The sequence below is a fragment of the Paenibacillus sp. ACRRX genome (assembly GCF_022346885.1).
Classification (GTDB): domain Bacteria; phylum Bacillota; class Bacilli; order Paenibacillales; family Paenibacillaceae; genus Paenibacillus_B.
Map to the genome: position 1 here is coordinate 1 of NZ_JAKRNK010000001.1, position 461,373 is coordinate 461,373.

General features: G+C 45.0%; 391 protein-coding genes, 4 tRNA genes, 1 other RNA gene, 4 pseudogenes, 2 CRISPR repeat arrays, 2 riboswitches and 2 other annotated features. Of the genes and pseudogenes, 285 read left to right on the forward strand and 115 right to left on the reverse strand.

Annotated features, from left to right (window positions below; genetic code table 11):
* Positions 1–199 precede the first annotated feature (199 nt).
* Positions 200–580: a spore coat protein GerQ gene (gene gerQ / locus MH117_RS00005; RefSeq protein ID WP_239327700.1), complete on the forward strand. Its 381-nt coding sequence runs from the start codon at positions 200–202 to the stop codon at positions 578–580.
* A 141-nt stretch (positions 581–721) separates the two neighbouring features.
* Positions 722–1,858: an MGDG synthase family glycosyltransferase gene (locus MH117_RS00010; RefSeq protein ID WP_239326125.1), complete on the forward strand. Its 1,137-nt coding sequence runs from the start codon at positions 722–724 to the stop codon at positions 1,856–1,858.
* Between the two features lie 151 nt (positions 1,859–2,009).
* On the opposite strand, the gene cysW is transcribed toward MH117_RS00010, so the two are convergent.
* The 4 genes from cysW to MH117_RS00030 all read right to left on the reverse strand — a co-directional run bounded on the left by cysW (position 2,010) and on the right by MH117_RS00030 (position 5,214).
* The gene (gene cysW, locus MH117_RS00015) at positions 2,010–2,921 is read right to left on the reverse strand and encodes a sulfate ABC transporter permease subunit CysW (RefSeq protein WP_239326127.1); all 912 of its coding nucleotides are present in this window, start codon (positions 2,919–2,921) and stop codon (positions 2,010–2,012) included.
* A 41-nt stretch (positions 2,922–2,962) separates the two neighbouring features.
* On the reverse strand, positions 2,963–3,814 hold the full coding sequence (gene cysT / locus MH117_RS00020) for a sulfate ABC transporter permease subunit CysT (protein ID WP_239326167.1): 852 nt from the start codon (positions 3,812–3,814) through the stop codon (positions 2,963–2,965).
* An 88-nt stretch (positions 3,815–3,902) separates the two neighbouring features.
* The gene (locus MH117_RS00025; protein ID WP_275444455.1) at positions 3,903–4,982 is read right to left on the reverse strand and encodes a sulfate ABC transporter substrate-binding protein; all 1,080 of its coding nucleotides are present in this window, start codon (positions 4,980–4,982) and stop codon (positions 3,903–3,905) included.
* Complete coding sequence (locus MH117_RS00030; protein ID WP_239326169.1) at positions 4,963–5,214, reverse strand: YezD family protein; 252 nt, start codon at positions 5,212–5,214, stop codon at positions 4,963–4,965. Before MH117_RS00030 ends, MH117_RS00025 begins: the two co-directional genes overlap by 20 nt.
* Before the next feature lie 367 nt (positions 5,215–5,581).
* Between MH117_RS00030 and MH117_RS00035 the strand changes: the two genes are divergently transcribed.
* A complete protein-coding gene (locus tag MH117_RS00035) occupies positions 5,582–6,406 on the forward strand; it encodes an aldo/keto reductase (RefSeq protein WP_239326171.1) in 825 nt (274 codons plus the stop codon).
* A 100-nt stretch (positions 6,407–6,506) separates the two neighbouring features.
* Positions 6,507–6,766: a binding site (T-box leader), on the forward strand.
* Between the two features lie 131 nt (positions 6,767–6,897).
* Positions 6,898–8,247: a sodium-dependent transporter gene (locus MH117_RS00040; protein WP_239326173.1), complete on the forward strand. Its 1,350-nt coding sequence runs from the start codon at positions 6,898–6,900 to the stop codon at positions 8,245–8,247.
* Positions 8,248–8,325: 78 nt separating this feature from the next.
* Here the strand turns inward: MH117_RS00040 and MH117_RS00045 are convergent, their stop codons facing one another.
* Positions 8,326–8,991, reverse strand: coding sequence for a 3'-5' exonuclease (locus tag MH117_RS00045; protein ID WP_239326175.1), 666 nt, complete (start codon positions 8,989–8,991; stop codon positions 8,326–8,328).
* Between the two features lie 358 nt (positions 8,992–9,349).
* Between MH117_RS00045 and MH117_RS00050 the strand changes: the two genes are divergently transcribed.
* The 7 genes from MH117_RS00050 (at position 9,350) to MH117_RS00080 (ending at position 15,614) form a co-directional block, all read left to right on the forward strand.
* Positions 9,350–9,865 (forward strand): DUF5381 family protein, encoded by a 516-nt coding sequence (locus MH117_RS00050; RefSeq protein ID WP_239326177.1) that lies wholly within the window; start codon positions 9,350–9,352, stop codon positions 9,863–9,865.
* Between the two features lie 208 nt (positions 9,866–10,073).
* Positions 10,074–10,898: a transporter substrate-binding domain-containing protein gene (locus MH117_RS00055; RefSeq protein WP_481857207.1), complete on the forward strand. Its 825-nt coding sequence runs from the start codon at positions 10,074–10,076 to the stop codon at positions 10,896–10,898.
* A 73-nt stretch (positions 10,899–10,971) separates the two neighbouring features.
* Entirely contained in the window at positions 10,972–11,625 is a 654-nt protein-coding gene (locus MH117_RS00060; protein ID WP_239326181.1) for an amino acid ABC transporter permease, read from the forward strand.
* Between the two features lie 52 nt (positions 11,626–11,677).
* Complete coding sequence (locus tag MH117_RS00065) at positions 11,678–12,427, forward strand: amino acid ABC transporter ATP-binding protein (protein WP_239326183.1); 750 nt, start codon at positions 11,678–11,680, stop codon at positions 12,425–12,427.
* 144 nt (positions 12,428–12,571) lie between these two features.
* Positions 12,572–12,910 carry an antibiotic biosynthesis monooxygenase family protein gene (locus MH117_RS00070; RefSeq protein ID WP_239326185.1) on the forward strand — a complete coding sequence of 113 codons (339 nt, stop codon included), beginning with the start codon at positions 12,572–12,574 and terminating at the stop codon, positions 12,908–12,910.
* A gap of 188 nt (positions 12,911–13,098) precedes the next feature.
* A complete protein-coding gene (locus MH117_RS00075) occupies positions 13,099–14,301 on the forward strand; it encodes an amino acid deaminase/aldolase (RefSeq protein WP_239326187.1) in 1,203 nt (400 codons plus the stop codon).
* Positions 14,289–15,614, forward strand: coding sequence for a D-arabinono-1,4-lactone oxidase (locus MH117_RS00080; protein ID WP_481857208.1), 1,326 nt, complete (start codon positions 14,289–14,291; stop codon positions 15,612–15,614). Before MH117_RS00075 ends, MH117_RS00080 begins: the two co-directional genes overlap by 13 nt.
* Positions 15,615–15,708: 94 nt before the next feature.
* Here the strand turns inward: MH117_RS00080 and MH117_RS00085 are convergent, their stop codons facing one another.
* Positions 15,709–16,542, reverse strand: coding sequence for a hypothetical protein (locus MH117_RS00085; RefSeq protein WP_239326191.1), 834 nt, complete (start codon positions 16,540–16,542; stop codon positions 15,709–15,711).
* 192 nt (positions 16,543–16,734) lie between these two features.
* Here MH117_RS00085 and MH117_RS00090 point away from each other — a divergent pair, with 192 nt between their 5' ends.
* Genes MH117_RS00090 through MH117_RS00100 form a run of 3 tightly spaced genes read left to right on the forward strand, consistent with a single transcriptional unit; the run spans position 16,735 to position 19,966 of the window.
* Complete coding sequence (locus MH117_RS00090) at positions 16,735–17,706, forward strand: sugar phosphate nucleotidyltransferase (RefSeq protein ID WP_239326193.1); 972 nt, start codon at positions 16,735–16,737, stop codon at positions 17,704–17,706.
* 2 nt (positions 17,707–17,708) lie between these two features.
* Entirely contained in the window at positions 17,709–19,001 is a 1,293-nt protein-coding gene (locus MH117_RS00095) for a UDP-glucose dehydrogenase family protein (protein WP_239326195.1), read from the forward strand.
* Positions 18,965–19,966, forward strand: a complete 1,002-nt coding sequence (locus MH117_RS00100) for an NAD-dependent epimerase/dehydratase family protein (protein ID WP_239326197.1) — start codon at positions 18,965–18,967, stop codon at positions 19,964–19,966. The genes MH117_RS00095 and MH117_RS00100 overlap by 37 nt, the downstream gene beginning before the upstream one ends.
* Positions 19,967–20,139: 173 nt before the next feature.
* Here the strand turns inward: MH117_RS00100 and MH117_RS00105 are convergent, their stop codons facing one another.
* The 6 genes from MH117_RS00105 to yhbH all read right to left on the reverse strand — a co-directional run bounded on the left by MH117_RS00105 (position 20,140) and on the right by yhbH (position 31,560).
* On the reverse strand, positions 20,140–21,276 hold the full coding sequence (locus MH117_RS00105; RefSeq protein WP_239326200.1) for a glycosyltransferase family 4 protein: 1,137 nt from the start codon (positions 21,274–21,276) through the stop codon (positions 20,140–20,142).
* 21 nt (positions 21,277–21,297) lie between these two features.
* Positions 21,298–23,058, reverse strand: coding sequence for a CotS family spore coat protein (locus MH117_RS00110; protein WP_239326202.1), 1,761 nt, complete (start codon positions 23,056–23,058; stop codon positions 21,298–21,300).
* A gap of 647 nt (positions 23,059–23,705) precedes the next feature.
* Positions 23,706–25,154 (reverse strand): SpoVR family protein, encoded by a 1,449-nt coding sequence (locus MH117_RS00115; protein WP_239326204.1) that lies wholly within the window; start codon positions 25,152–25,154, stop codon positions 23,706–23,708.
* A gap of 1,693 nt (positions 25,155–26,847) precedes the next feature.
* Complete coding sequence (locus MH117_RS00120) at positions 26,848–27,534, reverse strand: DNA-binding response regulator (protein WP_239326206.1); 687 nt, start codon at positions 27,532–27,534, stop codon at positions 26,848–26,850.
* 501 nt (positions 27,535–28,035) lie between these two features.
* Positions 28,036–30,102 (reverse strand): S9 family peptidase, encoded by a 2,067-nt coding sequence (locus tag MH117_RS00125; RefSeq protein ID WP_239326208.1) that lies wholly within the window; start codon positions 30,100–30,102, stop codon positions 28,036–28,038.
* A gap of 309 nt (positions 30,103–30,411) precedes the next feature.
* Positions 30,412–31,560, reverse strand: coding sequence for a sporulation protein YhbH (gene yhbH / locus MH117_RS00130; RefSeq protein ID WP_239326210.1), 1,149 nt, complete (start codon positions 31,558–31,560; stop codon positions 30,412–30,414).
* 193 nt (positions 31,561–31,753) lie between these two features.
* On the opposite strand from yhbH, the gene MH117_RS00135 reads away from it, so the two are divergent.
* The 8 genes from MH117_RS00135 to MH117_RS00170 all read left to right on the forward strand — a co-directional run bounded on the left by MH117_RS00135 (position 31,754) and on the right by MH117_RS00170 (position 42,825).
* Entirely contained in the window at positions 31,754–32,734 is a 981-nt protein-coding gene (locus tag MH117_RS00135; protein WP_239326212.1) for a phosphotransferase family protein, read from the forward strand.
* A 127-nt stretch (positions 32,735–32,861) separates the two neighbouring features.
* Positions 32,862–32,990: riboswitch (cyclic di-AMP (ydaO/yuaA leader) on the forward strand.
* Complete coding sequence (locus MH117_RS00140) at positions 32,986–33,735, forward strand: CAP domain-containing protein (RefSeq protein WP_239326214.1); 750 nt, start codon at positions 32,986–32,988, stop codon at positions 33,733–33,735. It overlaps the preceding riboswitch by 5 nt.
* A gap of 294 nt (positions 33,736–34,029) precedes the next feature.
* Positions 34,030–35,598, forward strand: a complete 1,569-nt coding sequence (locus MH117_RS00145; RefSeq protein ID WP_239326216.1) for a GldG family protein — start codon at positions 34,030–34,032, stop codon at positions 35,596–35,598.
* 148 nt (positions 35,599–35,746) lie between these two features.
* Complete coding sequence (locus tag MH117_RS00150; RefSeq protein ID WP_239326217.1) at positions 35,747–37,351, forward strand: bifunctional metallophosphatase/5'-nucleotidase; 1,605 nt, start codon at positions 35,747–35,749, stop codon at positions 37,349–37,351.
* A 581-nt stretch (positions 37,352–37,932) separates the two neighbouring features.
* A complete protein-coding gene (locus tag MH117_RS00155; protein WP_239326219.1) occupies positions 37,933–39,543 on the forward strand; it encodes an ATP-binding protein in 1,611 nt (536 codons plus the stop codon).
* Positions 39,540–40,226 (forward strand): response regulator, encoded by a 687-nt coding sequence (locus MH117_RS00160; protein ID WP_239326221.1) that lies wholly within the window; start codon positions 39,540–39,542, stop codon positions 40,224–40,226. Before MH117_RS00155 ends, MH117_RS00160 begins: the two co-directional genes overlap by 4 nt.
* Positions 40,227–40,441: 215 nt before the next feature.
* Positions 40,442–40,816 (forward strand): DUF423 domain-containing protein, encoded by a 375-nt coding sequence (locus MH117_RS00165; protein ID WP_239326223.1) that lies wholly within the window; start codon positions 40,442–40,444, stop codon positions 40,814–40,816.
* A gap of 35 nt (positions 40,817–40,851) precedes the next feature.
* Positions 40,852–42,825: a putative bifunctional diguanylate cyclase/phosphodiesterase gene (locus tag MH117_RS00170; RefSeq protein ID WP_239326225.1), complete on the forward strand. Its 1,974-nt coding sequence runs from the start codon at positions 40,852–40,854 to the stop codon at positions 42,823–42,825.
* Between the two features lie 132 nt (positions 42,826–42,957).
* Here MH117_RS00170 and MH117_RS00175 read toward each other — a convergent pair whose 3' ends face one another.
* Positions 42,958–43,554 carry a hypothetical protein gene (locus tag MH117_RS00175; protein ID WP_239326227.1) on the reverse strand — a complete coding sequence of 199 codons (597 nt, stop codon included), beginning with the start codon at positions 43,552–43,554 and terminating at the stop codon, positions 42,958–42,960.
* A 182-nt stretch (positions 43,555–43,736) separates the two neighbouring features.
* Here MH117_RS00175 and MH117_RS00180 point away from each other — a divergent pair, with 182 nt between their 5' ends.
* A complete protein-coding gene (locus tag MH117_RS00180) occupies positions 43,737–44,039 on the forward strand; it encodes a YunC family protein (protein ID WP_239326229.1) in 303 nt (100 codons plus the stop codon).
* Between the two features lie 36 nt (positions 44,040–44,075).
* Here the strand turns inward: MH117_RS00180 and mtnA are convergent, their stop codons facing one another.
* A complete protein-coding gene (gene mtnA, locus MH117_RS00185) occupies positions 44,076–45,197 on the reverse strand; it encodes an S-methyl-5-thioribose-1-phosphate isomerase (RefSeq protein WP_239326231.1) in 1,122 nt (373 codons plus the stop codon).
* Positions 45,194–46,435: an S-methyl-5-thioribose kinase gene (mtnK, locus tag MH117_RS00190; RefSeq protein WP_239326233.1), complete on the reverse strand. Its 1,242-nt coding sequence runs from the start codon at positions 46,433–46,435 to the stop codon at positions 45,194–45,196. The genes mtnA and mtnK overlap by 4 nt, the downstream gene beginning before the upstream one ends.
* Before the next feature lie 347 nt (positions 46,436–46,782).
* Between mtnK and MH117_RS00195 the strand changes: the two genes are divergently transcribed.
* The 7 genes from MH117_RS00195 (at position 46,783) to MH117_RS00225 (ending at position 54,180) form a co-directional block, all read left to right on the forward strand.
* Positions 46,783–47,223 carry a Dps family protein gene (locus tag MH117_RS00195; RefSeq protein ID WP_239326235.1) on the forward strand — a complete coding sequence of 147 codons (441 nt, stop codon included), beginning with the start codon at positions 46,783–46,785 and terminating at the stop codon, positions 47,221–47,223.
* Positions 47,224–47,628: 405 nt separating this feature from the next.
* A complete protein-coding gene (gene sufC / locus MH117_RS00200) occupies positions 47,629–48,411 on the forward strand; it encodes a Fe-S cluster assembly ATPase SufC (protein WP_239326237.1) in 783 nt (260 codons plus the stop codon).
* Between the two features lie 36 nt (positions 48,412–48,447).
* Positions 48,448–49,761, forward strand: a complete 1,314-nt coding sequence (gene sufD, locus MH117_RS00205) for a Fe-S cluster assembly protein SufD (protein WP_239326239.1) — start codon at positions 48,448–48,450, stop codon at positions 49,759–49,761.
* Positions 49,758–50,984, forward strand: coding sequence for a cysteine desulfurase (locus MH117_RS00210; protein ID WP_239326241.1), 1,227 nt, complete (start codon positions 49,758–49,760; stop codon positions 50,982–50,984). Before sufD ends, MH117_RS00210 begins: the two co-directional genes overlap by 4 nt.
* Positions 50,971–51,393, forward strand: coding sequence for a Fe-S cluster assembly sulfur transfer protein SufU (sufU, locus tag MH117_RS00215; RefSeq protein WP_028546142.1), 423 nt, complete (start codon positions 50,971–50,973; stop codon positions 51,391–51,393). Before MH117_RS00210 ends, sufU begins: the two co-directional genes overlap by 14 nt.
* A gap of 45 nt (positions 51,394–51,438) precedes the next feature.
* Positions 51,439–52,836, forward strand: coding sequence for a Fe-S cluster assembly protein SufB (gene sufB / locus MH117_RS00220; protein ID WP_239326243.1), 1,398 nt, complete (start codon positions 51,439–51,441; stop codon positions 52,834–52,836).
* A 933-nt stretch (positions 52,837–53,769) separates the two neighbouring features.
* A complete protein-coding gene (locus tag MH117_RS00225; RefSeq protein ID WP_239326245.1) occupies positions 53,770–54,180 on the forward strand; it encodes a hypothetical protein in 411 nt (136 codons plus the stop codon).
* Positions 54,181–54,673: 493 nt separating this feature from the next.
* On the opposite strand, the gene MH117_RS00230 is transcribed toward MH117_RS00225, so the two are convergent.
* Positions 54,674–55,759, reverse strand: coding sequence for an HD-GYP domain-containing protein (locus MH117_RS00230; RefSeq protein ID WP_239326247.1), 1,086 nt, complete (start codon positions 55,757–55,759; stop codon positions 54,674–54,676).
* A 289-nt stretch (positions 55,760–56,048) separates the two neighbouring features.
* Here MH117_RS00230 and MH117_RS00235 point away from each other — a divergent pair, with 289 nt between their 5' ends.
* From MH117_RS00235 to yfkAB, 4 genes are all read left to right on the forward strand, one after another.
* Entirely contained in the window at positions 56,049–56,873 is an 825-nt protein-coding gene (locus MH117_RS00235) for an undecaprenyl-diphosphate phosphatase (protein WP_239326249.1), read from the forward strand.
* A gap of 132 nt (positions 56,874–57,005) precedes the next feature.
* Complete coding sequence (locus MH117_RS00240; RefSeq protein WP_239326251.1) at positions 57,006–58,103, forward strand: HD-GYP domain-containing protein; 1,098 nt, start codon at positions 57,006–57,008, stop codon at positions 58,101–58,103.
* Between the two features lie 31 nt (positions 58,104–58,134).
* Positions 58,135–60,399 carry an MMPL family transporter gene (locus tag MH117_RS00245; protein ID WP_239326253.1) on the forward strand — a complete coding sequence of 755 codons (2,265 nt, stop codon included), beginning with the start codon at positions 58,135–58,137 and terminating at the stop codon, positions 60,397–60,399.
* 78 nt (positions 60,400–60,477) lie between these two features.
* Entirely contained in the window at positions 60,478–61,635 is a 1,158-nt protein-coding gene (gene yfkAB, locus MH117_RS00250; protein ID WP_481857232.1) for a radical SAM/CxCxxxxC motif protein YfkAB, read from the forward strand.
* Between the two features lie 219 nt (positions 61,636–61,854).
* Here yfkAB and MH117_RS00255 read toward each other — a convergent pair whose 3' ends face one another.
* A complete protein-coding gene (locus MH117_RS00255) occupies positions 61,855–62,847 on the reverse strand; it encodes a YpdA family putative bacillithiol disulfide reductase (RefSeq protein WP_239326255.1) in 993 nt (330 codons plus the stop codon).
* A gap of 208 nt (positions 62,848–63,055) precedes the next feature.
* Here MH117_RS00255 and MH117_RS00260 point away from each other — a divergent pair, with 208 nt between their 5' ends.
* Positions 63,056–63,733 (forward strand): HAD family hydrolase, encoded by a 678-nt coding sequence (locus MH117_RS00260; RefSeq protein WP_239326257.1) that lies wholly within the window; start codon positions 63,056–63,058, stop codon positions 63,731–63,733.
* 107 nt (positions 63,734–63,840) lie between these two features.
* On the opposite strand, the gene MH117_RS00265 is transcribed toward MH117_RS00260, so the two are convergent.
* Genes MH117_RS00265 through MH117_RS00285 form a run of 5 tightly spaced genes read right to left on the reverse strand, consistent with a single transcriptional unit; the run spans position 63,841 to position 70,413 of the window.
* Positions 63,841–65,337, reverse strand: coding sequence for a YheC/YheD family endospore coat-associated protein (locus tag MH117_RS00265; RefSeq protein ID WP_343224421.1), 1,497 nt, complete (start codon positions 65,335–65,337; stop codon positions 63,841–63,843).
* A gap of 25 nt (positions 65,338–65,362) precedes the next feature.
* Positions 65,363–66,463, reverse strand: a complete 1,101-nt coding sequence (locus tag MH117_RS00270) for a YheC/YheD family protein (protein ID WP_275444495.1) — start codon at positions 66,461–66,463, stop codon at positions 65,363–65,365.
* Between the two features lie 5 nt (positions 66,464–66,468).
* Positions 66,469–67,845 carry a YheC/YheD family endospore coat-associated protein gene (locus MH117_RS00275; protein ID WP_239326261.1) on the reverse strand — a complete coding sequence of 459 codons (1,377 nt, stop codon included), beginning with the start codon at positions 67,843–67,845 and terminating at the stop codon, positions 66,469–66,471.
* Positions 67,842–68,999 (reverse strand): YheC/YheD family endospore coat-associated protein, encoded by a 1,158-nt coding sequence (locus MH117_RS00280; RefSeq protein WP_239326263.1) that lies wholly within the window; start codon positions 68,997–68,999, stop codon positions 67,842–67,844. The genes MH117_RS00275 and MH117_RS00280 overlap by 4 nt, the downstream gene beginning before the upstream one ends.
* Before the next feature lie 43 nt (positions 69,000–69,042).
* Positions 69,043–70,413 carry a YheC/YheD family endospore coat-associated protein gene (locus tag MH117_RS00285; RefSeq protein WP_239326265.1) on the reverse strand — a complete coding sequence of 457 codons (1,371 nt, stop codon included), beginning with the start codon at positions 70,411–70,413 and terminating at the stop codon, positions 69,043–69,045.
* Positions 70,414–70,719: 306 nt separating this feature from the next.
* On the opposite strand from MH117_RS00285, the gene MH117_RS00290 reads away from it, so the two are divergent.
* The 4 genes from MH117_RS00290 (at position 70,720) to MH117_RS00305 (ending at position 76,077) form a co-directional block, all read left to right on the forward strand.
* Entirely contained in the window at positions 70,720–71,058 is a 339-nt protein-coding gene (locus MH117_RS00290; protein ID WP_239326267.1) for a YlbF family regulator, read from the forward strand.
* Positions 71,059–71,271: 213 nt separating this feature from the next.
* Positions 71,272–71,571: a hypothetical protein gene (locus MH117_RS00295; protein WP_239326269.1), complete on the forward strand. Its 300-nt coding sequence runs from the start codon at positions 71,272–71,274 to the stop codon at positions 71,569–71,571.
* Positions 71,572–71,836: 265 nt separating this feature from the next.
* Positions 71,837–74,527 carry a YhgE/Pip domain-containing protein gene (locus tag MH117_RS00300; protein WP_239326271.1) on the forward strand — a complete coding sequence of 897 codons (2,691 nt, stop codon included), beginning with the start codon at positions 71,837–71,839 and terminating at the stop codon, positions 74,525–74,527.
* A gap of 215 nt (positions 74,528–74,742) precedes the next feature.
* Positions 74,743–76,077: a DRTGG domain-containing protein gene (locus MH117_RS00305; protein ID WP_239326273.1), complete on the forward strand. Its 1,335-nt coding sequence runs from the start codon at positions 74,743–74,745 to the stop codon at positions 76,075–76,077.
* A gap of 124 nt (positions 76,078–76,201) precedes the next feature.
* Here the strand turns inward: MH117_RS00305 and MH117_RS00310 are convergent, their stop codons facing one another.
* From MH117_RS00310 to MH117_RS00320, 3 genes are all read right to left on the reverse strand, one after another.
* Entirely contained in the window at positions 76,202–76,510 is a 309-nt protein-coding gene (locus MH117_RS00310; protein WP_239326275.1) for a YtpI family protein, read from the reverse strand.
* A gap of 187 nt (positions 76,511–76,697) precedes the next feature.
* Positions 76,698–77,183, reverse strand: coding sequence for a sporulation membrane protein YtrI (locus MH117_RS00315; protein WP_239326277.1), 486 nt, complete (start codon positions 77,181–77,183; stop codon positions 76,698–76,700).
* 5 nt (positions 77,184–77,188) lie between these two features.
* Positions 77,189–77,515: a YtrH family sporulation protein gene (locus MH117_RS00320; RefSeq protein ID WP_239326279.1), complete on the reverse strand. Its 327-nt coding sequence runs from the start codon at positions 77,513–77,515 to the stop codon at positions 77,189–77,191.
* Between the two features lie 166 nt (positions 77,516–77,681).
* On the opposite strand from MH117_RS00320, the gene MH117_RS00325 reads away from it, so the two are divergent.
* The 8 genes from MH117_RS00325 (at position 77,682) to MH117_RS00360 (ending at position 87,242) form a co-directional block, all read left to right on the forward strand.
* A complete protein-coding gene (locus tag MH117_RS00325) occupies positions 77,682–81,260 on the forward strand; it encodes a DNA polymerase III subunit alpha (RefSeq protein ID WP_239326281.1) in 3,579 nt (1,192 codons plus the stop codon).
* 326 nt (positions 81,261–81,586) lie between these two features.
* Complete coding sequence (locus MH117_RS00330) at positions 81,587–82,090, forward strand: phosphatidylglycerophosphatase A family protein (RefSeq protein ID WP_239326283.1); 504 nt, start codon at positions 81,587–81,589, stop codon at positions 82,088–82,090.
* A 343-nt stretch (positions 82,091–82,433) separates the two neighbouring features.
* Positions 82,434–82,622: a hypothetical protein gene (locus MH117_RS00335; protein WP_028546168.1), complete on the forward strand. Its 189-nt coding sequence runs from the start codon at positions 82,434–82,436 to the stop codon at positions 82,620–82,622.
* Positions 82,623–82,756: 134 nt separating this feature from the next.
* Complete coding sequence (gene accD, locus MH117_RS00340; protein WP_239326285.1) at positions 82,757–83,638, forward strand: acetyl-CoA carboxylase, carboxyltransferase subunit beta; 882 nt, start codon at positions 82,757–82,759, stop codon at positions 83,636–83,638.
* Positions 83,628–84,593 (forward strand): acetyl-CoA carboxylase carboxyltransferase subunit alpha, encoded by a 966-nt coding sequence (locus MH117_RS00345; protein WP_239326287.1) that lies wholly within the window; start codon positions 83,628–83,630, stop codon positions 84,591–84,593. Before accD ends, MH117_RS00345 begins: the two co-directional genes overlap by 11 nt.
* A gap of 163 nt (positions 84,594–84,756) precedes the next feature.
* A complete protein-coding gene (gene pyk / locus MH117_RS00350) occupies positions 84,757–86,187 on the forward strand; it encodes a pyruvate kinase (protein WP_239326289.1) in 1,431 nt (476 codons plus the stop codon).
* 94 nt (positions 86,188–86,281) lie between these two features.
* On the forward strand, positions 86,282–86,800 hold the full coding sequence (locus MH117_RS00355) for an acyl-CoA thioesterase (RefSeq protein WP_239326291.1): 519 nt from the start codon (positions 86,282–86,284) through the stop codon (positions 86,798–86,800).
* Positions 86,801–86,849: 49 nt separating this feature from the next.
* On the forward strand, positions 86,850–87,242 hold the full coding sequence (locus tag MH117_RS00360; RefSeq protein WP_481857209.1) for an FxsA family protein: 393 nt from the start codon (positions 86,850–86,852) through the stop codon (positions 87,240–87,242).
* A 260-nt stretch (positions 87,243–87,502) separates the two neighbouring features.
* On the opposite strand, the gene ytvI is transcribed toward MH117_RS00360, so the two are convergent.
* Complete coding sequence (gene ytvI, locus MH117_RS00365; RefSeq protein ID WP_239326295.1) at positions 87,503–88,618, reverse strand: sporulation integral membrane protein YtvI; 1,116 nt, start codon at positions 88,616–88,618, stop codon at positions 87,503–87,505.
* 398 nt (positions 88,619–89,016) lie between these two features.
* Positions 89,017–89,168, forward strand: a riboswitch (adenosylcobalamin (AdoCbl) riboswitch).
* Between the two features lie 385 nt (positions 89,169–89,553).
* On the opposite strand from ytvI, the gene MH117_RS00370 reads away from it, so the two are divergent.
* The 31 genes from MH117_RS00370 to cas2 all read left to right on the forward strand — a co-directional run bounded on the left by MH117_RS00370 (position 89,554) and on the right by cas2 (position 121,549).
* Positions 89,554–90,696 carry a 1-propanol dehydrogenase PduQ gene (locus MH117_RS00370; protein WP_239326297.1) on the forward strand — a complete coding sequence of 381 codons (1,143 nt, stop codon included), beginning with the start codon at positions 89,554–89,556 and terminating at the stop codon, positions 90,694–90,696.
* Positions 90,697–90,889: 193 nt separating this feature from the next.
* Complete coding sequence (locus MH117_RS00375) at positions 90,890–91,243, forward strand: BMC domain-containing protein (RefSeq protein ID WP_239326299.1); 354 nt, start codon at positions 90,890–90,892, stop codon at positions 91,241–91,243.
* Between the two features lie 14 nt (positions 91,244–91,257).
* Positions 91,258–91,689, forward strand: coding sequence for a EutP/PduV family microcompartment system protein (locus MH117_RS00380; protein WP_239326301.1), 432 nt, complete (start codon positions 91,258–91,260; stop codon positions 91,687–91,689).
* 64 nt (positions 91,690–91,753) lie between these two features.
* Positions 91,754–92,326 carry an ANTAR domain-containing response regulator gene (locus MH117_RS00385; protein WP_239326303.1) on the forward strand — a complete coding sequence of 191 codons (573 nt, stop codon included), beginning with the start codon at positions 91,754–91,756 and terminating at the stop codon, positions 92,324–92,326.
* Entirely contained in the window at positions 92,319–93,743 is a 1,425-nt protein-coding gene (locus MH117_RS00390) for a sensor histidine kinase (protein WP_239326305.1), read from the forward strand. Before MH117_RS00385 ends, MH117_RS00390 begins: the two co-directional genes overlap by 8 nt.
* 134 nt (positions 93,744–93,877) lie before the next feature.
* The gene (gene eutA, locus MH117_RS00395) at positions 93,878–95,308 is read left to right on the forward strand and encodes an ethanolamine ammonia-lyase reactivating factor EutA (RefSeq protein WP_239327703.1); all 1,431 of its coding nucleotides are present in this window, start codon (positions 93,878–93,880) and stop codon (positions 95,306–95,308) included.
* Positions 95,309–95,338: 30 nt separating this feature from the next.
* Positions 95,339–96,703 carry an ethanolamine ammonia-lyase subunit EutB gene (locus tag MH117_RS00400; RefSeq protein ID WP_239326307.1) on the forward strand — a complete coding sequence of 455 codons (1,365 nt, stop codon included), beginning with the start codon at positions 95,339–95,341 and terminating at the stop codon, positions 96,701–96,703.
* 18 nt (positions 96,704–96,721) lie between these two features.
* Positions 96,722–97,723 carry an ethanolamine ammonia-lyase subunit EutC gene (gene eutC / locus MH117_RS00405; RefSeq protein WP_239326309.1) on the forward strand — a complete coding sequence of 334 codons (1,002 nt, stop codon included), beginning with the start codon at positions 96,722–96,724 and terminating at the stop codon, positions 97,721–97,723.
* A gap of 21 nt (positions 97,724–97,744) precedes the next feature.
* The gene (eutL, locus tag MH117_RS00410; RefSeq protein WP_239326311.1) at positions 97,745–98,398 is read left to right on the forward strand and encodes an ethanolamine utilization microcompartment protein EutL; all 654 of its coding nucleotides are present in this window, start codon (positions 97,745–97,747) and stop codon (positions 98,396–98,398) included.
* Between the two features lie 11 nt (positions 98,399–98,409).
* Positions 98,410–99,339 (forward strand): BMC domain-containing protein, encoded by a 930-nt coding sequence (locus MH117_RS26760; RefSeq protein ID WP_239326313.1) that lies wholly within the window; start codon positions 98,410–98,412, stop codon positions 99,337–99,339.
* Between the two features lie 25 nt (positions 99,340–99,364).
* Complete coding sequence (locus tag MH117_RS00420; RefSeq protein ID WP_239326315.1) at positions 99,365–100,834, forward strand: acetaldehyde dehydrogenase (acetylating); 1,470 nt, start codon at positions 99,365–99,367, stop codon at positions 100,832–100,834.
* A 103-nt stretch (positions 100,835–100,937) separates the two neighbouring features.
* Entirely contained in the window at positions 100,938–101,228 is a 291-nt protein-coding gene (locus MH117_RS00425; RefSeq protein WP_021252529.1) for a BMC domain-containing protein, read from the forward strand.
* Positions 101,229–101,356: 128 nt separating this feature from the next.
* Positions 101,357–102,163, forward strand: coding sequence for a cobalamin adenosyltransferase (locus MH117_RS00430; RefSeq protein ID WP_239326317.1), 807 nt, complete (start codon positions 101,357–101,359; stop codon positions 102,161–102,163).
* A gap of 10 nt (positions 102,164–102,173) precedes the next feature.
* Positions 102,174–102,809 carry an ethanolamine utilization phosphate acetyltransferase EutD gene (gene eutD, locus MH117_RS00435; RefSeq protein ID WP_239326319.1) on the forward strand — a complete coding sequence of 212 codons (636 nt, stop codon included), beginning with the start codon at positions 102,174–102,176 and terminating at the stop codon, positions 102,807–102,809.
* An 18-nt stretch (positions 102,810–102,827) separates the two neighbouring features.
* Positions 102,828–103,598: an ethanolamine utilization protein gene (locus MH117_RS00440; RefSeq protein WP_239326321.1), complete on the forward strand. Its 771-nt coding sequence runs from the start codon at positions 102,828–102,830 to the stop codon at positions 103,596–103,598.
* Between the two features lie 15 nt (positions 103,599–103,613).
* A complete protein-coding gene (locus MH117_RS00445) occupies positions 103,614–103,889 on the forward strand; it encodes a EutN/CcmL family microcompartment protein (protein WP_239326323.1) in 276 nt (91 codons plus the stop codon).
* Positions 103,882–104,427 carry a BMC domain-containing protein gene (locus MH117_RS00450; RefSeq protein WP_239326325.1) on the forward strand — a complete coding sequence of 182 codons (546 nt, stop codon included), beginning with the start codon at positions 103,882–103,884 and terminating at the stop codon, positions 104,425–104,427. Before MH117_RS00445 ends, MH117_RS00450 begins: the two co-directional genes overlap by 8 nt.
* An 82-nt stretch (positions 104,428–104,509) precedes the next feature.
* Entirely contained in the window at positions 104,510–105,619 is a 1,110-nt protein-coding gene (eutH, locus tag MH117_RS00455; RefSeq protein ID WP_239326327.1) for an ethanolamine utilization protein EutH, read from the forward strand.
* Between the two features lie 165 nt (positions 105,620–105,784).
* Positions 105,785–106,429: an ATP-binding protein gene (locus tag MH117_RS00460; RefSeq protein ID WP_239326329.1), complete on the forward strand. Its 645-nt coding sequence runs from the start codon at positions 105,785–105,787 to the stop codon at positions 106,427–106,429.
* 223 nt (positions 106,430–106,652) lie between these two features.
* Entirely contained in the window at positions 106,653–107,468 is an 816-nt protein-coding gene (locus MH117_RS00465) for an amino acid ABC transporter substrate-binding protein (protein WP_239326331.1), read from the forward strand.
* Positions 107,469–107,524: 56 nt separating this feature from the next.
* On the forward strand, positions 107,525–108,148 hold the full coding sequence (locus MH117_RS00470) for an amino acid ABC transporter permease (protein WP_239327704.1): 624 nt from the start codon (positions 107,525–107,527) through the stop codon (positions 108,146–108,148).
* 239 nt (positions 108,149–108,387) lie between these two features.
* Positions 108,388–110,238: direct repeats of the CRISPR family, unit length 32 nt; unit sequence GTCGCACTCTATACGAGTGCGTGGATAGAAAC.
* 242 nt (positions 110,239–110,480) lie between these two features.
* Complete coding sequence (gene pxpB, locus MH117_RS00475; protein WP_239326333.1) at positions 110,481–111,164, forward strand: 5-oxoprolinase subunit PxpB; 684 nt, start codon at positions 110,481–110,483, stop codon at positions 111,162–111,164.
* On the forward strand, positions 111,161–112,156 hold the full coding sequence (locus MH117_RS00480) for a 5-oxoprolinase subunit C family protein (protein WP_275444458.1): 996 nt from the start codon (positions 111,161–111,163) through the stop codon (positions 112,154–112,156). Before pxpB ends, MH117_RS00480 begins: the two co-directional genes overlap by 4 nt.
* Before the next feature lies 1 nt (position 112,157).
* Positions 112,158–112,928, forward strand: coding sequence for a LamB/YcsF family protein (locus MH117_RS00485; protein ID WP_239326335.1), 771 nt, complete (start codon positions 112,158–112,160; stop codon positions 112,926–112,928).
* Positions 112,929–113,388: 460 nt separating this feature from the next.
* Positions 113,389–115,896 carry a CRISPR-associated helicase Cas3' gene (gene cas3, locus MH117_RS00490; RefSeq protein ID WP_239326337.1) on the forward strand — a complete coding sequence of 836 codons (2,508 nt, stop codon included), beginning with the start codon at positions 113,389–113,391 and terminating at the stop codon, positions 115,894–115,896.
* A 141-nt stretch (positions 115,897–116,037) separates the two neighbouring features.
* Complete coding sequence (gene cas5c, locus MH117_RS00495) at positions 116,038–116,763, forward strand: type I-C CRISPR-associated protein Cas5c (RefSeq protein WP_239326339.1); 726 nt, start codon at positions 116,038–116,040, stop codon at positions 116,761–116,763.
* Positions 116,760–118,658, forward strand: a complete 1,899-nt coding sequence (gene cas8c / locus MH117_RS00500; protein ID WP_239326341.1) for a type I-C CRISPR-associated protein Cas8c/Csd1 — start codon at positions 116,760–116,762, stop codon at positions 118,656–118,658. The genes cas5c and cas8c overlap by 4 nt, the downstream gene beginning before the upstream one ends.
* A 53-nt stretch (positions 118,659–118,711) precedes the next feature.
* Positions 118,712–119,572: a type I-C CRISPR-associated protein Cas7/Csd2 gene (gene cas7c, locus MH117_RS00505; protein ID WP_239326343.1), complete on the forward strand. Its 861-nt coding sequence runs from the start codon at positions 118,712–118,714 to the stop codon at positions 119,570–119,572.
* Positions 119,562–120,221, forward strand: a complete 660-nt coding sequence (cas4, locus tag MH117_RS00510) for a CRISPR-associated protein Cas4 (protein ID WP_239326345.1) — start codon at positions 119,562–119,564, stop codon at positions 120,219–120,221. Before cas7c ends, cas4 begins: the two co-directional genes overlap by 11 nt.
* Positions 120,218–121,249, forward strand: coding sequence for a type I-C CRISPR-associated endonuclease Cas1c (gene cas1c / locus MH117_RS00515; RefSeq protein ID WP_239326347.1), 1,032 nt, complete (start codon positions 120,218–120,220; stop codon positions 121,247–121,249). The genes cas4 and cas1c overlap by 4 nt, the downstream gene beginning before the upstream one ends.
* A gap of 9 nt (positions 121,250–121,258) precedes the next feature.
* The gene (gene cas2 / locus MH117_RS00520) at positions 121,259–121,549 is read left to right on the forward strand and encodes a CRISPR-associated endonuclease Cas2 (RefSeq protein ID WP_239326348.1); all 291 of its coding nucleotides are present in this window, start codon (positions 121,259–121,261) and stop codon (positions 121,547–121,549) included.
* Between the two features lie 177 nt (positions 121,550–121,726).
* A CRISPR array of direct repeats spans positions 121,727–122,033; the repeat unit is 32 nt; unit sequence GTCGCACTCTATACGAGTGCGTGGATAGAAAC.
* Positions 122,034–122,657: 624 nt separating this feature from the next.
* Here cas2 and MH117_RS00525 read toward each other — a convergent pair.
* Positions 122,658–123,014 (reverse strand): hypothetical protein, encoded by a 357-nt coding sequence (locus MH117_RS00525; RefSeq protein WP_239326350.1) that lies wholly within the window; start codon positions 123,012–123,014, stop codon positions 122,658–122,660.
* Positions 123,015–123,213: 199 nt separating this feature from the next.
* Entirely contained in the window at positions 123,214–124,257 is a 1,044-nt protein-coding gene (locus tag MH117_RS00530) for a hypothetical protein (RefSeq protein WP_239326352.1), read from the reverse strand.
* A gap of 610 nt (positions 124,258–124,867) precedes the next feature.
* Between MH117_RS00530 and MH117_RS00535 the strand changes: the two genes are divergently transcribed.
* Positions 124,868–125,026, forward strand: coding sequence for an aspartyl-phosphate phosphatase Spo0E family protein (locus tag MH117_RS00535; RefSeq protein WP_239326354.1), 159 nt, complete (start codon positions 124,868–124,870; stop codon positions 125,024–125,026).
* 376 nt (positions 125,027–125,402) lie between these two features.
* Here MH117_RS00535 and MH117_RS00540 read toward each other — a convergent pair whose 3' ends face one another.
* On the reverse strand, positions 125,403–125,828 hold the full coding sequence (locus MH117_RS00540; RefSeq protein ID WP_239326356.1) for a PH domain-containing protein: 426 nt from the start codon (positions 125,826–125,828) through the stop codon (positions 125,403–125,405).
* A gap of 483 nt (positions 125,829–126,311) precedes the next feature.
* Here MH117_RS00540 and citZ point away from each other — a divergent pair, with 483 nt between their 5' ends.
* From citZ to MH117_RS00560, 4 genes are all read left to right on the forward strand, one after another.
* A complete protein-coding gene (citZ, locus tag MH117_RS00545) occupies positions 126,312–127,424 on the forward strand; it encodes a citrate synthase (protein WP_239326358.1) in 1,113 nt (370 codons plus the stop codon).
* 137 nt (positions 127,425–127,561) lie between these two features.
* Positions 127,562–128,860 (forward strand): NADP-dependent isocitrate dehydrogenase, encoded by a 1,299-nt coding sequence (gene icd / locus MH117_RS00550; RefSeq protein ID WP_239326360.1) that lies wholly within the window; start codon positions 127,562–127,564, stop codon positions 128,858–128,860.
* Between the two features lie 15 nt (positions 128,861–128,875).
* Positions 128,876–129,817, forward strand: a complete 942-nt coding sequence (gene mdh, locus MH117_RS00555) for a malate dehydrogenase (RefSeq protein WP_239326362.1) — start codon at positions 128,876–128,878, stop codon at positions 129,815–129,817.
* A gap of 168 nt (positions 129,818–129,985) precedes the next feature.
* Positions 129,986–130,405 (forward strand): hypothetical protein, encoded by a 420-nt coding sequence (locus MH117_RS00560; protein WP_239326364.1) that lies wholly within the window; start codon positions 129,986–129,988, stop codon positions 130,403–130,405.
* A 71-nt stretch (positions 130,406–130,476) separates the two neighbouring features.
* On the opposite strand, the gene yfbR is transcribed toward MH117_RS00560, so the two are convergent.
* Positions 130,477–131,112 (reverse strand): 5'-deoxynucleotidase, encoded by a 636-nt coding sequence (gene yfbR, locus MH117_RS00565; protein ID WP_239326366.1) that lies wholly within the window; start codon positions 131,110–131,112, stop codon positions 130,477–130,479.
* Positions 131,113–131,395: 283 nt separating this feature from the next.
* On the opposite strand from yfbR, the gene MH117_RS00570 reads away from it, so the two are divergent.
* The 4 genes from MH117_RS00570 to MH117_RS00585 all read left to right on the forward strand — a co-directional run bounded on the left by MH117_RS00570 (position 131,396) and on the right by MH117_RS00585 (position 136,651).
* Positions 131,396–132,949, forward strand: coding sequence for a fumarate hydratase (locus MH117_RS00570; protein ID WP_275444502.1), 1,554 nt, complete (start codon positions 131,396–131,398; stop codon positions 132,947–132,949).
* Positions 132,949–133,935 (forward strand): bile acid:sodium symporter family protein, encoded by a 987-nt coding sequence (locus MH117_RS00575; protein ID WP_239326368.1) that lies wholly within the window; start codon positions 132,949–132,951, stop codon positions 133,933–133,935. Before MH117_RS00570 ends, MH117_RS00575 begins: the two co-directional genes overlap by 1 nt.
* 68 nt (positions 133,936–134,003) lie before the next feature.
* A complete protein-coding gene (gene pnpS / locus MH117_RS00580; protein ID WP_239326370.1) occupies positions 134,004–135,815 on the forward strand; it encodes a two-component system histidine kinase PnpS in 1,812 nt (603 codons plus the stop codon).
* Between the two features lie 110 nt (positions 135,816–135,925).
* On the forward strand, positions 135,926–136,651 hold the full coding sequence (locus MH117_RS00585) for a response regulator transcription factor (protein WP_239326372.1): 726 nt from the start codon (positions 135,926–135,928) through the stop codon (positions 136,649–136,651).
* Positions 136,652–136,985: 334 nt separating this feature from the next.
* Here MH117_RS00585 and cydS read toward each other — a convergent pair whose 3' ends face one another.
* Genes cydS through MH117_RS00595 form a run of 3 tightly spaced genes read right to left on the reverse strand, consistent with a single transcriptional unit; the run spans position 136,986 to position 139,532 of the window.
* Positions 136,986–137,087, reverse strand: coding sequence for a cytochrome bd oxidase small subunit CydS family protein (gene cydS / locus MH117_RS26765; RefSeq protein ID WP_481857212.1), 102 nt, complete (start codon positions 137,085–137,087; stop codon positions 136,986–136,988).
* Positions 137,088–137,112: 25 nt separating this feature from the next.
* Positions 137,113–138,177 (reverse strand): cytochrome d ubiquinol oxidase subunit II, encoded by a 1,065-nt coding sequence (locus MH117_RS00590; protein WP_239326374.1) that lies wholly within the window; start codon positions 138,175–138,177, stop codon positions 137,113–137,115.
* The gene (locus MH117_RS00595) at positions 138,177–139,532 is read right to left on the reverse strand and encodes a cytochrome ubiquinol oxidase subunit I (RefSeq protein ID WP_239326376.1); all 1,356 of its coding nucleotides are present in this window, start codon (positions 139,530–139,532) and stop codon (positions 138,177–138,179) included. Before MH117_RS00595 ends, MH117_RS00590 begins: the two co-directional genes overlap by 1 nt.
* Before the next feature lie 539 nt (positions 139,533–140,071).
* Here MH117_RS00595 and MH117_RS00600 point away from each other — a divergent pair.
* The 7 genes from MH117_RS00600 to MH117_RS26770 all read left to right on the forward strand — a co-directional run bounded on the left by MH117_RS00600 (position 140,072) and on the right by MH117_RS26770 (position 146,345).
* Entirely contained in the window at positions 140,072–141,259 is a 1,188-nt protein-coding gene (locus tag MH117_RS00600; RefSeq protein WP_239326378.1) for a methyl-accepting chemotaxis protein, read from the forward strand.
* Between the two features lie 121 nt (positions 141,260–141,380).
* Positions 141,381–142,358, forward strand: a complete 978-nt coding sequence (locus MH117_RS00605; RefSeq protein ID WP_239326380.1) for a PstS family phosphate ABC transporter substrate-binding protein — start codon at positions 141,381–141,383, stop codon at positions 142,356–142,358.
* 189 nt (positions 142,359–142,547) lie between these two features.
* Positions 142,548–143,441 carry a phosphate ABC transporter permease subunit PstC gene (gene pstC / locus MH117_RS00610; protein ID WP_481857233.1) on the forward strand — a complete coding sequence of 298 codons (894 nt, stop codon included), beginning with the start codon at positions 142,548–142,550 and terminating at the stop codon, positions 143,439–143,441.
* A gap of 3 nt (positions 143,442–143,444) precedes the next feature.
* On the forward strand, positions 143,445–144,320 hold the full coding sequence (gene pstA / locus MH117_RS00615) for a phosphate ABC transporter permease PstA (protein WP_239326384.1): 876 nt from the start codon (positions 143,445–143,447) through the stop codon (positions 144,318–144,320).
* 12 nt (positions 144,321–144,332) lie between these two features.
* Entirely contained in the window at positions 144,333–145,106 is a 774-nt protein-coding gene (gene pstB / locus MH117_RS00620) for a phosphate ABC transporter ATP-binding protein PstB (RefSeq protein WP_028546221.1), read from the forward strand.
* Positions 145,107–145,213: 107 nt separating this feature from the next.
* On the forward strand, positions 145,214–145,873 hold the full coding sequence (gene phoU / locus MH117_RS00625) for a phosphate signaling complex protein PhoU (protein ID WP_239326386.1): 660 nt from the start codon (positions 145,214–145,216) through the stop codon (positions 145,871–145,873).
* Between the two features lie 310 nt (positions 145,874–146,183).
* The gene (locus tag MH117_RS26770) at positions 146,184–146,345 is read left to right on the forward strand and encodes a YhjD family protein (RefSeq protein ID WP_481857234.1); all 162 of its coding nucleotides are present in this window, start codon (positions 146,184–146,186) and stop codon (positions 146,343–146,345) included.
* On the opposite strand, the gene MH117_RS00630 is transcribed toward MH117_RS26770, so the two are convergent.
* Complete coding sequence (locus tag MH117_RS00630; RefSeq protein WP_239326388.1) at positions 146,308–146,724, reverse strand: hypothetical protein; 417 nt, start codon at positions 146,722–146,724, stop codon at positions 146,308–146,310. The genes MH117_RS26770 and MH117_RS00630 overlap by 38 nt on opposite strands.
* A gap of 547 nt (positions 146,725–147,271) precedes the next feature.
* Here MH117_RS00630 and polA point away from each other — a divergent pair.
* From polA to MH117_RS00655, 5 genes are all read left to right on the forward strand, one after another.
* Positions 147,272–149,944, forward strand: coding sequence for a DNA polymerase I (gene polA / locus MH117_RS00635; protein WP_239326390.1), 2,673 nt, complete (start codon positions 147,272–147,274; stop codon positions 149,942–149,944).
* Positions 149,945–150,013: 69 nt separating this feature from the next.
* Positions 150,014–150,844, forward strand: a complete 831-nt coding sequence (mutM, locus tag MH117_RS00640; RefSeq protein WP_239326392.1) for a DNA-formamidopyrimidine glycosylase — start codon at positions 150,014–150,016, stop codon at positions 150,842–150,844.
* A gap of 211 nt (positions 150,845–151,055) precedes the next feature.
* Positions 151,056–151,772 (forward strand): MntP/YtaF family protein, encoded by a 717-nt coding sequence (locus MH117_RS00645; RefSeq protein WP_239326394.1) that lies wholly within the window; start codon positions 151,056–151,058, stop codon positions 151,770–151,772.
* Positions 151,773–151,806: 34 nt separating this feature from the next.
* Positions 151,807–152,403 carry a dephospho-CoA kinase gene (gene coaE, locus MH117_RS00650; protein WP_239326396.1) on the forward strand — a complete coding sequence of 199 codons (597 nt, stop codon included), beginning with the start codon at positions 151,807–151,809 and terminating at the stop codon, positions 152,401–152,403.
* Positions 152,400–152,981 carry a lytic transglycosylase domain-containing protein gene (locus MH117_RS00655; protein ID WP_239326398.1) on the forward strand — a complete coding sequence of 194 codons (582 nt, stop codon included), beginning with the start codon at positions 152,400–152,402 and terminating at the stop codon, positions 152,979–152,981. The genes coaE and MH117_RS00655 overlap by 4 nt, the downstream gene beginning before the upstream one ends.
* Before the next feature lie 79 nt (positions 152,982–153,060).
* On the opposite strand, the gene MH117_RS00660 is transcribed toward MH117_RS00655, so the two are convergent.
* On the reverse strand, positions 153,061–153,282 hold the full coding sequence (locus MH117_RS00660) for an alpha/beta-type small acid-soluble spore protein (protein WP_028546229.1): 222 nt from the start codon (positions 153,280–153,282) through the stop codon (positions 153,061–153,063).
* Positions 153,283–153,394: 112 nt separating this feature from the next.
* Between MH117_RS00660 and nrdR the strand changes: the two genes are divergently transcribed.
* From nrdR to MH117_RS00685, 5 genes are all read left to right on the forward strand, one after another.
* Positions 153,395–153,877: a transcriptional regulator NrdR gene (gene nrdR / locus MH117_RS00665; protein ID WP_239326400.1), complete on the forward strand. Its 483-nt coding sequence runs from the start codon at positions 153,395–153,397 to the stop codon at positions 153,875–153,877.
* A 562-nt stretch (positions 153,878–154,439) separates the two neighbouring features.
* On the forward strand, positions 154,440–155,495 hold the full coding sequence (locus tag MH117_RS00670; protein WP_239326402.1) for a DUF4198 domain-containing protein: 1,056 nt from the start codon (positions 154,440–154,442) through the stop codon (positions 155,493–155,495).
* 9 nt (positions 155,496–155,504) lie between these two features.
* Complete coding sequence (locus tag MH117_RS00675) at positions 155,505–157,496, forward strand: copper resistance protein CopC (RefSeq protein WP_239326404.1); 1,992 nt, start codon at positions 155,505–155,507, stop codon at positions 157,494–157,496.
* A 512-nt stretch (positions 157,497–158,008) separates the two neighbouring features.
* Positions 158,009–158,084 (forward strand) — tRNA-Ala (locus MH117_RS00680).
* Between the two features lie 15 nt (positions 158,085–158,099).
* Positions 158,100–158,175: transfer RNA gene (locus MH117_RS00685), tRNA-Lys, on the forward strand.
* Between the two features lie 419 nt (positions 158,176–158,594).
* On the opposite strand, the gene MH117_RS00690 is transcribed toward MH117_RS00685, so the two are convergent.
* On the reverse strand, positions 158,595–159,428 hold the full coding sequence (locus MH117_RS00690) for a hypothetical protein (RefSeq protein ID WP_239326406.1): 834 nt from the start codon (positions 159,426–159,428) through the stop codon (positions 158,595–158,597).
* A 274-nt stretch (positions 159,429–159,702) separates the two neighbouring features.
* Between MH117_RS00690 and MH117_RS26455 the strand changes: the two genes are divergently transcribed.
* The 4 genes from MH117_RS26455 to MH117_RS00710 all read left to right on the forward strand — a co-directional run bounded on the left by MH117_RS26455 (position 159,703) and on the right by MH117_RS00710 (position 164,473).
* Positions 159,703–160,296, forward strand: a complete 594-nt coding sequence (locus tag MH117_RS26455; protein WP_275444459.1) for a TetR/AcrR family transcriptional regulator — start codon at positions 159,703–159,705, stop codon at positions 160,294–160,296.
* Between the two features lie 367 nt (positions 160,297–160,663).
* Complete coding sequence (locus MH117_RS00700) at positions 160,664–161,380, forward strand: MgtC/SapB family protein (RefSeq protein WP_239326408.1); 717 nt, start codon at positions 160,664–160,666, stop codon at positions 161,378–161,380.
* 310 nt (positions 161,381–161,690) lie between these two features.
* Positions 161,691–162,653 carry an ABC transporter substrate-binding protein gene (locus MH117_RS00705; protein WP_239326410.1) on the forward strand — a complete coding sequence of 321 codons (963 nt, stop codon included), beginning with the start codon at positions 161,691–161,693 and terminating at the stop codon, positions 162,651–162,653.
* Positions 162,654–162,781: 128 nt separating this feature from the next.
* Positions 162,782–164,473: a helix-turn-helix domain-containing protein gene (locus MH117_RS00710; RefSeq protein ID WP_239326412.1), complete on the forward strand. Its 1,692-nt coding sequence runs from the start codon at positions 162,782–162,784 to the stop codon at positions 164,471–164,473.
* A gap of 577 nt (positions 164,474–165,050) precedes the next feature.
* On the opposite strand, the gene MH117_RS00715 is transcribed toward MH117_RS00710, so the two are convergent.
* The gene (locus MH117_RS00715; RefSeq protein ID WP_239326414.1) at positions 165,051–165,698 is read right to left on the reverse strand and encodes a transcriptional regulator; all 648 of its coding nucleotides are present in this window, start codon (positions 165,696–165,698) and stop codon (positions 165,051–165,053) included.
* A gap of 939 nt (positions 165,699–166,637) precedes the next feature.
* On the opposite strand from MH117_RS00715, the gene MH117_RS00720 reads away from it, so the two are divergent.
* The 9 genes and pseudogenes from MH117_RS00720 to MH117_RS00760 all read left to right on the forward strand — a co-directional run bounded on the left by MH117_RS00720 (position 166,638) and on the right by MH117_RS00760 (position 179,716).
* On the forward strand, positions 166,638–168,506 hold the full coding sequence (locus MH117_RS00720; protein ID WP_239327707.1) for an assimilatory sulfite reductase (NADPH) flavoprotein subunit: 1,869 nt from the start codon (positions 166,638–166,640) through the stop codon (positions 168,504–168,506).
* 87 nt (positions 168,507–168,593) lie between these two features.
* Complete coding sequence (gene cysI / locus MH117_RS00725) at positions 168,594–170,327, forward strand: assimilatory sulfite reductase (NADPH) hemoprotein subunit (protein WP_239326416.1); 1,734 nt, start codon at positions 168,594–168,596, stop codon at positions 170,325–170,327.
* A 148-nt stretch (positions 170,328–170,475) separates the two neighbouring features.
* Positions 170,476–171,363, forward strand: coding sequence for a YwqG family protein (locus tag MH117_RS00730; protein ID WP_239326418.1), 888 nt, complete (start codon positions 170,476–170,478; stop codon positions 171,361–171,363).
* 418 nt (positions 171,364–171,781) lie between these two features.
* Entirely contained in the window at positions 171,782–172,720 is a 939-nt protein-coding gene (locus MH117_RS00735; protein ID WP_239326420.1) for an SDR family NAD(P)-dependent oxidoreductase, read from the forward strand.
* A gap of 91 nt (positions 172,721–172,811) precedes the next feature.
* Positions 172,812–173,564 carry a MerR family transcriptional regulator gene (locus MH117_RS00740; protein ID WP_239327708.1) on the forward strand — a complete coding sequence of 251 codons (753 nt, stop codon included), beginning with the start codon at positions 172,812–172,814 and terminating at the stop codon, positions 173,562–173,564.
* A 268-nt stretch (positions 173,565–173,832) separates the two neighbouring features.
* Complete coding sequence (locus tag MH117_RS00745; RefSeq protein WP_239326422.1) at positions 173,833–175,824, forward strand: AraC family transcriptional regulator; 1,992 nt, start codon at positions 173,833–173,835, stop codon at positions 175,822–175,824.
* A gap of 173 nt (positions 175,825–175,997) precedes the next feature.
* Positions 175,998–176,459: pseudogene (locus MH117_RS00750) on the forward strand (Rossmann-fold NAD(P)-binding domain-containing protein); the annotation flags it as partial.
* 148 nt (positions 176,460–176,607) lie between these two features.
* Positions 176,608–177,495 (forward strand): AraC family transcriptional regulator, encoded by an 888-nt coding sequence (locus MH117_RS00755; RefSeq protein ID WP_239326424.1) that lies wholly within the window; start codon positions 176,608–176,610, stop codon positions 177,493–177,495.
* Between the two features lie 253 nt (positions 177,496–177,748).
* Positions 177,749–179,716, forward strand: a complete 1,968-nt coding sequence (locus tag MH117_RS00760) for an AraC family transcriptional regulator (protein WP_239326426.1) — start codon at positions 177,749–177,751, stop codon at positions 179,714–179,716.
* A 226-nt stretch (positions 179,717–179,942) separates the two neighbouring features.
* Here the strand turns inward: MH117_RS00760 and MH117_RS00765 are convergent, their stop codons facing one another.
* Positions 179,943–180,098: a hypothetical protein gene (locus MH117_RS00765; protein WP_239326428.1), complete on the reverse strand. Its 156-nt coding sequence runs from the start codon at positions 180,096–180,098 to the stop codon at positions 179,943–179,945.
* A gap of 41 nt (positions 180,099–180,139) precedes the next feature.
* Here MH117_RS00765 and MH117_RS00770 point away from each other — a divergent pair, with 41 nt between their 5' ends.
* Entirely contained in the window at positions 180,140–180,841 is a 702-nt protein-coding gene (locus MH117_RS00770; RefSeq protein ID WP_239326430.1) for a MerR family transcriptional regulator, read from the forward strand.
* On the forward strand, positions 180,838–181,923 hold the full coding sequence (locus MH117_RS00775; RefSeq protein ID WP_239326432.1) for an ankyrin repeat domain-containing protein: 1,086 nt from the start codon (positions 180,838–180,840) through the stop codon (positions 181,921–181,923). The genes MH117_RS00770 and MH117_RS00775 overlap by 4 nt, the downstream gene beginning before the upstream one ends.
* Positions 181,924–182,124: 201 nt before the next feature.
* On the opposite strand, the gene MH117_RS00780 is transcribed toward MH117_RS00775, so the two are convergent.
* Both MH117_RS00780 and MH117_RS00785 read right to left on the reverse strand, forming a co-directional pair.
* Positions 182,125–182,967, reverse strand: coding sequence for a DNA alkylation repair protein (locus MH117_RS00780; RefSeq protein ID WP_239326434.1), 843 nt, complete (start codon positions 182,965–182,967; stop codon positions 182,125–182,127).
* Positions 182,968–183,135: 168 nt separating this feature from the next.
* Positions 183,136–183,828: a Crp/Fnr family transcriptional regulator gene (locus MH117_RS00785; RefSeq protein ID WP_239326436.1), complete on the reverse strand. Its 693-nt coding sequence runs from the start codon at positions 183,826–183,828 to the stop codon at positions 183,136–183,138.
* A 197-nt stretch (positions 183,829–184,025) separates the two neighbouring features.
* Positions 184,026–184,255: a binding site (T-box leader), on the forward strand.
* A gap of 93 nt (positions 184,256–184,348) precedes the next feature.
* On the opposite strand from MH117_RS00785, the gene MH117_RS00790 reads away from it, so the two are divergent.
* From MH117_RS00790 to MH117_RS00810, 5 genes and pseudogenes are all read left to right on the forward strand, one after another.
* On the forward strand, positions 184,349–185,896 hold the full coding sequence (locus MH117_RS00790) for a 2-isopropylmalate synthase (RefSeq protein ID WP_239326438.1): 1,548 nt from the start codon (positions 184,349–184,351) through the stop codon (positions 185,894–185,896).
* 229 nt (positions 185,897–186,125) lie between these two features.
* Positions 186,126–186,641: pseudogene (locus MH117_RS00795) on the forward strand (TerD family protein); the annotation flags it as partial.
* 69 nt (positions 186,642–186,710) lie between these two features.
* Positions 186,711–187,388, forward strand: coding sequence for a vWA domain-containing protein (locus tag MH117_RS00800; protein ID WP_239327709.1), 678 nt, complete (start codon positions 186,711–186,713; stop codon positions 187,386–187,388).
* A 111-nt stretch (positions 187,389–187,499) separates the two neighbouring features.
* Positions 187,500–188,951: a MocR-like pyridoxine biosynthesis transcription factor PdxR gene (gene pdxR, locus MH117_RS00805; protein ID WP_239326440.1), complete on the forward strand. Its 1,452-nt coding sequence runs from the start codon at positions 187,500–187,502 to the stop codon at positions 188,949–188,951.
* A 12-nt stretch (positions 188,952–188,963) separates the two neighbouring features.
* Complete coding sequence (locus tag MH117_RS00810; RefSeq protein WP_239326442.1) at positions 188,964–189,893, forward strand: D-alanine--D-alanine ligase; 930 nt, start codon at positions 188,964–188,966, stop codon at positions 189,891–189,893.
* 242 nt (positions 189,894–190,135) lie between these two features.
* On the opposite strand, the gene MH117_RS00815 is transcribed toward MH117_RS00810, so the two are convergent.
* From MH117_RS00815 to MH117_RS00830, 4 genes are all read right to left on the reverse strand, one after another.
* Positions 190,136–191,488 carry a lytic polysaccharide monooxygenase gene (locus MH117_RS00815; protein WP_239326444.1) on the reverse strand — a complete coding sequence of 451 codons (1,353 nt, stop codon included), beginning with the start codon at positions 191,486–191,488 and terminating at the stop codon, positions 190,136–190,138.
* A gap of 408 nt (positions 191,489–191,896) precedes the next feature.
* Positions 191,897–193,714, reverse strand: a complete 1,818-nt coding sequence (locus MH117_RS00820; protein ID WP_239326446.1) for an ABC transporter substrate-binding protein — start codon at positions 193,712–193,714, stop codon at positions 191,897–191,899.
* A 75-nt stretch (positions 193,715–193,789) separates the two neighbouring features.
* Positions 193,790–195,298, reverse strand: coding sequence for an ABC transporter permease (locus MH117_RS00825; protein ID WP_239326448.1), 1,509 nt, complete (start codon positions 195,296–195,298; stop codon positions 193,790–193,792).
* A 13-nt stretch (positions 195,299–195,311) separates the two neighbouring features.
* On the reverse strand, positions 195,312–196,754 hold the full coding sequence (locus MH117_RS00830; RefSeq protein ID WP_239326450.1) for an ABC transporter permease: 1,443 nt from the start codon (positions 196,752–196,754) through the stop codon (positions 195,312–195,314).
* Positions 196,755–196,905: 151 nt separating this feature from the next.
* On the opposite strand from MH117_RS00830, the gene MH117_RS00835 reads away from it, so the two are divergent.
* Positions 196,906–198,642, forward strand: a complete 1,737-nt coding sequence (locus MH117_RS00835; protein ID WP_239327710.1) for an ABC transporter ATP-binding protein — start codon at positions 196,906–196,908, stop codon at positions 198,640–198,642.
* Positions 198,643–198,732: 90 nt separating this feature from the next.
* Here the strand turns inward: MH117_RS00835 and MH117_RS00840 are convergent, their stop codons facing one another.
* The 3 genes from MH117_RS00840 to MH117_RS00850 all read right to left on the reverse strand — a co-directional run bounded on the left by MH117_RS00840 (position 198,733) and on the right by MH117_RS00850 (position 202,505).
* Positions 198,733–199,650, reverse strand: coding sequence for a DUF5692 family protein (locus MH117_RS00840; protein WP_239326452.1), 918 nt, complete (start codon positions 199,648–199,650; stop codon positions 198,733–198,735).
* 551 nt (positions 199,651–200,201) lie between these two features.
* Complete coding sequence (locus tag MH117_RS00845) at positions 200,202–201,461, reverse strand: flavin monoamine oxidase family protein (RefSeq protein ID WP_239326454.1); 1,260 nt, start codon at positions 201,459–201,461, stop codon at positions 200,202–200,204.
* A gap of 6 nt (positions 201,462–201,467) precedes the next feature.
* On the reverse strand, positions 201,468–202,505 hold the full coding sequence (locus tag MH117_RS00850) for a helix-turn-helix domain-containing protein (protein ID WP_239326456.1): 1,038 nt from the start codon (positions 202,503–202,505) through the stop codon (positions 201,468–201,470).
* A 267-nt stretch (positions 202,506–202,772) separates the two neighbouring features.
* Between MH117_RS00850 and MH117_RS00855 the strand changes: the two genes are divergently transcribed.
* The 7 genes from MH117_RS00855 to MH117_RS00885 all read left to right on the forward strand — a co-directional run bounded on the left by MH117_RS00855 (position 202,773) and on the right by MH117_RS00885 (position 208,917).
* Entirely contained in the window at positions 202,773–203,642 is an 870-nt protein-coding gene (locus tag MH117_RS00855; protein WP_239326458.1) for an AraC family transcriptional regulator, read from the forward strand.
* A gap of 151 nt (positions 203,643–203,793) precedes the next feature.
* Positions 203,794–204,759: an N-acetylglucosamine kinase gene (locus tag MH117_RS00860; protein WP_239326460.1), complete on the forward strand. Its 966-nt coding sequence runs from the start codon at positions 203,794–203,796 to the stop codon at positions 204,757–204,759.
* A 28-nt stretch (positions 204,760–204,787) separates the two neighbouring features.
* On the forward strand, positions 204,788–206,095 hold the full coding sequence (locus tag MH117_RS00865; RefSeq protein WP_239326461.1) for a 6-phospho-beta-glucosidase: 1,308 nt from the start codon (positions 204,788–204,790) through the stop codon (positions 206,093–206,095).
* 199 nt (positions 206,096–206,294) lie between these two features.
* The gene (locus MH117_RS00870; protein ID WP_239326463.1) at positions 206,295–206,702 is read left to right on the forward strand and encodes a phage holin family protein; all 408 of its coding nucleotides are present in this window, start codon (positions 206,295–206,297) and stop codon (positions 206,700–206,702) included.
* A gap of 543 nt (positions 206,703–207,245) precedes the next feature.
* Positions 207,246–207,632, forward strand: coding sequence for a cupredoxin domain-containing protein (locus MH117_RS00875; protein ID WP_343224422.1), 387 nt, complete (start codon positions 207,246–207,248; stop codon positions 207,630–207,632).
* A 121-nt stretch (positions 207,633–207,753) separates the two neighbouring features.
* Positions 207,754–208,176 carry a DUF86 domain-containing protein gene (locus MH117_RS00880; protein WP_239326465.1) on the forward strand — a complete coding sequence of 141 codons (423 nt, stop codon included), beginning with the start codon at positions 207,754–207,756 and terminating at the stop codon, positions 208,174–208,176.
* Between the two features lie 87 nt (positions 208,177–208,263).
* Positions 208,264–208,917, forward strand: a complete 654-nt coding sequence (locus MH117_RS00885; protein ID WP_239326467.1) for a helix-turn-helix transcriptional regulator — start codon at positions 208,264–208,266, stop codon at positions 208,915–208,917.
* Here the strand turns inward: MH117_RS00885 and MH117_RS00890 are convergent.
* Positions 208,865–209,128, reverse strand: coding sequence for a hypothetical protein (locus tag MH117_RS00890; RefSeq protein ID WP_239326469.1), 264 nt, complete (start codon positions 209,126–209,128; stop codon positions 208,865–208,867). The two genes, MH117_RS00885 and MH117_RS00890, sit on opposite strands and share 53 nt — an antisense overlap.
* 482 nt (positions 209,129–209,610) lie before the next feature.
* Here MH117_RS00890 and MH117_RS00895 point away from each other — a divergent pair, with 482 nt between their 5' ends.
* From MH117_RS00895 to MH117_RS00915, 5 genes are all read left to right on the forward strand, one after another.
* Positions 209,611–210,222 carry a DUF2239 family protein gene (locus MH117_RS00895; protein ID WP_239326471.1) on the forward strand — a complete coding sequence of 204 codons (612 nt, stop codon included), beginning with the start codon at positions 209,611–209,613 and terminating at the stop codon, positions 210,220–210,222.
* A 26-nt stretch (positions 210,223–210,248) separates the two neighbouring features.
* Positions 210,249–210,689: a DUF1330 domain-containing protein gene (locus MH117_RS00900; protein ID WP_239326473.1), complete on the forward strand. Its 441-nt coding sequence runs from the start codon at positions 210,249–210,251 to the stop codon at positions 210,687–210,689.
* Between the two features lie 18 nt (positions 210,690–210,707).
* Positions 210,708–211,598 carry an alpha/beta fold hydrolase gene (locus MH117_RS00905; protein ID WP_239326475.1) on the forward strand — a complete coding sequence of 297 codons (891 nt, stop codon included), beginning with the start codon at positions 210,708–210,710 and terminating at the stop codon, positions 211,596–211,598.
* Between the two features lie 600 nt (positions 211,599–212,198).
* On the forward strand, positions 212,199–213,230 hold the full coding sequence (locus tag MH117_RS00910) for a helix-turn-helix domain-containing protein (RefSeq protein WP_239326477.1): 1,032 nt from the start codon (positions 212,199–212,201) through the stop codon (positions 213,228–213,230).
* Between the two features lie 219 nt (positions 213,231–213,449).
* A complete protein-coding gene (locus MH117_RS00915; RefSeq protein WP_239326479.1) occupies positions 213,450–214,904 on the forward strand; it encodes an MFS transporter in 1,455 nt (484 codons plus the stop codon).
* A gap of 226 nt (positions 214,905–215,130) precedes the next feature.
* Here MH117_RS00915 and MH117_RS00920 read toward each other — a convergent pair whose 3' ends face one another.
* The 3 genes from MH117_RS00920 to MH117_RS00930 form a co-directional block, all read right to left on the reverse strand.
* Positions 215,131–215,820 carry a YqeB family protein gene (locus tag MH117_RS00920; RefSeq protein ID WP_239326481.1) on the reverse strand — a complete coding sequence of 230 codons (690 nt, stop codon included), beginning with the start codon at positions 215,818–215,820 and terminating at the stop codon, positions 215,131–215,133.
* On the reverse strand, positions 215,817–216,413 hold the full coding sequence (locus MH117_RS00925) for a TetR/AcrR family transcriptional regulator (protein WP_239326483.1): 597 nt from the start codon (positions 216,411–216,413) through the stop codon (positions 215,817–215,819). Before MH117_RS00925 ends, MH117_RS00920 begins: the two co-directional genes overlap by 4 nt.
* A 210-nt stretch (positions 216,414–216,623) precedes the next feature.
* Positions 216,624–217,322, reverse strand: a complete 699-nt coding sequence (locus MH117_RS00930) for a FadR/GntR family transcriptional regulator (protein ID WP_239326485.1) — start codon at positions 217,320–217,322, stop codon at positions 216,624–216,626.
* Positions 217,323–217,621: 299 nt separating this feature from the next.
* Here MH117_RS00930 and MH117_RS00935 point away from each other — a divergent pair, with 299 nt between their 5' ends.
* The 13 genes from MH117_RS00935 to MH117_RS00995 all read left to right on the forward strand — a co-directional run bounded on the left by MH117_RS00935 (position 217,622) and on the right by MH117_RS00995 (position 232,800).
* Positions 217,622–219,037, forward strand: coding sequence for an FAD-binding oxidoreductase (locus MH117_RS00935; RefSeq protein ID WP_239326487.1), 1,416 nt, complete (start codon positions 217,622–217,624; stop codon positions 219,035–219,037).
* Positions 219,038–219,060: 23 nt separating this feature from the next.
* Complete coding sequence (locus MH117_RS00940) at positions 219,061–220,476, forward strand: (Fe-S)-binding protein (RefSeq protein WP_481857235.1); 1,416 nt, start codon at positions 219,061–219,063, stop codon at positions 220,474–220,476.
* A gap of 103 nt (positions 220,477–220,579) precedes the next feature.
* Complete coding sequence (locus tag MH117_RS00945; RefSeq protein WP_275444462.1) at positions 220,580–221,545, forward strand: GNAT family N-acetyltransferase; 966 nt, start codon at positions 220,580–220,582, stop codon at positions 221,543–221,545.
* Between the two features lie 182 nt (positions 221,546–221,727).
* Positions 221,728–223,065 (forward strand): ABC transporter substrate-binding protein, encoded by a 1,338-nt coding sequence (locus MH117_RS00950; protein WP_239326493.1) that lies wholly within the window; start codon positions 221,728–221,730, stop codon positions 223,063–223,065.
* 105 nt (positions 223,066–223,170) lie between these two features.
* Entirely contained in the window at positions 223,171–224,133 is a 963-nt protein-coding gene (locus MH117_RS00955) for a carbohydrate ABC transporter permease (RefSeq protein ID WP_343224423.1), read from the forward strand.
* An 11-nt stretch (positions 224,134–224,144) separates the two neighbouring features.
* Entirely contained in the window at positions 224,145–224,999 is an 855-nt protein-coding gene (locus tag MH117_RS00960; protein ID WP_239326495.1) for a carbohydrate ABC transporter permease, read from the forward strand.
* Positions 225,000–225,051: 52 nt separating this feature from the next.
* Positions 225,052–226,194 (forward strand): exo-beta-N-acetylmuramidase NamZ family protein, encoded by a 1,143-nt coding sequence (locus MH117_RS00965; RefSeq protein WP_239326497.1) that lies wholly within the window; start codon positions 225,052–225,054, stop codon positions 226,192–226,194.
* A gap of 57 nt (positions 226,195–226,251) precedes the next feature.
* Positions 226,252–227,286, forward strand: a complete 1,035-nt coding sequence (locus MH117_RS00970) for an N-acetylglucosamine kinase (RefSeq protein ID WP_239326499.1) — start codon at positions 226,252–226,254, stop codon at positions 227,284–227,286.
* Between the two features lie 181 nt (positions 227,287–227,467).
* Positions 227,468–228,370 carry an N-acetylmuramic acid 6-phosphate etherase gene (murQ, locus tag MH117_RS00975; RefSeq protein ID WP_239326501.1) on the forward strand — a complete coding sequence of 301 codons (903 nt, stop codon included), beginning with the start codon at positions 227,468–227,470 and terminating at the stop codon, positions 228,368–228,370.
* A gap of 26 nt (positions 228,371–228,396) precedes the next feature.
* Positions 228,397–230,589 carry a metallophosphoesterase gene (locus MH117_RS00980; RefSeq protein ID WP_239326503.1) on the forward strand — a complete coding sequence of 731 codons (2,193 nt, stop codon included), beginning with the start codon at positions 228,397–228,399 and terminating at the stop codon, positions 230,587–230,589.
* Positions 230,590–230,649: 60 nt separating this feature from the next.
* Positions 230,650–231,519: a MurR/RpiR family transcriptional regulator gene (locus MH117_RS00985; RefSeq protein WP_239326505.1), complete on the forward strand. Its 870-nt coding sequence runs from the start codon at positions 230,650–230,652 to the stop codon at positions 231,517–231,519.
* A gap of 328 nt (positions 231,520–231,847) precedes the next feature.
* On the forward strand, positions 231,848–232,306 hold the full coding sequence (locus tag MH117_RS00990; RefSeq protein WP_239326507.1) for a phage tail length tape measure family protein: 459 nt from the start codon (positions 231,848–231,850) through the stop codon (positions 232,304–232,306).
* A 53-nt stretch (positions 232,307–232,359) separates the two neighbouring features.
* Entirely contained in the window at positions 232,360–232,800 is a 441-nt protein-coding gene (locus MH117_RS00995) for a YtxH domain-containing protein (RefSeq protein WP_239326509.1), read from the forward strand.
* 150 nt (positions 232,801–232,950) lie between these two features.
* On the opposite strand, the gene MH117_RS01000 is transcribed toward MH117_RS00995, so the two are convergent.
* A complete protein-coding gene (locus tag MH117_RS01000) occupies positions 232,951–233,976 on the reverse strand; it encodes a phosphodiester glycosidase family protein (RefSeq protein WP_285107616.1) in 1,026 nt (341 codons plus the stop codon).
* Between the two features lie 835 nt (positions 233,977–234,811).
* Between MH117_RS01000 and racE the strand changes: the two genes are divergently transcribed.
* Positions 234,812–235,621: a glutamate racemase gene (racE, locus tag MH117_RS01005; RefSeq protein WP_285107966.1), complete on the forward strand. Its 810-nt coding sequence runs from the start codon at positions 234,812–234,814 to the stop codon at positions 235,619–235,621.
* A 165-nt stretch (positions 235,622–235,786) separates the two neighbouring features.
* Here racE and MH117_RS01010 read toward each other — a convergent pair whose 3' ends face one another.
* Genes MH117_RS01010 through MH117_RS01025 form a run of 4 tightly spaced genes read right to left on the reverse strand, consistent with a single transcriptional unit; the run spans position 235,787 to position 241,488 of the window.
* Positions 235,787–238,393 (reverse strand): glycosyltransferase, encoded by a 2,607-nt coding sequence (locus MH117_RS01010; RefSeq protein WP_239326513.1) that lies wholly within the window; start codon positions 238,391–238,393, stop codon positions 235,787–235,789.
* The gene (locus tag MH117_RS01015; RefSeq protein WP_239326515.1) at positions 238,390–238,941 is read right to left on the reverse strand and encodes a GNAT family N-acetyltransferase; all 552 of its coding nucleotides are present in this window, start codon (positions 238,939–238,941) and stop codon (positions 238,390–238,392) included. The genes MH117_RS01010 and MH117_RS01015 overlap by 4 nt, the downstream gene beginning before the upstream one ends.
* Before the next feature lie 18 nt (positions 238,942–238,959).
* Positions 238,960–240,096 carry a DegT/DnrJ/EryC1/StrS family aminotransferase gene (locus MH117_RS01020; RefSeq protein WP_239326517.1) on the reverse strand — a complete coding sequence of 379 codons (1,137 nt, stop codon included), beginning with the start codon at positions 240,094–240,096 and terminating at the stop codon, positions 238,960–238,962.
* Between the two features lie 54 nt (positions 240,097–240,150).
* On the reverse strand, positions 240,151–241,488 hold the full coding sequence (locus MH117_RS01025; protein WP_239326519.1) for a YncE family protein: 1,338 nt from the start codon (positions 241,486–241,488) through the stop codon (positions 240,151–240,153).
* 182 nt (positions 241,489–241,670) lie between these two features.
* Here MH117_RS01025 and MH117_RS01030 point away from each other — a divergent pair, with 182 nt between their 5' ends.
* The 5 genes from MH117_RS01030 to MH117_RS01050 all read left to right on the forward strand — a co-directional run bounded on the left by MH117_RS01030 (position 241,671) and on the right by MH117_RS01050 (position 245,290).
* On the forward strand, positions 241,671–242,936 hold the full coding sequence (locus MH117_RS01030) for a M14 family metallopeptidase (RefSeq protein WP_239326521.1): 1,266 nt from the start codon (positions 241,671–241,673) through the stop codon (positions 242,934–242,936).
* A 108-nt stretch (positions 242,937–243,044) separates the two neighbouring features.
* Positions 243,045–243,329: a hypothetical protein gene (locus MH117_RS01035; protein WP_239326523.1), complete on the forward strand. Its 285-nt coding sequence runs from the start codon at positions 243,045–243,047 to the stop codon at positions 243,327–243,329.
* Between the two features lie 95 nt (positions 243,330–243,424).
* The gene (locus MH117_RS01040) at positions 243,425–243,646 is read left to right on the forward strand and encodes a YuzB family protein (RefSeq protein WP_028546298.1); all 222 of its coding nucleotides are present in this window, start codon (positions 243,425–243,427) and stop codon (positions 243,644–243,646) included.
* 101 nt (positions 243,647–243,747) lie between these two features.
* Positions 243,748–244,029, forward strand: a complete 282-nt coding sequence (locus MH117_RS01045; RefSeq protein ID WP_239326525.1) for a hypothetical protein — start codon at positions 243,748–243,750, stop codon at positions 244,027–244,029.
* A gap of 301 nt (positions 244,030–244,330) precedes the next feature.
* Positions 244,331–245,290, forward strand: a complete 960-nt coding sequence (locus MH117_RS01050) for a sugar-binding transcriptional regulator (RefSeq protein ID WP_239326527.1) — start codon at positions 244,331–244,333, stop codon at positions 245,288–245,290.
* A gap of 105 nt (positions 245,291–245,395) precedes the next feature.
* On the opposite strand, the gene MH117_RS01055 is transcribed toward MH117_RS01050, so the two are convergent.
* From MH117_RS01055 to MH117_RS01090, 8 genes are all read right to left on the reverse strand, one after another.
* The gene (locus MH117_RS01055; protein ID WP_239326529.1) at positions 245,396–246,178 is read right to left on the reverse strand and encodes a Cof-type HAD-IIB family hydrolase; all 783 of its coding nucleotides are present in this window, start codon (positions 246,176–246,178) and stop codon (positions 245,396–245,398) included.
* 36 nt (positions 246,179–246,214) lie between these two features.
* On the reverse strand, positions 246,215–247,261 hold the full coding sequence (locus MH117_RS01060) for an ABC transporter ATP-binding protein (protein WP_239326531.1): 1,047 nt from the start codon (positions 247,259–247,261) through the stop codon (positions 246,215–246,217).
* Complete coding sequence (locus MH117_RS01065; protein WP_239326533.1) at positions 247,258–249,009, reverse strand: ABC transporter permease; 1,752 nt, start codon at positions 249,007–249,009, stop codon at positions 247,258–247,260. Before MH117_RS01065 ends, MH117_RS01060 begins: the two co-directional genes overlap by 4 nt.
* A 19-nt stretch (positions 249,010–249,028) precedes the next feature.
* Positions 249,029–250,033 carry an ABC transporter substrate-binding protein gene (locus tag MH117_RS01070; RefSeq protein WP_275444504.1) on the reverse strand — a complete coding sequence of 335 codons (1,005 nt, stop codon included), beginning with the start codon at positions 250,031–250,033 and terminating at the stop codon, positions 249,029–249,031.
* A 227-nt stretch (positions 250,034–250,260) separates the two neighbouring features.
* The gene (locus tag MH117_RS01075; protein ID WP_239326535.1) at positions 250,261–251,148 is read right to left on the reverse strand and encodes a Cof-type HAD-IIB family hydrolase; all 888 of its coding nucleotides are present in this window, start codon (positions 251,146–251,148) and stop codon (positions 250,261–250,263) included.
* An 8-nt stretch (positions 251,149–251,156) separates the two neighbouring features.
* Complete coding sequence (locus MH117_RS01080) at positions 251,157–251,891, reverse strand: MBL fold metallo-hydrolase (RefSeq protein WP_239326537.1); 735 nt, start codon at positions 251,889–251,891, stop codon at positions 251,157–251,159.
* Positions 251,892–252,279: 388 nt separating this feature from the next.
* Positions 252,280–254,262 carry an LTA synthase family protein gene (locus MH117_RS01085; RefSeq protein ID WP_239326539.1) on the reverse strand — a complete coding sequence of 661 codons (1,983 nt, stop codon included), beginning with the start codon at positions 254,260–254,262 and terminating at the stop codon, positions 252,280–252,282.
* Between the two features lie 26 nt (positions 254,263–254,288).
* Positions 254,289–255,443 carry a THUMP domain-containing class I SAM-dependent RNA methyltransferase gene (locus MH117_RS01090; RefSeq protein WP_239326541.1) on the reverse strand — a complete coding sequence of 385 codons (1,155 nt, stop codon included), beginning with the start codon at positions 255,441–255,443 and terminating at the stop codon, positions 254,289–254,291.
* Between the two features lie 113 nt (positions 255,444–255,556).
* On the opposite strand from MH117_RS01090, the gene MH117_RS01095 reads away from it, so the two are divergent.
* The 3 genes from MH117_RS01095 to MH117_RS01105 all read left to right on the forward strand — a co-directional run bounded on the left by MH117_RS01095 (position 255,557) and on the right by MH117_RS01105 (position 259,075).
* Positions 255,557–256,192 carry an O-methyltransferase gene (locus MH117_RS01095; RefSeq protein ID WP_239326543.1) on the forward strand — a complete coding sequence of 212 codons (636 nt, stop codon included), beginning with the start codon at positions 255,557–255,559 and terminating at the stop codon, positions 256,190–256,192.
* Positions 256,193–256,329: 137 nt separating this feature from the next.
* Positions 256,330–257,670, forward strand: a complete 1,341-nt coding sequence (locus tag MH117_RS01100; RefSeq protein WP_239326545.1) for a sodium-dependent transporter — start codon at positions 256,330–256,332, stop codon at positions 257,668–257,670.
* 52 nt (positions 257,671–257,722) lie between these two features.
* A complete protein-coding gene (locus MH117_RS01105) occupies positions 257,723–259,075 on the forward strand; it encodes a sodium-dependent transporter (protein ID WP_239326547.1) in 1,353 nt (450 codons plus the stop codon).
* Positions 259,076–259,170: 95 nt separating this feature from the next.
* Here the strand turns inward: MH117_RS01105 and MH117_RS01110 are convergent, their stop codons facing one another.
* The 4 genes from MH117_RS01110 to MH117_RS01125 all read right to left on the reverse strand — a co-directional run bounded on the left by MH117_RS01110 (position 259,171) and on the right by MH117_RS01125 (position 264,116).
* Positions 259,171–260,382 carry an MFS transporter gene (locus MH117_RS01110; protein WP_239326549.1) on the reverse strand — a complete coding sequence of 404 codons (1,212 nt, stop codon included), beginning with the start codon at positions 260,380–260,382 and terminating at the stop codon, positions 259,171–259,173.
* Between the two features lie 121 nt (positions 260,383–260,503).
* Positions 260,504–261,574 carry a Ger(x)C family spore germination C-terminal domain-containing protein gene (locus tag MH117_RS01115; protein ID WP_239326551.1) on the reverse strand — a complete coding sequence of 357 codons (1,071 nt, stop codon included), beginning with the start codon at positions 261,572–261,574 and terminating at the stop codon, positions 260,504–260,506.
* Positions 261,571–262,701, reverse strand: a complete 1,131-nt coding sequence (locus tag MH117_RS01120; RefSeq protein WP_239326553.1) for a GerAB/ArcD/ProY family transporter — start codon at positions 262,699–262,701, stop codon at positions 261,571–261,573. Before MH117_RS01120 ends, MH117_RS01115 begins: the two co-directional genes overlap by 4 nt.
* Positions 262,698–264,116 (reverse strand): spore germination protein, encoded by a 1,419-nt coding sequence (locus tag MH117_RS01125; RefSeq protein WP_239327715.1) that lies wholly within the window; start codon positions 264,114–264,116, stop codon positions 262,698–262,700. Before MH117_RS01125 ends, MH117_RS01120 begins: the two co-directional genes overlap by 4 nt.
* Before the next feature lie 330 nt (positions 264,117–264,446).
* Between MH117_RS01125 and hemE the strand changes: the two genes are divergently transcribed.
* The 5 genes from hemE to MH117_RS01150 all read left to right on the forward strand — a co-directional run bounded on the left by hemE (position 264,447) and on the right by MH117_RS01150 (position 270,531).
* Positions 264,447–265,496: a uroporphyrinogen decarboxylase gene (gene hemE / locus MH117_RS01130; RefSeq protein ID WP_239326555.1), complete on the forward strand. Its 1,050-nt coding sequence runs from the start codon at positions 264,447–264,449 to the stop codon at positions 265,494–265,496.
* 13 nt (positions 265,497–265,509) lie between these two features.
* Positions 265,510–266,454: a ferrochelatase gene (hemH, locus tag MH117_RS01135; protein WP_239326557.1), complete on the forward strand. Its 945-nt coding sequence runs from the start codon at positions 265,510–265,512 to the stop codon at positions 266,452–266,454.
* Positions 266,455–266,521: 67 nt separating this feature from the next.
* Positions 266,522–267,997, forward strand: a complete 1,476-nt coding sequence (gene hemG, locus MH117_RS01140) for a protoporphyrinogen oxidase (RefSeq protein WP_239326559.1) — start codon at positions 266,522–266,524, stop codon at positions 267,995–267,997.
* Positions 267,998–268,165: 168 nt separating this feature from the next.
* Positions 268,166–269,167 carry a GTP 3',8-cyclase MoaA gene (gene moaA, locus MH117_RS01145; RefSeq protein ID WP_239326561.1) on the forward strand — a complete coding sequence of 334 codons (1,002 nt, stop codon included), beginning with the start codon at positions 268,166–268,168 and terminating at the stop codon, positions 269,165–269,167.
* 71 nt (positions 269,168–269,238) lie between these two features.
* Positions 269,239–270,531 carry a molybdopterin molybdotransferase MoeA gene (locus tag MH117_RS01150; RefSeq protein WP_239326562.1) on the forward strand — a complete coding sequence of 431 codons (1,293 nt, stop codon included), beginning with the start codon at positions 269,239–269,241 and terminating at the stop codon, positions 270,529–270,531.
* 81 nt (positions 270,532–270,612) lie between these two features.
* On the opposite strand, the gene MH117_RS01155 is transcribed toward MH117_RS01150, so the two are convergent.
* On the reverse strand, positions 270,613–271,329 hold the full coding sequence (locus MH117_RS01155; RefSeq protein WP_239326563.1) for a glycosyltransferase family 2 protein: 717 nt from the start codon (positions 271,327–271,329) through the stop codon (positions 270,613–270,615).
* Complete coding sequence (locus MH117_RS01160) at positions 271,326–272,264, reverse strand: glycosyltransferase family 2 protein (RefSeq protein WP_239326565.1); 939 nt, start codon at positions 272,262–272,264, stop codon at positions 271,326–271,328. Before MH117_RS01160 ends, MH117_RS01155 begins: the two co-directional genes overlap by 4 nt.
* Before the next feature lie 181 nt (positions 272,265–272,445).
* On the opposite strand from MH117_RS01160, the gene MH117_RS01165 reads away from it, so the two are divergent.
* The 9 genes from MH117_RS01165 to MH117_RS01205 all read left to right on the forward strand — a co-directional run bounded on the left by MH117_RS01165 (position 272,446) and on the right by MH117_RS01205 (position 283,546).
* Positions 272,446–273,495, forward strand: coding sequence for a ThiF family adenylyltransferase (locus MH117_RS01165; protein WP_239326567.1), 1,050 nt, complete (start codon positions 272,446–272,448; stop codon positions 273,493–273,495).
* Between the two features lie 119 nt (positions 273,496–273,614).
* Complete coding sequence (locus MH117_RS01170; protein ID WP_239326569.1) at positions 273,615–275,033, forward strand: CapA family protein; 1,419 nt, start codon at positions 273,615–273,617, stop codon at positions 275,031–275,033.
* Between the two features lie 30 nt (positions 275,034–275,063).
* On the forward strand, positions 275,064–275,813 hold the full coding sequence (locus tag MH117_RS01175) for a fumarylacetoacetate hydrolase family protein (protein ID WP_239326571.1): 750 nt from the start codon (positions 275,064–275,066) through the stop codon (positions 275,811–275,813).
* Between the two features lie 7 nt (positions 275,814–275,820).
* Complete coding sequence (locus tag MH117_RS01180; protein WP_239326573.1) at positions 275,821–276,648, forward strand: DUF92 domain-containing protein; 828 nt, start codon at positions 275,821–275,823, stop codon at positions 276,646–276,648.
* A gap of 98 nt (positions 276,649–276,746) precedes the next feature.
* The gene (locus MH117_RS01185) at positions 276,747–277,322 is read left to right on the forward strand and encodes a TetR/AcrR family transcriptional regulator (RefSeq protein WP_239326575.1); all 576 of its coding nucleotides are present in this window, start codon (positions 276,747–276,749) and stop codon (positions 277,320–277,322) included.
* 110 nt (positions 277,323–277,432) lie between these two features.
* Positions 277,433–279,391, forward strand: coding sequence for an ABC-F family ATP-binding cassette domain-containing protein (locus tag MH117_RS01190; protein ID WP_239326577.1), 1,959 nt, complete (start codon positions 277,433–277,435; stop codon positions 279,389–279,391).
* Between the two features lie 383 nt (positions 279,392–279,774).
* Positions 279,775–281,007 carry a hypothetical protein gene (locus MH117_RS01195; RefSeq protein WP_239326579.1) on the forward strand — a complete coding sequence of 411 codons (1,233 nt, stop codon included), beginning with the start codon at positions 279,775–279,777 and terminating at the stop codon, positions 281,005–281,007.
* 423 nt (positions 281,008–281,430) lie between these two features.
* Entirely contained in the window at positions 281,431–281,709 is a 279-nt protein-coding gene (locus MH117_RS01200) for a hypothetical protein (protein WP_239326581.1), read from the forward strand.
* A 391-nt stretch (positions 281,710–282,100) separates the two neighbouring features.
* Positions 282,101–283,546, forward strand: coding sequence for a serine hydrolase domain-containing protein (locus MH117_RS01205; protein ID WP_239326583.1), 1,446 nt, complete (start codon positions 282,101–282,103; stop codon positions 283,544–283,546).
* 845 nt (positions 283,547–284,391) lie between these two features.
* On the opposite strand, the gene MH117_RS01210 is transcribed toward MH117_RS01205, so the two are convergent.
* From MH117_RS01210 to MH117_RS01220, 3 genes are all read right to left on the reverse strand, one after another.
* Positions 284,392–284,880, reverse strand: a complete 489-nt coding sequence (locus MH117_RS01210) for a hypothetical protein (protein ID WP_239326585.1) — start codon at positions 284,878–284,880, stop codon at positions 284,392–284,394.
* A 74-nt stretch (positions 284,881–284,954) separates the two neighbouring features.
* A complete protein-coding gene (locus MH117_RS01215) occupies positions 284,955–285,095 on the reverse strand; it encodes a hypothetical protein (RefSeq protein ID WP_239326587.1) in 141 nt (46 codons plus the stop codon).
* A 585-nt stretch (positions 285,096–285,680) separates the two neighbouring features.
* Positions 285,681–286,592, reverse strand: coding sequence for a helix-turn-helix transcriptional regulator (locus tag MH117_RS01220; RefSeq protein WP_239326589.1), 912 nt, complete (start codon positions 286,590–286,592; stop codon positions 285,681–285,683).
* A 98-nt stretch (positions 286,593–286,690) separates the two neighbouring features.
* Between MH117_RS01220 and MH117_RS01225 the strand changes: the two genes are divergently transcribed.
* Complete coding sequence (locus MH117_RS01225; protein ID WP_239326591.1) at positions 286,691–287,635, forward strand: alpha/beta fold hydrolase; 945 nt, start codon at positions 286,691–286,693, stop codon at positions 287,633–287,635.
* A 12-nt stretch (positions 287,636–287,647) separates the two neighbouring features.
* Positions 287,648–287,779 (forward strand): annotated as a pseudogene (locus tag MH117_RS01230) (3-hydroxyisobutyrate dehydrogenase); the annotation flags it as partial.
* 310 nt (positions 287,780–288,089) lie between these two features.
* Here the strand turns inward: MH117_RS01230 and MH117_RS01235 are convergent.
* The 6 genes from MH117_RS01235 to MH117_RS01260 all read right to left on the reverse strand — a co-directional run bounded on the left by MH117_RS01235 (position 288,090) and on the right by MH117_RS01260 (position 293,372).
* Positions 288,090–289,124 carry an oxidoreductase gene (locus MH117_RS01235; protein WP_239326593.1) on the reverse strand — a complete coding sequence of 345 codons (1,035 nt, stop codon included), beginning with the start codon at positions 289,122–289,124 and terminating at the stop codon, positions 288,090–288,092.
* Positions 289,125–289,177: 53 nt separating this feature from the next.
* Positions 289,178–290,221, reverse strand: a complete 1,044-nt coding sequence (locus tag MH117_RS01240; RefSeq protein ID WP_239327716.1) for a M42 family metallopeptidase — start codon at positions 290,219–290,221, stop codon at positions 289,178–289,180.
* A 131-nt stretch (positions 290,222–290,352) separates the two neighbouring features.
* On the reverse strand, positions 290,353–290,724 hold the full coding sequence (locus MH117_RS01245) for a LapA family protein (protein ID WP_275444465.1): 372 nt from the start codon (positions 290,722–290,724) through the stop codon (positions 290,353–290,355).
* A 122-nt stretch (positions 290,725–290,846) separates the two neighbouring features.
* Positions 290,847–292,643 carry an oligoendopeptidase F gene (gene pepF / locus MH117_RS01250; protein WP_239326595.1) on the reverse strand — a complete coding sequence of 599 codons (1,797 nt, stop codon included), beginning with the start codon at positions 292,641–292,643 and terminating at the stop codon, positions 290,847–290,849.
* A 301-nt stretch (positions 292,644–292,944) separates the two neighbouring features.
* Complete coding sequence (locus MH117_RS01255) at positions 292,945–293,124, reverse strand: phosphoethanolamine transferase CptA (RefSeq protein WP_239326597.1); 180 nt, start codon at positions 293,122–293,124, stop codon at positions 292,945–292,947.
* 14 nt (positions 293,125–293,138) lie between these two features.
* Positions 293,139–293,372, reverse strand: a complete 234-nt coding sequence (locus MH117_RS01260) for a hypothetical protein (RefSeq protein ID WP_239326599.1) — start codon at positions 293,370–293,372, stop codon at positions 293,139–293,141.
* 217 nt (positions 293,373–293,589) lie between these two features.
* Between MH117_RS01260 and MH117_RS01265 the strand changes: the two genes are divergently transcribed.
* Positions 293,590–293,787, forward strand: coding sequence for a cold shock domain-containing protein (locus tag MH117_RS01265; RefSeq protein ID WP_028546332.1), 198 nt, complete (start codon positions 293,590–293,592; stop codon positions 293,785–293,787).
* A 104-nt stretch (positions 293,788–293,891) separates the two neighbouring features.
* On the opposite strand, the gene MH117_RS01270 is transcribed toward MH117_RS01265, so the two are convergent.
* The 3 genes from MH117_RS01270 to MH117_RS01280 form a co-directional block, all read right to left on the reverse strand.
* Positions 293,892–295,262: a M20/M25/M40 family metallo-hydrolase gene (locus MH117_RS01270; RefSeq protein WP_239326601.1), complete on the reverse strand. Its 1,371-nt coding sequence runs from the start codon at positions 295,260–295,262 to the stop codon at positions 293,892–293,894.
* A 124-nt stretch (positions 295,263–295,386) separates the two neighbouring features.
* Entirely contained in the window at positions 295,387–296,034 is a 648-nt protein-coding gene (locus MH117_RS01275; protein WP_239326603.1) for a nitroreductase family protein, read from the reverse strand.
* Between the two features lie 159 nt (positions 296,035–296,193).
* Positions 296,194–297,372: an MFS transporter gene (locus MH117_RS01280; protein ID WP_239326605.1), complete on the reverse strand. Its 1,179-nt coding sequence runs from the start codon at positions 297,370–297,372 to the stop codon at positions 296,194–296,196.
* A gap of 243 nt (positions 297,373–297,615) precedes the next feature.
* Here MH117_RS01280 and MH117_RS01285 point away from each other — a divergent pair, with 243 nt between their 5' ends.
* The 3 genes from MH117_RS01285 (at position 297,616) to pfkA (ending at position 300,116) form a co-directional block, all read left to right on the forward strand.
* The gene (locus tag MH117_RS01285) at positions 297,616–297,933 is read left to right on the forward strand and encodes a hypothetical protein (RefSeq protein ID WP_239326607.1); all 318 of its coding nucleotides are present in this window, start codon (positions 297,616–297,618) and stop codon (positions 297,931–297,933) included.
* 101 nt (positions 297,934–298,034) lie between these two features.
* Positions 298,035–299,117, forward strand: coding sequence for a tetraprenyl-beta-curcumene synthase family protein (locus tag MH117_RS01290; protein WP_481857214.1), 1,083 nt, complete (start codon positions 298,035–298,037; stop codon positions 299,115–299,117).
* 27 nt (positions 299,118–299,144) lie between these two features.
* The gene (gene pfkA, locus MH117_RS01295) at positions 299,145–300,116 is read left to right on the forward strand and encodes a 6-phosphofructokinase (protein WP_239326609.1); all 972 of its coding nucleotides are present in this window, start codon (positions 299,145–299,147) and stop codon (positions 300,114–300,116) included.
* A 292-nt stretch (positions 300,117–300,408) separates the two neighbouring features.
* Here pfkA and MH117_RS01300 read toward each other — a convergent pair whose 3' ends face one another.
* Positions 300,409–301,236 carry a YitT family protein gene (locus MH117_RS01300; RefSeq protein ID WP_239326611.1) on the reverse strand — a complete coding sequence of 276 codons (828 nt, stop codon included), beginning with the start codon at positions 301,234–301,236 and terminating at the stop codon, positions 300,409–300,411.
* 270 nt (positions 301,237–301,506) lie between these two features.
* Between MH117_RS01300 and cshA the strand changes: the two genes are divergently transcribed.
* Together cshA and MH117_RS01310 are read left to right on the forward strand one after the other, a co-directional pair.
* Complete coding sequence (cshA, locus tag MH117_RS01305) at positions 301,507–303,162, forward strand: degradosome RNA helicase CshA (RefSeq protein WP_239326613.1); 1,656 nt, start codon at positions 301,507–301,509, stop codon at positions 303,160–303,162.
* Positions 303,163–303,374: 212 nt separating this feature from the next.
* The gene (locus MH117_RS01310; RefSeq protein ID WP_239326615.1) at positions 303,375–303,947 is read left to right on the forward strand and encodes a hypothetical protein; all 573 of its coding nucleotides are present in this window, start codon (positions 303,375–303,377) and stop codon (positions 303,945–303,947) included.
* A gap of 98 nt (positions 303,948–304,045) precedes the next feature.
* Here the strand turns inward: MH117_RS01310 and MH117_RS01315 are convergent, their stop codons facing one another.
* Positions 304,046–304,171 (reverse strand): sporulation protein YjcZ, encoded by a 126-nt coding sequence (locus MH117_RS01315; RefSeq protein ID WP_239326617.1) that lies wholly within the window; start codon positions 304,169–304,171, stop codon positions 304,046–304,048.
* Between the two features lie 165 nt (positions 304,172–304,336).
* Here MH117_RS01315 and MH117_RS01320 point away from each other — a divergent pair, with 165 nt between their 5' ends.
* From MH117_RS01320 to MH117_RS01330, 3 genes are all read left to right on the forward strand, one after another.
* On the forward strand, positions 304,337–305,101 hold the full coding sequence (locus tag MH117_RS01320) for a YesL family protein (RefSeq protein WP_239326619.1): 765 nt from the start codon (positions 304,337–304,339) through the stop codon (positions 305,099–305,101).
* 52 nt (positions 305,102–305,153) lie between these two features.
* Positions 305,154–305,336, forward strand: a non-coding RNA gene (gene ssrS, locus MH117_RS01325) — 6S RNA.
* A gap of 169 nt (positions 305,337–305,505) precedes the next feature.
* Positions 305,506–305,898, forward strand: a complete 393-nt coding sequence (locus MH117_RS01330; protein WP_028546341.1) for a DUF1499 domain-containing protein — start codon at positions 305,506–305,508, stop codon at positions 305,896–305,898.
* Positions 305,899–305,964: 66 nt separating this feature from the next.
* On the opposite strand, the gene tpx is transcribed toward MH117_RS01330, so the two are convergent.
* Positions 305,965–306,483, reverse strand: a complete 519-nt coding sequence (gene tpx, locus MH117_RS01335) for a thiol peroxidase (RefSeq protein ID WP_239326621.1) — start codon at positions 306,481–306,483, stop codon at positions 305,965–305,967.
* Positions 306,484–306,629: 146 nt separating this feature from the next.
* On the opposite strand from tpx, the gene MH117_RS01340 reads away from it, so the two are divergent.
* The gene (locus MH117_RS01340) at positions 306,630–307,232 is read left to right on the forward strand and encodes a rhomboid family intramembrane serine protease (protein WP_239326623.1); all 603 of its coding nucleotides are present in this window, start codon (positions 306,630–306,632) and stop codon (positions 307,230–307,232) included.
* Positions 307,233–307,315: 83 nt separating this feature from the next.
* Entirely contained in the window at positions 307,316–308,227 is a 912-nt protein-coding gene (gltC, locus tag MH117_RS01345; RefSeq protein WP_239326625.1) for a glutamate biosynthesis transcriptional regulator GltC, read from the forward strand.
* A gap of 61 nt (positions 308,228–308,288) precedes the next feature.
* Here gltC and MH117_RS01350 read toward each other — a convergent pair whose 3' ends face one another.
* On the reverse strand, positions 308,289–308,969 hold the full coding sequence (locus MH117_RS01350; RefSeq protein WP_239326627.1) for a zinc metallopeptidase: 681 nt from the start codon (positions 308,967–308,969) through the stop codon (positions 308,289–308,291).
* A gap of 37 nt (positions 308,970–309,006) precedes the next feature.
* Positions 309,007–309,426: a MerR family transcriptional regulator gene (locus tag MH117_RS01355; protein ID WP_239327719.1), complete on the reverse strand. Its 420-nt coding sequence runs from the start codon at positions 309,424–309,426 to the stop codon at positions 309,007–309,009.
* 395 nt (positions 309,427–309,821) lie between these two features.
* Between MH117_RS01355 and MH117_RS01360 the strand changes: the two genes are divergently transcribed.
* Positions 309,822–311,051, forward strand: coding sequence for a DUF294 nucleotidyltransferase-like domain-containing protein (locus MH117_RS01360; RefSeq protein ID WP_239326629.1), 1,230 nt, complete (start codon positions 309,822–309,824; stop codon positions 311,049–311,051).
* Complete coding sequence (locus tag MH117_RS01365) at positions 311,041–311,871, forward strand: exonuclease domain-containing protein (protein WP_239326631.1); 831 nt, start codon at positions 311,041–311,043, stop codon at positions 311,869–311,871. The genes MH117_RS01360 and MH117_RS01365 overlap by 11 nt, the downstream gene beginning before the upstream one ends.
* Before the next feature lie 46 nt (positions 311,872–311,917).
* On the opposite strand, the gene MH117_RS01370 is transcribed toward MH117_RS01365, so the two are convergent.
* Positions 311,918–312,313, reverse strand: a complete 396-nt coding sequence (locus tag MH117_RS01370) for a M67 family metallopeptidase (RefSeq protein ID WP_239326633.1) — start codon at positions 312,311–312,313, stop codon at positions 311,918–311,920.
* Positions 312,314–312,544: 231 nt separating this feature from the next.
* Between MH117_RS01370 and MH117_RS01375 the strand changes: the two genes are divergently transcribed.
* On the forward strand, positions 312,545–313,108 hold the full coding sequence (locus MH117_RS01375; protein WP_239326635.1) for a TlpA family protein disulfide reductase: 564 nt from the start codon (positions 312,545–312,547) through the stop codon (positions 313,106–313,108).
* Positions 313,109–313,174: 66 nt separating this feature from the next.
* Here the strand turns inward: MH117_RS01375 and cimA are convergent, their stop codons facing one another.
* Positions 313,175–314,788: a citramalate synthase gene (cimA, locus tag MH117_RS01380; RefSeq protein ID WP_239326637.1), complete on the reverse strand. Its 1,614-nt coding sequence runs from the start codon at positions 314,786–314,788 to the stop codon at positions 313,175–313,177.
* A 327-nt stretch (positions 314,789–315,115) separates the two neighbouring features.
* Here cimA and MH117_RS01385 point away from each other — a divergent pair, with 327 nt between their 5' ends.
* The 9 genes from MH117_RS01385 to MH117_RS01425 all read left to right on the forward strand — a co-directional run bounded on the left by MH117_RS01385 (position 315,116) and on the right by MH117_RS01425 (position 327,062).
* Positions 315,116–316,357 (forward strand): DNA polymerase IV, encoded by a 1,242-nt coding sequence (locus MH117_RS01385; RefSeq protein WP_239327720.1) that lies wholly within the window; start codon positions 315,116–315,118, stop codon positions 316,355–316,357.
* A 229-nt stretch (positions 316,358–316,586) separates the two neighbouring features.
* A complete protein-coding gene (locus MH117_RS01390; RefSeq protein ID WP_239326639.1) occupies positions 316,587–316,820 on the forward strand; it encodes a ferredoxin in 234 nt (77 codons plus the stop codon).
* A gap of 232 nt (positions 316,821–317,052) precedes the next feature.
* Complete coding sequence (locus MH117_RS01395; protein ID WP_239326641.1) at positions 317,053–318,921, forward strand: CHASE2 domain-containing protein; 1,869 nt, start codon at positions 317,053–317,055, stop codon at positions 318,919–318,921.
* Between the two features lie 66 nt (positions 318,922–318,987).
* On the forward strand, positions 318,988–320,958 hold the full coding sequence (locus MH117_RS01400; protein ID WP_239326643.1) for a FecR family protein: 1,971 nt from the start codon (positions 318,988–318,990) through the stop codon (positions 320,956–320,958).
* A gap of 116 nt (positions 320,959–321,074) precedes the next feature.
* The gene (locus MH117_RS01405; RefSeq protein ID WP_239326645.1) at positions 321,075–322,763 is read left to right on the forward strand and encodes an NHL domain-containing protein; all 1,689 of its coding nucleotides are present in this window, start codon (positions 321,075–321,077) and stop codon (positions 322,761–322,763) included.
* Positions 322,764–322,818: 55 nt separating this feature from the next.
* Entirely contained in the window at positions 322,819–324,237 is a 1,419-nt protein-coding gene (locus tag MH117_RS01410) for a L,D-transpeptidase (protein WP_239327721.1), read from the forward strand.
* A 431-nt stretch (positions 324,238–324,668) separates the two neighbouring features.
* Positions 324,669–325,763 (forward strand): quinone-dependent dihydroorotate dehydrogenase, encoded by a 1,095-nt coding sequence (locus MH117_RS01415; RefSeq protein WP_239326647.1) that lies wholly within the window; start codon positions 324,669–324,671, stop codon positions 325,761–325,763.
* 59 nt (positions 325,764–325,822) lie between these two features.
* A complete protein-coding gene (yjbM, locus tag MH117_RS01420; RefSeq protein ID WP_239326649.1) occupies positions 325,823–326,638 on the forward strand; it encodes a GTP diphosphokinase in 816 nt (271 codons plus the stop codon).
* Positions 326,589–327,062 carry a DUF309 domain-containing protein gene (locus MH117_RS01425; RefSeq protein WP_239326651.1) on the forward strand — a complete coding sequence of 158 codons (474 nt, stop codon included), beginning with the start codon at positions 326,589–326,591 and terminating at the stop codon, positions 327,060–327,062. The genes yjbM and MH117_RS01425 overlap by 50 nt, the downstream gene beginning before the upstream one ends.
* A 95-nt stretch (positions 327,063–327,157) precedes the next feature.
* Here MH117_RS01425 and MH117_RS01430 read toward each other — a convergent pair whose 3' ends face one another.
* The 3 genes from MH117_RS01430 to MH117_RS01440 are packed head-to-tail and all read right to left on the reverse strand — an operon-like array spanning position 327,158 to position 330,342.
* A complete protein-coding gene (locus MH117_RS01430) occupies positions 327,158–328,246 on the reverse strand; it encodes an efflux RND transporter periplasmic adaptor subunit (RefSeq protein WP_239326653.1) in 1,089 nt (362 codons plus the stop codon).
* Positions 328,247–328,288: 42 nt separating this feature from the next.
* Entirely contained in the window at positions 328,289–329,644 is a 1,356-nt protein-coding gene (locus tag MH117_RS01435; RefSeq protein ID WP_239326656.1) for an ABC transporter permease, read from the reverse strand.
* Complete coding sequence (locus tag MH117_RS01440) at positions 329,641–330,342, reverse strand: ABC transporter ATP-binding protein (RefSeq protein ID WP_239326658.1); 702 nt, start codon at positions 330,340–330,342, stop codon at positions 329,641–329,643. The genes MH117_RS01435 and MH117_RS01440 overlap by 4 nt, the downstream gene beginning before the upstream one ends.
* A 186-nt stretch (positions 330,343–330,528) precedes the next feature.
* Between MH117_RS01440 and MH117_RS01445 the strand changes: the two genes are divergently transcribed.
* From MH117_RS01445 to MH117_RS01455, 3 genes are read left to right on the forward strand one after another with little or no spacing between them, the layout of a single operon-like run.
* Entirely contained in the window at positions 330,529–332,205 is a 1,677-nt protein-coding gene (locus tag MH117_RS01445) for an RsmB/NOP family class I SAM-dependent RNA methyltransferase (protein WP_239326660.1), read from the forward strand.
* Complete coding sequence (locus tag MH117_RS01450) at positions 332,205–332,948, forward strand: pseudouridine synthase (protein WP_239326662.1); 744 nt, start codon at positions 332,205–332,207, stop codon at positions 332,946–332,948. The genes MH117_RS01445 and MH117_RS01450 overlap by 1 nt, the downstream gene beginning before the upstream one ends.
* A gap of 40 nt (positions 332,949–332,988) precedes the next feature.
* Positions 332,989–333,792: a Cof-type HAD-IIB family hydrolase gene (locus MH117_RS01455; protein WP_239326664.1), complete on the forward strand. Its 804-nt coding sequence runs from the start codon at positions 332,989–332,991 to the stop codon at positions 333,790–333,792.
* An 83-nt stretch (positions 333,793–333,875) separates the two neighbouring features.
* On the opposite strand, the gene MH117_RS01460 is transcribed toward MH117_RS01455, so the two are convergent.
* Positions 333,876–333,962, reverse strand: coding sequence for a YjcZ family sporulation protein (locus tag MH117_RS01460; RefSeq protein WP_239327722.1), 87 nt, complete (start codon positions 333,960–333,962; stop codon positions 333,876–333,878).
* 245 nt (positions 333,963–334,207) lie between these two features.
* Here MH117_RS01460 and MH117_RS01465 point away from each other — a divergent pair, with 245 nt between their 5' ends.
* The gene (locus tag MH117_RS01465) at positions 334,208–334,942 is read left to right on the forward strand and encodes a hypothetical protein (RefSeq protein ID WP_239326666.1); all 735 of its coding nucleotides are present in this window, start codon (positions 334,208–334,210) and stop codon (positions 334,940–334,942) included.
* 88 nt (positions 334,943–335,030) lie between these two features.
* On the opposite strand, the gene MH117_RS01470 is transcribed toward MH117_RS01465, so the two are convergent.
* Complete coding sequence (locus MH117_RS01470) at positions 335,031–336,476, reverse strand: RsmB/NOP family class I SAM-dependent RNA methyltransferase (RefSeq protein WP_239326668.1); 1,446 nt, start codon at positions 336,474–336,476, stop codon at positions 335,031–335,033.
* Between the two features lie 303 nt (positions 336,477–336,779).
* Between MH117_RS01470 and MH117_RS01475 the strand changes: the two genes are divergently transcribed.
* Both MH117_RS01475 and MH117_RS01480 read left to right on the forward strand, forming a co-directional pair.
* Positions 336,780–337,739 carry an ABC transporter ATP-binding protein gene (locus MH117_RS01475; protein ID WP_239327723.1) on the forward strand — a complete coding sequence of 320 codons (960 nt, stop codon included), beginning with the start codon at positions 336,780–336,782 and terminating at the stop codon, positions 337,737–337,739.
* Positions 337,736–338,500 carry an ABC transporter permease gene (locus MH117_RS01480; protein WP_239326670.1) on the forward strand — a complete coding sequence of 255 codons (765 nt, stop codon included), beginning with the start codon at positions 337,736–337,738 and terminating at the stop codon, positions 338,498–338,500. The genes MH117_RS01475 and MH117_RS01480 overlap by 4 nt, the downstream gene beginning before the upstream one ends.
* Before the next feature lie 95 nt (positions 338,501–338,595).
* On the opposite strand, the gene MH117_RS01485 is transcribed toward MH117_RS01480, so the two are convergent.
* Positions 338,596–339,768 carry a GGDEF domain-containing protein gene (locus MH117_RS01485; RefSeq protein ID WP_239326672.1) on the reverse strand — a complete coding sequence of 391 codons (1,173 nt, stop codon included), beginning with the start codon at positions 339,766–339,768 and terminating at the stop codon, positions 338,596–338,598.
* Between the two features lie 143 nt (positions 339,769–339,911).
* Between MH117_RS01485 and MH117_RS01490 the strand changes: the two genes are divergently transcribed.
* The 3 genes from MH117_RS01490 (at position 339,912) to MH117_RS01500 (ending at position 346,248) form a co-directional block, all read left to right on the forward strand.
* The gene (locus MH117_RS01490) at positions 339,912–341,042 is read left to right on the forward strand and encodes a glycosyltransferase family 4 protein (protein ID WP_239326674.1); all 1,131 of its coding nucleotides are present in this window, start codon (positions 339,912–339,914) and stop codon (positions 341,040–341,042) included.
* Positions 341,043–341,245: 203 nt separating this feature from the next.
* Entirely contained in the window at positions 341,246–342,592 is a 1,347-nt protein-coding gene (locus tag MH117_RS01495) for a metallophosphoesterase family protein (RefSeq protein WP_239326676.1), read from the forward strand.
* Positions 342,589–346,248: an AAA family ATPase gene (locus tag MH117_RS01500; protein WP_239326678.1), complete on the forward strand. Its 3,660-nt coding sequence runs from the start codon at positions 342,589–342,591 to the stop codon at positions 346,246–346,248. Before MH117_RS01495 ends, MH117_RS01500 begins: the two co-directional genes overlap by 4 nt.
* Before the next feature lie 35 nt (positions 346,249–346,283).
* Here the strand turns inward: MH117_RS01500 and MH117_RS01505 are convergent, their stop codons facing one another.
* The gene (locus tag MH117_RS01505) at positions 346,284–347,408 is read right to left on the reverse strand and encodes a YkvI family membrane protein (RefSeq protein ID WP_239326680.1); all 1,125 of its coding nucleotides are present in this window, start codon (positions 347,406–347,408) and stop codon (positions 346,284–346,286) included.
* Between the two features lie 196 nt (positions 347,409–347,604).
* Here MH117_RS01505 and MH117_RS01510 point away from each other — a divergent pair, with 196 nt between their 5' ends.
* The gene (locus tag MH117_RS01510) at positions 347,605–348,243 is read left to right on the forward strand and encodes a DedA family protein (RefSeq protein WP_239326682.1); all 639 of its coding nucleotides are present in this window, start codon (positions 347,605–347,607) and stop codon (positions 348,241–348,243) included.
* Between the two features lie 179 nt (positions 348,244–348,422).
* Here MH117_RS01510 and MH117_RS01515 read toward each other — a convergent pair whose 3' ends face one another.
* A complete protein-coding gene (locus MH117_RS01515) occupies positions 348,423–349,070 on the reverse strand; it encodes a DNA uptake lipoprotein (protein ID WP_239326684.1) in 648 nt (215 codons plus the stop codon).
* 269 nt (positions 349,071–349,339) lie between these two features.
* Between MH117_RS01515 and MH117_RS01520 the strand changes: the two genes are divergently transcribed.
* The 8 genes from MH117_RS01520 to MH117_RS01555 all read left to right on the forward strand — a co-directional run bounded on the left by MH117_RS01520 (position 349,340) and on the right by MH117_RS01555 (position 354,218).
* Complete coding sequence (locus MH117_RS01520; RefSeq protein WP_239326686.1) at positions 349,340–349,666, forward strand: hypothetical protein; 327 nt, start codon at positions 349,340–349,342, stop codon at positions 349,664–349,666.
* A gap of 120 nt (positions 349,667–349,786) precedes the next feature.
* Positions 349,787–350,011 (forward strand): hypothetical protein, encoded by a 225-nt coding sequence (locus MH117_RS01525; RefSeq protein ID WP_239326688.1) that lies wholly within the window; start codon positions 349,787–349,789, stop codon positions 350,009–350,011.
* 137 nt (positions 350,012–350,148) lie between these two features.
* Positions 350,149–350,235 (forward strand) — tRNA-Leu (locus MH117_RS01530).
* A 358-nt stretch (positions 350,236–350,593) separates the two neighbouring features.
* A tRNA-Leu gene (locus tag MH117_RS01535) sits at positions 350,594–350,680 on the forward strand.
* Positions 350,681–351,240: 560 nt separating this feature from the next.
* Complete coding sequence (locus MH117_RS01540; protein WP_239327724.1) at positions 351,241–351,810, forward strand: RNA polymerase sigma factor; 570 nt, start codon at positions 351,241–351,243, stop codon at positions 351,808–351,810.
* Between the two features lie 66 nt (positions 351,811–351,876).
* Entirely contained in the window at positions 351,877–352,425 is a 549-nt protein-coding gene (locus MH117_RS01545) for a hypothetical protein (RefSeq protein ID WP_239326690.1), read from the forward strand.
* A gap of 70 nt (positions 352,426–352,495) precedes the next feature.
* Complete coding sequence (locus MH117_RS01550) at positions 352,496–352,951, forward strand: hypothetical protein (protein ID WP_239326692.1); 456 nt, start codon at positions 352,496–352,498, stop codon at positions 352,949–352,951.
* 244 nt (positions 352,952–353,195) lie between these two features.
* The gene (locus MH117_RS01555; protein ID WP_239326694.1) at positions 353,196–354,218 is read left to right on the forward strand and encodes a S8 family peptidase; all 1,023 of its coding nucleotides are present in this window, start codon (positions 353,196–353,198) and stop codon (positions 354,216–354,218) included.
* An 89-nt stretch (positions 354,219–354,307) separates the two neighbouring features.
* Here the strand turns inward: MH117_RS01555 and MH117_RS01560 are convergent, their stop codons facing one another.
* Together MH117_RS01560 and MH117_RS01565 are read right to left on the reverse strand one after the other, a co-directional pair.
* Positions 354,308–355,027: an AAA family ATPase gene (locus MH117_RS01560; RefSeq protein WP_239326696.1), complete on the reverse strand. Its 720-nt coding sequence runs from the start codon at positions 355,025–355,027 to the stop codon at positions 354,308–354,310.
* A 45-nt stretch (positions 355,028–355,072) separates the two neighbouring features.
* On the reverse strand, positions 355,073–355,234 hold the full coding sequence (locus MH117_RS01565; RefSeq protein WP_239326698.1) for a DUF3006 domain-containing protein: 162 nt from the start codon (positions 355,232–355,234) through the stop codon (positions 355,073–355,075).
* Positions 355,235–355,562: 328 nt separating this feature from the next.
* Here MH117_RS01565 and MH117_RS01570 point away from each other — a divergent pair, with 328 nt between their 5' ends.
* Positions 355,563–359,522: an SdrD B-like domain-containing protein gene (locus MH117_RS01570; RefSeq protein ID WP_275444466.1), complete on the forward strand. Its 3,960-nt coding sequence runs from the start codon at positions 355,563–355,565 to the stop codon at positions 359,520–359,522.
* A 321-nt stretch (positions 359,523–359,843) separates the two neighbouring features.
* On the opposite strand, the gene MH117_RS01575 is transcribed toward MH117_RS01570, so the two are convergent.
* Positions 359,844–360,473, reverse strand: a complete 630-nt coding sequence (locus MH117_RS01575; protein WP_239326700.1) for a class D sortase — start codon at positions 360,471–360,473, stop codon at positions 359,844–359,846.
* 1,008 nt (positions 360,474–361,481) lie between these two features.
* Here MH117_RS01575 and MH117_RS01580 point away from each other — a divergent pair.
* The 13 genes from MH117_RS01580 to MH117_RS01645 all read left to right on the forward strand — a co-directional run bounded on the left by MH117_RS01580 (position 361,482) and on the right by MH117_RS01645 (position 376,800).
* Positions 361,482–362,249 carry a tyrosine-protein phosphatase gene (locus tag MH117_RS01580; RefSeq protein WP_275444467.1) on the forward strand — a complete coding sequence of 256 codons (768 nt, stop codon included), beginning with the start codon at positions 361,482–361,484 and terminating at the stop codon, positions 362,247–362,249.
* A 54-nt stretch (positions 362,250–362,303) separates the two neighbouring features.
* On the forward strand, positions 362,304–364,655 hold the full coding sequence (locus MH117_RS01585) for an S-layer homology domain-containing protein (protein WP_239326704.1): 2,352 nt from the start codon (positions 362,304–362,306) through the stop codon (positions 364,653–364,655).
* Positions 364,656–364,682: 27 nt separating this feature from the next.
* Positions 364,683–365,438 carry a YveK family protein gene (locus tag MH117_RS01590; RefSeq protein ID WP_239326706.1) on the forward strand — a complete coding sequence of 252 codons (756 nt, stop codon included), beginning with the start codon at positions 364,683–364,685 and terminating at the stop codon, positions 365,436–365,438.
* Positions 365,413–366,096: a CpsD/CapB family tyrosine-protein kinase gene (locus tag MH117_RS01595; RefSeq protein ID WP_239326708.1), complete on the forward strand. Its 684-nt coding sequence runs from the start codon at positions 365,413–365,415 to the stop codon at positions 366,094–366,096. Before MH117_RS01590 ends, MH117_RS01595 begins: the two co-directional genes overlap by 26 nt.
* A 69-nt stretch (positions 366,097–366,165) precedes the next feature.
* Positions 366,166–366,801 (forward strand): sugar transferase, encoded by a 636-nt coding sequence (locus MH117_RS01600; protein ID WP_481857236.1) that lies wholly within the window; start codon positions 366,166–366,168, stop codon positions 366,799–366,801.
* A gap of 96 nt (positions 366,802–366,897) precedes the next feature.
* On the forward strand, positions 366,898–369,318 hold the full coding sequence (locus MH117_RS26665) for a nucleotide sugar dehydrogenase (protein ID WP_343224426.1): 2,421 nt from the start codon (positions 366,898–366,900) through the stop codon (positions 369,316–369,318).
* Between the two features lies 1 nt (position 369,319).
* Positions 369,320–370,318: an SDR family oxidoreductase gene (locus MH117_RS01615; protein WP_239326712.1), complete on the forward strand. Its 999-nt coding sequence runs from the start codon at positions 369,320–369,322 to the stop codon at positions 370,316–370,318.
* Positions 370,319–370,337: 19 nt separating this feature from the next.
* Positions 370,338–370,793, forward strand: a complete 456-nt coding sequence (locus tag MH117_RS01620; protein WP_239326714.1) for a serine O-acetyltransferase — start codon at positions 370,338–370,340, stop codon at positions 370,791–370,793.
* Positions 370,790–371,968: a glycosyltransferase family 1 protein gene (locus MH117_RS01625; protein WP_239326716.1), complete on the forward strand. Its 1,179-nt coding sequence runs from the start codon at positions 370,790–370,792 to the stop codon at positions 371,966–371,968. The genes MH117_RS01620 and MH117_RS01625 overlap by 4 nt, the downstream gene beginning before the upstream one ends.
* A complete protein-coding gene (locus MH117_RS01630) occupies positions 371,965–373,074 on the forward strand; it encodes a glycosyltransferase family 1 protein (protein ID WP_239326718.1) in 1,110 nt (369 codons plus the stop codon). The genes MH117_RS01625 and MH117_RS01630 overlap by 4 nt, the downstream gene beginning before the upstream one ends.
* A gap of 56 nt (positions 373,075–373,130) precedes the next feature.
* Positions 373,131–374,531 (forward strand): hypothetical protein, encoded by a 1,401-nt coding sequence (locus MH117_RS01635; protein ID WP_239326720.1) that lies wholly within the window; start codon positions 373,131–373,133, stop codon positions 374,529–374,531.
* The gene (locus tag MH117_RS01640) at positions 374,528–376,081 is read left to right on the forward strand and encodes a polysaccharide biosynthesis C-terminal domain-containing protein (protein WP_239326722.1); all 1,554 of its coding nucleotides are present in this window, start codon (positions 374,528–374,530) and stop codon (positions 376,079–376,081) included. The genes MH117_RS01635 and MH117_RS01640 overlap by 4 nt, the downstream gene beginning before the upstream one ends.
* Positions 376,082–376,107: 26 nt before the next feature.
* Positions 376,108–376,800, forward strand: a complete 693-nt coding sequence (locus MH117_RS01645; RefSeq protein WP_239326724.1) for a hypothetical protein — start codon at positions 376,108–376,110, stop codon at positions 376,798–376,800.
* Positions 376,801–376,932: 132 nt separating this feature from the next.
* On the opposite strand, the gene MH117_RS01650 is transcribed toward MH117_RS01645, so the two are convergent.
* Positions 376,933–377,259: a hypothetical protein gene (locus MH117_RS01650; protein WP_239326726.1), complete on the reverse strand. Its 327-nt coding sequence runs from the start codon at positions 377,257–377,259 to the stop codon at positions 376,933–376,935.
* Between the two features lie 99 nt (positions 377,260–377,358).
* The gene (locus MH117_RS01655) at positions 377,359–377,616 is read right to left on the reverse strand and encodes a hypothetical protein (RefSeq protein ID WP_239326728.1); all 258 of its coding nucleotides are present in this window, start codon (positions 377,614–377,616) and stop codon (positions 377,359–377,361) included.
* Positions 377,617–377,838: 222 nt separating this feature from the next.
* Between MH117_RS01655 and MH117_RS01660 the strand changes: the two genes are divergently transcribed.
* Both MH117_RS01660 and MH117_RS01665 read left to right on the forward strand, forming a co-directional pair.
* Entirely contained in the window at positions 377,839–378,765 is a 927-nt protein-coding gene (locus MH117_RS01660; protein ID WP_239326729.1) for a nucleoside hydrolase, read from the forward strand.
* Positions 378,766–379,143: 378 nt separating this feature from the next.
* Positions 379,144–380,748 carry a glycosyl hydrolase family 18 protein gene (locus MH117_RS01665; protein ID WP_239326731.1) on the forward strand — a complete coding sequence of 535 codons (1,605 nt, stop codon included), beginning with the start codon at positions 379,144–379,146 and terminating at the stop codon, positions 380,746–380,748.
* Positions 380,749–380,878: 130 nt separating this feature from the next.
* On the opposite strand, the gene MH117_RS01670 is transcribed toward MH117_RS01665, so the two are convergent.
* A complete protein-coding gene (locus MH117_RS01670) occupies positions 380,879–381,133 on the reverse strand; it encodes a hypothetical protein (RefSeq protein ID WP_239326733.1) in 255 nt (84 codons plus the stop codon).
* A gap of 184 nt (positions 381,134–381,317) precedes the next feature.
* Here MH117_RS01670 and MH117_RS01675 point away from each other — a divergent pair, with 184 nt between their 5' ends.
* Positions 381,318–382,178, forward strand: a complete 861-nt coding sequence (locus tag MH117_RS01675) for a divergent polysaccharide deacetylase family protein (RefSeq protein WP_239326735.1) — start codon at positions 381,318–381,320, stop codon at positions 382,176–382,178.
* A gap of 68 nt (positions 382,179–382,246) precedes the next feature.
* Here MH117_RS01675 and MH117_RS01680 read toward each other — a convergent pair whose 3' ends face one another.
* Complete coding sequence (locus MH117_RS01680; protein WP_481857216.1) at positions 382,247–383,017, reverse strand: N-acetylmuramoyl-L-alanine amidase family protein; 771 nt, start codon at positions 383,015–383,017, stop codon at positions 382,247–382,249.
* 190 nt (positions 383,018–383,207) lie between these two features.
* Here MH117_RS01680 and MH117_RS01685 point away from each other — a divergent pair, with 190 nt between their 5' ends.
* Positions 383,208–383,483, forward strand: a complete 276-nt coding sequence (locus tag MH117_RS01685; protein ID WP_239326737.1) for a YqzE family protein — start codon at positions 383,208–383,210, stop codon at positions 383,481–383,483.
* Positions 383,484–383,537: 54 nt separating this feature from the next.
* On the opposite strand, the gene MH117_RS01690 is transcribed toward MH117_RS01685, so the two are convergent.
* From MH117_RS01690 to MH117_RS01700, 3 genes are all read right to left on the reverse strand, one after another.
* A complete protein-coding gene (locus MH117_RS01690; RefSeq protein ID WP_239326739.1) occupies positions 383,538–384,698 on the reverse strand; it encodes a hypothetical protein in 1,161 nt (386 codons plus the stop codon).
* Positions 384,699–384,937: 239 nt separating this feature from the next.
* A complete protein-coding gene (locus tag MH117_RS01695; protein ID WP_239326741.1) occupies positions 384,938–386,254 on the reverse strand; it encodes a YqhG family protein in 1,317 nt (438 codons plus the stop codon).
* Positions 386,255–386,261: 7 nt separating this feature from the next.
* On the reverse strand, positions 386,262–388,046 hold the full coding sequence (locus MH117_RS01700) for a DEAD/DEAH box helicase (RefSeq protein WP_239326743.1): 1,785 nt from the start codon (positions 388,044–388,046) through the stop codon (positions 386,262–386,264).
* 357 nt (positions 388,047–388,403) lie between these two features.
* On the opposite strand from MH117_RS01700, the gene MH117_RS01705 reads away from it, so the two are divergent.
* The 6 genes from MH117_RS01705 (at position 388,404) to MH117_RS01730 (ending at position 396,503) form a co-directional block, all read left to right on the forward strand.
* The gene (locus MH117_RS01705; protein WP_239326745.1) at positions 388,404–391,013 is read left to right on the forward strand and encodes an adenosylcobalamin-dependent ribonucleoside-diphosphate reductase; all 2,610 of its coding nucleotides are present in this window, start codon (positions 388,404–388,406) and stop codon (positions 391,011–391,013) included.
* 557 nt (positions 391,014–391,570) lie between these two features.
* Positions 391,571–392,248: a response regulator transcription factor gene (locus tag MH117_RS01710; RefSeq protein WP_239326747.1), complete on the forward strand. Its 678-nt coding sequence runs from the start codon at positions 391,571–391,573 to the stop codon at positions 392,246–392,248.
* 362 nt (positions 392,249–392,610) lie between these two features.
* Positions 392,611–393,648 (forward strand): siderophore ABC transporter substrate-binding protein, encoded by a 1,038-nt coding sequence (locus tag MH117_RS01715; protein WP_239326749.1) that lies wholly within the window; start codon positions 392,611–392,613, stop codon positions 393,646–393,648.
* A gap of 19 nt (positions 393,649–393,667) precedes the next feature.
* Positions 393,668–394,693, forward strand: a complete 1,026-nt coding sequence (locus tag MH117_RS01720; protein ID WP_239326751.1) for an ABC transporter permease — start codon at positions 393,668–393,670, stop codon at positions 394,691–394,693.
* Positions 394,690–395,754, forward strand: coding sequence for an iron chelate uptake ABC transporter family permease subunit (locus MH117_RS01725; protein WP_239326753.1), 1,065 nt, complete (start codon positions 394,690–394,692; stop codon positions 395,752–395,754). The genes MH117_RS01720 and MH117_RS01725 overlap by 4 nt, the downstream gene beginning before the upstream one ends.
* On the forward strand, positions 395,751–396,503 hold the full coding sequence (locus MH117_RS01730) for an iron ABC transporter ATP-binding protein (RefSeq protein WP_239326755.1): 753 nt from the start codon (positions 395,751–395,753) through the stop codon (positions 396,501–396,503). The genes MH117_RS01725 and MH117_RS01730 overlap by 4 nt, the downstream gene beginning before the upstream one ends.
* A 653-nt stretch (positions 396,504–397,156) precedes the next feature.
* Here MH117_RS01730 and MH117_RS01735 read toward each other — a convergent pair.
* Positions 397,157–397,969 (reverse strand): DUF4097 family beta strand repeat-containing protein, encoded by an 813-nt coding sequence (locus MH117_RS01735; RefSeq protein ID WP_239326757.1) that lies wholly within the window; start codon positions 397,967–397,969, stop codon positions 397,157–397,159.
* A gap of 373 nt (positions 397,970–398,342) precedes the next feature.
* Here MH117_RS01735 and MH117_RS01740 point away from each other — a divergent pair, with 373 nt between their 5' ends.
* The 10 genes and pseudogenes from MH117_RS01740 to MH117_RS01785 all read left to right on the forward strand — a co-directional run bounded on the left by MH117_RS01740 (position 398,343) and on the right by MH117_RS01785 (position 407,453).
* Complete coding sequence (locus tag MH117_RS01740) at positions 398,343–398,912, forward strand: RNA polymerase sigma factor (protein WP_239326759.1); 570 nt, start codon at positions 398,343–398,345, stop codon at positions 398,910–398,912.
* A complete protein-coding gene (locus MH117_RS01745; RefSeq protein ID WP_239326761.1) occupies positions 398,905–400,386 on the forward strand; it encodes a DUF4179 domain-containing protein in 1,482 nt (493 codons plus the stop codon). Before MH117_RS01740 ends, MH117_RS01745 begins: the two co-directional genes overlap by 8 nt.
* A gap of 276 nt (positions 400,387–400,662) precedes the next feature.
* Positions 400,663–401,508, forward strand: a complete 846-nt coding sequence (locus MH117_RS01750; RefSeq protein ID WP_239326763.1) for a copper amine oxidase N-terminal domain-containing protein — start codon at positions 400,663–400,665, stop codon at positions 401,506–401,508.
* A 77-nt stretch (positions 401,509–401,585) separates the two neighbouring features.
* Positions 401,586–401,981, forward strand: coding sequence for a GNAT family N-acetyltransferase (locus MH117_RS01755; RefSeq protein ID WP_239326765.1), 396 nt, complete (start codon positions 401,586–401,588; stop codon positions 401,979–401,981).
* Between the two features lie 97 nt (positions 401,982–402,078).
* Complete coding sequence (locus tag MH117_RS01760; RefSeq protein ID WP_239326767.1) at positions 402,079–402,237, forward strand: hypothetical protein; 159 nt, start codon at positions 402,079–402,081, stop codon at positions 402,235–402,237.
* A 162-nt stretch (positions 402,238–402,399) separates the two neighbouring features.
* Positions 402,400–402,921, forward strand: a pseudogene (locus MH117_RS01765) (tyrosine-type recombinase/integrase).
* A gap of 123 nt (positions 402,922–403,044) precedes the next feature.
* Entirely contained in the window at positions 403,045–403,506 is a 462-nt protein-coding gene (locus MH117_RS01770) for a hypothetical protein (protein ID WP_209074155.1), read from the forward strand.
* 64 nt (positions 403,507–403,570) lie between these two features.
* A complete protein-coding gene (locus MH117_RS01775; RefSeq protein WP_239326769.1) occupies positions 403,571–403,732 on the forward strand; it encodes a hypothetical protein in 162 nt (53 codons plus the stop codon).
* An 853-nt stretch (positions 403,733–404,585) separates the two neighbouring features.
* The gene (locus MH117_RS01780; protein WP_239326771.1) at positions 404,586–405,461 is read left to right on the forward strand and encodes an S-layer homology domain-containing protein; all 876 of its coding nucleotides are present in this window, start codon (positions 404,586–404,588) and stop codon (positions 405,459–405,461) included.
* 489 nt (positions 405,462–405,950) lie between these two features.
* Complete coding sequence (locus MH117_RS01785; RefSeq protein WP_239326773.1) at positions 405,951–407,453, forward strand: thiol-activated cytolysin family protein; 1,503 nt, start codon at positions 405,951–405,953, stop codon at positions 407,451–407,453.
* A 131-nt stretch (positions 407,454–407,584) separates the two neighbouring features.
* Here the strand turns inward: MH117_RS01785 and MH117_RS01790 are convergent, their stop codons facing one another.
* Positions 407,585–408,058, reverse strand: a complete 474-nt coding sequence (locus MH117_RS01790; protein WP_239326775.1) for a DinB family protein — start codon at positions 408,056–408,058, stop codon at positions 407,585–407,587.
* Positions 408,059–408,542: 484 nt separating this feature from the next.
* Here MH117_RS01790 and MH117_RS01795 point away from each other — a divergent pair, with 484 nt between their 5' ends.
* From MH117_RS01795 to MH117_RS01840, 10 genes are all read left to right on the forward strand, one after another.
* The gene (locus MH117_RS01795) at positions 408,543–409,271 is read left to right on the forward strand and encodes an amino acid ABC transporter ATP-binding protein (protein WP_239326777.1); all 729 of its coding nucleotides are present in this window, start codon (positions 408,543–408,545) and stop codon (positions 409,269–409,271) included.
* 20 nt (positions 409,272–409,291) lie between these two features.
* Positions 409,292–410,098, forward strand: coding sequence for a transporter substrate-binding domain-containing protein (locus MH117_RS01800; RefSeq protein ID WP_239326779.1), 807 nt, complete (start codon positions 409,292–409,294; stop codon positions 410,096–410,098).
* An 85-nt stretch (positions 410,099–410,183) separates the two neighbouring features.
* On the forward strand, positions 410,184–410,852 hold the full coding sequence (locus MH117_RS01805; protein WP_239326781.1) for an amino acid ABC transporter permease: 669 nt from the start codon (positions 410,184–410,186) through the stop codon (positions 410,850–410,852).
* Positions 410,852–411,502 carry an amino acid ABC transporter permease gene (locus tag MH117_RS01810; protein ID WP_239326783.1) on the forward strand — a complete coding sequence of 217 codons (651 nt, stop codon included), beginning with the start codon at positions 410,852–410,854 and terminating at the stop codon, positions 411,500–411,502. Before MH117_RS01805 ends, MH117_RS01810 begins: the two co-directional genes overlap by 1 nt.
* A gap of 129 nt (positions 411,503–411,631) precedes the next feature.
* Positions 411,632–415,759 carry an S-layer homology domain-containing protein gene (locus MH117_RS01815; protein WP_239326785.1) on the forward strand — a complete coding sequence of 1,376 codons (4,128 nt, stop codon included), beginning with the start codon at positions 411,632–411,634 and terminating at the stop codon, positions 415,757–415,759.
* A 325-nt stretch (positions 415,760–416,084) separates the two neighbouring features.
* The gene (locus tag MH117_RS01820; RefSeq protein ID WP_239326787.1) at positions 416,085–417,377 is read left to right on the forward strand and encodes a sensor histidine kinase; all 1,293 of its coding nucleotides are present in this window, start codon (positions 416,085–416,087) and stop codon (positions 417,375–417,377) included.
* Positions 417,355–418,272, forward strand: coding sequence for a response regulator (locus MH117_RS01825; RefSeq protein WP_239326789.1), 918 nt, complete (start codon positions 417,355–417,357; stop codon positions 418,270–418,272). Before MH117_RS01820 ends, MH117_RS01825 begins: the two co-directional genes overlap by 23 nt.
* Before the next feature lie 468 nt (positions 418,273–418,740).
* On the forward strand, positions 418,741–419,637 hold the full coding sequence (locus tag MH117_RS01830; protein ID WP_239326791.1) for an ETX/MTX2 family pore-forming toxin: 897 nt from the start codon (positions 418,741–418,743) through the stop codon (positions 419,635–419,637).
* A gap of 344 nt (positions 419,638–419,981) precedes the next feature.
* The gene (locus MH117_RS01835; RefSeq protein WP_239326793.1) at positions 419,982–420,584 is read left to right on the forward strand and encodes a DsbA family oxidoreductase; all 603 of its coding nucleotides are present in this window, start codon (positions 419,982–419,984) and stop codon (positions 420,582–420,584) included.
* Positions 420,585–420,627: 43 nt separating this feature from the next.
* A complete protein-coding gene (locus tag MH117_RS01840; protein WP_239326795.1) occupies positions 420,628–421,230 on the forward strand; it encodes a nitroreductase family protein in 603 nt (200 codons plus the stop codon).
* Between the two features lie 159 nt (positions 421,231–421,389).
* Here the strand turns inward: MH117_RS01840 and MH117_RS01845 are convergent, their stop codons facing one another.
* Positions 421,390–422,106, reverse strand: coding sequence for a cupin domain-containing protein (locus MH117_RS01845; protein WP_239326797.1), 717 nt, complete (start codon positions 422,104–422,106; stop codon positions 421,390–421,392).
* Positions 422,107–422,273: 167 nt separating this feature from the next.
* On the opposite strand from MH117_RS01845, the gene MH117_RS01850 reads away from it, so the two are divergent.
* The 10 genes from MH117_RS01850 to MH117_RS01895 all read left to right on the forward strand — a co-directional run bounded on the left by MH117_RS01850 (position 422,274) and on the right by MH117_RS01895 (position 434,474).
* Positions 422,274–422,831, forward strand: coding sequence for a GNAT family N-acetyltransferase (locus tag MH117_RS01850; RefSeq protein ID WP_239326799.1), 558 nt, complete (start codon positions 422,274–422,276; stop codon positions 422,829–422,831).
* Between the two features lie 584 nt (positions 422,832–423,415).
* Positions 423,416–424,765, forward strand: coding sequence for a glycosyltransferase family 2 protein (locus MH117_RS01855; RefSeq protein ID WP_239326801.1), 1,350 nt, complete (start codon positions 423,416–423,418; stop codon positions 424,763–424,765).
* Positions 424,766–424,783: 18 nt separating this feature from the next.
* A complete protein-coding gene (locus MH117_RS01860) occupies positions 424,784–425,884 on the forward strand; it encodes an acyltransferase (protein ID WP_239326803.1) in 1,101 nt (366 codons plus the stop codon).
* A 7-nt stretch (positions 425,885–425,891) separates the two neighbouring features.
* Positions 425,892–427,031 (forward strand): glycoside hydrolase family 18 protein, encoded by a 1,140-nt coding sequence (locus tag MH117_RS01865; protein WP_239326804.1) that lies wholly within the window; start codon positions 425,892–425,894, stop codon positions 427,029–427,031.
* 102 nt (positions 427,032–427,133) lie between these two features.
* Positions 427,134–427,733, forward strand: a complete 600-nt coding sequence (locus MH117_RS01870) for a nitroreductase family protein (RefSeq protein WP_239326806.1) — start codon at positions 427,134–427,136, stop codon at positions 427,731–427,733.
* A 203-nt stretch (positions 427,734–427,936) separates the two neighbouring features.
* Positions 427,937–428,500, forward strand: coding sequence for a GNAT family N-acetyltransferase (locus MH117_RS01875; protein WP_239326808.1), 564 nt, complete (start codon positions 427,937–427,939; stop codon positions 428,498–428,500).
* 160 nt (positions 428,501–428,660) lie between these two features.
* Positions 428,661–430,850: an ABC transporter ATP-binding protein gene (locus MH117_RS01880; RefSeq protein WP_239326810.1), complete on the forward strand. Its 2,190-nt coding sequence runs from the start codon at positions 428,661–428,663 to the stop codon at positions 430,848–430,850.
* Positions 430,847–431,353: a DUF1854 domain-containing protein gene (locus tag MH117_RS01885; RefSeq protein ID WP_239326812.1), complete on the forward strand. Its 507-nt coding sequence runs from the start codon at positions 430,847–430,849 to the stop codon at positions 431,351–431,353. The genes MH117_RS01880 and MH117_RS01885 overlap by 4 nt, the downstream gene beginning before the upstream one ends.
* Positions 431,354–431,784: 431 nt before the next feature.
* Positions 431,785–433,866: an endonuclease MutS2 gene (locus MH117_RS01890; protein WP_239326814.1), complete on the forward strand. Its 2,082-nt coding sequence runs from the start codon at positions 431,785–431,787 to the stop codon at positions 433,864–433,866.
* A 269-nt stretch (positions 433,867–434,135) separates the two neighbouring features.
* Positions 434,136–434,474 (forward strand): CHY zinc finger protein, encoded by a 339-nt coding sequence (locus MH117_RS01895; RefSeq protein WP_239326816.1) that lies wholly within the window; start codon positions 434,136–434,138, stop codon positions 434,472–434,474.
* Between the two features lie 99 nt (positions 434,475–434,573).
* On the opposite strand, the gene MH117_RS01900 is transcribed toward MH117_RS01895, so the two are convergent.
* Positions 434,574–435,116: a superoxide dismutase family protein gene (locus MH117_RS01900; RefSeq protein ID WP_239326818.1), complete on the reverse strand. Its 543-nt coding sequence runs from the start codon at positions 435,114–435,116 to the stop codon at positions 434,574–434,576.
* A 105-nt stretch (positions 435,117–435,221) separates the two neighbouring features.
* Entirely contained in the window at positions 435,222–435,350 is a 129-nt protein-coding gene (locus MH117_RS26460; RefSeq protein WP_275444468.1) for a hypothetical protein, read from the reverse strand.
* Between the two features lie 223 nt (positions 435,351–435,573).
* Here MH117_RS26460 and MH117_RS01905 point away from each other — a divergent pair, with 223 nt between their 5' ends.
* Both MH117_RS01905 and MH117_RS01910 read left to right on the forward strand, forming a co-directional pair.
* Entirely contained in the window at positions 435,574–437,190 is a 1,617-nt protein-coding gene (locus MH117_RS01905) for a helix-turn-helix domain-containing protein (RefSeq protein WP_239326820.1), read from the forward strand.
* A 221-nt stretch (positions 437,191–437,411) separates the two neighbouring features.
* On the forward strand, positions 437,412–438,395 hold the full coding sequence (locus MH117_RS01910) for an ABC transporter substrate-binding protein (protein WP_239326822.1): 984 nt from the start codon (positions 437,412–437,414) through the stop codon (positions 438,393–438,395).
* A gap of 554 nt (positions 438,396–438,949) precedes the next feature.
* Here MH117_RS01910 and coaA read toward each other — a convergent pair.
* Positions 438,950–439,870: a type I pantothenate kinase gene (gene coaA, locus MH117_RS01915; protein WP_239326824.1), complete on the reverse strand. Its 921-nt coding sequence runs from the start codon at positions 439,868–439,870 to the stop codon at positions 438,950–438,952.
* Positions 439,871–440,211: 341 nt separating this feature from the next.
* Between coaA and MH117_RS01920 the strand changes: the two genes are divergently transcribed.
* A complete protein-coding gene (locus MH117_RS01920; RefSeq protein WP_239326826.1) occupies positions 440,212–440,925 on the forward strand; it encodes a metallophosphoesterase family protein in 714 nt (237 codons plus the stop codon).
* Positions 440,926–440,976: 51 nt separating this feature from the next.
* Here the strand turns inward: MH117_RS01920 and MH117_RS01925 are convergent, their stop codons facing one another.
* Complete coding sequence (locus MH117_RS01925; protein WP_239326828.1) at positions 440,977–441,555, reverse strand: GNAT family N-acetyltransferase; 579 nt, start codon at positions 441,553–441,555, stop codon at positions 440,977–440,979.
* A 129-nt stretch (positions 441,556–441,684) separates the two neighbouring features.
* On the opposite strand from MH117_RS01925, the gene pdxR (MH117_RS01930) reads away from it, so the two are divergent.
* The 11 genes from pdxR (MH117_RS01930) (at position 441,685) to MH117_RS01980 (ending at position 457,585) form a co-directional block, all read left to right on the forward strand.
* The gene (gene pdxR / locus MH117_RS01930; RefSeq protein WP_239326830.1) at positions 441,685–443,127 is read left to right on the forward strand and encodes a MocR-like pyridoxine biosynthesis transcription factor PdxR; all 1,443 of its coding nucleotides are present in this window, start codon (positions 441,685–441,687) and stop codon (positions 443,125–443,127) included.
* Positions 443,128–443,373: 246 nt separating this feature from the next.
* On the forward strand, positions 443,374–445,044 hold the full coding sequence (locus MH117_RS01935; RefSeq protein WP_239326832.1) for a hypothetical protein: 1,671 nt from the start codon (positions 443,374–443,376) through the stop codon (positions 445,042–445,044).
* Complete coding sequence (locus tag MH117_RS01940; protein ID WP_239326834.1) at positions 445,016–445,507, forward strand: hypothetical protein; 492 nt, start codon at positions 445,016–445,018, stop codon at positions 445,505–445,507. The genes MH117_RS01935 and MH117_RS01940 overlap by 29 nt, the downstream gene beginning before the upstream one ends.
* Positions 445,504–446,718: a GBS Bsp-like repeat-containing protein gene (locus tag MH117_RS01945; RefSeq protein WP_239326836.1), complete on the forward strand. Its 1,215-nt coding sequence runs from the start codon at positions 445,504–445,506 to the stop codon at positions 446,716–446,718. Before MH117_RS01940 ends, MH117_RS01945 begins: the two co-directional genes overlap by 4 nt.
* Before the next feature lie 140 nt (positions 446,719–446,858).
* Positions 446,859–452,039: an RHS repeat domain-containing protein gene (locus MH117_RS01950; protein ID WP_239326838.1), complete on the forward strand. Its 5,181-nt coding sequence runs from the start codon at positions 446,859–446,861 to the stop codon at positions 452,037–452,039.
* Positions 452,040–452,066: 27 nt separating this feature from the next.
* Complete coding sequence (locus tag MH117_RS01955) at positions 452,067–452,396, forward strand: hypothetical protein (protein ID WP_239326840.1); 330 nt, start codon at positions 452,067–452,069, stop codon at positions 452,394–452,396.
* A gap of 605 nt (positions 452,397–453,001) precedes the next feature.
* Positions 453,002–454,480 (forward strand): hypothetical protein, encoded by a 1,479-nt coding sequence (locus MH117_RS01960; RefSeq protein ID WP_239326842.1) that lies wholly within the window; start codon positions 453,002–453,004, stop codon positions 454,478–454,480.
* Complete coding sequence (locus tag MH117_RS01965) at positions 454,477–455,346, forward strand: RHS repeat-associated core domain-containing protein (RefSeq protein ID WP_239326844.1); 870 nt, start codon at positions 454,477–454,479, stop codon at positions 455,344–455,346. Before MH117_RS01960 ends, MH117_RS01965 begins: the two co-directional genes overlap by 4 nt.
* Before the next feature lie 1,439 nt (positions 455,347–456,785).
* The gene (locus MH117_RS01975) at positions 456,786–457,067 is read left to right on the forward strand and encodes a hypothetical protein (protein ID WP_239326846.1); all 282 of its coding nucleotides are present in this window, start codon (positions 456,786–456,788) and stop codon (positions 457,065–457,067) included.
* Positions 457,068–457,075: 8 nt separating this feature from the next.
* Positions 457,076–457,207 carry a hypothetical protein gene (locus tag MH117_RS26465; RefSeq protein ID WP_275444469.1) on the forward strand — a complete coding sequence of 44 codons (132 nt, stop codon included), beginning with the start codon at positions 457,076–457,078 and terminating at the stop codon, positions 457,205–457,207.
* Positions 457,208–457,249: 42 nt separating this feature from the next.
* Positions 457,250–457,585 (forward strand): hypothetical protein, encoded by a 336-nt coding sequence (locus MH117_RS01980; RefSeq protein WP_239326848.1) that lies wholly within the window; start codon positions 457,250–457,252, stop codon positions 457,583–457,585.
* Between the two features lie 267 nt (positions 457,586–457,852).
* Here MH117_RS01980 and MH117_RS01985 read toward each other — a convergent pair whose 3' ends face one another.
* On the reverse strand, positions 457,853–459,115 hold the full coding sequence (locus MH117_RS01985) for a LamG-like jellyroll fold domain-containing protein (RefSeq protein WP_239326850.1): 1,263 nt from the start codon (positions 459,113–459,115) through the stop codon (positions 457,853–457,855).
* Between the two features lie 85 nt (positions 459,116–459,200).
* Between MH117_RS01985 and MH117_RS01990 the strand changes: the two genes are divergently transcribed.
* A complete protein-coding gene (locus MH117_RS01990; RefSeq protein ID WP_239326852.1) occupies positions 459,201–461,102 on the forward strand; it encodes an NBR1-Ig-like domain-containing protein in 1,902 nt (633 codons plus the stop codon).
* The last annotated feature ends 271 nt before the right edge of the window (positions 461,103–461,373 follow it).

The following is a 461,373-nucleotide window of genomic DNA, read 5'->3' on the forward strand; positions in this document are numbered from 1 at the left end:
ATAAGAGACAGCGAATAGCTGAAAAGGAGAGAGCATCAAAATGGCATATACGCCTTATTATCCTGTACATCCCGTACATCCTATGCAACAACCGGTTCATCCTGGTTTTTCATCGGCTCCAGCCCGAAACGGTTCGTATGGAGGCGGCCTGCTTCCTATGCCTTATGGCCAACCAGTTGGAGGAGTAGGTTCCGTTCCTATGACTCAGCCACAGCCTAGCTTCACACCACAATCTATGGTCCCGCCGCAAGTATCTAGTGGAGGCTTCATGACACCAACAGGTGCGGTATTGCCGAATCCGAACTTTGAACAGTCTTACATTGAAAATATTTTAAGGTTAAACCTGGGCAAAGTAGGCACGTTCTATATGACTTATGAGAACAATTCCGAATGGAATGCCAAAATATTCAGAGGCGTTGTGGAAGCAGCGGGTAGAGACCATATTATTATCAGCGACCCAATGACAGGACAACGTATCATCTTGCTGATGGTTAATCTGGATTACGTGACTTTTGACGAACCGCTTGTGTACCAATATCCTGGCGTCACTGGCAATACAGGCAGGGAAGAAGAAGCATAATGAAGCTAGAGCGAGCCGGAACTTTATAGTTGCGGCTTTTTGCTTTTTTACGAACTTTTAAGATTAAAATGATAAGTGGTTGATAGTTGGTTGCTACGATAAGGAAAAGCTATGTATCTTTATCGAAGCGGGGGATAAGCGATGCAGCAAGACACCATGTTTGTCTTAACAGCAACCTATGGGGATGGCCACTGGCAGGTGGCGCAAGCATTAAAGAACCGCTTACTTGAAGCAGGGGTTCATGTGCGCATTATAAATTTGATGGCAGAGGCACATCCAGTATGGGATGCGGTCATCCGATTTTTATTTTTGCAAAGCTCCAAGCTTTCGCTGCTAGGTGTGAATTACTATGGTTGGAGCTATTACGGAACGAGGACGATGAAGCGCAACCACCCTTTAGTACGGACCGGCTTTACGTTAGGCATGAATACATTAAGAAAGATGCTGCTTCAGGAGCGCCCTGTTGGGGTGATCAGCACATTTCCTTATTTTGATGTCGCCCAATTATGTGCTGGCGTAGGCTTGAATATTCCCACGTTTACCGTTATGACAGATTATGATCTTCATCATCGCTGGATTTTGTCCACGGAAGACCGCTATTATGTCGCTTCGGACGCTTTAAAGCAAGGCATGGTTACCCAAAATATTGGCGAGGAGCAGATTGTGGTGAGTGGAATTCCACTGCGCGAGCCGTTTGCTTCTGCTCAAGAACGCCATATGAATCGACTTGCCCTTGGCTTGGACCCACATAAGCGGGTAACACTGTTAATGTCTGGTGGATACGGGGTTGGGTGGTCTGTAGATAAAGGACTTCGGTTGTTGAGAAGGATTCCGGAGCATCAAGTGCTTGTGGTTTGCGGAAAAAATGAAAAGCTGTTTCAAGAACTGCAGCAGCAATATGACCAGACACCAGATATTCATTTGTTCAGATATGTGGAAGATATCGCCCAATTGATGTCATGTGCGGATGCTGTGGTGACGAAGGCGGGTGGAGTTACCGTTAGTGAGGCCATGTCTTTGCAGGTGCCGTTATTTATTTGTCGTCCGCAGCCAGGTCAGGAATTGGAGAATGCTCGGTTTTTAGCTGCGCAGGGCGTAGCGAAGGTCGCGAAGCACGAAGCAGAACTCGTCCAACAGATGGAGGCGGCGTATAAGCAGCCGACTCAATTGCAGTTCATGCGTGACAGTATGGTCTCCATGTCGCGTCCACATGCAGCCGCTGCTGTTGTACACGATATGCTGGAGACGCTGCAGCGTCATCAATCGTTCCGTTCTTGAACGAAGTCCAGCATGTACGACCTACAAGCTTCTTAATGCCGCTGTACCATTTATAACCCTTACTGCTGTTACTCGTAATTGATGAACCCACACAGCTGTCCTGTTTGGCTGGAAGAAGCTGTGTGAGTGGGCGCTGCAATTTACGGTATTGCTACCCTGTGGTATGCTGCTGTCGTTGACGTTTCAGGTCAAACCAATGCTGCAGCACAAGGGTGCCGCACGCTACAAGGACTAGCAGGGTGGCGACGGCAAATGCGGCAGAAAATTGATATTCATTGTACAAAATCTCAATATGCAAAGGCATCGTATTGGTTTCTCCTCGAATATGGCCAGATACGACAGAGACCGCGCCAAACTCACCCATAGCACGTGCATTGCAGATTACGATGCCATACAACAAGCCCCATTTCATGTTCGGCAAGGCTACTCTCCAGAACAGCTTCCACCCGTTCGCTCCCAAGGTGATAGCAGCTTCCTCCTCCTGAATGCCCTGTGACTGCATAAGAGGGATCAGCTCTCTAGCGACAAAGGGAAAGGTAACAAATAATGTGCCGAGTACGATGCCAGGCCATGAAAAAATGATCGAAATGCCTTGATCGGACAGCCAAGTGCCAAACCAGCCATGTGCACCAAACAATAAAACGAACACAAACCCAGCAATGACAGGGGATACTGAGAAAGGGACATCAATTAAAGAAATAAGCAGTTGCTTGCCGCGAAACGTAAACTTGGTGATACACCAAGCTGCCGCTACGCCAAATAGAGCATTAAGCGGCACAACAACAAGTGCAGTGAGCAGTGTTAGGCGAATGGCGGACCAAGCGTCTGGGTCCGTTAGTGCGGCAAAAAATACATCCGCACCACGCTTAAATGCTTGAACAAAAATAGATACCAACGGCAATAAGAGTACGAGTGTGATAAATACAAGCACCACGCCGATGAGTATCTGCTGAACACGTTTACTTTCCGTTGTAACGGCATGCCCAGAGCGCTTGTTTTGCTTGGCAATATGTGGGGCTGATGCTGCTGTTGGTGTAACAGGGGTGGGCCGCATTGGATGCATAGGCGATACCTCTCTTTTAGTCTCGATCTGGTGTACACGTGTTAGAGTGAACCGAAGCGGCGTGTATATCGCCACTGAATTGCATTCATGATAACAAGCAGGACAAAGGCAATAATGAGCATCATTAATGCAATCGCGGTAGCGCCTGCATAATCAAACTGTTCCAGCTTTGTCATCATTAAAAGCGGGGCAATTTCGGTCTTGTAAGGCATATTGCCCGAGATAAATATAACTGAGCCGTATTCGCCAATGCCGCGTGCAAAAGCAAGCGTAAAACCGGTCATGATCGCTGGCAAAAGCTGCGGCAGCACAACCCGACGGAACGTCTGAAAGCGCCGAGCACCGAGTATTGCGGCCGCTTCCTCGACATCTACATCCCAATGTTCCAGTACAGGCTGAACCGTACGTACGACAAAGGGCAGACCGATAAATATCAGTGCGATCGTGATCCCGAGCACGGAATAGGCGCTGGGAATGCCCAAGGCATAGAACCACTGCCCCATCCAGCCATTTTCCGCATAGATGGCAGTTAACGAAATGCCTGCAACAGCTGTTGGCAGTGCAAACGGCAAATCGATAATTCCGTTAATGAGCTTTTTTCCAGGGAATTGATAGCGTACAAGTACCCATGCTGTCAGGAAACCAAATACAACGTTAACGAGCGCTGCAAACAATGAAGTGAGGAAGCTGATCCGATAGGCTGCCATGACCCGTTTATCTAGTACCAGACTCCAGAACGTATCCCAGCTCATGTTCATCGATTGTAGTACGACCGTGGACAAGGGGATTAATACAATCAACGACAGGTAAATAAGGGTAAACCCGAGTGTCAAACGAAACCCGGGCAGTACTCGAAAAGGTCGAACACGAGGTTTGTCTGGGGCTGGTTTCATAGAAGTTCCTCTTTCCTAGTCATTAGTATGGCTATGCTGCAAGACTGGCGTTCCTTTTGACGCATATGACCTACCGAACACAGTGATCTTACTTTGCATAAACCTTGTCGAACAGGCCGCCATCCGCAAAGTGTTTCTTCTGTGCTTCTCCCCAGCCTCCAAAATCTTTATCAATCGTTAGTAATTCAATAGTTGGAAAAGTAGATTCATATTTTTTCGCTATTGCTTCCAGACGAGGACGGTAGTAATTTTTAGCGATAATTTCCTGTGCTTCCTCCGTATATAAGTATTCCAAGTATGCTTCGGCAACTTCCCGAGTTCCTTGCTTGTCAACGATGGAGTCTACTACTGCTACAGGAGGCTCAGCCAGAATACTTAGCGATGGTACAATGATATCGAATTTATCTTTGCCAAGCTCATTAACAGCGAGGAAAGCTTCATTCTCCCAAGAGATTAAGACGTCGCCGATCCCTCGTTCTACAAATGTAGTTGTAGAGCCGCGAGCGCCGGAATCCAGCACAGGTACACGGGTGAACAATTGCTTGATGAATTCAGTTGCTTTGCTTTCATCCTGATTGTTGTGCTTGAGCGCGTATCCCCATGCTGCGAGATAGTTCCAACGGGCTCCGCCTGATGTCTTAGGGTTAGGTGTAATGACGGATACGTCTTCTCGGATAAGATCATTCCAATCTTTAATCTGCTTCGGGTTACCTTTGCGAACAAGGAAGACAATCGTGGAGTAGTAAGGGGCACTGTTATCTTTCAGGCGTTTCTGCCAGTCAGGCTTAATAAGTCCAGTCTGCTGAATGGCATCGATGTCGTAGCCTAAGGCCAAAGTAACAACATCTGCTTTCTGCCCGTCAATGACGGATCTTGCTTGTTTGCCGCTGCCCCCATGGGACTGCTTGACGACAACGGTATCTCCATTTTTAGATTTCCAATATGCAGCAAATGCTTTATTGTACTCGGCGTACAACTCGCGTGTCGGATCATAGGACACATTTTGAATTTCGATGGTTTTACTTTCTTTGCTTTCTTTACTATCGGCTGCTACATTTGATTCCTTGCTGCTTCCGCAAGCGGCAGTAGTAATTGTAGTGAGGAGCGCGAGGACAATTACGGCTATCGTTTTGGACGTCATTTTGGACTTAGCGTTTGCGTTTAGCATGTGTGGTAGCCCCTTTCTCTTTATAGGCTGGAATCGATTCATGCACATCATAGCGATGTCGCTCGGTTTTCTCGATCTGAACAATTTGCCCATTGTGAACGACGATTTGAATCGTCCCAAATTGTAGGTCTCGTAGGTGAGTGGCGATCCGTTCCAGCCAAATCAGCTCCTCGGTCTGCAAATTTTGAATTGGATTATGATGTCCTCCTTGGAAAGACGGCAAGCTGCTCATAGTTAATTCCTCCCTTTTTAATGTGAAATCAAAAAGCCGAAGATACCCCCAAATAAACGACATCTAGGTTGCATCTCCGGCTGTCCGGTCGACTTGTGCTTGAAACGATATTATCTTATAATTCCGATTGAGTTACTTTGTTATGTTTGTATGTTAACAGTGGCTCTTGGCACTGTCAACAATATCATGACCAGTATGCTACTTATTGTCATTTTCAAAAAAAGGGAGGGTTAAATTTGAGTATTTAAGGAGGAATAATTGGAATTTACGGCTTACATGTTTAAAGTTTGCTTCAAATTGCAATTTAATACTATACTAAATGGGATGTACAATCGATGTTATAACATCGTTACTAAGGAGGTTTACCATGCTTATTACTTTAAACAATGGCATCAAGATGCCGCAGCTTGGACTGGGTGTTTGGCGTGTGGAAGAAGGACAGCAAGTCGTAACAGCAGTAAAGACGGCGCTTGAAGTCGGTTATCGACATATTGATACGGCCGCTATCTATAAGAATGAAGAAGGTGTAGGCGAAGCCATTCGTCAATCTGGTGTTCCGCGTGAAGAGATCTTTTTGACAACGAAGGTATGGAATGCCGATCAAGGCTTCGATGCAACGATCCAAGCCCTAGAAGAAAGCCTCAGAAAGCTAGGCACGGATTACGTTGACTTATATCTTGTACATTGGCCCGTACCTGAACGTGATCTATATGTAGATACATACAAGGCGTTAGAGAAACTGTTGGAAGACGGACGTGTTCGTTCAATTGGCGTGTCCAATTTCAATATCCATCATTTAGAGCGATTGTTAAGCGAGACGACGATCAAGCCTGTAGTCAATCAGGTAGAATGTCATCCACGCCTCGTGCAGCACGAATTACGTGCATTCTGTGAGCAGCATGATATTCGACTGGAAGCGTGGAGTCCGTTGATGCAAGGCGGGGATATTCTTGACAACGAGGTTATACTCAAGCTGGCACAGCAGCATGACAAAACAGCGGCGCAAGTGATTATTCGTTGGCATTTACAGATTGGCAACATTGTTATTCCGAAGTCAATCACACCTTCTCGGATTGCAGAGAACTTTAATGTATTTGACTTTGAGTTGTCGTCAGACGAGATCGCTGCCATTTCAGCGTTGAATCAGGACAAGCGTGTAGGTCCCGATCCAGACACTATGAACGTATTCTAAGTCGAAGTACAGGTTAGGAATTTTTACCATATAAAATCTATTGTTGACAGTTGAAATGGATGTCCCTATAATTCAATATATTCATTTCAAACCTATAAGCGTCAACATGTTGAATGGAAGTAGTAGGATCGCACGGTAATGCGCAGAGAGCTGCTGTTTGGTGAGAGGCAGTCATACAGTGTGTCTGAACTCGTCCTGGAATGGCAAGGTGGAACGGATGATTGCATCCTATTATATCTTGACGGTTTGCCTCCGTTATCGGGTATGCGATTGCTTAAAGCACGCAGCTGAGTTGGATCTGATATAGTTTCAGGTCAATAAGAGTGGTACCGCGAAGGTTACAGGCCTAACGTCTCTTTTTTAGAGATGTTAGGCCTTTTTTGTTTGACCATAGGCCAAGAAATGTCGAAATGTCATTGTGCATCTAGGCATAGTACCGCGAAATAAGAAAAATTAATGCTTGCGATAACAGGGGAGAGGCGTGAGACAGCATGAACAGTCAATCAGAGAAATGGACGTCTAAAGTCGGCTTTATAATGGCCGCAGCAGGTTCAGCAATCGGGATCGGAGCGATCTGGAAGCTTCCATACATAGCTGGAACGAATGGAGGCGGAGCCTTTTTCCTCCTGTTTATTATGTTTACACTGCTTATTGGTTTGCCGCTTTTGCTAGCTGAATTCGTAATTGGTCGCAGCACACAGAAGACCGCGGTCGAAGCGTATGAAGTATTGGCGCCAAAGTCTGGCTGGAAATGGATCGGCAGGCTGGGTGTGTTTACAAGCTTTATGATCCTTTGTTTCTATAGTGTCGTGGGTGGATGGACGTTAGTTTATTTATTCCGTTCGCTTATGGGACAGTTTGTAGGAGCAGGTACGGATTACAGCAAGCTGTTCGATCAGACAATTGCTGATCCGACTGCTTCATTAATTGGGCAATTTGCTTTTATATTGATTACAATTTTGGTTGTAGCTAAAGGTGTGCAAAAAGGGATCGAAACCGTAAGCAAATTTTTACTTCCAGGTTTGTTTTTACTGTTTGTTGTACTCATTATTCGTTCCTTAACGTTACAAGATGCGATGAAGGGCGTCGAATTTTTCTTGCGACCCGATTTCTCTAAATTGACCTCAGAGGGGATATTGTTTGCGCTTGGGCAGTCCTTCTTTGCGATTAGTGTGGGGATCTCCATCATGGTTACTTACAGCTCTTATCTCGATCGGAAGGAAAGTCTGTCTCGTTCTGCCTTTACGGTTGTAGGGTTAAACCTGCTTGTCTCGCTGCTGGCGGGTTTGGCGATATTCCCGGCGATATTCTCGGCAGGCCTTGAGCCAACCGCTGGGCCTGGATTATTGTTTATCGCATTGCCTTCGGTATTTGAGCATATCCCATTTGGCGGCTTGTTCTTAACGGCGTTCCTGGCGTTATTTGCATTTGCAACTTTGACTTCATCTTTTTCCTTGCTTGAAAATATCGTGGCATCTCTTCCAATGCGAGACGGTCATGCCAAACGAAAACGTTGGAGTTGGATGATTGGTGGCGCAAGCTTTGCACTTGGTGTCCCGGCAGCTTTGTCGTTCGGAGTGCTTGATCATATTACCATTGCAGGCAAGAACATCTTTGACTTTATGGACTTTACGGCGTGTAACGTACTCATGCCGATCGGTGCGCTGCTGATTTCTATATTTGTAGCTCATCGATTAGAACGCAGCTTGCTCATCGATCAGTTGAACACAGGCTCTCCGGCTGGAGGCAAATGGTTTACGCTCTGGATATTCCTACTTAAATACGTGGTGCCTGTTGCAATCATTATCGTGTTCTTAAATGCCTTTGGCATTGTTGGCTAGCGTCACCACAACAGAAACAGCCAATCCTAGTATTTAATACTCGGGATTGGCTGTTTGGACGTTAGTCGGTTAGTATGGCTAGGATAAATTAAGCTTCGATAACGCCAAAAACGGATTATCCGCCTGGTCATCATCCGCCGCCTGGTCTTGATAAATTAGCTCGCTCTCATAGCTGGCTTGATCATCTGTCTTATTGAGATGAAATTCAATGCGATCTGCATAATGCATATATATAAGTGCTGTATTATAAGCGTCATCCAGTGCACGATGATGTGAACCAACAAATGCGATATCAAGCGACTCCAAGGCTGGTTTAAGGCCGATCTGCTGATTGTGACCCCTGCCCATTAAAGTAGATACCTGCTTTTGCAAGTTCGTGTGATTTAACAGCCAGTACAGCGATATTTCTTTGTGTCGGCATTCCTTAACAAACTGGACCTTATCATCTTCTCCCCATGAGCACAGGGCATAATTATCAGTATCGATCCAGGCAATAAATTGGTCCAACACGTTTTGCAGCGTCTCAGCCGAATGGACGTCCTGTTGGGTAATCCCTGTAAATGATACCGTATCTTTAGTTAATTGTGGTGACAAGACCGGACGTACAAACGACTGGAACGTATCGACAATGACGGGCTTATCTTCTTCGATAGCGACTTTGACGGCTCCAATTTCAATAATTTCAGAAGGTTGTCCCCTTCTTCTTGTCACGGTCATTTCCAGATCATAGATGATAGCTAGCATGCTGATGTCCCTCGTTTCTCTCTTCACTTTCATTATTAGATTGTATCATATCATGAGTGGTTAGCAATTGGTGATGGTATCCACTAGTAGTTTTGATGAGTGGAAGCCAGCAAGTGGCTTGTTACAAGTGATTGATGTCCTAAACGAGATCCTTCCATTTATGATACGATAACAAAAATTTAACATAGGCCGAAAACGACTTTACTAGCTGCATTCACGGTTTTTCTCGCACTTCATAATCATTCAAACGTAAAATTTTGGCTTGTAAACGATTACGATATCGATTAAAATTCGACTTAAAATGGGTACATAGTATGATCTCGGAAGTTCTAATTGTCGAATGAGGAGGTCCAAAGTTGTGGTTCAAATACGTTATCAGAAATCGAATGTAGGGTGGAAGTGGTTATTTGCTTTTGCTGCCGTATGTGGTTGTGTAGGCTTGGCGTATGCGGCTCTAATGATGGATTTGATGCTGACACGACGGTTTGTGGCGGCAGTCATCGCACTGATGGGATTCAGTTTCTTTGGCAAGTTCCTAATCGTAGGGATACGTGCTTTGATCAGTTCGGAACAAGTATTGTTCTCTTATAAGGAAGAAGGACTCCTAGCAGGTGACAAAGTCGTTTTGTGGGGAGACATTCGACAAGTACGTGTGGAGCATACACGGATTGGTATTTTGTTTCAACCGATTTTCCCTAAGTTTATCTTCCTTTTAAAAAATGGTCAGCAGGTGGTGTGGAATACACAGTATTTGTTAAGCCATCAAGAGATGAGACGTTGGACGGAGGCCTTGCAGCTTGAGGTAAAGCAGAACAGAAGTGTTCATAGCAACGATGAAGTGAGGATGCAGGAGCAAACTTCTGCTACAAGTTAACTGAAGGACTGGACATTATTATTTAATTTATATAAACTATATATTAGTAAGTGTTATAAAGCCATGCTTTGTCATGGCTTTTCTTATTGGGTGCTGGGAGGATTATTTTTCTTTTTTCTGCACAGAGTATTGTAATTAGGACGTGTATGCTCTATAATCCTGACTATGCTAGTCGGAATTAAAAATGAAAGCTAAGAGGGGATTCATCATGAAAATGACAACTTGGAAACGTACTACACTGTTTATCACTATACTATCAGTTATCGCTATCATAGCTGTGGGCTGCAACACGCCAAAGAAGGAAGAGGCAAGCACGAACGCGTTGGAGCGGATCAAAAGCGAAGGTAAGATCGTAATCGGAATGATGGGAACCTATCCTCCATACAACTTTTTAAATGAGAAAAAAGAGGTTGATGGCTTTGATGCCGATATGGCTCGTGAGATTGCCAAGCGTATGGGCATACAGGCTGAGATCGTAACAGGTGAATTCTCAGGATTGATTGAAGGTTTGCAGAAAACCAAATTTGATGCGCTTATTAGTCAGGTAACGATTACAGATGACCGGAAGAAGACCATCGATTTCTCTGCTCCCTACATTAAAAATGCGGTAAACGTAGTGGTGAAGGCAGATAACAATACCATTAAATCTGTTGAAGATTTTAAAGGTAAGAAAATAGGCGTAGGACTTGGCACAAACGATGAAAAATATTTGCGCGAGCAAGTGCTCCCTAAAGTTGGAGATTTCGAGATTGCAACTTATAATGATGTCATTACATCATTAATGGACTTGAACACAGGACGTATAGATGCAACAATTAACAATGTGTTTGCTTTAAAGCCGATTGTGGACAAGAACAATTTGAAAATTAAGGCTGTCGGTGAGCCTATTAAAGAAGATGTAGCCGGTGTTGCGATTAAGAAGGGCCAGCCGGAACTGCTTGAAGCGATTAACAAAGCATTTGATGAGATGAAGAAGGACGGCACTTACGCTGCTATTCACAAGAAATGGTTTGACGTAGAACCAACTTTGTAATTGTAATAACGTATTTAGAAGCGGTATAGGTAAATGGGCATTAAGGGTACCGTAACAACAGGGGGAACAGACGGTGTTTAATTTATTGTTTGAGCAAGGAAACATTCCATATTTGTTAAAAGGAGCTTATTTAACGCTGCAACTTACGCTTATTGCTTTGTTTGTTGGCTTCTTTATCGGACTGGCTGTTGCTGTTGTTCGCCTGAAAGGACCTAAGCCGCTTCAAATACTTGCTCAATTTTATGTTTCTATTATTCGAGGAACGCCGATTTTGGTTCAAATTTTTATTGTGTATTATGGTCTTCCCGATATTGGGGTGTCCTTCAGCCCTTTTATGGCTGCCTGCATTGTACTCAGCATTAATGTCAGCGCGTATTTGTCAGAGACATTTCGTGGTGCGATTTTGGCTGTCCCGCGTGGTCAATGGGAGGCGGCAGCTTCGTTAGGCCTGTCGCCGTGGCAGGTGATGCGGCGTGTAGTGCTGCCGCAGGCTGCCCGTATTGCTATTCCGCCTATGGGGAATACGGCAATCGGTATGCTGAAGGAAACGTCACTTGTATCTGTCGTGACGGCAACGGAGTTGCTGCGTTCAGCGCAGCTGCTCGTGGCCCAGTACTATGTAGCTTTGCCGTTTTACCTTGCTATCGCAATTATGTATTGGATTATGAGCATTAGCTTTACCGCTATATTAAACCGGGTAGAGGCCAAGCTTGCAAAAGCCTACTAATTCGTGCGATGGAGCAGTGTCCAGTTGATAGTATGGAGGAGGGTTACATAATATGATTGAGATCACTGGACTTAAGAAACGTTATGGTGAGCATGAAGTGCTTGCGGATATTAATGCAAAGATCGATGCAGGTGAGATCGTAGTTCTGATTGGACCGAGTGGATCGGGAAAGAGTACGCTGCTGCGCTGCTTGAACGGCTTGGAACAGCCGAATGGCGGGTCCATCCGAGTAGGCACGATTACGTGGGGAGCAGACACGCCCCGGCGTGACATGAAACAAGTGCTGAAGCAGGTGAGAAGCCATACGGGTATGGTGTTCCAGCAGTTTAATCTCTTTCCTCATATGACAGTGTTGGAGAATGTCATCGAAGCGCCCAAGACGGTAAAAGGGATGACACATGATGCGGCAGTAGCGATCGCAGAAAGTTTGCTTGCCAAAGTGGGGCTGCTGGAGAAAAGGAACGAGCATCCTGCTCGTTTGTCTGGCGGACAACAGCAGCGTGTTGCGATTGCCCGTGCCTTGGCGATGCAGCCTGATATTATGCTGTTCGACGAGCCGACATCGGCACTTGACCCTGAGCTGGTGGGCGAGGTGCTGAAAGTAATGAAGTCGCTCGCTGATGAGGGCATGACTATGATCGTGGTCACGCATGAGATGAAGTTTGCCCGTGAAGTTGCAAATCATGTTATCTTCATGAGCGACGGGCACATCGTTGAGGAAGGTAAGCCGGAACAATTTTTTACGGCTCCGAAGACAGAACGCGCCCAGCGATTTTTGCGACAATTGGCTCAAGAAGATTAAAAAGATAGATTGTTAAGTCCTTGTCTGCCTCTTCGTGGTGGACAAGGACTTTTGTATAAGTATGGATAATCAAATGTTGACAATGATAATCCCTATCAATAATATGAAGTTATATGGATATGCAGTGATAAAGGACGTGAAGAGATGTTTATTGAGACGAAGACGATTACAGTCAAAGAAGGAACTTCGGATCTTGTAGTCAAACATTTTACAGGTGAAGGTATCATTGAGAAATCAGAAGGGTTTATCGATCTCAGTGTACTAGTAAAGAAGGTCAGAAGAGGCGACGAGGAAGTTATCGTAATGATACGCTGGGACTCTGAGGAAAGCTGGAAGAAGTGGGAGACAAGTGAGGCGCATATCGAAGGTCACCGTCAGAGCCGAGGCAAGCCGAAGCCAGATCACGTCATCAGTTCAACGCATGGGATATATGAAGTGAAGTCTTCCAAAGGACCTTATGTAGAATCCAAAGCAACCGTATAACATGATAAGCCGACCTATTCAGATCATGGGTCGGCTTTTTTGTGCCTATTTCACTTTTAATGGAAACTTTCATTTAATAGTCATATTCACGATGGACGTACATTACTTATTAGTATAGGAACAGTTCTCATTGTGGTAAGCGCTAACAATTGTGGTGATCGAAAGCTTGGGTAGAGGAGAAATAGGGTATGAGTTACGGTGACAAACGTACATATCGTCAATATGCCAATGCTTTTTCACAGTTGCCAATGCCGTACGCGTATTTGGATTTGGAATATTTAAGGTATAACATCACGGATATACTCAACAGAAGTGGACAGAAACAGGTAAGGATCGCAAGTAAATCTATACGTTCAGTATCCGTATTACGTTATATTCTAGAAAGAGATTGTCGCTTTAGTGGAGTGATGTGTTACTCTGCACAGGAAGCTGTATGTTTGGCAGAGCGTGGACTCGATGATCTTCTTATCGGTTACCCCGTATGGAATGAGGAGTCGATTCGAGCAATATGCTGTCTAGTTAAACAGGGGAAGACAATTGTTTTTATGGTTGATGACGTTAAGCATGTTGATCGGATAGCTTATTTTGCTAGGGAAGAGCAAGTTGTGCTGCCGGTATGTCTAGACATCGATATGTCCACTCAGCTATGTGGTCTGTACTTTGGTGTCAGACGTTCTCCAGTTCGAAGTGTTGGAGAAGCTGTCACAATGGCGGAGTACATCTTGAGCCAACCTTTCATCCGACTCGAAGGTCTGATGGGTTACGAGGCGCAAATAGCTGGGGTCGGTGATCATACTCCTAAACAAGCTTTGAAAAATATGATCATAACTTATTTGAAGCGAAGATCAATTGAAGAAATTGCAAACAAACGATTAGAGCTCGCTTATGAATTAAAGAAACGAGATATTCATTTTAGATTTTTTAATGGAGGAGGAACAGGCAGTCTCCATTCCACCTGTAAAGAGGATGTTATTAATGAGGTGACAGTTGGTTCAGGCTTTTACGGGCCTGCCTTGTTTGATAGTTATAGGGATTTCCAATGTGCTCCGGCAGCAGGATACGCAATTGAAATCGTAAGATTACCGAAGGAAGGTGTATTTACTTGTCATGGTGGGGGTTACACAGGATCAGGGGCTACCGGGACGGATAAGTTGCCGCAGCCTTATCTTCCGCTTGGCAGTCGGTTGCTAGCTCAGGAGGGAGCGGGAGAGGTTCAGACCCCGATTATGTACAAAGGAGAAGAACGTCTGCAGCTCGGCGATCCTGTATTTATGCGGCACAGCAAAGCAGGAGAACTGTGTGAGCGCTTCAAAACCCTTCATTGTTATGAATATGGGCAAATAACAGGCCAGATAAAGACGTATCGGGGAGAAGGGTGGTGTTTCGTGTGAAGCGAGCAGGCCCACGGGAGTGGCGGAATTGGTCTGGCCTTGTGCGAAGCAGCTTGAAAGAAGTGTGGTATCCGGAAACAAGAGAAGAGATTGCGCATGCGTTAAAAGAGGCAGGACGTTCAGGTTCGACCATTCGAATGGTCGGTTCTAGTCACTCCTTCACCCCGCTAGTAGCGACAGATTATGTCCATCTCTCACTAGATCAGATGCAGGGCATTACGAGTGTAAATTCAGATCGGCTGCTCGTTGATGTTCAGGCAGGGACAAAGCTGAAGAGACTTGGTGATGAGCTGGAACAGCTTGGATATGCGCAGCAGAATCTAGGTGATATTAATGTACAGTCATTGGCTGGTGCATTCAGCTCAGGTACCCATGGCACAGGAATCGATTTTGGTATTATTTCAACACAGATTGAAAGCCTTACTGTAGTTACGGGAAGAGGCGATCTCATTGAATGCAGTGAACGGGACAATGCTGCATGGTTCAAGGCGCTGCAGGTGTCATTAGGTGCTTTAGGCGTTATCACCGATGTGCGTCTGCAGGTGATTCCAGCAAAACGTATGCATTATCAAAGCTCACGAATGTCGTTAGAGCAATGTCTGTATTCCTTGCATTCGCTGCGTACGACTAACCGCCATTTCGAATTTTACTGGTTCCCTTATACGGATCAAGTGCAAGTCAAAGTAATGAACACTACAGAAAGAGAAGTGACGAAGAATGGTGGTTGGAACCAGTTTAATAAGCTGGTAATCGAGAATGGAATCTTTTGGGCGATGTCAGAGATGTGCCGTGTAGTTCCTCGATTAAGCGCGCCTGTAAGCCGATTATCAGCAGCTTGCGTTCCAGTGGGGGAAGAAGTTGGTGCTGCGCATAAACTGTTCGCCACTCCGAGGCTTGTCCGTTTTAACGAGATGGAGTACAGCATTCCTGCTGACGCACTGCAACCAGCCTTGGAAGAGATCAGAGACTGCATCTTGCGCAAGAAATATACGGTACATTTTCCGATAGAATGCAGATACGTTCGTGGAGATGATATCTGGCTGAGCCCTGCTTTTGGCAGGGACTCCGCCTATATTGCTATACACATGTACAAGGGTATGCCATTCGGCCCGTATTTTGACGACGTCGAGCGTATACTGTTGCGTTATGAAGGTAGGCCACATTGGGGAAAGCTACATCATTTAAGAGCAAAACAGCTGAAAAACTTATATCCACGCTGGGATGACTTTTTGCAAGTACGTAGAGAACTAGACCCGCAGGGAATACTGTTGAATCCTTACTTAAAATCTGTATTTGGAGTAGATAGCCTCTAAATAGCGAAAAGGGTAAGCGTAAAGTTCACCAAGAGGGCCGCTCATGCCCCAATAGGATTAGAGCGGCCTTGTTTTTGGCTTCAATTGAACAATTTTAATTGTCATCCTCATCATCGTTGTCCTCATCATCGTCTTCGTCTTCGTCATCCTCATCATCGGAGTAGGAGCCGTCTTCGTCATCCTCGTCATCGGAATAGGAACCGTCTTCGTCATCCTCATCATCGGAATAGGAGCCGTCTTCGTCATCCTCGTCATCGGAATAGGAGCCGTCTTCGTCATCCTCGTCATCAGAATAGGAGCCGTCTTCGTCATCCTCATCATCAGAGTAGGAGCCGTCTTCGTCATCCTCATCATCGGAATAGGAGCTGTCTTCGTCGCCATCCCCGTCATCGGAATAGGAGCTGTCTTCGTCGCCATCCTCGTCATCAGAGTCAGACTCGTCTTCGTCATCTTCATCCTCGTCATCAGAGTCGGATTCGTCTTCGTCATCTTCATCCTCGTCATCAGAGTCGGACTCGTCTTCGTCATCTTCATCCTCGTCATCAGAGTCGGACTCGTCTTCGTCATCTTCATCTTCATCATCAGAGTCGGAATCCGCGTCTTCGTCTTCTTCTTGATCATCCTCATCTTGTTCTTCCAAATCAATTTCATACTTTTGGCCATTCTGGAGTTCAAGTTCTACTTCCTCGACATCGTCCCAATCGACACCATCGATCCATTCCTGAAGTGATGATCTCTTGTCGGCATTTACGCCGCTGTCAAGCAAGTCATCATAGCTGTATTTGGAAGTGCTGCCATCCGTATATTCGACTTCAATCTCATCAATATCATCTAATTCATACTTGGACAGCTCAGCTTCGAATTTATCTAAGTTCGCCAATTCCATCAGTTCCCCTCTGCTAGAAGATCGAAACTTTGTAAGTTTCATTCTTATAGTATGTTTTTCATAATAATATGATTGGGTTAATGCATGAAGATAAGCGTGGATGTTGCAGCTTTTTTGTAAAATTACGTGAAGTACAGAAGTATATTTTCCCTATTGATTCACAATCGCCCTTCCTAATAGTTATCCGAAATCATATTTTAATGCATATCGACGAAAGACAAGGAGCGAACTTCTATGAAGGGATTGATTCTTTGTGCAGGTAAAGGCACTAGGCTCCAACCTTTTTCGAATGTTACTTCCAAAGTGTTGATTCCGATCGCTAACAAACCGCTACTATTCTATAGTATAGAAAAGCTGCTGGAGCTAGGCATTCAAGAGATCGGTATCGTTATCCAACAGGCACATGAACCGTTGTTCAAGAGCATAATAGGAGATGGCGAACGATGGGGAGTATCGATTACTTATCTCTATCAAGCCAAAGCACTAGGAATAGCAGATGCAGTCAAGCAGGCGGAAGGGTTTATTGGTTCTGATCCTTTTATTCTTCTTCTAGGTGATAATTTAATTGACCAGACGCTTACTGGCTTGCGCGATTCGATTCTATTGGAGCAGCATGACGGAGCATTATTGTTAGGAGAGGTTGAGAAGCCTCAGGATTATGGCATCGCCGAGATTAAGGAGCAGCATATTATCCGTTTGGAGGAGAAACCCCTTCAACCTAAATCAAACCTTGCGATTATGGGGGCCTACGCATTTACTTCAAAAATATTTGAAGCTGTGCATGCGATTGTTCCCTCCAAGAGAGGGGAATATGAGATTACGGATGCCATTCAATGGTTAATCGAAGCCAATTATGCAATTTCCTATGATATCACTTACGAATCACATACTGATGTAGGTACGATAGATAGATGGCTTGAAGCAAATCGATGGGTTCTCCAGCAAATGGCTGGTGAAGGTGCACTTCTGGCAGGGCAGATTGTTGATAGTGCAAATCCACAGAGCCCGCTAGTTCTGATTGATCCTTCAAGCAAATTGATAGAATGTGAGATTGGCCCCTTTACTACGATAGGTCCCCACGTTTATTTGGAAAATTGCCGTATTGAAGATTGTATTATACTCGAAGGCGTATCCTTAAAAAATGCGAGCTTGAAAGGCACAATCGTCAGTCGAGATTACTGGGCACAGTCCACTCGGGAGGCGTAACCATGAACATATTAGTGGCAGGTGTTGGTTATGTCGGTACAACAACCGCATTGCTATTGGCTGAGCTGGGATGGAATGTGATAGGCTTTGATACGGATAAGTCCAAGGTGTCCACTCTTTCAAGTGGAACGCTTCCCTTTTATGAGCCGGGTTTGGACAAATTACTCCATACGCAGCTTAATAAAGGCAATATCCGATTTATATCAGACCCTGTGCAAGCGATCCAGGAATCTCAAGTGATTTTTATATGCGTAGGTACTCCTTCACAGGAAGATGGGAGCGCAGATTTACAGTATATCCGCAGCGCTGTCACTATGATCGGTACCTATATGCAGGAGTATAAGCTGCTTATTATGAAGAGCACGGTGCCTGTAGGTACTCAGAATCTGGTGACACAATGGATTTCAGAGGCTCAAAAGAGCCCGCTTCCATTTGATGTCGTTTCTAATCCTGAATTTCTGAGGGAGGGTAACGCTGTATATGATGCGTTTCATCCTGATCGAATCGTCATCGGCACTGATTCTAGCGCAGCTGCCCAGCAAGTAAGAATGCTGTATCGGGATATTGATAGCCCCTATCTTGTGACCACGCCAGCAACCGCAGAAATGATCAAATATGCGGCTAATGCTTTTCTGGCAACTAAAATTTCATATATGAATGAATTAGCCCGGCTCTGTGACCAGCTCAACGTATCTATTACGGATATTGCAGCAGGGATCGGATACGATGCTCGGATAGGAAAGTCATTTTTACAGGCGGGTATCGGTTACGGTGGTTCTTGTTTTCCTAAAGATGTAAAGTCGCTCTTGCACATCGCTAACAATCATGGCAGCAGTCTAGGGCTGCTGCAGCAAGTTGTTCAAGTAAATGAGACGCAGCATCAGTATTTTATGGAGCAAATAAAGTCACACCTCGGCATCATCGACAAAAAGGTAATCGCGGTGCTTGGGTTGGCGTTTAAACCTGGTACAGATGATCTGAGAGAAGCTCCATCGCTGAAACTTATCACACATTTATTGAAAGATGGGGCCTTCATCCAGGTACATGATCCAGTAGCCCGACTGCCAGAAGCTGCTCGCCAAGCTCATGTACGGCAAGTAAAGTCGGTGCAGGACGCGATTCACGGAGCTGATGCGGTTGTCATTTGTACAGAGTGGCCTGAGTACGCTGCAGAACCATGGCGGGATTTGGCATGTGAGATGAGGCATACAGCTGTATTTGATGGCAGAAACATGTTGGATGGAACACAGATGAAAGCATGGGGTTATCATTATTACGGCATCGGGAACGGGTGATTGGCATGGCGAAGATCATAGTAACTGGAGCTGCTGGTTTCATCGGTTCTCATTTATGTGAGGAACTGCTTCGTAATCATCAGCATGATGTTGTGGGGATAGATGCTTTTATTGATTTGTCAACACCAAAGTGGATACGCAAGCGCAACCTTCAGCATTTACTTGAGAACCCACGATTTTCCTTCTTTGAAGGTAATCTGCTCACTGTACCATGGGAGCAAATTTTGCATGAAGCTGATATCGTGTATCATCTGGCAGGAATGCCAGGCGTTAGATCCAGTTGGGGACCTGATTTTGTCCACTATACCGATCATAATATTACGGCTACGCAGCGGCTGCTCGAAGGATGCAAACAATATGGCATTAAGCGATTTCTGTTCGCTTCAACCTCATCGATTTACGGTGAGAAGAGTGGGAAAGTTGACGAAAGCGCAACAACACTGCCATTGTCGCCTTATGGCATTACCAAATTAACGTCTGAGCATCTTTGCCGGGTCTATTATGAAAATGATGGGCTGCCTGTCGTTATTCTGCGTTTCTTTACCGTATATGGACCAAGGCAGCGTCCAGATATGGCTTTCCATCGGTTCATCAAGCAAATGTTTGATCGGGAAGAGATTACGTTGTATGGAGACGGCACACAAAGCAGAGACTTCACTTATATATCTGATTGTGTAAGAGCGGTTGTTGCTGCAGGCTTTGCGGATGATATTATCGGGGAAACGATTAATATCGGGGGAAAAGAGCGAGCTACTATTAATGAATGTATTGCGTTGTTAGAACATCTTTTTCAATATAAAGCATCGGTTAAAGTGGTTGGGGGTATTTACGGGGAACCGACAAGCACTTGGGCCGATATTACAAAGGCAGAGCGCATGCTTGGATATTCCCCTGCCATAGATCTGAAGACAGGGCTTTTACTTGAAATAGAGCATCTAAAGAAATTGTATCAATATGTAAAGTAGCCTGGCATTGCAGCACGATTAGCGGGTTATCCTACTTCTTGACAGACAGTGCATGCAATCGTCCGAATTTGTTGGAGAGGAAGCCCTCGCAGCTCCGTTGGAGCTGCGAGGGCTTCCATGCTGTTGGGTTCTATCTCTGGCTGATATGCTAAGAACTCATAGTTGCTAGTATGCTATCCCCATACAGATAATATTTCTTGAGCTACCCGATCCCAATGGAACCGTTGTTCTGTGAGCCTTCTGCCACGAAGGCCCATCTGCCGTGCATGGTCCATATTGGATAGCAGCTGATTTAACTTCTCCGCATACTCCAGTGGACTGTCAGGGTTCGTAATTAACAGGCCATTATCATTAATGATAACTTCCGGATTACCGCCGCGAGCAGTTGTTAGAAACGGAAGGCCTGCTGCCATTGCTTCATAGTGCACGCGTGCCAGAGGTTCATCCCAGATTGAGGTGCATACGAACACATCTGCGGCGCAGAACCAGCGGTGCACATCGTGTGCTTCCACATATCCAGTTGTCACAACAGGCAGCGATGCTCGTTCAGCTAATGAGCGAATATAGGCGATGTAGTCGCTGACACGATTATCGCTGTACCAAGCTCCGCCAACGACGACGAGCACAGCGTCAGAGTGCTTCAACTGGGACATCGCACGTACAAGCACATGCGGCCCTTTATTTCTTGACAATCTGCCTACGAACAGAATTACTTTCTTGGATTCAAGTTGATGCTGAGCGCGTAATACTTGGCGTTCATGGAGGGCTGTTTGTGATTCCATCCATGGGGCAAAACGATCCAAGTCTACCCCTGAGTATATCGTTCTGAGCTTGGGTTGTGCTTGCGGATAGTAGCGTAGAATTTCATTGCCAATAAAATTACTGATTGTAACAATGCGCTCTAAGGTAGTAATCACCGCCTGGGCTTCGTCTGGGTGGATTTTGGCTGGATTAAACATGTCATTGTGCATGCTGAGTACGATACGGGATTGGGGTGATGTGTTACGAACCGGGAGTACCAATCTTGGCCGATTAAAAATGTGAATGAGGTCGTAATGCTCGGTGCGTTGATTCAAAAATTGAACAACACCTTCTGCATACTTGTCAAATATTCCATCTGACGGTACTCGTACGTAGCGAATGCCATTGACAACCTCATCAGGGAGCAGTTCAGGATCTGATCTACCAAGGATCGTCAACCGGTGATGAGCACTTATTTTCTGAGCGACACCGCCTATATAAGTCTGAATAGCACCGCCCCTAATATTCGGGACAGGGAGCTTCTCAGTGCATATGATCAGCACGTTCATGCGGGCTGTTTCCTCCTTTCGTTAAGCGGTCTTTCGAGTGTTTCGTTTGGTTTTCTGAAGCGTGGTTCTATAGGGAGATGCAGGGCGTTTGGAGGGGAGTGATTTTTTTCTTTGTTTTTGCAAGCGACCGATACTTTTTTTGGATGGGGACGTTTTTGTTGCTTTTCGTCGCTTGATGGTTAGGCTCAGTGCCGATTTTTTTCGGGAAGCACTCTTTTTCTTTGATCCTGAACGCCGAAATATCGTATTTGTATTTCGCGAGGCTTTGCGCCGTCTTTTCTTAGAACGGACTAATAATTTAATAGGGGCAGCAATGATTGGCCTTATCGGGGCTAGGGTAATTAGACCTTGGGCAACAGGCACCTCTGAAAGACCGACAGGGGGCACTTCTGACAACTCGCTGCCCGCAATAAGTGCACTGGCCAGTGAAGGTTCATTGGCTGCTTCATTGGCTGCTTCATTGACAGGCAATTGTAGCGGAATTGGATGTTGTTCATGTGGTGGAAGAGCGGCTGCTGGTGCCTCTGCTGCAACAAATGGAGGCGATACAGGATTATCGCTAACGTTAGTAAAATCAAAGAATGGAGATTGGTCTGTGGCGACAAAGCTTCCATCTTCACTAGGAAGTGCGAGGCTCCATTGTTCTGGAACGTATTGCGGCTCGTAAGTTCCTAACGGATACTTTTCCTTGTCTGCATACAGCTCCTGCAGCACTTGCCACTTGGTGGATTCAGTTGCCAATACTCGTTGTAAGATTGGCATCAATTCTAAATTGAGGAAGTTGACAGGATCAAATACCATTTCCTTGACGTGTTTATAAAATTCATTCGGAAATGCCATATCGATCCACAGAATTTCAAACATTTGCTGATCAAACGGATTGCCGAGATGATAGGCCTCGATCATTCCGCGAATCCAGGTAATATCCCAGACTCCCATATCATCCATTGTGCTCGTAATAATTTTACGAAGGTCACGGAATGGGAGATCATAAGAAACGCCGTCGAGGTCGATAACCCAGATGCCACCAGGGCCCATTTGGCCATTTGACCAGCCGTAATCCTGATGGGCAAGGCCCCAGTGTGGTTCGCCCATGGCGACCATATTGGCATATTCTGAGTTATTCAGACGTTCTAACGCTTCTACAGCTTGTCGTTCAAAATCATCAACGACTTGCAGCAGCGGCCCACTTCCCGCTGTTTCGTTATATGCCTCGGCAATATGACGAAACCAGCCGATCTTTGCTATTATTTTTTGATAATATTTGATCCATCCGTGTAATCTTGAGGATTTAGAGGCGCCTGCAGGCGGTTTATATCCTTTTGTCCATGTATGGAATTCGCCAAGTCCCTGGCAAAGCTGAGCAGCACCTTCCAGATCAATTTTGGATGCTGGCACCAACGTTTCGATCCAGTCGGTTACAATCCAACTTTTTCCACCAGCCTCAACATACAGCCGCCCATCTATTGTCGGAATGAGTGCAGGCACTCTTGCTCCTACCTGAACCAGATATTCCTGGGCACCTACGCTGAACAGGCTTCTTTGCGGATGACGATGGAGAACTTTGATGCTGCGAGGACCTTTATCTGTTTCAATTTTCCAGATTGCGCCACCCTTGTCTGGCTTAGAAGTGATCAGCACCATACTGGATACTTTCATATCGTATTGTTCCATTACCTGTCTGCCTAGTGCTTCAAGTTCAGGGGGCACATACTGTTCCAACACTGTGCCAGGCGAGACGGTAGTAATATGATCCCAAGGTTCAATTTGATACTGTTCCAACACTTTACCTCCTATCCCGACATCGTTAATCGGAAAGAGCTTTTTGGAGTTGCATAAATAAATTTAATAATTCTACTAATGGATGAAAGAGTTTAGGTTCCGGATAAATAGGACATGGATTCTTGAACCGATCAATGTTCGCATAGTCGTTCCGCTTCTTACCGTTTCCCCGACAAGCTAAGAAACGTAACGGTATGCTTAAAAATTAGTGTTTTCACCCCATTCAACCTAAGTTTGAGCTTGATGCCAGATGAGAAGATGTTTATATCCTCTTCACAGGCGTAAATCTTTATTTATATACATATGACCATTTGATTAGGGTTGAAATGTACATTCGTGGAATTTATAAAGGTAGCTGACACATTTTCTTGGCGACACATGATGAGTGCTTGTCAACTTTATTTCAGAGGATGCTCTTATGTACCTACATTCAGTGCTGGAATTGGAGCTTGGACGGTCTGGGTAAATGGAATGCTACCCGAGATTGGCGAGGAACACGAAAAATGAAGGCTCAACAATCGTGGTACAGAATTATAATATCCATAATAATAATATATTAACAATATTAACAATATCTACAATATCCACAAAAGAAAACCCCTCATCTGCAAGGCAGATGGGGGATATAAAAATCGGCGGATCTTATATTAGGGGATAAACTTGCGCGATACTTTTTTGCCGTCGTAAGTAAACAACACCGTCTTCTCCTCGACTTTGGTCTCAATATGGACGGATTTGCCCCATAACGTATAAACGTAGGGAAGCGTTCGTTCTAAGTATTTGAGATCAAGCTCCACAGTTTCGTATTGGTGCTTGATATATAATTCTCCTGTTCGCTGGTAATCTCCGTCTTGTACGACTAAGTAAGGAAAACCACCGTTGACACGTGAATAAACCAGTTGATCACGAATGTTTTCCCATGATTTATCTGTTATTTTCCAATCAGGGCCTTTCTTTTCAAACACATATAAATCCAGATCGTCTGTCAATTTCTTGGTTAAATAGTTACGGATAAACGACTGATCGGAATCGACCTCGCGTACTTCGAATATTTTGGCACGTCCTTGACCGGGTTCTCGACCGAGCTTTTCTTGTTCGATGGAGGTTGGATTATCCCATCGATATTCGATATCTTCGAAAATTTTAAGACCTAAATAATAGGGATTCAAGCTGTGTTTGGAGGGCTGTACAACTGATGAGTTAAGCTTGGCATATTCGAAAGATTCTTCCGTTGTCAGATCCAGCTCACGCAAAATACGTTGATGCCAGTAAGACGCCCAGCCTTCATTCATGATCTTAGTCTCCATCTGTGGCCAGAAATAAAGCATCTCGTCGCGCAACATGGACATAATGTCACGCTGCCAATCTTCCAATACGGGCGAGAACTCCTGAATAAACCAGACGATGTCCTTCTCAGGCTCAGGCGGGAATATTTGCTCTGGGCTGTCTGTACGCCCGTTGGTTTTTGTTCCATTAGCTTTGTCTTCGAGCGACCAAAGATCGTCATATTGTCCGGGCTGCTTCGGTGGTTCTTTGTCTTTTTGCTCTTTCATCTTGAGCTCCATGTAGCGCTGCTTGTCAAGCTTCTGCGGGCGAATAATTTGTGGATCAACATGTTCTTGAATAGCCAACACGGCATCAATAAAGCTCTCTACAGCTTGTGTGCCGAATTCTAGTTCGTAATTTGAGACACGTTCAGCGGTAGCGGACATGCTTTCCACCATATTACGATTAGAGGTAGAGAAGCGCGCATTGTTTTTAAAAAAGTCGCAATGGGCGAGTACGTGGGCGACGATGAGTTTGTTCTGGATGAGGGAGTTGCCGTCCAACAGGAACGCATAACAGGGATTGGAGTTGATAACGAGTTCATAAATTTTGCTTAAACCGAAGTCATATTGCATCTTCATTTTGTTAAATGTCTTGCCGAAGCTCCAGTGATGAAAGCGGGTAGGCATCCCGTAAGCACCGAATGTGTAAATAATATCAGCCGGGCATATCTCGTACCGCATCGGATAGAAGTCCAGTCCAAAGCCGGTAGCAATTTCTGTTATTTCAGCAATCGCCCGCTCCAGCTGGCGAGTATCGTCTTGTTTCATGTCGCGATCCCTCCGAGCTCTAAATTACGTTTCATACCATATGTATGGCAGAAGTAGGGGGGATATGTGCAGGTTGAGATGATATCTTTTAGTGATTCGGCAGTCAAATTTTCCGCCCGCAATAACCTGATTGGTCATTTTTTTGGATTACGCAGTTACTACGGCCCGAGAGGGACGGGACAGAGCTTTTGATAATAGATATGTTGATCATAGTTGTGTATACGCCATATTAGAAATGTAGGATGTTGGATGAGTGTAGGGTTCGCAGATGCAAACGGAAAATAGGGTTAAGGTGCTCTAAAGTCTCACTGCGATCCAACTCGCAATTCGGTCCCAAGTCAGACAGCGAACTAAGATCACACACGGCAATCTAATGCTGGAAAATAAACTAAAGTTACACAAGGAGCTAAGGTTAGGCAATGATCGAAGGTGGCACAACGAGCTAAAGTTAGACAATGATCGGAGGCGACCCAATGAGCTAGAGTCAGGCAATGATGGAGGCGACCCATTGAGCCAAAGTCAGGTAAAGATCGAAGGCGACTCAATGAGCTAGAGTCAAGCAATGAACGAAGGTGGCACAACGAGCTAAAGTTAGACAATGAACGAAGGTGGCATAACGAGCTAAAGTTAGACAATGATCGAAGGTGGCACAATGAGCGAAGGTCAGGCAATGAACGAAGGTGACACAACGAGCTAAAGTTAGACAATGATCGAAGGTGATCCAATGAGCTAGAGTCAGGTAAAGATCGAAGGCGATTCAATGAGCTAGAGTCAAGCAATGAACGAAGGTGGCACAACGAGCTAAAGTTAGACAATGATCGAAGGTGGCACAATGAGCTAGAGTCAGGTAAAGATCGAAGGCGACTCAATGAGCTAGAGTCAAGCAATGAACGAAGGTGGCACAACGAGCTAAAGTTAGACAATGATCGAAGGTGACATAACGCCCCAAAGTGAGGCAATGATCCAACGGCACAAAGGTATCTGAAGTTATTAAATCTGGGATCTTCGGAGATCTAAAGTCCCAGACAGAGCCGTAATTACAGAAAAAAGAAAAGGATCTCCAGGCTACAATATTTGATAAGGCGTAAAACCAGCCTTAAGTGACCCTCAAAGCGACGAAATAAGCAAGATAAGCCGGGATATCATCCTTATGCCGGTGCTCATCGTAAGATGATAGCTAAGGGAAAAGGAAGTAGCAATGAGTCTTCCAAGCCACTTCCGAGCGGGCAATAAAGCCGAAGCGGGCAAAATAAGGCGTAAAACCAGCCTTAAGTGACCCTCAAAGCGACGAAATAAGCAGGATAAGCCGGAATATCATCCTTATGCCGTTGCTCATCGTAAGATGACAGCTAAGGAAATAGGAAGCAGCAATGGAGCATACGAGCCACTTTCGAGCGGGCAATAAAGCCGAAGAGGGTAAAACAAGGCGTAAAACCAGCCTTAAGTGACCCTCAAAGCGGCAAAATAAGCAAGATAAGCCGGAAAATCATCCTTATGCCGATGCTCATCGTACGATGATAGCTAAGGGAACAGGAAGCAGCAATGAGTCTTCCAAGCCACTTCCGAGCGGGCAATAAAGCCGATGAGGGTCATTTAAGGCGTAAAACCCGCCTTAAATGACCCTCAAAGCGGTGAAATAAGCAAGATAAGCCGGCATATCATCCTTATGCCGATGCTCATCGTACGATGGTAGCTAAAGGAATAGGTCGCGTCTCTTCTCCATATAATTTCGATTCACGGTATAGGAGCGAATTCGCATCTTTCCACCTTTATGCGGCAGGAGCATTTGCTTTACCACCATCCTTTTTAGGAGGGAGCGAGCTTTTTCTTTTCCGACATTTAGAAAATGACATACATCCTGCGGGAGTAAATCTCGATCCAAATGGGCCGCATAATGCAAAATTTCATTTTCCAAAACTTCATGGGAGCTAGAATGACCAGTATCATATCCTTGGTACCAGGTTCCCATGAATTGTTGAAGGAGTTGCTCACACATGCGAGGTTTATCGTGAATATCGTCATAGGAGAACCGTAAAATACGCCATCCGTCAATGATCAGATGGTTTTGTCTGATAAGTGAATCGGAAAACTGCCACCGTGTTACTTTAGCATGATGAGGACCATAACCATCAATTTCAATCGCTAATCGCAGTGGGAAACGTATGTAAGCAAAGTCAAGAAACCTGCTCCCATCCCGATAATCTTCAACCTCATATTCAGGATATAAATGTTCTAAGCTTTTAAAGGCAGGATACCACGCTTTTTCAAGAAATAATTGTTCTGCGTATCCGTTCCCTTGCATTAGCCTCATTTTCCGATTACCGCTGCTTTTTTCGAGTGCATCAGCGAACCATTTTTCATACATCGATTCATATGTCATAGATTTCACGTCCCCTTAATAGAAATAAAAAACACCGTCACCCAGATCAATGGAAACATATCCATCGACAGGGAAACGGTGTGTACTTCACAACCAAGAATACTTTTATGTTAGGTTCATTATGCTCAGGTTAGGTTATCAAAACGATATATCATGAAATTCACCAGCTAAGCCAAGCAGAACTTGGAAACCAAGTATTGCTTGTAGAACTGAGCTATAGAACTGAGCTATAGAACTAAGCTGTAGAACTGAACTGCAAAACTGAACTGCAAAACTGAACTATAGAACTTTGCTATAGAACTATACTGTAGAACTGAACTGAGCTACAGAACTGATCTGCAGAACTGATCTGTAGAACTGCACTATAGAACTGAACTAAAGATCTGAACTAAAGATTTGAAACAATAGAACCATTTTGCGAGTTCAATAGCACCTAAACAGGTCCATAGACCACCGCATCTTTTCGGGTAAATTGAACCATCCATGTATGAGCAAAGTTACTTACTTTTCAATATGCTCATCGAACCAACGCACAATATGGTTAAGGCGCTGCACCCTCAAGCCAGGGTTGCCACCACGTGACAGCTCGTGATTGGAGGATGGGAAGCGAATAAATTGAGTCTTCTTGCCAAGGCGCTTAAGTGCAATAAACAACTGTTCTGCTTGTTCGATCGGGCAGCGCAGGTCATTCTCGCCATGTAAGATTAGCAGTGGAGTCTGAACTTGTTCCACATAAGCAAGCGGGGAATGCTTCCACAGCTTCTCCAAATCGTTCCACGGATTACCACCAATCTGGTCTTCTGTGAAGAAATGACCGATGTCGCTTACACCGTAGAACGAGATCCAGTTGGAGATAGAACGCTGCGTGACGGCTGCTTTAAAACGATCCGTATGGCCCACGATCCAGTTGGTCATAAACCCGCCATAACTGCCTCCTGTGACTCCCAATCTTGACGAGTCAATAAAGTCATAAGTGGATACCGCATAATCTACCGTTTCCATCAAGTCTGAATAATCCTTGCCGCCATAGTCGCCGCGGCATGCATTGACAAATGTCTGGCCGTAACCATGCCCACCTCGCGGATTCGTGTATACCACAGCATACCCATTTGCGGCGAGTAGTTGGAACTCATGCATAAAGGTGTTGGCATACATGGCGTGCGGACCACCGTGAATCTCGAGCACCGTTGGCACCTTAGTACCTGCTGTATATCCAATTGGCGTTAAAATCCATCCTTGAATGTCCCATCCGTCACCAGCTTTAAACCAGAATGTTTCAGGCAAACTGATCTCGACTTCGCTAAAAAGAGCTTCATTGCAGTTGGTTAACCGAGTTTCCATCTTTGCTTCTATATCCCATGCAAATAAATCGCCAGGGTGAGTGAGATCAGCAGACGCAACGATTAGCTTACCGTTGCGAGCATCGGCAAATTGGTAAATTTCGCGATCACCGGTTGTAATGACTTCATAGCTGGAAGCATCAGCAGCGAAGCGGGCAATATGCACATTGCCTTCGGATGTAAATAACGAATAAATGCTGGAACCATCAGCAGCAAAAATTGGACCCGTAGATGCGATGTTGGATCTCATGTCGCTGATCGCACCATGTCCAAGTGGACGATCCAAGTCTGCGCTGAGGCAAGTAATTGAGCCGCCTGCGGCAGGAATTGAGTATAAGCGAGCAATCGTAGCATTATAGTAGGAGCGATCGCTCGCAAAGAAGGCGATGCAGCCTCCATCTGGGGAATAAGCAAGATCATAGATCCCCCATTCACAAGTCGTAAGTTTGCGCCGATTTTGTCCTGCTGCATCTATGACGTACAGATTGTTAGATAGGATGAGATCCGGATCTACATCGTTATCATCCATTATTTTAGCTGTAAAAGCGATCTCATTCCCATCGGGAGACCAGGCAAATTCTCCGATATCGTAATGACCGGAAGTAAGTTGAAGTAGATCGGTGCCGTTATGTCCTATATTGTACACAAACAGATGAGATCTCTTGTTGTTCCATAAACCGCCGGCATCGGATTTGTAATTTAGCCGGTTAAATATTGCTGCCTGTAAGCCAGCTTTGCCGCCGTTAGCTGGCTGTTCGTCCTTTCCGCTTGTCGACGCGTTGTCTGCGCGGACAGTGTTTGAAAGGGCATTATCCTCAGTATGTTCTACATCTGTATGTTCTACAGATGAACGGATTAGTATACGTTGTCCATCAGGAGACCAGACAAAGGAGTTCACACCGTGGGCAAGATCAGTCAAACGTTGCGCTTCGCCACCTAAGGCGGCAATCATCCATATCTGCGGCTTGTCCTCATATTGACGCAAAAAAGCCAACTGTGTACCATCAGGAGACCACGCTGGCGAATGATCCTTATCTCCAGAAGTAAAGGGAATATCCCCGCTGCCATCCTGTTCCATGAGACGTATATGCGAGCGATAACCGCTATTCTCTTCATTTACAGACTTCGACACGTAGGCAATACGTCCATTAAAAGAGCTAATAACAGGATCGCTTAACCATGTTAATCGATATAAATCTTCTGAAAGCATACCTCGCTTGTTCTGCATTGACACATCTCCTTTGATCTAATCTTGTAAAATGAAGTAAATGGAAGTTACCTAAGGTAGAATACTGTTCTCTAACCATAGTATCCCAAGAAACAGCGAGCAGCAAGGTACTGTGGCGGTTGATATCTTTTTCAATTTCATAAAACCATGGCATCAGCAGCATAGTGATTGAACGATAAGCTTGAGAATCAGTAACCGTTCTATATCATAAGACAACAATGAAAGGCGCAAGACATGAATGGAGCAATCCATCGGTCGTCAGATCGCAGATGCCCCGTTCATATCTAGTTAGCCGCGTAAAGTTGGACGTTATCGGACAGCCGCGGGCTGTTTTTTGAAAAAGTGCTTCAATGCTTTGTATACCTCTGTTTTTTCTTTAATGACATAGTACATAAAGTTCGGAATGTTGATATTCCGATACGCAGACATAAGTGTACTGCTGCGGTTATATTGGTTCACTTCGCCGTAACCGAACATATTCGTGCGCTTTAACAGTTCACCGATCAGCTTTACACAGCGTTCATTGTCGCTTGTCAAGTTGTCGCCGTCTGAGAAATGAAAAGGATAAATGTTGTAGCTGGCAGGTGGATAGCGGCGATCGATTATATCAAGCGCCTTAATGTATGCGGAGGAACAGATTGTGCCACCACTTTCACCGCGAGTAAAGAATTCTTCCTCGGTGACTTCCTTTGCCTCTGTATGATGGGCTATAAATACGATGTCTACCTTTTCATACTGTTTGCGCAAGAAGCGGGTCATCCAAAAGAAGAAGCTGCGCGCACAGTATTTTTCGAAGGAGCCCATACTTCCTGATGTATCCATCATCGCAATGATGACTGCATTTGATTGTGGCTTAATAATTTCTTCCCACGTCTTAAATCGCAGGTCATCTGGATTAATACCATGTATACCAGGCTGACCGGATAAAGCATTGCGCCGCATATTTTCAAGAATCGTACGCTTCTTGTCAATGTTGGACATAATCCCTTTTTTGCGAATATCGTTAAAGCGAATCTCTTTCACTTCAACCTGTTCTTTGTCCTTAGGACGCAAATGGGGAAGCTCCAGTTCATCAAATAACATGCCTTCTAGCTCTGCAATGCTGATCTCCGCTTCAACTACATCTGCTCCAGGCTGATCACCCGCTTGCTGCCCTTTGCCGGGCCCCTGTTCTTTATCAGTTCCAAGCACGTCGCCTACTTTACTGTCGCCGTCTCCTTGGCCTACATGTTTCTTCTTGTTAAAATTGTACATAAAACGAAATTCATCCAGGCTGCGGATTGGGACTTTAATAATTTGTTTGCCATCCGACAAAATAATATTTTCCTCGGTGACCAGGTCTGGAAAATTCTGCTTTATCGCTTCACGCACCTTCTGCTGATGGCGCGCTTGATCTTGATATCCTTTACGATGGAGCGACCAGTCTTCACGGGATACGATAAATAACGGTTCAGTCATGATGCTCCCCCTTCCTGATTAGCAACAGGATGAATCCCTGCTGTAAGTTCTTGTTACACAATATATTCACGAACGGGGGAGTTATGAAGGGCAGCAGGAGAAAGTGTGATGTATATAGGAGTCACACCAATTAATAAGTGCTAGGATCAAGGTTAGGTACAGCATAATTACATAGTTCAAAGGAGCACAACAGATGAATCCAACTTCGCGGATATATGAAGAGCTTACAGTAGAGCAGATTACAAAAATAGTGACGGAAACTTTTGACCTCCACACGAAGGTGTCCTCTTGTTCATTGCTAAGTGGAGGTTTGTTTAATACGACTTATTTAATTCATACGATACGGCCAGAAGCTGCAGTTGTGCTGCGTGTAGCCCCGATTCGCCATGAGCTGCTTCTAGACTTTGAGAAGACGATGATGGGCGCAGAGACACATATTTATAACCTTCTGGCGACGAAGGGGATTCCCGTTCCTAAAGTAATAATCTGTGATGAGTCTTGTGAAGTGATACCACGAGTGTACATGGTCATGGAATATATGCCGAGTGTGCCCATGAATGACCCCACTGTTCCTGAGCATGTAAAAGCAGCGTTACGTCGCAGCTTGGGTCAGTACACGTCACGAATTCATGAAATCACAGGGGAAAAATTCGGTTGGCCAACTTCAAGACAAGGTATTAGAGGTAGTGAGAGCTGGTCACAAGTCATCTTGCAGTTTGTAAATGAGTTAGCAGGAAAGTCAATTGTTCATGGGGTGTTTAAACAACAGGAAATGGACGTATTATTAAACCTTTTCCGATCTAATGAGCGCATTTTTGATGAGATTACAACTCCTGTGCTTGTTCACAATGACCTATGGGATCCCAATGTTCTGGTGACTGAACAACATAATGTGTGGAAGATTGCTGCGATTATTGATGCGGATCGATCGATGTATGCCGATCCTGAATATGAATTTGTATTATGGGACAATAATGCTGACTTTATGGCGGGATACGGTAAACCGTTGGATATGTCTATCGCTGCACAAACACGAAGAGAAAGCTACAAGCTGCTGCTTGCTGTTATGAATGCTTATGTATTTAAGGTTGAATACAACAATAGTCCAGCTTATCTAGACGCAAGAGAGGATGTGCTTGGCCGTCTTGAAGCATGGTCTTCATCTCGAAAGTAAACAAGAACGTACCCGTTACTGAGCGGGTACGTTTTTTTAATTATGACGAATTTGTAATAATATTCATCTGTTTACATTAAGTTTTAAATGAATTCAGGTGTGGAACATGTTACGATTTGTAAGAATTAAAAAACGAAAGCCGAAGCTCATGAATGAGCACGGGGGAACCAACATTGGGGTGAAATCGCACATGCGATAGGGGAATCTCTTAACCCGAACCCGTCAGCTAACCTCGTAGGCTGCAAAGGGAGATGACATCTTTGAAGAAACAGATGCAGAAAGTCGTAATCGTGGGTGCACTTGCACTTGCTCCAGTATTATCCGCAGGCTCGGTAATGGCTGCACCAGCTAGTAATGCAGATTGCAACGTTAATAACAATATTAAGGTTAATAGCAATTCGCAGCAGGGTACGCAGAACACGATGAAGTGGAACATCAACGGACAAGATTGGTCTGCACTACTGTCCAAGTGGTTCCCACAGTTCAAGCAAGACGGTCAACAGCAAGGGAACAATAACAATTCCGGCCAAGTGAAGGTTGAACAACCTAAGCAAGGGGGAACTGAAAATAAGGGCCAGCAGCAGTCGCCTAACGGCAGCACAGAACAGAACAAGCAGGAGCAAGCTGCAAATGTATCCGAGTTTGCAAAGCAGGTAGCTGAGCTCGTGAACAAGGAACGTGCTGCAGCAGGACTAGCTCCACTTAAGCTGGACAATAAGTTGTCTGAAGTTGCGATGAAGAAAGCAAAGGATATGTATGATAACAATTACTTTGATCATCAATCGCCAACTTATGGTTCGCCATTTGACATGATGAAAGCTAATGGAATCCAGTATAGTACTGCCGGCGAGAATATCGCTAAAGGCCAACGTACGCCAGAAGAGGTCATGAACGCTTGGATGAACAGCGACGGACATCGCAAAAACATTATGAACTCAAGTTTCACTACAATTGGTGTGGCCTATTATAATGGTGAATGGGTACAGCAATTTACGGGCTAAGCTTACTTTTAAATACCTTTTACACTCCTCCTGTATGATATAAGAAAGGCTGCATCTACTGCGATTTTGTCGCGGATAGGGCAGCCTTTTTCTTCGATTTACACAATTTCCATGAGGTCTTCACATAACCTTTTCATAATAATGCGGTTCTATTAACAAATGTTTTTCATAATAAAATAGTCAGAGAACACACGAGAGGCTGCTGCATGCAGGAGCTGGCCCAGGATATCTTCTATCATGAATGAACTGTTCTGCATATGGAATGATTGATAATTGATGAGGAGGCGATGAATAATGAATGTACGGACAAAATGGAAACGTCATTGGTTCAAGTTAGTATTGGCAGTCGCGATTACATTACCTGTATTCTCCTTTGGAACAAATCCGCCCGTGTATGCAGAGGGGCCATCCGATCCAGCACCTTACATTAATGCAAAAGGCACGCCTAATGGCAAAAAAGTGTTGTTTGACAATACACATGCGCAAACTGCTGGAGCTGCAGACTGGGTTATTGATGGTGGGTTTTCCGATTTTGCAAACGGCATTGCGAATAAAGGTTATGATGTAAAGGAACTGCGCAAGTCAACCGCGATTACATACAATGATCTCAAAGATTATGATGTATTTGTAATTCCTGAAGCAAACCTTCCATTTAAAACAACAGAGCAAGCCGCGCTGCTGCAATATGTGCAAGGTGGAGGCAGCATCTTCTTTGTATCGGATCACTATAATGCAGATCGTAACAAAAACAGATGGGATGCTTCCGAAGTGTTTAACGGCTATCGCCGTGGTGCTTGGAGCAATCCAGCCCAAGGAATGAGTGCAGAAGAAGCAGGCTCTGCTGCTATGCAGGGCGTTGCCAGCTCTGACTGGCTTTCCGACAACTTTGGTGTTCGCCTTCGTTACAATGCGCTTGGTGATGTTAATGCTACTCAGATCGTACCTTTAAGCCAATCGTTTGGCATCACAAATCAAGTAGCCAGTGTGGCGATGCATGCGGGATCTACGATTGCCATCACCAATCCGAACATTGCAAAAGGAATTGTATATGTCCCAACCCTCTCAAGCAGCCAAAAATGGCCGAATGCGGTTGATCAAGGCGTATACAACGGCGGCGGGATTGCGGAGGGTGCATATGTAACGATTTCCAAGGTTGGACAAGGAAAAGCGGTTGTCATCGGAGATTCTTCTCCAGTGGAAGACGTATCACCTAAATACAAAAGGGAAGAGAACGGACAGACTAAAAAAACGTATGACGGATATAAAGAGCAGGACGATGCTGTATTGTTGATGAACGTTATCGATTGGTTAGCTAATAAGGAGACGTATACAAGCTTTACGCAAGTTCCAGGCTTCCAACTGGATACAGCAACAAGCTTGCATCCATTTGAGACACCTGCTAACAGTACGGAACCGCAAGCTGAACCATGGGCTGCACCAGCAGCAGGTTACAAGTGGTGGGATGCTACCACATTCAAAACTGGCTCATATGGTGCACAAGGTAATAACGGAGGCGAAATACCAACAGGCACACCTTCGATGACACATCCTACAACGGTGCAAGCAGGTGTGCCGTTTGATGTGACGATTACGGTGACAGGTCTTGCACCTAATAGTTCGGTAACACTTCAGACTGGCGTATATTTGGTTGGTGGTGTTCAAGTTGGTCAGGTGCAAAATGCGGATGGCTCATGGCCAAGCGGCTACGGCTATACGGCAAGAACTTTCACGGCTGATAGCAGCGGAAACGTAGCACAAATTATTAAAGTACGGACGCAAAGCGGAAAAACGGGAGCTGCGAGCATACGTTTACGCAAAGACAGCAGTAAAGTATATCAAACAGATTCCATAACGATTAACTGATTAAACAGAAGCTCATGAAAAGCCCTTATTGCTGCGGCCATAAGGGCTTTCAGCTGTTTCGCTTTAGATTCAACCATACATCGATGCTTCTTCGTAAAGAGGATTCTTAGTGAGGAGAAGTTATTTTAATATAGTAAGGAGTTATTACATGTCTAACATTCCACATCATGAGTCTGGTAAGCTTGCAATTCTTCACACCAGTGATATCCATGGGACGGTGCTGCCGTACCGATATGCGGATCAAATGCCGATAGAAGCAGGTATTGCCAAAATATCTACTGCGATTAAGCAATTAAGACGTCAATATGAAGAAACGATATATGTTGATAATGGAGATCTGCTGCAAGGTACTCCGTTAACCTATTATCACGCACGTATGAAATCCAGTCTGCCTAATCCATTAATAGCGTGTATGAACTTGCTGCAGCCTGATGCTGCTGTGGTAGGCAATCACGAATTTAACTATGGAATTACCTATTTGAGGCAAGCAATGAAAGAATCCAAATTTCCGTGGTTAAGCGCTAATTTGCTTGATGAGACGAATGGTGAACCGATATTTGGTGTTCCTTATATGATTAAAGAACTCTCCGCGGGATTAAAGGTTGGAGTGCTGGGATTGACGACATCCTATATCCCGAATTGGGAACTGCCGCAGCATATTGTGGGCATTGATTTTGAGTGTGTTGTACGAGCTGCACAGCGGTGGGTTAAGGTATTGCGTGAAGAAGAACATGTAGATTTGGTTGTCGTGTCGTATCATGGGGGTCTGGAGCGTGATATGAACAGCGGAGAGTTAACAGAACCAGATACGGGTGAAAACGAAGGTTATAAGCTGGCTGCAGAAGTGCAGGGCATTGATATATTGCTGACTGGACATCAGCACCGGATTATTGTAAACGAACGCATTCAGGGCGTAGTAATTGCACAGCCGGGTTCACACGGACAAGGTGTTGGCTGTATCGAAGTGCAGATGGAACGTGTTGACGAGAAGTGGATAGTGGGGGCTGTTTGTTCAAAATGGATTGAGGTTGCCGGTATGACCCCAGACAAGCATATCATCGATCAGGCAGCGCCGATCGAAGCCGAAGTGCAGGTGTGGCTTGATCAGTCGATCGGTCAAGTGGAAGGGGATATGAAAGTTACAGATGCCGGCCAAGTTCGATTATCAGATCATCCGCTAATTGAATTTATTAATCGGGTACAGATGGAATACGGCCAGACAACGATTTCCAACACGGCGCTGTTTGATGATACGGCACCGGGCTTTGTTGGGCGTATTACGATGCGTCAAGTACTAGCGAACTATATTTATGCGAATACATTAAAGGTGATTCGAGTGACAGGACAAGACATTTGGGATGCGCTTGAACAGACAGCGTCTTACTTTGATCGTACTGAACAAGGCAGTGAACATATTCGCATTAATGAAGCGTATTTGTATCCTAAGCCTCAGCACTATAATTATGACATGTGGGAGGGCATTGAGTATGAAATCGACATCTCACGTGCAGTGGGAGAGCGGATTACGAAGCTTCTAGTAAGCAGTAGTGGACAACAGATCGATGTGCACGGTACTTATGACGTCGCTATGAACCATTATCGCGCTGCTGGCGGAGGCAATTACGCCATGTTTACAAATAAGCTCACAGTGTTGGATGTGCCCACAGATATTGCAGAGCTGATAGCGGATTATATTATGCAGCGAGGAACTATATACGCGACGCTAAATCATAACTGGCGGGTAGTGACCTGATATTAGAATTGCTCATTTGGAATAAGCCAGTAACGTCCCGTATCACTAAAGGATGAAGCCGTCACAACCCCAGATAACAGCAGCTTGGGAGGGTGAGCGGCTTTTCCTCATCAACAATAACCTTCATCTTGAACAATGATCTTCCTGCCTCTCCATCTTAAGAAAAGGAGATATTAGGAGACATAGTGCGGCCTAGGCTAGAAATAGTGCAGCCACAATACTGTAAAATCCCCATTCGATGCCGTAAACGCACGCCTTAGATTAATTTTGACCATCGATCCGAGCACAAGTCAAAGCATAAGCGAGGCGAGTAGAAAGTCATCTACGGGGTGAATTACCAAGACTTTCTCATATCACAACCTCTCCCGTCAAACTATGACAACGCTTTCAATTGGAATTCTAGCGTGTAATTCTGGCAGATAAATCGCTTAGGGACATATTACGCTTGCTGGACTTTGTACTTAGATTAATCATAAAGTTCACACAATTAACTGATTCACAAAAACGACACAAATGATATAGTTATATTAGAGTGTACTGCAGTAATTGTTGTTTGCTTGGTTTATGGAAGGAAGAGTGGAATGCGCTTACAAACGAAGTTGATGCTGCTTATTTGCACCCTGCTTATTATCGTTATCATTGCTCTTACCGGAACCTTTCATCATTTATGGACCTCCTCGCTTAAAAATAAGATCGGAACAGAAGCCATTCATTTAGCGAAGACGATAGCTAGTCTCGATGACATTCGCCAAGCTTTTGATTCCGACAATCCTACCTCGATTGTACTTCCGATTGTTGAACGCATACGTATGGAGACAGGGGCAGAATTTATCGTCGTTGGAGATCGACAGGGTATCCGCATTGCCCATCCACTTGCGGACAGGATTGGCAAACCTATGGTTGGCGGCGACAATGAAGAGGTGTTCCAAGGCAAGTCCATCATATCGGATGCTTGGGGCAGTATGGGTCGTTCATTGCGCGGCAAAGTTCCAATTTACAATATGGACCATAAGCTTGTTGGCGTTGTGTCAGTCGGCTTCCTCATGGCGGAGATATCACAAGATGCGGTTGCCTATCAGACCTATATGGTTATTCTGGCGCTGCTTGCTATTCTTCTTGGCAGTCTAGGCTCTATCTACATAACAAGAAATGTGAAGAGGTCTATTCATGGCTTGGAGCCTGCTGCGATTGGACGACTCTATCGCGAGAAAGAAACTTTAATCGAGTCTATTAAGGAAGGTATTATTGCAGTAAATGAGGAAGGGAAAATTACAACCATTAATCAAGCAGCTTTCGAGCTGATGGGGCTGCGTGAACGGCGGTTGATTGGTTCACATATATACGAGCTGTTTCCACAGACCTGCTTAATGAATGTCATTCAATCTGGACAATCGCAATATAACGTGGATATGAAGATTGCCGACAGGGTATTGGTTGCTAACCGTGTGCCGATTATCGATACGAATAATCAAGTGATTGGGGCCGTATCCAGTTTCAGAAGCAAGTCAGATCTATATGATCTTACAGAGCAATTATCCCAACTGCGCAATTACGCAGACGGTTTAAGAGCGCAGACGCATGAGTATTCAAACAAGCTGCATCTTATTGCCGGTCTTATACAGTTAGAATCCTATCAAGAGGCGCTGGATGTCATCTCGAAGGAATCGGATATTCATGAAAGTTTTACACAATTTATAATGAGTGAACTGCCAGATCCGATACTTGGCGGATTGTTGATTGGCAAGTTTAATCGCGCGCATGAAGTGGGTGTAAATCTGGTTATGGACCCTGCTAGCTGTTTTAAGGATGTTCCGGCGCAGATTGATCGCTTCAAGCTGGTAACTATTATTGGGAACCTGATTGATAACGCGCTTGAAGCGGTGCTTCAGGACGAGCGTGAAGATAAAGTTGTACACGTCATGATTACCGACTGGGGCCAAGAAGTTATCATTGAGGTGGAAGATTCGGGGGTAGGGATTCCGAACGGCGTAGGAGAACAGATTTACCACTTGGGATTTACGACAAAGGCAGGGGAACACCGAGGATTCGGCCTGATATTGGTAAAGCAGGCGGTAGAAGAGTTAAGGGGGATGCTTATGCATCACGCTCGAGAAGATGCACCAGGTACTGTTTTTACCGTTGTTATCCCGAAAATGGACTATAAAGCTGATGATGCGGGGGGATCTGCTTGATTCGAGTCTTGATTATTGAGGACGATGTTCGAATTGCTGAAATTAATCGGCGTTTGGTGGAAAAAGTAGCTGGCTACTCAGTGGTAGGGATTGCTACGGATGAGCAGCAGGCGAAGGAACAGCTTCAAATTTTAATGCCTGACCTTGTGCTGCTTGATATTTATTTTCCTGATATGTCGGGAATGGATTTTCTCCGTTATCTGAAGCAGCGCCAAAGTTATATTGATGTCATAATGATTACAGCAGCCAAAGATATGAAATCTGTGCGTGAAGCCATTCAAAGCGGTGTATTCGACTTTATTATGAAACCGGTCATTTATGAGCGGATGTTCGAAACGCTCCAAAAGTATAAGCAATACCAGCATGACATTAAGATGTTGAGTCAGCACAACAGCAACGTTAGTCAACAGCAAATTGATGCCTTGATGCGAGGCAGAATAGAGCTGGCGATGAAAGACCCTTATTATCCGAAAGGAATCGATAAGCTGACGTTGGATAAGGTATTAACGTATGTGCGTTATTTGGACGAAGGCTTGTCTGCCGAACGATTGGGGCAGAGTATTGGTATTAGTCGATCTACAGCCCGGAGGTATTTGGAATACTTGGTATCTGAAGGGGCGTTAAGAGCCGATGTGCAGTACGGATCGGTGGGGCGTCCGGAGCGGGTGTATCGCATAATTTGAGCAGGAAACAGTGGAAAATAGAACCTAAAAATATTCGATTATTTACTGATTTGACGTATTATAGAAGAAGTTGTGAAAGGAATGTTGAGTTATTATGAATTAAGGACCGAAATCAGGAATAACATATGGTAAATCGAAGCCAGTTCATAGTAAGATAGAATCGTAAAATCAGTATAGAAAATATTGTCGAAATAGATGCTGGAGGAGCTGACATCATGTTACGACGTTATGTTATGTTGGGCAGTATTAATGCTGGATTGTCAGTAGCGTTGGGGGCTTTTGGTGCACATTTGCTGAAATCCTTATTGACCCCCGAAAGAATGGCAACATGGGAGACCGCCGTTCAGTATCACATGTTTCATGCGCTTGCCCTGCTATTGATTGCCATAATGGCTGATCGTTTGAACAGCCCGGCGAAGCTATTATGGGCTGCAAGGCTTATCTGGATTGGCATAATTATTTTCTCGGGTAGTTTGTACATTCTTTGCTTATCAGGCAAAGGGGTTCTAGGTGCGATCACACCGATTGGTGGAGTAGCATTTATTGCCGGCTGGGTGATGCTCGCATTAGCTGCGCGACGTTCTTCCTAATGGATTAGAAGAGCGATTACGATGCCGGAAGGAAGATGAGTTTGAAAGCCAAGGATGGACAGAGTACTCATAAGCCGCAACGGAGTGCGGTTATTCATAAATCCAATGCGTGGTCGATAGCGTTCATAGGTACCGTTGCAATACTATGCCTCGTATTATGGCAGTTGACAGGGGCTTTTAAGGAAATAATTGTTGTAATATTGACCTTATTAATACTCATTTACGTGGCTCAGATGATGCGTGGAAGAACCTGGAGTACGACTAATGAGACTAAGACAGAACTGGATATTGTGCAGTCCGAAAGAAGCTCTCCGTTTGCTCAGGCAGCTTCCTATGATTATTCATCGTGGAACCTTTTATACGAACAATTGCCGATGTCGGCTGTTCTGACACGTGCTGATGGCGTTATTGTCACCGTAAACAAGGCGTTTCGAGACCATATAGGATTATCGTTTAATTATAACGGTTTAACTTGGGCCGAGTTGCTGGAGGATCGATATCTCTCTCCTTTGGTGGGAGCGATTTACAACGTCTCTTCCAAGAGGATAGATATGCAATTGGAGTTAACGGCCTATCATAAGGAGGGATTTCGTCAAGATTGGCTGGCGAGACTCGTACCTTGTCCTGTTGGATTTAGCACCCAGAATGATTATGTAATTGTTTATTTACAGGACACCAATTCGAATCGGCATATGGCAGAAAAGATTCACTATATGTCCTATTACGACGATATGACAGGTCTGCCGAACCGACGTATGTTTATGCAGCGTCTGGAAGAATCAGCTCGTATGAACATGACAGTACCTACGTCACTGGCTGTTGTTTATATGGATCTGGATCGCTTTAAGCGGATTAATGATACTTTTGGATCTGATTTTGGCGATATGCTGCTCATGCTGATTGCAGAACGATTGCTGCGCGTGATGACTGAGAACGATATGCTTGCCCGAATGGAAGGTGATGAATTCGCCTGTTTTATGACGCATGTCGCTTCGCCTGTAGAAGCATCTGAACGTGTAGAGGCACTTATGAGCGCGATGGAGGAGCCGTTTGTGCTGAACGAGGTTCCTGTACATGTGACAATGAGTGTCGGCGTGTTCCTGAGCGGCGTAAACGAAGCGACGCTGGATAGCGCCATCATGATGGTAAAACAAGCCGATACAGCCTTGTCCCGAGTGAAAGAAAAGGGAAAAAACGGTTATTTATTCTATGCACCCGAGATGAACAATCGCCCGCTTGAACGGCTGACGCTAGAGCACGAAATGAGAAAAGCGTTGTCTGAAGGCCAGTTTCAGTTGTATTATCAGCCTCAAGTGGATATGCGAACGAAGCGGATCGTAGGGGTAGAGGCTCTTGTGCGTTGGATGCATCCTGAACGTGGGGTAATATTACCTGGAGAATTCATTCCGTTGGCTGAGGAAAATGGATTTATTGTTGCGCTCGGTGAATGGGTGTTGGAGGAGGCTTGTCATCAAAATAAACGATGGCAGGATGAAGGATTGCCGCAAATCCCAGTATCGGTGAATTTGTCAGTGCGTCAGTTCGAACAGCACAATCTGACCAAAACAGTAGAGCAAGTATTAGCTTTTACCGGTTTAATGCCGCAATATCTAGATCTGGAAATTACCGAAAGTATGACGCTTGATGTATCCCGAGCTACACATGTACTTAACGAATTAAAAGAAATGGGAGTCGGTATTAGCATTGATGACTTTGGTACCGGCTATAGTTCGCTCCATTACTTGAAGAACTTCCCAATTCATCGACTAAAGATTGATCGCTCATTCGTGCGAGATTTACAGCAGGATCCAAACGATGCTGCGATTGTTTCCGCAATTATTGCGTTGGGACATACGATGAACATGCAGGTAATCGCTGAAGGTGTTGAGAATTCAGATCAACTGCAATTTTTACAAGATCATGCTTGTGATGAAATTCAAGGTTATTTCTTTAGTCCGCCATTGCCAGTGGAATCTTTTGAGGTTATGCTGCGTAAGCAAAGTGCTTGATAGTATTTGATACTATAAAATGACCTCTACATACGTCCATTTATCCATGTACATACACAAATAGGCCGTAGACCAGCTAAATGCGCTGAGCTACGGCTTTTTGCTATCCAATATGTGTATTGGTTTGGTCAGTTATGTCGTCATTTCTTCAATTTCATACAGATGAAAAGCATAAACCTGCTTCTCATCAACGTGATATACATTGAGCAGCTGAGAAGTAGAATCATAATTTAGAATACGACATGGCAAGCTCATTTTGATTCCTTTGCCTTTGTTAATCGATAAGCGGGTTAACGTCTGATGCTGAATATATTGTTCGATCTGCTTCTCGATGACCAATGTCGGACCGGTTGACGATGGAGCAGACGTATTTGATTTATTCGTGGCAGCGTGTCCTTGTTGCGATTGTATGCTAGGTGCTGCAGCACCTGGCTGAACAGGAGGCTGCTGCTTGTTGCCGTTAACGTTAGCTTGGGCGGATTGGCGAGACACCAATACGGAACCAAAGGGGGTTGTCGTATGTGCTTGCTTCTGCATAGATTCCAAAAGCTGCAGCATGGAGCCTAGCTGGGAGCCGGATTGTACGCGCAGATCCAGCACATCAGGATCATTTTGCAACAACCGAAGAATCTTCTCTAACGCTGCAGCGTTGGAACTGCTTTCAATTAGGATATCGAGACTGAATTTGTATGCAGACCGATTCATGTTGTTATTGTTAAGCATAGTCATTTAATCCCCCACCTAGTCATTATACCTATTTAAGTATCATTATATTATGACTCATCGCGCAATAAAAGTAGTTCTAAAGAACTATTTATTAAAAATAGAAAAAAATGCATAAAAGCGGTATGCACTCCGTCAACAGAGCGGCATAAAATGATACGGCAATCTTATGTGAGGGGGGATGAGATTTGATTCAAATCGTTCCTATTCAGATCGAAGGTTATACGGTTGTTGGGGTAGAGGTTCAGCTGCCAAAGACGACGCTGCTCTCCATCTCAACTGACCGCGGCTACATTATGTGTGGTGCCTTGGACGTGACACTGTTGAATGAACGCTTGAAAGACCGTCAAATTATAGCGGGGCGGGCTGTTGGCGTTCGTACACTTGAACAATTGCTGGAAGCACCTCTCGAATCCGTCACGCTAGAAGCTGAGCAACTTGGAATTCATGCTGGCATGCCAGGTAAGGAAGCACTGCTTCGCATGATATAACAACAGGCTGCCAGTGAGGCAGCCTGAAAGTTTACATTAATCTGCAATCGGCAATGCTGCTCGCTTCATGATGTCTTGCAGGGAGGTTACATAATCAGGCTCTACGATGCCGTGCTCCGTAATAATAGCTGTCACATACTCATTTGGTGTCACATCAAATGCTGGATTGTATACCTTAATGTTCTCAGGCGCTGTGCGTGAGCCAAATGCTTCAGTAATCTCGCGTTCATGCCGTTCTTCAATCGGAATCAGTTCGCCAGAAGAGGTGTTCAGATCGATCGTAGACGTTGGACAAGCAACGTAGAATGGAATTCCGTGAGCCTTGGCGAGCACAGCGAGTCCGTAAGTACCGATCTTGTTAGCTACATCGCCGTTTGCTGCAACCCGATCTGTACCAACTATTACGGCTTGAACCCAACCTTTCTGCATTACCATGGCGGCCATGTTGTCACAGATCAAAGTTACATCGATGCCGGCCTGCTGGAGTTCAAATGCGGTCAGGCGTGCGCCTTGCAGGACAGGTCTGGTCTCATCTGCAAATACTTTTAATTGTATGCCCCGCTCTTGAGCCAAATACATGGGTGCAAGTGCTGTGCCATACTTGGCTGTCGCAAGTCCCCCTGCATTGCAGTGGGTAAGAACGCCCATTCCATCATGGAATAAAGAGAGGGCATGCTCGCCGATTTGACGGCATACTTCCTCATCCTCCTGATGAATCAATACCGCTTCTTCAAGCAGCAGCTCATTCAGTGAGGCCACAGCAATATTGCTCACTGTCATTAATTGCGAGGCTCGATTGCGCATGCGATCCAATGCCCAGAACAAATTTACAGCTGTAGGCCGGGATGTCGCCAAGTAGTCTGCATGTGTGTTCACAGATTTAAGCCACTCAAGTGGGCTTGCTGCTTTGTCATTAAGAGCGCCAAGCACAACGCCGTATGCTGCAGCGATGCCAATCGCAGGTGCGCCGCGTACGACCATATCATGAATAGCATGCCAAACCTGACTGACTTCAGTCAGTCGCTCCATCACGATCTGAGTAGGCAGGAGCCGCTGGTCTAGCAGCTCTAACTCGTAATGTTCTGTCCAGCGGACGGATACAAGTGGTTCATAACGCTGTATGGATAGGTCAAGTGTATGATCCTGTTGGTTGCTCATGATACATGTACTCCTTTAAATGCTTGATTCGCAGCATCAATCAACTCATCGATGGAATGGATGCTGCGATTAGATGTTACCAATGCCTTACCGATAGAGAGTGCTGTACGCTGAGCTTGTTCTTTCGAGGACGTATCCGGAATCGTGTCAATGTCAGCTACATGCGCCAATCCTACGATTCTGCGAATCATCTTGCAACCAGCATAACCTGCTGTGTCCCTTAATACTTCCAGCAAATAATGGTCCTGATAGCCATGGGCCGTTGACAGGCGATCGACGCCGTGTTGATTCCAAAGCGTGCGGAACTTCATTTCGAACAGATTCCAAATGTCTCGAATCGTTGTCAGCAAATAATCTCGATATTGCTCGCGCTTGGTTACATCTTGAATCCAGAATTGTTGACCTGCCGCATTCAAGAGCAGATTGCCGATGACTGCGCCGATATCAAAGCCCATCGGACCGTAGTACGCAAATTCAGGATCAATTACTTTAGTTGATGCAGGCGTAATAAAGATGCTGCCGGTATGTAAATCACCGTGCAGCAGCGCCTGTGACTGCGACAAGAACTTTTGTCTTAACAGCATGACCTCGAACTGAAGCGATTGATCGCTGCATAATGCGGTATGCTCGTCCAATATGGCGGAATCTATATTATTATTACTTGAGTTCGTATAGGGATCATCAAAAATGAGATCTTCGGTAATCTTACATAACTCCGGGTTAATAAACTTTTCAACTTGCCGCTTCTTGTCCTGCTGATTCATGCCGAGATCGGACGTACTGAACAGCGTCTGGGCGAGAAACTCCGAAATATGCTCTGCAAACAGCGGATATTTGGTACCTGCTATAAGTCCTTGGCGCATAATGACATGATCACTTAGGTCTTCCATAACAGTCATCGCCATATCTGCATCAAACAGATAGACTTGCGGCACAAGCTCTGGGACTGACTTTCCTTGCAAGAGGAGCGCTTCGCTTTCAATCCGTGCACGATCTATCGTCAGCGGCCAAGATTCTCCTACAACTTTTGCATAAGGAAGAGCTTGCTTGATAATAATACTTTTGTTAAGGTCTCCGTTTGCGTGTAAGGCTTGAATTCGGAACACTAGATTCAGATTTCCGTCGCCGATTTCTTCACATCGCAGTTCTGAACCAGGGGTGAAGAACCCTTTTAGGTTGCGCGCTACTTCGATTGCGTCTTCAACGGACAAGGGATGGTAAGTTGTAGCTTTTATCATAGGCGAAAAGACACCTCCCGAGTTACAATATTCCTTCAATAGAAGGTTTTACATGTTATATGCTTGCGGAATAGTATAAAGTATTTTTTTGCCTATTTAAATACTAATTTTGAAAGTGATGTTTCATGAGACGCGGACAGGGTAAATAATGATATAAGCCAGCTGGCAAAATATGCAGTAACAGTGGCAGTGGCGATCCATTAAGCGATTATGGAAGTGTAAAATATTACTACATAACGAGTTTCGGGAATCGCTTGATAAAAAGTAATTATTAGATTAGAATAATTATCAACAAGTAGTTATTAAATTTAATTTTCACACACTTTAATTTATAGGAGGCTTTTCCCATGGCTAAAGAAAATCTTCAGAAATTATTAAATCAAGAGGTAGCGAATTTGAACGTACTGTATGTGAAGCTGCATAATTACCATTGGTTTGTTAAAGGACATTTGTTCTTTACCCTGCATGAGAAATTTGAAGAGCTCTACAACGATGTTACGTTGAAAATGGATGAAGTAGCAGAACGTCTTTTAACCATTGGTGGTAAGCCTTACGCAACAATGAAAGAATATTTGGCACATACAACACTGGGTGAAGGTGACAGTGCTATTCCAGCAGACAAGATGGTTAAGCAGTTGATTGCAGATTTTAACCAATTAAATAAAGAGTTTGAAGAAGCTATGGCTGCTGCAGAAGAAGCAGGAGACGAGGCGACAAGTGATATGTTCTTGGGCATTAAGTCCGACTTCGAAAAACATGTGTGGATGCTTGATGCATACATGGGTTAATTTTAATTCACAGCATACGGATACAACTCGGTAGTATATAATTCCAATCAAAATACTAAGAATTTAGTCAACATCAGCAAGCGCATCCGTATAAGGATGCGCTTTTATTTCGAGAATTTAAATTTTTAGCCTTTATAAAATAAATACTATTTATTTTGGAAAGAGATTGTAAATGCCGAAAACGTGATAATACTGGTGTTATAAGGGTCATGATAGGGGAGTGAGGTTGAAATGGTAAGTTGAAACAATTAAAATCATATTGAGAATCATTGAGAATCACTTTATAATAACTATAATGTGATAAATTTTATAGAATTCACGCTTGGCTGTTTTAAGAACCGCATATTCACTTCAAGTTATTTATAAGCAACTATCAAACCATGAACATTTGGAGGTACAGGACACATGGCAACTCAATTCGTCATTGATGGTCTGAAAGCGACCATTGAAGGAAAAGAAATTTTAAAAGGTATCAATTTGGAAATGAAGGGTGGCGAGGTTCACGCTATCATGGGACCAAACGGTACTGGTAAAAGTACTCTTGCGTCTGCTCTGATGGGTCATCCTAAGTATGAAGTGACAGATGGTGCTGTTTCTCTCGATGGGGAAGATGTACTCGAAATGGAAGTAGACGAGCGCGCACGTGCAGGTCTGTTCCTTGCTATGCAATATCCAAGTGAGATTGCTGGCGTTACGAACTCTGATTTCTTGCGCAGTGCGATTAACGCACGTCGTGGTGAAGGAAACGAGATTTCCCTTATCAAGTTCATTCGCCAAATGGAAAGTAAGATGAAGGAATTGGACATGAACGATGAGTTCGCACATCGTTACCTGAATGAAGGTTTCTCCGGTGGTGAGAAGAAGCGTAACGAGATTCTGCAAATGATGATGATCGAGCCTAAGATTGTTATTCTCGATGAGATCGACTCTGGTCTGGATATCGATGCGTTGAAGATCGTAGCAAACGGTGTAAATGCGATGCGCAACGAAGATCGCGGCTTCTTGATTATTACGCACTACCAACGTCTGTTGAACTACATCAATCCAGATTTCGTCCATGTGATGATGCAAGGCCGTATCGTAAAATCCGGCGGACCAGAGCTTGCACAGCGTCTGGAAGCAGAAGGTTACGATTGGGTAAAAGAAGAGCTAGGCATTACAGACGAAACTGTTGGTCATGACGAGTAGTCGTAACGATCGATAGACAGGAGGAGCGATAGACCGATGAGTACCGAAACTGTAGTACCCGTAGACCGCGAAGCGGTCGCTGCTCTTTCCCGCAGCAAACAAGAGCCTGCTTGGTTAGCGGAGCAACGTTTGCGAGCACTGGATAAAGCAGCAACACTTGAGAATCCAAAGCTCGAGAAAACAAAAATAGATCGCTGGAACATTTCTGAGTATGGTAAGGCTGCTGATGTGCAAGCAGTAGCCAACCTTTCCGAAGTGCCTGCTGCTGCACGTAATATTTTGCGGGGTGAGAATAATGTTGACCCAAGCAGTGTGCTGGTACAGGTAAATTCCGGTGTTATATATGCAACGCTTCAAGATGAGTTGAAGCAACAAGGTGTTATTTTTACAGATTTGGAGACAGCTGCTCGTGAGCATGAAGAGCTGGTCAAACCTTATCTGATGCAAGCTGTTCAAGCAGATGAGCACCGTGTTGCTGCCCTGCATGCAGCGGTATGGAATGGTGGAGCCTTCTTGTATGTGCCAAAGAACGTCGAAGTTGATATTCCACTTCAAGCCTTGTTCTATCATCAGGATGCGAACGCGACATTTGCACCGCATGTACTGATTGTTGCAGATACAAACAGCCGTGTGAACTACGTGGATAACTATATTTCCGATGAGCATGATACACCGTCCGTTCATAACGGCGTTGTTGAAATATTTGTCAAGGCTGGAGCGAAGGTGACTTATGCTTCTATCCACCATTTATCTGAAGCAACAGCTGATATCTCTTTCCGCCGTGCGATTGTGGAAAATGACGGCGAGATCGAGTGGATTGTCGGTGAAATGCATAACGGCAATGCAGTATCCGAAACAACTTCGATTCTGAAGGGTAATGGTGCAAACTCGGATGCGAAACTGATTTGCATTGGTAATGGAGAGCAGAAGCTGAACATTACGACAAAAGCCGTTCATTTCGGCAAGAGTACAAACAGTCAGATGATTACTCGCGCAGTTATGCGTGAAGCGGCTACGGCGATCATCAACGGAATTACGAAGATCGAGAAGGGCGCCACAAAAGCAGACGGCCAGCAGACAGAACGTGTATTGATGCTTAGCCCTAAAGCACGCGGCGATGCGAACCCGATTCTCCTGATCGACGAAGATGACGTAACGGCAGGACACGCAGCATCTGCGGGTCAAGTCAACCAAGAACAGGTCTACTATATGATGTCACGCGGAATCTCTCGCTCTGATGCTGAGAACTTAATCATTCGCGGCTTCTTGGCACCAGTAGTATCGGATATTCCTAACGAGCAGCTGCAGCAGCTTCTCAAGCGTTACATTGAAAGGAAGTTAGGACAATGATTGGACGCGAACTTCGTGAGCAGTTTCCGATTCTAAATCAGAACGTCAACGGATACCCGTTAGTATATCTGGATAGCGCAGCTACATCACAGAAGCCACACCGTGTGATTGAGGCGGTTAAGAAATATTACGAATGGGACAATTCTAACGTACATCGCGGCGTGCATACCCTTGGTTCACGTGCGACGGACGCTTACGAAGGTGCGCGTGAGAAAGTGGCGCGCTTCCTCCATGCGAAGAGCCCAGAGGAGATCGTCTTTACACGTGGTACAACAACTGCGCTGAATCTGGTAGCGAGCTCTTATGCACGCTCGGTGTGCAAAGAGGGAGACGAGATCGTGATTACGCCAATGGAGCATCACAGCAATCTGATCCCTTGGCAGCAAGCAGCTAAAGCAACAGGAGCTACACTTAAATATATACCGCTGCAGGATGATGGAACGATCTCACTTGCAGATGTAGAAGCAACGATCACGGATCATACGAAGGTTGTATCTGTGATGTACGTCTCCAACGTGCTTGGCCTTGTAAATCCGATTAAGGAGATTGGTGAGATTGCACACCGTCACGGTGCCGTAATGGTTGTGGACGGGGCACAGAGCTCACCGCATATGAAAGTGGACGTACAGGATTTGAACTGTGACTTCTATACTTTGTCCGGTCATAAGATGTGCGGCCCTACTGGAATCGGCGCTTTATATGGCAAGAAAGCCCTGTTGAATCAGATGGAACCAATCGAATACGGCGGCGAGATGATCGACTTTGTTGATTTGTATGAATCAACATGGAAAGATACTCCATGGCGGTTTGAGGGCGGAACGCCTATTATTGCAGGTGCAGTTGGCCTGGGGGCAGCAATTGATTTCCTACTGGAAATCGGAATGGATACAATTCATGAACATGAGCGTAAGTTGGCGGCATATGCATATGATAAGTTATCTATGATTGACGGCATCACTATCTTTGGTCCTGAGCAAGATCGTGTAGGTCTGGTGACGTTTAATCTGGATGACATTCATCCGCATGATGTAGCTACGGTTCTGGATGCTAAAGGTATCGCTATTCGAGCAGGACATCACTGCTGTCAGCCGTTGATGAGATGGCTGGAAGTGAGCGCCACGGCAAGAGCGAGCTTTTATTTATACAACACAGAGCATGACATTGACCAGCTTGTAAAGGCGTTGCTGGAGACAAAGGAGTATTTTAGCGATGCAATTGGATGATTTGTACCGCCGCGTCATCATGGACCACTATAAGAAACCGCGGAATCGGGGTACATTTGAGGCCGATGCGGTGACGATAGACCTGAACAATCCAACCTGTGGAGATCGTATCTCGCTGCAGTTAAAGGTTGAAGACGGCATTGTACAGGATGCTCGCTATACTGGGGAAGGCTGTTCGATCAGCATGTCCAGTGCTTCGATGATGACGGACGCAGTGAAGGGCATGAAGCTGGAGCAGGCGCTGGAGTTTGCAGACCGCTTCTCTGCTATGGTTAAGGGTGAAGATGTAACATTTGACGAATATGAAGATATTGAGGCGTTGTCGGGCGTATGCAAGTTCCCGGCACGTATAAAGTGTGCGACGTTGGCTTGGAATGCGTTGCGAAAAGGAATTGAAGAGCCTAAATAGGCTCTTGAGTGAGTACGTAACCCGTACAAAAGGAGGTACACGGCTATGGCTAAGCAAATGCCTGAAATGGAAGAGTATAAATATGGCTTCCGCGACAATCACCAAGCGGTGTTCCAATCCGGTAAAGGCTTGACACCGGAAATCGTCAAGGAAATTTCTAAGATTAAAGGCGAGTCCGAATGGATGTTGAACTTCCGTTTGAAATCGCTGGATCAATTTAACAAGATGGAAACACCAAATTGGGGCGGAGATCTCGATGGACTCGATTTTAACGATATCCAGTACTATGTTCGCCCTTCCGAGAAGCAAGGAAAGACGTGGGAAGAGGTTCCTGCGGAAATTAAAGAAACGTTTGATAAGCTTGGTATTCCTGAAGCGGAGCAAAAGTTCTTGGCAGGGGTATCCGCTCAGTACGAATCTGAGGTTGTATACCACAGCATGCAGAAAGATCTTGAAGACCAGGGCGTTATCTTTACAGATACGGACACAGCGCTTCGTGAACATCCAGAGCTGTTCAAAGAGTACTTTGGAACAGTTGTTCCAATTGCAGACAACAAGTTTGCGGCACTGAACAGTGCGGTATGGTCTGGAGGAAGTTTCATTTATGTTCCGAAGGGCGTAAAATGTGAAATTCCGTTACAAGCATATTTCCGTATTAACTCGGAAAATATGGGCCAATTCGAGCGTACGCTCATCATCGCGGACGAAGATAGCTTTGTTCACTATGTCGAAGGCTGTACAGCTCCTATTTACAGCACCAATTCATTGCACAGTGCGGTTGTTGAGATTATCGTCAAGAAGAACGCTCGCGTTCGTTACACGACGATTCAGAACTGGGCGCCTAACATTTACAACCTAGTGACGAAGCGTGCTGTATGTGAAGAAAATGCGAACATGGAGTGGGTTGACGGCAACATCGGCTCCAAGTTGACGATGAAGTATCCAGCGGTAATATTAAAAGGCCGTGGCGCTAAAGGCTCAGTGTTGTCCATTGCAGTTGCGGGCAAAGGTCAGCATCAAGACGCTGGAGCAAAAATGATTCATCTTGCACCTGACACGACTTCGACGATTATTTCCAAGTCGATCTCGAAGCACGGCGGCAAGGTGACGTATCGTGGTCTGGCATCGTTTGGTCGTAATTCGGAAGGTTCCAAGTCTAACGTTAAGTGTGATACATTGATTTTGGATAACGAGTCGACTTCTGATACTATTCCATACAATGAGATTATGAATGACAACATTCAGCTAGAACATGAAGCTACCGTGTCCAAAGTATCCGAAGACCAACTCTTCTATTTGATGAGCCGCGGTTTGACTGAGAACGAGGCTACACAAATGATCGTAATGGGCTTTATTGAACCATTCACCAAAGAACTGCCGATGGAATACGCGGTAGAGATGAATAGATTGATCAAATTCGAGATGGAAGGCTCCATCGGATAAGACGGCAACCCTCTTGCTATAGCAAGAGGGTTGATTTTTTATGCAGCTTGTCTTTATGAGTGCTCGTTGCAGCCCAACATAAATAATGAGTGTCTATTAAGGGATGCTGTCCTTGCGAAGGAGGGTAACTAACGTTAGGATGTGGATAAATAATCATAAATGTGAGGCTGATGGACAAAAGCAGGCCAGTCTGGTCATTGTACATTAGGTTGCAGACAAATATTTTTTGAAAATAGATTGATGGAATTATAGATCCGGAGTGAAATTATATTCTGAAATTCAGGGTGATTTAGTTGCAATTAAGTTCCAAATCATGGTATTGTAGATGTTGTTAAGATAGTGGATGGATAAGCAGCAGAGTATCACTTTTCCTATTTGACCTTCTCCAAGGCCTTGTCTTCCTGTTCTATACTACCGAATTCCCCCTTTTTGCTTTAAACCCTCTCCATATTTAAGATATGTTGTCTTTATGCCTACACGGTATCATTTAAAACCTCATCAGTACGAGCTTCTTTCTTTATATGTATAGCCTCCAGTATAAAGTTTATCTGATTGTTTTGCTGCTACACTTTCTAGTTCTGACCGCTTTATGTTGCTGTGCTAGTCTGTTCTTATTTTTATTGCACAGTGTTTTATACTGTTTTGCTTTGCACGTTCATTATTTTTGCAATTATTTGTAATGGATAAAATAGCTGTATTTCTTCATTTTGCAATTTGATTAGTTGGTACTTCACAGCTTATTTCATGTAGCTATCTTTATATGCGAGTTAAGTAAGCTACATGATCAAGTGGGAACTTGGGGAAAGATGTGATTGATAACATAATTATGGTAATAAATAAATTTATTGTTAAATATAAAAATATATGGACAATAAAATAGGACTGTGTATAATAGAGCTGTAACATATTTTAATTTTTAGGAGGTTTTGGTTTATGGTTAAACGTTTTTCTCTGGCTCTGTTGTCGGTTGGACTGCTGCTGTCTATTGGTTCAGGGGCTGTTTTGGCTCAAGGAACCCCAGTACCACAAGCGAATGTGGAGAAGGTAGAGCAGAACGCCTTGTTAGCAAACGGAACTTTATATGTAACATGGAATAAAATTAGCAATGCAGACTACTACGAAGTCTCTTATCGTAATTTGGCAACAAACATTGCAACTACTCATACGATAACTGGTGCAAACAACACTTCATTTAATTGGAGCTTGCAACCAGCCCATTATAGAGTTTGGGTAGGTGCTTATAAATCTAATGGCCAGTTAATCCTTCAATCCGATGCAGTAGAGGGAGTATTTATTACATCAGGCCAGTTAAAGTTTGTTCCTCTTACAATCTACAAACCATAAATGCATCCCTTTACACCTCTAGGATTTTACACGGTAGTTCCCACTTTATTTCCTCTCACAAGCTGACAGAAGGCAAGATCCGGCACCTAATTCAATACGTGATTAACTTTGGGATAGGTCCTGCTTAGGGCCTGTCCCATTTGCATTTAGAGGACTATGAAGAACTGTGAATAGAAAAAAAGTGTTTAAAAAGCAGTTTAAATTGGTAATCAGTTAAAGCGCCTATGAGGAAAAGGGGTTGCTGTATAGTTAAAGGGGAGGGTTCTCTACAGGTAATACTAAGAGGGAGATGTCCTTTAACCTTAGTTGGTGTGCTTTGTTTCATATTAGCATTCAAACAACATATTTATAATAAAATGATGCAATGCTTGGGGGATTATCCTACTATTAGTCGGATTGTCATACCGGGCTCTTTTTCGAGGAAGTAGTATTTGTATTAGACCATCATTCAACAAAATAGGCCTGTCCATAGTGGACAAGCCTATTGATTGTTCTATTCGTGAAGTACACGTTCGATCTCCAGCTTGCGATTCTGGGACAGATCAATAAATTGCTGGTCCACACGGACAAGCGGTCTGAAAAATTCAGTGTTATGATTCATAACGATAATTCCAGTACGGCCATCTGTTAGGACGACTTGCTTATGTAAGAAATTAGGAAGCATATAGCGAATAAAAGTATGTGTAATCACAGGATCGAGCTGGTCGAAGCTCATCTGATACAGTTCCTTTAATACGCTGAATAAATCTTGCTTCTCGCGGTATGCTCGCTTGGAGATCATGGCGCTGTATACATCGGCTACAGCAACGATCTTGGCAACTTTATGAATCTGATCGCCTGTTAACGACAACGGGTATCCGCTTCCATTCATTCGCTCATGATGCTGCAAAGCGGCAAATGAAAGCCAGTCGTCATTGTAGCTGGCATTAATAATCTCATGTCCAGCGATTGTGTGTTTCTTCATTTGCTCGAATTCATCTGGCGTAAGCGGAGACGGCTTGTTCAGAATGGCTTGATCAATACGGCATTTGCCGATATCATGCAAGTAACCTGCTTTGCCGATTCGCAGTGATTCGCTTGGACTATAACCAAGCCACGTAGCCAAGAAATACGATAACATGCTGACTTTAATCGATTGCTGGCACGTATAGTCGTCCTCTGAATTCAATTGCAATAATAAGGATACGACATCACGTTCTTTCTTGAATTCCTCCAGCAGCGGGGTAATCGTATTCTCCACAACTTCATGGACGATTACACCATTGGCCTGTGCATGATTAAACAACAAATTAGTGTCTTTAAGCGCTTCCTCATACCTCGGGAAAAAGCGATCATGAACGGAGGCTGGAGCAGCTTCCTTCAATTCTGCCGCGGCAGCCGTCAGTGTCATGGTATCGATATTGGATTGCGGGCTTACTCTTTCCATAATATCCAGCATATCGATATTATGACGTTTAAGAATGGCTATATCTCGGTCTCTAATAATGGTGCCAGCTGATATAATGTTAACTCCATTCTCATTAAAAATATCCTTGATGATAATATCTCCATCATGTACTTCAGTAACATGAACGCGCATGGTGCGATTCACCGATCCCTAACTGTATTTGACTTCATGTAAGGTTATCATAACAACATTATTCCAGCCATACAATAACATTAGGCAAAAAAACAGCTATATTGACGAATAATCATGAATTATATTCTAATTTGTAGATTTCTATTAAGTTGAAATGGAAACTTTTGTGCGCAAGGGGGTGGATTTGCCCACCATAGTCATTCTTTATGGTTTCTGATATGCTTATAGTTGGCTTCTGGGACATACATATAAGGTAGCGTTCTTACGAATGAGAGGAGTGTGCTTTTATATGCTAACCGTTTTAGTTGCCATCTTTCTAGGTGTGGTAGAAGGTCTAACAGAATTTATTCCTGTATCCTCAACTGGACATATGATTTTGACGGCCAAGCTGATGGGGATTAATGATCAGAGTGAGCTGTTGAAATCATTTGAGATCGCGATCCAGCTAGGAGCTATATTAGCAATCACGATTGTATACTGGAATCGCATATTATCGATGTTTGGATTAAAGCAGCAAACCGTCTCTAAAGGATATGTACCGCAGAAACAGCTTAATTTGCTGCATGTAGCATTAGGCATCACACCTGCATTGTTGACAGCATATCTGGCCAAAGACTTTATTAAAAACTTGTTCAGCGCCAGCACGGTACTGTGGGCATTAGTCGCAGGAGCTATATTTATGTTAGCTGCTGAGTGGGTCGGTTCACGACGTCGTCCCTCGGCGGAAACATTGGATGAAATTAGCTACGGCCAGGCGTTAATGATCGGCATTTATCAGATCATCTCCGTGCTATGGCCTGGATTCTCCCGTTCCGGTTCGACGATGTCAGGAGGCATGTTGAGCGGAGTGAGTTATCGGGCAGCGGCGGATTTTTCTTTCTTGATGGCCATACCCATTATGATAGTTGTTTGCGGGTATGAATTAATGAACAGCTATAAGTTGTTTACACCTGGAGTGCTTGGCTTTTTTGCACTTGGATTTATCGTGTCGTTTGCTGTTGCATACATAGTTGTGGTGGCCTTTTTGAGTCATATTCAAAATATTAAGCTGTGGCATTTTGCAATATATCGGCTTGTGCTGGCGGGAACTTTCTGGTTTTTTGTTATGCGTTAGGCCTGATCGACGGACAACTGTGATTTCTGATCGCTTTATAATCGTCATGGACGCGAAGAAATGTTATGATATGGACAAGTGCTCCATGCAATATGTGTAGCAAAGATAGTCTACAGCAGGGGTTGACAATGTTTGCGTTATGTTCCGATATCTGCATGCCAAAGCGGCATGCGTCTCGCCAAAAAAGTTTATAATGAAGAAGGAATGGTTCTGTTAAGTGAGAACGTCGAGCTCAACGACAGCTTCATCAAACGTCTCAGAGATATGGGGGTGTCGTATGTATATGTAGAAGATATGCATACGGAAGGTATTAACGCACCGAATATACTGAGTGAGGAGACGAGAAGAGAAGCCAATCGTATGATTCGACGCGAGTTCAAGCGCCTGATGACGGGATCCGTACTGCGAAAGCATAGCGGTCCAAGTGACATGAGCGGAGCTTTTTCCCGATTGCTAGACAGTATCATTGATGACATATCCAGCCATGAAGATGCGATGGTTATGCTCGGAGACATACAGACGGCGGATTTATACGTGTTTAAGCATTCGTTAAATGTATGCGTGTATACGACGATGTTTGGAATATATCATGGATACGCCAAGGAAGAACTTAAGATGTTATCGATGGGCGCTTTGCTCCATGACATTGGGAAGACGCAGCTAGACCTTCAAATTTTGAATAAACCCGGAAGACTGTCTGACTATGAATTTTCCCATATTAAGAGCCATACGGAGCTTGGATTTCGTATTCTTAAAAATGAACCCAATATTCCATTAATTGTGGCTCATTGTGCCTATCAACATCATGAGAGGTTAAATGGGAGTGGGTATCCAAGGGGAATCCTGTCAGATCATATTCATGAATATGCGAAATGGATCGCGATTGCGGATTCTTTTGATGCGATGACATCACACCGCGTTTATCGGTCAGCCATGCAGCCACATGAAGCGTTGGAGATCCTTTACACAGGCTCAGGCACGTTATATGATCAGTCCATGCTCGCTTTGTTCCGTGATCGGATCGCTGTGTATCCGCTTGGAATGACGGTTGAGTTAAGCACGGGCGAGGTCGGTGTCATATCGAAGATTAATTCGAAGATTCCTCAGCGTCCCATTGTGCGTTTATTGCTTGATCCAGAGGGTAAACCATACTCGGATATGAAAGACATAGATTTGTCACTTAAGCTAAATGTTGTGATTACGGGATATCGGACGGATATTATGGCTTAGAGCAAAGTGTTCATTAACGGAGGGACTTTCAGTGCGGGAAACGGATAAGCAGGGCGTGTTCTGGAGATGGGGAACGCTCATATACCGCCATCGTAAGCTGGTGATAAGTCTATGGCTTGTTTTATTTGCAGCAATGGCTATATTTGCGGTTCAGGTCCCCTCGTTATTAAAAGATAACGGCTTTACTCCTAATGGCAGCGAATCAGACCAGGGATTAAAGCTTCTTCGTGAACAGATGCATATTTCATCCAATGCGCTGGATATCGTGTATAAGAGTAAAGATAGTTCCTCTCTGCTATCAGAGCGTGCTAAGGCACGTATAATGGATTCGTTATCTGAACTTCGGCAGCAATCATATGTAACCGACATTTTGTTTGCGGAATATACACGTGTTTCAGAACGCAATGACATTATAGCCGTGAGTGTGTTGCTGGATCTGGATACCAACGATGCTTTGGAATTATATCCTTCCATACGCAACCTGATTCCATCGATGGTGGATATGGATACCTATGTTAGCGGCGCGACACCTGTGTACTATGATATGCAGGTGGCAAGCAAGAACGATATTGTAAAGTCGGAGCTGATCGGATTACCGATTGCACTGCTTGTTCTGCTGCTCGTATTTGGAACATGGCTGGCCGGTGTACTACCGCTTGTTGTCGGATTATTAAGTGTGACGACTACGCTTGGACTTATTTATTTTATTTCCTTTGTATCGAGCCCGCTCAGTAATTTCTTGCCTAATTTGGTGTCGATGCTTGGACTTGCTGTTGGTATTGATTACGCATTATTTATGGTCAGCCGCTTTAGGGAAGAGCTCCGCAATCAGGGTACTCTCGAAGGTGCTGTAGCCATGACTGCTCAGAAAGCAGGCCAATCTATCTTTTTCTCAGGTGTTGCGGTGCTTATTGGATTAGTCGCGATGGCTTTTATCGATTTGTCTTTATTCCGTTCGTTGGCGCTTGGCGGTGTAATTGTGGTGACGATATCGGTCGTTGTCGGCAATACATTGCTGTTGGCGCTATTTGGCATGATCGGGGAGCGAATCAACAGGTATCCAGTTATTCCGCTGCGTTGGCGTCGTCGAAAGCGTAAGTTGGCTGATAACTGCCAAGGCGAAGGGAAGCTGAAGGAAGGGTTCTGGGGCAAGGTTGCTTATGGAGTGATGTCACGCCCAATCACAATTGTTGTGCTGCTTACGCTTGGCTTAATCGTGTGTGCTTGGCCAGTGGGCAGTATGAAGATTGGTATCCCCAATGCAGAAGTGCTGCCGCCTACATATGAATCAAGACATGGCGCCGACTTGATGGAGCTTGTATATGATAAGCGTGAGATCAATTCATTGCATGTGCTGCTAAGGTTGGAACAGGCTTACACGGAAGCGCGCTCGATTGAGCAAGCAGAGCAGTTGGAACGTGAGATCGCGTCACTGCCTAGTGTATTGCGTGTGCAGAGCTACGTATCGTTAGTCAGCAATTTGCCATCCACAGAAGCGAAGTTGGCCGCAATTCGCCAGCCTGCTATTCAAAGCCAATTGGAGCATCGGCATCTGGCAAATGGCCATTATGTTATGCTCCATGTTGTGCCAAGAGTCAATACAGATGGGGATCAGGCCTTTAACCTCGTTCGAGACTTGAGAGGCTTGGAGCTGCAGGGGACAGATATTTATGTGACCGGGGGGCCCGCATATCGCCTTGATATTGTAGAACGAATTACAACTGCCCTGCCATTTGTAGTGATCTTTATACTGACAGTGACGTATGTTGTGCTATTTTTGGCCTTCCGATCTGTACTGCTTCCGCTAAAGGCTGTGTTGATGAATGTACTGAGTCTGGGCGCAAGTCTCGGCATAGTGGTGCTCGTGTTCCAGTATGGCTACATGGCAGACTTATTTAAGGTTACCTCAACTGGAATTGTAGTTGCGATGCTGCCGGTCATCATTTTTTGTGTTGTATTTGGCATATCTATGGACTATGAAGTGTTTCTTCTGTCTCGTATTGCTGAGGAGTATGAGGCCAGTGGGGATAATGAGCGCAGCACTGCCGAGGGGCTGAAAAAGACAGGCGGGATTATTACGAGTGCGGCTTTTATCTTAATAGCAGTGGTCGGCGCTTTTATATTTACAGATAATGAAATGATGAAGGCGATCGGATTAGGCTTAGCAACATCGGTCCTGTTGGATGCAACCTTAATTCGGATATTCCTTGTACCGGCATTAATGAAGCTGATGGGTCGCGCCAACTGGTGGTCGCCCTGGCATAAGCGCCCCAATTCTTCACGTGACGCTGCTTAATGAAGTGATCCGTCATTTAACTATATAATAGATAGCTAGTTTATAGGCAATAAGAAAGTATGGTGAGCTACAATGAAAATGATGCAAGAACAACAACCGCAAACTGATGTGAGAACGGAACAAGTGCTGACGCCGTTGTCACCCGCATATGATCCTTGGGACCCTATTCGATCATTACATCAGTATAATCAACATAAACTGACAAGTGTAGAGATGACAGTTGCCCAAGTATGCAACATGAGATGTGAGCATTGTGCTGTCGGACACACGTTAATTATGCGCGAACCAAACATGCTGCCGGTGGATTTGATGCTAAAACGGCTGGATGAAGTCGAGCATTTGGAGACAATTAGTATTACCGGAGGCGAGCCAACGTTCCATTTGTCTACAGTCACCGATTATATCGTACCAATTCTAAAGTATGCGCGTGATCGAGGAATCCGTTCACAGCTTAATTCGAACGTAACCTTGGATTATCGACGTTATGAGCTTATTGCTCCTTATCTGGATGTCATGCATATTTCTTTTAACTATACGAATGCGGAAGACTTCCATGAAGTTGGATTTGTTCATACCAATCATCATATCTCTCCCAAAGTATCGGCTAAGTGGTACGAACAAATGATGGAAAATACCCGTAAATTAACAGCTGGCGGCTTGCTTGTATCTGCGGAAACGATGATTAATTATCGGACACACGATAAGTTGGGGGAAATGCATCGCCTTATTCAAGAAATGGGATGCCAGCGTCACGAGGTGCATCCGATGTACCCGAGTTCGTTTGCACAGCATTTGCCAATGCTGCCGATCGATACGCTCAGACAGTCTATTCACAAGCTGCTTGACGTTCGTAATCCGGACATGTGGATGTTGTTTGGCACACTGCCTTTTTATGCCTGCAACAGCAATGAAGAAGATCAGAAGCTCATTCGCCGTCTGCATACAGAGCCTAACGTTACCGTTAGGAATGACCCAGACGGGCGCAACCGTTTAAATGTAAACATGTTTAATGGTGAAGTGTACGTAACTGATTTTGCGGATATCCCATCCTTCGGCAGTATTCATGCCTCGAAGCTGGATGATATCTTTAATGAATGGCTAACCGCACATCCGCTCTCAGCATCCGTGAATTGCCATTGTCCGGCGGCACGCTGCTGCGGGCCTAACTTGCTCGTGGCAGAAATGTACTATCAAGGTATTGACTTTAGAAAGCGGACTTCGACACTATCAATTTAGTGAAGCGATGGTATCTTGTTTATTCTTGGTGCAGAACAGGGGACATTTACCCGTATCATCCTATTGGATTGTAAATATTCGATTACAAAGAAACAGGCCCCACCTACAGATCAGCATACCTGTAGGTGGGGCCTGTTGTGTGTTCTGATAACGGGAATATGTGCATGAAGCATTAATGGTATGGGAATAGCCCACTCAAGCAGCTTAAGTTCAGTCAGTTTATAAAGTCCGTTGTGCTTGGATATGTTGGGCAATCAGCTTCCCATGGCCACGTCCAGTTTCAATAAAAATTTCATTGGCGTTTCTGCCAGAGGCAATGACACCTGCTATGTAAAGACCTTTAATATTGGTCTGCATAGTAGCTGGATCGAATACAGGCTTTTCTCTATCTTCTTGCAGTTGGACACCTGTCTGCTCCAACATACGACGATCCGGCCTGAAGCCAGTTAGCGCCAGCACGAAACGGCAAGGCAGCCGCTCTATGTACTGACCTTCTGCAGCGGCAATTGTAACATGATCTGGTTCAATAGTGGTTACTTGAGAACTTAAATTCATCGTGATAAGCCCCTTTGCAACCATGCTGTCAAAGATAGGGCGCACCCACGGCTTAATATGTTCTGATATGACAGGTCCTCGGTGTACGATCGTCACCCTTGCACCAACTCGTAGCAATTCCAAAGAGGCGTCAACAGCGGAATTGTTGCAACCAATGATGACAACGTCCATTCCTGCGTACGGATGTGCTTCCTGGAAATAATGGGATACATGCGGTAGATCTTCCCCAGGAATGCCCAGCATATTAGGGTGGTCGAAATAACCTGTAGCATCAATGACATAGGGAGAGGAATAGATAACAGTCTCACCAGAAGTCTTTCTTGTTGTTACAAGAAATGTGCAGTCTGATTGTTTGGTAATAGCGATCGCTTCCTCGTAAGCGTTAATTTTTAGTTGGTAACGCTCCGCCACCTTCAGATAATAGACAAGTGCTTCGTGTCGATATGGCTTTTCATTTGGTGTAGTAAATGGAACGTTACCTATCTCCAACAGCTCCGGCGTGCTGAAAAATTGAAGATTAGTTGGGTAACGATAAATGGAATTCACCAAGTTATGCTTTTCAATTATTAACGGCTCGATGCCGATGTTCTTCAGTTCAATCGCGGCTGACAATCCGCATGGACCGGCGCCAACGATGATGGCTTCTGCATAATTCATGAATACGCCTCCAAGGTCTAGCATAATAAAAGATTCACCTTTTATGGTAGCAGGTTGATTGCAGGAAATCCAATGGCTTGCTTACAAAAAGTTTATGAAAATTCGGACAATCAGGTGGGTGTTAGCAACATTTGTATGATATATTGGACACATTCCTTTTAAGGAAGACATAGGTTCTGATTACTTATACAAAGGATGGGATTGTGGAATGAATAAGCCGCAAGCGATTATTTTTGATATGGATGGTACGTTGTTCCAGACAGAGACTCTGCTGCTGCCAGCCTATCATCGGTTGTTTGATCGCCTTCGCGAGGAAGGGCTGTTCGAAGGTCCGACACCGCCTGAGGAGTATATATTGAGTTCGTTAGGCATGCTGCTTGAGGCGATTTGGCAGCGTGTCATGCCGGATGCCAGCGAAGAAGCTCGTCTGCGTGCCGATGCGTTGTTATTAGAAGAAGAACTGGCAGGCTTGAAGCAGGGAGGTTCCTCTTTATACCCTGAGGTGGAAGGGGTGCTTCATCAGCTGCATCAGCAGGGAGTAAAGCTGTTTGTAGCAAGTAATGGCCTGGAGCCTTATGTAAAAGGTGTTGCAGAAGCACATCGTATTCATGAGCTGTTTGATGGCTTGTATAGTGCGGGAGGGCATCGTACGTCCTCCAAAGTGGATCTGGTTCGTATTCTGCTTAAGGAACATGGGATCACATCGGCATGGATGGTCGGGGACCGTTCATCGGACGTGGAGGCAGGCAAGGAGAATGATCTGACGGTGATCGGCTGTACGTATGCAGGCTTTGGGGGAGAAGAAGAACTGAAAGGTTCTGACTTCTATATTAACCATTTCCGAGAGTTGCTGTCGCTGTATGAGCGGAGTGCTGAGCTGTCATAATTAGTGGAAACGTGCTGTGCAGCAAACTCGATCCGACATAAAGAAGAGCAGCCTAGGCAAGCGACCGGCTGCTCCTCTTGTATTTGATCATATGTCTGAAGCTGTAACTATTGAGAGTCTTTATGTTTGGACTGTTGGATAATATCCAGAATGGCCTGGGTCTCATCGGAATCAATGTGATTACAAGCGTGACTTTCTGGCTGTGTCGCTGACGTATCTTCATCTGAAACCCCCTGCCAGTGTCTCCGAGTAGGTCTTTTGCGGGCTGATGGTTTTAAGGGATAGAATGGATAATAGGGGCGGAAGCGACGATAGGCCGGAGTAGAACTGCGTGTCTTCTTTACACGGTTAGATCTGGACGGCATTCGTATGCCTACGAACGGCTCTGTTGATGGAGGCATGCCGGACAGCTTTAAGGTTGAGGCGGCCTCTTCATTAGCTGGTGGCTCTTTGGAGACAATTTCCTTATTCGAGTGCTTAGGTTCGCGGGTACGTGCATCAGGACTTACTTTATTCTCATACAGCCAGATCGCATATTCCAAAGGTCTTGATAGAGCCAAACGATACGTGTCGCGATCTCCAATCCGGGCAAACACTTCACGTGCCGGCTTTGGATTAACTTCTAGTAGCCATATTTTACCGTTTCTTTCGATGGCGAGATCTAAGGCCAGTTCACATAATGCGCCGTACTTTTTTTCCAGAAAACGAGCAACGGCGACTCCTAATTGTTCAGCGTTAGCTTTCACTTCGTTGATTCTCTTCTCATCTCCGATCCACTGCCTGAGCAGCGTATCCATTCTTACCGCTTCTCCGCCGCCATGTAGATTAGAGGTAATGCTTTTGGCGGCGCCGATGCGGGCGGCGCATCCTGTCACTGTCCACTGCCCACTGCCATCCTTCTGCACGAGCATGCGATAATCGTGAACACGTCCATTCGGTAAATTAAGCGATATGCCCTGCTGCACCAAGTAACGTTCTTTGGCATGCCAAGAGGCAAGCTTTAATGTGAGTTGAGACCACGTCATTTTTTGCGGTTTGATGATACGCCGCTGATGGTCTCTTCCTTGCACGAATACGGTCTGACTGGATGACTTTAGACGCTCAATTCTTAAGATACCACGGCCGCCTGTGCCATTTATCGGCTTCAAGTATACAACGGGATCTCGCTTGATCATTTGTTGTACGTCAGCAACTGACGAATACAGCTTTGTTTTAGGCAAGGATAGATGAATCTCAGCGTCCTCTCCAAGCACCTGATAGATGGTCCATTTGTTGCGGAGTGGTCGATTCATAAAATGAAGATGATGGTATTTTGTACGAAATTTTCGTAATTGCTCGAACCGATAGCTGCTCTGCAAGCGGCAGCGATCAAATATAAGGTGGGGAAACTTCATCCATTTGCGTGACCAACGGTTGTTGTCTGGATTGTATACCAAAGCATGAATTTTTCGCATTTGCTCATTGACATCTTGCGGCGTAAATACAAAGACTTCGATGCCGAGCTTCTTGCCTGCTGCTATCATCTTCTGATATACAGGACGCTCTTCTAATTGCTTCTGTTCATTCATATATAACGTGAGTATGCCAAGTATAGGCTGAGTCAAAATGCATTCACCTTCTTTTTGTCCGTTATCCGCTGTTCTTGGCAAGATACGTGCTGTATTGGAAAATTCGTTCTAAAGAACATCTGCGAATGTGCGGCTCGTCAAACTTCATGGGCTTTGCATTCGCCTCAAAGAACCAGATTCCTCCGCTTGCATCCACGCCTAGATCCATAGACATCTCGCCAAGCGTGTGTCCTGACCCACGCTCCACTTGTCGAGCAATGACTAACGAAGCATTTCGCGCACGGGTCATGATTTGCGAGGCTTGCACCTCGCCAAAAATTGAAGTCAGCAATTTCTCCGGGTCATCTATGCTTCCGCCACGCGGCACATGCGTGGTGATACTTAATACACCAGCTATCCGAGCGCCAACACCCGTTATGTCCCATTCGCCCATTTGATTTTTTTGAACGAGTACACGCAAGTCAAACGGCCGACGATTAATAGCTGCAAGGGAGATTCCTTGTTGAATGATGTAATGGCTTTGACCTGCTTGTTTGCGAATACGTGACCATAACTTACTGATATGCGCGCTTTTATACGAGGTGCTTCCTTTTCTGTCCTGTATTTTTAAGCGGAACTTTAACGTTTTCGCTTGGTTGACTCGCAGTGTCATAATTCCCATTCCCGCTTTGCCTGTCTCTGGTTTTAAATACACATAGGCATGACGATTCAGCATTTTGCCAAGGCTGGCAGAAGTCGTGAGCTTTCGTGTACTGGGAATGTAGGGCTTAGTCGTTTTTGATTTTTTAAGCCATTCAAACAAGTTCCATTTATTAAAAAAGTACGGATTAAACATACGAATCGTAGGATGGGCTAGAATCGACTTGATTTTGCTGTTCACACTTGGCTGCATTTCATCTTCCCGGAGTGGAATGCGATTATAGATAACGTGAGGCAGAGGAAACCAGCCCTGCTGCCACACGTTGCTTTCTGGAACATAGTTATAACCGATTACCCGTTTTGCATTTAACTTAAGATCTTTAACGGTCACGATATAGACGTTAAAGCCGAGCTCTTTACCGGTCATGAGCAGGTCGGTAAAATTTTCGCGATTTCCTCTGAAATATTCATTGTCGTCATCAATGGTGAGAATGGCCACAATCGGCAATTGCTCTTGTTCCATTCCATTCACTGCTCATCCCTCCTGCGAAATTTACTTAGGAATAGGCAGTGTTCCAATATATGCTCGATGGAAGACTTACCTTCGATCTTCAAAGAAGGGTGCTTGAAGATCGATCGTCCAGGCTTGGCGTTAGCTTCGAACATCCATACATGCTCATCACGGTCGATACCCAGATCAAAGCCTATTTCTCCGATAAGGTGCGGGTGATTTCGTTCTATCGCTTCAGCCAGTTCAATGGCAACTTCTTTGGCTCGATCCAGCACTTCATCCGCGCGTTCGCCAAACGTGCGTTCAAGTGCCTGCCTCGGAGCCATCAACTGCCCTCCGTTTTTAACATGGGTAGTTACACTGCCTTTACCCGCCTTCTTCGCACCAATGCCGACGACGACCCATTGATCGTCCCCGTTTTTGTGCATATGGAAGCGGAAATCGATGGGACAACCATCGATCTCGGCAAGACGTACGCCTTGCTGCACGACATAACCCCGCAGCTGCCGTCCGTGCCGACCTTGGAGCATCCGCATCAAACTGCTGAAATGTTTAAATCGCAGCAGTACGTTTTTACCATTATTTGTGTAACGGGCAAAGTAACCTTTCTTCGTGAGATAGGTTAAGCGGTAAATACCGATGCCGAGGCTGCCAGCGGTAGGCTTATAATAGACGAACTGATGCCGCTCCAGCATCTCCCTGATGGTGTCCGAATTTGGATTCATAACGGATTCAGGCACGTACCTGTTTGCATCCAGTTCACCTTCCAGCAGTGCATACACATCAGATTTGTTAAAGAAACTCCAATTGAAGAAAGGGATCTTTTTCCGAATAAACCGTTCTCGTAAATTGTTGATGCCAGTAGAAGTCTCAGCTCTTCTGCTTGGAAGGCGATTATATATAACATCAGGCAGTGGCACGGTCTTTCTTACCCACCCCCCGTACTCATTTAAAAAGTAAGCCAATACCGTTTCGTTAGACCAATTAATATCGCGTGGGGCAAAGGCGAAAACATAAGCTTTGTTGTGGCCGGCGCGAAGTATTTGTTTAATAAATCCGGTACGGCTGCCAAAGGGGCTGGTCGTTGAACGAATGGAGGCATCGGACAATATGCCGATTAACGGACCGAGCTGAATATGACCATCACTTTCATTTAACAGAAATACGCTGCCTGATTTGGGAACTTTTACAGTAGTGCGTATCCCTGAAGAAATATACAGATGTTTGCCGGCTTTTTTGATCGGTTTTAATGTAACTGGAATACTGGTTCTGCCAAGACGCAAGCGAATTGATCTTTTGTTGGACAGCTTCAGTTGTTTTAATAGTGTGTGGGATACATAGATCATTTTTTCGGAATTTGGCGTCAGATGGACGTTGCAAACCGTCAAACTCATGGACAGACCCTCCTAAGATGTCGAACCAAGACATGGCGAGCGTATAAAATGGGACGTTCTACCGCATGCATCTCGGCTTCGCGTTCACCGGTGTGTTCAAATACGGCCCGACCCGGCTTCGAATTAACCTCAAGCAGCCAAATTCGCGAACTTCTATCAATTCCAAAGTCAATGCCTAACTCTGCCAGACGCCCATGGCGTGCTTCCAAAGCCTCGGGGATACATTCACTATATTGAATAATGTCGTGAATGAGCTGCTGTGACACGCTGGCGCCATATTGAGCTTTCAAGTATTGTGCCGCATCCGCAGCATGGCCTCCACCATGAAGATTGGATGTAATGCCATTTTCAAGACCGATGCGTACGGCCATGCCGGTGAGCGCCCAACGGCCAGTTTCGTCTTTTTGCATAAGTGTCCGCAGATCAAAAGGCTCTTCCTCTGGACTATTTAAGGTCAAGTAGGGCTGCAGCACATATTTTCGACCGTTGATGAAGCTATGAATCCAATGTAGTCCAGCTTGAAGGCGATCGAAGTTGTGCTCAAATGGCTGATTGCTGTCATCGCGTCCTTTAACGACGATGGTATATCCTCTGATGGAGGAGGAATCGGCATGAGCCGATGAACCAAGGCGTTGGATGAACAACGCGGATCTGCCCTTGCTCCCACTGTGAGGCTTAAGAAATGCTTTGCCTTGATGCTCATGGAGGAAGTCATTCAGTGCTTTAACGCCACTGTATAATGATGTTTCTGGAAGCAGATGTTTAATGCTGTCAATGCGTGACAGGGAACGATACATATCCCATTTTCCGCCTAGTCCGACACTGAGCCATGCTGTACCTGACAGCCTCATTCGGGCGACAGCAGCTCGATTTTTCCGATATTGTACCTCGTTGGTAAAAGTTAGACGGTCGTAGACAAGTTTGGGTATCGGAGCGGTTACACTTTTCCACTCTTGATCTTCGTACGTGTATCCCCTCACCAGTCGCTTGCCCCAATCGATCCAGTGAGGAGAGAAGATAAGGACGGGGACACCCCGTTTTTGCCCGGATAGACACAATTTTCGGCAGAATGCAGTTTCTGCGAACGGAGGAGAGCCGACTCTTTCATTTTGTAGTATGCCTAACGTGTCTAGTGGACCTTTCATAAGGCTCATGGAACTCCACCTCCTTCTAGAGGATGTCTCAAGATAAGACAGATTAGAACCCAGCCAAGTATTTTGCATATTCGACCACTTTACGGACAGAAGGGCGAATCTTATTGTCGTTAAGCGGCGTGTTGTCATTTTTGGACGGCTTAGAGTTTACTTCCAGCAGCCATACTTTCCCGCTGCTGTCAACCGCGAGGTCAATGCCAAGCTCACCGAAATGCGCAGGAATTTGCGTATCGATGCCACGCGCAATCTCAAGTGAAGCATGCTGGAGGCGGTTGTAGACATCTGATCTTGCACCTGCTGGTAAGTTGGACTTGACAACTGCTTCTTTAACGGTGCTTAATGTACCACCTCGAGCCAAATTGGACACAAAATGCTGTGTGCTTGCCGTTCTGGCGACGATAGAAGTAAGCGTCCATTTACCGGTTGCATTTTTCTGAACAAGAGCACGGAAATCGACCGGACGACCCCCGTTTTCCATCAAATGAAGTCCCTGCTGAATCTGATATCGATTGGCCTTCAGCTTGGAGGAAAGACTAGAGAACAACTTGACCAAGCTGTTGAAGCTTTGTCTTCGCGTGCCGTTAACTGTGCTGTACATCGCTTGATAGGATTGATCGTTCAATCTGGTTACGCGGATAATACCTTTGCCAAGACTGCCCCTGGCGGGCTTTAGGAAGACGGTATGATATCGGGAGCACATCGTCTTTAAAGTCTGGAAATTACGAAGCAGATACGACTCCGGCAAATAGCGGGATGGATTGGAATCTCGCTTCAATGCGTCAAATACTTCGGTTTTATCCAAAAACTTTTCATTAAAGACATGTGACTTATACCGTGCCTTCGCCTCCCTCATAAAGTGCTGTACCGTTTCTCTGTTTTCAGTCTTGCGGGAGGTTAAGCGATTGTTAATGACGTCAGGAACAGGCACCTCTGTCTGCTGCCACGATTTATTCTGATAGACCCAGGCCCTGATGCTGTTGACATGCTGTTCAATGTGCTCTGGCGTAAAAAAGCAGACACAGGCACCTTGTGACTGGCAAGCATCCACAAGCTCTTTGCAGAACGCCGTAATCGGACCAAACGGTTTATCCGGTGAATCAGGTCGGTCTCGGCTGATCAGAATGCCAATGAATGGACCGATAGCGAGCGTCTGTGATGAGGCATGGTACACAACTCGCAGCGATTGGCCGGATACGACGCCTAGAGAGCCCGCAAGCGTTTGATTCATACGCAGTCCGTCGAAGCGAGGCACCGGTATTACAATGATCTGCTGCTTAAACGATCCAAATCGTAAAGTCAGTGATTGATTTACTGGAATCTTCCACTGCTTCACTTTCGCTTCGCCAATCATCAGCACCTCATTGCGCAATAGACTGGGGCTTATCACCTGGAGCGCCACTTTCCATTTAGACATGTTGGTTCTCCTTCCAACGACCACTTGCATGGATGATCTCGGTAATCGCCGTTCGAGGCGTTTACAGGTGAACTATGACCAATGATTTATCATATGAGGACATATTTTCCTTGGTGATTGACCTAGTTCGAAAATAGCCAATGAGTTGCGACTGGACGTATGTTATACCTTGAGATTCGACAAGTGGATGGATATCCGTTAAGATATTAGACGTATGAACAAAGCAGGATGTGCATGAGAATGGGCTGTTGTCACGATCGGAATTCGTGGACTGTACAATGGCGTACATAAGGAGGATGCGTACATATGACTAACGTATACGATAGAGCGCATGAATTAGCGCGCGCATTGCAAGATTCGGCTGAAGCGAAAGCCGTAGAACAGGCGATGAAAGTCATTGAAACTGATCCGGAAAGTAAACGTATGCTGGATGATTTCCGCCAGCGTCAGAGCGAATTGCAGCAAATGATGATGACAGGCGCTATGCCAGATCAGGCGGAGATGGAAAAGTTGGAGCAAATTTACCAGGTTATCAGCATGAACACGAGCATTGCACAATTATTTGAGGCAGAACGTCTTCTTGCACAAGTCATTCAAGATGTAAACAAGATCGTAACTGATTCACTCAGTCATCTGTATCAGTAAAATAGGCGGATCAAAAAGGCTGGCGTCACACTTCCTTGCGAGGTGCGGACGGCAGCCTTTTTGCGGTCATAATTGCCCGCCCGTCCACATATGCTGTTATTAGACAGAATGCTGGAATGTAGCAAATGAATTGCATCATGTGCATCATCACTTATTCTCATCGTGCAAGCGGACAAGATGAAGTGATCATGATCGGAGAAAGGATGTAAAAACATGAACTCGACAAAACGCACGAAGAAATACAGCCGCACACAAAGCCGCGCGATATCCGTCATCTCCATTACTGCTGTTCTGGTGATGTTGTTTATCGCACTGCCGACAATACCTTTGAACGAAGGCTGGTCGTTGGCTGCTGTATTTGGCGCGGTATGGGCTTTGTTCGCTGTGCTTATTATAGGCGCGCATCTCTATCGTCTATTAAGAGTTGATGAGGAAGTAGAACGGAAGCTGCGCCAAGTACGGACTCAACGTTACAAGCAGATAGAACGGCGGATTATGGGTAATGAGCAATAAGTTATTAGAGCTTTCTTTTAACAGAGCTTCCTCAAAGTAAGTTCGAGGAGGCTTTTTGCTGTGAGGAAGAGTTGTAACAAGCTGAGGACAAGTACAAAAAAAAGGTTGAATCGTTAAAAGGGATTTTGTATGATTACAACCTGTGGAGATGTTTAGTTGTAAAACAAAAGCCAGGCGAATGTCATGTAGTTCATGTTATTTAAGAACTCAATATGTAAAAATGGTCACTTGGTCATTTTGCCGGCTAAGAAGGGGGTAGCACTATTTGAAGTTGTTTCAAAATCTTCGATATTTCGGCAAAGAGTTTGTTGCCACGATGAAGTCAAAGCATGTGCTTATACCCGTTCTGGGCTTGCTCGTCGTGCCGCTGCTGTATAGCGGTGTATACCTGGTAGCGAACTGGGATCCCTACAGCAATGTAAAACATATGCCAGTGGCTGTTGTCAATGAAGACAAGCCGGTGCAATATGAGGGGAAGGAAATTGCGATCGGTCGTGAATTGATGCAGAAGCTCCATGACAATGATAGCGTAGAGTTCCACTTTGTCGGCAGAGCTGAAGCGGAGCGAGGATTGGCTGAGCATACGTATTATTTGCTGATCGATATCCCTCAAGAAATGTCGCAGCATGCGACAACCATTTTGGACCCTAATCCGAAGCCGCTGGAATTGAAGTACAAGGAGAACAGCAGCTTTAACTTTTTGTCAGGTCAAATATCTGACAAAGTGGTAGAGAAGATTAAAGCCGAGACGTCACAGAAAGTAACTGAAACATATGTGGAGCAGATGTTTGGCGCTATTGCCCAATTAGCGGATGGCCTGGGAGCAGCAAGTGATGGAGCGGGGCAACTGGAGAATGGGCTCAAGCAGTTAGGGACTGGTATCGAGACGTTCCGTAATGAGCTGAACGGCCAGATTAATTCGAAGACATCGCAAGCAGGTTCCATGGTGGACAAGCTGCTGGATGAAAATAAAGTGAAGCTTGAAAACACGATCAATAAAGAGATTGAGCAAGCAATCGCATCCAATAAAGGGCCTTTAGTGAACAAGCTGCATCAGGAGATTGACAAGCAATCAGGAACATATGGTACTGAGCTGCGAGACAAGGTGCATGCCCGAATTGACGAAGTGATTGGTGAGAACAGTGGAATTGCGCAAGAGAAGTTAAATCAAGAGATTGATCGTGCTTTTGGACAGTACGGCGAACAAGTTCGCAATCAGATCCATGATGAGATCAATGCGGCCTATGCATCACACAAAGACGATGTGTACAAGGAAATTGTAACGGAAGTGGATAACACGGTCGTTAAAATGGAGCCTGTAGCCCATGCTATGATGCATAATGTTATCGATAACGAGGCAGGCGAGATTGATGCGTCTATTCGCAATAGCGTACATAAGTGGATTGATGAGAAGATAGATGCCTTATTTGACAAGACGATTGAGCGCATGACGGACAATCAGGATCAGATCAAGCGGCAATTTGACAAGCTGCAAGCAGATCTTGCTGCCATGAAAGCCGATGCGAAACCGGAAGAAGCAGATAAATGGCAAGCGATTCAAGATCAGCTGGACGGCCTGCGGGGTAACGTACATGCAGCCCTTAAGCCGGAGCAGATCGAAAAGCTCAAAGTTAAAATAAAGCTGGATCTGAATCAACTTGTGGATAAGGAACTAAATGCAGTAAACAAGAAGTTGTTAACTAAGGTTCACAGTGAAGCAGATAAGAAATTTAGCGCTTATTATCCGACTGCGCGGGCCATGGCACGCGGAATAGCACTGAGCAAGGCGGAAGAGCTCGCTCCCGTTCTGCTCGGGAAGGCCCATAATTATGCGGATCAGATCTACTCCGAAAAGTCAGAGCAAGTACAGGCGAAAGCTCATGAAGTATTAAATGAGAAGTGGTCACAACTTGAACCACAAGTGATAAATGAAGTTCATCAGCATGCAGATGATGAGATCAATCGTGTTGAACCTGTCGTGGTCAGCAAAATTCATGAAACAGCGGAGGAGAAAGTAAACACGCTGGAGCCGATTGTGAGAGACAGTATGCACAAACTGGCAAATATGAAGCTGGATGAGGCTGCTAAAAAAGTACATCAGATGGCATTTGAAAAAATGAGTGCACTGCTGCATGACGTAGATACAGCCAATAAAGCGATTAACACCGGATTTAATCAACTGATGGATGGACAACAGCAATTAATAAGTGGCGGTGCAGAGCTGCGCTCGAAGCTGCGGGATGGTGCGGAGAAGGCAACACAAGATTCGACTGACAGCACGTATCATATGATATCGGCACCGGTTACAAGTGACAAGGAAGAGAATCATGATGTGAATACTTATGGTATTGGTATGGCACCTTACTTCCTGTCATTAGGTTTCTTCGTAGGGGCGTTGATGTTCTCCATTGTATTCCCGATGAAAGAGACGATCCTTCGTCCACCTAACGGTTTTGCGTGGTTGTTAAGTAAGTTTGGTACGATGACGATTGAGAGTATATTCCAGGTCCTTATCGCAGGCAGTGTTGTGTTATATGGAATTGGTTTGACCGTGACCAACGTACCGATGTTTTTCTTAGTGTCACTGGTCACAAGCCTGATGTTTTTTGCATTTATTCAGTTTTTTGTTACGGCATTTGGCAATGTGGGGCGGTTTATCATTATTATCTTGCTAGTTCTGCAACTGTCGGCAACCGCGGGGACATTCCCGATCGAGCTGACACCGGAATTTTTCCAAATGCTTCATCCATGGCTGCCAATGACGTATACAATTCGTGCATACCGAGGTGTAGTTTCACTTGGTGACATGAATTATGTGTGGCAGAACATTGGCGTATTGTGTATTTACTTGTTCTCAAGTCTGTTCTGCAGCTGGATGTATTTTGCTCTTTGTTCGAAGAAGTCAAAGCGTCAGGAGAAAGACAGCACAAGCGGAAGTGTGATATCTGCTAAGTAGTAGACTTGAATACAAGCCTATCTCAGAAAATATGTAAATGTAGATGAAAGAGAGTCTTCAAACCCACTAGATCTAGTGGGTTTAGGACTCTTTTTATGTACTAAAAGAGGAGGCGAGTACTTGAATTTTAACCGTATTCCTGTTTTGCACAAATGGGAATGATTGTGATACAATGACTACAGATTAGGACAGTTCGGAGAATTGGGGTGTAACAGATGGATATGCATGACGCAACGGTCACGAAGCATGAACAGCTACTCCATCATATTGAGAGCTTGAAGCCAGGCACAAAGATATCGGTGCGTAAGCTGGCCAAGCAGCTGCAGGTAAGTGAAGGAACGGCATACCGTGCTGTAAAGGAAGCGGAGAGCGTCGGCCTTGTTATCACGAAGGAGCGGATAGGTACAGTAAGGGTCGAGAAGAAGCCTCGCAACTTGTCAGAGCAGCTTACTTTTACTGAGGTTGTGGACATCGTAGAGGGACACGTTCTTGGTGGACTGAGGGGACTATCTAAGACGTTAAATAAATATGTCATCGGTGCAATGAAAATGGACGCGATGGAACGTTACATTGATGCTGGAAGTCTGCTTATTGTCGGAAACCGAGAGGATGCGCATCGTCTAGCTCTCCAGCATGGCGCTGGCGTATTGATTACAGGCGGGTTTGGCACAAGCAGGGAAGTAAAGATGCTGGCAGATACGCTTGATCTGCCGATTATCAGCTCGAAGCATGACACGTTTACGGTGGCTTCTATGATTAACCGTGCGCTGTTTGACCGACTTATTAAAAAGAAGATTATGCTTGTTGAAGATATTGTAGGCTCAAAGGCACCAGTTGCGATTATGCGTTCTTATAGTACAGTTGAGCAGTTCAGAAAGCTGCAGCAAGAAACGGGGCATAATCGATTCCCTATCGTAGATGAATGGAATCGAGTCTTGGGCATGATCGCGTACAAGGATATTGCAGGTGCACAGCAAGACCAGACGATAGATAAGCTGTACACACGCCATCCTATTACGGCTTCCTTGACAACTACGCTTGCTTCAGCGGCTCACACGATGGTATGGGAAGGCATTGAACTGCTGCCGGTGATTGACCGGAATCGGAAGCTGATTGCCGTCATAACTCGCAAAGAGGTTCTGCAGGCTATGCGTGATGCACGAAAAGAACCTCAATTAGGTGAGACATTCGAGGACCTGATTTGGAATGGGTTTGAAGAATTGCGGAACGACGATGGTATGCTGTACTTTCAGGGTGTTATAACACCACAGATGGTTAATGGTCTTGGTGCGGTATCGGAAGGTATAATATTGTCCATTATGGCTAATGCCGCCTTGCGTGCAGTGAAAGATATGCGCGTTCATGATCATATTATGGAAAATATGACTAGCTACTTCGTCCGTCCGATTCAGATTGAAGATATCGTCATTCTCCGCCCGAGATTTATTGAGATGAGCCGTAAATTTTGCAAGCTTGAGATCGAGATGAAACTTCAAGATCAGCTTGTTGCCAAGGCGATGATGACGGCGCAGTCTATTGATCATGATTAATACAGGCTGCTGAAATGTTGGTTCGTAAAATGAAAGCGGCAGTGTTGGGATAGGATTGCTGACTCGTACATAAAAAAGCGTACAGTGCTGACACAGGAGACGGTGCAGACTGTACGCTTATTTGTTATTTGGTCCCCTCATGGGCCAAGAGACGATTAAAATGTCCATGATTGCGCAGCCCGGCAAACAAATTGAAGACGCCGAGTGCGAGCAATATGGCCCCGATGATGACTCTTAGGGTTGAACCTGTAAACATCGTCATCTGAAACACCGCGATGAGAATAAGCAGTAATCCCATACAAATGTTAGTTCTTGCTGCGAATAACCCGCGCTGCAGCACGTTCTTTGATCGTCTTGAGCGGAAGCTGAAGAAGACGGAGCTTATAGAGGCAAGGCAGATCAGTAAAGTAAGAATGAGTTGAATCACGTACATGACGGGCACGTCGCTCCTTCCTGCTGACTAGGATAATGGTCCATAATGTTAATCCTATATTACCATAATGTGAGAGAAGAGCCTATCCGAATTCATGTGTTGAGCCGTGAAGCATAAAAGGTTTCCATTCTAGAAGGATTACACGCTTTCCTTACGCTGCTGCAAATATCGTCACCTGAACCTATTATTAGGGTGCAGATGGCACGTGAGATTTTACATCTACCCACACATGAAGTACGCCTTCTGTTACGAGCATCGTGCGCAGAGAGACAACATAGTCACGAGCTTGAATATCGGTATAAAGTTTGCGTGTCAGAAGGCCTTCTACCAGTTTTGCATACTCGTCAATCTGAAAGACATTGCGTCCTTTAAGTCCGGCGAGATCACGGGATAGTCGTTTACGGAGCTCAGTCTCATCTGATTGTGGAATGTCATCTTTACTGCCTGGTCCATAAATATGAATGGAAATACTTTTAATAACAGTAGCGCGATTTTTGTAGCGGATTAGGTCCTCGTTTTCCGAGCGAAAATGAGAAAGCTGGTCCTGTAGGTCAAGGTTCCGCATGACAAGTTCGTCTATCTGGTGCATAAAGACTGCATGATAGACACATGTCCCAATAATCATCCCTACGAATACAACAGCTCCATCACGAATCCAATTGCGAGGGTGCATGCTGCTTACCCCCTTGCCCTGCACATCCATTGGACAAGTTCTGTCCCGAGATGCGCGCCGAGAAATGAGACAAGGATAAACATCAGCTGTTTAAATACAGGCGACAAGTTTCCGACCCAAAAATTAGACTCAATGACGCGCAGCGGATCGATGGTTCCGCCGACAGCAACGACGATGGCCCATATTTTGATATGCTCCGCAATATGTTTCATCGTCTCGGCAGGGGATTGCAGGGCGATAACACTTGCGATACCTCCAAGCAACGAGCCGCCGAGCACAACACCAAATGCGATGCCGAAGTCGATGATAGCTTTAGACAAAAAAGTTCCCATCGTGATGCTCCTTTCTTACGTGTGGAGTAAAGGCAATGGACAAACTAGCCCCTTGTACATGTATAGGTTTTCTAGCTCAAAATATGATACAATGAAAGACGAAAGTATGTTCGGTTAGGCAAAGAATAGTATGGAAAGTTACACGGAATGGAATGGAGTGAAGCGCATGAATGAATTTGTACATCTGCACGTGCACAGCGAATACAGCTTGCTGGATGGAGCTGCACGTATTGAATCGTTGGTGGAGCGGGCAGCTGCGAATGGCATGAAGGCGCTTGCCCTTACCGACCATGGCGTCATGTACGGCACAATTGCCTTTTATCGGGCGTGTCAGAAGCACGGAATCAAGCCGATTATCGGGATGGAGGCTTATGTAACGACTGGTGCCTTGACGGAGCGGGTGTCGCGTAAGGACCAGCCGATCTATCATCTTATTTTGTTGGCAAAGACGATGCAGGGTTACCGGAATCTAATGAAGATATCAAGCATCGCCCATCTGGAAGGTTTTCATTATAAGCCGCGTGCAGATATGGACACGCTTCGAACATATGGTGAAGGTATAATCTGTACCAGTGCCTGCCTAGGCAGCGAAATTTCACAGCACGTGCTGCACGACCGCATGGATGAAGCACGAGAAGCTGCATTGAGATATAAAGATATATTTAAGGATGGCTTTTATCTGGAGCTTCAGGACCATGGCTTAGTGGAGCAGAAGAAAGTCAACATCGGCTTAATTGATCTGGCCCGCGAGCTTAATATTCCGTTGGTATGCACTAACGATGTCCATTATATAGAGGAAGCAGACGCTGCGATGCAGGATGTGCTCATTTGTATCGGCACGGGCAAGACGGTAGAAGATGAGACGCGATTGCGTATTGCATCTAATCAGCTTTATTTTAAGAATGGCGAGCAAATGAACGCCTTGTTTGCGCATGTACCAGAGGCGATACACAATACAAGCCGGATTGCGGATGCATGTAACGTGGAGTTAGAGTTCGGGCATTCGGTGCTGCCGGAGTTCCAGCCGTTGCCGGAAGGCCTTGCTGCAGGTCAATATTTGCGTGAACTGTGTGAACAAGGATTGTTAGAACGCTATCAGCACTTATCCGAATGGGAAGAAGAGGCCTTTGTTCAGTCGGCACATGAACGGCTTGCCTTTGAGCTGGGTACGATTGAGCAGATGGGCTTCTCGGACTATTTTCTGATTGTGTGGGATTTTATTCGTTATGCACACGAATCAGGGATAATGACTGGGCCTGGAAGGGGCTCTTCCGCCGGTAGTCTGGTAGCGTACACGCTCAAGATTACAAATGTTGATCCGTTGAAGCATAAGCTGCTGTTTGAACGGTTTCTCAATCCGGAACGGATCACGATGCCGGATATCGACATTGACTTCAACGATGAGCGCAGAGACGAGGTTATTCAATACGTGTCCGACAAGTACGGACACGACCGCGTTGCGCAGATTATAACGTTCGGGACAATGGCCGCAAGAGCAGCGGTAAGAGACGTGGGACGCGCGTTGAATGTATCATACGGCGATACGGACCGTGCTGCCAAGCTCATTCCAAATCAGCTGGGCATGACGCTTACGGAAGCGATGAGAGTCAGCAGTGAATTACGTGAATGGTGCGAGAAGGAACCTCGTATTCGTGAGCTTATAGAGATGGCAATTAAAGTCGAGGGTATGCCCCGACATGCCTCAACGCATGCCGCAGGGGTAGTCATCGCCCCCGAACCACTGCCACACTTCGTGCCGTTGCAAGCAGGTACGGAGCACACAGCATTAACGCAGTATTCGATGGAGCATCTGGAAGCCATCGGTATGTTGAAGATGGACTTTCTTGGATTGCGTACATTGTCCATTATCGAGCGTACGCTCGAATGGATCAAGGCGAAGTCGGGAGAGGCGCTTGACTTGAACCGTGTTGACGATCAAGACGAGCGGACCTATGAACTGCTCGGACGGGGAGATACAACCGGTTTGTTTCAATTGGAGTCGACAGGAGTTCGCAAAGTACTACGCGAACTGAAGCCTTCCGGTTTCGAAGATATCGTGTCCGTATTGGCTCTCTATCGTCCGGGACCGATGGAGTTTATTCCGAATTTTATTCAGAGCAAGCACGGTCGCAAGCCAGTGGAATATCCTCATCCGGATCTGGAACCTATTTTAAAGGACACGTACGGGATTATTGTGTATCAAGAACAGATCATGCATATTGCTTCCCGGATGGCGGGCTTCTCGCTTGGCGAGGCCGATTTGCTTCGGCGAGCTGTCTCCAAGAAAAAGCGTGAAGTGCTTGATCAGGAACGGGCTCATTTTGTAGAAGGCAGTCTTGGACAAGGTTACACGAAAGAAGAAGCGAACCGTGTATATGATATGATCGTACGATTTGCTGATTACGGTTTCCCACGTGCGCACGCGGCAGCTTATGGCGTGTTGGCATTTCAAACGGCATACTTGAAGACACATTACCCGACTGAATTTATGGCGTCCATGCTGACAGCGAATATGGGCAACCATCGTAAGACTGCTGAATACATTGAGGATTGCAGACGGACAAGCATCGATGTTTTACCACCAGATATTAATGAGAGTAACGTTACGTTTACGCCTGTTCATGATGCTATCCGGTTCGGCCTCGCAGCAATCAAGAACGTCGGAACTACGGCGATCGAGTGCATGATTCGCGAGCGAGCGGAGCAGCCGTATCAAGATCTGCATGACTTCTGCAAGCGGGTTGATTTGCGGGTGTGCAACCGCCGCGTCATTGAATCTCTTATTCAGGCAGGGGCGATGGACAGCTTGCCGGGTCACCGGGCACAGCTGCTGGCGATGCTTGACGAGACGCTTGAAGCAGCAGTGAAATGGCGCAAGGAACGTGAAGATTTACAGATCCAATTGTTTAATTTCGTAGAGGTAAACAATCGATCGATTGAGTATCCGAGTGTACAGCCCTTTACGATGACACAGCAGCTTGAACTGGAGAGGGAATTGCTGGGGATGTATTTATCCGGGCATCCGCTTGATGATTACGTAGAACTGCTAGAGCATGCTGACGCGGATCGTATCGTGGACCTGCATGACGCGGTGGATGAGAGTGAGTGCGTGGTGGCAGGTATGGTTGTATCCGAACGAGTCATTATGACAAAGAAAGGCAAGCCTATGGCGTTTATCGGTCTGGAAGATCGGATTGAGCGAACTGAGGTTGTGCTGTTTCCTGAAGTATGGCGGCGGGCCAAGCCGCTTATCTCGAAAGGAGCGCTTGTAGCTGTGCTGGCGAAAGTGCAGCAGCAGGATGACGACTTTAAGCTCTTGGCGCATGAAGTTGCGCCACTGGAGCCGCAGGCGGTCGCGCAGCTTGCGAGCCGCGCGCGCACACGCCGTGACGCTGGCGCAGCCCCGCGCAGGGCGGGCGGGACCGGGAGCAGCGCTGCTGCGATACAGGCGGCTCCAGCGCCGCAGGCGGCGTCACGCGCAGCTCTGCCTGAGCGCGACGATGCACGCGCGAGGCAGAGCCAGCGCGTGTACATCAAGATCACGGCCGATCATGAACGGCCTGAGCTGTTGAATGAGCTGAAGCAGCTCATTCAAGCGCATCCGGGACCGCTCTCAACCGTGCTCTTCTACGAGCGCGAGCAGCAGCTGCGGGCTTTGAGCAGCGCTTATGCTGTCAAGCCTTCGCCTGAGTTGTTCAGGCGCGTCGAAACGATGCTGGGTGAAGGGTCTGTGCGTGTACGTTAGTCTAGCCGAGTCCAGCGGCTAACACATTTGTCAGGTGTTAGTCGTTGGGCATAGTATACGCGCATGCTGATCTGCATCTCTACAGCTTATCTTATGGTGCTGCAATATGTATCCGGGGTACTGCGCTTACAACGTGATAAGCGGCATTTCAGCATGCTAACCTTTACAAAGCTGTGCGTACGACGGATACAATCTTCTTGTTTTCATGGATGTTACATTATTTTTTCGTAAAGCTATTCACCCTTCCTGCACCTTGAGCATATCATGTAGATACACCCTATATGAGAAGACAAGACTGTCGTATCGGGAGAATGGAGGGAGCGCCTGTGACATATGATGCAGCAGCGCAGTGGCTGGAACAACGTGGGGTATCACTGCTTTCGATAGCTGAGATTGCATTTGAGCTGCAGAAGCCTTACAATGCGACATTAAAGGTGGAAGAGTGCTTGGAAAGTGTTAAGGCGGTGCTTCATAAACGTGAAGTGCAGTATACGCTGATGACGGGTATTGCATTAGATGTAATGGCCGAAAGGAAACAATTGCCTGAACCCCTGCAGTCCATGCTGGAGGCGGATGAATCGTTATATGGTGTGGATGAGACGCTGGCGTTAGGCATAACGGGGGTATATGGGACGATTGGCTTGACAAGCTTTGGTTATTTGGATAAAACCAAAATAGGTATTCTTCGGCACCTGAACAATCATAAACAGCAAATACATGTCTTTCTGGATGATCTAGTGGCGGGTATTGCAGCAGCAGCTTCGTCGCGAATCGCGCATCAGGATACGAAAGCTACGATATACGATACGATTGATCGTGTGGATAGCTAAGTTGAGTAATTTTGATAATTATCGCCTGACAGCAGGTCCTCAGTGAAGACATTCCCAGTGAACTGATCTCGCTATTTCTTCCGCTGTGATGTGTCTTCACTCGCCCTCATTGATTCATAAAAATCTTCATATTTTATTCGTGAAAAATAATTTATACCTGACATGTCGAGCTGAATAAGGCAAGAAAAAAGGCGTTGAACGCCGTTTAGCGTCGAAATCAAGAGCTTAGATTCTCTAAGAAGCATTGCTGCTTCCATGGATTTGGTTGCTATGAAAATGGCAATTATGTTATCATAATGGCATTATACACAGCTCTATTGGAACGTTAGGGGGGTCTCCGCGAATGTGGACGGTTATCTACATCGCTCCGACTGCCAAAATCGCAGACATGATACTTGCAAGACTGACGGAAGAGGGATTCCTTATTCGAGTACGTCCCATTCATCTTTCCAAGCAGCAATTTGAAGTGCTGGTGCCTTCCGGTGAGGTAGAAGAAGTACAAGAAGTTCTTAATTCGATTCTGCATGCGTAATACGGCTGCTTGATGAACGCAACAAGGTTCAGACAGCCGCTTTTTGTTGTCTGGATATCATACGAACAGCTTGTGGACAAGCGTTGGTTCGTTGGCGTCTAAAGCAGACTATCACGCTCAAAGAGGTGTAACGGGTGTTCAAAGACTTGTTTCAGAAAAAGAAAAAGTATGCAACGGTTCCATCCGTGCGTGATGATAATCGACCTAAGCGTGAAATACCTGAAGGTATAATGAACAAATGCCCCAAGTGCGGCAATATTCAGTATTATAAAGAGCTTGAAAAGAACCTGAAAGTATGTTCCGAGTGCGGGCATCATATGCGTCTAAGTGCTTACGAGCGCATTCAAATGACATTGGACGAGGGTCGTTTCTTTGAATTCGACATCGACATTGCCCCCGAGGACCCGCTGCAATTTCCTGGCTATACGAAGAAACTAGAACAACAGCAAAGCAAGTCCGATCTCTCGGAAGCTGTAGTTACGGGAGAAGGAACAATTGGCGGTTTTCCGGTTGTGGTAGCTGTCATGAGCTTTGACTTTTTCAGCGGCAGCATGGGTTCTGTTGTAGGTGAAAAAGTAACACGAGCAGTCGAGATGGCGATGCTGAAACAGTATCCGCTTCTTATATTCTCCACATCTGGCGGAGCGCGTATGCAAGAAGGAATTCTCAGCTTAATGCAGATGGCAAAGACAAGCGCGGCAATAGCTAAGTTCCAGAATCAAGGCGGTTTATTTATTTCTGTTATTACGGACCCTACGTATGGCGGTGTGTCCGCTAGTTTTGCCATGCTGGGTGATATTATTGTGGCCGAGCCAGGGGCAGCATTTGGCTTTGCAGGCCGCATCGTTATTGAACAGACCATTCGTCAGAAGCTTTCTGATGAATTCCAGACAGCCGAGTTTAATTTGAAGCACGGCCAACTGGATATGGTTATAGCACGCAAAGATTTGCGTCAATCGCTTACGAAACTTATCGAATTGCATACGGTGAAAGGAGAGATGTCCCATGAAGGGTGAACTTTCATTCGAGCAGCCGTTAGTCGAGCTCAAGCAGAAGATTGAAGAGTTGAAGCGATTCGGGGAAGAGAAGCATATTGATTTCTCTGAGGAGATCGCACGTCTCGAAGAACGTTATCAGAAGATAGCGGAGGAGATATATACAAGTATTTCTCCATCACAGAAGATGCATCTCGCACGCCATCACCAGCGTCCAACGACGCTTGATTTTATATCTCATATCTTTACTGATTTTGTTGAATTGCACGGTGACCGCTTGTATGGCGATGATCTTGCCATTGTTGGTGGACTTGCCCGTCTTAATGGCTTGGCGGTAACTGTTATTGGGCATCAACGCGGGAAAGATACAAAGGAGAACATTGCACGCTTCTTTGGCAGTCCTCATCCAGAGGGCTTCCGCAAGGCGCTTCGCCTTATGCAGCAAGCAGACAAGTTTAAGCGTCCGATTATCACATTTATTGATACAAAGGGCGCATACCCAGGCAATACAGCCGAAGAACGAGGCCAATCAGAGGCTATCGCCCGCAACTTGCGGGATATGGCTATGCTTGGCGTGCCTGTCGTGTGTGTTGTCATTGGTGAGGGGGGCAGCGGTGGTGCACTTGCGCTTGGCGTAGGCAACCGCGTTCTTATGCTGGAGAATGCCATTTATTCGGTTATTTCGCCGAATGGCGCGGCTTCTATTTTATGGAAGGATGCGTCTAAGGCCGATCAAGCTGCCGAAGCGATGAAGATTACAGGTGACGACCTGCTGGAGATGGAAATCATTGAGGGAATTATCCCTGAGCCGCCAGGCGGTGCACATAAGAATATTGCGGATACCGCCGAAAGTGTAAAGGCTGCGCTCTGCAAGCATTTGTCCGAATTGATGGAGATGTCTGCGGACGAACTGCGTGAAGATCGTTATAACAAGTTCCGCAAAATTGGCAAGTTTGCAACAGTGGATCTCAGCTAACAATAATCATATATAATCGTGCATGAAATTGGTAAAACTTTATAATATGATGATCCTCATATACAAATGCCGCACGTTATAGTAAATTAATTAGTTGAGAACCATTAAGAATTGTAGATGTTTTAGAGATACTAGAGAGCCTAATAATTGGAGGAAACCCAGAATGCGCAAAACTAGAATTGTATGTACCATCGGTCCTTCCAGCGAGTCCTTGGACAAGTTAAAGCAATTGATTATGGCCGGCATGAACGTTGCACGTTTGAACTTCTCACACGGCGACTTTGAAGAGCACGGCAACCGTATTACGAATATCCGTCAAGCTTCCAAAGAATTGAACAAAACAGTAGCGATTCTCTTGGATACTAAAGGTCCTGAGATTCGTACAGGTAAATTGGCTGTAGAGCCGATTGAACTCGTTCAAGACGAATTCGTAACATTAACGACTGAAGAGATTCTTGGGGACAAAGACCGTATTTCGGTTACATATAACGAGCTGCCGCAAGATGTTGAAGTCGGTTCTACAATCTTGATCGACGATGGTTTGATCGGATTGACTGTTGTAGACGTACAAGGTACTGAAATCAAGTGCAAAATCGTCAACGGTGGTACAATTAAGAGCAAAAAAGGCGTTAACGTTCCTGGCGTAAGCATTTCCTTGCCAGGTATTACGGAGAAAGATGCTAGCGATATCCGTTTTGGTATTGAGCAAGGCGTTGATTTTATCGCGGCTTCATTCGTTCGTAAAGCAAGTGATGTGATGGAAATCCGTAAACTGCTTAAAGAGCACAACGGAGACAGCATCCAAATCATTTCGAAAATTGAAAACCAAGAAGGCGTTGACAACTTGGATGAAATTTTGGAAGTGTCTGACGGCCTGATGGTTGCCCGCGGTGACCTTGGTGTTGAGATTCCAGCTGAAGATGTACCATTGGCTCAAAAGCTGATGATTCAGAAGTGTAATCTTGCAGGCAAGCCGGTTGTCACAGCAACACAAATGTTGGATTCCATGCAGCGCAATCCACGTCCAACACGCGCAGAAGCAAGTGACGTGGCAAATGCAATTTTTGATGGCACAGACGCAATCATGTTGTCCGGCGAAACAGCTGCTGGTAAATATCCAGTAGAATCTGTATTGACGATGTCCCGTATCGCTGAGAAAGCAGAATCCGCATTGGAATACCGTGAGATTTTGACAAAACAAAGCATGAAACAACAGGTAACGGTAACGGACGCGATCAGCCAAGCTGTAGCCAACTCTGCACTCGACCTGGACGCAAAAGCAATCATTACATCTACACAAACGGGTTATACAGCTCGTATGGTGTCCAAGTATCGCCCTAAAGCACCAATTATTGCAGTAACAGCATCTGAGCAAGTGATGCGCGCTATGGCATTGACTTGGGGCGTAGTGCCTGTTAAAGGCGAGCCAGCTACTAACACAGACGAAATGTTTGATGTAGCACTTAAAGGCGGCCTGCATACAGGTCTTGTAGCTGAAGGTGATCTTGTTGTAATTACGGCAGGTGTTCCAGTTGGATGCGCAGGCTCCACTAACCTGGTTAAAGTAACGCAGATCGGCACAAGCTGCAAATAGTCATTTTCCGCAAGGAAGCCAATAGGCTAATATATAGACACAAAGCAATGGTTCATACCATTGCTTTTGTTGTATTCGGAAAGGGGAAATTAGGGTGTCAGAGCCTAAATTTGCTGCTTGTCCGTCAGCATTAACACCGTGGTATGGGCATATACTTCGAGTGCGTTATCAAGAAACGGATAGTATGCGTGTTGTTTTTCATGGCAATTATGTAACCTGGTTCGAAGTCGGACGTACAGAATGGATAAGATCATTAGGTATTAATTATAAGGCTTTGGAGACAGAAGGGCTGCTATTGCCAGTTACAGATCTGCAAGTGTCGTACAAGCAGCCTGCTGTGTATGATGATCAGGTTGCTGTATATACACGGCTGCAGGATTGCAGTCCGATTCGGATGTCATTCCAATCCGTAGTCTGCCGTGTGCAGCGGCCTCTCGCAGATGAACTCAGTGGTAACGGCTGGATCAGTGAACCAACGGGGGAACTGCTGGTTCAAGGGGGCACGACACATGCATGGGTGAACGAGGACTGGCATCTGACGAGATTTGACCGCGCTCAGCCCGACATATGGAAGCTGCTGCAGGAGTTGAGAGCTTTGCCGACAAGCAGCTAGTCTGTCTGATTAATTGTGCCGAAGGCGGGTTTGGAAAGGTGGAATGGACATGTTATGGTTGCTTGTTGTATTAACCGTTATACCGGCGCTTGAAATTTACGGATTTATCCTGATGAGCGGTTGGGTTGGAGGCTGGAACACACTACTCTTAATACTGCTGACTGGGGTTATTGGTGCTGTAGTCGCCCGTTACGAAGGCAGACAGGTGCTGAAGGATGCGCAGCAGCAGATGCAGGCAGGACAAGTGCCAGGCCGCGTCATGATCGACGGATTGTGTATACTGGCAGGAGGCGTATTGCTTATAACGCCAGGCTTCTTTTCGGATATTATCGGCTTTACGCTTGTATTTCCGTTAACACGTCCCATCTATCGGCATTACTTGTTAAAATGGATTGAGAAGAAGATGAAAAACGGTGATATCATTACATTTCGCCGTTTCTAAGTGTAAATGGCTATTACAGCTCGAAGTGAAAAGAGGATTAGATTGTACTGCGTACAATCTAATCCTCTTTTTGGTCCCCATTTAGGCATGAAACAGGTAAAAAGCGTTGGGAGGTTGTCGTAATCGCCTTAGAAAACAGCTCATGTAGGCAACGCTGAAATTCGTAGCGCCATTTGCAGCAGCTGCACATACGCAGGATCAATTGCTAAGAATAGCTCATTGTAGGTCATAAAAACTTACACATACAACAGGTACGATGACTATCGCCTGCCAGTTATCACATAATTTCTTAAATCGCGGAACACATTCGCACGGTAAATGGCGGAAATGAATACCAGAGAAACGGGGCCGATAATGATCCCGAGCACACCAAATAATTTTAACCCCATAAACATAGCGATGAGAGTGGCTAGGGGATCAAGGCCCACGCTAGAAGCAAGTACCTTGGGTTCCATAATCTGTCGTGCAACTAGGACGATGCCGTACAGGATAGAGAGACCAATCCCTGTTGACGAACTCCCCGTCAAGAAGCAATATGCAATCCAAGGCACCATGACAGCACCGACGCCAAGGTACGGCAGCAGATCAACGAAGCCGATCAAAAGACCGATCGTAACCGCATACTCAACTTGGATGATCAACAATCCGGTAATGACAACAACAGCGGTAATCGTGATAAGAATAAATTGCGCACGCAAGTAACCAAACAATGCTTTTTTTAAATCGGACCAAATAGTACGAATCGGCTTGCGGACACGTTCGGGTATGAGATCAGCAGCGATTACGATCCACCTCTTCCAATCCTTGCTAATAAAGAAGGCTGCTAATATGACCACAACAGAAATAGTCGCGATATTAGGCAGGCTGGATAAGAAGAGGACGATACCGTTTAGGAAACTACTGACCAAATAGGTAATTGTATCTGTAACGGTTTCCGTCGTTTTTTTGATGTTGCTGTTAATCGTATCTTGGATGTTTGGATTGTCCACATATAAGGAATTAATCGTTCGTATAAAGGATTGTACCTCTTCATTGTCCACCAGATTTATAAAAATAGACCGCCATACATCCAAATATTGTTGAATCGTCTGGGACAGCGTAATGATCTCTTTGACGATACGCGTCACGACAGCCGCTGCTACAGTAAGCATACCAGTAATAAATACCGTCAATGCAATTGTTACACTAAGCCAACGCGGAATGCGCAGCTTATCCGTCATGCCGTTGACGAGTGGGTTCAGCATCAGTGCAATAAGCCAAGCGAATAGAAACGGGTAGATAAGCGGAAGGATAAAATAACTGCCAACTAAAGCAGAGACAAGTAAAAATGTTACCCAGCCCCCACGCCAAATACGCATCAACACAGCGGCATCCACATCAAATCTCCTTTCCCATCGGGCATAGAATGAAGAAGGTTGTCTAGTTATTCATATGACAATCACACAGGGTGACAGAACTGGAGAAGCAAAGTTGGTACTGATTTGAGCTTAGGAAGGCTGTTATGTTTATGTAAATAGAAGTAATTGGGGTAATCAAGGAACAGAACTCATCTCTCTGTTGAGTATACCAATTTTTTCCTTTAAGTTATCATTAATGGTCAAGTTGGTGTATTCATGTTTACAGAGAAGTGCAATCAGTTTGGATGGCTGATGCTTACATGTTAATCGCCTCCGTTTGTATTCAGCAATTTTAATAACCTCTTTTATGCCGTTACATATTGCCAAACTGTTGGATTGTGCTATAATAATGTCGAATGGACGCCCATTCACGTCGTGTACAATAGAAAAAGTTATAGGTAATGGAAGTTTGGTGCAAATCCAACACGGTCCCGCCACTGTAATAGATCGAATATTCGGTCTTAAGTCAGGTCGTTTGCCTAGTAACTTTGTCTGGCTAGTCATTTCGAGGCGAAAGTGACTAGTTTACAAGTCTAGTGACGATTGATGCCTCGCTAGGCTTTTTTACGTTGTAAGCAGGCTGCTGACACTGATGTTAGCAAGGCCAGGTGCTCGCCGCCGAACTTGTACAATGGAGTATAGCTTGTCAAGCGGGAGGTTCTTCAAGGCAGAAGAACAAGGTGCACAATGGTGTGCATGCCCTTTTTTATACAACATCACCTATATGCTATTGCGTAGCAGTTGAGATTCGGTTGACGAATATCGGTGTTACAGTGTACAGTTGAGATAGACAATTTAATGATTGCTGCACAATGGCGTGCACATGATAATACAAGCAAAGAGGCTTTTGAAGGGAACGTATCCCTTTGAAAGTCTCTTTTTTTGTTTCCAATAATTTCATGGAGGTGCCTTACATGGACAAAATTTCAATGAAAACGGACATCTATCTGGGGCAAGGTGCACTGGATCGCCTGTCAGAGTGGAGAAATAGACGGATCTTCGTAGTCACAGATCCATTTATGGTGAAGTCGGGGATGATTAACCTGCTGTTCGAACGACTGCATGACAGCAACGAACAATACATTTTCAGCAACATTGTTCCAGATCCTCCCGTTGAGATTGTGACAGAAGGTGTGGAAGCGCTCGGCGCGTTTCAAGCGGACCTGATGATTGCAATTGGTGGTGGATCTGCTATAGATGCAGCTAAGGCAATGAAGCTGTTCGCCCACAAATTGCTGGATCAGCATGACATGCCATTTGTAGCCATTCCGACAACTAGCGGGACAGGCTCAGAGGTGACATCCTTCTCCGTCATCAGCGACAAAGAGAAAAATATTAAATATCCTTTGGTTTCCGATGACATGCTGCCGCAAGAAGCAATATTGGACCCAGAGCTGGTCAAAAGTGTGCCAGACTTCATCACTGCTGATACGGGCATGGATGTACTGACACATGCTATTGAAGCATATGTGTCTACCAAAGCAAACGATATTTCCGATGCATTGGCGGAAAAGGCGATCAAACTCGTATTGGCTTATTTGCCACGTGCTTATCAGGATGGCAACGATCTAGAGGCACGCGAGAAAATGCACAATGCCTCTTGCCTGGCAGGGATGGCGTTTAATATTACGTCGCTCGGGCTTAACCATGGAATTGCACATGTGGCCGGAGCGAAATTCAAGATTGCGCACGGACGCATGAATGCGCTGCTGCTGCCGCATGTCATTGCCTATAATGCAGACTACAAGCCGGGTTACGGTAAAGAAGAGAGCAACGCTGCAGCGGTTAGATACGCGGAAATCGCCAGCATATTGGGATTGAATGCACCACATGCCAAGAGCGGCGTGCGCAGTCTGATTCAAGCGATCAAGCAGTTGCAGAAGCAATTAAAAATGCCGCAGACACTACAAGAGTGCGGCGTGGAACGAGCAGCGCTGGAAGAGATGCGCGGGGCCATTGCAGAAGGCGCATTGCAAGACGGATGCACGGCCACTAACCCACGTGTAGCTACTGCTGCAGACGTCGTTGAAATTTTGAACAAAATGTATCAATCATAAATTGGAATGAAGTTTCAGATGTAATGATATTGACAACGCTTGCAGGTTAAAATATAGTAAAAGTAACACAACGGCGTGTTGCATACAAATAAAAGCGAAGAGGCTTCTTAAAATTTCCGTGTGAACTTTTAAGGGGTCTTTATGTTTTTTTACAGCTATTTCAAGTGTCACTGACATGAGATGGGATGAGAGTATGGACCAACACAATGAGAAACAACGAGTTATTCAAGAATATGTGCCTGGTAAACAGGTTACGCTGGCTCATATTATCGCGAATCCGAATCCGGACATTTACAAGAAGCTCGGATTGGGAAGCGAGGCAAAGGATGCCATCGGCATTATGACCATTACGCCAAGTGAGGCTTCTATTATTGCGGCTGATATTGCAACGAAGGCGGCTGGCGTTCAGATTGGCTTTGTTGACCGATTCAGCGGATCTCTGGTTGTCACGGGGGATGTATCATCCGTCGAATCCGCAGTAAGTGAAGTCCTGCTGGGACTACAACATATTATTGGCTTCTCGGCTGCGAAGATTACGAGAACGTAGGAGAAGAAGCTGCGATGAAGAAAATTATTTTTGCCGGAAGCACAGGCTCAGGTAAGACAACACTGTGCCAGAAGCTGCACGGTCAGGCAATTGCTTATAAGAAGACACAGGCTGTCGAGAGCTTCGAGCAAGCGATCGATACGCCGGGGGAGTGCATCGAGAATCGTTATTTGTACAAGATGCTGCTTGTCTCTAGTGTCGATGCAGACGTGATTGGGCTTGTGCAAGATTGCACGAAGGAAGAAAGTTATTTCCCGCCTGCTTTTGCTACCGTTTTTGCCAAGCCGGTGATTGGAATTGTGACAAAAGTAGAACTGGCACAATCCCGTGATGAGGTGGCACAAGCGAGAGCACATTTACAGGCGGCGGGTGTAGAAGCGATTTTTGAGGTCTCAACGATAGAGGACATAGGCGTAGAGGCGCTTCAACATTATTTGGAAGCGTAATGACATCCTCCTAAGGGGCGTTCAAGGGACAAGCAAATACGGCAGACAACGAGGTGCGTGACACATGAATGGAAAAATTGTAATAGTCGACGATGAACCTATTACAAGGATGGATATTCGTGAGATGCTGGAAGAGGCGGGCTACAATGTTGTAGGCGAAGCTTCCGATGGCTTTGAGGCTATCGAATTATGTAAAAAGCATCTGCCCGACTTGGTGATCATGGATGTGCAAATGCCCATTCTAGATGGTCTAAAGGCGGGTAAACGAATCATTTCAGAACAGCTGGCGGGCGGGATTGTACTGCTGACCGCATTCAGCGACAAACAAACAATCGAAAAGGCATCCGCTGTCGGAGCGCTTGGTTATCTGGTGAAGCCGCTTGATGAGAAGTCGTTTATTCCTATGGTTGAAGTGACGATTGCCAAAGGCAGGGAAATACGCAAGCTTGAACAGAATTTGTCCAAGCTGACGCAGAAAATGGAAGAGCGCAAAGCAGTCGAAAAGGCTAAAGGAATCTTGATGAAGGAAAATGGCTGTACGGAAGAAGAAGCCTATCAGACCCTGCGAAAACTAAGTATGGACCGACGGTGTCCTATGATCGAAATCGCAACGACAATCGTCATTTCGTATGACTAATGTCAAAGCACAGATTGAACAGTTGTGTAATCGTCATACGGGCTTAACAGAGTCGGATATCGAACGAATCGTAAATATTGCGCAATCCTTTGAAATGTCAGAGGTGCAGGACGATGTATTTATCGATGTGTTGTCTAGTGTGGCTAGCGAGGCTATCGTAGTCTATCACCGCCGTCCAACAGAGGGGCAATCGTTGTACTTGCATCCAGTTACGGGGGAAAAAGCACTGCGTGAAAACGAACCGGGTGTCCTAAGGACGCTGGAGACAGGCATTATGTCTCAGGGGCTCGTTGCCAACACGCAGGAGAATCATCTGGTCAGACAAACCGTATATCCGATTAAGAACCAAGAGGGTGTCATTGCGGTCGTGATTTACGAGAAGGATGTTAGCGACAACATTCAAGCCCATTTCAAGGTGACGGGGACACCGTACGAAGATAGCGAGATGTCCTCGATGCTGACCGCGATGCTACGCTTTAAGGACTCGATCATCAATCAGTTGGAGGATGCTGTTCTCGTATTCGACAGGCATGGATTTTTGAAGCTGAAAAATATAAAAGCAGATGTGTACTATCGGCAGCTTGGTTATTTGGAGGACATTCAAGGATTACATTATGACAATCTGTCGCTCGATCAGACCATGTTTGCTGAGGTAATGAGGCAGCATTCGGTTGCTCCAAGTTGTCCGTTGACGACAGATGTAAAGGCCGCAGACCGCTACTATCAGGTAAAACGGTTATTTATAGAAGAGCAAGATCTTTGTGTAGGTGTGATTCTGCATGATGTGACCGAGATCAAAGACAAGGAAGCAGAAATTGTATCCAAGTCGGTGGCCATTCGGGAAATTCATCATCGGGTAAAAAATAATTTGCAGACGGTAGCTTCTCTGCTCCGAATACAGGGGCGTCAATGCGAGAGTCCTGAAGCTAAAAAATGCTTAAATGACAGCGTCAGCCGAGTCCTTGCGATCGCGGCGACTCATGAACTGTTATCCACCGAAATCGATGCACAGGTGGACCTGCTTGATGTAATACGACTTATAGCTGCGAACATTCAACGCTGCTTTGTTGACTGCCAAGCGGTAGATATCCAAATATCGGCCGCACAAAGTATCTGCTTGGACAGTGATCGTACGGTGGCAATTGCCCTTATTGTGAGCGAACTGCTTCATAATAGCTATGAACATGCGTTTGATGACTGTTCAGATGGAACGATAAAGGTAAGTGCGCATTTAGAAGGCGGCTTAGTCACAGTGGAGGTTGCTGATGACGGCATTGGATTTGCTGCTGATGAGGGTTCGCATAAAAGCTTAGGTTTATCGATTGTACGCAGTTACGTGAAGGAAAAGCTGAAAGGCAAGCTTGGGATTGTGTCCAACAGCAGCGGTACGGCAGTTACGTTTACATTTAAAAAATAAATCATCAGGCTACAAGGGTGTAGTCCTGTAAGCAACGAGGCTTAGAGTAAACCATGTCCCACATTTGGGGTGGTTATAACTTTAAGCCTTTTTGTGTTCATTTTGGTGTAAACAAACGATGGGGGATGAGAGTAGTGAACGAGCAGCTGCTAAGTGTAGGCATCGATATGGGAACGTCCACGACGCAACTCGTGCTGTCAAAGCTGCATATTCAGAATCTGGCTTCTGCTTTTTCGGTGCCGCGCTTAGTGATTGCGGAGAAAGAAGTAGTATATCGCAGTGATATTTGCTTCACACCCGTGCTGGCAGACAATCGGATCGATATGCAGCAAATCAAGACGTTTGTGGTAGAGCAGTATCAAAAAGCTGGTATTCAAAAGGAAGAGATTCAAACAGGAGCTGTCATCATTACTGGTGAGACGGCACGTAAGGATAACGCCAATGAAGTGCTGTTGTCGTTAAGCGGTTTTGCGGGAGATTTTGTGGTTGCTACCGCAGGTCCAGATCTGGAAAGCATTATTGCTGCCAAAGGAGCAGGCGCACATACCTACTCCAAAGATCATAACACCTCCATTGTCAACATCGACATTGGTGGAGGCACCAGCAATCTGGCGCTGTTTACGGATGGAGAGCTGCTGGATACGGGCTGCCTGGATATTGGAGGCCGCTTGATTAAGGTGGATCAGAGGACGCATGCCATTACGTATATTGCACCGAAGATTAAGCAGTTGGCAGAACGCCGGGGGATCAATCTAGCATTGGGCATGGTTGTTACTCCTCTGGAGTTGGAGCCGATTATCGGAGAAATGGTCAAGCTGCTGGAAGAAAGCGTAGGGCTTCGTCAGCCAAGTGACTTCTATGACACGATTGTGACGAACAAAGGATTGAAGCTAGAGCGGACAATACCGTGTATTTCCTTCTCTGGTGGGGTTGCCGATTACATTTACCAAGAAGCCTCTGGCGATGTGTTCCAGTATGGAGACATTGGGATTTTGCTTGGCAGGGCGATTGCCGCCTCTCCATTAACACAGCGGATGACAGTAGCGCGTTCAGCCGAAACGATCAGGGCAACCGTCGTGGGAGCCGGATCACATACAACGGAGATTAGCGGAAGCACGATTACCTACACGGAAGAGAGCTTTCCGATCAAAAGCATTCCCATTCTGAAGCTGACAGGGGCAGATGAATCTGGCAGCGATGAGGTGCTGGCACAGGCCATTGCCGATAAGTTGAATTGGTTCAAGTTAAACAACGATCTGCAGCGGGTTGCTATTGCGATCGAAGGGAAGAGTAGCCCGAGCTTCGAAGAGGTGCAGAAGTATGCCCGTGGACTGTATAAGGGCATGGCGGAGCTGTTGGAGCGGGAATATCCGCTCATCGTGATCGTTCACCACGATATGGCGAAGGTATTGGGGCAGTCGCTGTATGCTTTGCTTGACTATAAAAAAGATGTCGTTTGTATCGATAGCGTTCAGGTGGACAATGGTGACTACATTGACATTGGCAAGCCGATTGCGGGGGGCAAAGTGTTGCCCGTTGTAATTAAGACGCTAGTGTTTCATTAAATTGAGCTGGATTTGGAAGGAGGAGCTTTTATGATTTTGAAAACGAAATTGTTTGGCCGTGTGTATCAATTTAACACACTGATGGAAGTAATGGCGAAAGCCAATGAAGAAAAATCGGGGGATATGCTAGCTGGTCTTGGGGCGACTTCCTCAGAAGAACGAGTAGCCGCCAAGGTGGTGCTGTCCCAGATAAAAATGTCGGATTTGCGCAACAATCCTGCGGTTCCTTATGAACTGGATGAGGTTACTCGTATTATTCAGGATCAGGTAAATGAACGTATATATAGTGAAATTCAGAACTGGACGGTAGAAGAGCTGCGGGAATGGATTCTGAATGAAAATACAACAGAGTCGGACATCAAGCGTGTATCTCGTGGGTTGACAGCAGAGATGGTAGCTGCGGTTTGCAAGATCATGTCCAATCTCGATTTGATGTATGGGGCAAAGAAAATCCGGATTACAGCCAGCGCAAATACGACGATTGGTCGTGCAGGTACGTTGTCTGCACGCTTGCAGCCGAATCATCCAACCGATGATCCTGATGGGATTATGGCTTCGTTGATGGAAGGACTGACCTTTGGCATCGGGGACGCGGTGCTGGGGCTTAATCCGGTGGACGACTCTGTAGAAAGCGTAACTCGTGTGCTGAAGCGCTTTGAGGAATTCCGTCAGAAGTGGGAGATTCCGACGCAAACGTGCGTGTTGGCCCATGTAACGACACAGATGGAAGCCGTCAAGCGCGGCGCGCCGACAGGTCTGATCTTCCAATCCATTGCCGGCTCGCAAAAAGGCAACGCGGCGTTTGGCTTTGATGCGGCAACCATTGAAGAAGCGCAGGATCTGGTACTTCGTCAAGGACAGGTTGCGGGACCTAACGTAATGTACTTCGAGACGGGACAAGGTTCGGAGCTGTCATCGGAAGCGCACCATGGCATCGACCAAGTGACGATGGAAGCTCGCTGCTATGGTTTTGCAAAGAAATATAATCCGTTTCTCGTAAACACGGTAGTTGGCTTTATCGGTCCTGAGTATTTGTACGATGCAAAGCAGGTTATTCGCGCGGGACTGGAAGATCACTTTATGGGTAAGCTGACAGGCATTTCGATGGGCTGTGACGCTTGTTATACAAACCACATGAAGGCTGACCAGAACGATCTTGAGAATTTGGCGGTCCTGTTGTCTACGGCAGGCTGCAACTTCTTTATGGGTATTCCGCATGGCGATGATGTCATGCTCAATTATCAGACGACTGGGTATCATGAGACCGCTACTCTGCGTGAACTCCTTGGTTTGCGCCCGATCCGTGAGTTTGAACAATGGATGGAGAAAATGGGCTTCATCGAGAATGGAAAGATGACTAAAAAAGCCGGCGACGCGTCTGTATTTCTGAAATAAGGAAGGGAGGTAGCTAACATGAACGAAAAAGACCTGAAATCCATGATTGAATCGATTTTGAATGAAATGGTAGGAGGCGCGCCAGGGGAGAAGCAAGCAGCGACTGCTACGACAGCTGCTCCACAAGCGTTGAAGCCAGAAGCAGAATTGGCAGGACTTATGCAGGCGAGCATGCCGGTGGAAGCGCAAGAACAAGGAAAAGCGAACCATGAAGTAGGTCAGACGCAAGGACACGAATCGTTGTCTGAAGACAACGATGAATGTTTGGATGATATTACGGAAATAGACCTTCGCAAGCTGCTGCTCGTTCCCGAACCTGCAGATCGTGAAGGCTACATGAAAATGAAAGAAAAAACACCAGCTCGACTTGGCGTGTGGCGTGCAGGCCCACGTTACAAGACGATTACGTCGTTGAGATTCCGTGCTGACCATGCTGCTGCACAGGATGCCGTTTTCTCCTACGTGTCTGAAGCGTTCGTGAAGGAAATGAACATGGTTGCGGTGGAGACGATGTGCCGGGACAAGGATGAATATATTACACGGCCAGACTTAGGTCGCCAATTCTCCCCTGAGACGGTTGAACAGATCAAGAAGCATACGACCAAGCAAGCTAAAGTACAGCTGATGGTTGGAGACGGTTTGAGCTCGGCAGCAATTGAGGCTAATTTGCGCGACATCGTGCCAGCTATTACGCAAGGTCTCAAAATGTACGGCTTTGATGTTGGCAACATTTTGTTTGTGAAGCATTGTCGTGTTCCTTCCATGGATGTGATCGGGGATGTTACCGAGGCGGATGTGATTTGCTTGCTGGTTGGTGAGCGTCCGGGACTGGTTACGGCAGAATCAATGAGTGCATACATCGCCTATAAGCCAACTGTTGGGATGCCAGAGGCAAGACGTACCGTGATCTCAAACATTCACTCAGGTGGAACGCCTGCTGTGGAAGCGGGAGCCCATATTGCTGAATTAATTAAGACGATGATCGATCGCAAAGCATCGGGTATTGACTTGAAATTATAGAAAATGGCAAGGAGGCTCCATATGAGAAACGAACAGATTCGTGCAACAGTATTGGGCATGAAAATGATATCGAACGTCAGTCAGGACCTGGCAAGCCGACTGGAGTTGAAGCCGCATCATAAGAGCTTGGGAATCATCACCGCTGACATTGATGATGTCACTTATGCGGCACTTGATGAAGCAACCAAAGCAGCAGCAGTAGATGTGGTATACGCTAAAAGCATGTATGCCGGTTCTGCTAATGCTTCGACCAAGCTTGCGGGTGAAGTGATCGGCATTATGGCTGGGCCAAGTCCCGAGGAAGTGCGCAGCGGCTTAAATGCGGTTGTGAATTTTATCGAGAGCGGCGCCCACTTTGTCAGTGCCAATGAGGATAACAGCATTACGTATTTCGCACACTGCGTTTCCCGTACAGGAACGTATTTGTCCCAGACAGCCAACATTCAAGAGGGGGAATCGCTCGCTTATTTGATCGCTCCGCCTCTAGAAGCAATGTATGCGCTGGATGCGGCGTTAAAAGCCGCCGATGTGACCATCGCAGCCTTTTTCGGTCCGCCATCTGAAACAAACTTTGGCGGTGCGCTGCTGACGGGCAGTCAGTCCGCCTGCAAAGCTGCATGTGATGCATTTGCAGATGCAGTCCAAATCGTCGCTGACAATCCGACAGGTTACTAAGGCAGCCGGTGATGAGAAATAGCGCACTAGGGCTGGTAGAGGTAAAAGGCTATCTGGGAGCCGTTGCCGCTGCTGACGCTGCCTTAAAGGCTGCAAGTGTTACTTGTATCGGTGTAGAGGTCATTAAGGGCGGATTGGCAACTGTCAAGCTCAGCGGTGATGTGGGAGCTGTGCAGGCTGCCGTGGAAGCGGGAGCGGAGACGGCGGCACAATTAAATGTGCTGCTCACCCGTCATGTGATTGCAAGATTACATGAAGAGACCGCTGCTAAAATGGTGAGTCCAACCGATGCTGATGAAGGTTCAGCGGAGGTGGACGCCGCCGAGGGAGTCATCCTCGGGGGAAAGGCTGAATCCGAGCGTTCTGCAGCATCTGTTGCAGCAGAACGTGCCATTGCAGCCGCAGTAACGGATGGGGCGCATGCAGCCGCACCGCTAGGCGAGGAGGCACCTTCTGCCTCGATCAGCATAGAAGCCGCAACAGGGAGTGAAGCTGCGGGTGCGGCAAAGCCGGATACGTGTGTAGTCAACCAGCCCGATAGGCTGACTGACAGCAAGTCCGTTCAGCAGGCTCCAGCAGTAAATGCTGCTGTACAGGCCGCTACTCTACAGTCTGTGAAGCAGACAAAGAATGGTAAGAGCAATAAAGCCGCGAGCAGCAGCATGAACAATAAAAGTACAGGCATCAGCAATAGCAACAGCGGAACGAACAGTATCAATAGCGCTAGTAGTCAAAGTATTACCAACAGTACTAGCAGCCAGAGCATGACAAAGAGTACCGCCAGCGCGAGCAGTCACAGTATGACAAGCAGTACCGTCAGCTCGAACAGTATCGCCAGCACGGCTAACATGAGCAGTGCGAAAAACTCGAACAGCACAAAAAGTTCAAGCAGCACGAACAGTGCTAAACGAACAAAAGGTAACAACAAAGTCAGTTCTTAAAAATGGATAGAGAGAAGGAGTATTGATGGAGACATTGGATAAAGACCTGAGATCCATTCAAGAAGTCCGCAATCTGGTCAAGCAAGCCAAAGAGGCGCAAGCTAAGCTGGCCGTCATGACACAAGAAGAGATAGACGCAATCGTCAAAGCAATCGCAGATGCGGGTTATACGCATCGCGAGAAGCTGGCGAAGATGGCCAATGAGGAAACGGGCTTTGGCCGCTGGCAGGACAAGATTGTCAAAAATGCATTTGCTTCCAAGCATGTGTATGAGTCAATCAAGGATATGAAGACAGTTGGTATTCTAAAGGATGACAAAGCTCATAAGGTCATGGAGGTAGCAGTGCCTGTCGGTGTTGTAGCTGGCTTGATCCCGTCAACCAACCCGACTTCTACTGTGATCTATAAAACGCTGATCGCGCTCAAGGCTGGAAACAGTATTGTATTCTCCCCGCATCCGAATGCGCTTAAGAGCATTCTGGAAACTGTGAGAATTATAAATGAAGCGGCCCTGCAGGCAGGTTGTCCGGAAGGTGCCATTGCGGTTATGACGGTTCCGACGATTCAAGGAACCGACCAGCTGATGAAGCATAATGATGTGGCTTTAATACTGGCTACAGGCGGAACGGCGATGGTTAAGGCCGCTTATTCATCCGGTACACCAGCGATCGGTGTCGGCCCAGGCAATGGCCCGGCATTCATCGAGCAAAGCGCCAATATTCCGCTTGCGGTCAAACGTATTCTCGATTCGAAGACGTTTGACAATGGCACGATCTGCGCGTCAGAGCAATCCGTTGTTGTTGAGGCGTGCAGCAAAGAAGCGGTTGTAGCAGAGTTCAAGAAGCAGGGAGCTTATTTCCTTTCTGCCGAAGAAGCTGCACAGCTCGGTCGCTTCATTATGCGGGCCAACGGCACGATGAATCCGCAAATCGTCGGTCGCAGCGTAGATCACATCGCCAAGCTGGCGAACCTGCAAGTTCCAGCTGGAACGCGTGTGCTGATTGCTGAAGAAACGCGTGTTGGGCACAATGTGCCGTATTCACGCGAGAAGTTGGCACCGATTCTGGCCTTCTATACAGAAGAGAACTGGGAAGCGGCGTGTGCACGCTGCATCGAGATCTTGAACGGCGAAGGTGCTGGTCATACGATGATCATTCATTCAGAGAATGAAAATATCGTGCGCCAGTTCGCCTTGAAGAAGCCGGTATCCCGATTGCTAGTCAACACGGCTGGAGCACTTGGCGGCATCGGTGCAACGACAGCACTTGCTCCGGCACTAACGCTGGGCTGCGGTGCCGTTGGCGGCAGCTCAACTTCCGACAACATCAGCCCGCTGAATTTGCTTAACATTCGCAGAATGGCATACGGTTTGAGAGAATTGGAAGATTTGACAGAAAAACAGCCGACCGCGCAACCTGAACTGGCAAACTTGAACATCAACGATAAAGAACAGTTGATCAGCATGATTGTGACACGTATTTTAGCGGAGATGTAAGTTGAATGATTGGAAATTGCTCGCGATAGCAGCACAATTCAAACGGGCTTCATACTTTATGGTTATTCACTAAATTTAACATATACCTAGGAGGAATTTTAAAATGGCAAACGCAAACGCATTGGGAATGGTTGAAACAAAAGGTCTGGTTGGTGCAATTGAAGCAGCAGATGCAATGGTAAAAGCAGCAAACGTAACTTTGATTGGCAAAGAACAAATCGGTGCAGGTCTTGTAACGGTAATGGTTCGCGGGGATGTAGGCGCGGTTAAAGCAGCTACAGATGCAGGAGCAGCAGCGGCAGAGCGTGTCGGCGAATTGCTGTCCGTACATGTGATTCCAAGACCACATTCGGAAGTAGACGCTATTTTGCCAAAGACTAAAATCGTTGAATAAGACGAATTCCGGACAAGCCAAATAGATCAGGAGTGTGGAAGGGTGTGGAGCAGTCTGCATCCTTCCCCTACCTGTCGCGGCCCTAACGCCAGCGGCTCAAAAGACCGCGAGTAAAAGGATGTGAGAACATGGCTGTGATTACGGAAAGCGAGCTGCGCAAGCACTTTCGAAATCAAAATATGAAAGAGATTGCGGTATACGAGGCAGCGGCAGGAACCATTCTGACCCCTTCGGCAAAGAGCTTTTTAACCGATCATCAGATTGAGCTTCGTTATGTGCGGGTTCCCGAGAACACAACTGAAGCTGCTGTCACGGAACCAGCAAAAGAAGTAAAGCTTCAAATCACCAAAAATTTAGACGTTGAGCCGGCAACAGAAGGAAAAAAGCGTTTTCGTACGTTGTATGGCGGGTTTTTGGAAACAAAGCCAGAGCACATGACTCATTTATACGGCAACATGCTTGTATTTAAAGACCATCCTCGGATCTTATTCCGCGGCAAGCTTGATTCATTGGAAACAAAACTATTAGAGGCACAAATCAGCTGTCATAAGTTAAATATGACCAAATTGGTTGAAGACTTGGAAGAAATATTGCAATTTGTAAGGAAAATCGTACGTTGTGAAGTGTTAAGCGAAAGTATAGAAGAGTTTCACTTGCTTGGGATGACCCCTAAGGAGCTGCGCGAGCAGTCCCATTTTCCCAAGAAGTATTTTGGATTGGAACATTTTCAACCCAGCTATGATATGGGCGAAGCGGTTGTTGTCATAAATGCGTTGCGCACCATGACGCGGGAGACGGAGCTACTGGCTTATCAGGCCTTTAAGCAGGAACACGGAAGCGCGGAGCGAGAGGATATTATCCGCACGTTGAATCGGCTGTCTTCGTTGTTCTGGATTATTATGTTTCGTATTCGCGTAGGACAGTACAATTCATGAGGTGAGAATGATGGATAATGAACTGGTAGCAAGTATCATTAATGAAGTAGTCAAACGTGTACAGGAAGAAAGCTGCATTGAGATTGAAGCCTCAGGCAAGCATGTTCATTTGGACAGAGCGACGATTGATGGTTTGTTTGGAGAAGGTTATCAACTAACTAAGGCACGCGATCTGTCTCAGCCAGGGCAGTATGCTTGCAAGGAGCGTGTGACGCTGATCGGTCCAAAAGGTACGCTGCATAACGTTGTCGTGCTTGGACCCGAACGTAAGGAATCGCAGGTAGAAGTCTCACAGACAGACGCCGTTGTGCTGGGCGTGCAAGTGCCAGTAAGTGAAAGCGGCAAGCTGGAAGGGACGCCAGGAATCATAATAGCATCGGGCAGCAGCATGATTAGACTGAAGCGAGGCTTAATTGCTGCTCAGCGTCATATTCATGTGAAGGCAGCAGATGCTGAAAAATATAATGTGACTAATGGTGAGATTGTCCAAGTCAAAGTGTATGGCAAACGACCGCTCATTTTTGATGATGTGCTGGTACGCGTAAGCGCCAATTATGAGACGTACATGCATATTGATTATGACGAAGCGAATGCTTGTGGTTTTGTGAAAGGTACGAAGGGCAAGATCGTCAAGAAGAGCATCTAGGTTTAGGAGTGTGAAAAGATGAACATAGAAGCTCAAGAACGTGCGGCACTTATCCAGGCAGTGACGGCGGAGGTTCTAAAGCGATTGGCACATGTGCCAGCGGATGAACCTTCAGTGCAGAAGCGACGCATCGTCGTTATGTCCGAAGAGACGATGCCTGCGCTGGAACTTGGCTTGAACTTGAATGCAATGGACGAGTTGTGTTACTACGAGGAGTCGATGAGAGACTGTGATCTGCTTGTCATTCCGCAGCTGTGTCTCCAACTACTATCCAATCTTGCTCAAGGCATTAGCGCAGGTTCGCGTGAACGCTTCGTGCTGACGATGCTGCTAAAGGGCAAACAAGTAGTGGCTTTGGAAGAAGGACTGATGTACCGCAAATACAAGTCAACCGCACCGGTTCTCTTATATAAGCTGTACGACGGATGGGTGGACAAGCTCTCCAGCTATGGTGTTCGCTTCGTCCGTGAGGCAGACTTGGAACAGATTGTTCTTGCACATGGACAGGCAATAGAAGTGCAGGATGTTCAAAAAGTCGAAGGAATGCAAGCTGCCAAGCAAGCAGTACATCCCCTGCAAGCTGGAGCAAGCCCAACTGAAGCTGCTAGGATGCATGCTGAACAGCCTCTTCTTCCGGAAGTAATATCTTGTAAAGTGATTACGGAAGCGGAAGTGAAAAAATGCCGTCTTCAAAATCGGAATGAAATTGTTATCGGTCAGAACAGTATCATTACACCGCTAGCACAGGATTATTTACGCATGCAGCAGATGCAGGTACACAGAAGATAACGGTGAGGTGAGCTTATGATCGTAGGAAAAGTGGTGGGCAGCATGTGGGCTACCCGCAAAGACAATAAGCTGAATGGACTGACCTTCCTGATGGTGCAGCCGCTTGCGTATGATGAACTGCCGGATCAGCGCGACATATTTGTGGCTGCCGACAATGCAGGGGCAGGCATTGGCGACACCGTGCTGGTGACGACAGGAAGTTCAGCCCGAGCTTCGCTCACTAATGGGGATGTGCCTGTTGATGCGGTTATCGTAGGTATCGTTGATTCTATTGAGGTCGCTCATGAGTAGTGCGATCGGTGTGATCGAGCTGCGCAGTATAAGTAAAGGTTACGAGACAGCTGATCATATGCTGAAGACTTCACCGGTAACGATTCATCATCTTAAGCCTATCTGTCCGGGAAAGTTTCTTATTATTATGAGTGGCGACACTGCGGATGTACAGGTTGCAATGGACGCTGCAATAGCGGAAGCAGGGGAATACCGCATCAGTGACTTTACGCTGCATGGTGTTCATCCAGATGTTGTAGAGGGATTGAAACGGCGCTACTCTTCACATCCCGTAGATGCTGTTGGAATTGTGGAAACGTCTACAGTATCTTCTGGCATGTACGCGCTTAATGAAGCATTAAAGCAGTGTCATATCCATGTGAAAAAAATGAACCTTGGCATGGCGATTGGTGGTAAGTTCCTCGCTGTGTTTACGGGAAGTGTCAGCGACGTGGAGCAGGGCATGAAGGTGTTTGTGTCCTCCATGGAGCAGAAGCGAATCGTTCACCATGCCGTGCTGCGTTCCCCGACGGAGGAAATCAAACAACATTTCCGCTGAGAGGTAGTTCAAAACGGATAGGATTTGAACAGTAACGCAAAGAGCTGTTGAACACGCATCAAAAGAATGGAGGAGCACTTTCGTGGAAATTAATGAAATTATCATTTATGGCATGGTTATTTTCATGGTTCTTGGTGCCATCGACAAGTGTATTGGGTACAAGTTCGGATTGGGACATCAATTCGATGAAGGGCTTATGGCGATGGGATCGCTTACCCTTGCGATGGTAGGGATTATCTCTCTTTCTCCCGTATTGGCCAAGCTGCTGAGCCCTATCGTAGTTCCGCTGTACAGTGCGCTGGGCGCAGATCCAGCTATGTTTGCAACTACGCTGCTAGCTAATGACATGGGCGGTTATTCGCTGGCCATGGAGTTGGCGAAGACACCGGAGGCAGGTTTGTTTGCTGGAACCATCTTGGGCGCGATGCTCGGACCAACCATTGTATTTATTATTCCGGTTGCGCTTGGCATTATTAAGAAAGAAGATCAGAAATACTTGGCTACCGGTGTATTGGCCGGTATCGTCACGATTCCGCTTGGATGTCTGATCGGAGGATTGGTTGCTGGGTATTCTATCGGGATGATCTTGGCCAACCTGGTGCCAATCATTTTGTTTGCCGCACTAATCGTCCTTGGCTTATGGCGATTCCCGAATGGGATGATTAAGGGCTTTACGATCTTTGGCCAATTTATCGTCGTTGTTGCCACATTAGGACTGGCCGTTGGCATTACGCAGCAGCTTACGGATATTACGATAATTCCGGGGTTGGCTCCAATTGAGGAAGGCATCAAGATCGTCGGCGATATTTCGATTGTGTTGGCTGGTGCATTTGCGATGGTTTTTGTCATTACGAAAGTATTTAACAAGCCGCTTATGAAGCTTGGTAAATTACTCGGGATGAATGAAGTTGCCGCTGCTGGTATGGTAGCTACGCTTGCCAACGTAATCCCGATGTTTGGCATGATGAAGGATATGGATGCACGTGGAAAAGTGATTAACGTAGCTTTTGCCGTGTCTGCCGCTTTTGTGTTTGGCGATCACCTCGGCTTTACGGCAGGGGTTGCCAAGGAGATGATCTTCCCGATGATTGTGGGCAAGCTTGTTGGCGGGATTACCGCTATCATTGTAGCTATTTATTTGGCGAAGAAGATGGCTCCAGAACCTAAAGAATCTCAGCCGGAGTCGGCGTAGGCTCACCCCTACACATAAATGAATAATGCAGAACTAGCAAGAACTGATCTAAGCTGTACAGCTTTAGAACGGTTCTTGTTTTTTTATTTAAGCAGCAGTTGCTTCTGGACTATTTAATTGATGTGATGGTGTATAATTATGGAACGTAGGGAAGGGGAATCAGCGATGAGTATCATCTGTTTAGAAGGAGCAAGCGCGGTAGGCAAGAGCACGACTTGCAAAGCGTTCGCCCGCCGCTATCATACTTATGTAGTACCAGAGACAAGCGAGCTCTTTAAGGCTCCAGGACTTCAGGATAAACCATTGTCTAAATGGTTGTTGGATCGGCAAATAGATAGATGGAGCATCGCTAGGGAACAAAGTTTAAAGTACGATTACGTCATTCTAGATGGAGATATTTTTAAACTATGGTATGACTGGGTATTTGGCGACAGTGGTCTTACGGTGCAAGAACAGGGTGAATTATTTAGAGATAAGATTATACAGCAGGAGATAGCATTTCCAGACGCATACGTAGCTTTATGGATAGATGAAGAGCAGCTGCGTGCACGCAGGGAAGCGGACTCTTCCAGAACGAGAAAGAATTTTACCAAGCATTTGCACATGGTCAAGCCGCAATTAAAGTACTTCACATTTTTGCAAGGCCTTATCCCTGGATACGTCGGTATCCATAATGCCACCTCGGTGGAAAGTAACGTAGATTTTATGTTCCAGCATTTGCAGCAGACACCAGACATAATAGGGAAACAAGTAGAGATTTTTGATCAAATTTTACACTTTTACGACACCCATCAAGCAGATCAATACTAACTACATAGAAATATCGGTTTGTGGAAAAAATAACAAGGGATAATAGGGGGTTATCATGCTAATTTGATATACTATAGTTACCAGATCGGATTTATATGAAAAAGTATTGTGCAGTTCTGGAAAGCGTGATATTATCGGAACAATCATCATCTGAATCAGGTGACATTTGTAAAGTTATCAAGATTAAGCATGATCCTATAACTTGTTATTTGGGGGCTACGGTATGAAAAAGAGAACATTAACTTTAATGCTTATCGCATTTGCAATGGTGATGGCGGCATGCGGTGGCCAGAACGGGAATACGAAGTCAGAATCGGGTGCTGGGGCTGCGGAGTCGGGATTGCTTGGTGAAATTAAGGCCAATGGCAAGATTCATATTGGTACAGAAGGAACCTATCCCCCGTTTACGTATCATGACGATAGCGGCAAGCTGACAGGCTTTGACGTTGAGATTGCGGAGGAAATTGCGAAGCGGTTGGGTGTAACAGCTGAGTTTTCTGAAGCGAAGTGGGATGGTATGTTTGCTGGATTAGATGCCAAACGATTTGATATTGTCGTCAACCAAGTATCCATAAATGATGAACGTAAGAAGAAGTATGACTTTTCCGATCCGTACAGTGTATCCAAAGCCGTGCTGATCGTACATGAAGATAATCAGGATGTGAAGGCATTTGCAGACCTGAAAGGGAAAAAGGCAGGCCAATCCTTGACTTCCAATTTGACGGAGCTGGCTAAAGCGAATGGCGCTGAAATCGTGCAGACGGATGGTTTTAATCAAGCGATCGAATTACTCGTATCCAAGCGCATCGACGCTACTGTAAACGATGGACTTTCTTTCCTTGACTTCAAGAAGCATCGTCCAGAGGCAAAAGTTAAAGTGGTAGCGGAGCATGAAAGTGCTTCAAGCAGCGGTATTTTGCTGCGTAAAGGGGAGCAAACACTGGTAGATGCAATTAACAAGGCACTTGCGGATATGAAGTCAGACGGTACTTACTTGACCATTTCCAAAAAATATTTTAACGCAGATATTTCAAAGTAGCTGGGTGATCACTCGTGAATCAATATTGGGATATATTTATTGACTCGTTATGGCCGATGTTAAAAGCGGGATTATTGTTTGCCGTTCCACTTACGCTGATTTCATTTGTACTCGGGCTTGTGCTGGCTTTATTGACAGCACTTGCTCGACTTTCTTCTATTAAGCCGCTGGTATGGCTTGCTCAATTTTATGTGTGGATTATACGAGGGACGCCGCTGCTGGTGCAGTTGTTTATTATTTTTTATGGGCTTCCCAGCATTGGAATTACGATTGGTGCGTTTCCAGCCGCAATTATTGGTTTTACACTGAGTGTTGGAGCCTACAATTCAGAAGTGCTGCGGGCTGCAATCAACTCGATCTCGCAAGGGCAATGGGAAGCAGCGGACTCGCTTGGCATGACGCGCAGTCAGATTTTGCGCCGTATAATATTGCCGCAAGCGGCGCGTGTCTCTGTGCCGCCGTTGTCGAACTCCTTTATTAGCTTGGTCAAGGATACGTCGCTTGCTGCGACCATTACGGTAACAGAAATGTTTCAGCGAGCACAGCAGATTGCGGCGACAACCTACGAGCCCATGCTCGTATACTGTGAAGTGGCACTTGTCTATTTATTTTTCAGTACAATTCTGTCTGCTTTACAAGCGAGAGTGGAGAAATATTTTGAACGTTACATTGTGCGCTAGGTGCAGCAACAGCAGCAGAAAATGGAGCCGATTGTAACATAAAAGTAGTTTCAACGTCTGGTGCGAATGTGAGGTGCACATGATTTTCCCGGGACATCCGCACCAATATTTTTCTATTATATGTAAAATAATGTTGAGTTTGTAAGTGAAATATTGCATAAAGCATTGTGGAAATATGATTTTCGTGTTATTTTGATCGAAATGAAGTCAATTTGTTGTGTTTTTGGCTTATTTTCGCTGTCGCACTCTATACGAGTGCGTGGATAGAAACGGCTTGGGAAAACCCAAGTTGAATTCAAAAGTGGTCGCACTCTATACGAGTGCGTGGATAGAAACCGAAACATTGCTAAATCGAACTCGGCGTGGTGGAAGTCGCACTCTATACGAGTGCGTGGATAGAAACACGAGCGTCAGCTCCTTCGGAACCTTCGACAAACTGTCGCACTCTATACGAGTGCGTGGATAGAAACTGGAGTATCCTTTTAGTTCACTGTATTCTCCGTCCCGTCGCACTCTATACGAGTGCGTGGATAGAAACTTCAACGACAACTTGCGGCCGTCCGCGAAGAACTGTCGCACTCTATACGAGTGCGTGGATAGAAACTTCAACGACAACTTGCGGCCGTCCGCGAAGAACTCGGTCGCACTCTATACGAGTGCGTGGATAGAAACTGTAGCAGTGTCTATTATTACAGACACTGGAATGTCGCACTCTATACGAGTGCGTGGATAGAAACACTCCCAATGGGGCATTTGATAAAAGTAATCAAGACGTCGCACTCTATACGAGTGCGTGGATAGAAACCGTTGATCTGTGTATTTACGCTGCTGATGATGTTAAACGGTCGCACTCTATACGAGTGCGTGGATAGAAACTGCCATTTGGCAAGATAACCAATCGATCAGGCACGTCGCACTCTATACGAGTGCGTGGATAGAAACTTTGGAATACTTTTTCATACAATTGGTACCTCACGTCGCACTCTATACGAGTGCGTGGATAGAAACAGTAATAAAACTTGATTTACCTACGCCAGAAGATAGTCGCACTCTATACGAGTGCGTGGATAGAAACACGAAGCTGGCATCTCTCGACAGTCTACTCGGCGTCGCACTCTATACGAGTGCGTGGATAGAAACTGGTTTTTCTAATAACTTCATTGCTGCGGAAATATTGTCGCACTCTATACGAGTGCGTGGATAGAAACATATCCGTCCCAACAAATTCTATTTCCGTGTATTCCGGTCGCACTCTATACGAGTGCGTGGATAGAAACCTTACAAGTTCGAGCTGACATCTATGAACTACAGGTCGCACTCTATACGAGTGCGTGGATAGAAACCAATGTTGACTCACAGTACAGGAATTAACCCGTTACAAGTCGCACTCTATACGAGTGCGTGGATAGAAACATGTTTGCAGGGATAACGTCTAATCCCGCATAAGGTGGTCGCACTCTATACGAGTGCGTGGATAGAAACTAATAATATTAATTTTCAATTAGAGGACAGGCCATTGGTCGCACTCTATACGAGTGCGTGGATAGAAACATCAATACTATATGGTTCCACGAGGTCAGTATAGTCGCACTCTATACGAGTGCGTGGATAGAAACTCTTCTTCGCACTCATCACATCCATCTTCACAACACGTCGCACTCTATACGAGTGCGTGGATAGAAACTTATACTTTTTACCGTTTGCTCCTTTGTAGTTGTCTAAAGTCGCACTCTATACGAGTGCGTGGATAGAAACTTGTCGCATCAATAAATCCTGCTTTGTAAAAGTAGTCGCACTCTATACGAGTGCGTGGATAGAAACAGCTTAGGGTTCGTGTTGAGTAGCTTTCCTACCAGTCGCACTCTATACGAGTGCGTGGATAGAAACAACACTGAGCGATACTTGCCATCGCTACGCAAGGCAGTCGCACTCTATACGAGTGCGTGGATAGAAACCTTTGCCGCAACAACGGAGGGTGAGATTGACGCCAGTCGCACTCTATACGAGTGCGTGGATAGAAACTTAATCAAATATTCATCCGGATCCGTATGACTACCAGTCGCACTCTATACGAGTGCGTGAATAGAAACGTGATCGTGCCAACGATCTTAGCGATGTCAGCTTCAGGTCGCACTCTACATAAGTGCGTGCCAACGGGTGTCCAGCAAGAATGCAAGGTCGGCGCCTCCTGCGTAGATGCTTTGACCAAACCATGTTATCGTTTAACTCCACCAATCAAACAACAAGCAGACGCCCAAGAGGCTTCTGCTTGTTGTTTTTGGCATTCCATGCTAATGTGGGGTCGTAAATAGTGCTAAAGGGGAGAAATGCTGTGCGATACTTTCCACTGGGAGATGCTGCAATAGTTGTGGAGTTCGATTCTGTTATTGGACCAGCATCTCATGAGAAGGTTCGATTGTTGTCTACCTATCTGGATTTTCACTCATTTAAGGGGATGGTCGAATATGTCCCTGCTTTTACAACGGTGACGGTATTTTATAATCCGCTAGTTTTGCGATATGCAGAAGCGCAAGCGAAGCTGGAAGAGGCGGTATGGCAGGCTAAGGGGATGCAACTCGAGCAGACAGCTCGTAATGTCGAAATACCGGTATGTTACGGAGGCGAGTATGGTCCTGATCTGGAAGATGTTGCTAGACATAACCAACTGACAGCAGATGAGGTTGTTCACATTCACAGCAACGCTGAGTATCTGGTCTACATGATCGGATTTGCGCCGGGATTTCCGTATCTTGGCGGCATGTCGGAGCGTATTGCTGCACCGAGGCGGCCGTCCCCGCGCCTTGTGATTCCTGTAGGGACGGTTGGTATTGCGGGTATGCAGACGGGAGTGTATCCCATAGGCACACCAGGCGGTTGGCAGTTAATTGGCCGCACACCAGAGCCGTTATTTCGTCCGGACATGAAACCTCCAACCTTACTGCGAGCAGGAGATAAGGTTCGCTTCCTGCCGATAACGGAGAAGGAATTTGAGAGTTGGGAGGGACGTGAAGGATGACGATCAGGGTAATAACGCCGGGTCTGCTAACAACGGTTCAGGACTTGGGACGCTTTGGATTCCAGAAGTTCGGTGTACTGGCAAGCGGGGCGATGGATACAATGGCACTCAGAATGGCTAACCTGCTAGTGGGAAATGAGGAGCATGCGGCAGCGCTCGAAATGACCCTGTTAGGACCTCAGCTTGTATTTGAACAGGGAACAGTTGTGGTTCTTGCGGGCGGCAGCTTGTCACCCGCAGTTGATGGTGCTGCTATTCCGCTAGGAAGGCCTGTCTATCTACCAGCGGGCAGCAAACTGACTTTTGGCAAGGCTATATCTGGCTGTCGTTCTTATCTTGCAGTGGCTGGGGGGATTCAAGTGCCAGATGTAATGGGCAGCCGCAGTACCTATTTACGTGCTGGCATAGGCGGATTGCATGGTCGAGCTCTGCAGGCTGGAGATGTACTGGAGACAGGAGTGGCTGCGAGCGGATGGAATGAGCATTTTAAGGATAGGGCTAAAGTTGAGGTGCTGCCGTGGGGGGCAAGTCATGAGCTGCAGCCTATGTATCGGGACAATCCTGTGCTTCGTGCGGTGAGCGGGCCGGAATATAACTGTTTTACGGAAGAAAGCAGGCAGATGTTCTGGGAGAAGCCATTCCGTGTCACACCTCAGTCTGACCGCATGGGATATCGATTGGCAGATGTACCCTTGTCCTTGGCAGATCCATTTGAGATGGTATCCTCGGCTGTAGGTATCGGCACCATTCAGGTTCCGTCGGAAGGCAACCCGATCGTGCTGTTGGCAGACAGGCAGACAGCAGGTGGTTATCCGCGTATTGCCCATATCATCAGTGTAGATTTTCCATTAATTGCACAGGTAAAGCCAGGTGGATATGTACGATTTACAGAGGTTTCTCTTGAGGAAGCACAGGAGTTATACATACAGCAGGAATACAGCATTCAACAATTCAAACAGGGAATCAAAGGTAAGCTTGTAAGGAGGAATTAGGATGTACAAAGTGGATATCAACTGTGACATGGGAGAAAGTTTTGGCACTTACCGGTTAGGTGCGGATGTAGAGATTTTGCCGTATGTCACATCCGTTAATATTGCTTGCGGGTTTCATGCTGGTGATCCGTCTGTCATGAAGCGTACTGTATCCGCAGCGCTTGCGCACGGGGCGGCTATCGGCGCACATCCTGGGTTGCCAGACCTCGCTGGATTCGGCCGACGAAATCTGGATATTACACCAGGGGAAGCCTACGATATGGTCGTTTATCAAGTTGGTGCCTTATTTGGATTCGTGAAGGCAGCTGGTGGGAACATGCAGCACGTGAAGCCCCACGGCGCACTGTACAACATGGCTGCTGCCAATCGTACACTGTCAGATGCGATCGCCCATGCCGTCTATGACGTGAATCCGGAGCTGATCCTGTATGGATTATCGGGCAGTGAGTTGGTCCGCGCGGGACAGGAAGTGGGGCTTCGCATCGCCCATGAGGTATTTGCAGATCGGACGTATCAAGCCGATGGTTCACTGACATCACGCCGGGAAGCCAATGCGCTGATAACGGATACGGAACAGGCGGTGCAGCAGGTTATCCGTATGGTAGAAGCAGGAGTGGTTCGTTCCGTTCAGGGATATGACATTGCTATTCAGGCGGACACAGTGTGTATTCATGGTGATGGTGCGCATGCGCTTGTATTTGCCCAAAGTCTTTGGCAGCAACTAGGAGAGACAGACATTGTCGTTCAATCCGTTACACAGCGGCAGGCATGATGACGAGGCTGCCGGACATCAGAATAATCATGGTGTAGGGGCTTTCGATATTTAATGAAAAGCTCGGTTAATATGAGGCGCATTTTCATCAACATACCTAGGAGTTAAGGCAGTCGCATTTTATGCGGCTCTTTTTTTTGTGGACATACATGCACGGATATGATGTGGACCATGCTGTGCGTTAGAATATGCTGCACACAATGCCCTTATTACGGATACAAAGTATGATATTGAATCGGAGTCAAGAGGGATTTTGCACCAATTTTCACTTATATGGGCAGGAATGCTTATCTTAGTTGTCGAATATCTAATATTTATGGGAGATTTCGTAAACTTCTGGAGGAAGATAATGAATTCGGATAAGAACTGAGTTGAAGGAATGGCGGAGACGTTCACTGGAAGCAGATAAAGAATAGTACAACAGCTATTAATGTTTTCCAGGGAAGGAAGGGGATATAACGTGAGATCAATTGCTCATATACGTGCTAGTGATAAGCAGGTGCAGACGGTTGAAGCACACTTGTTAGGTGTATGCAAACTGGCGGAGAAATACGGAGAAAAGCTAGGCGTTAAACATGTGACAGGGTTGGCCGGTTTGCTGCACGATATGGGGAAATATACAAATGCGTTTGCAGACTACATCTTGGCAGCCGAAGCAGCAGCAAATAACCCCAGTGTCTCCAAGCCGAAGCGGGGCAGTGTAGATCATTCGACAGCAGGAGGCAAGCTGTTATATGACCTGTTTCACGGGGATAAGTCGCCCTATCGTGTCGTGCTTGCGGAAATTGTGGGCAATGCAATTATTTCGCACCATTCCTACTTAAAAGATTTTTTCGGCCCTGAGCTGGAATCCGACTATTTAAAGCGAGTAATAGAAAAGGAACTGGAGGAGTATGAACAAAGTAAGCAGACTTTCTTTGAACATGTGATTGGTGAAAAGGATCTTAATGCTTATGTAGATCAAGCTGCTGTTGAATTGGAGCAGTATCTGAACAAGGGAGCTGATAACGAGCCTCTTGAGCTTCAATTGATGTTTCTGACGAAGTTGACGTTTAGTGCACTTATAGATGCGGATCGAACGAATACACGGGCATTTGAAATGAACCTGCCTGATGAGCCCGAACTTGATGTGAACCCACTTTTCCACACTTATTATGATCGATTGCTAAAGAAGGTACATACGTTTCAATCCGCAAAAGATGCATCTAAGCGGATTAATCGGCTGCGACACGAGATGTCAGAGCAGTGTGATCAATTTGCGGAGCAGCCGCCAGGCATACGCACCTTATCCATCCCAACAGGGGGAGGCAAAACATTTGCCAGCCTAAGATATGCATTGAAACACGCCTTCACATTCCACTTAAAACGAATTATATATATCGTACCCTACACAACTATTATCGAGCAAAATGCAGCAGAGATTCGCAAAATATTAGAGGATGACACCCATATTCTCGAGCACCACTCTAACGTCGTTCATGAGAGACGTGATCGTAAAGAGGCACCAACTACTCACAATGAGGATCAAGAGCTCGATGGTCTTGCCGTAACACAAGAGCAAAAATTAGAGCTGGTGAAGGACAACTGGGATGCACCGATCATTTTTACGACGATGGTACAATTTCTGAATGTGTTCTTTACCAAAAGCAGTCGCAACATTAGGCGGCTTCATAACGTATGTGAGGCCGTTCTTATTTTTGACGAGGTGCAAAAGGTACCTACCTCCTGTATATCGTTATTTAATCTGACGTTGAATTTTTTGCGGAATTATGGTGGCTCCAGCATTGTGTTGTGTACGGCAACGCAGCCAGCTCTGGATTACGTAGAGCACAAGCTGGACATGAGTCAGAATGAAGAAATAATAGGGAATATCGATGATGTCATTAAAGAGTTTACACGTGTAAAGCTGATCGATAAGGCGACGGGGGAAACGTTTACGACAGACAAGCTCGCTCAATTCGTAGATGATGCCCTAAATGAAGTGCAAAGCGTGCTCGTGATCTTGAATACGAAATCCGTGGTCAAAGCGCTGTGTGAGCAGTTAGGTGATCAGGTTGTTGACGAGCAGGGCACGGTGATCCCTGTATATCATCTAAGCACATACATGTGTGCAGCGCATCGCAATGCTATTTTAGAAAAGGTCAAACAGCATTTGAAGCACAAGGAAAAGGTGATCTGTGTAAGTACGCCGTTAATTGAGGCGGGTGTTGATATAAGCTTTGAGTGTGTCATTCGTTCCTTGGCCGGATTGGACTCGATTGCCCAAGCGGCTGGCCGTTGCAACCGTCATCGAGAGCACAACATGCAAAATGTATACATCATTGACCACGCAGAAGAAAACCTGAAGCAACTGGAGGAGATTCGCAAAGGGAAAGCAATTGTCAGCATTATGCTCAAAGACATGGTGTGCGACCCGACAGCGCATGGAGGTGACTTATTGTCACGTGCAGCAATAAGCAGATACTTTCAGGAGTATTACATGGAGCGCGCCTCTGATCTGGATTATACAGTGCCCAAGCTTAGTAAAAGCTTAACTTCACTCCTGTTTGCATATGGAAATGATACGGATGGGTACTATCAGGCTTATCTTCAGCAACGGAAGAAACAGCCGCAAATGGAGGATGCCATCCGGTCGTTGTGTATTAAGAACAGCTACGGCACAGCCGCAGAGCATTTTAAAGTGATTGAGGACCTGACGACTCCTGTGATCGTTCCTTATGGTAAGGGAAAAGAGATCATTGCCCAATTGAATGGGGGCGGAACGATTGATGATCTGACAGACTTGTTGCGCAGCGCGCAGCCATTTACCGTGAATTTATATGAATATGATATACGAAGAATGGATCAAAGCGGAGGATTAGGCAGTTGTCTGGATGGGAAAGTGCTCGTGCTAAAAGAAGGAGCGTACAATGATACATTTGGTGTGGACATCGAAAATGATAGCAAAATGGGTTTTTTGAATTCGTAAAGTTCGGAAATGTAGCACTTTGGAATAGCGGTAATAGAGGACACGAAACGTTCATAGGTTATGAGTTTGCCTCTATTGAACATATTTAAAGATGTTCATATAATGGAAATATAAGAAAAATAAGGAATGGAAGTGAGCGTGATGAGGAACAGCATCGAGTTTGAGATCGTTGGTAATTACGCGCTGTTTACAGACCCGTTAACGAAGCTGGGTGGAGAAAAATTGTCCTATCAGATCCCAACCTATCAGGCGTTGAAGGGGATTGTGGAGAGTATTTATTGGAAGCCGACGCTGTTGTATATCATCGATGAAGTGCGGGTCATGAAGCCAATTCGTATGGAATCTAAAGGCATTAAGCCAATAGATTATGGCGGGGGCAACACGCTCGCTCATTATACTTATTTGCGAGATGTTCACTACAAGTGCCGCGCTCATTTTGTGTTTAACCCGCATCGTCCTGACTTGGTCTACGATCATAACGAGCACAAGCATCACAACATCCTAAAGCGCTCCTTAAAAGCAGGGGGCCGGAGGGACATTTTTCTGGGCACCAGGGAATGCCAAGGCTATGTTGAACCATCTGTGTTTGATGAGGGAGAAGGCTTTTATGATAACTACGCTGGAGAGATTCATTTTGGGACGATGATTCATGGGATTAACTACCCTGATGAAACGGGGAGACATCAGATGGAGACTCGGTTGTGGAATCCGGTCATGAAAAATGGGGTTGTCACGTTTATTCCGCCTGAACAATGCGTACAAGTACGTCAACTGGCGGGCGAACTAACACCAAAGCTGTTTAATGAGACCAACGTTCAATCCGTAGATGAATTGTATGAACAATTGGCAGAGGGGGGGAATCAATGAGCTGGCTGCTGCATTTATATGAGACGTACGAATCCAATCTGGGTCGAGTCGGTGTCATCGAGAAGAAGAAGTATAGCGAGCAGGAATATACGCTGCTGCCAATCTCGCATACGACGCAGACGGCTCACATTGAAGTGCTCGTGACGGAGGAGGGCGAGTTTCATTTTGCCACAGTTGTTGTGGAAAAAAGTGATGCAAGCACTTTAATCCCTTGTACAGAGGATTCAGCTAGCCGGGCTGGATCTAAAGTTGCACCTTATCCCTTACACGACAAGTTAAGTTATGTAGCAGGAGATTATACGGCTTATGGGGGAGAAGCGAAAAAAGAAGACCCATTTGTAGCCTACATCCAGCAGTTGGGGGAATGGGCTTCATCCCCATATGCTGACCCCAAAGTTCAAAGTATTTACACTTATTTGCGTAAGGGCTGCTTGATTCAGGATTTAGTTAAATGGCATATACTTGCAGTAGATGGAAATGGAAAGTTGATCGGGAAATGGGATAAAAAGTATGCAAATCTGTACAGTGAGAAACCAGCGATTTTCTCGGTAGTGGCTGGAGAGCAGGAAAGTGCTTTTGTTCGGTTTACAGTCCACTCGCCGAAGAAGCAGCTAGCTAAAGTATGGAAAGATCAAGCGATGTATGACTCTTTTATTCGTTATTACAATGACAGGTTGGGAGATGAAAGGTTATGTTATGTAACCGGCAGCAAGCTTCCAGCAACTTCAAAGCATGCGAATAAAATAAGAAATGCCGCGGACAAAGCAAAGCTTATCTCGGCAAATGATACGAGCGGATTTACGTATCGTGGCCGCTTTAACGAGAGTGCTGAAGTCGCAAGTATTAGCTATGACGTATCCCAGAAAGCGCATAATGCATTAAAGTGGCTGATTCAGCGCCAAGGCAAGATCATTGACCAGCGTGTATTTCTCGTATGGACAAATAATGCACAGGAAATTCCTGCTCCCGAAGAGGACACGCTGTCTGTTCTTCGACGGCGACCTATTGTACAACAGCGTAAGTCTGTCACCAGTGACATACTGGCCAGCGAGCTGGCCAAGGCGCTGGATGGGTACAAGAATGAACTGGCATCGAACAGCTCAGATGTTAACCTGCTTATTCTGGATTCGGCGACGACAGGCCGTATGGCGGTGCTCTACTATCGTCACATGGAACAGCAGCAATACTTCGACAAGTTATTGAAATGGCATTCCACATGTGCTTGGCTTCATCGTTATCGCAAGGATGAGGAAGGTGACTCCGTTGCCTTTTACGGTGCGCCTGCAACCAAAGATATCGCTTATGCAGCGTATGGCCCTAGGGCTAATGATAAAGTTGTCAAAGGATTAATGGAGCGGATACTGCCCTGTATCGTGGATGGGAGAGCCATTCCGTCAGACGTTGTAAATAGTGCATTTCGACGAGCTTCCAACCCTGTATCTATGGAGAAATGGGAATGGGAAAAGACGCTCAGCATCACCTGTGCCTTAATTAACAAAAAGGAGGAGTATCCGTTGGCATTAGACAAGGAACAAGATGACCGTAGTTATTTGTTTGGACGCTTATTAGCGGTTGCTGATGTATTAGAACGCCGTGCGTTAGGTTCGGATGAAACGCGTTCCAGCAACGCGATTCGTTACATGAATTCATTCGCTCAGCATCCTGAACGAACCTGGAAGACGATACAAGCAAGCTTGCAGCCCTATCAAGCGCGGTTAGGTTCAAAGGGTTACTATTTATCCGGATTAATAGATGACATTGCCACTAGATTCAAGTTCGACGATTTTAATAACAAGCCGTTGACTGGCAAGTATTTACTAGGCTTCTATAGTCAAAGACATGATTTGTTCCAGAAGAAAGAAAAGCAGGAGCAAGTGGAAGACGCCTTAGAGTAACCGACACAACTTGGACTTTGTTTGAAACAAACATAACCAAAGGAGATATAGACATGACCATCTTAAATCATAAAATTGATTTTGCTGTTATTTTTACCGTAACCAAAGCAAACCCCAATGGTGATCCCCTCAATGGCAACAGACCGCGTCAAAACTATGATGGATATGGTGAAATTTCAGATGTAGCGCTTAAACGCAAGATTCGAAATCGGCTGCAGGATGCAGGTGAATCCATCTTTGTTCAATCCAATGATCGTAACACCGACGCATTCAAGAGTTTAAGAGAGCGCGCTGAAGCAAATGCTGCCTTAGCTAAGATCATGAAAGCCAAAGATGGTTCAAGCGAGGACTTTGCACAGTTGGCTTGTGAGGAATGGATAGATGTGCGCAGTTTTGGACAAGTGTTTGCCTTTAAAGGCGGCTCAGATAAAGGGGTTTCCGTTGGGGTGCGGGGGCCTGTGTCTGTTCATACAGCGACGAGTATTGCACCGATTGACATTACAAGTATGCAGATAACCAAAAGTGTGAACTCTGAGCCAGGGAAAGAGAAAGGTTCAGATACAATGGGGATGAAGCATCGGGTAGATTTTGGTGTATATGTATTTCAGGGCAGCATCAATACTCAACTTGCAGAGAAGACGGGCTTCACACATGAGGATGCAGAGAAGATCAAGCAAGCACTCGTTACATTATTTGAAAATGATGCTTCCTCAGCCAGACCAGATGGAAGTATGGAAGTGGTCAAAGTGTACTGGTGGGAGCACAACTCCAAGCTGGGTCAATACTCGTCCGCGAAAGTACATCGCTCCATGCGTGTCGAAGCGATAACTGATGAGCCAAAACAATTTACAGATTATCAAATTATATATACAGAGTTGGAAGGCTTAAAGGTAGAGATTTTTGATGGTCAGTAACGATGAAGATCAATACTTGATGCTGTCGGGGATACAACATTTTCGGTTCTGCAAGCGGCAGTGGGCATTAATCCATATTGAGCAGCAGTGGCAGGAAAATGTAAAAACGATCGAAGGACAGCATCTCCATCGGAATGCAGATAAGCCGTTCACAAGGGAAAAACGCGGGGAGAAGCTTATTGTCCGCGCGATGTCAGTGAAGTCGCATGTCCTTCAGATTACCGGCACTTGTGATGTGGTGGAATTTATTCGAGATCAACGCGGTGTGGAGATTCATGGGGCAGAGGGCAAATATTTGGCCTATCCGGTCGAGTACAAGCGCGGCAAGCCTAAGAAGGATGAGTCGGATGTGCTGCAATTAGCAGCTCAAGCCGTGTGCTTGGAAGAAATGCTGTTGTGCGACATTTCGACAGGGTATCTGTATTACAACGAGATTCGGCAGCGGGTTGAAATTCCGCTCACGGCAGAGTTGAAGGAATCGGTAAGACAGATCGTACGCGAGATGCAGGATTACTACAAGCGCAGATACACGCCTAAAGTAAAGACAGGGACTTTCTGTAAAAGCTGCTCGCTTCATGCCATATGTCTGCCTGCCTTGATGAATAAACGGTCGGTAAAGAGCTACATCGAAGGGAAGATCAAGGAATGAAACGGCTTCTAAATACGTTGTATATTACACAGCCGGACGTGTATTTAGCGTTGGATGGCGACAATATCGTTGTCATGAAGGAAAAAGAGAAGCTTGGCAGATATCCGCTTCATAATCTGGAAGCCGTCGTATCGTTTGGATATACAGGAGCAAGTCCAGCTCTAATGGGGTATTGTGCGGAGCGGGATATTTTTATTACCTTTTTAACGACAAGCGGGAGGTTCCTGGCACGAGTTATTGGACAAAGCAAAGGGAATGTTGTGCTGCGGAAAAAGCAGTATCTCCTATCTGAGGATGAAGTTCAATCAGCCAAGATTGCACGTAACTTCATATTAGGCAAGATTTATAATCACAAATGGATGATTGAGCGAATGACACGGGAATACCCGCTGCGCATTGATGTGGATCAGTTCAAAGAGGTGTCTCAACATTTATCCACGATTATAGCGGAAGTTAGGGTCTGCGAGGATTTGGAACAGCTTAGAGGCTGGGAAGGGCAAGCGGCGGTTCGTTATTATAAAATATTTGGTCAGATGATCCTACAGCAGACAGACGATTTTTATTTTCATTCCCGCTCACGCAGGCCGCCACTTGATCATGTTAATGCGATGTTGTCTTTTGCCTATACGTTGTTAGCCAGAGATACGGCAGCCGCTTTGGAGGCGGTTGGATTGGATGCTTACGTAGGGTTTCTGCATCGGGATCGACCTGGAAGAGCGTCTCTGGCCTTGGATATGATGGAAGAACTTCGTGGAATTTATGCAGACAAGTTTATTCTCAGCTTGATTAATAAGAGACTTGTCAACAAGGACGACTTCTTTAAGAAAGAAAATGGAGCCGTCCTGATGACAGATGAGGCCAGGAAAACATTTTTGGCGGCATGGCAGCAGAGAAAGCAAGAGAAGATGGAGCACCCCTATTTAGGTGAAAAAATAGTCTGGGGCTTGGTTCCTCATGTGCAAGCGCTGTTATTAGCACGTTATTTGCGTAATGATTTGGATGAATACCCTCCTTTTTTATGGAAGTAGGTGGTATGATTGTTAGTGCTCATTACTTATGATGTTAGGACCACGAGTAGTGCTGGACAGAGACGATTACGAATGGTCTCCAAAATGTGTCAAAACTACGGCCAACGTGTCCAAAATTCGGTCTTCGAATGTAATGTAGACGCCGCCCAATTTGCCAGCCTGAAGTTACAATTGGTAGAAATGATTGATCCGAGGGAGGATAGTCTCCGTTTCTATCAATTAGGCAACAACTATAAAAATAAGGTCGAGCATGTTGGTGTGAAGGCATCAATAGATATGGATGCTCCCTTAATTTTGTAGTGCGGATGTGAGGTTCACATGAAAACCCCGGGGGTTCCGCACCAAATATCTTCTTGATAATTCCATTTATTCTAATTATTTATTTTATATTTTGGTGCATTTGATTGTAAAATTCATTTTATTGGGTTATTTGATCAACAAAAGCATGGTTTTAGCCACTTTTGGTCAAATTTCGCAGTCGCACTCTATACGAGTGCGTGGATAGAAACTTTTCTCTTACATATTTCTTTATATTGCTTGATTACGGGTCGCACTCTATACGAGTGCGTGGATAGAAACAACAAATATTGCTACATCAATACCCAAACCATATGATCGTCGCACTCTATACGAGTGCGTGGATAGAAACTTCAAAACTCCCATGCCCCATTGTCGCTAGTTGCGTCGCACTCTATACGAGTGCGTGGATAGAAACCACCGCCCCCAAACGCAACCTTTACAAGATGCTGGCTGTCGCACTCTATACGAGTGCGTGGATAGAAACATGTCACGGAAATATTCAATGTTAACGGGTTTTGTCGCACTCTATACGAGTGCATGGAGCATGAGAAATAAGAGGACTATTAAATAGCTGACGACTATATGTAGTATGTAAGCGGAGGCAAAAATGAAAACGATCTTGAAAAACTAATTACAAGTAGTATCTCAAAGAAGTCGAGCGAGGAACCTTGCAAATATTATTGTTAATCTTCTACTTGTTATATTTTTTCTCACAATCGGAATTACAAATGGCTATTTGAACCATGTACTAGTCTTATTGTTTGTTATATTAAGCTGTGTTGTTATGTGTACGAAAGTGTTGATTGCTCTTTATTATGTGATCAGGAAAGAAAGTTAAACTCCACTCTTACTGAAATGAGGTCCTCTTCCTCAGAAAAACGGTATCATTTTGTGAAGAATTGGGTGCGATTAGCTGTTAATTGATGAAACATGGGGACACTTCCCCCCTGAGTACTGCACCCTTTTAGGTAATGCTTCAAACTTAGATATTCCAATTGAAGAGATCACAGAACGCTACATCTGCTTTAAGCAATTCACTCCGAATCAAAAGTTAACGAGAACTGGTTTCCAATTTTTCATGCTGATTTTACGATGAAATGTTCCATATTTACTTCGATCCATACAAATCGCTCAAGTTATCTTGAGTGAGATCTAACTTCTTACCGTTTTGATTAACAATATAAATTTTATCAGGTGGACTCTCTAGGCTTTTACCCGTGATTAACAGTTGGTGCCCTCCTTCGATTTTGTACTTTCTTATATATAATCCTGAACCGATATCCTCGAAAGAATACTTGGTGAAATCGCCCCAATTCAGTGATACGCCCTTTTCAGATAAGCTTTTTAATTCATCTAACGAAATATATCCACTTGGCCCTACTTCCCTATTACTTTGGCATGCTGAACAAATAATTAAAACGAATAACAATGTCATTGAAAACTTAAAGCACTTTGCGAGTGTCATTAAATCCCCTCCCAATTTCCATATTTATTACTGGTAATCTATAAGAGGTGATCATACATTATAATTGTAAATATAAGGAGTGTTGCTACAAATGGAGCCAGCAACGCGTGCAGCATAGTTTTTATTGTCTGCTTTGAAGCAGAATCCTTAACTCTTGATCAAATGGTCGCTTAGATTGAGCATACAATCATGTCAATCTTTAAATTCGTAGTAAAGGTAGGTTTAATTTTGTGGCTAGTTCCTCTGCCTGATCTACCGTTGATTCGTTTGTATCTTCTGTTTCTAGTAGAAAGACTGCAATTGGATTTGTAGAAGGGTCATTAATTAGCACAATTTCATTATATGCCTGACTTCCATCAACGTCCTCAATACCGCATTTCTGTACTTTTTTTGAAGTGTTTTCAATTTCTTCAATGTGCATAGTTTTGCAAGCATAGGTATCTATATATTGTAAATACATATTTGCACCTAGCGGTATAGAAGTAAGCGAGAAAAATTCAGCATTTATAGATGTATGGAAAGGAAGCGCATCCGCATAGCAATCGGAGCTGCTAATGAGCAATACATTCTTTAAATATGGCTGATAAACAAACCCAAATTTCGATTTTTTATAAGTCCCTTGAAATTCGTCAGTAATTAGACTTGTAGAAATGATGGGGTTACTCTTGGCATTTTGAAGAGCAGTTTCAGTATTCGTGTTTATGGCATGTACAAGAAATTTAAACTTACATCCTCGTCGATACTCATTGGGTTTTGTAAGTTGGCTCTCCCACTTCTTTAATGTAATTTCTGCTAGAGGGTTTTCAATATCATATTGAAAATTTACATATGCATTATATCGCGCTATAAAATCCTCGTCATCCATATTTAAATGGTGTATTATTGTTCTTCCAAGATCATGACTGTAAGAAAGTTCATCTTTTAGAGATGACTCTCTTCTAATTCTATCTTTTTTGAAATCAGAAAATTGCTCTTTCCTCCATTGAAAACGTTCACTAATTTTTTTAACAGATTCTACATCTTCAATGGTGAAGTTCCTGACTGTTCCGTCTAAAATCAAATTAATATTGAGCTCTGTTTGCTCTAACTTTCTTTCCAGACTCAAATCATCTAATGGAACGGAGTAAATAATTTCAGTTAAATAACTGAAATCATTAAGTTGAATATTTTTTGAGCATGCTACCTTGTCTATTTTTTTGCGTCTCTCGTATAATAAGCTATGAATTATTGTCCGTTGAAACATAGTATCCATACACATCATATTTTCACCCTTAACAAAAAATATGGGGACAGTTTAGTCATAGATGATAAAATTGATATTACATTCAATTAATCAAAGAACCGTCCCTTAATTTCCACTAATTCCTCAACCAAACTCATTACTGCATCAGCTTTATACACTTTTTTTCTGAGTTACTTACAAACTCATTGCCTTCTAGCGAGAAATTAGGAATGTTACCCATTGAAATTAGGATAAATGGATAACCACCAAATGCCATATTTGTCACCTCAATAGTGAATGAGTACTTAATTACTATTCAAGGTGTTTCTATGTTATCCTGCCCGATAGTGTAGCAAAAAAGCATCCTTTAAACTGAGGCAGTTTAGTTTGCCTTGCAGCTGTAGAAGCCGAAGTATGCAGCAATATCCCTCTTCAGATCCTCGAAGGTTTCGTAGCTCTACAAATAATATTGTATTATTTCACCTGTCTGCCGTAAGGGGAGCATATCACTTATTGGATCGCCCCTTTTGATTTTGGTTTCACAAAAATTAATTTCCCGAGATTCAATGAAACCCGTGATATATTTACCAAGTGGAGAAAGATAAAGGACTAGAGGAAGGTGGTCTGCAAAGTGAAAGAGAAGCTCGAGGACCTGCGATCCCTAATGAACGGATTGTATAGAGAAGGTACTAGCTTGACCGATGATAAGATGCTAAAGCTAAGTCAACGTTTTGATAAGATTGTGACCAACTATCATCGATCCACACAGAAACGGATTCCTACCGGATAGGTGATCCCATATTTGCGTCTAATTCTTCTTTTGTTGATAGATGGCTACTTTTATAGAGTTCTCTTCTCATATTTAAAAAACTAGGAACCATGATATAAATCCAAAGTATCTACTAGAAGCAATATAAAGAAAGTCTGTGGTTTCGGACTTGTGTAAAGCACTTTAAAAGATGCTTAATCGCAAATGTAGGCGTTATTTGGGTCCGCACAACTCCAACGTCAGCAGAACGGTCGTATTTATCAACGAAAAGACATTATCACTTAAAAATGAGATCGTGTTGCCCAGATTGTAGAGATACTCAAGCTTTTAACCACGTCGGGGTTATCTGCAATCTGAAAGCCACCCGTTAAGGTGGCTTCATTTGTTTTAGGCTGCTTTAACTGTTAATTCGTTTATTATTTTGATGAGCTAAAGTAATTAATGCAACATAGAAAGGCTGCACATTAAACTTTTTGCCAAATTCAAATCTGTAAGTTGCCGTCTGAATGCTGTTGGCCTTGTAGTAAGGCGACGTAATATAATGAATCGTAATCTCGCTATCATCCAAGCCGGTACCTGCCGACTCCATCGTCACTTCATATATTGAATTTAAGTGAATGGAAGCAACTCTCGTTTTTTTACCCGTCACGCCTTGGTGGTCAATCAACAATAATCTGTCATCTGTAATGATAAACGTGTCACGTACTAACCGAAAGCCCATTTCGATCTTTTCTTGTGGCATCAAATAAGGTCCATACTGATTGGTCAGATCCTGAATCGACACCTCTGAATAGTTGCCAAGTATACCGCCTAGAATTCCCACTGTAATTCCTCCTTGATGTGTGTAAAATGTGATGTCTTGCGATTGTGATATTCATACAAATTCCCTAGATAAACCCAATATCCTGCTTTGCTTCAAAAAAATGTACTGGGTGTACTTCTTGTTAAGCTGGTCAAATCATGCCACTATACCTCATTATGCATAGTCACAGAAGTATATGAAAAGGGTTTGTTCACGCAATGTTCACAAAATTCACACTGAGGTATGTTAAGGGATCTCATTTAAGAACAGTTGAAAACGCACACATTTCCATCCCTTTTACTCATGCAAACAAAATATTATATATACGCGATAAAGCATTTCTATCCCAGAGAATAGGCAGAATGCGTTCACATAACTGACAAAATCAATTATGATTTAGAATATAAAATTTAGTTCCGATCACTGAAATGAGACATCATGTGGGCGCATACACTTATTAACTCGTACGTATTCCGAATGTAATGTGTAAAGGAGAGAGGACAGATGACAGCAACAAAAGGTTTGGAAGGTATTGTTGCGGCGGCTTCATCGATCAGCTCGATCATCGATGGCGTGTTAACATATCGCGGTTATAATATTGACGACTTGGCTGAACACGCTACATTTGAAGAAGTCGTATATTTGTTATGGTATGGCAAGTTGCCGAACCAGGCAGAGCTTGCTGAGCTGCAATCTCAATTGAACGAGCATGCAGCGATTCCATCTGCTGTTATTGATCAACTTAAGCTGTTTCCGTCCGATGCGAACACGATGGCGGTTCTTCGTTCTGCCGTGTCCGCACTTGCCTTATACGACGAATCGGCCAATGATATGAGTCATGAAGCGAATCTGCTGAAAGCCATTAAGCTGCAGGCTCAAGTGCCAACCGTTATCGCTGCACATGCGCGCATTCGCTCTGGTCATGAGCCGATCACGCCTTTATTAGGCCGCACGATCGCGTATAACTTCTTGTATATGATGAGCGGTCATGAACCTGATCAGGCTGCTGTAGCAGCTATGGACAAAGCGCTAGTCCTGCATGCGGATCACGAGTTGAACGCTTCTACATTTGCGGCTCGCGTGACGGTTGCGACGTTGTCTGACATTTATTCAGGCGTCACTTCTGCTATTGGTGCCCTTAAAGGGCCGCTGCATGGCGGTGCAAACGAGGCAGTTATGATCATGTTGGATGAGATTGGGTCGTTTGACCGTGTAGATGACTACATTCAAGCGAAGCTGGACAACAAAGACAAGATTATGGGCTTTGGACATCGTGTATACAAGAATGGTGATCCACGGGCGAAGCATCTGCAGAAGATGTCTGAGGAACTCGGCAAAGCACATGGCAATTTGGAATTGTACAATATGAGTGTTCGCATTGAGGAACTGATTACGGGACAGAAGGGCTTGAAGCCAAATGTTGATTTCTATTCCGCTTCGACCTACACGATGCTTGGCATTCCACGTGATCTGTTTACGCCAATATTTGCGATTAGCCGGATGTCCGGTTGGACTGCTCATATATTGGAGCAATATGAGAATAATCGGATCATTCGCCCGCGTGCAGAATACACGGGACCTTCCGGTCAATCCTTTGTTCCAATTGAAGAACGTTAATTAAATTGTAACATTTTTTTTGAGAATGGTTGTCACTGTAAATGGCGGGTTGCTACAATGGAAGAGTAGCTCCCGTCACCTGTTTGTATGAATGCTGTCATAAGGGGCGGCAATAACCACTAGGAGGAACGTCTATTATGTTGCAATTAGACCAATTTGCACCACCTACAGAAGGCGAGAAAATTACGATTCAAGACGGTAAGCTGCAAGTGCCTAACCATCCGATCATTCCTTTTATTGAAGGTGATGGCACTGGCCGTGACATCTGGCGTGCATCAAAGCGCGCATTGGATGCAGCTGTTGAGAAAGCGTACAATGGCGAGCGCAAGCTTGGTTGGTACGAAGTATTTGCAGGGCAGAAGGCGTTTGACAATTATAGCGAATGGCTGCCTAATGATACATTGGAAGCGATTCGTGAATATATCGTAGCGATTAAAGGACCTTTGACAACGCCAATCGGCGGCGGTATTCGCTCATTGAATGTTGCCCTTCGTCAAGAGTTGGATCTGTACACATGCTTGCGTCCGGTTCGTTATTTTGCAGGCGTGCCATCCCCGGTTAAACGTCCTGAGCTTGTAGACATGGTCATTTTCCGTGAGAACACAGAAGATATTTATGCTGGTATTGAATATGCTTCCGGTTCTGATGAAGTGAAGAAGCTGCTTCAGTTCCTTCAACAGGAGATGGGCGTGAAGAAGATCCGTTTCCCAGAAACTTCTGGTATCGGCATTAAGCCTGTATCTTCAGAAGGATCGAAGCGCCTTGTGCGCGCTGCAATTGACTATGCAATTGCCCATGGCCGTAAGAGTGTAACGCTCGTACACAAAGGCAATATTATGAAATATACAGAAGGCGCGTTTAAGAACTGGGGTTACGAAGTAGCCGAGCAAGAATATGCCGAGCAAACCTTCACATGGGATCAATATGATCGCATTAAAGAAGAGCAAGGCGTCGACGCTGCAAACAAAGCACAGGCTGACGCACTTGCTGCTGGCAAGATCTTGATCAAAGATGCCATTGCAGACATCGCACTTCAACAAGTACTTACACGTCCGACTGACTTTGACGTCATTGCAACACTTAACCTGAACGGTGACTATTTGTCCGACGCACTGGCTGCACAAGTAGGCGGCATCGGCATCGCGCCAGGAGCTAACATTAACTACCTGACTGGACATGCAATCTTTGAAGCAACACATGGAACAGCGCCTAAATACGCTGATCTGGATGTAGTCAATCCTGGTTCGGTTATTTTGTCCGGCGTAATGCTGCTTGAACACTTGGGATGGCAGGAAGCGGCTGATCTCATTTATAAAGGTATGGAAGCTGCGATTAACAATAAGACAGTTACTTATGACTTCGCACGTTTGATGGAAGGCGCGACAGAAGTGAAATGCTCGGCATTTGCAGATCAGATTATCAAACATATGAGCTAAGGAGCGATTACAGAGATGGCAATTCGTCGCGGCAAAATTACCGTTGTTGGCGCAGGCTTTACAGGAGCGACAACAGCATTGATGATAGCGCAAAAGGAACTTGGAGATGTCGTATTGCTGGACATCCCTCAATTGGAGAACCCTACAAAAGGCAAAGCGCTTGACATGCTTGAGGCTAGTCCTGTGCAAGGCTTTGACAGCAATATCCTCGGCACTTCCAATTATGCGGATGCGAAGGATTCCGACATCGTTATCATTACGGCAGGGATTGCACGCAAGCCTGGCATGAGCCGTGATGATCTCGTCAGCACTAATGCTGGCATCGTCCGTTCTGTATGCGAGAACATTAAGACTTATTGCCCGAATGCTTATGTAATCATTCTGAGCAATCCGGTTGATGCGATGACATATGCGGCATTTGAAGCGCTTGGCTTCCCTAAGAACCGTGTTATCGGACAATCGGGTGTGCTTGATACAGCACGCTACTGTACCTTTATCGCACAAGAGCTGAACGTGTCTGTGGAAGATGTACGCGGCGTAGTATTAGGCGGACATGGCGACGATATGGTTCCGCTCGTTCGATATACGAATGTAGGCGGCGTGCCAATCGAGAAATTGATTCCGCAGGATCGCATAGAAGCTATCGTTCAACGCACACGCGTCGGCGGAGGCGAGATTGTGAATCTGTTGGGCAACGGCAGCGCTTATTACGCTCCTGCAGCTTCACTTGTTCAGATGACAGAAGCGATTCTGAAGGATAAGAAACGTATCCTTCCGGTAATTGCTTTGCTTGAGGGCGAGTATGGCTACGAGAATCTGTTTATGGGCATCTTGGCTGTAGTCGGTGGCGACGGTATTGAGAAAATTATCGATATCGAGTTAACAGCGGAAGAGAAAGCGGCATTGGACAAGTCCGCACAATCTGTTCGTAACGTCATTCAAGTGGTTAATGGGTGAGTGATTTGTTAATATGTTGCTGAAATGAAACGAAAATGTTGCGTAAGTGTGACATTTGTTATAGTGAGTCGACTATTTTATAGTCGACTCTCTTTGTTTAAAGCGGTATATTTTAGTATAATAATGAAGATAGAGAACATATATAACCTGAACATGGAGGGAATAAAGATGTGGCAACCGTTTATGCTTGTACATATTCTTGGTGCTGTCCTGATGGGCTTCTATGCACTGGCACCATTCGTAGCGGGCAAGCTGAAGACCGTATCGGCAGCAGGACAAGAAGGCGTATTAACAAGCATGATTACAGCTAACCGAATCGCGCAATTTATGCTTATCGTGAATTTTATTACCGGCGGTTACTTGATGAGTCAAGGTAAGTACAGCTATGTATGGATGGGAATCGTTACTTTGCTGTTCTTGGCGATAGCTGCTTTTAGCGGAATTATGGGTAAAAAGATGAAGCTTGCGCTGCAATCTGTAAAGAACAATCAATCCAACAAGGCTGCTTTGGACAAAATTACGACGTTCAGTACGTTGATTTTTGTAATGTTTATCGTAATGGTTGTGTTGATGGTGTACAATTTCTAGCCGATATTCTTCATCATGGCAAGTAAAGAGGGATGGCTACAATTTTGTAGACATCCCTTTTTCATTGATTCCTACTCGGACATTTCATCTAATGACATCGTAAAGCTTGGAGCAAGCGTGGTCATGAAATAATCGACCTCGTCCATCTCCAACAGCTTTATTTTCCCCTCGATTTGCTGCTTGGCTACGACAAACTCCCGATTTCCAGAGGCAATTTCAAATGTACATTTTAAATAAGCATCCAGTAAATCCGCAGCTTTGACGTACTTCCGCAGCTTGTGTTCTTCCGTTGGATGAATAAGTGGCGTGTAGATGGACTTGAGCGCGGGCGGGATCATATCGACCAAGCGTTCCGCTGCCAAATGCTCGATCTCTCGAAAATTTGCCAAAATGCGTGGATTGTGATGCTTCACAGGTGTCGGGATATCTCCTGTAAATACTTCCGTGGCATCATGAAACAAGGCCATTGATACGGCGAGATTCGTGTCTACCTCTCGATGAAATATTTCATTGGCAATCGTGCACAGCACATGTGTGGTGAGTGCGACATGAAAAGAATGCTCTGCTACGTTCTCTTTTGTCGTATTTCGCATCAGACTCCAACGTTCAATGTGCTTTAATCGATACATATATGCATAAAAGTGATTATGTTGAGAGGGCTCCTGATCGAATCGATCGTGTAAATGAGCAGGTTTGCCTGTATCCATGCGATATTCCTCCCTTTCATAGTTAGATATTTAATATCCACCTATTGCTTACGGTAATATTGGGTATTAATTTTTTTTGGTACCGAGATAACGAGTTTTGTTCAACAGGTGTGACGAACTTAGCTGCATACCGATATGAGAAATGGCGTTCTCATGCTATTATATTACTATTGGAACTTTTTTGAATACTATGAGCCAGATTACGATTCCCGATACATCCGGTACAGACAGCTTGGAGCTAATCGACGGGAACATTGACGAGGATGAGAGGAGCATGTTCACAATGTTGCAGCACTTTGGAAAGAGCGTATACGAGCTAATTGTGGAAGCGTCTACAAATTTGCCTGGGGATGTGCGCCGTGCCATTCGTAAAGCGCAAGAGCGCGAAGATGCAGCGACACGTTCAGGTCTGTCACTGAGTACGATTGCACGTAATATCCAGATGGCGGAGCGTAACGTATCGCCAATATGCCAGGATACGGGCATGCCGACATTTATTGTGCACACGCCTGTAGGGGCCAACCAAATTGTGATGAAGCGCGAAATTCAAGCAGCGGTCAAGCAGGCAACGCTGGATGGCAAGCTGCGTACCAATTCTGTTGATTCGTTAACAGGTTCTAATAGCGGTGATAACTTAGGTCCCGGAACGCCAGTCATTCATTTTGAACAGTGGGAACGAGACGATATTGAAGTAAAGCTGATTCTAAAGGGCGGCGGCTGCGAAAATAAGAACATCCAATACAGCCTTCCGGCAGAGATAGAAGGACTGGGTAAGGCGGGACGCAATCTGGACGGCATCCGCAAATGTATTATGCATGCAGTCTATCAAGCGCAGGGGCAAGGCTGCAGTGCAGGCTTTATCGGCGTAGGGATTGGCGGCGATCGTACAACAGGCTACGAGCTTGCCAAGCACCAGTTATTCCGCAAGACGGAAGACTGTAATCCTATTCCTGAGCTGGATCAATTAGAGCAATATGTCATGGAAAAGGCAAATGAGCTCGGCATCGGCACGATGGGCTTTGGTGGTGAAGTGACCCTTTTGGGCTGCAAGATTGGTGTCATGAACCGACTGCCGGCAAGTTTCTTTGTATCGGTTGCTTATAATTGCTGGGCTTATCGTCGTCAAGGGATTCTGATGGATGGTACAACTGGCGAGTTAAAGGAATGGATGTACGAACGCGGCTCTGATATTAAAATGGATCAGCATGCAGAGACTGCGGCAGCGGCTGATGATGCGGCCGCATCCGATACAGGCAGTCGGCAGGTTGTGCTGACAACACCTATCTCAGAGGAGACGATTCGTTCTTTACGTGTGGGCGATGTGGTCATCATTAACGGAGAGATGCATACGGGACGTGATGCACTACATGGCTACTTGATCGATCATGATTGTCCGGTAGACATGAATGGGGCTGTCATCTATCACTGCGGACCGGTGATGTTGAAGGATGAAGCGGGCTGGCATGTTAAGGCTGCTGGTCCTACAACAAGTATTCGTGAGGAGCCATATCAAGGTGATATCATGAAGAAATTTGGCATTCGTGCTGTAATCGGCAAAGGCGGAATGGGTGCCAAGACGTTAGCTGCTCTACAGGAGCATGGAGGCGTGTACCTGAATGCAATCGGCGGTGCGGCTCAGTATTACGCGGAATGTATTAAGAACGTGAATGGCGTGGACTTCATGGAATTTGGCATCCCGGAAGCGATGTGGCATTTGGATGTGGAAGGTTTTGCGGCGATTGTTACGATGGATTCACACGGTAACAGCCTTCATGCAGAAGTAGATAAGAGCTCATTGGAGAAGCTGAGCCAATTTAAGGATACGGTCTTTAAGTGATGAATCGTGGAATGGGCTTGCAGATCAATTCATGGTTTGAACGCTATATGTTTATGTTGATCCCCCTCAGTCTCGTACTGGGGGTTCTTTGCGATCAAATACTGCTACCTTATGTCATATTTGTTCCGTGGCTGTTTGGTTTTGTTACATTTGTAATGGGACTAGGATGCGGGGTAAAGGATATCACACAGGCTTTCCAGCGTCCCGCAGTCTTATTGACGGTGCTGGTATCGTCCCATTTGATTGCGCCCGCCATCGCTTACAGCATCGGCGCCATTTTATTTGGACCGACTTCTCCAATCAGTATCGGGATGGTGCTGTTTACCATTATCCCGCTTGGCGTATCCTCCGTCCTGTGGGTGGATATTTCCCGTGGCGCCGTGGGATTGATGTTAGCACTTGTTGTGATCGACTCACTGCTTAGTCCTGTTCTGGTTCCGAGTATGCTGCTGCTATTGTACGGGGAGAGTGTGCCTATTCATACGTGGGGGATGTTAAAAGACCTGCTGCTTATCCTTGTGCTTCCAATTGTAGTTGGTGTAATCATTCACAACAGGACCAAAGGTCAGGCAAAGCCAGTTCTTGCGCCAGTACTGCTGCCGTTGTCCAAAGTGGCTTTTGTCGGCGTGGTTATCTTAAATGCAGCGGCAATTGGTCCCTATGTCCGTCAATTGAATGTTGGCTCATTAGTAGTTATATTGGTAATTGTCATACTGGTTGCAGGTTGTTATGTTATTGGCTATATGTCGGGGAAGCTGTTCAGGAAAGAACGTATCGTGATGTGTACAACGTTGGGCTTTGCAACCGGCATGCGAAACGTCTCGCTAGGACTTGTATTGGCGATGCAGTACTTTGGACCTGATACAGCAGTGGTGGTCGTGCTGTCGATTCTGATTCAACAGCCTGCTGCGACTTTGTTTTATACCATTTTACAAAAGCTTAATATGATTCGTACTAGTCAAACAGAACCGACATCGGTACCATAAACAAGAGTAGACGTAATGGATTGCAGCAGCACTAGACAACGCTGTGACAAGAAGTGGAGAGATGGAGCATGGCACGTTTTCGATCTAGGTTAACGCTTATATTTGTATTACTAATCGGGGTATCTGTATTAGCGGCGGGTATTTATATGGCTTCCTCATTTAAGAGCAATCATATCTCGCAGTTGGAGCAAAATATGTCCCGGGAAATTATGCTCATTGAGCAGACACTGCAGTGGCAGGCTGAGCCGACATCAGCATCAGCAATGGCATACTATACGGACTGGTCCAAGAAACTCGAGCAAACAACAGGCGCACGGGTGACGTTTGTTACGTTAGACGGTACAGTGGTTGGGGATTCTATCTCGGCAGTAAGCCAGATGGATAACCATCTGAATCGAGAAGAGATCAAAAATGCGCGTGATGAGGGCTTAGGTTCTGTCATCAGGTATAGCGATACGATAAAGCAAAACATGTTGTATGTAGCTGCACCCATTCATGATGACAACTTTGAAGGTTATGTTCGCCTGGCCATGAGCTTGCAGGAAGTAGAGCAAAGTGTCAGAGAACTGTGGGCTTATTTGGGTATTGGGTTATTGGTGCTGTTCCTGGTTGCTACACTGGTCAGCTATCGAATTGCCTTTAATCTGACACGTCCGATTGAGAACATGACGCGAGTGGCGCATCAGATTGCGCACATGGACTATAAAGCGAGAGCACAGACAACCAGCACGGACGAAATCGGTCAGCTGGGGAATGCCATTAATGCGATGGCTGACAGCTTGCAGCTGCAGATGGCACAAATCCGTGAGAATGAAGGCAGGCTTCGCACGGTGATGGAGCACATGATTAATGCGATTGTTATGATCGATGATCAAGGGGAGATTGTGCTTATTAACCGGAAAGCTGAGCAAATGCTTGGTATTAAAAACAAGGCAAGCTTGGGGAAGAAGTTTGAAGAGGTGCGGGTACCTTATGAGCTTGCCGAGATGACACAAGAGGTCATCGAACGTAAGCTATTGGTGCACGAGGAACTGACGATCTATTACCCCGAGGAGCGTTTGCTGGATGCTAATGTTGTGCCTGTCTATTATTCAGAACAGGAGTGGGCGGGTGTTTTGATTATGCTGCAGGATGTATCTGACATCCGCAGGCTGGAGCGTATGCGCAGTGAATTCGTGGCCAATGTGTCCCATGAACTGAAGACACCGATTGCGGCAGTAAAAGGATTTGCTGAGACGTTGATGAATGGAGCGTTGAATGACCCGGAGATTGCCCAGTCGTTTTTGCAGATCATCCATGATGAGAGTGAGCGGTTGAATAGGCTTATAGGTGATATTTTGGAATTGTCAAAGATCGAGTCTAAGCGGGTTCCGCTTCAATTCTCACCGGTACATATGCCAAGCTTTATGCAGCAGGCCGTGGAAATGCTCTCAAAAGAGGCGGACAAAAAGCGTATCCAAGTCTCCTTGGTAGTCGAAGATGACATGTATATGGAGGCTGACGAGGATCGGCTCCGCCAGATCGTCCTTAATCTGCTGTCCAATGCGATTAATTATACTTCAGATGGAGGTCAGGCCAAGGTAGTTGCCGCTCCACTTGACGTGAACGAAGATGGCGATTATGAGCGGATTCAATTAACGATATCGGATACAGGAATTGGCATACCTAAGAAGGACCTGCCGCGAATATTTGAACGGTTCTACCGCGTGGACAAAGCAAGATCCAGAGGGTCCGGAGGAACAGGCCTTGGCTTGTCTATTGTCAAGCATTTGGTGGATTCTCACCATGGTACGATTAAGGTGGACAGTGAGATTGGAGTAGGCACCACATTTACGATTGAGCTGCCGGTTCTGCAAGATCATCATCCTGACATTCGTTAACATTTCTTTAAAAAATCATGGTTGAACTCATCCTGTTATGTTACGATATGGATGCAGTTAGATACTGGTTGGATTTCAGATGCTGTAAATCGGACATTCTGGAGGAGAGTATGTCAGAACTTAAAGTGTTAGTTGTTGAGGACGAGCCTACGTTAGCACGTTTGTTATCTTATAATTTAACGTTGGAAGGCTACGAGACGACCGTTGTCGATCATGGTTCGCAAGGGCTGCAGACAGCGCTCCATCGCAAGTTTGACCTCATCATTTTAGATATTATGCTGCCGGGGATGAATGGATTTGAAGTTCTGTCCAAGCTCCGCCAAGCAGGGATTAGAACGCCGGTCATTATTTTGACTGCACGCAACGCGGAAGAAGAAGTAGTGCAGGGATTAAAGTGCGGCGCTGATGATTATATTACGAAGCCATTTGGTGTAGCAGAACTGCTGGCACGAGTAGGAGCAGTTCTACGGCGAACTTCTGCTGATGGAGGAGACCTTTCAATTGAGGGAGACTCTGATGAGAAGGTAATTGCGGTAGGGGATCTTCGCATTTACCCGGAGAAGTATGAAGTCACACTGCTTCATGAGCAGATTCCGCTACGTCCGAAGGAATTCGAGGTGCTGCTGTATTTGGTCCAGCGGCCAGGTACCGTTATTACGCGAGATGACTTGATGAATGCGGTATGGGGATTCGACTACATCGGGGGGCAGCGCACTGTAGATGTTCACGTCAGCTCCTTGCGGAAGAAATTGGAGATGAACCAGCAGTCGGTACAGATCGATTCCATTCGGGGAGTCGGCTATAAGCTGGTCGTACAGAAGAAGCAGCTCAAATAGACTCAGGCAAGCTGCGTATGTATAAACTTTGCGAGCAGTGAGAGATGTTTAGTGGGGGAGGATTTGACCTGCTGACAAGCGGTCGTTTGTACAAGAATTAAAGCGCCGCGCTCCGCAAATGACGATAGAAGGTCAGTTAATAGACTTACTCCACTAGGAGTAAGTCTTTTTAATTATGGCAGCGAACTCCAGCCACAGGATACAGCAAGACCTCGCGGTTTAATCGCGAGGTCTTGTGTTGTTCTTAAACCTATTGGGTGTACGCCGGGAATAAGAAGTCCTTATCCTTTTGTATCCTTCTCATTAAGTTACACGGTAGTGATGGAAGTCGGGGTTAAGAATCCGACACATCAGCTTTGGCGCCCCAGATGAACACAGCAGCTATAGACAAAGCTACAATGAGTAATGGAGCGTAGAAAATTAAAAATTCATGCATAGTCATTAATCCTCCTTTGGCTTGCTTAAGCTTTTGTGGCACCCGCGTTATCCTGTCCGCCTTTTCCGCCCTTGCCATCTTTAATGCCCTTAACGTAATTGGCATCAAACAAGAACAGCCTCATAAGCAGGAAAAGGGACGGAATCAGAATGAGCAGACCTAACACAAATACCGTGATAAGAGCAGTAGCCATCGCTGGATTCGTAAAGTTGTCATGAATCGTTAAGTACGGGTAGAGCAGGTAAGGCAGATGGGCCTTTCCATATCCAAACCAGGCAAATCCAAACTGCAGCATAACCGCCACAAAAGCGATCCCATAATTGCGACGTCGCCACACCAACAATACGGCAGTTAGGAAGAATAGAAATGACATCACAAACATCCAACCGTTATCTACCATATTGTTAAAATGCTGCTCGTTATGTCCTTTTATAGAGTAGAAGACAAACAAGCTGGCCAGTATCGTGGGAAGCGACCAGAAGAGCGCGTATTTACGTACGACTTGAAGCGCGGGCTCATCTTGCGCCTTCGCGGCATAATACGTCAAGAACATAGCTGAGATATAGAGCACGCTAACTATGGCAAGCAGAATAACAGAATACGGATACACATTGGTAAACAATTTGCTGAATTCAAAGCTAACTTTCCCGCCTTGCTCCGTAATATAGCCACCTTCCGAGATGGCCAGTACGGTGGATAATGCCGCAGGAATTAGCAGCCCGCTTGCGCCATACAAAAATTGATAAATACGGTTATCGCGCGAACCATATGTGCTGAACGCATAATAGGAGCCGCGAATTGCTAGCAATATAGTAGCCAGGCTTCCCGGAATAAGCAGTGCTGTTCCATAATAATACGCTGCATCAGGGAAGAAGCCGACAAGCCCAACGATAAAAAAGACAAGAAATACGTTGGTTACTTCCCATACAGGAGATAAGTATCTTTCAATGATACGGTGTATAATGTGACGCTTGCCGCTAATGGTACTGTAGTAGCTAAAGAAGCCGGCTCCAAAGTCGATCGACGCTACGAGCAAATAGCCAAACAAAAATATCCATAAAATCGTAATGCCTAGTAATTCATAGCTCATCACTTATGTTCCCCCTCAATGCCGCGAGCGATAATTTCGTCCTCAGCCGGGTTATGTTTGAACATCTTAATGAGTACTTTTACGCAAGTAAAGGTAAGCAGTGCGTACAATAGGGCAAATATCCATAACATTGTGTCGACATGAGCAGATGTCGTGGCTCCTTCGGCTACCGTCATGTATCCTCTAATAATCCAAGGTTGGCGTCCCACCTCAGCGAACATCCAACCTGATTCGATTGCCATGATAGCTAATGGGGCTCCTAATACGACCCCCCAGAGCAGTAATCGGCTGACTGGCTTGCCTGTCTTACGGCTGCGGCGTTGAGCGATTACGTATGCTAGCGAGATGACGGTCAAATAAATCCCGATGAACACCATCATATCAAAGAAATAATGGCTTGCTTTTAGTGGTGGTCGCAGGTGCTCGGGTATTTCATTTAACCCTTTGACAACCGTATCAGGGGTGCCCCCGGCTAATATACTTAATGCAAACGGAATTTTAATCGCAAACTTCACTTCATTCTCGTCAGTTAATATTCCACCCAATATAAGCTCTGCTTTATCAGAGGTATCAAAATGCCATTCTGCGGCAGCGAGTTTTTCGGGTTGGTACTCATGCAGAAATTTACCAGACAGGTCGCCAATCGCGGCGGATGCAAGGGCAAAGACTAGTGCCGCTGTCATCGTCAGCTTGAGCGCTTTCTTATAATAGACATGCTTGCGGCCGCGAATCATAGCAAAGGCAGCAATAGCACCGAGGCAGAAGGCAGACGTTACATATGCAGTCACAAGAACGTGGCTGACCTTTGTTGGCATTGCTGGATTAAACATTGCGAGCAGCGGTTGGATATTCTCCATTTTGCCATCTACCCAATCAAAGCCTTGCGGTGTGTTCATAAAGGCATTAACAGTCGTAATAAAAAAAGCAGATGCAGATGAGCCGATCGCAACCGGAATCAAGAGGGCGAAATGCACCATCCGGTTTTTGAATCGATCCCATGTGTATAAATAAATGCCGAGGAAAATGGCTTCCACAAAGAAAGCAAATGTTTCTAGAAACAGGGGCAGGGCAATGGCTTGTCCGCCCACACGCATAAAGTTAGGCCATAAGAGGCTTAATTGTAAACCGATAGCTGTGCCCGTCACTACGCCAACGGCTACAGTGACCGTGAAGCCGCGTGCCCAGCGCCGTGCCATTAATAAGTAATACGTATCATTGCGCTTAATGCCAATCCATTCTGCCAAGGCGATCATAAGGGGAACGCCAACGCCAATCGTAGCGTAAATGATGTGTACAAAAAGGGTAAGTCCGGTAAGTATTCGGCTAAAAATAACCGGATCGTAAGCAGCCGTCATCCTGTATCTACTCCTCCATCTTTTTCTCTGTGTCTAAATTGTGAATAACTTCACTTAATCACGCAAACAAATGTCCGTCGTTAGAAGAAACGACGTATGAATGCCAAGAGCATAATGATTCCGACGATAAAGCTCACCGTGATCAATATTTTCTCTTGCTTCTGGATACGCTTTGCATGTTGAGCCGGATCCATAATGCACACCTTCCTCCACTATATTTCTACGCTGTGATCTAATGTGTATGTCTATGATTAATATCACAGCTTTGTATTAGTGTACGTGAAAAGTGTGATGATTTTCACAACAATTGTGAAAAGGGATTGAACAAGCTGTGTCTAAAGTTTGTCATTGGGTGATTATTATAATATTTGTCAGAAATAAGTCATTCTACTATTTTAAATAAAACGCAAGATAGACAAAGTTTTTGTCTTGATATTTTACAAACATTTTACAAAAGTAAGCTAACGCTTTTACATTAAGGTGCTACATTAGGACTTAAGACACTTGAATATGCAATCGTAGAGATGGAGTGGTGGGTCTTGACAGTATTGTTAAACCGTTCACAACAGGAAGCAATAAAAGCGGTGGATGCGCATTCGACAGGTTCCACCATACAGACGAAGTCCTCAACGTTACCGAATGGGACGACAGTGGAACGCAATCGAATGGAATATGAAGGTCTATTACAATGGGCACCTTCTATATTAAGCAACGCAAACGTAATGGAGGCGGAACAATTATTTAATGCGGATACAGCATTACGTTGTCTAGTTGTTATCGATGGGGAAAATAGGCCAGTTGGTCTTGTGATGCGCGACCGTTTCTATGAAGTGATGGGCAGAAGATTCTCTCCTGCCCTGCTCTATGATAAGCCCATCTCCAGATTGATGGATAAGGACGGATTGTTTGTAGAATATGGTACCGCTACCTCCGAGCTCTTGGATTTAGTGGCTGCGCGCCCTGAAGAACGAATGTACGACAGCATTGTATTTACGAAGCAGGGGAGATTGGCGGGCGTAATCGGTCCCAAGTCAATAACCGCACTCTCGAAAATCATGCGCGAAAAGCATGCGCAGCAAGAACAATCGACCGTAAAGTCGACCATGGGCTCATTAACTGTCATTCGACAAGAAGCGGAGCATGTACGTGCTTCAGCATCGGAGGGTTTAGAGCATGCGGCTGAAATGATCGAGGAGACACTGAAAGGGAAATCGGTGCTGGATAAAGTGGCAAGTTCCTTTCAGCTTGTTGCCCAGCAGGCAGAGGAACAGAAGAGACAGACGGAAGAGCTAACGGAGCATGCCGCGGCAGTAGCCGATTCTGTCGGTATCATTAGAGGGTGGTCGGATACGTGCCATATGCTGGCGCTTAATGCTTCTATTGAAGCGGCACGCGCAGGAGAACATGGCCGCGGCTTTGAGGTCGTAGCTACGGAAGTCCGCAAGTTGGCTGTACTTACGAAATCGGCGACAGATCAGATTGAAGAGACTCTGCTTCAGATGGGACGCTCACTCTCGGCCACCGTACAAGCAAGCGAAGCTTCTGCAGCTGAGACTCATCATACGGTTGCGGGACTGAAGACGGCGTTGTCACAGTTCGAACGATTGTTCCGTATGATCGCTGATAATAGGGAAAGTCTCGTGCAGGTAGATGATTATGCCAATCGGATGTCGATGAAAGCGAAGGAAGCACAGCATCATTTATCAGCGATGTCCGAAAATGCTTGAATTTTTACATTGCGTTAACATATATGCCAAACAGTCTTAACACTTGGACGATAAACTATGAATTGTAAGCAAACAACAATTACTAGCTATGGTAGTAACAATTCAGAAGGGGTGGATTTACTTGAAGAAGTGGGGAAAACAAATCATGCTCTTGACATTAATTACAGTAATAGCTGTAGTAATGTCCGCATGCGGCAGCAGTGCTAAGAAGGAAGAAGCAGGATCTGGAAACAATGCAGGAGCAGAAAGCGCAGCTCAATTGTCCGGAACGATTGACATAGACGGATCGAGCACAGTGTACCCGATGACGGAGGCTGTAGCGGAGGAGTTCGGCAAGGAGCATAAAGACGTTCGAGTGTCCGTAGGCACAGCAGGTACAGGTGGCGGATTTAAGCGCTTCGCCAAGGGAGAGACGGCAATCAGCAATGCGTCGCGTCCAATTAAAGACAAAGAAGCGGAAGAAGCCAAGAAGAATGGCATCGAGTATTTGGAACTGACAGTGGCTTATGATGGTTTGACCGTTGTTGTGAACAAGGAGAACACATTTGTTGACAAGTTGTCCACGGATGAATTGAAGAAAATTTACGAGCCTAATTCCAAAGTGAAAACATGGGCTGATGTTCGTGCAGGCTGGCCTGCAGAAGAGATCAAAGTGTATTCTCCTGGTGCTGACCATGGTACTTTCGACTATTTCACAGAAGAAATTAACGGTGAGTCCAAAGCGATGCGCAACGATGGTCAAATTACGTTTGCCGCTGATACAAATGCGATTGTACAGGGTGTAACGGGTGACAAAAACTCACTTGGATACTTCGGATTCTCATTCTATGAAGAGAATAAAGCGAACTTGAAGCTGGTTCCGGTTGACAACGGCAAAGCAACGGTAGAACCTAACTTGGAAACGATCAAAGATGGCAGCTATGCTCCATTATCCCGTCCTTTGCTGATCTATGTGAGCAAGAAGCATATGGAGAAGCCAGAAGTCAAAGCTTTTGTTGAATACTACTTAAAGACAGCAGGCAGTGTAGCGGCAGAAGCGGGTTACGTAGCACTTCCGCAGGAAAAATATGATGAGCAGTTGAAGCAACTGGGCCAATAACAAGCGAATCAATCGCTTAGATAGGTCCAATCCCATCAGCATCATACAACAGGTATGGAAATGTGATGTCTCCACGATGCAACCAAATAGGGACATCACATTTTCATTGAGATATTGTTAACGAATTGTAAAAGATGCAAAGTGAGGTTAACCATTATGCAAGTAAACGTTTCGAAGCCGGAAACGAATATGTCCTTTACAAATAAGCAAATGAATGTAGCAGACAAAGTGATGCCCATTCTTTTGTTCCTATGTGCGGGTGTATCTATTTTAACCACGATTGGAATTGTGTACACGCTGTTCTCGGAGACGATCTCATTCTTCAAGAGTGTTCCGATCTTTGATTTTATATTTGGCGGAAAGTGGAGTCCTCTGATCGAACCGAAGGCATTTGGCATTTGGCCGTTGTTAAGCGGTACTTTCTTAATTACGCTGATTGCCATATTGGTAGCTGTACCTATCGGTCTCGCCAGTGCCATTTACCTAAGCGAGTACGCGCCTGAGCGTGTTCGCAAAATCGTCAAGCCTGTACTTGAAGTGCTTGCCGGCGTTCCGACCATCGTATACGGCTACTTTGCGCTTACGTTTGTTACGCCGCTGTTGAAGTCAATTTTCCCGGATATGAGTGTGTTTAATGGACTCAGTGCAGGATTGGTCGTCGGGATTATGATTATTCCGATGGTATCATCCCTTAGTGAGGATGCGATGTCTGCAGTGCCCAAAAGCTTACGCCACGGTGCATATGCCCTCGGAGCAACACGCTTTGAAGTGGCATTAAAGATCGTCGTGCCAGCTGCTTTCTCGGGCATCGTATCGTCTGCTGTATTGGCGTTCTCACGTGCAATCGGCGAAACGATGATTGTCTCAGTTGCAGCGGGATCTACCCCGAACTTAACACTTAATCCGCTGGAAAGCATACAGACCATGACGGCTTACATCGTTCAAGTAAGCTTGGGTGATACGCCGCACGGCTCAGTGGAGTATGGAACGATCTTTGCCGTCGGGTTGACGTTGTTCATCATTACATTCTTGTTGAACATCCTGGCTCTGTATGTGGCAAGACGTTTCAGGGAGGAGTATTAATTCATGACGATGTTTCAGGATGCGAACCGCAAGCAAATCAGCAACCGTCGCAAGACCGACCTTGTCCTTCATCTGCTGTTTATTGTTGCGACATCGATCGGTATCGTAGCCTTGATGGCCCTATTAATTAGTATTATGATGGACGGTCTGTCCCGATTGAATTGGGACCTGTTCACGAATTATCCGTCACGTCTCGCTTCAAAAGCGGGGATGAAGTCAGCAGTGGTGGGGTCCATTTATATGGTTCTTATTATGGCACCGATCTCGTTCATACTCGGCGTAGGAGCGGCGATCTATCTGGAAGAGTACGCCAAGAAGAATGCCATCACACGCTTTATCCAATTGAATATAAGCACGTTGGCAGGCGTGCCATCTATCGTATACGGCATTTTGGGCTTGACGATCTTTGTGCGCGGTATGGCGCTCGAAAGAAGTCTATTGTCCGGTTCTCTCACGATGACGCTGCTCGTGCTGCCGATTATTATCGTGTCTGCCCAAGAAGCGATACGAGCAGTACCAAGAGCTCGCCGCGATGCGTCGTTCGCACTTGGTGCAACTAAATGGCAAACGGTCGCACGTTCGGTGCTTCCGTCCTCGATTTCAGGCATTTTAACAGGAGTCATTCTTGCCTTGTCCCGTGCGATCGGGGAGACAGCTCCGCTTGTAATGATTGGTGCCTTGACGTTTGTAGCTTTCTTGCCAGAAAGCATCATGGATCAGTTTACGGTAATGCCGATCCAGATCTTTAACTGGGTATCCAGACCGCAAGTCGCATTCCACGAGTTGGCAGCGGCAGGAATCATCGTCTTGCTGGCGATGCTTGTCCTGATGAATATATCAGCTATTATTCTTCGCAATAAATATCAGAAAAATGTGTAAGGAGACGAGCGCATGAGCACAGCGACGGCATTAAAGACTCTCATTAATATTAAAGATTTGGATCTCTATTATGGAACCTATCACGCGCTGAAGAAAGTATCGATGACGATTCCGGAAAAGGCAGTTACTGCTTTTATCGGCCCGTCGGGCTGCGGTAAATCAACGCTTCTCCGTACACTTAACCGGATGAATGACATGATTATTGGGACGCGTATCGAAGGAAAAGTAGAGATTGGTGGTACGAATATTTACAGCAATGAGGTCGATGTGGAGACCCTGCGGAAGAAGGTCGGCATGGTATTCCAGCAGCCAAACCCGTTTCCGAAGTCGATCTATGACAATATTGCTTATGGACCGAGGCTGCATGGCATTCGCAGCAAAGCAAAGCTTGACGAGATTGTGGAGCAAAGCTTGAAGCAAGCTGTATTGTGGGAAGAAGTGAAAGATTATTTGAAGCGTTCGGCTTTCAGCCTTTCAGGTGGCCAACAGCAGCGTCTCTGTATTGCGCGAGCATTAGCGGTCAATCCTGACATTTTGCTGATGGACGAAGCAACGTCTGCACTTGACCCGATCTCTACCCTGAAAATTGAGGAACTGGTACAAGAACTGAAGCACCGCTATACGATCGTTATGGTTACACACAACATGCATCAAGCAGCACGTGTGTCCGATCAGACGGTATTTTTCTTAAATGGTGAAGTGGTAGAGTTTGATCAGACCGAAACGTTGTTCTCAAACCCAAGCGATAAGCGGACGGAAGATTATATTACAGGTCGATTCGGTTAAGGGATGATTAAGTTACTCAGATAGGGAATGTGCATAGGTAAGTAGAGTGGTCAATAAAGATGGAAAATAGACTAAATTTCGGCTAGCGAGGAGAGTAGGAAGAACCGATGATTAAGCGCAAAGAATTTGACTTAGGACTGGAAGAACTTAGTCAGCTATTAGTGGATATGGGGCGCCATGTTGAGCGAGCGCTATCTGAATCCATAGGGGCGTTAAAGACTCAAGATGTGGAACGTGCCAAAAAGATTATTGCGGAAGATGTTGATCTGAATGGCATGGAAACCAAGATTCTGGATCTTGGCTCCAGACTTATCTTGACCCAGCAGCCGGTAGCCAAGGACCTGCGCCGTATTTTGGTGGCCTTCCGGATCTCCAACGATTTGGAGCGGATGGGAGACTTATCGATCGATGTAGCTAAGGTTGTCGTTCGTATGAATGGCCAGCCGCTAATTAAGCCGCTTATCGATATTCCACGTATGGCGGAGATCGTACAGCTCATGATTAACGAATCCACACAAGCTTATGTGGAAGAGAACGTAGACTTGGCTTATAAAATGGCGAAGGAAGATGACAACGTAGATCAGCTGTACAGTCAGATTTTCCGCGAGCTGCTGACATATGTGGCGGAGAATCCGCAAAATGCTTCCCAAGCGATGTCGTTGCTGTTTGTTGGTCGTTATATTGAACGAATTGCGGACCATGCTACCAACATCGGTGAAAGTATCGTGTATTTAGTAACCAACGAAAGACCCGATCTGAACAACTAAGCCTACCCTTTAACGAGCCGAATGGATTTGATCCATTCGGCCGTTTTTAGGTGTTGTAGCTTTTGTCGAGCCTGTGTTATCTCTTATGAAGCTTCTGTTGAAGCTTCTGTGAAAGTTGCATAATTTGTATGCCATTTCAAAGCGCATCAAGTCAGCAATATGGATACCCATGTACGAACAGCATTTGAGCGTGATAAAGCAAAGATAGCAGCAACAGTAAAGAAGCCATGCATGTACTGAGCGGTTAGACAAACGATGAATAAAGCGATTAAAGTACACACTGAGGTTAAATGGGCAATGTAAGAGCGGGATAAAAGTATGTGGGCAGTACAAGGATGAGCATGGGATTGAAGCTAAGTATTTATTTCGTGAGTATCATGGGGAAATGGTACTGCTTAATGACTTTATACGAAGTGAATGCAGGAAAGAGAATGTTACTTCATTTGTTTTTTGGATCGGAGTGACACTATAACATTTATAAATATAATATAAACAGGGTATGCCATAATATACAGCAACACCAGTAATCCAATCCCTGGGAGTGGCGTGTCATTTTGGTCTGTAATCGGATATGCATTAGCAAAAATTTTAATAAATGAAACAAAAATTGGGATCCATAAAATTGACAGTACATATTTAACCTTTTTTTCAAAAAACAAACGGTGAGTGAAATAATAGCATATTATTGTAGTCATTATAAAAATTAAAAAGTTTACCCAACTAATAGTTCCCCCTAAATCACCAAGATCAAAGTATTTTTCTATTCGATATTGATTCACAAATAGTTCAACCTGTAAAAAAAGTGATATAGCATAAATGAAACTTACCCCGCTTAATTTCAAAAATAACAACTTGATCCCTCCTATTCCACTTGAAATCCTTTATACAGGTGGAGCACCTGATGATTTTCAAGATCAAGCCGCAATTAAACAAGGTTACAATAAGAACTCAAATTAATTGTTACATAAATAGAGATAATACAGCAGATAGTTAAAATTATAGGACAAGCTGCCCTTTCTTATAAAATGGCAGCTTGTTTATTTTTACGAGAAAATTCCAACATATTTGATATTAGCCAGTGTATCAAGGTTTTAAGCTAATTTCTAGGTGCGAAAGTTGAGTAGTAACTTTATTCTATAGTGTTCAATGAAGCTGTCCCCATAAGTCACTTTTCGAATTTCAAGTCCCACATAGAGCTGAGTTTTTATACAGAAAGGAACTTATCCTGCACTTTGCAGTGGACATTGAAGTTCTTTCGTTTATAAATTGGGATATAACCATTCGATACCATCACTTTTGGGAGAGCCTCTTTGAAGTACATTCCTCAACCAAGCAATTTCCATAACAGGGCCGCGCTATGATATCATGAAGTACAAGAGATTGGATTGAGGTGCGATTATGGATAAATGGATTATTATCGACGGAAACAGTATTGCGAACCGAGCGTTCTATGCGATGCCGCCGCTTACAAATTCGCAGGGATTACATACAAATGCCGTATACGGCTTTACGACGATGCTTCTGAAGCTGCTTGAAGAAGAGCAGCCAACGCATATCGTAGTTGCTTTTGACGCAGGCAAGATCACGTTCCGTCATGGCGATTACAAAGATTATAAAGGCGGCCGCTCTAAGACTCCGTCAGAGCTGTCTGAGCAGTTCCCATTAATGAAGGAATTGATGGAAGCGATGGGCATTGCTCAATTCGAGCTGAGCGGGTATGAAGCGGACGATATTATCGGTACGCTCACACGTATGGCAGACGAAGAGCAGAAGCCAATGATGGTTGTAAGCGGAGACAAGGACATGCTGCAGTTGGCTTCAGAATATGTTACGGTCGTGCTTACCCGCAAAGGGGTCACGGAGATCGAGAAGTATGATCCTGCTGCGATCGAAGAGAAATATCAATTAAAGCCCTTGCAGATCATTGATTTGAAAGGCTTGATGGGGGATAGCTCCGACAATATTCCAGGTGTTCCTGGTGTTGGCGAGAAAACCGCATTAAAGCTGCTGCATCAATATGGCAGCGTAGAAAGCGTGCTGGAGCATGTTGGGGAATTAAAAGGCAAGATGAAAGAGAATATCGAGAATCATGCGGATGATGCTCGGATGAGCAAACAGCTGGCCACGATCTACCGTGAGGTTCCAATTGAACTGGAACGTGAGAAGATGGCGTTTGAAGGTATCCCTTCCGCAACGGCTTTGCCGATGCTGCGCAAACTGGAATTCAAGTCCATCCTTGAACGGGTGGAAAAGCTGGCGGCGAAGCAGAGTGGTGAAGAAGTGAGTGCGGAGCCGGTAGTTGAGTTGGCGCTTGAGACGATCCTTGTGACGCTGGAAAATGTGCAGGAACTAACGTCCGCCTTAAAGCAAGGTGATGTGGATACGCTCGTGCTAGAAGCCCATGGCGACAATCCTCATTATGCTAACTTCTTCGGTCTGACTCTTGGCTCGAAGGAATGTTATTGGCATGTGACAAAGGACATACTTCTGTCAGAAGAAGCGGCACCGATTCGAGCTTGGTTGGCTGACGCTGAACAGCCCAAATATGGATATGATCTGCACCGTACCGAGCTGGTGCTGCATTGGCTTGGTATTGTCCTGGAGGGAGCAGCATTTGACGTGCAATTGGCCGCTTATGTACTGGACCCAAGCGATGCAGCTGCAACCGTGCAGTCTACGGCAGCCAAGTATGAGCTGACAATGCTGCAAGCGGATGAAGAGGTGTACGGCAAAGGCGCCAAGTTCAAAGTGCCTGCGGACGAGTTGGTAGCGCAGCATACGGCGCGCAAAGCTTATTTGATTGGTGAATTGGTGCCTTTGATGCAGCAGGACTTGCAGAAGTATGAGATGAGCAAGCTGTATTATGAGCTTGAGCTTCCGCTGTCATCCATTCTTGCACAGATGGAGAAGACCGGCATTAAAGTTAACAAATCGAGTCTGGAGAAACTTGGCGAGCAATTCACAGAGGCGATTGAGAAGACGATGACACGGATTTATGAGCTGGCAGGGGTCGAATTTAACATCGGTTCACCAAAGCAGCTTGGCGAGATTCTATTTGACAAGTTGGGACTGCCTGTTATCAAGAAGACCAAGACGGGCTATTCCACAGATGCGGAAGTATTGGAGAAGCTGGAACCTTATCATGCTGTCATTCCGTTAATTTTGCATTATCGGCAGATGACAAAGCTTCAATCCACTTATATTGAAGGTTTGCTGAAGGAAGTACGCCCAGATACAGGTCGTGTCCATACGTATTACCGCCAGACGATTGCAGCCACAGGACGCTTAAGCTCTCAGTTCCCGAATTTGCAGAACATTCCGATTCGTCTGGAAGAAGGGCGTCAGATCCGTCAGGCTTTTGTGCCTACAGAAGCAGACTGGAGCATCGTAGCGGCAGACTATTCGCAGATTGAATTGCGTGTACTCGCCCATATTTCGGGTGACGAGAAGCTCAAGGAAGCGTTTATTCAGGATATGGACATCCATACGAAGACCGCCATGGATGTGTTTGGCGTGAAGGCAGATGACGTGGATGCCAATATGCGTCGATCTGCAAAAGCGGTCAACTTTGGAATTGTGTATGGTATTAGCGACTATGGATTGTCACAAAATTTGAACATTACACGTAAGGATGCGGCGAAATTTATTGAACAGTATTTTGCTGTGTTCCAAGGTGTTCGTCAATACATGGAAGATATTGTCAAGATGGCCCGTCAAGATGGATATGTGAAGACAATGCTGGAACGCCGCCGTTATTTGCCGGAGATCAATGCCTCCAACTTTAACCTGCGATCCTTTGCGGAGCGGACGGCGATGAATACACCAATACAGGGCACAGCTGCTGATATTATTAAGTTGGCTATGGTGAAGATGGATGAACGCATGCGCAAGCTCCAGTTAAAGAGCCGTATGCTGCTGCAAGTACACGATGAGTTGGTGTTTGAAGTACCTGTCGATGAGGTAGATATAATGAAGAAACTGGTACCTGAAGTGATGGAGCAAGCGATTGAATTGGTAGTGCCGCTTAAGGCGGATGTCAGCGTAGGAACCAACTGGTACGAGTCCAAATAACACTAAATTCAACCAGCGCGCCCTCTATTGTACGCTTTACGGTATAATAGACAACATGAGGTGATAGATATGCCAGAATTACCGGAAGTAGAGACGGTTAAACGTACATTAAATTCACTAGTGACAAACAAAACAATAAAACAGGTGACGGTAACGCTGCCTCGAATTATACAACGTCCTTTAGAAATAGAAGCGTTCTGTGCTGCGTTATCGGGTCATACGATACAAGAAGTAGGTAGACGCGGCAAGTTTTTGCTCATCCAATTGGATGGGCTGGTGCTGGTGTCTCATCTGCGTATGGAAGGACGATATGGCGTATTCGCATCGAATGAGCCTGTTGAGAAGCATACACATGTCATTTTTCACTTTGAAGATGGAACCGAGCTTCGTTATAAGGACGTCAGACAGTTCGGCACGATGCATCTATTCAAGCCGGGAGATGAGATGAAGCTGCCGCCGCTGCACAAGCTGGGAATCGAGCCGCTTGGTTCTGAGTTCAATGCGAAAGTGCTTGGTGAAGTACTCCGTAGGCGTCGGAGCTTTATTAAGCCGGTGCTGCTGAACCAGCATGTTGTTGTTGGATTGGGAAACATTTATGTAGATGAGGCACTGTTCCGCGCCAACATTCACCCGCTTACAGCTGCAGATTCGTTGACGGATGAGCAAGTGCAGCGTCTGCACGACGCCATTCTGGTCACTTTGCAGGATGCTGTAGAAGCTGGAGGCTCCTCTATAAAGTCTTATGTGAATGGACAAGGGGAGATGGGGATGTTTCAACATCAGCTTCAAGTATACGGGCGTGAGGGAGAGCCTTGTGTCACTTGTGGCCACATCATTGAAAAGTCGGTGGTTGGCGGTCGAGGCACACATACGTGTTCCCGATGCCAGCCGCGTCCATAAAGTGCAGATAGTTAAGGAGGCCGCATAGCGTATGCGGCAAATGGCTCAATCGTAATCGTTACGGTTATTTTTTTGAACATAACAAATCATACGAATACATCATTCTAGACAGCACAGTATGCACCTATATCCGCTCCAGCCCATATGATAGGGTACAACAGTTTACAGCCTGCATGTACTCAAATCAGGCAAGGAGCAGGAGGGAATAAGGTTGCTCGTTCATGCTGCATCTTTAATTGTGTTGGCGTTTGCCCTAAGTTTAGATAGCTTTGGGGTAGGGATGACTTACGGAATCAGAAAGCTGCGTATTCCGTGGTTGTCCATTGTCATTATTTCCGTATGCTCGGGACTTATTATACTGCTGTCGATGCAGGTCGGTTCCGTTATTATTCATTGGTTCTCTGATACCGTCGCACGGTGGATTGGTTCCTTTATTTTGATTGCGATAGGATGTTTCTCTGTTATACAGCTTGTCCGCTCTCAGCCTGTCACAACAGGTCATGAAGTTCTCTATGACAATGCGGGGACGGCTAAAGAACACTGTTCAGATGTTACTTTATCGAGTACAGGTGAGTTGAATCCTTCTAGACCTGTAATTGAGTTCCAGTTGCGAAGATTAGGCATCATTATTCAAATACTGCGAACTCCACAAGCAGCAGACATTGATCGTTCGGGTACGATCAGTGCGGCTGAGGCGGCATGGCTTGGCGTAGCGTTATCTCTGGATGCGTTTGGTGCTGGAATTGGCGCTGCGCTGCTTGGTTTTGCCCCGATCTTGACTGCGATTGTGATCGCGTTGTTCAGCGGCAGCTTTCTGCTGTTTGGGATTCGGCTTGGCATACGGTTTGCTGAATGGAGTTGGATTCGTAAGCTCTCCTTTCTGCCGGGATGTTTGCTTATCATTATGGGAATTATGAAACTGTTTTAGAGATTGCTCTTCAAAGCGGAAATGAGGTGAAAGCATGAACATTGGGCTTACGGGAGGTATCGCTTCCGGAAAAAGCACGGTATCTGCCATGTTGGTGGATAAAGGTGCGCGTCTTGTTGATGCTGACCGAATTGCCAGGGAGATTGTGCTTCCTGGCAGTCCGGTGCTGGCACAGATCGCGGAGCGCTTCGGTCAGGACATGCTGCTGCAGGATGGGGCGTTGGATCGCAAGCGGCTTGGGGCGGTTGTGTTCGGAGATGAGGCGGAACGGAAGGCGCTAGAGGGAATTACACATCCAGCTATACGTCAGCGCATGTTGGAACAGATGCGCAGCTACGAACAGGAACAGCCGGACAAGCTGGTTGTGGTGGACGTTCCCCTTATTTATGAATCCAGGATGGAGAGTTTATTTGAAGCGGTTATGGTGGTATACGTTCCACATCAAGTTCAGTTGGAACGTCTGATGAAGAGAGATAGCCTTACAGAGCAACAGGCTAAGCTCCGTCTGGCTGCGCAGATGGATATTGAAGAGAAACGATCACGAGCAGATTATGTCATCTATAACGATCAAGGGATTGAGCATACAGCACGCCAAATTCATGAATTCCTTAGTCAAAAGGGATTGCTATGAATAAACTCATGCGAATTTTGCGTAAAAAGAGCGTGCTGCTTGTGTTATTCCTTGGTTTTATGTTTGTGCTCTTTGTCCAATCCCAATGGCTCGGACGTTGGATGTATCCCATTCACTATGAGGACACGATTCGTGAACATGCTGAAAAGCAGGATCTGGATCCGCTGCTGGTAGCGGCTATTATCCGCGTTGAAACGAATTATGAGATCGGAAGAGAATCCCGGAAAGGTGCGATTGGCATGATGCAGCTTATGCCAACTACAGCCGATTGGGCGATGAAACAAATGAAACTGCGAAAAATGTGGACGGTAGATGAACTGAGGCGAGAGGCAGATCCGAATATTCAGATTGGCACCTGGTATTTAAGGTCGCTGATCAAACAATATGACAGTAATACAGTTGCTGCGGTAGCTGCATATAACGCAGGACCAGGCAATGTGAGTGAATGGCTGCGGTCGAATAAGTGGGACGGAACGCTTGAATCCGCTAAACAACAAATTCCCTTTAACGAAACAAAGTTGTACGTGCAGCGGGTATTCCATTATTATGAGAAGTATAAACGTGTGTATGGAACTTGACACGATAGCAGCGGGATCATAAGTGAAGAAGCGTCGGACAAGCAGATGATTCTGCTCGACGCGACGCCTCAACGGATCATTATTTGTATTGACCTGCAAGTTGTTGTTCTGCGATTTGGACAAGACGCTTCGTGATATATCCACCGATGGAACCAGTGTCACGAGTCGCCATGTTACCGTAGTACCCGTCTTGCGGGATCGCAATACCGAGTTCTTGTGCGATCTCGAATTTCATTTGCTCGAGAGCACCAGTTGCTTGTGGCACTACTAAGTTGTTGCTGGAACGGTTGCTTTGGCTCATGTTTGTTCACCTCCTTGCGGTTGGTAATTGTATTGTGCGCAAAGTTGCGAATATCATTACACATAACCATTGGGATTTTTTTGAAAAAGATAAAGAAGTGGGGGGAATGCCGATGAAGTGCCCTTATTGTGATCACTTTGGAACCAAAGTGCTTGATTCTAGGCCTGCAAATGACAACAAATCAATCCGTCGCAGGCGTGAGTGTGAATTGTGCAGTCGTCGTTTCACAACCTTTGAGATGGTTGAAGAAACACCGCTGATCGTCATAAAGAAAGATGGAAGCCGTGAGGAGTTCAGTCGAGAGAAATTGCTGCGCGGACTTATTCGAGCTTGTGAGAAGCGTCCTGTATCGGTTGAACGATTAGAGACAATCGCATCTGAAGTAGAGAAACAGCTCCGTACAACAGCCCATGCGGAAGTTGAAAGCCGTGATATTGGAGAATTGGTTATGGAGCAACTGTATCCGGTGGATGAAGTAGCGTACGTTCGTTTTGCCTCGGTGTATCGTCAATTCAAGGACATTAACATGTTTATGAAAGAGCTCAATACCCTGCTGTCCAAGGACAACCTGAACGACATTTCAAACAACAGTTAATAATCTTGTGACCGAATAAGTAGTTGTTCGATGAGAATGAGGCTATGAATTGGAGATGTGGATTCGGGCGACTTTACGAATATAGAATCTTCAGCTTTAGAATATAAGCAATAAACTGAAATGATAATGAAATAGCGGCAGAGGAGGACTGGGATATAGCCCTGGACTGCCGCTGTATCCATTTAACTACTGTTGTGCTCTTATCGTATTATGATCTGGATTCCAGAGCGCTCCATTGAACTCCATTGTCCTTATTTCCCCCACTAGCATGTTTGGCTTCTTGTATGACCGATCTTCCCCTTTAATATTGCCACATTTTTCACAATCTTGTCCGTAAGATTATAACGCAAGGTTAGTTGATAACTTTAGTCTATAACTAGCATTTATTTCAATGCAGCAGCGTCGGAACTTATGTTTTGACGTTTTTTTGCGTTGTTCACAAAAAATTCACATTTAATGACTCTTGTTAGTCATTTCAATGATAAATATCACATTTACAATAAATATACTCGACAATAATCGTGATATCTAAAAATGAAAAATTCTAGGGAGGAAACAAAACATGCGTAAAAAATTACTTTCCATTCTTATTGCTTCGGTCGTTGCTGCTACAATGGCTATTCCAGCTATGGCTCATGACGGTTGGTCACAGACTCATGCGCCAATTGTAGGTGCTGGAGAAGTTGCTTATGTCGATCTACAACTCGGCAATCATTCTAATCATCATGCAAGTTATCGGATTGAAGGAAAATGGAGTACAGACACGACAAAAGTGTATGCGACGACACCAGCTGGCAAGAAGGTTGATATTTCCTCCACCTTGTACTATACAGGTGAAATTACGGATACAGAGAATCCTGGGATGAACAACGGCTACATTGCTTCGTTGAAGAGCTCTTCTCCAGGTGCTTATATTATTTCGGCTGAGGGAGACAGTATCTTTAAGAACGGCGAAGTGGCTTCCCGTACTTTACGCAGTGCGAAGTCTTTTGTAGCAATCAGCGATCTGCCTACATTGCAGCGTATTGCTCAGTTAAAGGGCTTTAACAAGCAAGTGACAACGGATCGCGCGGAGTTTGTCCCGCAGTTTAATCCGGCTGCTATTACGCCAGACCAGCAAGTTAAAGTACAGCTACTTCTGAAGGGCAAGCCGTTGGCAGACACAGACGTATCATTGATTCGCCGCAGCAATTCCGAAGCGCAAGCTTTAAAGACAGATGCAAACGGTCTTGTTTCCTTTAAAACAGGTCCGGCAGATGCTTATCTGCTTCGTGCGAAGCCAGCAACACAAGAGAAGCAAGAAGGTCAGTACAGCAGCGTTAACTATGAAGCCACAATGACGTACACTGTTCAAAACGGCACCTTTAAAGTAGCAGTGGAAAAAGTTAATCCTAAGCCAGCTGTATATGTAAACGGCAAGGCGCTCGATGATAAAGCTGTAACGGTTAAAAATGGTACAACGATGGTTGACGCTTCGATCATCCAAGCCCAAGTAGGCGCTTATGATGCTAAAGGCGAAGTATCACTGCGTGCTGCTGTAGACAAGACGGGTGCTGTGCTTGAGTTCTTCCCTGCGGTAGGCGGAACACGTGCAGCCATCCACGTATATACAAAGTAAGGCGGCCACATGTATAAATGGCTAAATAAAGGGGCGGCAGCGATCATCATCTGTATGATGATCGTATGCTTGCTCCCCATCCCAGCGGCACAAGCACATGCTTATGTCGCTAATTCTTATCCCAAGCAGGAAGAGGAGCTTACTACCGCGCCTGATCATCTTCATGTAACCTTTACAGAAGATATCGATACGAAGCTCAGCAGCGTCTCGATTGTGGATGAGAAAGGGAATGTGGTGTCTGCCAAGCAAAGCGCGGCGGGGGATCGCACGCTTATGTTGACTGGATTTAAGTTGGCAGACGGTGTCTACACGGTCAAATGGCAGTCGTTATCCGTGGATACACATGTCACTGAGGATTCATTTCGCTTTGCGGTTGGTGTGAAGCTGAAAAAGACAGGGCCATCCGATACGGTTTCGTTGGACGATGAGCCAGCGGCGGGTTCTGGAACCTCAGGCGGCTCAAAGCCAGATAAGCCTAAAGAACCTGTGAAGAAGCCGGAACAGAAGCCTGGGGCAGGAACGGACAAGCCAGCTTCTTCTAATGGTGCTGGCAAGGATCAAAAGCCTTCCGGTTCCAAATCCGAAACGGCTGGTGGCAAGCCAGTCCAATCTAAGCCGGGTGCGACAACTAAGGATAAGGAAGGCAATGGTACGAAGAACGCTAACAACATAGACTCGAAGAAAACGGAACAGTCAGGGAATTCTAAAGAGGCTTTGTCTGGCAGTGGATCGAAGCCCGCAGAAAAGGTAGAGGCAGGGTCCGAAGCGGGGGACCAAGGGGACCAATCTAAGTCCGCTTCAAGTCAGGAACCGTCTGCTCAACTTGACCCGAGTCAAGCATCGAAAGAGACGACCGCTAAGCCTGACGGCAATGGTGGTGTTCCTCCAGGTTCAGAGGGAGTTTCAGGAACAGTGTCTACGCCTGGCGCATCAACCTCTGACTCTTCTGTTTCCAAAGGTGGCAACACCGATGCTGCTTCCAATCAAGCTGCTGGCTCAGACAATGAAGCGACTGCACAGGAACAACATGTGCATGTGCACAATGAGACAGCACATCAGCATGATACTGCCGCTGGTAGTGGAGCGGGTCTAAAGGGAGGAATTGCATTCCTTCGTATCATAGACATACTTGCGATTGTGCTCCTGGGTTCTGTATTTTTGTTCAGAGATTGGATATTCATTCCTCTTGAAGAACGTGGATATTCAGCTAGCCGCTGGTTCAGTTCATGGTTGTATACTGTGGTAGCTGCTGTGCTGGCGATCAGCGGGGCTTTAAGATTGTATGACATCGGCAGCCAATTAAGCGGGATCGGCACAGCGGAAGCGATTGGACATTTGCTAGGCACAACTATGCTGGGATGGATGACGCTAACACGCATCGGTCTGGCATTGGTAATAGCCATCTCGATGGCATTGAAGCTGGAACAAGGAGCATGGCGAGTTATACGTGTTATTTTGTACGCTGGTCTAGCCTTAACGTTTCCGCTGACAGGACATGCTTACTCGCCGGAAAGCGGGCTATCGCTGATGGTGTGGATGCATGTGCTGCACATTGTTGTAACCGCTGTGTGGTGCGGAGGGCTTATCGGCTTGCTGCTCGTCAGCATAAAGCCGGCGGAAACACAGCGCAGCGCCTTCTTGCAGCGTTGGAACAGGATGCTGCTGCGCTTTGCACAATTGGCGTTGCCAATGATGATTGCTGCAGGCATCTCAGGTGTTGCGCTGGCACTTAATAAGATTGCCAGCTGGCAAGGGCTGCTGAACAGCACTTACGGCACGATGGTGATCGCCAAAGTAATGCTGTTCGCGCTTGTACTGGTTCTGGCAGCGTATCATCGTTACGCGCTTATGCCGAAGCTGGCGAGTGCAGCTTCAAACCCTGAGCTAGCTGAGAGTAGTTGGAGCGGACTCATCGGGGGCATTAGATTAGAGCTGTTCTTGGCGCTCTTGTTATTCATTGCAGCAGGGCTGCTGTCCAGCAGTCCGCCGCCAATTGGATAGTCAATTGGGGTGCCGATGGTGACGGCACGTCTATTACAGTTTGGATTGGCAGCGAAGCGTTATGCTTTCGAGCTCGTTTTACAGCAAAGTGCGTTCTAGAATAGACTTGATCTGTACAAAGTTGTAGCAGAAGCCTCTCTTTCCACATCATAGTGGGAGGGGAGGTTTCTTGTGGTTAAGCAGGAGCTTGTTCTCCTATTACTCTATTTCATCTGATAGATCTGGATAGGATCCAAATGATTTTAGGGTAAGATCATTTTAGAATATCGTTTAAACCTACATATGTTGGGATCATCGGAAGTATATGAATCCTCCTGGAGGAGAGATGAAGGGGACTAAACTATCGGATATAGCCTGCTGTAATTATATGAAAATAACTGTTGCAAACCTACATTTATATATGCTATACTATTTAAGTCGATTACAACACAGTCTTGAAACACAACATCGGAAGACCTTGGTACACGTGGATTTTTCGGATGACTTAACGTCTGACGTAACATAAATTACACGGGGCCTTAGCTCAGCTGGGAGAGCGCATCGCTGGCAGCGATGAGGTCAGGGGTTCGATCCCCCTAGGCTCCACCATTAACATTTTAATATGGGTTCTTAGCTCAGTCGGTAGAGCAGTTGACTCTTAATCATCAGGTCGAGGGTTCGAGCCCCTCAGAACCCACCAGTTACGTAATCTATAACGGCAGATATGCCGTTTTTTTGTTTTGTTTGTATCCAATTCCTCGCTGAAGAATGTTCCCTTGTTTATGTAATTTTAAGGCCTTGAGGGTCAACCGGATGTTTTCGTTATTGGACTCATCGGTTACATGCACGATTTGATATGGCTCACCCTTCTTCAAGTAACGCTTCAGCTTCGGCATAGACGTGCTCCATATATGGTAGCTAAATCCACCAACATTCGTATTGGGAAAAGAATAGCGAAAAATAAAGGCGAACTCTCATTCAGAATGAAATGAGATATTCGCCTTCAAAAGTTGTTATCATTTGTAGTTTTAACATGATAAGCGCACGTATTTTAGTGGACCTTATTCAAAGAGTAGCCATTTGCTACTGTTTCATTTTTTTGCAAATAGGGGTGCTCCGTTAATTCAGCTCTGTACGACCACGTCGGAAACTGACCTCAGCTTTACCTGTATGCAGCTGCCACATGTGCCAAAATACAAATGGAACCATGAGCACAAAGTTAGCGATACCCCAGTAATTCATGACATCTGCGTTATACCAGGAGGAAGCATCCATTAGCGTTGGGAACAGGTTAACGAAGCAGGCACGTAGAAGCAAATGTGCTGCTAACGTATACACCCGCGCAATTATGTATAGTTCTGGGCGGCGTTTAATAATTGGATAAAGCTCAGCCGCGAGCAGGATACATAACGAGCTTGCAAAGAACTTTGGACTTTCGGCATATACAAAGGCAGCATTCCAAGTGGTATACATGAAGTTCCAGCCAATTGTCGTATACACAATAAGATCGCCATGCTTTTGATTGGATATCTTCCAGTACTTAGGCGCGAAAGGAATCGTAATACATAATAAAAGACCAGTCAGCGCGTTAAACGTATTTCCCATTGTAAAGTCTTTAATCGTAGCTTCCATAATATTAAGGAAAAGAACACCGTATACAAACCATAATACCCAATCTTTTTGCAGCGCACTCCAAAACCGACCTTCTCGTTTCTCATAGTTGGCAATTCGAATGAATCCCACAAAAATGGTTGGCAGAATTACACTCAAAATCTTGGCCCAACGAAACCATCCTTCTACTCCTCCCATGAGCCATAACGGGAATGTGAGTAAAGAAGCAATCCAGAACCAATGTGCAAACTTATAATGTTTGCGCATGACACCGACAATAACAAGAAGTAATACGATATAACCGATCATACTAATGCTGTACTGCCACACAGGGATATTCATGGTGTACCCTCCTTATGTTGTTGGAAGCGTGTTTGCCTTGCACTTTACTGCGTTGCAATTAAGTATGAAGTTGTTAAAATAAAAACATAACAACTGTTCGGTTTTATTGTATTAAGAGGTAACTTGTGTTGTCTGTGTAATTTAGCACACACAAAGCCATTTAAACTGGGTACCCTTTTTATAAAGAGATTCTAGAAATGCTCTCTCGTGATCAGCTCAATGTTCAAAGAGACACTATAATATAGATGAAGTTACTAGGTTGGGGGAGGAAACAATGATCGAAAAGGGAAAATTGCGTATTCTTAATGCTACAAATCGTGTTATCTCTCAAGTAGGTATTGCGGGCACAACGATGCGGAAGATCGCTGATGAGGCGGGGCTTAGTACTGGGGCATTGTATCACCATTATAAAAGCAAAGAAGATATTCTATATGATGCCATGGATCGGAGCCTTTCTGTATCTTCTCGCATGGCAGAGGACACAAAGCAAGGAAAATATAGTCGTGCGGAAGCGATTGAGCAAATTGAGAGGGATTTGAAAAAACGATTTAACAAAAAGGATGACAATCGAATCCAGTTCTATCTTGCACAAGAAGCTATGCTTGGAAACGAAGATATATCGCTTAAGTTTAAGGAGAAATACCAAAGTTGGATTGGCCATGTAGATGATTTGCTGCAGCGCGTTTATGATATACAACCAACCCGTCATAATAAAGCACTTGCTTCGTTGTTGATAGGATCGATTGATGGTATTGTTATGCAAATGCTGCTAGGCTCGAATACGGTTGAAATTGATGATATATGCGAAGTGTACCACCAGCTTCTGGTTAAAGGAATTCCAGCGTTGCTGGAGCAATGGTCCGATTAATACTCGTTAAGTAATTAGGAGCTTAGGACGAGTTTTAAGGTGGTTTTGACTCTCTGGGTGCTCAGAGGGTTTTTATTTTTGCCAGAAAGGGGAGAGTACATAATGGATGTAGCCCAAGTTGGAGCAGTGGCACATTAATTTATAGGGGTACAATAAAGAGTCAGTTCGTCATTCCGTGTGCTTTCCGTATCTATACATCCAATTCCGTTCCAAGTGCTTCATGACGTGCCACACGGATAGGAGATGAAGTATAATTATAATAGCTTAAATGAGATGCGAGAAGCTTATCGGATAAATTTCGATCCTCTTTTACTGGAGAAGCAATTTGCGCATTCAAATATGAACATAGATCCAAGAGGTGATCGTAATGATAATTATGATGATAAAATTGACACTCGCTTTGTTGTTCGGCCTACTCATCGGACTTGATCGACAAATGAAACAGAAGCAGTTGGGGATGCGCCCCAGTATGGTCATTTGTATTGCCAGTTGCTTGCTGACGATTGTCTCTATTGAAGCATTTGGAAAGTTCGGCGGTGAGAATCATCCGAATATGGATCCGATGCGTCTCGCTGCTCAGATCGTAAGTGGTGTCGGCTTTATTGGAGCCGGGGTTATTTTAAGAAGAAGCAATGAGGTGATTTCCGGACTGACTTCCGCAGCCCTTATCTGGTCCGCTTCAGCACTAGGGATCGCTATCGGGGCCGGATTCTATAAGGAAGCAGCCTGTGGTATTTTGCTTCTGATTGCAGCCGTCAATCTGATTCCCAGCCTCATGAAACTTCTTGGATGGGAAAAGTTGAATCGATACGATGTGTCGCTAAAGGTTGTCGTAGAATCGAATTCTCGCATGACCGAGCTCATTAGACATATACAACGGATTCCTGCACCTGTATCAGAGGGCAGAAAGTCAAGCGATAAAGCCGAATTTAAAATCAGGCATTTTAAGATCAAGGATCTCGACAGCGCACGGCAGCGGATGGATCTGGTGCTGTCCGTTCCCAATCATTATTATTTGTCAGAGATCTACTATTACATCAAGGAATTTGATTATGTTCTTAGCGTAGAAGCGGAGCAGCTGTAAAGTTGTTATAAATGAATCAAGAGCATCATTCTCCTGATGGCAAAAATAATCGTCTAGCTCTCTTGAAAAAGGGCTAGACGATTATTTGTCTTCCGCAGTATAACAAGGAAGCAAGTGCTGCCAATATTGTGTCAGCGTCATATAAGCATAACGTTTAACAATTCAGAGAATCTTGCGGCGCTTTGAAAGTCATCGTTTCAAAGTATAAAAAAATCGCCTGTATTTCCATTGAGACAATGGCCCGATACACATATAATTATTGATAATGATTATTATTATCTTTTATAATATAATGTAAAGGGGTAAGAAATTGATTAAGATACGAACTATTTCAGCACGAATATGCCTGGTAGGACTTGTTGCACTCTTACTAACTTCCTGTACGAGCAAGCAATCCGACGACGTTACCAATCTGCCTACACGTCCCTTTAAGCATGCTTCTGGCGTGACGAATGTTCCTGCGCAGCCTTTGCGAGTTGCCTCCGATCAGTATATGGGCCAACTGCTTAAGCTTGGCATAAAGCCGATCGGCGTGCGCGAGAATATGCTGACGGAAGCCTGGATGCCGCTCTCGAATTTGAAGGAGGGCACGCTCGACGGTATTGAGAATTTAGGAGGATTTCCTCTAAATTTGGAGAAGCTTACTTTGGTGGAGCCTGATCTGATCATTAGTTCTCTCCCAGACAATCAGGAGGCATACAGTAAGATTGCGCCTACGGTTCATATTCCTTATTGGTCAGAAAGCTATGCATCTCCTATGGACAAGCTGCTTAAAATTGCCGAGTTGTTTGACAAAACTGACGAAGCAAATGAGTGGATCAAACAATTTGAGAGCCAGCTAATAAATGCACAGCAGCAAATTGCTAAATCCGGTAACCTAAAGGAAGGTCAGACGGTATCCGTCATGGCTGTGTTTGATAAAAATGTGTATGTATTTGGTCCCAAAGGAGCATACGGTGGCACGATCGTCTATGATTACCTGAAGCTGAAACCGACTAACAAGGCTGAAGAGCTGCGTAACAAAGATATGGCCAGTACGGAGCTGTCGCTTGAAAAGGTTCCTGATTACATGGGTGATCACGCTTTCATAACGGTAGTGAACAAGGATAAAGCGAAGGAATTACTGGATAGTGATTTTTGGAAAAGCATCCCTGCTGTTAAGAACAATCAAGTCTATTTTTACGATTCGACTATTTTTGTAATGGACGATCCTTACTCCATGGAAGCACAATTAAAGATTATACTTGACCTTCTGACAACGTCTGTCAGATAAATAATGAGCATATCTTACTCCAGACAAATCTCGACCCGTTCTCTACGACTTTGTGGATAACGGGTTTAATCTTTATCTTTAAATCATTGTTTTACAACATAGAATGGAGCCAGAAAGGATGGAAGCCTATGATTGAATTGCGGACTCAGACAGAGCGTATACCTCGTTCCATTTCTTTTACGCTTCTACATATCGATCGATACGATTCAAGTGTTACGAAGACTTCATTCCGTTATGTGATTAATCAACCCACGCTCATTGTAATGATTAGGGGAAGCCTTTGCATAGAAGAAGATCATAAGAAAGTCGAGCTTCATCCAGGAGAAATACTTGCACTTGACCCATCGTCCACCATTCAAATAAGCAATCCAAGGGAACGACCCTTTTCCTGTTATATCATTTCCTATGCGATTCAGCGTACGGGCGATTCAGGTGATGCAGCCGATCCGTCGTATGTGAATACGGATACACGTACTGGCCGTCTTAATTGCAGTCGCTCTGTGTTCCTACCTCACCACTATTTGTGGAAAGTATCCTGGCAGCGTCTCTCAAGAGGATTGGACCAGCTCTTTAAAGATAGATGGAGCTCCGATCCGCTGCAGCAATTGGCGAATCATATGCACTTTCAGGAATGGATGATGTTCATTCTTGTAGAACGCAACTTACAGCATGATACGAAGAAAGACAGCAAGAAAGCCGTTGAGCAGGCGATCGATTATATGCATGCGGCGTATCATGAAGACATTACAGTTGATAAGCTAGCTATGGAGGCTAGAATTAGCCGAAGGCAATTTACCGAATTGTTTCGTATGCTAACGAATCGGAGTGTGACGGATTACTTGACCGATCTGAGAATTCAAGAGGCCAAGAAGCTGCTGCTCGCTGGCGGCCCCTTATCTTACATTGCACGGACTGTTGGTTATCGGGATGAGTATTATTTTAATCGTCGATTTAAGCAAATTGTAGGGCAATCGCCTCGTCAATATGCACAAAACAAACAGCGCTCGCTGAGATGCCTCACGCTTACAACCAGTCCTCAGCGCATTGTTGCTGATCAATATATGGGACAGCTGCTTAAGCTTGGTGTGAAGCCTGTAGGGGCCAGAACGGGAATGCTTAGGCAAGAGTTTATGTCTTCCGAACAGAAAAGGAATTGCAGCTTGCAAGGAACCGTCGATCTGGGAAACGAATTTCCCATCTGTCTGTCCCTAGTAACCAGACTAAAGCCGGATTTGATTGTGACGCAAAATGAGCAGCAATATGAGATGCTCGAACAAATTGCGCCCACGCTTTTAATCCCTTATCAGAGCGCTAGTCCATTGGAGAAGCTTCGATTAATAGGCGGTACACTCAACAAGTCCGATCTGGCAGAACAGTGGATCGAAGACTACGAGTGTCGAATGGAACAGGCAAGGTCAAGGATCGTAAGCAAGCTCGGGCATGGATACTCAGTCACGAATTTGCTGCTGTTGAATGGGAAGCTATTTGTGCTGGGGCGGCATGCGGGATACGGGAGTTTCAGCCTTTATCAAGCCCTGCAACTGCAAGCACCCTCCTTGCAGCGCAAGGAGCTTGGCGAAGTCTCATTGAGTATTGAAATTGCTTATTCGATGCTGCCTAAATATGCCGGTGACCATATTTTTATATCCATTTATGGCGATTCTTCTACGTTAATAGACAGTGAAGTATGGAGGAGCTTACCTGCAGTTCGAAAGGATTGCGTATATTTTTGTAATCCGTATCGATTTTCCTTTGAAGATCCTTACTCTCTTGATGAGCAGCTTCAAGTTATCGTAGATAGCTTGCTCAAGGCACAATAACGTATAGAGGTTTTAAAATTATGTCCAACGTTAGGAGACACGCATCTAGTGGTAATCATAAACCCGATGATGAAAGAGTAATCGATGGTAGCAATGGGGCTGCTGGTGTCCCATTCCCTAGGTTACACCCATACATCTGTGATGAACCACGCCCTTATAGGCGTGATTTTGTTGATTTTTAAAGCAGTTCTAGGGCGAGCCAGTGGCTCTTACGCACGTGAAGATAGTTTATCTTGTTACATATACTGTCATACTGTCTCTATACCGTGTAGATTGCTTAACAGAATTCAGTCACCACACTAGCATGCTATTATTCATACACTTGTCAGAAATATGCGGACTGATGTTCCGCTATTTCTCGTTTTTTGCTGATTTCCGTAGGTACGCGGACATGAGATGCGTTATCCTCCATCTAATCAGTTAATACTGGTGTTAATAAGTAAATAGCGGAACCAACGTCCGCTAAATTTACCATAACTAGCTGAACACTATAAATAACGGCTTCTCTGTCCGCCAGTATTGTCTATGTCACAGCCAGCCTTAAGTTTGCGTATGAAGCAATACGCACGATATAAAGTTATAATCTCAGCTGATAGCTTCGAGCTCGTTGTTGTCCGCTTGCAATGTCCAGTATTTGCAATTGAACAAGCCTATGCAGTATCCGCCTAGTATGACGATCACTCACCCTGAGATGATTAGCAAGTTCTGTTGGTGTTATGGGCCGTAACAGTCGGCGTGCAAATCGAACTGTTTCGGCTTCGATCCAGGATAAGGAGGACTGTACGTCAGAGGCAATAAACCTACCTATAAATGAGAGCACAAGTTGTTGACACTGCTTGGGCTCATCGACAATAGAAGGATAGGCAATCGGCAGGAATGTCCACCCATCTAGCGCTAACAAGCAATGCCGCCGACATAAATCTTTAAATCGCCTCACATCCAGATCTCGGGCATGCGGCCCATATCCCTGAATCTCAATCCCTCCTTTAGCGCCAGCAGGCATGTAGGCAAGATCCAGATAACGATAGCCATTGTTGAAGTCACGAACCTCCCACTCTGGAAACAGATGATTCATATTGCCCACTACTGGAAACCATATCAGTCGAAGAAACTCCACAGTGCCATGGCCAAGTCCTTTCCTAAGTAGCTCTTTTCTTCTAACGTTGTCCTCCTTATTCAGGTTCTCCTGCAACCACGCCTTGTAGTGCTGCTCAAATCTTGACAATGTGTTCATCCACCCTTCCATTACTAATTAATTCAAAGTACTACGAAACAAAAAAGTCGCTTCAACACAATTGCCTCTGACAAAACAAAAAAAGTGGCTTCAACGCAGTTGTCTCTGGCAAAACAACAAAAGCCGCTTCCGTACAATGGCTCCATCCTGACAACACAACGGTATCAGGATAGCTATTGTACGGAAGCGGCGTGTTCTTCACGACCTTGATATTGTCATTATATCGTGTGTGCTGCAGATCAACAATATAATCCACCTAATAAGGAAAGGCCACATGGCCCCGAAAAGGAATTGTCAAAGGGCGCGTGCTCCGATTGGTAAATATGTATCATTTGTAGGATATGAGGTTGCAAAAGAATGCGTCGAGGACATCAATTTCCTCACAATCAAAGGGCTGATGGGGAAAAGAGAAAAGAAAGATGCAAACGGTCATAGATAGATACTTATAGACACTATTTATTAGAACAAATTCTAGAAACTCATCGGCAGGTAGAGATAGGACATATAAAAAGCATAAAAAGGGAGCACTGGTTATTTAGGTGAGTGAGTCCTGCTAACTAGAATCTAGTTAAGCAAGCATACAGACAGCGATGAGATCAGGGTTTAATTAACTTGGACTCATCATTTAAAAACGTTGCTGTAAAAGGATAACCGTGTCCTGTAACGTTTGTTTAAAGGTTTCTTGCTGAAATGGACTCGCGGTCCGACGTATGAACTTTTGACTAAGTATTAGAGAATAAAGGGTTGTTGATCCATATATCATGTGTTTAAAAAACAGCTTTATAATCAAAAGTTATGAATGCTTCAAAAAGTCTTATAGACCAATATCGATGAATATCATTGAACCTTTGATGAGACTGCGATAGTATAAGTGAAGATAAAACAAAGTAATGTGGTCGGATTTAAAGAGATTGATGTGGGGTGGATATGGTGCATCTTCAAGTGACAAATAGTCCGTTTACAAACGAGCAAGCAGAGTTAATCAATAAGCTGCTTCCTACCTTAACGGAGGCCCAGTTACATTGGCTTGGGGGATATTTAGCTTTTTATCGTACGGATCAAGTTAGCAATACGACAGCGTTACTGACGACAAGTGAGGTACAGGAGCTTCCTGCAGCAGCAGTTGTTACTCAAGGTCCGCGCGAAGCAACGATTTTGTTTGGCTCTCAGACTGGTAATTCGCAGCGGCTGGCAGGGAGGTTGGCGAATACGCTGAAAGGCGAAGGATTCGAGGTTACGCTTTCAGCTATGAATCAGTACAAAACAAACAACCTAAAGAAAGCAGGTTACCTGTTTGTAATCGTCAGCACACATGGCGAGGGTGATCCACCGGATAATGCATTAACTTTTTATGAATTTTTGCATAGCAAGCGTGCCCCAAAGCTGGATGGAATGAAGTTCTCCGTCCTTGCACTCGGCGACACCTCGTATGAGTTCTTCTGCAAGACAGGACAGGACTTTGACAGCAAGCTTGCGGAGCTTGGTGCAGCACGGATCGTGGACCGTGTAGATTGTGACGTGGATTTTGAGGATGCAGCTTCAGGCTGGCTAGCAGCCATAAATGATGCAGTAACTGTTGCCACAGTATCATCATCAGCCGCTGCGACCCCAGTGTCTTCGGCTGCCATATCTGGTGATATGTCTGCACCAACATCTACTGCAGGTGATTCTGCATATTCACGGACGAATCCGTTTAAAGCGGAAGTACTGGATAATTTGAACTTAAACGGCAGGGGCTCAGACCGCGAAACACGTCATTTGGAACTGTCGCTTGAAGGATCAGGTATGACGTATGCGCCTGGTGATGCGGTTGGCGTATACGCGCAGAATGACCCGACTTTGGTAAATGAAGTGATTTCGGCTATGAAATGGAGTCCGGAGGAGACGGTCATTACCGGTAAAAATGGCGAGGCTTCTACACTATACGATGCTCTTCTTCATCATTACGAAATTACAGTATTAACGAAGCCGCTGCTAGAAAAAGCAGCTGCCTATTCCAGCAGTGGGAAATTGGCTGAACTGGTGAAACCGGAACATAAAGAGGAACTGAAAGCCTATATAAACGGTCGCGATCTGCTTGATCTGCTGCGTGATTATGCACCGTGGACGCTAGCTCCCAGAGACGTTGGGACTTTGCTTCGTAAGCTGCCGCCGCGGTTATATTCTATAGCGAGCAGCCTGGATGCCCATCCAGAGGAAGTACATCTGACGATCCGGAAAGTGGAGTACGAAGCACATGGGCGCAATCGTAAAGGGGTTTGCTCAGGTCACATTGCCGAACACCTTAAACCGGGCGCACAACTTCCAATTTTTATCCAGCATAATCCAAACTTCAAGCTGCCGATTCATTTGGATATGCCGATCATTATGGTGGGGCCTGGCACAGGCGTGGCGCCGTTCCGGTCTTTTTTGGAGGAGCGTGAGGAACTGGGGGCAGTGGGGAAAACCTGGCTTTTCTATGGCGATAGGCACTTCGTGACAGACTTCCTGTATCAGACTGAATGGCAGCGCATGTTGAAGGAAGGCATATTAACGAAGCTTGATGTTGCGTTCTCTCGAGATACGGAAGAGAAAGTATACGTACAGCAGCGGATGCTGGAAAATGGCAAAGAGATGTACGAGTGGCTGCAAGACGGCGCTCACGTGTATGTCTGCGGAGATGAGAAGCACATGGCGCATGACGTACAGGCTGCTTTGCTTGCAATTATTGAACAGCATGGCGGCAAATCCCCAGAAGCGGCAGCACAGTATCTGTCAGAGCTTCAAGAACAGGGGCGTTATCAGCGTGACGTATACTAAGGAATAACACACTTGCAAATGTGATAAGCAATCCTTTTATAGATATGTACAGATGAACCGATCATGGGGGTAAAGGAGCTAACGGCAATGGCAAACAAATATAAGGTAGAGCCAATCGGCGGGCCACCAAGTGACGTAGAGGAATTGAAAAAGGAGAGCAACTATTTACGAGGATCGTTGACTGAATCGCTCTCAAATCGTATAACTGGCGGCTTGCCGGAGCTGGACAACCGACTGCTTAAATTCCACGGCAGCTATATGCAGGATGACCGTGATTACCGCAATGAGCGGCAAAAACAAAAGCTGGAGCCGTACTTTCAGTTTATGCTCCGTGTAGTTACCCCCGGAGGAGTATCCACTCCAGCACAATGGCTCGTTATGGATGAGCTTGCTGATAAATATGGCACTGGCAGCATTCGTTTAACAACACGGCAGGCATTCCAGCTCCACGGGGTATTAAAATGGAATTTGAAAAAAACGATCCAAGAAATCAACGAAGCACTGCTTACAACGCTGGCGGCTTGTGGTGATGTTAGCCGCAACGTCATGTGTAATCCAAACCCTTACCAGTCTGACATTCACAGCGAGATCTACTATTGGGCGCAGCAGCTGACTTCACATTTGGCTCCTAAAACACCTGCGTACCATGAAATCTGGCTGGATGATGAAAAGATTGTGGACAGTCTGGAGAATGCGGACGCAGCTGTTGAGGTGGAGCCGATTTACGGTCCTGTATACTTGCCACGAAAGTTTAAGATCGGGATTGCCGTGCCTCCTTCCAATGACGTTGACATTTATTCGCAGGACCTTGGGCTTATCGCTATTGTAGAGGACGGCAAGCTGATTGGCTTTAACGTCAGTGTTGGCGGCGGCATGGGCATGACACATGGCGATACGGCTACGTATCCGCAGCTTGCTCGTGTCATAGGCTTCGTCACGGCAGATCGGATTTTGGATCTGGCAGAAAAGGTCGTTACGATCCAACGTGATTATGGTAATCGCTCCGTACGGAAAAACGCACGTTTCAAATATACGATCGACCGGCACGGTCTGGAGTGGTTTGTGAGTGAACTACACGATCGATTGGGCTGGGAGCTTGCGCCTGCGCGCACGTTTAAGTTTGATCATACGGGTGACCGTTACGGCTGGATTAAAGGCAAGGACAATCGATGGAATTTAACATTGTACATTCAAAGCGGACGTATCGTAGATGTTGAAGGCTACAAGCTTAGAACGGTGTTGCGTGAAATTGCCAAGATACACACCGGCGATTTCCGTCTGACGGCTAATCAGAACTTGGTCATTGCGAACGTAACCAGTCAAAAGAAGTCAGCAATCGCTGCTTTGTTGAAGGAATACGGCATTACGGAAGGCGCTCAATATTCTGCGCTGCGCCGAAGCTCATTGTCCTGCGTAGCACTGCCGACTTGCGGTCTGGCAATGGCAGAAGCAGAACGTTATTTGCCGTCGCTAATCGATAAGCTGGAACCGATCCTTGAGAAGGCAGGTCTGCGTGACGAAGAGATTAATATTCGTATGACAGGCTGCCCGAATGGCTGCGCGCGCCCTGCTTTAGGAGAGATTGCATTTATCGGCAAATCACCTGGGAAATATAACATGTACATGGGTGCGGGTTTCTCTGGCGATCGCATGAGCAAGTTATACCGCGAAAACATTGGTGAAGATGAAATTGTCGACACGTTAAAGCCGATCATTAATCATTATGCGGCTGAGCGCAGCCAAGGCGAGCATTTTGGCGACTTTGTCATCCGTACCGGCTATGTAAAGCCTGTAACGGATGGTACAAACTTCCACGATTAATCAATTGGGTTTTATCGAAATGGCGGTGCAGGATCTGTTCCTGTGTCGCCATTTTGGTATGCGGGAGAGAAAGGCTGGGTATAACGCACTATGGAGGCATCCGCGATCAACGTATAAAATTAATCTATAAACATGGAGGAGGATGATCATGAATTTAAGTGAACAACATCGTAATCGATTGGAGCAGTTGCTCCTCGACCATCAGTGTATGCATGTTTTGCCATATCTACTTGAGAAGACAAGGAACGTTATTCGAGGCGTAAAAGCCGAGAAGGCAAATTACCATATTCCTTGTACCTCCAGAGTCGGCGGAGATCCAGACCTTCCTCCCCATCTCGATTGGCCTTTGACGACAGACGGCGTACCGATGACTTTTTTACTTCAACTGAATCTGAAGGATATGGCAATCCATGATGAATCCAGACTTCTGCCTGCAGGCGGCATGCTTTACTTTTTTGTAGGCATAGACGAGCCAGCTTATCATATTCAACATCGTGTACTCTATTTGCAGGATGAGCAGCTTGCGACCGCTAAGCACCGCTTGTCTCCTGAAGAGACTGCACTAGAAGAACGATTTTGCGGATACCAGCTTGACGCAAGAGGGTCGCTCGAACCACCCAATTATGCTTACGTCGACGATGACCTGATCGAAAATGAAACGTTTGGTTATGAAGATTACGAAGATTTGTGTGATGAGATAAGCGAGAGCCAGACGGGTGATGTGGTCAAATTATTTGGCTACCCAGAGGGTCAGCACGGTGACGCTGAAATTGAAGCGGCTTTGATGATGTTGACAGGAGCCAATTACAACTACAAGGCTAAGGAAGCGCTCCAGAAAATAACCAATCATTTTGCAGGTGATGAGGAGAAGGCTAAGCTAGAGATTCAAGATACTCTGATGCTGCTTGAGCTTGATTCCGATGATGACATAGGATTCTGCTGGTGGGACGCCGGCGTGCTGCATTTCTTTATTCGTAAGGAAGATTTGCTGGCAGGACGGTTTGACCGGACGTATTGTTCGCTCTATTCAAGCTAACCAGCGCTAGAGCAGCTTACATAAATACCTTTACATTAAACACGCTGCATGGAGCGTGTTTTTTTGTAACTGAAGAAGCGTTATTTCGCTCAACTTGTTGTAATTTCAGCTTTTTTGTCTTTGAACTGAAACGATGTATTGGTCTAGTAATATCAAAATAAATATACAAATCGCTTGTTCAATTATTGAATGGGGGTGTATAAATGAGAGACAATCTTTATATAAGTAAAAACATGGGAAGATGATGGCAATATAAATAAGTATAATCAAATATTGGCTAGATCTTCCCTCACCTAATGAACGAATCCTTACATCTGCACAATTAAACTTCATGGTCAGCGGGCCGTTGCAGTCATCCTAATAGCTTGGATACGAACGATAGATCTAACGAATCATCTTTTTGGAGGTTGTAATCGACATGAAGGATAAAATCGTTATCATAACAGGAGCGAATTCAGGGATTGGTAAAGCAGCAGCTTTGAAATTTGCGATAGAAGGCTACCATGTGGTCATGGCTTGTCGGAACTTGGGGATCAGCAGAAACGTGCAGAACGAAATTATTGAGTCTTCACAAAATACAAACGTAGATCTGCTGAAGCTTGATGTTTCTTCCTTTGATTCAATTCGTTCCTTCTGCTCGTCTGTTAAAGATAATTATCCCCGTGTGGACATCTTAATCCATAACGCCGCACACTTAAACCATGGTGAGAAAGAGTATAAGCTCAGCCCTGAGCATATCGAATTGTCATTCGCAACAAATGCTTTTGGCCCCACTTTTATGAATCATTTGTTGGCAGATCATTTGGAGAAATCGGAAAACCCGCGTATCCTTAGCGCCTGCACAACAAATATCAAAAATTTCTTTGATCCAAACCGAAAGATTGACTTTGATAATTTGCGTGGCGAACACCAGTGCACACGACATCATAGCGCATATAAGATGTACGGAGATTCTAAAATGGCCTTATTGATATTAACCTTTTGCATGGCCAGGCATTTCAAGAACCGGGGAATTCATATAAACGCGCTTCAAATAAACCGCGTTAAACTTTCCAAAGAAACGATCAACAAGATGAGTCCTATGTGGAGGGGGCTTGCATGGGCACAAAATTTGACGAATCCTTTGCCAGCAGGCATGGCAGATAACTATTATCATATTTGCACCTCGGATGAATTTTGTAGTGTTACAGGCCAGTTAATCAATCATAAACGAGAGATCATGCAGCCTTCCATCAGTGAAACAGGTATCGCACAAATGAAAAACATATTCGGTTCCAGAAGCTACCCCCAATATGCGGTCGACAGCAGCCATGCTGAGCGGTTATGGACTTTGAGCACAGCGTTGATAAGTTCCTGACGGAGCAAATACAAGTCATTTATTTTCTAACCCAGTATTGACTCTTACCTTAGAGGAGCCCCTAAGCTTAAAGAAGAAGGGGGTGATTACCATACACTATACCGTAAAAGAAGTGTCGTTATTTTCAAACGTAACTGTAAAAACACTTCACCACTATCATAAAATTGGTCTCCTTGTGCCTTGTGAAATTAGTGAGGCTGGATATCGGTTATATGGAACAACAGAGTTGGAGCGTTTGCAGCAAATTTTGCTTTACAGAGAACTAGACTTTACTTTGGATCAGATTAAGCAGCTGCTTGAAGAAGAGCCAGATCGCGCAGCCATCCTTACAAGACAAGAAAAGCAGCTTTGTCTTCGTAAACAACGGCTGGATACAATCATTAACACATTAAGAACTTCCATAACGAGCTTGGAGAAAGGAGAACAGATGACCGATAAAGATCTGTTTAAAGGATTTGAAAGCGAGGACTCGTGGAAGGAAGCCATGACGGAGCAGCATAACTATTTAAAAGAAACGTATGATTATGAGCTGCTCGATTCGGTTCAAATCGATACTCAGCAGATGAATGATATAGCTGCGGAGGCAACGACATTTATGTCGAGTTTGGCAGGTGCATTGCGAGCAGGAAAGAAGCACAATGATCTGGAAATCTCAAGCTTACTGCACAAGCATCTTGAATTTCTGAACACTCATGTGCATCCAGTATCAGCAGCAGAATTTGTAGCACAAACCCGATATTTTCTGAGTGATGATTTCCATCTTCGTATGCTTGAAGATCAACAGATCGGATTGGCCTATTATCTGGCGGCAGCTGCGGAATCATTTGCGATCCATGCTTCATAATAATAACATAGGTGCTGTCAGATGAAACAGAAAGACATCGGTGATCTCCGATGTCTTTCTGTTTTTGTGAGCTCACTTTAAATAAACGGAGTCTGGCTATACCTCCAAATACTTCCTGCAATTTCACAGCAGTTCACAGAGTTCACAAATGTAATGCTTAACTTTAATTGCCTATGAGAATGATTATCAACTATAATGAAACTATGTTTTAAATGACGTAACTAGAGTAGGTCTAGGTGATGATTTTGATCGGGGTGAGCATAAAGTTATGAAATTAAATGATCACATCTTGCTTTGGAATCATGTATTTATAAAAGTAATGGATGTCCGACATGTGACTTTGCATAAAGACAAGGGATTACGAAACTACCGACTGCCGACCAGTGCATTCTTATATACGATACGTGGAAATGCCCAGATCTGGCTGGACCAGAGCGTGCACAAGGTAGAACGATTCCATGTCCTGCATGGTGGAAAAGGGATGTGCTTAAACATCGTCACAGAGGATGAACTTGAATATTATCTCATTCTGTATAAGACGATTCTTGCTTTGCCCAGCAGCAGAGATATTCAACAACTGCTGGAAAGAGAAAATCCTTTTCAATGCCAGTATGCTTTTGCACCGCATCAGCCATTATCCTTATATGACAAAGTAGAGCTGTTGGAGCAAGCATGGCGTCACTCAACGGAACTTGGGAATATCCATGTTAAAGCTTTGCTTTATCAGTTTGTGTATGAACTATTAGCACAGCTTCATCGTCAAGGTACTCAGCCCCTTAAGCCGGATTTAATGGCGCAAGCAGTTGCTTACATGCACGAGCACTACAGGCAGCCTCTTACATTAGAGTCCATTGCGGAACAATTGGGATGTAGTGCAGGGCATATGTCCAGAACGTTTAAAAAACATATGCACACAAGCCCGATCCATTATCTTGGTCAAGTCCGCGCGGAAAGAACGATGCAACTGCTGATGCAGACAGACGCGACTTTGCAGGAAATTGCGGAGAGGGTAGGTTATCCAGATGCACATTCGTTAAGCCGCAGCTTCAAAAAGTACATAGGTTTATCTCCCGTCCGTTTTAAAAAAGAGCGATTGCAGCAGTCTTGGCATCAAGATTTGCCCACTACGATGTTAACATATGCCGTTCAGCAGAAGCCGTCTCGACTTTATAATGATATTGATTATCAATATCGATACAAGGCGAGAGGGGACATACACATGCAAGGCAGAATCAAAGTAACGGCAATGACGGTGGTGCTCTGCTTATCGTTGCTGCTGGCAGCTTGTTCAACACAAGCTAATACAACTGGAGGCACGCAAACGGAAGCGAATCAAACGACTGCCCCTACAACTGGCGAGAAGTCGAATGGAGATGCACAAGCAGGTGTGCAGGCCAAAACAAGAACAGTATCGACGCTAAAAGGGGATGTGGAAATACCAGCAGAACCAAAGCGGGTAGTTTCTGATCAGTATATGGGTCATTTATTAAAGCTGGGAATTATTCCAGTCGGTGTGAGAAGCTTTATGCTTAGTGAGGCATGGATAGAGAAAGCAGGCATTTCCAAAGATCTCATAGCGGGAATTGAGGATCTTGGCGCTTTCCCTATGAATTTAGAAAAATTAACATATTTGGAGCCTGACTTAATTATAGGTTCGATGGAAAAAAATATTGAGGATTATCAGAAGATTGGAAAAACGGTGTTTCTTCCTTATTGGGAAGGTCTTTCTACAGCTGGGCCGCTGGAGAAATTCCGCAGAATCAGTGAAATTTTCGGGAAAGAGCAGCAAGCGGAGCAATGGATAACGGGATACAAGCAAAATGTAGAAGATGCCAAGAAGAAAATTGCCGGGATCATTAAGGAAGGCGAAACGGTCTCTATCGTACAAGTGGCCAACAAAACTTTGTACGTGTTAGCGGCGGAAGGTGGCAATTATGGCAGCTCAACCATTTATGAGATGCTGGGACTCCCTCCTACAAAGAAAGCCTTGGATATGAAGGAAGGCTTTGAGACTATCTCATTAGAAGTGCTGCCTGAATATGCGGGCGATCATATATTTGTATATGGTTCCCATGATAAGGGGGCGAATGATGTGTTAAATAGCAGTATATGGAAGGGTCTTGCGGCCGTAAAGAAGGGCAACGTCTATATGTATGGTTCATTTGACGACAAAGGCGATGAATTTGTAATGGAAGATCCTTATTCGCTTGAACTTCAACTAGATTCGATTGTTAATTTATTACTAGCCAATAAAAAATAGCTGCTCGTAATAGGGCATCTTGCACGAAGAGCGTTACGACAGAAAGGTTTTGTATCCATTTTAACAATTTACCACATATTTAAAAACACGCCCCCGTTGGAGGCGTGTTTTTTGTTGAAAGCAAAGTATCAAAAGAATAGGTTCGTAAGAGGAGTATCTATGTGCCGCATTGATACGCCATAACAGCGAATCAGGCCTCCTATCTGGGCTCTACACTTGAAGCAATTGCCGCAGGCAAAGCTGCCTTTTTTATTGGGAATATGCAAGTTCCTCGGGAATTCGTATATTTGTCAGATGCAGCCCAAATGATTGTAGAGCTTGCAAAAAGAGATCATGCCTACAACCAGAACTGGCATATTCCAGGGGCAGGCACGATCTCAGGCAGGGAAATTGTCAGAATTGCTCAACAAGCAAGTGGGCGCGCTAAACCTGTAATTACACTCAAGAAGCTGGGGCTCTCTGTATTAGGCTTGGTGGTTCCCGTGATGAGGGAAATTATCGAGATGTTGTACTTGACTGAAGAGCCGCTTGTATTGAGCGGAGAAAAATACAAACGGCAGATTGGACCTGTTCCAGCCACAACATTTGACATCGGGATAGCTTTAACGATACAAGAACTGAAGAAGAGGGCGTAGATTTCGGGCACAAGACAGAGGAGTTACCAGCAAAAGGTGTGGGGATGATAATTTAGATAATTTAAGCATACCCTACATATTTGTGCACATAATGTCGGACCGCGCAATAAATAACCTGCTATTCTTATTTATGAAAGGAGGTCGCAACTTGAATTTGTTAGAACGAATGAACGGAGCGCTGCACTATATCGAAGCTAATTTGACGAGTACGATTGAAATGAAAGAAGTAGCCAAGAAAGCCCATTGCTCGGAATATCATTTTACACGAATGTTTTCCTATCTGGCTGGGATTACACTCTCCGAGTACATTCGACGGAGGCGGCTGACGCTGGCAGCATTAGAATTACACAACAGTAAGATCAGAATCATAGATATAGCTGTCAAATACGGATATACTTCAGCGGACTCCTTTGCGCGGGCGTTTTACGGCATACACGGTATTGCCCCCTCGGAAGCTAGGCAAAGTGGCCAATCGCTAAAGGCTTATCCGCGAATGACGTTCCAATTATCGATTAGAGGAGGAAATGAAATGGATTATCGCATTGAAGAGAAAGAGGCTTTTCGTATTATAGGCATAATGAAAAGAGTACCGTTAATTTACGAAGGTGTGAATCCAGAAATTGCGGCCATGTGGGGCAGCTTAAATGAGCAGCAAATTGATCAGTTGAAGAGGCTGTCTAATTTAATACCGGCAGGGCTAATCAGTGCATCCGTAAACTTCGATGAGGGGCGGTTGGAGCACGGTGAACTGGATCATTATATAGGCGTGGCGACTACGGAGGCGTGTCCTGCATACTATACAGCACTAGAGGTCCCAGCGAGTACGTGGGCTGTCTTTACAGCAGTTGGCCCTTTCCCTCAGAGGCTGCAAGAGATTTGGGGGCGAATCTATTCTGAATGGTTCCCTTCATCCCATTATGAACTAGCAGTCGGCCCGGAGATACTATGGAACGAGCATAAGGACGTTTCTTCACCTACTTTTAAAAGTGAGATTTGGATTCCAGTTGTAAAAAATAATGATAACCAGTATTCATAAGTGAGTCCAACTGATCAAGCTATACCAGAAGGAAGTTAGGCAGCATGGCATACGAACTGGTGCGGCAGAGTATGCTGCCTTTGAGCTCAAAGAACATAGCAGGTCACTGCTATAGGGTATTCTATATTCATTGACACTGAGAACAATTATCATTTATAATGACACCATTCTGTGCAGGAGCAGAATATTTGGGTGCAGATCATTGTCAAGAAACATTTGAGTAATCTAGACAAGCGGCGGGGGTGAAAGGCAATTGCAGCAGGATGAACATATTGAGATCTGGCATCATTCGTTGGTTCATGTATTGGATATTAGACATCAGGTGATGCAGTCAAATGAGCAATTGTTCACCTATCAACTGCCGACAAGCGGATTTTTGTACACAGTACGCGGCGAAGCATTATTGCTCGTGGACAGTACCGTATATTCCGTACGCGGGTTTCATCTCATTCACGCAGGTAAAGGGGCTCAACTGAACATACAAGTAAGCGGTAGTGAGTTGGAATATTACCTTGTTTTATATAAAGCAGTGATGCCCTTGTCAGGGACCTCAGCTAATTCCCGTAAGGCAGGCGTTTATGATCTGTATCAAATGCAATACCACTTTGTTCCTCATCAACCCCTTTCCTTGTACTCCACCATCACACGTATGTCGATGCATTGGCAGCAGCAGAGCAAGATGGAGCAATTTCATGTCAAGGCGTTATTTTATCAGTGGGTATATGATCTTGTTGGACAACTGCATGCACAAGACATTGCTGCGTATCTGCCTGCACCTGATCTGATCTCGATGTGCATTCAATATATGCAGGAGAATTATAGTAAGAGTATTACATTAGAGTCGTTGGCTGAGGTTATGAATTGCAGTCATGGTCATCTTTCGAATCGGTTTAAGCAAACGTTTAATTGCGGTCCGATTGACTGGCTTATTCGTTTGCGAATGGAACGAGCGAAGGAACTATTAAGGGGAACCGATGCTGCTTTAAAGGAGATCGCACAGGATGTAGGCTATGCTGACGTTTATTATTTCAGCAGAGTGTTTAAGAAGCATACGGGATATTCTCCCGGAAAATGGAAGATGAAGCAAGTAGAAAGTGAAAATAATCTATTAAATAGAGGAAGAAATGAAATTGTTGCTCAGAAGCCTAACTGTTATATTGATAGTGATAATTATTATCAATATAAACGTGGAGGGTTTGTTCCAGTGCAGAAAGTGACAAGATCTAGCTTGGCTGTCAGTCTACTGCTGACATTTACGTTGCTTCTTAGTGCATGCGGAGGCACAGCAATTACAACTACGGGGAATACAACATCGCCCACAAGCGGTGCAGCACAGCCACTTCACACATCAAGTCCAAATAGTGGAGGAACTTCTTCAAATCCAGATCATGCTGCCACAGAAGGGAAAGTACGGATCGTAAGCACCATTATGGGAAATGTGGAGGTACCAGTTAATCCGACTAGGGTGGTGACGGATTATTATTTGGGCGACTTATTGGCACTTGGCATTACTCCTATAGGGACATATGAGTTATACAAAAAGAGCCCCTACTTGCAAGAAGGAACAGCCGATATTGTTGATATCGGGGAATCGCTGGAGGCCGTGATTGATCTTAATCCGGACCTCATTATTACGGGTGATAGAGAGAAATACGAGGCCTTCTCCAAAATTGCGCCTACGGTGCTTATTCCAAATAATTTGGGTATGTATGAGGAGTTAAGCGAGTTTGGTCGTGTTTTGAATAAGAAGTCTGAGGTAGAGGCGTGGTTAGCTACCTATGAGCAGCGTGTAGCATCAGCTAGACAAAGCATTCAGGACATCGTCGGCAAAGACGAAACCGTTACCGTGATTGACAGTGGGGACAAGGGTGGCGTTAACTTGTTCGGAAATGGGTACACGGGACGGTCATTTTACGAGGGACTAGGACTCATCATGCCAGACACAGTGCAACAAGCGATGCACAAGAAAGATCAGCAATGGCAGCGAATTTCGCTAGAAGTTTTGGCGAAGTATGCAGGAGATCGCGTCTTTGTAGCTGTCGGTAAAACAGAGGACAAGATTGATTATAAGAAAGCACCGGTTTGGAGCAAGCTAGCAGCCGTACAAAACGATCACTTATATGAAATTGATGGCTGGCGCTTCTGGTTCTCTGACCCTATATCTATTCTGGGACAGGTCGAGGAAGTTGCAAAAATGATAATTGAACGTGCCAAGAAGTAGTAACGATAAGCAAGGGATACCACATTAAGTAGTGAATGTTAATCTGGTTCGGGATATCAAAGGGTATTTTCATCAGGCTGTCCATACCAGCGCTAGCACTTTTATGCTGTGACTTGGTATGGGCGGCCTATTTGTCTTGCACGTATTTCATAGTAATTGCATTTGCATGCTTAAGCGGGCAAGCCGCAGAAAAGGAGAGCAGGTGGAAAGTAGGGGATGGTTCTACTTATTCGTGCAAGCGGCTTTCAATAAGCCAAGGAACCAGTCCAAAAATGAGTACTAAAAGAGCAACGAATTCCTTATAGGACCATGGATCTGTACAAGGCCAGGTGGTTTCCTTTGTGGTGATTATGTTTTTTGCTGTACTAGGTGTTGCTTTCATTAGGTTTCCCCCTATAAGATTTAATATAGTGAGTTTATAGGGTGGCGCAACGTTACCTGCAAGAAGTATTTTCATTATTCCACAACTATACACCTAGCTTCAAAGAGGCGAGTGGCAGACGTTTATATTCAGAGGAAGACATGTTCCGAATGGAGAAGATAACGCTGCTAAAATCACTGTCACTACCGCTTAGTGAAATTGAGAGCCTGTTGGATGCATTGTCAATCCGTCAAATTCTTGAAGCCCATCAGAAATGTTTAGAGGGGAAAATGATCGAACTGCAAGAAAGTATGAACAATACAACATCGTTGCTTCATTTTCATGAGCTTGAAGGGCAGATTCACTGGGACACACTCTTGCCGCTTGTGCAGAGTCATCAGCCTGAACCTAAGCAGTGGCAGACTTACTTTAATGCTCAGGAGCTTGAAGTGCTGAATGCTCGCCTCCCTAAGTTAGAAAGTAACGACGCGGTTACTCGGGAGTGGATCAGGCTTATTGTGCGGATAGAAGACTGTATTCATAAAGGAATTCAACCGCAGTCGTCGGAGGCGGCAGCAATTGCTGAAGAGATCGAACGACTGTCTGAGTTAACATTTGCAGGTGACACTGCCTTAATGAATAAATTTTGGGAACTGCGTAAAGATCCGGCTTCCGCAGAACAAGGGTTAGTCCCTGTTCGTAAAGAAGTCATCCAATTTGTAGAGGAATGTCTAATTCCGCTGGAAGGAGTGAAACAAAAGTGATTAAGCTTAAAGATATCGGGAAATTCGACACAATCCCTGAGCTTGCGCAGCATATCTATGAGGGAAATATAGCCGCATTAAACAGCGCTTTGGCCGCTGGCTGGGACATCGAGCAGGGCATCGAACTTAGCCGTTATATCACATGCAGCCCGTTGGACATAGCTATTATTGCTGAGCAGTTGGAGGTGGTGAAGCTGCTCTGCGAGCATGGTGCAAATCTAAATGCAGCCGGTAGTCCTGCTTTTTTAACCGCCGTGCGCTATTGTGGAGCAGATATTGTACGTTACGTTGCAGCAAATGGAGCTAAGCTGGATGCGATCAATAACGTCAAGTCTGGTGCTTACGAGCAAGCCTATTATGGGAATAAGGCGAATATTCCGCTTATTGCGGAATTAGGGTTGGATATAACCAAACATGGCGGAAAAACGCTGAGAAAGGCGGTTGATAAGCATGATTTAAAAACAATCGATTATTTGCTGGAGCATGGCGTAGACATAAACTTTAACGAACCAGATATGGTATATCCCTATAAAGCTACCCCATTAACGGTCGCTGCTAGAAATGGAAATCTTAAAATGGTGAAGTATCTTGTCGAACGCGGAGCGGATGTGACTTTGACAGAAAAGGACGGCGAACGGGCGTATACGATTGCAGTAAGTAGTAAACATACCGAAATGGCTGACTATTTAAAAGCCATCGAACCTCCTGCATTTCATCATTTGGAAAATAAGCTGCAAGCATTAAAAAGTTATAAGCTGCCCAAAGATATGATAGCTTTCCTGTGTGGAGACCGGTTGCGCCTCGAATTGCCGGCCAACGAGTATGAGATTTATTATGTTGAATTTTTCTCGATAACGGACGTGATTGAGATGAAGGTAGGCCGGCAAAAGCTGCTGCGGCTGACTTCTGCAGTGGACAACTATTCGGACATCCTAATCGTCTGGAATCCCAAGAAAAAGTGTATCGGGTATTATGACGTAGAGCATCAGGTATATGCAGATGTGTGCAGTTTTGCTGAGTTTCTGCTGCAGCCTGAAGTTCATTTAGCCAATATCATAGAAGGTGAATGGTTAGTGGATTGAAGCACATAAGCCTAAGCATGGCTGGGGAGCAGCTAGTGTGACCATACAGGACCGCATACTAATATTTTACTTTAACAAGCTGTTGGCTGCTGATAGTTCTGAGGATGCGTAGGCGCAAGCCTTTACAAAGTAGACTCGTCTGTGTCGCAAAGCGATCAGGGCACCTAATCCTATAGGTCCCCTGATCACATAGAGGCAGCGTTATTTTATCGATTTTTTTATGATCGTTCTTTGGGCGCGGGCGACAATGCGCTTCGTATCTTTTGTACCGGATTGCTCGAGCCAAGTGTTACACGTTTTAAGCACCCATTCCGGTTTCGTTTTGCTGGCATCATTTAACCAATTTCCAACAGAGTCTTGTACGTATTTAGTGTGATCAGACTTTACTTGATCCAGAAGGGGAAACGCTAGTGCTGGGTTGTCTTTTAATTCCTGAATGTGTTTGGCCCATACCCCTTGAGGGCGAGTACACTCAATTGCAAACCTTCTAATATTGGCGTCATCGTCGCACACCCAGTTCTCAAACAGATGCAAGGCCTGCGTTAATTCCTTGGCGACGGGCTCCCGGACAGCCATCCATGCAATCTCTCGTACGCCAAAGTGGAGATCTGCTGCAAATGGGCGTATGGCTGTCAGTTTCTGAGAAAGAGATAATTGGTCATCAAGTCCGATTATATAAGCGGCCCAGCATCTGACACTATCAGAACAATGGTTGGCCAACGAGTCGAAGACTCGGCTGCGCTCCTCACTCGGGGACAGATTCAGCAGGTGAAGCCACCCTTTTGCGATGGCGGGAATTATCTTCATCATCTTTTTGTCAAGCAGCAGCTCCAGCTCTGATAGTATCACGTCTGTATGATGCTTTAGATCGAGTTCAACGATGACATGTCGGAGCAGCAAGGTATGATCAACTGCCAGCCATTCGGTCAAATTAACCGTCTGCAATTGTCCTGTTTGCAGCAGTTGCTGGACTTCATCTGGAATGTCCTTCACTTTTTGTGCACCTTTTCTGTACAATACATGATCAGGAATATTTATATGCATATACCTCTCTCTTCCCTTGGATGACGTAATGGTTACTCGGCAGTTGGTATTATGTTGTGCCTAACCGCGTATAGATTAAGCTATGTTGACTAAGGAAAGATGTAATCCAGTTTACAACTGTACAAATAAGAGACGAAAGTACTATTGCGACAGAGCACATTCTGAACACTAGAAAGACCAATTGGCTGCTCGCTCTATCCTTTTTTCTCGATGAATAGAGATACTTTTGAATCCAGTCTTTATGATTTCTTGCTCGGCAAGTTCACGTAAGACAGCTGATACTGCTTCTCTTGTGGCGCCTACCAAATGTGCTAATTCCTGATGAGTAATCGGCAGATTAATGAGATCATAATCTTTGTTACGCACTACACCGCACTGACTAGATAGCTTGTCTATCACATACAGAATCTTATCTTGTAGGTTTCCAAGCGCTAAATGTTGGGCCAAATGACTCATGCTGACTAGCCGTTCGCTTAATACTTGTATCAAGTTCATCATAAATTGAGGATGATGTATGAGGAAACTTTCAAATCTAGTCTTATCCATTAAGCAGATATGGCTCTCTTCAACCGTCTCGATGTACATGTCACGTGTGCCTAAGGAGATCCCAGCCATTTCGCCAAATACATTGCCCTCGCTTAGGATGTCCAAGGTGAATTGATTGCCCTCCACGTTTACCTTGTATAAGCGTACTTTTCCTTTTTTTATAAAATAAAGGCCTTCAGCAAATGTAGCTGGTGTTTGAATAAACGTGTATTTTGGAATCACGGTAATTGAAGTCAACTGTTCCATTTCAATTAGATCAGGGATGGAAAGTGAACGAAGTAGATTAAATTGAGACAAATATTGAATGTTATCCATGATCCCTCCTAGTCAAAGCCAATGGCATATGCAACACCTATCTACGGACTACTATATCAAAGTTATAGAGAAAGTGGTCATATCAGTTTCAGGAACTCGATGCTCGGATTAATGATGAGAAAACCGCTGTCTCGTGTAGAGTTTTTGCATATTGACAAAATATTTTAAGTGCCATATAATTGCAAATAATTTAACATCCAAATGTTAGGATTAGAAATAGTAGGAATAGGCAGACTTTTCAGAGAGCCGTTGGTTGGTGTGAAACGGCAATGTCTTATATTCCGAACTCGTCTATGAACAGCTGCCTGAATATGTAGGGTATGCCGGAGTTCCACCGTTACAGGGATAGATGGTGTTGGCCATCGAAGGAGATCATTTCTTAGGAAATGAATTAGAGTGGTACCGCGGGTTCAACCCCGTCTCTATACGTAGAGACGGGGTTTTTTTGTTGGCCAAATTCCGGGTTTGACCAACCCCGCTTCATATAGATATCTAAAAGAAGGCTCAGGAGGAGATGCAGATGAACCGCAAAATTATCGTCTTAGACACCACTTTGCGTGACGGAGAGCAAGTTCCAGGCGCTAAATTAAATGTACATCAAAAAATAGAGATGGCTCAGCAGTTAAAGCGGCTGAATGTAGATATTATCGAAGCGGGTTTCCCTGCTTCTTCAGCAGGAGATTTTCAAGCGGTGCAGCAGATTGTTCGTAGTGTCGGCGACAGCGTATCGATTACCGCACTGGCACGCGCAGTCAAAAGTGATATTGACGCTGTATATGAGAGTATTAAGTTGGCACAAAATCCGCTAATTCATATTGTACTGGGCACTTCAAACATCCATGTGGAGAAGAAATTTAATCGCTCCAAGGAAGCGGTTATGCAATTGGGGGTTGACGCGGTCAAGTATGCGAAGACTTTGCTGCCGCATGTGCAATACTCCACGGAGGATGCATCGCGATCAGATTTTGAATATTTGTGGAGCACAATTGAAGCGGTCGTTAAAGCCGGAGCTACCATGATTAACGTTCCTGATACGGTGGGATACGCTGTACCAGAGGAGTTCGGCGAGCTGATTCGTCGGATTAATGAACGCCTAAAAAATCTGGATGAGAGTGTCATCCTTAGTGTGCACTGTCACAATGATCTGGGAATGGCTACCTCCAATACGTTAAGCGCCATCAAAAATGGCGCCGATAAGATCGAGTGTACGATTAACGGTCTTGGCGAACGAGCAGGAAATGCCTCGTTGGAAGAGGTTGTAATGGGACTTAAAGTACGGGAGAACTATTACCATTGTTATACCAACATTCAGACGAAGGAACTTCTTCGGACATCAAAGCTGGTTACGTATTTGACAGGGCTGGATGTTCAGGTAAATAAGGCGATAACAGGGGAGAATGCTTTTGCCCATTCCTCCGGTATCCATCAAGACGGGTTATTAAAGGATAAACAAGTGTACGAGATTATGTCCCCCGAAGAGGTGGGTGCAGACAGCATGGAGCTGATTCTAACAGCTCGTTCAGGCCGCCACGCTTTCAAAAATGCTGTCGAGAAGATGGGCTTTGACGTCAGTGATGAAGCAGATTTTGAAGTGTTGTTTAATAAATTTCTGACATTGGCAGATGCCAAAAAAGAAGTGTACGATCACGATGTGTTCTACTTGGTAACGAATCATCGCACAGCGGATGAAGGCAGCAAGCAGTTGTACGAACTAACTTCTTTTCAGGTGGTTAGCAACGACTTATATCCGACGGCAACGGTCAAGTTAAAGAAAGGCACTGACACGGTTAAGGGCAGCGCAGTAGGAGACGGTCCTATCGATGCCCTGTACAGTGTAATTAAGACACTGGTTGGCTTGGATGTACAGCTGAAGGATTACAAAATTAACAGTTTGTCCAGAGGAAAAGAGGCGATCGGCCGTGTGAACATTCGAATTCAATATCAAGATAAGACCTATTCGGGTCGTGCGATGGATATGGATATTTTAAAAGCCAGTGCCAATGCGTTCTTGAACGCGATTAACGCGATCTTGTTAGATGCAGATGCAGATATAGATCAAGAGGCATAGTAGGCATTGACGACGTAGAGATGGGACGCTGAACGATCAGTTTCCATCTCTATAAATATTTAGAGGTTCCTATGGAGAATAAAACGTTTGAGATCATATCCCAATAGTGTGGTTACATAGAAGCTACTTCTACGCTATAATTGAAGTAAATAATTCCATTTTTACTAGAATGTCGGTAGTTCTATCTAGTTGAATGGTCTATTTAGTTGCTAGATAAGGGGATATGCTGATGAAGTTGTTAAAAGGCCAGAAGATAGATATTACAAAGGGTAGAAACATACTTAACCTTAGTTTGCGGTTCGACTGGACCACAAAACATACGGCTATGAGTGTCGATGCTGCTGCTTTTATTCTAAATGATCAGGGCCGTTGTGTCCGGGATGAACATTTCATTTTTTATGGGAATGCGGCTGCTCCTCATGGAGAAGTAAGGCACTCTTCGGCTGATGGGACAGAGAAGGAAGTTGTACATATTGCATTTAGCAAGCTGTCAGAAAGTGCTGCGCGTATTGCATTTACATTGACGATTTATGAAGGAGAACAACAGGGGCATCATATGAGTGATGTCTCCGATATGTATGTTCAGCTTATAGATACAGACAGCGGCGAAGTATTATGCCAGTATACATATGGGATGGATTTGACGCGCGAAACTGCGATTGTGGTAGGTGAACTCTACAGATATAACGATGAATGGAAGTTCAATGCTATAGGCAGCGGCTTCTACGGAGGATTGGCTGCATTATGTACTCACTTTGGACTTGAGATCGAGGAGCCTACCGGTGAGGTAGCGGCAGCTGTAGAGGAAAAGGTAATGGCGCCCATTGATCTGCGAAAGCAAAAGGTACAATATACGCTGGAGAAGAAGAAACTTCAAGGCGTGGTGGCAAGAGTAGGCATCGTACTTGATATTTCTGGATCGATGAGGAAGCTGTATATGAACGGTACTGTACAAGAAGTAGTAGAACGTATTCTAGCAGTAGCCTGCTCATTTGATGATAACGCTACATTAGATGTATGGGTATACGATTCTCAGTACAGTCGATTGCCTTCTGTAACCGAACAGGATATTGCAGGCTATGTGAATCGACATATATTAAACAACAGTGAGGTCAATAAATTTGGCGCGAATAATGAGCCGCCTGTCATGCGCGATGTCATTCATAAGTATACAGAAGAAGAGGAGTCCGCGACGCCTGTATTTGTTATATTTATTAATGATGGCGGTGTGGTTAAGTCAATCAAGAAAGTAATTACAACAGCTTCGGTTCAGCCTATTTTCTGGCAGTTTGTTGGGATTGGACATTCAGACTTTGAGGTGTTGAAGAAGCTGGATACGATGGAAGGCAGGATTGTGGATAATGCCAACTTTATTCATGTTGATGATATTGGCGCTATATCCGACGAATCGTTGTACGATCAATTGCTGAATGAATTTCCATTGTGGCTAAAGGCGGCCAGGGAGAAGAGGATCATAAGGGATTCGCACTAATTAAATGGATCTTGTTATACCACCTGAACCACCTACGGCGAAATATACCGGGAGCGTGGTTCTTTTGTTATCCCGCTATGTGTGCCATTATCAAGAAGGGGAGGCGAAGCGATGTTTCAACAATTCAAGCCGCAGGCAGGTCGTTCTACTGCAGTCCAATTAAAAGAATACATTCAACAATTTATTATTAATGGAGTCCTTCAAGCGGAGCAGAAGCTTCCCTCTACCCGTGAACTCAGCTTATTGTTGAACTTGAGCCGCAATACGGTTATTTTGGCATATCAAGGTTTGGAAGAGGATGGTTTCGTTTATGTTAGGCGAGGAAATGGAAGTTATGTTTCGGCTTTTTCGAAGCCTGCAGCGATTTCCCCGTGCAGTATAGATTGGAAAAGACGTGTAAATAACCATGCACGTATGGCAGACTCTTTGGACATTATGAAGCGAGGAATACGGGCCGAAGAAGGTATGATTCGGTTTACAAGCATTGCGCCTGATGAAAAGTTATTTGACGTGGACCATGTGAAGCGCGCATTTCTCGATCGAATGGCCATCGAGGGCAGCACACTGTTGAACTATGGATATGCCAAAGGATATAAGCCCTTAATTGATTATCTATTTCATTATATGGAAAAAAAAGGTGTTAACCTAAAGGGCAAAGATATGTTGATTACGAATGGCTTTACGGAAGGATTGGATATTGTTTTGTCTGCGCTAAAGCGGGATAACGGCGCTGTGTTGTGTGAGAACCCAACGCACCATACGGCCATTAAGCAGTTCAGGCTGCAAGGGTACGACGTTACAGGCATACCAATGGAGCGCGACGGTATTCATCTTCAGGAATTGGAGCGCGCTGTTCAGGCGCAGTCATACGATTGTGCTTATGTAGTACCTTCGTATCACAACCCGACAGGCATTGTGATGTCTCCCGCTAAACGATTAAAGCTGCTGCAGGTCATGGCGAATTATGATATTCCGATTATTGAAGATGGTTTTAATGAAGAGCTGCGTTATTCCGGCGCCCATGTGTCCCCCTTAATGGCAGCTGCGGGCCGAGGTAATAACGTTATTTATTTGGGAAGCTTCTCTAAAGTTCTTTTTCCGGGACTGCGTGTAGGATGGGTGCTTGCTGATCAAGAGTTAATATATTATTTGGAAAGCATAAAGCGGGCGCGCAGTATCCATACATCGACACTGGATCAATCGCTTTTATATCAGTATTTGCATAACGGTAATATGGAGAAATATGTGAAACGGGCGCGAGCTGTATACCGTCAAAAATATGAATGGACGAAACAATGCTGTGAAACCTATATCCCTTATGCAAAGCTGTCCGGAGACGGAGGACTTCATCTTTTTATAGAATTCGACGCTGCTTTTGACACAAGCGTATTGCTTGAGGCTTGCGCTCGTCAAGGCGTATTGTTTACGCCGGGGGATCAATTTTATACGAACGGGTTAGGGCAACATGCGATGAGAATTGGCTTCTCCAGATTGACAGCAGAAGAGATTAGTCAGGGAATTCGGATTATCGGCGACACAGCCAAACATATTATGGGATTGTAAGGTGGTGCAAGGATGAAAGTGGGCGTCATTATGGGCGGAGATTCCTCGGAGCGAGAGGTATCCATGCAGACAGGGCAGGAAATGCTGCTTCACTTGGATCGGAATAAATATGAAGTTGTTCCTATCGAAATATCGAATCGGCATGAGCTTATTGAGCGGGTAAAAGGGATTGATATGGCATTGCTTGCTCTGCATGGCACGTATGGAGAAGACGGAACAGTACAGGGCGCGCTGGAGTCGATGGGCATTCCATATACGGGCAGCGGGGTGCTGTCTAGCAGTATATGTATGAATAAAGATGTGTCAAAGAGACTCATGAGAAGTGAAGGGATTCGCACTCCAGAATGGAAATGTTGGAGCAGTATGGAAGAATATGACCCAGAAGTGGTAGAACTCTTAGGATTTCCGTTAATCGTAAAACCCAATTGCGGCGGATCAAGTGTTGGTACGGAGTTGGTACGGAGCCGTGAAGCATTGTATGCGGCTGTACAAAACGCTTTTCAATGGGACAGAACGGTGATGATTGAAGAATATATCAGTGGTCAGGAGATAACTTGTTCCTTGTTAAATGGCGAGATGCTTCCGATCATCGGTATTAGATTGTTACAATCGGATTGGTTTGATTATCGCTGCAAGTATGACGATGGAGGGGCGGAAGAGCAGGTTATACAATTGTCTGCTGAGATTACACGAAACGTTACGGAAGCAGCACTTGCTTGTTACCGTATCATGAAGTGCAGTGTGTATGCACGCGTTGACATGATACTAAGGGACGGTGTTCCTTATGTTCTGGAGGTAAATACGCTGCCAGGTATGACAACGAACAGCCTGCTGCCCAAAAGCGCTTCTGCCGCTGGTCTAACGTTCAGTCAATTGCTGGACTGTATCATTGAACAGTCGTGGTCAGCACGAGCGCCACATGTAGGTAGCATAACAAGATAGGGACCCGATCAGCGTCCGGGACCGGCGCATGATAAATATTGAAGCACCTCCACAACCACGCGATTTGTGGGAGCAGAGGTGCTTGATTTGTTGTACGGATATTTACGGTGACGCGAGTTCTTTTAGCTGTGTTCCACTGAGAGGGTATGAGATCAGTAGTGTAGAAAGTGGAGCGGAATAATCGCTAATATTCCTTGCAGATCCATTCATTTGCAGCTCAATTGTATAGTTATGGCCTGTTGTTACTTTAGCGTCCATAGTGCAGGTACGTTTGGCGGCTCCCAGCCAACCAGAGAGAGGTGCGGCTGACGTGCCTCATAGGTCTTGCCGTTGTAAGAGACGAGGTCACCCTGTGCGTACGACGTATTTGCGGCCCATGGTGTAATGCTTGGTCCGCTGCTTGTGGTTACGCTGACTGCATTACTGTCAGCAGATATGTTGCCTGCGGCATCGATTGCGCGTGCTGTAAAGGTGTATGCCGTATTGGCCGTCAAGCCAGTAACGGTATACGTGAGCGTCGTTCCATTTGTCGTCGTGACCAATGTTGAGCCGTTATAGATCTGGTAACCAGTAACGCCAACGTTATCGGTTGCCGCATTCCAACTTAACTTGACACTTGTGGCGGTAACATTCGCCGCTAATAAATTCGTCGGGGACGTAGGTGCAGCATGATCAGGCGGTAATGCAAGTGTCGTAAAGGCGACTGCATTGCTTGCCGTAGAACTGTTTCCTGCAGCGTCAATCGCACGGACGGTTAACGTATAAGGTGTGGTTGGTGTCAGTCCTGTGAGGTTGTAAGTTAAAGCTGTTCCGTTGGTTGTTGTAGCTAACAAGGTTGAACCGTTATAAATTTTGTATCCGCTGACACCTACGTTATCGGTCGAAGCCCCCCAAGTCACTGTTGCACTAGTAGGAGCAATGTTCGAAACCGCTAGGTTTGTCGGAACGGTCGGCGCACTAGTATCAACAGGCGAACCACCGCCAAAGTCGACGTCAATCACGTTATAGAATGCATTGGCCGTATCCGCGATTTCCCATACAGCCAAAATGACCTGATATCCTGTACGACTAGGCACGTTACAAGTATCGGAGTAGGAGTGTGGGGGCTGTTTGCCCTTGTAGTTCACGTTGCAGAACGGCGTAAGGTCAAACGCAGCTCGGCTTAACGGAGCGTTAGCATTCCAGTCCTGCTTAGTGATGTAGTACTTCCAGCTAGTGGTGGCGTGATTGGCCTCGATAGTCCAGTGGAACGTCGTCGTTCCAGGTGTAATGTTGACCTTGCTCCAGCGAGTAGCGGACTGCTGGTCAAGTTCCGGGAAAGCGCCTGATGCGCTGGCAATCTTGCCGTCTGCCGGACCTGCGGCAGGAAAGCCCTTATAAGCTTCAAGGCTTTGCGGCTCATAAATAATAAAGCCGCAGTTTTTGTTAATGCCGCGAGCGCATAGGTCTGCGCGGCTGCTAGGCGAATCAATGTAGCCGTGAGCGAAAGCTTTCCCTGCAAACAACATCATGGCAACTGTAAGTACTAAAGCCATGCCAGCCGCGAACAACAACTTTACAAATAATGCATGATAAGTACGATTTAAAACGAACATCATATTCCTCCTTTAATGGTTAAATCGGGATACTGATCAGACAGAATACTGCACAGTAGTACCTGCTTAGTGCGAGACCTCCCTTCTTTACGGCTGCAAAAATATAATCGCTGTAACCTCCTTGCTTAAAGAAGTATGTATATAAACTCAGGTTGAGCTTATATCGGATATGCAGCGTCAAATCCATTCATGTGCATTGAGAAAATGTAATAGTCAGTAGATGACAACATTTTTTCATTTCTAAATTTATTTTTACTTTAAAATATATAGACTAAAAATATTTTGCGTAGAAGCAAGTGAAGCCGAAAATAGAGGTAGCAGCAGTTTGATACTCACAAAAGAAATAAAAGACAAATGCAGATGGAAACTGCATTTGTCTTTTAAGAGGGGTAGAGAACTTTACTTAATTTACTTTACGCTTGCTTTGTATTTGTCCAAATACTCTTTTGCTCTTGCAGGGTCAGACTTTAGCTCATTGCCCGTTGTAACGAGCGGGCTAACTGTAGAGACGGCTTTAAATTTATTATTGTTATAGAATTGCAGGAATTCGTCCTGATTAATGGAATACAAGACAGCTTTTCTCAAATCCTCGTTCTTGGCCACATCACGATTACCCGTATTAAACAACAAGTAAGATACCGCATTGCTTGGCAACGTTTGAAGTGCTAGCTTGGAGTCGCCTTTTACCAGATCGAATTTCGTTTCAGGTACGCCGTAGTAAACATGAATCTCACCGCTGCGCAGTGCTGACAATGCACTGTCTGCATCCTTGATAAAGCGAAGCTTGATGTTTGTAATTTTAGGCTCGTGAGCTGTGCCTTTCAAGTAGCCCGGATTTTTAATAAAGACCGCTTCATAGTCATTTTTATGCGATAAAATATAAGGTCCGCTTGCATACAAGGTATTATTGTATTTGTTTCCTTCGGTTACGGTGTTTTGATCGCCGTAAGGAACGTCTTTGTTTACATCAAATTTAGCCACATCATACGTATTAATGCTTTCGACTTGTTTTTTGGATACGATGCCGCCTGATTGGTGAGCAAGGTAATTCAGGACTTGCGGGAATGGCGCTGTTGTCGTCAGCTTAATAACTTGATATTTTCCGTCTTTGCTGCTAGCTTTTGTCTTGTCTGCGACAAGCTCTTTAATAGGGGCTGCAAGCCCTTTTTCTAACGCTGCTTTGATCGTCTCATTGCTTCCAGACTGATTGATAGTTTCTAGTGATTTAAGGTCTGTTATGGCCTCAACGTTCTTAATATGCTCGTGCAAGCTGTACGTACGATGGTCAGGCACCGAATTTTTGTCTTTGGCACGATTCAGAGAGAAAATAACATCATCTGCCCCTACACGCTCTCCAGTGTCTACTGCAGCTTTGTTTGTAACTTTTGCAAAATGAATATCATCTCTCAACACAAAGTAATACTCCGAATTGCCTTCTGCAATTGAATGGTTGTAGGACAAGGAGCCCTCTGTTGTAATCTTGTCATCGTCAGTCAAGTTCAGCAGACGAACATACATATTGGTATTAATCATATTAATAGAACCGTCATTGCCTTTGATCGGATCGAGAGAGGTCAACACGGATGTCGCTTGTGTTAACAGCAGTGGATCGGTATTACGCTTTGACGTATCTTTGAAGTCGATATCTTCCCACACGAGGGAGCGAGATTTCGACAGACGAACGGAATCTTTGTTCAGCACTTCTTGGTTAAGCCCTTGTGATTTTAATGAGCTGTATAAGGGCGCGATATAGGCTTTATCAAATACGAGCTTTTGTTCTAATTGCTTGTAAGTGTCAACAAATTGCTCCGGTGTTTGTGTGGAAGCTTGATCAATCAGCTTGTCGAGATCGGGATCAGCTATGATGCTGTAGTCCCCGCCAGTCTTGAATAATGATCTGACGGCATAATCCGGATTGCCCGTTACAGTTGTCCAGCCAGAGAGGGAAACATCATAATTGCCTGCCTCTTCCTGTGCTTTAAAGCTGCCATAATCAGGCTGAATGTTCAACTTGACGTTAAACCCGTTTTTGGTTAACTGATCGCGAACAATGTTGAGATCAGATTCACCAGAGCTCATGCCAAGCAGCTCAATGGTAACAGCGCTTTTGTTGGTTGTATCCTGTGAAGGAGGATTTTCGACGACATCTTTCTTGGTGTTGACCTGGCATCCGCTAATGACGACCGCAAAGGCGATTAATAATAGGAACCATGGACTTTTTTTCATTGTGTTGGACCTCCTGAATGATAAGTATTTAACATATTTAGATATGGATAGCTGTGATGCATGGCTGCCACAATGTTAATCAAGTTTAGGATCGAGCGCGTCCCGCAGGCCGTCCCCAAGGAAGTTAAAGGATAAGACCAGCATAATGATGGCTAGACCCGGATAGATGGCCAGATAGGAGTGAGATTCCAGATACGCACTGCCGATCTTCAGAATGTTGCCCCATTCCGGTATTTGCGGTTCGACGCCCAGTCCCAAATAGCTTAAGCTGCTAGTTGAAATAACGGCTGCACCGATTGTTAAAGTAGATTTGACAATCATGGGAGCCAGCGAATTAGGCACGATATGTTTAAAAATGATTGACATATTCCCAGACCCAAATGCACGTGCAGCCTCTACAAACTCATACGTAGATACAAGCATGACATTAGCTCGCATCGTTCGTGCATAAGAGGGGATCGCTCCTATACTGAGTGCCAAAATCAGGTTTACGGTATTAGCCCCGAAGGCCGCGATGATAGCAATCGCGAGCAAAATGCCAGGAATAGCGTACAGAATGTCCAACATACGCATAATGACGTTGTCTGTTCGACGTCCGTAGTAACCAGCTATCGCGCCAAGTACACCGCCTATAACTACTGGGATCGCGGTGGACAGCATGCCAACAACCAAGGAAATGCGTGCACCAAAGATGATGCGTGAAAACAAACATCTGCCGAAATTGTCTGTGCCAAACGGATAAGCTAAGCTGGGCTGCTGTAATATCGCCCCGTAGTTGTTATCAATGGCAAGTGCATAATCAAATGTAAAATAACTGCAGATGGAGATGGAGAACAGAAACACGATAAAAAATAAGCCAATCATCGAGGTTGTGCTCCGTGTTAATCTCTCCAGCACCGTTTCCCACTTGCTGGTGGACTGATAGCTCGCTTTACGAATCTTGGCGAGTAACGTAAGCCCTAGCAGCAGCGCAAACAAGTTGCCTGTAACAGAGGTTAGGATAAGCAGGTATGCTATAATCCGCAGGCGTGGATGAACACGCTCTCTGCTTACATACTTGGCGATGATTAAAAGAGTGATCAAGTAAAAGACAGTCAGGATCACGAGTACAAACATAGCGGGCAGAAATGTATCCGTCACATAAGGCTTAAATAAATTAAGGCCGGATACAGCAATAATAAATAGTTGTGTGAGCAGCATGTACACGGCTAATGTGTACTCCGCGCTTTTATTACGCTTAATGAGTCCAAAAGCTGCAGTCGCGATAAACACGTTGCCTGCTGCGATGCTCAACAGTTGAATATAGCCAATTGCCCTGATCTTTCCCTGGATATGGCCAACGCGTACAAGGTCCCGCCGAATCAAGAGGGCAAGAGCCAGTTGGATGACGGTAAACAGGGCATATACAACAAAACCGATAAATACGTAAGGTTTAATCACCTGCTCGGTAAGGCTGTAGCTGTTAAGCAGCAATAAGATCGTCAGCGCCAGGGATACAATCCAAGCCAGGTTCGCCTGGCCATATTCAGGAGATGTCTTTAATCGATATCTCAATTCTTGGGTATGAATAAGCTTCTTTGTCATGTCGACACCTGCTTTAGTATTGTTTCATCTTGGACCGGATACGAGGGTCGAAGAAGGCATAAAGAATGTCTATCACAACATTGATCAGCGATATCGTTATGGCAGTATAAATTACGCCTCCCATAATACTCGGAATATCGGGAATAAACTGCTTGTCCACAATATAACTGCCGATGCCGCTAATGTTAAACACCTTCTCTGTCACAGCAGATCCCCCCAGCATGCCTCCAAATTGAAGACCAATGACCGTAATGATAGGAATAAGGGCGTTGCCCACTGCATGTTTTCGCAAAATTTGGCGCTTGCTTAGCCCCTTTGCTTTGGCCGTAATGATGTAATCCTCATTGATGACTTCCAACGTAGAAGATCGTGTCATTCTGGCAACGGCTGCTGTTAATCCTGTACCCAGAACGATCGTCGGCATAATAATCGACAACCAGTTCTGCGGATTGTAAGTAGCGGGCAGCCAATGTAGTTTTATGGAAAAATTAAGTATAAAGACAAGTCCTTGCCAAAAACTAGGTATCGATAACCCAAGAAGTGCGATAAACATAAAGGTATAATCATACACCGAGTTAGGTTTAACAGCCGATATGATGCCTATTGGCAACGCGATGATGATTGCCATGATAAGTGATATCAGTGTTAACGTGAGAGTAACGGGAAATTTTCCTGCAATGGCCGTAGTCACTTCTTCATTGCCAGCAAATGACTTGCCGAGATCAAAAGTGGCAATACCCTTCAGCGTGTTCCCTAGCTGGACTAGATAGGGCTGATCTAGACCATATAGTTGGTTAAAGGATTCAATTTGTTCCGCCGTCGCCGTTTCTCCCAAAATATTAGCTGCCGGATTCATTGGGGAAATATAAAGAATCGAGAACACAAGGAATGCCACGCCAAAAATAACAAAAACACTCATCAACAGCCGTTCTACGATATATTTGAGATAAGGGCTGCCGAATATCAGAATCAATACGTACATTAATGCTCCAGGAACAAGCGATATCGCAACAAACAGCGGGCTTTCGAGCAGCTGTTGAAAGGCCGCTGCATAAGTAAGCCTTTGTTGGCTGTGCTGCCGCAATCGTGCCATTGTTTGCTCGTGTGCTTCGGCTTGAAACTGCGACGCTGCAATAGCTGCAACCTGCCGCTCAAGCGTCTGCGGCTCGATCTGCTCCTGAAAGAACTGGTGCTTGCGAATTTGCTGGTCGCGAATATCTTCTATAAGGCTGTCGTGATAACCTGACGCAAGCAACTCTTGTTTGGTGTCTTCCAAAGCAAGAAGATAGGGATCGCTTTTGCGTTCACGCCAGTAATAAAAATATACGAATATATGAACAGGTGCTCCTAGCAGCAGGACAAGCACTCTGTATGTCGGATTCAGCATCATTTTGCCATAAGCAGCGGCAATTCTTTGGAGCAGGCCCCAACGGGGTGATGAAGCGGATGCTTCCATGATCGTTCCCCCTCTCTCTATTAATTAATTTGCATAATTCCGATCGATATAGTAGATTTTATTTTAGAGTTAGTAAAAAGTCAATGCTTATTCATACGATGGTTTATTAATATATGCAGGCGGGTGATCTTCAGTGGTAAAGACAGAAACGGTGGATACGATATTAGAAGTTAACAATTTGAGCGTCTCCTTTCAGACTCGTGATCGGGAAGTTCAAGCGGTAAAAGGGGTCAGCTTTGAATTAAGAAGAGGGGAAACGTTAGGTATTGTAGGAGAATCCGGGAGTGGTAAAAGTGTAACTGCGCGTACAATTATGAGATTGCTGCCTTCACCACCTTCCTATGTGAAGTCCGGTGAGATTACATTTCTCGGACAGAATCTCGCATATATGACAGATAAGCAAATGGAGGCAATTCGGGGTAGGGACATCGGAATGATCTTTCAAGATCCGATGACCTCTTTGAACCCGACGATGAAGATCGGTCGTCAAATCGCAGAAAGTCTGATCAAGCATCAGAAGTTATCCAAGAAAGAAGCACGCCAACAGGCAGTAGAGATGCTTAAGCTGGTTGGCATATCGAATAGCGAGGCACGATATGATCAATATCCGCATGAGTTCTCAGGCGGTATGAGACAACGGGTAATGATAGCGATCGCGCTAGCATGCCGTCCGTCACTATTGATCGCCGATGAGCCAACAACTGCGCTTGATGTGACGATACAGGCACAGATTCTGAATCAAATGAAGCTGATTCAGCAGCAAATCGGTACTTCTATTATTCTAATTACACATGATCTGGGTGTTGTGGCAGGGATGTGTGATCGCGTAGCAGTTATGAAAGACGGTGTGATCGTAGAGACAGGCACGACGGAGGAAATTTTCTCGAATCCGCAGCATCCGTATACATTAAAGCTGTTAAATGCACTGCCGCGCCTGCATGAGCAGAAGAAAGCGAAGCCTGCGCCTCTTATCACCCGCTCTGCAGCTGATGATCGACCGCTGTTGGAAGTCAGATCGCTTAAGCGACACTTCGATATGGGAAAAGGAAACGTGCTGAAAGCGGTCAATAATATTAGCTTTCATATTCATGCTGGGGAGACGTTGGGTATCGTTGGGGAGTCTGGGAGCGGAAAGTCCACGACAGGCCGTACCATTCTGCGCCTGCATGAACCAACAGGAGGAGATGTGCTTTACAAGGGAATCTCGATTAATCGGTTGACCTTATCCGAGATGAAGGTGATGCGTCGGAATATGCAGATGATCTTCCAGGATCCGTATGCTTCGCTTAACCCTCGATTCAGAGTGCTGGATATTATCGGTGAAGCACTGGATGTCCACAAGCTTGTGGCAACTCCGCAGGAACGTCAGAAGCGTGTGGAGGAGCTGCTTGACATGGTCGGATTAGATTCTGCTATGGCAATGCGTTACCCGCATGAATTTTCCGGGGGACAGCGGCAGCGGATCGGGATAGCTCGCGCACTTGCTGTGGAGCCGGAGTTTATCGTGTGCGACGAGCCTTTGTCGGCGCTGGACGTGTCGATACAGGCACAGATCGTTAAGCTGCTAGAAGAGCTGCAGCACCGTCTGGGGCTGACTTATATGTTTATTGCACACGACTTGTCGATGGTGAAGCATATTAGTGATCGTGTTGCGGTGATGTATCGCGGCAAAATTGTGGAGCTTGCAGAAAGTGAGGAACTGTACAGCAATCCTCAACACGAATACACCAAATCGCTGCTTGCGGCGATACCGATTCCAGACCCTAAGATTGAAGCTAAGAAAAAGCTCAAGCTGACGGAAGAATCGGCGGGAGAAGACAAGTACAATGTGGACAACTCCGAACTTGTTGAGGTTACTCAAGGGCATTGGGTTGCAATGTCATCTTGACTGCAGCAATAATCGTACAAAAAATGCCGGATCTGGCAGTTGGACGTATCCAACCCTCTGATCCGGCATTTCATATGTTCACTCAATCGTTTACTTGTGACCCTCTGCAATCGCTTTGTAAGCGGCCAGATCGGTATATACTTCAACTTTCAGCGGGTTCCGTTTATGTTTCGTTATTTTGTAAATATGGTATACAAAGACTGCAATATTAGCAGCTAAGGAGATCGCGCTTACGACCCAAAGGGCCGTTTCGCTGTGCGAAGATTGCACGGCGAACTTCGACTCACCAACAAACATTGGGAAGGACATTGTAAACATCATCCAAATGGCCAATGTATGCGCCCGATGTTGTAACCATGCGCCTTTTTTCATAAAGAAAGCAGGAATCGTACATGAGATCAGCAAGGCTGCGCCTGCATAGAAGGAGTGATCGGACACACAGTTATACACGTAGGCAAAGTTCCAGAGATCATAAGCAATAATCCAGAACCAGAGCTGATCTGGCCACAGCATATCTTTATGCTTGTCTTTACTGATGACGATTCCCATCCAGCCTGAGATTGTAATGATGTTCAGAATGCCCGCAATACCGTTCATGATATTCCAAGGTCCACCAATCATCATTACCCCATCAATCATGCCGTTCAGACCAGACACTTGGAAGTCACGAATGACGGCTTCCATAATGTTGATGGCAAGAATGGCAGGCGGGAACATTAACAAATATTTATTGTCGCTCCAGCCTTTCACGTAACGTAGAGCCATAAAGCCAAGACATCCAGCTAACGCAGAGTATACTTTTACCCAATGGAACCATGTCCCTGTACTGGAGCCTTCGCCAGCAGTTGTTGGCCATACTGCGACGGTAAGCACAATTGGCAGGAACAAGAACAAGGTTAAGGCAATCCACTTGTTTAAGCGAGCCAGCTCATTAACAAAAATCAAGCCGCCTAATACGACAAGCCACATAAGTGCGGAGTACCATGGTATGGATTCAAATAAAAACATATGTAACCCTCCCCTAGAATGTTATTATGTATCGTTCTATACCTTGAATATATACAAGCGTTTTAGATCCAGCAAATCCGGAATGAGCTTGATACATCAACGTTTTAAGAGTCTTATTTAAAGATGGGTTTACACTTAATATTTATGCATAATGAGTAAAGGAACAGCTCTCGGAAACATGCTTCAACTGAAGAGTATAAGAGTTATCGATAACCAAACTCGCGAGACACACTGACTTATCAGGTGATTCCACGCCCAGAGTAGGAAAGACAGCGAGTGGAGTGTCAACACAACTTGAAAGTAAAAAAAGGTCCAATCCATGCCTAAAAGCTTGCTATAGTAAGGAAAATAAACGATATTTTGCAGTTCTAGTCTCAAGTGGATTTTCCTGTAACAATAGCTGAACATGGAAGAACGGCAAGTATGGTTGACCAATCACCCACGGGTGCAATCGAACAACTTGAAGTCGATGTTGTATACAACACAAAAGCACAGCAAGCGAAACGATTATTCCTCGTTCGGTTGTTGTGCTTTTGTGTTAAATGTTAAAGTTAGAAAAAACGATTAACGAGATATTTTGCATAGATGATACAGTTTTCGAGCGTAGGAAAATTCATAATCTCCCCTGCATAGTATATATGCTGCTTACCTTGCAATCGGTCCAGCTGATCATAGAATCCTGCACGCAATGCTGCTGAATTGACATGCGGGAAGTGCTCCCACTGCTTGATCATGTAAAGTCGTATATGGGTTCCGCCTAACTTTCGGAGTTCCTCCTCGACAGTCTCACGCATTTGTTGATCGCTCATGTCTTCATTTTCCATCACATATACTGTAATCAGATCTGTATTTTCTTCATCCGTCCATCGATAATACCATGCCATCATATGGCCCTTGCGGTCGGACGACATATTGTCCGGTATATAACCAGATAACTCTGGTATACCTTCAACTCTGTAGGCATACACCCGGAAACGTTCATATGTAACCAGTTCCATCAGCTGCTGTTCTGCAGGGGACAAAGACAGCAAATGACGGGCATGGTGCAGAGAAGAGGTGTAAATAACGTGATCAAAGTAAAACGTTCCTTGATTGGTTTCCACTCGAACCCGTCCATCTGAACCTAATTCCATATACTGTACGGAACAGGTGAGGCGCAAGTCGTCAATTCGATCTGCCATACGCTTGATCAGTGCATTTGCACCTTGCGGCCATGTGATCATATGCGTAATCTCGATAAAGGATAATAGATTATCAAAGTTTAAAAATTTCAAAACATAAGCAGCGGGAACTTCGTCGACGCTTCCAAAACCAAATGTACTAAAGTAGTGCATATAAACTTGTTGAATGACAGTAAGGTCGTGTACTTCACACCAGGAAGCAAAAGGCTGGCACAATTCTTCTGGCAGCCGAAGAAAGCCGGGCTCTTTCAAGCAGTCGTATTGACTAAGCAGATTCGGAAGCCGTTTGAACTGTTCAGTAAAAGCTTCAATCTGGTCCAACGGAATTTGAGATGTCTTACTGCCATGCTTGTTAAAAAATCCACGCTCCAGCAGGGGGCCTTTGTCTGTTAGTCCATACTCTGCCATTAGTTCCTGTGTATGCTTGTAGGAAGGCAGGCCGATAAGTGTTCCCATTTCATACGTTTTTGATTTATACTCAATAGAGTGACATTTACCGCCTACACGATCTTCCTGTTCTAGAATCGTAATGCGGGTGTAGCCTTTCTGGGCTAATTCATGGGCGATAGTCATACCAGAGATGCCCGCTCCGATAATCGCAATTTCTTGATCGTAGGTCGCACGTGCCATTACTTGTTATCTCCTTGTAAACAGCCATAGAGGAAACAGTTCTTTCTGGTTGTTATACTCCAGTACTACATCCGAGGGTATTTTTCCCTGATTTGGCCCATCTGTAATTGGTCTGCTAAAGTTGTACTTATTCATATACTCCGCTAGCCGTTTCTCCAGTACTTCGAAGGAATCAATTTTATCATCTATCCAGGTATGTTCATAGAATTCTTGTGTCAAAACGGTCAGAAATTGATCTAATGGCAGGAACACTTCTTTGTTGCCAGCTGTTACTGTGATTTGCTGAATGTTATACTTATGGAGAAGCTCTGTATATTTGTGGGTTCCCATCTCCCAGTTGGTTGTGAATTCTAGACTCTTATTGGTTACTAAGTGTTCAATTCTAAAATGAAAGGTTTTGATCAACGGAATAACTTTAAATTGCATAAAATCGATAATATGAATGGTGTCCTTACGATTATACAGCTTGACTAGCACTAATCGAGAGTAGACATCATAGATCACATATTGGTATACTCTTCCTATCTTAGGGAATTCGCCCATGTACGTGATACTTTGAAGACACATATATCCTGGATGCGCATGGGATGCTTGTGTCATCTTAAAGTCCAATGTCTGCGGCTTATACTGACGACGCTTGGGAGCTGAGGCTCCATTACTTCGTTTTATTTGTCTAACTTCTTCGGCGTAAGCTTCTCGTTCTTTCCTCTTGCTTAACCTGTTGCGTCGCAGCACATTGTATATACCTGATTCTCCAACATTTATTCCCTCATCCTGCAATTCATAACTTATCCGTTTAGGTCCATCTTCAGGGAACTTTGCAGCATGCTGCAAGATACGCTTCTCCGTACTCTTATCCACCTGATTCGGCATATTCGGGCTTCTTCTTGTCTTCTCAGCAAGTCCCTCCATCCCGTGCGCTATATAAGCGTTATACCATTGATAATAAATGGTGCGGGAAATACCAAACTCCTTGCAGGTTTTTGCTACGTTATTACTTGTAATGCCATGCATGATGATTTGATATTTGTGCTTTTCATTCATTTCTATTAACCCCTTATTAGGATCAGCAGCTTGTAATGCCATCGTCTCTATCTAATGATACTGTGTTCGGCGGTTAATTGGACAGGATATAATTGGCGCTCATGGAGAGGATTTGATCTTCCCTCTACTTGATCGTTCTTTCCTGTGTGACTTCCTGCATGTATTTGTACATTGTCATGTCGCTCATCAAGAAGTATAAAGGAAGTAGAGAGTAAGTTTAGGTCCGGAGCATGTTTGAATATTCATTTTATGAGAAGGAGTCTTACGATGGATAAACCACAAGCGATACTACGTGACGATATTGAATTCCCTAGCAGTTCTTTCCCGCTGCTCACGACGTCCACAGAAGGGGTAAGTCCAGGCTTTCAGCGCTTGCATTGGCATCATGCATTAGAGCTTAACTATATTCGTGAGGGTACCGGGTTCTATGTAATCAATGGCCTCAAAATTCAATTTCAGGCAGGGGACCTTATCTTGATTAATTCAGATGATCTGCACCGTGCCTTTGAGATGGACAATCTCATCATGGATATTATCATGTTCGATCCTTCTATACTTGCGGTTGATCTTCGGTATGATCCGGAGTTGATGCGTCCTTTTCGAGAGATGGGCACTTCATTTGCGAATCTCATTGGTAAAGATCATCCTGCCGCTGAAGATTTACAAACGTTATTTATAAGGATGATGGATGAAGGCAGAAGAGAGGACATCTCTTATATCACCATGATCAGGAGCGACCTCACCCGGTTTTTAGCACTTGTGAACCGGCGCCTACAGCTGAAGGATCAGAAATATTCACCTATGAAACATCGTGGCATGCATGTGCTGAAGGAAGTGATTCATATGATGGAAATAAATCTTACGTACAATTGGACTCTGCAAGAGTTGGCCGAACAGGCACATCTCAGCCCGTCCCGATTTAGTGCGCTGTTCCAGCAGGTGGTCGGGACGTCACCTCTTAATTATCTGATACAATTACGACTAACACGTGCCGTCCATCTATTAGAGTCATCAGATGAGAAGATTATCGATATCGCAGAACAGTGTGGATTCCGTAATTTATCTAACTTTAATAGGCTGTTCAAACATCATATCGGCACGTCGCCAAGTGATGTGCGGAGTCAAATTACAATTTAATTGAACAAAAGTCAGTAATATTGTATTAGTCCTTACTTGTTTAGTAGTAGTGGTAAGGTGTAAATGGGTGTATCTTTAAAGGTGTAAGCGTTAACCGATATTCATGCCATGCAACGGAAACGCCCAACTTTGAGTTATAGGAGAGGTATGGATGAGCATCTACTTAGGTGTAGACGCCGGAGGAAGCAAGACCCACGCCGTCCTCACAGATATGTACGGCAACGTGCTTGGCAAAGGCCTCGCGGGTAACGGCAATCATCAAGTAAACCGTAATGTGGCGGCTAACAATATTCGAGCGGCATGTGACGCGGCTCTTCAGGAAGCGGGTATAACCAGGGAACAAGTGTCTTATGCCTATTTTGGTCTGGCAGGAGCAGACCGAGAGCCAGACTATGAGATATTGAGGCCTATGATCGCAGATTTGGAATTCGCGAATTATCAGATTACGTGTGATACGATGATCGGCATGCGCGCGGGTACAAACAAGTCTTACGGAGCGGCGATTATATGCGGCACAGGTTTTAATGCCGCTGCACGCAACCGGAACGGAGAAGAACTGCAGTATGGCGGCTTCGGGTTTATGTACGGAGACAGCTACGGAGCAGGATCGAGTCTTGCTATGCTGGCGTTTCGTGCCGTCATTAGAGCTTGGGATGGAAGGGGACCTGCGACGGTACTTACAGAACTTGTGCTTGGACATATGGGATACAGCAGCGTTGATGAACTATATGAGGACGTCCTCTATGGTAGGCGCTCCATTCCACTTGACCTGGTGAAGACGTTGTTTACAGCAGCTCAGCAAGGCGATCCGCTTGCGATCGAGATTCTGGATCGTGAAGGCGCAGAGCTTGGCAATGCGGTATGTACTTTTATCCGGCGTTTGAACATGGCTGAAGATACGTTTGATATCGTCTATATCGGCAGTGTATTAAACAAGGGAGCCAGCACACACTTGTCTGATGCCATTGAGCGCATCGTTGCAGAGCAGGCACCATATGCCCGTTGTGTACGGTTGACAACGGACCCTGTAGTCGGTTCCTTAATGAGTGCGATGGAAATGGACGGTATAACCATCACCCCGGAGACGGAAGCAAAGCTAAAGGCTTTTACATTCTAATAACGTACACTACGTGGAGGCGATAAGCATGACGCAACAATCCGGATTAAAAATTGCAGTGATCGGCGGCGGTTCCTCTTACACGCCAGAAATCGTTGAAGGATTCATTCGCAACTATGACAAGATGCCTGTTCGTGAATTATGGCTAGTCGATATTGAGCAAGGGAAGCACAAGCTTGATATCGTGGGCAACTTGGCAAAGCGTATGGTTCAGCAATCAGGATTGCCAATAGAAGTTCATTTGACGTTGGATCGCAGAGAGGCAATTAAAGATGCGGACTTTGTGTCGACGCAAATCCGTGTTGGACTGCTTGAGGCACGCAAGCGCGATGAGCACATCCCGATTACCCATGGTGTGATTGGTCAAGAGACGACTGGCCCTGGCGGAATGATGAAAGCGCTGCGCACAATCCCTGTCATACTGGACATTTGTCGCGATATTGAGGAGCTGGCTCCTAACGCTTGGATGCTTAACTTTACGAATCCGGCTGGTATCGTCACTGAAGCGGTAACCAAGCACAGCAAAGTAAAGTCAATTGGCCTTTGCAACTCCCCGGTTAATGTGCAGAAGTTTCTAGCTGAGCAATATGGCGTCAGTGAACAAGAGGTACTGCCTGAATTTGTCGGTATCAATCACTTGCATTGGGTGACTTCTGCTGTCGTAAAGGGCGAGGAGAAGCTGCCTGAGTTGCTGGAAGGCGGCACGACGTATACGGCTAAAAATGTGCCTACAACGGGCTGGGATCAAAGATTCCTGCAGTCGTTGGGTGCGATTCCTACGTATTATTTGAAATATTTCTATATGACGGATATCATGTTCGACGAGATGAAGGAAGCGATGGACAAAAACGGCACACGTGCCGATGTCGTCAGCCGCGTAGAGACCGAGTTGTTCGAACTGTATAAGGATGAAAACCTAAAAGAAAAGCCGAAGCAGTTGGAGCAGCGCGGTGGCGCTTATTACTCTGAAGCAGCGGTTAACTTGATGACATCTATCTACAGCGATCGTCGTGATATACAGACGCTAAATGTACCAAACGGCAATATTTACGATTTCCTGCCGCAGGATGCCAGTATAGAAGTTAACTGCGTCGTCACTGCGCAAGGGCCGACAGCGCTTCCTCCGAAGCGGGTTCCGGATCATATTAAAGGTCTGCTGCACGCTGTCAAAGTATATGAACAGCTTACGATTGAAGCAGCCGTAACGGGTGATCGCGGCATTGCCCTGCAAGCTATGGTGCATCATCCATTGGTGCCATCGGTAGCTGTTGCAGAGAAGTTGTTGGATGAGATGCTGGAGGCAAACAAAGCATACTTGCCTAACTTCTTCAAATAAGAAACAGTCATAACACACTGCTGTGTAAATATTAATAACTTGGCTGCACGATATAAGCCTCTATTTTTGATTCGCTGGTGAAAGTTCGCTAACGATGAAGAAAATAGAGGTTTTTTGCATATCCCGGGCTGCAGGTGCCGTGCCGTATTGGACAAGATCGCATACGATACAATATCTCGCTAAGAAGGAGGACCGAGATATGAAACAGACGATATTAAATAGTGTGTGCGGAGCCTTCGGTGTTGTCATCACCTTTATGTTCGGGGAGTGGAGCCAATTGTTGACTTTATTTTTGATAACGATATCGATCGACTACATTTCCGGCATTGTCGCTTCATTAAAGTCAGGTACAGGGCTTAACAGTCTCATTGGTTACTGGGGATTGGCCAAAAAAGGGCTAATGCTGCTTATTATCACATTAGCACATCACATGGATGTTGTGTTTGCTACGACTTGGGTGATGAATGGGGCGATCTCATTTTACATGGCTAACGAATTGATCAGCATTACTGAAAACTATGGACGCATCGGACTTCCGCTCCCAGATGCAGTCAAGCGAGTCATCGCTACGCTTAAGCAGGATGCAACGAATAAAGAGGATAAATAAACTTTATTGTGTTCAACCTGCAGCAGCAAACTTATCCGTTCCGGCTTTAAGTCATAGGGCTTTGACACTGTTCTATCTAGTATTGGTTAGTCCGGAACTTCACATAGATTGGAATGACAAGAATCTATGACCATATAAACAGCAGATTGGCTGTTTTGGGTCACCTTATCTTGTCATTTCTTTTTGAACAGGCCAAAATGATAAGTTGTGAAAAGGTAATAGGGACAAGGTGCAGCGCTTAGTCTTTAAGTAAGCTTAACCGTTTAGATATATAAGAGATAGGGGAAACTACAAGAAAAAGTATACATATCTATAAAATGATGATTACAATCCAATTCAAGTAAAGAGACACTTATTCATCGATAGCACAAATATAAATCCTGTTTAAGTGGATCGGACATTCAGCGGGTTTAACCTGCAACTGATGTTCATCATTCTGTCACAAAAGAAAATTTTGGACATGTTTTTTACAAGTTTAGGTTGTAGGGATTAGGAAACATTTTGTAATATTATAGGTGATAAATGTAATTGACAAAGGGGCGTATGACAGTTATGCAGAAATGGGCGATGTTTGTGTTATTCAGCATTGCGTGCCTGTTGGCCGCTGGACTGATGCTGTTTAATATGCCGAAGCCGCCTGTTGAGGAAACGGCACCGGAAGGCATGACTCTTGTTAAACTGCAAGCCACCAGCGACTTCAAGTTCGATAAGCCAGAGTACGAAGTTAAGGTCGGAGAGAAAGTCCGCCTGAAGCTTGTGAACAAGTCCGGGGTACATGGCGCGGCAATTGAAGAGCTTAAGATTGATCTGAAAGATGGCGCAATGGAGAAAGACATTACATTTGACAAGCCAGGCAAATATAAGATTCATTGTTCAGTTATGTGTGGGGCGGGTCATGATACAATGGTATCTTACTTAGTAGTGAAATAAGTTCATCTGATAGCAGGAAGAGGGCTTTCATTCGGAAGGCCCTTTTTTAGTTGACCCTATAGGAAACAGTCCAGGCATGCTTCATAATAGAAGCATACATCTTGTGAAGGAGGTTCCGTCAATGTATTATGTTGATCGTGAACAGATTGAGAATCGATTGAAGCAAATTCCCGTCCTTATGGATGCTGCTCAAGATCTGAAACAGAATTGGAACAACTCTGTTGTGAACCATCTTGCTCAGGAGCGTGCACTTCATCTTGCCATTGAAATCGTGACAGATGTAGGGAGTTTGCTGATCGATGGCTTTATTATGCGGGATGCAAGCAGCTACGAGGATATTATCGACATTATCGCGCAAGAGGGTGTGCTGAATGAAGAGGTACATACTGGGATGCGGGAGCTCGTCCAACTGCGGAAGCCGTTGGTTCAATCGTATGCGGATTGGGAACGCACGGGGCTGCACCCGACTGTTCAGCAGTTAAGCGGACTGATGCCTCAATTTTCAGCTTCGGTAAGGAGTTATTTGGAACGCGAACTCGTGTAGTACAGGGTTGGTTGTATAAGTGCCGCGATTTACAAGCGATTGAAGATACGTTACAATGACGGTACTATTTTGTATATAAAAAGGTGAATGCAATTGAAACGAGCAGAACGTAAACCGTCAACACGCGGATTGCTGCTCACTTTGCTGAAGACTAACGGGCCCATGTCGGCTGCACAGCTTGCAGAACGTCTTGGCTTAACTGAGATGGGGGTTCGACGGCATCTATATCAATTGGTTGATGACCAAGTGCTGGATACGGAACAGGTTCGTCAGCCGATGGGCAGGCCGTTGCAGCTTTACCGACTGTCAGCAGAAGGGGATGAGCGATTCCCGAAGCAGTATCATCAACTCGTACTTGATCTGTTGAATGAGATGCAGTCTTGGGGAACAGGAGCAGACGATGGAGTCGGCAAGCTATTTACAGGTAGACAGCGTACGCTGCTTCGCAAATACGAGCCAAGAATGGAAGCTAAGAGCTTGGACGAGCGAGTTCTAGAGCTTGGTTCTATCCAGGACTCTAATGGATACATGGTAGAGACCGAACAGTTAGAAGACGGCAGCTGGCTGCTGCATGAATACAATTGTCCGATTGCGCAAGTAGCGGATCGATATGAAGAGCCTTGCGCTTGCGAGCTGAATTTGTTCCGTGAGCTGCTTGATACAGATGTGGAACGAATTGAATGTCTGGCTAAGCAAGGCAAGCGCTGTACGTACCGTATTCGGAAGCAGGCAGAGGAGTAGCAGTATTATAGCGTGAGCAATGAAAGACCGGGAGATCCGGTCTTTTTTTGTTGACCCCATTTTCATCGGTGATCTTCCGCTTTAATTGCATCAACTGCTTGAACAGGTCCATATACTCCTTGAATTTCTCTTCCGTAAGCTTGCCTTTTGCATCGGCCAGATAGGAAGCAGCAAATACGGAAGACGGAATCAGGATGGCTACTATGGCCATGCCTGCCAGCAGGCATTTTTTATGGGAGACCTACCTTTCTTTTCGTTTATATAGTGTTGATAGGACGGTCGGACACGACCATTCAAATCGGGTGGGTGGGCATTGCATCGAAGCTGCCACCTGGCGAAGTACTTCACGCAATTCCCTGTCAATGGACATACACGTCTCCTACCGTCCTGTCGAAACGTTTCCGGAGTTCTTTCAGTGCCAGATGATGCCTGAATTTCACTGAACCAACGGGAATTTGCAGCATGTCTGCGATTACTTCTAGACAAGATCCTAACGTGCAATTTTGCCACAAAACACAGCATGTGCAACATAAAGCAAGCACTAGCTCTCAACAGCGCGGTTTCTCTTAGACCGCGTCTTTTGCATGTATTCCTTCCATAACGAACGAAAAAATATATTTTACCCGGGTAATATTGACTTTATAATTTTTACCCGGGTATAATTAACGCAGGATTCAGAGGAGGAGGTACAGTATGAGAAACGATCAAACACGCTTTTACTGCACGGCATTTTTGGGTGTGGGCGTCGTCGCCAGTGGTTCGTTACATCACGTTGTTTCTACAGTGAAGGATGCTCTGAATGACAGAGACCTCACACAGTTGTTTATATTTGACGATTCCACGGGGATGCAAATAGATGTTGATTTTCGCGGGAAGACTGATGACGTGCTCAAACGATTAGGAGAACAGTTTGGTGACTTTACCAGTACGGAAGCAAATCACCAATCTACACGGCGGGCCGGTCGACCCAAGCTGGGGGTTGTATCCGGTGAGGTTACGTTATTGCCCCGGCATTGGGAATGGCTCAAGAGTCAACCTGGAGGGGCGTCGGTAACATTACGAAAACTCGTTGATGAGGCTCGCCGTGCTGGAGGAGAACAGAGTAAGATACGGGAGTCGCAAGAAGCAACATATCACTTTATGACTGCTATGGCTGGTAACTTCCATCAATACGAAGAAGCTCTGCGGGAACTGTATGCGGGTGATTTGGATCGTTTTTACCACTTCATCGATGACTGGGCACCTGATATCAGAAACTATATCAAAAGATTAGCCACTAATGCATTCCCTGAAGGGAACTTATGAATGAAAGCATGTGGAGGCGAGCTGCTATGACGGAGTTTGAATCTATTTGTTACATCGAACCATCGCAACGGGCTGGCATGAGATTCATGCAGCGAGGCATTGAGGGCAGCATTGTCATGTTGAACCTGCTGCGTTTTCGTGATGTTGCCGATTACACAACAAATCCTGAGCTAACACCGGAGGTCCCAATTAGTGGTGCCGAAGCTTTCAACCGCTATATTGAGCACACCCTCCCATTTCTCCGTGAAAGCGGAGGTGAAGTGATGTTTCTTGGCGATGGCGGAGAGTTTCTAATTGGGCCCGAAGAAGAAAGATGGGATCTTGTCATGCTGATCCGCCAGAGCAGCGTGCAGTCGTTTCTTGCTTTTTCAAGTCATCAAGACTACCTGGCTGGTATCGGACATCGAACTGCAGCGATCGAAGATTCACGCCTTCTGCCTATGGTAGAACTTCCGACATCTAATTAATTGGAGGAGAATATGACCATGAACATCCTGAAAGTCAACGGCATTGAATTGGCCTATGACAGTTTCGGTAACGAAAATGACGAGGCAATTATCCTCATCGCTGGACTTGGAACCCAAATGATCCGATGGACGGTTTCGTTTTGTCGGATATTAGCAGCGCGGGGCTTTCGCGTAATCCGCTTTGACAATCGCGACGCAGGCTGCTCGACGCACTTTAGCCATTACCATGCGCTGGATTTTGACGCACTGGCGACTGCTCTCATGTCTGGACAGCGGCCGGACATCCCTTACACGCTCGATGACATGTCCAACGACGTTATCGGACTGCTCGACGCCCTTTCAATTGACCGGGCACATTTCGTTGGCAGATCGATGGGCGGAATGATCGCTCAGATTGCAGCCAGTGAGTACCCCGACCGGGTTCTTTCACTCACCTCCATTATGTCCAGTTCCGGTAATCCCGCCCTTCCGCAATCTTCCCCGGATGTCATGGCGATGATGACTAAACCGGCGCCGAACCCATTTGAGGATGAAGCAGGATTTTTGGCGCACAACCTCACTTTTGCCAAACGCATCGCCGGCACCGGCTATCCGTTTGAAGAGGGCGCTTATCGGGCGCTTATTCTGGAGGAAGTCCAGCGATCTTACGATCCAGGCAGTGTCGGACGTCAAATTGCTGCTATCGCTGTCTCCGGTGACCGTCGTCCGCGGCTTGCGACCATAAAAGTACCGGTACTTGTCATTCATGGGACGGACGATCCCTTGTTTGTCCCGGCTTGTGGTGAAGACACGGCTTCTGCCATCCCAGGCGCCGAGCTCATGTTGATTGATGGTATGGGGCACGACCTGCCGCACCAACAGTACCAAGTAACCGTTGATGGCATAGAGCGAATGGCGCGTCGCAATTGACACGCGCTTCTTGAATAGTAACCAGCAGGAATCACGCGGTGCCCAATGGGGCTGAGTAGGCTCAGGGGGCAGCGCTAATCAATTTGCACCCTTGGTGCATACAACCCGAGTGGAAGCGGCGGTGCTTTTGGAATGGTTGTTAAAGCAATTCCATTACATCGATTAAAGGTACTCCTAACAGAGAACCATTTGAACGTATATGTGGAATTGATCGAATAAGCGTTGGTTTCATGATAACATCGTGAGCCTACGCTTTTTCTATGAGAATTTGTCCAAACAGACGATGGCCAGATTCAAAAACGAATTATTCAAGTAGCGGGGAACGTTAGTTCAATAAAACAGTAGCCGGGTAGAACTTTATTTTTTGTCCATGACTGCTGCTGTTCTTTCTTCAGGGATCAGTCTAGTACTTTATTTTCCGGAGACAACTAGAAAGTCGGATGAAGTGATGATTGAACTCAAACGCTGGCGAAATGAAATCAATAATGTCTCTAGTCTATGGTTGACAGCATGCTGCCACTTCACTACTATAAAAAATGACACAATAGTTGATAATAATTCTCAATATTAATATCTAGTCATAAGCCAAAGCATCTAAACATGCCGAGAGTAGGTGTAGTGGTGACCTTGGATGTCATTGTCACAAACATTCATGATTATTTTGACCAGTTTACAGAAGTAGTCAACGGTCAAGTTCAGCATACTGCATGGGATCAGCGCCTATCTATTCCTTCACCTGTTGGCAATGGAAGTATAACCCGTACCCGAATTCGTCCAGGCATGGAGATTGTATACGCAGATGTTACATTTCAAGAAGATATGAAGCTGCGAATCCAGGAGGCATGCGGGATTTTCGAACTGAGCTATTGCGTAAGCGGTGAGATTTATTGCGCATGGGACGGTAAGGAGAGTTATACTTCTAAAGAAACAAGTGGCGTGTTATGTCTGGAAGACGTTCAGGTCTATGAGGAAAAGAAGGCAGGCATTCACCACCAACTGCTCGAAATCCGCCTAGAACCAAGTGAATTATTTCATTATGCGGGTGATGTGTTGGAGAAGCATCAGATCGAGACTTGGCTGCAGCGTCACAAAGGAAGCATTGATCGTGTTCCCGATTCATCTGCGATTCAACGCTGTGTGTCTGATCTTATTCATTGCACATATACAGGGACAATGAAGCGGTTGTATATGGAGAGTAAAGCGATGGAGTATATCGCGTTATTTGGCGAGATCGACGGGCTTGAAGTGACCAATCCGCAGCTAAATCTTCAACGTAATGATATGGACCGCCTGCATGATGCCAAGCAATTGATAGTCAGCCATTATGAACACCCTTTGTCGATCAGGCAACTGGCGCGTCTTGTGGGACTTAATGAGTTTAAGCTGAAAAAGGGCTTTCGTGAACGCTATGGTATGACGATTTTTGAGCTTGTACGTCGGGAACGGATGGAAAAAGCGCTGTGGCATATGGAAGTGGAGCAGATGAACGTAGGGGAGGCAGCCGTATCAGTTGGCTATAGTAATGCTAGTAACTTTACGACGATGTTCCGCAAGCATTATGGATGTAATCCAAGCGAATACGTCAGACGTATGAAACAGCAGGATATGAAGCGCGGCTTTGAACGGCAATAACGGCATCACAAACTGTTGAATGATGCCAATTTTAACTTGAAGTAAGCACGTATAAGCATACAGAACCTCTAGACATGGATATGTTTAGAGGTTCTTTGTGTGCCTTGTATTCCCATTCGCTCCGCTTGCAGGGGAAATTAGTTCCCCTTTAGGTAGAACACAAAGATGCCGTAGTTGATAATGATGATGATGAATCAATACGCACAAGGAGGATCTGAAATGTCAGCACATTCAACCGTAGAATCGACTGTAACCAGCAGACTGGAACAGCGGGTAGATTCACGCCGATGGTATGCACTAGCTGTGATGCTGCTTCCAACATTGCTGATTACGTTAAACACTTATATGATTCAGGTTGCGCTGCCATCCATGCAAAATAGTCTTCATGCCAGCTTCTCCGAGGCACAGCTGATAGTGGCGGGATATTCCTTGGGGCTGGCGATGGCGCTAATTGTAAGTGGGAAGCTCGGTGATATGTATGGCCGAAAACGGTTGTTGGTCATCGGGGTTATCACATTTACAGTGACGGCAGCTTTGGGAGGTCTAGCGTCCGATCCGACTATCTTAATTATGATTCGAATCATGCAAGGATTGGCAGCGGCGCTGATCCAGCCGCAGGTATTGTCTTTAATGCAGACCAGCTTTTTACCGCAAGAAAAAGCGCTGGCATTTGGCATATATGGTGCCGTGATCGGGGTTGGTTTTGCTTTTGGGCTCTTATTGGGTGGAATGCTTGTGAACTTAAATGTGTTTGAATTAGGGTGGCGCACGGTATTCTTTTTTAATGTCCCGTTTGGACTGCTAGTCCTGCTCTGTCTGCCAATCTTGCCCGAGACACAAGGTGATCGGCAGCAGCATATTGATTGGCTGGGGGCCGTGCTGCTAATAACGGGATTGTTTATGTTGATCTTCCCGTTATCTGAGGGCCAGAAGCAAGGATGGCCCTTGTGGACATGGGTCAGTATGCTGCTGGCACTGCCTGTGATGAATGTTTTTGCTGCGGTAGAAAATCGAAAGCGGCAGCTAGGGAGACTCCCACTGATTGACTTGACGATTTTTCGCTTGCGGCCCTTTAGTGTTGGCTTGTTTACTGTAAGTGTCATCTACTTGAATATGTTTTCGTTCTTTTTTGTTTTAAGTTATTATGTGCAGTTTGGCCTTCATTGGGATGTTCAGGCTACAGGTATGGTCTTTCTGCCTTTAGGCATCGGATATTTTTTAACCTCACTGGTATCCTCGCGTATAGTTAGGAAGTGGGGGTTACGTGTGCTGAAAATAGGCGCGCTCCTTATGGCAATTGGCAATTTCTCGCTTATCTGGTCGATACATATCGATGCTTCACACATGCTGCATGTGCGCAACATAGTTGTTCTGCTCGTGTATGGATTCGGACTTGGCATGGTTACCACACCTCTCTTCAGCGTGGTGCTTGGCGCAGTGCCTGAAGAGGCTGCGGGCACGGGATCTGGCCTGCTTACGACATGCACTTACTTGGCGAATTCGTTTGGCGTGGCTTTGATCGGTATATTATTTTCTTCCATGTTAGGAAGATCTCTCGTTGAAGCGCAACTAACGGATTATGTACGCGCATTTTCAGTGTCGCTCGGGGCAAGTGGAGGACTGGCTCTGGCAGGCTGGGTGTGTCTGTGCTTTCTACCGCAGCACAGAAGGTGAGGTTAGTTGCAGGAGAGCGGATAGATTGTATCCTTTGTACAGGATTAATAGAAGTACAATAACAAAGCAGCCTATATGAAGAAATAACATGCTGATGGTGCTCATTCACTATAGGCTGCGATTCTGACATAAGGAGATTTCTTACGTAAAACTAGCTTATGTAAGACTAGATCGGCTCCACATTATCATCATGAAATCATACTCTTGATCCATTAGTAGATTTCTGCTATTGCAGTTTGTGTTCGCGCCAGTATTGACGATTATCCTTGTCTCGTACGGTAATTCCAAGCTTCGTCAACTCTTGGTGCAGATCTTTAATGTTTTCTTGCTCTTTTCTTTGCAAAGCAACCTCTCTCGCTTTCAGCAAGGCATTGGCGCCAAGGGGGAGTCCAGGCGAGTCAGGCACCCACCGTTTGTACTGGTCGCTAAAAGGATCTGCTTGCGACCAGTCATAGCCGTGCTGTATAAAAGCATCTGCTACCTTCAGCGCAGTGGTCTCATGTTTCTCTCGATACAGTTCTTGTCCCCGCGTGCCAATCAGAACGAGCTGCTTGCCATCGAGAAATCCCGTTGATACCTGTTCCTTGGCGAATACCTCTTCTTTGCCGTTAATGGCCAGGCAGATTGTACGGTCGGAGATATAAATGACTAGACTTTCATTAAATGCAGCATAAGTGAGCCACAATCCGGCTATCAAGCCAATACAGCTTGTCACAACGATCACCCACGGTCCTGTATAAGAGGCAATCAGCTCCAGCGGTCCTTTGAGCGGAACCCAGGGGAGAGTAATTGCCCATTTTGCGACAGATGGCAAAAACCAGCCAAGCGTAAGCCCTAAAATGGGGGGGACAATCCAAATGAGCAATTTGTCCAAATACGAAAACCCTAGGGTGGTACGGTGAGAATGAACGTTCATCGCTGATCACGCCCGCTTAGAAGAACATGATTAACGGCTTCCTGCCAGATTTGCTCATAGTTGAGTTCAAGCTGCATCATCATGTAGGTCGTGATGTTATCGATGACAAGAGCAAGCATATGGGCTTTAGGCTCAAGATGGGTAGACGATACAACCCCTAAGTTGGCGCCTTTTTGAAGCAGTTCATGGAAACCATCGAGAAACTCTTGCTGCATATGAATTAGACGCTGAGCATAGTTCTCCTGACGTCCAGCTGACAACATAAACTCATTCACAAGCCGCAGTGCGGCATAGTTTTCTTCATGAGGCTCAGGGATCATACGAAGCCCCCCTTGATACAACAGTTCGCCAAAGTTATGGGCATGGAATTGCTCAATCGGGAAGTAATGGGCGAACTTGTAATCGCTAAATATATGGTCGAATACACGCTGCACGAGTTCTTCTTTGGATGAAAAATGATAATAAATGGATGGCTTTGTAATACCCACCTCGTTGGCGATCATGGCCAAGCTTGTTTTTTCAATGCCGTGATTTGCAAACAATTCGAATGCCGCTTCCAGCAGCTGATTGGTTGTGAGCTCCTTTTTCTTCAATGGATTGCCTCCTTATTATTCCTCCATTGTTTGAAGTTATAATATTTACCTACCGATAGTTAAATTAAATCACAATAAGGAAGTGAACGTCAATATTCTACCTACCGAATGTTAAAAAATGAATGATCAATAAGCTGCTTTTCAGTGGTGGGATCTTTTTAGCGCACTGCTTACCGCACTACTTGTCGTACTTCTTCCCATTAATCTTCCTTATGCATGGTCATTTAGCAGTGCTTCAACTTTGTTCAAATGATCTAACATCAGTTTGGAGGCTAGTGACTCCTGCTGTTGTTTAATAGCTTCATATATGAGCTGATGCTCCTTATGTAATTGGGCAGCAGTAGAACGTTCACCAAACAACCACATACGCCGTGTGTGTCCCATGTGGCGGGCGCATTGCTGGTGGAACAGTTCCAGCATTGGAATCAAAATCTCATTATGGCTCGCACGCGCAATATGGACATGGAACAGCAGATCGTCTTGCTCACTTGCTTCCTCATCTCCGAGATGTGTCTCCATAAGCTGCAGGCATTCAGCCATTGCGTCCAGGTCTCCGGCAGTACGCCGCTTGGCGGCTAGCGCAGCTGATCCGACCTCAATAATTTTGCGAACTTCAATTAGCGATTGCAACGAATCGATGTCCGCCAGCCAGCTGTGCAACATATCGGCAGATGCTTGCGGCTGCCTTTTAGCGAAAGTGCCGCCTCCATGGCGAATATCCAACCAGCCCATGGCCTTGAGCGCACTTAATGCTTCGCGTATCGTGGATCGTCCAACCTGATACTGGCTGGCAAGCGATTCGACCGAAGGGAGTCGATCTCCTGGCGCATAGAAGCCGTTCTGCAGCTGTTCAAGTAGATGATCCTTAACAAGGTCAGCACCTTTTTTGACGGGAAATACGTTGTTCATATATATCCTCCTGATCCTAATCATTAGAGTGAAAGTGAGCGTGTTAAATAAAATCTGATGTATACATTTTTGATTAGTATAAGGTATAATGTGCCAAAAGTCATCAGATGACCTGAACAGTTGTGAGGGGTGAGGGGAAATTCTTAATGCCAGAAAGACATAAGTCTGTACATCTCTGATCCTTTACACAGAGGGGGTGAATGCAAGGTTTGGCTAAGCGCAACATCTCAGCCTAAGAAGATGCTGCAAGACGATATTTAACTTGGTGGTTGACCATTCACAGATAAGGAGTGATTGCGATGATTGCTGCGCAAGTACAGCAACAATTGCTGCAGCTTCTAGGACCAGCAAGCTGCAGATTCGATCAGGAGTCGTTAGTTACGCATTCCTACGATGCGACCCCGATGCTCCAAGCACTTCCTGACGCGGTAGTCTATCCCGAGATTACGGAAGAAGTGCAGTGCATCTTACGATTGGCGAATGAATACCGTATTCCAATCGTACCGCGAGGTGCCGCCAGCAACTTATGCGGAGGCACCGTTCCGGTATCCGGTGGAATCGTAGTTGTACTAACTCGTATGAATAAGCTGTTGGAGTTGGATACGGACAATCTGACGGCGACGTTTCAGGCAGGCCTGAATACGAAACAATTTCATCGTGAAGTGGAGAAGAAAGGATTGTTTTATCCACCTGACCCAAGCAGCATGGTTATCTCAACGCTGGGCGGCAACATTATGGAGGGTGCGGGCGGCTTGCGTGGCCTAAAATATGGCACCACAAAGGATTACGTGATTGCGCTGGAGGCGGTGCTGCCTTCCGGTGATGTCATTCGCACAGGCGGCAAGCTGTACAAAGATGTGGCTGGCTACGACCTAACGAAGCTGCTCGTAGGTTCAGAGGGGACGCTGGCGATTGTGACGGAAGCAACAGTGAAGCTGCTGCCCGCTCCGTTAGTCAGACAGACGATGTTGGTTGCGTATAAGGATATTTATGCGGCTGCCCGTTCTGTATCACGTATTGTAGGGGCACGTATTATTCCGGCTACACTGGAGTTTATGGATCAACCGACCATTCAGGTGGTGGAAGCCTACAATCATATTGGCTTGCCCACAGACGCACAAGCCGTGCTGTTAATTGAGCAGGATGGACAGGAGCTGGCAAGCGTACGCAAGGATATGGAAGCGATTGCTGCGATATGCGCGGAAGAAGGAGCGGACCGCATACAGACTGCTGCAGATGAGCAGGAAGCGGAGCAATTGATGAAAGCGAGACGCAGCGCGCTGTCTGCATTGGCACGCATACGGCCGACGACAATCTTAGAGGATGCAACCGTGCCGCGTTCCCGTATCGCTGACATGGTGCTGGCTATTAATCGTATTGCAGAGGCGCACCAAATAAACATTTGTACGTTCGGCCATGCTGGCGACGGTAATTTGCATCCAACATGCACGACAGACGCGCGCGATAAAGAGGAGATTCATCGGGTAGAGGAAGCATTTGCAGAAATATTTGAAGAGACGATTCGGCTGGGCGGTACAATTACGGGGGAACATGGTGTAGGCATGGTAAAAGCACCCTATCTGGAGTGGAAGGTAGGCGAAGCAGGCATTGAGTTGATGAGGGGTATTAAGCAGGCTTTTGATCCGAATGGCATCATGAATCCAGGCAAAATATTTGCCAAGTCTGCACGGAAAAGGCTGGTGATCTCCAAGTGAGCACTCATGATGACAACTTAGCTATGGGCAGATCTGTGGAGAATAAACTTCAAGTAAAGCTTGTCAAAGCGCTGGATTATGAGGAACTGATGAACTGCATGCGCTGTGGATTCTGCCAGCCCTCATGCCCGACGTATCAACTGACGGGCCTTGAAGCAGCATCTCCGCGTGGGCGTATCGCATTAATGAAAGCGGTTGCGGACGGTGTGATGGAACCGGATGCGGCTTTTAAGCAGCAGTTGGACCTTTGTTTGGGCTGCCGTGCCTGCGAACCTGTATGCCCGTCTGATGTTAAGTACGGACAACTGCTTGAGCAAGCTAAAGATGCGTTATTTGAGCATTCTGCAGAGGCAGGTCAAGAACAACGTATGCGTCTTATCCATCGGTTCATGAAACCTGTATTTAAGAACCACACGCGACTTAGACGGATGAGCGGTCTGCTGCAAACTTATCAACGCACGGGATTGCAGCGTATCATTCGCAAGAGCAGACTCTTGCGGTGGCTGCCACCACAGGTGCAGATGATGGAACGAGTGATGCCGTTTGCGGACAACGCAGGTGTCGTAAAGCGTGTCGGGGGCACACATGTGGCAGCAAAGGGAAAGAAGATCGGCACTGTCGGGTTATTCCGTGGATGCGTGATGGACGTTGTATTTACAGATACCAATGTAAATACGGTTCGACTGCTCGCCGAGTCCGGTTATGATGTGATCATTCCGGAGGAGCAGGCTTGCTGCGGCGCCTTGTTCGCCCATAGTGGAGACCGAGATACCGCGAAGGAGCTTGCAAAGCAGAACATGAGCGTGTTTAAAATTGCGGGAGTGGATTTTATTGCTTCCAATGCAGGCGGTTGTGGTTCCATGCTGGTTGAATATGCTCATTTGTTTGATCGTGAGCCAGAATGGAAGGAAGCGGCGATGGGCTTTGCTGCTCAGGTGAAAGATGTCGCAGAGCTATTGCTGAGGTCAAATCACTGGACTGGGGGGCTGTCTCAGCGTAATATGCCGTTACATGCGGGCGTGACGTTAAGAGATGCTGCATTTCGTACAGCAGCGATACAATCGAGAGACAGCACCTGCCACGAAACGGTAGATACGATAACCTATCAAGATTCCTGTCATCTTCGTAATGTGATGAGAGGAAGCGATGGTCCGCGTCAATTGCTGCGACTCTTACCCAATATCAATTTTAAGGAGTTTGAGGGTGCAGAGATGTGCTGCGGGTCAGCGGGCATCTACAATCTCGTACAACCGGATATGGCCAATGCCATCATTGATGGTAAAATGCAAGCAATCGAAGAGATAAAAGCAACAGTTATCTTGACGAGTAATCCAGGTTGCTTGCTGCAGATGAAAATTGGCGTGGAGCGTGAGCAGGCTAATGATCGCATAAAAGTAATGCATGTAGTGGATTATTTTGCGGAAAAGGTATTGAAATAAAATTTTATATTAAATATAATAAGTTTGTAATTAAATTTCATTTAAGCTGCATATAAATGATACATCTAACAAATGAGGGTGGACTTCATTCGATTAGGGGGAGATGATCGTGAACGTTATTCCATTGGAAGCCGCATGGATCTCTCAAATATGTGAACTGTGGAATCGGGAGATCGGGAACTGGTTCCCACTGCGTGAAGCGCTGCTGCGGCAGAACAGTTTTCAAGATAGGAACGTTTACTATCCTGCATCTTGGCTTGCACACGATAATGACGGTACTTTAATCGGCTTTGTGATAGCAAAGAAATGGCAGGAACAAGAGCGTGAGATGCAGCTAGGAGAAGGAGCAGGATGGATTCAAGCCATTGTAGTAAGATCAGAGGCTAGGGGACAAGGGATTGCCAGCCGCTTGCTGTCTCTGGCGGAAGAAGCGCTGCAAAAGGCGGGGGTCGGGCTAGTCTATATGGGACGCGATCCGTGGCATTATTTTCCCGGAGTTCCGAAAGCGCTGTCATACAGTCGGGAATGGTGTGAACACAAAGGCTATGAGCAGTTGTATGAAGTATTTGATTTGTATGCCTCACTAGAAGCCGACAAAACGATTGACGCACCTCATTTTGAAGGCGCTTACGTCAGGTTGCTGGAACTGGAAGATCAAGCTGAAATGCTTTGTTTCTTTCGCAGATGCTTCCCAGGCAGATGGTATTATGAAGCGTTAAGTTACTGGGAGCGTGGCGGAAAGGGGAGAGAGTTTCTCGGTCTGTTTGTAGGTCAGGAGATGATTGGCTTCTGTCGGGTCAACGATGAGCATGCACCCCTAATTGCCCAGAATACGTATTGGGCTCCGCTATTTGCAGAGCCACTCGGCGGCATCGGGCCTTTGGGTGTAGATGACCGTTACCGGGGGAGAGGATATGGACTTGCGTTAGTTCAAGCAGGAATGATGGAGCTTGACGCTCGTGGGATGAAACATCTGATTATTGATTGGACAGAGTTGGTTGATTTCTATGCGAAGCTGGGATTTCAGACGTGGAAATGCTACGATTTAATGAAAAAAGAGCTGTCTTAACAAGGCAGCTAAATACATGATAACGATAACGGATAGCCATGGGACACAGCTTGAATGAAATGCACAGAGAGACGTTAAGTCTCACTGCTGCAAGGAAGAGCTATATGTATTTTCTGAAATAATATTTCTGTATATATAATTTTATGGTGAAATAATATTTTAATATTAATGGAGGTATTCGAATGAATCAATTGCGAAAAACCTTGCTTCTGACATTAACGTTAATACTAGCCTGCTCAGTCATACTGGCAGGGTGCGGTTCAAGTTCTGAGACGGGAACAGGCAAGGACGGCGGCGCAAAGGTAGAAATATCCTGGATGGTCACCTCAAATCCGGCTAAGCAGCCTTGGTATGACCAGACCGTCAAAGACTTTGAAGCGAAGCATCCAAACATTAAAGTCAAATTAATGACGTTTCCGTACGCACAAATCGATCAGAAAATCCAGACAATGATCTCCGGCAAAAACATGGCGGATGTATGGTCTGCCAACTGGAGTGAGGCAGGATTTGCTACATTTAATCAACTGGGCGTGCTGCTGGATATGACACCTTACATTGAGAAAGAGCCTGACGTGGTCAAAGGGATTAACCCTCGATTGTTAGATATTTATAAAGTGGACGGGAAGACATACGGGATGCCGATGTTAAACTATGGAACGTTCTTATTCTATAACAAAGATTTGTTAGATAAGGCAGGTGTGCCGTATCCGACAACAGACTGGGAGGATACGTCCTGGAACTGGGATAAGATGGTCGAGTATGGGGTGAAGCTGACTGATAAAGGCAATCAGCAATATGGTCTGCTCTATGATGAAACGGCAAATAAACGCGCATGGTTGTTTGGTGGTGACTTCTTTAGCAAAGAAGCTTACAAAACGGGCAAGATGGGAGAGCCGCAGTTGTTGAGCAATCCAAAAAATGCTGAGGCGATTCAAAAAAATGCCGAACTCGTATTAAAGCATAAAATTTCGCCTAACCCGTCTCAAACAGAAGCGATGACTCAGTTGGGCAATCCGTTTATGACAGGAAAAGTGGCGATGATGATCAGCGGCGGCTGGGGCTTCCAGAACTTTAAGAAAGCGGAGTTCCGTTGGGGTGCGGCAGCACTGCCTAATATCGAAGGACGCCAGATCCCGCTGTATGTAGATCCATGGAACATTTATAAGCACACAAAGCACCCGGAAGAAGCTTGGACGTTCATCAAATACTTAATGGACCCGAAAGGCGCTGCTAAGGCATACGCTGAAAATACAGGTGCAACGCCAGTATTTGACGAGTTGTTGACCAATTGGTATGCAGATATGGCTAAAGCGATGGACATGAAGCCAGAACAAGTAAAGCAATTAAACGAGGGTGTCGTTAAGTACGGCCGCGAGTCAGATAACCACCTGATCGCCAAGTTTGACAGCATTTTGAAGACAACCAATCAGACGATGAGTGCGGTTTATAACGGAACCAAAAGCGTGGATGATGGTCTTAAAGATATTGACAAAAACTTACGTTCGTTGAATTTGGAGTGATCGTTGAACGCAGCTTCTCCTGTTCATGAACAAATATAAGACTTATCGGGCTGATGCCAGATTGCGGATTAGCCCGATGTCTTATCTAAGATGAGGTGAATCCTATTGCATACACAACAACAAGCGGCTTCGGAAAATAGCTCGATGATGACCGGCCGTAAGACAAAGATGAAGGTTCATCCTGAACGGAAAAAGGAAGAACGAGCCTTCTGGATATTCGCTTCACCGTGGATTATCGGTTTTATATTATTTACGGGAGGACCGATGGTCGCTTCCTTATGGCTTAGCTTTACGAACTACGATGTAGTTAGTTCGCCACGATTTACAGGACTGGATAACTTCGTTTCCTTGTTCCAGGACACCTTGTTCTTTAAGTCGCTAAGTGTAACCACTTATTACGTGGTGCTGGCTGTGCCTTTTACGATCGTATTATCGCTGCTGCTAGCCGTACTTCTGAATCAGAAGATTAAAGGACTGCTTATATTCAGGACCTTGTTCTACGCGCCTTCGATCGTATCAGGAGTATCGATTGCGTTTCTATGGTCGTGGCTGTTGAATCCGGACTTTGGGTTCGTCAACAATATTTTGCATGAATGGTTCGGAGTTGCTGGCTTGGGATGGTTCACCGATGCGAAGCTAGTTGTTCCTTCGATGGTACTGATGCAGTTGACGAGTCTAGGGGGTACGATGGTTATCTTCCTTGCCAGCTTGCAATCGCTGCCAAAGGATTTGTATGAGGCTGCAGATATAGATGGCGCGGGCAGCTTTCGCAAATTTTTTAACATTACGATGCCGCTTATTTCACCTGTTATTTTATTTAACACAATTATGGCCATTATTTCTTCGTTCCAAATTTTTACGCAAGCCTATGTCATTACCAAAGGCGGACCGGAGTGGAATTCCTACTTCTACGTCTACTACTTGTTTGATACTGCATTCTCGCAGTTCCGTATGGGGTACGCATCTGCACAGGCATGGATTTTATTTATCATTATTTTTGTACTGACTATGCTGTCACTGATGCTGTCCAAACGATATGTCCACTACGAGTATTCGAGCCGAAAATAAGGAGGCAGCTAATGAAGACGAAACGATATGTTCATGGGGAGCTGTCCCTGATGCAGAAAGCTGTTATATACGGAGTACTGTTCTTGTTTATAGGATTATTTTTATTCCCAATCTTTTGGATGGCATCCACTTCGTTGAAGACGCTGGGGCAAGTGTTTCAACTGCCGATGGTATGGTTTCCAAGCTCGCCGCAATGGAGCAATTACGTCGAAGTGTTCCGTGTTTCGCCGTTTGGGACATATATGTGGAATACGATCTGGTATACGGGCATTACCGTATTTGCAACGGTGTTGACGTCTGCTTTTGTTGCCTTTGCCTTTGCGCGACTACGGGCCAGAGGCAGCAAGCTGATGTTCGGGCTTGTTCTTAGCACGATGATGCTGCCGCCCCAAGTAGTGATGATTCCACAATACTTGTTGTTTAATAAGTTAGGCTGGGTCGATTCATATTTGCCGCTTGTCGTCCCTGCGTTCACAGCCAGTGCGTTCCTGATCTTCCTGCTGCGCCAATTTTATATGGGGATATCCCATGAGTTGGATGAAGCGGTGAAGATTGACGGCGGCGGATACTTTACGATGTTTTTCCGTGTTATTTTACCCTTGTCATTGCCAGCACTCGCTACAGGTGCCATTTTGGAATTTATGTACCGCTGGAATGACCTAATGGGACCGTTGATTTATTTGAATAGTACGGAGCATTATCCACTGTCGCTTGGACTGGCGAACTTTACGGCTTCCTACGGCTCTACCCCTTGGCAATTGCTAATGGCAGCTTCCATTATTGCGGTGACACCACCGCTCTTGCTGTTCTTCTTTGCTCAGAAGCACTTTATTCGAGGTATTGTGATCTCAGGTTCGAAAGGCTAAGGAAAGCGTCAAGTTCCTGCTGCTGACGTCTTCCGAGGAGGGAAAAGGAGAAATGGGACTAAAATTAGGTGTAGAAGTATTCTTACAACAGTATGCCGAGCAGTATCGGGGAAAGCGGATCGGATTGGTAACGAATTTGACAGGAGTTAACCATAAGCTGATTCCAACGATTGATATATTCCATCAACATGAGCATCTTCAAGTAACGGCTCTTTACGGGCCTGAACACGGTATCAGGGGAGATGCCAAGGAAGGAGAAGCGGTCAGCTCCTCAATCGATAAAGTGACTGGCTTGCCTGTGCATAGTTTGTACGGAGAGACACGCAAGCCCACCCCGGAAATGCTGCGCGATATCGATGTGATCCTTTTTGATCTTCAAGATATCGGTTCACGTTATTATACCTATATTTACACAATGGCCTACGTGATGGAGGCATGTGGGGAACTAGGCATTCCGTTTGTTGTGCTGGACCGTCCCAACCCGATCAACGGGATTACCCTGGAAGGGAATCTGGTTACGGAGGAGTGCAGATCGTTTGTGGGTTTATACCCGATCCCTGTCCGTCATGGATTGACGATTGGCGAATTGGCCCAATTGTTTGTGGATCAATTTGGCGTACGGTGCGAACTAACCGTGATCCCGATGCAGGGGTGGTCCAGACAGATGCATTTTGACGAGACAGGGTTATTGTGGGTTCCGCCCTCTCCGAATGCCAGCGGGATTGACATGGCCTTGCTTTATCCAGGAACGTGTCTAATTGAGGGGACAAACCTGTCCGAAGGACGTGGGACTGCCAAGCCGTTTGAGGTGGTGGGAGCACCTTTCATGGACGGTTACAGCTTGGCGAGAATACTTAATGAACGGCAGATGCCGGGAGTCATTGCCCGCCCAGTATCATTTGTACCCAACTATCAGAAATACAACGGGGAGCGGTGCGAGGGTGTTCAACTTCATGTGACTGATCGCAAAGTCCTTCGTGCATTTTCTGTTGGATTACAGCTTCTGGAAACGATTGCGGCGATGTATCCAGAGTCGTTCCAATACAAGGAAGCTGAGCATTTTGATCAATTGGCGGGCGATAGGGAGCTAAAGAAACATATTCAACAGGGAACAGCTGTCGCTTATGCGGACCGTTATGAATCGGATTTATACAGATTCAGTAAAGAGTCAAATTCTTATCTATTATATAGCTAGCGCTTGAGGAGTCTGCTGGTTTTCGTTGATGCGCTAATGAAGAGGGGGAACCATGCTATGGGCATTGTAGCGATTGACGGAGGCGGGACAAAGACGCTTGGTGTGCTTGTGCGGTCAGATGGCACTTTACTGTCTGCCGTGCAACGAGGGCCATCGAATATGAATGGCGACCATATTCGTGCGTTTCAGGCTTTGACAGATGTTGTGAGTTGTCTTTGCGGCGTGGCTATTCAGTGCGGTGAAAAGATTGAGGTAATATTTGCAGGCTTGGCTGGTATTGAGCAAGGGGATAACCGACAGCAAGTGAAAACTCATCTCCAACAGTTATGTCAACAGAGCCCGTTGATGAAAGAAACCCTTATTGAAGTGGATAACGATGCGGTTACTGCCTTGTACTCCGGCACGTTAGGGGAACCGGGCATCGTACAGATTGCTGGGACCGGCTCGATTACTTATGGTGTACATGCAAATGGAACGAGAGAGCGAGTAGGGGGCTGGGGATACATCATCGGTGATGCAGGCAGTGGTTATGCGATTGGCAGGGCAGGGTTAACTGCTGTTTTTCGGGCTTGGGATGGTCTTGACGCGCCTACTGTGATCACCCCTATCCTGCAAGAATCGTATTCCCTACAAACGATAACAGAGCTGATTCCGATGATCTATACGCAAAGTGGCCGTCAACAAGTAGCAGCGGTGGCCCCTTTTGTACTGAGAGCCGCTGATTTAGGTGATGAAGCAGCGCAGCGTATCGTTACGGAAGCCGCGCAGGAAATGGGGCAGGCGATTACAGCGCTATATAGAAAATTGTATGGCGGCCTCCCATCCATGTTAAGCGAGTCGAGCGAAACGAGCGAAAAGAGCAAGAGAATACAAGTTGTATTGATCGGTGGTGTATTCCAGCGAGCGGATCTACTGCTGCCTACGATCGAGAATGTATGCTGTGCTGCGGGGATGCAAGCGCAATTTACATTACCTGGTCACCCACCTGTAGCAGGAGCCGTGTTTTCCGGATTGCGTCGCTTAAATATTCCACTTCCTTCGCAATTGTGTGCGCGGATAAGTCAGCAACTGGCAGCAATGAAGGTACAGTGAGTCTAATGAATAGAAGCACATTGTGAATGCCATAAGCAGTAAAGCTGCCAGCACAGCAGGACTATGCTGAACCAGCGTCAGCGGAACATGGAAGCAGTAGTTGTATGAGAACGAATTAAGGGAAGTGTGAGGACTGTGCAGTGACAGGCTCAGAAATATACAACGGATAGGTTGTGAGGATATGGATACGAACATTTCGGCTTTATTAACGGAACAGCGCAATCCACGTACGATGACTATCGACCAGATGAGTACGCATGATATCGTCAACGTGATTCATCAAGAAGATCGTTCAGTTATGGAGGCGGTCTATCGTGTGCTACCTCGTGTGGAAGAAGCAGTAGATTATGTGTATGCATCTCTTAAAAATGGAGGCCGCTTATTCTACGTGGGTGCTGGCACAAGCGGTCGCTTAGGCTTTGTGGATGCCGCGGAATGCCCCCCAACATACAGCACACCGCCGGAATTGATTCAGGCCGTGATAGCAGGCGGCAGCGGCGCGGTATTTGCAGCGGTAGAAGGGGCAGAGGATAATGAGGCGCAAGGGGCTGCTGACTTATCGGAGCGCGGCTTAAGCGCAGCGGATGTTGTTATTGGCATCGCAGCCAGCGGCCGAACACCATATGTGATTGGAGCTATGCAATATGCGCAAGGTATAGGCGCATCTACGGTATCGCTGACGTGTAACGACGGTTCGGCTATTAGCCGTTTTGCAGACATTAAGATTGAGGTGCTGGTAGGACCTGAAGTCGTAACGGGATCGACGCGGATGAAGGCGGCCACCGCTCATAAAATGATACTGAATACAATCTCGACCTCTGTCATGATTAGGTTGGGAAAAGTATATGAGAATTTGATGGTAGATCTGAACGCCAGCAACTACAAGCTGCAGGAACGCGCCCGCGGCATTGTAATGAACATTACGGAAGTAGATTATGAGACAGCGGCATCCACGCTTGCTGTAGCAGATCAGGAAGTTAAAACCGCAATCGTCATGCTGGAGGCTGGACTCAGCGCCAAGGAAGCAAGAGAAAGGCTGGAGCTCACGGGTGGGTTGGTACGTCAAGCGATTCATCTAACTTAATTGATCCGACGGGCAGGTGAAGTGTCATGATCCGTATCGTAGATCCACTCCATTCAACAACAGAGCTGCAATGTTACGGCATTCGTATGGAACGAGTGACGATGGAGGCTGTTGACATGCCACGTCCCGGGCAATGGAGCCATTCCTCTTATCACCAGGCCGTTCGACTTCATTATGATTGCCGAAGCCGACCAGGAACTTCGGCTGCTTACTTGGCGCCTATTGATGTACAGCGGTGGCAGATGAATAGCTGTGCGTCCGCTATCGGCTGCTGGATTCATGCTGAGCCATGCGGTCACTGGCTGCGAGTTGCAATAGTAGACGGAGACGGTACAGAGAGGTCCCTTGACCTTACATCACCTAAAGGTATGAATTGGCATGGCTGGAGATGCGTTACTGCTGACCTTCCTCTCGCTTTAGAGGAACCGGCGTACGTGCGTCATATTTATATCGTTGAGACAGATATGGCCGATAAAAACGTCGGCTATGTGGACATTCGCGATCTTTTTTCTATCTCAGGTCACGAAAGTGAGGACTTGCGGGGGCCTGAATGGTCAGATTATGATCCGAAGCCGGGTACGACGGTATACGCGAGTGCACTCGTTGTGTCGCTGCGAGTATTAGACCATCAATCAGGCGTACAACCGGAATCGATTGAGATGAGGATAAATAATCAATGGCTGGACCATCACTATGATGGAGTAACAGGCTTGGCTCATGCCCCAGTTGCTGCACTTGTGTCAGGAGAATACCATATCCTCGTCCAAGCTCATGATTGCGCGGGCAATCCTGCTAATCCACCTGCTGAGTGGGCGTTTACGGTAGAACTGGGCCCAGATCAGAAGGCACCGATCATGCGAGTTATGATGCCGCTGGACGGAACGGTGACTCGTTCTTTGAGACCGCGAATAGCTCTCAGAATTGAGGATAGTCATTCAGGGGTAGATGAAAATTCAATCAGAATAGAATTAAACGGATGTTTGGTCATCCACCGTTATCAAGATGACACCGCTTGTTATACGCCTCGTGAGACTTTAAATGCTGAAAGTGAATATTTTGTAAAGGTAGAGGCTTCTGATCTGGCGGGAAATAGAAGCGAGCTGACATGGACATTCCGGACCGGGGCGGTGATTCCTCAGCCATCGTCTGATAAAGCGTTTGAAATAACGATTATCGGAGATGGTGGGTATTTGAATTCTGCCCTGCAGGTCAATGTGTGTGACCTGCAGCTTCAGGCACATATTGCCCGAATTCAGAATGAGTCTTCGGAGCTGCTATTGTATACGGGGGATATTGTAGAGTGTGATACGCTAGACAACTACAAGCTGGCGGTACAACGGATGGAGAATTTCCGATTGCCGTATGTAATGACGATTGGCAATCATGAAATTGCAGGCACGAATCAGCGTACCCATTATCAGCAGGCGTTTGGGGAAACAAACTTTGTGTTAGACTATGCAAATCTTACGATCATTGGTGTAGATACCGCAGCTGGACATATTAGCGCTTCCGACCGTTCTCAATGGTCTTGGCTTGCCGAGATGGTGGATCAGGCTGCTGGGCAGCATATCGTAATTCTGATGCATACCCCTCCTGATGAGACGGATGCATGTGGATATGATCACCAAACAGGACATGGCTTTATGGATGAAGGTGAGGCTCAACGGTTGTATGCACTACTTGCCCAAGCTAAAGTACAGCGAGCAGTTGGAGAGATGCTGGTCCTTTGCGGAGATTTTCATGCCTATATGTATAAGAAAGTGGACAATGTTCATTATCTCATTACTGGTGGTGGAGGCAAGCAGACGCATGTCCCACCAGAAAGCGGAGGATTTTATCATTATATCCAGCTTTGTGTGGACCAAGAGCATGTATGCTGGAAAGTAGTTCCCTTGTTAGAGCGTATCCGTTGCGATTATGCTAGTACTACCCTTATCATAAAGCGTGGGCAAACTGTACAAGTAACGGCTACAGGGGAGTTCGTGACTCAAGGTTTAATCGCTATGGCAATGCCCATCATGCCGCCGCTGCATTACACATGGAGTTCATCGAACTTGCAGGTCGTCAGGGTGACAGCTTCTGGATTCGTTATTGGAGTCCGTGAAGGCCAAGCAATTGCAACATTGTCCTGTGGAGGATGTACGCTGTGTATAGACATCAAGGTGATTAGCGATGATGATTGCGATACGGGGCACAGGGTGCACACAAATAAAGAATAGAGATAAACGCTTACATATTATGGAGTCAATAGAGGGCAACAGTCCAAAGGAGGAATCCCTATGTACGTATCGCCGACTAAGGGCGGCTTGGTTATGCTGTCTGATATGCTGTCCAAGCTGCCTCCTTCGGAGAAGAAGATCGCGCAGTATATTCTCGAATACCCGCAAGAGGCAGTCTCGTTAACCGCTTCTGAGCTAGGGGAAAGATGCAGTGCCAGCAGTGCGGCTGTCATTCGCCTATGCAAATCACTTAAGCTCAAAGGCTTTCAGGAACTGAAGCTCCGCATTGTGGGTGATATTAATAAGTCAGAGCACGAAGGCTATCGGGATATCAAACCAAACGAGAGCGTGGATGCTGTGTTGGAGAAGATGACAACAAACAGTATCCAGGCCTTAAGGGAAACGTCGGAGATTGTTAATCTTGCTGATATGGCAAAAGTAGTAGATGTATTAATTCACGCGCGCCATATTCATTTCTTCGGTGTAGGGGCCTCCTCTATTATTGCGTTGGATGCGCAGCAAAAGTTTCTGCGGATTAACAAGCCGGCGACGGCGTTTACGGATGTGCATGTGGTAGCCATGAATATCGCTAACATGACATCGGAAGATGTTGTGTTCGGCATTTCCTACTCTGGAGAAACGTCTGAAGTATATGATATTTTACAGCTTGCAAATCAGAAGGGGAGCCATACCGTAAGTCTGACTCACTACGGCAACTCGCTAATTGCATCAGAGGCGCAGCTTAATTTATTTATATCCGCCACAAAGGAAGCAACCTTCCGCAGTGCGGCTACGTCTTCTCGGCTTGCCCAACTGCATATTATTGACGTCCTCTTTATGTGCGTTGCCTCTCATCAATATGACAAGACCGTTCAGTATTTGGATCAGACAAGAGAAGCTATTCGCTTTATTAAAGAACAACGTTCGTAATGATGTGGACATAGATTGATTAAGGATCATGGATACTGGTCGGAAGGCTGGCAACTGAATACACGATTACTGGATACCTCTTCTTTGGCTGCCCTCGGAAATTTAATTTCCACAACCAGTGAAGGGGTATTTGACGTTTTAGGATTATGAAGGATTAAGGTTATATAGTGACGTTTTATAGTGACAATATGACATGAATACAACAGGATAAGTCAAGCGTGTGAAAATTAAACCAAGCCCTGGTGTGTCAAGACGAGCCCATACTTCTTATACTGTGATTACGACATGGGCATTCGTCCTGGTCGATGCTGAATCCGGGAGGCATATCATGGTGGAATGGAGCGTTGCTGTAGCCACAGGGGCCTGGCTTGTGCTCTGCTTTGCAGCAGTAATTGCCATATGGCGTGGGCTATCTCTCGTAAGACAGGCGAGCCAGTCTTTAAGTTTGTTAAATACGCAGTCTACCCAACTTGTTCAGCAATTGAGCGACCTGACCCGCCGGGGAGACCAAGCGTTGAAGAAAGCGGAAGAAGCGGCAGAGCAATTAGCAGAGTGGAGAGAAACGATTGGACGGACCCGTAATATGGTTGAGGGGTGGAACAGCCGTCTAGCGCGTTGGTCTGAACGCACAGAATCGGCGGTTGAAGCCGCACACCAGGCTAACGAGCGTCGAATTCAAGATACGCTGCAATGGGCGGACTTGGCCTACACATTCTGGTCTGATATCCAGACTCGCCGTCAACGCTCAACATCACATGCCACCCCTGATAAGGATCGACTGGATTAAATGAATCTACTAGGCAATAACAGGGCGAAGGCTATGCATAAGGAGGAAACACGATGGCACAATCAAACCGTAAATTCTGGATAGGCTTGTTGGTAGGCAGCGTGGTCGGAACGGTTTCGGCATTGCTGCTGGCACCAAAGGCGGGACGAGAGCTTCGTCATGATCTTGCCGAGGGTGCAAAGCAAGCAAACGAGAAGTCACAGCAGCTAGCAAAACAAGTGAGTGACAAGACGAGTGAATGGGTAGAAGCTGCCAAGGAGAAAACATCCGACTGGAAGCATGCACTTCAGGAGCGTTTTAGCAGCCACGAGGAAAAGGCACTGGTTTCTTCGATTGTAAACGAGCAAGCGGATGGCATCGATATCGAGGTGCAAGCGGAGATCGCCATGTCTGAGCAGACGAGCGACACTTGCCTAGCATCGGATAAAAAAGAGGCCATCGCAGTGGTCAGCGACAATACATCTGTAAAGCAAAAAGCTCAACTTATCAAATAGTGCGTACAGCCATCGGGATAGGCACAAGAAAGTCCCTATCTTCAGGAGCATGAGTTGTCGTGCTCCATAAAGATAGGGACTTGTTCTAACGCTAATATACAGTTAAAGCTATACCTTAAAGGTTACGATAGTTCCTTGTTGGCTGATACATTAGGACTGACGTTTCCACGTGCTCGGATCAATCTTGGTTGGATCAAGACCTTCCCATATATTTTTTATGATGGCTTTTTCTGGTTGGTCAAATACAAGGAAGGCGGTTGGCAGCAGCCGTTCACCATATTGGCTGGCAGGCGAGTTTACTAGCTTGCCTCCCTCTCCGACCAGCACGGTCGAAGATCCACCATCCAGATTGGCGGCAATGACAGCCCCGTTTTCCAACATCAATTGTTGGCAGTCATATAAGTTAGCGCCAATGCTATGTGTCTGTCTTCCGTCTATAACGAGAAATAATACCGTTCCGTCTTCTTTCTGCCCGATTACAGTACGAGGAGCAATTCCCCAGCCATCGGCGGCATTTTTGATTAACCCTTTGCCGTTCACTATGATTCTAGGTTGGAAGCTGACCGCTTCTTTTACCCCGAGCTCTTCCATCTGACCGACTGTATAATTGCCTGCAACCATCTTGCCCTCTTTATCGAAGCCAACGATTTGGGTGCGCTTATTTTTGCCGATCCCGTTATAGAACAGCTTGCCATCTGCATAAACGATGCCGATCGGCTGAAATCCATTACCTTTCCAATTCGGATCGGCAAACCCGCCCCCGTTAATGCCAAAGAGGGCTCCGGTCCGTTTGACCATATTGGATACTTTTTCTCCCATGCCCATCTCATTAGTGACGGCAACCCGAATGGATTTAGGGTCCCGTATCGTAAGCAAGTATCCACTATATCCTTGACCACTAATTTCCTTTAGCTCGGTAAGAGGCTTGTCATTTTTAGGTTGTTCGGGTGTTTTGATAAGATTTGTGTTCGCTTGTTCGTCTCCCATTTGTTCAAATCGATTATTGTATTGCTGGATTCTTCGATTCATCTCTTCTTCCCCAATAATAAACTTGGCCCAATGACGATGCCGAGTCGTCAGCAGTGTATCGGCAATCATAAACCGGAACTGTTCGCCTGAAGGCGTGAACAGCAGCCAACCTGCCCCAAATGTGATACATAACATGAAAATAGCCATCCAAATACGGATAATTTTCCATATCGCACGTTTACGTGCGCCCTTGCTCTTCTTTTTCTTCTCTTTCTGATTTTCTGGCGGAACGGTCTCGGCAACCCTGTTCCTTCTTGAAGATCTGTCGTCTCTTCGTTGTCTGCTTCTTCCAGGTGATGGTGAACTTGGCGTTGTCAGCCTGCTGGAAGAACCGTTGGCGGACGCATTATATCTGCGCCCTCCCGCCGCAGGTCTAGTGGTTGAATCAACTACAGAACCAGAACCTCTATCTACAGTTCTTGTAACTGCACTTGCAGATGTGCTTGATCTTGCAGGTCTATTGTCAGGGCTACCGGCAGAGCTTCTTCTCGAAGGTCTGAATTCCGGGCTAGACGGTGTATATCTACTTGACGTCTCCGCAGCAGCGCGCACTTGTGTGGGTTCGGGTAGAGTGTGCTTTACCCTTCGTGGCGGGAGCTGTCTAGAAGATGTCGGCTTCTGAGTATAATTTGTATTTCGCATGGTAGTTCCTCTCGTCCTATAAGGTTGATCTCGCTTGCTCATCTTATGGCACCTATTTGCGTTCGTGTATTCTCTCTCTGGATTTGAAAATGAAAAGCACCCGTTTCAGCTTATCTTTCAATAATAACGCGCGAATCGATAAAAAGTTGCTGGCAGGTTACGGAATCTAACTTTCACTCCCCTTTCGGAGGAGCGCCACCCATACTTGAACCTTGTCTATATATCAGTTAGAATCGAGGTACGTTTTATCCACGCTGTACATATGGTATTACGTACGGAATACGTCATAACGAGTGTGATCCGAGTCAGTCAAACAAGAGATGAAGGAAGCGGTGTTTTCGTGCAACAAGCTATAGCAATGCTTGATTCAGGAGTCGGAGGCTTGACGGTTGTTAAAGAGGTCATGCGCCAGCTCCCTAGAGAGAAAATTATATATTTTGGCGATACAGCTCGCTCTCCGTATGGACCTCGTTCATCGGAAGAAGTAAGACTGTTTACCCGTCAAATTGTAGATTATTTGATCCAGTACCAACCCAAAATGATCGTAATTGCTTGTAATACGGCAGCAGCAGTTGCCTTGGAAGACATACGTCAGCATGTATCAGTACCTGTGGTTGGTGTCATTCACCCAGGGGCCAGGGCAGCCATATCAGCTACCAAATCTGGATATATCGGTGTAATCGGGACAGATGTAACAGTGAAAAGTGGTGCTTATGTGCAAGCACTTAGACGGCTTTCCCCGCATGTAGAGGTAATCTCGCAATCCTGTCCTCAATTTGTACCGCTTGTGGAAAAAGGTATGTACCGATCGGAAGAAACATGGAGTGTCGTTCGGGAGTCTTTGGACGCTGTTCGGGCAACGCCAATTGATACATTAGTACTGGGCTGTACACACTATCCTTTCCTGACCGAGCCGATTCAGGAAGTGATGGGGTCCGGTGTTGAGTTAATTAACTCAGCCGAAGAGACGGCTCGTGAAGTAAGTACCATTTTACAAGATAAGAACCAGCTTGCGGAGAAAGATGATATGCCAGTTCATCAATTTTTTTGCAGCGGTGATCAAGAAATGTTTCAACGTATTGCGAAGGAGTGGCTGGGAGATCAGATCCAAGACATTCCATGTATTTGGCAAGTGCCTCATATTTATTAATTCACAATATAGCATTACTGCGAAGGGCTGTATTCTTTGTCTGAACAGACAGATGAAATACAGCCCTTTCGACAGTTTGATTCATACTTGAAAAATGGGGCGGATGTAAGCAAGTTAACTAAGTTAACCAAGTTTACATCTTGAGCATGGATGTTAACTATATAACTAGCTATCATTAAAGGAACGTAGTATTGCCCAAGCTAGCATCGTATCGGAAACGACTGCCCGCAGCTCTACTTCAGTTAATTGCTCTATAACGTTTAGATGCTGCTCGATGTCGTCCCAGTGAGATATAAGCAACTGCGGTTGCTGGGATGCGGCAGTAGATTCGTGCTGCAATTGCTGAAGCAGGGTGATCAAATGGTTGGATTCGGAATCGGCATGCATTTTGATACAGGCTGCAATTTGTGTAAATGCTGGCACGGGGGAATCTGCTGCGTTAGTTTCTGAAAGGGTCTTTAGCTGGTCCAATTGTTCTGCGGCTAGATGAATAATACGATGATCTTTGCAGTACGACACTAATGCTTCTGGATTATCAAGCAGGCTTCCCGTTAAGATAAGCGGCTCAATCGCGTAAGCGCGCAGCGCGGTCACAAATGAGGTTAAGGCATACTGCTGTTCAAAAGGCTCGTTCCACAACAAGACAATGCAAGGTTTGCCATCTGCAGCACGCTGATCACGAAAGCGATGATGGAGAATCGCGGCTTCGGCCACGGCTGCTACCCGAATTCGCTCCTTCTCCGTAGAAAAAGAACGGTATACATCTTCTTGGGCAGACTGCCATATCCGCTCCCTTGCTTCAACAGGCATTTGAATAAGGGTGTCTATGCCTTCGTACCAATCCTGCACTGTATTTGCAACTTTCCATCCCGTGACCTGATGTGTAATAGAACGATAAGGCAAGGCGTCCGAATAAATGCCTATCGTTCCTGCCGCTGTATATTCTAAATATTTAATCGGACATTTCCCAGATTTGGCGCGGGTTGAATCATCAAGAGGTGCAACCCCGAGGTCAATGTCAATGTTCATAAGCCGATTTAAATATTCGTAATAACTGTACGTAAAAGGCACGTAGCTGACAGGTGATGACAGGGTAGGGAACGTATGCGGGTTCATACCCCAGAATACAAATTCAATCTGTTCTCCGTATTTTTGTGACAGGCGCTGAAAAGCTTCCCACAGCTGCGCGAATTCTTCGGTTCTTGAATTTCCTCCCGTGTATCCTATCCGGAATGGCCGCATGCCATTATTTCTTACAAACGGACGCTTTAGGTAACTCCCCGGTATGTTGGTGCTCAGCGTCAGCACCCGGGGGTTGTGGGGTCGTATGCTGTCAGCGGTAATATCCGAATAGGCTACACAGATATCCGCTTCCTGCAAATGAATCAATAGCTGATTATAATAGTTTTCTCCTGGTGCCAGGTAATGAAATTCAGGACTTACTTGATACAAGTGTAAAAAATCATCGTCCATTAAATAAATGACGGGCTTGCCTATTTGTTGTGCCGCATAATGCTGCAAGACGGAGAAGTCGTAACAAGCCCGATGGAGCACAACGAGATCGGAATCTTTCATATATGAAGTGTCTATCTGATGAAGCGGCACATAAAAGGATTGGAAGAGTGGATTATCAATGCGATTAAAATGCTGGAACGTTATATCGACAGAAGGATCGTAATGCATTTTACTGACTACAAGGGAACGTTTACGCTTCAATGATCTACCGCTCTGCATGGGGGTGTCCGAATATGGAGGCTGCAGATCGGTTGAACTCGCCTTCCAGAGACACGTATTCGCGTGATCGTTGTCATCGTTCCGGGTGAATAAGACGTGCCCTGTAGATATACGTGCTGCATGTTGTAGTTGTGCCAGAGCTGCACTGGAGTGCGCGGTTTGTGTGTTCCATAACTGGATATGCTCCTGCTCCATTCGGTTCTTACAAGTGAGGGACACAGCATCTGCCCACGGTGACAAATTATCAACCTCGGTATGAAGCCAATTGTGGGGCAGCAGCACCTTCTCCCGATTCAAGCCGTTAAAGATACGATAAGCTAGCAGATCATACGGAGCGATCTCACCGATCGCGTTATCCTGTCCGATCGATACTTGGCTCACGATGACATCCACATCATAGAACGGGACAAGCTGGGACCAGCGCTGCCATAACATCCAGTCGCAAACCCGTCGCATGACAACATGTGTATCATACATGCCATACTGCTCGAAGCATTCCCTGGAGTGGAGTACGCTGTTGTTAGCAATGAAATTAGCATCCATAAGTCGACTAGAGCCTGCTGCGAAGTTACTCCCGATGATCCGGCTGTCAGGTGGAAAGGCTTGTGCCTTACCATATACGAGTGCTGGAGAGTGTACTTTTCGGATTTGTTTTAGAAGGATATCTAGCAGCTTTGGCTTCCAAACATCATCGTCAAATTGATAAGCGATATAAGGGGCTCTGGCCAGTATTAGCCCCTCGTTAACCCGGATGGCAGGCAGTCCGGAATTGTAAGCATGCCGCACATGAATGATACGATGATCAATTCTTTGCAGCTCACGAATGGTGTCCAAGCTGCCGTCACGGGAGCCGTCATCTATGATGATCAGCTCCCAGTTGGCAAAGGTTTGTGCGCGCACGCTGTTGATGGCACGGCTTAATAAGCCGGACTGATTGCGACAATAAGTTGGCATAATGATACTTACTTCGGGCGCTTCAATTAAACGATGCGGGTATATAATGTGCTGGTCACGCATAAATAATGAAGCATCGGTCATGAACCCCGCCCCTCCCTGCGCCTTTTCGACGCAAAGCACACCATACGAATGAGGGCGGAGGAGCCTTGTGCGACGGGATGGCGATAAGATGAATCGTGAACATACCCGCAGTTCATGTAAATGCGAATAGCCCGTGTGTTGGTTACTTTCACAAACAGCTCAATAGATTGAAGTCCGAGCGTATTTAAGCCAAATTGAGTCACGGCTTTGACAATTTCTTCACCGTATGACTGACCTTGTGATTCGGAATCCCCTATGAGCACCCGACCGAATTCAGCTCTGCGTTTATAAGGATTGATACGATAGAGTGCAGCCGTGCCGATCGGCTTCTCTTTATCCAGTCTGACGGCAATAAACATCATATCACTATCATTGGTGCGGTAACGTTCGTACCAATTAAAATGTTGTTCAGGTTCAATGACGTGGTCGTCTTGAAACCAGATCCGGATATGCTCTTGATTACGCCAAGAGCGGACCTGATCCAGGTCATGCTCGGTTAAAGGGCGAAGCAGCAGTCGCGGACTCAGAATCCGGTATGAATGATCCATCTTCAATGCGCTCCTTCCCTATAGGTTGCTTACGTACTGTTTGATGACACTCGCGATGGTTTGTACATCTGCATAGGTCATCCGCAGATGCAGCGGCAGCGAGATAATACGGTCCGACATCGTTTCCGCTGTCGGGCATTGACCTCGTGCATGTCGGTACATGCGATAAGCCGTGTTTATACGATAATGCACGCCTGGAAAAATACCATTTTCATTCAACAAAGCTAGCAGTTCATTACGCGCCGGAGCGCTAATCATAAACAAGTGTCGGCTGCTGTCGCAATCTGGTGCTACTGGTATAAAAGGAATGATAGACTTCACTTCAGCCAATGCCTGCTCATACCAGGTACACAATTGTTTGCGGTATGCGTTATCCTGATCGAGATAACGGAGCTGTACCAGACCGATTGCCGCCATAATTGAATTGCCATGGTATTTGTAGCCGACATGTTCAACGTCATACAACCATCTGTATTGGCCCTCAGCATTCGTGCGGGTGTATGTGTCTTTATTAATACCAAGCCAAGACAGCTTACGTACTAGATGATCCTGTGCCTCTTCATGAAAGCACACCATACCGCCATCGGCGGTAGGTAAATTTTTAACCGCCTGAAACGAATACACGACGGCATCCGCTTCTTTCCCAGGTATGCACCCGTGCAAACGAGTCCCTGCCATATGGGCCGCATCCAAAATTAGAGCTAGACCATACTGCTCGCACAGCTTTACGATTCGTTCGTATTGCCCTGTGTTTCCACTCATGCCTACAAATAAGACGGCCCGGGTCCTTGGCGTTATTCGCCGCACCATATCATCTGGGTCCAAGCATAAGTAAGAATCAACATCCGCAAACACGGGTTTTAAAGCATGATAGCGTATTGTATGATTCGTCGAAACAAAGGTAAGTGGTGTCGTAATGATTTCATCGCCTTTTTTCCATCCCTTAGTCATTTTGAGCACTTCTACTGCCAAAGACAGCCCAGCGGTAGCTGAATGAAGGAAATGTGCGTGTTTGAAGCCGGTATATTCCTTCCAACGCTCCTCAAACTCAACCGTTTTATAACCTAGTCCCGTCCATCCTTTTTCCAAACAATCGCGAATCTCGGCGAGACATTCATCGACGCGATAGGTAGGGACGAACAATGGAATGTTCATTGTAATCACTTCCGTTCTATCATATTCAAGCCGTTCGAATGAAGCTGCCCTGATTTACCATATGAAGTTGGAAAAAGAAATGCTTTTTGGCTGGAAGCCAGTTGGAATAGGCACCGGCAGCAGTGAATTGGTGGAGCGATCCAATATACTTACCGTACTGCCAGAGGACCAGTTGTTCACAATATATACTTCACTGCCGTCAGGAGTGACTGCAAGAGTTTCCGGGGGTCCCCCTGTCATTGTCACATTACGATAAAGGGCAGGCTTTGCAGGACTGTGCACATTCAGGCTCACCAGATCCGAACTGTTAGCTGAGGCTACATACAATGCGGCATCATCGGGAGACAGGGCAATTCGATAAGGGATTAATCCAGAAGCAGATGGAATACCAAGTAAAGGGATAGGCGTCAGCATCGTATTGGTAAAACCGTCAATGACCTGAATTTCTCCTGGCAATCCTTGCGCTGCGACATAGATGTACTTGCCATTAGAGCTTGCAGCAAGGTGGACAGGCGCACTTGCATTTGGAACTCCAGGCAGCAGTGGAATGGTAGTGATCACCGTATTTGTAATCGTATTAATGACGGAGATCGTGCCATCATCTTTATTGGCGACGTATAGTCTTTCGGTGGACGGAACAAATTGCAGAGCTACAGCATTATCTCCCACCGTAATAGGGGAACCTGGACGCTGCGTATTGGTTGTGATGTCAAATACAGTTACATAGCTGTTGGGCGAATCGTTGTTTAACGCAAAAACGCGGATCGCATACGGCTCATCCGTGTCGATCGCAATGCTTTCCTTCCCAGTCGGCAGCAAACCTAGTTGGCGTGTATCCGTTAAGATGAGGGAATCATTTAAACTATTGCTGTTGGCTGTAAATGCATAAATGCTGAAATAAGGCAGTGCTACATCGACAGGCATCGAGCTGAGGGGCAGCTGAATCAGGCCGCCTACTTGTTGTTTAGTTACTTGATCAATGACTAGCAGCGTGTCATCTCCGCTATTTACGATGTAGGCGTATTTTGGCATGGAGCTGATGAGTGGGATCGGAATGGAGCCAACTGGCTGACTTAGGGCATTGTTAAAGGTAATTACGCTACGCAGCAGCTCAGCTTCATTATTATTGGCGCTGACTTTTACACCAAAAAAGGCGGTAGCAGTTGGCACGTTTTTAATTAAATAAGTGGAGGCTCCATTTCCAAATGGGCTTAACGTTATGATTTGTGAACCATAAATGGAAGGTGTTTGTGCTCCAGCAGTGTTGTTAAATGCATAAAAGCGGACTACACAGGTCACCGTCAAGTTGGACAGGTTGGTTAAGGTTACATCGACGGAAGCAACACCGTTGTTTGGTCGATTATCATGAGGACCGTATTCGTAAACAAACATTGTTGGAATCTCCTCCTTCTTGTAGCTGAATTTCTCTATCACCACTATATGAATCAGGCGCAGCTTCTACTTGGACCATAATACTAGAGTGATAGAAAGAGGCGCTGTTCATCGGGTATTGATGCTGAGGATTGCTGCATATAAGTAGTAAATGGATGTATATAAGGAGAGGAGAGAGCAATGTGAGTAATGGGGCTATACCGTATACGATTCAAAGAGGGGATACCTACCTGCGCATTTGCTTGCGTTACGGTATTCACCTTCCAGCTTTATTGGCCATTAATCCACATATTCGAGTGGAAGAGTACGCTATTCCAGGTCAACTCATTTACATTCCACAGCGGCCAACCAACATTTACGTGGTACAGCAAGAAGAAAGCTTCTATGAGATTGCGTCTCGCTTTCGAGTCCCCGCACAATGGCTGGCCAATGCGAATCCAACCGTGAATCCCCGCAGATTGAATGGGGGGCAAAGCATCGTTATACCGTACTGGACAGATGAGCGAGACGTTCGCACACAAGCGGAATATGGACCGAATCAATTGGCTGATGATATACAACGATTGCTGCAGCGTTATCCTTTTATAGCAAGTGAACAGATTGGGACGAGCGTAATGGGAAAGCCAATCTTCGCTTTAGGTATAGGTACAGGACCCTTCCGTGTGCAGGCTAATGGAGCGGTGCATGCTAATGAATGGATAACCTCAGCACTGCTGATGCAATTTGTAGAGGATTACGCAATGCATTATGAGAGGTGTGCCTTATGGCAAGGATGGGACCCGCATGGTGCATACAATAGAACGGCACTATGGGTTGTACCGATGGTTAATCCAGACGGAGTGGAGCTTGTTCAGGAGGGGGTTACATATCAGCACCCTTATGGTACACAACTGGCCGATTGGAACGTCTATGGCAAACAATATTCGCTATGGAAAGCGAACATTAGGGGAGTTGATCTAAATGATCAATTTCCAGCGTATTGGGACGAGGAAAAAGAGCGGAGGCAAGTAGATGGACCATCGCCCATGAATTACAGCGGGGACTCACCACTTTGTGAACCGGAGGCGGAGGCGCTTGCTCAATTTACGCTGCGGGAGCCATTTGAGCTTGCGTTATCGTTTCACTCGCAGGGTCAAGAAATCTATTGGAACTATCGGGACTTTGAGCCTGATGTTTCAGAGGCGTGGGCTAGAACATTTGAATTAGCCAGCGGATATCGTGCAGTGAAGCTGTCCGGCAGTGATGCCGGTTTTAAGGATTGGTTTATTCAGACTTTCCGTAAGCCTGGTTTTACAGTGGAGATTGGTATGGGCGTTAATCCGCTGCCATTAAATCAATTTGAAAGGTTATATGTTGAAGTAAGCTCCATTATGCGGGCAGCACTAAACGGAATGCCCGCTCAAGAATCGAGGGTTTCCGCAGGCAAAGAGTCTGAGTTATTAGGGTGAAAATTTGCCCGTAAGGTAGGTTCACGCGTAGAAGTCCAGGGATCTATTAGCTGTATGTGACAAATGAAATGGCATACACTATGCTAAGAGCATAAGGAGGTGTGTGTCATGTCAGCAAATCGACTTAACCAACCGTCATCATCGCGGCCACCTAAGCGTACGTGGGGTAGACTATGGTTTCTATTCCGTTCTGCCCCTGCACTGCTTGGCTCACGTTATGTACCGTTTAAGCTTAAGTTTTTCTTTGTAGGAGCTGTGTTCTTGTACTGGGTTATGCCCGACTTGATGCCATTTATGCCGATTGATGACATTGTGTTTACGATGGTGCTGATCCCTTGGTTTTCTAAGCAAGCCAAGAAATATGAGCCTCCAAATGCCAGCCCTGGCAGGTGAAAGTGAGGGATATGGTTGCTTAACCTTTAGAGTTCCCTTACAATAGTATTGCTCGTAAGGTTGAACATAATGGGGATAAATCGGAGTGACATAAGATGAGTAACGATATACGTATTTGTGATAAATGCCGCCATATTAAGATGAAATCCTTTCTTCCAAAAGTGAAAAAGCTAGACCCTGAAGCAGAGATTAAGATTGGCTGCAAGTCCTACTGCGGTCACTGCACGAAGCGTGTGTTTATTTATGTGAATGGCCGTTATATTACAGCGCCAACGGAAGATGAGGCGATCGAGAAAGCGAAGCCATTTATCAAATAGAGGGAACGGATGCATAATTGCAGTATCGGCATCGCATCCTAACAAGGATGTTGAACAGCTTATATCTTGAGCAGCTGTTTATACCGAGGAGGTAAAGGACGATGTCGAAGTACGATTCAAGCTTACAGTCGCAGAATCCAATTTCTCAGGCGCAAAATGCAGTGGAGACAGCACACCACGCCATATCGCAAGCAATGTCACATCCGTCTGATCAGTCTGTAGTTCAGGCTGAGCATGCTTTAGAGCGGGCAGATCGTGCTGTGACTCAAGCGGGAGATAGTGTGAATCAGCAGGCGGTAGAATTCGCGGAGGAATTGCTTGGAGAAGAGCATGGACGACTGCAATCATTGCTTGAGAGCGAGCAGTGGAAGAATCATAAGTAATTCAGATGAGACGGTGGTTTATCCGTAGGAATATCCCCTTAAGGTATACAGTGAAGAATTGAGTTCATAGCGGCATGAATTCGACACTGTTGATCCAAAGGGGATATTTTTCATGCAACGGAAGGGTGATCATTTATGTCTCCATCTCATAATGTTACGCGGGTTGAGTGGTTATTCTTCTGCTGGTGTAAGCATTTCCGCGCACCAACAGTTTTACGATTTCTTAACTTGACCTTCATCTATATGCAACATATATTTATTACAAATGTATGGAATAAGAACAAATGTTAGGCGGATGTTCATGTTAAATGCAGATGAACGAAAATTGATCGTGAAAATATGCAAGCTGTATTACTTCGAATCGATGACTCAAGAGAAAATAGCTGTAAAATTCGGAATATCGAGACCTGCTGTCTCCAAGCTGCTGCAAAAGGCACGTGATGAGGCGATTGTTGAAATTCTCATTCACGATGATACGCTCGAAACTAGTGATTTGGAAAATGAAATCGAGACAGCGTTTGATCTGAAGCAGGTGCTGGTTGTGCCAACAAGAGATCTGAATCAAGACTTAGTATACAGCACAGTAGGCAAGGCAGCGGCTAACTTTGTATTACGAACGATGAAACAAGTCGATCGTATTGGAGTATCGTGGGGGACGACGCTGTACCATATTGTGAAGGAGTTTCCTTTTGAAAAAAGAGAGGGACTAAAGGTTGTCCCACTGGTTGGAGGAATGGGGAATGATAATACAGAGATTCATGCCAACCAAATTGCGTATGAGCTGTCCAAAAAACTGGGCGGCAAATGTGAATCACTCTACGCGCCTGCCGTCGTAGAAACAGAAGACCTCCGAAATAAACTCATCGAGCTTCCCCATATTGCTGCTGTGCTGGAAGAAGGTCAACAAATCGACATAGCTTTGGTCGGTATCGGCAATCCATTTGCTTGTTCAACGATGGAACAGATCGGCTATTTGAATCAAGAGGTGCTGCAGGAGTTGAAGTCGTTAAATGCAGTAGCCGATATTAATTCCCGCTTTATTAACCAAGAAGGTCATCTTTGTGCTCATCCGATCCATAATAAGGTCATTGGTATGGAGTTGGAGCAGTTAAGAGCGGTAAGTCTGGTCATAGGCATTGCAATGGGGATACATAAAGTCGACAGTATATTGGCTGCTCTGAAAGGGAAGTATGTACATGTGCTCATTACCGACGAATTGACGGCAGCAGAGCTTGTTGGCCGCTTGAAGGAGACACGGTGACCACTGCTATGCGAGGAGAACTTCTAACATCTAAAAGCCCTATGATCGTCATACCTTTGTTCGAAGTAAAGGTTCGTTCATAGGGATTTTGCTTGTTTTATGTCATTATTGCAGCAAGCCTACAAGCTTCAATCCGTGGGCAATCCCATCTTGGCTTACGTCTTTTGTAATGTAACGAGCTGCTTCCTTTACGGAATCAGGCGAATTGCCCATAGCTACACTGTGTCCAACATAACAAAACATTTCCAAGTCATTTAAATTGTCGCCGAAGGCATACACATCCTCCTTGGCAAAGCCGAGGTGTTCAATATATCGTTTGATCCCCTGAGCCTTTGAACCGCCAGACGGCAGTACATCCATAGCAGCCGGATGCCAACGGACAAACTCCAGCTGCGGAAACCGCTGCCTGTACTCTAATTCCTCTTCTTCGGTACAAAATAGCATCGACTGATAAATATGGCGTTCCTTATAGTATTCTGGATCACATACAGGATGCTTGTATTGCAATGAACCGATTCCTGCTTCGATACGAGCGTGGAAAGGGGTGCTGCTGCGCATCGCTTCATGATCCAAGTATACGAGTGGATGACCGATCTGCAAGGTATGCGCTGATAAGGAGTGCAGCACATCCGACGGAATAGGATGCTGATAGATTACTTTGTTATCCAGCATCACGTATTGGCCGTTGAAACAAACAAAGGAGTGAATGTCGAGCTCATCTTGTAATGCTTTCAGCATAAAGGGAGAGCGGCCAGTAGCAAAGGCGACTTCATGTCCAGCATCTTTCAAGGCAAGGACAGCTTCCTTGGCGGAAGCGGGCAATTGTTTGTGATGATCAAGCAGCGTTCCATCAATATCAAAAAAAATCATACGTTTTGTCGTTGTCATGTACACACCCCTTGATGCGATTGTAGTTAAAGCTTGTTATGTGAGTTCGTCTAATAATAAGTTGAGCGATACTGTCGTATGCAGTTGAAATTGCTGGGGGGAGAAAATTTCCCACAAGCCGTCCTCGGTCTGGATATGATAATGAAATTCTTTTCCTTGAAACTGCACATTGGTCACCTCTCCTGGAACCCCTGGTACATGAGAAGCATTCAGCTGGAATTGATCTGGTCGGACGGGATACAATCCGCACGTCTTGAAGTAATCTGCAACCTGGCTTCCTTGCCATTGAATTATTCCATCCGTATGCAGTGGTGTAAACTGATCGTGGTGCCAGCTTCCATGCACAAGGTTGGCCTTGGATACAAATTGGGCGACAAATTCCGTCTGCGGACGCAAATAAATATCCTGCGGAGTTCCAACCTGTTCAATCTGTCCGTCCTTCATGACGATAATGCGATCCGCCATGGCCAATGCTTCTCCCTGATCGTGTGTCACATATACGATAGCTGTTCCCGTTTGACGGTGAATGGACTGTATCTCCTTGCGCATGTCCATACGAAGCATTGCATCCAGACTGCTTAGCGGTTCGTCCATCAACAGCAGAGACGGCTCGGCAGCAATCGCTCTTGCAATGGCTACGCGCTGCTTCTGGCCGCCAGACAATTCATGGGGCATACGGGCACTGTGTTGGGACAAGCCAACCATTTGCAGCACACTGGTAATACGTTCTTGCTCTTTCTCCCGGATAGCGGCAGGTGTTTCCTTATGATGGCGAATCGGGAAGCGGACGTGTTCTGTAACATTCATGTGCGGCCATAAGGCGAACGCCTGAAACACCATGCCGATTCGACGTTTTTCTGGAGGCAGACTGAAGCTTGCGCTTGCAACCAGCGTCTGGTTCATGTGGATTTCTCCAGTAGTTGGCTGCTCGAACCCCGCCAACATACGCAGCAGGGTTGTTTTTCCGCAGCCGGAAGGACCCAGAATAGCAACAAACTCGCCGTTGGCGATGTTGAGATTCAACGTATTAAGTGCTTGGAAATTCCCAAATCTCTTGCTGACTTCGACGATTTGAATACTCATTGTGGCTGAACTCCTTTTTTGGATTGAAGCTTTTGTATGAAATGCAAGATGGCCATACCTGCAACAATAACGATCACGATTAAGCTGGACAAAGCGGTAGAATACAGCGTGCTGCCGGCCTGCTCGAAGCTGAAGATGGTAACCCCGATTGTTTGCGAGCCTGTTGACCATAACAGTGCGGACACGGTAAGTTCCGTCAGTGCCGTCAAAAATACTAGGAATGCTCCGCTAAGTAGTGCTGGCAGCAGCAAAGGCAGCAGGATAGAAATCCATTTGCGCCACATACCCGCCCCAAAAATATGTGCTGCCTCTTCCATCGAAGCGTCAATTTGAGTAAATGCTGTGATGCCGGCTCGTACTTGTAGAATAAGAAATCGACATACATATGCGATAAATAATATACGAATGGAGCCATAAATACCGGGATTCCAGCCAGGAATCGGTTCCATCCAGGTCAAGATCATACATAATCCGAACACGATGCCAGGCAGCGTGTAGGGGAGTGCAACCGCCAGTTCTGCGGACTTCGTCATCCAAGAAGGCTTTCTTACCCGAACGTAGGCAAGCAGCGATCCAAGAAGCAGACAGATGATCGTAGTTGACACAGAAAGCAGGAGGCTGTTCTTAATCGATTCCCATACTTTTGGATTGTCGAACAAAATGAATTCATAATTAGATAATGTCAGATTAGCCGCTTGGAACGGCAATCCGTACGCTTTTTTTAATGAGATAGCGATCATGGATAATAACGGAACAATAGTAATCACAGTTAAGAACGTCCAGATGCCAGCTGAAACCCATCTCCGGTGCTTGCCTAGTGCATAGCGCGGACTGTGATCGATGACAACCGTGTCGACAGCTCTAATTTTACGGACGGAAAGCCATTGCAGGAGTGTGCCTATAATAGCGAATATCCCCAAAAGGACGGATAAAGCTGCTCCACGGGCAAATGCAGACGGACCAAACCCGATAATTTCCTCGTATATCAGTGTGCTTAAGACAGATATATGGGCTGGAATACCAAGAAAAGCAGGTATGCCGAAGTTGTCCAGCGACGCCAGAAAGACGAGTAATCCTCCTGCAGTCAGTCCGGGCAATGCTAAAGGAAGAGTGACAAGACAGAACGTTTTCCATCTGCCAGCTCCACTGGCGCGTGTAGCCCATTCCAAATCACGTGGAATTTTTTTGAGTACATCCACAGTTAACAAGTAAACGAGGGGGAAATGGTGAATCCCCATTACAAAAATAATGCCGCCATAGCTATACATACTCCAAGGTGTAGCATCGGTATGAAATAGACGCAGAAACTGAGCTGCCAGTCCTTGGCTGCCCATAAAGGAGGACCAAGACAGTGTAAGCACGTATGATGGCAAAATAAAGGACAGCAGCATCGCCATATGCAGTGCTTTTTTATGATTCAGGTCGGTATAAGCCATTAACCAGGCAGCGGTCACACCTAAGGCAATCGATACGATGGAGGAGCCAACAACAATAATTAAAGTATCAATCAACGTGTTCCACAGTCGATCCTGACGCAGCATTTCAGTATAGTGCTGTAATGAGAATCCTTCAGTACCTTGTACACTCAAATAAACCAGTTTGCCTATTGGCAGTACGAAGAATAAAAACAATAAGATCAGCAGCAGCAACAAAGTCGTTCGTTTTGCAAGCAGCCCCGGCAGGGAGGGGAGAGACCATTTACCCCCGTGTTCTCCCTTAGCCGCATAAATTTTTTTCGAATCCATCATGATGTATACGCTCCGTCTGTTATTGTCCAAACACCTCAGTGAATTGTTTCTTATCCGCGTCACGGGCCTCAGTCAGTGTGGATATATCCGAAGATAACACATTGAACTCACTCAGCCCTTTTAATCCTGCTGGAGCAGCAACACCATCACGAATCGGTGTGTACCCGATTTCGGCGGATACCTTTTGACCGTCCTCAGATAGGACAAAATCGACGAATGCTTTAGCCGCTGTGCCGTTTGTTGTATTTTTTAGAATGCCAATCGGCTCCGTAATAACGGGTACGCCTTCTGTTGGATACACCAACTCCACGGGGGAACCTTTTGCTTTCTCACGGGCTACGAGGAAATCAACCACCATCCCGTAAGATTTTTCTCCACTGGATACTGCGTTCAGTACGGCACCGTTACCTTTAACTACTGTTGTGCTGTTGGACTTTAAGCCTTTAAAGTAGTCCCAACCGAAGCCATCCGTGCGGCTTAATACGCCTACGTTATATGCAGCGGCTCCTGAGTAGAGCGGGTTAGGCATAATAGCGGCATCCTTGCTTTCGGGTGCTGTCAGTGCCTGCCAGGAGGTTGGTATAGTTTTCACCTTTTGTGTATTTACAGCGAGTACCGTTGCCATAACTTTTGTACCCGCGTACATCCCGTCTTTATCCACAAGGTTGTCGGGGATTTTAGACAATTCAGGTGATTTATACGTTAACAGCAGATCCTGCTTCTTCAGTCCTTCGAAAGTGACCGCATCAGCTAGCAAAAGCACATCAGCTTGGACTTTGCCTGCCTGCTGCTCCGCCTGTATTTTGGCCGTTACTTCCTCGGTTCCAGAACGAAAGCTTTCGACCGTGACATCTGGATATTTTTGATTAAATGCGGCTATCAGCTTGGTCACATCCGCCTCTGGCTGGGATGTATAGAAAGATAGCTTTCCTGATACGGAGGAAGAGGCCTCAGACTTGGAGGTTGACTGTTGTGCACCCGTGCTGCAGCCGCTGAAGATCAATAAAGCCGTTAAACTTAACATAACAAGTCCTTTTTTTAACAAGATGATTCTCTCCCTACGTTAATTTATGGATAGTATTTGTGTATAAGAGATACAATTCTGAAATTTCCTATTAAATATAAAGAGCATTTGTCAATAGACGCTTAACAGGGAAGATTAGCTTTGTAAATACGGACAATCATGATAAGTGGATAGTATACGAGACACGAGAAAGATATACGATAGTGATATATGGGATGTAATCCCGATTAGGCATGCTGACAGGACAGAAAGTATCTGTTTACTGCCTTGGCAACACCGTCTTCCTCGTTGCTGGCCGTGATCGCGTTGGCAGCTTGTTTGGCCAGCTCGCTGCCATTTGCCATAGCAATTCCGAGTCCTGCCCACTGGAGCATATCGATATCATTGTCGTAGTCACCGATTGCTACAGCTGCAGAAGGTGCAAGGCCGAGCGTATGACTCACCACTTCTAAGCCCGACCTTTTGCTCACCCCAGCGGCATTAATATCGAAGCGCCTTTGACCGGTTCTTGTCAGCGCGAACTCCTGCTGTGCCCCAAGCTCTTTGTATAATTCGTCTAGCAGCTGCGTGTCATCGCTGATCATAGTCGCCTTATACAATGGAACATCATTCGCTTGGACAAAGTTAAGCAGGCTTCCAACAGCCTTTACCTGAATCCTATCGGCTTGCTCCTGATAATGTTCATAAGCGAGCGGTTTCCGAGGATCGATGACGACATTAGCTAATGGCCAACTCGCATTCATCGCATTTATTTCCCGGACAAAAAGTTCCTGATAGCCATAGAAATGTACATATGTGCTTGTCTGCTCCGCCAATTCGGCAATGCGCCGGGCGGCAGCGGGTACAATCGGATACCCGTGTTTAAGTTCACCTGTGTTTGCATCCAGGATAACAGCACCGTTAAATGCAACCAATGGACAAGTCATGCCGATGTGCTGTCCATGAAGCCAGACCGAAGCAGGAAAACGCCCTGAAGCGATCATTACATTCACCCCCTTTCTGATGAGGCTTTGCAAAGTTTGTTGAACGAAGGGGGTGATGACTTTGTTTCGATTTAATAGTGTGCCATCCATGTCCAGTGCAAGTAATTGATACATCGCTTTTCTCCGTTTCACATGTGATGTCAAATCGTGTAGCTGCTTATGCCATCCGGTAGCAAGACCGGCCCTCGGTAAACGGCACTTGCCGTTTGCCTCATATGCAACAGGTTGCCATCACTCGGCAAATGCACAAGCACAAGCTTCTTAACGCCTGCTCTTTCGGCAATCGTGGCTGCTTCCGCTGCATTCATATGGCCTTGTCCCGTTGTATGTGAGCTGCCTTCGCACACGGTGGCTTCACAGAGCAAAATATCTGCATCCTTCGCCAGCTTCACCAGCGATTCACAATAGGCAGTGTCTCCAGAGTAGACGAGCACCTTGCCTTTATAGGTAATCTTGACCGCAAAACAAGTAATCGTGTGCTCCACGGGAGCGAATTCGATGTCCGCGCCTGCCAGGCGAATTTTTAATGCTGAATCAATCTGTGTAACTTCGGTATGCGGCCCAGACAGTGTTCCGAATATGTCCGCTGGTTGTTCAGGAGCGAACAGCCGCAATTTGTGCTGCATTCGATTGTTTCGAATAGCACCTAAGGCGGCGTATTGCAGCACGCCGATATCTGCCATATGATCATGGTGCACATGAGACAATATGACGCCAGATAGCTGTTCCACTGTCGCATGATGCGACAAACGGCTCATTACTCCACTGCCACAGTCCAGCAGAATATGCCCTTCTTCCGTTGTAACCAAGTAGCCAGACGTTGCACCACCGGCCAAGGGATACCCTCCCCAGTACCCCAGAATCGATACTTTCATGTCTTCACCTCGATGATCTTGCTTCAATCGCTTAACATTTGTTCACATCATATACATTTGTAATAAATATAGGTCTTGGGGGTAAGAGGGTCAAGTTAAGTTCGTGTAAATGGATGCTGCCTACAATGCGTTTACAGTCCGCTTACAGCCTGCTTACATTACGTTTACAGTCCGCTTACATTATGCTTACATGATGCGCTAGCCTGTTCAATTGCAGCGCTTAGACATAGTCAATGGAAAGGGGATATGATGTCGATATCACAAGCAAATGGACGAGGATGGAGCGGAATATAAAAAAAGTGGTTGAGCGTCTGCTCAACCACGGAAAAGCTATCGATATGCTGCTGTGCTGCTGTGAAATGACGTTGAACTACCTGTAGTTAACGTGTTACGGTTTGGCTGCCTTGCTGCGTCCAATATAATCCTGTGTAATCACAATATCGGACACGGTGAGACGCTTCATCGCCTCGTCATGGAGAGGCTTGCACGGAGCGACGTCTCCTGGCTCGCCCGTTGCATAGTTGTAGCAGGTGCCATTCTCAAATATGCCGTCCGCCGAAGGTACATAGTATATCGTTCCGTTTGTATAGGAGCCGTTGCGCAGCACTATTAAGTGTTCGCCAGCAGCTTGAATATGACTGCCCATATAATGCTTATCTGCAGGCGTAATACCCAGCCAGTGCATAACAGTAGGCGAGAGATCAAGCTGACCCGTTACAGTATCATACGTTCCGGCCTCTGCTCCTCCAGGCAAGTGTACGATCAGTGGCACCTGATTTTTCATTTCAAGCATTTGGAAGTCGCTTACAGGATGGCCAAGCAGCTTCTCAAGCGGCTCACGATCAGGGATAGAATTGTCATGGTCTCCATAGAACATCAAAATACTGTTGTCCCACAGTCCATTTTTCTTTAGATCGGAAATGAACTCGCCCATAGCTGCATCTACATAATGAACAGCTTCTAGGTAGTCGCCAAATATTGTATCCTTGTAAGGTGCTACATCGAGCTTCTGGACGCTTGTCGGCAGCTTATATGGATGGTGGCTCGTTAACGTGATCATAAAGCTGTAGAAAGGCTGTTTCTCCTTAGCCATCCGTTCTACCGATTGGCGGAAGAACGACTTGTCCCCAACGGACCAGCCGAGCGGCTCGTCAACGGTATAGTCTTTGCGGCTCATAAAGAAGTCATAGCCCAAATTATTATACACAATGTATCGATTCCAGAATCCAGCGTCATAAGCATGATAAGCGCCTGTTGTATAGCCGTTTTCCTTCAGAATGTGCGGCATCGCATCATACGTATGATTAGGATACCGAATAAATACGGAGCCTGTCGGCAGCGGATGCAAGCTGGTTTGAACGCCAAAATCTGCGTCAGATGTACGTCCTTGTCCCGTCTGATGGAAGAAACGGTTAAAGTACATACTTTCCTTCAGCAGTGCATTTAAGTTCGGTGTTAACTCTTGTCCATTAAAGCTCTTGCCAATGACAAAATTTTCAAAGGCTTCAGCCTGCACGATAATGATATTTTTGCCCTTGTATTTGCCAAAAGTGGAGGCAGGTCCACTAAGCATTGGCTCATGCTCTTTAAACCACTGTCCGACAAGCGCTTCATCTTCCGGACTGATTGAATTGGAAGAGAACCAATTTTCACGTGCATAGCGATAGATATCATAACCATGGAAGCCGTATAATCCTGTGATGTTATAGAGTGATGCATTCCACCAGTTGCCGGAAAATACACCTTTAGCCCAGGTCGTCGTGGCATGCTGTATGGGTACAAATAATAATACGGCTCCCAAGATCAGACTAAGCACGCCGTTTAACAGGCGAACCCACCCGCGACGAGGAGCTCTATTGTAGTTAGAGGTGGAAGATAGCGCCTGCCTACGCGCTTGTTTCAGGGTACGTGTCTGCCAGATTACTAGCGGAATGAAGATCAACCAGTCAAGGAACAGTTTATAGTCTTTCCAAGAAATAAGGGACACGATACTATCTCCCAAAGCACTGACCTGAAAAGCCTGCATGAGCACAGGAACTGTAATAAAATCCTGAAAATAACGGAAATAGACGAGATCCGAGAACAGAAGGATCGTCAGCAGTATATTCAGAATGAGCAAAGTCAAGGGACGCCAATGCTTGGGCAGCCACCATGTCCAACCGCCGATGACAAACAGCGCGCCTAGCGTTACGCTAAAATCGCTTAAATCAAACGCCATATTGGGAATGCTTAACGTCTTGTTCAGCCAGTAGCATTTCCAGCACATAACAGCCAAAAAAAGAACAAAGGTGAACCCGTTTACGGTCAGCAGCTTCGACCATTTCCGTCCTGATTCAGATGAATGAATAGGGCTGCTCGGTATCGATTGCATCTTACTATCCTTTCTGCAGCGTCACATTAAGCTTCTTCATGATGCCGGCGTGGTGGTAATGGTCCAAAATATTGATAAAATTGACATTCGATATTCCCGTTGAACAGCTTGCGCCGCTTGTCCGCAGGACGACCAAAATAATGCTCAAATTGACGACTTGGCGTAATAACAAACATCGACCAGGTAGGCAACGTTTTCATCATAAAGCCCATCTGACGGTTCAAACGTTCGACTTCTTCTTTCTCAAGCAGTCGTTCTCCATAAGGAGGGTTGGTAATCATAACACCGTACTCGCCCATAGGCCTTGCTTTGGCGAGCGGTGCAACCTTAAATTCAATTTCTTGTCCAAAGCCTGCGCTCTTGGCCGCCGCTTGAGCCAGCTCAATCGCTTCCGGATCGATGTCTGAGCCATACAGCTGCAGCTCAATATCGTCCTTGACGGCGTCAAAGGCTTCATCTCGGGCTTGCTCCCAATCTTCCTCCGGAATACATGACCATGCTTCGGAAGGGAAGGAGCGGCGCAAGCCAGGCGCAACGTTCCAGCCAATCATGGCGGCTTCGATCAGCAATGTGCCTGAACCGCAGCACGGATCATAAAGCGGCCGAGACGGGTTCCAGCGTGATAACAAGACAAGAGCTGCTGCCATCGTTTCTTTGAGCGGAGCTTTGCCGATCAGCTTGCGATAACCGCGCTTATGCAAGCTTGGGCCTGTTGTATCAAGCACCAGTGTCGCAATATCATTATGGAGGATGACTTCGATCCGGTAATAAGCGCCCGTTTCTTCAAACCATTCCGTATGGTAATGTTCTTTCAGCTGTTCTACAATCGCCTTCTTTACGATTCCTTGGCAAGCAGGCACACTTGACAGCTGCGACTTAAGTGAGCGTCCTTCTACAGGAAACTCTCCGTCTGCTGGAATCCATTCATGCCAATTTACTGCTTTAGTACCTTGAAATAAATCTTCAAACGTATGGGCGGGGAATTCAGCCATCTTGACCAAGATGCGGTCTGCTGTGCGCAGCCACAGATTGGTGCGGCATATATCGATTGGACCGCCTTTAAAATTTACTTTTCCGTTCTCGACTTGAACGTCCTCGTAGCCTAGATCGCGCAATTCACGTGCGGCGATAGCTTCCAGACCCATGGGGGTCGTTGCAATAAGAGACCAAGGTTGATTCATCCCTGATGTTCACTCCGTTCTCATTCAGCGTTGCTTTTGCATTTGTTAATAAGATGTTAACTTGTGTTCACATGGGAACCATCATATCATAATTGAGGGAGGTTGTGAAAAAAATGACCATGCATAACGTAGAGACATATTTAGATGGATTATATGCTGAAGATGCCGAATTAACTCGAATTCAGCGTTCCATTGAACACAATGGGATGCCTGCGATATCAGTAGCCGAAAGTTACGGAAGATTGCTGACCATGCTGGCGAAGATGTCTGGGGCAGAGCACGCGCTTGAGATTGGCGCGCTGGGTGGTTACAGCGGATTGTGCATACTGCGAGGCATAGCAGCGTCAGGCAAGCTTGTCTCGTTAGAGCTGCGGGAAGAATATGCGGCACTCGCACAGCAGAACTTAACGGCTGCGGGAGTTGGCGAACGTGTGGAATATCGCATCGGCGAAGCTATACATGCGTTGGAAGCGCTGGAAGCAGAAGGACGCAAGTTTGACTTCTTCTTTATTGATGCGGATAAAGAAAATTATCCGAATTATTTGGAGTGCGCTATTCGACTGGCAAGACCCGGAGCTATTATTGCAGCAGACAATCTGATGCTGCGTGGTCGTACGCTGAACTTGGACAAGCAAGGACCCTCTGTACTGGCAATGCGCCATTTTAATGAACGAATGGCTCAAGATGAGCGTCTGATGAGTACGATGCTGCCAGCTTATGACGGTCTTGCGATTGCAATCGTACGCTAATAACGCAAAATTACTAAACATGAAGCAATGTAAACATTTCTCATCTCCCGTTTTTGACGCTTGTGTTATAATGGGACATATTTTTGAGGCAAGAGCTTAGACTAGTAGAGCATAGCTTAGACGGAGGCAGAGACAGCATGAAAAATGAGCAATGGACTTCGAAGATTGGATTTATATTAGCGTCAGCAGGATCTGCTATCGGGCTGGGGGCAATTTGGAAATTTCCAAATGTCGTAGCAACGAGCGGAGGCGGCGCTTTTTTTCTTGTGTTTCTATTATTTACGTTAGGCATCGGCCTTCCGCTGCTGCTTGCGGAATTTGTTATCGGTCGCAGTACAGGCAAAGAAGCAGTTTCTGCCTATAAAGACTTGGCGCCAAAGAGTCGTTGGCACTGGATTGGTTATTTAGGTATGGCAACGTGTTCGATCTTGTTATCCTTTTACAGTGTAGTAGGCGGCTGGATTGTCCTTTATTTTATCAAAGCGCTGACAGGCCAACTACTGCATCATGGTGAGGATTACGGTGTTCTTTTCCAAACGACGACCAGCGATCCGTATATGGCTGTGCTATCTCAGGCAGGTTTTATGCTGCTTACGATTCTAATCGTTGCCAGAGGTGTAAAGGGTGGCATCGAGAAGGCGAGTCGTATTATGATGCCAGGGCTATTCATTATATTTGTCATTCTCATGATCAGATCCCTAACGCTGCCAGGGATGGGAGCAGGACTTACTTATTTTCTGAAGCCTGACTTTAGCCGGATGACCTCGGAAGCGGTGCTGTATGCGTTGGGGCAATCGTTCTTCTGCTTAAGCGTAGGGGGTTCCTGCATGGTAACGTATAGCTCCTACTTAGGAAAAAAGGACCCATTGGGCAAACCGGCGCTGACAGTCGTAGGGCTAAATTTGATGACGTCCTTAATGGCCGGCATCGCGATTTTTCCAGCGTTGTTTGCTTTAGGTATGAAGCCCGCGGACGGACCGGGGCTGTTGTTTATTACGCTGCCTGCAATGTTCGAGAAGCTGCCGTATGGCACGCTGTTTATCGCAATCTTTCTAGCGTTGTTCCTGTTTGCAACGCTAACCTCAGCGTTTTCGCTGCTTGAGATTGTAGTGGCTGCGTTTGCACATGGCGAACCGAAGCGTCGGCGCAACATGTGCTGGCTGTTCGGGACCATTATTTTCTTGCTCGGCGTGCCTTCTGCTTTGTCATTTGGCATGGAAGAACTATCCTTCATGGGCAAGACCGTATTCGAATGGGCGGACTTTGCCGTTACCAATGTGATGCTGCCTCTTGGGGTACTGTTAATCTCTGTCTTTGTCGGATATCGCTATCCGAAGGAGCGTCTGCAGACAGAGTGGTCAAGCATAGCTCCGGCATGGCGCACAGGCTTGCGTGTATATTTGTTTATGCTGCGGTTTGTGCTGCCAATTATCGTATTAATTGTGTTTCTGAACGGGATGAAGTGGCTGCCTTTGTAATAGATGCGTAACCATCAGGGGAGCTATGGCAGCATGAATGGAGGAAGTTGTCTTGGAAACGAAGGAGCAATGGACGTCGAAACTGGGCTTTATACTGGCGTCCGCCGGGTCAGCAATCGGACTTGGCGCAATATGGAAATTCCCAAATACAGTGGCAACAAGCGGGGGCGGGGCTTTCTTCCTGCTCTTTATACTGTTTACACTGCTGATAGGGATGCCGCTCTTGATAGCGGAATTTGTAATTGGACGCAGTACAGGGAAAGAAGCGATCTCTGCTTATCGGAAGCTTGCACCCGGAACCAAGTGGCATTGGGTAGGCTATTTAGGCATGGGAACCTGCTTTTTGCTGTTATCCTATTACAGCGTAGTTGGCGGCTGGATCTTGTTGTATTTTGTACGAAGTATATTTGGCAGTTTGCTGCATGCGGGCAATTCGTACAGCCAGCTGTTTGCGGACACAGTATCTGATCCGTGGCTGGCTGTACTGGCCCAATTTGGCTTTATGCTTATTACGATTCTTGTGGTTGGACAAGGGGTTAAGAAGGGGATTGAGCGTGCAAGCCGTCTATTAATGCCTGGTTTGTTCATCCTGTTTTTGGTGCTTATTGTTAGATCCTTGACACTGCCCGGCATGGAAGCAGGAATTCGTTATTTCCTCATGCCTGACTTTGAACATATGACGGGCAAGGCGATTCTGAATGCGCTAGGGCAATCGTTCTTCTGCTTGAGTGTAGGGGTATCCGTAATGGTAACCTACAGTTCCTATTTGAACAAGAAAGAGTCACTTACACGTTCCGCCGTTTCGGTGGTCGGATTAAACGTGCTTACTTCCTTTATGGCGGGTCTGGCAATCTTTCCTGCGCTGTTTTCGCTGGGGATGAAGCCAGCGGAAGGGCCTGGTTTGCTGTTTGTTACGCTGCCGGCTGTGTTTGAGCAAATGATGGGTGGTTCGATCTTTATCGCGATCTTCCTTGCCTTGTTTTTATTTGCTACATTCACTTCGGCATTCTCAATGCTCGAAATTTTGGTTGCGGCATATGCAAAGCCCCAAGTACACAATCGTAAAAGACTAAGTTGGATATTCGGCTGTATTATTTTTGTTGTTGGGGTTCCATTTGCACTTTCGTTTGGTGTATTAGGAGATGTAACGTTGTTTGGCAAGTCTTTATTTGATGCGGCAGACTATCTGGTTACGAATGTATTAATGCCAATTGGAGTTCTATTGATTGCCTTGTTTGTCGGTTACCGTTTCCCAAAAGATAGATTAGTCGAAGAGATGAAGACAGAACCTTTGTGGTGGCGCAAGAGCTTGGCTGCCTACGTGTTTATGCTTCGTTATGTGATTCCGGTTATTATTATTATCGTCTTCTTAAATGTGCTGGGTCTGCTCCCGTTAGGCTCCTAAATATTGCAATACAGCAAAAAGGCTGGCGCTTAGGCGCCAGCCTTTTTGCGTGATGCTTCGTGTGACCTGTACATGATGGATAACGAACGCTTAGTTTACGGACGAACGGAAGATCGCGAACGGCTGTATAGGGAATAACGCACCCAGATTACATTCAGGAATAAAAAGATGCCGGACATAATAAACAGTCCTTCGATGCCAATAAAACCGGATAATGCTCCGCCAACGATTGGGCCAATCGCATTGCCGAGTGCCAACGTACTGCTGTTAAAGCTGTAGGCGCGACTCTCCATGCCATCAGGCGTGTACTTGCGAATTAACGAATTGACGGAAGGCATTAATCCACCCATAAACATGCCCAGTAAGAAACGAATGACAAGAAGCTGCCATACGGTACTGACAAAGGCCTGCGGAATTAGGGTGCATGCCGCACCTATTAAAGAAAACATCAGGATACGATGAGATCCAACCTTGTCGCTTAGTCGGCCGAGGAGCGGTGAGGCAATCATATTAGACAGGCCTGTAACCGCGCTGACGAGTCCCGCCAGAAAAGCGAGATTCTCACGTGATCCGTGCAAATCCTGAACGTAGAGCGGCAAGAGCGACATCGGGCTCAACATGGCAAATTGGAGCAAAAATGTTACCGCAAACAATGCAGTAAGCTGCGGAATTCTGCTAAGCTGCTTAAATCCTTCGACTACTGATATTTGCGGCTTGGCCATTGCTTCTTCCTTATTGAACTGCTCCTTTACCATCAACAGCGCTAACATCGAACCGATAAATAGAAGCGTGCCTGTGATGTAGAAGATGGGGCGATATCCCACCCAGTCGGCCAACAAACCACCAATAAGCGGACCAAGTATGGTACCTGCGACAGCACCGGATTGCAAGACACCCATCGCAAACCCCATTTGCTTCTTGGGGGTTGTAGAAGAAACGAGCGCCACGGCAGCAGGATTAAAGCCCGAAATGGTACCGTTCAGCATGCGCAGCAGCAACAGATGAAGGGGACTTGTCGCAAAGCCCATTAACACTGTAACCACAGCCATACCAAACCCAGAACGAAGCAGCATTACTTTCCGTCCGTACTTATCAGCAAATTTTCCCCAAATCGGCTGGAATATAAACGAGGTGACAAAGTTGCCCGCAAAGATAAGCCCAGACCAGACACCGATCTGGTGTTGATCTGTGAGACCGATATCTTGCTGCAAATAAAGCGCAAGAAAAGGAACAACCATCGTCATTCCTGCCATAACTAGAAAGTTGCCGAACCATAAGATGATTAGATTCAACTTCCATTGCTGCATAACGATTCACCGCTTTCTCAGGTCACCGTTCGTCCGATACCAACAACTGGATCCTATTATATCACACTTCGGACATATCGCTTTCGATAACTTCATTGGGAATAGGGAGTGAGTATTTTTATTAGATCTCATTTTCTTTGTAATAACGAACTATACATTTGATATCAGCGTTCTTAAAAAGCTTCGGCCATTTGGCCTCGTTCCATTCTGAATATCTCATCTTATTGCGTACATGCATACCTACACCGATTACATCAGCCTCCTTTTCCTGAACACTTTGAACAAATTGATTAAACTTCCGTTGAAGTGTTTCCTGAATCAGTGCCTCCGATATTTTGTCTTCTGGCGTTGTTTCACTCATAGGCGTTGTTAATGTACTGGTGATGTGAAGCCGAATAATGATCTTAGGGACAGGTGCAGTATGTACGACTTCTATAGAACGCCTTGATTTTGCGTTGTCCAAAATGATCGGTTCATTTCCAGGAAGCTGGTTCTCATTAATATAAAAAGCTCCTTTAATACTGTGATTTCGCAGCAAGAGCATATAATTCACTTCCTTTTCAGGTACGATCCCTATCATTTTGCCGCCCCTGAACAAGGACATCCCTCCAATGACCGCATCATTCTTTAGCTTTACGATACTGGTAATCGGTTCAATGCCAAGCTGCTGCTGATCTCGTACGAAGTTAAACACGGTGGATAAGGAGTAATCATTAATTTTTTGCAGCTTTTCCAGCAAAAGATACAGGTGAAAGTCTGTTAGGTCTTCCTTTTGCTGTAGAAAATCTTTGGCTTGTCCCTCATACACCAAAATTCGGCTCGTTAAAGGAAACTTAGGCTGAAATAATAAATTGCTGATCACTTTAATTACATCAGACTCAGCAATTTCTCTACTAATAATAATGTTTCGGACGTGACCCACGACTAAGGCAAACCGTGATTGCAGCGTAAAATGATTGTAAGCCTCTGTGAAATCATGCGCCATGTAACCTTGATAGGTCGACTTGGCTTTACCTTCCGCAAGCGGTTCTGCATACATGATGCCAAAAAAATATTGATTCGGGTCATCGGTTTTGTCGATGGTGATGGTCTGAATATAGCCGTTCTGGTTAATGATACGTTTTGCCTGACAGGATACCGTTAACGATGCCAGGGCAACAAGCACCAGCATAGTCATAATTACACGTTTCATCCCGGATTTACCCCTTTCTGCTGGGAGGATGAATGGGGTTCGACCGGATGATCAGATGCATTAGCTTGAAGGGGCTTATATGGCAAGCACAGCAGCAAAACGATGTATATGATCAACAAGCTAAAGCCAGCCGCACCTTGTACCGTTGTGACGATTTCACGCTGTGCTTCATTAAGCGGCACATGACTTAGCAGCACCAATACGAAGCCAAATGCGACATAGTTATGCAGCTTATGGTCATTTTTTTGCATCTGCTTAAGCCCTTCATTCGCACCCCACAAATATAAGCTGCTGCTTAAGAGTGACGAGAATAGAAAGAAAATAAACAATAGATCGGTTAAATATTCTAATGTGGACAGCCTAGTAGCTCCATATAGGCGCAGAACAACGTATCGTACGTTTACAAGATGGTAGTGAGAAAGCAAGCCTTGAGCGAGAATGCAATACATCGTGTAATAACAACCAACAAGGGTTAAGGCTCCGGTTGTATGACGAATCCATTTGGTATCAGGAGAGATATGTGGACTCATTATCAGCAGCATTTCAAATCCTAAAAAGGCGCTGATTACCTGTAATGCCCCTTTTATTGTCCATTCCCCGCCTTGTAGGAAGAAGGGTGTTAAGCGGGTTAAGGTAAAATCGTTAAATTGCAGCAGTTCCAGGGCAATAATCCAGATGGACAGCAGAAACAGAACGATCGACGTTTTAGACATCGTATACAACCCATGATAGGAAATATACAAAATAACCACGATCATAATCGTCCCTGTCATGGTGATATTAACGGTGACGTCATTGGTGAACTGCAGCATCTTTACATAGGTGAACACGATATCAAAGGCGATACAGATGTAAAGAATAATGGAAAAAGAAATAAGCGGGTGAGCGATCCATTTTGGAAAATGGTGCTGCAGTACTTGGAAGATAGATTGGCGCTTATGTTTGTGCAGGCCCACATACATCAGTCGCATAACGCCGATCATTAGCAGCGTATAACCAATCAACATGATCCAACTATTTGTTCCAAATTCTCTAGTTACGACAGACGGCAGTTGAAAGAACAGCACTCCGCGTACAACCATAAAGATGAGAGTGGCAACGGCGTATCCTTTTAGCTGCGGGTTCATGAGTCAGACTCTCCTTTAGGGGATGTAGATGAATCAGCTACAGTGTGCGGCAGCTTTTCTTTACTTAAAAATGCAAATTGAAATAGATTATCTAGCAGTACATATTCTTGTTTAAGTGTCCTTAGATGGCAGACATGTGTAACAAACAGGGCAATAAATAAAAAAATACCAAAGTAACCTAAATATCCAGCAAGAATAATGCTGACAAATCGCAGAATCCTCATGGACGTCTCCATCGTGTAATTGGGCACAATAAAGGAGGACAACGCGCTCGCTGCTACGGCTACAATTAGTACGTTACTGGCCAAACCAGCTTGTACGACGGCTTGACCGATTACAAGACCACCTACGATGCCTATCGTCTGAGCAATCTTTGTGGGAAGCCTGGCCCCTGCTTCACGCAGCAGCTCAATCACACCCTCCATCAACAGTGCCTCAACCATGGGTTCAAATGGAACACGCAGCCGCGATTCCACGATGGTTTGCAGAAGCGAAGGCGGGACAAGCTGATAATGATAGGTTGTAACGGCTACGTAGAAGGCGCTAAACACAAGCGATAGGGCAAAAGCAACAAACCGCAGTATACGGATAAATAAGCTGAAGTGCCATCGTTCATATGCATCGCCCGATACGGCAAAAAAGTCGGTTAAACGAGCAGGCGCTATAATAACGGTCGGACTTTCACTTGTAATAATAGCTACTTTTCCATGAATTAGATGATTGCTGACTACATCTGGTCGTTCTGTTCCAAGCCACTGCGGAAATATAGAATACGAATTGTCTTCAATCCGTTTTGCGATGACGTTGCCGTCAAGCGCCTGCTTTAATTTGAGCTTGGATAAACGTGTTATGGCTTCATCAACCACAGGAGGATGAGCGGTGCCTTCCAAATAGAGCAAGTATGCGATAACAGGCTGATATCGACCAACATCAAACTTATGAACTTTAAGGGAATGAGAACGAATACGTCTGCGAATAAGCGAGATGTTTGTAGTGGATTGCTCTACAAACGCGTCGTGCGGCCCAGTTATGATCGCCTCTCTATTGGACGATTCTATGGCACGAGAGTCAGGACTTCCTGCCGAGATGCGATATATTTTGCCGCAATATATTCCACCTAGCTCACCATCCAGCACGGCTTCCTCCAGTGTTTGGAGGATTTGCTCCGGCGTCTGGCCCTCTACTTCATTCCAGACGTGTATGAGACGCTGCAAACCCACAGTCGTGGATGCATCTTCAAAGAAACGTGATACCAGTTCGTGATATTGCGATTTGTCCAGCAGATGGTCAAAGTAATAAAGGGTCATCTGTTTATCAGCTATATCCTGTATTGTCAAATCAGCGCAGTCCTGAAATCGCTGGAGAAAAAGGGCGTTCCAGTCGATATCCTCTTCGATGGTCCCGTAAGTTGACATAGTCACAGCTCAGATACCTCCTTCATACCATGATTAGCCTTTAGGGTGTGCAAGAAAAAGGATTTTATGAGTTTCCTCTTTGAAACATACTCGTTCATTAAGGTGATGTGTGCTCGATTGCAAGTCAGACGAGACAGAAAGGTTATTTACAGCAGGACTATAATTAAGGTATATGGACATGATTCATCCGGTTCATTTCCGTACGAATGTCAACAGATTGTCATAGCTTCATAGAAGGGTGTAGTTGTGGCGAGATGAGAAACAGGGCATAATGGTAGCGGTAGGTTGTTCCAAAAAGTACATTATTCCATTCAAGGTGAGGATACGTAAATGACATATAATGATCGATTTATTCGTGCATGCCGCAAGGAGCAGGTAGACCGTCTTCCGGTATGGTATATGCGTCAAGCAGGCAGATATGATCCGGATTATCGCAAAATAAAAGAGAAGTACAGCCTGCTCGAAATATGCCAACAGCCCGAACTTGCTGCAGAAGTGACAATGATGCCGGTGCGTAAGCTGGGTGTAGATGCAGCTATTTTGTACTCTGATATTATGAATCCGGTTGCTTCTATCGGCGTAGACTTTGATATTGTGGCGCAGGTAGGACCTGTTATACACGATCCGATCCGCACGAAAGCACAGATAGATCGTTTGCGTCCAGTTGATCCAGAAGGAGATCTGGGTCATATTCTGGAAACGATTCGTATTCTGGATCGTGAACTGGATGTTCCGCTTATTACGTTTGCAGGAGCACCGTTTACGATTGCAAGTTATTTAATCGAAGGAAAACCTTCCAAATCGTACATCCGTACGAAGACGATGATGTATGAATCGCCGGAATTGTGGTTCTCCTTAATGGATAAGCTTGGGGACATGGTTATTGAATATGTGCGCGCCCAAGTCAAGCATGGAGCAAAGGCGTTCCAATTATTTGACAGCTGGGTTGGATCGTTGTCGCCACGTGATTTCTCTACCTATGTGCTGCCGACGATGGAGCGTATCTTTCATGCGGTGTCTGACCTTAATGTTCCCAAAATTTATTTCCCAGGTGTAAGTTCGGGAGAACTGCTGCCGTTACTGCATCAATTGCAAACGAATGTAATCGGCTTAGACTGGCGCGTATCAATAGAAGAGGGACGTCGCAGATTGGACCATAAGTTTGCTGTTCAGGGCAACTTAGATCCTTATTTATTAACAGGACCAATGTCTGTTATAGAACGAGAAGCCAAGCACATTATGGATCTTGGCATGAAAGAACCGGGCTTTATTTTTAACTTAGGGCATGGATTATTTCCAGAAGCTTCATTAGATAAATTAAAGCAGTTGACAGCGTTCGTTCACCGTTATTCTGAAGAACAGTTGTCCAAGCTGAAGTAAGGAGGCATGTAGGATGAGTAAACGCAAAGTTGGCGTGCTGGTCATGTCGTACGGCACACCGTCTGGAATGGATCAGATCGAGGCCTACTACACGCATATTAGACGCGGAAATCCGCCTTCTGCGGACCAATTGGAGGAGCTTAGCTCCCGCTATGAGGCAATTGTAGGCGGCGTATTCCCGTTGAGAGAGCACACAAATTTACAGGTTGCTGCTTTGCAAGCCGAGCTTGACCAGCGCACTTCTGCACAGGATGTACAGTATGTGTGCTATCAAGGGCTGAAGCATGCTGCACCGTTTATTGAAGACGGCATCGCGAGTATGGCGCAGGATGGAATACATGAGGCTATCGGTATTGTATTGGCGCCGCATTATTCCGTCATGAGTATTGGCGGATACTTAAAGCGCGCGAAGGAAGAAGCGGAGAAGCATGACATCGATTTCCGTGGAGTGGAAAGCTATCATTTGCATCCGAAGCTGGTGGAAGCTTTGGCGATCCGCGTCAAAGAGCAGCTGGAAGCGTATGAGCAAGAAGGCGTCAGCAGTGAAGACGTTCATGTATTATTTAGCGCACATAGTCTGCCAACTCGGATACTGGAGATGAATGATCCTTATCCAGCGCAGTTGCTCGAGACGTCCGAGGCGATTGCCGAGCAATGTTTTCTAGATGAAGACCAGTGGCGATTCACGTGGCAAAGTGCCGGTCAGACAGGAACGCCGTGGTTAGGTCCGGATATTTTGGACACGCTGCAAACCGTCAAAGCGGAAGGCAAGACACATGTATTGTCTGCTCCAATCGGCTTTGTATCCGACCATCTGGAAGTGTTATACGATCTGGACATTGAGACTACTCAGCGAGCACAGGAACTTGGTGTGGGCTTTAAGCGCACGCGTTCCTTGAACCATGATCCGTTATACATTCAGGTGCTGGCCGATTCCGTTATGCTTGCAGAGCAATAAGAACATAACGGTGGTCCAATCTTTTGAAGTGAAATGAATTCGAATGATGCAGAAAGAAGGGCTCATGATGAACGAGCGTCAAGACATCGTCGTGATTGGCGGGGGTCTGACAGGATTGTCCGCAGCCTATTACGCTTGGCAGAAGGCTCAGGCCGAAGGAACATCCATATCGATTACTATTATCGAAAAAGAAAAGTCATTAGGCGGCAAAATTAATACGCTGCGACGTGACAATTGCGTCATAGAGAAAGGGCCTGATTCATTTCTGGCGCGCAAGCTGCCGATGGTGGAGCTCGCTCAATCGCTTGGGCTTGAATCAGAGCTGGTAGCAACAAATCCACACGCCAAAAAGACCTATATTCTGTGTCGTGGCAAGCTTCATCCGATGCCGCCAGGGCTAGTTCTGGGCATCCCTACACAATTAAAGCCGTTTATGAAGACTGGATTAATTTCTGTATGGGGAAAAGCAAGAGCTCTGCTTGATCTGGTGAAGAAGCCTCGAGAATCAACAGAGGACGAGTCACTTGGCAGTTTTCTTGATCGTCGCTTGGGCCATGAAGTGACATCCCATGTGGCCGAGCCATTGCTTGCTGGCATTTACGCAGGCGATCTGAGTAAGTTAAGCTTGCAAGCTACGTTCCCACAGTTTGAGGAAGTAGAGCGCAAGCACGGCAGTCTGATTCGCGGCATGATGGCAAATCGGAAGCAAGGGCAGTCGCTGCCAGGTCTGCCTGATGTAGCAAAAGGAACGATGTTCTTGACATTTAAAAATGGTCTGGGCTCACTTGTTGATCGGCTGCGGGAACAGTTGAGTCCGCACGTAAACATCCGCAATGAGGCTGAGGCTGTTCAGCTTAATGTCTTGGAGGATGGGACATATGAGGTTCTGCTTTCGGACGATACGAGCATCGCGGCGCAGCAGGTCATTCTCACAACACCTGCCTTTGACACGGCTCCATTGCTGCGGCCTTATCTGGATGTGTCGATGTTAGATAATATCCATTATGTGTCTGTAGCTAACGTTGTCAGTGCATTTGACCGTGCGAAGCTGAAGAATAAGTGGGACGGAACAGGCTTTGTTATCGGACGAGAGGAGAAGCGGGCAATAACCGCTTGTACCTGGACGTCAATCAAATGGACACACACGAGTCCAGAAGACACGATGCTTATTCGCTGTTATGTAGGCAGAGCAGGCGATGAAGAGCGCGTTGACTGGCCTGATGAAGCATTAAAGCGAACCGTTAAGAATGAATTGAAGCAGCTGCTGGACATTGAGGTAGAGCCGAGATTTATGGAGATTACGCGGCTTCATCGTTCAATGCCGCAATATCCGGTCGGGCATGTGCAAAGTCTGGCTCAATTCCGCTCCCGACTTAAAGAGGAGCTGCCAGGTGTGCATATTGCGGGATTCGCATACGACGGCATTGGTATGCCCGATTGTATCCGTAGTGGGCGTACCGCAGGTGAGACTGCTGTAGCACAGGTAAAGACACATACGGCAGAAGCTGAATCTGCGGTAATGTCAGAAGCAACGGCATTCTGACCCAAGCATGCGGAATCAATTTACAAGATAAGAGGATTGGCTATGGGGTGTTGGAACCATAGTCAATCCTCTTGTTTTTTATTGAGCAGTTTATTTGTTACAATGAGGAAAATAAGCAGGAAGCGTGTAATACGGGGGAAAGAACTAGATCAGTTAGGAGGGATTCATGTGGAGACTCGACTAGTGGATCGGTATGGCAGAGTTCACGATTATTTGCGCATTTCCGTGACAGACCGTTGCAATTTGCGCTGCTTGTATTGCATGCCGGCAGAGGGAATGGAATTTATGTCGCAGAATAAGCTGCTAACAGACGATGAGATAGAAGAAGTAGTACGAGCAGCAGCTAAGCTGGGTGTTCGCAAGATCCGTCTGACAGGCGGAGAGCCGACTGTCCGTCCCGGCTTGCCCCAATTGATCAAACGTATCGCGTCCATCCCAGGTATTATAGACGTTGCTTTAACGACCAACGGCCTGTTATTGGGAAATATGGCGGCGCATTTGCATGCAGCAGGTTTGCAGCGAGTTAATATCAGTATTGACTCCTTGCAGCCAGAGCGTTTCAAGCAGATGACGAGGGGCGGAGACTTGAGTAAAGTGCTTACGGCGATTGAGAAATGTGTCACGATTGGCTTTTCTCCTATCAAGCTGAACGTGGTGCTGGTACGTGGGTACAATGAGGATGAATTTGATGATTTCCTGCGGCTTACAGTTGATCAACCGCTTAATGTGCGGTTTATTGAGTATATGCCAATCGGAGGTAGACAAGCAGACTGGAAGCAGAATTACCTTTCACTCGAAGAACGACTTTATGCAAGCGAATTAGGCAGATCAGCAGTACCGATCGCAAAACCGGACCACGGTGGGCCTGCGGAATATTATCGTCTGCCCAATGCTTTAGGCAGCTTTGGGCTCATTCACCCCGTGAGCGAGCATTTCTGTGATACGTGCAATCGTCTGCGTTTAACCGCAGACGGGTTCTTGAAGCCTTGTCTGTACTGGTCCGACGAATTCCAAATCCGCCGATATATCGGAGATGAGCATGCATTAATGGATGCATTAATACGATCACTTGATGCTAAACCGTTGAATCATGAGATGGCACGTGAGTTGTCAGGGCAGCAACTGTCGCATGAGCCGACAACCCGTACGATGTCACAAATAGGCGGGTAAATGCCGGGAGCCATTGACAGGCAGCATCCGTGAAGGCATATTCAGGATAATCTATAAAGGAGGCAGACCTTATGGAACCATCGCAGACTGATTATCAAGCACGATTTCAGCGTAATCCCCTTACAATCTATGAAGCACAGCACGCGTTGATTCATCGAATCAATAGTGAATCTGTTGAAGTCATCCCATTGGAGCAGGCTTATATGCGGCGCACTGCACAGGCAATCAGAGCTAACATGCCAGTTCCGCATTTCCAGCGCTCTATGATGGACGGTTTCGCTGTGAAGGCAGAGGACACTCGTAACGTTAAGCAAGACATAGCTGCTCAGTTGCAGGTCGTGGGCAGCATAGCGTGCGGAGACGTATGGAAGAGGCCGGTTGAGACAGGCGAAGCTGTACGCATTATGACGGGGGCCCAACTGCCTGAAGGGGCTGATGCGGTCATCAAGCTAGAGGCGACATCAGATTTGCAGCGGCGGACGACGGGGCAGTCCGTGGATGATAGGATCCTTGTCCATCAAGCCGTGAGCATAGGCGAGAACGTTAATGCTATCGGCACAGAAATGGTGGAAGGACAGCTTCTGATCGAGAAAGGCAGTCGATTGGAAGCTGGCGAGATGGCCTTGCTTGCGATGTTTGGTTATGAATATGTTCATGTGTACACCAAGCCGAGAGTAGCCATTATCTCTACCGGTCATGAGTTGTTGTCTATAAGCGCCGATATAGAGGCTGGAAAGATAAGGAACAGCAACAGTTATATGCTTTTGGCTCAAATTCAGGAAGCAGGCGGTACGCCATATTTGCTCCCGCATGTGGCAGACGATCAACATCAGCTGACTCAGTTGTTACAAGAAGCGCTTCAAGAATATGATGCGGTTATTACAACAGGCGGGGTTTCTGTAGGAGATCACGACATTTTGTATGATTTCACGCAAAATTGGGATGGCGAGCTATTATTTAACAAGGTGCAAATGCGCCCAGGCAGTCCTTCAACGGTTGGGTTTCTCCATGGAAAGCCGCTATTTGCGTTATCAGGCAATCCGAGCGCCTGCTTTGTCGGATGTGAGATGTTTGTGAGGCCAGCGCTCTTACGGATGCAAGGTGTTTCTGAACCTTATCGGACTCCGCTGAGAGGTAAGCTGGAAGAATCTTATCATGTATCGGATACGTTTGTGCGGTTTGTAAGAGGGGTAATGCGGACGCAGGAGGACGGCGCAGTCGTTGTTCGACCTGCCGGTGTTGATATGTCGAGTGCGACAATTTCTATTATGAAGGCCAATTGTTTGTTTGTGGTGCTGCCTTCACCGTCAGGACTTAAGAAAGGTACAATTGTTGATATAGTCCCGCTTAGACTATTCAATTAACGTATAACTGCTACATATATGCCTTTATACACAAGCCGAGAGCTCCTGATCGGAGCTCTCGGCTTAACGATCGCATCGACTTTATTCCTCCCACTGGATGAGCGTCGGATACGCTGCCAATATCGATTCGTATTGAGCCTTAATCCCGAAGGTTCCCTCCGGGTCCAGTTGACGATATCGTTCATACTTGTACAGCCTGTCAACAGGATTGGACCACCCGAAGTGCTGGATTCGTGCGGGGTGGCATGCATAGGGCAGCCGTTCAATCTCTATCGGGAATCTGCCACAATGTTGATTGGTCTGCAGCCAAGTATATCGAATATGCGGCCGATAACGAACTAAGAAAGGCCGATAAATACGATGGGCTGTCCAATATGGATCTTCCCGAAAGTGATCAGCATCCCACATATCAAATAATCGGAAGTAGAACACATCTGCAAATTGTTGACGCAATAGAGCCTCAATCTCATGATTAAAGCTGAATTCAAACTGCTCATCTGCATCTAGATTAAGAATCCAGGACGGGCGTGTTGCAATCGTTGCTTCCCATTGCTGCTTGCGCAATTCGTGCTCCCGCTCGAATCGTGAGCTCTCATTATGTACAATACGATGCGGGATAGATTGCAAGAAGTACGCACATATATTTATTGTCTGGTCGGTGCTGCCATCATCAACGATGACAGCCTCGTCAATGTAGGGAAGATGCCGCTCCAGCATTTGAGGTAAATAACGGTCTGCTTCATTCTTTACGACCATGGACAACGTTAAACGATAAGAGGAGCTTCTCCCTGCTTTCATGGCCACTGTCTGGATTCAGAAGGCTTACTTGATGATGTACCAAGTGTAGCAGGCCGTCCATTTTCTTTAATAGTGGAAGATACCTGAACCTTGTGCTTGCTATCGAGCGGCGATGAATCTGGATTGATGTCGCATGACCGTAAATAAGCTGCCAGATTATTAAGGTCAGATGGACGATATAGATGAAAGGCAGGTTTACGTGTATCCACATAGAGTTTTAGGCCAAGTGCGGCTGCTCTGACACAGAAATGCCGATCTTCACCCCAGAATGACACATTTGGAATTTCCGCAAACGACACTCCAGCCTCCAATGCCTTCCTTTTAATTAAAGTACACGCTCCTAGCCCACCGACTTCATAAATGCCAGGCTGACGAAGCTGGGCTAGCACTTGAAATAGACGCCGATTGGTTTCCTCTTCCGTTAACTTTTCATTGCGGCCTTTTGGAATGAGCGAGTATACGTCTTGTACCCATACTTGTGGCATTTCAACGGTTCCCGGTTCCCATATTGTCCAGAATATGTTTGCTATAATATCCTTCTCCGTGGCCAGCAGCCTATCAACCGTGTCCGGGTGGAGGACCAGATCGGAGTCAATCAGAAACAAGGCGTCTACTTGATCTGCCAGGGCTGCTTGTATGCAGAAATCTTTCATTGCCGCAACACGCCATACCAGATGTTCATTCCAGAAATGTGTTGTTTCATTGCATTCATAGGCTACTTTTTGCTGTTCACTTCTGTAAATGCGCACAGCAGGGTGTTCCCGCTGGAATTTCAGTAGTAATTGACGTGAATGTTCATCGTCATTATCGTCAAAGAAGGCAAAGCTCGCTGTATACGATTGCTGGTGCAAGCGGCTCAATGATTCAAGCCAAGCCTCCAGTATATCTGGTCGCTGACGAATAGGGCTGGCAATTAGTACGCGCTGTTGTTCCATGGTACGACCTCCATTATTTGCGGTTGGTTCATTGTATGACGAGTCTGCTGGTTATAGAGTAGGTTTTTGGAAAAGGTTCATGTAAAATAAGAGAGGTGCACGTGAATGCATAGATATATGCAGATGAAATAAGCAAATTGATACAAGCAGACAAGCCCTATATAGATGAGGGGGAAAATAGATGGTTACACCTTTGAAGAATATTCATAATGCTGAACGATATTCAAGGCAGGAACGATTTGCTCCGATTGGGGTGGATGGTCAGCGCAAGCTAATGGACAGCCGTGTATTAATTGTAGGAGCAGGGGCTTTAGGATCAGGTGTCGCTGAAATGTTAGTGCGGGCCGGAGTGGGACATGTGACGATTATCGATCGAGATTACGTCGAATGGAGCAACCTGCAGCGGCAGCAGCTATACACGGAGCAGGATGTGCATGAGCGACTGCCTAAGGCGATAGCTGCTGAGCGAAGACTACAAGCCGTCAACAGCGGCGTAGAGATTCAAGGCATCGTAGCGGACGTTACCGTGTACGAATTGGAGCAATGGGCTGCTGGACAGCATCTAATTTTGGATGCAACTGATAATTTTGACACACGAATGCTCCTGAATGATTATGCGATGAAGCATAACGTGCCCTGGATTTACGGTGCATGTGTTGGCAGCTATGGCATGTCTATGATGTTTGAGCCGGGGATAACGCCATGCCTGCATTGCCTAATGGATACGGTCCCGATTGGCGGAGCCACCTGTGATACTGCGGGTATTATTCCACCAGCCGTGCAGATGGTTACTGCATACCAGGCTGCAGAAGCATTAAAGTGGCTGAGCGGCAATCCGCTTGCACTTCGGCGTAAGCTTGTTTCGTTTGATCTGTGGACGAATCAAAGTACGGCACTTGATGTTTCGGCAGCACGTCGTGACGATTGTCCTTCTTGTGGCAAGGATGCCGCTTATCCATACTTGGAAGCTTCGAACCACCGCAAGACCGATATTTTGTGCGGACGGGATACGGTACAGATCCGTCCTGCTCAGCCTCAGCAGCTTCCAATAGCAGAAGTGGCTGCACGTCTCCGTCATGTATGGGGGCCTACGGTTCATAGTAATGATTACTTGTTGTCTGTTCCAATCGATCATTATCGCTTAGTGATGTTTAAAGATGGACGTATTTTAGTACATGGGACCAAAGACCCTGTAGAAGCCAGAACGATTGCTGATCGAGTGTTCGGTTAAGCAGTGCAGCGGAACGAAGAGAACACCCATCCGTATTCTACTTGATATGAGTTATCGCAGCGAGCCACGGAGGTGATGCTCTCTACGTTTATAACCAAGTAGCAAGGAGAGTAGGCGAAGTGAGACAATCGAGAACCGAGCGCAAGCTTCATGAGAAGCAGCAGCGTCAGCGCAGGCGAGGCAGATTGTTTGCCTTTAATCTGGGCCTGGCTGCAGCTATCGTTATAGTAGCGTTGTATGGTTGGTATTCAGGTCAACTTGTGATCCCTGAAAGCCACTCTACATCGCCTCAATTCCAACATGATCAGTCAAGCAAGCAGGAGACTGGGGCTTCCAGCAACCATCAGCTTGAACACCAGCAAGAATCTCAAGATAAACCAGGAGAAGATAAGAGTGAGGAGAACGCTCCACAGAATCAGGCTGCTTCAGAACCTATTGGGGATAAAGGTATGACCGCCAGCGAAGGTGCTGGATTAAAGGAGTCACATGAATCCATTTCATCAACTGAATTAACTGAGTCAACTGGATCGATGGAAGTCAAGTCTCCGCTGTCCTCATTACCTGATGATCAGAATGGCAAGCGTCTTCCAACTGGCGATGTCGTTCGATTTACTTTTGTTGGCGATATCATCAATGCGGGAAAAGTAGCAGATGTTGTAGCGAAATCGGGGTATCATTATCCATATTCTTATGTGAAGTCGATCTTCCAACAAGATGATCTGACGATCGCTAACGTAGAAACACCAATTACGAAGCGGGGAGTTCCCGCCCAGCATAAAGAGTTTGTATACAAGTCATCCCCCAAAATGGCCAGTGCTATGAAAGAAGCGGGAATTGACGTTGTTAATCTCGCAAACAATCATGTCATGGATCAAGGAGAAGAAGGTCTAATAGATACGTTTGCCGCACTGCAAGGGGCTGATATCCGCTATGTTGGCGCAGGCAAGAATGGGATAGAGGCTTATCAACCTGTCATCGTAAAGCGCAATGGGATGTCAATCGCTGTCCTGGGGTTTAGTCGTGTGATTCCTGATGTCAGCTGGTATGCAGGCAAAAATAAGCCAGGACTTGCAGCAACGTATGATCCAACAAAAGCACTGGAATCGATTCGCAAGGCGAAGCAAGCTGCAGATATCGTCATCGTAGTTGCCCATTGGGGCAAAGAGAAAGTCGACTATCCAGTTAAACACCAGCAAGATCTTGCCCATGCTTACATTGATGCTGGCGCTGACCTGATCATTGGCGGGCACCCGCACGTCCTGCAAGGGTTTGAGCCGTATAAGGGAAAGTGGATTGCTTACAGTATGGGTAACTTTATTTTTACACGTGCTACACAACCTAAAACGTGGGAGACGATGGTGCTGGAAGCTGAGTGTACTAAAAATGGCACATGCAAGCTCCAAATGCATCCCTATTATACAGAGCTTGGCCGAGCAGTTCCGCTCATAGGAACCAAGGGGCAAGCACTGATATCGCGCATGGAGAGCATTTCTTTTCAAACTAGAGTTGATCGTTATGGACATGTAACGAAGCGTTGACCAATAGTCTACATTAGAGGGGCGATCGAAATGAACATAGGGCCAACGGCAGGGTTGTCTAGTGAGGACACTGTTAATAGGAGCACCGGAATAGAACGAATCACAGTGGATGAAATAGTGCTGCAAAAGGATGCTCCGACAAAGCGTCTAATTCGCAACGTATATTGCATTGGGCGTAACTATAAATTGCACGCGGCAGAGCTTGGCAATGCCGTTCCTGCGGAGCCGATGGTGTTTATGAAGCCGTCCCATGCATTGACATGGCTGGATGGGCAGCAAGGACTGCCGCTTCCATTACATAAGGGTGCTGTACATCATGAGCTTGAGCTAGTACTGCGCATCGGACGACAGGTAGAACCGGGAATGACGGCTGACGTGGCCGTTGATGGCTTGGCATTAGGCATTGATTTTACACTTCGCGACGTGCAGGACGTGCTAAAGAAGCAAGGGCATCCGTGGCTTGCGGCGAAGGGGTTTCTTCATTCCGCACCACTCACGCCATTTATGGCGTATCCAGGAACAGAAGCAACGATTCATACGCCATTTCAGCTCAAGTTAAATGGAAAGACGGTGCAGCAGGGAATTGCAAGTGATATGATATTTAATTTTGATGATTTGATTCAATATGTTGCCATCCACTATGGATTAGGTGAAGGTGATCTTATCTTTACCGGCACACCTGCAGGGGTTGGTGCTGTGCAGGCAGGGGATACGTTGGAGTTGTTATGGAATGGCGAATGTGTAGGAAAGGGTCTTATTCAGACTACGGAAGTGAAGTGATCGTCATATGGATTGGTTGATTGGGCTGGCAGGAAGTATTATCGTTGCCGGACTGGCATATCGAAAAAGATCTTTGACGCAATCGGGCGCACTGGCGGCGGTTGTCATGGGGACGGTTTACTATGGAAGCGGGAGCTTGATCTGGTTTGGGCTGCTGCTGACCTTTTTTATAACGTCGACATTTTGGTCCAAATGGAATAAACGAAAGAAAAGCCGCTTCGATCAGATCTATGAGAAGACAGGGGAAAGGGACGCTCATCAGGTCATGGCCAATGGTGGCCTCGGCATGTTGCTATGCGTCTGTAATGCTATATTTCCGCACCCCGGATGGCTGTTCTCCTTTGCAGGTGTCATGGCTACCGTTAATGCAGATACATGGGCCACAGAGATTGGCAGTCTTAGTCGATCTTTGCCGCGCTCCGTGCTGACTGGCAAGCGAGTGCCTGCAGGAACTTCAGGGGCTGTATCCACGATCGGGACAATAGCTACCATACTGGGTGCTGCGACAATTGGGGGTGCTGCTGTCGTTTGCCTGTACATTGCTGCTGATCCGGCATTTTCAATCCCATATCAATGGAGTCTGCTAATCTTGATTGGCATATGCGGCACGGTTGGTGGTATCGTCGGCGCTTTTACCGATTCATTTCTTGGGGCGACGATTCAAGCGGCTTACCATTGTGAGAAGTGTGGTGCGAACACGGAGAGAACGACTCACTGCGGGCAACCAACAACACTGGTGAAAGGTTTTCGCTGGATGACTAACGATATCGTAAATGGGGTTAGTTCGGTATTCGGAGGCGTGATAGCGTGGTTGATAGGCATATTTTGGTTATAAGCCATATAAATCGACAATAACGGCTTCCCATGTTATATTCGAAGGAGCAGCATCTAGAGCATTAAGCCTGATAGGCAATTGCCGAAGGAGGTGAGCCGGTGAGTTACGGTCAAGGAGACAAACTGCATTTGATACTGGATGCGGCTTATGAACTCTTCGGTTCCGATGGCTTCTACGAAACAAAGATGTCCGATATTGCCGATAAGGCGGGCATTGCCAAAGGAACGCTATATTTGTATTTTAATAGCAAGGAACAGCTGTTTACGGCGATGTCGCAGCGTGATTTTGATCATTTTCTAGGTGATTTGGAGTTTGGTTTGAACCAATTCAACTCGCTGGAAGAGCAATTGCGATTTATTGCAGGACATCATCTAAGATATTATTATGAGCGTAAGCGATATACGAAGTTATTTTTTAAAGCACCTAATAACGACCCGGATATGATGGAAGTGATTCGGAGCTTTATGCAGCGTTATATGAACCTGATGGCAAATGCGTTTGCACAGTTTGGGCTGCTTGAACCCATGCTGCATGCGAAGTCTTATGCTGGCATGTTAGATATGATTAAGATGGACATGATTTTTAGTCCGGAATTTGTCGAGCAGGACATGGACAAGCGTGTCCAATTTGCAGCCGAGCTGTTTATGAACGGATGCAAGTCTGACCTCAGGTGATGAAGAGTGTAATCGTGTAAAGGGAGGACCTCTGGTTCTCCCTTTTTATAAGATTCAGGGTAAGTGCTAGGAACAGCAGGGATAGTTAGGAAATGGAGGCTTACAGCAGCATGCATGTAATGACGATTGAGCAGCTTAGTAAAAGTTACGGGGAGAAAACGTTATTTAAAGACGTTTCTTTTGGCATAGAGAAGGGAGATCGCTTCGGGATCATCGGAGTAAATGGGACAGGTAAGTCCACATTTTTGAAGACGATAGCAGGGTTGGAGCCGATCGAGTCAGGCAAGATGATGAGAGGCAGCAGCGTATCGGTAGAATACGTGGCACAAGAACCGGAGTTTGATCCGTCGTCAACGGTGTTGGATACGGTAATGAGCGGCAGTTCTCCTGAGATGACGGCCGTTCGACAATACACAGAGGTGCTGGAAGCGCTTAGCCTTCATCCGGAGGATGCCACGCTCCAGAATCGATTGGTCAAAGCAAGTGATGACGTGGATCGTTTACAGGCATGGCAGTTGGAAAGTGAAGCCAAGACCATTCTGTCTAAGCTGGGAATCCAGCGTTATCAAGCCAAGATGGGGGAGCTATCGGGTGGACAACGCAAGCGAGTGGCACTAGCTGCCGGGCTTATACATCAAGCTGATGTTCTCCTCTTGGATGAGCCTACGAACCACGTAGATAATGAGACGGTAGCATGGTTGGAGTCGATGCTGCAGAAGCGGACTGGCGCCCTGATTATGATTACGCATGATCGGTATTTCCTAGACCGGGTTGCCAACAAGATGATTGAGCTGGACCAGGGGAACGCTTTTTTTTATGAAGCAAACTATACACGGTTTCTGGAGTTGAAAGCAGACCGTGAAGCGCGCGAGGCATCTGCCGAGGATACGCGACAGAACATATTGCGTCGGGAATTAGCTTGGATCAGACGTGGTGCGAAGGCACGTACGACTAAGCAGAAGGCACGTATTGAACGTTTTGAAGAGCTGAACTCACAGGGGCCTGCGCAGCGTGATTCCGGAATTGAAGTCTCAACTGCCAGTGCTCGTCTTGGCAAAAAGATTATGGAGATCGATGCACTTCGCGCAGAAGCGGACGGACGGGTGCTGTTTCAAGATTTCTCTTATATTGCGGTAGCGGGCGACCGGATTGGAATAATCGGGCTGAACGGCAGCGGTAAGTCTACGCTGCTGCAAATGATTGCCGGGCGCCGCGAGCCTGAGGCAGGTTCAGTTGTATTAGGCCCGACAGTACGTATTGGCTACTTTACGCAAGAGCATGAAGAAATGAATGAATCGATGCGTGTGATTGAATATATACGAGAAGCGGCAGAGACTGTGAGTACTGCGGAAGGTGAGACGATTAGTGCAGCGCAAATGCTGGAACGGTTTATGTTCAGTCCAACGATGCAGTGGACCGTGATCGGCAAGTTGTCTGGCGGCGAGAAGCGTCGCTTGCAGTTGCTGCGTATGCTCATGACTGCGCCTAACGTACTTTTGCTTGATGAGCCAACCAACGACTTGGATGTGCAGACGCTCGCTGTCCTGGAACAGTATTTAGATGACTTCCCCGGTATTGTCATCGCGGTGTCACATGATCGCTATTTCTTGGATCGGGTGGCGGAGCGAATCTGGTCATTTGAACAGCAGAATGTCCATCAACATGTTGGAAATTATTCCGAATACATGGAGTGGAGAGCAGCGAGTGGAATGCCTTCCTTGAGCGAGAGTGCACTAAATGTATCACCTGCTGCTACAAAGTCTGCGGATGTACAAGTGGATTCGGCGGGAACAGAGGGTGCTGCGGGACGGCAAGAGCGTAAGCCAAAGTTAAAGATGTCTTACAAGGATGAACGAGAGTATGAACAGATTGAAGGCTGGGTCACTGACACAGAAGCGTTGCTGGAACGGATCACCCGTGACATGGAAGCAGCTTATAGCGATTCCTCTCGTCTACAAGAGCTCATGAAAGAGCAGCGGGAAGCAGAGTCTAAGTTAGAGCAGTTGATGGATCGATGGACCGAATTGAGCGAGTTGGCGGAGCAGATTGAAGCTTCTAGAGGCTCGTAATAGAGACAGCATTAGTCAAAGACAACCCAACGATTTGCTATAGCGGTTGTTGCTCCCATAGCTAGACATCAATAAAAGGGTTTTACGCGGCGACCGCTTCTTGGTATTCTATAGGGGAGCGGTCGCTTACTAGGTTAGAATACTAGGCTAAGAATGCAGGATTAAGATCGCTCGCTCTTAGCTTCATGGCAAAGGGGGAGTAAAATAACGTCTCTATGTTTTTTGAAATAAATAGAACAACACGAAATATTATGGTAATATGTAGGTGGTTGATTCCTATACATAATCCATTAAGTGAGGTGTACCCGTTGACTGATATCTCCGCTTCAACGCTAACGTCGGGGCCGGGGGAACTGATACGAAGTAAACGAATAGATAAGCAGATGACATTACCCCAAGTTTCCGACTTATCAGGCATCCCCGAAGGAACTTTGAACCTAATCGAATCAGGCGAGTCAACAGCCCCTGAGTTCCGCAGCTTCTTAGCTATTGCTTCTACCTTACATATTCCGATCGAAGAGATTACAGAATCCTATATCGAAGTAGAGGGCGGCCCGGAGTCCTTGTTTACCGTTCTGAAGGAATCGATTCCGAGATCGTTGCCTATACCATTAATTATGAAAATTGCTACTAATTTCCTCGATATCAATCAGCGTGAAACCTCTGAAGAGTCCGTTGAACGATTATATGCTCTTGCAACCGAAACACAAGAGATTCCCCGAAAACTTGCCTTGTTTAAAGTGATTAGCCAGTTCACGGACGATCACAGTATTCGCCCTTCTTTGGCTAAGTCATTGCTTCAATCCTATCTTATTGAACGCGGTGATTTACGGAGACTAGGAGATACTTACGAATATGGACGAAGTATTCAATATCATGCAAAATTACTTCCAGTAGATGACCAAATCGTGTATTACTACAAGATCGGAGTACATGCTTACCACTTAGGTAAGTACGAAGAGTGCATCCAACACTGTAAGGAAGTCCTCACCCTTGATTACTCTGAAGGGACAACTAAGGCAGAGGCCCTGTTATTATCTGCATCAAGCTATTTCCTATTAGGCCTTTTTGATAGCGCCGAAAAATACGTCCGCACTCTAAAAAAATTTAATTTTCCTTGGCTGAACGATCAAGTGGGTTACTTACAGGCCAAAATTGATAGTAAGAAAATTAGTATCGACTTAGCCATTCTACAGTTAGAGGAATTTTTGGATAAACACCCACATAAAGTTGTTGTCATGTATGATTTACTAGATTTGTACCTAAAACAACATGACGTGGATGCTATCGAAAGATTAATCAAACACGAGAAAGACTTTATCGACTTCACGTCAACTAATCATCCACTATTGATTTCTGAACATGCTGATTATTTCTCAAAGAAAAGCGAGTATTATTTTACTATTAATAAGCCTGAACAAGCCTTCCATAATTTGTTTAAGAGTATTATAATGTTTATATCTGTTGATAGGCACCGTGAGGCATCGAAAAGCATCGGTATGCTGTTAAGCGCGATGAGTAGATTCCCTAATGCACTTCACAGTTTTGAAAAAGAATTTCATCAGGTTATTGAGTACTTACAGAACAACAATAACAAGGGAGGCGCCTTCATATGAAAAAAGGAAGAAAAATCGCCCAGGTAGTTTTAATGACCGTTTCACTAGTTGCTGTAATCACTCCATTAGTTGCAAGTGGAGTAATTGTTTCGTGGTAATTAGCTTTCACAATTTTTTTTAATCAACGTCACAGGCACCTAAACAGGTGTCTGTTTTTAATTTGGTAGTATATCAATTTGCTTCTTGGCTTTGTTGTAATTTTGGTAATAAATATCCTCAAGCATCGTTATTCTAATAATTAAGCGAGAGATCTGTTGAAAGCAGTAAAGGTTTATGAGGTATCAAATTCGTTTGTTATTTGTACTGATTAGGCGGGGAAAACCATCTTTATTTTATGTATTTTTTAGATTACTCATTGGCGTCCATTTATCTATTACGAAGTTGCGATGGCCTAGTGAAGTTAAAACGTAGAGGAGGAGAGGTATGGATTTTAGTCAGTTTGAACCCATTTTAATCATCATTGCTTTTCTTACTATATATGCTTTGGTAGTCGTTTTAGCTATTCACTTCATTTTCAGGAAGAATATTTTGTTAAGGAATGATATATTTTTAGGACTTGTAGCACTGGGAGTTCTTGTGTCCTACTACAATTCATTCAAGAATAGTAATAATTGGATTCTGTCTATTTTGCTTACAATTGCGTTTATCGGTCTTGCACGACAACAATGGATATACAGAAAAAAGGTAAAGAATCAGCCTTGAGCAAGGGCTTGCTTGAGAGACGCTTATGATCAGAGATGTCAGCAGAAAATAAAGTCCTAGACTGTCGCTGTTTCATTAAACTAACGTGTCCCGTTAGCTTAATTAATTACCGGTGCAATTCTAATGGCCAACCTGCGTTTTTTTCTGCAAAATAGCACCAAAATTTACTCAAGTTTAGCAATACTAATGAATGTATCGATTAGATGATGGATAATAAATTAATGAACAAGGTATATATGTTGAGGATTAAAGATTGTTTGTATAATATTATAAATAAATAGGATTTTGTAACGAAACAGATTGAAGAGATCCAGTTAACCTTTGATGAGAACGTTGAGGAATACTTTCAGACACTATTATCCTCGCATAATTTTTTCGAAATGGAGAGTTTATGAAAAAGACTATTGTTTTTGTATTAACGATACTTTTATTATTTTCAGGATTCGCAACACAAAGTTATGCGTCGTTGTCAGATACGCAATCTGCGGCAATACAAGCGTTGCTGGATGATGCCGGTCGTATATCAGGTGTGCCGGGAATGTCAATCTCAATACTTGCTGATGATGAAGTGTTCTACTTTTCTTCCGGGTATGCAGACCGTGAAAGTGGGTTGTCTGCAAGCGAAAATTCGCTATATGAGCTGGCTTCGTTAAGTAAAGCTTTTACCGGCATGGGGATTCTGCTGATGGAAGAACAAGGGCTGCTGTCAATGTCAGACTCTATCCAGAAATATTTACCTTGGTTTACGTTAAAATATCATGGGAAACAAGTTGATATGCAAAGTGTGACACTCAATAACTTTTTACACCATACTAGCGGCTTAACAAATGGCAGTCTCAATCAAAACATTCCACAAGGCAATACGCAGGATATGTTGCAAAAAACCGTAGAAATGCACGTAGATTCTGAATTGTCGTTCTATCCTGGTGAGCATTATAATTACGGAACTGTTAATTATGACGTATTAGGTCTGGTTATGGAGATTGTGTCGGGACAAAGCTATGAAGACTTTATGAAGGAACAGGTATTTCAGCCACTCGGTCTTCACCAGACGTATCTTTATAAAAAAGATGCTCAAGCCACCCGACAGTTGGCACAGGGCTACCGTTCTTCCTTTTTGATGACAACTCCATATAACGCGCCGGATTTCTCCGGGAATAAACCCGCAGGTTACATCATTTCTTGTACAAAAGATATGGCGCGTTGGATGGGCATACAGATGGGTATTGTGCAGGACATACCTGAAATATTCCATACGGTTATCGAAAAATCGCATCAAGGTGATATGTCTGTTCCGGCTGTCAACGAAATGTATTATGCGGCGGGCTGGTCGGTAAACGCCAACCACACGATTATAGAGCACCCAGGGGGCAATCCCAATTTTGGAACCGAAATGGTCATACTGCTAAATGAACGAACAGCCATCTGCTTGCTGACCAACGGCGCAAATATCAATAGAAGCATGGTACTACAAGTTAAAGATATATTAGAAGGCAATCTGACGCAGTCATATGGAATAAGCGGCACACAGCTTTTGGACATCGTCTTGTCGTCTACCACAATTATTCTTTGCCTATTGGCTGTTCTGTTCTTTCTCTTAGGATTACGCAGAAGGAACACGAATGAGCCGCAGCCAATGACAAAAAAGCGAATAATCGTAACAGCTATTTTGCTGATTGCTACGATTGTCCAGTGTATCATGTGCTTTGCATTAGATTGGTCAGCGATACTTATTTGGCAAACATATAGTGTTCTTACAGCTTTGATTTCGTCGGCATTATTAACAGCAAGCATTACATGGTTTGTATACACTCACCGATATAATACCTCGCTGTGAAAATAAGCATTTTGTTCGTTCGCCTTATTGGATTATTGTGAAGTAGACATTTGATAACAAACAATGTTAGCACAAAGGGAGTGTCTGCACACTCCCTATTTTTCGCCGTTACTTATGGTAGGGTTCACCGCAAATGATCTCAAACTATCCTGCCCGTTACTTCAATGAGCGTTTGACCAGCTGCCTCTATATCATGATTCAGCTATCGTGTCCCGTTAGAATTCCTGTGGAACGAATAATTAGGAGATTGAATAAGGAAGAGCGCCTCTGTACGATGGGAGTACACAACGGGTCAACAGCCCTTAACCTAAAAATGCTGAAACATTTTTCAAATCACGAATGGTTAATGAATTTCTTAAGCACTTCGAGAAGTGCATATCTAGGCATTCGGAGGATCAGATTCCAGTTTTTCTTACCATTCAGTCCCGCGTCGCGTATCAATCTGACGATATCCTCAACCTCGCCAATTCAGCTAGAGGATTTCGTGTCGGGGTCACCTTCATTTCGAACTCGATCATAAGAAAAAGTTTTGGGTAATGTGGGCGGATTGACCTCCTTCCATCATGCTGATCTTGATTCACGAATTGAAACCGGAATGGTTTTTGCAATTCCCCCAGAAATGCTTGAACGTCAAAATATCGTAGAGGGATGTGCCTACTACCGCTGCCGCTATAATGATTCTTTCATGCTAAACGATTAATTTTAGTTCGAGGCCAAGGAGAATAGGACATTATATACATAGAAAAAGCGAGTCCCCACTAGAGGACCTCGCTTTTTTCGATTGTTCCACTCTAATAGAAAGTCAACTATTTCTATAATCGTATCCCATTTTCTTGTTTGTTATCTCATGGTGTAACCTGCACGTCATTTGTTTTGAAGTTACTAAAGAACCACGTCTTGTACCTGTCGATCGGCCGATCTCTCTCTCCCTCAAATCCAGGTCCGTAATAAAAGGCATAATATTCATACTCAATCCGATCTCTATCAGTGATAAAGAACTTAATTTTGATCTTTGGATAATTCCGGTCGTCCTTGGAGTAATTTTTGAAGTACAATTCTTCAATAACTGTATTCTGGAACTCGGAAGAGAGAGCAAGTTCCTTCGTCTTCAAGAAAATCTCTTTGTCATTTCCAATGTCCGGTTTACGATTAAGGTAGTAGTTAAACTCGATTAGGGTAGGTGACATTTGGAATTTTAGATCGTTAATTTCCTTGTGGACCCTAAGAATTTTCGACTTAAAGTCGGTCAATTGTTCTGTTTTTATCGTCTTATGGGTCGTGCATCCGGTTAAGAGGATTAGGAGTGATAAAACCACCGGTATCATTTTTTTCATTTGATCCCTCCATTAAAGGATAGCACTATGGGAATCATAGCACTATCCTTCATTCTATGGGATTTTTATTTGAATTACATCACTCCGCCTTGTAACCATCCATTTTGCATAGCATCGAAATGTACCCAGTAATCGATGCTGCGGCGCTGACCCCACGTGGAGACGGCAATCCAACGATTGTCATTTGCATCACGGTAATACTTAGTGATCGTCATCCAGTGCCACTCATACTCATAATCGGACCATTTCTTCGTATTAAGTGTAGCAACGGGTGAGTTAATATTCAGACCGGCGTTATGTATAGTATCACCAATTACGTTCCATTCTAGGTCGCACGAAAAAAGATAAAAACCATCGCTTCCTTCGTATTGAGTTATCGTCAGAGCAGTTATAATAACTTTTTTTCGTCTTCTTGATAATATACGTACCCAAAGTCATTAGTACTTTTATTGTCCGTGAAGTACAAAACCTTAGCTCCGTCCAATTCAATAGGCGTAGTCAAATTAACACCCTCCTAGTGAAACTTTCCACTTCATACTACCACAGATTAGCTGCTGAATACTGTGTTAATCTGCCGTTACTTCAATGAAAAAGGCTTATGCTCAGATTTACGAAAAATTTTAGTTGCACTTCATTGAGCTGACTGGCAGGATAGTTGAAGATTATTCGCGCTGAACCTTACTAAAAGTAGCGGCGAAAAGTTGAGTTGAAGGTTGAAGCTTTGATGCTAAATCTATGAAGAAGCGCGTAAAGCCCCAACTCATGTGAAATAAGTCATATAGGCCGAGACGAGACCTTGATCAGGAATAGTTCTCCATCATTTGAGATAAATAATTTCGAAAGTCATCAACGTAGGTTTTGGGCTCTACAACTTTTAGATGAGTGCCGAAGCTTGCTATAAGTTGAAATCCCATATAATTTTGAGGGACATATATGGTTGCTAATAAAAGTCCAGGACCATGGTCTTCAATACTTTTTCGACCATACCTTTCGATGATTTGATCTTTTATGCTAGGCGATATCCATGCCTTAATCGTGACGAATTGCGGTAGATAACTTGCTTCGTGTCCTTGCTCAGACCAATCGTCTCTTGGATGAAACGCGCGTTCATCCATAGAAATATGATCGATCCGGGATAACTTGAATGTTCGAGATCCCTGTCGATGTAAACAGAATCCTTTCAAGTACCAACTCGATTCGCTGAAATGCAGCTCATAGGGCTCAACCATTCTATCCGTTACAGCCCCGTCTTTATCTGTATAATTAAACGAAACCAGCCTTTTCTTTGTTATGGATTCTTGACATGTCTTTACGGTTTCAAGAATTTCGGACCGACCTTTCCAATCATAAAACGATAGTTGAATGGAACGATTAAGAGACAATGGACTAACCATTGCCTCTATTTTTTTTATCGTTCTTTCAACTTCTTCGGTAAGGAGAATTTGTTCCAATCCACCCAGCGCAGTTAATATATTCTGTAAATCGGAGCTGCTTAATAAGCGTTTATCCACCTTGTATTCATCCATTATGCCGAAGCCGCCTTTGACCCCAATGACAGAGTAGATGGGGATGTTACATAAGCCCAATGTGTCCATATCGCGAAGGATCGTTCTTTTGGAGACATTGAATAGTTGTGAGAATTCCGTTGCCGCAACAACCTCTTTTTTCAGCAATATCATAATAATTGAAATGAGTCTCTCCACTTTGTCCATAATTGCCCTCTTTTTTACATGATTTCAGAACGGTGACAATAAGATGTCACCGTTTATCGATTATACTACATGTATCACAAGAAGGAGGTATTAATTCAATGTTTAATTCAACCAATTTTCCTAAACCCACCCTTATTTCAGTCAACGGTGTGGAACTCGAAGTGTTTGAAGCAGGCCGAGAAAACGCAGGAAAACCTATTGTACTCTGCCACGGCTGGCCAGAGCATGCCTTTTCTTGGCGCCATCAGATGGACGCACTTGCTGCAGCGGGCTACCATGTCATCGTCCCCAACCAGCGGGGTTACGGCAACTCATCCCGTCCGACCGAAGTAACAGACTATGACATTGAACACTTGTCGGGTGATCTCGTCGCCCTTCTCGATCACTACGGATACGAAGACGCTACCTTTGTCGGTCATGACTGGGGTGCATTCGTCGTTTGGGGACTGACCTTGTTGCATCCAAACCGCGTCAATAAAGTGATAAATCTGAGCTTGCCTTACCAAGAGCGCGGAGAAAAACCCTGGATCGAGTTCATGGAAGAAATACTTGGCGGCAATTTCTATTTCGTCCACTTCAATCGACAGCCAGGCGTCGCGGACGCCGTATTCGAAGACAATACGTACAGGTTCCTTCGTAACCTATACCGGAAGAACGAGCCTCTCAGAGCACCTGAGCCAGGTATGGCGTTGATCAATCTCGCCAACGCGGAAACACCGCTCGGTGAGCCCGTAATGAGCGAAAGCGAGCTGGCCGTTTACGTCTCCGCTTTTGAAACATCAGGGTTCTCGGGCAGCATAAATTGGTACAGGAACCTTGACCGCAACTGGCACTTATTGGCGGAGGTGAACCCAATCATCCAGCAACCGACCCTCATGATCTATGGCGATCGGGATATGGTTGAGAAGTCTGAAAACCTGACAAAGTTCGTGCCCAATGTGGAAGTGGTCAATCTGGATTGCGGTCATTGGATCCAGGAAGAAAAGCCGGAGGAATCAAATAAAGCGATTTTGAGATGGCTGGAACAGCAGAATTCCATCTAGTCCCAAGAGCGTCATTTAGGAAGACCAATCATTAAAGCATTCAACAATTTCTTAGCCTATACGCTAGAGCATCATGGGACTCCTGAAGGGACGGATGGACGCATTGCTATAGCGGTCGCTGGCAATGACCTATCCCATAAAAAATCATCATGAGTGCAGCTATGTAGAACCCTTTATTTTATTTGATTTCCTTAAGTTTAGGTCTTGATAATTTCCAGTCTAGAACTCTATTTTCTTTTGACAAGAGCGTCTGTTTTTGTTTCGTTTGCTCGAATCTGCTTAAGAAAAAAGTAAAGGATGACAAATGAAAAGGAGCTAGGCAGAATAGGCTGCTTAGCTCCTTGCATTTCAAATACGTATTTTCTACAACGATGGATCTATATCACACATCTTAATGTCTAGATAGGGAATATTGAACCCTACTGAATTCATTTATCATAATAAAAAGTGCTTGCTATTGACAATGGGCAATACGAATGATTGTTCTTCCCATCACCTGACTTTGCAGCATTCGACTAGCCAATGCAGGCAGTTCTTGCAGCGTCACCTCATTGACAAAACCTTCTACTTGAGAGATGGAGCTCCACTCCCACGCCGTTCGCGCCCACACGTGAACACGATGATCCTGCTCTGTATACACAGAGTCGATTCCATATAAGGTGATGCCACGCAGTATAAAAGGATACACCGTCGTTGGCAGCGTCCCACCTGACGTCAGCCCGCTCGCGGCTACGGCACCACCATATTTTACAGATGCTAGCGCAGCTGCCAATATATCGCCGCCGCATACATCTACTGCGCCAGCCCACTTTTGCTTATCCAGTGAGCGCGGCCGTTCCGGCAGCCAAGCTTCACGGCTGACAATCTCTGCTGCACCTAGCGCACGCAGCATTGGCTCCGCCTGCTTCTTGCCTGAAGCGGCGGTCACACTGTAACCGAGCTTCGCCAGCATTGCAAGTGCCAGGCTGCCTACGCCGCCGCTAGCGCCGGTGACCAGAATCTGCCCGTCCTCGGGTTTAATGCCGTGCTGCTCCAAGCGTTTGACAGAGAGAGCAGCCGTGAGGCCAGCTGTCCCAAACACCATTGCATCACGCAGGCTGAGACCGGTAGGCAGTGGCACGAGCCAGTCACCAGGCACACGTGCATATTGGCTGTACCCACCAAAGTGAGATACACCCATCTCATAACCAGTCACGATAACGGCTTGACCAGGCTGATAACGATCATCCTTAGAAGCTACAACGATGCCTGAAGCATCGATACCTGGGATAAACGGATAACTCTTCACGATGTTACCGTCTGGAGAACAGGCAAGGGCGTCCTTGTAGTTAAGGCTGGAATAAGCAACCTGTATCGTAACATCGCCGTCAGGCAGGTCAGCAAACGTTATTTCTTTGACCGCTGGCGTTATACGACCCTGTTCATCCTTGTCAACGACAAGAGCATAAAAAGATGAGGGCAAAGCTGTTAGTTCTGAGGAAGAATTCATAACGGTCTCCTTTACAACATTATTCAGTATAACTATTAAATAATAAAATTTTGTTACTCCGTAATATAAGCCGCCAGCAAGATGGCGGTATTGATAACAGCTTGCTCATGAGTTCGTTCCATGGCATGAGAAGCATGTACACCTGGACCAATAAGGGCTGCGCGAATATCGTTGCCCCCGCGAAGCGCTGCGGAAGCGTCTGAGCCATAATGCGGGTATACGTCAACCGCGAAAGGAATGTCCTCGCGCTCTGCTAACGCAATCAGACGATTCGTCATAAAATAATCGTACGGTCCACTTGAATCTTTTGGACAGATGGACACATCGGTTTCCTTACAGTTTAAGTCATCACCGATGCAGCCCATGTCAACTGCTACCATCTCAGTGATGTCCTGTGGAATAAAGGAAGCGCCGTGTCCGATTTCTTCATAGTTCGTAATGATAATAACAATGTCATGGACAGGCTGCCAATTATGCTCGCGCATGCTGTGCAGCAAACCAAATAACGCAGAAACACTTGCTTTGTCGTCAAGGTGGCGTGACTTGATGTATCCGCTTGGAAGATGCTGCGGTCGTGCGTCAAAGGACACATAATCACCGGTACGTATACCAAGCTGCTCAACATCGGCCTTGCTGTTGACCATTTCATCGATGCGGACGATCATAACAGATTCTTCACGTTTCAGATCTCGAGCACCAGCAAAGACGTGCACGGATGGTTGATTGGTCATAATGGTGCCTGTATATGTTTTTCCAGAGCTAGTATGTATCGTACAATACTCATTTTCCATAGCATTTGCCATAAATCCGCCCAATGAGGTAAGACGAAGTGTGCCGTTTGCATTTACAGAGCGGACCATCGCCCCAAGTGTATCGACATGCGCAGACAAGGCAATGACACGATTGGAGCTCGAATTGGAGCCTTTGACGCGAATATAACCGCAGCCTTTAGCGTTACGCTCCATCTTGTAGCCGAGGTGTTCGGCTTCAACACTTAATCGATTCATTAGCGCGTGGGTGTACCCGGTAGGACTGGCTGTCTGCAGGCACTCCAGAAGCAAGGACATCACATAGTTTTTATCTATGTTTATATGCAGTGGTTTATTTGTAATATCAGGATACGGATTGTCAAAGATCAAAGTCATAGTAGTTCTACTCCTTTATATGAGAATAAAAAGTTCGTATCAGAAACGTGGTAACTAGTTGGCAAGAGTGGTCTTAACTATACTTATTTCAAATTCGCCTGATCCTGTAACGGTTCAAGTTGTTCAGTAGCGATAGGCTGATCGAAATCATAACCAGTCGCTTCCAGAACTTGCGCGAGCTGTGTCTCCAATCGTGCTACTTTACGCTGTGTTCGGTATTGAACGTATAGACTGTATGAGCCAACGATAATAGCACCAAGCAGTGTGCATCCCAAAATAAGCAGAATTAGCGGTACATCAAATGTGCCAAATAACACGTTAACTTGAACCGGATTTACATTAATTACAGCAAAAATAGCAGTGATTAATGCAAAAAAGAGTGTCGCAAGCAGCATCCATTGCATCCGGATCGGTGTCTTTTTTTTGGATACGGGCGTTTTTGAATTTTTTTTCATAATGCCACTCCTTCTTGATGTATGTAGACTTGCTTACACTTAACCTGGAATAACCATATTAAGTATGCAAGCTGTATGGAAGAAGGGGGCTCATGGCATCCATGACCCCCCTTTTGGCTTGTTTATTGCGCTTCGGCCATCTTTTCCATTTCCGTAATAAGTGATTCGAGTACGCTCATGCCTTCCTCAATTGGGGCAGGAGTGGACATATCCACGCCAGCCTTCTTCAAAATATTAATGGAGAAGTCGCTGCCGCCGCTCTTTAAGAAGCCAAGATAACGATCGACTGCCGGTTGACCTTCATCGAGGATCTGTTTGGCAAAGCTTTGTGCAGCCGAGAAGCCGGTAGCATATTTATAAACATAGAAGCTGGAATAGAAGTGCGGAATACGCGCCCATTCCATTTCGATGTCTTGATCGACAACCATAGCATCGCCGTAGTATTTTTTGTTCAAATCATAGTAAATTTCACTTAGCAGTTGTGGCGTCAGCGCCTCACCATTTTCAGCCCGCTCGTGAATGAGCATCTCGAATTCTGCGAACATCGTTTGACGGAATACCGTCGTGCGGAATTGGTCGATGTAATAGGCAAGCAGATACATTTTCTCTTTTGCATTTGTTGATTTCTTCAGCATGTAATCCATAAGAAGTGCTTCATTCAGTGTGGAAGCAACCTCGGCAAGGAAGATCGTATATTGAGCATCACGGTATGGCAGACTGCTGTCCGAATAGTGCGAGTGAAGCGCGTGACCCATCTCATGCGTCAATGTAAACATGCTGTTTAGGTTGTCTTTATGGTTCAACAGCACGTATGGATGCGTGCCATAAGCCCCCCAACTATAAGCACCGGAACGCTTGCCTTCATTCTCGTATACATCAATCCAACTGTTATCAAAGCCGTCTTGAAGCGCATTCAAATAATCCTCACCCAACGGCTTCAAGCTTTCTTTAACTGTAGCTTTAGCATCTTGGAAGGAAATGTTCATATCGAATTGTTCAACAACAGGTGCAAATAGATCGTACATGTGGAGTTCATCCACTTTAAGCAGCTTTTGGCGGAGCTTCATATAACGATGCATGAGCGGCAGATGTTTATGAATAGTGTTAATCAGATTCGTGTAAACATCCTTCGGAATGTTGTCACCGTACAAGGACATTTCCAGTGCAGAAGGGTATTTGCGTACACGCGCATAGAACAGGTTCTTGGTTACGTTGGCACTTAAGGTAGCAGCAATCGTATTACGCTGTTTGCGGTATGTGCTGTAGACGGTTTCAAATGCAGCCTTACGTATTTCAGGACTGCGATTTTCCAGGAATTGAACGTAACTGCCATGCGTTAATTCAACTTCTTCGCCTTTTTCATTTTTTACTTTAGGGAATTTCATGTCTGCATTGTTAATCATGCTGAATATGGATTCCGGTGCTTTGGATAAATTGCCTACCTGAGCTAGCAGTGCTTCTTCTTGCTTTGTTAGGACGTGCGCTTTTTGGCGCTTCATCTCCTGCAATGTGAAGCGATAAGCTTTAAGTTCATCATTTGCAATGAGCTCATCGAGCTTCTCATCTGACAAGGCGAGTACCTCAGGAGTAATAAATGACATGGCTTCGCCTACATTAATACTCAATTTGGTTGATTTCTCTGCCAAAGCTTGGTGCGTCGCTTCCGCAGTGTCTTCGTGATGACGCATATTAGCGTATACATATAAACGTTCCGTATGTAGGGAAATATCATCTTCGAGCTCAAAACAAGCTTTAAGTGCACTTGCTTCGCCTAACTTGCCTTGAAATTGCTTCATCTTCTCAGTAAGCTGTTGAACAAGTGTATATTCTTTATCCCATTCTGCTTGAGAGCCAAACAGATCCTCCAACTTCCAGCGATCTTCTGGCAAGACTTCCGAACGTTTTGTTACTTGATGCATATGTATCCTCCTCGAATCGTTGTATGTTGTGTGTGTTCTTATCACAGCCGGAGTCTCCGAATGTGGGCTTGCAAGTGCAGTCAAGCTGGTCGGAGCCGGTATGATCGTGACAAGTAGACAGCACATAATCCATCTGAATGTAGTGCGGCAAGCCATATAGCACCTCCTGTTGTATGCTGCCAATTAACCCAGACTTTTCAGTAGTATAGCCTGAATTAAAAGATGTTATTGCTCAGCGAGTACAATTACAGGAAATAGAGCTACCACACACAAACGAGATGGTTAAGTCGTTAAAAGAAGCTTAGCCTCCAGCTGTAGCAAAAGAGTAGACGATCAGGAAAAAAGCAAACGCGATAAATACGATCGCGCCAAGCGCCATAGAGCGACGCAAACGTGCAGGCACGGATTCTCTCTTCCATATAAGCACAGCACCTAATGAAAAGGCTAAAATAATAAATATAAGCGTAGATGTCGAATCCATAACCCACCCAGCCTTTACACTTCTTTAAAAGCGGACATCAGTTGCTCCCACTCTTCTTCATTGCCAACATAGTCAGACTTAGGGAAGCGTCTGTTTACCCATGCCATCATCTCAGCCCGTGCAATAAAGTTGTGGCATTCCTCGCCCCATTGGTCTGATATTTCACGGAGAACGATCTGGCGACCTTGAACTTCAACCGTCAGCATGTTCCAGTTGTCTTTCTTGTAAATTACATATTTCTTAGCCATTCATTAAACCTCATTTCTGTGTTGCTGCAATCAGCCTGCATATAATGTAGAGCATCAACAAACTGCCCATTAAAGTTCATCATAACGCAGGGCATAATTGAAATCAAATGAAATAGCGGTAGTTACCGCAGGGCTGAAATTTGCAATCGCTTAATCGCTCCAGTATAATGTGAATATTCGCCTGTTAAAGGTGATGAAGTAAGAGGAGGTTTTGACTTTGAAAGGTACTGTTAAATGGTTTAACGCAGAGAAAGGCTATGGATTTATCCAAGCAGAAAACGGCGACGAATTGTTCGTTCATTTCTCCGCAATCGCAACTGATGGTTTTAAGTCTTTGGATGAAGGCCAAGCGGTTGAGTTTGATGTGACAGAAGGAAATCGTGGACCACAGGCGGCTAATGTCATTAAATTATAATGGTATCACCCGCTGAGGGACATCATTCATAAATAGTGCACAATAGCATCGCAGAAGCAGTTCTGTACCGTGACCCGGTCAGAACTGCTTTTTAGTATACATAGCTATACGGATTCGTCGTGTCCGTACTGCTGTAACAGACTGTAAAGAACGTCTGTACCAAATTCAATCGCTCTTGCAGGTACGCGTTCATCAGCAGCATGAATAAGGGAAGTGAACTGTAACTCTGCTGGAAGAGGCATAGGCAAGTAACCATAAGTCTGAATGCCAAGTTGAGCAAAGAAACGTCCGTCTGTTCCCCCTGGAAGCAGCATCGGAACAGGGTGTGCTGCGGGATCAGCATCCTTTAGCAGGCGTGATAGCAGCGGGAATAGTCCCATATCGGGTAGAGATGCACCAGGATCATACTTGATGACTTCCAATTCGATGTCCTGTCCGATGATGTTGTGCAGCTCGCTTATCAACTGTTCAGGCTTAAAACCTGGAAGCAGTCTGCCATCTAACTGCACAACGATCATACTTGGCATGACATTAATCTTCTCGCCGCCCTGAACAATCGTAGCGTTAACGGTGTTATGCAGCAGCGGATCGAACAAACGGCCCTTGTCACCAAGTGCCTGCAGTACTTGGTTGGTTAGTCGTGGACGCAGCAGTTGACGCAGCACGGTGCCCGTTGGCCAAGACAGGGCATCCGCCATCGCATGAATCATATGTGCAGCAGCTGGTGTAACGTGGACAGGCCACTTTGCTCGTTGCAGTCGCAGCAGCATGTCAGCGAGCTTTGCCATGCTATTCGTTCCGCCATTTCCACTGAGGGAACCATGCCCGCCATCCCCTCGTATCGTAGCACGCAGCCAACATACTTGCTTCTCTGCAATCATGATCGGATACAATTTACGGTTTCCTACATATAACGAGAATCCTCCAAATTCGCCAATTGCATACTTTACACCATCAAAAAGGTGAGGATGCTGCTCGACCAAATATTTGGCGCCATACTCACCGCCTGCTTCTTCATCGCTTACCACGAGTAATATCACATCACCTGCTAGGTAAGTTCCCTCTACATATGCGCGCATAAAGGCGGCAATCATCATAGCTAAGCCGCCCTTCATGTCCAGCGCACCTCTACCCCAGACGAAACCATCTATCAATTGACCTTCGAACGGGTCTTGCGTCCATGTTTGATTATCAACACCAACAACGTCAACATGTCCATATAACATGAGGGGAGGGGCCTTGCCGCTACCTTTAATACGTGCGATCAAATTAGGTCGCTCATTGTCAGAAGCAATAATGCAGCAGGGAATTCCAATATTCTCGAGAATAGTTCGGATATAGTCAATACAGGCTGCTTCATGGCCAGGCGGGTTGGAGGTATTAAATGAAATTAATTGCTGAAGTAGTTGTACGGGATAACGCTGGATTTGTTGGTCCTCTGATCGGGACCTGTTCAGATGAGGTGCAAGTTTCATAAGGAATCCCCCCGTTATCTAGATAAAAGACAGAACGGATGTCGTTGATAGCAGGCTTACCAATGAAATTAACTAAGGATAGTACAGCCAAGGAAATTCCCTGGCTGTATGGAGTAGAGGTAAATTAATGTACGATCGTTAAAATATCTTCGACAGGCTTCCGTGCAAGCTTGGCAGGTGTATCAGTAGGGAAGCCAAGGGAAAGAACCATATTAATGGTACGACTTTCGTCTATCTGAAGCAGATCTTTAATACGCTGCTCAGCAAGCAGCACAGGTCCCGTCATTGGGCACGTTGCCATACCACGAGCATAAGCAGCCAGCATGAGATTCTGAACAGCTAAGCAGCTGCTCTTGATCCCTTCTTCTTCCCAGACTGAGTTCGGAACCAACTCAATAGGGTCAAAGATCTTTTCACGAAACTTTGACGTATAGGGCGTTGCAAGACAAATAATTAAAGCCGGTGCGCCTGAAAAGGCAGTCGCGTAGGGTCCAAATGATTTCACCAGCATGCGTGCTTCTCTCGTTAAGCCCTTGGCTTCAGCAGCTTGCGCTCGTTCGTGCAAGGCATCCCAAGTTAACGATTCAATCTGCTTGATGATCTCGGTGTTCAGAATCGCGATAAATTCCCATGTCTGTGAATTCGTATCGCTTGGTGCGTAGCGGGCGCAGTCGATCAATTCCCGTACATCTTCTTCGGTAACACGCTGCTCTGTATAATGACGTACGCTTCGTCGTCCATGAATAATATCTTTAAACGCATTGTAATGCATACACTTAATCGTCCTCTCACGGTGAAATGACGTCACAATTTAATAATAATTAAGACCAAGTACTAAGACCTACTAATATTATATCCGAGCGGCATAAAAATGCAATTGGTTCTATGCATAGCTTAGCTGCGAACATATAAGCTGGGTAATTAACAGCAGCTATGGTCTGCTATGCAAGCCTCGATTGCTTCGTGCGGAATACCAAGTAAGAAGGGTGAATCCGACAAACGCGCTTGCAGCAAAACAGGCAGCCACAAAATAGACGATGTCTTTACCATAAGATTGAAGCAAAGGACCTCCGATTGTGCCACTGAGCAGTCCTGCCAAGCTTGACCATACTATTGTATAAATGGCCATGCCTGTTGCTCGATATTCCTCTGGAATAACTCGGTTCAAATATCGCACAGCTACAAAGTAAAAGATTGCAAACGTAATACTATGCAGTAATTGAGTGCTCATCAACCACAATGGATTCTGAATTAGTCCCGCCAGCAGCAGGCGAATGACGTATAATACTGCTGATAACGCTAACAAAGGCAGTTCTTTGAAACGCTCACCATAAGCATTAAGTAGAAAGAACATCGGGATCTCGCTGACTGCAGATATCATCCAGGCATATCCGACCAATGACTCGCTCCCGCCCAACATCACAATAGATAAGCCAAGAAAAGCTTCATTTAATCGATGTGCAACTGCCAGCAGCAGGGCACACAACAGAAACATCATGACCTCGCGCTGCTTCAAAATGTTCCATAAGCCACCGAACTCCATCTTCTTGACGGAGGCGCGCTTATCAGCAACTGTAAAAGCCAATGCAAGCGAGAGCAGGCTTAGCCCGAACACGACATATATCGTATAGGATGCGCCCAGCTTGCCAATCAGAAAGCCAAATACGAGTGCAGATACTGCAAAGCCAATTGATCCGAACACTCGAATACCAATGAAGCTGCGTCCTTGCATTTGTGTGGTTACTATGGATAAGCTATCCGTCAAGGGATATATCGGATAAAAGAAAAAGTTAAACGCACACAGCAGAACAATCACAGCACCATAAGAGGAAGCCAGTCCAAGCAGCAGGGTCATAGCGGTCTGTGCAGCTAACAGAATGAGAAGAACTTTTTTAATTGTCTGCATGCGGTCGCTTGTGACGCCCCACATAAAGTTTGATACAATACTAATAAGTGGACCTAACGAATACAGAAAGCCGATCTGGGTGCTTGAGAACCCAAGAGACTTAAAGTACAAGGGCATGTACGAGATAATTACCGCAGATGTCATAAAGATTGCGAATGAATAGGCGCGCAGAGCGGTTGTCTCTCGACGATGCTGACTGGTCATGATGCATAACTCCTTCCAACCTCGCTCACACTTGTAAATACGAGATACGGTGATGCAGGTATAAGAATAATATGGTATGAGATTAGTCGTATTTCATATATAAAATATGGTTTAGTATAACATGGTTCTGAAAGATGGAATAGCGGGACGAATGTTGTTGGATGGCTGTATGAATTTACGATATGGATATGAAATATAAAAGGCCGTATGGATCTTGCTGTGTTAGAGGGGAGCATTAGAGGTATGGATAATGAACACTTTGTATGGAATGAACGCTTGGGTATTCATACGCCTTTGCTGCATTGTCCTTGGGAGTCACTGGACATCGAAGCGCAGAGTCAGATCTTGTCTCAATGGGAAGGGATTCGCGGGCGAATTCCAGAACGTATCAAGCAATTGGAACGTATTATTGTTGCGAAGCAAGAAGCGTTATACGATGAGGATGACTTTGCACAGTCCTGCCAACTGAATAGCGAGATTGCGGAGCATGCCAGCATGATTACCGATCTGCATTTGTGGTATCGCACACAGCAGGACGTAGATGTCAAAATGCACCATTGAATAGAACGTTTGTGCAATCTGTCACTTCGTAATATAATAGTTTTTGGCTAAAATGAGAACATCAACACAACCACGAATAGCGTGTAGAACGGAGGCTGTCATTGGACCGTCAGAGGCAGTATCGAAAAGGTGCGCCACAAGAACCTGTTCGATTAATGTACCGCGTATATAAATACATATTGCCGGAAGTTCGGTCCGAGCTTGCCAGATGGACGCAGCACGCCCATTCGATTCCCGATGATGAATTGAAGAGACAAGCATTGGCAAGCATCGCGACCAAGCAATTCCATTGCGAAGGTGGCGCTGTGTATGCTGCTCCTTATATGAATCAGCGTCAGGTGTTGATTCCGCTTATTGTAGCATTTCAGACGATCAGCGATTATTTGGACAATTTGTGTGATCGCAGCACCTCTCTTGACCCGGAGGACTTTAGACTACTGCATCAATCGATGCTGGATGCCGTTCAGCCTGAAGGGCAGTTGGCTGATTATTATGCGCTGCGTGAGGAACAAGATGACGGTGGATATTTACACGCATTAGTCAAGCAGTGCCGAACTTGCATTTCTCAATTACCAGGTTATGAATCTGTACGTCATGAACTTGTTCCGCTTGTTCGTATGTACACCGAATTGCAAATATACAAGCATATCCATCGTAATGATCGGGAGGCAGCCCTGCTGAACTGGTGGGAGCCATATGCGTCCCGTTATGCCGAGATTGAATGGAATGAGTTTGCGGCTGCTACAGGTTCGACGTTGGGGATGTTCCAACTGTTTGCAGTGGCAGTGAATGAAGATGCAGATGAAGGACAAGCCCGGTTGATTCGCAGCGCTTATTTTCCTTATGTAAATGGTCTTCACATTTTACTTGATTATTTAATTGATCAAGAAGAGGACCGTATCGGGGGAGATTTGAATTTCTGCAATTATTACGAGAATAATGACGCTGTTATCCGTCGCATTGAGTATTTCGCGAACACCGCAATTGAGCGTGTGGAACAGCTTGAAAATCCACGTTTCCATCGGATGATCATAGAAGGGCTGCTTGCTCTTTATTTGTCCGATCCGAAAGTGCGCGAACAAAAAGAAGTGCTTAACGTTTCCAAGCGGCTGATGAAGGGTAGTCCTTTAATGAGGCTTTTCTTCTGGATCAACAGTCGCTGGATTCGCAAACATATGTATTAGACTAGAGGATACGAGGGAGGAAACATCATGTCTGCTGTTAAAAAAATTGCCGTTCTTACGAGCGGGGGAGACTCTCAAGGGATGAACGCTGCTATTCGCGCTGTTGTGCGTACCGCTTTGTACCACGGTATCGAGGTATATGGGGTTCAGCGGGGCTACCAAGGTTTGCTTAACAATGATATTAGACAAATGGACATTCGCAGCGTAGGGGATATCATTCAGCGCGGAGGTACAATTCTACAATCAGCACGTTGCCAAGAGTTCCGCACAGCGGAAGGTCAGGAGAAGGGTGCAGAGATTCTTCGCTCTCATGGTATTGATGGACTTATCGTTATCGGTGGTGATGGTTCCTACCAAGGTGCCAACAAGTTAAGCAAACTTGGTATCAAAACAATGGGACTTCCAGGTACAATTGACAATGATATTTCGTTTACAGACTTTACGATCGGATTTGATACGGCCGTAAGTGTAGTTGTAGACGCAGTTAACAAGCTTCGTGATACGATGAGCTCTCACGAGCGTTCTTCTGTTGTCGAGGTTATGGGTCGTCATTGTGGCGACATCGCATTGTATGCGGGTCTTGCCAGTGGTGCTGAATCAATCCTTGTGCCAGAAGTGCCGTTCAGCATTGACGAGGTGTCTCAACGTATGAAGTACAACTTCGATTGCGGCAAACGCCATAGCATTGTACTTGTTGCAGAGGGCGTGGGCAAAGGTGAAGATATTTGCAACGGCATCATCGAACGTGTACCTTCGATTGAACCACGTGTTACGGTACTAGGCCACATTCAACGTGGCGGCGCGCCGACACCGGCTGACCGTATTTTGGCAAGCCGCTTGGGCGACTTTGCTGTACGAAGCTTGATGGAAGGTATCTCTGGCAAAGGCTGTGGTATCATTAACGGTCAATTGGTTGCAACCGACATTGATCTTGTTGTTAATACAAAGAAAGAGTTTAATATGGAATTGTATGAGCTTGCGACACGCCTGTCTCAGTAGTTGATTCGTATTACATTCCATATAAATAAGCAAGCCGTTTCCTGTTGTAGGCAGGGAACGGCTTTTCTATTAAATTATGATAAGTTCCGTTCATTCGGACGAGATGGGAAGCATTTAAGTGCTCATACCTCTATGAAAACTATGAGAACAAAGTTGTATGGGGAATGATCTAGGCATTAACGATTTGCTGTATTATTAAATGGAAGTATAAAAAAAGAACTGCCTAGTCGTCATTAATGGTGACGTAACAGGCAGCTCTTATGTGTGTGGTAATAATACTTATGTATGTAATCTAAGTATGTTTAGGTCTTCGGAAGTTACCCATAATCCCAACCGTTTCTACAATATTCACAAAAGCTTTGGGATCAGCCTCTTTAATAACGCGCTTCAGATCCTGTAATTCATACCGCGTTGTCACGGTCATCAACATGTCTCGCTCAATTTCAGAAAATGCGCCGCGTGTTTTAATGACGGTAATACCATGAGGCAGGCTTAACATTTTCTCCAATAGTAAATCTTTGTTGCCTGTAATGATATATACAGTGACCTTATAGTGGTTAATATAAATGGTGTCCATCACTTTACCTGTAGTGAAAATCGAAACCATGGAGTACAGTGCTAATTCCCAGCTTTGCGTTAGCATGCCATGGGTGAGGATAACCATTGCATTCAGGGATACCGATACGGTGCTAATTGGAAAGTCATGAAATTTGGTAACGATAGCACCTATGATGTCGAAACCGCCTGACGATCCTCCTACTCGGAGTGACAATCCGCTTCCGATCCCAACAAATGTACCTCCAAATACAGCAGCAAGCAGCGGTTCTTTGGAGATGGATACAACAGGTATGATGGAGATGAACAAAGTAGTCGATACTACGCTTAGCATGCTATATGTAACAAACCGTCGTCCAAGAATGAACCATCCCCAGATGATCAACGGCACATTAAATGCGAAATAAAGGATGCTGATATTCCATTTTGTAAAATAACTTGTAATCATGGATACACCGGATACGCCCCCACTCAAGAAGTGGTGCGGAACGAGAAACAGGTTAAAAGCAGAAGCAATAAGTGCGCCTCCAATAATGATTACGAAGCATTCGAGCAGTCTTTTCAAACCATTTCACCCCAAAATGTAGGAATAATGAGTTCCTTACTGGTATTCCTCGTTATGATTGTGTTATAATGTGTTGGATATTCTTGAGTATGCTTTTTTTTCTGAAATGTACACATGAACGAACTAGCGGGGGAAACGATTCCGTATTCCACCTCGCATTGTATATGATGAGACGGCCGGCCCGATGTGCCATTCGTCACCAATTGATCACGCTACTTAAGAATACAGATATGGCTGTGGATTGTCCACAATGAAGGAGCTTGAATAATTTTGAAGACATTTGCAGAATTTGGCTTGGAAACGAAAGTTCTACAAGCAATCACAGAATTAGGGTTTGAAGAGTCGACTCCAATTCAGGAAAAAGCAATACCTATAGCGATGACCGGTAGTGATATGATTGGACAAGCGCAAACGGGTACAGGTAAGACGGCCGCCTTTGGTATTCCGCTTATCCAGAAGATCCAACCAGAAGAGAACCGCGTAGTTGCATTGATTATGACACCAACACGTGAGCTTGCGATTCAAGTTGCTGAAGAAATTAGTAAATTGTCCCGCTTTAAAGGCATCCGCTCTTTGCCGATCTATGGCGGACAGGATATCGGACGTCAGATCCGTGCCCTTAAGAAAAACCCTCAGATCATTATCGGTACACCTGGTCGTCTTCTTGACCACATCAACCGTAAGACCATTCGTCTTAATGATGTAAACACTGTAGTATTGGATGAAGCAGATGAAATGCTGGACATGGGCTTCATGGAAGATATTACTTCCATTCTGAAGCTTGTACCAGACAATCGTCAAACGATGTTGTTCTCCGCAACAATGCCACCTAACATCCAGAAGTTGGCTAACACTTTCTTGACGAACCCAGAGCATGTGTCCGTTATGCCTAAGCAGATCAGTGCTCCGCTTATCGAGCAATCTTATATTGAAGTTAACGAACGGAATAAGTTTGACGCATTAAGCCGCTTGCTTGATATGGAATCTCCAGAGCTTGCGATCGTATTCGGTCGTACGAAGCGTCGTGTCGATGAATTAGCAGAGGCGTTGCAGAAACGTGGTTATTCTGCAGATGGTCTCCATGGTGACTTGTCTCAGAACCAACGTGATGCGGTTATGCGTAAATTCCGTGACGGCAGCATTGATGTACTAGTAGCGACAGACGTTGCTGCACGTGGTCTTGACGTATCTGGCGTTACACATGTTATTAACTTTGACTTGCCACAAGATCCAGAATCTTATGTACACCGTATCGGCCGTACAGGTCGTGCTGGTAAAGAAGGTAGCGCATGGTCCTTCGTAACTCCACGTGAGATCGATCATATGCACTTTATTGAGCGTGTTACACGTCATCGTATCTCCCGTAAGCCGATGCCTAGCTTGGCAGAAGCGATTGAAGGTAAGCAACGTATCGTTGGTGAGCGTTTGCTTGAAGTGCTTCAAGCTGGAGAGATTAATGAATACAAAGCAATTACAATTCAATTGCTTGAGCAATATGATTCCGTACAGCTTCTTTCAGCAGCATTCAAGTTGTTGACAGGTGAGAAGAAGGACGTTCAAGTTCAATTAACACCGGAAGATCCGATTCGTGCGAAACGTCGCAAGCCTGATGTTCGCACTAGCGGTCGTAAAGTATCCGCTCCATACGGACGTGGACGCTCCAGTGCTCCACGTGGCGATGGAGACCGTCGTCAAGGCAACAGTGGCGGTGGTGGTGGTTACCGTGGAGGCTACGGCAGCCGCGATAACAACAACCGTGGAGGCTACGGTGGCGGTTCTGGTGGCAGCCGTGACAACGGTGGACGTCGTGAGTGGAGTGACCGTGGTGGCGAACGCAGCAGCAGCGATCGCAGTGGAAGCGGAGATCGTCGTCCGCGTCGTCCATATGAGAATCGTGAGCCGCGTCGCACGCCTGATTCTGAATAATATTACAAGTGAAATAGGCAGTTCCTTCGGGAACTGTCTTTTTTATTTGTTTCGCAGCAGTACATATGTACGCAAATGCGCATAAAGTACAATATAACAGCACTGCTTCCCCGACTATGGTCGAGAACCATTTACGTCTTAAGATTGTATCTGAAGCTGTCTTATTCATTTACAATAATATTAATTATTGACGACAAGTTGGTGGACGAACATTGGAACAAAAACGTATTTATGTGCTGTTAACTGATACTGGGACTTTGTTCTCGCAGGTGATTAAGATGTATACCAGGCATCCCATGAATCATGCCTCCGTAGCCTTGGATGAATCGTTAAATGAGGTATTCAGCTTTGGTCGAAAAGACCCGGTGAATCCTTTTGTTGGCGGATTTGTGCGTGAACGTGTCATGGGTGATCTTATTCGTTCGCAGTCACGCCGGACTAGATGTGCATTGTATAGCTGTACGGTGAGTCTTGAGGTGTACAATCGATTTCGCAGTCGTATTCAAGATATAGAACGAAATGAGCATCATTATAAATATAATTTTCTGGGCTTGCTGGGAATTGCTTTGAGAATTCCGATCGCCCGCAAAAATGCGTATTTCTGTTCACAATTTATTGCTGCGTTATTTCAGGAGTGCGGCTTGCGTTTAATGAGTAAAGAAGCTGAGATGGTTACTCCGGATGATTTTAGGCATTGTCAAGCATTAAAGCTTGAGTTTATGGGGGACTTAAAAGATGTAGTTAGCTCATTTGATGCTAATACTAATCATATGGTATCGGCATAACAGGGCAGACGAATCTAGCCTGATAATTCAAAGGAGAAGGCGAGTTGCCTTCTCCTTTGAACTGCGACTCCCCAGAGGAGTGCCGCAAAGTTATCCATTTAGTACAAAATGGAACGGCTTATGATAACAAGTAAAATAAAAAGTACGAGGATAGAACCTGCGGAAGTAAACAGACCTCCACCGCAACCGCCGCCATACCCGCCACCAAAACCGACTTGACTCATATTGTAACCTCCTTAAATCTAAACTCATCTAACACGATACATCATATGGTCTAGACGTTTATTCGGCTTAGACCATAACCCAATTGTGTTAAATTAGGCACTGGCTTACACTTCGCGTTTGTATTATAGTTAAAGGGACAGGATGTGTAGGAGGAGGAGTTTGTTTTGGAATATCGTGGGATAATGGGTGGGTTTTACCGCATATCCGAATGGATCATGCGATTCTCGGTAACGAACATATTGTGGTTGCTTTGTTCGTCCCCGTTTTTCTTTTTTATGGTAACGAAGTTGTTAGTATTACAGAGTAATCTGGCCAATGAATCGCTGCAGATGAATTGGATGATGGGAATTGCGGCACCGTTTACATTGTTCCCTGCAACCGCTGCAATGTTCTCTGTGGCACGTAAATGGGTAATGGGGGACACGGATGCTAAGCTTGTAAAAACGTTCTTTAAGTCCTACAAAGATAATTACAAGCAAGCGATGATTGGTGGTTTCTTCTATACATTGTTGTTTGTTATTATGTATATTGACTATACTGTCTACATGACCCAGCTCCAAACGCTGCAAGTAGTTGGCTATGTGATGTTAGGTTTGTTGATTGTATTGTTTGTGTCGTTATTTAACTTCTTCTCGATGGTTTCACATTACCATATGAAGACGTTCCAGATATTAAAGAACAGTATCTTACTGACGTTGTTCCGTCCAGTAAGAGTTGTGCTAACTGCTGTTGTAAGTGGGATGCTGTTGTACTTTGGCATGAAGTGGCCCGTTATCTTTATTTTCTTCGCGGGCTCCATTATCGCTTATTACGCATTCTTTAACTTCTACACAACGTATCAGAAGATGCAGGATCAGCAAGAAAAGCTGAATGCGAAGGATGAAGAGGAAGCGGCCGAAGAAGGCACGATTAAAGATGAGTTGAAATAATTTCGACCTGGCTTTGGGTTTACTTTTGTCGAAAAGAACACTATAATAAAGGAACATCCTGCGATGTGCGTCACGGTTTTCGTTGTTTTGAACCAATGTTTGTTTCCCGGGAGTTCAATATTGAGTCGTTACTGACAAGCTCTCTTGTTAGAGTAGTCAAAGGCGCCTTTGCGGACACCCACCTGCTAGAGCAGGTTCAGAAACATTAAAGCCGAACGGCATTAGCGGGTTACCTTTTCATGAAGCGCCTTCAATATGGACATTGTTCATGTTGAAGGCTTTTTTAATACACATAACGTAACCATTTTGGTGATCGTGAGGTTTTGCACTTTCCTTCTATAGGCTTTCAATGATAAACTATACATAAGTGAGCAACGGCAGTCGAATAAAGGAGGAACACGCTTTTGTCACTCAAAAGAACTCTGGTAGGGATTGTTCGAAGCTTTGAATCGAGCAGTGACCGTGCCAAAGACCCGAAATTGAAAACGCATTATTACCAATTATCGAAAGACAAGGCTTGGGCAGAGGTTACATCTACGCTGAAGAAGATTCAAGGGTACAAGATACTGCATGAAGTTCCATCTGTAGGTGAAATTACGATGGAGAAGCGTACAGCCATGGGGCGTGTGATGGATATTACAGTGTCTGTTATTTCTGTTAGTCCTGCCAAGACAGCAGTAGATGTTTATTCCGCTTCTCGTGGTGGTATGGGGGATCTGGGAGCTAATTATCGCGTTGTGCTGGACCTATTCGCGATTCTTGATAAGAAGATGTCTGCTAACGTTATTAAGGGCTGATTATTCGGAAATAAGGCAAGCGAGAGGAGAGCCGAAACCCTTCTCTCGCTTTTGTATTGTAGTTCCTTACAGAAGTCCACGAACAGCTTCAAGTGCTGCTTCATAGTTCGGGTGCTCTGTCATTTCGCTTAAGTATTCAACATAAGTTACTTTGTTGTCTGCATCCAATACGAAAATCGAGCGCATATCAAGGCGAAGTTCTTTGATCAGAACACCGTATGCAGCACCGAAGTTATTGTCTTTATAATCGGACAACATAACGAGCTTATCGACTCCGGCAGAGCCGCACCAGCGTGCTTGGGCCATTGGTAAGTCTGCGCTGACTGTCAATACAGCGACATGATCGCCAAGCTTGGCTGCTTCTTCGTTAAAACGGCGAGTCTGCATGTCGCATACTCCTGTGTCGATTGATGGCACTACGCTGATCAATTTGATCTTGCCAGTGAAGTCATTGAGACTTACGGTGTCCACTAACGACTTGTTAAGTTGGAAGTCTGGCGCTTGATCACCTGGTTGTAGTTGTGTGCCGATAAGTGTAATTGGGTTGCCTTTAAGTGTGGCAACACCAGTGCGTTCTGTTGTCATTAACGGAAACCTCCTTGCGATAGGGGCTAATATTTGGTAAACCCCCTTTATTATAAGGGGTGACATCATACATTGTCCAATGTTGCTGTGCTATCAGTTGCACACACCTGTGAGAACGATGTTAACGTAAAGGAGCTAAAGACGTTATGATCTTTATTCGCTATGAGAAATGGCGGACTTATGTGAAGCAGTATCCTGTGACAACGCTCTTACTGCTGGCGAACATAATCATGTTTATTGTTTTAGCGATTAGCGGTGGTTCGAAGGACGGAGAGACGCTTCTCCGATTTGGAGCGATGTGGAAAGAAGAACCGTACGTGCATGAGACATGGCGTATGTTCACATCTATGTTCCTTCATATCGGTTTTGACCATTTATTGTTTAATATGTTTGCCTTGTATGTTTTTGCACCCCCGATCGAACAGGCTCTTGGCAGCTTTAAGTATGCAGTGCTGTATCTGGCGAGTGGTGTTCTTGGGAGTGCGGTGAGCGTATGGTTATCTGAATGGGGGACGCTGTCTGCCGGCGCGTCAGGCGCTATTTACGGTCTGTACGGTGCGTATTTCTTTATTGCTTTATTTCAACGATGGGCACTGGATGAGGCTTCACGCAAGACGTTATATATTATTTTAGGTTTAGGCATTATTCAGTCGTTTCTGATGAGCAATGTCAGCTGGAGTGCACACTTGGGCGGACTTGCAGCCGGTTTTGTCGTGTACGGCTTAATGCGGTGGATTCATCGCAAGTAAGGTGGTATTAGTAGATTGGCGTGCATTTCGAACAGTTGGATGCAAAAGTAGGAGCATAATACAGAACGGAGCGTTGAATTGTCGTGGAGCTTAGGCAGTTACACTACTTTGTCAAAGTAGCGCAAAAGGAACATGTCACACAGGCTGCGGAAGAGATGCATGTGGCACAATCCGCAGTTAGCCGCCAAATTCATCAGTTGGAAGAAGAGCTTGGCGTTAAATTGTTTTTGCAGAAAGGTCGTAACCTCCAGCTGACGCCAGTAGGGCAGCTCTTTCTAAAAAGAGCAGAAGTCATTCTGAAGGAGCTGGATCGAGCGGTACAGGAAGTTCAAGAATTTATGGACCCTGAATTAGGGGAAATTCGAATTGGCTTCCCGCACAGTCTGGGGGTTCACCTTATTCCTTCTGTCGTGGCGGCATTCCGCAAGCTTCATCCTAACGTGAAGTTTCGTTTTAAACAAGGGATGTATCCTTCATTGATTAGGGATATTGTTAGAGCAGAGGTTGATCTTGCGTTTATCTCTCCTTTCCCGGAAGATTGTGATCAGGTTGACGGTGAAGTTGTGTTAACGGAGCAACTGTATGCAATCCTTCCTCCTACGCATCCGCTAGCTGGGCAAGAAGAAATTCGTCTAGCGCAGCTTAAAGATGATACATTTGTACTGTTCAGTCAAGGTTATTCACTTCGTCCGCTAGTGTGGGATGCTTGTATCAAGGCGGGTTTTACTCCCCATATCGGTTTTGAAGGTGAAGAAACGGACACAATTCGTGGTTTGGTTGCGGCAGGAATGGGTGTCAGTCTGCTGCCTGATATGGCATTAAAACATATGACAGAGCTGCAGCCGGTTGCAGTTCGGATTTCGGAGCCTCAAGTCATGAGGACAATTGGGCTTATTCGTCGAGCAGATGAGAAGCTTCCGCTTGTGGCAAAGACGTTTCATCGCTTTTTGTTGGAATACTTTAATGTGCATAATCAACCATCCTCACATCAGTAATAACAAAGAAGCCCCCAAGCATGATCAATACATGCTTGGGGGCTTCTTGCTGTATAGGGACTTAATCCCTGTTGCTAGTGAAGATCATAATGTACTTGATAAGTTCAAGTAATGAGATGAGCGCTGCAGCAACATATGTTAATGCTGCGGCATTTAACACTTTAGCGACACCTCGTTCTTCTTCGTTGGTAATAAAGCCTTCCGAAATCATCAACTCACGAGCTCGGTTGCTGGCATTAAACTCCACGGGGAGTGTAACGAGCTGGAAAGCAACGGCTGCGGAGAAAAAGATAATACCTACACCAACAAGGTTCATTGCATTAAACAAGAAACCTGCGATTAACAAAAATGGTGCAACTCCGGATGCAAAGTTAACGACCGGGAACATCCGGTGACGTAGGACGAGCATCGGATAGGAATGCTGATGCTGAATGGCGTGCCCTACTTCGTGACAAGCAACAGATATTGCTGAGATAGAGCTTTCATAGTATACAGGTTCCGACAAACGAACGACTCGTTTGATCGGATCATAGTGGTCTGTTAATGTTCCTTGAACAGGTTCAACAGGTACATCATGCAATCCGTTAGAGTCCAGCATTCGTCGTGCAGCGTCGTAGCCTGTCATACCACTCATGACGCGTACCTCAGACCAGCGTGTAAATGTACCCTTTACTCGGAATTGAGCCCAGATGGACAGGCCAAACGCGATGAGAATTAAAAAATCCATAGGGTGAAAAAACATTGAGAAGCCTCCTTCGTGTCCCATTCATAAATAGTCTTTAAAGCAAATGCTGCTGCTTATCAAGCAAGGCAACCAATACCTCGATACATGCTGCGCTTTGAGGGCCAATCCGTTGGAATAAGGACTTAGCCTGCTTAGGCTTTAATTGTTCGAGCATTGGTTTCAGTTCCTTGGCCTCACGTTCTACTTGCTGTAGGTGAACCTGCAGGTCAGTTAGGCGTTTGGCAAGATCTGATTCGCTTGCGATCTGCTTAAGCTGCCTAAAGTATTCTTTGATCTCTTCTAAAGAATACTTCTCTTGCTTTAATTGATTAATACGATTGAGACGCTCTATCGTTTCGTAAGGATATAACCGATAATTGGTATCGGTGCGTGTAGCGGGTTGTATGAGTCCGATTGAAGTATAATAATCAATTGTTCGTTGACTTACGGACGCGACCCGAGCTAGTTCGCCGATACGAAAAAGTTGCGTATCCCCATCGTTACCTCACCTCGATTCACTCTAGTGCGCTATGTAACCTTTCTGATCTGGATGGCTTCGGATGTGATACCGATCACGAATTCAAATAGAACAAGAAAGATTCCAATATACACACCATAATTCAAGTTGTAAATACTTCTTGGTAATAATGCTTACTTCTATTCTATGATACTGCATAACAAACCATACAGTCAAACGTAATGGTTTTTATTTATGTCAGATAATATAACGTAAAATAAGAAAGTGATATTGTTTATGGTTGTATGAAACTAATAATACATTTCAATTGCCAAAATGGACCGGTTTTGCTTATAATAATCATCAATAATCGAAAACATATGTTATATAATATGACATAAAGGCGGTGCTGCATGTTTGATAATCAAAATCATGCTCTGTCGCAGGGAGAACAGTTAGCCAAGCCTTGGGTGGAACGGATTATGCATAACCCTTACACGTTATTTGAAGATCGAATTCAATTCTGGTTACAAGTAAGGACGGAATGGATGGCCTCTTCACTTGTTGCTGATTCCGATACTTCGAGCCCTCCTTTACCTACTGATAAGTATTTGTGCGAATGCCAAGGGGCGCAGAATGAGCAGAGTGCTTTGATGGATTCTAGTCGAATTTCAGCTACTGCACGATATGAGATGGTTACTTTAATTATAGACGCATTTTATCAGGCTGCGGCATTGCAAGTCGAGACTTTGCTGCGGCAGAATGGATGCGGTTCGCCGCCTGCGGCCTACGCTTGCGTGCTATTTGGCAGTGGGGGGCGCAGAGAGATGACCCCGTGGAGTGACCAGGATCACGGTCTGTTATGGGCTGATGTTCCTGCTGACCAACAAGCAGGTGCTGCTATCTATTTTGACAAGTGGGGGAGTGTATACACGAAACTGCTGGCACGTCTTGGATTTCCGCCCTGCTCGGGTAAAGTGTTGGCAAGCGAAGCAGAATGGCGTGGCTCAATATCAGAATGGCGGCAGCGTATAGAATGTTGGACCCAGCATCTGAATTGGGAGAACATGCGTTACTTTTCGATGTCGCTTGATATGAGAACGTGCTTTGGTGAGACGTGCCTTGAGCAGCAATGGCGTGCACACCTTCAACAAATCCATGAGCAACACGGCTATGAATTGAACAAAGCTATCGTAAGCAACCTGCTTCATCGCAAGCGTGCACACAACACCTTTGGGCAGTTGATTTGTGAACGATATGGTGTAAATGCGGGTCTTTTTGATATAAAATACCGCGCCTATGTGCCCATAGCACAGCTGGCAAGAAGTAGTATGTGGATAAGCGGCAGGCTGAATCGATCGATGGCAACAAGAGAGCGCCTGCAAACTGCAATAGCGATAGCACATCTGCTCGATGATGTATCAATTAAAGCAGCTGTTAGCGAAGTGTATCAATGGTGGGATGATGTGCTGCTGAGCAGGTGGCAGGCAGGTGGATATCAAGCAGATGGATGGTGGAATTGTTCTGGCATGGTAGATCCCGCTGTGTTGCCGCCTGCACGAAAGATGGCACTTAAACAAAATTCACATGCGATAACGAAATGGCTTAGACATTTGGAGCGGAGGTATACAAATGAGAAATGATGAAAGAAGAAGTGGTCCGGCTTGGCTTGAACGTCTGCGCGCGCGTACCAGGATTACAGGGCCTTCGCCATCCTCTATGCCTCCGGCAAGTGATAAGCCTGATGTAGAGTCGCTTCACGTCACGACGCAGCAAGAACTGCATACAATGGGAGCTAGATACGCTTATGAACGCTCCCTAGCCAAGCAGCAGAAATCAGGAGTCGGCATGAAAGGGCGTGCCCAACTACTTGATATTCCACTATTAGAGCTGCCAATTGCAGTAATTGATCTGGAGACGACAGGTTTTGAACCACATGCAGATGAAATTATTTCTTTTGGTGCCTGGCATATTAATGGTACACAATGGGTGTCGGATGAAGCTGGTGCAGGGGCATTCTATACGGTCGTGAACCCAGGTATTCCTATTCCAGTGCTCATCGAAGAATTGACTGGAATTAGGAATGCTGATGCTGTGAGTGCGGTGTCGGTAGGCGAAGGTTTAACGAGATTCAGCAGCTTCGTTGATGGCCGAATTCTGATTGCACACGCGAGTGGTCATGATAAAGCATTTCTAAGAGCGGCATTATGGCGCTATCATAAGCAGTCATGGAAGTATCGGATGCTGGACACTATGTTGGTAGCCAGGTGGTTGTATCCGCAGCAAAGGCAGTTGGATTTGGATTCATTGACTAATCTGCTTGGAATCCAGAACGAGAGACGTCATCATGCATTGTACGATGCACAGGCAACGGGGGCATTATGGATACAATTTGTAGAGCAAGCAGTGGCACGGCGGGTGACAACATTGCGTGAATTGTACATGTATCTCAGCCAATATTAAGGATCTCTGATGTGGGGTGACTTTGCACTTTGTTTGAGTCGCAGTTCTATAACTCGTAACAAGCGTAGCTAGGATGCTCGCTTCCATGCTGAAGCGATACGATAAATATCCCATTAAAGAGTCGCGCGGATAAGGCAAGTCCCTGGATATCAGTGGCTGACAGGGTAGGAGGAGTTAAGGGGTGTGAGTGTACAAATAGGATGTCCCACATGGATTTGGGATACCGATATACAAGGTCAATAAGCTGATTCGGCTCCAGCAGAAACGTATGCGTACGATTCGACGCTGCATTTGTAAGCTCCTCATATGTATGGTATACCAATGGTGCATTGGCATGGCTGCGCAGCAAGAGGCCACAGCACTCCTCAGGGGCATGTGTTAGAGCATGCTCCAGCAATTGCTGATGCGCACGATCGCTAATTTGTATGTCAGTCTGCCGCATACATATCCTCCTTTAGTCATCCTTCACATATGTTTTAATCATATGTGTCCTAAAGTAAGTCGTCAATCAATAGCTCCTGTCACTCTTTAGGCTTGATAAGTCATTCTTGTGTTAATCTCAAGCATTATAAATACAAGTGTAAATAAGAGGCCAAGGGCAGTCGTATTTCTGTGATAAAACGGGTAAAATAATGAATAGGTAACCTGTTAAAATGGAAAGGACATCGATGGCATGAGAAAAAGTACGGGCATATTGATTCTAACTGTTGTCCTAATCGTATTAGGTGTAGTGAACAACAGTGGAATAACGGGGAACACCGATTCTGCTTCCGCTCAATCGGCAGTTGTTTCGACTCAAGAGTCTCCTCGTGTCGGATACATGGCGCCTAGCTTTAAGTTGTCAAGTCTAGAGGGGAATGACAATTATGAAGTTGGCGGCAAACGCAGTAAGCCAGTGTTTATTAACTTCTGGGCATCCTGGTGTGGTCCATGTAAGGCTGAGGCACCTGATTTGGTGAAGTTATATGCCAAATACAAGCAGCAATTGGACATGTATTCTGTGAATGTGACTACTAATGACTCGTTAGCAGATGCAAAGGGGTTTGTGGATGAGTTCAGTCTTATTAACCCCATATTAACGGACTCCAAAGGTGAAGTGTTTAAGAAGTATAACGGTATTGCTTTCCCAACGAACATTCTTATAGACCGCAATGGCGTTGTGCGGGAAATATTTGTAGGCATGAGACCTGCCAATGAGATGGAAAAGGCAATAAAAAAAGTTATTGAGGATCAATAATCAGGAACTATACAAATAACACCGCCTCGGAAGTTTGCTCCGAAGGCGGTGTTTGTATTAGAGGCATTAGTGGTTCACTATGCCATGATGTTCTTTGCGTTCGGAGCTGGTTGACAGCCTCTCCTTGTCGATTAATGCATAACGAATACTGTCTACAAGAGCCTCCCAGCTTGCTTCGATCACATTGGAAGATACCCCTACTGTACTCCATGTATTCACGAAATCAGTGGATTCAATCAAGACACGAACTTTGGCTGCTGTTGTGTCGTTTTCATCCAGCACACGTACCTTGTAGTCCGTTAAGTGCATCTCATGAATAAATGGATAATGGCGCTCTAACGCCTTGCGCAGCGCGTTATCGAGCGCGTTAACAGGGCCGTTGCCTTCAGCTGCCATATATATCGTCTCGTCATCAATTGTAAGCTTCACGATTGCCTCAGAGCCTACCGAGCGGTCTTGGGACTTCTCGTTAATAATCTTAAACGATTCAAATTTAAATGCCTCCTGCTCAACGCCAGTTGCTTGCCGCAGCAGAAGTTCCAACGAGGCGTCAGCACCTTCGAACTGATAGCCCTGATGCTCGAGGTCTTTAATACGCTCCATAATAGAGCGTGTATCCGGGTTCGTGGCATCAAGCTCATAACCGAGCTGCTGTGCCTTGGATAAGACATTGCTCTGCCCTGCCAACTCAGACATAAGCACGCGCTGTGTGTTGCCTACAAGCTCTGGCTGAATGTGCTCGTAGGTACGGGGATCCTTTAGGATGGCGGATACATGAATGCCACCTTTGTGAGCAAAAGCAGCATTGCCAACATAAGGCTGGTTAACAGGCATATGCACATTTGCAATCTCACTAACATAGCGTGCCACGCTTGTTAAATCGCGGAGCTTGTTGTTGTGCAGGCAATCATATCCCATCTTTAACTGTAAGGTAGGGATAATTGAGCACAGATTGGCATTGCCGCATCTTTCACCGTAGCCATTGATCGTGCCCTGAACCTGCTGTGCTCCTGCTGAAATGGCAGCTAAAGCATTAGCTACGGCTAATTCACAGTCGTTGTGCGTGTGGATGCCAAGCTTTACCTGTACGGTTTGTGACACGCCATGCACAATGTCAGAGATCTCATTCGGTAATGTACCCCCATTTGTATCGCACATCACGACCCAGTCTACACCTGCCTGCTCGGCCTGCTTCAGAACAGCCAGCGCATACTCAGGATTGTGTTTGTAGCCGTCGAAGAAATGCTCAGCATCAAGCATCACTTCAAGGCCCGCCTGCTTCAAATAAGCGATGGAGTCCGCAATCATAGCTAGATTCTCATCGAGTGTTGTCTGCAAAGCGGTGTGCACGTGAAAGTCCCATGACTTTCCAACAAGCGTGGCCGCAGGGACCTGCGCTTCGATTATCCGGTTTAAGCCGGTGTCTTGTTCTGCTCGTGACTCTTTGCGTCTTGTGCTGCCGAAGGCCGTTAGCTTGGCCTGCCAATTATAAGATTGAACACGCTTAAAAAACTCTATATCTTTGCCGTTGCTGCCTGGAATCCCGCCTTCAATATAGTGAACGCCTAGGGCATCAAGTTTGCGTGCGATCTTAATTTTGTCGTCAGCGGAGAGACTAATGCCTTCGCCCTGTGTACCATCCCGAAGGGTCGTGTCGAATATGGCGATAGATTTGGACATGCGATAAACCTCCTTCAGTTCGTGCGAGGATGAACCGGATACAATTATTTTCCTATTATAGCATTCGATTTAAGATTGTATAGAGCGATCTTGCTTTTGTAATGAGTTTATTTCATTAACGCGATCACACGATGTCGTATTACGAGGTCAGATGATGTTTATTTCGGGAAAAGAGATGCACATCAAGCGTATAATCCGATAAAATAAAAAGGGAAACATTAATGAACAAGGAAGGCGGTGAATAAAGTGAGTTCTGGCAGAGAAGATCACCATCAAGATGTCCGTCAATATTATCCGACCAAAGGCCGTGTCATTTTACATCTGGATATGAATGCATTCTACTGCTCTGTCCATGAAGCAGAAGATCCAGATACGTATAAAGGGAAGCCAACAGCAGTTGCGGGCAGTATTGAGCTGAGAAAAGGGATTATTGTGACTTGTTCTTATGCAGCACGGGGTCTTGGAATTCGAACAGGTATGACTGTGAGGCAAGCAGAGCGAATTTGCCCACAGCTTATTCTGATTCAGCCAGACTTTCATTTATATCGCCGTTATTCCCGAGCGTTTCTGGAAATCGCCAATTCATATACTCCCCTTGTCGAAGCTGTATCTATTGATGAGTGTTATATGGATATAACCGGATCCAAGACATTTGGAACACCGCATCAGATTGCCGCAGAACTACAGCAGCGGATTCGAGAAGAGCTAAGTATTCCCTGTTCGATCGGAATAGCTCCCAATAAGCTGCTTGCCAAGATGGCATCGGATATGAAGAAACCTAATGGTATCACTGTGCTGCGTATCCGGGAAGTTCCGAAGCTGCTATGGTCGCTGCCGTGTCATGAATTGTTTGGTATCGGTCGGAAGACCGCCGATAAGTTGCTCAAGATGGGGATTCGTACGATTGGAGAATTAGCCAATGCGGACATTGAACGGCTTCACCACACTTTTGGCGTATATGGTGATGCAATGAGACTGGCGGCGAATGGACTGGACCATTCATTGGTTAAGTCTGAACGGGAACAGAGCAAATCGATTGGTCATACGACAACGCTGCCGCAAGATATTGGAACTGATGAAGAGGTACGAAGGGTGCTGCTTAATCTTGCTGATCAAGTGACGAGGCGCATGCGTAAGCAAGCGCTGATGGCACATACAATTCAGCTTACGATACGTAATCCGGATATGAAGACGATAACGCGCTCGGTAACCATCGATGTGCCATCAGATGATACTGGTAGATTTATGGAAGAAGCTTGGCGGCTATATGAGAAGCACTGGAACAAAGGCGATCCCATCCGATTGCTCGGTATCACAGGGCAAAACTTGGTTTCCAAAGAGGAAGCGGCCGTGCAATTGGATTTATTTGAGTATGAACAGCAGCCAAAGAAGGATAAATTAAATGAAACAATGGACAAAATAAGGGATAAGTTCGGTGAAAGCTCGCTTATTACGTTAGGGATGGTAGGAGAAGACCCTTCTACACTTCTTCGCAACCATCGGCGGCGGGGCACGTCTTTGCAAACTGATTTTCTAAGAGATTGGGAGCAAGGAGACAAAAAATCATAAGTTAACATATCAAACGTCATAGTCCATGTATAGTACCCCCAATTTTGTCATTTGAGACTGGTGTCACGATCATTTTGATTTATGGGTGACAGGGGTGTCAAAGCTATATGTAGTCTAGCATTTTTGTTGGATAAAACTTGGAAATCGTTTGAATTTCACCCCTGTTTGTATTATATTGATTACGGAGGAACCAAGAAGATCTGTACTGATAACAGGAGGGAACTAACCAATGGCAAAATACACTTGGGTTGATAAAGACACATGTATCGCATGTGGCGCTTGCGGAGCTACAGCTCCGGACATCTATGATTATGATGATGAGGGATTGGCAGAAGTTATCTTCAATGGAGATAACAATCAAGGCATTACAGTAATTCCGGAAGATTTGTTTGATGATCTGCAAGACGCAGCTGACGGATGTCCTACAGATTCCATCAGAATTGCTGATGCGCCTTTCAACTAATCTGCTATTCATACGAGGATAACATTTAGAGAGAGAACAACCAACCAAAACCCCGCCAATGGCGGGGTTTTTACATTTTATACGGATAAGCGTCGAAATGTGCATCATCAAATTGCACAAATTACCTTTTCATTTTACAATGAATATTACAAATGTTGAATAAAGTAAAAGTATGCGTTCCTGAGAAGCATGTCCTTATACTTATTAAATAAGCAAGCGAAAGGAATTGCGGATGCGTAAGAAAGCGTTTTCTATAGTTGTAGTTACCACGATAACGATTGTGTTGAGCTTGTCGATGACCTTGATGGGACACGGCGGCTTGTTTCGAATGGGTGAAAATGCTGTTCGAGATGTACTCCTACTCAAAACAGAGCAGGAACGCTCACCGAATGATCGTATTAAGTTGATCACAATCGATGATTATTCCATTCAACAGCTTGGCGCATATCCATGGCCTCGGTCTATATATGCTCAATTGATTGAGCAGCTAATGAATGCAGGCGCCAAATCGGTATTGCTAGATCTGCTGATGCTAGAACCCTCTGCTGACTTATCTGATGATGAAGAGTTAGCTGCCACGATAAACAAGTGGCCGCAAGTATATGTTCCATTGCAAGTCAATTTCCCGCCGCTCCAGGACTATGCGAATCGAATGAACATAACCAGAATTGATAGACCGGCAGCAACGCTGCGCGTTAACCCGAAGCAGGTAGGGCACGCCAATGTAATGCCGGATAAAGATGGTGTGATTCGCAAGTTGACTATAGGACTCCCGGATGAGTCAGGAAATTGGATTCCTTCTATTGATGTGTTGCTGGCTAATGAGCTGCTTCCAGTCGATCAGCGGATCGAATGGGAGGAAAGCAGCCGAAGCTGGAAACGTGGAGGAGCGGATATCCCGACAGAGGGGTGGAATCAGGTGACAGTTGATTTTTATTCATCCGCTTATGACGATAAATCAACTGTAACAGAGGGTTATGACCGACAATCCCTTGCAGATGTGCTGTTCGGTAATATTGAACCTGAATATTACAAAGATTGTATCGTAATCATCGGACCTTCCTCTAGATCTTTAGGGGATATGCACATGACTCCGATTAGCCGCTCTTTGCCTCTGCATGGGCTTGAAGTGCATGCCAACATGATCCAGTCCTTAGTAGAAGGACATTTTTATAAAGAGATCCCAAAAGTTGCGGCGTTCTTGGTCATTCTTCTTGCTGTAGTGCTGGCCTTTGCAAGCGGCCACATGCTGCGGGGAATTCGCGGGATGGGAATGATCATGTTGATGATTGGCGCCTATGTAGTGTTTGGTTATGTATGCTTTCAATGGAAATCGGTCTATATTCCTTTTCTATACGGTTGGATAGGTATGATTTTGGGATACATGATCGCCGCAGTCAAGCGAAGTGAAGAGGAACGAAGGGGAAGAAAGCATGTCACACATTTGTTTGGCCGGTATGTATCTCCACAGGTGGTCAAACAGCTGTTAGAATCCCAAGTACCCATTAAACCTGGTGGCAACCGTATGGACATAACGGTGATGTTCATTGATATGAGGGGATTTACGCCGCTGTCGGAGCAGCTTCCTCCGGAGCAGACGATAGCTATTTTAAATAAGTATTTACACTTATGTACGGATACTATATTCCGATTTGAAGGTACACTGGATAAATTTCTTGGAGATGGTGTCATGGCTATATTTGGGGCGCCTAATTGTATGGAGCAGCATGCAGAACGAGCCGTTGAAGCTGCTGCAGAGCTGCTTGTTCAAGCTTGTGAACTGCAAGAAAAGCTAGAGCGTGAGTCAGGAATTATCGTTCGGTTTGGGGTAGGACTTGAAAGCGGTGAAGCTGTAGTGGGGAACGTCGGGTCTGAAAAACTGCGCATGGATTACACTGCGATTGGGGACACGGTAAATATTGCGGCAAGGCTGGAGTCTAAGGCGGGACCAGGGCAGTTGTTAATTGGCCCGAATGCAGCGAGTCGCATAGCGGATTCTTATCCATTGCGGACGATTGGCCCGATGACGCTCAAAGGCAAGTCAGAGCCTGTCATGGTGTTTGAGCTGCAGCGAGACGAATATCTGAAAAAGCGAATATAAATGAGTGCTTAAGATCTTGAACAATGATCCATCACAGCCGATAAATAAGTAAGGAGGCGTATACGAATGAAACGAGTAACTTGTATCGTGTTGTCCTTTGTGATGTTGTTTGCCGCCATTTGTGGTGGAGTAAGCATACAAACAACTGCCGCAGCAGCTAAGTTAGTTCGTGCAGCAGTTGTTACCGAATGGAAAGGTAAAGTTCTAGTCGAGAAAGTAGGGGGCAAGAAGCCTCTCCAAGTGTTTAAGAAGATGAGTATTAATCAAGGGGATCGGATTACGACTGGAGCGAAGTCCAAAGTAGTTCTTCAACTTGCAGGCGGAGCAGAACAGGATGTCGTAACGATTGGTGAAAATTCAGATGTCAGCTTCACGGAGCTGAAAAAGGATAAAGGAGTCGTCACCCGGATCAGTGTCTGGGCAGGTTCGGCTTGGTTAAAAGTAAAATCGATTGCAGGCGCTGATGACCGCTTTGAACTGGAGACACCAACAACAGTTATGGCGGTACGTGGAACTCAGTTTGGTGTCTACGTCCATCCTATGGCTGGTTGGTCGCGACTTACTGTGTCAGCAGGTGTCGTAAGGGTGTATTATCCGTATGGGGTTGCTGATGACACGTTAATGGCGGGTGAAGTATCAGGTGCGGATCGGAATGCGGCATACGCCATTGCACCCGCCTCCTGGATGAAAGCGGGGGGCCCGCTGCTTACGTTAGGCAAGCAGGATATTTATCCGGCCCAGTCAAGTACATTTATCCCTGTAGGTGGCAGCAGGACTGGCATGCTGGCACTTCAGAGCTATGCGGATCCGAAGGGCGTGGCTCCTGGGGACACGGCAATTATTCGAGCAATGGTGGAAGGATATACGGAGGCACAGGCAGAGAATAAGACCATGCTGGATCAATGGAGCCGAAGCTGCCTGAATGGCGCGATTGAGTCGATATGTTCTTCATTATACAGCTACAGTCAGCTAGGCATGCCGAACGATAGTAAAGAATCTTCCTTGTCTGCAGAAGCTGTAAAAGCATTAAAGGAAAGAGCGATACATAATGTGCAGTCCTACCTGGATGCAGTGTTGTCGATGTCTGTACGTACAGGTGTCATTACAGAGGGTGAAGCTGCAAACTGGCGGCAGCGTGGAGGAGATTCGCAACAAGCAGGTTCTAGTTCCAATCAGGAACAGCTTCGTCTGTCTATTGATGAATTAAAGCAGACGGCTTATGTTGCGGAGCGTCTACAGGAGACGCTTCCTGTGACGGTATTATCCGAAGAATTGCGCGATCTAAAGGATAAGCTTATGGAAGAAGGACGCCAGCGGGAAGAAGTGCAAAAAAAGCTAGACAAAGAGGTATCAAAACAGCTTGTAGCAAGCTATCTCGAACAACTGACAGCTAAAGAGCGTGATCAATTTAACGAGCGGAAAAACCAAGCCCATACAGAACTGTGCGAGAATGCGGCCAATGTGCTTAGCTGCGAGACCGATGAGGACAATCCGGGTGGTAGTGGAGGAGCGGGCGCAGGCGGGAATGGTGGCGGAATTGTTACACCTCCACCTGAGACATTAAACGTGTTGGAACTGAAAGGTGACAGTGCTTCTTTACAAGCTGGAAAGGCTGTGCTGGTACACGCGGTATTAAAAAGGTTCCAAGTGAGCCCGCTTGTAGGTTCTCTTGAGTTGGCAATCGAAGTCGAGGGTGGACAGCTCGATACGAAGCTGCTTGATTCTCAATCTACGATTTATCGTCATGGGGTCAACGGGAAATTTAAGATAGCTCATAATGCTGATCATTATGTGATTAGTAACGCTATAGATCAATGGAGCAGCACAGGGAACTTATTTTATTATCAGCTGTTAAGGACAAAGACAGGAGCTGCTCAGCTCTCCAACGATGACGTTTTGATAAGTCTACCTTACGTAGCACAAGCCGGCAAGGAGCTGAAGCTGACTATTAAGCAGCTTAAAATGTATGATGCTGAAGGTAAAGCGATAACGGCGACTGCTGCACAGAAGCCGCTTATTATTCCGATTGTTCCTTAATTGGTTTATGAACATAAAGGAGAAAGTCAATGATGAAAAGGGCTTTGAATAATTGCATCCATAGATTAACTCACCAGTCAAAGCGAATTCTCATAGCTGGGATCACATGCGTGATGATGGCAATGGTAGTGTTACAACCGTTGACTGTGTCAGCGTCAGCCCCTCCTGTGGACAAAGCATCCATTCCAAATGAAAATGCGTTACTTCAGATGAAGTCTCCTGCGGTGCATCTGGAAGGATGGCTGGAAGGTTCGCAGTGGTATGAACTGGTTCACAGATCTGGTAATGGTGAATCCGGTTGGCAGGATGGTGAGGGAGCCTTGTCACGTTTCCGTTATCCGACTAGTCTCGTGGTAGATAGTGCCGGTAAGCTGATTGTAGCAGATACGGATAATAATTTGATTCGTGAAGTTGATGCTGTAGGAAACGTTAATACAATAGCAGGTGCGCAGCTTGGGTTGAATGTACAAGGGAATCCCGTGGGTGGATGGCTGGATGGGAAAAGCGCAAACACACTCTTTCAATCTCCTATGGGAATGGCAATAGGCAAGGACGGAACATTATATGTTGCGGACAGCGGTAATCATGTTATTCGTAAACGAACTATAGATGGTACTGTATCAACTGTTGCGGGCGATGGATTGGCAGGTTGGCAGGATGGCGCTGCGAAGCAGGCGAGATTTCATTCTCCGCGCGGGATCGCTATTGGAGACGACGGGACATTATATGTAGCGGATTCATTAAATCATGTTATCCGAACGATTGATCGGACGGGGAACGTGAAGACGATTACTTCTCGTTCAAGCCGTGTTGTAGAGTATATAGATGGGGCTCTGGCTGCAGCAGGCAATTATAAAGACGGAACCATTACGGATGCCCTCTTTAATGAGCCGTCCGCACTAATATGGCTGAATCCAGATACGCTGGTCGTTAGCGATACAGGCAATCAGAGGATTCGTACGATAAATTTGAAGCTGAATACGGTATCCACGCTTGCCGGCAGCGGGGCATATGACAAGTCGACACAACGGCTATATGGTAGTCATGAGCTGTATGTACCAGGAGATTATCGGGATGGTGCTGCAAATCAAGCCCTGTTTAATAGTCCAAACGGACTTGCGATAGCAGTTGATGGAAGCATTATAGTAGCGGATCGTTGGAATCATGTGCTGCGTATGATCAAAGACGATAAAGTCTACACGATAGCGGGGCAGCCAGAGGTGAGCGGAGCAATAGACGGCTTTGCTGAGAGGGCGACTCTGCATGAACCGACAGGAGTAGCGGCACTTAAGGATGGACGAATAGCATTCACAGACTCTTTTAACAATAAAATACGTGTGCTGCAGCGATATGAGCTGCCCATAGGCATGAAGACAAGTCATCAAAGTAGTTCAGCAGCTGAACACATCTCTCTTGTTTACAATAAGCAGATCCTACCTGACGAAGTTACTCCGCAGCTCAAACACGGGAGCGTGTGGCTTCCCTTACGTGCTCTTGCTGATGCTGTAGGAATGAAGACTTCAATGAGCAAAGAGGGAACGGTAATACTATCTTATGGTTCAATTCAGTATGAATTAAAAGTTGGAAGCCGCGAAGCTATTCGTGTGGATCAAGGACAGCGGACGATTGTAGGGATGCATGCTGCACCTTATATCGAACAAGATCGGGTCATGCTGCCTATACGATTTATTGCGGAACAATTCGGATTTCAAGCAGATTGGCTGCCAACCATGAGAACGGTTGTCATCCGAGATACGTTATTTGTCAGATACGAAGTAACCGGATCTTCGCTGCCGCCGCAGTAACGGTAGTAGGCATTGTGGAGTAGCAGGCAGGGGAAGGAGATGAGCATTTAAGGTGATGAAAATTCAGGGCGAATCGCCATTTTCAGAAAAAGATCAAGCGTATATGAAAAAGTACCTGGAGTCTCATCCAGACAGTCGTATGGCTTGGTATTTGCTAGGCAAGCAGTATGAACGCGCCGGAGAAAACAACAAGGCCAATTATTGCTTTAATCAAGCTGGAGATATTTATAAAGCGTTTGAGAATGGTCCACTGCCCGCTGAAACGGCTGCTGAGGAACGATCCTTGAGACAACAAGCGTTTCGTCATCGTCAATTGGTGCGCCAACGTCGTCAATTGGCAATCCGTTCAGTTCTGCTGCTTCTCCTTCTTAGCTCCTTATTAATTGCTATACCAGGTGGAGAAGCAGCTGCACCTGCGTTCCAGAAGGCGACTGAAGAAGTCAAGCCGAGTGAAGAGGTCAAAGAACCAGCGATAGTCATACCGATTATTGAACTAGTTGGCAAGAACTCTCCCGATGCAGTCGGCAATGCTTTGAAGAAAGCAGTAAAGGTTGCTTCTCAAAATGAGCAAGCACAGACAAACACGCTTATTATTGAACAGGAACAGAGAGAGCGCTGGCTGCTGTGGAGTCGCTCCCCCGAACCGTCGATGTCCATTCGACCGGCAGCTACAAAGGGCCAGGCTCAAGTTGATAACCTAAAACTTCCCGAATGTGAGTGTAAACCAGAGCGGGACAAAGCCAATCGGTATGCAAAGGCTTGGGCTGCTCAAGCGGAGAGCACGCTCATTGCACGTTCCATTGTGACGGCAGTTATTCGCAGCGGGGCAGAGCCGCCGCCTCGACTTGAGACGCTGGCGAAATCATATCCGCGCAATCGGATCGCTGGCGTAGATTCGCTCGCAGCTCCTTATTATGAGGAGGCCGTGAAACAATGGAACTCCAGTGCAAAGACAACTCCATCCCGCAGCGAACGATTAAAACTATTGTGGGCTTCGAAAACCAAAGCTGGGAAGCAGCCCTTCAAGGAAGCGCTGCGGATCGTGGTTGATAAACGCTCACATCGGCTTGCTCTTATAAGCGGAGATCAGATTATCCGCAGCTACAAAGTTGGATTGGGTGGTAAGCGGACGCCGGAGGGGAAATTTACAATATCGGAAAAGGTTGTGAACCCGAATGGCAGTGCTACAGGAGCTTTTGGCAGCAGAGGCATGACACTTTCCAATACGTTATATGCGATTCATGGAACGGATGAGCCGGATAGTATAGGAGCCAATCGCTCGTTGGGATGTGTTAGAATGACGAGGCAGGACGTGGAGGAGCTATATGATCTTGTGCCAATTGGCACAGAGGTTCAGATTACAAAAGGCGTACTTCCCGATGTTGACGTAGCTCCGCCCTCGGGTGAGAAATATCAAGTGCCGCTTACTCCAAAGCAGGACAACCCTAATAAGATTTACAAATGGTTAGGATAATATCGATGACAAAAGAGCCGCTCCCTAGATCTAGGGAGCGGCTCCTGAATATATATCGTAAAGGTCTAACCGTTAATGATAAGTAATACTGTAATAAGTATAATGCTTAACAATAGAATGCCGGAAATCCAGGTGATCGCTGAGCTATTGACGGGGTCTGAATTGTGAGACGTCCGAGTAGGAGGCATGCGTTTGGCTGACATAGGTCATCACCTTTCTTATGTGGTTCTATACTCTATATTGTAACCGTTTTCTTTTGTTTTGGCTAGGTCTTGCGTGTGATTTGACGCTCTTTTCTTTTAGCGGCGAAACCAGTAAACTGTAACATAGGATCAGTTTCCCCTCGGATGTACACAGGGAGTTCCTCTAACCAAATTTAATAATATATGTTAGAATAAATAACATGATCACAGACGAACGGAGTGGAACCTTTGTTATATCGTTATGTTGGTAAACCGATGTTTTTTCGCATGGATCCGGAACGGGCCCATCACCTTGTGCTGGACGGAATGGCGACTGCGGCTAAAGTTCCAGGTTCACTTGCACTTTTACGAGGCATGTATGGCGTAAAGGAGGAGGCTATGCTGGCCACGGATCTATTTGGGCTGCATTTTCATAGTCCTATTGGCTTGGCGGCTGGTTTAGATAAGAATGCGACTTCGGTTGAGGCGTTATCCTCAGTTGGATTTGGATTTATTGAGGTAGGAACTGTGACACCTGTCGGTCAATCGGGTAATGAGAAGCCTAGGATGTTTCGCTTGCCAGAGGATGAAGCCTTAATTAACCGAATGGGATTTAACAATGACGGTGCTGAGATGTTGAACGTACGGCTGAAGCGGTTGGATAATTACACTGTGCCTGTATTTGTTAACATCGGCAAGAACAAAGTGACACCGAACGAGCAAGCTAACGAGGATTACTTAACATGTATTCGGACGTTGTATGATGTTGCTAATCTGTTTGTTGTGAACATTAGTTCCCCGAATACGCCTAATCTGCGTAATCTTCAGCACGGTGACGAGCTCCGCTCCTTATTGGAAGCGGTAGTCAACGAGATGAATACACAGAATAAGGCAAGCGGCAAGAATAAGGCTGTGCTTGTGAAAATTGCTCCTGATGTCTCAGACGAAGAGTTGGCGCATATGACGGATACAATCGTATCAAGCGGTGTAAACGGCATTATTGCAACTAATACGACGTTGTCCCGGATGGGGACAACGCACTCCAATCGGGTGGAGACTGGGGGATTAAGCGGCAAGCCGCTAACGGAAAGATCAACTGAAGTAATTCGTCAGGTATATCGCCTGACAGAAGGTAAGCTGCCTATTATCGGTTCTGGAGGCGTGTTCACAGCAAAGGATGCGTATGCGCATATTTGTGCTGGAGCTAGTTTGGTTGAGATTTACACGTCCTTTATTTACCGTGGCCCCGAGATTACGCGTGAGCTTGCTCGAGGGATTAAACAATTGCTTGAGCAGGATGGTTATAAGCATATTTCAGAGGCAGTAGGGAGAGACCATAAATAAACAGCAGTGCAACTATACAATGTGCTGGATGAACGGTTGGACGGACAGGAGGCGTTCGGATGGACGGAAGAGATTGGGGAAAATTTTTGCTGCCTTATGAACAGGCCGTCGAGGAGCTGAAGGTCAAATTCAAGACGCTGCGCTCGGAGCTGAAGAAGCGTGAGGAATACGCGCCTATCGAGTTTGTGACGGGTCGTGTCAAACGTATTTCGAGCATTTTGGAGAAAGCAAGGCGGCTTGATGTTCCCCGGGAACATATTGAACGTGGGATAGAGGATATTGCGGGTATCCGCATTATGTGCCAGTTTGTCGAAGATATTCGTTATGTGGCACAGCTCATTCGCAATCGCAAAGATATGAGCGTGTTGTATGAGAAAGACTACATTACCAATTTCAAAGACAGCGGTTATCGAAGCTTTCATATGATCGTTGAATATCCGGTTCAGACGGCTCTAGGTCAGAAGATCGTACTTGCTGAGATTCAGATTCGCACGCTGGCGATGAATTTCTGGGCTACAATTGAGCACTCTCTGAACTATAAATATAAAGACAGCCTGCCAGACGATGTAAGAGAGCGGCTGAAGAAGGCCGCTGAGGCAGCATTTATTCTTGATAATGAGATGACAAGTATTAGACATGAGATCTTGGATGCGCAGCGGAGCTTTGAAGACAAGTCGAAGATTGTGCAGAATTGTCTGTCCTTTATCCAAGAGCTGTATTTTTATCATAAGATTACGGAAGCGATTCACTTCCAGCTCCGGTTTAACGAATTGTGGGAGCAGAATGATTTGGCAGGCTTAAGAAGGCTGGAAGAAGATCTCATCAATGCGATTAGCACCGCTAAGAGAAGCAGTCGGAGCGCAGATGACGAATAAGGGCTACGATAGGCTGTATGTGGCTTTTATAAAGCTCTTTAATGAAGAGCGGGACTATTACGCTTGCCATGATGTCATGGAGGAATTATGGCTTGAGGAGGGACGGAAGCCGCTCTATCAAGGATTGCTGCAAGTGGCTGTTGGACTTCATCATTGGCATAATGGGAACAATTCTGGTGCCGTGAAGTTATGGGAAGCCGCTTTGCAGAAGCTCGATAGTTATGCAGACTTAGAGTTGGGCATCCGGCTTGACCTCATTCGCCATGATACACTCAGGTTGCTTAAAGCGTTACGGACGTCAGAAGGTGCTGTCCCTTTGGAGCATTTGACGATTACCATTGAAGATAGTGAGCTTGCGGATGCTGTAATTATGTGCTCGCTCACTGATTTAGTTGAAGCAGATGATGGCCTAATAGACAAATAAGTTTAAGCAAAGAGCCAAGGCGTTAGGATACCTTGGCTCTTTGCTTGTGTATTATATGTTGTATTTAGTCTAGGCTCATTATTTCATTCACCAGCTTATTGCAGCACAACTGTTTCCCCTGGTTTCAGTCCTTCAATTATTTCAGTTTTATCCGGAGTTTCCATGCCAATCTTAATGTCACGGCGCTCCACTTGACCGTCTGCCTTTTGCACTTGAACATAAGCTTTGTCCTGCTGCTTCATAATTGCAACAGTTGGCGCTACAATCACATTTGGTTTGCGGGCAGCTTCGACTTGGCCAGTTAAGCTTAATCCTGCTATAAGGTTCTGGTTGGCTTCTAGACTAATGATGACTTCGAATTGTACGGCTTGGTTTGTCACTGTCGAAGGTTGATCCGTACCACTCTTGGCAAATTTGGATACTTTCAGTACTTTTCCTTTTAAAGGTACTTCTTTCATCGCATTAATCTTTACTTTTACAGGCATACCGACTTTGATGGAGAAAATGTCTTGCTCGCCTACAAGCGATACTAATTGAAGTTTCTTCGTATCTACAATTTTGCCGATGCGAGCATTCTCTTGCACCACTTGGGGCAGCTTGCTTGCCTCATCATAAAGGAAAATACCCGATGCAGGTGAAGAGAAGCGGGCTGCTGCAATCTTCTTGCGTTTATCAGCCATCTCTTGCATTTGAATGTCACGGGATACGCTGCCAAGCTCTTGCTGCAGGCGAGCGGTTTCCTTCTGCACAAATTGTTTCTTGACCTCATCTTCTGTCATGCCCATCATACCCGTTTCGCTGTTAACTGTCGCTTGGAACTTGGTGAGCTGCTCTTCAAGCTTCTTCTTTTTCAGTTCTGCTTCTGTCTGTGCAATCTCATGCTCAAGTTCTGTCGGATCTAGTTGGAAAAGGGTGTCGCCTTTGGATACCTGCTGTGCATCCTTGACGGTCCATTGCTTTACTTTGGCGTTAAAAGGCGCATAAACAATCGTTTCTGTCTCGTATGTTGATTTGCCTTTTACTTCAATGTTGCGTATCAAATCTTCTTGCGTCACCTCAAAAGTGACTGCATTAGCGTTTTTGTTGGCTGCATCAGGCGAAGCAGGATTGGCAAAAGTGTATAAACCATAACTAATGACTGCTAGTAAGCCTAAAATAACAACCCATTTTATTGTTTTTTTCATTTGATTTTGTTTCCTCCTCTAGATCTGTTGGACGCTGCAATTCTAATCACGCTTAATAGCTGTTAATGCATCGGTGCGTGAAGCGCTGAGCGCAGGATATATACCGGATAACACACCAGTAAGCACTGCAAAAAATATGCCTAATGGAATATTGATGAGTGGGATAAAAATAAATCCTTGACCTGCTTCGGTTGCTCTCGCAGCAGCTCCGTTAATGCCCCATACTAGCCAATACGAGATCATAACGCCGATAAGTCCGCCCAATAGACCAAGCAGTGCGGCTTCTATAATAAACATATTGCGTATTTGCCTCAAATTAGCGCCAAGTACTTTCATAATGCCGATTTGACGACGGCGTTGATGAGTGGACATTGTCATTGCAACAACGATTGAGATCGAGGCGATAATCAAGACGAACAAACCAACACCTAGTGCAATCGTTCGTACCATCTTGAATGTATCCTCCAAACGTTCTTTCTGCTTGAGATTGGTCTGTGTGTTGAGCATCAGCTTCTTAATTTGTTTTTCCACTTGCTCTACATTTTTCTGATCGTCTACTTTAACAAGAATAGACTTATATGTACCTGCTTCACTTGGAGGGGGCGCATCCGGCCCTTGGTTCAACTTTAGCTGATCACGTATAAGTGCGGCCGTTTCTAGCGAAGTGTAGGCTTTCTTATCGTACTTGGCAGAATCGGCAGATGCGTCTGCGGGTTTCTTTATCACACTCGTAATTCGCATTGTGCTAGTAGTAGGCTTGTGCTGATCAGCCGTGTCAGCTCGTTCGAATCGTACCTGCCGTTGGAATAACGGAGTATGCAACTTTTGAATATTTTCCAGCTGCTGCGTAATTTCTTCGTTAAAAGGGTCTTGATTCTGCTTCTGTATAAGCGGTTCCAATGTTTCTCTGTCCAGAAGTCCGTACTCTGCACCGTAATTAAGAACAACAGTATCTGCAACGTCAGAAGGACCTCCTTGACGAAACTGATGGTTGAAATTGGCAAGTTGCTCCAAATCTGTTCCGATGACCTGCACATTGTTACTGCGATCATCTGTCGTGTGCATGGAGAAGTATCCGACCTCTTCAAATGGTGACGCTGCCTTGACATGTGGAAGATTGCGGACCAGATTCAGCTTCTGCTTAGTCAGCTTACCTCTGTTGTCTACATCCTTATTTACCTCTTCGCCTTTGTTCTGGATCGGGGTTACTGTAATTTCATCCATCTTGAGGAAGGAGTTAAGTTCTTTTTCGGCGTAGATCTGTGCGGATTGACCGAGGCTCATTGCAACGATGATAGCTGCACAGCCGATGGAGATACCGGCGGAGCATAGTCCAGTAACAACTTTTCGTCTACGTAGTTGGTCTATGGCAAGGCTCATATAGTCTCGTGCTCTCATGCTGTGCCTCCTTCAACGGCGACAGGGGCTTTATCTTCAACAAGATGGCCATCCCTGAGCGTAATAACACGCTTGGTATGATCGGCTACCTCACGTTCGTGGGTAACGATAATAAATGTAGTGCTCATCGTCTTGTTCAAATGCTTCAGAATGGCGATTATTTCTTCCTCAGTACGCGTATCCAAGTTGCCAGTCGGCTCGTCCGCAAAGATGACAGAAGGCTCAGTAATTAAGGAACGCGCGATACTGACACGCTGCTGCTGACCGCCAGACAGCTGTGAGGTGAATAACTCACCCTTGTCTGGTATCCCGACCTGCTCAAGCAACTGCTTTGCCTTTTCCTTTCGCTTGCCAGGTGATATGCCTTGGAAAACGAGCGGAAGTTCGATATTCTCTCGAACCGTAAGGTTAGGTATAAGTTCATAAGCTTGAAAAATAAAGCCGATGTTCGTACGGCGAAACTCCGCCAACTGGTTCTCGTTCATCTTGACGATGTCTTGCCCTGCTATGTATATGTTTCCTTCTGTCGGCTTCATCAGACCTGCCATGAGATTTAGCAGTGTTGACTTGCCGGAGCCCGAACTGCCGAGCAAGGCGATCATATCACCCTTCTCCACGTGAAAGTCAATGTGATGAAGCACTTTCGTTAGCTCAGGTCCATTACGAAACGTATGTGATAACTGTTCAACCTTGAGCATGCGGCTCCCCCTTTCTATATTTCGAGTATGGTTAGAATCTACTAAAGTTACATACGAGGCGCAACATAAAGAAGTTCCTACAATTTACCCTACATTACAATAATGTAACATTAGTCGGACGAACAGCGATAGAGGGGGCCCTTCAATCGTTTCAAAATTAGTGAAAATCATGATATGCTATGTTCAATGTTATCTACTCGCTTAACAGGTATAAAGAGGAAGGATGAAAGTATGAAGGTGCTGCCGACAGCATTTCTAGATGCAATGAGCTCACGTCTAGGTGATGAGTATCAATCGTTTATTAACAGTTATCATCATGCCCCGTATGCAGGGCTTCGTGTTAATACAATTAAAATGGAAGTAGCTCAATTTAAAGAGCTGTTCCCGCTGCCTATTGAACCGATTCCATGGACATCGGATGGATTCTATATCTCAGAGGGTGCACGGCCAGGCAAGCATCCCTTCTATCATGCAGGGATGTACTATATACAAGAGCCAAGCGCGATGACGCCTGTTGAATATTTGGGAGTGGGACAAGGAGATCGCGTATTGGATTTATGTGCGGCGCCTGGCGGAAAGTCAGTTCAAATTGCTGCTCGAATGGGTCGAGACGGGCTGCTCGTGACAAACGATATCCATCCAGATCGAACCAAGGCGCTAGTCCGCAATATGGAATTGTATGGCATTACACGTGCAGTGGTACTGAATGAACGGCCAGAGCGCATAGCCGAAGCCCTGCCGGAGTTCTTTGACAAAGTACTTGTAGATGCGCCTTGCTCAGGCGAAGGTATGTTTCGCAAAGATCCAGAGATGGTAAAAGCGTGGGAGAGGGAACCCGTATTGTCTTATGCTGCGATGCAGCAGGATATTTTGGATAGTGCCGCTAAATTGGTAGCACCAGGTGGACGTTTGGTCTATTCAACTTGCACGTTTTCTCCAGAGGAAAATGAGGCCGCGATTGCCCGATTTTTGACAAAACATTCGGATTATTCCGTTGTTGAAGTACCGTTGTCACATGGGATGAGACCAGGTCGTCCGGAATGGGCTTCTGACTGCCTGCGAGAGCACGACTGGGAGGCGTCAGCTGAGGCTGTTGCGGCAGTATCACGAACGATACGATTGTGGCCACATCATGTTAAAGGCGAAGGTCATTATGTTGCTGTGCTGGAACGAGCTGGTGAACGACATCATCGGATAGCGAATGAATTAAGCATTGCCCGTCCTTCAGACGAGCCGTGTCCATATAATCCTAATGATAAAGACATTCTTTCGTCAACTGGCAAACAGGACCGTGGAGGACGTATACGCCAGCGTGTACAGGACAATGCTCTCGATGCACGCAAGCGAGCTGGAAAACCACGCACAGATCACCGCCAAATAAGGACAGAAAGCAACAGAAAAGGTCTATACAGACCCGATCATGATCAGCATGAGATTTTTGTGCGTTTCTACAATGAGCATTTTATGGATGCAGCTCCCGATATTAATGTATGCATCGGCTCTTACGCTTACGTAAGTCCATTGTCAATTGAGGTTCTCTCTATGCTGCGTGTAGTCAGACCAGGTTGGTTCGTAGGCACCTATAAAGGGGAGCGCTTTGAGCCTTCACATGCGCTTGCCCTTGGGTTACATCCGGGTCAGGCAAAAAGGGTATACCCGCTAACAATCGAACATTCTGATGTTGTTCCTTATTTGCGCGGCGATACACTGACTATACAAGAGACTGATCTTGAGCTGGATGATCATGCAGCGTCAAAAGGTTATGTACTTTTGACGCTTCATGATTGTCCAATCGGATTTGGCAAATGGGTGAATGGTATCCTAAAAAATGAATATCCCGTGGCTTGGAGGTGGACGTCGTAATGGCTGCTAAAATGAGACTTGATAAATTGATGGGACATATGGGGTGCGGCACACGTTCAGAAATTAAAAAGTGGGCGAAGATGGGGCTTATCGTCGTCAATGGAGTGGTTATAAAAGATAGTGGCAAGCAAGTTGACGCTGAACAAGATGAGATATACTTAAGCGGCGAACGGATACAGTATCGAGAATTTATATATGTCATGCTGCATAAGCCTCCGGGGGTCATTTCCGCGACTGAAGATTACAAGGAGCGTACAGTGATTGATCTTCTGCCGGAGGAGCTGAAAGTGTTTGAGCCGTTCCCGGTTGGTCGCTTGGACAAAGATACAGAAGGGCTGCTGCTGCTCTCCAATGATGGCAAGCTTGCTCACGCGCTGCTCTCGCCGCGCAAGCATGTTGCCAAGACATATTATGCGAAAGTACGCGGGAAGGTGGATGAGCACGATATTGCGGCGTTCCAAGCAGGAGTCACTCTTGATGATGGGTATGTTACGCAGCCTGCTGTGCTGGTCGTCCAAGCTGTAGATGAGGATGAGGATATCACGCTTTCTGATATCGAATTGACGATAACAGAGGGGAAATTCCATCAAGTTAAGCGTATGTTTGAAGCTGTAGGCAAGCAGGTCATTTATTTGAAAAGGCTGACGATGGGGACGCTGAATCTTGATCCATCATTAAAGCTGGGTGAATGGCGGGAATTAACGTCTGACGAGTTGGCATTATTACAAGCTGGAGCACAATGAGTTCTTAGCATAATAGAGATAAATAGGTGGAGGGTTACAAATGAGTACAGATATAAAAATGGTTGCACTGGATATGGATGGTACATTGCTGCATGACGATCATACGTTGTCTGAGCAAAATGCAGAAACGATACGTAAGGTGGCACAACAGGGCGTTGAAATCGTGTTGTGCACAGGACGCAGTCCTAGCAGTACGCTGCCTTACCTGGAACAGCTTGGACTAGAGGGTATTGTCATTACTCATAATGGTGCTGCTACCATCGCTTCCAATGGCCGCAAGAATTTGCACAATTTTACGATGCCTCGCAAACAATTGGAAGTGTACATGTCCTATTGCCGTGAGCAGCACGTTCATTTTGATGTGAACACTGCTTTTCATTTGTATGTAGATAGTGTGGAAGTGTTAACAGACGAAGTGATGGATTTATATAAGCAGTTTCTCATAACACCGCAAGTGTTTCCGGGCTGGGATGGTCTTCTAGAGCCGCTGTTAAAGCTGACGATGAGTGGCATGAAGGACCAAATGGACCAAATAGAGGCAGAACTGAATCAGTGGACGCATGAATTACAGTACATTCGCTCTGGTGACTATTTTATTGACGTCATGCACCCGGAGGCTACAAAAGGAAATGCACTTAAGCAGCTAGCCCAGTCAAGGGGACTTGATCGTCACAACATTTTAGCGATCGGTAACTATTATAATGATATGACAATGATTCAATATGCGGGTACCGGAATTGCAATGGATAATTCACCGCTCGACGTTAAATCTGCTGCGGATGACATCACCTTATCTAACAATGAGAACGGAGTCCACGAGGCGCTGCTGAAGTATTGTCTGTGATGATTGTGCGTATCCGTCATGCCGCCAACAAAAAGGAGGGGTAGCCCCTCCCCTCCTGATCGTGGTAGCGTTCTGTTGTTGAGTTAGATAAAGGCACAGGACACAATAACCAACAGGATGAACAATACCAAAATAACGCCCGTGGAAGTAAAACCTGCTACAGCACTCATCGTATAATTCCTCCCTTTGCAATGTAGATGGGCCCACACCGATTCGGGTTTACGTTCCGGGCAGTTGGAGGATGCGACGGAGACGTCCGTCATTCGGTATAGTTCTATAGTATGCTATCGCCTTGATCCGGTTTGGACAGTTGTCACGATTTTTGCAATTTGGGCGAATGTACACACCTTATTAGGGGGAAGGATAACCGTAGGCGCGTACTTCGATATTTCGTACGCCGATCGGAGGCTGAATGATGGCAACTATTGAACTTAGACCGGATTTTAAGACTGTTGGCGGTGAAACGATGGATGTGATGCTGGATGACACATACGCTGGCTCTTTGTTTCTGCTGTACCGCGAGCAGGCTCGAATGCAAGGGGTATTTGTAATGGATCAGGAAGCCGTAAATGATGATGCGACGATGAATCTGCTGGAAGCGCAAGTAGAACGGTATGTCCAGCATTTATGCGCAGCCCTGGGGGCCCGCGAACTGGAAGTGTCATTTCTTGCTTGCGGTTGTTCTAAGGTATTGAGCTTGCTTAGCGAGTACGAAGAAATGTTGGATGTCGGAGTCGACTCCATTACTCATCCCTACGATGATATTTTAATTGAGAAACTTGAAGAAGTACCTAATGAAGAGAAGTTAGCGAATCTCGAAGTAGGATTTGTCTCTTCGCAGCTTCAGCGTTCATCATTTGACGATATTCAAGTACTGCTGGCACGTGACGATGGTGACACGCTGCTGTACGATGTATACAGCACTACATCCGGTTCACTCCCGCTTGGTACGGCTACAATTGATACGAATGGTGAACAACTCTCTGGATATATTGATTTCCGCGTTCCTGGAACAAGTAAAGACCGAGACCGCGCAGCACAAGCGATCATGCAGGAGCTGTTAAAGGAACAATCCTTTACCGCCCTCCATCTTAATATGATGTTCCATAATGAGATTATTGATGAATGTCTTCTAGCAGCGGTAAGATGACTTTAATCCGATATGCAAACAAACCTCCAATCAGACAACTGCAACGCAGATGCTGGTTGGAGGTTTATTTGCATGTGAGGACATCTGACTAAGGGGTGCGAAGTCCTTTTGGGTAATGGTTTTTCAGGATGCCATCAGATACTTTTCCCCATCCAAGTGGTAGACCATCAGTTGTAACTAGCGTCCAGCCTTTGCAACAGGCTGTTTCCTCGCCAGGCTCAGCCGTGATCGTTTCGCCCCTTAAATAGGCTTTAACTTGATTCGAGCCAGAAGGGAGTTCCCAAACCGAATTGACGCATGCCGCGCTTTGCAGCGACAATGCGAGTGCATGGGCAGGTTCGACCCGATTTTTTCGCATATGCGCAAGATGAAGCCCCGGGCGTGGTACCCGTAGACCTGATAAAAAGTCCGGCGACAGTTTTAAATTGGCGTTATTGATTGGATGTGGAAGCCAATATAACTCTTCACCATATAATATGGCTTCCCCTGGGCCCGGTGTCCACTGGGTTAAATTTACTTGGGCCCACTCCTGAAATGCACGATAGGCTGCCTCGGCTTCCTGACGCGCACGAGAGTCCCCGTTGTGCTTTGACGCCTTGCCCTTCTGCTGCTTGCTCGAGGGTGCGGGCACACACGATAAGGTGCTGCTGGCAGCGGCAATATGCTGCAGAGGCTCTTCGAGGCGGAGTACAGCAACGAAGTGTCCTTCGCCAGTGTGAAGGTGAGGCCAGATTCGTTCCGTCTTTATAACACGGAACTGAGGGTATGCTTGAATCCAACGTGCAATCAACTGTTCATTCTCCTGCTCATTAAAGGTGCAGGTTGAATACGCAATCGTGCCTCCAGGCTTCAGCATGCGTACAGCGGCTTGAACGATATCCCATTGTCTTGCCGCACACATCTGAACATGATCGGGCGACCATTCATCAATCGCATCCGGATCTTTGCGGAACATCCCCTCGCCAGAGCACGGGGCATCGAGCATAATACGATCAAAAACTTCTGGAAAGCGAGTGGCTAACGAGTCAGGATCAGCATTGACGACCACTACATTTGCCATGCCCATTCGTTCTACGTTCCCGGCCAGAATGCGTGCCCGCTCACGATGAATCTCATTGGACACGAGCAAGCCTTTTCCTTGCATCCTTCCGGCGATTTGTGTACTTTTGCCGCCGGGAGCGGCTGCCAGATCCAGAATCGTTTCACCCGGCTGCGGATCAAGCAGGGCGACGGCTGACATAGCAGACGGTTCCTGGATATAATATAATCCTGCTGCATGGTATGGATGTCTGCCTGGCCGTGCCTGATCAAGATACGTATATCCTTCGCTGCACCATGCAACGGGAGCAAGACCAAATTGCTGCAGTGCTTGCTGACGGGCTGTGTCATGCAGAACCCACTTATCTGGATGAACACGCAGGCCATACGTACGAGGCTGTTCGTAGCTTGCAAAAAAAGCTGCAGCATCTTCCTGCAAAATGGCTGTCATTTGTTGGCGATATAAATCAGGAAGTTGTTGTTTAAGTTGATACATTCGAACTTGGCCCCTTGCTCTTACAAATTTGCTTGATTATGCGTTAATATTTTACCGAAAAATCTGGCTCTTTTGCAATATGGTTAATGCGGAAGGAAAGTGGGGATGGATATAAAAGTGTATCTCCAATCCATGAATGTAGATACATAAAGGAAAAAACGATTGCATAAAGGTGAATTTATGTAATATAATGTAATATTGTGAAAACTTACGAAAATGTAAGTAGTCAAATTATAGCGAAGTTTGTAAAGTATATAGAGAGAGAAAGGTTATGAATTAAATTAGTTAATTATTTCTATGCAAATGTGTGACCATGAGAGAGGGGTGGGGAACGTGAACGATATCGTTGTAGAGCTAAAAAATGTAACGAAGATAATTGGCGGTAAAACGCTTATTGATAATTTATCGTTCAGTGTGCGCCGAGGTGAGGTTTATGGATTTCTAGGACCGAACGGTGCAGGTAAGACAACTACTATTCGTATGATGGTGGGCTTGATGTCGATGACTTCCGGGGAAGTTATCATTGAAGGCCACAATGTATCGAATGAACGATCCAAAGCGATGGCGCATGTTGGAGCAATCGTTGAGAATCCAGAATTGTATAAGTTTATGACAGGTAAGAAGAATTTGCTTCACTTTGCGCGCATGTGCGGTAAGCCGATCTCGCAGGAACGTATTGATGAGATCGTCAAACTTGTAGAACTGGACAAGGCGCTGGATAAGAAAGTGAAAAACTACTCGCTTGGTATGAGACAACGTCTTGGTATTGCTCAAGCTTTACTACACAACCCGTCAATTCTCATTTTAGATGAGCCTACTAACGGGTTGGACCCAGCGGGTATCCGCGAACTGCGTGATTATTTGCGCCGCTTGGCTAAAGAAGAGAACATTTCGATTCTCGTTTCCAGTCACTTGTTGTCTGAGATCGAATTGATGTGTGATCGTGTACTTATTATCCAGAATGGTAAATTTGTTGGAGAACGTGTTCTGGATCCGAATGCGGAAGGTAATGCGGCTGAAGCACGCTCTATCCAACTGCGTGTTGGGGATGGTGAGCATGCGAAGTCTGTCTTGGCGGATACAGAATGGAACATAACAGCGTCAGCTGGTTCTTCACTCACATTGTTGTTGATGAATGAAGATATTCCAGCTGTTATCGAACACTTGGTACGTAATGGCGTTAAATTATATGAGGTTCGCGCCGTTACACCGACTTTAGAGGATACATTCTTATCGATGACGAAAGGAGGCCACATTCAATGAGTTATTTTTCAGGTCTCGTACGCAATGAGTGGATGAAGGCAAATAGCAAGCGGCAGCTTCCTTATTACTATGCATTCTTGTTTATAATGATTATTGCACTGGGAACGATTATGCGGTTGTTTATATTTAAGTCTGCTGGGGAATTCAGTTCTATGGATTTCTTGGATACGACAGTTGATATTGCGTCAATCGTGACACTGTACTTTATGATTGTAGTCTCCGCTCAGATCATTACAGACGAGTACAAGGACGGGACGATCAAACAGCTGTTAATCCGGCCTGCAAGTCGGACGACAATCTTAATGTCCAAGTTAGTCAATCTGATTGTTATCGTATTATCGGTATATATTATTAGCACGATTATCGGATATCTTACAGGTATCATATTGTTTAACGGACCAACAACAGTCACTTTGGGTGGAGTGTTGGCGAAGCTTGGATTCTCTATTCCAGGGCTGTTGTTCTATTCACTGCTCGCTTTTACGGTTGCGGTACTAACCAAGAGCTTAGGGATGTCGATTATTGTACCGATAGCAGCCCAGTCGATCGTGGGACCGTTGATGGGGATGTTTGCATCCAAGTCATGGTATAAACTTCTTATTTTCCCAAACCTAAACTGGGGCGCATACTTTAAGGATCAAGGAGCATCATTGCCTTATGCAGGAGCATCATTTGGTCTTGCGGCACTGATCTATGGAATCTATATGATGGTGTTACTCTTGGTGACTATTTTCTTCTTTAACAAACGTGATGTACAATAAATAACAGCAAATCCCACCGACATTATTAAACTTGATAAAGTCGGTGGGATTTTTTAATGGTAACGCTTCATATACTAATACGACCAGCGATATAATTATTTAATGTGTTTAATAGGTGATAATAAATGTTTGATTTCCCCATAACAGGAGACGCGGTTTTTGCCATTTTGTTTGGAATAATACATCGCTTCATCGGCTTCCTTAACTAACTGATCTATTGACATTTTGGGTCGTAAAATGCTATAGCCGATACTTATTGTCACTCCTGCCTCAGCTTCTATGCGGGAGCGGATCGATTCTGCAATAACAGGCGGCTTTGCTTTACGATGAGCAATAAATGCAATGATCTCCTCACCACCAAACCGACCGGCCAGCCCAATATCTTCTACCTCTTCGCGTACAATCTGAGCAACTGTTTTCAGCACCTCATCTGCAAATAAGTGACCCTTTGTATCATTTAATCGCTTAAAATTATCAATATCACAAAAGATCAGGGACACCTGCTTCGGCTTGCCAGCGATAAATTGATTCATACGCTGATGCATATACCTGCGGTTATATAAGCCGGTAAGACCGTCGGTAATTGAGGAACGATAAGTAGTCTGCAAATTCTCCACAATACGTTCAAAGAACAAGAAAAATAGGATCGTATAATAACACAGTGTGACGACATGCTGGGTCATCAGTAAAGAAGAACTGGTTCCGTTCGATATGGTAATGTTAAGCGTAATGGTCAACAAAATGCCAAGGTGAACAACGAGACTAAAGGTATAGCGTCCTTGCTGACTAATTCGTGGAGCGATAAGCACATAACATAGGATAGCGATCACTGCTTGATAAGCTATCAATGGCCAAGTAGAAGTCAGCACGTTCTGATCTGGTGCAGCGATCAGGGCGGATATGCCGGACATGACAGGCACACCAACAATCATAAGTATAAAGCGCAGTCTCATTGGTCGATTAATTCGCTTATATAGTCGGAGAACGGCAATATTTACGAAAATAAACGATAAAGTAACAAGCCCAGCTCTACCAATGCTCAGCAATTGCAGGGTTCCCTCTTGCAAAGAGAAGTCCATTAGGGCAATGGTGCGATCAACGATCATCATAACGATACCCGCAAATAAGATCACGTAAGCGGATGAACGCTGTTTTGAATATAATCGAACAGACATCAGCAGCATGATCAACATGATGTATAATAGACACATAGTTGTCAGCGCGACTACATCTCTCTCCGTAAGCAAGAAATGCAGAACTTCTTTCATTTGAGGCACTCCTAATAGGTTATTCTGGTTTGATATTGCTGAATTGGATAATATTCGACATTGGCCGCTTACTTTACGGCAAAATATGTTCTAATATATCATAAACAATGGTAGGCGAAAAGCGAAGAAAAGGAGGAACAGCGATGAATATTTTACAGGCTTTGTTTTTCCCTCCGGAACAACCGGGTGGGGTTTCCTCCATGGTTCCTTATATTTTAGAGCGATTTCAAACGCCAAATTGGGAAATGGAACTGTTCTCTCTTCCGAAGCGTATTCGGGGCAAGGGTTCCGAACAGCTAACATTTGCAACTTTTGACTGGACAGAATACGAACATTCTCCTATCGTTCAAAAGTACATGCAGACTTATCGTGATTATGTATGGTGGACGAAGCTGCGCATACAGAAATCATATGATCTTATACATGCCCATCATCCGATTGCGGCATTAGCGATGAAACGGTTATTTCCAGATACGCCGATTGTGATGACGCTCCACTCCAGCTTTGAGCGCGAACTCATTTTGAATGGAAAGATCCAAACGGATGGGCCCGAGCACCGCTTCTTGACTTCTTTGTATCGAGAGCTTGAGTATCAAGTTGATGAGATGATGACAGTGTCGGAGGCATTTAAGCGTTATTTGACCCATTATGTGGAAGAGGTTGATCGAATTACTGTACTGCCAAACGGATTCGATGAGAAACGTTTTAAGCCAATTGCGCACGACAATGCAGTTCCGCAGCTAATCACGGTATCTCGTCTTGTACCAGCTAAAGGGATGGACATTCTGCTGGAGGCCTGTGCGGAGTTAAAACGGCGTGGGCACGCATATGTGTTACATATTATTGGTGACGGCCCCATAAGGGAACATCTAGAACACATGGCTCAGCGCTTGGGTATTTACGATGAGACTATTTTTTATGGATATATGCTTCATCCAGAGGAATTTATGCCGTTCTCGGACATATTTGTCCTTCCTTCGCGGGCAGAAGCCTTTGGGTCCGTTTTTGCCGAAGCGGCCCTCTGTTGGCTTGCGCTGGTTGGAACCGCAGTAGGCGGGATTCCCGAGCAGATCGAAGACGGTGTCAATGGACTGCTTGTCCCGCCGGATCAACCCATTGCACTGTGTGATGCATTGGAGCGTGTAATGATGGATTCTTCATTCCGATATGAATTGGCGCGGGCAGCTTGGACCAAGGCAAAGCAAACCTACTCTTTAAGCCGGATTGTAAATGAATTAAAATGCACTTATGTAAAATATAAACCCGTATCCTAATAGAATGAAAAGGCCGGCACGCTCGATGTGTCGGCCTTTTGGCGCACTTAATAGAAGAATTGATAATAAAGAGTATTGCTAATACAGGGATAGAATCCGTAAATTAAGAAGAATGGCGTACGTGTGTTCTTGTTGTTAAGGATACGTTATAATATAGGCAGTTGGTTTAGGACGAACATGGCAGCAAGGAAAGGACTACTTTTATGACCCGCAAATTAAGATTTGTACATGCAGCCGACTTACATCTCGACAGTCCTTTCAAAGGGCTCGTTCATATACCTGATACGTTACGGGAACAGGTTATCGCCTCCACTTTTCAGGCATGGGACCAATTGGTCGAGCTTGCCATACAGAAGCAAGCGGATGCAGTGCTATTGTGCGGGGATATGCATGATTCTGCCCACAGGTCACTTCGCGCACAGTGGCGATTGCAGCAAGGGCTGGAACGATTGTGCAGAGCAGGTGTGCGCGTATTTATGATTCATGGCAATCATGATCCCTTAACATCGGATAACAAATGGAACTGGCCGGAGGGGGTAACTGTGATGGGAACCGAGCAGCCGGACAGCCATTTTATTCAGAACCGTCATGGAGAGCGGGTGGCTGTCGTAACAGGGATGTCATATGGATCACAAGCTGTATACACGAATCTGGCATCTTTATATCCGTTTGATCCTGAGAAGGAAGCCGAACGGAATGAGACCGATGCTGAATATAATGACGGTGCTCCCACTATGTCTAAGCTGTTTCGAATCGGAATGCTGCACGGCACACTTGACGGACGAGAGGAGCATGATCCCTACGCTCCTTGTTCGAAGCAAGAGCTGCTAGCTAAAGGTTATCAATATTGGGCGCTCGGCCATATTCATAAACGAGAGATCGCAAATGAATATCCACATATGGTATACCCCGGAAATATTCAGGGCAGGCATGTCAAAGAATCTGGGAAAAAGGGTGCTTATGTCGTTGATGTTGAGCAAGATAATCGTATATCCATGCAGTTTCACCCCTTAGATACGGTTCGATGGCTTGATTGTAAAATATCCATAGAAGCAGTGGGATCCAGACAAGAAATGTCGGATTTGCTGTTGTCTACGTTGGACGAGATGCGGCAAGCCGCTGAAGGTCGGACCACACTCGCACGTATTACGTTTTTTGGCAGAACATCCATACATCACGAACTCACTTCCGGAACTTTATTAAAAGAGTTGGAAGAAACATGGAAAGAAGCGGAAGAAGAGCGACTGGAACATCAGGAGTCTTTGGTATGGCCGGTCCAACTCCGAGTAGACAGTCGTGCAGTTTCGAATATTGAGGCTTGGCGAGAATCAGAACATTTTATCGGCGACCTTGTACGAATGGCCGAATCGCATGCAGAGGTGGGAGAGGGCATGCAAAGCCTCATCGACGAAGCAATAGGGCCCATGCTGCAGCAGAGACGGCTTGTGCAATGGCTGGAGGAGCAGCCCGAATCGACTCGAGCAGCATGGTTGGAAGAGGCGATGCATCTTGTCGTTGGGATGCTGGAGGGGGAGACCGATAAGTTATGAGGATTGAGCGAATCGATATCCAGTCCTTCGGTGCACTTCAACAATATTCGCTTGAGTTTCCTGCAGCAAGACTAGCGGTTATTGTAGGTCCGAATGAAGCCGGGAAAAGTACGCTTGCTGCATTTATTCGAGCTATGCTTTATGGTCTTCCAAGACGTCACACCGGGGGGGACAGATATGAGTCTCTTGACGGCTCTCCCATTGGAGGGCGCATGTCGGTTATTGATGGGGCAGGTGGACGATGGCAAATCGAAAGACTGCAGCGCACACAAGGTATTTATGAGTCGATACAATACATACAGCACGATGGACAAGTAAGGGTAAAACAGCAGTCAGATCTGGAAAAGGAATTGCTTGGCGGATTAAACAGTGAGATGTACGGGAAGCTTTTTGCTGTTACGTTGGATGAGCTGCATGCAATACATACGCTTCAAGGTGATGAACTGCGTGCTCATCTATACGATACGGGGTTTGACACTGTGTCTTCCATTGCAGATAGCGAACGCTGGCTCCAACAAGAGATGGATAAGCTGTTCAAGCCGCGTGGACGTACGCAGGCGATGTATTACACGCTGCAGAACGTGGATGAGCTTCAGCGAAGACGGAAGGTGAGTAATAAACATGTTCAGCGATTGGAGGCGGCGAGGGGCGAACTGGATAACGCCAACGAGTCAACTTCCGATCAGTTGACCCAACGTATGCAGCTGCGGCAAGAGCTTGCGCTTGCAGAGCGTGCATTGCACGTCAGCGACGCCTGGATCAAGCTGGTTGCTGTAAGAAGTGAATTAGAAGAGCTTCCAGAGATGTCAGGATGGCAGCCGTTATGGGCTGAACGATGGCAGCGATTACTTCAGTCCAGCGAAGGAGTTGAAGCCCGAATCCGTCAGCTGGAAGAAAAACAACGCCATGTGGAGCATCAGCTTCAAGTTGTGCAGCCAAATGCGAGCTTGCTTGCGCATGCGGCAGAAATTAATCGTTTATGCGGTATGTCTGAAACGGCCCACATCTGGGTGCAAGAGGCCAGCGAAGTAAGAACAGAGCGGGAGCTAGCGGAAGACGAGCTATGGCGGCTTGCAAGGTTGACGGATCGAACTTGGACCCCGGAGATGTTGTTATCGAGCGATATGTCACAGTCTGTTCTTGAATCCGTACGAGGTCAAGGAAAACAGTTGGAGCAGTTGACTGCGCAAGTGGAGCGAATGAAAGAAGCGAGGACACGTGTTGGCCGAGAGTATAGTGTCGTGTTAGAGTCCAAGCATCATGCAGCAACCGTTATGAATCAGCATCAAGTACGAGGTGTGCTTGACAGTGGATTCTCACCGCAGGACACGATACTGCATGGCATCCAGCGGAAGCGGGATATGCTGCAGCAGGCTGTACAACTCGTTATGTCTCGTCAGCTGGAATCTCCTTCTCACGTCATGGAGCAAGCTAGAGGAACTGCAAATGGTATGGCAAGCAGAAGCTGGTCGACACTTGTTATGGCGATTGTCGCTGTGGCTGCTGCCGCTGCGCTGGCTGTTGTGGGACAGTGGCTAGGGGCGGCAGTTGTCCTGTTGTTTGCCATTCTATCAGCCACATTATTCTGGATGAATCGTCCACAGGCAGCCCTGCGCGAGCACAGCAGCGTGGTTGATCGATTTGATGCGGATAAGATTCAGCAAGCAGATCATCTAGCCATGCAATTAGAAGAACAACTGGCAGTTGTATTAAGTGCTTTGTCTCGTTCAGTGCCAAGCAAGAATCGTGTGTCCAATAGCCAATATACTAATAATAATGCAGAATCTGTGCGTGAGCATACAGAAGCAAATTATAGGAATGACCCTGATACAGGTATACCAAATGCTTCAGTTGATAATCAGGATGCCGGACTAGTTGGGGGAGGAAAAAGAGGAGCTGCTCCTATTGAGAATGATGTATACGAACGTACACCTAGTCGAAGTCGCTCTGCCACACTCAAAATAGCCGCGAACAATGGATTGAGTAGCAACGATCGCGATGGTACTCGTCATATCCACTCCGCTAAGGGAAGAGGTACGTCCTTTAAGGAAGAGGATGTGGATGAACTGGGAGGACTCCTGCTTAAACGATTGGATGAGCTGAATGCAGCCATTGATGCGGTGGAAGCCTGGATGCGAGAGCATGATCGTCTTGTGCTGCGGCAGCAGGCGACTTCAGATGCCGAGCAATCGGCCAAGCGATTAGTTGCGGCCGCTGAGAATGATGCTTCACAGGCGAGCGGACAGCTTAAGGCTTGTTCCGTCGCCTGGCAGCAATGGCTGAGCGCTCGACGGCTGCCAGCACACTGGAGCCCGCCAAGCGTCCTGGAGCACTTCCGCCGCGTCGAGCAGGCGGCGGAATGCCAGCGGCAGCGTGAACGGCTGCGCGCACGCGAAGAGCGTGTACTTGCACAAGTGCGCGAGTACACAGACGCTTGCGCAAGGCTAGCCGCAGCCGTGGGATACACAGCAGCGACTGCCAGCGAAGCAGTCACTGCTGAGTCCTTGCTTGACAGGTCGACCGAGCCAGTGGCATCAGTGAGGGCAGAACCAGCCTTGCCGGATGCCAATATGCTCGCGTGGGACGAACCAACTAGACCAGATGTCGCATCTCTTTCGTTGGGGGAACTGAGCGAGCCAGTCACCGAGGAGCCATTAGTAAGCGTGCTTAGCTCAACTCATTCTATTTTGTCCGCTCTGCGTGATCGGATCGAGCAGGAGGAACGTCAGTCGGCGCTGCAGCGGCAATTAAAGCATACGCTGTCTGATGCTGCTGAAGAGCAACGTCAGGCGTTGGCAGAGCTATCAATTCTGCTTGCCAAGCTTAATGAACTGTACGCTGAAGCGGGTGCACAGGACGAAGAAGCGTTCGCGCAGGCTCGCAGCCATGCCGATCGATACATTTATTGCAGCGATTTGCTGCGTGAACTGGAAGCCGCTTGTTATCGAGGAGGAGCACTTGAAGCCTTTGCACCCGTAGAGGAGCTTCTCGTGCAATTCGATGCTAGAGAGCTGGAGGAAAGAAGAAACGATCTGCTTTATCGTATGGACACTTTGGACGGTGAGATACGAGACAGTGAGCAGCGTGTAGGAAGACTGCAGCAAGAGGTAGAACGGTTAAAGCAGGAAGTAGAAGGTGAACAGTGGCAGCAGCAGTTAGCAGATTTAGAAAGTGAACTGCACGAGCAAGCAAGTAAATATGCTGTATATGCATTAGCCAAGACGTTGATCAGGCGAACGCGGCAACGATATGAGGAAGAGAAGCAGCCAGTTGTCTTTAAGCGTGCGGGAGACTATTTCCGTGCTATGACAGCTGGAAAGTATATTCGAATCGTATCCCCGCTTGGGACGCAGCGCATCGTCGTAGAGCATCAAGACGGTAGATTAATTGATAGTTCACGATTGAGTCGCGGAACGGCTGAACAGGTATACTTGGCGATGCGTTTTGCATTGGCAGAAGTATTGTCGGAACGCGTAGCGCTGCCATTTATTTGGGATGACATCTTGGTCAACTTTGATGAGCAGCGGCTGTTGCAGACAGTTGGCTGCATGCCTGATATTATGCGCCGGCATCAAATTATTTGGACAACGTGTCACTCCTATATGGTAGAGCTTATTGAGAAAGTGATCCCAGACGTTCATGTCATGAAGTTATAAAGAGCTAAAAATAGTTAACATAAACCTCGCGTCGTTCAAGCGCGAGGTTTATTTTTTTGTTTTGACAGCCAAGCCCATGAAGCCTCAGTAGTAGATTCTAGCGGAGGTACTGGCTGATGAGGAATTGGTTTGTTCATTGGCAAGCGAATTAAAAGAACTAGCCAGACGACGCTGAACAACCCGAAAAGCGGATACAAATAGGATACCAAGGGTTTAAATCCGAATTGACTCATCAAATAACAAAACAGCATGATGACTGCGATGATCCATTTAGAAGGAATATGGATTCTATGCTGCAGTTGCAGCGTGATCCCATATATATCGGCAATAAATGTGGTGAATATTTCAGAAAAAATAAGCACGATATATATCATTTGGATGGCAAAGCCTAATCCGTATGCAATATGACCCATCGGAATGTCGTATTGTGTAATGCCCGGCATATGGGCAGATAAGGCAAAATGACCTGCAAACAGCATGCAGCCGATCAGTATCCCGCCGATCCATCCTCCCCATTTGATGCAGCGCTCATCGGGCATAGACGCGCCTAAAGGGACAAGTACAGCTTGGGCCATAGCCAGATTAAAAGCTCCGTACAATAGGGACGATGACCAAGCTGCGTACAGCGGCTTATCTGTCACTAAGGTAAATGCCTGCATCGTATTGGGCAGTTCGATTGTGTGCCACATAATAAATATCGTAAACAGCAGCATGGTGGGCACTACGATGGAGTTCAAATGCAAAATGGCGTTCATGCCACGATTAATCACCCAGTAGGAAGCTGCGATGGTAATTAGCAGTCCTGTTTGATAGTGTAAATTGAGATGTTCATGGAACACGGAGCCGGCACCGGCAAGCATAACGCTATTGACGAGGATCAGAACAATTAATGTAAATAAACTAATATGACGACCTGCATGGGGGCCAAACAATGTGATGTTTACATCCTCATATGAACGTGCTTTAATTCGGTGTGATATAAGCATCAATTTTGTACCCAGCCAAATAAAGATTACTGTTGCAATCAGAATGGTGAAGGGGGCCACTTTACCGAATTTTGTGAAGAATTGGAGAATCTCTTGACCCGTGGCGAACCCAGCTCCCACGACTGTTCCGATATAAGTAAACGAGATTTGGAGTACTCGCAGCATAAACTTCATTCTTGTAAGCTCCTTTCAACGCCTTTCTAGGTGACGAACAGCTCGAATCTCAGGCTTGTACGGCACTAATAGACTGTATGCAGGAGCATGAAAGGACATGCCTATCTATATATGTTACAATATTCCTGTTGTTCTGAAATAATGGGAATTCATCAATAAATGGCGCGCTTGATAGTCATAAAGGGGAGGCAACATCATGTCCGATATCATGTGGATAATATCACATTATGGATATATGGCTTTATTCGTACTGTTGGCCTTAGGCATTGTAGGTCTGCCGGTACCAGATGAAACGATTATGGTTTTTGTGGGCAGTTTAACGGCAAGTGGACCGTTTCATTATATCAAGGCGTTTATCGTCTGTTTACTGGGCAGTATGACAGGGATGCTGATTAGTTATACGGTAGGACGGAAAGTCGGCAAACCGCTATTAGATCGTTATGGGAAATGGGTGAAGCTTACACCGGAGCGTTTGGCAAAATCAGAGGCTTGGTTTAAAAAGTATGGCCCTATAAGTATTGCATTTGGATATTTTGTACCGGGATTCAGACACTTGACGTGTTATTTTGCGGGCATGTCCCGTTTAAAGTTCCCTGTTTATTTAGCATCTGCATTTGTGGGCGCTGTCATATGGGTAACGACGTTCTTGACGCTTGGTCATTTTGTAGGAATGCATTGGAAAGAAACGGTGAAATGGCTCCATCAACAGTTGGGACCTACACTTCTGATTGCGCTTGTCATTGCAGGACTTATCATACTGGTCTTTTTCCTTGTACATAAGAAGAAGCGGCAGCGTGCGTCACAGCCCAAACAGGCAGTTAATGAGCCGCAGTAATCATATATTGCCCGTTCTTGAATGGGAGATTTCTTTCATAAATACGTTGGATTAACTTGAAATAGGAATGGTATATCTTATTTGTGCTTGTAGTATAGCAGATGTATAACCAAAAACGCCTTGATGACACTTGTAGTGTCTCAAGGCGTTACGTATACATAGCGGCTGGTAAATGTAATTTACGCGGCACTGCTTTGGTGTGGAAATAACTTGACGGATTGGATCTTGCTTGTCTTCGGATCAAGGTCAAGTCGCAGCAATGCATTGCCAGACTTATAACTCCATACATAACCAGTATCTTGATCAGGCTTGCCAAGGGCTGTAACAGCGGAGGAATCGTGATCACCAACTTTAAGGCCGATAATGCCAGTTGAAGTTCCGGACCCGGAAACTTCGATAAAGGCGACATGTCCTTTGGAATTGCAACCAAAAGAATATCCTTCATACTCCAGGACTTCAATTGGATCTGCCTCATCCATCGTATAACGTGTATCCGGTGCTCCCCACGCTTTGGTAATATCCTGCTCCGTATCCGATAAAGAAATGCCCTTCAGCTTCATGTTTTTGCGATCAAAGTCAAATTCAGGATGGTTCTGGTTCGCTGCATCTGATGATGCATCCTTGGAACTAGATGCAATTGCAGTCTTCTCAGATTTCGAGTGGGGCGAATCCTGAATGGAATTTGACACTTCCTTTTGACCGGATAAGACATCATCTGTGGAATGCGGGGGCACACTGTCGTTAACGGATTGACACCCAAGCGTTAAGGAGATGAACAATGCGCTCGTTACAAGCACTTGAACACTCTTCGTTATGGGTCGCTGCATCTTTCGGTTCCTCCTTTACCGCCTCGCGACGGACATACATCATATTACCCTGTTACAAATATTTGAATCAACTTCGACCTGAGGTTGAATTAGTGCAAAAACGACGTTATTGAGTCTTTATTCAAAGGAAGTACCCATTTTTCGTGTTCTACATTAGTAAGACGTGATTCCAGCTCATTTGTTGCAGTAAACTAAATAAAAAGTCTGCTTTTCTCCTTTGGCGCAAATAGCATATAATAAGAGTAAGTGTTGAGAGGGGGGCGAAGAGGATGGTTCATGAGCCGACGGCTGAGTTTCTGCAAGGTAAAGTATCGGATGCGAAGGTGCATTTTGAACGCGCGCTTGATTGCAAGCATACAGAGTTCGATGACCTGTACCCATATATGATTGAACACCCGCAATTTTTTTGGTACAAACGCTATGTGGCGTGGTCAGAATTGCTGACGGTGGTCAAACTATGTAACGAGCTGAATGTGACATGGCGTCAATTATTTTCGGTACAGCAGGCAGATTATATCGAGAAGCGAGTAATGTCAGCCAAAGTGCTGGATTACTGGTTTGAGAAGAACGATTCGCGGGAACACGTAGGACATTAATTAAAGAATGTTCATTGATTAGCGGGACACGATAGTTATGGACCTGTGGGTTAGTTTGCCGCAGGTCCTTCGTATATACAGAAGAGTACTTGCATATAGGCATAAGGAGGAATAAGCGTAATGGACGAGCAGTTATTAGATCAATATCGGCAGCAGGGCATACTTGTGCGTGTAGTACGTGATCTATTGGAAATTAATGATGTAAAAGGAATTGTGGTTGCTTGGGACGACGACAGTATAATGATTAGAAAACCGAATCGTCGTATTGTTAAGTTGAAGCGTTCTTACCTCGTGCAGCCGATTGAGGAACCTCGAAAGCTGCCCCCAGGTTTATTGGAAGAGTAAGCAGCTGTTGGTATGACCTAATGTTAGCCAATAGTGAGAAAAATATATTGCAAGGATGGAGTAAGTATGATAATATATATTTCCTAAGCCCAATTATATTGGTTCATAATATTGGTGGGTTATTGAATATCATACATGCAGTCATGGCGGAATTGGCAGACGCGCTAGATTCAGGTTCTAGTGCCCGCAAGGGCGTGGAGGTTCGAGTCCTCTTGACTGCACCATCTTATCAACAACAAGTTCGTACAACTGCTGTGCATGCAGTTTGTGAACTTTTTTTATTTGGTATTTTCAATACTTTTTTATAAATAGTTTGCTTTTGGGGATACATGAAAACGCTCAGCGATGGAACAATAGGGATTGGATTGAACTCGCTCCATAGACGAATAGTTAGACAGCAGCTCATTAACAAATGGAATTAACATGTTGACACTCAACTCGTGACGTGATATATTATTTCTTGTGACCGAGCGATGAACGGATTAACAGTAACGCAGAACATACTGGACATACAGTTAAGAGACGCGTTGAAGATTCTCTTCATGAGTCAGAAGTTACATACAATGTTCTATTATACAACATGCAGTCATGGCGGAATTGGCAGACGCGCTAGATTCAGGTTCTAGTGCCCGCAAGGGCGTGGAGGTTCGAGTCCTCTTGACTGCACCAATTTTATAAGAACGAGAATGTTCATAGGATGCTGAATAGCATTTTGTGGATTTTTTTATGTTTAGAGTTTGTATACTGGATCGTTTACCATTAAGCAGATACCCATCCACTTTTAAGTAAACTTCGATTATCTTCTGAACTCTCCTCTCATTCGAAATACTCTTATGTTAATTTAACCACCGATATTTGATCTTCTCGTTTTAATCGTAAGTTCCCTCAATCCATTTTCTAGTACCCACAAATACGAACTCCACTTATTTTCAAAATTAACCACAGTTTAATAATAACTTCTTCATTTCTTAACGATGCGACATTTCCCTCATTGCCTCATAGCAGGCGGAATTTCATTCTCTATATGTCCTTTTCTTCGTTTTTCATTTTTATCATTCTAGAATTATCCACTATAAAGGGGGTGATATATGCAGGGTTTTAGTAAAATCCTAGTTGTGTACTGACGATAAGTACAAGCATTAAGAGGTTATAGGATAGAGCCGATTCGTTAAGAACGGATGGTCTAAAACTATAGGTAAGGGAGTAGGAGGGGATAAACGTTGCCTATCATGCTGTCCCAACGGGATAAAAAGGATGAAGGTATGTTTGTTACTGAACTGTACATTCGATACTACCCCATGATGAGAAAAATAGCTTTTGAGATTACACGTGATCATAGTGTGGTAGAGGATATCATCCAAGATGCCTTTATTCGCTTAATTAGAAAAATTACACTTCTAAAATCATTAGATCCCGGCAAAAGAGTCTCCTATATACTCCAAACCACTCGAAATACAGCCCTTAATTATTTGAAAAAGCACACTAAAAATAAAAAACATACCACGAATTGTTATCAAGATTTGGAATGGGTAAGTGACTCTCAGACTAGTATTGAGGACATGTACAATACAAAAGAAGGGCTTCGTTCAGTAAGTATGATTATTTCAGCGCTGCCCAAAAGAGATCGTATGCTGCTATACAACAAATACATTTTAGATTTGGACGATAAAGATATTTCTCGCTCGATGAAAATACCAAAGGCTAATATTCGATCTTATTTGACGAGAGCAAGGCAAAGAGCCTTAAAAATGCTGCTTAAACATAAAAGTTTCATCACCAGTGTGCGACCTCAGGTCTAATTTTGAAAAATGGTCACATTACCTGTTGCATATTCTTGATTTTGGTTGTCTTTAGGATAGAAACATATGAGTCAAACATATGGATCGTTTGAATTGGTGGCCGCCATTCAATATAAAGTCAAAATTTATATAGTTGGAGGTTATGTCATGTTCAAGAGTAAATTATTTCTAGCATCAATGTCTTCCTTATTATTGGCTGGTGCAATTGGGCTTCCTGCTTCACAAGCTTTTGCAGCATCACCTCAAACAGCTGTTGTATCCAGTGTTAAGGCTGTAAGTGTGCAAGGATCTGTTGAGGCAGCAGGTAAGCTAGGATTCCTAGTAAGAGGTGCCCTTGTTGTTATTAAAAATGCGGTTAAATATGGCGGGGAAGCATTATCCCATGTTGTAAAATGGCTTGATGCGGACACGGCAAAATACTTATCTAAAAATACGAACAAAATCTCGGATGGTATAGATAAAGCCATTGGTAAAATCAGTGAATTGGGCGATTATGCAACTGCGACGATCAGAACGATTCTGCTTGACGGTCTCCGTGCGGCAGGTGTTCCAGATAAGTACGGTGTAGCGATTGCAGAAGCCATTGCTGCAACAGTTGACTTATTGCTCCTCTAAAAGGTGTGAACATAGGGAGGGGGAACTACTGCTTCTCCCTCTGCATGTTTTTAGGAAGGTGGTTAGCATGTTGGATCCTAAAATAAAGCAATTGGAAGAAATGATCGTTCAACAAAACAAAGTCATTCTCACACTGCAAAATAAGATTGAATTATTAGAGGATAAAGTAGTTCGGTTAGCGATCTGCAAAATATCAAACGGAAATTATCCTTATTATGATTTTCTTTTGTCTTACCATATAACTCCGGAACAGCAATTTCAAATAAAGAGACTATTTATGGTGTTATCTGAAAAACGATCAGGAAATACACTTCCAGTTTCGTTTAAAAGTTCTGAGAGTTATTCGACTGATTTCTTATACGAAGACAGTACGATCACTTACAACGACGTAAAAAACTCGATCTTGACCATCTTGCTTAATACGGATGATGACCTTCCTCTATCATTAATTACAGCCATGAGAGATCAGGGGATGCAGACGGAGCTTTGTGATTATTTAATTTCTTTGGCCAAGAACGAGACCTAGTCAAGGAACCTTCTTTATATTGGTAATTATTTATATCTATAGTTCTATAACTCCATTAACGTATTAATAATGATGATTGGAATGTTAGCATATGAAAATAATAAGGAACGTACTTTGGTTCTCTTGTATCAGCTGCATCTTCATCGTTTCTATAATAGTTCCGTCTTCTTTATCAGCTCAAGAGGTGAACACAAGGTACTTCATTTCATTTAAAGCGCAGATCAATTACGGATTAATCTTTGGCATGGAAGGTAAGATTGTAGAAGAATATCCAGACTTGACGATGATACTTGCTGAGCTATCAGAAACTAAAGCTGCCAAGCTTAAAATGGATCCACAAATTGAATTTGTTGAACCCGATATATTACTCCATGTGTTGCCCGGATTGAGTACGAATTTGGAAAGTGAAACGTTGCTCCCATCTCTTGTTAATAAGGAACAAGAAATTCAGTGGGGGATGAAAAAAGTCAAAGCAATTGAAGCTCAAAATGAGGGTTATAGTGGTAAAGGAGTAAGGATCGGTGTCGTGGATTCAGGTATCGATTATACACATGATGATCTCTCGATTGCAGGTGGAGTCAATATGATCGATGGCAGCGCTAACTTCATGGACGATTACGGCCATGGAACGGAGATAGCGGGAATTATCAGTGCTATTCCTAATGATATAGGTGTGTTAGGCATTGCACCTGAGGCCCGTTTATATGGCATAAAGGTTCTAGATTCAAAAGGGTATGGTCACATCAGCCATGTCGTTAAGGGGATTAAATGGTCAATTGATCATGATATGGATATTGTGAATTTGAGTTTCCAAACAAAAGAAAACAGTCTAGCATTGAAGAAAATAATAAAGAAAGCTTACCATAAAGGGCTGCTGCTTATAGCGGCGGCAGGCAACAATGGGTTTAATGAAGGAAATACGGTTGAATATCCCGCAGCATATAAAGAAGTGATTGCAGTTGGAGCGATTAATAGCAGAGATGAGAGAACCTTTTATTCGGGTAGAGGAAAAGAATTAGATGTAATGGCCCCGGGTGCAAGTATTTATAGTACGACGTTACATAATCAATATGCAATGACGCTTGGGACTTCGATGGCAGCTGCCCATGTCTCAGGTGCAGCCGCATTAATCATGGAAGCGAAGCCTAACCTAGACAACAGAGAGATACGTTCGATTATTGTTCATACTGCCAGTAAAATGGGGGAGAAAAACCTGTACGGGCACGGATTAATAAATGCTTTAAAGGCAATTCATTATAGTGAATAGGGTATAGACAACAACGCAACCTCCCTTTCAGTGCAAAGCAGGCTGAAGGGGAGGTTGCGTTGTTGTTATTTGTGGTTAAGTGATATGTGCTATTCTTCAGAATCATCCTCAAATAAATGTTTGAGCACCGATTTGCGATTTTCTAGAAATTTTCTAGTAATTTGATAGTGATCGGTGTCTTCGTAACGGATCTGAGCTATTGGATGACTGTCAAAATTAATAATTTGAGCGTCTGGATATCCCATTAAGATAGGAGAATGCGTGGCTATAATAAATTGCGAATCTTGGGATAAATCTTTAATGATACGCAACAATGCCAATTGCCTTGCAGGAGATAATGCAGCTTCGGGCTCATCCAGCAAATAAATGCCTCTGTCTCTGAAGCGATGATTAAACAGGCTGAGAAACGACTCTCCGTGTGATTGCGTATGCAGGGAACGTCCTCCGTACGCTTCATACATGCCGATCTCATCGATATGTGTAGCAAACTCATAAAAGGATTCTGCGCGCATAAAAAAGCCGTTTGTCAGCTTAGGAAACCATGACAGCCGCACATAATTCCCCAATGCCGCCTCAGAGGATTCCACGTAGTAAGTGTTATTCCTACCACCACCAGCTGTATTAAATCCGCATTGATAGGCAATTGCTTCAAGCAAGGTGGATTTTCCGGAGCCATTTTCGCCAACAAAAAAGGTAACATTGCTTGAAAAATGTAGGGTGTCCAATCTCTTGATTAGAGGCAGGGAGAAGGGATAACTTTGATAATTATGCATCTTCTCTTTCAGCAGATATAAGCTCTTCAAAGACATGAAGTAATCTTCCCTCCAAGCAGGATAGATTCAACAAACAATTGACTAACGTTGTTTATCCACTAATATACGATTGCCCTCAATAACAACAATATCTCCAACCTCTGTGCCAGGGGGGAGCAGATGTTTTGGGTACTCAATCGAATGCTCATCTACTTCAATTACTGCAATATCGCATTCAAAGCGATTAATTGTTCCTTTTATCATGTAAGAGTACCTCCTATGAACGGATTAGATATTCAAAGTTTAACATAGGCTCAGCAATATAGCGACCGTACGTTAGATGAGCATATCTAGCCAATTTCCATTTTCAGTATTTGTACAGAATGAACGTTTAGTATAGGTACAGGGTTATTTGATTGTATTCAGATAACCCCTGATTCTGTTACTCCATGTCTAGCTTGCATACACGAAAGAGTCGGGAAGAAGTCATTACTTAAAGGAGGAGGCTACATATGCTCACCAATTCGCTGGCAATGACTCTTATGGCTAGCGATGTATTACAACTGAAAGCAGAAAGGAGCTTACTGCACGAATGAAAAGATTAGTAAAGACGCAAGCGGTTATTTGGGCGTTTATGTTAGTGCTGCACAGTGTGCTGCTGCCTGTCGCTGCCTATGCTAACCAAGCTGGAGGCGATGCCAGTGGTGTCCAAATTAAATTAAACACCACGGAAGCGAATGTACTTGCAGGCAAAACGTTCTCGTATGAAATTGATTATAGCTTGGCGAGTACGACAGGAGACTTTGCCAATGCAAAGATAGTGCTGCCCCTGCCAGCAGGAATTGAATTTGAACGTACAATAGATTCCATTCATGCAACAGGTAAATATGAGAAGGTTGGTAACGCCGGTACTGTAACATTTACATTCAAAGATCCAACAGCAGCCGGGGTGACAGGAAGACTGCAAGTGAATGCTCATTTTCCTAACCAAGTAACGCCGAATGGAACCATTGCTACCACGAATGCTACTTTTGAACATAATCAAGGAAGCGTTCGTGTGAAGTCCAATCTGGTGCAAGTGACGGCGATGGCATCAGCGGAATGGAGTTTAAAGAAGGAACAAGTTGTTCCCGTGCAGCATGTCAAGCCTATACCTGGCAGCGAAGTGGAGTACAAAATTACATTTGGTGATGTCAAGGATGCCAACCAGTATGGCAACTTGAATATTGACGACGTAATTATTACGGATACACTTCCAGACGCAGCTACCTTTATATCAGCTCGTCCAGCACCTAGCAAACAGGAACTGAACAATAAGCGGTTGACTTGGCAGGCGAATGCTCAAGGAGACTTTCCTACTGAAATATTCGTAAAAGTATCTTACCCAGCCAATGTCATCGACGTAATTAATCAGCACCCTGACAAGTATCCAGAGCAAAAGGTAACGAACAACGCCCAAGTATCCTACAAGCCGCTTGGGGAATCTCAGCCTACAGTCCTTCAGTCTAAGGCATCACACGGTTTTGTTGATGTCCCGCAGGGAGGCATCTGGATTTACAAAAACATTTACAGTGCCAACGAAAAAGAGCTGTCGAAAGGTCAAGGGGTAAGCTTCTATATCGGGGGGATGGATAATTCGGCTAACGTAGAGCTGCAGGACGCCAAGATGACGGATATGACACCGAATGGTCTGGAGCTCAATTATTTGAAGACCCCTAAGTTTGTTGGAATCTCATCGTATAAAGTACAGTACACAACGACTACGCATCCTAAGGACGACAGTAATTGGTCGAATTGGGGCGCACAGCTGACAACGGATAAAGTGCATCAATTAAACGCTGCGGATTTATTACCCACACAAGCTGCTGATATCAAAGGCATCCGTTTTGTGTTTGGTTCTATTCCGGTTGAATTTCGTCAAGTAGGCGCACTGGAGCTGCGTTATAGCCTGACAGCAGACTATAAGAATCTGCCGGAGCCGTACGTGTACGGTTATTTCCAAGATGGTACGGACGGGGAGCCTGGTGGCAATTTCCCGGATCTGGACAAATACAACGGACTGCCGAACAGTCAGGAAAGTCCTGCTGACCGTAAACAAATTGTGAATCACGCGGTTATGACCCATTCGATGAAAGATAAGAATGGGAACCCAGGCAGCACACAGAAATTTGTAGCTAGAGTTAAAGTGCTTGCGGTTGATAAACTGCCGATTATTAGTGTCGACAAAAAGGCGAGCGGCACTGTCTTCGAGTCAGGGGATAAGGTTACTTATACGATCAAGGTGAAAAATGCGGGAAGTACGAATGTTGACTTTGAAAATCCGATCGTAAGGGACCTGCTTCCTTCCGAACTGGAGTATGTCAAAGGCTCCTTAACATTCAAAAATAGTAACGGAATCGCACTACCGGCTCCGCATTTTCAACAAGGAAACCCTGATAGCAGCGGCCGCACTCCACTTGTTTGGACATGGGGAAGTGATAATAGCAATACCCTGCTGCTTAAGAATGGGGACACACTGACTTTAACCTTTGATGCTCAGATTAATAAGGGAACTTCGCGTGGCTCGATTACAAACGAAGTGGAAGTTACGTCTGTTACCCAGAAATATGTAAACAACTATAATAATTTTAAAAATCAGCGTTACAAAGACGGTAAATGGTATGTGTACAGCAATACTGCGATCTATATCAATTCTGCTGTAAACCTGGAATCCATTAAGTGGGTGCAGGGGGATCTGGATAACGGAACTTGGACGAAGTATCCGGACACAGGCAATGTTACACCTGGCGGTGAAATTAAGTATAAGCTGGAGTTACGGAACAACGGCACAGTGGGCGTCAAAAATGCGATCATTGTAGATGCTCTGCCTCACATAGGCGATCATGGTGTTATCGATCCAGCTCCGCGAGGCAGCAAATGGAGTCCTGTACTGACACACGAGCTTAGTTTGCCGCAGGATGTCACCGTATACTATAGCACTGACAGCGAAGTATCAATGACAAGAGGCGACTGGTCGAAGGTGGCTCCTCAAGATTTGACGACAGTTAGAGCTTTGCGGTTCGAGTTTGGCAAAGATGTGATCTTGGCTCCCGGTGAGTCGAGGGAGCTGACGTGGACGATGCGTGCGCCAGTGGGCGCGCCGACAGGTCTTGATCAAATTGCTTGGAATTCCTTTGGATATACAGCTATTCCAGTAGGTAGTGATTCATTCATGCTGCCGGCGGAGCCGCTAAAGGTAGGCATTAAGATTCAAGATAATCCGAAAGCTGAAATCGGCAACTACGTATGGCTAGACGTGAACGACAATGGAATCCAAGATGAAGCTCCTGCAAGCGGAGTTAACGGTGTACGAGTTACCTTGCACCGTGCAGCCGACGGTCAACTGCTGCAAAGTACAATTACAGGTAACAGTCATACAGGGGACCCTGGTTATTATTTGTTTACGGGCCTTGAAGCAGGTCATTATGTTGTGAAATTTGAATTGCCAGTAGGATATGAGTTTGCGAAAAAAGACGAGGGAACTAATCCTTCCCTAAATTCAAAGGCGGATCCAGCAGGCATAACCGCAGTAGTGGCACTTCAAGCAGGTGATAAGTACCATGACGTGGATGCAGGTCTTATCACTAAAAAAACACCTCCTGTTACGATTAAGGGAGCGATCGGCAAATACGTATGGCTGGATACGAACAGCAACGGCATTCAGGATATTGAAGAATCTGGGCTAAACAACGTTGTGGTTGAGCTGCGGGATGGCCGTGGAGACTTGCTCGCTTCTACCGTAACCCGTTCTGTTTACTACAGTACGGTGACGAATTCGGTATATGACCCGACTGTAACTGGTTCTGTCTACAATCCAAGTGTGACGGATTATGTGTATAAGCCAGGTTATTATTTATTTGATCAACTAAATGCTGGACATTATAAAGTTCGGTTTATTGTGCCGGATGGCTACGCATTTACGAAACAAAGCCAAGGCAGTGATCCTGTACGTGATTCCAATGCCAGTACGCTTGGTTGGTCGGAGGATATTACGTTGACGGAGGGGCAGCGAAACTTGACGATCGATGCTGGTCTTGTTGTTAAGCCGACAACTCCAGTTGATCCGGGTAAGCCAGACGAGCCGGGTACTCCGGGTAAGCCAGATGAGCCGGGCACTCCGGGTAAGCCAGACGAGCCGGGCACTCCGGGTAAGCCAGACGAGCCAGGCACTCCGGGTAAGCCAGACGAGCCGGGCACTCCGGGTAAGCCAGACGAGCCGGGCACTCCGGGTAAGCCTGATCAGCCGGGCACTCCAGGTAAGCCGAGTGAACCAGGAAATCCGGGTGAAGATGGCGCGAATCAACCTGGAGATCATACAGGAGGAGAACATGACGGGCAAGATGAGACAGAGGGCGGCGGCACGGATGTAGCAGGTGATAACGACCATGTTAAGCCAGGTCAACTGCCTCTGACAGGTGAAGAAGCACCTGTCGCTCCAATTGCAGGTATTCTTCTTTGCGCGATTGCTGTTGGGATGTGGCTAGTGCGCAAAAAAATGACGACTGTCCGTTAAACGATTCTTAACTACGAATCGAAACAACAAGCGGGAACCTTTGTCTCGTTGTGACCCCGATCAGAAATGTGATGTGCGAGGACTGAGATGATATTTCCGTATGTTAAGCGTCGCCGTTATGGCGGCGCTTTTGTATGGAGCGGGCGTTATCTGAAAACTGTAAAGCGGAGTACGTGTGGATATGGATGACGGCACATAGGGTGCAGAAAGAGGATAAAGATAAGTCAGGTACATCTGGCCTGACTCAGCTCACACACAGAGGCCGACTCCTAATGAGCCGGCCTCCGTTGCTATAGTTATAAATCACGGTCTAAACTAAAGTTATATCGTCGCCTTTATAATAAGTCGATGGGTTGATTTCCCGAAAGGCTCGCACGTAATCAGTGTCAGTTCCTTACTATCCTCACGCTGGTCTAATACCGTTAGATCTTCAGGTAGCACAACGAATTTGGAAGTAACGGTATATTCAAACAAGTGATCAGCCGTTTCGAGCTTGATCTTATCCCCAGCCTCAAGTTCATCCAAACGGTTAAAATGCCTGCCGTATGTTCGACTTCGGTGGCTGGCTAACACGAAGTTCCCAATCTCTCCAGGCATACGGTCTGGTATGACGACACCACTTCCCAACTTGAGTGATTGTGCTGTAGCCCCCTCAACCATTGGCTCACGCAGATCGATCTTCTCTATGGAAATTGTCCCGTAAACGGGAAGTCCGTCAATAAGGGCAGCAGGCTTCTTGTTGTGTGACACGGAAGTCGGACTTACCGGTAAAGTTGATCCACTGCTAGATGTCTTCGCTTTGGGCAGGGAATCCCATTCAGTGAGCAATCGCAGTTCATTCTGCTCTTCTACATAACGTGTCCATTGTGGATAAAGAATAAGAGCTAAGCCGACAACTAACAATAGCATAATCGTAATATTCCACGGCGTTAATTTGGAACGTAAAGTCATGATATCGGTTTACTCCTTATAGATTAAAATATTGCACCTATTCCATTTTACGCGTATGCTGTACATGGTTTCAACCTGTTGTGACCATATTTACACAATAAAATGGATATCGTGGCCCTTATAGGGGGCTAGTCACCAGGTTCCAAGTGTTGAGGTAATGAATATCTAGTAAAGTGTTTTACAAGGAGCTTGCAATGTGCTGCTTCAGTATGAAGTAGAGAAATATTGATGGGAATATTAACCTATTGTAAAATAGTAGAACTCCCCGAGGGAGGCGTTGATGAACATCCTGAAAAGTTAGCCTGAACACGCAGAGGAGGAAGAGCCCCTGGCTCCGGGGACCGGACGGGTAAGGGGATGCGCTATTATATATGCTATAAAAATCGAAAGCTGCTTGGACCTATGACAAAAGAAGAAGCCGCGCGTGAAATATTTGAGCTCAGAGGGACCTTCAAAGATCTGTACATATTAGTGGTTGATATCAACGGAAAAGTTGTAGGCCGCATGGGACGTAAGAAATAAATGGTGATCTGTGTCAATGTTTCCAGCGGTTGCTTTAAAATAGAGCCCTTCTGACTACTGCTTATCTTTATAATGTGAACAATAAGCATATAAGCGCACGGCATTAACGGAATAGAAATGTAGTGGGGAACAACTGAGGAGTTCCTCCTTTTTTGATGCACGCATAGCAGTATAAAGGGGCAATATGTATGCTTGTCTCATTGGAAATCAAAATGAAACTAAAGAACTAATCTGAAAAAAAACTGAAACTTCATGATTCATTTACACATAAATCAATTATCCTTCCAGTATATTAGGCTCGAAGGATCGATTTTTGAACTTTCAGTACTTCATCCACAACTCTTCTTTTATCCTCGCAATGCTTGCATGCTAACCATGTTGTCCGGCCTATCCCAATTGTCTATCCATATCTGCCAGTGCCTATTCAGGATGCAAGATCCTTCTGATTTGGTTGAAGTTGATACATTAGCGTAACGAGGTATTCATATGATTGATATTCATACACATATCCTTCCTTGTGTAGATGATGGAGCGACATCAATGGCAATGTCGATAAGTATGGCGCGTCGCGCTTCCGCACAAGGCATCAGGTATATGTTGGCCACCCCGCATCATCGCAATGGCTTATATGTGAATCCTGCGCCCTTAATCCATCAGGCTGTTGATCACTTGAACAAGGAACTTCAACGCAGCAATATTGATCTTCTGGTATACCCGGGTCAGGAAATTCGGGTATATGATCGTTTATTGCAGGATTTAACTCTTGGACTAGAATTGTTGTCCTTAAATGGATCGAGGTATGTCTTGCTGGAAATTCCATCCACACATATTCCTCCCAGGTTGCGAGAGTTGGTATATGAAGTGTGTCTATTAGGAAAAGTGCCCATCCTTGCACATCCAGAGCGTAATCTGGAAGTGATGAGCTCACCGACTCGATTGGCTGAACTAGTACAGGAGGGAGCGCTGTGCCAAGTGACTTCGCACTCCTTAAATGGGAATTTTGGTAAAAAGGTGAAGAAACTAGCATGGGAACTGTGCAAGCAGCATAAAGTTCATTTTGTCGCTTCGGATTGCCATCGTGATATAAGAAGAGCACCTGACCTGGGGGAAGCCTACAAGCGAATTCAACGTTTGCTCGGAGAACGATATGTACGCTTTTTCCAGGATAATGCCCGCAGGGTACTCTTTAACGGGGAGATCAAGCGGGAGCTTCGTGCCGTACAACCGGCGAAGTGGTATCAATTATGGAGATAAAGAGAGACGGCAATGGAGTGTGTCTAACAATAGGAGAAGGGATGAAGCCTAACGATGAGAAGAAAGCTGTTGTTGTCCATAATCGCACTTAATCTGGCGATGAGTTCACTAGTTCTGCTGCCGCCAAGTACGGATGGTTCACTTGTTTATTTCCAGCCTGAGATTACCTTTGCAGAAGCAAGTGCTGCTAGCGCACTTGATCACATTAAGGCAAAGAAAAATGCTATTTTTAAGCTGGTCAGTCAAGAAGATGCTAAGACACTTGAGCAAGTGAGACAGCGTGTTAAGAAACTTAAAAGTAAAGATATAGAACGGGTATGGAAAAATATTAACAACATTAAAAAGCAACAAGGATCGGGGTATGAGCATGTAACGGAACAACGAGTGCTGGAGCTCGTTCAGCAGCTGGCCTCTTTCGTGTACGGAAATGATTGGACACAATTCGATAAATTAAGAAAAGATACGCAGTTCCGTCAGTTCATTAACGAATTAGCCAAATTGGGAGGTATCAAAGCGGGCCTCGGGGGACTTTCCTTTGAAGATGCCTATCTCTTTGCACTAGAGGTTGAAAAAGCTGTACGGCTTAAAATAGATACGCTGGCTTATGAAGATATATTGCGGATTGCATCGAACAAACAGGAGATTAAACGCTTGCTTGAGGATGTGTTTAACGAAATAAAGAAAACGTCCCGCAATCCGCTAGCTTCAGTTATTCGTGTATTCCAAATCGCAGAAGACGATATTTTGCAAGTTACCGATCGAATCGATCCTGGTTATCGCGGCGCTACCGTTTTGCTGTTCGCTTATGCACAGACAGAGGTAACGGTCAATTATCGTGTGACGCAAGCAGGCAGAGTTGCTTCTCCGACATTAAAAGTGCTGGGTCAGGAAGTACCTAACTTGCTCTTAAAATGGAAAAAAATTAGTGGCTCTCCGTCCGTTACCGTACGCGATAACCGTATCGTCCTTGCGGAGACAGAAAAGACGGGCACGGCTATCATTGCGGCTGAGGACGTCTTGTTCCATAAAGAGCTCTATCGGGGCAGCGTCACACTCACTGCTGACGCAGTTCCTGATGGCATTCTCATACCGACTCCTGCTGAGATTACTCATATTGTGAAGCACACGCTAGATGAGCTTGAGACGATCCGAGGACAGCTTAAATATGCGCAGGGTAGAAAAAGAGCAGTGCTGCTGGCTAAAGCGAAAACAATCGTTGAGAAAGCTGTGCCGAAGATCGCTAATTTCAACTTATCAAGCTTTATTCACATAAACGGCAGCAAAGCCACCGTAAACATCGATGTGCCAAAGCTGGTTGGCTATTTAAAGAATAGCGCGGCTGTGACCAATAAGCTCATCACAACCTACAGAGCTTTGGATGAGAAGACGCGTTCCCCAGAGGTCGAATATGTATTCGACTTCGGCAGAGTGAAAAGCAACCGCATTAAACTCGATTTACCGAAGGAACTGCTGAAGGAGGCCAGCACACTTGGAGTAACCGACCTTGCCTTAAAAGTAAATGGGGTGACGATAGTTGTCAACATTTCCGAGCTGAAAGGGAACACCGTATTGAACGTAAGCCAACAAGCCAAATCGTCAATTGACTTGCCGTATCGATCGGAAGCCTACAGCTTTGAGCTGGAAGTAGATGGCAAGGTGGTTCACAGCTTGCAACGGCCCGTTAAAGTACGTATTGAAGTAGCTGATGTGCACAATGCTGAACATTTGGCGCTGGTCAGCCTGGGCGAGCAATTCTATTCCATACAAGGCGGGACATATGATGCGGATAATGGAACATTTAACGCCAGCCGTCAGACGCTATTGCCTTTTTCAGTCATTGAACGAAACGTCACATTTACCGACTTGAGTACCGTGCAACCAACGCAGCAAAGCGCAATTCATACAGTTGCAGCACAAGGCATTATGGAAGGCGCGGGCAATCAATTATTCAGACCTAATGAACAGTTGACTCGGGCGGAGCTCGCCAAATTACTCGTCAAAGCGTTAGAAGTAGAGCCTGCTGCGTCTAATAAGGCTTTCAAGGATGTAAAGGACAGCGATTGGTTCGCATCCTATGCGTCGTCTGCTGTTCAATCCGGATACATTGCGGGACGGACGGGTGCAACATTTGATCCTGCTGCATCAGTAACCAAAACCGACTTAGCTGCGCTCGCTGCTCGTATTTTGGCTTGGTCAAGTAAAGACATGACAGAAGAGGAGATCGTTTCGATTCTGCAACCATTTACAGATGCTGCTCAGATCCCCGTTGCTGATAGATTCCATGTAGCACTGGCATCACAATACGAGCTGATTACAGCCGACGCGCAGCTGCGCTTGAATCCGCAGGCGAACGTAACAAGGGCTGAGGCGGCCGTCTTCATATCCCGCGTCTTAAAGTTGAGATAGGCGTGGGGGCTTATTAGGAGGATTAGGATGGAGATTGACATTAAAGGTCTCATGTTATTGATCCGTAGAAAGATATGGTGGGTGTTAGCAATTGTCACTGCGGCCTCCTTAACGGCAGGACTGATCAGCTATTATGTATTAAAACCGACCTATGAAGCTTCCAGCCAGATCATCGTGAACTCCACAAAAGGGGTAGGAGAAGGGGTTATAAGCATCAACGAAGTGAATATGGATCTCCGCCTCATTGATACGTACAAAGAAATTATTAAAACAACTTCCATGATGAAGCATGTCACTATGGCTTATCCAAACTTAGGTTATAGCCCAGCCCAGTTGGCGGCTGGCGTTCAAGTCGATTCCGTTAACAATACGCAGGTAATCACCATTTCATTTCAAAATGAAAACTACGCAAAGGCTGCCAAGACTGTAAATGCGATCGCGCAAGTGTTCCGTATGGAGATTCCTACCTTGATGAAGACTGACAATGTGTCAATTCTGGGACTTGCGGATGAGCTGGCAAAGCCTGCTCCGATCGGACCCAAAACCGTGTTCCATGTGGCGCTCACTTTTATGATATCCTTATTGGTTTCCATTGGATGTATTGTATTTCTAGATTATTTGGATGACACCGTAAAAAGTGAAGGTGAAATTTATCAGATGCTGGGACTTCCGAACTTAGCAACAATAATGGTCATTAGTGAATCTGATTATTCCGGTCAGCTTCATACTTCAATTAAAGGGAAGGGAAAATTGAACGATGTCACAATTGGGCAAGAAGCATAGCATTATTACCGAGCAGAACCCGATGTCGCCGATATCGGAAGTGTATCGAACACTGCGTACAAATATTCAGTTTTCCTCCATAGACAGCCCGGTAAAGTCCATTATGGTAACTTCGGCTGGTGCAGGTGAAGGAAAAACAACTACGTTGACAAATCTAGCTGTTGCTTATGCGCAAGCGAATATGAATGTCATAATTGTGGATGCTGATCTGAGAAAGCCTTCTATTCATGAATACTTTAGTTTATCTAATCGTCTTGGAGTTACCAATGTACTTGTGCATCAAGTTGGTAAAGAGACCGTTATTACGAAAAGTGGAATACCCTATCTGGATGTTATCCCTGCGGGAACGATCCCTCCGAACCCTTCGGAATTGCTCGCGTCCCAGCATATGTCGAAATTAATTGAGGAATTATCGCAAACGTATGATGCCGTATTTATTGATACGCCGCCCGTACTGCTGGTGACAGATGCCCAAGTGATGGCAACGAAATGCGACGGAGTATTGCTGGTTGTCCATTACGGGAAAGTGAAGCGCGAGGATCTCCGCAAGGCTAAAGCAAATTTACAGTTGGTCAATGCTAATGTGTTGGGAACTGTGCTCAATAAATATGCACAAAAAGGCATGAATCGATATCACTATTATGCAGGCGAAAATTAAGTTATTGAGCATGTTCCTGACATCAGAAACGTTTGATGGAGGATCGTGATGAATCAAGTAACCGAAATGATGTTGAGGGAGCAAGGTGCACCAGTCGTCAAGTCGCATACAGAAGCCGACGTTTCGTACTTGTTTCTGACGTGTAAAAGGATTATTGATTTCTTCCTATCTTTATCCCTGCTTCTGATCACATCTCCCATTATTGCCTTGTTAATTATTTGGATTAAGTATGAATCACCTGGACCTGCACTGTATGTTCAGGAGCGTGTTGGATACAGGGGTAAAATTATACGTGTCTTTAAATTGAGATCGATGTATAACGATGCGGAAAAGGACGGTCCTCGATGGGCCGTCCGCAATGACAGTCGAATTACTAAAGTCGGCAGCTTTATTCGAAGGACTCGTCTAGATGAACTCCCGCAGCTGATTAACGTGTTGAGGAATGATATGAGCTTAATTGGGCCACGGCCTGAGAGATATGCATTTATGCTGCAGTTCAGTGAGAAAATTCCAGGTTTTATGAATAGAGTACTCGTCAAGCCCGGATTAACGGGATTGGCGCAAGTAAATGGTGGGTACGATCTTACGCCGGAAGAGAAGTTTGAGCATGACATGTATTATATCCATCATTATTCCGCATGGTTGGAGACCAAAATATTTTTCAAAACCATTTTCATTGTGCTGACAGGTAAAGGAGCGCGATGATTCATTTCTGATGTTATTAATACTACTTTTTCGATTGGTAAAGTTGGTTAAATAAAACGTTTGTAAACATATCAGCAGTTTGGTGCGAGGTGCTTGATGAAAGTAATGGTGATTTCGAGCAGTGCCCCTTCTCTATTAACGTTTCGTAAAGATATGATAACGGCTTTGCAACGTGATGGATATGAAGTCCTGGCCTCCGCGCCAGAACCTGCACAAGAATGGGCGCCCAGATTCAAATCATTCGGCGTCCATTACTACTCCGTACCGATAGAGCGTAACGGGATCAATCCTCTTAAAGACATTGGCACGCTGATCCAGCTTCTGAAGCTGATACGCAGCACGAAGCCAGATAAGATATTTGCTTATCAAGCAAAATCAATCGTATACGGCTGTATTGCGGCAAAATTGGCAGGGATCAACCATATTTTTGCTTTGGTTGCAGGACTGGGCTCTGTATTTCGTAATAACAGCAGTTTATCTTTTCTTAAGCTTGTATTGATGATGCAGTATAGGCTTGCTCTTTCCTGCTGTGAGCGAGTCTTCTTCCAGAACAACGACGACATCAGCGAGTGCAGGCGACTGCGACTGATTAGAGCAGAGCAGCCCTGTCTTATTCATGGCTCTGGCGTTAATTTGGAGCTGTTTACCGAACAGCCTTTGCCAGATAGCGATACGTTTTTATTTGTCGGTCGACTGATTAAGGATAAAGGGCTAATGGAATACTTGGAAGCTTCGCGAATTGTGAAGCAAAAATATCCTGCAGCGAAGTTCCTTCTGGTAGGTCCGTTTGATACAAATCCGACAGCTATCCAAGAAAGGGACTTGAAGCCGTATATAGAGGATGGCTCCGTGGAGTACGCAGGGGCAACTGATGATGTTAGGCCTTACCTAAGGCAGTGTTCGGTATTTGTACTGCCTTCTTACCATGAAGGCACACCCAAGAGCATTCTGGAAGCTATGGCGACTGCAAGACCTATCGTTACGACAGATGCGCCAGGGTGCAGAGAAACGGTCGTCGATCGTGTAAACGGGTTCCTTGTTCCTGTTAAAGATACGCAAGCTTTAGCCAATAAAATGGTATGGATGATTGAGCATCGGAAATACCTTGAGTCCATGTCCAGCGAAAGCTTGCGCATCTGCAAAGACAAATATGATGTAAACAAAGTGAATAAAGTCATTTTGAATATAATGTCATCCAACCCGATGGAGGTTAAATCTATGCTGGACGCCATCAAGGACAGGGAAACGTCGATTGCGGTAGTTGGACTTGGATATGTCGGACTTCCTTTAGCTGTTGCACTTTCTAAAAGGGCTAAAGTAATTGGTTTTGACAACAGTATCAAAAAAATTGAACGCTACAAGAGCGGGTTCGATCCAACCCATGAAGTGGGTGACGAACATATCCGCGATTGTACGGTGGAATTCACCAGCAACCCTGAGGATATCGCACGAGCTGCATTTGTAATCATAGCTGTGCCAACTCCCGTAGATCCACACAATAAACCGGACTTATCAGCCATATCGGGAGCGAGTCGCGTAGTTGGGCGATATATGGGGAAAGGCAGTATTGTGGTCTACGAGTCCACTGTATATCCCGGTGTGACGGAGGACGTGTGTGTTCCTATTCTGGAGCAGGAGTCAGAAATGATATGTGGTACTGATTTTAAGGTGGGCTACTCTCCCGAGCGTATCAATCCGGGTGATAAGGTACATCGGCTAGAGTCTATTGTCAAGATTGTCTCAGGCATGGATGCGGAGAGTCTAGAAGTAGTCGCTGGTGTGTATGAATTAATAATTGAGGCAGGTGTATTCAGAGCGTCGTCCATTAAAGTAGCGGAGGCTGCCAAAGTTATTGAAAATGCACAGCGAGATATTAATATCGCGTTTATGAATGAATTGTCCATTATTTTTAATCGTCTTGGAATAGATACACTGGACGTCTTGCAGACGGCAGGCACCAAATGGAACTTTCTACATTTTAGACCGGGCCTTGTAGGAGGACACTGCATTGGTGTCGATCCGTACTATCTGACCTATAAGGCTGAGGAAATAGGTTATCATCCAGAGGTTATCCCTGCCGGTCGTCGGATCAATGACAATATGGGCAAATATGTAGCTGAGAGTGTTGTCAAGCAGATGATTCGTGATGACTGCCCTATTAAAGGCGCTAAAGTTCTCTTAATGGGAGTCACCTTTAAAGAAAATGTGCCGGATGTTCGAAATTCCAAAGTAGCCGATATCGTTCGCGAGTTAAAGGAGTATGGGGTCCTGATTTATGCAATAGATCCCCTTGCGGATAGCAGTGAGATTAAGGAAGAATATGGATTTGAACTCGCGCAGGAAGTTCCTCCAGTCGACGCTGTGATTGTTGCGGTAAATCATCAGGATTATGTCAATTTTCCTTTGGAGCAGATTCGAGAAAAGTATGCTGACAACAGAAACGTATTAGTTGATGTTAAAGGCATTTATGATCGGAACGAGGCCGAAGCTTTGGGCTTCAAGTATTGGAGGTTATAAGATGGGCTACGAGCTAGTGAAGCTTTCTAAAGGCACGTTGTTTCTGGTCACAGGTGTCGCTGGCTTTATCGGTTCTAATCTTGCTGAGACGCTGCTTGACATGGGGATGAAGGTACGAGGACTCGACAACTTCTCCACCGGCAAACAAGTGAATGTCAGCCTGTTTGCCAATAACCCTAATTATACATTTATTGAAGGAGACATCCGTGACTTTGATACGTGTCAGCAAGCTTGTAAAGATGCAGAGTATGTACTTCATCAGGCAGCCCTTGGCTCCGTGCCCCGATCGATTGAGGAACCGCTCTTATATGAGGAAAATAATGTGAAGGGCATGCTGAACGTTATGGAGGCAGCTCGTCTGTCAGGAAAGGTAAAACGGTTTGTATATGCTTCTTCCTCGTCTGTATATGGGGATTCAGAAGAACTCCCTAAGCACGAAGGGGCTGAAGGTCAGCTACTTTCCCCTTACGCGGCAACCAAATTAGTGAATGAGCATTATGGCTCGTTGTATACACGACTATACAACATGCCTTGTATTGGGTTGAGGTACTTTAATGTGTTTGGCCCAAGACAAGATCCGGATTCGCAATACGCTGCTGTTATTCCTATTTTTTCGAAGCTGCTTTTGACCGGGGAACGGCCGACCATCAATGGTGATGGGCGGCAGACCAGAGACTTTACCTACATCGATAATGTGATCGAAGCGAACATAAAAGCTTGTGTTGCAGACGAGGCAGCATGCGGGGAGACTTTTAACATCGCGTGCGGCGAAAGGTTCAGTCTGCTTAATATGCTGAAAAACATGTGTGAGCGGCTTGAAGTGGCATATGATCCCGTCTTTGGTCCAGACAGACCTGGGGATATCAAACACAGTCTTGCGGATATATCTAAGGCCCGTATGCTATTGGGCTACGAGGGAGAATGGAATTTCCATAGTGGCTTTGATCGTGCTGCCGACTGGTACCGCAGCTACTTTGAACAGAACGTCTCGACTAATTAATTGGAGATGGAGGACTGTTATGCACGCCGTATGCAGATGGCATCAACGGGCGCGTTGGCTGCACCAGCACCGCGTTCCGTTTTTACCAAAATGGATTTACTATTTGATGCGAATTGTGTTCGCATGTGATCTGCCATATGCGGTAGATATGGCAAAAGACGTAAAGTTGTTCCACAACGGCCTCGGTGTTGTCATCCATCGCCAAGCCAAAATTGGCAGTGGCACAAGCATCTATCAAAATGTAACGATAGGCGGTAACGGGAGAGAGGGAAAAGATAACGGAATTCCCGTTATCGGACGAAATGTATTTATTGGAGCAGGCGCAGTGATTATGGGGCCGATTACGATTGGGGACTATGCCAGGATCGGGGCAAACTCCGTTGTGACGAGATCGGTTCCCCCGTACGGGGTAGCTGTAGGCGCGCCTGCTCAACTTATCCGGATTGATTATGATAGGGGCGTGAGCGCACGATGACAAGCGGAGCACCGCGACGCATCTTACATGTGTTCTCTAGATTGGATAGAGGCGGAGCAGAAACACGCATGATGGATGTATTCCGACATATGGATCGTACTCGCCTCCAATTTGACTTTCTGGTGCTGGAGCCCGGCCAGCACCATTATGATGAAGAGATCGAGCAGCTTGGCGGGAAGAAATATATGGTTCGCCATCCAAAGCGAAGTGGAATCTTTGCACATTTGAAGGATATGTACCAAGTGATGAAGCGAGAGGGGCCCTATCAGGCGGTTCATGCACATACAGCACATCATGCAGGATTGGCTATGCTGGCTGCTCGTCTGGCTGGTGTTACGTTTCGGGTATGCCATGCTCGCACGTCCGGCACGTCCGGCTCCATGCTGAAGCGGTTCTCGATCCTTTTCGGGAGGTTATTGATGCTGCGCTATGCAACGCGGCTGCTTGCCATTAGCTGCGAAGCGGGACGATATTTGTTTGGACAACGAGCGGTAGACAGTGGGAAGGTGGAAGTCGTGCCTAATGCCATCGACTTATCGCCATATTGCCGCCTCCAAGAGATTGAGGTGGCAAGCAGCAGGCGATATATTGGCATTCCCGACTGCCAACTGCTGCTTGGTCACATTGGTCGGCTGCATACAGTCAAAAACCATGTCTTTTTGTTCAAGCTGCTTGCTCATTTAAGGGACTCGCAGATTGATGCCCGCTTAGTCCTTATTGGCGGGGGCGCTCTGCGGAAGCAGCTGGAACAACAGGCTGAAGATAACGGGGTGTTAAGCTGTGTGCATTTCCTTGGTGTACGTACGGACATTCCGCCGCTGCTTCGTCTGCTGGACGTTTTTGTCATGCCTTCATTTTATGAAGGGCTCGGAGGCGCTGCTATTGAGGCGCAAGCGGCGGGTATTCCGTGTGTGTTATCTTCATCTCTTCCCGAAGAGGTTGATATGAAGACGGGTCTGGTACGATTTTTGTCACTACATCAGCCGATCGGGGACTGGGGACAGGTTGTACGGGAGCAGGCGACCCAGCCACGACCAAGCTTTGAGCGCATTTATGCCGCCTTCTTTAAGCGAGGTTTTCTGCTAGAGCAGGAATTGGATCAATTGCAGCATGCTTATGGACTATCTACTTTCCCTCAGGACTACTTGGGTAAACGGAGGATCTACGAAGTATGAACTCCTTGCCGAAACGAGTGCTGCAAGTGATCCCTTCTACTGGATACGGCGGTATCTCATCGATGCTGATGAATATTTATCGCTGTGTAGACAGAGACACCCTGCAATTCGATTTTGCTGCTTTTAATCAGGGACCGCTCCATGACGAGATTGCTGATATGGGTGGTCGTATATTTTATTTCGATTATATAAAAAAGCAAGGCATCTTTTCTTATATGCGCGCATTTAAAAACTTGATTCAAGAGCATGGCCCCTACCAGGCTGTACACGTTCATAACGGTTACAAAGGGGGCTTTGCATTGATGGCGGCCCGGCAGGCGGGTATTGACATCCGTGTCTGCCATATCCATACGAGCAACGTCGAGCAAGCATGGCAGAGAGCGATAGTTCCGCTGTTGAAGACTGCTGCGATCATAAACGCTACGGACCTGTTGGCTTGCGGGCAGGAAGCGGGCAGCTTTATGTATGGCCGCAGGCCCTTCGATGTGCTGACGAACGCGATTAATTCGTCAAGCTACGCCTTCCGAACTCAATCGGATCGCAGCCGAATGAGGAAAGAGCTTGGCATTCCGACTGATTGTCTTGTCATCGGCCATGTGGGCAGACTGTCCGAAGTGAAAAATCACTTCTTTATGATAGATATTGCGGATTGGTTGAAACGGCAGCATCCTGAACTTTGCTTCTGGTTTGTATTTACAGGAGACGGACCGCTCAAATATGACTTAGAACAGGCAATTATCAGCAAAGGTCTTGATCAGCATTTCATATTTACTGGACTCAGATCGGATATTCCGGAACTGCTGCAAGCATTTGATGTTTATTTATTCCCTTCTTTATTCGAGGGGCTGCCGGTTTCTCTTTTGGAAGCACAAGCATCCGGCTTGCCTTGTCTCGTATCTGCTGGCGTACCGAATGAAGCTGACATTGGGGCGGGTCTGGTACGCTTTATGGACTTGGCAGAGGGAAGTGCTAATTGGGCAGCGGCATTGCTGGAGTGGTCAGCAAGAGGCCGAGGCGAACCTCATGAATCCGAGTTAAGGCTAATTGACAAAGGCTATAGTATTCAAGAAAATGTCCGCAAACTGTTACACATCTATCAACTATAAGCACAAACGCTGAACCAACCGAAAATTCATCGGCAGCACAGGTAGGGAGGAGAATGATGCAGCGAATATATGGTGGAGCTCCTTACGTCATCGAAAGCAGCAGCTTGAAGCAGCGATTTATGCTACCATCTTGGCTGTTCTACATGGTTGTATCTATGGCACTTCTTCTCTATTCGTGGCAGCAGCAGCCTATTTATTTAAACGCTGCAATCTTTTTGATGGCGGGGTACATTTGCTTTTCGCACGTCTATCGTAATTTCTTGTTGATTGCTTTTCTATTGCCTTCCCTTCATTTATTTGTAACGGAAGACAGTGGTGTCTCTTATGCTACGATGCTGTTTCTTGTTGCACTCGTCAAGCATGTGGCTGCTCGGTTTAACACAATGAAGCTGCATGTAGTGGGTCTAATTGCGATGCTGTGTATGATTGCGTATGAATGGCTCCATCTATACCTTAATGGCTCGGTCATGGTCGTTCCTGTAATCAGATGGTCAGCTTTGTTCCTGTACGCATCACTGATGATGATCGATTTGAATTTCAGACCTGATTTTAAACAGATTGCGCACTATTTTGTAGCAGGGATCCTGTTATCCAGCGTATGCGGATTTGTGATGTCCTGGGCGGTGCCTAGTGGTGCTGCGACTGGATATGTCAGATTCGAAGGGGCAGGCGGTGACCCGAATGGCTTCGGTATGATGATTTTGATGGCGGCTTTTTTTCTCCTCCATATTTATAAACAATCACGAACACCAAAGCCACGATATATATATTTTGCTTTAGGCTTAATGCTGCTAGGGTTGTCGACCTTGTCCCGCGCTTATTTCCTGACAGCTGCCATTACGGTTGTTCTGTTAGCAGTGTACATGATCGTAACTTCTGAACACAGCATGATTCGGCTTCGCAGGAAGCTTGCACTTGCCGTACTCTTGTTCGCTGCGATCTTCGCCGTTCCTGCCATAGGATTTATTAATTCCATCATGGAGCGGATGTCGATCGGAGACAGCTTGCAGAAGATGACAGGACTGCGCTCCATGCTGGCTGAAAGATACTGGGATGTATTTACGGAATCGACCTTGTGGGAGATGTTTTGGGGCAAGGGAATTATCGGATATTTACAACAGAGCAACATCTCGGTTATGGGTATTTTGACGGGCCCGCATAACACTTATTTGGAATCTTTAATTGCGTGGGGCATGTGCGGAACTATTTTATTTGTCATCTACATGGTGGTATTAAACCAATGCCAAAGGCAGAAAGAAACTTCAAGTCATAAGCCCTCCTTCCTATCTTATCTTCCCATCATTTCCACACTCATCTTTCTAATCTCGTTACAATCCTTAGCCAAGTATAGTACTTACTTTTATATGACCATGTTATTTATGAACATGTACTATTGTGAGCATACTAACCAACGTGATTCTGAACTTATAGCCCCTTCCGCGACGGTGAGAGAATGAAGATAGACAACGCGTTATACAATTTAATCGCGAATCTGCTGCTGCAATTTGTGACAGCTGCTGTTGGCATTATTTTGCCCAGATTAATTATTGAAGCTTACGGCTCTAATATGAATGGCATGATCTCCTCAATTAATCAATTTTTAAGATATTTATCGTTAGTGGAGGCTGGTCTTGGGGCCGCCTCTATCGCTGCGTTATACAAACCACTTGCCGCCAGCAATATCGGTGAAGTTAATGCTGTATTATCGGCTTCACGGCTATTTTATCGCAGAGCTGGTATTATATTTGCGGTGCTTGTTGTAGGGTGCGCAGTATGTTACCCGTTCCTTGTACACGGTCAAGTTCCGGTTATCACATCAAGCGTTATGGTTCTTATTTTGGCAGGAAGCGGCTTGGTGGAGTACTTTATTATTGGTAAATACAGAGTGCTGTTAATGGCAGATCAGAAGAGTTATGTCATATCCCTGATTCAAACGATTGGCGTGATTCTAAATGCTGTAGTCTCCGTCGTCCTCATCATGAGCGGATTTGATGTCCTGATCACCCAAACCGCTGCGACACTCATTTTCGTTTCCAGAGTCCTTTTGGTCAAATGGTATGTCCGGCGGGAATATAAGGAAGTAAACTACCGGGCTGTACCCAATCATAAAGCACTTGACCGACGTTGGGACGCCTTTATTCACCAGCTTAATACGTTAATTGTTTATGCTGCTCCCGTGGTGATCATTACCATCTGCTGCAGTCTCAGTGAGGTAAGTGTGTATGCAGTGTACAACATGGTGTTTGTTGCGGTAAATATGTTTGTTTCCGCGTTCTCTAATGGGTTAATGGCTTCATTTGGCCATGTGATTGCGAGTGGAGAGCGTGGCAGCCTGCTTCGACAATTCGGTGCGTACGAGTACATGTACTATGCCGTTCTTACGGCTGCGTATGCTTGCGCCGCTATTTTAATTTTACCTTTTTTACGCCTTTATACATCTGGTATTCATGATGCAGTATATATCCGTCCAGAACTAGCGGCACTATTTATCGTTGTAGGGATTGTAAGCAACGTACGGCTGCCGCATTATACGTTGATTCAAGCGGCGGGTCATTTTAGAGAAACGAAATATCCGTCCATTGTGGAGTCCATCATTAATTTGGTAGTCTCGATTATACTTGTTCAATGGTTCGGGATGATTGGCGTTATGCTCGGCAGCATTTGCTCGCATCTATATCGCACGCCAGAATTGATAAGGTATACTTCCAAGCATATATTGGAGCACAGTGCAAAGCAGACGATTGTTCGAATTATTAGACTTGTCATTCTGAGCGCAATCGCGATTACTCCGTTTTTATTTGTATTTGTGCCTGAACCTGCTAGTGTAATGAACTGGTTGTTGTGGGCTATTATCGCGGGTACTGTAGTCTTGTTTATTATTGTCATTGGCAATGTGCTTTTAGAGCCGGAAACTGCGAGGCAAGTCTGGAAGCAAGTTAATCGTGCAATCAAGAAATTAAAGCAAAGAAAGGGCAAAGGACAATTAGATCATGATCAAACAAGCTAATCCACAATAGAAAGGTGGAAGATGCTGTGCGCAGAAAAGTTGGAATTGTTCTTGTCATTATACTTCTGATAGGGGCTATTGCAGTCTGGTGGGGGTATGAGTATATAACAAACCGAGAGGTGTCTACGCAAGAATTGGGGGTAGCTACTGATTTCTTTGACTTTAGTAAAGTAGATACGAGTAGACCGGTGGGTGGTGTAGGAACCATTCATCCTGATCAGTCAATATCAGGTTCGCCGCAGCCTACTGCTGAATCTGCGGCGAACAGCGGCGAACAGACGGGCAAACGATCCCAGCAGGAACAACTGCAGACGGAGGGAGCGCAGCAGCCGATAAGCGGAGATGGAAGGACGCAGGCTCCCATTACTGAAGAGTCCATTCGCTCGCGTTATATCGATTGGTTTGAGAGTTTGCAGGCTACAGCGATATCAAGGCTTGATGTGCTGGGCAAACGGGCGAAGGCTGATTATAAGTTGTACAAAGCAGGGAAGTCAAATCGTTCTCTAGCAGATCTGACCTCGCTCTATATGAGTGCAGCCAAAAAGCTTGAGAGAAACGTCGATAAGTCTTTCTATAGTCGGCTGGAGCAAATGAAGTCAGAATTGAAGGAACATGGATTTGGAATTCAACTGGCAGAGGAAGCGGAAGCTGCGTATCGAGCTAAAATTGACCATAAAAAGTCGCAGTTGATGGACAAAGCAGTTGGAAAGTTAAAATAGTTATCGGAGCAGTAGTTTCGAGGTACCTTATTACATGAGAGTACAGTCAATATAGAAGAGGGAGGGGAGGCTCTCTCCTCTATATTGATCTAATCCTTGTGTTAGTTCGTCTGTGTGCAATCCGTGAACATGTTAATTGTGATAGGGTTGTTGCTGGGCGCTATATCCTTGCGTGTATCCGTAGTTATTGTTTGCTGCATACAGATGTGTGCTTGCATTATCGATCTGATTACAGGCTTGCAATACGGCCTGCATTTGGTGGATGGCGTTTTGATGTCCTTGCAAAGCAGTTTGTATCACCTGAACAGCTTGTCGTTCGCGCTGTACCAGTTGTTCCAGATGTTGAGCGTTTTGTTGTTCTTGCTGAAGCAAACGTTGATAGTTACCACTTGCTTGTTCAGTCTGCTGAATCATTTGTTGAATCGTGCTGCGAATTTGCTGCGTAGACGTATGTGTCATGCTCCTAACCTCCTATGTTTAATCTAAGCAGTTGGAATATCATATTTATGATGTGCTTCCCTATACATGACTATGCAAGAGATCAGGAGAATACAAAAATTAGTACTCTAATTCATTCGTAATTTTAAAATATACCTCAAGCACGTCAGGGTGTTTAAGCTCATAAGTATAGAGCGCATCTGGATCGTCAATTGGAATAGCAAATTCGACTTCCATGGCAATCATTAATTCCTTTAATGCTGCTTCGAGATGTGCTTTGTCTACATAATAGGTTGTTGAGATTTGTTGAAAACGTCGTGTGAAAAAGTCCAGTTGGTACTGGATCATATAGGTGTTCACCATCCATGTAATATTCATTGATCTCTTATGACCTAGTTATTATATGATCATCTGTACATAAATGTCACGCATATTCAAGGTACTGATTTAAAGAGTAGAACCCATAATTTAATTGAAGACCAATTGAAGTTTGGTGTTTTTTGTCTCCAATGTGAAGCGAATAAAGGGTATAATAAAAAAGTATGACAAATGAGGAGCTTGTACTTGCAATAAAGCATACATCTCAGAGGGGGAGAGAAGATGGACCTTGGAGCTAAATTATTGATTTTGGACGTGGATACAGGTGTTGATGATGCTCTTGCAATCGCTTACGCGGTTCGTTCGCCTGAGCTTAAGCTGCACGGCATTACGACTTGTTATGGCAACGTTACGGTAAGTGAAGCCGCACGTAACACGTTGATTGTGCTGGAGAAGTTGGGTGTTTATGATGTTCCTGTATTTAAAGGGGCCGAGCAGCCATTGAAACGGAAGAAGGAACATTATGTAAGGCACATTCATGGTGAACATGGCTTAGGTGAAGCGGAGCTATTTGAGCCCCAAAATAAACCTTCTGGTAAGAATGCTGTTGATTATCTTATTGAGCAATTTCGCGCATATCCGAAACAGATTACACTTGTTATGGTCGGACCATTAACGAATTTGGCATTGGCTTTGCAGAAGGCCCCTGATATTGCAGAATTAATCGGGGAGTTAATTATAATGGGGGGAGCCGTGCGTACCCGCGGTAATGTAACATCCCATGCTGAAGCCAATATTCACTGTGATGTTGATGCTGCAGATATTTTATTTAAAGCGAAGTTACCGCTAACTGTGGTTGGTCTTGATGTGACAATGGAAACGTTACTCCCACTGTCGGCTGTTCAGCAGTGGAGAAACGAGAATCCGGATATTGGTGGTTATTTTGCAGACATTACTGAATTTTATATTCGCTTCTATGAGACGCGTTATCCTTGCAGCGGCGGCTGCGCACTGCATGATCCGCTGGCAGTTGGTGTTGCTATTGATGCCAGTTTTGTGAAGCGAGTTCCTTTACACGTCGCTATTGATAAGACAGGCGACGAAATAGGCAGAACAAGAGAGTTAGATGATGGTGAGGCAACATGCGAAGTATGCGTGGAAGTGGACGCCGAGCGTTTCCTGACACATTTTTTGAGTCGCGTCATCTAGCTGTAAAGTGTACAGCAGGTAAGTTGATGATATTTAAGTGTCCTGCAAGCTCAGTCGGAACAGCAAAAGCTCTGCGTTCTAGAAATAACGCAGAGCTTTTGCTATGCGCAGCAGTGAAAATAATAGAATGATCAGCTGCAGCCGTAAATGCTTTGAAAAAAGAAATACATTTTACCTAATTATATAGATTAAGGACAATAGCAATATTTCTCATTAGATTATTATACATATCGCCAGGATCCCACAAACAGCGCTGTTATCATGGTTTTACCCCAGCACTATTAAGTGGTTGATAAAGTTTCCAATTATTATATCTTGTTCCTAATCATTTTCAAAGGCATGATGTCTATGAAACTTGTTTATGGAAGGAGATTTAAAATGCGTTGGAATTCATACATAAAAGGAACTCTCTTAGGCGTATCTTTGTTAACGTTGTCTGTTACAAGCATTCCGACATTAGCCGTCGCCGAGCGATTTGCGATGTCGTATCTTTATTTTGGCAATCCGAGTGGTTACGTACAGGCAGTTGATCACACAAAAGGTAGTCTGGACATGGTATCGCCAAGCTACTTTGACCTTCGTGACGATGGTTCTCTTCTGCTGACAGAAGCGCTTGATCCTGCATTTATTAAGGAAATGCACAGCAAAGGGATGAAAGTAGTTCCATTTCTTAGCAATCATTGGGATCGCAATAAAGGTATAGCTGCTCTGAACAATAGAAATGCACTAGTCAAGCAAATTGCTGCTGCAATAGAAAAGTACAATTTGGATGGAGTTAACGTTGATATCGAAAATGTAACAGACAAGCAGCGCGACGATCAGACGCAGCTGGTTAAAATGCTGCGCGAGGCGATACCAGCCCACAAAGAAGTATCAGTAGCCGTAGCGGCAAACCCGCAAGGATGGACTACAGGGTGGCATGGCTCCTACGATTATGCTGCCTTGTCAAAAGTAAGCGACTACTTAATGATTATGACATATGACGAGAGTTATCAAGGCAGCGAGCCTGGACCAGTTGCCGGTCTGCCTTTTGTTGAACAATCCATTCAATACGCGCTTAAACATGTTCCCAGCAATAAAATTGTACTTGGAATTCCGTTCTATGGCCGTTATTGGAAGTCCGATGGAACGATGAAGGGAAACGCGGCACAGAATCATCGCATAAGTAAACTTTTGCAAGCTTACAATGGCAAGACTTATTATGATGCTGCGAAGCAATCCCCTAAGGGTGTATTTACGATCAAGACAGGGGATGCGCTGCCGAATGTCCATGGAAATACATTAAAGCCGGGAACTTACACCGTCTGGTATGAAAATGAACAGTCAATCCAAGCCAAGCTAAATCTTGTGAATAAGTATGATTTAAAAGGAGCAGGTAATTGGAGCTTAACGGAGGAAGCAGATGGTACTTGGGATTATTATAGTGCCTGGCTCAACGGGTCAGCATTTGTTGATACAACAGGCCATTGGGCGAGTGCTTATATACATTCCGTGAATGAACGCGGCTGGATGACAGGTACCGCTAAGCGAACCTTCGCGCCTGAGCAGCGGTTGACACGTGCGCAGTCGGCCGCCATCGTGGCGCGCCTGCTGCAGCTGCAACCGCAATCGGCTGTCCGTCCATTTTGGGATGTGCCGTCACGTCATTGGGCGGCAAATGACATCCTCATGGCACAGCAAGCCGGTATAATGAAGGGGCGGGCAGATGGCAGCTTTGGCCCGGAGGAATCGATAACACGTGAAGAATTGACGGTGCTGCTGGCTCGAGTGCTTCAGGCGTCCCCGTCCAAGCCGGTTATTAGTTCCTTCGAAGACGTGAGCAGCGACAGATGGTCAGCAGCCTCCATTGCGGTACTAGTGGAAAACGGAATTGTTGACGGTTACCGAGATGGTACTTTCCGACCACTCCAAGCGGTCACTCGTGCTGAAATGGCCAAGATGCTGGACCTTGCAGCTCCGATACTAAATGAACAGTTTAAATAATCCATTTGTATCCGATTGTCCCCAGTGAATCGGTGTACCAAATTAATATTGAACATACGAATAATCCCCTCTGTCCAGACGATGATGCTCATCTGGACAGAGGGGATTTCGTATGTCTGGAAAGAAGAGATTACTCTTCCTTCCAGTCTTCTTTGCTTAATTGCTCGTCAATCACGTCTACAAAGCGGTTAAAGCAATTACAGTAGAAGTCTTTGCGGCAAATCGGGCATGGCATCGTTAACAGACGGTTAATCGATTTCTTGCCGTTGTTGTCAAACAAACGAAGCTGTGTTCCGTCATGAAGGGTAAGAACCAACTGAGACAAATTCGTCTCTGGATTATGGTCTGACACCTGTGTTCTCTTTACAATTGGTTGATAGGACATCTTCATTATCACCTGCACTCTACTTTTTTGCGTACTTACCATCTTAGGGGAATTGCAGATGCTTGTCAATTGGCAAGCTATCATTGCATTTGTACGCATGATTATCCTTACATTTGGTACATATTAAGAACAGCACAACGCATCATATATTATAACCTAAAACAAGGCTGAATGGAGGGCAGAAATGAGGGAATTAAGAAACGCAGCAAAAGGATTTAATCAGCATCGTAAAGCTCGGCTCGAGCTAAAGATCAGTGCAGCTGTGGTAGCCGTACTTATTGCAATGATGGCTTGTGTTCCTACGATAGGTGCAGCGATCCCGAATGAACAGTTGAATCTGCCGCAGGTAACTAACTTGCAGGCTATTCAAGATAAGAAATCGGTAGCTATTGTCATTGATGACTTTGGCAACAAGATGAAAGGGACAGAACTGATGTTAAAGCTGCCGGTACATATTACGGTTGCTGTGATGCCATTTTTGCAAACATCAGTTGCTGATGCGAAGCTTGCTCACCAGATGGGACATGAAGTGATCGTACATATGCCGATGGAGCCAAAGTCCGGAAAAGCAAGCTGGCTCGGACCAGGAGCTATTTTGTCATCACAATCGGATGAGGAGATCGAGAAAAGAATCCGTACGGCCATTGATGCTGTTCCACATGCGGTTGGGATGAATAATCATATGGGCTCCAAAATAACGGGAGACAAGCGCGTGATGCGAGTTGTACTGCGAGTCATTAAGGAGAAGGGGATGTATTTTCTCGACAGCAAAACCAATTATCGCTCCGTTATAGGAGAAGTTGCCAAGGAAATCGGGGTTCCCGTTGTAAACAATCAAATATTTTTGGATGACGTCTACTCTGAATCTCACGTCACCAAGCAATGGAGCAAAGTGCTGGATCAGCTCAAGTCTAGTGCGGCATGTATCACGATCGGACATGTTGGAGCGGGTGGCCTGAAGACGGCAGCCGTCCTCCATCGTCAAGTTCCTCAAGCGATGAAGGACGTACATTTCGTCCGCATATCTGAATTGGTGAAGCGATAGAAGTCATAACTGTCTAATCGTTGTCTTGAAGCGACTGATCAAATGGATAACAACTACAATACCTTCAGTTATGAAAAAGTAGCGTAATACTGGATAATAGCATCACAAATTCGTTGGGCAATGGCAGATTGGCCTGTACTGTTCGTCAGCAACAAACGATCCTGTGCATTGCTAATAAATCCAGTTTCTACAATTACTGCGGGCTGCTGCACTTTTCGCAGCAAATAATATTTTTTGCCGGATTCAGGAAGCATTACTTTCTGAAATAGGGGATTCAATTGCTGCTGGATCAAAGTAGCAAGCATCCTGCTTCGACCTTCTTCCTGATGCAGTACAATTGGCCCGCGAGCTGCCTGATTTTTGCCCCAATTGACGTGGAGACTCACGTAAATGGAGACTGGAACCTCTTCGCTTAACTGGCGTCGTTGCGCTAGGTCTTTGCGATGCCTTGAGCGTGTAACCGACCAGCGATTGTCATCACTTAAAGCGTAGTCTCCCGTACGATTCAAGACGGCAGGGATGTTTTTACTCTTTAACAGCAAATACAGCTTTTGAGCGATGGCCAAGTTAATATCTTTTTCCAAAATATTCTCATGTACGGTTCCACCGTCGATCCCACCGTGCCCAGCATCAATGAGAACAAATGGGTGCGGAAATACATGAGTAATATGTTGATGCTCATCGTCAGCGTCGATCGTTGATTGTTGTTCATCCGTCATGTGGTTCATGAAGGTTGGCGACTTCACAGAACAGGCATCGACAGTAGAAGCCGCAAACATGGCATTAACACTGATCAGGACAGTGATGCAGGTTAAACAAAATGTCCGTGGGTAACGCATGGAACATGACCTCTTTTCCACATAACCTTGTCTTAGGTATTATGTCGTATCGTGCACGAATAAGAAACATGCCATACAAAGCGCATATTGGAAATTAGGGGTTCAAAACAATAATGAAAACAGGTTTAAAATGAGTTGATAAAGCTCACACTAGAAGCAAAATAAGTTGTTCAGTTACGGGGGGATGAGCATGTCAAAACGTGATGATTTAATAAAGTATATTACACAACGTGTAGTGACCTATATAGATGAGCCCAAGGAACAACGGAGCGAGCGTAGGCTGGAACGCAAGCACCAGCAGCGAGAGCTTTGGTTGGTACGCTGGTTCGGGCTATTGCCATTTAGCATGAAAATGATGGCAGGTGACTGGAAACATGCGGGGCAGCCAGTGGTGAAGCGGGCTACACGAATCGTGGATCGTATCCGTCGTACAGGCAAGTGGGGAAAAGGAAAAACATTGTCCTAAATATACAAAGGCATGCACCGTATAAACCGGGGCATGCCTTCTTTATGTTGGAGATTAAGGGGTGGATTGTGTTTGAACTGGTGTAATATAACCGGTTGTTAATGCTAACGGCTCTGCAATAAAGCGGATACACGCAGCTCCCGAAGCTGACACTGCCGCATATGAAGCGGCAAATGTACGACCGTCTGTCCATCCCTGCTTGCCAACTAATGCATAAGGCAGGTTTATTGTGCCGCTGCTGTAGGAGCGTGACTGAACATAGATCCATGGTGAGGTTTGCAGGTCTGGTTTCCAATTATCCAGCCATTCTAGTGCTTTTTTGCCGTTTAATTGACGAGAACCGTTCATCCATTGAATATTGTCGTATGGATCAAAGGTGGATCTGATGACGACAGGGTTGTCCGGAGTGAGCAAAGGATTGGAGATGACCCCTGACAATGAGGTATGTCCTCCTGTTCGTGCCGATGAAGCCGCTGAGGTGATGTGATGGAAGGACGACTTGTTCAGACGCTTAACAGATTCATCAAGACGGGACATTTCTAATTCTTCTGGCAGCTGCTCTCCCGTTTCTGCGTCAAGAAGCACCATTTTATTGCCGTTATTTACTCTCCACATTGCTATCAAAGGTGGTGCATATAATGGTTTAATATCAAGCGATTCTTGCTCCCAGCCTAGTGCATGAATCGCTTCCGATAGAATAGCTTGATCATAAGGGAGTCGAGAACCTACTCCATACTCAGTTAACAAATAATCGTCATCTGGTGTCGCGTGTATGATCAAATACCCAACAGTCTTGTTATGTGAACTTAGCACGTTTACTAGCCAGCCATGTGTACCAGGCCCAAGCGGTTGTACGTCGGTCTTGGCCCGCTTCCACGCAGAGAAAGGCTGATGCTGCGATAGTCTTTGAACGGTCTGATCAACGGTCTCCTGCAGGGAAAGACGGGGAGCAGTTCGATACCTAGCAGCTTCTGCTCGAGATATGGATTGTGACGGAATGTAGGCAGACTCTTGATGTAGTGTGGCGAAAGCTTGGCGGCGAAAATGGTTGGAAGTGCTGGTTTGACTCGTCTCCGGCAGGCTGATCTGAATCCGGGCCGGTTGTTGTATGGCATCCGAGCCCGCTACAATGACATATGATAATCCTGCGGACACAACAGCTGTTAACGCCGCAGCACATGTTAAGCGAACGAAGTGATTCCACCAATGGTTCATGTTCAAGCACCTCATTTCTTGGCAACCTAATAGAATATTAATGGTTTACCCTATTTATGCGAACTTAACACCATTTTATCGAAGCTATTTTTAAAAGACTGTCGCTTTAGCGCCACCGCATGGCTTGTTTTAGGTACTATTTTTGCCGTTATGTGACGGTTCAAGGCAGTTGTCTATATAAGGACAGAGTGCCTTAAACGAGAACTGTCGCATTATGAAAGCATAGTGAAAAACACGGCTCAGCCATTCAAGCCTGAGGGCAAATGAAGGAGAGCCGCATTTATAACACTGAGCGTGATTCGTGGCTCAAACTGCCATCGTATCTCGTTGCAGCGTATCTCAAATTGCTCACGCGCCGAGCGAGCCTGCGGAGATGGTTCTTGTGTTGGTTCAGCATGAGATTGCTGCACATTCTCTAGATCAAGATGCTGCAGCATGCTGTCCAGCGTAGCTCGCGGAGGCAGTTCTACAGCTAAAGGCTGCTGAGGTGATTCATTCGCATCTTTAACTGCGCCGGGTTCCATGGCCTCCTCTTCTTGCTTGATAAGCGGCTCATAGTAAGCAGCCAGCCGTTCCCATTCTTCATCCAGCCGCTCACTTGCTTCTACCGCCCAGCTCATATCATAGTCGGCTGCCAGATGACGAATACGCTGTTCCACGAGGTGGGCTGCTTGTTCAAGCGTAAACCGCCAGGTCATCGTGTGCACGTTTGCAGGCAGCTTCGGCGTCAAGTGGCGATCTTTGACCAGCTCCATAAAGTGGGGGTGGATGGTTCCACTCACAAGTGAGACGCCGAATGAATGAAGTTCCTCCCGTTTAAGATCACAAGCAAATTCCAACTTTACATTTAGCAGCAAATAAGGCTCATAAGCCGCAGAGCGGCGCTGCCCGCGCCCAGTATAAGCTTCGCTGCTTTCTTCGAACAAAGAGAGGTAACGGCCGCCCTGTAGTGCGGCTTGCATAATCTGTTCCAGTCGTTGGCTGCCAAAGTTCACATTATCTTTAGGGATACGACCGATTCCGCCCCCACCTCCCGTAAATGCAGGCGCAACCCCAAAGTAGCGCTGCATAATGGTGTCACCAGTTCCTTCACCGACAGCTTGCGACGTACTCGTCTGATTCGGAGTTTGGCTACTGCCAGGATGCCCCACAGGGCGTGCTGATACATTAGCCGCATTAACGTCAGTGTCAATCTGCGCTTGTTCACCTGTGAGGGGGAGGCTTGCTTCCCAGAGTCCCACGTCTTGTAAACCGTTGTTATTCGCTGCTGGTGGCAGCGGAGTTGGCTCGGTTACGGGGGAGGTGACATAACTGATTGGGCCGCGATTTGTCTCTGGCGGCATTTGTGTTGGATCAAACACAAACGTAAAGCGCATCGTCTCTGCCTCAGCCCCAGTACGGTCCACAAAGCCCCAATAATAGGGCCTGTTCGTTAATACACGATCTGCCTGTTCGGACAGCTTTACCGTGACATAAGCCGGCGTTTTCTCAAGAATATGACACTCCGTTGATTCCAAATACCTCATGACGAAGCGGGTAATCTGTTCCGTATCCATATGCTAACTATGCCTCCGCTTCCGTGCCAAATCGTTGTAGAAATGACTGTACTTCACGCTGCTGCTTTCCGCTGTCAGTTGTATCGGCCTCATTATGCAGCCGTGTTCGGATATCATTAAGGGATTGGCCAAGTGAATTAACCTGCTTGCGAACCTCTTCTTCATTGTCAGCTTCCAGCAAAATACGGGACAAACTTCGTTCCAAACTATCCTGCTCCTCGAACCGTTCCAAGATCATGTCCAAACTGCCAATAACCATTTCAAACATATTGATCTTCTCGTGCAGCAAGTTCAAAATATGTTCCTCAATCGTACCTTGGGTAGACAAATTATAAATCTTGACGTCGTGTGTCTGTCCAAGTCGATGGACTCGGCCAATGCGCTGTTCCACCCGCATCGGATTCCAGGGTAGATCAAAGTTAATCATATGGTGGCAAAATTGCAGATTAATGCCTTCTCCACCGGCTTCTGTAGCGATCATCACTTGAGCGCGTCCTCGAAACAGGTCCATCATCCAATCCTTTTTGCCGCGGTTCATTCCACCTCGATAGGGTACAGCGACGAGTCCTCGTTCACGGAAATATTGCAGCAAGTATTCTTGCGTAGCACGATATTCCGTAAATAGGATGACCTTATCGTTCATGCCACGGATTAATTCCATCGCAGTTTCGGCTTTTGTGTTGGATTTGATTCGTTTTATGAGGTCTACTAGATCCCATATTCGTTCGCGAATCGGGGAATCCTCTGCTAATTTCTTAGACAGATTGACTAGTGTTAAAAATACGGCGTCTCTGCTGGAGCAGACTTCACGTTGCAACGTGATCAAAGAGAACATGCTGCCAAAGTCGCCAGCATTGGTCTGGTATTGTTCCCGAATAAACTGCGTTACGCCATCGTATAATGCTTTCTCGTCCGCTGAGAGTGTCAAGGGTACATTTTTAACGATACGTTTCGTAAAATGAACATTACCTTCTCCGCGCCTGTTGCGGATCATCACTTTTGACAGCTCGGATTGAAGCACCGTCTCGTTCTTAGGAACACGTTTATCGGTCACATAGTTGGTGCTAAAATCTCCTTGGGCGCCTAATTGGCCAGGCTTCAGGAGCGTAATGAGATTGTATAACTCATTCATATCGTTCTGCACTGGTGTAGCCGTAAGCAGCAGGCAATATTTTTTTCGCAGCTGAGTAATAAATTGATAGTTAGTTGTCTTGCGATTTTTTAGTTTGTGAGCTTCATCGATCACAAGCATGTCATATTCCTGCTCCAGCAAGATGGAACGGTGTGGATCGCGTTTAGCCGTATCCATGGATGCAACTACGACACCGGAATGCCAATGATACTCTTTCTTCTGGGCTACGGCAGGTATGCCAAACTTATGGTTAAGCTCGCGTACCCATTGCAGCACTAGTGAAGCGGGTACCAGAATAAGGGCACGTTTTACGAGTCCTCGGATCATATATTCCTTAATAACAAGCCCTGCTTCAATTGTCTTGCCAAGGCCCACTTCGTCTGCAAGAATCGCCCGCCCGCGCATCTCGTGAAGCACTTTACGAGCGGTAGAGAGTTGATGTGGCAGAGGTTCGACATTCGTCAAGTGTGTTAAGCACTGCAGTTCGTCAAAAGATCGGATAAGCTTAGCTTGCTCCGCTTCATAAGCAAGTTGGAACAATGTCCAGTCATCCCACGGGCCATTGCGATCGATACGTGACTGCATCGTCTCCATCCAACTGCGGTCAAAGTGAAACGGTACGTGTTCATCCGCGCTTAATGGCATTTTTTCATTGTTCATGAGGTGGACCTCCTTGCTTTGGTGCGGTGTAGTGTACGTTTAGTATGGTCTATATTTATACAAATCATAACTTTTGACATCTTTGGCGAAGTATAAATACACAATAGATGCCAAGTTGTCACCGTGCATGTCAAATCCCAAAACTGTCGAATAAAAGAGAATGATAGAGAGAGGATAAGCGAAGGGGGAGACGAGGTGGTTTCTTTCAAGAATATCCTCGTTTTAGAATTCGTATTTCTATATGTTGTATAGTAAAATGATCAACGCATACTATATGTTGTGTATTTTACATACGTTGTCAGATAAGAATGATGTGTGTTCAATTCGTGAAATTCAGGGTACAGGAGGTTGTTTTTATTGGAATCTATAAAGAAAACACAGCGCTTGGAAGGGCTAAGCGAGAAAATATTTTTGGATCGATATGCTTGGAAAGATGCGGATACGAATCATACACAGATCGGAGACATCGTTCTTGTATTAACAAAGGATGATCCCAAGTTTCCCGCGAAGGAAGTCGGTGAGGTCATAGCCCGCGATGGACGGCACGTGTCCGTGAAGACACGGAGCGGCGAAATTGTGCACACAACGGTGGAGAAATTAACGCTTACAATCGAGAAGACACCTGAAGAAATGTGGGATCGGTTAGCGGCTGCGATGGCATCAGTAGAAGCAACACCGGAGAAACAAGCAGAGTGGACGGATCGTTTCAGATATATGCTGGATGATTGGAAGCTGGTTCCTGGAGGCCGAATTGCGGCTGGTGCCGGGGCTAGCGAGGAACTGACGTTATTTAATTGTTATGTGATTCCATCGCCTAAAGACAGCCGCGGGGGCATTATGGAGACACTGTCGGAGATGACAGAGATTATGGCACGTGGAGGTGGCGTTGGAATTAATTTGAGTTCTTTACGTCCGCACCGTGCCATTGTTCGCGGAGTAAATGGCTCTTCTAGCGGCTCGGTATCCTGGGGAGGCTTGTTCAGCTATACGACAGGCTTGATCGAACAGGGCGGCAGTCGCCGCGGTGCGCTGATGCTTATGATTAATGATTGGCACCCGGATGTCCTCGATTTTATTACCGTAAAGCAGACGGCTGGTCAAGTCACGAATGCGAACTTGTCTGTCTGTGTCAGCAATGCTTTTATGAAGGCTGTAAAGGAAGATCTGGATTGGGAATTGGTATTTCCGGATACGTCTGATCCTGACTATGATGAGATCTGGGACGGCGATCTCGATAAATGGAAGCAAGCGGGCAAGCCCGTTATTCCTTATCGCACTGTACGGGCCAGGGAGATCTGGCATACGATTATTGAATCCGCTTGGAAATCGGCCGAGCCGGGAGTCGTATTTATGGAATACTACAACCAAATGTCAAACAGTTGGTATTTTAACCCCATCATCTGTACGAATCCATGCGGGGAACAAGGCCTGCCGGCTTGGGGAGTCTGCAACTTGTCGGCTCTTAACTTGTCGAAGTTCTATGACGAAAAACATCACGATGTTGCTTGGGATGAGCTGGCACGGGTTACACGGGATGCCGTTCGATTCTTGGATAATGTAATCGACAAGACACCATATCATTTTGAGAAGAACCGCGAGAATCAGCAGACAGAGCGACGTGTTGGCCTTGGCTCTATGGGACTTGCAGAGCTCATGATCAAACTCGGCATTCGTTATGGCAGTGCGGAATCACTAGAGTTTCTCGATCGGATATATGGCTTTATTGCCCGTGAATCGTACTTGGCATCGGCCGAGATTGCAGAAGAGAAAGGTTCATTCAAGGCCTTTGACGCGGATTTGTATGTACAAAGCGGATTTATGAAGACCATGATCGATTCCTTCCCTGAAGTGGGGCAGGCGATTAAGGATAAGGGAATGCGCAACGTAACCGTCATTACACAAGCACCAACAGGTTCTACCGGTACTATGGTGGGGACTTCTACAGGTATCGAGCCTTACTTTGCATTTAAATATTTCCGTCAAAGCCGGCTTGGATTTGACGAGCAGTTTGTGCCAATTGCACAGCAATGGCTCGATGCTAATCCGGGACAAGAGCTGCCGGATTACTTCATTACAGCGATGGATCTGTCTGCGGAAGACCATATTCGTGCACAAGCAGCGATTCAGCGCTGGGTCGACAGTTCAATCTCGAAGACGGCGAACTGTCCGCATGACTTTACTGTGGAGGAGACAAAACGCTTATATGAGCTCGCATTTGACCTCGGCTGCAAAGGGGTAACGATTTACCGCGACGGCAGTCGTGATGTTCAGGTGTTGACGACACAGAAGAAGGAAGAGAAGACGGCAGATGCAGAACTCTTGTCGGATGACAAGTCTATTGCTGTGTCGGCAGAGGCTCCAGTTGATGCGACCATTGCGGAAGTGGCTACAGGCACTGTAGGCTACATGCGTCGTCCACAAGTGCTTCGCGGTGCGACGTACAAAATCAACACGCCATTCGGCATGGCGTATATTACGATTAACGATTATGAAGATACACCTGTAGAAATCTTCTTAAATGTAGGCAAAGCCGGCTCCGATGTGTTTGCAATGGCAGAAGCACTTGGGCGTGTCTGCTCCTTGTTCTTGCGTTATGGCGACCATGGCAATAAGGTTGAGCTGCTGATTAAGCACTTAAAAGGCATCGGCGGTTCCGGTGCAATTGGCTTCGGTGTAAACCGCGTCGAGTCCATTGCCGACGCGGTGGCGAAGGCGCTGGAAACGCACCTTGCTGAGAGCAGCGTCACAGCTGCAGTGATTACGACTGCGCCTATAGCTGCTACGATTGAAGCACCTGTGGCTTCGTCGCAGGCTGCAGCGAAAATATTGCCGACAGAGGCACTCGCAACGAATACGCAGGTACGCGTGGAGACGCGTGATCTCTGCCCTTCGTGCGGATCGGCCTCGCTGTTAAACGTCGAGGGCTGCAAGACGTGCACGAATTGTGGGTACAGTCGCTGTAATTAAGTGTGAACATGCTTAATCGAATCTCATTGAATGTGTGATATTCCATAAATGATTAGTATTGCTTCATAATTGCTTAGACATTTATTCCATAATGAATTGGATATTAATAAATATGGAAAATAACAAATATATTAACAAGAAAACCAGGCGGAAATAAATAGCCTGGTTTTCTTGTTGTTAAAAGGTGTGAGAAGAATGATATTCAATCAACCTCTCAATTCATGATTGGTATGTAAACTGTTTTATATTACCAGAATGGAAAAATACGAATATTCAAGATTTTGCCCAGAATACTTAAAGAGGGTGAAATATCATCGGCGAAATTGGAGTTTTTTTCCGGAAATCTAATATTTCTCTGCTCAAGTTCATTAATCTGACGGTCAGGTTAGTGAGCCCATTTATAGGAAAAAAAGTTATTACTAGATTTTGTTATTAACTTAAGAACATTATTTTGATACGCTAGATATGATAATTGTTATCTATAAATCTAAGATTCATAAAACGGATATTATAATGTGATAAATTAGTTCATGTTGTGAAATAGAGGTGAATTATAGGTGAAGCAGGTATTGGTAATTAAGAATGAACGCTCTTTAGCAAAGAAAATTGTAAGCGGTCTAAATCAAGAAGGCTATTTCATTTTGACACTTCATAATGAAAACAAAAATTTAAATATAATATATAAGAAAGATTGGGATATTATCGTATTGGATTGGGATTCATTAAGTTTACCTGGACCAGAAATTTGCAGACAAATACGAGCAGTTATGACGACACCGATAATCATTGTGACCGACAATGTGTCAAGCAAGGATTGTATAGCAGGATTACGAGCAGGTGCAGATGATTATATTAGAAAACCATTTGTGAAAGAAGAATTAGTAGAAAGGATAAAAGTTGTTTTAAGAAGAGTAGACGGTATCCAGCCAGACGAGACCTATTTATTTCGGTTTAAAGATCTCTTCGTTGATGCATCCAGTAATATTGTGACAAAAGGCGGTGAGAATTTTCCACTCACTAAGCGCGAGTCTAGTTTACTTTTATTTTTAATCAAGAACAAAAATAAAATATTGAGCCGTGAAATGATTTTGAACCAGGTTTGGGGAAATGACGCAGCAGTAAATCCAAATGTAGTGGATTTATATATTGGGTATTTAAGAAAAAAGCTAAAGTGCTCGGAGAAAGATAGGTATATTCAAACAATACATGGCAGGGGATATTTAATGATTGAATAGTAAAAATAGGATACTAGGTAAAACTTATTTTGTTACGGTATCGATATTAAACATAATCGAAAAACACGAGCAAAACAATTTCAACCAGTTTTGCTCGTGTTTTTTAATTTATTAAATCCGATAATCATAAATTTGTACTTCACGAATAACTATTTCTATCCAATCCATGCTTGGTGAAAAAGGAACTTTATCTATCAAATCACCTCCTTCACAAGATTTTCACATAATTAATGACTATACTATTCCACAGAACACATAATTGAAAATGATTATTATTTGCGATTGGGTTGAGCACTTACTATTTAATTCAATCAATAGACTTAATCATTTTCTAAATAAATGACAAAACAAGGAGTATATGTATGGAAAAAACCAGGTTTTTAAAATTAATTGGTATTCTGGCAGTTTTGACTTTCATTTTAGTAGCTTGTTCAGGTCCAAGTAAGGAAATTAGTAGTGGAACTAGTCAAGAGTCAAAGTCTACAGAAACTAATGAAAGTAGTGCTAAGCCTACGACAGTTGAAATCACTGATGCGCATGGAACTGTTACCGTTCCTGTAAACCCAAAAAATGTAATCACGCTGGATAGTAGAGCTTTTGAAACTTTAGCCGATTGGAACATTAAATTAGCAGCTGCTCCAAAGGATGTAATGCCTAAGGAATCACCGTATGTAAAAGATGAAGCAGTTCAAAATATTGGGAATCATCGTGAACCAAATCTTGAAATTATCGCGGCTGCAAACCCTGAACTTGTCATTGTCGGTCAACGATTTGCTAATCATTATGAATCGATCAAAAAATTAGTACCGAATGCAGCCGTTATTGATCTGAATTTTGATGTTTCTGAGAAAGCTGATAAGCCTGGGGAAAACTTAGTAAAAGGACTTAAGGATTCCACAATTATTTTAGGACAAATTTTTGATAAAAATGAAGAAGCTAAACAATTGGTAGCTGATTTTGATAAATCTATCGAAGACGCTAAGTCTGCTTATAACGGAACGGCTACAGTTATGGGCGTTGAAGTTTCTGGTGGGAATATTGGCTTCTCAGCTCCTCGTTTTGGACGTGTTTGGGGACCTATGTTTGAAATGTTTGGATGGAAACCAGCTTTAGAAATTGAAAATGCTACATCAGGTCATAAAGGTGATGAGATTTCTGTTGAAGCTATTGCAAAAAGTAATCCTGATTGGATTTTCGTACTAGATCGTGATGCTGCAGTATCTTCTGAAAGTGATGCTGTTCCCGCAAAAGATGTTATTAATAATTCACCTGCTCTTCAAAAAGTAACTGCTGTATCTAAAGGGCAAATTGTTTATGCACCAAATGACACGTATACAAATGAATCAATTCAAACTTTCATTGAGATCTTTAAAAACATGGCAAGTACTTTAGCTAAGTAGTCTAAAGGAGCATAACAGCATGCTGAAAAAGACAATACAAAAATTTTCAGGGGTTGAGAATTATTCTCAACCCCGGCTTTATAGCCACAATAAGTTATGGACAAAACCTTTTATATTAGCGATTATGGTTGTTATTGTTTTAGGAATTATATCCCTATTTACTGGAGTTTATGATATACGAGGACAAGAGGATGGAATGGAAATGTTTTTCATAACTCGTGTTCCAAGAACAGCTGCATTAATGCTTACCGGGGCTGCCATGTCCATGGCAGGACTCGTCATGCAACTTATTACACAGAATCGTTTAGTTGAACCTACCACAACAGGAACTATTGAATGGGCGGGTTTGGGGCTTCTTTTTGTTTACTTAGTGTTTCCTGCACCAACGTTAGTTCTAAGAATGACGGGTGCAATTGTTTTTTCTTTTATAGGAACTATGATTTTCTTTTTATTTTTAAGAAGAGTTACGCTGCGTTCGTCTTTAATTGTCCCCATTATTGGACTGATGCTTGGAGCAGTCATTTCTGCAGTTTCCACTTTTATTGGGCTCCTGTTTCAAAGTACGCAAAGTATTGAATCTTGGTTTGTAGGTTCTTTTGCGGCAGTTCAAGTTGGAAGATATGAATATTTATGGATCATAGTTATCGTTACTTTTCTTATTTTTATGTATGCGAATAGATTGACTTTAGCTGGACTAGGGGAAGATGTTGCAACAAGTCTTGGAGTAAATTACAATAGGATCGTTCTTTTTGGTACTGGTCTTATTTCTTTAGCCGTTGGAATTGTTGCAGCTGTTATCGGAAACTTACCTTTTCTAGGATTAATCGTCCCAAATATGGTTTCCATGTTTAGGGGAGATGATCTTAGGAGTAATTTGCCTTGGGTATGTGTGATAGGAATGGGTACGATAACGGTTTGTGACATCATTTCTCGAACAATTATAATGCCTTTTGAAGTACCTGTATCTTTAATACTCGGAATAATGGGTGCAGTCGTATTTATTGCTATTTTATTGAGACAAAGAAAACCAAGGAGGCTAAGATGAACGCATTGGAATATAGAAATAACGAAAATGTCGTTATCGATTCTAGTCTTCATAATAAAAATAGATCAGCTAGAGCTTTTCGTTCTAAGAAAGAAGAAAAACGTTATTGGATGTTGCTGATAACATTAATTGTTTTGGGCATCCTTTCTTCATATGGACTTTTAGTTTATAACAATCCAGTTCCGATAGATTCACCTTCTTTTATCCCAGTTGCTAAAAGAAGAATGGTAGCTCTTGTTGCTATGATTATTGCTGCCATTTGCCAAAGTTTGTCTACCGTTGCTTTCCAATCGATTACGAATAATAGAATTATAACCCCTTCACTTTTAGGATTTGAATCACTTTACTCAACAATTCATACGAGTACTATATTTTTCTTTGGTGTTGGCGCATTGATAAATTTCACTGGTATTGTACCATTTTTATTGCAAGTTATGGTTATGGTCTTGATGAGCTTGATACTTTATGGGTGGTTGCTTTCTGGGAAGTACGGAAATTTGCAAATTATGCTTTTGGTTGGAATTATTATTGGCACAGGGCTAAAATCTGTGTCAGCTTTTATGAGAAGACTTCTTTCACCTTCTGAGTTTGATATTTTACAGGCAAGATTGTTTGGTTCTGTTAATCATGCAGATTCTGCATATTTTCCTATTGTAATTCCTATGGTAATCATTGTAGCATTATTGCTTCTTGCTCATTCTAAAAATCTAAATATATTGTCGCTTGGAAAGGATGTCTCCACTTCTTTTGGAGTTAAACATCAATCAAGTATCATTTATACGCTTATATTAGTTTCTATATTGATGTCAATTTCAACAGCATTGATTGGACCACTTACTTTCTATGGATTTTTAGTTGCAATTTTGAGTTATCAAGCAGCGCCAACCTATGATCATAGATATGTATTTCCAATGGCTCTTGCTATAGGGTTTTTGATCATAACGGGTGCGTACTTTTTAATGTATCATGTATTCAATGCTCAAGGCGTAGTTTCAGTTATTATTGAATTATTTGGTGGAATCATATTCTTAATTGCAATCTTAAGGAAGAGGGCTCTATGATAAAGATTGATAATGTTAGAAAATTGTATTCGGATAAGGTGAAAATAGGACCTTTGAATATTGAAATACCCAAAGCGGGTCTTACTTCATTAATTGGACCAAATGGTGCTGGAAAGTCTACGACACTTTTGATGATTGGAAGACTTTTGGATATGGATGAAGGCCAAATTCAGGTGGCGAATATGGATGTTTCTGAATCTAAATCCAGGGACTTAGCGAAGATTTTGACTATTTTGCGTCAAGAAAATCATTTTGTAACGAGACTTACGATTAGACAACTCGTTGGATTTGGACGTTTTCCTTATTCAAGGGGAAGATTAACGAAAGAGGATGAGGCTATTATTTCTAAATATATCGATTTTTTAGGCTTAACTGATCTAGAAAATAGATATTTAGATGAGCTTTCGGGTGGTCAAAGGCAAAGGGCGTATGTAGCAATGGTTTTGTGCCAAGAGACTGAATATGTACTTTTGGACGAGCCTCTGAACAATCTTGATGTTGCTCGTTCTGTTCAAATGATGGAGCATTTGAGGCATGCTGCTAATGAATTTGGAAGGACAATTCTGACTGTTATGCATGATATAAATTTTGCAGCCAAATATTCGGATAGAATTTGTGCGATGAAAGATGGACAAATTGCCGCTTTTGGAACAGTAGAAGAGGTTATGGACTCGAAGATTTTGACAGATATTTTTGAAACAAAAATAGAAATTATCGAAGGCCCTTACGGGCCAATTGCTGTTTATTAACGTGTTGGGAAAGCTATATTTTTTCCGTCGATTGTTATGCTCAGATTCATATCCTAAATGGCTACATGTTGCGCTTGTGGTCTGCTTCACTTGTTGGGAAGCTTATACGTAACTAATAGCGATAATCAACGAAGGAAGAAACGCACGTTATTTCAGAGTTACTACTGGAACAATAAACAAAACATTAGGGGCCATGCGGGTTTGCGGGCTCCGATTTTAATTTTTTTTGGAATATCACAGATGTGAGGAACCACTAGATCTGCAAAAATGATCACAACTACTGCTAGAGTTAGATCAATAAAAGTGAAAATTTATTTTACATTAAGATGTGTGAATATACATTTTGTGCAGATAAGCAGAATTGTCAATTAAAACTTACTGTGGATCTTACTGTAGCTTCGTAAAAAAGATTGATTGTTAAAAATAAGGTTTGATAAAAATCACCTCGTTAGTTTTTCTTAGAGGTGATTTTTATGTTGGATTTGTATGTTGAAATTGATTTGAAGATACTCGACAAAAAGATTTAGCAATGTAACTTATTTTTATTTTATATAAATACTATGTATATAGTGTATTGCAATATATGAAGAACCTTAGCTAACAATACCAGGCCGCCTGATCATGATTAGGCAAGCCTGGTACGATGTTGACACTTAATTTTTGAACAGAATTTCGCCCACCTGTGTGGAAATGTTGAGCGTTGCACTTTCAGACTGAGCCTTACCAACATATCCATGGAGTTCTTTGGAAACAACCTTTTTTGTATTTGTTGCTTTTTCAAGAGCAACCTGATTATCAATAGTTCCTATTTTTGTTGATAGATTTACATATAGAGGTGCTGGTTGATCAGGTAAAGCGAATTCGACGTTACCAACGTCAGTAGATATGTTACTGCTTTCCATACCAATTACGTCAGTTACAGTAATGTCGCCGGCACTGCTGCTCACATTTAAGTGTTGGACCGACAATTCTGACTCAACGGATATGTTGCCAAATTTATTGTCTATCTCAAGAGACTTGAATTCTTTATACGGAAGACGAATCGTTAAAGATGGTAATGGCCCCGTATTTATGATCTTTTGTTTATTTTCAAGTATAATCTGTAATGCTCCATCTTGGATGGACGTAGTCACGTTGGTATCCATTCCTTGTGAATTGTCCTTGAATAATTCCAATTCTGCTTGCTTGATTTGTTTGTCGCCTTTGACTGTAACTATGGCAGCGCTACTCTGAATTTTTAGGGAATGAATGCTAGTTACATCTATTGGAGAAATATCTCCTTTTACTGCATGCGAAACATTTTTAATGTCCGATGTTTCTGAATTTACAATTGTGTTTGTCGATATAGAAGAGTTTTGCTGGAACAAACTTGGTGTACTATTGACGGAGGATTCTTTCGTACATCCGGCGAGTCCGATACTGGCAGCGGCCAGGAGAATCATAGCTATTTTCATATTGTTGTTCAAACGTTTATCTTCCTTTCTTCTGCGTATGTTAAACAGATCGTAATCATTTCATCCGTTTGTATATTAATCGTACAGTGGTCAGAAAGATTTGGTAACGGCCTTTGGTTTGAACAAGAACTAGACTTATGTCTAGGGAAAGCCTCCTTCTTCAAACTAGGGGCACACGATGAATAGAAGCTCAGATGTTGAGAAGATAACCTTTTATTTGGCTGATACCACTCGCAAAGTATATGTGATTTAATGGGGAAATTTATTGATAACCTCGCAAGTAGCAGTTCACCCAAGTGAGGGAAAAGTTTTTATCTCTTTTTATGAACCAAAACCCGAGAACTGGTGAATAAGTAGTGAAAGGATAAACAAGGAGGTCTTTGAAGTGAAAGAAAGTAATCATCTTCCAATATTCAAGGAGGGAGATCCCGTTGATTTTGAAACACTTGTTCAACCTCACTTAACTAGTGCATTTCGAGTCGCTTATTTGATCGTCCATGATTACCATCTAGCTCAGGATGCCGTGCAAGAAGCACTATGGGAAGCGTATAAATCACTTAATCGATATGATAAGCGAAAAGGGACATCGTTTCGAGCTTGGTTTATAAAAATTGTGACACATCGTGCACTTAATATGGTGCGTAGAAAGAAAAAAACGGAAGAATATATGGACTCTATTGACCCTGGGCAAAACCCATTGGAGACTATCCTTCAAAAGGAGAAAGAGCAACAGATTTGGCGAGCGATCCAGTTGATGACGCCGAAGCATCGCTCTGCAGTTATTCTTTATTATTATGAGGAGTTTAGTATAGCTGAAATTGCAAAAATCCTGGGTGTGTTCGAGGGTACGGTAAAATCAAGGCTGCATAAGGCCAGAAAGATAATTGCTGAACAAATACAAGTTAAGAATGAAAAACAGGTATTTACCGAGCTGGGAGTGATTATGCATGAATAATCTTGATAAACAGATTACACAAACTCTAAAAAAGGTAGCTGGCGAATTAGATCAGCCTGATTTTGTGATGCCAGACCAAGTGGTAACCTATGAAAGAAAAAGGTTGCGTTTACTAGAAAATTTTGTACTTCCAGTCTCAATTAGCTGCGCTTTGCTTTTAACGATTTCGGTGAGTCCTACCTTTGCGGCCTATGTTAAATCGTTATTTGATGGTTCTGATAAAGAACTGCAATATGCAGCACAGGAGGGTTTTTCACAGAAGGTAAATGCCTCTGTTACTGATCAGGGCTACACTCTTGAAATAGAGGAGGTATTGGCTGATCCAATGAGAATTGTGGCCGTTTATTCGATCAAGGATCAGCAAAAGAACTTTATTCATCCAGATAAGCTTCAGATAAGTAACGTAGAGGTAACAGATTTGAAAGGGAATGTAATTAAAGAAACTAAAACGTATGGGGTACAAAAACACGAAAAATATGGATATCTCACTCTAAATAAACCTGGGGAAACAGAAGAACAGAAGCTTTTATTACAGTTCGAGGGAACTCAGATTGACTCTGTTAAGGGAAATTGGGCCTTAAAGGTTCCATTTGATTTAGAAAAAACAACTAAGGCTTCAAAGGTGCTAGCAATCGATAAGACGTATACCACACCACAGGGACTGCAAATCAAACTAAACAGCATTATGCATTCACCGACTGCTGCTCGTGTGGATTATGAAACGAAATGGACGGAAGAGGCAAAGAAAAAATTAGTACAGGAAAGTAAACAGGTGAAAGGAAAAGTAGATTCAATTGATCCTTATGTTCGCTATGATGATTTTAAACTGAATTTTCATGTTGAAAATGAACAAGGAGAGAAAGTAAACGATCTAACTAGGGCGCTTGATACTCCGCGCAAGACCGTGGGGGAATACGGTCATTCTAATCGTAAATATGGATTTGCTCCATTGTCTCCAGATCATCAATATATGCTCGTATTGGATTCTTTAGAAAAAATAGAACCGTATGAGCTAGGCGTATCATTTGAACCAAAACAGCTTGCCGATAAACCTGTAAGAGTAGATAAGGATGGCAAAACGATAGAGATCATGTCAGTAACCTTTGACGAACCGTTAAATGAAGCATCTCCAAAGAATGAGAAGCACGCTACTATTTTACTAGAGGCTTATTTAAAGGATATATCATATATTAGACTAGCAGATACGATTTTAATGGATGATGACACAAATACAATTATTAATCGTTTTGGTTGGACTATAAAAGATGAACAGGGCAAAGTATACAATGTAACAGGTGGAGATTTTAAAATGATAGGAAAGGATGAACAAGGTAGAAACCATATCCGAATAAAATTGCAAAGTTATGAAATGAGAGAACTCCCTCAAAAGCTCAGTCTTACTTCAGAATTGGCAGAAAAGAGTTATGAACTGAATTGGAAAGTACCTTTGCCAATGCCAAAAGAGGACAAATAAGAAGAGAATAGAAGCGAGAAAAGCATTTATATAAAGGGTGATAACACTAAATATGTATAATTAAGAAAAAACAGGAAACATCGCAGTTGTTCAATTAACGGGGCACGTTGGTTAATAAATAACTAAGAAGCGGCTGCCGGCATAGATCGGCAGCCGCTTTGTGCTAACGGGCAGGATAGTGCAGTGGAAACAAAGACAAGTTGACACTCGAAACTTCCAATGCAAATTGATGTTTAATATTTAATACTAATAGATCCAAGAAAGGTGATATAAATTTTGAAAAAGCTTATCTTTGGTGCTGTTCTTGCCATTCTCTTATGTAGTGCATTGACTACTTATGCAGCAGATACCCAAATAAAAGTTGATGGTATTTCTGTCGTATCTGATGTGAAGCCCGAATTTAGGAACAACCGCACAATGGTACCGCTACGTGTTATTAGCGAAAATTTTGGGGCTAATGTTGATTGGTCGAATTCCGAAGTTACGCTTTCGAAAGACAATCTGAAAGTAATTATAACTCCTAACAGCACTGCGGCGAAGAAGAACGGTGAAAAGATAACTCTTGATGTAAAACCTTATATAAAAAATAATCGTGTCATCGTACCCCTTCGTTTTATCGCAGAAACGTTTGGGTGTAATGTCGACTACAACAACTCTATAGTCACTGTAGACACCAAGCCATTGGTCGTTGATGGTGCAAAAATAAAAGCATTGCAATATGAATACCATATGGCGATGGGCGGCGTAGTCCAACAAATAAATGGGAATGCGTATAATGAAGCCATTTATCAACTTATTTCAAAAAACAAGGGTACAAAGATAAAAGCTCCTGTCAGCTACTCTTGGAGGGTTAATCTTGATACACCTGGCTCTTATTATAAAAATGGGCAGTATAATTTTGGGGACGAAAAGGGAAATAGCGTAAAACAATATGATATCTATAGTTTAGTTAATGCATTCCCAGATGAGTTGCTATCAGGATTCCCAGACGTATTGATTTATGACGCTTCCGAAGACCAATGGTATATGTTTAGCAATGCCGCAATAGATTCCATTCGTCAGATGATAAATACGGCCGAAAAGAACGGATTTCTAAAGGTGATCAGCAATAATGTTGTTTAATTGTATCGAACTAACGAGCAGGATAGTTTCAAGATCATGTAGAATAAATTTTAGAAAAAACAAGGGAGATTAATAAATTGAAGCATGAGATAAAAATTAATCTGCCAATAGCAGCGAATGAAGTTCCTAATTTGAGGGAACTTGTTGGTTGGGACGGCAGAGATTCAGACTATCCAACATTATTCGAACGTTGTAACTTTTGGGCTGGTCTCAGAGATGAACAAAATCAGCTTATAGCCTTCGGCTATGTTGCCGGGATGGGGTTACAACACGGGGACATGGAAGACATAATTGTACATCCGGAGTTTCAGAAAGAAGGAATTGGCGAATCCTTAGTTAGGAAATTACTTCAAGAGGCAGAACGTGTTGGGTTAGAGATTATAACATTGACATACGATTCAAAACATACATCCTTTTATACAAGGAGTGGGTTCACTCCCTGCTCTGGGGGATTATGGAGGAGGAAAGATTAAACCAACGGGACACGCTAGTTCAACACGCCCTGCTGATTATTAAAACCTCTCCTTAGAAGCAAACTAGATTTAATAGCTTCTATAGGGGGATTTTGTTATGAAATTAAATGAGCTGTGGAGGTTGTATGAAGCTGACAAGCGCATTCAAGGATTCAGTACGAGAACTTTAAAAGCATACGCCCTTCAGCACAAAATGTTGATGCAAGAGCTTGGTAATCTCGATATCACAGAGGTAACGTTAACCATGCTGAAGTAGTACTTGGCAAAACAAGCTGATCGTTTGAAGCCAAGCAGCCTGGATCATCGCATTCGGTTTGTTCGTTCTTTTTTCCGTTACGCTTATGAAGAGACGTATCTGACTTCAAATCCTTCTCTAAAATTAAGAGAACCGAAATTAGATAAGCGCATTCCAAAATTTTTGATTGAGGAAGACGTCATCTACTTAAAGATCTCTTGTCAGTCACTCAGGGAAAGAGCGCTGCTGGAGTTTCTGTACAGCACCGGCTGCCGTGTTGGAGAGGTGGAGAAGATTAACATCGAGGATCTTAACTGGGAGAACTGTTCAGCAATTGTTAATGGCAAGGGATCGAAGCAAAGAGAAGTTTATTTTACGACAGAGTGCAAAGTATGGTTAAAGAAGTACCTGGCCAGCCGTGAGGACTCCTGAAAAGCCTTGTTTGTTACCGATACGCATCCAACAAAACGAATGACCATACCTACGATTAGATGGGCCTTAAAACGGCTTGCAGACCGGGGAGAAATTGAAGCGAGCGTATACCCGCATCGCTTTCGGCATACTTATGCATGCCAGCTCCTTGATAACGGTGCCCCCTTAGATTTCATCCAAGGCTTGCTCGGTCATGAGAAAGCATCGACCACTCAAATTTACGCACAGCTCCGCGGCGAACGTCGGAGAGAGCTTTATCGACGGTTCTTTTAAGTATTCATGGCGGCGGATCCCATTTAGAATTCCGCCGCCGTTCAACTAAAGGGCAGGAATTTTCCAAATTCTAAATGGTGTATAATATAACGAAGTAAGTGAATATTTTCGGGTGGTGAGTGTTTGGATAGAATTTATTATATTTATGAAATATACAGCCACTATTACAGCGGTTTTGCAGATTATGATAATATGTTGATTCACTTTGACCATATATCTTTTATAGATGCTACCACTCATGTATTTGAAATTATTCCAGCGAGCAATGAATTTTTAACTATTGAAATAGAAAGCGAAAAATATTATAGGTATTGTTGCGAGAATGATTATCCTGACATCCTTTTCCGTTCAGATTACTGTGGAGAAAGAGAGCTTAAAAAGTTAGCTATTCTAAAGTCAGAACACCCAACTATATCGGAAAAACAATGGGAAGAAGCTGAACTTGAATATCAGCGATATTTATTTAGGGATAAATATTTAGATGCTAATAAGGATAACACAAATAGAAAGACAGGCATTGTACATTACGATATGAAAGAAACGGACTTGCCATATGAGCATTCATATATTGAATGGATGGATTGATTGAATAAAATAAGCATTTATAGTTTTGGAAATTTGTATTTTCTATAGAATAGGAGTTGCAAAAATGCTCATTGAGTTTGAAAAACAATTAGAATTGGGAAATGCAAGTAATAACATTGAAACAGATAGTAATCATTTTGTGGATTTGCATGATGGAAATATAGTTCTTTACAATAAGAAAATCAAACGCGTAAAGTCAAACTCGAACAAAAAAGCATTACTCTAATCATTAAGAAATGCTTTTTGTTAGTTGAACCATTACGCTAACGGGAAACGATAGTTGAATAATGGTATAAAGGAAGCTGACCAAAATCAGCTGCCTATTTCAAACTTTCAAGCAGAATAATGCGATTAAAGGGAATGATTTGATGAATAAGCATTTAAAGAATCTTGCCTATGAAATCAACTCGTTTAAAAAATGGGCAAATGAAGTAAATGACAAGAGTAAAGAATGGGAAACGGATTATCTTCAATGGGATAGAATTTATCTCGCTATTAATGAAGTATTACGGAATGTCCCATTAATGAATTGGAGCAAGATGATTACGAATTGTTGCTTTATTCATTGGCAAGAGACAATGAAGTTGAAAATGTTTTACAGTCACTTATTAATTACCCAGAGGCGTTAAAACATCTGGCATATAGAGCCCCCACGTATGAAGATTACGAAGCATGATGGCAAGTAGCGTATGGACTTGGGGAAATTAAGGACAGGGACGATGAAGTACAAGAACTCTTAAATAAATTTTTGCAGATGAAAATGAATACGTTCGAAGAAGAGCAACTTTTGCAAATGAAAATGGATAAATAAGTCCCAATTGTTTTTAGGCTAACGGGACACGTTAGTTCAATGAAATAGCGACAGGCTAGGACCTTATTTTCTAGTCCTTGGCTGTCGCTGTCTCAATTCGCCAGATTACTGCCTTCGCCAGGCGTTGAATCGTTTTTAAGGTACATAATCAATATGTGTATCCAGAGCCTTTCTCTCAAAACGCTAAATTATTATTTTTCCATCTTTGTAACATTTTCAGTACATTCACGTCTAGGGGAAGAATAAAAGATATGCGGAGGGAAAAAAGATGAGAAATGTAATGAAAAAACCACTGATTCTACTCATGTTAATCGCCATCTTCAGCATGGGCATTAGCGGATCTGCTTTTGCTCATAAAGGGAACAATCAGAGTAAACAAGACGGGAAAGAAAGCTTGAACGCGGCAACAGCAGTGACTATGATCGTAAAAGGCTTGGATTTAAACATCGACAATATTAAATTTATCAAGAAACCGGAGGCAGCCGACTATTATACGAAGATTAAAAACAACTCTTCATACGCGGAATACTTCATCATCGCTCAATTTAACGGACTTGGCATTGCAAAAGACATTAATCCTTCTGCTAAAGTCACCCGGGAGCAATTCGCCAAATGGCTATTTGGGGAACTGAGCTATCAAGGAAATTATGCATGGATCGAAACTTTCCAAAGCGTTTCGGATGCCGACCAAGTGACAAACGGATACATGGATAGTATTCAGAAGCTGCTCATTGCTAAAATCGTCTCCCTAGACAGCAAGCATCGCTTCTACCCTAAAAGCTATATCACCCGCGCAGAAGCTGCCGATATGATCCGCAAAACGTTAAAATTCATTAAAAATACAAAACCGCTAACACCTGATACTTCCGAGCTCAACCAAGTAAAAATCACTTCAGATAAAGAAACGAATTCTGTCACCCGAGTTACGTTATCCGCCCTAGCTCCTCACTCTGGATATGGACTCGAGATCACGGGCATCCAATTCTCGAAAGGTGTAGCGACTATTCAATATAGAGTCGTGCAGCCTGATCCTGACAAAATGTACATGCAAGTCATCACTGAATTGAAAGCCGTGACTTATATACCTTCAGACTACAAAGCTGTACTTGGGGTAGTAAGACCCACAGATCCATTCCAAGGTTAATATTGTTGAGCAGGCTGTCGAAGCCTGCTCATTTTGTTAAGCTACCGGATAGGAATGTTGAATACAACCTCGAATAGTCATATAAACCAATAAGTCATTATTTTTGGGAAAGGGTAAAAGGAAAATGAACAATAATACAGCTCTGTGCGAATGATAAAAACATGGAGACATTACAAGCCGCGTAAATCGCGGTTTTTTTGTTTTATGCTCCCAATTTCTTGTCACTGACACCTCACGCCAGTATAGGCTAGAAAATTGAACTCATAATTGTTGAGCAGTTATGTGTTGATAGTGTAATTCAAAAAGATTGTGGACAACAAGCTAGCCCAGGACCAGTTCAGACAAAAGCTAGCGACGCAATCATTTGTAATGAAATGGATTGGGTATATTTACTTACATATGTTCATATAAAAATATAATAATTTGATATCAAAATACCGATAAAACTAGTACAGCAAGACTATTTTACACAAAAAAGGGGAAGTTTTTATGACAATTCCGAAAAAGAGAAAAGGAAGAAAGTGGCTTGTTAGTCTATTAGTCAGTTTACAGGTGTTCACTTATTCGAGTATTTCCTTCGCAGCACCAAACGAACTCCATGATATTGACAGTGGGATCGCGGGACTTACTTACAATCGCAATGAAGTCTTGGCTGTAAAAGGGGATCAAATCAGTAGTTTTGTTCCTAAAGAAGGTCGTCAATCCAATGGTAAATTTATTGTAGTTGAACGGGATAAAAAATCGCTCACAACTTCACCCGTAGATATCTCCATTATTGATTCCATCACAAATCGAACTTATCCAGGTGCTATACAGCTGGCAAATCAGGATTTTGCGGATAATCAGCCTAGTTTGCTTATGGCAAAGAGACAACCGTTAGATATTAGCATTGATCTGCCCGGTTTGAAGAATGAAAATACAATCGCGGTTCAAAATCCGAATTACAGCAGCGTATCTGGGGCCGTTGATCAGCTCGTGTCGACATGGGGTGAGAAGTACTCTGGTACGCATACACTGCCTGCAAGATTACAGTATGCAGAATCTATGGTTTATAGCAAAAATCAAATTTCGAGTGCACTAAATGTGAACGCTCAAGTGCTTAACGGCACGCTTGGAATCGACTTTAACGCGGTCGCAAGCGGCGAGAAAAAAGTGATGATTGCCGCTTATAAGCAAATCTTCTATACTGTCAGCGCAGCACTTCCTAACAACCCATCGGAGTTGTTTGACAACAGTGTAACGTTTGCTGAATTGGTCCGAAAAGGAGTAAGCAACGAGACCCCGCCACTCATGGTGTCTAACGTATCTTATGGCAGAACAATCTACGTAAAATTAGAGACGACCTCAAAGAGCAGTGATGTTCAAACCGCATTTAAATTATTGCTTAACAATCCTAGCGTTCAAACCAGTGGCCAGTACAAAGATATTTATGAAAACAGTTCGTTTACTGCTGTTGTATTAGGCGGCGATGCACAAACACATAACCAAGTCGTCACAAAAGACTTCAATGTCATTCAAAGTGTCATCAAGGACAATGCACAGTTCAGCAGTAAGAACCCAGCTTATCCTATTTCTTATACTAGTGTCTTCTTGAAAGACAATTCCATTGCAGCGGTTCATAACAATACCGAGTATATCGAAACAAAAACGACAGAATATACAAAAGGTAAAATAACACTTGATCATAGTGGCGCGTATGTAGCTCAATTTGAAGTGTCTTGGGATGAGTTTACGTATGACGAAAATGGACAAGAAATCATTACTCATAAAACATGGGAAGGAAGTGGCCGAAATAGAACAGCTCACTTCTCGACAGAGATTCCACTTCCGCCCAATGCCAAGAACATAAAAATCTTTGCAAAAGAATGCACGGGTCTTGCCTGGGAATGGTGGAGAACCATTATAGATGAAACGAACGTTCCGTTAACCAACAATATACAAGTTTCGATTTGGGGAACAACGTTGTATCCGTCAACATCCATCAGCCAATAGTCATTTCTGAAAATCTCCCTTTCTGATAGGGAGATTTTCTTTTTGTAAGGTATGTTTTCTTTTATTGTTGGTGATTGACCAAAAGAAAACCGCTCACAATATTGGCGGCAAATCTAACTATCATTCAACGTTCATTTTACATTTTGAAACAAACCTCTACCGATTACATTGGCTGATATTGGTTTAATTCCAATCTCTCTGCCCCATATGGATAGTTGACCCATATGATGAATTTCATGTGCAATTACATGACGCAAAATTTCACCCTTGGTATAACATTCTTCAGTCCAGGGAACAGTCACAACCTCGTTATCAAAATCATTGGACCATGTATTCAGGAATACCTGTGTTTCATTTACCCAAGAATCGGAAAGTTCCTTTACTTGTTGAAGTGAATTATAGTTCTCATACTGCACTTGAATGTCTGGCTTCCCTTGTATTCCACGAATCCAACTATACTCCACGTCTGAAATATGGAAAAGTGTATGAAGAATGCTGCCTACCCCACCAATTCGATTACGCAGCAATTCCTCCATTGGAATTTGTTTGCACAGCTCAAACCATTCATCTCGTACCATCCAGTTATACTGAAACAACGTTACCAACTCAATCGCTCCTTATTAAATATTTCTGAATTTCATCTCTTATCATAGATAGTCGTTCATTCGCGATGAAAAGGATACCTGTATAAATTTAGTAGTAGTCTCATTTACAGTGAAAGACAAAAGGTGACCCCTATATTTATCTTATCTGACGCTGTATTCTCCTCTTCCTTGCTGTCAAAATGGGGAAACCAAGCGAGATAGGCTTCTCTAATTATAGAACAAACGTTCCTGTTTGTCTAATATCAGCCAATGAAATTTAACATCATCAATTTGATAAGTAAATTCGCAATATATTAACAGCCATCCATATGCTATTTTTTCTGCCTACAGTAGTAAATACGGGGGGCTTTTTTTATTTGTCCGAATGTTTAGTAGATAAATTCTAATTTTAAATATTTAATTCTGTCGGATTCTGTAGGTTTTCGTGGGTACCCGATTAACTTTGAATAACCACCTATTTCATTCGAAGGAGAGGGGGACAGGGATGATTCATTTCCATCAGATTAATAAGCATTACGGTCCTTATCATGTGCTGAAAGATATTAATTTATCGATCAAACAAGGTGAGGTTGTCGTCGTGATCGGCCCGAGCGGATCTGGAAAAAGTACATTGGTACGCTGTATTAACCGCTTGGAGTTGGTTACGGACGGTGAATTGATTGTTGACGGTATGCGTGTAAATGACAAATCTATCGACATTAACCATCTGCGGCGCAATATCGGGATGGTATTCCAACATTTCAACTTGTACCCACACAAGACGGTACTGCAAAACATTACCCTTGCTCCTACAAAAGTAGCAGGCATGTCAAAGTTTGAGGCAGAAGAAGCGGCGATGCTAAACCTTGAGAAAGTAGGCATCGCTGATAAAGCTAATGCTTTTCCGTCCCAGTTGTCCGGCGGTCAGCAGCAGCGTGTCGCTATCGCACGGGGACTCGCAATGAAACCTAAAATTATGTTGTTCGACGAGCCTACCTCGGCACTAGATCCAGAAACAATCGGCGAAGTGCTGGACGTCATGCGACAGCTGGCGCGGGAAGGCATGACGATGGTGGTAGTCACTCACGAGATGGGTTTCGCCAAAGAAGTGGCGGATCGGATTGTATTTATGGATCAAGGCAGAATTATTGAAGAGGCGGAGCCATCACAAATTTTCACGCAACCATGCGAAGAGCGGGCTCGATTGTTCCTCAGTCGGATATTAAACCACTAAAATCATAAGGAGAGATGGATATGAAACGTTGGGGTAAAGTTATCGGATTATCGTTAGTTGTTGCACTTCTTGTAAGCGCTTTAGCAGGTTGCGTGAAACAAGCATCTGAAGCCGAAGGTTCGATTGCCAAAATTAAAAAGCAGGGCAAAATCATTGCAGGAGTCAAGTACGATTTGAACTTATTCGGATTAAAGGACCCCGCTAGTGGACAAGTGCAGGGTCTAGACATCGATATCGCAAAGCAGATCGCCAAGAAAGTTCTCGGGGACGAAAATGCAATTGAATTTATGGAAGTGACCTCTAAAACACGGATCCCCATGCTTAAAAACGGAGACATTGATATGATTGTGGCGACGATGACGATTACAGAAGAGAGAAAAAAAGAAATTGATTTCTCGGATGTATACTTTACGGCCGGCCAGTCATTGCTAGTGCCTAGTGACAGCGCAATCAACTCTATCAAAGATTTAACGAAGGATTCAAAAGTGCTGACTGCAAAGGGATCCACATCCGCAAAAAATGTTCGCGAGGCGGCGCCTGACGCCCAAGTCATGGAATTTGAAAACTATGCAGAGGCGTTTACCGCCTTAAAAGCGGGCCAAGGCATTGCATTAACAACCGATAATGCCTTGCTCTATGGAATGGCTAAGCAAGATAGTAAGTTTCGAGTGGTGGAGGAGACCTTTACAAAAGAGCCGTATGGTATAGGCATCCGTAAAGGTGATGAAGAATTTGCGAAATTAATCAACGATACGTTAAAAGAACTAACGGATAGCGGACAATACGTCCACATTTATGAAAAATGGATTGGAAAAAAACCGAACTAAGCGTAAATGTTGAGGGGATAAGCGTACGCCGCTCTTCTCCTCTTTCTTTTTAAAAAAGACTACAAGTCTAGGAGGGCAAAATATAGTGATTCAATTCTCGGTTCTTACGGAGCATCTCGACCGTTACTTGATCGGATTGGGGGGAACTGTTGCCGCGAGTGTTATTTCCCTCCTTGCGAGTTTTGTGCTGGGTGCCATTATCGCGGTGATCTGCATTACGCCTGTGAAGTCACTGCAATGGATTGGAACCGCCTACGTTGAGTTTTTCCGCAATATCCCCCTCATACTCATCGCATTTTTTGTGCTGGTTGGCGTTCCGCTCTTGACGGGTGCTATTTTGGTGCTGTTTATATCCGGACTTACAGCCTTGACGGTGTACACTTCTGCTTTCATTGCGGAAGTGATCCGTGCTGGAATCCAATCTGTTCCCAAAGGTCAAATGGAAGCAGCCCGCTCTTCTGGACTAACCTATCTTCAAGCTATGCGATATGTCATTATGCCACAAGCTATTAAATTAGTTATCCCTCCGTTAGGCAATCAATTTTTGAATCTGGTGAAAAATTCATCGATATTTACGGTGTTGTCGGCATCGGACTTAATGTATCAGGCTGATTTAATTAATTCGGATACGTTTGACACCTTCAGCACCTACATTTTTGCCGCATTGTTTTACTTGATCTTGACGATTCCGCTTAGTTTCGGTATCCGATACTTGGAGCGCAGGTTCCAACACGTAAAAGGAGTTGAGGCATAATGGATTTTATTGGCGCGTTGTCCCCGGTAAATATACAGTTTTTGCTGAGTGGTTTTTTAATCACGTTAGAGGTTGCGCTGATCTCCATTGCGGCTAGCTTTCTTATTAGTGTGGTTGTGGGTACTGTCCGATACGCACAAGTGCCTGTGTTAGGGAAGTTATTTGCGGTTATCGTAGAGACAATCCGCAACCTGCCACTGCTCTTGATTATCTTTTTTACTTACTTTGCTCTGCCTGAGATCGGAATTAAACTTGATAAATTTACAGCAGCGGTCATTGCGCTTGTCATTTTCGAGTCAGCCATGATTTCCGAAATCGTACGAGGGGGGCTAAACTCCGTCGAAAAGGGACTAATAGAGGCAGGTCGTTCATCCGGATTAACAGCGGTACAGACACTTACACACATTGTGCTGCCAATCGCGCTGCGCCGGATGGTGCCGCCAATGGTGAGCCAATTCATCTCGCTGTTAAAAGATACATCGCTTGCGGTAGTTATTGCGCTTCCGGAATTGATGAACCATGTACAGATCATCAACGGTCATCATATTAAGTACGTCATTCCGACGTTTTTGTTTGCCGCCCTCCTGTATTTTACAATCAATTATTTACTCTCGATCGCTTCGCGCAAGCTTGAAAATAAACATGTTTGAGCATTTTGTATAGACCTGAGCCTCAAATTATGCCTTTACAATCTCTTATCCTATTCCTAACATCGCTCTGATATTTCAGTGCTAACATAAATTATCAACTGTGTTAAGAGGTGAATAGAGGTGAATCACATGAAGAGAAGATGGTCACTCTTGTTGCTGACGCTAGCTGTTGCGCTGAGCTCGATTCCAATGGGAACAAGCGTGCAAGCGCAAGAGAGCAAAGGAAGCGAAGGAAAGGCAACGGTTGAGCTTGTAAGTGCAGGTTCGCACTGGAGCTACAACGATGAAGGAATTGATTATAGTCAGGCGATGAAGCAGGCTGTCTATGATTATTCTTCATGGAAATTGGGCCTTGCTCCATTTGGATACAAGGAGAAGAATGGCATCGCGACCAATGAGGTAGCTCCAGATTCTATATTCGATAAGGTTGCCACGACCATTAGCTTTGGCGGGAATGCAAAGAACAAGCACACGACAACGTATTTCAGCAAAGTGATTACGATTGATGAAGTTCGTGACTATGCTTCCTTTGAGGCGACTTTTGGTGTGGACGACGGCTATATGTTCTATGTGAATGGGGCAGAAATCAGCCGCGGTGGAATGCCGGATGGCGAGGTGACGTATGGGACTTTATCCACATCCTCAAAAGACAAGCCGGTTATTTATAAAGAGGATGTGAGCGCAAAGCTTAAGGCTGCACTGAAAAAAGGGAATAATACTTTGACCGTTGAGGTACATAATCAAAGCCTTTCCAGCTCAGACCTTTATTTCGATATGATGCTGACAGCTGTTCCTGCGTTGAAGCCGCTGCCGCTTGTCACACAAAGCTCACTATGGCGTTACAATGATGAGGGTATCGATCATAGTCGGACGGTTACGGACGTAACTTATGATTATTCGTCATGGAAGAGTGGCCTTGCCCCATTTGGCTATAAAGAAAAGAATGGTGCAGCGACTGATGACGTTATGCCGGATACCGTATTTGACAAGGTGTCCACAATGCTGGACTTCGGTCAAGACCGCAAGAACAAGCGTACGACCAGCTATTTGAGCAAAACGATAACGATTGCTGATCTGCGTGGTTATGGCTCGTTTGAAAGTGTGTTTGGCGCAGATGACGGCTTTATCTTCTATGTAAACGGTATTGAGGTGTTTCGAGGCGGGATGCCAGAGGGACCCGTAACATATGCAACCTTGGCAGCTTCAAATAAAGATAAGCCAGTAATTTATACTCCGGATTTGAATGAAGCATTAAAAAAATGGCTGCGTCCAGGGCCGAATGTACTGACGATCGAAGTTCACAACCAAAGCCCGTCGAGCTCAGACTTGTATTTCGACATGAAGCTGACTGCGCTGCCTGAGCAGGATAGCAATGGTGGTGGCACGAATCCTGGTGGCGGCAATGGTGGCAATCCTGGCAATCAAGGACAAGGCATTGTGATGCTGTCTAAAGATTCGAGTTGGAAGTATCTAGATGATGGATCTAACCAAGGAACAGCATGGCGGACAACGAGCTATAATGACTCTGGTTGGGCTTCAGGTCGCGGGCCGCTTGGATATCCAGCAGACGAATCAACGACCGCTTTTGGAAGTATTCAGCAGGTGATTAGCTATGGAAAGGATGCTGCGAAGAAGCATCCGACCACTTATTTTCGATCGACGATGGACGTAAATAACTTGTCGGCATACAACAAAATTGTCGGTCAATTTGGAATTGATGACGGTGTTATTCTCTATGTCAATGGTACAGAAGTCTATCGATACAACATGCCTGCGGGAGAACCTGATTACCAGACTTACAGTGCTACAACGTTAGGCAGCCCGACGACGGAAACCGCAGATTTGACACAAGCGCTTAAGAGTGTGCTAAAAGAAGGGCGTAATGTGCTGGCTGCGGAGGTTCACCAACGAAGTGGCAGCAGCTCAGATTTATATTGGGCGATGCAGTTGATCGCAAATCCTAAGGATGAGGGACAGGGCAATTCCGGAAACCTCATTCCAACGGCACTGTCGATGACATTTAATGGTGATCCGAGCACAACTCAAGGTTTTGCTTGGTATACCGACCCGAAGGTACAAGGAACAAAGCTGGAGCTTGCACCAACAGCTATCGTGACAGGGCCTACGCTGCCAGCGGGGCATACGTTGACATTTGAAGGAACGTCCATGGACGTTCAAGTCTATCAGACACGTTCTGATAAAAGTGCAGGCAAGCGAACGGTGTACGCAAGTCATAAGGTGTTGGCTCAAGGCCTGCAGCCGAATACAACCTACAGCTACCGAGTAGGTGACGGGCAGGATGGGCACTGGAGTGGCATCAGCACCTTTACAACGGCGAAGCCAAGTGATGAGGCGTATACGTTCCTGTATACAACAGATCCGCAAGGGACGACAGAGCCCGAATACGTCACATGGAATCATACGTTGGAGGAGGGGATGAAGAAGTTCCCTAGCTCCCGTTTCATAACGGTCACAGGTGATTTGGTTGATCATGGTGATATTGAAGACCAGTGGATGTGGATGCTGAATAAGCCGAAATCCATTTTTAAAGAAATACCGTTAGTTCCAACAGTGGGTAATCACGAGAACAAACTGAACAATAACTATTGGTATCATTTTAACTTGCCTAATATTTCATATACCGGAGCAAAGCCAGACGGATCGGTCTATTCCTTTGATTATGGAGCAGCTCACTTTATGGTCATTAATACGGAATATAATGAAGTGAAAGATGTTGATGTGGTGTACAAGAAGCAGGAGGAGTGGCTGCGTAAGGAAGCTGCAAAAAGCAATCAGAAGTGGAAGATCGTCATGTTCCATAAGTCCCCTTATTCAGTTGCCAGCCATACAGATGACAGCGATACCCTTTTCTTCCGTGATAAGCTGACATCGTTATTTGACGAGCTTGGTATTGATGTTGTGCTTAGTGGACACGATCACTCCTACACGCGGACATATCCAATGTACAACCATGAGCCGCAAAAGAACACGCCTTTAGATGGAAATGGAAGTCTGCTTAATCCGAAAGGCACCTTGTATTTGGTGAGCAATGCAGCAGGGGACAAACGGTATTCACCAAAGAAGGGACCGTTCCCGTTTGCTGAAAAATACGGTCAGCCGAATAAGGAGATGTTTACAGGTGTAACGGTGACCGAAGACAAAATCTCCTTTGACGTGTACACAACGACAGAGACAGGATCTACTGATCGTTATGATCAATTCAGCATCAAGAAGACAACACCTAAGCCGAACCTTGTACGCGAAGCGAAGCTTGGAGCGATTCAAAATGGCTCGGCTGCGGTGTCTTGGCTGGCACCTTCAAGTGGGCCAGAGATCACAAATTATCGAATTTATGAGAAGAGCGACCAGCTTGGACCGAACTGGAACGTTCAAATTCGACCTGAGCAAGGCAAAGCCTCTTACAGCTATATAGTTCAAGGATTGGATGCAGCGAAGAGCTATCAATTTGTGATTAAAGCCGTTAGCGGAAAAGTCAATGCCGATGGTGTTGTTGCGGTATTAAGTGACAGTGGTTCTGGAAATAACAACGGAAATGGCAACGGTAACGGAAATAATAATGGAAATGGTAACGGAAGCAGCTCTGGCGGGAATTCTGGAAGTGGCACAGGAACAAGCACAGGTAATGCCGGTGGCACCAGTAGCGAAAAGGATTCTTCTAAAACTGGCAGCGGCAGCACCGAAAATGGGAAGCCATCCCCTTCATTATCTGATGTAAGTGGTCATTGGGCAGAGAACGCTATTCGTGAGAGTGTGAATCGTGGTTTTATTACGGGGTATGCGGATGGTACTTTTAAGCCTAATAAGCAGGTGTCGCGAGCAGAATTAGTTGCGATGCTGACGAGAGCCCTCCAACGGTCGGGCGACGGTGCTGCACGAACATTTGCGGACCAAGACCAGATTCAACAATGGGCAGTACAGGCGATTAGACAAGGGGTTGAAGCGGGATGGGTGACTGGCTATAGCAATAACACCTTCCAGCCTAACCGTGCCTTAACTAGAACCGAATTGGCAGTAATTATTGTACGGACAGCAGGGCTTGAACCGAAGTCTCAAGCGAAGCTCAACTTTGCCGATGTGAAGCAGATTCCGGCTTGGGCTGTTCCGTATGTGGCAGCAGCTGCGGAGGCAGGCTACATTAAGGGTATTAGTGGCAATCGGTTTGCACCAAATGCGCATGCAACACGAGCCGAAGCTGTCAGTATGATTGTTAGCCTTTTAGCTCGTAACAACCGATAGTTTTAAATAGCAGGCTCCCCCAGAGTAATTGGGGGAGCCCTTTTTAATATCCATGTACTGTAGTGATCGCCTTCTCCAGAGCTATCCATCTGAAAATCTGAAACGGCAGCGTTACAGTACACAGGGCCAACAAAACAGCTAGCACCAAGGCACAGTTTGGTGGCGCTGATTCGGTTTTCATTTCTACTGCTTATTAGCCAAATTGGATTTATGCAAGCTGCTTAGTTAAAAAATGTAGGATTTACGCGACAATATACACTCTTTTCCAGTACGATAAGTGGAGAGGGAAAGGGGGATCACAGGTGGGAAGGAGCGGCAAATCGAAATGCGAGACTATAGATTGTTTATTTGGATCATCATTCTATTGTCGACAGGACTACTCGGTGAGGTAAAGATCACTCCGTTTGGAGGGGAGTTTCGATTTTCGCTCGGAATTATGGCTTATTTTTTCGGAATGTTATGGTTTTCAGTTCCTGTACTTGTAACGGGTATTTCTGCTGGACTATTTGTAGTTTCGTTCCGAATTGCAATGGATGGGATGCTGCACGGTATCCCTTTGGATGACGGGCTTGTTCAGCATTATCCCGTATTTTTCTATTATGTGACGTTCGCGGCAGTAATTTCGCTGCTTAAGATTAAAATGAACGTCGAATATCACTTGAAAGTTGCCTTTTTCGGCGCCTTTGCAGATATGGCATCCAATGGCGCAGAACTGTTGATCCGTATGGCCTCAGGCGAGTCTACTGGTATGACGTATCAAGAGATGATGTTGATCATCTTAGTTGGCTTGCTCCGCAGTTTCTTTGTTGTAGGGCTGTGCAATATGCTGGCCATTCGGCAGGTAAGAGCGCTGGGGGAACAAAGACGCTTGGAATTGGAGCGTTTAATGATGATTAATTCAGATTTGTTTGCTGAGGCTTTTTATCTCAAGAAGTCCATGTCTCATATTGAAGAAATTACACGTGAAAGCTACCAGTTATACAAATCACTCAAAAAGGAGTCGTACCCGTATTCAGCACAAGCTCTTCATATTGCAGAGCATGTGCATGAAGTCAAAAAAGATTCGGAACGGATTTTAGCCGGTTTATTTAAGATCATCCAACAGGAACGTATGCTGTCAAAGCGTATTGTTATTTCAGATTTGTGTGCCATGGTGGTTCGCGCAAATGCCAATTACAGCTTGCTGCTCGGCAAACAGGTCGAAATCAAAGCGTGTACGGACATCAACTTGTCCACAAACGAGATTTATCCACTGCTTTCCGTACTGAATAACATCGTATCGAATGCGGTAGAAGCCATTACACAGCAAGGACATATTCGGTTGCAGGGAGAGTTATGCGATGATTGCATTTTGTTCTCCGTCACGGACAATGGCCCAGGCATATGTGCTGATGAAATGGACATGATTTTTCATCCTGGATTTACGACCAAATTTGATGCTGCAGGAAACGCATCAACAGGCATTGGGCTTTCCCACGCTGCGGACATCGTTCGCTTGCTGGGGGGAGACCTTAACGTTTGCAGCGATACAGACTTTACGCGCTTCGAAGTACGTATTCCTGTGGAACGTTTAACGCAAAGGGAGGCTGTTGAAGGTGCTCAAATTTTATGTGGTTGAAGACGATCCTGCTGTTCGCAAAATGTTATCGCGCATCGTGGCCGAAAGTGGCCTAGGCGAGGTCATCGGCGAAGCCGAAGATGGAGCTTGTGCGTCTGTAATAGCCGTTCAAGCTGCGGATGTTGTAATCATTGATCTGTTGATGTCGGGCCGTGACGGCATTGAAACCGTCAAAGCGCTGCGGGAAGCAAATTACAGTGGCAGATTTATTATGATCTCCCAAGTGGAGAACAAGGAAATGATAGGCGAGGCTTACCAGCAAGGTGTCGATACTTTTATCCAGAAGCCCATTAATCGCTTGGAAGTTCTAGCTGTGCTGCGACGTGTGTCTGATCACCTGATGTTAGAGAAATCGATGCAGGCGATTCGTAACTCACTTCGTTTGTTGGAGGTGTCAGGGACAGTAGATATGAAGCCAGGAAGGCTCCTTAAGAAGGAGAGATCGATTGAACAGCAAGCGCGCTCCTTGCTGCTGCAATTAGGAATTGCAGGCGAGGCGGGCACTTCTGACCTCATTCGTATTATGAAATGGCTAAAAACGCAGGAGCAAGCGCAGCAAATTCTGCCTGACTTGCCGCCACTCAAAACCATCTATGAACAATTGGCGATCAGCAGTCCTCAACAGCCCGGAGCAAACCTGCAAAAGGATGTGCGTGCAATTGAGCAGAGAATACGAAGATTAGTTATGCAAACGCTTACTCACCTGTCGTCATTAGGCTTAAACGATTACGGTCACCCGACATTTGAATATTTTGCTGCACGGTTGTTTGACTTTCAGGAAGTCCGCCTGCGCATGCGAGAACTGGAGGAACCAAGCAAGTCGTCCGCTTCAAAATTAAACCTCAGGAAATTTTTATATGTTTTTTATGTAGAGTCCTGTTCCGTAAGTGAATAATATCAGTTCCAAAACAGGTGAAAACTGCTAGATCACCTCGATTTCTGTTAACCTCTTTAATGTCTGCATTCTAAGCTGAGTATAATCCTCTTCGTATATCCAGGTCTTTTCTATTTATCTTTGTCCTTCATCGAGTAACAATTTGAGCAATTAGATTACATGAACTTGTCCAGTAAACTAAACAGGACAGAAGAATTGAAAATGTATATCCGTTAACTTTGTTGTAAATCAGTCCATGATATGACAATTAGTTGAACCTAGGTAATTACAACTCAAGACACGATAAGCAAGCTTATACCGGTGTGCAATCGGTGTCAGCTTGTTTTGGCTCGAATGGTGCTTGAAACTGATGCGAAGCGTATATAAGCGCATAAAACAACAGCGGTCTACATAAGGTGGAAAAGTGATTGTATTCGAACTGCTCATCATAATGTGGAAGTAGCATTACCGATAAAGGAGATCGAGAACATGAAAAAGTTATTAAGTCTGTTACTTGTATCTACAATGAGTGTGGTGCTTCTAGCTGGAATGGCATCTCCGACCGTCAAAGCGGAAGAGCAGAGAAACAACGCCGTTGTGAGCATCTCGAACAAAATCGACACGATGTTAAAAAGTGATCCGTCGTGGGGTAATTATTTTGTTAAGCATACGGTGGAAGAATCGATATTACAGGGGAGCAATATCGAAGGTACAACGGTATCTAATGTCGAAACATTAACGGTAGGTGACTCTTTTCTTACTAACCATACAGCTCAGGAGCAAACTCTAACCTCGAGTTCATTTGAATATGAATTTCTGGAAACAACCAGTACGACCAATACAACAGGGTGGACATTTGGCTATGAATATAATGCTTCTCTAAGTGTACTCGTCGCAACGGCTTCACATACCTTCCGTGTAGACTATGATATGTCCACTTCGCAGACCAAAGAAAAGTCTATTACTAGAACGCTTATTGTACCTCCTCAGAACGTGATTGTTCCAGCAGGGAAAACATATCGAGTAAATTATGTATTTGATAAATTGAAAGTATCGGGCAGAAATACCTTATTGGCCGATATATTCGGACTATCCTTCTACAGTATTTTCTGGGATTCACCTGAATCGATTGGGATTGCCCTCAACTATGCCAGTGATAAACAAGGATTAATTCGTGTGGAACGCGAGGATCGCCCCATATTTGATAAATTACGTTATGGCGTGAGAGCAGAAGGGGAGGGACGGTTCAGTACGGAGTATGGCACTCGGCTGTACGTAACGGTAGATGACGTGACTAACCCCAGTAAGCCTATTTCAGTGGAAACACGAATTGTGAACAACACAACTCCGAATCGGTGGTCAGGAATAAAACCTATTTATAAGTAGATTATGATCAAGGAAACAAACAAGCCGCCTCTATTATTGGGGGCGGTTTTTATCGTTTTAACGGGGGTTTCATAATAAAAATATGGATTTAAAACTCATATTAAAAAAGTAAGTAAATTATTTTATTGTAGTAACAAAGAAAAGGTTGACTTACTTTTATGATGTAACTATAATAGTTACATCAGGGAGATCATTACACATCATAATATAATTTGATCAAGGAATCCTCTTAATCAGGATCTTATCCAGAAGTGTAAAGGTCGCAAGCCATCTTCACACAATTGCTGTTAACCGCAAGGATTATATTTGACGAAAACCAAGTGCAGCTAGAAAGGCGTGAAAAGATGACTTTAAAAATTAAAGTATATTCCGACTTTATATGTCCATTCTGTTTTCTGGGCAAGGGGCCATTGGATGAAATTGTAAAGGAAAAGGACGTCGAGGTAGAGTGGATGCCATTTGAATTACGACGCAGCCCACAGCCAAAGATTGATCCTTGGCAGGAACCTGACAAGTTGAGTTCTTGGGATTCTTATATTCTCCCAACTGCGAAGAAGTTAGGCATCGAGATGCGACTGCCGCGATTATCCCCGCACCCATATACGCATTTGGCTTTTGAAGGTTGTCAATTTGCGAAGGAACGCGGGAAGGGAAATGAATTTCACCACAGAGTGTTCACGGCCTTTTTTCAAGAAGAGCAGAATATCGAGGACGTTGAAGTATTAACGAACTTGGCTGGGGATGTCGGTCTACCGATGGAGGAATTCAAAGAAGCACTGGAGTCACGCCAATATAGCGAAGCGCATCAGGCTGCTTTGCAGCATGCGTATGAAGAAGCTCGTATTAACGCCGTACCAACGTTTGTAATTGGTAATGAAGTGGTTAAAGGTATGGCCAGCAAGGAAAGATTGGCTGCTATTATTGATCGCGAACTAGCCAAGGTCTAATACAAACGACAACATATAACATACAAATTTGGAGGTTTTCTACATGTCAGCTGCTACTACTAACTTAAAAGATGTTTTAATTAACCGTCGTTCTGTTCGTAAAGTAGGAAAGAGCGCTTTAATTACGAAAGAAAAAATTCAAGAAGTGATACAGACAGCTCTGCATGCGCCTACTTCTTTTAATATGCAAAGTGGCCGTATCGTTGTCCTGATGGATGGCGAACATGAGAAACTGTGGGATATCGTAAAAGAAACGCTGCGTTCCCGTGTTCCGGCAGAAAATTTCGAAGCGACAGTTGAACGATTGACAGGCTTCCGTGAGGGTGCAGGCACAATTTTGTTCTTTGAAAACCAAGAAACGATCCGTACGATGCAAGAGAAAGCTGCATCCTACAAAGATCAGTTTCCATTCTGGTCGCATCAAGGCAGTGCCATGCTCCAGTATGCAGTGTGGTTAACATTGTCCGCAGAAGGTATCGGTGCATCTGTTCAGCATTACAATCCGATCATCGATGAAGAAGTAAAGAACGTGTGGAACATTCCGCAGGACTGGAGCTTGGTTGCGCAAATGCCATTTGGCGAAGCGAAGGAACAGGCAGGAGAGAAAGCATTCTTGCCGCTTGAAGATGTTGTGAAGTTCTTCTAAGCAACGTCGCGCCGCTGGTTTATCGAGTATGGATATGGTATAGATTATAAATGTATGATGAATGCTTTAACATCAATAAAAGGGTCGAGCGAACTTGCTCGGCCCTTTTATTGATGTGGAGTAGGTGTAAATTATAGCTGCAAGTAAGGTGCGTAATTGTCAAAATCGATGATAAGCGTATGGGCTTGGTTGATGGTGGGGACAGGGCTGATAGGGAGCAGGATAACCGTACTGAGGCTGCGGAACAGCTGTATGCGGATGGTAACCCTGCGGCTGATGAGATGGATGATGCGGATGAGGTTGCGAATATGCCCGTTGTTCATTTTGCCCATTTGTTCCAGCAGGCCGCATACAGTTGGCAGGAGGACCAATCACAACTGTTTTGGTGATCGGTTGGAGCGCAGAGGTAATCTGTTCCTCGTTTAAACAATAAGTATGAGCCAATACTTCTTTAGGCGTAAGGCGAAGCACATCTGAGCCAAATATGACCGTTGGCGCAGGCTGATCAAATATGGCAAGCGCATGAGTTTGGTCTGTTAACGCTGTTTCCCAGTGCCACCATCCTTTAGGAATATTGACGACCTGACCTGGCTTCAGCCGATAATTTAATACTTGATTGGTGAACGCATTTAGAATTCCGATAAATAGTTCGCCTGAAATTGTATATACTAATTCAGCTTCATTGGGATGCCAATGAGGTTCAACTGTTTGTCCCTCGCTGAGAAAGATGTCAAGTAAAGATACATTTTCCAAAGAAGGTAATTGGACATTGGACAATACATTGATGTAGTTGTTATCGTCTTTTTTAAAAAACGAGCTGCTGTTTACATCAAAAGATAAATTCAAAGAGGGGGACTGAAAATCTGGAGTCGCCATGGTGATCATACACCCTTTCCGAGATTCATATCGTATTTGCGGCACAGCGCATTATATGCGAATGCCCACATGGGGGTGAGCATCTCTGTTAGGCAACATGAAAGGGAGCCTATAGTTATGGTAAGATATAAGTATATCTAATATTACATAGTCGGGAGGAATCAGATATGATCAGATTAGCAAAGCCAGAGGACAGTAAACATATTATTCCCCTTATGATGGAAGCAATAGGTACTATTGCATTTGATTTGTCGGGGACGGAAAACATAGAAACGACTGTAGACGTACTGGAACAGTATTTTTTACAATCTGGCAATCGTCTAAGTTGGGATAACAGCATCGTATGGGAGCAAGACGGGGTACCGCTCGGCTACGCGTTATTTTATGAGGGCAGCAATGTGATCGCATTGGACCAGCCGTTGGAAGCACGCTTATCTGAATTGCGTGGGGAGCCAGTTCAACTTGTTAAGGAAGCGCTGCCAGGGGAATTTTATTTGGATTCGCTAGCGGTAGATGCTTCACAGCGTGGACAAGGCATCGGCAAGCAGCTTATGGCCGCTTTTGAAGATGAAGCAAGAACACGAGGTTTGTCAAAGGCGTCATTACTGGTGAACGTGGCAAATAACAGGGCAAAGCAGTTGTATGAAGTGCAGGGATATGAGGGAGACGGCCTTGTCATAACAATTGCTGGTGAACATTATGAGCACATGGTAAAAAAAGTATAGAACTTAACTGTTAATCCATGAGAGAAAGAGGTCTGCTGCTCAACGCGGCAGTCCTCTTTTTCTATATGCGGCTTCTCCATCAAGGGCAAGATTATGAAAGAAAAAGTGTATATTTATGAGAATATAACTAAACTATGCTTTAATTTCTGAAAGGGCTGAAAAACGTATCAATTGGAAGATTGAACCTGATAAATGGCAATGTATTCGTTTTCTTCAAAATTAGAGCGGTTTTACTTTTCGACGTTAAATGCGATATTTTGTAAGTAGAAATTATAAACTACCATAATTACACAGAGAGTAGGTGCAACACTACATCCGAATTTATGCATATATGTCGGCTACGTTATACGCATAAATACCTGTCTAGATCTCCCCAATTTCAGATCCATTTTTCGTCAATCTCTCGTAAGTGTCTTCTTCATTTCGTATCATTACATTTCCCTGTTGTTCAAGGTTCAATTTCATCATACTTGTTATGCACACAAACTAAGATAGCGATATCTTATGTGTGTTCTTTGATCATATGAACAACACCTATTTTGTTACGCCAAAGAGCAGTAGATAGAGAAGAAGGAGTGAATACCATGCAATACTTTTTGTATTTATCGACGATTGTGTTCCTTGTCTTTCAGCTTCTTTATACGGTCATTCCGCTTTTATTCAGTAAAGTGAGAAAGTTAGATGTAACCTTTGATGAAAAATCAATTTCCGTACTTGTTCCGGCTTACAATGAGGAGCTTACGATCAAGAATTGTATAGATGCGATGGAGGGTTTGAACTATCAGAATCATGAGATCATTATCATTAACGATGGTTCCAAGGATAGCACTCTTGCCAAATTAGAAGAATTATTAGAATTAGTCCCGGACAGCAGAAAGCCAGATAACAAGCTTACATACAAATCGATCAAGGGAATATACAGATCACAGCTGTACCCGCATATATTTGTGATCGATAAGCTTAACGGCGGCAAAGCAGATTCGCTTAATGCGGGTATTGACTGTGCCAATGCGGACATTGTGATTACTTTAGATGCAGACAGCATGCTGGAAGTGAATTCATTAAAATATGTCAATCAATACTTTCAAGACGATGAGATTATTGCGCTTGGTGGAACGGTTAAGATTGTACAGGGCGCTGAACGCAAAGATGGTGTCATCTTTGAGAAATTTAAAGGTAAAGGACTTATTAAAAGTCAAATTATTAATTACATCCACGGGTTCTATGTCCGCAAGCTAACGCAATCTTTCTTTAATTCTATTGTGGTAATCTCCGGTGCGTTCGGAGCCTTCTATAAAGATATTCTAGTCGAGGTAAATGGCTTCAGGAGTACGGTTGGCGAGGATATCGATATAACCCTCAAAATTCATAAATATTTGAAAGCCAACAAGCTGAAAAAGAAGCTGGTATATGCGCCGGAAGCCGTATGCTACACGGAATGCCCCGAAAATCTTAAAAATTTCTACAAGCAACGTATTCGTTGGCAAAAAGCATTTGTGGATTGCATTTTAATCTACTGGTCGAAGCTATCGCAAAAATTTACGGTGGGTGTAAGTTTGTTCTTCGCCATTGACGGCTTTATATTAGGCACGTTCACCGCGTTTACCACGATATTTTATATTATACAAGCACTGCTCTCGGGAGATAATCTTCTGCAAGCTATAGTCTTGTTCCTCGTAACGTTAGTTGTAAATGCAGTTCAAATTCTGATCTCACTTTTCCTATGCAAGAAATATGGCAGTAATTATTCATTTTTCGACTATGTCAAGATGTTTGTATTCAGTCAATACGAGCTGCTCACGTATCGTAACATACTATTGTACATTAACATCGTCGGTACGTTTAAGTACTTTGACAATGATGAGGGTTGGGGCTTTGTAGAACGAAAAGGCGTCGCAACCATTAGCCAGAACGTGGCAGCTAGTTCTCAATAAGTTATTCAGGGGGCAACTATGAACAGCATATTTCAGAATAAACGAATCGTATATGTGGATATACTCCGTATTTTATCGATCGCAGCCGTAATTATTCTCCACATCACCGCCGACTTACTGACTCGGACCAACGATTTTAACACGGGTTCCTGGTGGATTAGCAATCTGTTTAATTCCGTATCACGCTTTGCGGTACCTGTGTTTTTTATGATAAGCGGCGCGATGATCTTGCGTGTTGAGGTCAAGTCCTATAAAGATTTTTATCTCAAGCGGGTTGTGCCCCTGCTTATCCCTTTATTCACTTGGTCCCTGATCTATGATCTGTACAGCCAGTATTATATTCTCAAAAGCAACATGGGAGTTGGCGAGTTTATACTGGACTTTGGGTATAGATTACTGACGGATCGAAACTACGTACATTTATGGTTCTTATACGCTATTATCGCTATTTATGCGACTGTTCCTCTGATTAGTAAATTGGTTAAAGTATGTTCGCAAAAAGATATTCGTTATTATTTGCTCTTATGGTTTATTGTGAGTGTGGTGTATCGGTTTGTGTCAGATGTCGTATTCCGACTGACCGATCAGTACATTAATATTCCGATTTTAAATATTCCCTTTTTTACAGGGTTCCTCGGGTACTTTGTTCTAGGCTATTACTTGTTTAACTTTGATCTTTCGGATAAATGGAAAAATATTGTGTACAACCTAGGTATCGTATCCTTCTTCCTGACTCCTGTAGCGACTTATTTTGCTTCACTCCACAGCGGGGTGCTAGATGAGATGTTCTACGGCAACTACTCTGTTACGACTTTCTTCATGGCCGTTGGTATGTTTGTTTTCTTCAAAGAGAAAGAGACATCAATTAGCGAAAAAACAAATCATAAAGTGAAAAAAATGATCAGCTCTTTATCCAAAGCAAGCTTCAGCATCTACCTCATCCATTTATTGGTTGATCTTCTGGTATCTCGCAGAGTGGAAGTGGAGGCTACAATGCTTCAGACGAGTACTAGCCTTATCTTTAACATATTTGCGATATTCTCGATCAGTTATGTAACGGTTAAAGTATTAAATCTGAATAAATTCATTACGCAAATATTATTCGGCGGAAGAGGGTAGAGCAACGATGAAAATAAGTATATACACCAAGGTTTTTGTAGCTCTGCTGCTGGTTGGAATGGGAATCTATTTCTTTCAGATTGCCAATGCGGAAGAAAAAAAAGTAACAACGGTCTATATTGAAGCGTGGCGTGATCCAAAGGATGTTCATTTGACAGAGAAAAAAGTAGATATCGCTTTTGTAGCATTTGCAAAGATTGACGGAACCAATCTGTATTTTCATAAGGATGTTACAGCCAACAATCAGATCAAGGAAAACATTAAACAGCTAAAGGCTAATAACCAGGGCACAAAGATGGTGCTGGCGGTTGGTGGTTATGGTGTAGATGGATTCTCTGATGCGGCAATGGACGGAAATCGGTATTTATTTACAGAAAATATAATAAGCATGGTAAAAGAACTGGATTTGGACGGTGTTGATATCGATTGGGAGTATCCCGCATTTGACGCATGGAAGACTCAGAAAGCTCGTCCCGAAGATACTAAGAACTTTACAAGTCTTATGAGAGAACTTCGAGAAAAGCTTAATCGACTGCCGCATAAAAACAAATCGAAATATTTGTTAACCTTTGCTTCGGGAACGCAGGATTGGTATTTTAAAAATGTAGAAGTCAAACAGGTGGAGAAATACGTCGATTACATTAACGTTATGAGCTACGACATGACAGGACGCTGGTCGGATACGACAGGCTTTAATTCCAACTTGTATATCGACAAACAAAATAAATCGAAGCTCAGTATTGATAAGGTCATTACCAAATACTTGGAACACGATATTGATAGCAAGAAGCTGTTGCTGGGTGTGCCAGCTTATTCATATGGTTGGAAAGGCGTTAAAAGCAAGAAAGACGGATTATTCGAGTTGGGTAAACCGATTGATATCGTCAAAACAGATCTCAGCTACAAAACGCTTATGGACAAGTATATGAACAAAAAAGGATTCAAACGCTACTTTGACGAGAAGGCACAGGCTGCTTATTTGTACGATGGTGATATCTTCATCAGCTATGAGGATAAGGAAGCGCTGAAGGCAAAAGTGGCCTATATCAAGCAGAAAGATCTCGCAGGAGCTATGGTATGGGAATATTCGCAGGATGCAGATGACGGGATAGTGAAATATTTGTCCGAGAACTTAAATAAAGAATGACAGTCTAAGATTAAGAGCCTGAAATTGAGGTTATATATAATATAGTATGGACATGCTATGTTATTGGAACGCCTATGCAAAGCATAAAAGGAGCGATAACCAATGAGTAACGATTTCTTGGCCGCGGTCAAACAAAGACGAACATTCTATGCGATCAGCAAAGAAACAACTGTGAGTGACGAGCGGATTGAAGCGCTTGTAGGAGAGGCAGTCTTACATACTCCTTCTTCTTTTAACTCGCAAAGCGCAAGAGTAGTTGTCCTGCTAAAGGAACAGCATGATAAGTTGTGGGATTTGACAACCGAGACGCTGCGCCAGATCGTGCCAGCAGACAACTTCGGTCCGACAGCAGACAAGATGAAGGGGTTCCGCAGTGGCTATGGAACCGTACTATTTTTTGAAGATCAGGCTGTCATCCAATCTTTGCAAGAGAAATTTGCCGCGTACAGCGACAACTTTCCGATTTGGTCACAGCAATCGTCAGGGATGCTGCAGTTTGTCGTATGGACAGCATTAGAGCAAGAAGGCCTCGGCGCTTCGCTCCAACACTACAATCCTTTAATAGACGAACAAGTACGACAAGAGTGGGGTCTTCCAGGTGATTGGAAATTAATCGCACAGATGCCATTTGGTCAACCAGCAGCGCAGCCTGGCGAAAAGGCATTCCAACCGTTGGAAAGTCGCTTAAAGGTGTATAAATAATTATAAACGGTCCTTTTGGAGTTGAATAGAAATCCGTGCTGAACACAGCACGGATTTTTTTAATTGAAGTGCATATTATGGTGACTATGATGATAAATGGAAGTTATAATAGCGTAAAACAATTAGTCTGACTAAGGTGTAAACACATATTTACGTCCAGATGTAAAGGTAGCCTAAGTTAGTCTAGTCAAAGGAGGATATACATGTTTAGTTATAATGTAAGCTCTGAGATACAGCTAAAGCTGCTCCAACCTGTCTACGCAGAAGAAATCTATGAAGTTACCAATCATAACCGAGACCATTTAAGAGAATGGCTACCATGGGTTGACAATATGAAAAGTGCCGATGACACTAAACAATTTATTGAAAGTGAGCTGCGGAAGTTTTCGAATAACAACGGATTTAATTGTGGTATGTATTATAACGATAAATTTGCAGGCTGCATTGGCTTCCATGAATTGGATTGGCGGAATCGGAAAACATCAATCGGATACTGGCTGGCAGCGGAGTATCAAGGTTTGGGTGTTGTAACAAGCGCGTGCAGAGAAATGATTACATATGCATTTGCGGAATATGGATTAAATCGGATTGAGATTAGAGCAGGGGAATATAATACGAAAAGCAGAGCGGTTCCCGAGCGGCTTGGATTTACCTATGAAGGCAGCATTAGACAAGCGGAATGGTTGCATGATCGCTGTATCGATCATGCCGTTTATGGATTATTGGCAAGTGAATGGAAACCTGCGTCACATGCCATAGTGTTATAAATCACTCATCACGCATAACGTTTAAATAAAATAATTTCTGCTAAATGCCTACTGTAAGCTCCATGAATTGATGGAACCGTACATCAATTATCCATCTGGAGTCTCCTTGTAATACATGCACCTTGACCTTGTAACCGGGTGAGTAAGGAGGCAGCGCAACATGCGAGCGACAAGACAGCTCCCGACAAAGATTAAAGAGCAAGTGAAGACGACTATTTTATATTACGCATGGACGGATTTAAGCCTGGATAACCATTTTTGTGAGCAATGGTTAACCGTGACAGCGGACGAAGTGACAATATGGTCAGCGAGTGCAGCACTGGCCAATCAGATCCAGCTAGCGGATATAATCAATGCGCGCACGGTTGAGGCTATAGGCGGCGGCTCATTTATCGTTGACCAGCATTCAGGCTCGCAGGTACTGCTGCGATATTCGGCAGGGCTTGCTGCCATGTTTGGCTATGCAGCCAAGCTGATCATGGCAGTCGTTCAAGATGACGTGCTGCCCGAAGCCTCAGAGAACGATTCACCACATGTGTGCTCGGTGTGCAGCGCAACATGGTCAAGTGGGGCCAGGTCTTGTCCAGCATGTAGAGACCACCGCAGAGTGTTGTCGCGAATGCTCGGATATGCCAAGACCTACAAGAAGCAAATGACAGTAGCCGCCTCACTGCTTGTTGTAACAACGTTAATCGAGCTTATTCCGCCCTATATTACTAAAATAATGGTAGACGACGTGCTTCAGCCTATGAACTTAGGTGGTGCTTTATTATGGCTTGTCATTGCGCTCGCGAGTACAGAGCTTGTGCTGGCACTAGGACAAATTGTTCGTGGATTTATAGGTGTCAGGATCGGCGCTAAGCTGATGGGAGAAATACGAACCGACATCTATAATGCGTTAATGGGGATGTCGCTCGCTTTTTTTGACAGGCGACAGACGTCCCAATTTATTGGCCGCGTCAATAACGATTCGGAAGCGATGCGTCAATTTCTGACGGATGGTCTCATGTGGGTAGGAGGCAATGCTTTAAAGCTTATCGCCATTATCCTAGTTATGCTTACGCTGGACTGGAAATTAACTTTGTTGGCGGTGCTGCCTGTGCCGTTGATTATTTTATTTTCTGTGCGAATATGGCCTAAGGTTAGGCGGATGTGGTATCGACAGTGGCGTTCTATTTTTAGACTTAACGGTCAGGTAGGCGATTCTCTTTCTGGCATTCGTGTTGTTAAAGCATTTGGTCAGGAACAAGCAGAGAAGGAGCGGTATGCAGCAGCTAATAGGGATGCGGTTGTGCAAAATGTGAAGGTAGATGGCTTATGGTCTGCTGTATTTCCGATATTTGCTTGGCTTGCGGGCTCAGGTGTGCTGCTGACGTGGTACTTCGGAGGGGACGCTGTCCTGCGAAATCAGATGACACTCGGTGTCTTGATGGCTTTTATTGCGTATTTAGGCATGTTTCTTGGACCGCTCCAGTGGTTCAGTCAAGCTGTAAATTGGACGAATCAGGCATTATCGGCTGCAGATCGGGTATTTGAGATCATGGATACCCCTGTAGAAGTCGCTGACACAGCGCATGCGCTTGCACTTCATCAAGTACGCGGTGAAGTGAGATTTGAGCAGGTCAGCTACGGATATGAAGCGAACCGTACTGCGTTGAAAGAGATTGATCTCACCGTCAAAGCAGGAGAGATGATTGGTTTGGTCGGCCATTCCGGAGCTGGCAAGTCTACCTTTATTCATTTGCTGTGTCGATTCTATGATCCTGGCAGCGGCCGTATTCTGCTGGACGGCACGGATTTGCGGCATATTAGGCAGGAGGATTTGCGTCGGCACATCGGTATTGTTTTGCAGGAGACGTTTCTGTTTGACGGAACGATTGCGGAAAATATCGCATATTCCAAACCGGACGCTTCACCAATGGATATTATACGCGCTGCCAGCATCGCCAACGCACATGACTTTATCGTACGTCTGTCACATGGTTACGATACGCGAGTCGGTGAGCGAGGCCATCGCTTGTCAGGAGGCGAAAAGCAGCGGGTAGCGATTGCGCGTGCCATTATACATAATCCGCGTATTCTGATTCTTGATGAAGCTACGGCATCTGTTGATACGAATACAGAACGGCAAATTCAAGAAGCCATTTCACAGTTGATCAAAGGTCGAACTACTTTTGCCATTGCCCACCGATTGTCCACACTAAAAGATGCAGATCGGTTAGTCGTACTGGACCAAGGTCGTATTGCTGAGATAGGTACGCATGAAGAACTGATGAGCATTGGTGGGAAATATTTTAGCCTCGTGGAAGCTCAACAAGAACTATCAAGCGCAAGGGGGCGTCTGGTGTGAGATCACAACGTGCGAATTGTGAAATCAAGGAATTGTCTCCCGCAAGCATGTCGCTGACACGTTCGATCGGCGGTATATTATCCGGCTGTATTGAAGGTAGAGCGTATGACGAATTAATTTTATATCGTACTTTTCCTGTTACAGACCCAGACCATTATGTGTCGGTTCGAGACGGTAACGGAATTGAGCTGGGTATTATCGTGGAGCCCCAGGAATTGGACGAGGAGAGTCGATTTGAGCTTGCTAAGGAAATGCGATTGCGGTATTTTATGCCGCATGTAACGTGTATTCAAAGTGTGAGGTATATCCATGAAATGTGGATATGGCAGCTTGTTACGGACGCAGGACCACTGCGGCTGATCATGCCTAACCTGCATGAACATATGCAAATGCACGGAGCTTCTCGTCTTCTGTTAACGGATGCTCAAGGGAGACAGTGTGAGATTGCTAATATGGATGAATTAGGCCCGAGCAGCAAGAAGTGGTTAGCAGATGTGCTGTAGCATGATTTTGACTATTCGATATGTGAAAAGGGCTACAATAAGGTTAAATTGCATAGTTATTGCTTTAGAAGGTTAGCTTCGCTATAATAACAATTATATTGCACTTAAGGGAGAGACTTTAATGTTGGTGACCGTTCTTAACTAATCAAATTCCATATTGAGGCTTCTGTATATTGATGTTGTCTAATTTTTACAGATGACAACGTTTATTTTTATTGCGCAGAAGAGTACCTCGGAATTAGTTAAGAACAGCGGATATCATACAATGCCCTAGGTGTATACCTATCTTATTGACGCCATCATCCGTGCTGTGTTCAGCGCGGATTTTTTTGTTATTATGGCAGTTTATTTAGGATAGGCAGCTCTATTTAAGGCAGGGAATGACGATGTCATTCTCTGCCTTTTTTTATTTTGACAAGGAGGAATAGACAATGAATAACACGCATTTGCAGCGCTTGGAATACGGAAAGATCAAAGAGGCACTTGAGTCTCATGCAGCTTCTTATCTTGGCAGGCAGCATATTGCAGATATGAAGCCACTTACCAATCTGAAGGTAATCCGGCAGCAACTGGATGAAACGGCTGAGGCTAAGTTCATGCTGCAATCTGGGGCCAGTGTACCAATTCCTTCGCTAGAGGGGATCGATCATATTTTAAGTCTGTTGGACACTGGCTATGTGTACAGCGAACAGGACTTTATGCATATGCATCAGTTTCTGCATAGCTGTGCGCAGCTCATGAAGTATATGAGGGCTAAAGCTGCGATTGCCCCGCATGTTAGCGCCTATGCGATGGCGATGTTTGAGCTAACCGCACTGAAGTCCGAGATTGAGCGTTGTATTCATCATGGTCGTGTTACTGATTATGCCAGTAAAGACTTGATGAAGGTGCGCAAACGGATCGCAGCGATGGAAGAGCGATTAAAAGGCAGATTAGCAGCGTTAATGAGCAGATACAGTTCTATATTGCAAGAACGGATCTTTAGCATGCGTAATGAACGATATGTCTTGCCGATCCGCAAGGAGCATCGGAAGCAAGTGAAAGGTACGGTGCTGGATGAATCGGCAAGTGGCCAGACCGTATATATCGAACCTGCAGATATTATGCACCTCCAGCAGGAGCTTGCTGCCTATCGGGCGGAGGAAGCTCGAATTGAAGCTAAAGTGCTGAGCGAACTGACGGCTTACGCCGAGCAATACGCACATGAGATCCGTATTAATGTGGATACGGTAGGAGCTTATGATTACTTGTTTGCAAAAGCGAAATATGCAATCTCCATTCAGGGAAGTAATGTTCAACTAAATGAGGCTGGCCGCTTACTCTTGAAGGAAGCACGGCATCCTTTGCTCGGAAGTATGGTTCCGCTTCAATTTGCGATCGGAGATACTTATCAGTCGCTTATCATTACGGGGCCTAACACGGGTGGCAAGACACTTGCACTTAAGACGGTAGGCTTATTGACCGTCATGGTTCAGTCGGGCCTACTCGTTCCCGTTGCAGAAGGCAGCATGTTCGCCGTATTTGATCATATTGCAGTTGACATGGGGGATGGACAGAGCATTGAACATGCGCTCAGTACATTCTCAGCGCATATCCGTAATGTGATCGACATTTTACAGGTTGCCAATCACGCTACGTTAGTGCTCATCGATGAAATGGCGTCGGGTACTGATCCTGGCGAAGGGGTAGGACTATCGATTGCGATATTGGAAGAGCTGCATCGCAGAGGAGCCACCGTGGTGGCAACGACTCATTTTACAGAAATCAAAAACTTTGCCGGTACGACGCCAGGTTTCGAGAATGCACGCATGGCGTTTGATCCCGATACTTTGCAGCCAGCCTATCGTTTAGTGATCGGCGAGGCGGGGCAAAGCTACGCCTTCTTGATCGCCTTAAAATTAGGATTGCCTGTAAGCATTATTAATCGGTCACGTGAGCTCACTTCAGCAGAGTCAAAAGCAATAGGAGCTGCACAAGAGACAGGAGTTGAAGCAACAGCAGAAGATCACCCAGATGTGCACGAAATACACGTAGTACAAGACATGAAACAAGAAATACAAATAATACACAAGAATTTAGTATCACATGAAACGTTAGAAGAAGCTATATCGCATGCTGTGTCCAAGCCAGAACGTGAAGCCACAAAAACACCAGCAGGCAGCAAGCATATACAGGCCAGCAACAAGCTCCAGCAGAAACAGGAAAAGCAAGCTCAAATGGAAAAAGAGGTCCGCTATCAACTCGGTGACAGCGTGCGCATTCCTTATCTGGGCAGGACTGGAATCGTTTGTGAGATGGAAGACAGCAAAGGGATTGTCGGCGTATTGATTATGAAGCAGAAGTGTAAAATCAACAAAAAGCGATTGGAGCTTCATGTGGAGGCAAAGGATCTCTACCCGGACAATTATGACTTGAGCATCGTCCTGGATACGAAGGAGAACCGTAAGAAGCGGAAACTGATGAGCCGCAAGCATGTGGAAGGATTGATGATTGAGATACAAGCAGAAGATTAACGAATAGGTGAAGGATAGAAGAGAATAAAGGGGATCATGTACAGTTAAACGAAGTGAAAAGAAATGTGCGCATGTAGAAGCTTGCGCTTGCGTTGACGGAGGAACAATGAGCAGCGATAGAATTGATGAGCGGGAACTGCAAAGTAAAGCGGAAAGCTCGTCTTCTTCGCTGCCTATATGGTAAGCCTAAGCCGTTGGATGTTATGCTAGGTATTAATCCGTTTAAAGTCAATCTATATAAGTAACGGATGGGAAAGTGAGCATGTACAATGATTGAGGTTACAGGTGCTATTGATAAGCAAGGAAGATGTAAGCATTATCATCAAGAAATGGACGTTGTAGCTATTAAATTTAAATGTTGCAACATCTATTATGGTTGTTATTTTTGTCATGAGGATTCAGCGAATCACCCTGCGGTTACCTGGCCTAAGCAAGAGTGGGACAGTAAAGCGATACACTGCGGTAATTGTCAGACTGAGCTGACGATCCAGACGTATCTTAACAGCAATTATCGCTGTCCTGTGTGTCAGTTTCAGTTTAATCCGAAGTGCGCGAACCATTCACATCTTTACTTTGAAGCGGACTCCGTATCTACATGCAACCTATAACGGATACAGAATACCGTGTCTTTCGATCAGTTCGAAAGACACGGTATTTGCTGTATCCAGCTGCACTGTAAAGTTTAAGAAGCACTGACTGGTCACATATTACTGCTCTTGAACAGTCCCGCACGCAATTCGATCACCGGAGTTTCCGGAAGGGTCTGTTATGTAGTCATCCGCTTTGGCATGAATAATAATAGAGGTCCCCCCAGACTTCAGTAGAGAGTTGGGTTGATCTTTCACTAAAGTGACCGTTTTGGTGGAGAGGCTTGCTTTTACGGTGCCATAAGTCCCTACTTCAATGTTGGGCAGATCTCCGCTGTGGAATCCTTTAGGATTGTGAAATCCGTGCTCTTTGTGCTGGGGATTCAAATGGGCTCCGGCCGTCTTGAAATCAGGAGTATCACATCGACCTGTCTCGTGAAAATGGATCGCGTGTATGCCAGGCGTCAGATTGCGAGCCTCGATGGAGAGATGTACGGTATCCCCTGATTGCGTAAGGCGAGCAGTTCCGATTGCTGCTCCTTCGTTGTTGATCATATTCACGGTTATTTCGGGCTGCTTGGCTTCAGCTAGAGCTGTACTGTTAGCACAGGCGCTTAACAGGAATCCGCTCAATAGTAGACTCGTCATTGCTAACTTGTTCATCGTGTCCTCCTTGGAATGTGACTTCCATACTAGTGTTTACCTATTTTCAATAAAGAAAACGGAGGGAGACGGAATGACATCCAAATGGTTGTAGCAAGCCGTATGTCATGATATACAAGTTAGGAGCGCGGTCAGTTCATTTAGCAAGCGATCATTCATAATCGGACCATCATAATTCCATCTGCCGTCAATTAGGTTGGCTGCCATATTGAGCTGCGTCCATTTAGCTAGCATAGTGTCGAATGGAATTTATTCTGAATATTCCCAGTAGACAGATGAAACTTATGCATTTACAGCTATAAAGGTAGAGCTGGGGAAGGGTTGCCGTTATAATAACATTGATAATGAGAATCAACATCAACATCTGTTAAATAAGAGTAGTCTGGAATAGATGTGCTTAGGGAACAGAGCTATCCGGTGAACAAGGTGAACAGGCTCAGGCAGGAGGGGTGGCAAGTTGAATAGCAAATGTGTGCAGCGTCTCTACATGTTAAGGGAAGCAGGGACGATGTGCTTACAATCCAATCAAGAGCCAATAAACGCGAGGGTTGGTGCTCCGACATTACTCGTGGTAGACGATAGAGAGGTTGCACTCTCTATTAACGGCAAGTGCTTCCCTGTGGGAAAGGGTAGTATCGTATTTATGAGACCGGAATCGACGTATGAGATCTCCTACTCAGGGCAGAGGAAGAAACTTCAACTCCCGTATGTGCAGTATGATATGTACCTGTGCAGTCGCTGGGACGGAGATGCCGTCACCTATGAACTAGCCCATACGGAGCTTCCAATAAACGGAGTCTTGTCCGTTGGTGTGAATAAGAAGGTGATGTCTTGGTTTCGTGACCTACGCGAGTGCTGGATAGGTACGAGAGAGATGGATGATGCAAACGAGCTGCTGCGCTTATTGTCAAACACTATATTTAAAGGTGCGATTCAAGCTGGCAGCGCGAGGCAGGATATTACGTTGGAACAGCTGCTTGCCTACATTCATGAACACTTTGATCGGGATATTTCGCGCACAAAGATCGCCCAGTTAACGGGATTTAACCCCCGTTATTTTTCTGTGTGGTTTCGAAAACAGATGGGCTGGACATTTACAGAGTATGTGAGCCGCATCCGTATTAATGAAGTGAAAAAGCTGTTGCTCACAAGCGAACATACGATTAGTCACATCGCCCATCTAGTTGGTTATGCAGATGGCTTGTACCTTAGCCGCAAATTTAAGCAAGTAACGGGTATGACACCTAGCCAATTCAGGGACATGCCAGTTCCCCGTCGTATTGTGTGCTTGCAGTTTGCTGGAGATTTGTTGGCGCTTGGCATTACACCTGTTGCCGTGGATAAAAGTTATTTGCGCAATTCTTTGTTATTGAGTCCGGAATGGGAAGGTGTTATCGAGTTAGATTTGGATCATCCTTCTTTGAATGACTGGGCTGCACTGCAAGCTGATCTGGTCATTGCACCGACTTATGTTGATCCAAAGTTAAGCGAATTATTGGAAACTGCAGGCCCGTTAATTACGATTGAAGCGGACAAGCTGGACCGGATAGAGGAGGTTCGACTATTCGGAAAATTACTAAAGTTGGAAAAACAAGCGGAAGCCTGGATCGCGGGCTACAGGCAGAAAGGATCTCAGGCGAGGCGGCAATTGGCACCTCTAATTCATGCTGGAGACACGGTTGGGGTGTATGAGATTCGTGATGATGAACATCTCTATATATGGAATCATACCACAAGAGGGGCTTACAATTTGTATAAGCTGATCGGTCTGAAACCGCCTGAGCGTGTGCGCAAGGAGGTACTGGAATGTCATCGCCATCTCTATATTCATGAGTCGGTGCTGGCGGAGTATGCGGCTGATCACATGTTTGTGGTCGTTCCAGAAGAGGAGGGCTGGCTGGACAAAATGAAGCAATCGATCTCACGTCATCCGATATGGAGCACACTGAGCGCGTATCAGTACCAACGTATATATTTTATTAGGCTGGAGGATTTCTGGCACAGTGAAGGCTTGGCATTGGAACGGCAGCTGCAGGTTCAACAGGATATATTGTCAGCTATAAGCCTGATCTGACTTTTATCCATACATGAAACGATGTCCTTTTGTGAATATACGGCGTTGAGGGTGGCTGTTATAGTAGGCTTAGAGCGGGTTGATAATGATTCTCATAGATGGAACTGGAATAAAACCATTATACCATATCGTACAGATGTAGAATCACTGCACACGCTCGTGCAATATTTGCGGGAAGCGGCCGCTACCCTGATTTCGGTATACATAAAGGAGTTCATCATATGCGTAAATATGTACATTTGTACGCGGCATTTGTTATGCTGCTCATGACCGTCGTATGGACGGGGTGTTCTTCAGCATCGCCAAGCCATTCAGGCGTTACACCAGTTGCATCAGGAAATGAAGTCTCTTCTTCCGAGCACACAAATGCCACAGCACAGACGAGGACAGTGTCCACGATCAAGGGTGACGTTGTCATTCCTGCACATCCACAGCGCATTGTTGTGGATTTGTATCTCGGAAGTCTGATTGCATTAGAGGTCAAGCCAGTGGGCACACCAGAGCTAAACTTAAAAAATCCATATTTTACGAAGGCACTTGCAGGTGTTGAAAATATAGGGGAATATGAACAAATTTCGCTTGAAAAAATTATGGAACTGCAGCCGGACACGATTATTACAGGAAATGCGGAAGCGTACGAGCAGTTCAGCAAGATAGCACCTACGATATTGGTTCCGTTTGGCGAGCTTAAAGATACGCATGAGGAAGTGACGTATTTTGGCAAGGTTCTCGGCAAGGAGACCGAGGCAAAGGCGTGGTTGGAAAAGTATGACCGTCGAGTAGCTGAATTAAAAGAGCGAGTAAATCAAGCTGTACCGAAAGAGGCTACCTTCTCTATCATGGAGGACTGGGGCAAGAGCACGGGCGTATTTGGCGACAACTTTGGCAGGGGCGGGCAAGCGATATACCGTGCACTGGGTCTCCATCCGCCTGCAAAGAAAGCAAAGGAAATAATGGAGCAGCAATCCATGGAGGTGTCGCAAGAGGTACTGCCTGACTTTGCAGGTGACTATATCATTTTAAGCTCAGAGACCATTACGATGGAAGACCTGAAAGCGGATCCCGTCTGGAAAACACTTGATGCTGTTAAACAAGATCGAGTATACATATGGAAGCATGAGAAATCATGGTACTTTGATCCAATTGCAACGTTATCGCAGACAGAGGAGCTTGCTGCTTGGATCACGAGCATCAGCGAGAAGTAGGGAATTCATAGATATCAAGTGCCAGATACAAATTAGGTATTATCATAATAGGAGAGAGACGGCTGTTCGATTCAACAGGAGCCGTCTCTTTTTTTATTAATTACAGTGAAACTTGGCAAGTACAGTAAATAACTTAAAGACAACTCTTATTTTACAGATCTGAACTGGGCTGCACTGATTACTTGAAGCATGGTTAAACTGTTTCATTTTTGTACATTTTTTATTAAGTAAGCAGCAATATTAATGATTGACATCAAGGTTACAGCAATTAACAGGTAACAGGAAACAGAATCGCCTTTAAGTGATAATTCGTCTACAATGTAACCCATTTGATATGTCATAAAAACAGATACCGCTGTGCATATAAATGAGATACTTATGATTGATAAACTATTAAACAGCTTAATTCGATTGTTCTGAAAAATAATAGTTATCAATAAAATAGCGAGAATAATGATAAAAAAAATATAAATAGGTCTCAAATAATCAAAAACAGCAAGGTTGTCCATAATTTCTCCCCGTTATGAAATGAATTCAACCTTTTTCTCGAAAAGTTACTTTCGCATTAATATCTTCTCGACACCGTGCCGTTCTCCTTTTACGAGAATGAGCTCAGCACGAGGTTTGGTTGGCAATATATTTTCCGTAAGATTCACCAAATTAATGTCTCTCCATATTTGCTGTGCAAGCTGCTGCGCTTCCTCCTCTTGCAAGCCGGCAAAACGATGGAAGTAGGATTCTGGCTTCTGGAAAGCGGTGCTTCTCAGCAAATTAAATCGCTCAACGTACCATTGCTCCAGATGCTGCTCGCTTGCATCAACAAAGATGGAATAATCAAAGAAGTCGCTTACAAAAATACTGCCTTCCCGACTAACCTGCAGCACATTAATTCCTTCGACAATGAGAATATCCGAACTGTTAATGGTTTGCTCCTGATCAGGAACAATATCGTAGACCAGATGGGAATATATCGGTGCCGTGACATTAGGTTTTCCGGATTTGATATCCGTCAAGAAGCGAAGCAGCCGCTTTGTATCGTAGCTTTGGGGAAAGCCCTTTTTATTCATCATTCCCTGAGATTGCAGAACTGCATTTGGATATAAGAAACCGTCTGTTGTCACCATATCAACTTGCGGATGCGAGTCATATTGCGATAATAGAACCTGCAGCAGCCTTGCGGTGGTACTCTTACCTGCTGCAACACTACCAGCGATGCCTAGTATAAAGGGCGCTTTGGGTCCATCAAGCTGCAAGAATGAGGATAAGGTATGATGCAATTGCATAGACGCCATCACACGATGATGAATCATTTCCGCGAGCGGGAGGTAAATGTCGTTTACCTCTTGAATGGACACTTGATCATTAAGTCCTTTCAATTGTTCAAATTGTTCCGGTGTCACGGATGTATGCATACGGCTGCCAAGACTGGCCCACCGTTCTCTTTCAACCGTACTGTAAGGAGAAGACTTTGGCATAGATGATGGACCTCACGTTTCAATCAGTTTAGATGTCGCAATGAAGAACATGTATTTCATTATTTTATTACTAAATGCTCGTCAAGCCAAGTAGGACGTAACTAGGAGGTTTGATGTAAAGCGGGTTGGAACGGATTGGAGTGTTGATAACACTTATATCTCACTCCTTTGTTGAGTTAGCAGTGAATTGTTGTCGACTATATTCACTGTTATATCAGAGTTGTGTGTTCGGATTATTCCTCGGGAAATAATAGAGTAAACAGCAGATCGAAACTTGTTGGAAGTGCGGACTCGTTAGTATAATGGTAGTAATTTGTTACCTAAGGAAGAAGGTTGTTAGTATGAAACGTACACTCGTTATTAGTGACATTCATGGCGAACTGGATAAGCTGAATCGGCTTCTGGAATTGGTGAATTATGATTCAGAGCTTGATCAATTAATATTGCTCGGGGATTATGTGGATCGAGGCCCAGATCCGCGAGGTGTCATCAAGAAAGTGATGGAGTTAAAGGCTGCAGGCGCCCTTGCTCTTAAAGGGAACCATGAGGATATGATGATAAAAGCGCTGACAGGAGCGGGGAATGACGCTTGGAATCGTTGGTTCAAGCGGAATGGCGGCGACAAAACACTGCTGAGTTATGGGATTAGTCAAGAGCTTTTGATTGAGAAGCCAGAGCAAGATACTTATGAACTTGCCCCCTCCGAACGTGCTGTGGAATTATTGGAAGATTTAGCGTTTTTACAAGAATTGGATCATTATATTGAAACGGAAGATTACATATTTGTACATGCAGGTGTTCATCCTACCATCCCTATTTACAAGACAGATCCTTACACGTTAATGTGGATCAGGGAGGATTTTCATCAGGGATATGAAGGACAGAAGACGGTCGTGTTTGGCCACACCACAACGAATGGGCTTCATAGGGACGTTGACAATCATGAAATATACTATGGAACGAATCGGATCATTGGTATTGATGGCGGGGCTGTCTATGGCGGGCAATTAAATGCGCTGGATGTAACCAATAACAAAGCTTATGCTGTGAAATAATAAAAGGAGGGAGACCATATCGGTGCTCTCTCCTTCCTTGTATGGTTTGTGTTACGCATTCCCTTTGTACAAAGCACGATACTCACTAGCCAACATACTCATTAAGATCGAATCGTGGTACTGATGATTGTAGAATATAATCTCCCGTTGGACACCCTCCTGCTTGAAACCTAATTTCTTATATACGTGCATGGCGCGGTCATTGTACGTAAATACGTTAAGCTCGATCCGATGTAAATTCAAAATACCAAAGCCGTACTCCAGCATTAGCCGGATTGCTTCTGAACCATATCCTTTACCCTGATGGGATGGGGCATCAATTGCGATTCGTAGATTAGCGTTGCGGTTAATAGAATCGATATCTTGAAGTGCGATATCACCGATTAGCGTGTCGGAAGAGGCTTCGGCGATAAGCAGCAGCACAGTGGTCGAATCTTGTGCTTTACTCTCAATGTAGCTGTGGATCTGCTCTTTAGTAAAATGCCGTTGTGTACCGGTTAATCTTCTCATTTCCGAATGAAATAACAGATGATAATAGGATTCGGTATCTTCTTGATTGACGGGTCTTAAATAGATGTGTTGTCCTTCCAAAAAACGTATCGGCTTGTGTGTTTTTTCTGCTGCTGACATCGTTAGTCCCTCCAGTAGTTATCGTAATAAAGCCAAATTATAGTCTCACTATACATGTAACCTGTATGCTTTAAAATATACAGATTCGAGCAAGTGTAAAGGACAGATATGAGAGGCGTGTAGTTTACCATGTTTATTTCTAAGTTAGATAAGCAGCACTCGAAGCCGCAGTATGTGCAGCTTTATGAACATATCAAGCATGAAATGGTGACGGGCGGCTTGGCTGAGCATACCCGCATGCCTTCTATTCGATCATTAGCGGACTTCTTAGGAGTCAGCCCAACCACAGTAGAATCCGCATATAGTCAGCTCCAGGCAGAGGGTTATTTGGTGAGCAAGCCAAAGCGAGGGTATTATGTTCAGCCTCTAGGTGATCTGGAATTGAACATTGAGCGGGACAAGGGGGGAGGCGCCCCTGTTGATTTAACCAAAAGAGCTGCATCAAGGGCATTTCCAGCAAGAGATGGTGCCTCATACCAATACGATTTTCATTTATCCCAAAATGACTTCGCTCTATTTCCGTTTCAGCTATGGCGAAAGATGTCCAATCAAGCACTGCGTCCTGATAATCAACATTTGTTGTTCTATGGGGACCCACAAGGAGAATATGGACTGCGTGTGCAAATTAGCAGTTATTTGCATCGCTTCCGTGGCTGCCAATGTACACCAGATCAGATTGTTGTTGGCTCGGACCAGCATCATTTATTAACTTTGTTAAGCAGCTTGTTAAAACTACAAGTACAACATATCGGTGTGGAGAATCCGGGTTATTTGCTTCACGCAGAGACGTTTAAGCAGAATGGGTTTCAGGTGTCCCCCATCCCTTTGGAAGCAGATGGGATATGTATCGGGGAGCTAGTCAGCCGTCAAGTACAAGCTGTCTGCGTATCGCCATCACACCAGTATCCGCGCGGTATGACGATGCCGATCGGCAAGCGGATTCAATTGTTGGAGTGGTCGCGCCAAACGGGAGGCTTTATCATTGAGGACGATTATGATGGGGAATTCCGCTATCATGGTCGAGCAGTGCCCTCGCTGCAAGGCTTGGTGACGGATGCAAATGTCATCTACTTGGGCGGATTCTCTCAAGTGCTCGCCCCTGCTTTGTGTGTGCATTACATGGTGCTGCCTGCTTCATTACTAGATGCCTACCAGCGCTTGGAATATTACACGCTGCTGGAGCAATCCTCATCTAGGCTTCATCAATACACGCTCCAACTTTTTATGGAGGGTGGTCATTTGGAACGCCATGTTCGCAAGATGCGCAAATGGTACGGACAAAAGCACGATTTGGTGATCGAAACGATCCTACGTGTCTTTGCGGGGAAGGCGCAAATTATCGGAAAAGATGCCGGATTTCATATCCTGCTGCGGATCGAGCACACCAAAACGGAGCAGGAACTGGTCGTGCTGGCCAAGCAGGCGGATATCCGTATAGCTTCTGCTGCTTATACTTGGCTGGAACCGCCGCACCATACGCACAAGGAGTTTCTTTTGGGCTTTGGCGGCATTAAGATGGAGCGGATTGTAGAGGGAGTGGAGCGGTTGTATGAAGTGTGGTATGGAAAATGATGTTCTACCACCATATTAAGAGTTAGAATAATTGAAATAGGGGATTGATAGGAAGGAACTTATCTAAAAACCGTATACTTGTTGAGATAAAGGAGACTAGCTGTTGAAGCTAGTTTCCTTTTATTTTCAGCATAATTTATTTATGTATCCAAATATTGTTTGGAATCTTCTTTGACCATGGCGTATTGTGTTAGAGTGCAGGGTCTATTTGTAAGTTAAACATAAATGATGGAAAAAGGTGAAAGCATGAGAAAAATGATCATTTGGTTCCTCGTAAGTTTATTTGCAATAAGTATGTGTGAGTCAGCGTACGCTTTATCCGTTAACGAGTATATATATGACTCTAATGGTAAGTTGAAGTCTACATATAATTATGACAATCGAAGCAAAGTTGAATACAACTATAATTCGAATGGGAACGTCATTTTAAAGAAACATAGAGTTGACGCCCCGGTTCCAGTATTTAATAGACTGAGCAACTCTAACTTTGACAGCTTTATAAATGGAGTTGTTGAAAAATGGGACATTTCAAAGTGGGATGTCCCCAAAGCTGAATTTAAAGAAGTTGAACATCTCGGAGCAAAAGCGCAATCGGTGAGATGCTCGGAGATGAAAAACAATGGATATTGCGGGATAAGCCAAGTTGTAGCTGTACAACCAAATCAACCGTACACATTGCGTGTATCGATGGATATTCAGGAACTCCATGAAAGCAGAATGCAATTGTATGTGGACTATTATGACCAAGCACAGAAGTTTATCAGTGTCAATGTCCAAGAACTGAAAGGTCCAATTAAGGTAGATTATGTTACGTTCAGCCTTAGGGGGAATATTCCAGCAAATGCTTCAACAGCACGAGTTTATGTTTTGTCGAGAAGCGAATCGGATAATGGGCAGGCTGCTTTCTATATACGGAATGCGGAATTTCGGTATGGGATGGATTCTAACCTGTTAAGTAACGGATCAGTTGATGGAACGAGTGGTCAGGAAGTCGCTGATTTATGGACGAGGGTAGGATGGGATATAGGTATGAGAAATACCAATGTTCTTGAATACGATAATAATTATGTACAAGAAGTAATAGCAGATCAGATTAGTGAGAACGGAGTTGCAGGCATAAGTCAAGTCATACACATTACGCCATCTTCTCAATCAACACAATTTAAAGTATCAGGCAGCTTTAATATTGTCAGATTGAAACATTCTTATGTCCAGCTTTACGTGGATTTTAAGGATGACAATGGGCGATTTGTGGGGGCTTACGCAGCTCCTTATTTTACGAATACTAATGGTAACGCTATTACGATTTCGGAATACGGACAAGTCCCTGCAACTGCGACTCATGCAGTCGTATATGCATTGATCAGAGGACAAAAAGCTAACAGCTCAGGCCACATTCAAGTCGATAATTTGAGATTTGTATACAACGAACCAAGTATAACTGCAGATGAAAAATTTGATGTTTACCATAATGGAGATTTGAAGTCAGATTATTGGGATAAGGTAGTATGGAGCTCTGATTCATATGATTTTCAACTGCGTCAGCAAAAAGACAAAGAAATTGCTCAATATATATCTGGCAAAGCCATCAAGGCAAATGGAATTGTAGGCGTAGTGCAAAAATTAGCGATCGTGCCATTACGAAATTTTAAAGCCACTAGTGATTTGAGGATAAGTCATTTAGACCATGCAAAAGTTCAGCTTTATATCGACTTTTTTAATGTAGATAACCAATTTGTAGGGGCAAGTATTGTTGAGGGTGATAAGGTGACAGGAACTACACCAATTACACTAACAACAGCAGGGAAGATGCCTGAGCAGGCAGCATATGCGTTTGTATACATTTTAATAAGAGGCATTACGGATGGTGGGGAAGGAGAGATATTAGTTGACAATGTTAAAATGGCGTATCAGTAAGGTAACGATCACAGTAATTATATTGATTGGCATATGGTGTTTGCAGTTACCTGCAAGCACAGCTCAAGCTGCATTGGACGCATATGTGCAGTGGGGAGATAGCATGGTCGTTAATCTGGATGGTTCCAAAGCGAGCATTAATATTTATGATGTCGATCAGAAGCTGCAGGCTGTGCACCAGAACGGGAAGATCCTAATTAAACAATATGACTTGCAAGGCAATTTAAAGAAAACATATCTCCAACGAGAGCATGCTGTTTATTCTTCCTCCAATGCCTCCTTAACGATATATGTTCAACAGAACAATTCCGATGTGAGTGAGTTGAAGGTGGCTTACTGGTCAGATACGGTTAATAGAGAGCATTCTTCAGTTGTTCTTGCAGAGAAGATGAGAAATGGGTTGTGGAAGGCAATCATTAAGTTTAGCGAGCTATCGCACGGGACGGAAAGTATCACGCTATGATCCAGGTTGATGGAAAAGATACACGTCAGCTTGAATTTCAAGTCGTGGATACTGGGAAAATAGAGCTCAGTCCTAACCTATCCCTAAACGAGGACGATGTAACTATTCGGATAATTGGTGTATCACCGACCGTAAAAGAAGTGAGATTTCCAACTTGGACGAAAGCCAAAGGTCAGGATGACCTGAAATCTCCTTGGATTATAGGATCTAAGACGGATATAGATACATGGGAGATTAAAATTCCATATCGTGACCATAATTATGAAACTGGCAATTATATCACTCATATTTATTCCTTTGATAAATATAGTAATTCTAGAATTATCGGAATGATTGAGTATACGGTACAAGGAGGTAATAAGGCCCCTACAAAGGTGGACATTTCAGATGCCTCCTACGATCTAGTTATATATAATGTTGCGGAGTCGGTACAGCAGGTTTATTTCCCAACCTGGACGTTAAATAATGGTCAAGATGATGTGGAGTGGATTCAGGGAATCAAAGAAGCTCCAGGAGTATGGCGAGGTACGGTTATTTATACGAAGCACAATGAGGAGACAGGTGTTTATACGACCCACGTCTACGCTGACAAAAACATGATCCAGATTGCAAATGTGACTGTTGAAAATAAAGCTCTTGTCACAGCTCCAAAGCAAGCTGAATTAAAAGACGGTCATTATCAAATTACGGTATCAGGTCTATCGGATAAGGTGAGCAACGTCTATTTTCCAACCTGGACAGAACAAAATTGGCAGGATGATTTAAAAATCCCTTATGTTAAAGGTAACAAAAATGTGAATGGGGATTGGATATATACCGTGAATTATCGTGATCATAAGTATGAAGCGGGTAATTATATCACTCATGTATATACAGAAGATAAATATGGTAACAGGCGGATGATCTGGGGTCATATTACTTCTGTTGCAGCAAGCCCCTCGTATCCTACTAAATCTAAAATAAATGAGAAATGGTACGATATTTACGTTTATGGTCTGCCGAGTGCAACTAAAAACGTTCAGTTTCCTACTTGGACATCAGCCAATGGCCAAGATGACCTTGAATGGATTAATGGTGAGTGTGTAAGTGAAGGGATTTGGCGGGGAAGGATATTTTTTGATAAACACAATGGAGAAATAGGCTCTTATATCACTCATATTTATGTGGATGAAAAGTTCTATCATGGAGGGATAGTAGAAGTTGATTCGTAATTAAGCGTGCTTAGGCTTTCGTTTTTAATTGAGTTCTGCTCTTATCCATGAACATGGAGTAAGTAATCGAACTAGAATCATAGAATAAGCAGCAAGGCGAAAGATTAATATAGTACATATAAAAAAGGGGAAAACTCAAAATGAGAAAGATATCGTGGGTCCTGATCGTGGCACTCTGCTTGGAGATATTGTCACCTGGCATTCTGAGCATGCAGCAGTCGGTCAATGCATTGGAAGGACAGCAGCAGGGAGCGCTGCTGACAATTGATAGCGTAGCAGCCAAATATAAGGTGTCACCGTCGAGCATTATTGAAATGCTGAATGCTGGCTACAGCTTAAAGGATATATCTGCTGCACTGGACAAAAATTCTGACGTTTTGAAATTATTCGAGACGTTAGAAAAGTTGTTTCCTGGAAAAGGAAAGCCGTATCAGCCGCCAGCGGTAACAGATGTAACGTATGGATTTGAAGGATTAAATCCATTGCTTGACCTAGATATGCTAGCTAACGCAACAGGAAATGTCTATGGTATTTATGACGGTACAGATGGTAAAAACACCGTAACAAGTTCGGTGTATGGGCGTTCTAAGAGAAGCCTTACAAGCAGCAGTTACGACGAACTAGGTTTGAAAAATCAACACGTGAGGTTGGATCAGGCACCGTATAGTGTGAGTACCGGATTGGAAGATATATCAACTTCAGATGGTTCACTTAATATGAAGGTGACGGATATTAGTTTACCTGGTCGCAACGGTTTCTCCTTTAATCTAACACGATCCTATAACAGTAATGCGGCAGAGTATTATGAGAAAAACTTTACTCAAACGTGGCTTTTGGGTTTTTATTTCTCACCTAATTTAACTGTCAAAGTATATACAGCGCAACCTGGAACGGAACGGAAATATCAATTTGAATATCCTGTGAGTTCAAAAGATATTTATTTTAGCAATAAGTATGTAGCACAGGCCCCTAGAAAGTTTGCTAATGGGATAAATGGTCGGTATGACCAAATTCATGAGATCATGGAGGAGGAGTATGGAGACAAAACGAAAAAAATTGATACGTATGAAGTATGGGCAGATGGCAACAAGTACGAACTAGACGTATATCCAATGGATGCTCCACTAGAACAATCCTACTTTATATCCGAAACAATGAGGCAAGGGACTACATATGATTCTTGGACAAGTAGTCGTGTGATGGATAAAAGGATTCCGTTAGGAAAAGGGTGGACATGGGATATTCCATACATGCACATGGGCGGTAATTCCAAGTATATTGCAATGCCTGGTGGATCGGTATACCTAGTGGGTGGTGACAACCAGATCGTAAATTATCCTTGGCATGATGTTAGCCTTTCTATGGATACGAGCAAGGTAGTAAATGAAGTCTACTCTGAATATGTCCTCAAATACAAAAATGGAATAAAATATTATTTTTCATTTGATGGTAGACTAATTAGACAAGAAGATCCGTATGGTAATTCATACGACTTTTATTATTATAGGCTTAATGGAGGGGAGTATGTTCTACAGAAAGTAATAGCGGGCACAGGCCATTATCTTTATTTTAATTATAGTAGTGACGGTAGTAATATTACGGTATCAAATGGAACTGATATGGTGACCTATCAAAAAGGATGGGTTCCAGGTACGGAAAACTTGCAATATTTACATTCTATTATAGATATGATGGGTAGAACTACACACTATTCTTATAAGTTTGCAGAGTCTAAATTTACTGTTCTTAACGCCAAAAAGCCTGATGTACGTAATGATTTTGCTTTAATCAACCAAATTCACCACCCGACGGGTGCGAAGACGCAATTTACATATGATTCACAAATACGGAATTTAAGTAGTGGAACTAAACAAATTCAATATAGAGTCGTAGAGCGTAAAGATGTATTGGAGTATACAGATGGTCGAGTGATAGAAAGTAATAATAATACATTCCGGTATGAATCAGATCCATATTCTTATTACCAAGACACAGCACATACGATGATCGTATCTAATGGTGAGCTTAATACTTCTTTTAGATATAAAAAGCTATGGAACAATGGCAATCCGAAGTTCTTTAACCTGGAAACGATCCAAGAAGCAGGAGCTTCACAGCACATCTCACAGCAAGCGTATGACGAAGCAAGTGGCAATCCTAACCCGATCCAGATAGTCACCAAGAAGCGGAACGGAGGCGCTGAAAGTCCTGCCCTGACAGTCAATCGCCAATATGACCGCGACGGCAACATCACGAGCGAGACCAGCAGCATGGGGGCTAGCACCGTCACGACTTACGATCCAACCTTTGCTTTGCCGCAAACGGTAACGACCAAGTTCGATGCGAACCAGCAGTCCGTAACCCGTTATGTACGGAACGGGCAAGGTTCAGTAATCGAGTCGAAGACATATGCCAATGCTGAGGGTGGACCACTACTGCGGCACACGAACTTTGAGTATGACGGCTTTGGCAATGTGACGAAGGTGTTCGCCAATAACAACGGCAAGCCGACCGTATTCCGATACCAGTATGGGCCGGAGTATCAGCATGCGTTCCTTACGCAGCAGGATGTGGAAGTGACCAATGCCGATGGGCAGAAAAGCGTGGTAGTGGAGAAAGCGCAGTACGATCCGTTGACTGGTCGATTGCTTGCGTACACGGATGGTCTCAATCAGATCACGTCGTACACATACGATCGTCTAGGCCGTACAACATCTGTCACGATGCCAAACCAAGCGCAGGCCAGCTATGTGTACAATGACAGCGCCAACCACATCATGGCAAAAAATACATTAGGTGAAGTCCAACAGGTTTGGTTTGATCCACTTGGCCGCAAACTGAGGGAGACACAAGGCTTGGGCGAAGTAAAGTATGGCTATGACGAGCGTACAGGTCGTCTGCTGTGGCAGGACGATGCCTATGGAAACCGGACGTGGTATAGCTATGACGCTTTTGGTCGCATCAAGCAGACAACGTATGCGGATCAGACGTCATCCAAGGTGGAGTATGATGATGTTGGTTCAAGCGTAACAACTATCGATGCGGAACAGAACCGAACACGCTCCACAAGTGATATACTCGGTCGTGAATTGATGATTGAATCTTTGCAGAACAAGCAGAACTATGTGCCGATTCAGAAGAAAGAGTACAACTTGGCGGGAGCTGTTGTAGCCTCTTCGGATGGAAATGGGAACCAAACGACATACAAGTATGATACGTTAGGTCAACTGCTAGCCGTTGTTGACGCAGACAACCAGCAGACTAGCTACCTGTACGATATGCTCGGGAACTTGGTGACAACAACCTATGGCAACCAGCAAAGCACCAAGAAAGAGTTCGATGAATTGGGGCAAGTCATTAAGAGTATTAATGGTACGGGTCAAGAACAGAAGTTCTATTATGATGCCAACAGCAACCCGGTGCGTTCCATCGATCGCAGTGGAGTGGCGACAGATAACCGTTTTAACAATATGAATCAATTGGTGCAGACGATAACAGGGAATGACAATGTGCAATACGCGTATGATACCGAGGGTAGACGCCTGAGCATGACTGACCATCGCGGCACAACAAGCTACAAATATCAGCCGATATCCGGATTCCTGACGGAGATTCAATACCCGGATGGCGTACGGTTGACGAATAGTTATGATTTGAACAAACAGACAGGTTATGAGCTTCAGGCTCCACAGACAAACGTAAAAGTGGATGCAGGCTACGACAACATGAACCGGTTGAAAACGTTAGGCGTAACGAGCGGCGGTTCTGCTGCCAACACGATTGGCTACAATTATCTCAGTAACGGGCAGTTAGCGCAGCAAAGTTATGGCACGGCTTTTGTATCGCAGTTGCAGTATACCGATGTGAAGCTGTCCCAATTAACGTATACGAGAAATAACGCTGCGATGAATACGTTCCAGTACGGTTATGATGCCAATAGCAACATTACCAGTCGGAACGAGAATAACAGGGGATCAAGCTTTACATACACACCGTTGAACCAGATCAAGACGTCTAGTGAATTCGACGAACGTTATTCCTACGATGCACGTTACAATCGATTAACGCTGGAAAGCTCCCGTGAGCTGCCAATTCAAGAAGCGCAATATGAATATGATGTGAAGAATCGGCTTGTAAAGGCGACAGGGACTCACAATCCAGTCACGTATTCTTACACTGGAGAGGGCCTGCTGTACGAACGGATGGAGAATCAGTCCAAGAGCCGTTATTACTATGATGCGAAGAGCTTATTGTTGGCGGAAGCATCAGTAGGTGCGGACGGCAAGGCCCAGATGAAGTACGTATATATCCATGATTTGAACGGCAAGTTAGTCGGACGTCAGGATGCTGCCAACGGTAAAATGCAATATTACCAACTGAACGGGCATGGTGATGTGGTCGCGTTGGTAGATGAGCAAGGGCAGAAACTGAATGAATATCGCTATGACATTTGGGGCCAGCCGCTCGAAGAAAAAGAGACTGTACCGAATATCTTGAAGTACTCAGGTGAGTACTGGGATAAGACAACAGGACTCCAGTATTTGCGAGCTAGATGGTACGACCCAAGCATGGGGCGGTTTATTAATGAGGATACGTATGAAGGGGATAAAGGGAATCCGCTTAGTTTAAATTTGTATACGTATGTGGAGAATAATCCGTTGAAGTTTATTGATCCAAGTGGACATGCTCGAATCAATTCTTATGATGTTATGGAATTGGAACTAGTCCTAAATGAAGCCATGAAATTTCAATCAACGAAGTCAGAAGGTTGGTGGAGATGGAGAGGTTATTTAGGGACAGAGTTTGCGCCAGTATTTAATGAAGCGGACAATAATAGATTTAAGTATCTGTACTCCTTGCTTACGCAGACAAATAGTGGAAAGCATTCCTTAGGAAGAGCAGAATGGGCTAAAGGACAATTACTAGATAGTTACGCTGAGTATAAGCAAGATGAATATAATGAAGTTTTAGCATATGCTATTATAGGAAGTATTGGAGGTATTGCTAATTCTAAGGGGACGGGTAATGTTAAGTTCTCTCCAAACAACTTGCCAAAAGACCCTCAGCAATTGGTGAAGAATGGGTGGAAAGATGTCACACCTGAAGGTATGGCGAAAAAAACAAGTTCAAGAGAATATAATGACCCTGCAACAGGAATGAAGGTGAGATTTGATCCCGGTAAGCCCGGAGCAAATGGCTTTGAAGGAAAAGATCATTATCATGTCACCAATCCAAATGGTACTACAAAAGTAGATTACTATCTGGATGTTAATGGTAATCCTGTTGCTAAAGGTTCAAAAGCGTCTCATATCGTCCCATAGGAGGAGATTAGAATTAAACTAATTGAATTGTTAGCGACTTACGACTTGCACGATAGCATTGTAGAGAGTGTTGAATATTTGCTTGATGAGAAAAAGGTTCTAATAAAACTGGAGTTATGTCAGTGGAAGCAAGCTAATTATGATGAATCTGAACCTGAAATGCAGGAAGGAGTGTTAACTTTCACGAACGTAAACTCATTTCAAATTGAACCGTCCTCGTTTTTGATAAATAGTAATGAAATTCTTAATGTAAATGTCGATAATGAAGCTAGGAATATAGAAATCATTCTGACGGGTACTGATGATATAGGGAAGGTCAGCATTATAGCACAGGATATTTTTTGGGAAGGATGCTGACTAAAGGTGGGGCTACCCAGTGCCGAATAAACCCATCATTCAACCAATAACACATCTAATCCATGTAAAACCTGTAAAAAGACTTCGTCATTTTGTTTGTACGCACATTAAAGGCTTTATTTATATAACCCAAATAACGATATTCTGTTGCATTGAACAGGTTGATTATGGTCAGATACCACCATAGTTGACCTGTTTTTTGTTACCTTCGTTTGCTTACGAATTTTTAGATCTAACGTAACCGTAGAATGAGCTGTTGCGATAGAGACAGTGGGGAGCAGGGAATCGCAACTATTAAGTAGAACGGTACTACAACTTGAGTTTAGACAGACAAAGTAAAGAGCATTTTGTCCGCAACATAACTAACCCTTACAGCGATGATTATGGTGCAGGATAGAAATTTGGTGACGACCAATAACATATACTGGTAAAAATACGAAATAGGCCAGCCGTCTTGTCTAATACACAGCCGCTAATGTTTACATGGACGAAGTTTCCTAGGAGTGCGTTTTTACAGGACTTCACAAGGGATACACTATCATTCCGTTTAAGATCCACCATTGTACTGTTTAAGTCAGTATAGCTAATATTAGTGACCAGAGCCAGTGCTATCCCAATATCAGCATGCGTTCTTTACGCAGCAGGATGTGGAAGTGACCAATGCCGATGGGGAGAAAAGCGTAATAGTGGAGAAAGCACAGTACGATCCGTTGACTGGACGTATGCTTGCGTATACGGATGGTCTCAATCAAACCACATCGTACACATACGATCGTCTAGGCCGCACAACATCTGTCATGATGCCGAACCAAGCGCAGGCCAGCTATGTTTACAATGATAGCACCAACCACATCATGGCTAAAAATACGTTAGGTGAAGTCCAACAGGTTTGGTTTGATCCACTGGGTCGCAAACTGAAAGAGACGCAAGGCTTGGGCGAAGTAAAGTATGGTTATGATGAGCTCACAAGTCGTCTGCTGTGGCAGGACGATGCCTATGGAAATCGGACATGGTACAGTTATGATGCCTTTGGTCGCATCAAGCAGACAACATATGCATCCAAGGTGGAGTATGACGATGTTGGCTCAAGCGTAACAACGATCGATGCGGAACAGAACCGAACACGCTCCACAAGTGATATACTCGGTCGAGAATTGATGATCGAATCCTTGCAAAATAAGCAGAACTATGTGCCGATTCAGAAGAAAGAGTACAACTTGGCGGGAGCTGTTGTAGCCTCTACGGATGGAAATGGGAACCATTACGATGCCAACAGCAACCCGGTGCGTTCCATTGATCGCAGCGGAGTGGCGACGGATAACCATTTTAACAATATGAATCAATTGGTGCAGACGGTAACAGGGAATGACAATGTGCAATACGCGTATGATACCGAAGGCAGACGCCTGAGCATGACGGACCATCGCGGCACAACAAGCTATAAATATCAGCCGATATCCGGATTCCTGACGGAGATTCAATACCCGGATGGCGTACGGTTGACGAATAGCTATGATTTGAACAAACAGACAGGTTATGAGCTTCAGGCTTCACAGACCAACGTAAAAGTAGATGCAGGCTACGACAACATGAACCGGTTGAAAACGTTAGGCGTAACGAGCGGCGGTTCCGCTGCCAACACGTTTGGCTACGATTATCTCAGCAACGGGCAGTTAGCGCAGCAAAGCTATGGCACGGCTTTTGTATCACAGTTGCAGTATACCGATGTGAAGCTGTCCCAATTAGCGTATACGAGAAATAACGCTGCGATGAATACGTTCCAGTACGGTTATGATGCCAATAGCAACATTACAAGTCGGAACGAGAATAACGTGGGATCAAGCTTTACATACACACCGTTGAACCAGATCAAGACGTCTAGTGAATTCGACGAACGTTATTCCTACGATGCACGTTACAATCGATTAACGCTGGAAAGCTCCCGTGAGCTGCCAATTCAAGAAGCGCAGTACGAATATGATGTGAAGAATAGACTTGTAAAGGCGGCTGGTGCTCACAATCCTGTCACGTATTCTTACACAGGAGAGGGCCTGCTGTACGAACGGACGGCAAGGCCCAGATGAAGTACGTATATATCCATGATTTGAACGGCAAGTTAGTCGGACGTCAGGATGCTGCCAGCGGTAAAATGCAATATTACCAACTAAACGGGCATGGTGATGTGGTCGCGTTGGTAGACGAGCAAGGGCAGAAACTGAATGAATATCGCTATGATATTTGGGGCCAGCCGCTTGAAGAGAAGGAGACCGTACCGAATATCTTGAAGTACTCAGGTGAGTACTGGGATAAGACAACGGGACTCCAGTATTTGCGAGCCAGATGGTACGATCCAAGCATGGGGCGGTTTATTAATGAGGATACGTATGAAGGGGACATCAAGAATCCGCTGAGTTTGAATTTGTATTTGTATGTGGCAAATAATCCTCTGATCTATAGTGATCCAACAGGTCATGAGTATGGTAGAGTTTCTGATTTTGTTAGTGATTTCGGGGGAACCATTGTTCATGGAAAGGAAACCATAGGATATAATGTGACCTTTAAATCTGTCAATGGTATTTCGAAAAATGAAACAGTCTATAGTAATACAATGCCACATTATCTTGTGTCAAAAGATACTCAAGTTATTTATAAATCAATATTCAGAAAGTATGCCGATATAAGTATTACTGGAGACACGCAAAGATTTTACTATGATGAAAATAAAATAGTAAATGGAAATATGTATGCCGAGCGTGCTGAATTTTATGAGAAGATGGGTGCTTCATTTAAAGCGGTTAGGTACTCATTTGAAAAGTCAGAATCAGAAGCTAAGGTTGAAAACTTCCTTTCAGGATTTTATGTTAACACTGTTTTAGATATCACTACGGGTGGGGTGAAAGCGAGTCTCTGGGTGGCAACTACTCTGGCTGCAATAGAACATTCAGGATAACGGAATTCACACCAAAGACAGAGTCGGGCACATTTAATAGAGAAGTATACTGGCTTTACAATAATAAGGGAGGTGTACGCTCTATGTTTATGATTGATATTGCCCCGTCAGGTAAAATAGAGCACAAGCAATACTTCAAGTAAACATCAAAAACTTTATAAAAAAAGAACTAAATGTCACTACAATTAAATCTAAATTACAAAATGATAAATGAGAGGAGGATAGATTATCTAATTGCGAAAATTAAGATGCTTTCAATGTAATAATCCGCTTCCATTGAAATGGCTAATTTTTAGTGGTCAATGGAAGGCGCATAAATGTAAATGTTCACAGTTGTATGAATGGCCTTGGAAAAGAAAAGTTTATTTTTACACTAGTTTTATTACTGGTATATTTTTGAGTTATTATCTGGATGCTTTCTATGGTGATAAACTAGAAAAATACATTATGGATGAAGTAAACAGTATCGTTGTTACTAGGTTTCTATTGTTCATAATCACAGTAATTTTTATTTTGTTATTTGTATTTTTATCTTATTTTGTTAACCCAAAGGTATATAAATTAAAAGAAGGTACAGATGGCGATAAACAGTTAGAGTGATGAATAAGGCTGTTAATAAATCTTTAAATTAGCCTCCAATAGTAATAATTTTGTTTAACCACAATGCGGCTTGCTATCGTATTGTGGTTTTTTCTTTGGTTGATGCCCCACCCAGTGTCGAATGAATTGGGCGGCATGTCACGAAAGAACCTAACTCTCATCAACCCCTTATGATATTTTTCGAATATACATGTTGGTTCAGTATCCTCCCTCGTTTAACAAGTACTGTTTGTGCTCTCATCTGGTTTCATTTGAGAAGCCTAAACCCAAATTACTCGAAAGAATTAATGAGATAATGAACGGTGAACTTGAGCAACGACAAGTCACTGGATATACCGTAGGGAAATCGAAAAAGAAATGAGCACACGTCCTACTCTTGACTTTGAATGTGTTGCGGCGGAGCAATGGGAAGATACAATTGCAGTACCATGTGCAACACTAGTTGGTGTTGTGAGTAAAGTAACAGTAGCGTAATTTCATTGGATCAATCTTTCATGATATCATGAAGAGGTCGTAACAAGAAAGCCCAGACAGGCGGGTATGCAGGAGAAAGAGCAGCCTTTGGTTATAAAGCCCAAAAGGGAAATAAAGTATGGAGCTATTGAAGCAATAGGCCTGCATCAGGCCTATCTAATGATAAAACAACACACAATAAGAAGGATATAACCAAGGTATCATTGTGGCGCTGACCACTCGAAATGAGGATGTTAACCTCCTTATTTTAGAGTAGAGTTACGAAATCCTCAGGGGAAATGAGATGGAGAACTATGCACCGGAAGAAGAAATACAACTCAAGCATTTGTTTATAGGAATTGACTTACATAAGAATCATCATACGGATGTGTTTTTTGAATGGTTTTAAGCGAAGATTAGGATCTTTTAAGTTAGATAATAAGCCAAGTGAGTTCCCAAAGCTTGTTGCTGAGGCAAAGAAATATATCCGAAAAGGAATTTCTCCTGTATATGGATTAGAAGATAAAGGTGGTTACGGGAAAGCCTTAGCGGTGTATCTTGTAGAACAGAAGCACACCGTTAAAGAAGTCACCCTGCTCTGCCTAATGGCATTCATAAAGCCAATCCTATTGTACAGAAATCAGATGAATGGGATGCGGAATGTGTAGGTCATGTATTGATTGATAAATTCGAATCATTACTGACTGCGAAGCCTATGGATCAGTATTGGGTAATCGCTCAACTCATAACAACAAGAACAGCAGCGGCAACGAACTTAACCGTTCTCATTAATCAGCTTCATGCCTAATTAGGCCATCATTACCCAAGTTATCGGAAGTTCTTTGCTGAATTGGATGGGAAGACATCACTGGCGTTCTTTGAACAATATCCCTCTCATCACTTGTTGAAGGGAACAACTGTCAAAGAACTAAGAGAGTTTCTGTTAAAGCCGAGCAATTTTGCCTGTTCGATCAAGAAAGCTGAGAAGATATTCTCCATGATTAAAGAAGATGGGGATACAACACGAGATTACCAAGCAGAACGGGACTTTATCATACAAAGTCACATTCGTCGTATACGTAACTGTAAGGAAGAGATGAAAGCTATTGAACAGCATCTAAAACTGCTCATGCAGGGTACAGGATATCAGACGGAAAGCTGGATGCTGGTGTTTATTTTCCGATGAAGGGCTCATGGTATTTATCTTTATCGGAAGGATCGCATTTTATGGCCTATAGCAGATGGACGGGGATTCCATAAGAAGAGAAAAGGGAGTTATAAATTGCTATAATTGCGATTGTAAGCTCCTGCACAAGTAACGGAAGGTAATCAATCTTGCAAAGATGCTATGTAAAGTAACTGTACAAAACTGCACATAAACAAAAGGCCGTCATGAATGGATCATTCATGACGGCTTTAATATCTAATTTTTTTTCTGAATACTACGCAATGATTATCCTCTTCCGTTCATTTCAAAGTCCACGTACTCAGCAGTTGTATTTGTAGTGAACATTTCGTTGTTAATTTCTGATTCTGCCAAGGCTCTACTCCAGATTTTCAGCTGATACAAATTACCCTTGAACCGGTGATTCCTGTCTTGAATCCAACCAGATATCACGGCACTGTCGGATACTTTTGGAGCTGCCGCCTCCCCATACTTTGTAAGGCTCTGCTTCTTTCCGTTAATGTACAATTCACTATCGTACACATTATCATTAGAAAAAATAGCTGTTACATGTACCCATTTGTTCTTTAGAGGTTCACTAATAGTTCCATATACATCGCCTTTGCCAGTATTGAAGCCAAATAAGTGGCCCTGTATAAACAAAGTATAGGTGGAATCCCAGCTAAAGGGCATTTGAGATGAAGTTCCATCCCATTTCATCCAGAACTGTACGGTAGTTTTTCCAGTTGGTTCTTTATTTACAGGAAGATTGTCCAACATGTATCTACTGTTCATTTTAAAAGCAAGCGATGCCTTAGGAGAATCAAATAGATCCCATTGGCCTAAGAGATGGCCTTTCTGGATTGGGGTGTTAAGCTCCTGCATATACGTTAATATATCGCCTTTTGAGAGTTCTGTACTCCAAATTTTTAGCCCAGCAAGATCTCCTCCGTAACGATACGCATCATTCCGTTCCCATCCACCTACTGTGGCTCCTTGTGACACAGAAATTGCAGCGTGTGTTCCATAAGATTGCAATTTTTGTTCTTGAGCGTTTATGTATAATCTACTTTTTTTAACATCTCCATTGCTAAATACTGCGGTAACTAGTACCCACTTGTTTTCAATATTACTAACTGGGACACCATATAGATCTCCATTGGAAGTATTAAATCCTAAAACACCGCTATTCAACCAGATGTTATATCCTGAGTTCCAAGTAAATGGCATGACATCATCAACACCGTTCCATTTCATCCAAAACTGAACGGTTGTCATGGCCCCTTCTTGTTGACTAACCGAGGGTACCGAGATGGGCAGCTTGAGATCATGACTAAAAGTTTTATATATTTGTGGTGAAGGAGAATAGCCTGACAAATCCTCATCCGCTTTGATCACCTTGATCAGATTGCCATTGGCATCATATTTGTATTGGTAAATTGGGCTGGCGTAGACTATGGAGTTACACATTAGAAAAAGTGTTAGTATATTAGACTCTTTCCCTGGAAGCTTGAGATAAATCCCTTCAAAATTAATTCCTCCTGAATTCATGTAATAGTTAGATAATATTACCTGTCACAATATAACAGCATACTATATATTAGAATTTAGCACTATGTAAATAATAGGGGGATCTATGAGAAAAATAAGAATAGTAATGGTATTTGTCTTGAGTATGATTCTCGTGGTTGCTGACCATACAGCCTATGCCGCGGTATCTGCTAATACTTTGCATAATACATTTGAGAAAGATGTCAATGACAGCTTAGGGATGGTAGTTGAGCAACAAAGTGAGGTTGGAGGATATTTGTCAGGCATATTGCCTGAAGGTTCTACAGTTCCAAGTCCGGATATGGGAGTCTATGCGAAGAATGGACAGTATTTTTACAGGATAGCAGGTACAGATAATAGCTCGATCAAAGATAGTTTTATATATTATAAGTTATATGATGGGCTGGATCTAAAGGTAGATCAAGGAATGGTTCTTAGTTATTGGATTTATCATCACGGTGGGCAGCAAAGTAAAAAAATCGCGATAGACCTCATATTTGACGATAGTACGACATTACGTGATTCAGGTGTAACAGACCAGACTGGTAGTAGAGTTCATCCCGCATTTCGAAATACGTCGTTAAATGAGTGGCATCATGTGCAAATAAAGCTGGATTTGTTCAGCGGCAAGAAGATAAAAAAGGTGTTAGTTGGCTATGATGACCTCACAAATGATGAAGTAGGCTCCTTCCGGGCCTATTTAGATGATATTTATATTGGGCCATCACAAGCGCTAGATGCCAAGATTTTGACTAGTCAGTTGCCTGATGTTCTATACGCTGGTGAAGATTATATGGCTAATATCACTGTTAAAAACGTGGGCTCTCAAGAATGGTCGGAGTCAATGAGCGTTCGCTTAGGTGCTGTAGACGATGGAGATTCTTTCGCGCTAGGGAGACATGTGATTCCTGCAGGACAAAATATTAAGTACGGGGATACATATACTTTTGCCTTTTCAATGAAAGCACCGGATAAACCGGGCGTTTATACGACGGATTGGCGTATGGTTCAAGATGGAGTGAGTTGGTTTGGGGATACGGTAGCTAAGCAGGTCAGAGTGAAGGAGAGGGAAGCTTTAAATGCCGAGATAACGGCGTATAGATTACCTGATTTTCTATATGCAGGGGAAGAATATACGGCAAGCATTACGGTGAAAAATACGGGCACTCACGAGTGGTCAGAGTCGACGAGTGTGCGCTTAGGTGCTGTAGACGATGGAGATTCATTTGCGTTAGGTAGACATTTTATTCCTATAGGACAAAAAATCAAGTATGGGGATACATATACCTTTACATTTCCAATGAAAGCACCGGATAAACCGGGTGCATATACGACGGACTGGCGTATGGTGCAAGATGGAGTAACTTGGTTCGGGAATACGGTGACCAAGCAGGTTAGGGTAAGAGAGAAAGTAAATGTAAACAAAGACAAATTAAGCACGTATTATTATGATCCCAATAACCAATTGGCGTATATAATATCGGCTAATCAGAAGAAAGAGTATGTATATGATGAATTAGGTCGGCTGCGCTCTACATCTACCAGTCGTAACCTCATTCCTAATCACAGCTTTGAGCGGTCAGAATTATGGCAATTATCCCCTCATATGAGTTATGATTCGTTAAAGTCGACTGACGGCAGTAAGTCAATTAAGTTTGCAGCAGAAAATGAAGTCGTCAGTACTACATCAGATTCCGTGCTTATCCCAGTACTCTCTTCGCAAAAGTACGTCCTGAGTGCAAGCCTTTTTAACAGTTTAACGAAAGGCAGCTTTTACGTTGATATGTTAGAACTGGATGAAAGCAATAATGTAGTTCTGGATCATGCAGGCTATTATTCGGGGGAACAGCAAAAGTGGAATCATGGCACGGTAGCATTCGTGACAAATAGTAAAACCGTTCATGTGCTCGTACGAGTGGTTGCAGATAGCGGGGCAACTGGGACAGCATATGCGGACAATATCAAATTAGAACGAGCGAAAAACTAGCTGATTCAGCTAGTTTTTCTGCATTTGTATAGTCAAGGAGACGTTGTAACCACCCGTGATGTGATGAAACTAGCAAGCGCATATCATAAAAAGGAGTAAATCGCGTCCTTCATCTATCATACTATCCATGCTAATTACTCTCATAAATATTTTACCAGTGTTACGCATAAACAGTGCAAAGCGACGACGCTGTAAATCGTTCGCAAGAGGTGGATAGTATGCATTTATTTACTTTCTGCAATGGTGAAGCTGCACGGATTTGTTGGCTGTA

Excerpts from the sequence above, each read along its gene's own strand:
- MH117_RS00930 (WP_239326485.1), bottom strand. The coding sequence starts at position 217,322 with ATGAACAACGTATTTCCCGTCAAAAAAGGTGCTGACCTTGTTAAGGAT.
- coaE (WP_239326396.1), top strand. The coding sequence starts at position 151,807 with ATGAACATTGGGCTTACGGGAGGTATCGCTTCCGGAAAAAGCACGGTA.
- MH117_RS00115 (WP_239326204.1), bottom strand. The coding sequence starts at position 25,154 with ATGAAACAAGACGATACTCGCCAGCTGGAGCGGGCGATTGCTGAAATA.
- MH117_RS00030 (WP_239326169.1), bottom strand. The coding sequence starts at position 5,214 with ATGAGCAGCTTGCCGTCTTTCCAAGGAGGACATCATAATCCAATTCAA.
- citZ (WP_239326358.1), top strand. The coding sequence starts at position 126,312 with ATGACAGCAACAAAAGGTTTGGAAGGTATTGTTGCGGCGGCTTCATCG.
- MH117_RS00445 (WP_239326323.1), top strand. The coding sequence starts at position 103,614 with ATGATCGTAGGAAAAGTGGTGGGCAGCATGTGGGCTACCCGCAAAGAC.
- pstA (WP_239326384.1), top strand. The coding sequence starts at position 143,445 with ATGACGATGTTTCAGGATGCGAACCGCAAGCAAATCAGCAACCGTCGC.
- MH117_RS00530 (WP_239326352.1), bottom strand. The coding sequence starts at position 124,257 with ATGTTTCAACGGACAATAATTCATAGCTTATTATACGAGAGACGCAAA.
- MH117_RS01585 (WP_239326704.1), top strand. The coding sequence starts at position 362,304 with ATGAGAAGAAAGCTGTTGTTGTCCATAATCGCACTTAATCTGGCGATG.
- MH117_RS01810 (WP_239326783.1), top strand. The coding sequence starts at position 410,852 with ATGGATTTTATTGGCGCGTTGTCCCCGGTAAATATACAGTTTTTGCTG.
- MH117_RS01975 (WP_239326846.1), top strand. The coding sequence starts at position 456,786 with ATGTGTTTTTTGAATGGTTTTAAGCGAAGATTAGGATCTTTTAAGTTA.
- MH117_RS01680 (WP_481857216.1), bottom strand. The coding sequence starts at position 383,017 with ATGCGTTACCCACGGACATTTTGTTTAACCTGCATCACTGTCCTGATC.
- MH117_RS00375 (WP_239326299.1), top strand. The coding sequence starts at position 90,890 with ATGGACCAACACAATGAGAAACAACGAGTTATTCAAGAATATGTGCCT.
- gerQ (WP_239327700.1), top strand. The coding sequence starts at position 200 with ATGACTCAGCCACAGCCTAGCTTCACACCACAATCTATGGTCCCGCCG.
- MH117_RS01720 (WP_239326751.1), top strand. The coding sequence starts at position 393,668 with ATGCTGAAAAAGACAATACAAAAATTTTCAGGGGTTGAGAATTATTCT.
- MH117_RS00970 (WP_239326499.1), top strand. The coding sequence starts at position 226,252 with ATGGGCATTGTAGCGATTGACGGAGGCGGGACAAAGACGCTTGGTGTG.
- MH117_RS00765 (WP_239326428.1), bottom strand. The coding sequence starts at position 180,098 with ATGAAAGCAACACCTAGTACAGCAAAAAACATAATCACCACAAAGGAA.
- MH117_RS00990 (WP_239326507.1), top strand. The coding sequence starts at position 231,848 with ATGGTGGAATGGAGCGTTGCTGTAGCCACAGGGGCCTGGCTTGTGCTC.
- MH117_RS00965 (WP_239326497.1), top strand. The coding sequence starts at position 225,052 with ATGGGACTAAAATTAGGTGTAGAAGTATTCTTACAACAGTATGCCGAG.
- MH117_RS01225 (WP_239326591.1), top strand. The coding sequence starts at position 286,691 with ATGTTTAATTCAACCAATTTTCCTAAACCCACCCTTATTTCAGTCAAC.
- MH117_RS01590 (WP_239326706.1), top strand. The coding sequence starts at position 364,683 with ATGGAGATTGACATTAAAGGTCTCATGTTATTGATCCGTAGAAAGATA.
- MH117_RS01515 (WP_239326684.1), bottom strand. The coding sequence starts at position 349,070 with ATGCAGCGACCCATAACGAAGAGTGTTCAAGTGCTTGTAACGAGCGCA.
- MH117_RS00730 (WP_239326418.1), top strand. The coding sequence starts at position 170,476 with ATGAATTTAAGTGAACAACATCGTAATCGATTGGAGCAGTTGCTCCTC.
- MH117_RS00865 (WP_239326461.1), top strand. The coding sequence starts at position 204,788 with ATGACGCAACAATCCGGATTAAAAATTGCAGTGATCGGCGGCGGTTCC.
- MH117_RS01405 (WP_239326645.1), top strand. The coding sequence starts at position 321,075 with ATGGCAATGGTAGTGTTACAACCGTTGACTGTGTCAGCGTCAGCCCCT.
- MH117_RS00045 (WP_239326175.1), bottom strand. The coding sequence starts at position 8,991 with ATGCTAGCTATCATCTATGATCTGGAAATGACCGTGACAAGAAGAAGG.
- MH117_RS01220 (WP_239326589.1), bottom strand. The coding sequence starts at position 286,592 with ATGGACAAAGTGGAGAGACTCATTTCAATTATTATGATATTGCTGAAA.
- cydS (WP_481857212.1), bottom strand. The coding sequence starts at position 137,087 with ATGCATGAATTTTTAATTTTCTACGCTCCATTACTCATTGTAGCTTTG.
- MH117_RS00660 (WP_028546229.1), bottom strand. The coding sequence starts at position 153,282 with ATGAGCCAAAGCAACCGTTCCAGCAACAACTTAGTAGTGCCACAAGCA.
- MH117_RS01935 (WP_239326832.1), top strand. The coding sequence starts at position 443,374 with ATGAGAAAAATGATCATTTGGTTCCTCGTAAGTTTATTTGCAATAAGT.
- MH117_RS01795 (WP_239326777.1), top strand. The coding sequence starts at position 408,543 with ATGATTCATTTCCATCAGATTAATAAGCATTACGGTCCTTATCATGTG.
- MH117_RS00880 (WP_239326465.1), top strand. The coding sequence starts at position 207,754 with ATGTATTATGTTGATCGTGAACAGATTGAGAATCGATTGAAGCAAATT.
- MH117_RS00870 (WP_239326463.1), top strand. The coding sequence starts at position 206,295 with ATGAAACAGACGATATTAAATAGTGTGTGCGGAGCCTTCGGTGTTGTC.
- MH117_RS00370 (WP_239326297.1), top strand. The coding sequence starts at position 89,554 with ATGGACAAAATTTCAATGAAAACGGACATCTATCTGGGGCAAGGTGCA.
- MH117_RS01060 (WP_239326531.1), bottom strand. The coding sequence starts at position 247,261 with ATGAGTATTCAAATCGTCGAAGTCAGCAAGAGATTTGGGAATTTCCAA.
- MH117_RS00225 (WP_239326245.1), top strand. The coding sequence starts at position 53,770 with ATGGTTAAACGTTTTTCTCTGGCTCTGTTGTCGGTTGGACTGCTGCTG.
- hemH (WP_239326557.1), top strand. The coding sequence starts at position 265,510 with ATGAGTAAACGCAAAGTTGGCGTGCTGGTCATGTCGTACGGCACACCG.
- phoU (WP_239326386.1), top strand. The coding sequence starts at position 145,214 with ATGATTAAGCGCAAAGAATTTGACTTAGGACTGGAAGAACTTAGTCAG.
- MH117_RS00995 (WP_239326509.1), top strand. The coding sequence starts at position 232,360 with ATGGCACAATCAAACCGTAAATTCTGGATAGGCTTGTTGGTAGGCAGC.
- MH117_RS00095 (WP_239326195.1), top strand. The coding sequence starts at position 17,709 with ATGAACATATTAGTGGCAGGTGTTGGTTATGTCGGTACAACAACCGCA.
- pdxR (WP_239326440.1), top strand. The coding sequence starts at position 187,500 with ATGTTTCAACAATTCAAGCCGCAGGCAGGTCGTTCTACTGCAGTCCAA.
- MH117_RS01430 (WP_239326653.1), bottom strand. The coding sequence starts at position 328,246 with ATGAAAAAAACAATAAAATGGGTTGTTATTTTAGGCTTACTAGCAGTC.
- MH117_RS01685 (WP_239326737.1), top strand. The coding sequence starts at position 383,208 with ATGTCAAAACGTGATGATTTAATAAAGTATATTACACAACGTGTAGTG.
- MH117_RS01520 (WP_239326686.1), top strand. The coding sequence starts at position 349,340 with ATGGTTCATGAGCCGACGGCTGAGTTTCTGCAAGGTAAAGTATCGGAT.
- MH117_RS01125 (WP_239327715.1), bottom strand. The coding sequence starts at position 264,116 with ATGTCAACTTACGGGACCATCGAAGAGGATATCGACTGGAACGCCCTT.
- MH117_RS01390 (WP_239326639.1), top strand. The coding sequence starts at position 316,587 with ATGGCAAAATACACTTGGGTTGATAAAGACACATGTATCGCATGTGGC.
- MH117_RS01195 (WP_239326579.1), top strand. The coding sequence starts at position 279,775 with ATGACATTACCCCAAGTTTCCGACTTATCAGGCATCCCCGAAGGAACT.
- MH117_RS00165 (WP_239326223.1), top strand. The coding sequence starts at position 40,442 with ATGTTACGACGTTATGTTATGTTGGGCAGTATTAATGCTGGATTGTCA.
- MH117_RS01455 (WP_239326664.1), top strand. The coding sequence starts at position 332,989 with ATGAGTACAGATATAAAAATGGTTGCACTGGATATGGATGGTACATTG.
- MH117_RS01120 (WP_239326553.1), bottom strand. The coding sequence starts at position 262,701 with ATGAACCCGCAGCTAAAAGGATACGCCGTTGCCACTCTCATCTTTATG.
- MH117_RS00960 (WP_239326495.1), top strand. The coding sequence starts at position 224,145 with ATGAAGACGAAACGATATGTTCATGGGGAGCTGTCCCTGATGCAGAAA.
- MH117_RS00380 (WP_239326301.1), top strand. The coding sequence starts at position 91,258 with ATGAAGAAAATTATTTTTGCCGGAAGCACAGGCTCAGGTAAGACAACA.
- MH117_RS01620 (WP_239326714.1), top strand. The coding sequence starts at position 370,338 with ATGCACGCCGTATGCAGATGGCATCAACGGGCGCGTTGGCTGCACCAG.
- MH117_RS01730 (WP_239326755.1), top strand. The coding sequence starts at position 395,751 with ATGATAAAGATTGATAATGTTAGAAAATTGTATTCGGATAAGGTGAAA.
- MH117_RS01065 (WP_239326533.1), bottom strand. The coding sequence starts at position 249,009 with ATGATGGATTCGAAAAAAATTTATGCGGCTAAGGGAGAACACGGGGGT.
- MH117_RS00945 (WP_275444462.1), top strand. The coding sequence starts at position 220,580 with ATGATCGTGAACGTTATTCCATTGGAAGCCGCATGGATCTCTCAAATA.
- MH117_RS00450 (WP_239326325.1), top strand. The coding sequence starts at position 103,882 with ATGAGTAGTGCGATCGGTGTGATCGAGCTGCGCAGTATAAGTAAAGGT.
- MH117_RS01070 (WP_275444504.1), bottom strand. The coding sequence starts at position 250,033 with ATGTTAAGTTTAACGGCTTTATTGATCTTCAGCGGCTGCAGCACGGGT.
- MH117_RS01160 (WP_239326565.1), bottom strand. The coding sequence starts at position 272,264 with ATGGAACAACAGCGCGTACTAATTGCCAGCCCTATTCGTCAGCGACCA.
- MH117_RS01860 (WP_239326803.1), top strand. The coding sequence starts at position 424,784 with ATGAACAGCATATTTCAGAATAAACGAATCGTATATGTGGATATACTC.
- MH117_RS01525 (WP_239326688.1), top strand. The coding sequence starts at position 349,787 with ATGGACGAGCAGTTATTAGATCAATATCGGCAGCAGGGCATACTTGTG.
- MH117_RS00655 (WP_239326398.1), top strand. The coding sequence starts at position 152,400 with ATGAATAAACTCATGCGAATTTTGCGTAAAAAGAGCGTGCTGCTTGTG.
- MH117_RS01150 (WP_239326562.1), top strand. The coding sequence starts at position 269,239 with ATGGAACCATCGCAGACTGATTATCAAGCACGATTTCAGCGTAATCCC.
- MH117_RS00235 (WP_239326249.1), top strand. The coding sequence starts at position 56,049 with ATGCTAACCGTTTTAGTTGCCATCTTTCTAGGTGTGGTAGAAGGTCTA.
- MH117_RS01630 (WP_239326718.1), top strand. The coding sequence starts at position 371,965 with ATGAACTCCTTGCCGAAACGAGTGCTGCAAGTGATCCCTTCTACTGGA.
- MH117_RS01035 (WP_239326523.1), top strand. The coding sequence starts at position 243,045 with ATGTCAGCAAATCGACTTAACCAACCGTCATCATCGCGGCCACCTAAG.
- MH117_RS00670 (WP_239326402.1), top strand. The coding sequence starts at position 154,440 with ATGCGTAAAAAATTACTTTCCATTCTTATTGCTTCGGTCGTTGCTGCT.
- MH117_RS00890 (WP_239326469.1), bottom strand. The coding sequence starts at position 209,128 with ATGGCCATAGTAGCCATCCTGATTCCGTCTTCCGTATTTGCTGCTTCC.
- hemE (WP_239326555.1), top strand. The coding sequence starts at position 264,447 with ATGACATATAATGATCGATTTATTCGTGCATGCCGCAAGGAGCAGGTA.
- MH117_RS01660 (WP_239326729.1), top strand. The coding sequence starts at position 377,839 with ATGGACCTTGGAGCTAAATTATTGATTTTGGACGTGGATACAGGTGTT.
- MH117_RS00920 (WP_239326481.1), bottom strand. The coding sequence starts at position 215,820 with ATGAACGTTCATTCTCACCGTACCACCCTAGGGTTTTCGTATTTGGAC.
- icd (WP_239326360.1), top strand. The coding sequence starts at position 127,562 with ATGTTGCAATTAGACCAATTTGCACCACCTACAGAAGGCGAGAAAATT.
- MH117_RS01580 (WP_275444467.1), top strand. The coding sequence starts at position 361,482 with ATGATTGATATTCATACACATATCCTTCCTTGTGTAGATGATGGAGCG.
- MH117_RS01945 (WP_239326836.1), top strand. The coding sequence starts at position 445,504 with ATGATCCAGGTTGATGGAAAAGATACACGTCAGCTTGAATTTCAAGTC.
- MH117_RS01655 (WP_239326728.1), bottom strand. The coding sequence starts at position 377,616 with ATGAATATTACATGGATGGTGAACACCTATATGATCCAGTACCAACTG.
- MH117_RS00745 (WP_239326422.1), top strand. The coding sequence starts at position 173,833 with ATGAAATTAAATGATCACATCTTGCTTTGGAATCATGTATTTATAAAA.
- MH117_RS00470 (WP_239327704.1), top strand. The coding sequence starts at position 107,525 with ATGTTAAAAGCGGGATTATTGTTTGCCGTTCCACTTACGCTGATTTCA.
- MH117_RS00305 (WP_239326273.1), top strand. The coding sequence starts at position 74,743 with ATGGATATGCATGACGCAACGGTCACGAAGCATGAACAGCTACTCCAT.
- MH117_RS00065 (WP_239326183.1), top strand. The coding sequence starts at position 11,678 with ATGATTGAGATCACTGGACTTAAGAAACGTTATGGTGAGCATGAAGTG.
- MH117_RS00105 (WP_239326200.1), bottom strand. The coding sequence starts at position 21,276 with ATGAACGTGCTGATCATATGCACTGAGAAGCTCCCTGTCCCGAATATT.
- MH117_RS00150 (WP_239326217.1), top strand. The coding sequence starts at position 35,747 with ATGTCTAACATTCCACATCATGAGTCTGGTAAGCTTGCAATTCTTCAC.
- MH117_RS00935 (WP_239326487.1), top strand. The coding sequence starts at position 217,622 with ATGATTGCTGCGCAAGTACAGCAACAATTGCTGCAGCTTCTAGGACCA.
- MH117_RS00320 (WP_239326279.1), bottom strand. The coding sequence starts at position 77,515 with ATGGGAACTTTTTTGTCTAAAGCTATCATCGACTTCGGCATCGCATTT.
- MH117_RS01625 (WP_239326716.1), top strand. The coding sequence starts at position 370,790 with ATGACAAGCGGAGCACCGCGACGCATCTTACATGTGTTCTCTAGATTG.
- MH117_RS00850 (WP_239326456.1), bottom strand. The coding sequence starts at position 202,505 with ATGAATGAAAAGCACAAATATCAAATCATCATGCATGGCATTACAAGT.
- MH117_RS00285 (WP_239326265.1), bottom strand. The coding sequence starts at position 70,413 with ATGTCTAAATGGAAAGTGGCGCTCCAGGTGATAAGCCCCAGTCTATTG.
- MH117_RS00845 (WP_239326454.1), bottom strand. The coding sequence starts at position 201,461 with ATGGCACGTGCGACCTACGATCAAGAAATTGCGATTATCGGAGCGGGC.
- MH117_RS00090 (WP_239326193.1), top strand. The coding sequence starts at position 16,735 with ATGAAGGGATTGATTCTTTGTGCAGGTAAAGGCACTAGGCTCCAACCT.
- MH117_RS00070 (WP_239326185.1), top strand. The coding sequence starts at position 12,572 with ATGTTTATTGAGACGAAGACGATTACAGTCAAAGAAGGAACTTCGGAT.
- MH117_RS00135 (WP_239326212.1), top strand. The coding sequence starts at position 31,754 with ATGAATCCAACTTCGCGGATATATGAAGAGCTTACAGTAGAGCAGATT.
- MH117_RS01495 (WP_239326676.1), top strand. The coding sequence starts at position 341,246 with ATGACCCGCAAATTAAGATTTGTACATGCAGCCGACTTACATCTCGAC.
- MH117_RS00780 (WP_239326434.1), bottom strand. The coding sequence starts at position 182,967 with ATGCATATAAATATTCCTGATCATGTATTGTACAGAAAAGGTGCACAA.
- MH117_RS00480 (WP_275444458.1), top strand. The coding sequence starts at position 111,161 with ATGACGATCAGGGTAATAACGCCGGGTCTGCTAACAACGGTTCAGGAC.
- MH117_RS01920 (WP_239326826.1), top strand. The coding sequence starts at position 440,212 with ATGAAACGTACACTCGTTATTAGTGACATTCATGGCGAACTGGATAAG.
- MH117_RS00310 (WP_239326275.1), bottom strand. The coding sequence starts at position 76,510 with ATGTACGTGATTCAACTCATTCTTACTTTACTGATCTGCCTTGCCTCT.
- cas4 (WP_239326345.1), top strand. The coding sequence starts at position 119,562 with ATGGTCAGTAACGATGAAGATCAATACTTGATGCTGTCGGGGATACAA.
- MH117_RS01235 (WP_239326593.1), bottom strand. The coding sequence starts at position 289,124 with ATGAATTCTTCCTCAGAACTAACAGCTTTGCCCTCATCTTTTTATGCT.
- MH117_RS00170 (WP_239326225.1), top strand. The coding sequence starts at position 40,852 with ATGAGTTTGAAAGCCAAGGATGGACAGAGTACTCATAAGCCGCAACGG.
- MH117_RS00810 (WP_239326442.1), top strand. The coding sequence starts at position 188,964 with ATGAAAGTGGGCGTCATTATGGGCGGAGATTCCTCGGAGCGAGAGGTA.
- MH117_RS00400 (WP_239326307.1), top strand. The coding sequence starts at position 95,339 with ATGATTTTGAAAACGAAATTGTTTGGCCGTGTGTATCAATTTAACACA.
- MH117_RS01500 (WP_239326678.1), top strand. The coding sequence starts at position 342,589 with ATGAGGATTGAGCGAATCGATATCCAGTCCTTCGGTGCACTTCAACAA.
- MH117_RS00595 (WP_239326376.1), bottom strand. The coding sequence starts at position 139,532 with ATGACGGCTGCTTACGATCCGGTTATTTTTAGCCGAATACTTACCGGA.
- MH117_RS01015 (WP_239326515.1), bottom strand. The coding sequence starts at position 238,941 with ATGGATCATTCATACCGGATTCTGAGTCCGCGACTGCTGCTTCGCCCT.
- MH117_RS00560 (WP_239326364.1), top strand. The coding sequence starts at position 129,986 with ATGTGGCAACCGTTTATGCTTGTACATATTCTTGGTGCTGTCCTGATG.
- cas1c (WP_239326347.1), top strand. The coding sequence starts at position 120,218 with ATGAAACGGCTTCTAAATACGTTGTATATTACACAGCCGGACGTGTAT.
- MH117_RS00785 (WP_239326436.1), bottom strand. The coding sequence starts at position 183,828 with ATGGATAACATTCAATATTTGTCTCAATTTAATCTACTTCGTTCACTT.
- MH117_RS00295 (WP_239326269.1), top strand. The coding sequence starts at position 71,272 with ATGAACTCGACAAAACGCACGAAGAAATACAGCCGCACACAAAGCCGC.
- MH117_RS01570 (WP_275444466.1), top strand. The coding sequence starts at position 355,563 with ATGAAAAGATTAGTAAAGACGCAAGCGGTTATTTGGGCGTTTATGTTA.
- mtnA (WP_239326231.1), bottom strand. The coding sequence starts at position 45,197 with ATGAGCAACCAACAGGATCATACACTTGACCTATCCATACAGCGTTAT.
- MH117_RS00980 (WP_239326503.1), top strand. The coding sequence starts at position 228,397 with ATGATCCGTATCGTAGATCCACTCCATTCAACAACAGAGCTGCAATGT.
- MH117_RS00575 (WP_239326368.1), top strand. The coding sequence starts at position 132,949 with ATGAATCGTGGAATGGGCTTGCAGATCAATTCATGGTTTGAACGCTAT.
- MH117_RS26760 (WP_239326313.1), top strand. The coding sequence starts at position 98,410 with ATGAGAAATAGCGCACTAGGGCTGGTAGAGGTAAAAGGCTATCTGGGA.
- MH117_RS00895 (WP_239326471.1), top strand. The coding sequence starts at position 209,611 with ATGAGAAACGATCAAACACGCTTTTACTGCACGGCATTTTTGGGTGTG.
- MH117_RS00825 (WP_239326448.1), bottom strand. The coding sequence starts at position 195,298 with ATGACAAAGAAGCTTATTCATACCCAAGAATTGAGATATCGATTAAAG.
- nrdR (WP_239326400.1), top strand. The coding sequence starts at position 153,395 with ATGAAGTGCCCTTATTGTGATCACTTTGGAACCAAAGTGCTTGATTCT.
- MH117_RS01850 (WP_239326799.1), top strand. The coding sequence starts at position 422,274 with ATGATCAGATTAGCAAAGCCAGAGGACAGTAAACATATTATTCCCCTT.
- MH117_RS01215 (WP_239326587.1), bottom strand. The coding sequence starts at position 285,095 with ATGACGATCACTAAGTATTACCGTGATGCAAATGACAATCGTTGGATT.
- MH117_RS26455 (WP_275444459.1), top strand. The coding sequence starts at position 159,703 with ATGATCGAAAAGGGAAAATTGCGTATTCTTAATGCTACAAATCGTGTT.
- mtnK (WP_239326233.1), bottom strand. The coding sequence starts at position 46,435 with ATGATAAAAGCTACAACTTACCATCCCTTGTCCGTTGAAGACGCAATC.
- MH117_RS00790 (WP_239326438.1), top strand. The coding sequence starts at position 184,349 with ATGAACCGCAAAATTATCGTCTTAGACACCACTTTGCGTGACGGAGAG.
- MH117_RS00800 (WP_239327709.1), top strand. The coding sequence starts at position 186,711 with ATGGCGCCCATTGATCTGCGAAAGCAAAAGGTACAATATACGCTGGAG.
- hemG (WP_239326559.1), top strand. The coding sequence starts at position 266,522 with ATGAACGAGCGTCAAGACATCGTCGTGATTGGCGGGGGTCTGACAGGA.
- MH117_RS00700 (WP_239326408.1), top strand. The coding sequence starts at position 160,664 with ATGATAATTATGATGATAAAATTGACACTCGCTTTGTTGTTCGGCCTA.
- MH117_RS00175 (WP_239326227.1), bottom strand. The coding sequence starts at position 43,554 with ATGACTATGCTTAACAATAACAACATGAATCGGTCTGCATACAAATTC.
- MH117_RS01480 (WP_239326670.1), top strand. The coding sequence starts at position 337,736 with ATGAGTTATTTTTCAGGTCTCGTACGCAATGAGTGGATGAAGGCAAAT.
- yjbM (WP_239326649.1), top strand. The coding sequence starts at position 325,823 with ATGGACGGAAGAGATTGGGGAAAATTTTTGCTGCCTTATGAACAGGCC.
- MH117_RS00440 (WP_239326321.1), top strand. The coding sequence starts at position 102,828 with ATGAACATAGAAGCTCAAGAACGTGCGGCACTTATCCAGGCAGTGACG.
- MH117_RS00950 (WP_239326493.1), top strand. The coding sequence starts at position 221,728 with ATGAATCAATTGCGAAAAACCTTGCTTCTGACATTAACGTTAATACTA.
- MH117_RS00910 (WP_239326477.1), top strand. The coding sequence starts at position 212,199 with ATGCCGAGAGTAGGTGTAGTGGTGACCTTGGATGTCATTGTCACAAAC.
- MH117_RS01245 (WP_275444465.1), bottom strand. The coding sequence starts at position 290,724 with ATGAAAAAAAATTCAAAAACGCCCGTATCCAAAAAAAAGACACCGATC.
- tpx (WP_239326621.1), bottom strand. The coding sequence starts at position 306,483 with ATGACAACAGAACGCACTGGTGTTGCCACACTTAAAGGCAACCCAATT.
- cysW (WP_239326127.1), bottom strand. The coding sequence starts at position 2,921 with ATGCATCCAATGCGGCCCACCCCTGTTACACCAACAGCAGCATCAGCC.
- yhbH (WP_239326210.1), bottom strand. The coding sequence starts at position 31,560 with ATGACTGAACCGTTATTTATCGTATCCCGTGAAGACTGGTCGCTCCAT.
- MH117_RS00345 (WP_239326287.1), top strand. The coding sequence starts at position 83,628 with ATGAAGGGTGAACTTTCATTCGAGCAGCCGTTAGTCGAGCTCAAGCAG.
- MH117_RS01175 (WP_239326571.1), top strand. The coding sequence starts at position 275,064 with ATGAACATAGGGCCAACGGCAGGGTTGTCTAGTGAGGACACTGTTAAT.
- MH117_RS01510 (WP_239326682.1), top strand. The coding sequence starts at position 347,605 with ATGTCCGATATCATGTGGATAATATCACATTATGGATATATGGCTTTA.
- MH117_RS01985 (WP_239326850.1), bottom strand. The coding sequence starts at position 459,115 with ATGAATTCAGGAGGAATTAATTTTGAAGGGATTTATCTCAAGCTTCCA.
- MH117_RS01820 (WP_239326787.1), top strand. The coding sequence starts at position 416,085 with ATGCGAGACTATAGATTGTTTATTTGGATCATCATTCTATTGTCGACA.
- MH117_RS01640 (WP_239326722.1), top strand. The coding sequence starts at position 374,528 with ATGAAGATAGACAACGCGTTATACAATTTAATCGCGAATCTGCTGCTG.
- MH117_RS01800 (WP_239326779.1), top strand. The coding sequence starts at position 409,292 with ATGAAACGTTGGGGTAAAGTTATCGGATTATCGTTAGTTGTTGCACTT.
- MH117_RS00025 (WP_275444455.1), bottom strand. The coding sequence starts at position 4,982 with ATGCTAAACGCAAACGCTAAGTCCAAAATGACGTCCAAAACGATAGCC.
- MH117_RS00590 (WP_239326374.1), bottom strand. The coding sequence starts at position 138,177 with ATGAGCTATGAATTACTAGGCATTACGATTTTATGGATATTTTTGTTT.
- MH117_RS01340 (WP_239326623.1), top strand. The coding sequence starts at position 306,630 with ATGATCTTTATTCGCTATGAGAAATGGCGGACTTATGTGAAGCAGTAT.
- MH117_RS00425 (WP_021252529.1), top strand. The coding sequence starts at position 100,938 with ATGGCAAACGCAAACGCATTGGGAATGGTTGAAACAAAAGGTCTGGTT.
- MH117_RS01560 (WP_239326696.1), bottom strand. The coding sequence starts at position 355,027 with ATGTCTTTGAAGAGCTTATATCTGCTGAAAGAGAAGATGCATAATTAT.
- MH117_RS01395 (WP_239326641.1), top strand. The coding sequence starts at position 317,053 with ATGCGTAAGAAAGCGTTTTCTATAGTTGTAGTTACCACGATAACGATT.
- MH117_RS00120 (WP_239326206.1), bottom strand. The coding sequence starts at position 27,534 with ATGACATATGAATCGATGTATGAAAAATGGTTCGCTGATGCACTCGAA.
- MH117_RS00195 (WP_239326235.1), top strand. The coding sequence starts at position 46,783 with ATGGCTAAAGAAAATCTTCAGAAATTATTAAATCAAGAGGTAGCGAAT.
- MH117_RS01025 (WP_239326519.1), bottom strand. The coding sequence starts at position 241,488 with ATGTTTGTTTACGAATACGGTCCTCATGATAATCGACCAAACAACGGT.
- MH117_RS01045 (WP_239326525.1), top strand. The coding sequence starts at position 243,748 with ATGTCGAAGTACGATTCAAGCTTACAGTCGCAGAATCCAATTTCTCAG.
- MH117_RS00465 (WP_239326331.1), top strand. The coding sequence starts at position 106,653 with ATGAAAAAGAGAACATTAACTTTAATGCTTATCGCATTTGCAATGGTG.
- MH117_RS26460 (WP_275444468.1), bottom strand. The coding sequence starts at position 435,350 with ATGCTAGCTAAATGGACGCAGCTCAATATGGCAGCCAACCTAATTGAC.
- MH117_RS01690 (WP_239326739.1), bottom strand. The coding sequence starts at position 384,698 with ATGAACCATTGGTGGAATCACTTCGTTCGCTTAACATGTGCTGCGGCG.
- MH117_RS01760 (WP_239326767.1), top strand. The coding sequence starts at position 402,079 with ATGAAATTAAATGAGCTGTGGAGGTTGTATGAAGCTGACAAGCGCATT.
- MH117_RS01840 (WP_239326795.1), top strand. The coding sequence starts at position 420,628 with ATGTCAGCTGCTACTACTAACTTAAAAGATGTTTTAATTAACCGTCGT.
- MH117_RS01050 (WP_239326527.1), top strand. The coding sequence starts at position 244,331 with ATGTTAAATGCAGATGAACGAAAATTGATCGTGAAAATATGCAAGCTG.
- MH117_RS00140 (WP_239326214.1), top strand. The coding sequence starts at position 32,986 with ATGACATCTTTGAAGAAACAGATGCAGAAAGTCGTAATCGTGGGTGCA.
- MH117_RS01255 (WP_239326597.1), bottom strand. The coding sequence starts at position 293,124 with ATGGATTCGACATCTACGCTTATATTTATTATTTTAGCCTTTTCATTA.
- MH117_RS01845 (WP_239326797.1), bottom strand. The coding sequence starts at position 422,106 with ATGGCGACTCCAGATTTTCAGTCCCCCTCTTTGAATTTATCTTTTGAT.
- MH117_RS01435 (WP_239326656.1), bottom strand. The coding sequence starts at position 329,644 with ATGAGAGCACGAGACTATATGAGCCTTGCCATAGACCAACTACGTAGA.
- MH117_RS01780 (WP_239326771.1), top strand. The coding sequence starts at position 404,586 with ATGAGAAATGTAATGAAAAAACCACTGATTCTACTCATGTTAATCGCC.
- MH117_RS01280 (WP_239326605.1), bottom strand. The coding sequence starts at position 297,372 with ATGACCAGTCAGCATCGTCGAGAGACAACCGCTCTGCGCGCCTATTCA.
- MH117_RS00270 (WP_275444495.1), bottom strand. The coding sequence starts at position 66,463 with ATGGAACAAGAGCAATTGCCGATTGTGGCCATTCTCACCATTGATGAC.
- MH117_RS00830 (WP_239326450.1), bottom strand. The coding sequence starts at position 196,754 with ATGGAAGCATCCGCTTCATCACCCCGTTGGGGCCTGCTCCAAAGAATT.
- MH117_RS01670 (WP_239326733.1), bottom strand. The coding sequence starts at position 381,133 with ATGTCCTATCAACCAATTGTAAAGAGAACACAGGTGTCAGACCATAAT.
- MH117_RS00875 (WP_343224422.1), top strand. The coding sequence starts at position 207,246 with ATGACAGTTATGCAGAAATGGGCGATGTTTGTGTTATTCAGCATTGCG.
- pfkA (WP_239326609.1), top strand. The coding sequence starts at position 299,145 with ATGTCTGCTGTTAAAAAAATTGCCGTTCTTACGAGCGGGGGAGACTCT.
- MH117_RS01745 (WP_239326761.1), top strand. The coding sequence starts at position 398,905 with ATGAATAATCTTGATAAACAGATTACACAAACTCTAAAAAAGGTAGCT.
- MH117_RS01010 (WP_239326513.1), bottom strand. The coding sequence starts at position 238,393 with ATGACCGATGCTTCATTATTTATGCGTGACCAGCACATTATATACCCG.
- coaA (WP_239326824.1), bottom strand. The coding sequence starts at position 439,870 with ATGCCAAAGTCTTCTCCTTACAGTACGGTTGAAAGAGAACGGTGGGCC.
- MH117_RS01425 (WP_239326651.1), top strand. The coding sequence starts at position 326,589 with ATGCGATTAGCACCGCTAAGAGAAGCAGTCGGAGCGCAGATGACGAAT.
- pnpS (WP_239326370.1), top strand. The coding sequence starts at position 134,004 with ATGGCACGTTTTCGATCTAGGTTAACGCTTATATTTGTATTACTAATC.
- pstB (WP_028546221.1), top strand. The coding sequence starts at position 144,333 with ATGAGCACAGCGACGGCATTAAAGACTCTCATTAATATTAAAGATTTG.
- MH117_RS01900 (WP_239326818.1), bottom strand. The coding sequence starts at position 435,116 with ATGAACAAGTTAGCAATGACGAGTCTACTATTGAGCGGATTCCTGTTA.
- MH117_RS01200 (WP_239326581.1), top strand. The coding sequence starts at position 281,431 with ATGGATTTTAGTCAGTTTGAACCCATTTTAATCATCATTGCTTTTCTT.
- sufD (WP_239326239.1), top strand. The coding sequence starts at position 48,448 with ATGAGTACCGAAACTGTAGTACCCGTAGACCGCGAAGCGGTCGCTGCT.
- MH117_RS00940 (WP_481857235.1), top strand. The coding sequence starts at position 219,061 with ATGGGCAGATCTGTGGAGAATAAACTTCAAGTAAAGCTTGTCAAAGCG.
- MH117_RS01370 (WP_239326633.1), bottom strand. The coding sequence starts at position 312,313 with ATGCGGCAGACTGACATACAAATTAGCGATCGTGCGCATCAGCAATTG.
- MH117_RS00085 (WP_239326191.1), bottom strand. The coding sequence starts at position 16,542 with ATGAAACTTACAAAGTTTCGATCTTCTAGCAGAGGGGAACTGATGGAA.
- eutC (WP_239326309.1), top strand. The coding sequence starts at position 96,722 with ATGAACGAAAAAGACCTGAAATCCATGATTGAATCGATTTTGAATGAA.
- MH117_RS01465 (WP_239326666.1), top strand. The coding sequence starts at position 334,208 with ATGGCAACTATTGAACTTAGACCGGATTTTAAGACTGTTGGCGGTGAA.
- MH117_RS01990 (WP_239326852.1), top strand. The coding sequence starts at position 459,201 with ATGAGAAAAATAAGAATAGTAATGGTATTTGTCTTGAGTATGATTCTC.
- MH117_RS01155 (WP_239326563.1), bottom strand. The coding sequence starts at position 271,329 with ATGAAAGCAGGGAGAAGCTCCTCTTATCGTTTAACGTTGTCCATGGTC.
- MH117_RS01020 (WP_239326517.1), bottom strand. The coding sequence starts at position 240,096 with ATGAACATTCCATTGTTCGTCCCTACCTATCGCGTCGATGAATGTCTC.
- MH117_RS01830 (WP_239326791.1), top strand. The coding sequence starts at position 418,741 with ATGAAAAAGTTATTAAGTCTGTTACTTGTATCTACAATGAGTGTGGTG.
- cas8c (WP_239326341.1), top strand. The coding sequence starts at position 116,760 with ATGAGCTGGCTGCTGCATTTATATGAGACGTACGAATCCAATCTGGGT.
- MH117_RS00905 (WP_239326475.1), top strand. The coding sequence starts at position 210,708 with ATGAACATCCTGAAAGTCAACGGCATTGAATTGGCCTATGACAGTTTC.
- MH117_RS01190 (WP_239326577.1), top strand. The coding sequence starts at position 277,433 with ATGCATGTAATGACGATTGAGCAGCTTAGTAAAAGTTACGGGGAGAAA.
- MH117_RS01895 (WP_239326816.1), top strand. The coding sequence starts at position 434,136 with ATGATTGAGGTTACAGGTGCTATTGATAAGCAAGGAAGATGTAAGCAT.
- MH117_RS01855 (WP_239326801.1), top strand. The coding sequence starts at position 423,416 with ATGCAATACTTTTTGTATTTATCGACGATTGTGTTCCTTGTCTTTCAG.
- eutD (WP_239326319.1), top strand. The coding sequence starts at position 102,174 with ATGGATAATGAACTGGTAGCAAGTATCATTAATGAAGTAGTCAAACGT.
- MH117_RS00155 (WP_239326219.1), top strand. The coding sequence starts at position 37,933 with ATGCGCTTACAAACGAAGTTGATGCTGCTTATTTGCACCCTGCTTATT.
- MH117_RS01725 (WP_239326753.1), top strand. The coding sequence starts at position 394,690 with ATGAACGCATTGGAATATAGAAATAACGAAAATGTCGTTATCGATTCT.
- MH117_RS01360 (WP_239326629.1), top strand. The coding sequence starts at position 309,822 with ATGTTTGATAATCAAAATCATGCTCTGTCGCAGGGAGAACAGTTAGCC.
- MH117_RS00145 (WP_239326216.1), top strand. The coding sequence starts at position 34,030 with ATGAATGTACGGACAAAATGGAAACGTCATTGGTTCAAGTTAGTATTG.
- MH117_RS00585 (WP_239326372.1), top strand. The coding sequence starts at position 135,926 with ATGTCAGAACTTAAAGTGTTAGTTGTTGAGGACGAGCCTACGTTAGCA.
- MH117_RS00840 (WP_239326452.1), bottom strand. The coding sequence starts at position 199,650 with ATGTTTTTATTTGAATCCATACCATGGTACTCCGCACTTATGTGGCTT.
- MH117_RS01270 (WP_239326601.1), bottom strand. The coding sequence starts at position 295,262 with ATGAAACTTGCACCTCATCTGAACAGGTCCCGATCAGAGGACCAACAA.
- sufB (WP_239326243.1), top strand. The coding sequence starts at position 51,439 with ATGGCTAAGCAAATGCCTGAAATGGAAGAGTATAAATATGGCTTCCGC.
- MH117_RS01450 (WP_239326662.1), top strand. The coding sequence starts at position 332,205 with ATGGCTGCTAAAATGAGACTTGATAAATTGATGGGACATATGGGGTGC.
- MH117_RS01615 (WP_239326712.1), top strand. The coding sequence starts at position 369,320 with ATGGGCTACGAGCTAGTGAAGCTTTCTAAAGGCACGTTGTTTCTGGTC.
- MH117_RS00735 (WP_239326420.1), top strand. The coding sequence starts at position 171,782 with ATGAAGGATAAAATCGTTATCATAACAGGAGCGAATTCAGGGATTGGT.
- MH117_RS01600 (WP_481857236.1), top strand. The coding sequence starts at position 366,166 with ATGTTGAGGGAGCAAGGTGCACCAGTCGTCAAGTCGCATACAGAAGCC.
- pdxR (WP_239326830.1), top strand. The coding sequence starts at position 441,685 with ATGTTTATTTCTAAGTTAGATAAGCAGCACTCGAAGCCGCAGTATGTG.
- mutM (WP_239326392.1), top strand. The coding sequence starts at position 150,014 with ATGCCAGAATTACCGGAAGTAGAGACGGTTAAACGTACATTAAATTCA.
- MH117_RS01490 (WP_239326674.1), top strand. The coding sequence starts at position 339,912 with ATGAATATTTTACAGGCTTTGTTTTTCCCTCCGGAACAACCGGGTGGG.
- MH117_RS00040 (WP_239326173.1), top strand. The coding sequence starts at position 6,898 with ATGAACAGTCAATCAGAGAAATGGACGTCTAAAGTCGGCTTTATAATG.
- MH117_RS00525 (WP_239326350.1), bottom strand. The coding sequence starts at position 123,014 with ATGACACTCGCAAAGTGCTTTAAGTTTTCAATGACATTGTTATTCGTT.
- MH117_RS00570 (WP_275444502.1), top strand. The coding sequence starts at position 131,396 with ATGTTGCAGCACTTTGGAAAGAGCGTATACGAGCTAATTGTGGAAGCG.
- MH117_RS00315 (WP_239326277.1), bottom strand. The coding sequence starts at position 77,183 with ATGCACCCTCGCAATTGGATTCGTGATGGAGCTGTTGTATTCGTAGGG.
- MH117_RS01700 (WP_239326743.1), bottom strand. The coding sequence starts at position 388,046 with ATGAACAATGAAAAAATGCCATTAAGCGCGGATGAACACGTACCGTTT.
- MH117_RS01385 (WP_239327720.1), top strand. The coding sequence starts at position 315,116 with ATGAATGCATTCTACTGCTCTGTCCATGAAGCAGAAGATCCAGATACG.
- MH117_RS01675 (WP_239326735.1), top strand. The coding sequence starts at position 381,318 with ATGAGGGAATTAAGAAACGCAGCAAAAGGATTTAATCAGCATCGTAAA.
- MH117_RS00390 (WP_239326305.1), top strand. The coding sequence starts at position 92,319 with ATGACTAATGTCAAAGCACAGATTGAACAGTTGTGTAATCGTCATACG.
- MH117_RS01080 (WP_239326537.1), bottom strand. The coding sequence starts at position 251,891 with ATGAAAGTATCGATTCTGGGGTACTGGGGAGGGTATCCCTTGGCCGGT.
- MH117_RS00125 (WP_239326208.1), bottom strand. The coding sequence starts at position 30,102 with ATGCAGAACAAGCGAGGTATGCTTTCAGAAGATTTATATCGATTAACA.
- MH117_RS01090 (WP_239326541.1), bottom strand. The coding sequence starts at position 255,443 with ATGAATCAACCTTGGTCTCTTATTGCAACGACCCCCATGGGTCTGGAA.
- MH117_RS00460 (WP_239326329.1), top strand. The coding sequence starts at position 105,785 with ATGAGTATCATCTGTTTAGAAGGAGCAAGCGCGGTAGGCAAGAGCACG.
- MH117_RS01445 (WP_239326660.1), top strand. The coding sequence starts at position 330,529 with ATGTTATCTACTCGCTTAACAGGTATAAAGAGGAAGGATGAAAGTATG.
- MH117_RS01165 (WP_239326567.1), top strand. The coding sequence starts at position 272,446 with ATGGTTACACCTTTGAAGAATATTCATAATGCTGAACGATATTCAAGG.
- MH117_RS01880 (WP_239326810.1), top strand. The coding sequence starts at position 428,661 with ATGCGAGCGACAAGACAGCTCCCGACAAAGATTAAAGAGCAAGTGAAG.
- MH117_RS01260 (WP_239326599.1), bottom strand. The coding sequence starts at position 293,372 with ATGGCTAAGAAATATGTAATTTACAAGAAAGACAACTGGAACATGCTG.
- cysT (WP_239326167.1), bottom strand. The coding sequence starts at position 3,814 with ATGAAACCAGCCCCAGACAAACCTCGTGTTCGACCTTTTCGAGTACTG.
- MH117_RS00290 (WP_239326267.1), top strand. The coding sequence starts at position 70,720 with ATGACTAACGTATACGATAGAGCGCATGAATTAGCGCGCGCATTGCAA.
- MH117_RS01870 (WP_239326806.1), top strand. The coding sequence starts at position 427,134 with ATGAGTAACGATTTCTTGGCCGCGGTCAAACAAAGACGAACATTCTAT.
- MH117_RS00280 (WP_239326263.1), bottom strand. The coding sequence starts at position 68,999 with ATGAGCCTTATGAAAGGTCCACTAGACACGTTAGGCATACTACAAAAT.
- MH117_RS00710 (WP_239326412.1), top strand. The coding sequence starts at position 162,782 with ATGATTGAATTGCGGACTCAGACAGAGCGTATACCTCGTTCCATTTCT.
- MH117_RS00485 (WP_239326335.1), top strand. The coding sequence starts at position 112,158 with ATGTACAAAGTGGATATCAACTGTGACATGGGAGAAAGTTTTGGCACT.
- MH117_RS01950 (WP_239326838.1), top strand. The coding sequence starts at position 446,859 with ATGAGAAAGATATCGTGGGTCCTGATCGTGGCACTCTGCTTGGAGATA.
- MH117_RS00885 (WP_239326467.1), top strand. The coding sequence starts at position 208,264 with ATGCAATTGAAACGAGCAGAACGTAAACCGTCAACACGCGGATTGCTG.
- MH117_RS01485 (WP_239326672.1), bottom strand. The coding sequence starts at position 339,768 with ATGAAAGAAGTTCTGCATTTCTTGCTTACGGAGAGAGATGTAGTCGCG.
- MH117_RS01925 (WP_239326828.1), bottom strand. The coding sequence starts at position 441,555 with ATGTCAGCAGCAGAAAAAACACACAAGCCGATACGTTTTTTGGAAGGA.
- MH117_RS01095 (WP_239326543.1), top strand. The coding sequence starts at position 255,557 with ATGACCATGCATAACGTAGAGACATATTTAGATGGATTATATGCTGAA.
- MH117_RS01635 (WP_239326720.1), top strand. The coding sequence starts at position 373,131 with ATGCAGCGAATATATGGTGGAGCTCCTTACGTCATCGAAAGCAGCAGC.
- MH117_RS01575 (WP_239326700.1), bottom strand. The coding sequence starts at position 360,473 with ATGACTTTACGTTCCAAATTAACGCCGTGGAATATTACGATTATGCTA.
- sufU (WP_028546142.1), top strand. The coding sequence starts at position 50,971 with ATGCAATTGGATGATTTGTACCGCCGCGTCATCATGGACCACTATAAG.
- MH117_RS00900 (WP_239326473.1), top strand. The coding sequence starts at position 210,249 with ATGACGGAGTTTGAATCTATTTGTTACATCGAACCATCGCAACGGGCT.
- MH117_RS00325 (WP_239326281.1), top strand. The coding sequence starts at position 77,682 with ATGAATGAATTTGTACATCTGCACGTGCACAGCGAATACAGCTTGCTG.
- yfkAB (WP_481857232.1), top strand. The coding sequence starts at position 60,478 with ATGATGCAAGAACAACAACCGCAAACTGATGTGAGAACGGAACAAGTG.
- MH117_RS00915 (WP_239326479.1), top strand. The coding sequence starts at position 213,450 with ATGTCAGCACATTCAACCGTAGAATCGACTGTAACCAGCAGACTGGAA.
- MH117_RS01695 (WP_239326741.1), bottom strand. The coding sequence starts at position 386,254 with ATGGATACGGAACAGATTACCCGCTTCGTCATGAGGTATTTGGAATCA.
- MH117_RS01650 (WP_239326726.1), bottom strand. The coding sequence starts at position 377,259 with ATGACACATACGTCTACGCAGCAAATTCGCAGCACGATTCAACAAATG.
- MH117_RS00230 (WP_239326247.1), bottom strand. The coding sequence starts at position 55,759 with ATGCGCGTTCATGTTACTGAAGTACATGATGGAGATATTATCATCAAG.
- MH117_RS01715 (WP_239326749.1), top strand. The coding sequence starts at position 392,611 with ATGGAAAAAACCAGGTTTTTAAAATTAATTGGTATTCTGGCAGTTTTG.
- MH117_RS01470 (WP_239326668.1), bottom strand. The coding sequence starts at position 336,476 with ATGTATCAACTTAAACAACAACTTCCTGATTTATATCGCCAACAAATG.
- pyk (WP_239326289.1), top strand. The coding sequence starts at position 84,757 with ATGCGCAAAACTAGAATTGTATGTACCATCGGTCCTTCCAGCGAGTCC.
- MH117_RS00055 (WP_481857207.1), top strand. The coding sequence starts at position 10,074 with ATGAAAATGACAACTTGGAAACGTACTACACTGTTTATCACTATACTA.
- MH117_RS01180 (WP_239326573.1), top strand. The coding sequence starts at position 275,821 with ATGGATTGGTTGATTGGGCTGGCAGGAAGTATTATCGTTGCCGGACTG.
- murQ (WP_239326501.1), top strand. The coding sequence starts at position 227,468 with ATGGATACGAACATTTCGGCTTTATTAACGGAACAGCGCAATCCACGT.
- cysI (WP_239326416.1), top strand. The coding sequence starts at position 168,594 with ATGGCAAACAAATATAAGGTAGAGCCAATCGGCGGGCCACCAAGTGAC.
- MH117_RS01100 (WP_239326545.1), top strand. The coding sequence starts at position 256,330 with ATGAAAAATGAGCAATGGACTTCGAAGATTGGATTTATATTAGCGTCA.
- MH117_RS00100 (WP_239326197.1), top strand. The coding sequence starts at position 18,965 with ATGGGGTTATCATTATTACGGCATCGGGAACGGGTGATTGGCATGGCG.
- MH117_RS01475 (WP_239327723.1), top strand. The coding sequence starts at position 336,780 with ATGTGTGACCATGAGAGAGGGGTGGGGAACGTGAACGATATCGTTGTA.
- MH117_RS01315 (WP_239326617.1), bottom strand. The coding sequence starts at position 304,171 with ATGAGTCAAGTCGGTTTTGGTGGCGGGTATGGCGGCGGTTGCGGTGGA.
- MH117_RS00820 (WP_239326446.1), bottom strand. The coding sequence starts at position 193,714 with ATGAAAAAAAGTCCATGGTTCCTATTATTAATCGCCTTTGCGGTCGTC.
- MH117_RS01555 (WP_239326694.1), top strand. The coding sequence starts at position 353,196 with ATGGAAGGTAAGATTGTAGAAGAATATCCAGACTTGACGATGATACTT.
- MH117_RS01910 (WP_239326822.1), top strand. The coding sequence starts at position 437,412 with ATGCGTAAATATGTACATTTGTACGCGGCATTTGTTATGCTGCTCATG.
- MH117_RS01595 (WP_239326708.1), top strand. The coding sequence starts at position 365,413 with ATGTCACAATTGGGCAAGAAGCATAGCATTATTACCGAGCAGAACCCG.
- MH117_RS01835 (WP_239326793.1), top strand. The coding sequence starts at position 419,982 with ATGACTTTAAAAATTAAAGTATATTCCGACTTTATATGTCCATTCTGT.
- MH117_RS01040 (WP_028546298.1), top strand. The coding sequence starts at position 243,425 with ATGAGTAACGATATACGTATTTGTGATAAATGCCGCCATATTAAGATG.
- MH117_RS01865 (WP_239326804.1), top strand. The coding sequence starts at position 425,892 with ATGAAAATAAGTATATACACCAAGGTTTTTGTAGCTCTGCTGCTGGTT.
- cas7c (WP_239326343.1), top strand. The coding sequence starts at position 118,712 with ATGACCATCTTAAATCATAAAATTGATTTTGCTGTTATTTTTACCGTA.
- MH117_RS00335 (WP_028546168.1), top strand. The coding sequence starts at position 82,434 with ATGTGGACGGTTATCTACATCGCTCCGACTGCCAAAATCGCAGACATG.
- yfbR (WP_239326366.1), bottom strand. The coding sequence starts at position 131,112 with ATGGATACAGGCAAACCTGCTCATTTACACGATCGATTCGATCAGGAG.
- MH117_RS01110 (WP_239326549.1), bottom strand. The coding sequence starts at position 260,382 with ATGCAGCAATGGAAGTTGAATCTAATCATCTTATGGTTCGGCAACTTT.
- cimA (WP_239326637.1), bottom strand. The coding sequence starts at position 314,788 with ATGTCCAAATCTATCGCCATATTCGACACGACCCTTCGGGATGGTACA.
- MH117_RS00985 (WP_239326505.1), top strand. The coding sequence starts at position 230,650 with ATGTACGTATCGCCGACTAAGGGCGGCTTGGTTATGCTGTCTGATATG.
- MH117_RS00075 (WP_239326187.1), top strand. The coding sequence starts at position 13,099 with ATGAGTTACGGTGACAAACGTACATATCGTCAATATGCCAATGCTTTT.
- MH117_RS01205 (WP_239326583.1), top strand. The coding sequence starts at position 282,101 with ATGAAAAAGACTATTGTTTTTGTATTAACGATACTTTTATTATTTTCA.
- MH117_RS01775 (WP_239326769.1), top strand. The coding sequence starts at position 403,571 with ATGCTCATTGAGTTTGAAAAACAATTAGAATTGGGAAATGCAAGTAAT.
- sufC (WP_239326237.1), top strand. The coding sequence starts at position 47,629 with ATGGCAACTCAATTCGTCATTGATGGTCTGAAAGCGACCATTGAAGGA.
- MH117_RS00385 (WP_239326303.1), top strand. The coding sequence starts at position 91,754 with ATGAATGGAAAAATTGTAATAGTCGACGATGAACCTATTACAAGGATG.
- MH117_RS01815 (WP_239326785.1), top strand. The coding sequence starts at position 411,632 with ATGAAGAGAAGATGGTCACTCTTGTTGCTGACGCTAGCTGTTGCGCTG.
- mdh (WP_239326362.1), top strand. The coding sequence starts at position 128,876 with ATGGCAATTCGTCGCGGCAAAATTACCGTTGTTGGCGCAGGCTTTACA.
- MH117_RS01440 (WP_239326658.1), bottom strand. The coding sequence starts at position 330,342 with ATGCTCAAGGTTGAACAGTTATCACATACGTTTCGTAATGGACCTGAG.
- MH117_RS01400 (WP_239326643.1), top strand. The coding sequence starts at position 318,988 with ATGAAACGAGTAACTTGTATCGTGTTGTCCTTTGTGATGTTGTTTGCC.
- MH117_RS00360 (WP_481857209.1), top strand. The coding sequence starts at position 86,850 with ATGTTATGGTTGCTTGTTGTATTAACCGTTATACCGGCGCTTGAAATT.
- MH117_RS00430 (WP_239326317.1), top strand. The coding sequence starts at position 101,357 with ATGGCTGTGATTACGGAAAGCGAGCTGCGCAAGCACTTTCGAAATCAA.
- MH117_RS00690 (WP_239326406.1), bottom strand. The coding sequence starts at position 159,428 with ATGAATATCCCTGTGTGGCAGTACAGCATTAGTATGATCGGTTATATC.
- MH117_RS01115 (WP_239326551.1), bottom strand. The coding sequence starts at position 261,574 with ATGAAACGTGTAATTATGACTATGCTGGTGCTTGTTGCCCTGGCATCG.
- MH117_RS01055 (WP_239326529.1), bottom strand. The coding sequence starts at position 246,178 with ATGACAACGACAAAACGTATGATTTTTTTTGATATTGATGGAACGCTG.
- MH117_RS01275 (WP_239326603.1), bottom strand. The coding sequence starts at position 296,034 with ATGCATTACAATGCGTTTAAAGATATTATTCATGGACGACGAAGCGTA.
- MH117_RS00010 (WP_239326125.1), top strand. The coding sequence starts at position 722 with ATGCAGCAAGACACCATGTTTGTCTTAACAGCAACCTATGGGGATGGC.
- MH117_RS01540 (WP_239327724.1), top strand. The coding sequence starts at position 351,241 with ATGCTGTCCCAACGGGATAAAAAGGATGAAGGTATGTTTGTTACTGAA.
- MH117_RS00675 (WP_239326404.1), top strand. The coding sequence starts at position 155,505 with ATGTATAAATGGCTAAATAAAGGGGCGGCAGCGATCATCATCTGTATG.
- MH117_RS01085 (WP_239326539.1), bottom strand. The coding sequence starts at position 254,262 with ATGCAATCGATACCGAGCAGCCCTATTCATTCATCTGAATCAGGACGG.
- eutL (WP_239326311.1), top strand. The coding sequence starts at position 97,745 with ATGAGAAACGAACAGATTCGTGCAACAGTATTGGGCATGAAAATGATA.
- MH117_RS01350 (WP_239326627.1), bottom strand. The coding sequence starts at position 308,969 with ATGTTTTTTCACCCTATGGATTTTTTAATTCTCATCGCGTTTGGCCTG.
- pepF (WP_239326595.1), bottom strand. The coding sequence starts at position 292,643 with ATGCATCAAGTAACAAAACGTTCGGAAGTCTTGCCAGAAGATCGCTGG.
- MH117_RS01890 (WP_239326814.1), top strand. The coding sequence starts at position 431,785 with ATGAATAACACGCATTTGCAGCGCTTGGAATACGGAAAGATCAAAGAG.
- MH117_RS00035 (WP_239326171.1), top strand. The coding sequence starts at position 5,582 with ATGCTTATTACTTTAAACAATGGCATCAAGATGCCGCAGCTTGGACTG.
- MH117_RS01365 (WP_239326631.1), top strand. The coding sequence starts at position 311,041 with ATGAGAAATGATGAAAGAAGAAGTGGTCCGGCTTGGCTTGAACGTCTG.
- MH117_RS01965 (WP_239326844.1), top strand. The coding sequence starts at position 454,477 with ATGAAGTACGTATATATCCATGATTTGAACGGCAAGTTAGTCGGACGT.
- cas5c (WP_239326339.1), top strand. The coding sequence starts at position 116,038 with ATGAGGAACAGCATCGAGTTTGAGATCGTTGGTAATTACGCGCTGTTT.
- MH117_RS01410 (WP_239327721.1), top strand. The coding sequence starts at position 322,819 with ATGAAAATTCAGGGCGAATCGCCATTTTCAGAAAAAGATCAAGCGTAT.
- MH117_RS01665 (WP_239326731.1), top strand. The coding sequence starts at position 379,144 with ATGCGTTGGAATTCATACATAAAAGGAACTCTCTTAGGCGTATCTTTG.
- polA (WP_239326390.1), top strand. The coding sequence starts at position 147,272 with ATGGATAAATGGATTATTATCGACGGAAACAGTATTGCGAACCGAGCG.
- MH117_RS01505 (WP_239326680.1), bottom strand. The coding sequence starts at position 347,408 with ATGAAGTTTATGCTGCGAGTACTCCAAATCTCGTTTACTTATATCGGA.
- MH117_RS01285 (WP_239326607.1), top strand. The coding sequence starts at position 297,616 with ATGGATAATGAACACTTTGTATGGAATGAACGCTTGGGTATTCATACG.
- MH117_RS00210 (WP_239326241.1), top strand. The coding sequence starts at position 49,758 with ATGATTGGACGCGAACTTCGTGAGCAGTTTCCGATTCTAAATCAGAAC.
- MH117_RS01210 (WP_239326585.1), bottom strand. The coding sequence starts at position 284,880 with ATGAAAAAAATGATACCGGTGGTTTTATCACTCCTAATCCTCTTAACC.
- MH117_RS00255 (WP_239326255.1), bottom strand. The coding sequence starts at position 62,847 with ATGAATTATGCAGAAGCCATCATCGTTGGCGCCGGTCCATGCGGATTG.
- MH117_RS00860 (WP_239326460.1), top strand. The coding sequence starts at position 203,794 with ATGAGCATCTACTTAGGTGTAGACGCCGGAGGAAGCAAGACCCACGCC.
- MH117_RS01875 (WP_239326808.1), top strand. The coding sequence starts at position 427,937 with ATGTTTAGTTATAATGTAAGCTCTGAGATACAGCTAAAGCTGCTCCAA.
- MH117_RS01785 (WP_239326773.1), top strand. The coding sequence starts at position 405,951 with ATGACAATTCCGAAAAAGAGAAAAGGAAGAAAGTGGCTTGTTAGTCTA.
- MH117_RS01545 (WP_239326690.1), top strand. The coding sequence starts at position 351,877 with ATGAGTCAAACATATGGATCGTTTGAATTGGTGGCCGCCATTCAATAT.
- MH117_RS00260 (WP_239326257.1), top strand. The coding sequence starts at position 63,056 with ATGAATAAGCCGCAAGCGATTATTTTTGATATGGATGGTACGTTGTTC.
- MH117_RS00420 (WP_239326315.1), top strand. The coding sequence starts at position 99,365 with ATGGAGACATTGGATAAAGACCTGAGATCCATTCAAGAAGTCCGCAAT.
- MH117_RS01565 (WP_239326698.1), bottom strand. The coding sequence starts at position 355,234 with ATGATAAAAGGAACAATTAATCGCTTTGAATGCGATATTGCAGTAATT.
- MH117_RS00275 (WP_239326261.1), bottom strand. The coding sequence starts at position 67,845 with ATGAGTTTGACGGTTTGCAACGTCCATCTGACGCCAAATTCCGAAAAA.
- MH117_RS01000 (WP_285107616.1), bottom strand. The coding sequence starts at position 233,976 with ATGGCTATTTTCATGTTATGTATCACATTTGGGGCAGGTTGGCTGCTG.
- MH117_RS01460 (WP_239327722.1), bottom strand. The coding sequence starts at position 333,962 with ATGAGTGCTGTAGCAGGTTTTACTTCCACGGGCGTTATTTTGGTATTG.
- MH117_RS26665 (WP_343224426.1), top strand. The coding sequence starts at position 366,898 with ATGAAAGTAATGGTGATTTCGAGCAGTGCCCCTTCTCTATTAACGTTT.
- MH117_RS00815 (WP_239326444.1), bottom strand. The coding sequence starts at position 191,488 with ATGTTCGTTTTAAATCGTACTTATCATGCATTATTTGTAAAGTTGTTG.
- pstC (WP_481857233.1), top strand. The coding sequence starts at position 142,548 with ATGTCCTTTACAAATAAGCAAATGAATGTAGCAGACAAAGTGATGCCC.
- MH117_RS01375 (WP_239326635.1), top strand. The coding sequence starts at position 312,545 with ATGAGAAAAAGTACGGGCATATTGATTCTAACTGTTGTCCTAATCGTA.
- MH117_RS00855 (WP_239326458.1), top strand. The coding sequence starts at position 202,773 with ATGGATAAACCACAAGCGATACTACGTGACGATATTGAATTCCCTAGC.